The 382,585-nt window shown below is 62.0% G+C and carries 318 protein-coding genes, 1 tRNA gene, 13 pseudogenes and 2 riboswitches; of the genes and pseudogenes, 158 read left to right on the plus strand and 174 right to left on the minus strand.

Features of this window, described 5'->3' with window-relative positions; all coding sequences use genetic code 11:
* Window positions 1–66 precede the first annotated feature (66 nt).
* The gene (locus BT179_RS00005) at window positions 67–264 is read right to left on the minus strand and encodes a YbdD/YjiX family protein (protein WP_072390895.1); all 198 of its coding nucleotides are present in this window, start codon (window positions 262–264) and stop codon (window positions 67–69) included.
* Between the two features lie 16 nt (window positions 265–280).
* Entirely contained in the window at window positions 281–2,341 is a 2,061-nt protein-coding gene (locus BT179_RS00010; protein WP_072430556.1) for a carbon starvation CstA family protein, read from the minus strand.
* A 239-nt stretch (window positions 2,342–2,580) separates the two neighbouring features.
* On the opposite strand from BT179_RS00010, the gene BT179_RS00015 reads away from it, so the two are divergent.
* Window positions 2,581–3,942, plus strand: a complete 1,362-nt coding sequence (locus BT179_RS00015) for a cache domain-containing protein (RefSeq protein WP_072398947.1) — start codon at window positions 2,581–2,583, stop codon at window positions 3,940–3,942.
* A 31-nt stretch (window positions 3,943–3,973) separates the two neighbouring features.
* Complete coding sequence (locus BT179_RS00020; protein WP_072398946.1) at window positions 3,974–4,606, plus strand: response regulator; 633 nt, start codon at window positions 3,974–3,976, stop codon at window positions 4,604–4,606.
* 85 nt (window positions 4,607–4,691) lie between these two features.
* Here BT179_RS00020 and BT179_RS00025 read toward each other — a convergent pair whose 3' ends face one another.
* A complete protein-coding gene (locus BT179_RS00025) occupies window positions 4,692–5,117 on the minus strand; it encodes a VOC family protein (protein ID WP_072430555.1) in 426 nt (141 codons plus the stop codon).
* A gap of 100 nt (window positions 5,118–5,217) precedes the next feature.
* Between BT179_RS00025 and BT179_RS00030 the strand changes: the two genes are divergently transcribed.
* On the plus strand, window positions 5,218–6,096 hold the full coding sequence (locus BT179_RS00030) for a LysR family transcriptional regulator (RefSeq protein ID WP_072398944.1): 879 nt from the start codon (window positions 5,218–5,220) through the stop codon (window positions 6,094–6,096).
* Window positions 6,097–6,218: 122 nt separating this feature from the next.
* Window positions 6,219–7,010: a transporter substrate-binding domain-containing protein gene (locus BT179_RS00035; protein WP_072430554.1), complete on the plus strand. Its 792-nt coding sequence runs from the start codon at window positions 6,219–6,221 to the stop codon at window positions 7,008–7,010.
* A 137-nt stretch (window positions 7,011–7,147) separates the two neighbouring features.
* Here BT179_RS00035 and BT179_RS00040 read toward each other — a convergent pair whose 3' ends face one another.
* From BT179_RS00040 to BT179_RS00050, 3 genes are read right to left on the minus strand one after another with little or no spacing between them, the layout of a single operon-like run.
* A complete protein-coding gene (locus tag BT179_RS00040) occupies window positions 7,148–8,167 on the minus strand; it encodes a TRAP transporter substrate-binding protein (RefSeq protein WP_072430553.1) in 1,020 nt (339 codons plus the stop codon).
* 56 nt (window positions 8,168–8,223) lie between these two features.
* Window positions 8,224–9,504, minus strand: coding sequence for a TRAP transporter large permease subunit (locus BT179_RS00045; protein ID WP_072430552.1), 1,281 nt, complete (start codon window positions 9,502–9,504; stop codon window positions 8,224–8,226).
* The gene (locus tag BT179_RS00050; protein WP_072430551.1) at window positions 9,501–10,049 is read right to left on the minus strand and encodes a TRAP transporter small permease; all 549 of its coding nucleotides are present in this window, start codon (window positions 10,047–10,049) and stop codon (window positions 9,501–9,503) included. Before BT179_RS00050 ends, BT179_RS00045 begins: the two co-directional genes overlap by 4 nt.
* 499 nt (window positions 10,050–10,548) lie before the next feature.
* Here BT179_RS00050 and BT179_RS00055 point away from each other — a divergent pair, with 499 nt between their 5' ends.
* On the plus strand, window positions 10,549–11,004 hold the full coding sequence (locus BT179_RS00055) for a phage infection protein (protein ID WP_072449216.1): 456 nt from the start codon (window positions 10,549–10,551) through the stop codon (window positions 11,002–11,004).
* Between the two features lie 91 nt (window positions 11,005–11,095).
* Here BT179_RS00055 and BT179_RS00060 read toward each other — a convergent pair whose 3' ends face one another.
* From BT179_RS00060 to BT179_RS00070, 3 genes are all read right to left on the minus strand, one after another.
* Window positions 11,096–12,037 carry a FecR family protein gene (locus tag BT179_RS00060; protein WP_072398949.1) on the minus strand — a complete coding sequence of 314 codons (942 nt, stop codon included), beginning with the start codon at window positions 12,035–12,037 and terminating at the stop codon, window positions 11,096–11,098.
* A 181-nt stretch (window positions 12,038–12,218) separates the two neighbouring features.
* Entirely contained in the window at window positions 12,219–12,764 is a 546-nt protein-coding gene (locus tag BT179_RS00065) for a sigma-70 family RNA polymerase sigma factor (RefSeq protein ID WP_072430549.1), read from the minus strand.
* Complete coding sequence (locus BT179_RS00070) at window positions 12,761–13,393, minus strand: secretin and TonB N-terminal domain-containing protein (protein ID WP_072430548.1); 633 nt, start codon at window positions 13,391–13,393, stop codon at window positions 12,761–12,763. Before BT179_RS00070 ends, BT179_RS00065 begins: the two co-directional genes overlap by 4 nt.
* 205 nt (window positions 13,394–13,598) lie before the next feature.
* Here BT179_RS00070 and BT179_RS00075 point away from each other — a divergent pair, with 205 nt between their 5' ends.
* Window positions 13,599–13,919 (plus strand): hypothetical protein, encoded by a 321-nt coding sequence (locus BT179_RS00075; RefSeq protein ID WP_072430547.1) that lies wholly within the window; start codon window positions 13,599–13,601, stop codon window positions 13,917–13,919.
* 39 nt (window positions 13,920–13,958) lie between these two features.
* Here the strand turns inward: BT179_RS00075 and BT179_RS00080 are convergent, their stop codons facing one another.
* Window positions 13,959–14,399: a carboxymuconolactone decarboxylase family protein gene (locus tag BT179_RS00080; protein WP_072398935.1), complete on the minus strand. Its 441-nt coding sequence runs from the start codon at window positions 14,397–14,399 to the stop codon at window positions 13,959–13,961.
* A 203-nt stretch (window positions 14,400–14,602) separates the two neighbouring features.
* On the opposite strand from BT179_RS00080, the gene BT179_RS00085 reads away from it, so the two are divergent.
* From BT179_RS00085 to BT179_RS00095, 3 genes are all read left to right on the plus strand, one after another.
* On the plus strand, window positions 14,603–16,036 hold the full coding sequence (locus BT179_RS00085) for a MocR-like pyridoxine biosynthesis transcription factor PdxR (RefSeq protein WP_072430546.1): 1,434 nt from the start codon (window positions 14,603–14,605) through the stop codon (window positions 16,034–16,036).
* Between the two features lie 123 nt (window positions 16,037–16,159).
* Window positions 16,160–16,453, plus strand: a complete 294-nt coding sequence (locus tag BT179_RS00090; RefSeq protein WP_072398933.1) for an antibiotic biosynthesis monooxygenase family protein — start codon at window positions 16,160–16,162, stop codon at window positions 16,451–16,453.
* Between the two features lie 231 nt (window positions 16,454–16,684).
* Window positions 16,685–17,089 carry a cupin domain-containing protein gene (locus BT179_RS00095; RefSeq protein ID WP_072398932.1) on the plus strand — a complete coding sequence of 135 codons (405 nt, stop codon included), beginning with the start codon at window positions 16,685–16,687 and terminating at the stop codon, window positions 17,087–17,089.
* Between the two features lie 100 nt (window positions 17,090–17,189).
* On the opposite strand, the gene BT179_RS00100 is transcribed toward BT179_RS00095, so the two are convergent.
* On the minus strand, window positions 17,190–22,058 hold the full coding sequence (locus tag BT179_RS00100; protein WP_072430545.1) for an NAD-glutamate dehydrogenase: 4,869 nt from the start codon (window positions 22,056–22,058) through the stop codon (window positions 17,190–17,192).
* A gap of 430 nt (window positions 22,059–22,488) precedes the next feature.
* Between BT179_RS00100 and BT179_RS00105 the strand changes: the two genes are divergently transcribed.
* The 15 genes from BT179_RS00105 to BT179_RS00175 all read left to right on the plus strand — a co-directional run bounded on the left by BT179_RS00105 (window position 22,489) and on the right by BT179_RS00175 (window position 41,227).
* Window positions 22,489–22,842: a hypothetical protein gene (locus BT179_RS00105; RefSeq protein WP_072398930.1), complete on the plus strand. Its 354-nt coding sequence runs from the start codon at window positions 22,489–22,491 to the stop codon at window positions 22,840–22,842.
* A 276-nt stretch (window positions 22,843–23,118) separates the two neighbouring features.
* Entirely contained in the window at window positions 23,119–24,144 is a 1,026-nt protein-coding gene (locus tag BT179_RS00110) for a LacI family DNA-binding transcriptional regulator (RefSeq protein WP_072430544.1), read from the plus strand.
* A gap of 152 nt (window positions 24,145–24,296) precedes the next feature.
* The gene (locus BT179_RS00115; protein ID WP_072430543.1) at window positions 24,297–25,079 is read left to right on the plus strand and encodes a sugar phosphate isomerase/epimerase family protein; all 783 of its coding nucleotides are present in this window, start codon (window positions 24,297–24,299) and stop codon (window positions 25,077–25,079) included.
* Window positions 25,072–26,052 carry a sugar kinase gene (locus tag BT179_RS00120; RefSeq protein ID WP_072398927.1) on the plus strand — a complete coding sequence of 327 codons (981 nt, stop codon included), beginning with the start codon at window positions 25,072–25,074 and terminating at the stop codon, window positions 26,050–26,052. The genes BT179_RS00115 and BT179_RS00120 overlap by 8 nt, the downstream gene beginning before the upstream one ends.
* A gap of 88 nt (window positions 26,053–26,140) precedes the next feature.
* A complete protein-coding gene (locus BT179_RS00125) occupies window positions 26,141–27,439 on the plus strand; it encodes an MFS transporter (protein WP_072398926.1) in 1,299 nt (432 codons plus the stop codon).
* 16 nt (window positions 27,440–27,455) lie between these two features.
* Entirely contained in the window at window positions 27,456–28,433 is a 978-nt protein-coding gene (locus BT179_RS00130; RefSeq protein ID WP_072430542.1) for an NAD(P)-dependent oxidoreductase, read from the plus strand.
* Between the two features lie 274 nt (window positions 28,434–28,707).
* Window positions 28,708–29,667 (plus strand): AAA family ATPase, encoded by a 960-nt coding sequence (locus BT179_RS00135; protein WP_072398924.1) that lies wholly within the window; start codon window positions 28,708–28,710, stop codon window positions 29,665–29,667.
* A 9-nt stretch (window positions 29,668–29,676) separates the two neighbouring features.
* Window positions 29,677–30,621 carry a DUF58 domain-containing protein gene (locus tag BT179_RS00140; RefSeq protein WP_072398923.1) on the plus strand — a complete coding sequence of 315 codons (945 nt, stop codon included), beginning with the start codon at window positions 29,677–29,679 and terminating at the stop codon, window positions 30,619–30,621.
* Window positions 30,618–31,112 carry a DUF4381 domain-containing protein gene (locus BT179_RS00145; protein ID WP_072398922.1) on the plus strand — a complete coding sequence of 165 codons (495 nt, stop codon included), beginning with the start codon at window positions 30,618–30,620 and terminating at the stop codon, window positions 31,110–31,112. The genes BT179_RS00140 and BT179_RS00145 overlap by 4 nt, the downstream gene beginning before the upstream one ends.
* Window positions 31,105–32,184 carry a vWA domain-containing protein gene (locus tag BT179_RS00150; RefSeq protein WP_072430541.1) on the plus strand — a complete coding sequence of 360 codons (1,080 nt, stop codon included), beginning with the start codon at window positions 31,105–31,107 and terminating at the stop codon, window positions 32,182–32,184. The genes BT179_RS00145 and BT179_RS00150 overlap by 8 nt, the downstream gene beginning before the upstream one ends.
* Window positions 32,181–33,911 carry a tetratricopeptide repeat protein gene (locus tag BT179_RS00155; protein WP_072430540.1) on the plus strand — a complete coding sequence of 577 codons (1,731 nt, stop codon included), beginning with the start codon at window positions 32,181–32,183 and terminating at the stop codon, window positions 33,909–33,911. The genes BT179_RS00150 and BT179_RS00155 overlap by 4 nt, the downstream gene beginning before the upstream one ends.
* The gene (locus tag BT179_RS00160) at window positions 33,908–35,545 is read left to right on the plus strand and encodes a BatD family protein (RefSeq protein WP_072398919.1); all 1,638 of its coding nucleotides are present in this window, start codon (window positions 33,908–33,910) and stop codon (window positions 35,543–35,545) included. Before BT179_RS00155 ends, BT179_RS00160 begins: the two co-directional genes overlap by 4 nt.
* Before the next feature lie 203 nt (window positions 35,546–35,748).
* A complete protein-coding gene (locus tag BT179_RS00165) occupies window positions 35,749–36,990 on the plus strand; it encodes an exonuclease SbcCD subunit D C-terminal domain-containing protein (protein ID WP_072430539.1) in 1,242 nt (413 codons plus the stop codon).
* Window positions 36,987–40,628: an AAA family ATPase gene (locus BT179_RS00170; protein ID WP_072430538.1), complete on the plus strand. Its 3,642-nt coding sequence runs from the start codon at window positions 36,987–36,989 to the stop codon at window positions 40,626–40,628. The genes BT179_RS00165 and BT179_RS00170 overlap by 4 nt, the downstream gene beginning before the upstream one ends.
* Window positions 40,625–41,227, plus strand: a complete 603-nt coding sequence (locus tag BT179_RS00175) for a glutathione S-transferase (protein ID WP_072430537.1) — start codon at window positions 40,625–40,627, stop codon at window positions 41,225–41,227. The genes BT179_RS00170 and BT179_RS00175 overlap by 4 nt, the downstream gene beginning before the upstream one ends.
* A gap of 12 nt (window positions 41,228–41,239) precedes the next feature.
* Here the strand turns inward: BT179_RS00175 and BT179_RS26890 are convergent, their stop codons facing one another.
* The 7 genes from BT179_RS26890 to BT179_RS00200 all read right to left on the minus strand — a co-directional run bounded on the left by BT179_RS26890 (window position 41,240) and on the right by BT179_RS00200 (window position 47,554).
* The gene (locus tag BT179_RS26890; RefSeq protein WP_256327602.1) at window positions 41,240–41,365 is read right to left on the minus strand and encodes a hypothetical protein; all 126 of its coding nucleotides are present in this window, start codon (window positions 41,363–41,365) and stop codon (window positions 41,240–41,242) included.
* 142 nt (window positions 41,366–41,507) lie between these two features.
* Complete coding sequence (locus tag BT179_RS26670) at window positions 41,508–41,705, minus strand: hypothetical protein (protein ID WP_177305074.1); 198 nt, start codon at window positions 41,703–41,705, stop codon at window positions 41,508–41,510.
* Window positions 41,706–41,860: 155 nt separating this feature from the next.
* Window positions 41,861–43,036 (minus strand): lactonase family protein, encoded by a 1,176-nt coding sequence (locus BT179_RS00180; protein ID WP_072430536.1) that lies wholly within the window; start codon window positions 43,034–43,036, stop codon window positions 41,861–41,863.
* On the minus strand, window positions 43,023–43,319 hold the full coding sequence (locus tag BT179_RS00185) for a DUF5629 family protein (protein ID WP_072398948.1): 297 nt from the start codon (window positions 43,317–43,319) through the stop codon (window positions 43,023–43,025). Before BT179_RS00185 ends, BT179_RS00180 begins: the two co-directional genes overlap by 14 nt.
* Window positions 43,320–43,556: 237 nt before the next feature.
* Window positions 43,557–45,137 (minus strand): aldehyde dehydrogenase (NADP(+)), encoded by a 1,581-nt coding sequence (locus BT179_RS00190; protein WP_072398913.1) that lies wholly within the window; start codon window positions 45,135–45,137, stop codon window positions 43,557–43,559.
* A 13-nt stretch (window positions 45,138–45,150) separates the two neighbouring features.
* Window positions 45,151–46,143 carry an AraD1 family protein gene (araD1, locus tag BT179_RS00195; protein ID WP_072398912.1) on the minus strand — a complete coding sequence of 331 codons (993 nt, stop codon included), beginning with the start codon at window positions 46,141–46,143 and terminating at the stop codon, window positions 45,151–45,153.
* An 88-nt stretch (window positions 46,144–46,231) separates the two neighbouring features.
* A complete protein-coding gene (locus BT179_RS00200) occupies window positions 46,232–47,554 on the minus strand; it encodes an MFS transporter (RefSeq protein WP_072430535.1) in 1,323 nt (440 codons plus the stop codon).
* Window positions 47,555–47,746: 192 nt separating this feature from the next.
* Here BT179_RS00200 and BT179_RS00205 point away from each other — a divergent pair, with 192 nt between their 5' ends.
* The 3 genes from BT179_RS00205 (at window position 47,747) to BT179_RS00215 (ending at window position 55,190) form a co-directional block, all read left to right on the plus strand.
* Window positions 47,747–49,483, plus strand: coding sequence for an IlvD/Edd family dehydratase (locus BT179_RS00205; protein ID WP_072398910.1), 1,737 nt, complete (start codon window positions 47,747–47,749; stop codon window positions 49,481–49,483).
* 139 nt (window positions 49,484–49,622) lie between these two features.
* Entirely contained in the window at window positions 49,623–50,342 is a 720-nt protein-coding gene (locus tag BT179_RS00210; protein WP_072398909.1) for a FadR/GntR family transcriptional regulator, read from the plus strand.
* A gap of 135 nt (window positions 50,343–50,477) precedes the next feature.
* The gene (locus BT179_RS00215) at window positions 50,478–55,190 is read left to right on the plus strand and encodes a dermonecrotic toxin domain-containing protein (RefSeq protein ID WP_072430534.1); all 4,713 of its coding nucleotides are present in this window, start codon (window positions 50,478–50,480) and stop codon (window positions 55,188–55,190) included.
* A gap of 109 nt (window positions 55,191–55,299) precedes the next feature.
* On the opposite strand, the gene BT179_RS00220 is transcribed toward BT179_RS00215, so the two are convergent.
* From BT179_RS00220 to BT179_RS00255, 8 genes are all read right to left on the minus strand, one after another.
* Window positions 55,300–57,675, minus strand: coding sequence for an efflux RND transporter permease subunit (locus BT179_RS00220; RefSeq protein ID WP_072398907.1), 2,376 nt, complete (start codon window positions 57,673–57,675; stop codon window positions 55,300–55,302).
* Between the two features lie 43 nt (window positions 57,676–57,718).
* Window positions 57,719–58,771, minus strand: a complete 1,053-nt coding sequence (locus BT179_RS00225; RefSeq protein ID WP_072398906.1) for a WD40/YVTN/BNR-like repeat-containing protein — start codon at window positions 58,769–58,771, stop codon at window positions 57,719–57,721.
* Window positions 58,772–59,170: 399 nt separating this feature from the next.
* Window positions 59,171–61,828: an aminopeptidase N gene (gene pepN, locus BT179_RS00230; RefSeq protein WP_072430533.1), complete on the minus strand. Its 2,658-nt coding sequence runs from the start codon at window positions 61,826–61,828 to the stop codon at window positions 59,171–59,173.
* Between the two features lie 13 nt (window positions 61,829–61,841).
* Window positions 61,842–62,672, minus strand: a complete 831-nt coding sequence (locus BT179_RS00235; RefSeq protein WP_072430532.1) for a DUF2797 domain-containing protein — start codon at window positions 62,670–62,672, stop codon at window positions 61,842–61,844.
* Window positions 62,669–62,929, minus strand: a complete 261-nt coding sequence (locus BT179_RS00240; RefSeq protein WP_053153794.1) for a YeaC family protein — start codon at window positions 62,927–62,929, stop codon at window positions 62,669–62,671. Before BT179_RS00240 ends, BT179_RS00235 begins: the two co-directional genes overlap by 4 nt.
* 45 nt (window positions 62,930–62,974) lie before the next feature.
* Window positions 62,975–63,847, minus strand: coding sequence for a rhomboid family intramembrane serine protease (locus tag BT179_RS00245; RefSeq protein ID WP_072430531.1), 873 nt, complete (start codon window positions 63,845–63,847; stop codon window positions 62,975–62,977).
* The gene (locus BT179_RS00250; RefSeq protein ID WP_176776491.1) at window positions 63,844–64,818 is read right to left on the minus strand and encodes a metallophosphoesterase; all 975 of its coding nucleotides are present in this window, start codon (window positions 64,816–64,818) and stop codon (window positions 63,844–63,846) included. Before BT179_RS00250 ends, BT179_RS00245 begins: the two co-directional genes overlap by 4 nt.
* Window positions 64,815–65,705: an NAD(+) kinase gene (locus tag BT179_RS00255; protein ID WP_024776985.1), complete on the minus strand. Its 891-nt coding sequence runs from the start codon at window positions 65,703–65,705 to the stop codon at window positions 64,815–64,817. Before BT179_RS00255 ends, BT179_RS00250 begins: the two co-directional genes overlap by 4 nt.
* A gap of 182 nt (window positions 65,706–65,887) precedes the next feature.
* On the opposite strand from BT179_RS00255, the gene BT179_RS00260 reads away from it, so the two are divergent.
* The gene (locus BT179_RS00260; protein ID WP_072398901.1) at window positions 65,888–66,853 is read left to right on the plus strand and encodes a DUF1853 family protein; all 966 of its coding nucleotides are present in this window, start codon (window positions 65,888–65,890) and stop codon (window positions 66,851–66,853) included.
* Window positions 66,854–66,983: 130 nt separating this feature from the next.
* Here the strand turns inward: BT179_RS00260 and BT179_RS00265 are convergent, their stop codons facing one another.
* The 7 genes and pseudogenes from BT179_RS00265 to BT179_RS00295 form a co-directional block, all read right to left on the minus strand.
* Window positions 66,984–68,267, minus strand: a complete 1,284-nt coding sequence (locus BT179_RS00265; protein WP_072430530.1) for an arsenic transporter — start codon at window positions 68,265–68,267, stop codon at window positions 66,984–66,986.
* A gap of 34 nt (window positions 68,268–68,301) precedes the next feature.
* Window positions 68,302–68,649: a metalloregulator ArsR/SmtB family transcription factor gene (locus tag BT179_RS00270; RefSeq protein ID WP_072430529.1), complete on the minus strand. Its 348-nt coding sequence runs from the start codon at window positions 68,647–68,649 to the stop codon at window positions 68,302–68,304.
* Between the two features lie 209 nt (window positions 68,650–68,858).
* Entirely contained in the window at window positions 68,859–69,188 is a 330-nt protein-coding gene (locus tag BT179_RS00275; RefSeq protein ID WP_072430528.1) for a DUF6124 family protein, read from the minus strand.
* Window positions 69,189–69,702: 514 nt separating this feature from the next.
* Window positions 69,703–72,825, minus strand: coding sequence for an Ig-like domain-containing protein (locus BT179_RS00280; protein ID WP_072430527.1), 3,123 nt, complete (start codon window positions 72,823–72,825; stop codon window positions 69,703–69,705).
* 170 nt (window positions 72,826–72,995) lie between these two features.
* A pseudogene (locus tag BT179_RS00285) lies at window positions 72,996–73,211 on the minus strand (DUF6124 family protein); the annotation flags it as partial.
* 720 nt (window positions 73,212–73,931) lie between these two features.
* The gene (locus tag BT179_RS00290; RefSeq protein ID WP_072449218.1) at window positions 73,932–77,441 is read right to left on the minus strand and encodes a YncE family protein; all 3,510 of its coding nucleotides are present in this window, start codon (window positions 77,439–77,441) and stop codon (window positions 73,932–73,934) included.
* Between the two features lie 177 nt (window positions 77,442–77,618).
* Complete coding sequence (locus tag BT179_RS00295; protein ID WP_072394790.1) at window positions 77,619–78,176, minus strand: NADPH-dependent FMN reductase; 558 nt, start codon at window positions 78,174–78,176, stop codon at window positions 77,619–77,621.
* A 185-nt stretch (window positions 78,177–78,361) separates the two neighbouring features.
* On the opposite strand from BT179_RS00295, the gene BT179_RS00300 reads away from it, so the two are divergent.
* Together BT179_RS00300 and BT179_RS00305 are read left to right on the plus strand one after the other, a co-directional pair.
* Window positions 78,362–78,595: a hypothetical protein gene (locus tag BT179_RS00300; RefSeq protein ID WP_072394788.1), complete on the plus strand. Its 234-nt coding sequence runs from the start codon at window positions 78,362–78,364 to the stop codon at window positions 78,593–78,595.
* A gap of 78 nt (window positions 78,596–78,673) precedes the next feature.
* On the plus strand, window positions 78,674–79,567 hold the full coding sequence (locus BT179_RS00305; protein WP_072394786.1) for a LysR family transcriptional regulator: 894 nt from the start codon (window positions 78,674–78,676) through the stop codon (window positions 79,565–79,567).
* Here the strand turns inward: BT179_RS00305 and BT179_RS00310 are convergent.
* The 4 genes from BT179_RS00310 to BT179_RS00325 all read right to left on the minus strand — a co-directional run bounded on the left by BT179_RS00310 (window position 79,533) and on the right by BT179_RS00325 (window position 82,562).
* Window positions 79,533–80,147: a GNAT family N-acetyltransferase gene (locus BT179_RS00310; RefSeq protein ID WP_072394784.1), complete on the minus strand. Its 615-nt coding sequence runs from the start codon at window positions 80,145–80,147 to the stop codon at window positions 79,533–79,535. The genes BT179_RS00305 and BT179_RS00310 overlap by 35 nt on opposite strands.
* 257 nt (window positions 80,148–80,404) lie before the next feature.
* Window positions 80,405–81,166: a DNA polymerase III subunit epsilon gene (gene dnaQ / locus BT179_RS00315; protein WP_072430525.1), complete on the minus strand. Its 762-nt coding sequence runs from the start codon at window positions 81,164–81,166 to the stop codon at window positions 80,405–80,407.
* A gap of 95 nt (window positions 81,167–81,261) precedes the next feature.
* The gene (gene rnhA / locus BT179_RS00320) at window positions 81,262–81,714 is read right to left on the minus strand and encodes a ribonuclease HI (protein WP_047700958.1); all 453 of its coding nucleotides are present in this window, start codon (window positions 81,712–81,714) and stop codon (window positions 81,262–81,264) included.
* An 89-nt stretch (window positions 81,715–81,803) separates the two neighbouring features.
* Window positions 81,804–82,562: a class I SAM-dependent methyltransferase gene (locus BT179_RS00325; protein WP_072394780.1), complete on the minus strand. Its 759-nt coding sequence runs from the start codon at window positions 82,560–82,562 to the stop codon at window positions 81,804–81,806.
* 66 nt (window positions 82,563–82,628) lie between these two features.
* Here BT179_RS00325 and gloB point away from each other — a divergent pair, with 66 nt between their 5' ends.
* The 20 genes from gloB to BT179_RS00425 all read left to right on the plus strand — a co-directional run bounded on the left by gloB (window position 82,629) and on the right by BT179_RS00425 (window position 109,565).
* Window positions 82,629–83,396, plus strand: a complete 768-nt coding sequence (gene gloB, locus BT179_RS00330; RefSeq protein WP_072430579.1) for a hydroxyacylglutathione hydrolase — start codon at window positions 82,629–82,631, stop codon at window positions 83,394–83,396.
* A 99-nt stretch (window positions 83,397–83,495) separates the two neighbouring features.
* Window positions 83,496–84,959: a transglycosylase SLT domain-containing protein gene (locus BT179_RS00335; RefSeq protein ID WP_072394777.1), complete on the plus strand. Its 1,464-nt coding sequence runs from the start codon at window positions 83,496–83,498 to the stop codon at window positions 84,957–84,959.
* A 255-nt stretch (window positions 84,960–85,214) separates the two neighbouring features.
* Window positions 85,215–87,047 carry an extracellular solute-binding protein gene (locus BT179_RS00340; protein WP_072430524.1) on the plus strand — a complete coding sequence of 611 codons (1,833 nt, stop codon included), beginning with the start codon at window positions 85,215–85,217 and terminating at the stop codon, window positions 87,045–87,047.
* Complete coding sequence (locus tag BT179_RS00345) at window positions 87,044–88,897, plus strand: extracellular solute-binding protein (RefSeq protein WP_072394773.1); 1,854 nt, start codon at window positions 87,044–87,046, stop codon at window positions 88,895–88,897. The genes BT179_RS00340 and BT179_RS00345 overlap by 4 nt, the downstream gene beginning before the upstream one ends.
* Window positions 88,898–88,901: 4 nt before the next feature.
* Window positions 88,902–89,975: a microcin C ABC transporter permease YejB gene (locus BT179_RS00350; protein ID WP_072394771.1), complete on the plus strand. Its 1,074-nt coding sequence runs from the start codon at window positions 88,902–88,904 to the stop codon at window positions 89,973–89,975.
* A 1-nt stretch (window position 89,976) separates the two neighbouring features.
* Complete coding sequence (locus tag BT179_RS00355; RefSeq protein ID WP_072394769.1) at window positions 89,977–90,996, plus strand: ABC transporter permease; 1,020 nt, start codon at window positions 89,977–89,979, stop codon at window positions 90,994–90,996.
* 1 nt (window position 90,997) lies between these two features.
* On the plus strand, window positions 90,998–92,608 hold the full coding sequence (locus tag BT179_RS00360; protein ID WP_072394767.1) for an ABC transporter ATP-binding protein: 1,611 nt from the start codon (window positions 90,998–91,000) through the stop codon (window positions 92,606–92,608).
* A gap of 19 nt (window positions 92,609–92,627) precedes the next feature.
* Window positions 92,628–93,422: an enoyl-ACP reductase FabI gene (gene fabI, locus BT179_RS00365; RefSeq protein WP_053153864.1), complete on the plus strand. Its 795-nt coding sequence runs from the start codon at window positions 92,628–92,630 to the stop codon at window positions 93,420–93,422.
* Between the two features lie 312 nt (window positions 93,423–93,734).
* Window positions 93,735–95,609, plus strand: coding sequence for a 3-dehydroquinate synthase (locus BT179_RS00370; RefSeq protein ID WP_072430523.1), 1,875 nt, complete (start codon window positions 93,735–93,737; stop codon window positions 95,607–95,609).
* A complete protein-coding gene (locus tag BT179_RS00375; RefSeq protein ID WP_072394763.1) occupies window positions 95,606–96,496 on the plus strand; it encodes a UbiA family prenyltransferase in 891 nt (296 codons plus the stop codon). Before BT179_RS00370 ends, BT179_RS00375 begins: the two co-directional genes overlap by 4 nt.
* Window positions 96,493–97,257 carry an EboA domain-containing protein gene (locus BT179_RS00380; RefSeq protein ID WP_072394759.1) on the plus strand — a complete coding sequence of 255 codons (765 nt, stop codon included), beginning with the start codon at window positions 96,493–96,495 and terminating at the stop codon, window positions 97,255–97,257. The genes BT179_RS00375 and BT179_RS00380 overlap by 4 nt, the downstream gene beginning before the upstream one ends.
* A 46-nt stretch (window positions 97,258–97,303) precedes the next feature.
* Window positions 97,304–98,188, plus strand: a complete 885-nt coding sequence (locus tag BT179_RS00385) for a TatD family hydrolase (protein WP_072394757.1) — start codon at window positions 97,304–97,306, stop codon at window positions 98,186–98,188.
* The gene (gene eboE / locus BT179_RS00390; RefSeq protein ID WP_072430522.1) at window positions 98,185–99,417 is read left to right on the plus strand and encodes a metabolite traffic protein EboE; all 1,233 of its coding nucleotides are present in this window, start codon (window positions 98,185–98,187) and stop codon (window positions 99,415–99,417) included. The genes BT179_RS00385 and eboE overlap by 4 nt, the downstream gene beginning before the upstream one ends.
* The gene (locus tag BT179_RS00395) at window positions 99,407–100,852 is read left to right on the plus strand and encodes an alkaline phosphatase family protein (RefSeq protein WP_072430521.1); all 1,446 of its coding nucleotides are present in this window, start codon (window positions 99,407–99,409) and stop codon (window positions 100,850–100,852) included. The genes eboE and BT179_RS00395 overlap by 11 nt, the downstream gene beginning before the upstream one ends.
* Entirely contained in the window at window positions 100,831–101,970 is a 1,140-nt protein-coding gene (locus BT179_RS00400; protein WP_072430520.1) for a hypothetical protein, read from the plus strand. Before BT179_RS00395 ends, BT179_RS00400 begins: the two co-directional genes overlap by 22 nt.
* Before the next feature lie 12 nt (window positions 101,971–101,982).
* A complete protein-coding gene (locus BT179_RS00405; protein WP_072394749.1) occupies window positions 101,983–104,364 on the plus strand; it encodes a hypothetical protein in 2,382 nt (793 codons plus the stop codon).
* 62 nt (window positions 104,365–104,426) lie between these two features.
* Window positions 104,427–105,350: a hypothetical protein gene (locus BT179_RS00410; RefSeq protein WP_072430519.1), complete on the plus strand. Its 924-nt coding sequence runs from the start codon at window positions 104,427–104,429 to the stop codon at window positions 105,348–105,350.
* Between the two features lie 19 nt (window positions 105,351–105,369).
* Window positions 105,370–106,668, plus strand: a complete 1,299-nt coding sequence (locus BT179_RS00415; RefSeq protein ID WP_072394745.1) for a hypothetical protein — start codon at window positions 105,370–105,372, stop codon at window positions 106,666–106,668.
* Between the two features lie 3 nt (window positions 106,669–106,671).
* Window positions 106,672–108,483 carry a hypothetical protein gene (locus BT179_RS00420; RefSeq protein WP_072394743.1) on the plus strand — a complete coding sequence of 604 codons (1,812 nt, stop codon included), beginning with the start codon at window positions 106,672–106,674 and terminating at the stop codon, window positions 108,481–108,483.
* A 32-nt stretch (window positions 108,484–108,515) separates the two neighbouring features.
* The gene (locus BT179_RS00425) at window positions 108,516–109,565 is read left to right on the plus strand and encodes a hypothetical protein (protein ID WP_072430518.1); all 1,050 of its coding nucleotides are present in this window, start codon (window positions 108,516–108,518) and stop codon (window positions 109,563–109,565) included.
* Window positions 109,566–109,713: 148 nt separating this feature from the next.
* On the opposite strand, the gene BT179_RS00430 is transcribed toward BT179_RS00425, so the two are convergent.
* The 3 genes from BT179_RS00430 to BT179_RS00440 form a co-directional block, all read right to left on the minus strand.
* Window positions 109,714–110,211 (minus strand): cytochrome P460 family protein, encoded by a 498-nt coding sequence (locus BT179_RS00430; protein WP_072394740.1) that lies wholly within the window; start codon window positions 110,209–110,211, stop codon window positions 109,714–109,716.
* A gap of 22 nt (window positions 110,212–110,233) precedes the next feature.
* Entirely contained in the window at window positions 110,234–111,307 is a 1,074-nt protein-coding gene (locus BT179_RS00435; RefSeq protein WP_072430517.1) for an alpha/beta fold hydrolase, read from the minus strand.
* A gap of 259 nt (window positions 111,308–111,566) precedes the next feature.
* A complete protein-coding gene (locus BT179_RS00440; protein WP_072430516.1) occupies window positions 111,567–114,620 on the minus strand; it encodes a D-2-hydroxyglutarate dehydrogenase YdiJ in 3,054 nt (1,017 codons plus the stop codon).
* Window positions 114,621–114,777: 157 nt separating this feature from the next.
* Here BT179_RS00440 and BT179_RS00445 point away from each other — a divergent pair, with 157 nt between their 5' ends.
* Window positions 114,778–115,680, plus strand: coding sequence for a LysR substrate-binding domain-containing protein (locus BT179_RS00445; RefSeq protein WP_072394734.1), 903 nt, complete (start codon window positions 114,778–114,780; stop codon window positions 115,678–115,680).
* 106 nt (window positions 115,681–115,786) lie between these two features.
* On the opposite strand, the gene BT179_RS00450 is transcribed toward BT179_RS00445, so the two are convergent.
* From BT179_RS00450 to BT179_RS00505, 12 genes are all read right to left on the minus strand, one after another.
* Complete coding sequence (locus BT179_RS00450) at window positions 115,787–117,022, minus strand: saccharopine dehydrogenase family protein (RefSeq protein ID WP_072394732.1); 1,236 nt, start codon at window positions 117,020–117,022, stop codon at window positions 115,787–115,789.
* A 25-nt stretch (window positions 117,023–117,047) separates the two neighbouring features.
* Complete coding sequence (locus BT179_RS00455; RefSeq protein WP_072430578.1) at window positions 117,048–118,145, minus strand: carboxynorspermidine decarboxylase; 1,098 nt, start codon at window positions 118,143–118,145, stop codon at window positions 117,048–117,050.
* 241 nt (window positions 118,146–118,386) lie between these two features.
* Window positions 118,387–119,718, minus strand: coding sequence for an NTP/NDP exchange transporter (locus tag BT179_RS00460; RefSeq protein ID WP_072430515.1), 1,332 nt, complete (start codon window positions 119,716–119,718; stop codon window positions 118,387–118,389).
* 66 nt (window positions 119,719–119,784) lie between these two features.
* Window positions 119,785–120,828: an SDR family oxidoreductase gene (locus tag BT179_RS00465; RefSeq protein ID WP_072430514.1), complete on the minus strand. Its 1,044-nt coding sequence runs from the start codon at window positions 120,826–120,828 to the stop codon at window positions 119,785–119,787.
* 44 nt (window positions 120,829–120,872) lie between these two features.
* Window positions 120,873–121,133, minus strand: coding sequence for a DUF2790 domain-containing protein (locus BT179_RS00470; protein WP_072394724.1), 261 nt, complete (start codon window positions 121,131–121,133; stop codon window positions 120,873–120,875).
* Window positions 121,134–121,385: 252 nt separating this feature from the next.
* A complete protein-coding gene (locus tag BT179_RS00475) occupies window positions 121,386–122,771 on the minus strand; it encodes a heavy metal sensor histidine kinase (protein WP_072394721.1) in 1,386 nt (461 codons plus the stop codon).
* Complete coding sequence (locus tag BT179_RS00480) at window positions 122,771–123,475, minus strand: heavy metal response regulator transcription factor (RefSeq protein ID WP_072430513.1); 705 nt, start codon at window positions 123,473–123,475, stop codon at window positions 122,771–122,773. Before BT179_RS00480 ends, BT179_RS00475 begins: the two co-directional genes overlap by 1 nt.
* 148 nt (window positions 123,476–123,623) lie before the next feature.
* Complete coding sequence (locus tag BT179_RS00485; RefSeq protein WP_083568874.1) at window positions 123,624–124,895, minus strand: alpha/beta fold hydrolase; 1,272 nt, start codon at window positions 124,893–124,895, stop codon at window positions 123,624–123,626.
* An 18-nt stretch (window positions 124,896–124,913) separates the two neighbouring features.
* The gene (locus tag BT179_RS00490; RefSeq protein WP_072430512.1) at window positions 124,914–125,882 is read right to left on the minus strand and encodes an alpha/beta hydrolase fold domain-containing protein; all 969 of its coding nucleotides are present in this window, start codon (window positions 125,880–125,882) and stop codon (window positions 124,914–124,916) included.
* Entirely contained in the window at window positions 125,879–126,904 is a 1,026-nt protein-coding gene (locus tag BT179_RS00495; RefSeq protein ID WP_072430511.1) for a phosphoglycerate dehydrogenase, read from the minus strand. Before BT179_RS00495 ends, BT179_RS00490 begins: the two co-directional genes overlap by 4 nt.
* 29 nt (window positions 126,905–126,933) lie before the next feature.
* Window positions 126,934–128,343, minus strand: coding sequence for an OprD family outer membrane porin (locus BT179_RS00500; protein ID WP_371264367.1), 1,410 nt, complete (start codon window positions 128,341–128,343; stop codon window positions 126,934–126,936).
* Window positions 128,344–128,425: 82 nt separating this feature from the next.
* Window positions 128,426–129,721 (minus strand): CitMHS family transporter, encoded by a 1,296-nt coding sequence (locus tag BT179_RS00505; protein WP_072394711.1) that lies wholly within the window; start codon window positions 129,719–129,721, stop codon window positions 128,426–128,428.
* 338 nt (window positions 129,722–130,059) lie between these two features.
* Between BT179_RS00505 and BT179_RS00510 the strand changes: the two genes are divergently transcribed.
* Window positions 130,060–131,265, plus strand: coding sequence for a citrate synthase (locus BT179_RS00510; RefSeq protein WP_072394709.1), 1,206 nt, complete (start codon window positions 130,060–130,062; stop codon window positions 131,263–131,265).
* A 72-nt stretch (window positions 131,266–131,337) separates the two neighbouring features.
* Here the strand turns inward: BT179_RS00510 and BT179_RS00515 are convergent, their stop codons facing one another.
* The 3 genes from BT179_RS00515 to BT179_RS00525 all read right to left on the minus strand — a co-directional run bounded on the left by BT179_RS00515 (window position 131,338) and on the right by BT179_RS00525 (window position 134,607).
* Window positions 131,338–132,708 (minus strand): MmgE/PrpD family protein, encoded by a 1,371-nt coding sequence (locus tag BT179_RS00515; protein ID WP_072430509.1) that lies wholly within the window; start codon window positions 132,706–132,708, stop codon window positions 131,338–131,340.
* A 101-nt stretch (window positions 132,709–132,809) separates the two neighbouring features.
* Entirely contained in the window at window positions 132,810–133,118 is a 309-nt protein-coding gene (locus tag BT179_RS00520) for a DUF4387 domain-containing protein (protein WP_072394703.1), read from the minus strand.
* Complete coding sequence (locus BT179_RS00525) at window positions 133,111–134,607, minus strand: acyclic terpene utilization AtuA family protein (protein ID WP_231991083.1); 1,497 nt, start codon at window positions 134,605–134,607, stop codon at window positions 133,111–133,113. Before BT179_RS00525 ends, BT179_RS00520 begins: the two co-directional genes overlap by 8 nt.
* A gap of 68 nt (window positions 134,608–134,675) precedes the next feature.
* On the opposite strand from BT179_RS00525, the gene BT179_RS00530 reads away from it, so the two are divergent.
* Window positions 134,676–135,593 (plus strand): LysR substrate-binding domain-containing protein, encoded by a 918-nt coding sequence (locus BT179_RS00530; RefSeq protein WP_072430507.1) that lies wholly within the window; start codon window positions 134,676–134,678, stop codon window positions 135,591–135,593.
* Between the two features lie 37 nt (window positions 135,594–135,630).
* Here the strand turns inward: BT179_RS00530 and leuD are convergent, their stop codons facing one another.
* The 5 genes from leuD to BT179_RS00555 form a co-directional block, all read right to left on the minus strand.
* The gene (gene leuD, locus BT179_RS00535) at window positions 135,631–136,239 is read right to left on the minus strand and encodes a 3-isopropylmalate dehydratase small subunit (RefSeq protein ID WP_072430506.1); all 609 of its coding nucleotides are present in this window, start codon (window positions 136,237–136,239) and stop codon (window positions 135,631–135,633) included.
* A gap of 3 nt (window positions 136,240–136,242) precedes the next feature.
* Entirely contained in the window at window positions 136,243–137,664 is a 1,422-nt protein-coding gene (gene leuC / locus BT179_RS00540; protein ID WP_072430505.1) for a 3-isopropylmalate dehydratase large subunit, read from the minus strand.
* 345 nt (window positions 137,665–138,009) lie between these two features.
* Window positions 138,010–138,849 carry an oxidoreductase gene (locus tag BT179_RS00545; RefSeq protein WP_072430504.1) on the minus strand — a complete coding sequence of 280 codons (840 nt, stop codon included), beginning with the start codon at window positions 138,847–138,849 and terminating at the stop codon, window positions 138,010–138,012.
* Window positions 138,850–138,878: 29 nt separating this feature from the next.
* Window positions 138,879–139,187: a putative quinol monooxygenase gene (locus BT179_RS00550; RefSeq protein ID WP_053153991.1), complete on the minus strand. Its 309-nt coding sequence runs from the start codon at window positions 139,185–139,187 to the stop codon at window positions 138,879–138,881.
* Between the two features lie 28 nt (window positions 139,188–139,215).
* Window positions 139,216–139,980, minus strand: a complete 765-nt coding sequence (locus BT179_RS00555) for an SDR family NAD(P)-dependent oxidoreductase (protein ID WP_072394685.1) — start codon at window positions 139,978–139,980, stop codon at window positions 139,216–139,218.
* A gap of 234 nt (window positions 139,981–140,214) precedes the next feature.
* Between BT179_RS00555 and BT179_RS00560 the strand changes: the two genes are divergently transcribed.
* From BT179_RS00560 to BT179_RS00570, 3 genes are all read left to right on the plus strand, one after another.
* The gene (locus tag BT179_RS00560) at window positions 140,215–141,120 is read left to right on the plus strand and encodes a LysR family transcriptional regulator (RefSeq protein WP_053153997.1); all 906 of its coding nucleotides are present in this window, start codon (window positions 140,215–140,217) and stop codon (window positions 141,118–141,120) included.
* 120 nt (window positions 141,121–141,240) lie between these two features.
* Complete coding sequence (locus BT179_RS00565; protein WP_231991084.1) at window positions 141,241–141,666, plus strand: nuclear transport factor 2 family protein; 426 nt, start codon at window positions 141,241–141,243, stop codon at window positions 141,664–141,666.
* Between the two features lie 152 nt (window positions 141,667–141,818).
* The gene (locus BT179_RS00570; protein ID WP_053155345.1) at window positions 141,819–142,688 is read left to right on the plus strand and encodes a helix-turn-helix domain-containing protein; all 870 of its coding nucleotides are present in this window, start codon (window positions 141,819–141,821) and stop codon (window positions 142,686–142,688) included.
* Window positions 142,689–142,694: 6 nt separating this feature from the next.
* On the opposite strand, the gene BT179_RS00575 is transcribed toward BT179_RS00570, so the two are convergent.
* From BT179_RS00575 to BT179_RS00585, 3 genes are all read right to left on the minus strand, one after another.
* Complete coding sequence (locus tag BT179_RS00575) at window positions 142,695–143,252, minus strand: flavin reductase family protein (RefSeq protein WP_053154000.1); 558 nt, start codon at window positions 143,250–143,252, stop codon at window positions 142,695–142,697.
* Between the two features lie 141 nt (window positions 143,253–143,393).
* Window positions 143,394–144,317, minus strand: coding sequence for an NADP-dependent oxidoreductase (locus BT179_RS00580; RefSeq protein WP_072430503.1), 924 nt, complete (start codon window positions 144,315–144,317; stop codon window positions 143,394–143,396).
* A 52-nt stretch (window positions 144,318–144,369) separates the two neighbouring features.
* Window positions 144,370–144,813 (minus strand): DoxX family protein, encoded by a 444-nt coding sequence (locus BT179_RS00585; RefSeq protein WP_082339813.1) that lies wholly within the window; start codon window positions 144,811–144,813, stop codon window positions 144,370–144,372.
* 348 nt (window positions 144,814–145,161) lie between these two features.
* Between BT179_RS00585 and BT179_RS00590 the strand changes: the two genes are divergently transcribed.
* On the plus strand, window positions 145,162–145,638 hold the full coding sequence (locus BT179_RS00590) for a DoxX family protein (protein WP_072430502.1): 477 nt from the start codon (window positions 145,162–145,164) through the stop codon (window positions 145,636–145,638).
* A gap of 56 nt (window positions 145,639–145,694) precedes the next feature.
* Here BT179_RS00590 and BT179_RS00595 read toward each other — a convergent pair whose 3' ends face one another.
* Window positions 145,695–146,600, minus strand: coding sequence for a cation diffusion facilitator family transporter (locus BT179_RS00595; RefSeq protein ID WP_053155351.1), 906 nt, complete (start codon window positions 146,598–146,600; stop codon window positions 145,695–145,697).
* 275 nt (window positions 146,601–146,875) lie between these two features.
* Here BT179_RS00595 and BT179_RS00600 point away from each other — a divergent pair, with 275 nt between their 5' ends.
* The 7 genes from BT179_RS00600 to BT179_RS00630 all read left to right on the plus strand — a co-directional run bounded on the left by BT179_RS00600 (window position 146,876) and on the right by BT179_RS00630 (window position 159,129).
* Window positions 146,876–149,689: an ATP-binding protein gene (locus tag BT179_RS00600; RefSeq protein WP_072430501.1), complete on the plus strand. Its 2,814-nt coding sequence runs from the start codon at window positions 146,876–146,878 to the stop codon at window positions 149,687–149,689.
* Window positions 149,686–150,873: a response regulator cyclic di-GMP phosphodiesterase PvrR gene (locus tag BT179_RS00605; protein WP_053154008.1), complete on the plus strand. Its 1,188-nt coding sequence runs from the start codon at window positions 149,686–149,688 to the stop codon at window positions 150,871–150,873. Before BT179_RS00600 ends, BT179_RS00605 begins: the two co-directional genes overlap by 4 nt.
* A gap of 78 nt (window positions 150,874–150,951) precedes the next feature.
* The gene (locus tag BT179_RS00610) at window positions 150,952–154,167 is read left to right on the plus strand and encodes a hybrid sensor histidine kinase/response regulator (RefSeq protein WP_072430500.1); all 3,216 of its coding nucleotides are present in this window, start codon (window positions 150,952–150,954) and stop codon (window positions 154,165–154,167) included.
* 35 nt (window positions 154,168–154,202) lie between these two features.
* Window positions 154,203–154,850, plus strand: coding sequence for a response regulator (locus BT179_RS00615; protein ID WP_053154013.1), 648 nt, complete (start codon window positions 154,203–154,205; stop codon window positions 154,848–154,850).
* 239 nt (window positions 154,851–155,089) lie between these two features.
* The gene (locus BT179_RS00620) at window positions 155,090–155,680 is read left to right on the plus strand and encodes a fimbrial protein (RefSeq protein ID WP_053154017.1); all 591 of its coding nucleotides are present in this window, start codon (window positions 155,090–155,092) and stop codon (window positions 155,678–155,680) included.
* A 69-nt stretch (window positions 155,681–155,749) separates the two neighbouring features.
* On the plus strand, window positions 155,750–156,487 hold the full coding sequence (locus tag BT179_RS00625; protein WP_053154020.1) for a fimbrial biogenesis chaperone: 738 nt from the start codon (window positions 155,750–155,752) through the stop codon (window positions 156,485–156,487).
* A gap of 176 nt (window positions 156,488–156,663) precedes the next feature.
* A complete protein-coding gene (locus BT179_RS00630; RefSeq protein WP_082339815.1) occupies window positions 156,664–159,129 on the plus strand; it encodes a fimbria/pilus outer membrane usher protein in 2,466 nt (821 codons plus the stop codon).
* Window positions 159,130–159,138: 9 nt separating this feature from the next.
* On the opposite strand, the gene BT179_RS00635 is transcribed toward BT179_RS00630, so the two are convergent.
* Entirely contained in the window at window positions 159,139–159,507 is a 369-nt protein-coding gene (locus BT179_RS00635) for a hypothetical protein (RefSeq protein ID WP_053154022.1), read from the minus strand.
* Between the two features lie 290 nt (window positions 159,508–159,797).
* Here BT179_RS00635 and BT179_RS00640 point away from each other — a divergent pair, with 290 nt between their 5' ends.
* The 7 genes from BT179_RS00640 (at window position 159,798) to BT179_RS00670 (ending at window position 168,544) form a co-directional block, all read left to right on the plus strand.
* A complete protein-coding gene (locus tag BT179_RS00640; RefSeq protein ID WP_082339816.1) occupies window positions 159,798–160,784 on the plus strand; it encodes a fimbrial protein in 987 nt (328 codons plus the stop codon).
* 146 nt (window positions 160,785–160,930) lie between these two features.
* A complete protein-coding gene (locus tag BT179_RS00645; protein WP_053154026.1) occupies window positions 160,931–162,496 on the plus strand; it encodes a M10 family metallopeptidase C-terminal domain-containing protein in 1,566 nt (521 codons plus the stop codon).
* Window positions 162,497–162,732: 236 nt separating this feature from the next.
* Window positions 162,733–164,586, plus strand: a complete 1,854-nt coding sequence (locus tag BT179_RS00650; RefSeq protein ID WP_072430498.1) for an ABC transporter ATP-binding protein — start codon at window positions 162,733–162,735, stop codon at window positions 164,584–164,586.
* A gap of 229 nt (window positions 164,587–164,815) precedes the next feature.
* Entirely contained in the window at window positions 164,816–165,607 is a 792-nt protein-coding gene (locus BT179_RS00655) for an AraC family transcriptional regulator (protein WP_072394665.1), read from the plus strand.
* 57 nt (window positions 165,608–165,664) lie between these two features.
* On the plus strand, window positions 165,665–167,089 hold the full coding sequence (locus BT179_RS00660) for an NAD(P)/FAD-dependent oxidoreductase (protein ID WP_072394662.1): 1,425 nt from the start codon (window positions 165,665–165,667) through the stop codon (window positions 167,087–167,089).
* On the plus strand, window positions 167,086–167,427 hold the full coding sequence (locus BT179_RS00665) for a cupin domain-containing protein (RefSeq protein ID WP_072394659.1): 342 nt from the start codon (window positions 167,086–167,088) through the stop codon (window positions 167,425–167,427). The genes BT179_RS00660 and BT179_RS00665 overlap by 4 nt, the downstream gene beginning before the upstream one ends.
* A 43-nt stretch (window positions 167,428–167,470) precedes the next feature.
* Complete coding sequence (locus BT179_RS00670) at window positions 167,471–168,544, plus strand: polyamine ABC transporter substrate-binding protein (RefSeq protein ID WP_072430497.1); 1,074 nt, start codon at window positions 167,471–167,473, stop codon at window positions 168,542–168,544.
* A gap of 81 nt (window positions 168,545–168,625) precedes the next feature.
* On the opposite strand, the gene BT179_RS27110 is transcribed toward BT179_RS00670, so the two are convergent.
* The 5 genes and pseudogenes from BT179_RS27110 to BT179_RS00685 all read right to left on the minus strand — a co-directional run bounded on the left by BT179_RS27110 (window position 168,626) and on the right by BT179_RS00685 (window position 173,729).
* Window positions 168,626–169,480 carry a sensor histidine kinase gene (locus BT179_RS27110; RefSeq protein ID WP_371264371.1) on the minus strand — a complete coding sequence of 285 codons (855 nt, stop codon included), beginning with the start codon at window positions 169,478–169,480 and terminating at the stop codon, window positions 168,626–168,628.
* Window positions 169,480–169,978: pseudogene (locus tag BT179_RS27115) on the minus strand (response regulator transcription factor); the annotation flags it as partial. The gene BT179_RS27110 and the pseudogene BT179_RS27115, both read right to left, overlap by 1 nt.
* 57 nt (window positions 169,979–170,035) lie before the next feature.
* Window positions 170,036–172,342, minus strand: a pseudogene (locus BT179_RS27120) (ATP-binding protein); the annotation flags it as partial.
* Window positions 172,343–172,366: 24 nt separating this feature from the next.
* Window positions 172,367–173,467, minus strand: a complete 1,101-nt coding sequence (locus BT179_RS00680) for an ABC transporter substrate-binding protein (RefSeq protein ID WP_072430495.1) — start codon at window positions 173,465–173,467, stop codon at window positions 172,367–172,369.
* Window positions 173,457–173,729, minus strand: coding sequence for a hypothetical protein (locus BT179_RS00685; protein ID WP_143148671.1), 273 nt, complete (start codon window positions 173,727–173,729; stop codon window positions 173,457–173,459). The genes BT179_RS00680 and BT179_RS00685 overlap by 11 nt, the downstream gene beginning before the upstream one ends.
* Window positions 173,730–173,975: 246 nt before the next feature.
* Here BT179_RS00685 and gcvA point away from each other — a divergent pair, with 246 nt between their 5' ends.
* The 5 genes and pseudogenes from gcvA to BT179_RS00710 all read left to right on the plus strand — a co-directional run bounded on the left by gcvA (window position 173,976) and on the right by BT179_RS00710 (window position 178,557).
* On the plus strand, window positions 173,976–174,881 hold the full coding sequence (gene gcvA / locus BT179_RS00690; protein ID WP_072430575.1) for a transcriptional regulator GcvA: 906 nt from the start codon (window positions 173,976–173,978) through the stop codon (window positions 174,879–174,881).
* 75 nt (window positions 174,882–174,956) lie between these two features.
* On the plus strand, window positions 174,957–175,784 hold the full coding sequence (locus tag BT179_RS00695) for a DMT family transporter (protein ID WP_072430494.1): 828 nt from the start codon (window positions 174,957–174,959) through the stop codon (window positions 175,782–175,784).
* 38 nt (window positions 175,785–175,822) lie between these two features.
* A pseudogene (locus BT179_RS00700) lies at window positions 175,823–176,585 on the plus strand (SDR family oxidoreductase).
* A gap of 230 nt (window positions 176,586–176,815) precedes the next feature.
* Window positions 176,816–178,066, plus strand: coding sequence for an MFS transporter (locus BT179_RS00705; RefSeq protein ID WP_072430493.1), 1,251 nt, complete (start codon window positions 176,816–176,818; stop codon window positions 178,064–178,066).
* 98 nt (window positions 178,067–178,164) lie between these two features.
* Window positions 178,165–178,557: an ester cyclase gene (locus BT179_RS00710; RefSeq protein ID WP_072430492.1), complete on the plus strand. Its 393-nt coding sequence runs from the start codon at window positions 178,165–178,167 to the stop codon at window positions 178,555–178,557.
* Between the two features lie 64 nt (window positions 178,558–178,621).
* Here BT179_RS00710 and treS (BT179_RS00715) read toward each other — a convergent pair whose 3' ends face one another.
* From treS (BT179_RS00715) to BT179_RS00745, 7 genes are all read right to left on the minus strand, one after another.
* On the minus strand, window positions 178,622–180,688 hold the full coding sequence (gene treS / locus BT179_RS00715) for a maltose alpha-D-glucosyltransferase (protein WP_072430574.1): 2,067 nt from the start codon (window positions 180,686–180,688) through the stop codon (window positions 178,622–178,624).
* Between the two features lie 281 nt (window positions 180,689–180,969).
* Complete coding sequence (locus BT179_RS00720) at window positions 180,970–181,332, minus strand: response regulator (RefSeq protein ID WP_072394619.1); 363 nt, start codon at window positions 181,330–181,332, stop codon at window positions 180,970–180,972.
* Window positions 181,333–181,355: 23 nt separating this feature from the next.
* Window positions 181,356–182,795: an ATPase domain-containing protein gene (locus tag BT179_RS00725; protein WP_072430491.1), complete on the minus strand. Its 1,440-nt coding sequence runs from the start codon at window positions 182,793–182,795 to the stop codon at window positions 181,356–181,358.
* A 179-nt stretch (window positions 182,796–182,974) separates the two neighbouring features.
* Complete coding sequence (locus BT179_RS00730; protein WP_072430490.1) at window positions 182,975–184,264, minus strand: NAD(P)/FAD-dependent oxidoreductase; 1,290 nt, start codon at window positions 184,262–184,264, stop codon at window positions 182,975–182,977.
* Window positions 184,261–185,007, minus strand: a complete 747-nt coding sequence (locus BT179_RS00735) for an amino acid ABC transporter ATP-binding protein (protein WP_072430489.1) — start codon at window positions 185,005–185,007, stop codon at window positions 184,261–184,263. The genes BT179_RS00730 and BT179_RS00735 overlap by 4 nt, the downstream gene beginning before the upstream one ends.
* The gene (locus tag BT179_RS00740) at window positions 185,004–185,660 is read right to left on the minus strand and encodes an amino acid ABC transporter permease (RefSeq protein ID WP_072430488.1); all 657 of its coding nucleotides are present in this window, start codon (window positions 185,658–185,660) and stop codon (window positions 185,004–185,006) included. Before BT179_RS00740 ends, BT179_RS00735 begins: the two co-directional genes overlap by 4 nt.
* A gap of 60 nt (window positions 185,661–185,720) precedes the next feature.
* Window positions 185,721–186,479 carry an ABC transporter substrate-binding protein gene (locus BT179_RS00745; protein WP_072430487.1) on the minus strand — a complete coding sequence of 253 codons (759 nt, stop codon included), beginning with the start codon at window positions 186,477–186,479 and terminating at the stop codon, window positions 185,721–185,723.
* A 163-nt stretch (window positions 186,480–186,642) separates the two neighbouring features.
* Between BT179_RS00745 and BT179_RS00750 the strand changes: the two genes are divergently transcribed.
* The gene (locus tag BT179_RS00750; protein ID WP_072430486.1) at window positions 186,643–187,419 is read left to right on the plus strand and encodes an IclR family transcriptional regulator; all 777 of its coding nucleotides are present in this window, start codon (window positions 186,643–186,645) and stop codon (window positions 187,417–187,419) included.
* 251 nt (window positions 187,420–187,670) lie between these two features.
* On the opposite strand, the gene BT179_RS00755 is transcribed toward BT179_RS00750, so the two are convergent.
* Window positions 187,671–188,636, minus strand: a complete 966-nt coding sequence (locus BT179_RS00755; RefSeq protein ID WP_072430485.1) for a LysR family transcriptional regulator — start codon at window positions 188,634–188,636, stop codon at window positions 187,671–187,673.
* A gap of 295 nt (window positions 188,637–188,931) precedes the next feature.
* Between BT179_RS00755 and argH the strand changes: the two genes are divergently transcribed.
* From argH to BT179_RS00840, 18 genes and pseudogenes are all read left to right on the plus strand, one after another.
* Window positions 188,932–190,359, plus strand: a complete 1,428-nt coding sequence (argH, locus tag BT179_RS00760) for an argininosuccinate lyase (protein ID WP_072430484.1) — start codon at window positions 188,932–188,934, stop codon at window positions 190,357–190,359.
* 73 nt (window positions 190,360–190,432) lie between these two features.
* Complete coding sequence (locus tag BT179_RS00765) at window positions 190,433–191,311, plus strand: amino acid ABC transporter permease (protein WP_060742901.1); 879 nt, start codon at window positions 190,433–190,435, stop codon at window positions 191,309–191,311.
* Window positions 191,312–191,321: 10 nt separating this feature from the next.
* On the plus strand, window positions 191,322–192,086 hold the full coding sequence (locus BT179_RS00770; RefSeq protein ID WP_072394591.1) for an amino acid ABC transporter ATP-binding protein: 765 nt from the start codon (window positions 191,322–191,324) through the stop codon (window positions 192,084–192,086).
* A gap of 39 nt (window positions 192,087–192,125) precedes the next feature.
* Window positions 192,126–192,950, plus strand: a complete 825-nt coding sequence (locus BT179_RS00775) for an ABC transporter substrate-binding protein (protein WP_072430483.1) — start codon at window positions 192,126–192,128, stop codon at window positions 192,948–192,950.
* 141 nt (window positions 192,951–193,091) lie between these two features.
* Window positions 193,092–193,934, plus strand: coding sequence for a polysaccharide deacetylase family protein (locus BT179_RS00780; RefSeq protein ID WP_072394582.1), 843 nt, complete (start codon window positions 193,092–193,094; stop codon window positions 193,932–193,934).
* Window positions 193,927–194,811: a polysaccharide deacetylase family protein gene (locus tag BT179_RS00785; RefSeq protein ID WP_072430482.1), complete on the plus strand. Its 885-nt coding sequence runs from the start codon at window positions 193,927–193,929 to the stop codon at window positions 194,809–194,811. Before BT179_RS00780 ends, BT179_RS00785 begins: the two co-directional genes overlap by 8 nt.
* Window positions 194,808–196,157, plus strand: coding sequence for an MmgE/PrpD family protein (locus BT179_RS00790; protein ID WP_072430481.1), 1,350 nt, complete (start codon window positions 194,808–194,810; stop codon window positions 196,155–196,157). The genes BT179_RS00785 and BT179_RS00790 overlap by 4 nt, the downstream gene beginning before the upstream one ends.
* 69 nt (window positions 196,158–196,226) lie before the next feature.
* Window positions 196,227–197,405: an MFS transporter gene (locus tag BT179_RS00795; RefSeq protein ID WP_072394573.1), complete on the plus strand. Its 1,179-nt coding sequence runs from the start codon at window positions 196,227–196,229 to the stop codon at window positions 197,403–197,405.
* A 315-nt stretch (window positions 197,406–197,720) separates the two neighbouring features.
* Window positions 197,721–198,572: a sugar phosphate isomerase/epimerase family protein gene (locus BT179_RS00800; protein ID WP_072394570.1), complete on the plus strand. Its 852-nt coding sequence runs from the start codon at window positions 197,721–197,723 to the stop codon at window positions 198,570–198,572.
* A gap of 13 nt (window positions 198,573–198,585) precedes the next feature.
* The gene (locus BT179_RS00805; protein ID WP_072430480.1) at window positions 198,586–199,638 is read left to right on the plus strand and encodes an isopenicillin N synthase family dioxygenase; all 1,053 of its coding nucleotides are present in this window, start codon (window positions 198,586–198,588) and stop codon (window positions 199,636–199,638) included.
* A 74-nt stretch (window positions 199,639–199,712) separates the two neighbouring features.
* Window positions 199,713–200,516, plus strand: a complete 804-nt coding sequence (locus BT179_RS00810; protein ID WP_072430573.1) for an ABC transporter substrate-binding protein — start codon at window positions 199,713–199,715, stop codon at window positions 200,514–200,516.
* A gap of 106 nt (window positions 200,517–200,622) precedes the next feature.
* Window positions 200,623–202,131 (plus strand): amino acid ABC transporter permease/ATP-binding protein, encoded by a 1,509-nt coding sequence (locus BT179_RS27085; protein ID WP_072394565.1) that lies wholly within the window; start codon window positions 200,623–200,625, stop codon window positions 202,129–202,131.
* 346 nt (window positions 202,132–202,477) lie between these two features.
* A pseudogene (locus BT179_RS00820) lies at window positions 202,478–202,987 on the plus strand (aldo/keto reductase); the annotation flags it as partial.
* Between the two features lie 282 nt (window positions 202,988–203,269).
* Complete coding sequence (locus tag BT179_RS00825; protein WP_072430479.1) at window positions 203,270–204,025, plus strand: aldehyde dehydrogenase; 756 nt, start codon at window positions 203,270–203,272, stop codon at window positions 204,023–204,025.
* A 141-nt stretch (window positions 204,026–204,166) separates the two neighbouring features.
* Window positions 204,167–205,858, plus strand: coding sequence for a thiamine pyrophosphate-binding protein (locus tag BT179_RS00830; protein WP_072430478.1), 1,692 nt, complete (start codon window positions 204,167–204,169; stop codon window positions 205,856–205,858).
* Between the two features lie 392 nt (window positions 205,859–206,250).
* Complete coding sequence (locus BT179_RS00835) at window positions 206,251–206,814, plus strand: NADAR family protein (protein WP_072430572.1); 564 nt, start codon at window positions 206,251–206,253, stop codon at window positions 206,812–206,814.
* A 457-nt stretch (window positions 206,815–207,271) separates the two neighbouring features.
* Window positions 207,272–207,781: a hypothetical protein gene (locus BT179_RS26350; RefSeq protein ID WP_143148672.1), complete on the plus strand. Its 510-nt coding sequence runs from the start codon at window positions 207,272–207,274 to the stop codon at window positions 207,779–207,781.
* Entirely contained in the window at window positions 207,778–209,943 is a 2,166-nt protein-coding gene (locus BT179_RS00840; RefSeq protein ID WP_083568871.1) for an NACHT domain-containing protein, read from the plus strand. The genes BT179_RS26350 and BT179_RS00840 overlap by 4 nt, the downstream gene beginning before the upstream one ends.
* A 218-nt stretch (window positions 209,944–210,161) precedes the next feature.
* On the opposite strand, the pseudogene BT179_RS00845 reads toward BT179_RS00840, so the two are convergent.
* Window positions 210,162–210,302 (minus strand): annotated as a pseudogene (locus tag BT179_RS00845) (DUF4113 domain-containing protein); the annotation flags it as partial.
* 333 nt (window positions 210,303–210,635) lie between these two features.
* On the opposite strand from BT179_RS00845, the gene BT179_RS00850 reads away from it, so the two are divergent.
* Window positions 210,636–210,935, plus strand: a complete 300-nt coding sequence (locus BT179_RS00850; protein WP_072394550.1) for a hypothetical protein — start codon at window positions 210,636–210,638, stop codon at window positions 210,933–210,935.
* 99 nt (window positions 210,936–211,034) lie between these two features.
* On the opposite strand, the gene BT179_RS00855 is transcribed toward BT179_RS00850, so the two are convergent.
* The gene (locus tag BT179_RS00855) at window positions 211,035–211,949 is read right to left on the minus strand and encodes a LysR family transcriptional regulator (RefSeq protein WP_072430475.1); all 915 of its coding nucleotides are present in this window, start codon (window positions 211,947–211,949) and stop codon (window positions 211,035–211,037) included.
* A gap of 100 nt (window positions 211,950–212,049) precedes the next feature.
* Window positions 212,050–213,249, minus strand: a complete 1,200-nt coding sequence (locus BT179_RS00860; RefSeq protein WP_072430474.1) for an MFS transporter — start codon at window positions 213,247–213,249, stop codon at window positions 212,050–212,052.
* Between the two features lie 296 nt (window positions 213,250–213,545).
* Between BT179_RS00860 and BT179_RS00865 the strand changes: the two genes are divergently transcribed.
* From BT179_RS00865 to BT179_RS00880, 4 genes are all read left to right on the plus strand, one after another.
* Window positions 213,546–214,826 (plus strand): c-type cytochrome, encoded by a 1,281-nt coding sequence (locus BT179_RS00865; RefSeq protein ID WP_371264368.1) that lies wholly within the window; start codon window positions 213,546–213,548, stop codon window positions 214,824–214,826.
* The gene (locus BT179_RS00870) at window positions 214,823–215,296 is read left to right on the plus strand and encodes a (2Fe-2S)-binding protein (protein ID WP_072394541.1); all 474 of its coding nucleotides are present in this window, start codon (window positions 214,823–214,825) and stop codon (window positions 215,294–215,296) included. Before BT179_RS00865 ends, BT179_RS00870 begins: the two co-directional genes overlap by 4 nt.
* Window positions 215,293–217,530 carry a xanthine dehydrogenase family protein molybdopterin-binding subunit gene (locus tag BT179_RS00875; protein ID WP_072430473.1) on the plus strand — a complete coding sequence of 746 codons (2,238 nt, stop codon included), beginning with the start codon at window positions 215,293–215,295 and terminating at the stop codon, window positions 217,528–217,530. The genes BT179_RS00870 and BT179_RS00875 overlap by 4 nt, the downstream gene beginning before the upstream one ends.
* A 148-nt stretch (window positions 217,531–217,678) precedes the next feature.
* A complete protein-coding gene (locus BT179_RS00880; RefSeq protein WP_072430472.1) occupies window positions 217,679–218,791 on the plus strand; it encodes an alkene reductase in 1,113 nt (370 codons plus the stop codon).
* 59 nt (window positions 218,792–218,850) lie between these two features.
* On the opposite strand, the gene BT179_RS26905 is transcribed toward BT179_RS00880, so the two are convergent.
* The 4 genes from BT179_RS26905 to BT179_RS00895 form a co-directional block, all read right to left on the minus strand.
* On the minus strand, window positions 218,851–219,225 hold the full coding sequence (locus tag BT179_RS26905; protein ID WP_231991086.1) for a DUF4253 domain-containing protein: 375 nt from the start codon (window positions 219,223–219,225) through the stop codon (window positions 218,851–218,853).
* Window positions 219,226–219,452: 227 nt separating this feature from the next.
* Entirely contained in the window at window positions 219,453–219,632 is a 180-nt protein-coding gene (locus BT179_RS26910) for a hypothetical protein (protein WP_231991087.1), read from the minus strand.
* A 206-nt stretch (window positions 219,633–219,838) separates the two neighbouring features.
* Complete coding sequence (locus tag BT179_RS00890) at window positions 219,839–220,891, minus strand: HD domain-containing phosphohydrolase (RefSeq protein ID WP_072394533.1); 1,053 nt, start codon at window positions 220,889–220,891, stop codon at window positions 219,839–219,841.
* A complete protein-coding gene (locus BT179_RS00895; protein WP_072430471.1) occupies window positions 220,876–223,773 on the minus strand; it encodes a sensor histidine kinase in 2,898 nt (965 codons plus the stop codon). The genes BT179_RS00890 and BT179_RS00895 overlap by 16 nt, the downstream gene beginning before the upstream one ends.
* A gap of 248 nt (window positions 223,774–224,021) precedes the next feature.
* Here BT179_RS00895 and BT179_RS00900 point away from each other — a divergent pair, with 248 nt between their 5' ends.
* Both BT179_RS00900 and BT179_RS00905 read left to right on the plus strand, forming a co-directional pair.
* The gene (locus tag BT179_RS00900) at window positions 224,022–227,006 is read left to right on the plus strand and encodes a sensor histidine kinase (RefSeq protein ID WP_256343824.1); all 2,985 of its coding nucleotides are present in this window, start codon (window positions 224,022–224,024) and stop codon (window positions 227,004–227,006) included.
* Window positions 227,003–227,632, plus strand: a complete 630-nt coding sequence (locus tag BT179_RS00905) for a response regulator (protein ID WP_072394525.1) — start codon at window positions 227,003–227,005, stop codon at window positions 227,630–227,632. Before BT179_RS00900 ends, BT179_RS00905 begins: the two co-directional genes overlap by 4 nt.
* A gap of 9 nt (window positions 227,633–227,641) precedes the next feature.
* Here BT179_RS00905 and BT179_RS00910 read toward each other — a convergent pair whose 3' ends face one another.
* The 28 genes and pseudogenes from BT179_RS00910 to BT179_RS01035 all read right to left on the minus strand — a co-directional run bounded on the left by BT179_RS00910 (window position 227,642) and on the right by BT179_RS01035 (window position 251,693).
* Window positions 227,642–228,718, minus strand: a complete 1,077-nt coding sequence (locus BT179_RS00910; protein WP_072394524.1) for a protein-glutamate methylesterase/protein-glutamine glutaminase — start codon at window positions 228,716–228,718, stop codon at window positions 227,642–227,644.
* Entirely contained in the window at window positions 228,715–229,227 is a 513-nt protein-coding gene (locus tag BT179_RS00915) for a chemotaxis protein CheD (RefSeq protein ID WP_072430469.1), read from the minus strand. The genes BT179_RS00910 and BT179_RS00915 overlap by 4 nt, the downstream gene beginning before the upstream one ends.
* 1 nt (window position 229,228) lies before the next feature.
* Window positions 229,229–230,032, minus strand: coding sequence for a CheR family methyltransferase (locus BT179_RS00920; protein ID WP_072430468.1), 804 nt, complete (start codon window positions 230,030–230,032; stop codon window positions 229,229–229,231).
* Window positions 230,029–230,553: a chemotaxis protein CheW gene (locus BT179_RS00925; protein ID WP_072394517.1), complete on the minus strand. Its 525-nt coding sequence runs from the start codon at window positions 230,551–230,553 to the stop codon at window positions 230,029–230,031. Before BT179_RS00925 ends, BT179_RS00920 begins: the two co-directional genes overlap by 4 nt.
* 74 nt (window positions 230,554–230,627) lie before the next feature.
* Entirely contained in the window at window positions 230,628–231,140 is a 513-nt protein-coding gene (locus tag BT179_RS00930; RefSeq protein ID WP_072394515.1) for a chemotaxis protein CheW, read from the minus strand.
* Between the two features lie 3 nt (window positions 231,141–231,143).
* Window positions 231,144–232,223 (minus strand): methyl-accepting chemotaxis protein, encoded by a 1,080-nt coding sequence (locus BT179_RS27125; RefSeq protein WP_371128579.1) that lies wholly within the window; start codon window positions 232,221–232,223, stop codon window positions 231,144–231,146.
* A 33-nt stretch (window positions 232,224–232,256) separates the two neighbouring features.
* A pseudogene (locus BT179_RS27130) lies at window positions 232,257–233,534 on the minus strand (methyl-accepting chemotaxis protein); the annotation flags it as partial.
* A gap of 20 nt (window positions 233,535–233,554) precedes the next feature.
* Entirely contained in the window at window positions 233,555–235,684 is a 2,130-nt protein-coding gene (locus BT179_RS00940) for a chemotaxis protein CheA (RefSeq protein ID WP_072394511.1), read from the minus strand.
* Window positions 235,685–235,700: 16 nt separating this feature from the next.
* On the minus strand, window positions 235,701–236,018 hold the full coding sequence (locus BT179_RS00945) for an STAS domain-containing protein (protein WP_072430467.1): 318 nt from the start codon (window positions 236,016–236,018) through the stop codon (window positions 235,701–235,703).
* 31 nt (window positions 236,019–236,049) lie between these two features.
* Window positions 236,050–236,418 (minus strand): response regulator, encoded by a 369-nt coding sequence (locus BT179_RS00950; protein ID WP_072394506.1) that lies wholly within the window; start codon window positions 236,416–236,418, stop codon window positions 236,050–236,052.
* 10 nt (window positions 236,419–236,428) lie between these two features.
* Window positions 236,429–237,031: pseudogene (locus tag BT179_RS26915) on the minus strand (methyl-accepting chemotaxis protein); the annotation flags it as partial.
* 817 nt (window positions 237,032–237,848) lie between these two features.
* Window positions 237,849–239,102, minus strand: a complete 1,254-nt coding sequence (locus tag BT179_RS00960) for a cyclic di-GMP phosphodiesterase (protein ID WP_072430466.1) — start codon at window positions 239,100–239,102, stop codon at window positions 237,849–237,851.
* Window positions 239,103–239,533: 431 nt separating this feature from the next.
* Entirely contained in the window at window positions 239,534–240,136 is a 603-nt protein-coding gene (locus tag BT179_RS00965) for an anthranilate synthase component II (protein WP_072430569.1), read from the minus strand.
* Window positions 240,117–241,565: an anthranilate synthase component I family protein gene (locus tag BT179_RS00970; RefSeq protein ID WP_256343825.1), complete on the minus strand. Its 1,449-nt coding sequence runs from the start codon at window positions 241,563–241,565 to the stop codon at window positions 240,117–240,119. Before BT179_RS00970 ends, BT179_RS00965 begins: the two co-directional genes overlap by 20 nt.
* A gap of 104 nt (window positions 241,566–241,669) precedes the next feature.
* The gene (locus BT179_RS00975) at window positions 241,670–242,287 is read right to left on the minus strand and encodes a glutathione S-transferase family protein (RefSeq protein ID WP_053144506.1); all 618 of its coding nucleotides are present in this window, start codon (window positions 242,285–242,287) and stop codon (window positions 241,670–241,672) included.
* A 31-nt stretch (window positions 242,288–242,318) separates the two neighbouring features.
* Complete coding sequence (locus BT179_RS00980; RefSeq protein WP_072430465.1) at window positions 242,319–243,113, minus strand: glutamate racemase; 795 nt, start codon at window positions 243,111–243,113, stop codon at window positions 242,319–242,321.
* 47 nt (window positions 243,114–243,160) lie between these two features.
* Complete coding sequence (locus BT179_RS00985) at window positions 243,161–243,763, minus strand: LysE family translocator (protein WP_072394494.1); 603 nt, start codon at window positions 243,761–243,763, stop codon at window positions 243,161–243,163.
* 72 nt (window positions 243,764–243,835) lie between these two features.
* On the minus strand, window positions 243,836–244,549 hold the full coding sequence (locus BT179_RS00990; RefSeq protein WP_072430464.1) for a glutamine amidotransferase: 714 nt from the start codon (window positions 244,547–244,549) through the stop codon (window positions 243,836–243,838).
* 56 nt (window positions 244,550–244,605) lie between these two features.
* Window positions 244,606–245,784 (minus strand): 4-hydroxybenzoate 3-monooxygenase, encoded by a 1,179-nt coding sequence (locus BT179_RS00995; RefSeq protein WP_072430463.1) that lies wholly within the window; start codon window positions 245,782–245,784, stop codon window positions 244,606–244,608.
* 96 nt (window positions 245,785–245,880) lie between these two features.
* Window positions 245,881–246,258 (minus strand): c-type cytochrome, encoded by a 378-nt coding sequence (locus BT179_RS01000; protein WP_072394801.1) that lies wholly within the window; start codon window positions 246,256–246,258, stop codon window positions 245,881–245,883.
* Window positions 246,259–246,761: 503 nt separating this feature from the next.
* A pseudogene (locus BT179_RS01005) lies at window positions 246,762–247,315 on the minus strand (substrate binding domain-containing protein); the annotation flags it as partial.
* Window positions 247,307–247,531, minus strand: a pseudogene (locus BT179_RS27135) (integrase); the annotation flags it as partial. The pseudogenes BT179_RS01005 and BT179_RS27135, both read right to left, overlap by 9 nt.
* Entirely contained in the window at window positions 247,504–247,695 is a 192-nt protein-coding gene (locus BT179_RS27140) for an Arm DNA-binding domain-containing protein (RefSeq protein WP_143148673.1), read from the minus strand. The gene BT179_RS27140 and the pseudogene BT179_RS27135, both read right to left, overlap by 28 nt.
* Window positions 247,696–247,931: 236 nt before the next feature.
* Window positions 247,932–248,007 (minus strand) — tRNA-Gly (locus BT179_RS01015).
* A 63-nt stretch (window positions 248,008–248,070) separates the two neighbouring features.
* A complete protein-coding gene (gene pgsA / locus BT179_RS01020; RefSeq protein WP_072394481.1) occupies window positions 248,071–248,631 on the minus strand; it encodes a CDP-diacylglycerol--glycerol-3-phosphate 3-phosphatidyltransferase in 561 nt (186 codons plus the stop codon).
* 32 nt (window positions 248,632–248,663) lie between these two features.
* The gene (gene uvrC, locus BT179_RS01025; protein ID WP_072394477.1) at window positions 248,664–250,487 is read right to left on the minus strand and encodes an excinuclease ABC subunit UvrC; all 1,824 of its coding nucleotides are present in this window, start codon (window positions 250,485–250,487) and stop codon (window positions 248,664–248,666) included.
* Between the two features lie 2 nt (window positions 250,488–250,489).
* A complete protein-coding gene (uvrY, locus tag BT179_RS01030; RefSeq protein ID WP_024781217.1) occupies window positions 250,490–251,131 on the minus strand; it encodes a response regulator transcription factor GacA in 642 nt (213 codons plus the stop codon).
* A gap of 127 nt (window positions 251,132–251,258) precedes the next feature.
* Complete coding sequence (locus BT179_RS01035; protein ID WP_072394474.1) at window positions 251,259–251,693, minus strand: GNAT family N-acetyltransferase; 435 nt, start codon at window positions 251,691–251,693, stop codon at window positions 251,259–251,261.
* Window positions 251,694–252,325: 632 nt separating this feature from the next.
* On the opposite strand from BT179_RS01035, the gene BT179_RS01040 reads away from it, so the two are divergent.
* Entirely contained in the window at window positions 252,326–253,396 is a 1,071-nt protein-coding gene (locus tag BT179_RS01040) for a 3-deoxy-7-phosphoheptulonate synthase (RefSeq protein ID WP_072430462.1), read from the plus strand.
* Here BT179_RS01040 and BT179_RS01045 read toward each other — a convergent pair.
* Window positions 253,385–254,479 (minus strand): hypothetical protein, encoded by a 1,095-nt coding sequence (locus BT179_RS01045; protein ID WP_256343712.1) that lies wholly within the window; start codon window positions 254,477–254,479, stop codon window positions 253,385–253,387. The genes BT179_RS01040 and BT179_RS01045 overlap by 12 nt on opposite strands.
* A gap of 324 nt (window positions 254,480–254,803) precedes the next feature.
* Here BT179_RS01045 and BT179_RS01050 point away from each other — a divergent pair, with 324 nt between their 5' ends.
* From BT179_RS01050 to BT179_RS01075, 6 genes are all read left to right on the plus strand, one after another.
* Window positions 254,804–255,682 carry an esterase/lipase family protein gene (locus BT179_RS01050; protein ID WP_072394799.1) on the plus strand — a complete coding sequence of 293 codons (879 nt, stop codon included), beginning with the start codon at window positions 254,804–254,806 and terminating at the stop codon, window positions 255,680–255,682.
* Window positions 255,683–255,777: 95 nt separating this feature from the next.
* The gene (locus tag BT179_RS01055) at window positions 255,778–256,059 is read left to right on the plus strand and encodes a peptidylprolyl isomerase (protein ID WP_003200262.1); all 282 of its coding nucleotides are present in this window, start codon (window positions 255,778–255,780) and stop codon (window positions 256,057–256,059) included.
* Between the two features lie 168 nt (window positions 256,060–256,227).
* Window positions 256,228–258,096 carry an extracellular solute-binding protein gene (locus BT179_RS01060; RefSeq protein ID WP_072430461.1) on the plus strand — a complete coding sequence of 623 codons (1,869 nt, stop codon included), beginning with the start codon at window positions 256,228–256,230 and terminating at the stop codon, window positions 258,094–258,096.
* On the plus strand, window positions 258,096–259,154 hold the full coding sequence (locus tag BT179_RS01065; protein WP_072430460.1) for a microcin C ABC transporter permease YejB: 1,059 nt from the start codon (window positions 258,096–258,098) through the stop codon (window positions 259,152–259,154). The genes BT179_RS01060 and BT179_RS01065 overlap by 1 nt, the downstream gene beginning before the upstream one ends.
* Window positions 259,154–260,176 carry an ABC transporter permease gene (locus tag BT179_RS01070; RefSeq protein WP_072394457.1) on the plus strand — a complete coding sequence of 341 codons (1,023 nt, stop codon included), beginning with the start codon at window positions 259,154–259,156 and terminating at the stop codon, window positions 260,174–260,176. Before BT179_RS01065 ends, BT179_RS01070 begins: the two co-directional genes overlap by 1 nt.
* A 33-nt stretch (window positions 260,177–260,209) precedes the next feature.
* Entirely contained in the window at window positions 260,210–261,784 is a 1,575-nt protein-coding gene (locus BT179_RS01075; RefSeq protein WP_072430459.1) for an ABC transporter ATP-binding protein, read from the plus strand.
* Window positions 261,785–261,804: 20 nt separating this feature from the next.
* On the opposite strand, the gene BT179_RS26920 is transcribed toward BT179_RS01075, so the two are convergent.
* The 3 genes and pseudogenes from BT179_RS26920 to BT179_RS01085 form a co-directional block, all read right to left on the minus strand.
* On the minus strand, window positions 261,805–262,362 hold the full coding sequence (locus BT179_RS26920; RefSeq protein ID WP_231991146.1) for a methyl-accepting chemotaxis protein: 558 nt from the start codon (window positions 262,360–262,362) through the stop codon (window positions 261,805–261,807).
* Window positions 262,360–263,139, minus strand: a pseudogene (locus BT179_RS26925) (PAS domain-containing protein); the annotation flags it as partial. The pseudogene BT179_RS26925 and the gene BT179_RS26920, both read right to left, overlap by 3 nt.
* Before the next feature lie 158 nt (window positions 263,140–263,297).
* Window positions 263,298–263,513, minus strand: a complete 216-nt coding sequence (locus tag BT179_RS01085; RefSeq protein WP_072394449.1) for a TIGR02450 family Trp-rich protein — start codon at window positions 263,511–263,513, stop codon at window positions 263,298–263,300.
* A gap of 176 nt (window positions 263,514–263,689) precedes the next feature.
* Between BT179_RS01085 and BT179_RS01090 the strand changes: the two genes are divergently transcribed.
* The 4 genes from BT179_RS01090 (at window position 263,690) to BT179_RS01105 (ending at window position 269,654) form a co-directional block, all read left to right on the plus strand.
* Complete coding sequence (locus BT179_RS01090) at window positions 263,690–265,105, plus strand: sigma-54 interaction domain-containing protein (protein WP_072394446.1); 1,416 nt, start codon at window positions 263,690–263,692, stop codon at window positions 265,103–265,105.
* A gap of 301 nt (window positions 265,106–265,406) precedes the next feature.
* Window positions 265,407–266,798, plus strand: a complete 1,392-nt coding sequence (locus BT179_RS01095; RefSeq protein WP_072394443.1) for a GntP family permease — start codon at window positions 265,407–265,409, stop codon at window positions 266,796–266,798.
* Between the two features lie 8 nt (window positions 266,799–266,806).
* Window positions 266,807–267,583, plus strand: a complete 777-nt coding sequence (hbdH, locus tag BT179_RS01100) for a 3-hydroxybutyrate dehydrogenase (RefSeq protein WP_072394440.1) — start codon at window positions 266,807–266,809, stop codon at window positions 267,581–267,583.
* Window positions 267,584–267,698: 115 nt separating this feature from the next.
* Window positions 267,699–269,654, plus strand: coding sequence for an acetoacetate--CoA ligase (locus BT179_RS01105; RefSeq protein ID WP_072430457.1), 1,956 nt, complete (start codon window positions 267,699–267,701; stop codon window positions 269,652–269,654).
* 103 nt (window positions 269,655–269,757) lie between these two features.
* Here BT179_RS01105 and BT179_RS01110 read toward each other — a convergent pair whose 3' ends face one another.
* Entirely contained in the window at window positions 269,758–270,873 is a 1,116-nt protein-coding gene (locus BT179_RS01110) for a PilT/PilU family type 4a pilus ATPase (RefSeq protein ID WP_072394434.1), read from the minus strand.
* A gap of 123 nt (window positions 270,874–270,996) precedes the next feature.
* On the opposite strand from BT179_RS01110, the gene BT179_RS01115 reads away from it, so the two are divergent.
* A complete protein-coding gene (locus tag BT179_RS01115; protein WP_072430456.1) occupies window positions 270,997–273,534 on the plus strand; it encodes a hybrid sensor histidine kinase/response regulator in 2,538 nt (845 codons plus the stop codon).
* 46 nt (window positions 273,535–273,580) lie between these two features.
* Window positions 273,581–273,856 carry a peptidylprolyl isomerase gene (locus BT179_RS01120; protein WP_003182808.1) on the plus strand — a complete coding sequence of 92 codons (276 nt, stop codon included), beginning with the start codon at window positions 273,581–273,583 and terminating at the stop codon, window positions 273,854–273,856.
* A 58-nt stretch (window positions 273,857–273,914) separates the two neighbouring features.
* Here the strand turns inward: BT179_RS01120 and BT179_RS01125 are convergent, their stop codons facing one another.
* The 8 genes from BT179_RS01125 to BT179_RS01160 form a co-directional block, all read right to left on the minus strand.
* On the minus strand, window positions 273,915–274,829 hold the full coding sequence (locus BT179_RS01125) for a sugar kinase (RefSeq protein WP_072430455.1): 915 nt from the start codon (window positions 274,827–274,829) through the stop codon (window positions 273,915–273,917).
* Window positions 274,830–274,983: 154 nt separating this feature from the next.
* The gene (locus BT179_RS01130) at window positions 274,984–276,201 is read right to left on the minus strand and encodes an amino acid deaminase (RefSeq protein ID WP_072430454.1); all 1,218 of its coding nucleotides are present in this window, start codon (window positions 276,199–276,201) and stop codon (window positions 274,984–274,986) included.
* Window positions 276,202–276,240: 39 nt separating this feature from the next.
* Window positions 276,241–277,005 carry an IclR family transcriptional regulator gene (locus tag BT179_RS01135; RefSeq protein WP_072394421.1) on the minus strand — a complete coding sequence of 255 codons (765 nt, stop codon included), beginning with the start codon at window positions 277,003–277,005 and terminating at the stop codon, window positions 276,241–276,243.
* Between the two features lie 97 nt (window positions 277,006–277,102).
* A complete protein-coding gene (locus BT179_RS01140; RefSeq protein WP_072394418.1) occupies window positions 277,103–277,489 on the minus strand; it encodes a RidA family protein in 387 nt (128 codons plus the stop codon).
* A gap of 41 nt (window positions 277,490–277,530) precedes the next feature.
* On the minus strand, window positions 277,531–278,322 hold the full coding sequence (locus BT179_RS01145) for an amino acid ABC transporter ATP-binding protein (protein WP_072430453.1): 792 nt from the start codon (window positions 278,320–278,322) through the stop codon (window positions 277,531–277,533).
* A complete protein-coding gene (locus BT179_RS01150) occupies window positions 278,319–278,981 on the minus strand; it encodes an amino acid ABC transporter permease (protein WP_072394412.1) in 663 nt (220 codons plus the stop codon). The genes BT179_RS01145 and BT179_RS01150 overlap by 4 nt, the downstream gene beginning before the upstream one ends.
* A gap of 9 nt (window positions 278,982–278,990) precedes the next feature.
* The gene (locus tag BT179_RS01155; protein WP_072394409.1) at window positions 278,991–279,653 is read right to left on the minus strand and encodes an amino acid ABC transporter permease; all 663 of its coding nucleotides are present in this window, start codon (window positions 279,651–279,653) and stop codon (window positions 278,991–278,993) included.
* A gap of 54 nt (window positions 279,654–279,707) precedes the next feature.
* Window positions 279,708–280,556: a transporter substrate-binding domain-containing protein gene (locus BT179_RS01160; protein ID WP_072394406.1), complete on the minus strand. Its 849-nt coding sequence runs from the start codon at window positions 280,554–280,556 to the stop codon at window positions 279,708–279,710.
* 341 nt (window positions 280,557–280,897) lie between these two features.
* Here BT179_RS01160 and BT179_RS01165 point away from each other — a divergent pair, with 341 nt between their 5' ends.
* Window positions 280,898–281,344, plus strand: coding sequence for a thioredoxin family protein (locus tag BT179_RS01165; protein WP_072430452.1), 447 nt, complete (start codon window positions 280,898–280,900; stop codon window positions 281,342–281,344).
* A gap of 109 nt (window positions 281,345–281,453) precedes the next feature.
* On the opposite strand, the gene BT179_RS01170 is transcribed toward BT179_RS01165, so the two are convergent.
* From BT179_RS01170 to cobW, 6 genes are all read right to left on the minus strand, one after another.
* Complete coding sequence (locus BT179_RS01170) at window positions 281,454–281,795, minus strand: YdcA family protein (RefSeq protein WP_072430451.1); 342 nt, start codon at window positions 281,793–281,795, stop codon at window positions 281,454–281,456.
* Window positions 281,796–281,849: 54 nt separating this feature from the next.
* Window positions 281,850–283,496 (minus strand): phospholipase D-like domain-containing protein, encoded by a 1,647-nt coding sequence (locus BT179_RS01175; protein WP_072430450.1) that lies wholly within the window; start codon window positions 283,494–283,496, stop codon window positions 281,850–281,852.
* 199 nt (window positions 283,497–283,695) lie between these two features.
* Window positions 283,696–284,253, minus strand: coding sequence for a vWA domain-containing protein (locus BT179_RS01180; RefSeq protein ID WP_072430449.1), 558 nt, complete (start codon window positions 284,251–284,253; stop codon window positions 283,696–283,698).
* Between the two features lie 101 nt (window positions 284,254–284,354).
* Window positions 284,355–285,356 carry a magnesium chelatase ATPase subunit I gene (locus BT179_RS01185; protein WP_072430448.1) on the minus strand — a complete coding sequence of 334 codons (1,002 nt, stop codon included), beginning with the start codon at window positions 285,354–285,356 and terminating at the stop codon, window positions 284,355–284,357.
* 66 nt (window positions 285,357–285,422) lie between these two features.
* Window positions 285,423–289,196: a cobaltochelatase subunit CobN gene (gene cobN, locus BT179_RS01190; RefSeq protein WP_072430447.1), complete on the minus strand. Its 3,774-nt coding sequence runs from the start codon at window positions 289,194–289,196 to the stop codon at window positions 285,423–285,425.
* A gap of 3 nt (window positions 289,197–289,199) precedes the next feature.
* Window positions 289,200–290,264, minus strand: a complete 1,065-nt coding sequence (gene cobW / locus BT179_RS01195; RefSeq protein WP_072430446.1) for a cobalamin biosynthesis protein CobW — start codon at window positions 290,262–290,264, stop codon at window positions 289,200–289,202.
* A 97-nt stretch (window positions 290,265–290,361) separates the two neighbouring features.
* A riboswitch (cobalamin riboswitch) is annotated at window positions 290,362–290,576 on the minus strand.
* Window positions 290,577–290,755: 179 nt separating this feature from the next.
* Window positions 290,756–290,979: riboswitch (cobalamin riboswitch) on the plus strand.
* A 100-nt stretch (window positions 290,980–291,079) separates the two neighbouring features.
* Here cobW and BT179_RS01200 point away from each other — a divergent pair.
* The 4 genes from BT179_RS01200 to cobM all read left to right on the plus strand — a co-directional run bounded on the left by BT179_RS01200 (window position 291,080) and on the right by cobM (window position 293,200).
* Window positions 291,080–291,268: a CbtB domain-containing protein gene (locus tag BT179_RS01200; RefSeq protein WP_014338677.1), complete on the plus strand. Its 189-nt coding sequence runs from the start codon at window positions 291,080–291,082 to the stop codon at window positions 291,266–291,268.
* A gap of 11 nt (window positions 291,269–291,279) precedes the next feature.
* Window positions 291,280–291,975 carry a CbtA family protein gene (locus BT179_RS01205; protein WP_072430445.1) on the plus strand — a complete coding sequence of 232 codons (696 nt, stop codon included), beginning with the start codon at window positions 291,280–291,282 and terminating at the stop codon, window positions 291,973–291,975.
* Complete coding sequence (locus tag BT179_RS01210) at window positions 291,972–292,376, plus strand: cobalamin biosynthesis protein (protein WP_072394379.1); 405 nt, start codon at window positions 291,972–291,974, stop codon at window positions 292,374–292,376. Before BT179_RS01205 ends, BT179_RS01210 begins: the two co-directional genes overlap by 4 nt.
* Before the next feature lie 77 nt (window positions 292,377–292,453).
* Window positions 292,454–293,200: a precorrin-4 C(11)-methyltransferase gene (gene cobM, locus BT179_RS01215; RefSeq protein ID WP_072394375.1), complete on the plus strand. Its 747-nt coding sequence runs from the start codon at window positions 292,454–292,456 to the stop codon at window positions 293,198–293,200.
* A 108-nt stretch (window positions 293,201–293,308) separates the two neighbouring features.
* Here cobM and nfuA read toward each other — a convergent pair whose 3' ends face one another.
* Entirely contained in the window at window positions 293,309–293,893 is a 585-nt protein-coding gene (gene nfuA / locus BT179_RS01220; protein ID WP_024781251.1) for a Fe-S biogenesis protein NfuA, read from the minus strand.
* Window positions 293,894–294,008: 115 nt separating this feature from the next.
* Window positions 294,009–296,300 (minus strand): fatty acid cis/trans isomerase, encoded by a 2,292-nt coding sequence (locus BT179_RS01225; protein WP_072430444.1) that lies wholly within the window; start codon window positions 296,298–296,300, stop codon window positions 294,009–294,011.
* Window positions 296,301–296,454: 154 nt separating this feature from the next.
* Here BT179_RS01225 and metH point away from each other — a divergent pair, with 154 nt between their 5' ends.
* The 4 genes from metH to BT179_RS01245 all read left to right on the plus strand — a co-directional run bounded on the left by metH (window position 296,455) and on the right by BT179_RS01245 (window position 303,159).
* A complete protein-coding gene (gene metH / locus BT179_RS01230; protein WP_072430443.1) occupies window positions 296,455–300,165 on the plus strand; it encodes a methionine synthase in 3,711 nt (1,236 codons plus the stop codon).
* 92 nt (window positions 300,166–300,257) lie between these two features.
* Window positions 300,258–300,476, plus strand: a complete 219-nt coding sequence (locus BT179_RS01235) for a DUF2970 domain-containing protein (protein ID WP_072394366.1) — start codon at window positions 300,258–300,260, stop codon at window positions 300,474–300,476.
* Window positions 300,477–301,022: 546 nt separating this feature from the next.
* On the plus strand, window positions 301,023–302,681 hold the full coding sequence (locus BT179_RS01240) for a nitrite/sulfite reductase (protein ID WP_072394363.1): 1,659 nt from the start codon (window positions 301,023–301,025) through the stop codon (window positions 302,679–302,681).
* Window positions 302,665–303,159, plus strand: coding sequence for a DUF934 domain-containing protein (locus tag BT179_RS01245; RefSeq protein ID WP_053154313.1), 495 nt, complete (start codon window positions 302,665–302,667; stop codon window positions 303,157–303,159). The genes BT179_RS01240 and BT179_RS01245 overlap by 17 nt, the downstream gene beginning before the upstream one ends.
* A gap of 124 nt (window positions 303,160–303,283) precedes the next feature.
* Here the strand turns inward: BT179_RS01245 and sohB are convergent, their stop codons facing one another.
* A complete protein-coding gene (gene sohB / locus BT179_RS01250) occupies window positions 303,284–304,315 on the minus strand; it encodes a protease SohB (protein ID WP_072394361.1) in 1,032 nt (343 codons plus the stop codon).
* Between the two features lie 229 nt (window positions 304,316–304,544).
* Here sohB and BT179_RS01255 point away from each other — a divergent pair, with 229 nt between their 5' ends.
* From BT179_RS01255 to BT179_RS01270, 4 genes are all read left to right on the plus strand, one after another.
* Window positions 304,545–305,255 (plus strand): histidine phosphatase family protein, encoded by a 711-nt coding sequence (locus BT179_RS01255; protein WP_072394357.1) that lies wholly within the window; start codon window positions 304,545–304,547, stop codon window positions 305,253–305,255.
* A 52-nt stretch (window positions 305,256–305,307) separates the two neighbouring features.
* Complete coding sequence (locus BT179_RS01260; protein ID WP_072394353.1) at window positions 305,308–305,625, plus strand: SCP2 sterol-binding domain-containing protein; 318 nt, start codon at window positions 305,308–305,310, stop codon at window positions 305,623–305,625.
* Window positions 305,626–305,835: 210 nt separating this feature from the next.
* A complete protein-coding gene (locus BT179_RS01265) occupies window positions 305,836–307,554 on the plus strand; it encodes a hydrogenase maturation protein (RefSeq protein ID WP_072430442.1) in 1,719 nt (572 codons plus the stop codon).
* Window positions 307,555–307,617: 63 nt separating this feature from the next.
* A complete protein-coding gene (locus BT179_RS01270) occupies window positions 307,618–308,481 on the plus strand; it encodes a LysR family transcriptional regulator (protein ID WP_072430441.1) in 864 nt (287 codons plus the stop codon).
* Between the two features lie 67 nt (window positions 308,482–308,548).
* On the opposite strand, the gene BT179_RS01275 is transcribed toward BT179_RS01270, so the two are convergent.
* A complete protein-coding gene (locus BT179_RS01275) occupies window positions 308,549–308,785 on the minus strand; it encodes an HP1242/YdcH family protein (RefSeq protein WP_072394344.1) in 237 nt (78 codons plus the stop codon).
* Between the two features lie 216 nt (window positions 308,786–309,001).
* On the opposite strand from BT179_RS01275, the gene BT179_RS01280 reads away from it, so the two are divergent.
* Window positions 309,002–309,523 (plus strand): DUF4142 domain-containing protein, encoded by a 522-nt coding sequence (locus tag BT179_RS01280; protein WP_072394341.1) that lies wholly within the window; start codon window positions 309,002–309,004, stop codon window positions 309,521–309,523.
* Window positions 309,524–309,591: 68 nt separating this feature from the next.
* On the opposite strand, the gene BT179_RS01285 is transcribed toward BT179_RS01280, so the two are convergent.
* The 7 genes from BT179_RS01285 to BT179_RS01315 all read right to left on the minus strand — a co-directional run bounded on the left by BT179_RS01285 (window position 309,592) and on the right by BT179_RS01315 (window position 319,098).
* Window positions 309,592–309,861, minus strand: coding sequence for a hypothetical protein (locus tag BT179_RS01285; RefSeq protein ID WP_072394797.1), 270 nt, complete (start codon window positions 309,859–309,861; stop codon window positions 309,592–309,594).
* A gap of 96 nt (window positions 309,862–309,957) precedes the next feature.
* Window positions 309,958–312,069, minus strand: a complete 2,112-nt coding sequence (locus BT179_RS01290; protein ID WP_072394337.1) for an ATP-binding protein — start codon at window positions 312,067–312,069, stop codon at window positions 309,958–309,960.
* Window positions 312,070–312,202: 133 nt separating this feature from the next.
* Window positions 312,203–315,301 carry an error-prone DNA polymerase gene (locus tag BT179_RS01295; RefSeq protein WP_165887607.1) on the minus strand — a complete coding sequence of 1,033 codons (3,099 nt, stop codon included), beginning with the start codon at window positions 315,299–315,301 and terminating at the stop codon, window positions 312,203–312,205.
* Entirely contained in the window at window positions 315,277–316,692 is a 1,416-nt protein-coding gene (locus BT179_RS01300) for a Y-family DNA polymerase (protein WP_072394331.1), read from the minus strand. The genes BT179_RS01295 and BT179_RS01300 overlap by 25 nt, the downstream gene beginning before the upstream one ends.
* Window positions 316,693–316,699: 7 nt before the next feature.
* Window positions 316,700–317,329, minus strand: coding sequence for a translesion DNA synthesis-associated protein ImuA (imuA, locus tag BT179_RS01305; protein WP_072394329.1), 630 nt, complete (start codon window positions 317,327–317,329; stop codon window positions 316,700–316,702).
* Window positions 317,329–317,946 (minus strand): transcriptional repressor LexA, encoded by a 618-nt coding sequence (gene lexA, locus BT179_RS01310; protein ID WP_072394326.1) that lies wholly within the window; start codon window positions 317,944–317,946, stop codon window positions 317,329–317,331. Before lexA ends, imuA begins: the two co-directional genes overlap by 1 nt.
* 111 nt (window positions 317,947–318,057) lie before the next feature.
* A complete protein-coding gene (locus tag BT179_RS01315) occupies window positions 318,058–319,098 on the minus strand; it encodes an AraC family transcriptional regulator (protein ID WP_072394323.1) in 1,041 nt (346 codons plus the stop codon).
* A 204-nt stretch (window positions 319,099–319,302) separates the two neighbouring features.
* Here BT179_RS01315 and BT179_RS01320 point away from each other — a divergent pair, with 204 nt between their 5' ends.
* On the plus strand, window positions 319,303–320,247 hold the full coding sequence (locus BT179_RS01320; protein WP_072394320.1) for a SphA family protein: 945 nt from the start codon (window positions 319,303–319,305) through the stop codon (window positions 320,245–320,247).
* 119 nt (window positions 320,248–320,366) lie between these two features.
* Here BT179_RS01320 and BT179_RS01325 read toward each other — a convergent pair whose 3' ends face one another.
* From BT179_RS01325 to BT179_RS01340, 5 genes and pseudogenes are all read right to left on the minus strand, one after another.
* Window positions 320,367–321,623, minus strand: a complete 1,257-nt coding sequence (locus BT179_RS01325; protein ID WP_256343829.1) for a DSD1 family PLP-dependent enzyme — start codon at window positions 321,621–321,623, stop codon at window positions 320,367–320,369.
* 26 nt (window positions 321,624–321,649) lie between these two features.
* Complete coding sequence (locus BT179_RS01330) at window positions 321,650–323,044, minus strand: D-arabinono-1,4-lactone oxidase (protein ID WP_072430439.1); 1,395 nt, start codon at window positions 323,042–323,044, stop codon at window positions 321,650–321,652.
* Window positions 323,045–323,063: 19 nt separating this feature from the next.
* Window positions 323,064–323,435, minus strand: coding sequence for a c-type cytochrome (locus tag BT179_RS01335; protein ID WP_072430438.1), 372 nt, complete (start codon window positions 323,433–323,435; stop codon window positions 323,064–323,066).
* Between the two features lie 156 nt (window positions 323,436–323,591).
* A pseudogene (locus BT179_RS27145) lies at window positions 323,592–323,669 on the minus strand (PsiF family protein); the annotation flags it as partial.
* A gap of 38 nt (window positions 323,670–323,707) precedes the next feature.
* On the minus strand, window positions 323,708–324,592 hold the full coding sequence (locus tag BT179_RS01340; RefSeq protein ID WP_072430437.1) for a LysR family transcriptional regulator: 885 nt from the start codon (window positions 324,590–324,592) through the stop codon (window positions 323,708–323,710).
* Window positions 324,593–324,722: 130 nt separating this feature from the next.
* Here BT179_RS01340 and BT179_RS01345 point away from each other — a divergent pair, with 130 nt between their 5' ends.
* The gene (locus tag BT179_RS01345) at window positions 324,723–326,366 is read left to right on the plus strand and encodes a GMC family oxidoreductase (RefSeq protein WP_072394306.1); all 1,644 of its coding nucleotides are present in this window, start codon (window positions 324,723–324,725) and stop codon (window positions 326,364–326,366) included.
* A gap of 120 nt (window positions 326,367–326,486) precedes the next feature.
* Window positions 326,487–328,109 (plus strand): MFS transporter, encoded by a 1,623-nt coding sequence (locus BT179_RS01350; protein WP_072394304.1) that lies wholly within the window; start codon window positions 326,487–326,489, stop codon window positions 328,107–328,109.
* Between the two features lie 42 nt (window positions 328,110–328,151).
* Here the strand turns inward: BT179_RS01350 and BT179_RS01355 are convergent, their stop codons facing one another.
* A complete protein-coding gene (locus BT179_RS01355) occupies window positions 328,152–328,559 on the minus strand; it encodes a response regulator (protein WP_072430436.1) in 408 nt (135 codons plus the stop codon).
* 237 nt (window positions 328,560–328,796) lie between these two features.
* On the opposite strand from BT179_RS01355, the gene BT179_RS01360 reads away from it, so the two are divergent.
* The gene (locus tag BT179_RS01360) at window positions 328,797–330,743 is read left to right on the plus strand and encodes a DNA topoisomerase III (protein ID WP_072430435.1); all 1,947 of its coding nucleotides are present in this window, start codon (window positions 328,797–328,799) and stop codon (window positions 330,741–330,743) included.
* Window positions 330,744–331,427: 684 nt separating this feature from the next.
* On the plus strand, window positions 331,428–331,757 hold the full coding sequence (locus BT179_RS01365; protein ID WP_072394295.1) for a hypothetical protein: 330 nt from the start codon (window positions 331,428–331,430) through the stop codon (window positions 331,755–331,757).
* A 60-nt stretch (window positions 331,758–331,817) separates the two neighbouring features.
* Here the strand turns inward: BT179_RS01365 and glsB are convergent, their stop codons facing one another.
* Window positions 331,818–332,726: a glutaminase B gene (glsB, locus tag BT179_RS01370; RefSeq protein ID WP_072394292.1), complete on the minus strand. Its 909-nt coding sequence runs from the start codon at window positions 332,724–332,726 to the stop codon at window positions 331,818–331,820.
* Window positions 332,727–332,869: 143 nt separating this feature from the next.
* On the opposite strand from glsB, the gene BT179_RS01375 reads away from it, so the two are divergent.
* On the plus strand, window positions 332,870–333,064 hold the full coding sequence (locus tag BT179_RS01375; protein ID WP_072430434.1) for a hypothetical protein: 195 nt from the start codon (window positions 332,870–332,872) through the stop codon (window positions 333,062–333,064).
* Window positions 333,065–333,073: 9 nt separating this feature from the next.
* Here BT179_RS01375 and BT179_RS01380 read toward each other — a convergent pair whose 3' ends face one another.
* Entirely contained in the window at window positions 333,074–334,093 is a 1,020-nt protein-coding gene (locus BT179_RS01380) for a hypothetical protein (RefSeq protein WP_072394795.1), read from the minus strand.
* A 167-nt stretch (window positions 334,094–334,260) separates the two neighbouring features.
* Between BT179_RS01380 and BT179_RS01385 the strand changes: the two genes are divergently transcribed.
* Window positions 334,261–334,665 carry a YkvA family protein gene (locus tag BT179_RS01385; RefSeq protein WP_072430433.1) on the plus strand — a complete coding sequence of 135 codons (405 nt, stop codon included), beginning with the start codon at window positions 334,261–334,263 and terminating at the stop codon, window positions 334,663–334,665.
* Here BT179_RS01385 and BT179_RS01390 read toward each other — a convergent pair.
* From BT179_RS01390 to BT179_RS01440, 11 genes are all read right to left on the minus strand, one after another.
* Window positions 334,652–336,058: a saccharopine dehydrogenase C-terminal domain-containing protein gene (locus BT179_RS01390; RefSeq protein ID WP_072430432.1), complete on the minus strand. Its 1,407-nt coding sequence runs from the start codon at window positions 336,056–336,058 to the stop codon at window positions 334,652–334,654. The genes BT179_RS01385 and BT179_RS01390 overlap by 14 nt on opposite strands.
* A gap of 125 nt (window positions 336,059–336,183) precedes the next feature.
* Window positions 336,184–336,972 (minus strand): DUF3618 domain-containing protein, encoded by a 789-nt coding sequence (locus tag BT179_RS01395; RefSeq protein WP_072430431.1) that lies wholly within the window; start codon window positions 336,970–336,972, stop codon window positions 336,184–336,186.
* Window positions 336,969–337,400, minus strand: coding sequence for a phage holin family protein (locus tag BT179_RS01400; protein ID WP_072394275.1), 432 nt, complete (start codon window positions 337,398–337,400; stop codon window positions 336,969–336,971). Before BT179_RS01400 ends, BT179_RS01395 begins: the two co-directional genes overlap by 4 nt.
* On the minus strand, window positions 337,397–337,969 hold the full coding sequence (locus BT179_RS01405; RefSeq protein ID WP_072430430.1) for a hypothetical protein: 573 nt from the start codon (window positions 337,967–337,969) through the stop codon (window positions 337,397–337,399). The genes BT179_RS01400 and BT179_RS01405 overlap by 4 nt, the downstream gene beginning before the upstream one ends.
* A gap of 249 nt (window positions 337,970–338,218) precedes the next feature.
* Window positions 338,219–339,148, minus strand: a complete 930-nt coding sequence (locus BT179_RS01410) for a ZIP family metal transporter (protein ID WP_072394272.1) — start codon at window positions 339,146–339,148, stop codon at window positions 338,219–338,221.
* A 110-nt stretch (window positions 339,149–339,258) separates the two neighbouring features.
* Window positions 339,259–340,140, minus strand: coding sequence for a manganese catalase family protein (locus BT179_RS01415; protein WP_072430429.1), 882 nt, complete (start codon window positions 340,138–340,140; stop codon window positions 339,259–339,261).
* Between the two features lie 254 nt (window positions 340,141–340,394).
* Window positions 340,395–340,772, minus strand: coding sequence for a con-10 family general stress protein (locus BT179_RS01420; protein WP_072394265.1), 378 nt, complete (start codon window positions 340,770–340,772; stop codon window positions 340,395–340,397).
* 609 nt (window positions 340,773–341,381) lie between these two features.
* A complete protein-coding gene (locus tag BT179_RS01425; protein WP_371128574.1) occupies window positions 341,382–341,642 on the minus strand; it encodes a metallothionein in 261 nt (86 codons plus the stop codon).
* 38 nt (window positions 341,643–341,680) lie between these two features.
* A complete protein-coding gene (locus tag BT179_RS01430) occupies window positions 341,681–341,950 on the minus strand; it encodes a hypothetical protein (protein ID WP_072394262.1) in 270 nt (89 codons plus the stop codon).
* Between the two features lie 59 nt (window positions 341,951–342,009).
* The gene (locus tag BT179_RS01435; protein WP_072394257.1) at window positions 342,010–342,519 is read right to left on the minus strand and encodes a ferritin-like domain-containing protein; all 510 of its coding nucleotides are present in this window, start codon (window positions 342,517–342,519) and stop codon (window positions 342,010–342,012) included.
* Between the two features lie 150 nt (window positions 342,520–342,669).
* Window positions 342,670–343,575: a LysR family transcriptional regulator gene (locus BT179_RS01440; RefSeq protein WP_072394254.1), complete on the minus strand. Its 906-nt coding sequence runs from the start codon at window positions 343,573–343,575 to the stop codon at window positions 342,670–342,672.
* Between the two features lie 157 nt (window positions 343,576–343,732).
* Here BT179_RS01440 and BT179_RS01445 point away from each other — a divergent pair, with 157 nt between their 5' ends.
* The 3 genes from BT179_RS01445 to BT179_RS01455 are packed head-to-tail and all read left to right on the plus strand — an operon-like array spanning window position 343,733 to window position 346,325.
* A complete protein-coding gene (locus BT179_RS01445; protein WP_072394251.1) occupies window positions 343,733–344,431 on the plus strand; it encodes a CoA transferase subunit A in 699 nt (232 codons plus the stop codon).
* 35 nt (window positions 344,432–344,466) lie between these two features.
* The gene (locus BT179_RS01450; protein ID WP_072394248.1) at window positions 344,467–345,132 is read left to right on the plus strand and encodes a CoA transferase subunit B; all 666 of its coding nucleotides are present in this window, start codon (window positions 344,467–344,469) and stop codon (window positions 345,130–345,132) included.
* Window positions 345,133–345,143: 11 nt separating this feature from the next.
* The gene (locus BT179_RS01455; protein ID WP_072430428.1) at window positions 345,144–346,325 is read left to right on the plus strand and encodes an acetyl-CoA C-acetyltransferase; all 1,182 of its coding nucleotides are present in this window, start codon (window positions 345,144–345,146) and stop codon (window positions 346,323–346,325) included.
* A 245-nt stretch (window positions 346,326–346,570) separates the two neighbouring features.
* Here the strand turns inward: BT179_RS01455 and BT179_RS01460 are convergent, their stop codons facing one another.
* Window positions 346,571–347,281 carry a FadR/GntR family transcriptional regulator gene (locus BT179_RS01460; protein ID WP_072394242.1) on the minus strand — a complete coding sequence of 237 codons (711 nt, stop codon included), beginning with the start codon at window positions 347,279–347,281 and terminating at the stop codon, window positions 346,571–346,573.
* Window positions 347,282–347,607: 326 nt separating this feature from the next.
* On the opposite strand from BT179_RS01460, the gene BT179_RS01465 reads away from it, so the two are divergent.
* Together BT179_RS01465 and gudD are read left to right on the plus strand one after the other, a co-directional pair.
* Window positions 347,608–348,954, plus strand: coding sequence for an MFS transporter (locus tag BT179_RS01465; RefSeq protein ID WP_072394239.1), 1,347 nt, complete (start codon window positions 347,608–347,610; stop codon window positions 348,952–348,954).
* Between the two features lie 28 nt (window positions 348,955–348,982).
* Complete coding sequence (gudD, locus tag BT179_RS01470; protein ID WP_072394236.1) at window positions 348,983–350,326, plus strand: glucarate dehydratase; 1,344 nt, start codon at window positions 348,983–348,985, stop codon at window positions 350,324–350,326.
* A gap of 135 nt (window positions 350,327–350,461) precedes the next feature.
* On the opposite strand, the gene glgB is transcribed toward gudD, so the two are convergent.
* The 3 genes from glgB to BT179_RS01485 all read right to left on the minus strand — a co-directional run bounded on the left by glgB (window position 350,462) and on the right by BT179_RS01485 (window position 358,169).
* Window positions 350,462–352,702, minus strand: coding sequence for a 1,4-alpha-glucan branching protein GlgB (gene glgB, locus BT179_RS01475; RefSeq protein ID WP_072430427.1), 2,241 nt, complete (start codon window positions 352,700–352,702; stop codon window positions 350,462–350,464).
* Window positions 352,703–352,713: 11 nt separating this feature from the next.
* Window positions 352,714–356,058: a maltose alpha-D-glucosyltransferase gene (treS, locus tag BT179_RS01480; RefSeq protein WP_072430426.1), complete on the minus strand. Its 3,345-nt coding sequence runs from the start codon at window positions 356,056–356,058 to the stop codon at window positions 352,714–352,716.
* Between the two features lie 113 nt (window positions 356,059–356,171).
* Window positions 356,172–358,169 carry an alpha-1,4-glucan--maltose-1-phosphate maltosyltransferase gene (locus tag BT179_RS01485; RefSeq protein ID WP_072430425.1) on the minus strand — a complete coding sequence of 666 codons (1,998 nt, stop codon included), beginning with the start codon at window positions 358,167–358,169 and terminating at the stop codon, window positions 356,172–356,174.
* 190 nt (window positions 358,170–358,359) lie between these two features.
* On the opposite strand from BT179_RS01485, the gene BT179_RS26680 reads away from it, so the two are divergent.
* Window positions 358,360–358,524: a hypothetical protein gene (locus tag BT179_RS26680; RefSeq protein WP_165887612.1), complete on the plus strand. Its 165-nt coding sequence runs from the start codon at window positions 358,360–358,362 to the stop codon at window positions 358,522–358,524.
* A 110-nt stretch (window positions 358,525–358,634) separates the two neighbouring features.
* Here BT179_RS26680 and BT179_RS01490 read toward each other — a convergent pair whose 3' ends face one another.
* On the minus strand, window positions 358,635–359,141 hold the full coding sequence (locus BT179_RS01490) for an MgtC/SapB family protein (RefSeq protein ID WP_072430424.1): 507 nt from the start codon (window positions 359,139–359,141) through the stop codon (window positions 358,635–358,637).
* A gap of 133 nt (window positions 359,142–359,274) precedes the next feature.
* Between BT179_RS01490 and BT179_RS01495 the strand changes: the two genes are divergently transcribed.
* The 3 genes from BT179_RS01495 to mapR all read left to right on the plus strand — a co-directional run bounded on the left by BT179_RS01495 (window position 359,275) and on the right by mapR (window position 362,632).
* Window positions 359,275–359,508 carry a DUF3203 family protein gene (locus tag BT179_RS01495; protein ID WP_053154459.1) on the plus strand — a complete coding sequence of 78 codons (234 nt, stop codon included), beginning with the start codon at window positions 359,275–359,277 and terminating at the stop codon, window positions 359,506–359,508.
* Window positions 359,509–359,725: 217 nt separating this feature from the next.
* Window positions 359,726–361,138: a cytochrome c oxidase accessory protein CcoG gene (gene ccoG, locus BT179_RS01500; protein WP_072394225.1), complete on the plus strand. Its 1,413-nt coding sequence runs from the start codon at window positions 359,726–359,728 to the stop codon at window positions 361,136–361,138.
* Between the two features lie 84 nt (window positions 361,139–361,222).
* Window positions 361,223–362,632: a GntR family transcriptional regulator MpaR gene (gene mapR / locus BT179_RS01505; protein WP_072430423.1), complete on the plus strand. Its 1,410-nt coding sequence runs from the start codon at window positions 361,223–361,225 to the stop codon at window positions 362,630–362,632.
* Window positions 362,633–362,695: 63 nt separating this feature from the next.
* On the opposite strand, the gene BT179_RS01510 is transcribed toward mapR, so the two are convergent.
* Both BT179_RS01510 and BT179_RS01515 read right to left on the minus strand, forming a co-directional pair.
* Entirely contained in the window at window positions 362,696–363,442 is a 747-nt protein-coding gene (locus BT179_RS01510; RefSeq protein WP_072394219.1) for an SDR family oxidoreductase, read from the minus strand.
* A 76-nt stretch (window positions 363,443–363,518) separates the two neighbouring features.
* Window positions 363,519–364,397, minus strand: coding sequence for a Dyp-type peroxidase (locus BT179_RS01515; RefSeq protein ID WP_072394216.1), 879 nt, complete (start codon window positions 364,395–364,397; stop codon window positions 363,519–363,521).
* Window positions 364,398–364,668: 271 nt separating this feature from the next.
* Here BT179_RS01515 and ampC point away from each other — a divergent pair, with 271 nt between their 5' ends.
* A complete protein-coding gene (ampC, locus tag BT179_RS01520; protein WP_083568869.1) occupies window positions 364,669–365,817 on the plus strand; it encodes a class C beta-lactamase in 1,149 nt (382 codons plus the stop codon).
* 175 nt (window positions 365,818–365,992) lie between these two features.
* Here ampC and BT179_RS01525 read toward each other — a convergent pair whose 3' ends face one another.
* The 3 genes from BT179_RS01525 to BT179_RS01535 all read right to left on the minus strand — a co-directional run bounded on the left by BT179_RS01525 (window position 365,993) and on the right by BT179_RS01535 (window position 368,400).
* Window positions 365,993–366,532, minus strand: coding sequence for a DUF4174 domain-containing protein (locus tag BT179_RS01525; RefSeq protein ID WP_072430422.1), 540 nt, complete (start codon window positions 366,530–366,532; stop codon window positions 365,993–365,995).
* 254 nt (window positions 366,533–366,786) lie between these two features.
* The gene (locus tag BT179_RS01530) at window positions 366,787–367,572 is read right to left on the minus strand and encodes a sulfite exporter TauE/SafE family protein (RefSeq protein WP_072430421.1); all 786 of its coding nucleotides are present in this window, start codon (window positions 367,570–367,572) and stop codon (window positions 366,787–366,789) included.
* Between the two features lie 102 nt (window positions 367,573–367,674).
* A complete protein-coding gene (locus BT179_RS01535; RefSeq protein ID WP_256343830.1) occupies window positions 367,675–368,400 on the minus strand; it encodes a hypothetical protein in 726 nt (241 codons plus the stop codon).
* Window positions 368,401–368,715: 315 nt separating this feature from the next.
* Between BT179_RS01535 and BT179_RS01540 the strand changes: the two genes are divergently transcribed.
* The 6 genes from BT179_RS01540 to BT179_RS01565 all read left to right on the plus strand — a co-directional run bounded on the left by BT179_RS01540 (window position 368,716) and on the right by BT179_RS01565 (window position 374,964).
* Complete coding sequence (locus BT179_RS01540; protein WP_072430419.1) at window positions 368,716–369,867, plus strand: aldose epimerase family protein; 1,152 nt, start codon at window positions 368,716–368,718, stop codon at window positions 369,865–369,867.
* A gap of 152 nt (window positions 369,868–370,019) precedes the next feature.
* A complete protein-coding gene (locus tag BT179_RS01545; protein WP_072430418.1) occupies window positions 370,020–370,841 on the plus strand; it encodes an aldo/keto reductase in 822 nt (273 codons plus the stop codon).
* Between the two features lie 90 nt (window positions 370,842–370,931).
* Window positions 370,932–371,870, plus strand: a complete 939-nt coding sequence (locus tag BT179_RS01550) for an AEC family transporter (protein ID WP_072394197.1) — start codon at window positions 370,932–370,934, stop codon at window positions 371,868–371,870.
* 97 nt (window positions 371,871–371,967) lie between these two features.
* On the plus strand, window positions 371,968–372,939 hold the full coding sequence (locus BT179_RS01555) for a Bug family tripartite tricarboxylate transporter substrate binding protein (RefSeq protein WP_072394194.1): 972 nt from the start codon (window positions 371,968–371,970) through the stop codon (window positions 372,937–372,939).
* Between the two features lies 1 nt (window position 372,940).
* On the plus strand, window positions 372,941–373,432 hold the full coding sequence (locus BT179_RS01560) for a tripartite tricarboxylate transporter TctB family protein (protein ID WP_072394190.1): 492 nt from the start codon (window positions 372,941–372,943) through the stop codon (window positions 373,430–373,432).
* A 23-nt stretch (window positions 373,433–373,455) separates the two neighbouring features.
* A complete protein-coding gene (locus BT179_RS01565) occupies window positions 373,456–374,964 on the plus strand; it encodes a tripartite tricarboxylate transporter permease (RefSeq protein ID WP_072394187.1) in 1,509 nt (502 codons plus the stop codon).
* Window positions 374,965–375,008: 44 nt separating this feature from the next.
* Here the strand turns inward: BT179_RS01565 and BT179_RS01570 are convergent, their stop codons facing one another.
* The gene (locus tag BT179_RS01570) at window positions 375,009–377,372 is read right to left on the minus strand and encodes a DNA polymerase II (protein WP_072430417.1); all 2,364 of its coding nucleotides are present in this window, start codon (window positions 377,370–377,372) and stop codon (window positions 375,009–375,011) included.
* 242 nt (window positions 377,373–377,614) lie between these two features.
* Between BT179_RS01570 and BT179_RS01575 the strand changes: the two genes are divergently transcribed.
* The 5 genes from BT179_RS01575 (at window position 377,615) to BT179_RS01595 (ending at window position 381,570) form a co-directional block, all read left to right on the plus strand.
* Entirely contained in the window at window positions 377,615–378,055 is a 441-nt protein-coding gene (locus BT179_RS01575) for a CBS domain-containing protein (protein ID WP_053154498.1), read from the plus strand.
* 69 nt (window positions 378,056–378,124) lie between these two features.
* Window positions 378,125–378,721: a paraquat-inducible protein A gene (locus tag BT179_RS01580; protein ID WP_072394182.1), complete on the plus strand. Its 597-nt coding sequence runs from the start codon at window positions 378,125–378,127 to the stop codon at window positions 378,719–378,721.
* A gap of 26 nt (window positions 378,722–378,747) precedes the next feature.
* On the plus strand, window positions 378,748–379,377 hold the full coding sequence (locus tag BT179_RS01585; protein WP_072394169.1) for a paraquat-inducible protein A: 630 nt from the start codon (window positions 378,748–378,750) through the stop codon (window positions 379,375–379,377).
* Window positions 379,358–381,016: a PqiB family protein gene (locus tag BT179_RS01590; protein ID WP_072394166.1), complete on the plus strand. Its 1,659-nt coding sequence runs from the start codon at window positions 379,358–379,360 to the stop codon at window positions 381,014–381,016. Before BT179_RS01585 ends, BT179_RS01590 begins: the two co-directional genes overlap by 20 nt.
* Window positions 381,017–381,033: 17 nt before the next feature.
* Complete coding sequence (locus BT179_RS01595; RefSeq protein WP_072430416.1) at window positions 381,034–381,570, plus strand: PqiC family protein; 537 nt, start codon at window positions 381,034–381,036, stop codon at window positions 381,568–381,570.
* A 41-nt stretch (window positions 381,571–381,611) separates the two neighbouring features.
* Here the strand turns inward: BT179_RS01595 and BT179_RS01600 are convergent, their stop codons facing one another.
* Window positions 381,612–382,238 carry a glutathione S-transferase family protein gene (locus tag BT179_RS01600; protein ID WP_072394160.1) on the minus strand — a complete coding sequence of 209 codons (627 nt, stop codon included), beginning with the start codon at window positions 382,236–382,238 and terminating at the stop codon, window positions 381,612–381,614.
* 198 nt (window positions 382,239–382,436) lie between these two features.
* Between BT179_RS01600 and BT179_RS27090 the strand changes: the two are divergent.
* Window positions 382,437–382,585, plus strand: a pseudogene (locus BT179_RS27090) (phage infection protein); the annotation flags it as partial.

The raw sequence follows: 382,585 nt of genomic DNA on the forward strand, positions 1-382,585 counted from the left end.
GACCCACTGCCATCGCGAGCAGGCTCGCTCCCACAAGGGTTGCATCATCCGCCGGCAATCAGCGGTTCAACAGCACTTGGGCCCGGCCTTGCCGCCGTAGCGGGCTTCCTGGCGTTCGCGGAAGAACGCCTCGTAGTCCATCAGCGGCTTGTCCGGGTGCTTGGTTTGCATGTGCTCGACGTAGTTGTCGTAGTCGGGCATGCCGACCATCAGGCGGGCGGCCTGACCGAGGTATTTACCGAGGCGACTCAAGTCATTGAACATCGTTGCAATCCTCTGGTTACGCGTCCGGCAGGGCCTGGAATGGCGCTTCTTTGTCCGTGCGCTCTTTCGTGCCCCAGGCGGCGATGCCGACCTTGAGCGCGTAGAACAGGATGCTGAAGACCACGAACAGGAACAGCACCGTCAGCGTGGCGTTGGTGTAGGCGTTGAACACCACGTGCTGCATCTGCTCCACGCTCTTGGCCGGGGCCAGGACCTGGCCGGCGGCCAGGGCATCGTTGTACTTGCGCGCCAGGGCCAGGAAGCCGATCGCCGGGTTGGCGTCGAACAGCTTGATCAGGCCCGCGGTGGTGGTGCAGATCAGCAGCCACGTCGCCGGCAGCAGCGTGACCCAGACGTAGCGCTGGCGCTTCATCTTGATCAGCACCACGGTACCGAGCATCAGGGCGATCCCCGCCAGCATCTGGTTGGAGATGCCGAACAGCGGCCACAGGGTGTTGATGCCACCCAGCGGGTCGATCACGCCCTGGTACAGCAGGTAGCCCCACAGTGCCACGCAACCGGCGGTGGCGATCAGGTTGGCGGGCCAGGATTCGGTGCGCTTGAGGGCCGGCACGAACGAGCCCAGCAGGTCCTGCAGCATGAACCGCCCGGCACGGGTGCCGGCGTCCACCGCGGTGAGGATGAACAGCGCTTCGAACAGGATCGCGAAGTGGTACCAGAACGCCATGGTGTTCTCACCCGGCAGCACCGAGTGCAGGATCTGCGCGATACCCACCGCCAGGGTCGGCGCACCGCCGGCGCGGGCCAGGATGGTGGTTTCGCCGATGTCCTTGGCCACCGCCTGCAACGCGTCCGGCGTGATGGCAAAGCCCCAGTTGCTGACGGTCTGCGCCACGGCCACCACGTCGGTCCCGACGATGGCCGCCGGGCTGTTCATGGCAAAGTACACGCCCGGCTCGATCACCGAAGCGGCGACCATGGCCATGATCGCCACGAAGGACTCCATGAGCATGCCGCCGTAGCCGATGTAACGGGCATTGACTTCGTTATCCAGCAGCTTGGGCGTGGTGCCCGATGAAATCAGCGCATGGAAGCCCGACACCGCGCCACAGGCGATGGTGATGAACAGGAACGGGAACAGCCCTCCCTTCCACACCGGGCCGGTGCCGTCGGTGAACTGGGTCAGCGCCGGCATCTTCAGCTCGGGCATGGTGATCAGGATGCCGATCGCCAGGGCGACGATGGTACCGATCTTGAGGAACGTGGACAGGTAGTCCCGCGGCGCCAGGATCAGCCACACCGGCAGCACCGCCGCGACAAAGCCGTAGCCGATCAGCATCCAGGTGATCTGCACGCCGGTAAAGGTGAAGGCCTTGGCCCAGACCGGATCGGCGGCCACCTGCCCGCCCAGCCAGATCGAACCCAGCAGCAACAGCACGCCGATGAGGGAAATCTCACCGATGCGGCCCGGACGGATGTAGCGCATGTAGATGCCCATGAACATCGCGATCGGGATGGTCGCCATCACCGTGAAGATCCCCCACGGGCTCTCGGCCAGGGCCTTGACGACGATCAGCGCCAGCACCGCGAGGATGATGATCATGATCAAAAAGCAGCCGAACAGCGCGATGGTGCCGGGGATACGGCCCATTTCCTCGCGCACCATGTCGCCCAGGGAGCGACCGTTGCGGCGGGTGGACAGGAACAGGACCATGAAATCCTGCACCGCACCGGCCAGCACCACGCCGGCGATCAGCCAGAGCGTGCCGGGCAGGTAGCCCATCTGCGCCGCCAGCACCGGCCCGACCAGCGGCCCCGCGCCGGCAATCGCCGCGAAGTGGTGGCCGAAGAGGATGTGCTTGTTGGTCGGGACATAGTCCAGGCCATCGTTATTGAGCACGGCGGGAGTGGCCCGGCGCGCGTCGAGTTGCATCACGTTGTTGGCGATGAAAAGGCTGTAGTAGCGGTAGGCGACCAGGTAGATGGCCACGGCTGCGACGACGATCCAGAGGGCGTTGATGGGTTCGCCGCGGCGCAAGGCCACGACACTCAACGCACAGGCTCCCAGAACAGCCACGGCAAACCAGGCGAGGTGTTTAACCAGACGGGTTGTCATTGCGTGTCTCCTGCCGATGTCCAAGAGGACTGCGGCGATTGTTTTTATAATGTGCCCCGGCTATTCGGAGCCGGCCCAATATCGGTGCAAGCCGTCAATAAATAAATCCGTAGTACTACGTAGACGCCGTCGGTCTTGCAGGGCCGGGCTTGCTTGCACAGGTCTGCTATCGGGTAGGATGTTTGGCATATGATGCCAGTCATCACGCCTCCCCTCGCCAGGCCCGGACAGGAGTACAGATGCTGCTCAAACACAAAATCGTCGCCCTCGGGATCCTGCCCCTGGTCCTGGCGATCGCTGTCATCTGCGTGCTGGTGATTTCCCTCAACCGCCAGTTGGGTGATCAGCAGGCGCAACTGATCGAAGACAGCATCCTGGCCAGCAAGCGCGCCGAGTTGAAGAACTATGTCGAGATGGCGCAGAGCCTGATCGCCCCGCTGTACAACGATGGACAGGGGGACGAAAAGGCCCAGCAGCAAGTGCTGGAGGAGTTGCGCAAGCTCAGCTTCGGCATCAACGGTTATTTCTTCGTCTACGATCGCCAGGGCCGCAGCCTGATGCATGCACGCCAGTCGGAACTGGTGGGCCAGTACCTCTGGGACATGAAGGATCCCCACGGCCTGCCCGTCATCCAGGCGCTGATCAAAAGCGCCGAGTCAGGCGAAGGCTTCCAGCGCTATGCCTGGAACAAGCCCTCCTCCGGCCAGGTGACCGACAAACTGGCCTATGTGGTCATGCTCGATCGCTGGGGCTGGATGCTCGGCACCGGGATCTACCTGGAGGATGTCGAACTCGCCACCCAGAAGGCCCGCGATGAAGTGGCCCAGGGCATCCACACCACCATGCAGGCCATCGCCGCGGTGGCATTGGTGGCGGTGCTGCTGGTATTCGCCGGCGGCATGACCCTGAACGTCAGTGAGCACCGCCTGGCCGACAAGAAACTGCAACGGCTGAACCAGCGCATCGTCAGCTTGCAGGAGGAAGAGCGCTCACGGGTGTCTCGCGAGCTTCACGACGGCATCAGCCAGGTGCTGGTGTCGATAAAGTTCCAGTTCGAACTCGCCAGCCATGTCCTGGAGAATGGCCAGGAAAATGGCCTGGGTATCCTGAAGAACGCCACCGACCGGCTGGGCCAGGCCATCGGCGAAATCCGCAGCATTTCCCATGACCTGCGCTCTTCCCTGCTCGATACCCTGGGCCTGCCGGCCGCCATCGGCCAGCTCGCCGCCGAGTTCGAACAGCGCAGCGGGCTCGAAGTGTCCTATCGAAGCAACGAATTCGACTGCCGGCTGGAAAATGGCGCCCCCGTCTCGCTGTTCCGCATCGCCCAGGAGGCCTTGACCAATATCGAACGCCACGCCGGAGCCAAGCGGGTCGCCATCACCCTGTTCGGTTCGGGCCAGTCCTTGCGCCTGACGGTGGTGGATGACGGCATGGGCTTCAACGTGCCCCAGGTCGAACGTGGCCATGCTGGCATCGGCCTGCGTAATATCCGCGAACGGGTCGAGCATTTCGGCGGCCGCCTGGAACTGACCTCGACACCCGGACGAAGCGAACTGGACGTCCTGCTCCCCATGAACATGTCGGTCACGCAAAGCTGATGAGCCCCCATTACAACAAGAGCGCCTGCCCATGAGCCTGCCCCCTGTAATCCGTGTCGCGCTGGTGGACGATCATTCCCTGGTCCGCGACGGCATCAGGGCCTTGCTGTCCGTCATGCCGCAACTGGAGGTGGTCGGTGAAGCGGAGAACGGCGAGCAAGCGCTGGAAATGATCGGTCGTTGCCAGCCGGACCTGCTGCTGATGGACATCGGCCTCAAGGACATGAACGGACTGGAACTGACCCGGCTGCTGGGCAAGCAGTACCCCAGCCTCAAGATCCTCATGCTCAGCATGTACGACAATCATGAATACGTGAGCGAGTCCGTGCGCTCCGGCGCCAGTGGCTACGTGCTCAAGAACGCCCCATCGCGGGAAATCATCGCCGCCATCGAAGCCATCATCAGCGGCGGCACCTTCTACAGCGCCGAGATCGCCCAGCGGCTCGCCGCCGATCCGAACACCGACAACGAACTGACCCCTCGCGAGAGCCAGGTGCTGCGCAAGATGGTCCAGGGCCTGAACAACAAGGAAATGGCCCGGGAACTGGACATCAGCGTGCGCACCGTCGAGACCCACCGCCTGAGCATCCGCCGCAAGCTCAACATCGACAAACCCGCGGCACTGGCGAAGTACGCCATCGATCACGGGATCATATCCAGCTGAACAGTGGACGGCTGACGCGGATGCAGCGGGCGGAACCGTCCACGCAAGGTTGCAACGGCGCCATGGCTCCGGCAGGTGCCTCGCTTCACTTCGCGAACAGCTGGCCCATGTCCTTGAAGGCCTTGAATTCCAGCGCGTTACCACACGGATCGAATAAAAACATGGTCGCCTGTTCGCCAACCTGGCCCTGGAAGCGAATATAGGGCTCGATCACGAATTCGGTGCCGAAGGACTTCAAGCGTTCGGCCAACGCTTCCCATTCCTGCCAGCCCAGCACCACGCCAAAATGCGGGACAGGAACGTCATGACCGTCCACCGGGTTGCTATGGACGCTTTCCTGGGACGGCGTCTTCGGATGTTCATGGATCACCAGCTGATGTCCGAAAAAATTGAAATCGACCCATTGGGCGCTGGACCGCCCTTCTTCCAGGCCAAACACTTGGCCGTAGAAAGCGCGGGCGGCCGCGAGGTCATATACAGGGATAGCCAGGTGAAAAGGCGCGATACTCATCGGGACTCCAGGGGTTTGAGGTCAGGGAAACCAGCCTAGCGCCGCGCAGAAGATAAAAAAATCAATATAAATCGCTCAGGAACACAACTATTCTTTGTGAATGATCAAAGAACTCAAAACACTGGTCGCCGTCTGCCGCGAGGGCACGTTCGCCGCCGCCGGCCACCGAATCGGCCTGACCCAGGCCGCCGTCAGCGCCCAGATGCAGCGTCTGGAAGCCGAGCTGGGCTTCCCGATCTTCGATCGCAAGGGTCGTAGCGCCCAGCTCAATCGGATGGGTCATCAAATCCTGCTCCAGGCCCAGGACCTGCTGCGCCTGTACGACAACCTGGGCTCCGCCAGCATCGGTGCGCCCGCCAGTGTCTTGATCAACATCGGCGCCATCGCCTCGGTACAGCGCTCGTTCCTGCCGGACGCGCTGGCGAAGTTCCACCGACAGTATCCGCAATGCCGAACCCGCGTGATACCCGGCCTGTCGATCGAGTTGATCAACCTTGTGGACGCCGGTGAGATCGACATGGCCCTCATCATTCGCCCGCCTTTCTCACTGCAGAGCGACCTGCGCTGGGCCACTCTGGTCCGTGAGCCCTACCGATTGATCGTACCCGCCGATGTGCCCGGGGATGACTGGACCGAACTGCTCGCCAGCCAGCCCTTCATCCGTTATGACCGCTCTTCTTTCGGCGGCAGGCAGGTGGACCGATTCCTCAGCCGGATGCCTGTCAACCTGCGAGAAATATGCGAGCTGGATGAACTGGATGCGATCATCAAACTGGTGGGAAAAGGCGTGGGGGTCGCGCTGATTCCCCAGACCGCCGCCCATCAGGACTGGCCCGGCGACGTCCGGGTGGTGGAGCTGGGGGAGCACACTTTTCACCGTGATATCGGCCTCGTGCATCGTCGCCCCCAAAGCCTGAGCGAGCCTGTGGGATCGCTCGTGCAATTGATGAGCGAACATATCCGACCGGACGGCCCTTGAACACGAGCCCTGCCGCCACCGCGGGCGCAAGCATGCCCAGCCCACGCCTTCGGTGACAGCCTGCAAGCACTTTCACTACACTGGCCCGTCTTGTCCCCTTCCCTTGCGAGACGTGCGTCCCTATGAAAAACACAATAAGCACAATGACGTTCTGCGGCCTGATGGCGCTGTGCGGCAGCGTCATGGCCGAGCCGGCCCCTTCCCATCTGGATCAGGTCCTGCAACGCGGCGAGCTCAAGGTCTGCACCACCGGTGACTACAAGCCCTACACCTACAAGGCTGAAAGCGGTGAATACGAAGGCATCGACATCGACATGGCACGCTCCCTGGCCACGAGCCTGGGGGTGAAGTTGCAGTGGGTGCAGACTACCTGGAAGACCCTGATGCCGGACATGCTGGCAGGCAAGTGCGACATCGGCATGGGCGGGATTTCCGTGACCCTGGAACGCCAGAAGAAAGCGTTTTTCAGTGACACCCTGGACGTGGACGGAAAAATCCCGCTGGTGCGCTGCGAAGACCAGTCGCGCTACCAGACCATCGAGCAGCTCAACCAGCCCTCGGTGCGCCTGGTGGAGCCCGCCGGCGGCACCAACGAAGCCTTCGTACGGGCCTTCCTGCCCAAGGGCCAGCTCAGTTTCCATGACAACGTGACCATCTTCCAGGAGCTGCTGGACAAGCGGGCCGACGTGATGATCACCGATGCGTCGGAAGCCCTCTACCAACAGAAACTCAAGCCTGGCCTTTGCGCCGTCAACCCGACCCGCTACCTGCAATATGGCGAGAAGGCCTATCTGCTGCCTCGGGACGACACCACCTGGAAAATGTATGTGGACCAGTGGCTGCACCTGAGCAAGGCCAATGGCAGCTACCAGAAAGTCATCGGGCAGTGGCTGGCGGTGCCAGGGGCTCGATAACGCTCTGATAACGATGCGTCAGGCTGTGGGAACGAGCCTGCCCGCGATGGCGCCAGGTCAGCCACACTGCAAGTCGCTGACACACCGCCATCGCGAGCAGGCGCGCTCCCACAGACTTGAACGGGACCCGATTCAGCTCACTGTCCTGCCCGCACCTTGGCGATTTCGTCGTACATCATCTTCACCAGGTTGGCGTCCAGGGACTGGGCGAACTTGTCGATCACCGGCCGCACCCGCTCGCGGAAGCGATCTTTCTCGGCCGGGGTGAGTTCGTTGACGGTCATCGCGCCAGCCAGCGTCGCCTTGGCCTTGTCCATGCTCGCCGCGGTGACTTCCCGCTGGAAGTGCTGCGCTTGGGCGGCGGCCTCGCGAATCATGGTTTTTTCAGCATCGTTGAGGCGATTCCAGGTCTTCTGGCTGATAATCAACGATTGCGGGTTGAAGATATGGCCCGTGACGGACAGGTATTTCTGCACCTCGTAGAACTTGTTGCCCTCGATCACCGTGAACGGGTTCTCCTGGCCGTCGATGGTGTGTTGTTCAAGACCGGTGTAGACCTCGGGGAACGCCATCGGCACGGGGTTGGCCCCCAGCGCGGAGAAGGTTTCCAGGTAGATGGGCGACTGAATGACCCGAATCTTCAGGCCCTGCATGTCTTCGAGCCGGTTCACCGGATGCTTGCTGTTGGTCAGGTGGCGAAACCCCAGGTCCCAGTAGCCCAGGCCGACCAACCCTTTGCTGTCCAGTTGCGCTGCGAGCTTCTGGCCGACCGCTCCGTCGATCACCGCATGGGCCTCGGCGGCGTCGTTGAACAGAAACGGAAAGTCGAGCATGGCGAAGTCCGGTGCCTGGGCCGCCAGGATGCCCGAGTTGAGCACGGTGATATCCAGCGTACCGCCCTGCAGGGCAGACACCGTCTGCACGTCACCGCCCAGCGTGCCGCCGGGGAACAGGCGGACCTTGATCTTGCCGCCGCTCTTTTCGCTGAGCAGGTCGGCGAACTTCTGCGCCCCCTGGCCCTGTGGATGTTCCTTGACGTTCTGGAACGCGAATCGCAGGGTGCGCTCGCGTATCTCGTCCGCATGGCCGGCCACGCTGCCCAGCAGCAACCCCGTCGCACATGCCCCGGCCAACAGGGTCTTCATCAGTTTTCGCATGTCACTCTCCATTCATTATTGTTGTTGAGGTCGAGCTGACCAGGCTTGCACCGGGCTCATCCGGTGAAGAACTTCAACGGCCCGAGGACCAGTTGCGGGAACAGCACCAGCAGGAACAGCACCACGAATTGCGCGAGCATGAACGGCCAGACCCCGCGGACGATCTCCTCGAAATCCAGCTTCGCCACGCCGCACACCACATTCAGTACCGTGCCCACGGGCGGGGTGATCAGGCCGATGGCCGTATTGATCAGAAACAGCACGCCGAAATACACCGGATCGATCCCCGCCTGGATGACCGCGGGCATCAGCACCGGCGTGAGGATGAGGATGGTCGGCGTCATGTCCATGACCGTTCCCACCAGGATGATCAACGCCATCATCACCAGCAGCAGGAGGGTCTGGTTGTCCATGAAGGGTGCCAGCAGCTCCGCCAACTGACCCGGCAGGTCGGCAATGGTCACCAGCCAGGATGAAACCATGGCCGCCGCCACCAGCAGCATCACCACCGAAGTGGTCCTGGCCGAGGACAGGATCACTTCGTACAGTTGGCTGACTTTCATTTCCCGATAGATCACCAGGGACACGAACAGCGAGTAGACCGCCGCCACCACTGCGGCTTCGGTGGGGGTGAAGATGCCGAACTTCAGGCCCAAGATGATGATCAGGGGCAGGCCCAGCGCCCAACTGCCGTCGAGCAGGGTGCGCAGTACTTCGGCGCGGGAGCGCTTGGGGGGCGTTTCCACATGCTCGTTGCGCGAGATGTACCACCAGGCCACGGCCAGCGAAGCGCCCAGCAACAGCCCTGGCACGATGCCGGCCAGAAACAGCTTGGAAATCGACACACCGGACGCCACGCCAAACACAATGAAACCGATGCTGGGGGGAATGACCGGCGCAATGATGCTGCCGGCCGCGATCAGGCCGGCCGACCGACCCCGGGAGTGCCCGGCCAGCACCATCATCGGCACCAGCAACGCCGCCAGTGCGGCCGCGTCGGCAACGGCGGAGCCGGAGAGCGATGCCAGCAGGCAGGACGCGATGATCGCCACGTAACCGAGGCCACCGCGCTTATGCCCTACCAGGGCCATGGCAATGTTGACGATGCGCTTGGACAAGCCGCCGACATTCATGATTTCGCCGGCCAGCATGAAGAACGGCACCGCCATCAGCGGAAAGCTGTCGGCGCCATTGAGCAAGTTCTGGGCAATGATCTGCGCGTCGAACAGGTCCAGGTAGACCATCAACGCCACACTGACCACCAGCAAGGCAAACGCGATGGGTATGCCCAGCGCCATGCTGCCCATCAGGGACCCGAGGAAAATGGCCAGTGTCATGGGCGGTCACTCTTGATGGGGTTATGCGCCAGCGCTTGCGTAGCGTCGTTGTCCTTGATCATCACCAGCTCGTCGTCGCCGAGCTTGCCGAACAGGGCCAGGTAGAGTTCATGGAGCAGGATCGGCGCGGCACTGGCACCGAATACCAGGCCGGCGGCATAGAACAGCGCCATGGACAGACCGGATGCCGGTGCGACCACCTGCAGGTTGATCACCGCCTGCTGCCAGCTGCCCAGCAAGATCAACCAGCAGATGTACAGCATCAGCAGATGCCCGATGACCAGGCAGGCGCGCTTGCCGGCCGCTGGCAGACGCTTGACCAGGCTGTCCATGCCCAGGTGCGCGCGGTCCTTGAGCGCCACCAGGGCGCCGAGAAAAATCATCCAGACGAAGAACCAGCGCGACAGCTCCTCGGACACGCTGATGCCGGAGTTGAAGGCGTAACGCAGCACGACGTTACCGAATACCAGCACGATCATCGCGACCATGCACAGGACAATCAGCAACTTGAGCAACTTGAAATACAGATCGACGACTTTGGTCATCTTGAAGACCTCTCGGGTTTGTCGAGCGCCGGCCTCGGCGGCGCGATAGGACCGCAGCGGCGTGGGCCGCTACCGGGTCGAACCGGAGACGCAAATGGCTTCAGGAATGAAACGACAGAGCGAAGAGAGAGCGTGGGGTGCCCGCGGACGGCTGCGCATAGGGTGTTCCTCTATTTTTATTATGAGCCCCGCCGTATCGGACAAGACTGTTGCGCCTAAAATGTACCAACCGGTTAGTTCGGTCAATAACCCAGGCCTGCCCACCGTACAAAGCGTGCGATTATCGGCTAGGGAAAGTCCTCGGAATTGAGCACTGGCAGGCAGGTCTACAACGGATTTGTATCGGTCTGTATATGAACCCGCGACAGATACGAAACCGTCGATTTCGCCCTCTCCCGCCACACAGCGTCGATACATCCAGGCGTTTAACTGTGATCACCGGACAGCAACACCCTTCGCTGCCACGGACCCAATCCACTTGAACGCAAGGAGAACCACCATGCTCAGTTTCTCGAAGATATCCTCCCTGGCACTGGCCCTGACCCTGGTTGGCGGGGTCGGCGTGGCGAATGTCGCCTCGGCGAGCGCAACGCCCCACAGCCAGGCTGCGCAACACCTGGCTGAAGGCGGCTCCGACCGCTTGCTGGAACGTCGTGTCGCCGAGGGCGGCTCCGACCGCTTGCTGGAACGTCGTGTCGCCGAGGGCGGGTCCGACCGCTTGCTGGAACGACGTGTCGCCGAAGGCGGGTCCGACCGCTTGCTGGAACGTCGTGTCGCCGAGGGCGCGTCCGACCGCTTGCTGGAACGTCGTGTCGCCGAAGGCGGGTCCGATCGCTTGCTGGAACGTCGTGTCGCCGAGGGCGGGTCCGACCGCTTGCTGGAGAATCGTGTCGCCGAAGGCGGCGCCGATCGCTTGCAGGAGCTGCGCGAACGCAGCGCCGCGACCGTCGCCTGAAGGTCCCGTCAATGCCCTTCGAGAAGCTGCGTGGCGTGACAGAGAGTGCCGCCACGCCAGCTTCGAGACGGCTCGCAAAGCACCAGTGGCTTCAACTGAGTACCACTACCCCACCCGGTAATTCGATGCATCGGGCCCCGTAGGCGTCGCGGATCAGCAGCGCCACGCCAGCCAGTTGATCGAGACGGAAACGCGCCTGGACCTTGCGCTGGCCCAACTCACGATTGAGCAGCAACAACATGCCCGGACGGTAGCGGTTGATTTCATCGATGACGCTGGCCAACGTGGCGTCGTTGAAGACCAGCACTTGCTCGCGCCAGGCAACGGCAGCCGATACATCGGCGTTCTGTGGCTGGCCGGTACGGCCATTGCCGTAGGTCAATTGCATGCCCGGCTCCAGACGCAAGCTCTGCCCCTGTACCTGCACCTGCACGACGCCTTCCAGGCAGGTAGTGCAGACGCTCTGGTCCACGTAGCGGATGTTGAACCGTGCCCGTGCAGCGCTGATCCAGCCGGTGCCGGCCTGGACGCTGACCGTCGAGACACTGCGCCCCTGCACTTCGATCTCTCCAGCCAGCAACTCCAGTGCCTGCCCTCCCTCTGCCAGCGCACGGCGACTCAGGCGGGTCTGGGTATTGAGCTCCAGGCTGATTCCATCGCCCAGTTCCACCCGCCGCTGCTCGCCAACCTCGGTGACGTAGTCGGCTCCCAGCCCGGAAATTCCGCCGGGCACCATCGTCCTGATCAACAGGAAACCCGCCGATGCCGCGATGGCCCCGCCCAGGAATGCCCGACGGCCGAAATGCCGCGGTGCCTGCATGGCCTCGGCGGCCGGCAGCAGCCCCTGCCAAAGCGCCTTGGCCTGCTCGAATGCCTGGGCGTGCGCGGGGCTTTGCCCACACCATTGGCGCAAGGCCCGGGCATCGGCCACGGTGGCCCGTCCCGAGGTCAGCAGGATCAGCCAGTCTCGGGCTTCGTCGGCCAGTCGAGCCTCTGGCGTGGCATCAGGGGAAGCGATGCTGAAGATGTTCAAGCGCACACGTACTCACGAATTGATCCGATCCAAGGGTTGTACGTAAAGTCGCCACGCGGCGAGCAGGCCAGGCGAAAACAGGCGAGCAAGCGCAGTTGACGGGTTGCCAATGAGCTTTGCGAGCCTGTTCTCAACGGCAGCAGGGTCGTCGCGCAGGCACTTTTCGTACACAGCCTAACCTTCAAGACTGTTTTCCCGCCCCGGGACCGAACCGTTGGATGACTTTTCTTTCCAGGCGTTGGGCGCAATGCCCCAGCGCGGCCTTGATTTCCTTCTCCACCATCCGGGTGGAAATACCGAATCGCTGGGAAATTTCCAGGTGCGGTGCTTCTTCCAGGCGCGCCGCGATGAAAATCCTGCGCCGGCGCGCCGGCAATTCATACAGTGCCTTGAGCAAGGTCTGCAGTTCCTTCTGCCCGCCCACGACCCGGGCCGGGTCCAGCGCCTCATCCGAAACCTGCAGCAGTTCGTCGATCTCGCCGCCGGTCAGCAGGCGAGCATCGGCTTGCCGTCGGTCGGCGGCGATGTTCAGGGCCATGCGATACAGATAGGCGTTGGGCTGGGCGATGTCCGGTGTGTCGTCCATGCGATCGACTCGCAGGTAGGTCTCGTGCAACACATCGTTGGCCAGTTCCTCGGAACCCAGGCGTCGGCGCAGGCGAACCTTGAAATCCTCGTAGGAGGTGAGGAAAAGCCTGACCATCGGGTTGCGACCAGTGTCTTTCATTGCCCGAACACCCCTTCCCCTGCTGTGCATTCCATGCGTTTTCCTGATGAGTCGGGTAACAAGAGCAGGGTCACCGGCTGGCGCAACGACGTGGGCGCCGGGCGGTCGATCCTGAGGTTCTGCATACTGTTGACCAGGGCCTTGTCACGCATCAGATTCCCGGTGGAAGCGACCAGGCGAGTGTGCTGGACCACCCCGTCGCGGCCGATCCACACCTGCAGCAACGCGCGAAAGCTGCCCGGATGGGTCAGTGGCGACGCACACAAATTGCGTTGGATGACCGCCTGGATGGCCGCCGCATAATTGCCTTCACTCAACCCCGGCGCAGCGCCGGGAGGCAGCGCGACTTCACGGACACGCACCGGCTGCAACGTGAAGGCGTCCGCCCGGGCGTAATGCGCCGCAAGCCCTGTACCGCGCAGCAATACGTTCAAGGCTTCGGAAGGCGTGAATCGCCCCTGGACACCCAGGGTCTGGCGTCGGCTCGACAACCCGTGGTCCACCAGCACCGCCATGCCGGTCGCCCGGCTGAACTGCTCCAGCGCAGTGGTCAATGCCTGGGGCGCGATGTCCAGCTCCACCAGGCCAACAGCCCGCACCGGAGCGGCCAGCAGACACAACCACACCATCAGCCAACCCAAGGGGGGCCTGGTCAATCCACGCCTGCATCCACCCCTGGCGCTGCCTTGCTGCACGACTGACGTATCCGTTGAAAAACGTCATCCTGAGGGCTGTTTATGAATGTCGTATGACACCTGATACAAATCCCTCGGACCGCACTAGACTGATGCCCTGACAACGCACCGTCCGCGGTGACGGGCCAGGAGGTCAGCGATGAAACAGTGGATGGGCATGACGGCGGGAGTGGGATTGTTCACGGTGCTTTGCAGCGCCTGGGGCGACGAGGCGCCGGCCTGTATCGAGGTGACGGTGGGTGGCTACAAGACCCCCGACTACAACTGCCTGAGCCGTCAGATGGGCAACGATCCACAGGCCGCGGCCGCCGCTCGACAGGCCCGGGAAGCCCTGGACGTGCCCGTCGAGCGGCGGCCGCCCAACAGCGTCGGCCTGGCAACGCCGGCGGCTACCGGGGTGCGCATGGGCAATACGTTCGGCACGTCGGTCAAGCCCCAGAGGCCAGCCAGCGGCCAATGACTTCGCTGCGCCTCAACAGCCGTCCGGGTGCCGTGTCGATCAAGCGCTGGGACTCTGGCGGAAACTCACCGCCAGACGGTTCCAGGCGTTGATGGTGCTGATCGCCAGGGTCAGGTCCACCAGCTCTTCTTCGGCGAACTGACTACGGGCCAGGGCATAGACGTCATCCGGCACCTGGCTTTCGGCCAATAGCGTGACCGCTTCGGTCCAGGCCAGGGCGGCACGTTCGCGCAGGTTGAAAAAGCCGCTGTCGCGCCAGACCGCCACGGCGTAGAGGCGTCGTTCGGTCTCACCCTGGCGTCGCGCGTCCACCGAGTGCATGTCCGTGCAAAAGGCGCAGCCGTTGAGCTGCGAGGCACGAATCTTGATCAGGTGCAGCAGCGCCGGCTCGATGCTCAGGCGACTGGCCAGCGCTTCCAGGCCGATCATCGCTTTCATCGCCCCGGGGGAGGCGCTGTAGTAATCCAGACGCTGGCTCATGGCGGGCTCCGTGGCGTTCGATAGCGTCACGGTAGGGCCTGCGGGCCGCCAGGGACAGGTCCAATTCAACGAAAAAACCGGGACCACCGTCCAGAAGCCAATAGGCGGGATTTTCACCACGCAACTTCTACGCGCTTATCCAATACGGGTAATCTTGCCCCTTTGATGCTCGCCGCAACCAATTGCCCCAGGAGCCAGCGGGTATGGAACTTCATGTCGTCATCAACGGCCGCAAGGACCTGACGAGCCAGTTGTATCAACAATTACGCAGCGCCATCGAAAGCGGCCGCCTGGCCGCCGGTACCCAACTGCCCCCCAGTCGGTTGCTGGCCGAACAGCTGGGGGTGTCTCGCAAGACGGTTTCCGATACTTATGCGCAGCTCACCTATGAGAACTTCCTGACCGGCATCATAGGCAAGGGCACCTACGTCAACGCCCGTCCGGCCAGGATCGTGCACAAGCAGAGCCACCGCGAGCTGGCCGGCGCCGAGGTGGTGCAAGCCTGGCGCAACATGCCGGACCTGATGCGCCACCCCAGCGTCGAGAGTGCCCTGCGCTACGACTTCATCGGTGGCGCCACCGGCAAGGGCCAGTTTCCCCTGGACGACTGGCGCCGCTGCACCGCCCATGCCCTGCGCCAGATCGCCAGCCACAAGGGTTTCTATAGCCAGCCCGAAGGCCTGCCGGCGCTGCGCAATGCCATTGCCCGGCACGTCGCGTTTTCCCGCGGGGTCAATTGCCAGGATGACGACGTGGTGGTGTGCAACGGCGCACAACAGGCCCTGGACCTGATCTCGCGAGTACTGACCTGTCCCGGTAGCCTGGTGTCCATGGAAGACCCGGGCTACCCACCGGCGCGCCTGCTGTTCGGTTCCCATGGGGCGACGGTGGCCGGCGTGCCGGTGGACGACCAAGGCATGCGCGTGGACCTGATTCCCGACGGTACGCGGCTGATCTACGTGACCCCTTCCCACCAGTTCCCGTTGGGCATGCCCATGAGCCAGGCGCGGCGCCAGGCCTTGCTGGCAAGGGCCTACGAGCTGGGGGCGATCATCATCGAGGACGACTACGACAGCGAGTTCCGCTACGAAGGTCGCCCTGCCGACTCCCTGCAGAGCATGGACGAACGCGGCATCGTGGCGTACGTCGGGACCTTCTCCAAGACGCTGCTGCCGGAACTGCGGCTCGGTTACGCCATCCTGCCACCGGCCATTCTCGAAGCGGTGATCCTGGCCAAGCGCCTCACCGACCAGCACACCTCCACCCTGCCCCAATGGGCCTTGGCCAAGTTCATCGCCGAGGGCTGCCTGCTCAAGCACATCCGTCGATGCCACACCCTCTACGCCGGTCGGCGCGAACGCATCCTGGCCCGCATGGCCGGGGACCTGTCTCCCTGGTTCGAAGCCGTGCCCACCACCGCGGGCTTTCACCTGGCGGTACTGTGCAAGGTGCCGATCGACCTGGCGCTGGTGATCGAGCTGGCGAAGAAAGCCGAAATCGGCCTGTACAGCCTCGACGGCTTCTTCAACGAAGCGCCGGTCCGCCCGGGCCTGTTCCTGGGTTTTGGCGCGATCGAAACCCTGGACATCGACACCGCCCTGGACCGCTTGCGGGACATCCTGCAACAGCTCGCCTGAGGCGATTGGACTGGTCATTTATCCGCCCATTGGCTGTTTTAGCCTTGGCCTGGGGGGCCTATCCTGCACAGGTGCCGTTGAGTGCCGAACAACCCCGTCCGACTTGATTCAGGAGCCAGCGCAATGACTCGCCAAGTGATCAATACCGTACAGGTGCAGGCTGCCGCCGGCCGCTCGGAAGAGCTGGGCCGGCAATTGCAGCAGATCGTCGAAACCCTGCGTGCCCAGCCGGGCTGCGACGCCTATATGGTCGACCGGTGCCCGGAGGACGGCGATCGCTGGACCGTCAGCGCCCGCTGGCAATCGGAAGCGGCCATGCAGGCCCACTTCAATTGCCCCGAAGTGCAAGGCTTCATCGGCCTGATCGACAATCGCCTGGCCCGCAGCGTGGACTTCAACAGCTTCCCGATTGTCTGAAGGTCGCCGCTTTATTGCTGCCCGGCCAGATTGTGGTGAGGGGATTGATCCGCTCACCACAAAGGGGCAAGCCAGCTCATCGCACTGGCCAGCCTGCCGTGGATTCGCCCCCATCATTGGTCTACCCACCTTCCGCAAGATTGGACGTTTGCTTGCCTCACCCTGGGGCTTAGGGTGGATTCATCGCCGCAACAGCGCGAATCCACTCACAACCACACAGGTCATGTCCCCATGAAAACACTCTGCCTGATCGCCGCCCTCGGCCTGCTGCCCCTCGCCCAGGCCTACGCCCATGAAACCGCGCCTTCGGAAAAGGTCACGGTGCTGCAGGAAAAGGCGTTGAAGAACCTGCCCGGTAAAAAAACCATGATGCTCACGGTCGACTACGCGCCGGGCCAATCCTCCATTGCCCACAAACATGAAGGCACGGCCATGGCCTATGTGCTCGAAGGCGCCATCACCTCACAGGTCAAGGGCGAGCCGGCGACCACCTACAAGGCCGGGGAGTTCTGGTATGAAGCGGCGGGTTCCGAGCACCTGGTCTCGAAAAACGCCAGCGCGACCGAGCCGGCGAAACTGCTGGTGTTCATGGTGATGGGAAAGGATGAAGCGGTATTGATACCGCTGAAAAACTGACGATCACACTACAAGCTCGCTTCCACAGGGGCCACAGTCAATCCTGAAAGGCAAAAAAGCCCCGCATCTCGCGATGCGGGGCTTTTCATTCAACGCCGGATCAGTTGGCCGTCACGACCGCCTGACCGCTCAACGCCAGGTCCAGCAGTTCGCGGTTGGCCACCGCGTACATGGCGTAGTCGGTACCGTTGGCGGCACGGATGTCCACCAGCATCGCACGCCAGCGCTCGACCATGCTGTGATGCTGCTCCAGCCACAGCGCCAGGCGGGTTTCCACGTCCTGGGTGCCATCGCCCTGTTGCAGGACCGAGATGGTGATCGCCCGCTGCTGCCAGTCGACATCATCGCGGAACGCTTCGCGGGCCAGGGCCTGCCAGTTGTTTTCCACTGGCAAGGCGCTGATCTGCTGCAGGTACCAGGTGACGTCCAGGGCGCTGCCCACGGCGAAGTAGGCCTTGGCCACATCGGCGGCGTTCTGGCCCGTCACGTCGGATGCCTCGATGATCGGCAGCAAGGTGTACAGGTGCGTGGTGCCTGCCACCATGCGCGCCAGCAACTCCGGCACGCCGGCCGCCACATAGGCCTGGTAGCGGGTCTGCCAGCCTTCGCGGGTCGGACCTTCCAGCAGTTCGTCGAGCTTGAGGCCCAACGCCGCCAGGTGCGGACCGAAGTGCGCGACGTCGCGGGCGGCGTTCTGCTCGTTGCGGCGGCTGCGCAGGAACCAGCGCGTCGCGCGGCGTCCCAGGCGCATCAGCTCGTCCATCAGTTCCAGCTGGACGTCCGCCGAGACCTGGTGGTCCAGGGCTTCGATCTGGCGGAACCAGTGTGGAAGGTGAAAGATATCCCGAACGATGACATACGCACCCGCCACGTTCGCCGGGCTCATGCCAGTGGACTCTTTCAGCCGCTGGACGAAAGTGATGCCCATGTGGTTGACCAGGTCGTTGGCGATCTGGGTGCTGACGATCTCTCGCTTGAGACGATGGCGACGCATGGCTTCGGAGAACTTGCTCACCAGGGTCGGCGGGAACGCGGTTTCCATGTCCCGGGTCAGGTAGTCGTCGTCCGGCACCAGGGAGTTGAGCAGCGCCTCCTTGAGGTCGATCTTGCTGTAGGAGATCAGCACCGACAGCTCGGCACGGGTCAGGCCATGGCCCGCCGCGACGCGTTCGGCCAGTTGCTCCTCGGTCGGCAGGAACTCGATGGCGCGGTCCAGCTTGCCCCGGGCTTCCAGGTCGTTCATCAGGCGCTTGTATTCGGCGATCCGCACGAAGGCACGGCGGGCCGCCAGGGACAGGGCCTGGGTCTGCTTGTAGTTGTTGCCCAACACCAGGCCACCGACTTCGTCGGTCATGCTCGCCAGCAACTGGTTGCGTTGCTTGTCGGTCATGTCGCCGGCCTGCACCACTTCGTTGAGCAGGATCTTGATGTTCACTTCGTGGTCGGAGCAGTCCACGCCACCGGCGTTGTCGATGAAGTCGGTGTTGGTGGCGCCGCCATGCAGGCCGAACTCGACGCGACCCAGCTGGGTCATGCCTAGGTTGCCGCCCTCGCCCACCACCTTGCAGCGCAGCTCGTTGCCGTTCACCCGCAGTGCATCGTTGGCCTTGTCGCCGACGTCGGCGTGGCTCTCGCTGCTGGCCTTGACGTAGGTGCCGATACCGCCGTTCCACAACAGGTCCACCGGTGCCTTGAGCAAGGCATTGAGCAGTTCGGTCGGGGTCAGCTTGTCAGCCTTGATGTCGAATCGTTCCTGCATCTGTGGCGTGATGGCGATGCTTTTCGCGCTGCGCGAGAAGATACCGCCGCCTTCGGACATGATGCTGGTGTCGTAGTCGGTCCAGGCCGAACGCGGCAGGTCGAACAGGCGCTTGCGCTCGGCGAAGCTGCTGGCCGGATCCGGATTCGGGTCGACGAAGATGTGCAGGTGGTTGAACGCCGCCACCAGCTGCAGCTTGTCGGACATCAGCAGGCCGTTGCCGAACACGTCGCCGGCCATGTCGCCGATGCCCACCACGGTGATGCTGTCTTCCTGGACATTGATGCCACGCTCGCGGAAGTGGCGCTGCACGCCCACCCACGCGCCCTTGGCGGTGATGCCCATCTTCTTGTGGTCGTAACCGGCCGAGCCGCCCGAGGCGAACGCGTCGCCGAGCCAGAAACCGTAGTCGATGGCGATGCCGTTGGCGATGTCGGAGAAGGTCGCGGTGCCCTTGTCCGCCGCCACCACCAGGTACGGGTCGTCATGGTCATGCCGCACCACGTTGGCCGGCGGCACCAGGGCGCCGTCCTTCAGGTTGTCGGTGATGTCCAGCAGGCCCGAGATGAAGATGCGGTAGCAGGCAACGCCCTCGGCCGCGATCTCGTCCCGGCTGCCGCCCAGTGGCAGGCGACGTGGCAGGAATCCGCCCTTGGCCCCCACCGGCACGATCACCGAGTTCTTCACCTGCTGGGCTTTTACCAGGCCCAGCACTTCGGTGCGGTAATCCTCTTCACGGTCGGACCAGCGCAGGCCGCCGCGAGCCACATTGCCGAAGCGCAGGTGCACGCCCTCGACCCGTGGCGAGTACACGAAGATCTCGAACTTGGGCACCGGCTTGGGCAGTTCCGGGATCAGGTGCGGGTTGAACTTGAAGCTGAAGTACGACTTGTTCTGGCCGTGGGCGTCGGTCTGGTAGAAGTTGGTCCGCAGGGTGGCCTTGATCAGGTCCAGGTAGCGACGCAGGATGCGGTCTTCGTTGAGCACCTGGACATCGTCCAGGGCCGTGAGGATCGCCTGTTCCAGGCGCAGTTGCTTGTCTTCCAGGTCGTCGCCGCTGAGTTTGCGTGCCAGGTAGAAGCGGGTCTTGAACAACCGGGTCAGTTCGCGAGCGATATCGGTGTGGTTGTTCAGGGTGCTGGCGATGTAACCCAGGTCGAAGCCCAGGCGGATCTGCTTCAGGTAACGGGCATAGGCTCGCAGCAGCGCCACATCGCGCCATGGCAGGCCGGCGGTCAGCACCAGACGGTTGAACGCATCGTTCTCGGCATCGCCGCGCACGATGTGCACGAAAGCGTCCTGCAGGGTGTCGTTGAGCTGCTGGATGTCCAGGTCCAGGCCTTCGGCGGCGGTGAAGGCGAAATCGTGGATCCAGAACTCGCGGCCGTTGTTGTGGCGCAGGCGGTACGGGAACTCACCCAGCACGCGCAGGCCGAGGTTTTCCAGGATCGGCAACACGTCGGACAGGGCCAGCGGCGCGTCGGCGTGGTACAGCTTGCAATGCAGCTCGCGCTGGCCGGATACCTGGCCCAATGGCTGGTAGAAGCTCATCACCAGCGGATTGGTTTCGTTCAGGCTCAGCAGGTGCTGCATGTCCACCACCGCCGAATGGGCGGCAAAGCGCTCGCGGTAGCCGGCCGGGAAGCCTTTGGGGAAGTCCGCCAGCACGTTGGTGCCCTGGGCTTCGCCGAAGCTCTCGATGACCAGGCTGGCGTAGTCGTCCTTCCAGCTGCGGCAGGCCTGTACCACTTCCTTTTCCAGCAGCAGCGGGTCGATGTCGATACGGTTCTTCGGGTCCACCCGCAGGATCAACTGCACACGAGCCAGCACGGACTCGGAGAAGAAGGTCCAGAATTCGCAGTCCGTGGCCTTGAGGCGATCCATCAGCACTTGCTGGATCTTCTGGCGCACTTCGGTGGAATAGATGTCGCGCGGCACGTAGGCCAGGCAGTAGCAGAAACGGCCATACGGGTCTTTGCGCAGGAACACGCGGATCTTGTTGCGCTCCTGGATCTGCACGATGGACATCACGGTGCTGAACAGCTCGTCCACCGGCGTCTGAAACAGGTCGTCACGGGGCAGGACTTCCAGTACCTGGGCCAGTTCCTTGCCCAGGTGCGCCTTGGCCTGGAAGCCCGAGCGCCGCTCGATTTCCTCGACCTTGCGGCGGATGTACGGGATGACCCGCACGCTTTCGCCGTACACCGAGGAGGTGTACAGGCCCATGAAACGACATTCCTTGATGACCTTGCCGTCGGCGTCGATTTCACGGATCGACACATAGTCCGGGTAGGCCGGACGATGGACGCGGCTCGGGTGCGCAGCCTTGGCGAACGACAGCGGAGTCGGTTCACGCAGGTAGTTGACGGCGTAGTCCTCGATGCGCAGGTCATCGGCGGTCAGGCCGGCGCGCAGCAGCCTGGTCAGGCCGAGGAACGAATCGGGGTTGTACTCGATGTGCCCACCCTCGGCATCTTCACGGACCACGAACTCTTCATAGCCCAGGAAGGTGAAGTGGTTGCCCACCAGCCACTCCAGGAAGGTCTTGATTTCGCTCTTTTCATCGGCGTCGATGGCGTAGGCGCTGTTGTCCAGGCCCACCAGGATGTCCTGGACCTTGGCTTTCATCGGTTCGAAGTCGGCCACGGCCACGCGCACTTCACCCAGCACCTGCTCGAGTTCCTTGCTCAGGACGTTGAGTTCGGCGGCGTTGGCGCAGCGGTCGATTTCCAGGTACATCAACGACTCTTGCAGGATCCCCTCGCCCTGGGTGCCCTTGGGCAGGATTTCCAGCAACTCGCCCTTGGCGCCACGGCGCACGCTCAGCACAGTGGTTTGCAGGGTATGGATGCTGTAGCCGCGACGGTTCAGCTCGGTACGCACCGAGTCCACCAGGAACGGCAGGTCGTGGTGCAGCACTTCCACGGCGGTGTGGGTCGATTGCCAGCCGTGACGTTCGTAATCGGGGTTGTACACACGCACCTGCGGTTGCGCGTGATCGAAGCGCTCAAGCAGGCGCCAGGCAGACAGGGTGCAACCGGCGAGGTCGGACAACCGGCGCTGGGTGAGTTCATCGAGGGAAATGATGCCGAAGAATTGTTCAGCGAACAGCGCCACTTGTGGCAGTGCCTGTTCACTGATGTGCTGCGCCAGTACCGCTTGCAGTTGATGCTGGAAGTCGGCTTTGCTGGCTGCGGTGAAGAACGCCATCTGTGGTACTCCGCTTGGGCTTGTTATTGATGAAAGCGTCGTGCAACCCCTCTCGGGCTGCCGGCCATCCTGTTCCTGGTTCTCGGGCAGAGGAAACAGGACGACAGGTGGGTGAAGCTGGACAAGACCCGCAGGTCACATTCCTTTTCCATGTAACCTTCCATGTGATGAACACCTGCCAAAAACACCCCACGGTGCTCTTGGCAGGTGCGCATCCGTTGCGCAGCTTAACGAGTGCGACAACGAGCATGCTTGCAGCGCTGCGACATATTCGGTCAACGGCTAGCTAAACAGCCGGTACGCACCGGACAACCCTAGCAGGCTGGGGACCAAACGGCACCCCGAGGCGGTAAACCAGCAGAAAATCCTTCGCGCTGGCAGAATCCACTTTTTGCACCCCGCACGTGCACTCGATCCTGGAGCCATCACCTTGAAAATGACCACCGCCCTTCTGATCGCCAACCCGTGTGATGAAGAAGAAGACAACATGGCCATGCTCTGCTGCCACAGCGCCCAGGGCGAAATGTTCCTCATGAGCCGTTATCCCGACGAGGACGAGCTGGAGATCGCGCTCGATGGCGAGCCTTCGACACTGGATGGTGTAAAGGTGACCCTCAGCCCGACCCTGCTGAAGATCGAGATCGCCGCGGCGCACGTCGATGCTCTCAATGGCGACGACGTGCTGGAAATCAGCCACTGCACCGATGCGGCGGATCTGGTGGAAGTGGAGTTGACCCTGCAGAACATTCTCCGGGGTACCGGGACCTACGTAAGACAGGACTGATTCCAGCGTTTCAATGGACGCTATCGCGAGCAAGCTCGCTCCCACAGGACTGGCGTCGTTCACCAACCTGTGCAAGTCACCATCGTGCAAGCGAGCTTGTTCGCGATAGCGGCGGCTCAGCTTGCAAGAGAGTGACCGTCACCTCAAAACCGCTCGCGACGTGGCAACCGTCGGTCGCTCTCGCATCGAGACGCCCTTGACGGGCGACTGTGTTCTGAGGTTTCCTGAAACCGGTTTCAGAACCGTTGAATAATTCCAATAAGCAGGTTTCCATCCGTGAATTCTTTCTCCGCCGCCCAGCGCAGCCGCGTCACCATGCTTGATGTGGCCGAACGCGCCGGGGTTTCCAAGGCCAGCGTCTCGCGGTTCATCGGCGAGGACCGCGCCCTGCTCTCCGAAGCCATCGCCCGGCGCATCGAGCAAGCGATCAGTGAACTGGGCTATCGCCCCAACCAGATGGCCCGCGGCCTCAAGCGCGGCCGTACTCGCCTGATCGGCATGCTGGTGGCCGATATCCGCAACCCTTATTCGATTGCCGTGATGCATGGTGTGGAAACCGCCTGCCGTCGCCATGGCTACAGCCTGGTGGTATGCAACACCGACCGGGACGACGAGCAGGAACGCCAGCACCTGGCGCTGTTGCGCGCCTACAACATCGAAGGCTTGATCGTAAACACCCTCGGCCATCACCGGGACGAACTGCTCGAACTGCGCAACGAGATGCCCCTGGTACTGGTGGACCGCAAGGTCGACAGGCTCGACAGCGACCTGGTGGGATTGGACAACCCCGCCGCCGTGACGATGGCCCTCGATCACCTTGAACAGCGAGGCTACCGTGACCTGCTGCTGGTAACCGAGCCGTTCGACGGGACCAGCTCGCGAATCGAGCGGGTCGAGAGCTTCAAGGCTGGCATCGAGCAGCGCCCCGCCCTCTGCGGCACCGTGGTGGAAATCTGCGATCAGTTGACCACGCGCATCGAGACCTTCCTGGCCCAGCCGGACCGGGGCCCCAAGGCGCTGTTCTGCGCCAATGGCATTGCAGCCTTGTCCGCCACCCGGGTGTTGCGTGAACTGGGCTGCGACCTGTTCGACGACGTGGGCCTGATCGCCCTCGACGACCTGGACTGGTATCCGTTGGTGGGCAGCGGCATCACGGCCCTCGCCCAACCCACTGCCGAGATCGGCGCCAGTGCATTCGAATGCCTGCTCAAGCGCTTGCGCGGCGACAGCGGGCCGGTGCGGACCCTGGATTTTGCGGCGCGGTTGATCGAGCGTGGGTCGACGCTTGGCAATGGTCGGTGATGGTGAGGGCGCTATCGCGAGCAAGCTCGCTCCCACACTGGATCTGTAGCGCATTGAAGCCCCCTGTGGGAGCCAGCTTGCTCGCGATGAGGCCCTGAAGCTCCCCCTTTTTTTTGACCAGAACTGAAACCGGTTTCAGAGGTGTGACAACAATGAACAAGCCACCCGTTTCCATCAGCCTTTCCAGCTACGGCGCCGACCTGGTGCGGCAACATGGCCAAGGCAGTTTCATCGATCTGCTGACCGCCGCCGGCGCCTCGCGGGTCGAATGGCGCGAGGAACTGCTCACCACCGAACAGCCCGCCGAGCTGGCCACGAGCGCCCAGGCCAAAGGTTTGCAGAGCATTTTTTCGTCCCCCCTCGAGCTGTGGCTCGCGGGCCGGTCCAAACCCAATCCCGCCCTGGCGCCTACCTTGCAACGTGCCGAGGCGTTCGGCTCCACATGGCTGAAAGTCTCCCTCGGTCACTTCACCGATTCCCATGACCTGTCAGCCTTGGCGGATGTGCTCGCCGCAAGCCCGGTGCAATTGCTGGTGGAAAACGACCAGACCTTGCAGGGCGGGCGAATCGAACCGTTGCAACGGTTCTTCGCCGCAGCCGAGCAGCAAGCGTTGCCCATCGGCATGACCTTCGATATTGGCAACTGGCAATGGCAGGACCAATCGGCGGCCATGGCGGCCCGGCAGCTCGGCCACTATGTGGCGTATGTGCACTGCAAGGCGGTGGCCCGACGCGCCGACGGCAAGCTGGTGGCCGTGCCGCCGGCAGTGACGGACCTGCATGTGTGGGGACAACTGTTCAAACAGATGCCGGCCGGCGTGATGCGGGCCGCCGAATATCCACTACAAGGCGAAGACCTGTTGCAGTTGACCAGGGAGCATGTGGCCGCCCTCGCCCAACTTGGGCAATCGAGCCGGGAGCCCGCCCATGTCTGAGCTCGATGTATTGTCGTTCGGCGAAACCATGGCGATGCTGGTGGCCGACCAGAACGGTGACCTGGCCTGCGTCAACCAGTTTCATAAACGCATTGCCGGGGCCGACAGCAACGTCGCCATCGGCTTGTCCCGGCTGGGCTTGCAGGTGGCATGGCTGAGCCGGGTCGGCGCCGACTCCCTGGGCCGTTTCGTGGTGCGGACGCTGGAGAACGAAGGCCTGGACTGCAGTCACGTGGCGGTGGATCCAGCGCACCCCACCGGATTCCAGTTCAAGTCCCGTACCGATGATGGCAGCGACCCGCAAGTCGAATACTTCCGACGCGGCTCAGCGGCCAGCCATCTGTCGGTGGCGTCCATCGTGCCGGCGCTGCTGCAAGCCCGTCACCTGCACGCCACCGGTATCGTGCCGGCGCTGTCGGCCACGGCTCGGCAGATGGCCTTCGAGTTGATGACCCGCATGCGCGAAGCCGGCCGTAGCCTGTCGTTCGATCCCAATCTGCGACCAGGCCTGTGGGCCAGCGAGTCGACGATGATCGGCGAAGTCAATCGCCTCGCCGCCCTCGCCCACTGGGTCTTGCCGGGACTCGGCGAAGGGCGGCTGCTGACCGGGTACGACGAGCCCGCCGACATCGCCGCGTTCTACCTGGACCAGGGCGCCGACGCCGTGGTGATCAAGCTCGGCGCGCAGGGTGCCTATTACCGCACGCCGCTTGAACAAGGCGTTGTGCCTGGCGTGCCGGTGGCGCGCGTGGTGGACACCGTGGGCGCCGGCGATGGATTTGCCGTTGGCCTGGTCAGTGCATTGCTCGAAGGACGCGCCATCACCGAGGCCGTGCAGCGCGCCAACTGGATTGGCAGCCGCGCGGTACAGAGCCGTGGAGACATGGAGGGATTGCCGACTCGCATTGAGTTACTGGCTGAATTTGAAACCGCCTATCGCGAGCAAGCTCGCTCCCACATGGGATCGAGTTAACCCCTGTGGGAGCGAGCTTGCTCGCGATAGAGGCCACCGCAAAACACACCTGCTGCAAACAAAAACAACAAGCTCAGGAGTCAACGACATGCAAACGCTCAACCTCGCCACCCGCCGCTGGTGGTACATCATGCCCATTGTGTTCATCACCTACAGCCTGGCCTATCTGGATCGGGCCAACTACGGGTTCGCCGCCGCCTCGGGCATGGCCGAGGACCTGATGATCACACCGGGGTTGTCGTCCCTGCTGGGGGCCCTGTTTTTTCTCGGCTACTTTTTCTTCCAGGTACCGGGGGCGATCTACGCCCAGAAGCACAGCGTCAAGAAGCTGATCTTCGTCAGCCTGATACTCTGGGGCTCGCTGGCGACGCTGACCGGCGTCGTCTCCAATGCCTATTGGCTGATCGTGATCCGCTTCATGCTCGGCGTGGTCGAGGCCGCCGTGATGCCGGCCATGCTGGTTTACCTGTGCCATTGGTTCACCCGGGCCGAACGCTCGCGCGCCAACACCTTCCTGATCCTCGGCAACCCAGTGACGATGCTGTGGATGTCGGTGGTGTCCGGTTATCTGGTGCAGCAGTTCGACTGGCGCTGGATGTTCATCATCGAGGGCCTGCCGGCGGTGTTCTGGGCCTTTATCTGGTGGCGCCTGGCGGATGATCGTCCGTCCCAGGCCAAATGGCTCAACGCCCAGGAAAAACACGACCTGGAGAGCGCATTGGCAGCGGAACAGGTCGGCATCAAGGCGGTGAAGAACTACGCCGAGGCCTTCCGCTCGCCCAAGGTCATCATCCTGGCGCTGCAGTTCTTCTGCTGGAGCATCGGGGTCTATGGGTTCGTGCTGTGGCTGCCGTCGATCCTCAAGGCAGGCCAGCAAATGAGCATGGTGGAGGCCGGCTGGCTGTCGTCCTTGCCGTACCTGGCGGCGGTGGCCGGCATGCTCGTGGTGTCCTGGGCGTCGGACAAGGCCCAGAAACGCAAGCGTTTCGTCTGGCCGCCACTGCTGGTCGCCTCCATCGCGTTCTATGCCTCGTACCTGCTGGGGCCCGAGCATTTCTGGTGGTCCTATAGCCTGCTGGTGGTCGCCGGGGCCTGCATGTATGCGCCGTACGGGCCGTTTTTCGCCATCGTCCCGGAGATCCTTCCGGCCAATGTCGCAGGTGGCGCCATGGCGTTGATCAACAGCATGGGCGCCCTGGGCTCCTTCGGCGGCTCCTACCTGGTGGGTTACCTCAACGGTTCCACCGGTTCTCCAGGCATGTCGTTCCTGCTGATGAGCGGCGCACTGCTTCTGTCGGTGGTGCTGACCCTCGCCCTCAAGCCTGGCGCCAGCGACCGGGTCGAATCCAAGGCCGCCAAGCCACACCCGGCGACCGCCCACTCCTGAATCGAGACCGATCCCCATGAAAAAACACGTGGTGTTATACAAGGCCCTTTCCGAACAACTGATGGCCCGCCTGCAAGCCCAGGCCCAGGTAACCCTGGTCGAACGTCTCGATGCCCAGGGCCTGGCGCAACTGCGCGACGCCTTGCCTGGCGCCCATGGCCTGCTGGGGGCCAGCCTCCGGCTGGACGCCTTGCTGCTGGACCTGGCGCCAGACCTGCAAGCCATCGCCAGCGTCTCGGTGGGGGTCGACAACTACGACATCGACTACCTGACCGAACGCCGGATCCTGCTCACCAACACGCCCGACGTGCTGACCGAAACCACCGCAGACACGGGTTTCGCGCTGATCCTGGCCACCGCTCGCCGCGTGGTGGAGCTGGCCAACCTGGTCCGTGCCGGCGGCTGGCAACAGAGCATCGGCTCCAAGCATTTCGGCAGCGACGTCCATGGCAAGACCCTGGGTATCATCGGCATGGGTCGCATCGGTGAAGCCCTGGCCCAGCGCGGGCACTTCGGCTTCGGCATGCCGGTGATCTACCACAGCCACTCACCCAAGCCTGCGGTCGAGCAGCGTTTCAACGCGCGTTATTGCAGTCTCGACAGCCTGTTGCAGCAGGCGGACTTCATTTGCCTGACCTTGCCCTTGACCGCCGAGACCCACGGTTTGATCGACGCCCAGGCGTTTGCCCGGATGCGCCCCGAGAGTATTTTCATCAATATTTCCCGAGGCAAGGTGGTGGACGAAGCGGCGCTGATTGAAGCCCTGCGCAACAAACAGATCCGTGGCGCGGGGCTGGATGTCTTCGAGCGCGAGCCCTTGAATGCGGATTCGCCGCTGCTGCAGATGGACAACGTGGTGGCGACGCCACACATGGGCTCGGCCACCCACGAAACCCGGGAGGCGATGGCCCGCTGCGCGGTGGACAACCTGCTGGCGGCCCTGGCCGGTGAGCGGCCGGCCAACCTGGTCAACCCCGACGCCTGGAAAGGCTGAGTCGTCCTTCTTTTGTGGCGAGGGGATGGCGCTCCGCCAATCTTCCGTGAAAGCCAGCCTGATCGTGAGGGTGCGGCTCAGCTTGCTTCCATGCTGACGCTATGACCGTCATTGCGACCTGGTCCGACCTCACCTCTTGAATCCAAACCGATCACAAATCCGCACACCGGACAAAATCCCGTTAGTCGCCACCCCCCGCCATGCTTTAAAGTAACGCCCCCAGCCCCGACGTTATCCGAACGCCAGGGGCTTCCCTTTCCAGGAACAGTCATCGATGGAACATCGTGAAGCGCTGCTGGCGCTGCGAACCTTTCTTTCAACGCAGATTCTCGGCCAGGAAAAACTCATCGAGCGCCTGCTCATCGCCCTGCTCGCCGACGGCCACATGCTGGTGGAAGGCGCGCCGGGGTTGGCCAAGACCAAGGCCATCAAGGAGTTGGCCGAAGGTATCGAAGCGCAGTTCCATCGCATCCAGTTCACCCCCGACCTGCTGCCGGCCGACATCACCGGCACGGAAATCTACCGTCCGGAAACCGGCAGTTTCGTGTTCCAGCAGGGGCCGATCTTCCATAACCTGGTGCTGGCGGACGAAATCAACCGGGCCCCGGCCAAGGTCCAGTCGGCCCTGCTCGAAGCCATGGCCGAGCGGCAGGTCAGCGTCGGGCGCAGCACCTATGAGCTGTCGCCGCTGTTCCTGGTCATGGCCACGCAGAACCCGATCGAGCAGGAAGGCACCTACCCGCTGCCGGAGGCGCAGCTCGACCGGTTCCTGATGCACGTCAAGATCGGTTTCCCCGATGCCGCGGTAGAACGGCGCATTCTCCAGCAGGCCCGGGGCGAAGCCCTGCACGGCGAAACCACGCCCGAGCGCCGCGTGAGCCAGCAGGCGATTTTCTCCGCCCGCAAGGAAATCCTCGGGCTGTACATGGCCGATGCCGTGGAGGAATACCTGGTGCAACTGGTCATGGCCACCCGCAACCCGGCCAAGTTCGACCCGGAAATGGCCGAGTGGATCGCCTACGGCGCCAGCCCGCGGGGCTCCATCGCCCTGGACCGCTGCGCCCGAGCCCACGCCTGGCTGGCCGGACGCGATTTCGTCAGCCCCGAGGACATCCAGGCCGTGTTGTTCGACGTGCTGCGCCATCGCATCATTCTCTCGTTCGAAGCCGAAGCCGCGGGCATCGACCAGGACCGGGTCGTGCAGCGGATTCTCGACGTCGTCGCCGTCGCTTGAGCATGAGTCATGAATAGCCCACTGGCGCCCGCACCGGGCATCCGCGTCAGCCTGTCGGAGCTGATCGAGATGCGCCATCGCGTGCGCGAAGTGCAGTTGTTTTCCACGCCTGGCCAACGCAGCCCGCTGATCGGCCTGCACCACTCCAAGCTGCGTGGGCGCGGGGTGGATTTCGACCAGGTGCGGGTCTATCAGGCCGGCGACGACGTGCGCACCATCGACTGGCGCGTGACCGCTCGCACCCAGGAACCCCACACCAAGCTGTTCCACGAAGAGCGGGAGCGGCCGATCTTCATCATGATCGAGCAAAGCCATCGACTGTTCTTCGGCTCGGGGCTGACCTTCAAGTCGGTGCTCGCCGCCCAGGCCGCCAGCCTGTTCGGCTGGGCCGCGCTGGGGCACAACGACCGGGTCGGCGGCCTGGTGTTCGGCAACAATACCCATTACGAGGTCAAGCCCCGGCGCAGCAAACAGAGCCTGCTGCAACTGCTCAACCGCCTGGTGCGGGTCAACCAGTCGCTGCACACCGAGGGCGAGCCGGATCGCGACTCGTTCGGCATCGCCTTGCGTCGGGCCCGGGAAGTGCTGCGCCCCGGCAGCCTGGCGATCGTGATCTGCGACGAACGTGCGCTGTCCGACAGCGCCGAACAGCAACTGAGCCTGCTGTCGCGCCATTGCGATCTGCTGCTGCTGCCGCTGTCCGACCCATTGGATCATGCCCTGCCCGCGGCCGGTCTGTTGCGCTTTGCCCAGCGCGGCGCGCAGCTGGAGCTCGATACGCTCAACGTGGAGCTGCGCCAGGCCTATCGTGCCCAGGCCGAGGCACGCCTGGGGCGCTGGGAAATGCTGGCGCAGAAGCTGCGCATCCTGATGATGCCCCTCAGCACCCAGGGCGACATGGTCGAACAGTTGCGCGAATACCTGAATCCCGGACGACCGGGGAAAAAACGATGAGTAGCCTCGATCAATTGCAGCCACTGATAGCGCCACCGCCTATCGGTTTCTGGCCCCCCGCGCCAGGCTGGTGGCTGCTGCTGGTACTGTTGCCCCTGCTGGGCCTGGGCCTGTGGCAGTTGCGCCGCTTCATCCCGGCCAAGCGCAACACCGACCGCGCCGAGCAGCCCCTGGACCCGGTGCGCCTGGCCGCCCTGGCCGAACTCGCGCAACTGCCCAAGCCCTATGACGGCGCGCCGGCCGGTGCCTGGCTGCAACAGCTCAACGGGCTGCTCAAGCGCCTGTGCCGCAACCACTATCCCTACAGCCAGAGCCATACCCTCAACGGGCGCAAATGGCTGGCCTTCCTGGATAACCGCTGTCCGGCCGCCGGCCTGACCCGCTGGATGGTGCTGGTGGAAGGCGCCTACAAACCCGAATGCAAGCTGGACGACAAAGCCATCGCCGGCCTGACCCAGGCCGTCGAAATCTGGATTCGCAAGCATGTTTGAGTTCGCCTGGCCGTGGATCTTCGCCCTGTTGCCGCTGCCCTGGCTGATGCGCCTGGTGCTGCCGCCGGCCGACAGCGGCGAATCGGTGCTCAAGGTCAGCTTCCTGGAAGACCTCGAAGGCCTTGTCGGTCGTCGCGCCCGGGCCAGCCTGCCGAGCTGGCGCCAGCAGGCGCCCTTCATCCTGCTCTGGCTGCTCCTGCTGATCGCCGCCGCCCGCCCGCAGTGGCTGGGCGAGCCATTGCCGATTGCCGCCAGCGGTCGCGACCTGCTGGTGGCGGTGGATGTCTCCGGGTCCATGGATTTCCCCGACATGCGCTGGCAGGACGAGGAAGTCAGTCGCCTGGCACTGGTCCAGCACATGCTGGGGGACTTTCTCGAAAAACGCGAAGGCGACCGGGTCGGCCTGATCCTGTTCGCAAGCCAGGCCTATCTGCAGGCACCCTTGACCTTTGACCGCCACACCGTCCGGCGCTGGCTCGATGAGGCGCGCATCGGCATCGCCGGCAAGAACACCGCCATCGGCGACGCCATCGGCCTGGCCCTCAAGCGCCTGCGCCAGCGCCCGGCCCACAGCCGCGTGCTGATCCTGGTCACCGACGGTGCCAACAACGGTGGCGAAATCGACCCGTTGACCGCCGCCCGGCTGGCCGCCGACGAGGGCGTGAAAATCTACCCCATCGGCATCGGCGCCGACCCGGAGCAGAGCGGCACGGCGGGCTTTCTCGGCGTCAACCCGAGCCTGGACCTGGACGAACCGGCGCTCAAGGAGATCGCCCAGGCCACGGGTGGTCGATATTTCCGGGCCCAGGACGGTGGGCAACTGCTCGAGATCAAGACCACCCTCGACCAACTCGAACCGGTGATTCAGCAGCCGACCCAGGCCCGCCCCGCCCAGGCGTTGTACCAGTGGCCCCTGGGCATAGCCTTGCTGCTGAGCATGCTGCTGGTGGTCCGTGAGCGCTGGCCGGACAACCCCTTGCAGCGTCTGTTCACCCAGCCGCTGTTCCAGCCGGCCCAACATGCCGAATGGCGTCAACGGCTCAAGCGCCTGCGCTTGCGGAGGCGCCGATGATCAGCCTGTGGCCGCACTGGTTGCGCCCCGCTTTCGTATTGGTGCTGCCCCTGCTGGGGTGGTTGCTCTGGCAGCTGTGGCATCGGCAGAAACGGGTGGGCCGCTGGCAGATGATCCTGCCGCCGGCCTTCCACGCGGTGTTGCTCAGCGGCGGCAGCGGTCGGGAAAGCCGCTTGCCCTGGATCGCCCTGGGCCTGGGCTGGCTGCTGATGGTCCTGGCGTTGCTCGGCCCCAGCTGGGCACGGGTCGAACAGACCAGCCAGAAGCCCGCCGACCCGCTGGTGGTCGTGCTGGAGCTGACCCCGGAAATGCTCGCCACCGACGTGCCGCCCACTCGCCTGGAGCAGGCCCGGCGCAAGCTGCTGGACCTGCTGCATAACCGCAGCGACGCCCAGACCGCGATCGTCGTCTACGCCGGCAGCGCCCACACCCTGGTGCCGCTGTCGGACGATCTGGCCACCAGCGCCAACCTGCTCGAAGCCCTGGCCCCTTCGATCATGCCGCAAGGGGGGCATCGAGCCGATCTGGCCATCAACAAGGCCATGGCCCTGCTGGACCAGGGCGGGCTCGGCCATGGGCGGATCCTGCTGATCGGTTCGTCCCTGAACGAGCAGGAACGCCAGGGTATCCGCCAGGTCCTGGACGGCTCCGCCACCCGCTTGCTGATGCTGGGCATCGGGACACGCGAAGGCGCGCCGGTGGCCCAGGGCGATGGCAGCTACCTCAAGGATGCACAAGGCGCGATCCTGGTGCCGCGCCTGGACAGCCCCAGCCTCAAGGCCTTCATCAACGAGCTGGACGGCCGTTACCGTCCCGCGCGCCTGGACGACAGCGACCTGCGAGGCCTTGGTTTGCTGGAAGGTCCACGGCATCTGCGCCAGGACGGCCAGACCCTGCGCCTGGACACCTGGGCCGACCAGGGTTACTGGCTGCTCCTGCCGCTGTTGCTGCTGGCCGCCTGTGCCGGACGCCGGGGCTGGCTGTTCTGCCTGCCGCTGCTGTTCGTGCTGCCGCAGACCGGGCATGCCTTCGAATTCGAGGACCTGTGGCTGCGTCCCGACCAGCAGGGCCAGCATCTGCTCAAGCAAAAGCGTCCGGCAGAGGCCGCCGCTCATTTCGAAGACAGCCAGTGGCAAGGCGTCGCCCTCTACGAGGCCGGGCAATACAGCGAAGCCGCCCGGCGCTTTGCCGAGGGCTCCGACGCCCGCGCCCATTACAATCGCGGCAATGCGCTGGCCAGGAGCGGCGAACTGGAAGCCGCGCTGGATGCTTATGAACAAGCCCTGGAACTGCAACCGGACCTGCGCCCCGCCCAGACCAACAAGGCTCTGGTGCAGAGCCTGTTGAAAGAACAGACAGTGCCCCCGGACGAACCCGAGCCTGCCGAGAGCGAGGCATCGAACCCCGCCGAACAATCGCCCGGCGCCGATACGCCGCCCCAGTCTTCACAGGCCCAATCGTCCTCCGCCGAGGCAACGACACCGCCGGAAGAAGCCCAGCCATCGCCGACGGCACCGGACGGCGCCCAGGACGTACCGGGAAGCGAGCTGCCCGACGAACAGACCACCACTCCGCCACTGCGCCCCGCCGCCGGACGCAACGAAGAAGAACAGCGCCAGGCACTGGAGCAATGGCTGCGCCAGATTCCGGACAATCCGGGCGAACTGCTGCGACGCAAATTCTGGTATGAACAACAAAGCCACCAGGCCCAGGGAAAAACCCCATGATCCGCTTCACCGCCCAGTTCCTTGTCTTGCTGCTCTGGATCGGCGCGGCCCAGGCCGCGCAGTTGACCGCCAGCGTCGACCGCAGCCGCCTGAACTCCGGGGAAACGGTGGAGCTGACCCTGGAGTCCAACGACGCCACGCTGTTCGGCAAGCCTGACCTGGGGCCGCTCCAGGCGCTGTTCGACGTGCGCGGCACCCGCCAGGTCAACCAACTGACGACCTTGGACGGCGAAAACCGCGCGACCACCCGCTGGATCGTGACGCTACTGCCGCGCCAGAGTGGCACGGTGGTCATTCCTTCCCTGCAACTGGGGGAAGTGAGCAGCCAGCCGATCACCCTGCAAGTGATCGAAAGCGAAACCCGCAACGCCTCCGGCACCCTGGCACCGGTGTTCATCGAAGCCAGCCTCGACCAGAACCGCGTGTACGTGCAGGCCCAGGCGATCCTGACCTTGCGTATCTACCATTCGGTGTCGCTGTACGACGACAGCAGCCTGACGCCCCTGCACATCCCCGATGCCCGCACCGAGCAACTGGGCGAATCGCGCACCTATGAGAAAGTCATCAACGACGTGCGCCATGGCGTGATCGAGCTGCGTTACGGCATCTACCCCCAGCGCAGCGGCGAGCTGACGATACCGGCCCAGACATTCAGCGCGACCCTGGTCGAACCGGTGGCCCAGGGGGCCGCGCCATCGGGCCCCAAGCCCGGCCAGTTGATGCGGGTCAGCTCGACCCAACTGTCGTTGACCGTCGACCCCAAGCCCGCCAGCTACCCCCCCGACGTACCGTGGCTACCGGCCCGCAGCCTTTCCCTGAGCGAGAGCTGGAGTCCGGAACCGACCCACAGCCAGGTAGGCGATTCCCTGACCCGCAGCCTGACCCTCGAAGCCGAGGGCCTGGCCAGTTCCCAGTTGCCACCGCTGCCCGCCACGGAAATCAATGGCCTGCGCCGCTATCCCGACCAGCCGGTGCTCAGCAGCCGCAGCAGCGAACGGGGGCTGGTGGGCAGCCGCGAAGACCGCGAGGCGCTGGTGCCCAACCGCAGCGGCACCATCGAACTGCCGCCGGTGGAAGTGGTCTGGTGGAACACCCTGGAAAACCACCTGGATCGCACCAGCCTTCCGGCGCGGACCCTGCAGGTGGCGAACAACCCCAGCCTGATGGTGGATACGCCGGCGGGCACGCCACAGGTGGTGACCACCGTCGACAGCGAAACCCTGTGGTACTGGCAGTTGAGCACTTTGCTCCTGGCCTGCACCACCCTGCTCGGCTTCGGCCTGTGGTGGCGGGCCCGTTCGCAGCCGGCGGTGCTTCGCGCCACCCAGGCCGGGCCGAGCCCTCGCACCCTGCTGGACGACCTCAAGCGCACCTGCCTGGCCAACGACCCCCACGCCACCCGCCAGGCCCTGGACGCCTGGGCCCGGCAGCAGCCGGAAACCCTGGCCGACATGGCGGCGCGCTTCGTGCCGCTGTCCGATGCCCTCGACGGCCTCAATGGTGCGCTCTACAGCGAAACCGGCCAGCACTGGCAAGGCGAAGACCTGTGGCGCGCCATCCGCGCCATCCCGCCCACCGAAAACGCGCAAGATTCGGCTGGCGATACAGGGTTGCCGCCGTTGTACCCTAAATAGCTCACGCATCCATACAGAGCAATCAAGCCAGGCACAGCACCTGTGGCGAGGGGATAAATCCCCTCGCCACGCAATTGGCTCCCGATTCGATCGGTACATCCAACGAAGTTGAGCAGGTCCTGCTTCCCATTTCCCAGTAAACTCTGCTTCTTTTAGCCGCCCTTCTCTTCACCGCGGCCATCACCTGTTTTCTGGAGTTTGCCTTGCGTCTGTTCCACACCTCCGATTGGCACCTGGGGCAAAACCTGCACGGCCAGGAACGCGATTTCGAACACGCGTGTTTCCTTGAATGGCTGCTGCGCCAGCTGGCCTGCGACAAACCCGACGTGCTGCTGATCGCCGGCGACATCTTCGACACCGTGAATCCGCCGGTCAAAGCCCAGGAACGGCTGTACGACTTCATCGTCAGTGCCCATGAGCAAAATGCCAACCTGACCATCGTGATGATCGCCGGCAACCATGATTCCGGCTCGCGGATCGAGTTGCCCGCGCCCTTGATGCGGCGGCTGCGTACCCATGCCCTGGGCCGGGTGCTGTGGCTGGACGATGGACAGCTGGACGTCGAGCGCCTGCTGCTGCCCCTGCCCGACGCCAAGGGCAAGATCAAGGCGTGGTGCCTGGCCCTGCCCTTCCTGCGGCCTGCGGAAGTGACCGGCGCGCAGCTGGGGGACGACTACCTGCGGGGCATTGGCCAGGTCCATGAATGGCTGATCGCGGCCGCCAACGCCAAGCGCAAGAAAGGCCAGGCGCTGATTGCCGTCAGCCATGCGCACATGGCCGGCGGTTCGGTGTCCGAAGACTCGGAACGCAGCCTGATCATCGGCAACGCTGAAGCCCTGCCCGCCAGCCTGTTCGGTCCCAGCATCAGCTACGTCGCCCTCGGCCATCTGCACAAGCCCCAGAAGGTCAATGGCGAAGAGCGCATCCGCTACAGCGGCTCGCCGATCCCGCTGTCGTTTTCCGAGATCGGCTACTCGCATCAGATCCTCGACATCACCCTGGATGGCGAAACCCTGGTCAAGGTCGAGCCGAGGCTGATCCCCCGCGCCGTCAGCCTGCAACGCCTGGGCCCGGCTCCCCTGGCCGAGATCCTGGTACAGCTCAAGGACCTGCCTGACATCGACCTGTTGGCCGACATCCAGCGCCAGCCCTGGCTGGAGGTGCGGGTACGTCTCGACGAACCGCAGCCGGACCTGCGCCAGCAGGTGGAAACCGCGCTGCAAGGCAAGGCCGTGCGACTGGTGCGGATCGCCGCCGAGTACGCCGGCAGCGCAGGAGCCGGGCGTATCGACGACACGGCGCTGATCGAGCTGGATCAACTCAGCCCCCAGGAACTGTTCAGCCGCGCCTGGCAGGACACCTACGGCAACGAAGTGGATGAACAGACCCTCGAGGATTTTGCCCTGCTGTTGCAAGACGTGCAGACGCAGGAGGAGCAAGCATGAAGATCCTCGCGATCCGCCTGAAGAACCTCGCCTCCCTGGCCGGGCCCTTCGACATCGACTTCACCGCCGAACCCCTGGCCAGCGCCGGCCTGTTCGCCATCACCGGTCCCACGGGCGCCGGCAAGAGTACCCTGCTCGACGCCCTGTGCCTGGCGCTGTTCGGTACCGTGCCGCGCCTCAGCCACACCGGCCGCGATGCCAAGGTGCCGGACGCCGACGGTGAAGTCGCCACCGGCGATCCGCGCACGCTGTTGCGTCGCGGCACCGGCGACGGCTATGCCGAAGTGGATTTTCGCGGCATCGACGGGCGTCGCTACCGCGCCCGCTGGGAAGCCAACCGCGCCCGGGAAAAAGCCGGCGGCAAACTGCAAGCCAGTCGCCAGAGCCTGCGGGACCTGGACAACGATCAACTGCTGGCGAGCCAGAAAGGCGAATACAAGACCCAGCTCGAAGCGGCCCTGGGCCTGAACTTCGAACAGTTTACCCGCGCCGTGTTGCTGGCCCAGAGCGAGTTCAGCGCATTCCTCAAAGCCGATGACAACGAACGCAGCGAGCTGCTGGAAAAGCTCACCGACACCGCGCTCTATACCCGCCTCGGCCGTCGTGCCTTCGACAAGGCCAAGCAGGCCAAGGAATCCCACAGGCAGCTGCAGGACCAGGCCAGCGGCGTCACCCCCCTGGCGCCGCAGGCCCGGGCCGAGCTGGATGAGCGTTTCAACCTGGCCCAGCAGAAGCTCAGGCTCCAGCAGGCGCAACTCAAGCAACTGGAGCAGCAGCACACCTGGCTCAAGGACCTGCACCAGTTGCAGGACGAACACGCCAGCGCCGCCGAACAGCTGCAACAGGCCCAGGCCGAATGGACCGCCCTGGCCGACGAACGCCTGAGGCTGACCCGCCTGGAACACCTGGCGCCCCAGCGGCATCAGTTTGTCCGTCAGGCCGAACTGACTCGACAACTGGCGCCCCTGGCGACACAGATCCAGCGACTCAGCGAGCGACAGATCGAGCTGAACGAACAACGGGCGGAACTGGAAAAAGGCCTGGAGGCGGCGCAACTGGCGCTGGTCGCGGCTCGACAGCAGAGCACCGACAACACACTGTCGTTGCGCCAGGCGTTCGATGAACAGAGCACCCTTGCCCGTCTCGCCACCGAGGTCAATCAGGCTGCCGAACGCCAGCAACACGCCCAGCAGGCCTGCATCGAAGGCCAGCGCACCATCGAGACCCTGCAACAACAGCAACGGCAGGTAGCCGAACGCCTGCAGCGCATCGCCATCGAGCTGGAGCAGAGCGGCCACCTTGCGCCTCTCAGCGACGCCTGGAATGCCTATCGCGATCGCCTTCAGCAACTGATGCTGATCGGCAATCGCCTGAACCAGGGCCAGGCCGAACTCGCCACCCTGGAACACAGCGCCGCCCGTGCCGCCGAGGACCTGGCGGCACGTCGGCAGGATCTGGAAGTGCTCTACAAGGAAGCCGGCGCCGAGCCCGAAGCGGTGGCCGAACAGATCCAGTTGCTCGGCACCCTGCTGCAGGACAATCGCAAGCAACAGCGTGCCTTCGAGGAGCTGACGCGCCTGTGGGCGCTCCAGCAAGACCTGGACAAACGCGCAGCCGAACTGGAACAACGCCAGCAGCAGGCGTTGCAGGAGCGTGACCGGTTGGTGCGCGAAGGCAGCGAAGCCAAGGCCGAGCTGGGGGTGGCCGAGCAGACCCTGACTGTCACCCGCCAACTGCTGGAGCGCCAGCGCCTGGCCCGAAGCGAGAGCGTCGAGCAATTGCGCGCGCAACTCCAGGACGACCAGCCCTGCCCGGTATGTGGCAGCGTCGAGCATCCTTATCATCAGCCCGAAGCCCTGCTGCAAAGCCTCGGGCGCCACGACGAAAGCGAAGAAGCCAACGCCCGCCAGGCCGTCGAGCGACTCAATGAGAAAGTCATCGACCTGCGGGCCCGCTACAGCGGCGTCATCGCCCAGCTCAAGGAACTCAGGCAGCAGCAGGAACAGCTGGCCGACCAGCAACAGGCGCTGAACCCCACCCTGCAAGCCCATCCACTGGCCACGCAACTGTCGGCCCAGGACGCCCCCCGGCGCGACGCCTGGCTCGCCCAGCAGAACAGCCAGCTGAACCTGCGCATCACCCAGGACGAAGAACGCCAGGCCGCCCTGCTGACCCTGCAACAGGACGCCGCGCGCCTGGCTCAACACCTGCGAGCCGCCGAAACCGCCAGCCAGCAGGCCACGCAGCACCTGGAGCACCAGCGACAGGAGCTGACCCGTGATCGCCAGCGCCTGGATGAGGAACTGAGCCACTTCAGCGCGTTGTTGCCCGCCGACACCCTGCAAGCCCTGCGCACCGAGCCCGCCGCGACGTTCATGCAGCTCGACCAGCAGATCGCCCGGCGCCTGGAGCAGTTGGAACAGCAGCGCGACGAACTGGGCGAACAGCTCCAGCGCCAGCAGGCCCTGGAGAAGGAACAGGACCGTCAGCAGACCCGGGCCCAGCAGCTGGAAGCGGCACAGCAACAACTCCAGGCCCTGACCGAACAGCAGCAGGCCTGCCAGCAGGCACTCAAGCAATTGCTGGGGGAACACGCCAGCGCCGAGCAGTGGCAACAAAGGCTCGAGCAGGCCCTGGAGCAGGCTCGTAGCGCCGAGGCGGCGGCCAGTCAGCAGCTGCATGAACGGCGCAACGAACTGGTGCAACTGGCCGCCGAGCTCAAGGCCCGGCAGGAACAGACCCAGGCCCTGGACGCAGAACTTCAGTCGCTGGCCGCTGGCATCGGCCAATGGCGCGCCTCCCATCCGGAACTGGACGACGCAGCCCTGCAGGCCCTGCTCGAACTGGACGAACAACATGTCGGCCCGTTACGCCAGCGATTGCTCCATGGCGAGAAGGCCGTCGAACAGGCCCGGGTACGGCTGGCCGAACGCGAGCAGCGCCTGCACAACCATCAGGCCCAGCACAACGGCAATCCATCGCCCGAGGCCCTGAGCGACGCCCTCGCCGAGCTGCAGACGCAGTTGGCCGCCAGCGAGCAGCAATGCGCCGAGCTACGCGCCGAACAGGCGCAGGACCAGCGCCGGCAGGACGCCAACCAGGCCCTCGCCCTGCAGATCGACCAGGCCTATGCCGAATATCAGCGCTGGGCACGCCTGGATGCCCTGATCGGCTCGGCCACCGGCGACCGCTTCCGCAAACTGGCCCAGGCCTACAACCTGGACCTGCTGGTGCACCACGCCAATGTCCAACTGCGGCAACTGGCACGCCGCTACCGGCTCAAACGCGGCGGCAGCATGCTCGGGCTGCTGGTGCTGGATACGGAAATGGGCGATGAACTGCGCTCGGTGCATTCCTTGTCCGGTGGTGAAACTTTCCTGGTCTCACTGGCGTTGGCACTGGGGCTGGCCTCCATGGCCTCCAGCACGCTGAGAATCGAGTCACTGTTCATCGATGAAGGGTTTGGCAGCCTCGATCCTGAATCCCTGCAGTTGGCGATGGATGCGCTGGACGGCCTGCAAGCCCAGGGCCGCAAGGTCGCGGTGATCTCCCATGTGCAGGAAATGCATGAGCGGATCCCGGTGCAGATCCAGGTTCGCCGCCAGGGCAACGGCTTAAGCACCGTGGAGGTAAAATGAGCCGCCCCACGCTCTATTCGTTTCGACGCTGCCCTTATGCGATGCGAGCGCGCATGGCCTTGCGCTACAGCGCTGTCGAACTGGACATCGTCGAGGTCAGCCTGAAGGCCAAGCCCGCCGAGATGCTCGCCCTTTCCAGCAAAGGCACGGTGCCGGTGCTGCAGGTCGATGGCCGGGTGATCGATGAAAGCCTTGAGATCGTGAACTGGGCCCTGGCCCGGCACGACCCGCAAGATTGGAGGCTACGGGACGATGCCGACGGCCAGGGGTTGACCGCGGCGTTGATCGAGGAAAACGACCAGGTGTTCAAGCTGCACTTGAATCGCTACAAATACCCCGAACGCTACCCCGAATACCCGAAGGAGTATTACCGCAGCGAAGGTGAAGACTTTCTGCGCCGCCTGGAGGCACTGCTTGCAACCCGGCCATTCCTGGCGGCGCAGCACCAGAGCCTGGCGGACGTGGCAGTGTTGCCCTTCGTGCGCCAGTTCGCCCATGTGGATCGCCAATGGTTCGCCCAGGCGCCCTACCCGAACCTGCAGCGCTGGTTGCAGCGGCTGCTCGATTCCGAGCTGTTCGTGGCCATCATGGCCAAATAGCCAACTGCCCTGTCAGTCGTGCAGGAAACTCAGTAGTCGCTCCCGAGCGGCTTCCAGCTCGCCGGGGACCGGTTGGGCCGCGGAAACAATCGGGGTGGAATAGAGGAAAAGCAGCATTACTGCCAGACGCATTGCCATGGTGTCGATCCTTGTCCGCTAAGGAGTCAATTTGTCAGCGTCAAATTTAAACACATGGCCATATGATATTACAGCGGGAATTTCGCAAACGAATGAAGCCTGCGATCTTTTCTCTTCCTCAAAGATGAAAAGATCGCAGGCGTCAGGGGTGATGCGGTATTTCAGTGTTGGCTCTTGTGGTCCAGTGCGGCGTAGAAATTGGCGCTCTGTTGCAGGTATTCTCGGTGTAGGTCTGGGTGCGATTCGTCTTGTTGCTGATCTCGACGCTGGCGCTGGCAGGCAGTGCCACGGTGGCAGAGATGGCGGAAGCGGCGATCACGGAGAAAAGATTCAGGTTCATGGCGGTATCCTCGGATTCAGTTGGCTGACTTGCCCGGTTGGGCCGTGAAGCAAACTTACGCGCCGAGGCGTCTGGTCTTGAAATGCTTTGCAACACTAACCGATATCAATCGTCTTGATACAACGGCGCAGCCCCCGGAACACGGGGGCTTCGGTCTATTGACGCAGCATGAATTTCAAATCGCTCGGTGCATCCATCGCCACCTTCTGCACGGTTTTACCCAGCAGGCCGGTCTTTGGATCACGCTCCAGCACCACGATCTGGTTGCTCTTCTGATTGGCGACCAGCAGGAATCTACCGCTCGGGTCGAGGCTGAACTCCCGTGGATGGTCGCCTTCCACGGAGCGCCGCTGCAGCTCCTTGAGCGTGCCGGCCGCCGGGTCGATGGCGAACACCAGCAACTCGTTGGTGGTGCCGCGATTGCTGACGTACAGGAACTTGCCGTCCCTGGATGCATGCAGCGCCGCGGCGGCCTTCGCTGGCTGAGGCTTGCCGGCGGCCAGGTCCACCAGTTGACGCTGGGTCAGGCGCCCGTCCTGGTAGTCGAACACGGCCACTTGCGCGGACATTTCCATCGTCAGCCAGGCGTGCTTGCCATCACCGCTGAACAGCAGATGACGCGGCCCGCTGCCGGGCGGCAGCTGCACGAACGCCGGGTCGGCGGCAGTCAGGGGCAACTTGGGGTTGGCCTTGGGGTCGTAGCGGTAGACGAACACCTTGTCCGCCCCCAAGTCATTGGCGAACACATACTTGCCGTCAGGCGAAGACACCGCCGCGTGCACATGGGCCGACATCTGCCGCTCGGGGTTGACCCGGCTCGGCTGATGGCTGCTCAACTGCACGACGGGCGACAGCTTGCCGTCCGCCCCCACCGGCAATACCGCCAGGCTGCCGCCCGGATCTTCCACCACCGAATAATTGCTGACCAGCAGGTGCCGGCCATCGCCGCTGAGGCTGGAATGGGTCGGCTCGTTGCCCAGGGACTGCACCTGGTTGATCAGGCTCAGCGCATGGCTGTCCGGGTCGATGGCGTAGCTGCTGACCTTGCCCACCGGATCCTTCTGGCCCGGCCCGTTTTCGTTGACCACGAACAGGCGGGTCATGTCGGCCGAAAGGGTCAGCCAGGAAGGGTTGTCTGTCTTGACCACCTGCAGGGGCTTGGCATCGAGCTGGCCGGTGCGGCTGTCGAACTGCAACCGATAGATGCCCTGGCTCTGGCCCGCGGTGTAGGAACCCACCAGCAACGAGTGGCGCTCATCGGTACTCGCCTGGACGCCCATGGCGCCAACACTGCTAGCCATCAGCAATGGCCAGAGACTACGCATCTTCATATTCGTCATCCTCGTCGTCGTGGCCGCTGGTGGCTTGCACGCACTCCAGATGGTGATCGCCCGAGTCGCTGCTGATGATCCAGTGCTTCGAGGCGTGATCGAAGGTCGCGGCCCGCATTTGCGTCGCGGTGAAACGCCAATGCTCGAGCGTGCGACCGTTCATGCACTCGACGTGCAGCTGGTCCTGCTCATCGAGGAAAAAATCGAACGCGTGCAGCCCATCGATGATCAGCATGTCGCATTTATCGAGGGCTTGCAGCAGGGGGGCGGTTACGGCAGTCATGGTGATCAGTCGGTCGTTGGGAAAGCAGCCATGATAACCCAATGTGTCAGTGGACCTTGGGCCATCACTTCAAAAGCAATGTCGACCGGACAATGGCCCGCGCGAGCAAGCTCGCTCCCACACCGGATCTTTTGTGAACACAGGATGTGTATTCACTGGAATCCTGATGGTGGGAGCGAGCTAGCTCGCGATGGCAGCAGTCCATCAAACCTCAATGCAACTGCTCCACCACATTCCTCAGAGCGCCTCGCGCCCCGGCACGCCATCCACCAGCCGCAGGATCCCCAGCGGGTTGGCATTCTTCAGCGGCTCCGGCAACAGGCTGTCAGGGTAGTTCTGGAAGCACACCGGGCGCAGGAAACGATCGATCGCCAAGGTGCCCACCGAGGTACCCCGGGCATCGGACGTCGCCGGGTAAGGCCCGCCGTGGACCATCGAATCACACACCTCGACACCGGTCGGATAACCATTGAGCAAGATGCGACCGACCTTCTGTTCCAGCAACGGCGTCAATTCGCTGAACCGTTCGAAATCCGCCGGCTCGCCGATCATCGTGGCGGTCAGTTGACCGTGCAGGCCGTTCAGCGCAGCGCTGAGCTGCCCCTGGTCGGCCACTTCGACGAACACGGTGGTGGGCCCGAACACTTCTTCCTGCAACGCCTCGTCACCGTCGATCAACAGGCGGGCATCCGCCTTGAACAACTGCGGCTGGGCCTGGTTGCCCTGCTGTTCGCGTCCGGCCAGGTGTTCGATGCCCGGATGAGCCAGCAACTTCTGCAAGCCCTTGCCATAGCTCTGCAAGGTGCCGGCATTGAGCATGGTTTGCGGCGCCTGGTCGCCGATCAAGGCGGCCACCTGCTGGGTGAACGCCGTGAATTGCGGCGAGCGGATACCGATCACCAGGCCGGGATTGGTGCAGAACTGACCGCAGCCCATCACCACCGAGGCGGTCAGGTCGCGGGCGATGCTCTCGGCGCGGCTTTCCAGGGCCTGTGGCAGGACGATCACCGGGTTGATGCTCGACATCTCGGCGAACACCGGTATCGGCTGGGGCCGCGCGGCCGCCATGTCGCACAGGGCACGCCCGCCCCTGAGGGAACCGGTGAAGCCCACGGCCTGGATCGCCGGGTGCTTGACCAACCACTCACCGACACCACCACCGTAGATCATGTTGAACACACCGGCCGGCATCGCGGTTTTTTCCGCCGCGCGGATGATTGCATCGGCCACGTGCTCAGCCGTCGCCATGTGACCACTGTGGGCCTTGAACACCACCGGGCAACCCGCGGCCAGGGCCGACGCGGTATCACCACCGGCCGTGGAAAATGCCAGGGGAAAGTTGCTGGCGCCGAACACCGCCACCGGCCCCAGGCCGATGCGGTACTGACGCAGGTCCGGACGTGGCAACGGCGTGCGTTCAGGCAAGGCGCGGTCGATACGCGCACCGTAGAAATCGCCGCGGCGCAGGACCTTGGCGAACAGGCGCATCTGGCCGCTGGTGCGACCGCGCTCGCCCTGGATCCGCGCCGCCGGCAACGCGGTTTCACGGCAGACCACGGCCACGAACTCATCGCCCAGGGCATCCAGTTCATCGGCGATGGCTTCCAGGAACTCGGCCCGGCGCACCGCGCTCAGGCTGCGATAGGCCGGATAAGCCGCAGCCGCGGCCTTGGCGGCGGCGTCGACTTCTTCTGCCGTGGCCTGGATGAAGTCATGGGGCAACGCCTCGCCGGTGCTGGCGTCGACGCTTTGCAGGCGAGTCTGGCCGGCCGCGCTACGCGCACCGCCGATGTAGTTGTGGCCAAGGATCTGGTTCATCGCAAGTCTCCTTTCAAAGTGTGCCGATAGTACCCGGGTTGAACACCGCGTCCACCGGGGCGATCCCGTTGACCAGCGGCGCGCCGAACTCAGCCTGGCTGATTTCGAACACATCCCCCGGCTGGGTGCGGATACCGTCGGCGAACGACAGGGTCGCGGTGCCGAAGAAATGTACGTGCACGTCCCCCGGGCGAAGGAACTGACTGTACTTGAAGTGATGGAACTCCAGGTTTTCGAGGCTGTGGCACATGTTGGCCTCGCCGCTGAGGAATTCGTTCTGCCACAGCACTTCGCCGTTGCGCAGGATACGACTGGTCCCGGACAGATGTTGAGGCAGTTCTCCCAGACGAAGTTCCGGGCCAAAACTGCAACTGCGCAATTTCGAGTGGGCCAGGTACAGGTAATTCTTGCGCTCCATGACGTGGTCGGAGAACTCGTTGCCCACGGCGAAGCCCAGGCGATAAGGCTTGCCGTCGTGGCCGATGACATACAGCCCGCTGATTTCCGGCTCTTCGCCGGCGTCTTCAGCGAACGGTGGCAGCGGGAACGGGTGGCCCGGACGGACCACGATGCTGCCGTCGCCCTTGTAGAACCATTCCGGTTGCACGCCGGCCTGGCCCGCGGCGGGCTTGCCCCCCTCCACGCCCCACTTGAAGATGCGCATGGTGTCGGTCATGGCTGATTCGTCGCCGGCCTGCTGATGCATCTTGTCCCGCGCCGAGGCGCTGCCCAGGTGGGTCAGGCCGGTCCCGCTGACCAGCAGGTGCGCCGGATCCGGATGATCCAGCGGCGGCAGGATGCGCAGCTCAGCGAGCAATTGCGCGTAGTCATGGCTGGCGCCCAGGCCCAGGCTGTCCACCTGCCGCTCGAGCTTCACACCCGCCTCGATGGCCGCCAAGGCCAGGTCGCGCACCGTGCTGGCGCCCTGCACTTCCCGCACCCGGTCGCCCTCGACCACACCGACACGGCGTTCGCCATTACTCAATTCGAACTGAACTAAACGCATATCTTTTCTCCTTGTAAGCAAAACTTGAATTCGGTGCAGTCCCCCTGTGGGAGCGAGCGGGCTCGCTCCCACAGTCAAGTGCAGTGGTCTAGGTACGCGTCGCCCCCCGGGCGCTGGCCGCGAACTGATCGGCCGGCAGTACATGCTTGCGCTCCAGCAACCGATACACCACGCCGGTCAACACCAGGCCGAACACCATCCCGCAGGACAGGAAGTACAGCCCCGATGCCAGGTTGCCGGTGTATTGCTTCAGCGCGCCGATCACGAACGGCCCGATATAGCCTCCCAGGTTGCCCACCGAGTTGATCAGCGCGATGCCCGCTGCCGCACTGGCGCCGGCAAAGAAACGCCCCGGCAGGGTCCAGAACACCGCCGTGCAGGAGAACAGCGCGAACGCCACCAGGCACAGCGCCGCCAGTTGCAGCACCGGCACCGACAGCCAGGCACTGAGGAACAGGCCGAGGGCCCCCAGCACATAAAGCACGGCCAGATGACCGTAACGATCGTTCAGGCGATCAGAACTGCGGGGGATGATCAGCAAGCCGACGATGCCGAAGATGTATGGCACCGATGACACGAAACCGGTCACCAGGTCGCTGCCGCCAAACTGCTTGATCAGGGTCGGCAGCCACAGGCCCAGGCCGTAGATGCTCAGGGTCACCGGCAGGTAGAACAATGCCAGCAGCAGGACACGCTTATCCTTCAAGGCGTGCAGCGGGTTGCCGTGACGGGTCTGGCCATACTCCTGCAAGTCCTTCTTCAGCTCGCCGGTCAGCCAGTCCTTTTCGGCCTGGTCCATCCATTTCACTTGTTGCGGGCCATCAGGCAGGTAGCGCAGCACCGGCCAGGTCAGCAGCACCGCCGGCAGGCCGATGACGATGAACAACCACTGCCAGCCGTGCAGGCCGAGGATGCCATCCATGCCCAGCAAACCACCGGATACAGGACCGGTGATCATCATCGCGATGGGCTGGGAAAGAATGAACAGGCCCAGGATCTTGCCGCGATGGCGCACCGGGAACCACTGGGTGATGTAGTACAGCACGCCGGGGAAGAAACCGGCTTCGGCCGCTCCCAGCAGGAAGCGCATCACATAGAAGCTGTAGGGGCCCTGCACGAAGGCCATGCCGATGGTGATGGCGCCCCAGGTGATCATGATCCGGGCGAACCAGCGCCGGGCACCGAAGCGTTCCAGCATCAGGTTGCTGGGGATTTCCAGCAGGAAATAGCCGATGAAGAACAACCCCGCCCCCAGACCATAGGCCGCGTCGCCGATGCCGATGTCGGCGCCCATGTGCAGCTTGGCGAAGCCCACCGCAGAGCGGTCCACGTAGGCGATCAGGTACAGCAGGATCAGGAAGGGAATCAGTTTCAGCGTGATGCGGCGGATAAGCCGCAGTTCCTGGCTCATGGGTCCGGTCTCCGATTGTTGTTGTTATGGAACCTCGGGGGATTTCTCTGGCGCATGGCGCCAGGACGATCCCTCCGTTGAATTGGACTATATAGTAATACTATTTACCCAACAACACTTCCAAACCTGGCAAATTGAGCCTATGTTACGCTCAAGCTGGAACAATATAGTCATACAATAAGAGAATCGATCATGTCTGATAAGAAACCCTCCCTGCGCTCGGCCCAATGGTTTGGCACCGCCGACAAGAACGGCTTCATGTACCGCAGCTGGATGAAAAATCAGGGCATCGCCGACCATCAGTTCCACGGCAAGCCGATCATCGGCATCTGCAATACCTGGTCGGAGCTGACGCCGTGCAACGCGCACTTCCGGCAGATCGCCGACCACGTCAAGCGCGGCGTGATCGAGGCCGGGGGCTTCCCGGTGGAATTCCCGGTGTTCTCCAACGGTGAATCGAACCTGCGCCCCACCGCCATGCTGACCCGCAACCTGGCGAGCATGGACGTGGAAGAGGCGATTCGCGGCAACCCGATCGACGGCGTGGTGCTGCTCACCGGTTGCGACAAGACCACCCCGGCCTTGCTGATGGGGGCCGCCAGCTGTGACGTACCGGCCATCGTCGTCACCGGCGGGCCGATGCTCAATGGCAAGCACAAGGGCCAGGACATCGGTTCGGGCACCGTGGTCTGGCAATTGAGCGAGCAGGTCAAGGCCGGCACCATCACCCTCGACGACTTCCTTGCGGCCGAGGGCGGCATGTCCCGCTCGGCCGGCACCTGCAACACCATGGGCACCGCCTCGACCATGGCCTGCATGGCCGAGGCCCTCGGCACCTCCCTGCCCCACAACGCCGCGATTCCGGCCGTAGATGCACGGCGCTATGTGCTGGCCCATATGTCCGGCATGCGTGCCGTGGAAATGGTCCGCGAAGACCTCAGGCTCTCGAAGATCCTGACCAAGGAAGCGTTCGAGAACGCCATCCGGGTCAACGCCGCCATTGGCGGTTCCACCAACGCGGTGATCCACCTCAAGGCCATCGCCGGGCGCATCGGCGTGCAACTGGACCTGGACGACTGGACTCGCATCGGTCGCGGCATGCCCACCATCGTCGACCTGCAACCCTCCGGACGCTTCCTGATGGAAGAGTTCTACTACGCCGGCGGCCTGCCGGCGGTGCTGCGCCGTCTCGGCGAGGCCAACCTGATTCCCAACCCGGACGCCCTGACAGTCAATGGCAAGAGCATCGGCGAGAACACCAAGGACGCGCCGATCTACGGCCAGGATGAAGTCATCCGCACCCTGGACAACCCGATCCGCGCCGACGGCGGCATCTGCGTGCTGCGCGGCAACCTGGCGCCACTGGGCGCGGTGCTCAAGCCTTCCGCGGCGACCCCCGAACTGATGCAGCATCGCGGCCGCGCGGTGGTGTTCGAGAACTTCGATGAATACAAGGCCCGGATCAATGACCCGGAACTGGACGTGGATGCCGATTCGATCCTGGTGATGAAGAACTGCGGGCCCAAGGGTTATCCGGGCATGGCCGAAGTGGGCAACATGGGCTTGCCGGCCAAACTGCTGGCCCAGGGCGTGACCGACATGGTGCGCATTTCCGACGCGCGCATGAGCGGCACCGCCTACGGCACCGTGGTGCTGCACGTGGCACCGGAAGCCGCGGCCGGCGGGCCATTGGCGGCGGTGAAGGAAGGTGACTGGATCGAACTCGATTGCGCCAGCGGCCGTCTGCACCTGGACATCCCGGACGCCGAACTCGCCGCCCGCCTGGCCGACATCGCCCCACCGCAGCAATTGCTGGTAGGCGGCTACCGCCAGCTGTACATCGACCACGTGTTGCAGGCCGACCAGGGTTGTGACTTCGACTTCCTGGTGGGTTGCCGCGGCGCCGAAGTACCACGCCACTCCCACTGACCCCTGCCATACCCCTGTGGGAGCGAGCAAGCTCGCTCCCACAGTAGGCCGGCGTCAGCATTGAAGGCACTAGCGACCCGCCATCGCCGCGCCTGCTATCATGCGCAGCATCTCTTCGTACAGGAACGCATCGCGTCCCATGGATTACCGTAAACCCTCCGACCGCAAAAGCATGCACGCCCGCATCGTCCAGGAACTGGGGATGCAGATCGTCTCCGGGCGCTTCAAGCCCGACGACAAATTGCCCGCCGAAGCGCTGCTCTGCGAAGAATATGCCGTCAGCCGTCCGGTCCTGCGCGAAGCCACTCGTGTGCTGGTCGCCAAGGGCCTGGTGTATTCGCGTCCCCGTGTCGGCACGGTGGTCAAGCCGCGCCGGGAATGGCACATGCTTGACCCCGATGTGCTGCATTGGCTGATGAAGAGCAGTCCGCAGAATGAATTCTTCAACGTGCTGACCAGCGTGCGCAGCATCATCGAACCGGCCGCTGCGGCCCTGGCCGCGCAGTTCGCCACGCAGGCCGATATTGCCGCGATCCGCGAGGCCTACCAGCGCATGGAAGCGGCGCCGACGCCCGAAGCCATGCTGCAACCGGACCTGGACTTTCACAGCCTGATCGCCGACGCCACCCACAACGACCTGCTGGCCAACCTGTGCAACATGTTGTCGGTGGCCATCGCCGAAGCGCTCAAGCACTCCAATCAACGGCCCAACCTGCATGAACTGGCGATGCCACGGCACAAGGCGATCCTCACCGCCATCGAGAACCGCGACGCCCTCGGCGCACGCCATGCCACCCTGGTGCAGCTTGACGATGCCCGCAGCGCACTGAATGTGGTGCTGGGCACCGATCCGGCCTGATATCTCCCGTCAGGCCCATCGGGGCCTGACATAAACGTCATCCTTCCCGGTGGTATCTATATACCGCCCGCACGGGCACCAGAGGTCGATACTTTTCCAGGCGTCATTCCAACGACCCCATGAAAAGGACTTCCCATGACCCTGCCCTCACCGGCCACCACCCCTTCTGCGCTTGCGCAAAGCGTCAGCCTGCAATTTGCCAGTCGCCCCACCTTCGAGCAGTTCGCACAACGCATGCTCAAGCAAGCCATCCAGGAAAAATACCCCACGCTGGCCTTCGATCTTTCCAAGACCCGGTTGGCAACACCCGATACGGCCTCCCGCGGCTACCTGCTTGAACCCTTCATGCCCCGCGTCCTCGATTACCTGGCGCTTGGCACCCCCATTGAGTTCAAGGATCTCAAGGGGCGTCGCAGTTTCCTGTCCGACGCACCACCGCGGCTCCTTGCGCCAGACGATGGCAAGCTGGACATGAAGGTCATCGAAAAGCTGCTGCTCGAACTGCCCTGGCGTGTGCCGATCGGGCTGCAGGATGCGTTGACGCGTTACTGGAACGCCAACATCGACAGCAGCCCGCAGGTTGACAGGCAGGACGGCACCAGCCGCTGGCAGTGGCTCAGTGATGTGCTCAGGAACCTGCTGCACATCCGCAGCCTGCAGCAGCAAGACCTTGGCGGGCAAGCTCGGCAAGCCCTCGACCAGGTTGTCCGATGGCCGGACCGTGAACAACGCCTGCGGCACCATGCAAAGGCTGCCGTCCATGCCTACAGCCTGGAGACCCGGCTCACTCGGGACGGCTCCCACAGCGTATTGACCGGCAGCGAGGTCCTGCTGATCCACTGCGTGAAGAACGCGACGGTCTTGCTGCTTTGCAGTGCTGGAGGCGCTGTCCAGGCCTTCGACTCCCTGGAGGCTTTTACGCGTCATTGGGGCACCGTGATTGCCAGCCGCTACGTCGTGGACACCGTGACCTGCCAGCGCAACGAGATCGGTGGCAATGTTTTCGAAACCCAGTCGGCCATGATCCTGGAACAACAGCTGGCCGACCTGGACGCCGTGCAACTGCCCTCGCGCATTGGCCTGCCCGACCTCAAGACGCTCTATAACGAGCTGAGCGACCCCGCCCGCTACCTGCTCGACGCCCCGCGCCCGATGCCCGAAACGTCGGCATGGATCGCCCCCCTGATTCCGGATTGGCTGAAACAGGCGTCGGTCCTCGACAGGACGAAAATCCAGCAATACAGCCTGGCATTGGCCAGTGCCAAGAAACGCAACCAGGGGCGCACCTTTCTCAGCGACATCCAGGACATCAAGGCCTTCGCCGCCGATGCCCTGCTCGGCGCCTTGCAAAAGGCCAACGACCGCAGCCCGGCCAAGGCCCAGGCCAGCCAATACCAGCCCGACGATGTGCGACTGACTTTCAGCGCAGCGGCGGGTTACCCGGGAACCATCGGCATCGTCGAAAAACGAACCATCAGCCTGACCGAACTGGCGATCGCCAATCTCGTCGCCCGGCCCGGCGTGGACCCGGTCCTCAGCCATCGTAAGGGCCTGGCATTGCCGGTATGGCTGACAGCCGATTTCATCACCCGCAAGGGCGGGCTGATCGAACAGGTGGACATCGGCACGACCTACCCGCGCTACCTGCAGCAAAAGCTGCTGGACGATGTGTCACAAGCCCACGAGCGTCAGCGGATATTCGCCGAACAGATCCCCGCCCAACTGCCCCTGGATGCCCTCAAGCAGATCCTCAACCACGAAAACGGCATGACCCGCCAAGGCCTGGCCCTGCTCGAAGCCCTGCTCAACCCCGAGGCCGATGAGCAACGAGTCAGCGGCGCTCCCGTGGTCATCCGCCACCTGGCCTTCCTGCGCAAGCCTGAAGCCCATCCCGATACCGTAGCGAACATGTTCATCATCGAGCCGGAGGACATCGCCACTGGCCCGCATGTGCTGTATCGCCCGCTCTATACGCCGGCGCTGCAGCAATACCCGACGCGCCAGGCATTGCTGCAGGCCATCGTCGAGCCCGGTGACCTGCAACAGAGCGTACTGACCTGGATGTCCGACGCCGCTCGCGTGATCTATGCCAACGGCGGTTTCCAGGAACCCCATATCGTGCGTTTCTACCAGGGCGATGAGTTCAGCCTTCCCCAGAAGCCGGCGCCGGCGACCCTGGCGGTCGACAGCGTCAACGACGAGCTGCGGCAGTTCCTGCGCAACGGCGAACTGATGCAGTATCTCTACGGCAGCAATGCGCGGGCCCTGGTCACCCAGGCGGACCGGGACTCGGTTTCCAACAGCGAAAGCCGCTGGGCCGTTCTGCTGCACGGTGGCAGCCTGCTGTTCAACACCCTGCTGTTGCCCCTGTTGCGCGGCCCGGCCATGGCCACCGCCTGGCTATGGAACCTGATGGCCAGCGCCAACCAGGACATCCCGGCCCTGGCCAGCGAAGACGCGGTGACGCGGGAGCTCGCCGCCGTCGACCTGCTGCTCAACCTCGGCATGTTGCTCGTCCAGTTCCCCTCCATCAGTGCGTCCCCTCGCCCCCCCTTGCCCGAGGCGCTCAAGGAACAGGCGATGCGTCCTCCGGCGCCGCGCATCGTCCCGGAGCAATGGCCCGCCCCCGCGCCGCCGAGCATCCATGAGGGCCCCGTGGCCTTGCCAGGGGAACGCTTGGGAGACAGCGGCGCGAACCTTGACCTGAGTTTTGCCAGCGCAAGCCGTCGCCTGACGACCGGGCAGCTCGCCCGCCTGCAACGTTTCCAGGTAAGCCAACCGGCGTCCATGCCAGAGCCGACAAAATATGGCCCCTACACGGGCCTGTACGTCATCCGCAACACCTGGCACGCCCTGGTGGATGGAAAAATGTATCAGGTGACCCCTGAATCGGACGGCAGCGCGATCATCGTCAACCCCCTGGCCCCACGGGATCCGGCCCAGAATGGCCCAGTGTTGCAATCCGATACCCGCGGCAACTGGTCCATCGACCTGCGCCTGCGCCTGCGTGGGGGCATGCCGCCCAAGCGCCTGGCCAAACTGCGGGACATCAAGGCCCAACGCGCGGCCGAGCTGAGTGAGCTGCTGAAGAGTTATTACAAGGACGAGGCCGATCGGCAACGCGCCCTGGACACCGCCCAGGAAGTCATGACGAGGGCCCAGGAAGGCAACTTTACCGAGGCGCAACGCGCGGACAAGCGGGCGCGGTTCTACAAGCTCCTTGAGGAGCAGACTGACACCTATCTGAAGCTGCTGGACAACGTCACCGAATATGCCAGCCACGATATGCAATTGCCCTCCGGCATCATTCGGGCGTTGATGGAGAACGTGGTCAACAACGCCCGCAAGGGCTTCCTGATCAACGAGTTCGAGCTGACGGCGCTGGATGCCGCCTATGGCCAATTCACGCACGATTATTCGACCCTGCAAGCGAATGTCGCTGGCAACCTTCTCGACTATTTCAACTACCTTGACGCCTTGAGTGACATTAATGATCGCTCGATCTATTGGCTGGAACTCAGGGATCGCTATCTGGAAGCGCTGTTGAACCAGGGTGCCGCCGGCGCGCAAGTGTTCGAACGCTTGACCCGGGACCGTCCATTGGGTGAACGAACGGCATTGGCCACCAAGGCCCTGCAACTGCCTACGCTGGCGGCACTGATATTCAAGGATCCCGACTCCAATCTTCCCGAGAACCTGCACAGCGTCACCCAGCTGTTGATGGAACAGGCGCGCTCCCAGTCCGACCTGAGCACCTACGAGCTGACCCCATCGGAACAGATCGAGGTCCTGGAAAGCCTGGTCGAACACTATGGCGCGGCACTCGATGCCATGCAGGGTATGAAAGCCCTCAATGTCGCTGACATGGACACGTCCTATTTCGGCAGGCTGTTCAGGCTGGTCGAGGGCCTTTATGAAGAGGCGTCCACGAAGCTGGCCGCCGAAATCAAGCCCGAGCCGCAGCCCCGCAGGCGCCCGCCGAAACGCAGCAGGACAGCTGCCGGACGTCCGCAGAAAAAGGTGATCAAGACGCGCAAGAGCGGCGTGTTGATCGGTGACTTGAAGCCGGCCGGCACATCACTGCCGATCGAGGTCGTCGAGCTGCGCTCTGAAGTCGACAACAGGTTGCTCGCCACCTACTCGCGACACGACGACATCTGGGACATCGTCGAAGTCCAACGACCGACCCCGGCACCCCGCACACGCTCGGTCAAAGCGATCAAGGCCGATGCACGAAAACTGCTCGGGCAACTGGACAACAGTCTGGCGAACGCCGAGCGCTATAAAACCCAGTGCCGCTTCCCTCAGGAAATCGAAGAAATCCTGAGCAATGAGGCAAGTCGCTACCGCAAGCTGGCCGAAGAACTCGAACGAGCCTTCACCGCCTCGAAAACCCCGCGCACCGCAGCCGATCAGACACTGACCGGGCAACTGTCAGACGCCGTTTCGCGCCTGACCACCCGGGGCAGCGATCTGCGCACCGAATTGAGCCTGAAACTGCCGCCCACCGACAGCAACCTTCGCTACCTGTTCGAGAAAGACCTGGTGCAAGTCGCAAGGCTCGGCGAACGCAAAGCCTTGAAAGGCGAGCGCAAGGATTTTCTCCAGGAATACGCCATCAATGACCGGGACGGCTGGCCCCTCTGGTATGCGCACTTTCATTACGAAACGGCGGAAACGCCAAAAGCTGACTTCAGCGTGGCGCATCTGAAAACCAAGGAGCAGCGCAAGGAGCATTACCATTCAATGCTGGCCAAGGCGAAAAGCCCTTACGCGGTGGTGAATGTGCATCGAGGACAGATCGGCAGGCCGCTGGCGCAGAGCAGGTTCTTGCCGTTGGCGCCTTGATTACCTGAGACGGCGGTGACCGCGGCGAGGGGATTTATCCCCTCGCCACGGATTCACTCCAGGGCCTTTGAGTGGATCAAGGTTGCACCTTTGCCGTTTCAACTTTCGGTCAGTGGGCAAACAGCGAGTTGCCCTTCTGCCCCGCCAGCTTCTCCGGCTTGATCAGGAAACGCGCCAGCGCCGGCAGCAGCCACAGCGCACCGAACATGTTCCACAGCAGCATGAACGTCAGCATCAACCCCATGTCGGCCTGGAACTTGATGGCCGAGAAGATCCAGGTGCAGACACCGATGGCCAGGCACAGGCCGGTGAACAGCACCGCCTTGCCTGTGGATTTCAGCGTCTGGTAGTAGGCCTCCTGCAGCGGCAGACCGGCCCGCAAGAAACTCTCCAGGCGGCTGTAGATGTAGATGCCGTAGTCGACGCCGATCCCCACGCCCAACGCCACCACCGGCAGGGTCGCGACTTTCACGCCGATGCCCATGAACGCCATCAGGGCGTTGCCCAGCACCGACGTCAGCACCAGCGGCAGCACGATGCACAGCGTCGCCGCCCAGGAGCGGAAGGTGATCATGCACATGGTCGCCACGCAGATGTACACCAGGATCAGGATGGTCAGTTCCGATTCCTTGATCACTTCGTTGGTGGCCGCCTCGATGCCGGCGTTACCGGCGGCCAGGATGAATTCCAGGCCCTCGCGGTTGTTTTCCTTGGCAAAGTCCTGCACCGCCTTCACCGCACGGTCCAGGGTCTCGGCCTTGTGGTCATTGAGGAATACCAGCACCGGCGCCAGGGAACAGCTGTTGTTGTACAAGCCATCGGCCCGGGCGATGGAGTTGTTCAGCACGTCAGGGTTGCGCGACAGGGTTTCCCATTTCAGGTTGCCCTCGTTCATGCCCTTGATCATCTGCTTGGACACGGTCACCAAAGAAATGGCCGACTGCACGCCCTCGGTGTTCTGCATCTTCCACATCAGTTCATCGATGGGGGCCATGGCCTCGTAGCGCGAGCAGCCTTCGGTCTTGGTCTTGACCATCACCACCAGCACATCGGAGCTGGTGGAATAGTTGCTGATGATGAAGTTGTTGTCCTGGTTGTAACGCGAGTCCGGGCGCAATTCCGGCGCCCCCTGGTCCAGGTCGCCGATCTTCAGGTTCTGGCTGTACCAGAGGCCACCGCCGAAGGCGAGCACGGCCAGGGCAATGGACACCGGCGCGACCTTGGCGCTGGCGAAGCTCGACAGCAACCGCCAGAACGGATGTTCGCGAGTCGCATCTTTCTTGCTGCGCTCGATGGCACGCTTGCTGATTCCCACGTAGGAAATCGCCACCGGCAACAGGATCAGGTTGGTGAACACGATCACCGCCACACCGATGGACGCACCGATGGCCAGTTCGCGGATCACACCGATGTCGATGATCAACAGGGTGATGAAGCCCACGGCGTCCGCCAGGATCGCGATCATTCCCGGCAGGAACAATTGCCGGAAGGTCCGCCGCGCCGCGGTCAGGGCGTTGTCCGCCTCACTGGACTGCAAGGCGATGCCGTTGATTTTCTGCACGCCATGGGAAATACCGATGGCGAAGATCAGGAACGGCACCAGCATCGAGTAGGGGTCCAGACCGAAACCGGCCGCATGCATCAGGCCCAGCTGCCAGACCACCGCCACCAGGGTCGTGCTCAGTACAGCGATGGTGCTGCGCATGCAATGGGTGAACCAGTACAGCAGGACCAGCGTGATGACGAACGCCACGCCGAAGAACATCACCACCATGATCAGGCCATCGATCAGGTCGCCGACTTTCTTGGCGAAGCCCACGATATGGATCTGTACGTTGGGATTCTGGGCTTCGAACTTGTTGCGGATCTTGTCTTCAAGCTCGTGGGAAAACTTCTGGTAGTCCAGGGACAGCAGCTTGCCCTGGTCCTGAGGGTCCGGGTAGGACTCCAGCAGCGGGATATCGATGATGCTCGACTTGAAGTCGTTGGCCACCAGGCGCCCTACCTGGCCGGACTTGAGCACGTTGTTGCGCAGCAGCTCCAGGCTGTCGGCCGAGCCGTCGTAGCTCTGGGGAATCACCTCGCCACCAGCAAAGCCCTCCTCCGTCACTTCGGTCCAGCGCACGCTCGGGCTCCACAACGACTTGAGCCCGGAACGGTCGACGCCGGAAATGTAGAAGACTTCGTCGTGGATCTGGCGCAGGGTCTCCATGTATTCCTTGGAGAAGATGTCGCCATTGGTGGCTTCCACGGAAATCCGTACCGTGTTGCCCAGGTTCGCCAGGTCGTTGCGATGTTCGAGCATCTTCTCGATGAAGGGATGCTCCAGGGGAATCATCTTCTCGAAGCTGGTGGACGGCCGGATCAGCGTGGCCTGCCAGAACAGGAAGAGGCTGACCAGCAGGCAAATGACGATCACTGCCGGGCGGTTGTTGAAAATCAGGCGCTCGAGGAAGGTCGCCTTGTCTTGGTGATGACTGCTCATGGGGTCCGCCTTGTTGTTATTGTGCCCGACTCATGCCCGCGGTTCATTTGCCCGGTTCGGCGCCGGTGGGGGTGGTGGCGCGTACGCCCCCTTGCCCTGCCAGGATCAGGTTGCCATTGCCCGCCGCCGCGACGGCCGCCACGGAAATCCGATCGGGCCGATTGAAGACGCTGAAGGTCACGCCGTCATCGGTGCTGCGTATCACGCTGCCGCCGTTGCCGACGATCACGATGGAGCCGTCCGGCAGCAAGGTCGCCCCAGACAGGCCGAACTCCAGCTCGCCGCGAGCGGCCTTGAGCTCCACCTGCTCCCAGCTGCCGCCGAAATCGGTGGAACGATAGAGGTTGCCGCGCAGGCCATAGGCCAGCAATGTCGAAGGCTGGGCAGTGCCGATGACACCGAACAACGAACCTTCGTACGGGCCTTCGAGCTTCTCCCAGGTCTGGCCCCAGTCGGCGGAGCGGAACATGGCGCCGGCCTCGCCGACGATGAACAGGCCGGCGTCTTTCACGGCGGCGATGGCATTGAGGTGAAACTGGTCTTCGTTGTCGAGGCGGTCGCTGGCATCTTCCCAGTGCTTGCCGCCGTCGGTGGTCTCCAACAGCGCGCCGTAAGCCCCCACGGCAAAGCCGTTGGTGGCGTCCTTGAACCAGACATCCAGCAGTGGCGCCTCGCGGTTGAGGTCCTCGAATTGCTTGGTCCAGGTGGTGCCGCCGTCTTCGCTGGCAAGGATCTGCGCGTCGTGCCCCACGGCCCAGCCGCGCTTGTCGTCGACGAAAAACACGGCAGTGAGCAATTGGCGGGTCGGAACCTTGGCCTGGGTCCAGGATTTGCCCTGGTCGTCGGAGTAGACGATGTGCCCACGGTCACCGACCGCCACCAGGCGCTGGCCGGCGTGGACCACATCGAGCATCAGGGTTTTGCTGGCCTTGGCCGATTCGACGGAATAGATGACATCGGTTGTCGAGGCCGCAACGGCCAACGCCGGTGCCGACAACACCGCAGAGCCCAGCAGCGAGAGCGCCGAGGCCAGCAACGCAACACTGCGCAGCACCGTCGGACGTGCACGGCTCACTGCCATGACAGGCTCACTCATAGACCTTTCCCCCATTATTATTGTTAGGTCATTCAACCTTTCAGGGCGCCGTAAGCGGGCTCTGTGCTGTTGCAGTCCTGGAGCATAGTCCTGAAACCTGCAATCTAGAGCCACTTCGGAAGCTGACCTATCCTATCGGGCTTTCGAAAGGTCTGACAATCGACGCCGCGTTATCTTTTGTTAACCAGAAGGCTGGGCGTGGGGACTGAATGGTGGGGTATTCGGTGGGGTGATAGCGAGGGGGCCAGGTGGTGACGGCTGACGTTATCGCGAGCAAGCTCGCTCCCACAGAGGGTCCATACTGACCACGGAATAAGTGTCCGCTGGAGCGCTACTGTGGGAGCGGGCCTGCTCGCGATGGGAGCACCGCGGTCCGCCAGGCAGACCGCGGCATCAACGTCACGCCAGGCTCTTGCTCACCACTTCGAAGACATCGGCCGACAGCCCGCCGGACGCCAGAATGCGCTCAAGTTCGCCCTTCATCAGTGCCTGGCGGGCACTGTCGTATTTGCGCCAGCGGGTCAACGGCGCCAGTTGCCGCGAGGCGATCTGCGGGTTGAAGCCGTTGAGCTGGATCACCAGGTCCGCCAGGAAGCGGTAGCCCGAGCCATCGGCGGCGTGGAAGTTGATCAGGTTCTGCCCGGCGAACGCACCGACCAGGGCCCGCACCTTGTTCGGGTTCTTGATGTTGAACGCCGGATGCGCCATCAACGCCTTGACCCGCGCCAGGCCGCCCGGCAAGGGGCTGCCGGCCTGGACGCTGAACCACTGGTCCATCACCAGCGGGTTGCCCTTGAAGTTTTCCGCGAACACTTCAAGGGCCTTGGCCTTCTCGGTCTCGTACGGCGAGTTGACCAGCACCGCCAGCGCCGTGAGGCGTTCGGTCATGTTGTCCGCTGTGTCGAACTGGTCCAGGGTGGCGCTGAGCACTTCGGGCTTGTCGGTGAGCATCAGGTACGACAGCGCGATGTTCTGCAACGCGCGGCGGGCGAAATGCTCGGCCTCGGCCACGTATGGCGTGCGCTTCGACAGGTCGCGGTTGGCCTCATAGCGCAGCCACAGGGCTTCGAACAGGTTCTCGGCCAGTTGCTGGCGGGCGAATTCGCGCGCGGCATGGATGGCTTCCACGTCGGCCACTTCGCTGATTTCCGTCAGATAGGCCTCGCTTGGCAGCGAGAGCATTTCCGCGACCATGGCCTGATCCAGGGATTCGTCCGACAGCACCGTGCGCAGGGCACTGACCAGACGTGGGTCCAGCGCCAGGCGCTCGCCCTTCTGGTGTTGGGCGATCAGCTCCTGCAATACCTGCACCGACAGTTGCTGGCCGGCATCCCAGCGATTGAAGCCGTCGCTGTCGTGCTGCATCAGGAACATCAACTGGTCGCGATCGTAGGGGAAGCTCAGCTTCACCGGCGCCGAGAAGCCCCGCAGCAGCGATGGCAGGGGTTTTTCCGCGATGTCGACGAAGGTGAAGGTCTGTTCGGCCTCGGTCACCGAGATCACCCGGGACGTACCGCTCGCGGCGGCTTCCCCGGCCAGGCGCAGAGGCATCTCGGCGCCCTTGCTGTCCAGCAGGCCGAGCTCTACGGGAATCACGAATGGCCGTTTTTCCTGCTTGTCCGGGGTGGGTGGGCAGCTCTGGCTGAAGGTCAGGCTGTAGGTCCTGGCCGTGGCGTCGTAGGACTCACTCACCGCCAGGCGTGGGGTACCGGCCTGGCTGTACCAGCGCTTGAACTGGGTCAGGTCGACGCCGTTGGCATCTTCCATGGCCTTGATGAAGTCATCGCAGGTCACGGCCTGGCCGTCGTGGCGTTCGAAGTACAGGTCGCTGCCCTTGCGAAAGCCCTCCGGCCCCAGCAGGGTGTGGATCATGCCGACCACTTCCGAGCCCTTTTCATACACGGTCAGGGTGTAGAAGTTGGAAATCTCGATGAAGCTGTCCGGGCGCACCGGGTGGGCCATGGGGCCGGCGTCTTCGGCGAACTGGTGGGTACGCAGGTAAGCCACGTCCTGGATACGCTTGACGGTGGCCGAGTTCATGTCGGCGGAGAACCCGGCATCGCGGAACACCGTGAAACCTTCCTTGAGCGACAGCTGGAACCAGTCGCGGCAGGTCACGCGGTTGCCCGACCAGTTGTGGAAGTATTCGTGGGCCACGATGGCTTCCACCCGCTGGTGCGCAGCGTCGGTGGCGGTTTCGGCGCGGGCCAGCACGGCGCTGGAGTTGAAGATGTTGAGGCCCTTGTTCTCCATGGCGCCCATGTTGAAGTCGTTGACCGCGACAATCATGAAGATGTCCAGGTCGTATTCACGCCCGTACACCTCTTCGTCCCAGCGCATGGATTTCTTCAGACTGGTCATGGCGTGCTGGCATTTGTCGATGTTTTCCGGCTCGACATAGATGCGCAAGGCCACCGTGCGCTCGGTCATGGTGGTGAAGGTGTCTTCAACGCACCACAGGTCCCCGGCCACCAGGGCGAACAGGTAGGCGGGTTTCTTGAACGGATCTTCCCAGGTCGCCCAGTGCCGGCCGTCCTCCCCCGGACCGCTGGCAATCGGGTTGCCGTTGGACAACAGCACCGGATAGCTGTGCTGCTCGGCCACTACGGTGGTGGTGAACTTGCTCATCACGTCGGGGCGGTCGAGGTAATAGGTGATCTTGCGGAAACCCTCGGCCTCGCACTGGGTGCAGAACATGCTGCCGGACTTGTACAGGCCTTCCAGGGCGGTGTTGGTTTCCGGATGGATGCGCACGCTGGTGTCCACCGTGAACGCCTGGGCCTTGGGCTGCAGGGTCAGGTGGCTGTCGTCCAGGTGATAGTCGCCCGGGCCCAGGTCGCTGTCGTCGAGCTTGACCGACAGCAGTTCGAGCTGTTGGCCGTCCAGCACCAGCGGCGGCAAGCCGGCGCCCCGCTCGGGGTTGCGGCGCATGACCAGTTGCGCATGGACCAGGCTGTGGTCCTCGAACAACTCGAAGGTCAGGTGTGTCTCGTCGATCAGGTACTCGGGCGCCTGATAGTCCTTGAGGTAGATCATCTTCGGTTGTTCGGTGCGCATGGGTCGAATCCTTCTACTGATGCACGGCGAGCTGATAGGCCGTGTATTTACGAATATTGATCACGCCGGTATCGAAAATCAGATACTGGCCCTTGATTCCCAGCAACGTGCCTTCGGCAATCGGGTCCTTGTCCAGGTTGAAACTGACGATCTTGGCCGGGTATCGCTCCACCGGATAGCGAATCTCCACAGGTTCGACGTCCGCTATGGTCTGGATCGCTTGCAGGCCGAAACGTTCCTGCAGCCCCTGAAGCCCCTGGCCGCAGCTTTCGAACAGCGAATCGCGGATCCGGGGCAGGTCCACCGCCACCGCGTCGCCCTTGAGCAAGGCGCGCCAGTTGGTCTTGTCCGCCACCTGGCTGCGGAACAGGTCTTCGACGAACCCCGACTGCTGGCGGGTGGCGACCCGCAGGATCGGCAGCGCCTGGCTGGCGCCCTGGTCGAGCCAGCGGGTCGGCAGTTGCGTGGCCCGGGTGATCCCGACCTTCACGCCCGAGGAGTTCGCCAGGTACACCACATGATCGGTCATGCAGAACTGTTCGCCCCATGCCGGCTCGCGGCACGTCCCTGCCTCGAAATGGCAGCGCTCGGGGCTCATGATGCAGATATCGCATTGCGCCAGCCTGGTCATGCAGGGGTAGCAGTAGCCCTGGCTGAAGCTGGTCTTGGTCCTGCGCCCGCAGTGGGTGCAATGGATCGCACCGAGAAACTCCAGGCGCACCGTGCTGCCGATCAGCGGGTTGACCGGCACCTCGACATCGCCCAGGCGAAAGGCATATTGAACGGTCGGCCCGTCCAGGCGCGCCGACATCTTGCTGATTGCACCGCGGCCAATCTCGATCAATGGATGGCATCCGACTTGAACAGGATGTTCGGCACTTCGTGCGCCTTCGACTGGCACTCCTGCGGGCCCATGTAGCCGGTGCGCTCTTCCTCGGGCAGGTTCTGGATTTCCCAGGCGATCATGGCCTGCAACGACAGCTCGCGCTGTTCGGCGGTGAGCTTGTTGCCGTCGGCCCATTTACCGATCTCCACCGCCAGTTTCAGGCTGCGATAGATGTCGGGGGTGATGTTTTTGATCATTTCGTTGAACGAAGACATAGGTTCTCCGCGCTATCGCGCATATTCAAGAGGCACAGGCGCCGGTCAGGGGGCCATTTTACGGCGAGCGAACAGCCCACCCAACAGCCCTGTGAAGCAACCGACGAGCAGCCCGCCGACGTGGGCCGCGTTGGCGATGTCGCCGAAGCCGATCAGCGAAACCAGCCCGGACAGGCACAGCAGCAGCCACACCAGCATCATCACCAGCACCCCACGGGGCAAGTGATAGGTGGGGTTTGGCGCCAGCAGTTGATAGATCCAGCAATGCCCCAGCAAGCCGTACAGCACCCCGGACAACCCACCGAACAGGGTCGGCCCGCTGAACAAATACTGGGCGAAATTGGATACGAGGCTGAACAGCAGCGTCAGCCCCAGCAGGTTGATGCCGCCCTGGCGCGCTTCGATCCGGCGGCCCAGTTCCCAGTACCACATGCCATTCATGGCAATGTGCAGGAAACCGAAGTGGATCAGCATCGGCGTCACCAGGCGCCACCACTGCCCCGCCGCCAGGCTGTCGGCCAGGGGGGTGAAATGGATGTAGTCGCCGACGACGCGAAACTCCAGGAAGGTCAGCCAGCGCAGCGTCTCGAGATTTTCCCCCAGCAGGGTCACCGCCGCGACGATCAGGCTCAGCAGCAACACCAGGGCCGTGATCGGACTGCGGGTCAATTGCTCGACGAAACCCGTCCGCCGTGGGGTGGTGCCGCTGGCAGGCAGCGCCAGCTGGTGCTCGGGGTCGCCCGCCGGAAAGCGTTCGTACAGGGAGCGCACGTCTTCGCTGATTTCGTCCGGCACCCAGAGCACCTGCTCGCCCGCCTCTTCGCTGACGCGGTGAGGCACCTGCATGCGTTGCAGCAACTTGACGAAACCGCTCAGGTCCTGGGCCAGGGGTAAACGCAACACAGCGACAGCGGTCACTTCACCACCTCCGGTCGTTCCACATCGACCCAGACGAATTTGTGCGGGTCCAGTCGGGTTTCCTGGTCCAGGCGATAGGCGGCCAGCTTGCCGTAGAGCACGGCGCTGTAGTCCAGGCACGCCAGGTTCGGGCGGATCGGCGCGGGTTTGCCGCTGCGCCAGTAATGGCCGACGAACAGCAGCGGTTGATCGATGCCGTAACGCAGCAGGTTGTTCTTTTCATCGGGAGACAGGGGCCTGCGCGCCACCGGTTCGGGCAAGGCGTCGGGCTGGAAGACGATATCGCCGTAGGTCTGCGGGTCGTCCTCCCAGAACTTGGTACGAAAGAACGAACGGGTCAGGCCATCGCCACCGGTCAGGGTCATGCCATGGGGCAGGCGCATGTCGGTGCCCCGCAACAGGCGGTCGAACACCGTGCAGGCGAAACTGCCGGACTGCGCCGAGGCCTGGAGGAAATGCTCGTCGATGCAACCGTCCGGGAACAGGCCCCGCAGCGGCTCGATCAGGCTGGCGTCCCAACAGGCATGCACCACCCGGAAACGACCGGCATCGACAAACAACGGCAGCTCATAGAACCAGGCCAGGAAATCGTGCCAGTCGCCGGGGTGATGTTCGAACTGGGTCAGGGTCTCGTTGAGCAGCCGGGCATGGCGCGGCGTGTGTTCGCGAACATAGCGCTGGCCACTGCCGGGCAATGCCGGAGTGCTCCAGCCCAGGGCATTGAACTCGTGGTTGCCCATGATGCACAGCGCCTGGCCGGCCTCCACCATGTCGTGGACGATGTGCAGCGCCTCGCGGATCCGCGGGCCACGGTCGATGATGTCGCCCAGGAACACGGCCATGCGCGACGGATGCCGCCAGACCCCGCCCTGCTTGTGGTAACCGAGCCGGTCAAGCAGGTGTTCCAGGGTCAGGGCGCATCCGTGCACGTCACCGATCAGGTCGTAACTTCGCGCAGGATCGAGCATCAGTCGCCCCTTCCTCCCAGCCGGCTGCCCCAGCCGAGCTTGGTCCGGCAGACTTCGTAGTAATTGTGATCCAGCGGATGGATCAGGCGCAGCTTCTGCGCTTTCTTGCTGACGGTGATGGTGTCACCCGGCGCGCAGGTGAAGTGGTTCTGACCGTCACAGGACACTTGTGGGTAGATCTGCATATCCTTGGACACGACGATTTTCAGTTCACTGTTGCCATCGACCACGATGGGTCGCCCAGACAAGGTATGGGGGTACATGGGCACAATCACAATAGCGTCGAGCTTGGGATGCATGATCGGGCCACCGGCGGACAGCGCGTAGGCCGTGGAGCCCGTGGGCGTGGCGACGATCAGGCCGTCGGCCTTCTGGCTGCAGACGAACTGGCCGTCGATGTACAGTTCGAACTCGATCATGCGCGTGGATTTGCCCGGGTGCAGCACCACGTCGTTGAGGGCGTCGCCCTGGCCGATGGCCTCGGCGTGACGGCGCACCTCGGCCTGCAGCAGGAAGCGGTTTTCCACCAGGTAGTGGCCGTCCAGTACTTCGGCGACCTTGGTTTCCAGCTCGTCCGGGCGGATGTCGGTGAGAAACCCCAGGCTGCCCCGGTTGATCCCCAGCACCGGGATATTGTGCCGCGCCAGGGCCCGCGCGGCCCCCAGCAGGCTGCCGTCGCCGCCCACCACGATCACCATGTCGCAGACTTCGCCCAGCATCTTGCGCGACGACGTCTGCAGGCCATGGCCCGGCAGGACTTCGGCGATGGTATCTTCGAGAATCACATGCAGGTGCCGCTCCAGGAGGAAACGCTTGAGGCGGCGGACGGTGTCCAGCACCTGCGAACTGCCCAGGCGACCGATGATGCCGATATTGCGAAATTGCTCCATGGGGCTCCTGCGAGGGTCTGCGACGGGCGAAAAACCCGATTATGGGCGAAAGCGGCCCATAGACAAAATTCTTTAAGCCTTCACCATCGCGCAAGGCCGTTCATTCGAGGCTTGCCCTCGCCATGGGCCCTGGGTTTTCCCGAAACGAACAGTCTTGGCCATATAGCGGCTATGCTCGCAAAATGATCCTGTTTCCCGAACTGCTGGACCTGCCCCGCCGCTTGCGCCATCCCGAAGTGCGGGACCTGGCGTGGGCGATACTCGCCCCGCCGATGCTCATCGACACCCCCTGGCCCCAGCGCCATCCCCTGTCGGGCAGCGACTGGGTGCAGCAGCCCCACCGGCTGGAACACTGGTTGCAGCAACTGGACCGCGACAGCTATCCCCTGCTGCATTGCCTGTCCCAGGGCCGGACCCGGCGCCTGGGCCTGTACTACGAAAGGCTGTGGCAGTTTGCCGTGCAACACGCGCCGGGCATCGAGCTGGTCGCCGCGAACCTGCCGATCCGCCACCAGGGCCATACCCTGGGCGAGCTGGACCTGCTGCTGCGCGACGGCGAAGGCATCCATCACCTGGAACTGGCGATCAAGCTCTACCTCGGCCCCCAGGACGGCAACGGGCAAGACACCGCTCGGTGGCTGGGCCCGGGCAGCCATGACCGGCTCGACCGCAAACTGGCCCACCTGCGCGAACACCAGTTACCCATCTCGGCGCGCCCGGAAAGCCGCGAAGCCCTGGCGACACTGGGCATCGACGCCGCGGGCATCGAGTCGTTCCGCTCCGAACTCTGGCTGGGGGGCTACCTGCTTTATCCCTGGCCCGGCCACGCCGAACCGCCCGCCGGAGCGCACCCCAGGCATTTGCGCGGCAGTTGGTTGCATCAGCGCGACTGGCCGGCGTTCGTCGCCCAGCGCCCACCGGGCCGCTGGCAACCCCTGCCCCGGGCCGCCTGGCTGGCCCCGGCCCATTACCCGGCGGACCAGACCTGGACCACCGGGCAGCTTGAAGCTTGGCGACTGGCCCTGGACCCCATGGCGCCGGCGCAACTGATGGTGCGCCTGACGGAAAATGCCAAGGGTGAGTGGGAAGAAGCCGAACGGCTGTTCCTGGTGGCGGATCGCTGGCCGGATGTGCCGGGCAATGGCTGAGCCTTGTGCTGCCTGTCAGGACCTCATCGCGAGCAAGCTCGCTCCCACATGGTGTCTCTGTTCTCCCTTGAAATGGCAGGCGCGGCGGTCAGTGTGGGAGCGAGCTTGCTCGCGATAAAGCCAGCTCGGTCTAAATGGACAACCGCACCGCCAGCGCCGCCAACGTCACCAGCAACACCGGCACGGTCAGCACGATCCCGACCTTGAAGTAATAGCCCCAGCCGATGCGGATGTCCTTGCGCGCCAGCACATGCAACCAGAGCAAAGTGGCCAGGCTGCCGATCGGCGTGATTTTCGGCCCCAGGTCGCTGCCGATGACGTTGGCATAGACCATCGCCTCCTTCACCACCCCGCTGGCCTGGCTGGCGTCGATGGACAAGGCGCCGACCAGTACCGTCGGCAGGTTGTTCATCACCGACGAGAGCAAGGCCGTCAGCAACCCGGTGCCCATGGCCGCACCCCACACCCCATAGCCGGCGAAAACGTCGAGCCAGCGAGCCAGGTAATCGGTCAGGCCGGCATTGCGCAGCCCATAGACCACCAGGTACATGCCCAGGGAAAAGATCACGATCTGCCAGGGCGCTTCTTTCATGGCCTTGCGGGTGGAAATCTTGTGACCCCGGGCCGCCACGGCCAGCAGCAACGCGGCGCAGACGGCCGAGATCGCGCTGATGGGAATGCCCAGCGGCTCCAGGGCGAAGCAGCCCAGCAACAGGATCGCCAGCACCACCCAGCCGGCGTAGAAGGTGGCCGTGTCGTGGATGGCGCTGGCCGGATCCGCCAGTTGCTGCGGATCGTAGTCGCGAGGAATATCGCGACGGAAGAACCACAGCAGGATCGCCAGACTGGCCGCCACGGCCACCAGGTTCACCGGCACCATCACCGACGCGTAGCGATTGAAGCCAATGCCGAAGAAGTCCGCCGACACGATGTTCACCAGGTTCGACACCACCAGCGGCAGGCTCGCCGTGTCGGCAATGAAACCCGCGCCCATCACGAAGGCCAGGGTCGCCGCCGGGGAAAAGCGCAAGGCCAGCAGCATGGAAATCACGATCGGCGTGAGGATCAGCGCCGCGCCGTCATTGGCGAACAACGCCGACACCAGTGCCCCCAGCAGCACCATGAAGGCAAACAGCTTGCGCCCACTGCCCCGCCCCCACCGGGCCACGTGCAGCGCCGCCCAAGCGAAGAAACCCGCTTCGTCCAGCAACAGACTGATGATGATCAGCGCGACGAATGTGCCGGTGGCATTCCAGATGATCTGCCACACCAGGGCAATGTCACCGACCTGCACCACCCCGCTCAACAGGGCCAGAACGGCACCGAGGGTGGCACTCCAACCGACGCCCAGGCCCTTGGGTTGCCAGATCACCAGCGTAATGGTCAGCAGGAAAATCAACGACGCAACGAGCATGCACAATCGCCTTGAGAAAAAAATGGAGGAATGATCAGCAGCAGCGCACGGGACGGTCGACCATCGCGGTCAAGCGTTGCACATCCGCCGCCAGCCACTGGGCGTTGGCCGCCAATGCCTGTTCCAGCAGCGTACCCACCCAGGATGGCAATTGCGGGTGCAGCCGGTAATAGACCCACTGCCCTTGCCGCCGGTCGCTGAGCAGGCCGGCGTGACGCAACTGCGCCAGGTGTCGAGAGATCTTCGGCTGGCTCTGGTCCAGGGCGGCGGTGAGTTCACAGACACACAACTCGCCTTCACGGGCCACCAACAGCGCGATGCGAGTGCGGGTGTCGTCGGCCAATGCCTTGAAGACATCGACGGGATTATGGGAATCGGGCATGGCAAGAAGAAATCTGGATGAGCGAAGGGGGAATATATGGAAAGACGAATATCTGGTAAAGCCCGGCACCACGATGCAGACACCGTGGTGCCGGGTTCGGGGCTGCTTCACAGCCCAGCGGGGATGAATCCCCTCGCCACAGAAACACAACTCACCCCAGCAAGGGAATGCACACTAAAGGATCGAACCGCACTTGTGGCGAAGGCCGGTCAGCGCGGATCGCCGTTGTCCAGGGCCCGATTCGCCAGCAACCCACCCAGCTCGATCAACTGCTGGATGCCCAACGCCACATGCCGGCGCGAACCTTCCAGTTCGAAGGCCAGGTCGCTGATCATGGCATCGGCCGAGGCCAGGGTTTCGCTGAGGTTGGCGAGCAGGCATTCGGTGTCGATGCCGTTCACCACGGTGAAGAGTTGGCCTGGGGGTGGGTCGGTTTCAGGGTCGGGCTTGAGGTAGAAATCGAGGGCGCGTTTGGCGGCTTTGTCGAAGGCGGTTGGGTCGGGATCGGTGTCTGGCGGATTGGGGGTTGGTTTGAACATGGTGAAGCTCCAAATCGAAATATTGAAGCCATCACTCTCGCTACCAAACGAGGGTGGCGGCCATACGCGGGTTGGTAGACCGGTGACTTGGAGAACCGGCGCGCCCGAAGGCGCCCTGCGCATGACCGCCATAACAATACAGGCGGAAAAAGCCTATATCAGAGGGGGCTATGCGCCAAAGTCTAACCGGGCTACCAAACCCGATCGCTGAGTCTCAGCGACCTGGAAACGATAAAGCCCGGCCCACAGGCGCACAAGCCGGCGAATTCTGGCGCAGTTGTAGGCAATGGCGCAAGGCGGTGGAGTCGAAGGCTGAAGGATGGCGTGGGGCGCAGGTTCGGTAAGCTCGGGCCTGTACAGGAAGATAGATCACCGCACTCGTGACGAAGGGGGCGCAGGCCGCTGTTATACAGGGTCCGGGTAATCAACAATGTCTTGCTGATAAATATTTGCGCCCCTTTTACATCGTCCTCTTTACCTCAATGACTTTTTGGGAACCTGAGCAGCATTACGTCTATACACTTAAAGGGCGCACACACCAAGCCGCCCGCCAAAGAGTAGGCACGGAATCTGTTCTGCTCTTTATTTGTATCGGGGTACCTAGATCGACGAGGAAACTTGCCCAGGCTACGGGTGGTAAGGGTCTGGGAGTACACGTCCACCGGGTTCTGCTCAAGATACTGTCCTCTACAAAGGGAAGCCATGTGTCCTCATCGGTATATCGCCTTCTCAGGTCGGTGAGATGAGCTGAGGTAAATTCGATGCCTCTTTGTGATTCGCGCCACACATCGGCGCTAATGGCTGACATGAGCGAATCATTCAGCAGTAACTCCACCACATTTGAAACGCGCACGCTGAACCGTACCGTCGCCCCGTCCTGATCGGTGACCTCAATCACAGTTTCTCCATTCCCCTCGCCCGTCACAATGCCTTGTTGGGTGACCGATGCAACTCTCGTATTCATTGACCGGTAGAGATAAGGGGGAACGCCGTTGGAGGCCGTTCGTTGTTGAGTATTTCCTGGCGAGTCGGATGGATTCGGCTTTCGGGTCCAGTTGACGTTGGCTCGCACTGATAAACCATCCAATATCATCAGTGAGGGATCCACAGTAAGAGGAGGGCTGATAAGCAGGCGGTAGGTTCGCAGCGGAAAACTAACCGCATTAGCTTGGTTCGAAGTGCGATCGAAAGTGACCTCAAGCACTACCTTGAGCTCAGAACCATCGCGCAGCTTCTCCAACTCACTCCGTGATAGCGATGTGGAAAGCCCAGCAGTCACTTGGCCCGAGCTGACCTCTGAGTCGGTATACAACGCAATCGTGTAATGCGAACCATCCTTGGCAATCCCCTCGCAACTCATCCAGACCCGCTGACCTGCCGCAATCAACGGCCATGGCGCGACAGTGACGCGTGCATTCCCGGTAAACTTACTCAAATCCAATTCAGTCCCCAGCCCTCCCTGCGCCGCCTCCGGAATCAACGGTATCGTCAGGCTCGCCACAGGCATCGCCTGCACATTCAGCACAAACGCATCCGACGGCGGCGACTCCACGCCGTTCTGGATCACCGTGTAGGTCACCGTCACCGACTTGCCCAGGTTGAACGCCACCACGCTGTTGGTCATCGGAACGTCCCAGCCATCCCTGACCGGCCATTCCTCCGAGGTGTACGACCCCCCGGCCGGCGTGCCCGGTGCGCCGGTCCAGGTGACTTTCAGTTTGTCCTCGGGCAGCAGCGCGGCATTGGCTGGCACCACGACGGTCAGCTTGTCCTTGGCATTGACCGGGTTCAGGATGGCGCCGTTGGCTTCTTCCACCGAAGGTGCCTTCAGGTCCAGGACCGAACCCACCGTCAGGTGCCTGACAATGGAATTGCCCAGCAAGCTCGTGCCACGGGTGATGGAGTAGCTCACGTCTACCGTGCCATTGAGGTTTTCGGTCACGTACCGGAACGGCACGGTAAACGGCACCAGCTTGCCCGCTGTGTTGCCAGTCAAGGTTCTGGACTGGTCCGGGGCATTGCTCGACGAACCGCGCCAGCGCAGCACGACGACATCTTCGGGAATCGTCGCGGTATGGGTCGCGTGAACGTTCACGCCAATCAGCGGATTGACGTCGTCCGGGTTCAACACGTCGTTGGGCGCTTCCACCACCGTCGGGATAGGCAGCGACGGCGCGGCGACCCCTACGCTCAACACCAGATGCTCCGATTCGGGTTGGCCGTTCACGCTGTAGTACACGGTGAGCGAGCCGCCATCGAGCCGCTTGACCTGCTCTTTGGCGAGGTTCGCCAGCACCGGCGCACCGACCGGCTCTCCACCGACGATGGCGGTCACTTCATGGTAGGTCGGCAGCGTGGTGGAGGTGCGACCGTCACAGATGATAATGATCTCGTCGCCGGCGGTTCGGCCTGGGTAGTAAGGAACGGACAGGGTGTAGAAGCTGAGGTCCGGATCCAGCGTTCCGCCCACCGCTTCCACGATCTCCGGGGCCAGGTATTGACGGGCATCGCCGATCACGGTCACGGAGGTGCTTTTCGATGGGAGATCCTTCTCGCCACTGCGGATCCTTACGTAACTTACCGAGGCCCGCCCCCTGGCGATCGCCGCGACATCATCATGGGGGATGGTGAAGTCGTAGTAGTAGGGAATGGTTTGAACCGTGTGCTCCAGCGGGCCGACGATCACCGGGGAGCTATCAGCAGCCGTGCCACGCCAGGTCAGGCGCAAAAGATCACCCACGGCGTGTTCGTAGCGGTTGGCGGTGACACGCACGGTGACCGGATTGCCGGCCAGTTCGGCGAGGTCGATCTCCTCCACCGGAAAGCCATCGACCAGCACCAGCGGCGGATCGAGGCGGTTGTTGTTCACATCAACCAGCACATGGGTCACCGCGGACCAGCGCCAATACCCCCCCGGGTAATTGCCGCACTCATCCACCACCTGATAGGCCACGGCCAGGGCATCGCTGTCCTCGGCTCGCTCGATGACCTCCAGGGGGATGGTGATAGTGATCTCTTGGTTTTCCTCATCCTCGGCCACCGTGTGATAGACATTCTCGGTGCCCCAGGCCACGTTGATCTCGTCTCTGCGACGCATGTTCTTGTAAGGCTTGATGGTGATCGGCACACCGACTGCGGCCTCGTCGGGGCCAACCCCGTTGTCGAGAATGTCCTGGGGAATCGAATACTTCAGGCCCGAATGGCCTGGGGTGCCTTGGTCCGGATCGAAGCCACCGGGTGGGTCGAGCTTGACCAGCAACTTCCACTGCGGCTGCGACACGACCGGTTGCGTCGAGCTTGACCGCAGCACACTGTAGAACACCGGAAAAGCGTCGCCCTCGACGATATGCCCTTCATCGATCCGGAAAGCCAGTCGTTGGTTTTTCTGGTTCTGGTCGACGACGGTGCTCCAGACAGGGGCGGAGCCATCGCTCCAGTAGAGTTTGAAGTCGTCACCGACCTCCATGTTGGTCCAGGGTTCGACGATACAGAGCAGCCCCCCTTCCACCAGCCTGGCCGGAATACCGGCATCGTAGTCCTGCACCAAAAGCGTCCAGCCTGGAAACCAGGGCGGGTCGAGTGTGTCGGCCGAAGGCGTGCTGCTGGGCGAATAACGCCGGGGGAATCGCTTTTCCATGGGAAACACCTCGATCTTTGAGGGGCTGCCAATAAAACAGTAGAGGCGAAGGGAAGGAGCGATCATTAAGACGCGCCGGGGTGGGAGCGTCTACTGTCAGGATTGACAGGTGGAGGGATGACCTTCGTGGCGAGGGGGCGGGTTTCCTCGCCACGGATAAGATGGACCGATTAACGCAGGTCGCCGTTATCCAACGCCCGGTTCGCCAGCAACCCACCCAGCTCGATCAACTGCTGGATGCCCAACGCCACATGCCGACGCGAACCTTCCAGTTCGAAGGCCAGGTCGCTGATCATGGCATCGGCCGAAGCCAGGGTTTCGCTGAGGTTGGCGAGCAGGCATTCGGTGTCGATGCCGTTTACCACGGTGAAGAGTTGGCCTGGGGGTGGGTCGGTTTCATTAGACCACTACAGGCGCGCCCGAAGACGCCCTGCGCATGGCCACCATCAGAGAAGCCAAAAGGCATGCACGAGGTAATGCTATACGCCATGTGGAAGACGGGCTACCAAACCCGGTCGCTGATTCGTCAGCAACCCGCAAACGATAGAACCCGCCCCTCAGGCGCACAAGCCGGCAGATTCTGGCGCAGTTGTAGGCAATGGCGCAAGGCGGCGTAGCCGGAGGATGAAGGATGACGTGGGGCACAATTTCGGTAAGCTCGGGCCTGTGAAAGCGAGTTTCCTAGCTTTCAGAGGGTGTATTTTTGCCCTAAATAAATGTGTCCCCTTTTTCCGATGGGGAAAAGACGAGCTTGGCGGCGGCAATGTTGATGCAGACGCTGCCCACCGGAGCCGGCAGATGCGCCGGGCCGCCATCGGGAATGACCAGCGCCTCGTAATCCAGGGGGGTTGTCGGCAGTGTCCATGGCGGGTCCCAGTCGGATGAGGTCTGGGTTTATTCAATGCCTGAACGGGGGATGTGCCCACTGTCAGAGTTTACAGTAGGCACATCCTCGGGATTCCTTCCAACTGGCAATTCTCAGACTTCTATCAGGGGCTCGCCGCTATCCACTTCGATACCGCTCGCCAAATGGATAATAAATGCGTCCCCTTTTCTCGCCAATATTATAGGCGACAGGAATCCAGAGCGAACGACTCAAACGCAAGCTAAGAGTTTATTGGGACGATGTACACCTGATCTCCAGCTGCCATGGACGCATAGAGATAAGGGCCTGTTGAGCTATGGGTGATGTGATACACCCCCTTTCCTGTGAGGTCGTCAGGTATTGGGATGCTCGGCATTGGCGTTAACGTGGCTGTGCTGATGACTCCTATTTGGCGATATTTGTCCCCATACAAATAGACACGCGTGCCATCCACACTGGCTACAATCTTGAGCGTAGTGTCCGGAACTGCGGTCAAAGGCATACTTATTGTGGTAATAATGCGTTCTGTCGCCATGTCCAGAACAGATACAGACCAACCCTCGCTACCACCCGTGCGGGGTTGATGTCCTATATATGCCCGGCTACCGTCAGGGCTAATAGTGAGGGAAGTGGCATATTCATTTGGAATATTAATGCTGCCTGATTTGGAGTGGGTCGCTGTATCGATAACTTCGACCGTACTTGGCCCGTGACCCAGGGCAACGATAGAGTAGCCGCGAGCGCCACTTGGACTAAATGTTATAAAATTATCGTCGGGCCGACCGTTAAGAAGAATTTCTCCAATTATTGAAAAATCCATCAGATTATATACAGATATGAAGCCGTAGCTCATGGCATAAAGTTGCGCGCCATTTTTTGTCAGCGCTATAGCGTTGGTCGTGTTGTATGGGATAGTCCCTGCGCCAGTGAATGAATGGGTCGTCAGGTCAAGGACGCGAATGGAGTGCGGCCCCCCTATAAGGTATGTGGATAGAAGGACGTAGGCACATCTACCGTCCGGGGAAATGCTGATATCGGCCGGACCACGCGTTGGTTCTGGGGAGTCGACTGTTCTTATTACTGCATGCGTCACGGTGTTCACCACAACGATTTTTCTTGCGTCAAAAACACATACATAGAGATAGGCGCCATCAGGACTTAGCGCGTGCCGGGTTGGGCTGATCCCGACGTCAATGCTGACCGGCGCTCTGACTATTACGTTATAGATACGTACAGGAAAAACAGTCGCGCCCTCCTCCACGCTGGAGCCATTGAATGTCACCTTGAGCTCCACGGTTAACTCGGTATTGTTCCCCAATAATTCCAGCTGAGCGCGCGCGAGGCTTTTCGAGAGTCCGTCCCTTACTTCTAAAGTGGTAACTGCCGATGCCGCATACAGAGGGATGTGGTGATCCTCGCCATTGGCTTTTTTGCCCAGACAGCGCAGCCAGACTTTCTGCCCGACCGCGATACCCGGCCATGGATTTGCCTTGACGGTGGCATCGCCGCCGAATGCCGCAAGGTCGAGGGTTGCACCAGTTCCATTGTTCTCGGCTTGTTGGATGTAAGGCTTATGCGCCTCGCTCAGGGTAATGACGGTAAAGGTCGACGCAGCTGACTCAGGTTCGCTGCCATATAAGCCTCTGGCCTTCAGACTGTAAGCCTTGACGGTCAGGCCCGTGAGTGGGGTACTCCACGTTGTCCCACCAGCAGAAATGGGAACGGGATTGCCGATATTTACCGTACCGTCCATCAACTGGATCCGTTCACCACTGTGTCCGGTACCCGTGACGGTGACGCTGGTCTCCACGGTACTACCGCCGACGACAGAACCTTTAGAGTCACGGATATCGGTGAGGGTCGGTGTAAGCCATTCCATGGCCTTGACGGTATAAGTACGCAACGGAAAAGTATCGGCTTGGCTTTCCTCAATGCTCTGATTCAAAGTGACCTTGAACTCCACCGTGAGCGCACTGCCGTTACGCAGCCCTCGCAGTTCAGTGAGTGGCACGGTGTTGGTCGCGAAGCCACTTGAGACCCAGCTTGCCGAAACTCGGCTGCCCAGGGCGCTGCTCCAAAGCACGCGCTCATAATCCGTGCCATCGTTGTTTTTGCCCTTCAGGCGTAACCACACGTACTGCCCTTGGGCAATAAGGGGCCAGGCGTCGATACGCACGGTGGCGTTGCCTGTCAAGGTTGCTACATCCAGTTCCGCCCCTTCGCCATTGTTGGCGGCTTGCAGGATCCTTGGTCTGGCGACCAGCAGATCGTCTTGGCTGAGCGCCTGCACATTCAGCACAAACGGATCCGACGGAGGCGACTCCACGCCGTTCTGGATCACCGTGTAAGTCACCGTCACCGACTTGCCCAGGTTGAACGCCACCACGCTGTTGGGAATCGGTACTTCCCAACCATCCCTGATCGGCCATTCCCCCGAGGTGTGTGAACCACCTGCCGGCGTGCCCGCTGCGCCGGTCCAAGTGACTTTCAGTTTGTCGTCGGGCAGCAGCGCGGCGTTGGCCGGCACAACGATGTGGAGCGCGTCCTTGGCCTGGACCGGGTTCAGGATGGGGCCATTGGCCTCTTTCACCGAAGGAGGCAACAGGTTCTGCGCCGCTCCGATCACGGTCGCATGGGCCGTTTTTGAGGTACCGACCAGCGTCGTGCCCCTGAACAGTTTGTAAGACGCCTGCACCGTGCTGCCCGAAATAACCTTGTCGTTGGGAATCTCCAGCACACAGGCCTGTTTCTGCCCAAAACCATCGGTCTCGACCGTTCCCGTCTCGCTGTGGGTGACCTCCGGCTGGCCCACCACTTTCGCAACGTAGGTCGCCTCGATCGTATCTCCCGGCAGAAAACGAGGGTCGCTGGTCAAAACGATCAACAGCAGCGGGTTCGTACCCAGTTTTTCGAGATCGATGATCCCGGGGTCGTCAGCCGTGTCGCTGGCGATTTCCCGCGGGATCGGTACCGGCAGTCGAAGACCGGCCTGGTCTACGTCAACCGTCTGCACAGCGGACCAGGGCGAGTTGAGATCCGGCGAATTGCCCAACTGGTCGGTGACCGTGAAGGAGAACATGAACTGGGCATGGTCATCGCCCAGGTCGGCGCTGGTGACATCGAAGCAGATCGTGGTGGGTGTCGGCGAGCCGGGGTCCGGCGGCGATGGGGCCTCGGTATCAGGCACCGTATGGTATTTGGGCTTGCCGTTGCAGTTGAGCCAGATACGGTCATGTGCCCGGCAATAGGGATAACTCACGCACACCGTCGCCCGGGTGAACCCCGGCCCTACCCCGTTCTTGATTTCATCCGGCAGGATCAACTCCAGCTCGGAATGCGCGCCATCGCCAGGCGTGCGATCGAAAAGGCCTGGCCGGAACTCGTTGTAGAGGATCTCTGCAGGAGGATCGGAGGTTTCAACGACACCGCTGAGACGCCTTATGGTGTAGGTCAGTCGATTGACTGCGTTGGCCAATAGTTTTCCATGGCGAATGTACAACTCCACCGTGTCGTCGGTGCCCAGCGTGTCCCGGTTGTCGATGTTCGTCTCGCCATTGAGGTTGATCGAGACGTTCTCCCCGCCTGTCTGATTTGTATAAGGCAACACCACAACCTTGCAGCCCGCGGGCTCCTGGTCATAGATATGCTTGGGCACCCCGAAATCGCCCCCCACCACAGGGCGAGTGGCGCGCGGCAGGTCGGGTTTCTCCAGAAGGACGGTCTGGTCGGCGGGTGTCGATGAAGGGGGCATGATCGGGGTCCTCATAAGTGACGCGTCAGGGCGTGTAGATATGAGAGCGCCGATGCATGAGGGCTGGCTACTGTCAAAGTTGACAGTTCGGGAAGCGATCAGGGGTGTCGAGCGGGGTAGCTCACTGAACAGGGAGTGCTACCCCGCTCCCAGAGCAAAGGGATGCGTAGGGCGGGATCAGCGCTTTTTATGCTGCTCCACCCACTTGCCATAGGCATCGATGAACTTCTGCAGGAACGGCCTTACAGACTCCGACAGGTTGCCCGCCTCGTCGAACGCCGTGCCGGCGCCGCTCAGGTAGGCTTCCGGCTGCTGCATGCACGGCACGTCGAGGAACACCAGTGACTGGCGCAGGTGGTGGTTGGCGCCAAAGCCTCCGATGGCCCCCGGCGATGCGCTGATGACCGCACCCGGCTTGCCGCTCAGGCAGCTCTGGCCGTAGGGGCGGGAGCCGACGTCGATGGCGTTCTTCAGCGGTGCCGGCACCGAGCGGTTGTATTCCGGGGTGACGAACAGCAAGGCGTCGGCCGCGCCCACCTGCTGGCGGAAAGTGCGGTAAGCCTCGGGCGGCGTTACGTCCAGGTCTTCGTTATAGAGCGCCAGCTCGCCGATCTCGACGATCTGCAATTTCAGGTTGGCCGGCGCCAGATCCGCCAGGGCCAACGCCACTTTGCGGTTGATCGACGCCTTGCGCAGGCTTCCTACCAGAACGGCCACGCTATACACATTACTCATAAGGGAGCTTCTCGATTTCGGATCAAGGGAGCCTGTAGTTATAGATGATCGGGCTGACAATTGGACCAGTGGAGCGACGAAAACCGGCGGCCTGGACTATTTTTTCCTTGTAGGAAAACTTACCGCGCGTGGGCAAGGTCTACAGAACCGCAAATCGAGTCATCTATTTCCAGAGGTTCTAAGCAATGGCAGCAGTACAAGTCGGACATTTTCATGCGCGGGACGCCGAAGGTCGCGTCTATTCGGTGTATGAATTCCAGGAGTCGACCCCGTCGCCGGAAGGTAATGGCAAGGAGCCTGTCACTACTTACAAGTTGGCCATCGGGGACCGGGTCAACAAAGTGGACAATGACCGGTTTGTACTGGTGCAGTCAGGGATCGAACTGACACGCGAACCCGAAACCTCCATCGCCTCGTAAGTTGAGCAGAAGTCGTACCTGGACTTGGGTTAGGATTCAGCCACTCAATGGCTTTCCCGCCCAACATGGACTTGCTGCATGCGTTTACGCCACATCGAAGTGATCCAGGCGCTGTTGCAGACCGGCCACCTCGGCACGGCGGCCGAATGGCTGCAGCTGCCGGCGGCTGACGTCGAAGCGATCCTGCGCGACGCCGAGGCCCAGTTGGGTTTCATGCTGTTCGCCAGCGTGCGCGGTCGCCTGCAAGCCACCCGGGAAGCATTGGCGCTGCGCGAAGGCATCACGGGCGTGTATGACGCTCTCGACCCGGTGCAGCGCCTGGCCAGTAGCCTCAAGCATCACCAGGCCCCCGCGCTGCGGATCATCTGCACGCCGCCACTGGCCCAACAGCTATTGCCCCGAAGCCTGGCAGCCCTGCGTCGCCGTTACCCGGACGCCCCCTGCACCCTGCTCAGCCAGCCCACCCGCGAGATCGTCCGTAGCCTGCTGCTGCGCGACAGCGATCTGGGCCTGAGCCTGCACGATCCCGAGCACCCCGATATCCATTGCCAGATGATCGCCCAGGGCAAACTGCAATTACTGGCCCCCCACGGCTGGCTGCAACCCCGGCAAAAGTACGTTTCGCTCCAGGATCTGGCGGGCCAGCCGCTGGTGGGACTGGATGGGCACGACCCGCTGAGCCCGGCATTCGAGAATAAACTGGGAGGGCTGCGTCCGGCGCCGCTGGTCCAGATCCGCGTGCAGACCCACCAGATGATGCGCGCCATGGTCGAGGCCGGCGAAGGCCTTGCCATCGTCGACCCGTTTACGGCCTCAGGTGCCAAGGGCAGCGGGCTGGATGTGTGCCCTGTGTCGCCGGCGGTGCCCATCTGCCTCTACGCGCTGCACCTGAACGGCACGGCCCCCTCGCCCACCCTCCTGTCACTGCTGGAGCTGGTCAGGGAACAAGCCGAGGCGTTGCTGAGCCATTGACCGACATGCCCACCGGATCATCGAACAACCGGTACCAGAACAACGCCACTTCGGCGGTATGCCGGTCGATGCCGCGATAACGCAGTTGGTCGATGCCGCCCAGCACATAGCCGCAACGCTCATAGAGCCGGCAGGCGCCGAGGTTGTTGTTCTGGGTTTCCAGCATGATGCCTGGCAGTTTTTTCTTGCGGCTCCAGAACTGGGCGACATCGAGCAAGGCCTTGGCCACGCCATGGCGACGGGCCGGGGCATGCACCGCCAGTTCGTCGATATGGGCAAAGCCGTTCCAGTTGGTGCTGATCACCAGGTGCCCCACCGGCTGGTCGTCCAGGTACGCCATGAAGATTTCGCTGTCTGGGGCATCGTGGAAGCCGCTGAACTCTTCGGGGTCGATGCCATAGCACTTGCGGTAGGGAACGATGGGGGTCACAGGCCACTGGCTCACGGGACAGCCGATCTGCGCCGCCCCGTAGGCACTGACTTCGAAGCTGAAATCGCTGCCCCAGATATAGGTCGCGAAGCCGTCATCGACGACCCGCACTGACAAGCCGGGGTGTTTCGGATTCATCACCGGTTGCATACTGGGGAAGCCCTCATTCCTTGAGACAATCAACGGCCCATTGCCATCCATTGCCCTTGCCTTTGGAATCTTCATACATCAAGCGGGTATCCATGGCCTGCTCGTCACCTCAGGTTAGAAGGTCGTTGCGATTGTGGCGAATGAATGATGCCCGATCCTGTGGCAGCGAACCGGCTCGCCGAGGGTGACACCCCGGGCACCGGTGCGATGCCCGGGCACTGCTGTCGCGAACGAGCTCGCGCCCATGGGTCGAACGATCAGTTTGCCGAGGCTTGTGATTCCACCAGTTGCGTCCACAGTGCCGGAGCGCCAGCGGATTTGGCGATGGCTTCCAGACGCGCGGCATGTTCGGCCAGGTCGCTTTCGCTGGCGCGGATGATCCGGCTTGGCGTGCGATCGGCGGGCAAGCGGCGGATTTCCGAAGCCTTGTTGCCCGAGCCTTCGCCGGTACCGTTGCCGTCCGAGGCGTTGCCGGCCAGGGACAGGCTGGTCTGGCCGCCGGTCATGGTCAGGTAGACGTCGGCCAGGATCTCGGAGTCGAGCAATGCGCCGTGCAGTTCACGCCCGGAGTTGTCGACGCCATAGCGCTTGCACAAGGCATCGAGGCTGTTGCGCTGCCCCGGGTGCCGTTCTCGGGCCATGACCAGGGTGTCGAGGATGGTGCAGTGCTGGCTGATGTCGGCCCGGTCGTGCTGGCCCATCAAGGCGAATTCGTTGTTGATGAAGCCAACGTCGAACGCTGCGTTGTGGATGATCAGCTGTGCGCCCTGGATGAACTCGAAGAACTCGTCGGCCACTTCGGCGAAACGCGGCTTGCCCACCAGGAATTCGTTGGTGATGCCGTGGACGCCGATGGCCCCCTCGTCACTTTCCCGGTCCGGTTGCAGATAGACGTGAAAATGACGACCGGTCAGGCGCCGGCCGATCAACTCGACACAACCGATTTCGATAATCCGGTGACCATCGGTCACCGGCATGCCGGTGGTTTCGGTATCCAGTACAACAGATCTGTTGGCCATCAGTGTTCAGCTCTCAACGGGCAGTCTTGCAAAAGCGCGGATGTTAACACGCTCCGAGGGAGTTGCTGGCCGCAGCTTTTGTGGGCAGGGTTGCATCAGGCCTGCTTGTAGCCACGCACCTCGTCCACCCCGCGATTGGCCAACTGGTCGGCCCGTTCGTTACCGTGGTGGCCGATGTGGCCGCGCACCCACTTCCAGGTGACGTTGTGGCGGTTGACCTGTTCGTCCAGCAGTTTCCACAGGTCGGCGTTCTTGACCGGCTCCTTCGCAGCGGTCTTCCAGCCGCGCTTCTTCCAGTTCGCCATCCACTCGTTGATGCCTTTCATCACGTATTGCGAGTCGGTCACCAACAATACGTCGCAGGGCCGCTTGAGTTCCTCCAGGCCACGAATGGCGCCCATCAGCTCCATGCGATTGTTGGTGGTGTTGGCTTCGCCGCCCCAGAGCTCTTTTTCCACGCCCTTGAACACCAGCAACGCGCCCCAGCCGCCCGGGCCGGGATTGCCCTTGCAGGCGCCGTCAGTGAAGAGTTCTACGCTATCGCTCATGCCAATCTATCCAGAAAAATGCAAAGGCCTGCCGGCCGGGACCGGCAGCGCCCCAGGCCGGAAGCCGGCCCGACGGTATCAGAAAAGGGTCAGGGCTCGATGTGGCGGCGATTGACCTTGGCCATCGGCAAGGGAATCAGCTTGCCCATCGGCTCGCGACGCACCTGGCGCACCGGGCGCAGCCCGACCGCGATCTTGCGCGCCACCAGTAGATAGAAGCCGCCACCGGACAGTTGCCAGTCACCGGCCCTGCGCTCCCAGCCAGCCAGGCGAGCCTGCCACTTGGGTGACGCAAGCGGCGGACGATAGCACCCGAAGCGGCGTTTCTCCAGCGCGAAACCCAGCAGGTTGAGCCAGTCGCCCACCCTCGACGCCGAGATGCAACGGGCCTGGCGCAAGGCGTCGTGGGCGAACACATGCCGCAAGCCCCAAGTGCTCCAGGGGTTGATGCCGATGATCACCAGGTGCCCGCCGGGCCGCACGCTGCTGGCGGCTTCACGCAGCAGGCCGTGGGGCGACAGGCAGAAATCCAGGCCGTGCTGCATCACCACCACGTCGGCGGCGTGCTCGCTCAACGGCCACGCCTGTTCCTCGCAGACGATCTCGACCCCCGGCAAGGGCGCTCCCAGGCGCACGTTGCGCTGGACCTGCGGCGCCGACGGCGGCGTCTGCGCCGACGGACCGTAATGCACCAGGTAGCCGCCGAAGAAACGCCCTAGCTCGTCTTCGAGCATGCGCCGTTCTTCTTCCAACAGGAATTGCCCGACAGGGCCGGACAGCCATTCACGGGCCGCGCTGATCAGCGCCAGCCATTCAGGATCAGCCTGAGCGAACGCTTCATCGGTCATTTGCATTCTCCAACGCGCCAGGAAGTTCTAAGATGCGCCTTTGTTTTCCGCTTGGCGAATTCCGCGATGATACAGATCAGTGCCCTGCCCGCGTTCACCGATAACTACATCTGGTTGTTACAGGATCACGCCAGCCGCCGCTGCGCGGTGGTAGACCCGGGTGACGCCACGCCGGTGCAGGCCTGGCTCGAAGCACATCCGGGCTGGGTCCTGAGCGAGATCATGGTCACCCACCATCACCATGACCATGTCGGCGGCGTCCAGGCGCTGAAAAGCGCCACCGGCGCCAGGGTCTATGGCCCGGCCAGCGAAAACATCCCGGCGCGGGACGTGCCCCTCGAAGACAACGACCGCATCAGCGTGCTCGACCTGGACTTCGATGTCTACGCCGTGCCTGGCCATACCCTGGGCCATATCGCCTACTACCACCGTGGCCTGCTGTTCTGTGGCGACACCTTGTTCGCCGCCGGTTGCGGGCGCCTGTTCGAGGGCACGCCGCAGCAGATGCATCGCTCCCTCGGCCGGCTCGCCGCCTTGCCTGAGGATACGCTGGTCTATTGCACCCATGAATACACCTTGAGCAACCTGAAGTTCGCCGCCGCGGTGGAGCCCGACAACCCGGACATTGCCGCCCGTCTGGAAAAAGTCACCCGCCAGCGCCACGATGGCGTGATCACCCTGCCCTCGACCCTGGCCCTGGAAAAACTCACCAATCCATTCCTTCGCACGACTGAAACATCCGTTAAACAAAAAGCAGACGAACGGAACGGCCAGCGAAACGGGACGCCGAGCGAGGTTTTTGCGGCCTTGAGGGCCTGGAAAGATAAGTTCTAAGCCCCCCGTATGTTGATACAAAAATTCTGAACGGTTGACCTGTTGGGGTGCGCTTCCTAGAATCGGCCGACATTTTTGCCCGGAACTTACTTCCAGCCAATGTCGTCATCCATACGTAAGTCCGTTCAGTCCGACACATTGACCCGCTTGGCTCAAGCCATCGCGGTGGCCGTGTCCGCCACCCTGGCGGGCTGCCAGAGTTCGGGCCAGCTACCCCAGGCCGATACGGCCCAGGCGCCGAAGAACATGGCCGCCCGGGCCAAGCAGAAACCCGTCTGGCTCAGCGAGAAGCCCAGCCCCCAGGTTCCCCAGGATATCTGGGAGCGCATGCGCCAGGGCTTCCAGCTGCAGGAAACCGCCGGCGTGAACCCGCGCATCGAGCAACAGCGCCTGTGGTTCGCCAGCAACCCGTCCTTCCTCGAAGGCGCCGGCGAACGCGGCAGCCTGTACATGCACTACATCGTCGAACGTCTCGAAGAGCGCAACATGCCGCTGGAGCTGGCCCTGCTGCCGGTGATCGAAAGCGCCTACAACCCCATGGCCTATTCCCGGGCCAACGCCGTAGGGCTGTGGCAGTTCATCCCGTCCACCGGGCGCTACTTCAACCTGCGCCAGACCCGCTTCTATGATGGGCGTCGCGACATCACCGCCTCGACCACGGCCGCCATGGACTACCTGACGCGCCTGCACGACATGTTCAACGGCGACTGGCTGCTGGCCCTCGCCGCCTACAACGCCGGCGAAGGTACCGTCAGCCGCGCCATCGAACGCAACGAAAAACTCGGCCTGCCCACCGACTACTGGAACCTGCCGCTGCCGGCGGAAACCCAGGCCTACGTGCCCAAGCTGCTGGCACTGTCGCAGGTGGTGCTGTCTCCCGATGCCTACGGCGTGAACCTCAACCCGATCGCCAACGAACCTTATTTCCAGGTCGTCGAGATCAACCAGCGCATGGACCTGTCCAAGGTCGCGGCGGTGGCGAACATCGACGAAGACGAGCTGTTCCAGCTCAACCCGGCCTTCAAGCAGCGCACCACCATCGACGGTCCGCAGCACCTGCTGGTTCCTACCTCCAAGGCACAACTGCTGACCGCCAGCCTGTCGACCATGCGTCCGGAAGAACTGATCAGCCAGCGCTCGCTCAAGCCGGTCTTCGAAAACGTCGACGACAGCGAATTGGAAGGTGCCAGGCGCACCTACCGCGTCAAGCGCGGCGACAACCTGGCCCAGATCGCCAAGGCCAACAATGTCCAGACCAAGGACCTGCAACGCTGGAACAAGCTCAGCGGCAACAAGCTCAAGGTCGGCCAGACCCTGGTGATGCAAGACACCAGGGCCACGAAGGGCACCGGCAAGCGCATCAACACCGTGGTGGCCGCCAACAGTGGCAAGAACAGCAAGGAAAAGACCAAGCAGACCCAGTACAAGGTCAAGCAGGGTGATTCGCTGTATGTGGTTGCCAAACGGTTCAACGTCGAAATGCAGCACCTCAAGCGCTGGAATCCGCGAATGGGCAAGGCCCTCAAGCCTGGGCAGATGCTGACGGTCTACTCCCCTCACTGACCGAGGGACTCCCTGTGGCGAGGGGATTTATCCCCGCTGGGCTGCGCAGCAGCCCCAATGGACGGCGTCTCAGACAAGACGCGGGGGGCGGCTCGCGCCCCAGCGGGGATAAATCCCCCTCGCCACAGGTTCGGCGTTCGCCGGCCAATGGCGTAGCAGACTGGGCCCACCCGCTGCCCCCGCCTTTTTCCTGCCGATACAAGCTGTTACTGTACAGGCCATAAAAGCCCAAGCCGCCTGGATCGGATCTCAGACTTGATACGTCCCCTCCTCCTGTTCCTGATCAGCCTGGCCTTGAGCTCCCCTGCCGGTGCGGCCATCAGCGAAAGCCATGGCTATGCGCAATTCGGCACGCTCAAGTACCCGGCCAGATTCACCCACTTCGACTGGGTCAATCCGCAAGCCCCCAAGGGCGGCACCTTGCGGGTCATGGCGTTTGGCACCTTCGATACGCTCAATCCCTACACCTTCAAGGGCAGCAGCCCGGTGTCCACGCCGAATTTCCTGCAATACGGCATCAACGAGCTGAACGAGCCCCTGATGGTCGGCACCGGCCAGTACGCGCCTTCCGGCGATGAGCCGACCTCCAGCTACGGCCTGATCGCTCAATCGGTGGAGTACAGCGATGACCGAAGCTGGGTGGTCTTCAACCTGCGACCCGAAGCACGTTTCCACGACGGGGTGCCCATCACCGCCTACGACGTAGCGTTTTCCTACCGAACGCTGCTCAAGGAAGGCCATCCGCTGTACCGCACCAATCTGCAGGAAGTGCTGCGGGTGGATATTCTCAACCCGTTGAAAATCCGCTTTGTCTTCAAGCGCGCGGGCAACCCGCTGTTGATCCTGCGCCTGGGAGAACTGCCGGTACTGCCCCAGCATTACTGGAAGGACCGCGACTTCAAGGCCACCACTTTCGAACCACCCCTGGGCAGTGGGCCTTATCGCATCACCCAGGTGCAGCCGGGCCGCCAACTGGTGTTCGAACGGGTGAAGGACTATTGGGGCAAGGACCTGCCGGTCAATCGCGGCAAGTACAACTACGACCGGATGGAAGTGGAGTTCTATCGTGACAGCGACGTGGCCTTCGAAGCCTTCAAGGCTGGCGAGTTCGATATCTACATCGAGCACCAGGCCAAGAACTGGGCCAACGGCTATGACTTCCCGGCGGTCAAGCGTGGCGACGTGATCAAGGCGCAGATTCCCCACCGGATCCCGACCCAGACCCAGGGCCTGTTCATGAATACCCGACGGGGCACCTTTGCCGACGCCAGGGTGCGTGAAGCACTGGGGTTGATGTTCGATTTCGAGTGGACCAACCGCACGCTGTTCAGCGGCGCCTACAAGCGCACCCTCAGTTACTACCCCAACAGCGAGTTCTCCGCCAGCGGCCTTCCGGTGGGGCACGAATGGCTGTTGCTCAAGCCCTACCGCGAACAACTGCCCCCCCGGCTGTTCACCGAACCGTTCAGCCTGCCTCAGACCGACGGTCGCGGCATCCCCCGGGACACCCTGCGCAGGGCCCTGGCGCTGCTCAAGGAAGCCGGCTGGACACTCAACGGCCAACGCCTGCTCAATGCCGACAGCCAGCCCCTGCGCTTTGAAATCCTGTTGGTCAATCCGAACCTGGAGCGCATCCTGCAGCCTTACGTGGGGAACCTTGCCAGCATCGGCATCCAGGCTCGCCTGCGCACAGTGGACCGTGCCCAGTACAAGCAGCGCCTGGACCAGTTCGACTTCGACATGATCCTCCTGACCCTGGGCCAGACCCTCAGCCCCGGCCTGGAGCAATGGCAGTATTTCCATTCCAGCCAGGCTTCGGTCAAAGGCAGTAAGAACTATGCCGGGATCGCCAACCCGGTGGTGGACCATCTGCTGGAAAAACTGCTGGCGGCCCGGACCCGGGACGAGCAGGTCGCCGCCGGCAAGGCCCTCGACCGGGTGCTGCTGTGGCAGCACTATTGCATTCCCAACTGGTATCTCAACTACCATCGCCTGGCCTACCATGACCGGTTCGCCTTCGTCACCACGCCGCCCTACACCCTGGGCCTGAGCGCGTGGTGGCTGAAATCTTCGGAGAAAGATCAATGAAGCCTTTGCGCGCCCTGCTCCTGCAGGCCGGTGGCCTGATGTTCGCCGGGCTGGCCTGCGCCGCCCCGCAGCACGCCTTGACCCTGTACAACGAACCGCCGAAATACCCGGCCGATTTCAAGCATTTCGACTACGTCAACCCCGACGCCCCCAAGGGCGGGATCTTCCGCCAGGGCGGATTTGGCGGCTTCGACAGCCTCAACCCGTTCATCAGCAAAGGCGTGCCGGCCGATGACATCGGCCTGATCTACGACACCCTGGCCAAGCAAGGCCTGGACGAACCCTTCACTGAGTACGGCCTGATCGCCGGGAAGATCGAGAAAGCCCCGGACAACGCCTGGGTACGCTTCTACCTGCGCCCCGAGGCCCGCTTCAATGACGGCCACCCGGTGCGTGCCGAAGACGTGGTCTTCAGCTTCCAGACCCTGACCAAAGACGGCGCGCCGATGTTCCGGGGCTACTACAACGACGTGGCCGAAGTGATCGCCGAAGACCCGCTCAAGGTGCTGTTCAAGTTCAAGCACACCAATAATCGCGAACTGCCGCTGATCCTCGGGCAATTGCCGGTATTGCCCAAGCATTGGTGGGCCGAACGCGACTTCAACAAGGGCAACCTGGAAATTCCCCTGGGCAGTGGCCCTTATCGGGTCGCCGAAGTGAAGGCCGGCCGTTCGATCCGCTATGAGCGGGTGAAGGACTACTGGGGCAAGGACCTGCCGGTCAACCGGGGCTTCTACAATTTCGATGTGCTGAGCACCGACTACTACCGCGACAACACCGTCGCGGTGGAGGCCCTGAAAGCCGGGCAGTTCGACTTCTGGCTGGAAATGACCGCCAAGAACTGGGCCAATGCCTACAACATCCCGGCCGTGACCGAAGGCCGGCTGATCAAGGAACAGATCCCCAACGGCAATCCCACCGGTATGCAAGGCTTTGTCTACAACCTGCGCCGCCCAGTGTTCCAGGATGTGCGAGTGCGCAAGGCCCTGAGCCTGCTGCTGGACTTCGAGTGGACCAACAAGCAGCTGTTCAACGGTGCCTATGCCCGCACCCGCAGTTATTTCGAGAACTCGGAAATGGCCGCCACCGGCCTGCCCGGCGAAGACGAACTGAAGATCCTCGAACCTCTGCGCGGCAAGATCCCCGAGCAGGTCTTCACCGAGGCGTTCCAGCCTTCGATGTGCGACGGCAGCGGCATGATCCGCGACCAGCAGCGCAAGGCCTACCAACTGCTGCAGGAAGCTGGCTGGCGCATCGTCGACGACAGGATGGTCGACGCCCAGGGCAAGCCGGTGGTGCTGGAATTCCTGCTGGCCCAGACCGAGTTCGAGCGGGTGCTGCTGCCGTTCAAGCGCAACCTGAGCGACCTGGGCATCGAACTGGTGATTCGCCGGGTGGATGTGTCCCAGTACATCAACCGCGTCCGCTCCCGGGATTTCGACCTGGTGGTGGGCAGCTTCCCCCAGTCCAGCTCGCCGGGCAACGAGCAGCGCGAGTTCTGGATGTCGGCCGCCGCCGACAAGCCCGGCAGCCGCAACACCATGGGCCTGAAGGACCCGGCGGTGGACCAGTTGGTGGAACAGTTGATCAACGCCGATTCACGCAAGAGCCTGGTGGCCCATGCCAGGGCGCTGGACCGGGTGCTGCAATGGGGCTACTACGTGATTCCCAACTGGCACATCAAGACCTGGCGCGTGGCCTACTGGAATCACATCGGCCATCCGAAGGTCACGCCGACCTATGACATCGGCACCACCACCTGGTGGGTCAAGCCGGACACCAAGCCTGCCGAAGAAGTGGAACACGTGATAGAAAAACAGAACAACGCTGCCTCGGCGAGCGTGGAGTAACCCGATGCTGGCTTATATCTTGCGGCGGCTGCTGCTGATCATTCCGACCCTGTTCGGCATCCTGCTCATCAACTTCGTCATCATCCAGGCCGCGCCCGGGGGGCCGGTGGAGCAGATGATCGCCAAGCTCGAAGGTTTCGAGGGCGCCACCAGCCGCATCGCCGGCGGCGGTGCCGAAGTGTCGGTGGCCGGCTCCAGCTACCGTGGCGCCCAGGGGCTGGACCCGGCGCTGATCAAGGAAATCGAGCGCATGTACGGCTTCGACAAGTCGGCCCCCGAACGCCTGTGGATCATGATCAAGAACTACGCGCGCCTGGACTTCGGCGACAGCTTCTTTCGCGACGCCAAGGTCATCGACCTGATCAAGGAGAAACTGCCGGTCTCCATCTCCCTCGGGCTATGGAGCACGCTGATCATGTACCTGGTCTCGATCCCCCTGGGGATCGCCAAGGCCACGCGACACGGCAGCCACTTCGATGTATGGACCAGTTCGGCGATCATCATCGGCTATGCGATCCCCTCGTTCCTGTTCGCCATCCTGCTGATCGTGGTGTTCGCCGGCGGCAGTTACTTCGACTGGTTCCCGCTGCGGGGGCTGACATCCAACAACTTCGACCAGTTGAGCATGGGTGGCAAGATCCTCGACTACTTCTGGCACCTGGCCTTGCCGGTGACCGCCCTGGTGATCGGCAACTTCGCCACCATGACCCTGCTGACCAAGAACAGTTTCCTGGACGAAATCAACAAGCAGTACGTGGTCACTGCCAAGGCCAAGGGCCTGACGCGCAATCGCGTGCTCTACGGTCATGTGTTCCGCAATGCCATGCTGCTGGTGATCGCCGGCTTCCCGTCGGCGTTCATCGGGATCTTCTTCACCGGATCCTTGCTGGTGGAAGTGATCTTTTCCCTCGACGGCCTCGGCTTGATGAGCTTCGAGGCCGCGATCAACCGCGACTATCCGGTGGTCTTTGGCACGTTGTTCATCTTCACCCTGCTGGGGCTGGTGGTGAAGTTGATCGGCGACCTGACCTACACCTTTGTCGATCCGCGCATCGACTTCGAAAGCCGGGAGCATTGAGATGAACCTGTCCCCTCTCAATCGCCGTCGCTTCGAACTGTTCAAGGCCAACAAGCGTGGCTGGTGGTCGCTCTGGCTGTTCATGGCCCTGTTCGTCCTGAGCCTGGGCGCCGAGCTGATCGCCAACGACAAGCCGCTGGTGGTGCATTACGACGGTGGCTGGTACTTCCCGGCCCTCAAGCGCTACCCGGAAACCACCTTCGGCGGCGAGTTCCCGCTGGAGGCCAACTACAAGAGTCCCTACATCCGCGAGCTGCTGGCGGCCAAGGACGCCTGGGTGCTGTGGGCACCGATTCCGTTCAGCTACCAGAGCATCAACTACGACCTGAAGGTCCCGGCTCCTGCCCCCCCTTCGTCGGTCAACTGGCTGGGCACCGACGACCAGGGCCGCGACGTGCTGGCCCGAGTGATCTACGGTTTCCGGATCTCGGTGCTGTTCGCCCTGACCCTGACCCTGCTCAGTTCGATCATCGGCGTGATCGCCGGCGCCCTGCAGGGGTTCTACGGCGGCTGGGTCGACCTGGCCGGCCAGCGCTTCCTGGAAATCTGGTCCGGCCTGCCGGTGCTTTACCTGCTGATCATCCTGGCCAGCTTCGTCCAGCCCAATTTCTGGTGGTTGCTGGGGATCATGCTGCTGTTTTCCTGGATGAGCCTGGTGGATGTCGTGCGCGCCGAGTTCCTCCGTGGCCGCAACCTGGAATACGTGCGTGCCGCCCGGGCCCTGGGCATGCAGAACGGTGCGATCATGTTCCGCCATATCCTGCCCAATGCCATGGTCTCGACCATGACGTTCATGCCGTTCATCCTCACCGGCGCCATCGGCACCCTCACTGCCCTGGACTTCCTCGGTTTCGGCCTGCCGGCGGGCGCACCCTCCCTGGGCGAACTGGTGGCCCAGGGCAAATCCAACCTCCAGGCCCCCTGGCTGGGCATCAGTGCGTTCGCCGTGCTGGCGATCATGCTGAGCCTGCTGGTGTTCATCGGCGAGTCCGCTCGCGATGCCTTCGATCCGAGGAAGTGATATGAACCAGGACAACCTGATCGAAGTGCGCGACCTGGCGGTGGAATTCATCGCCGGCCACCACCATCAACGGGTGGTCGAAGGCGTCAGCTTCGACATCAAGCGCGGTGAAACCCTGGCCCTGGTAGGTGAAAGCGGCTCGGGCAAGTCGGTCACCGCCCATTCGATCCTGCGGTTGCTGCCCTACCCGCTGGCCCATCACCCCACCGGGACCATCCAGTACGCCGGGCAGGATCTGTTGAGCCTGAAAGAGAAGACCATCCGTCATATCCGTGGCAACCGGATCGCGATGATCTTCCAGGAACCGATGACGTCCCTCAACCCGTTGCACTCCATCGGCAAGCAGATCAACGAAGTGCTCGGCATCCACAAGGGCCTGACCGGCAAGGTGGCGACCCGCCGGACCCTCGAGTTGCTGGAGCTGGTGGGGATTCCCGAACCCCACAAGCGCCTCAAGGCCCTGCCTCACGAGCTGTCCGGCGGCCAGCGCCAGCGGGTGATGATCGCCATGGCCCTGGCCAACGAGCCGGAACTGCTGATCGCCGACGAACCGACTACCGCCCTGGACGTCACTGTCCAGCTCAAGATCCTCGATCTGCTCAAGCAATTGCAGGCACGATTGGGCATGTCGCTGCTGCTGATCAGCCACGATTTGAACCTGGTGCGAAGAATTGCGCATCGCGTATGTGTCATGCAGCGCGGTTGCATCGTCGAACAGGCATCGTGCGAAGAATTGTTCCGCGCACCGCAGCATCCGTACACTCGGGAACTGCTGGCCGCAGAGCCCAGCGGCAACCCGGCGGCCAACGTCGCCGGTCCGCCGTTGCTGCAGGTCGAGGACCTCAAGGTCTGGTTCCCGGTCAAGAAAGGCTTGTTCAAGCGGACCGTGGACTACATCAAGGCCGTGGACGGGATCCGCTTCAGCCTGCCCCAGGGCCAGACCCTGGGCATCGTGGGCGAAAGCGGTTCGGGCAAATCCACCCTGGGGCTGGCGATCCTGCGGTTGATCGCCAGCCAGGGCGGGATCCGGTTCGAGGGCAAGCAGCTCGACAGCCTGTCCCAACAACAGGTCCGGCCGCTGCGACGGGAGATGCAAGTGGTCTTCCAGGACCCGTTCGGCAGCCTGAGCCCGCGCATGTGTGTGGGCCAGATCGTCGGCGAAGGCCTGCGGATCCACAAGATCGGTACCGAAGCCGAGCAGGAACAGGCGATAATCGCCGCACTGGAGGAGGTAGGCCTGGACCCGGAAACCCGGAACCGCTACCCCCATGAATTTTCCGGAGGGCAGCGGCAGCGTATCGCCATTGCCCGGGCCCTGGTGCTCAAGCCGGCGTTGATTCTGCTGGACGAGCCGACGTCGGCCCTGGACCGCACCGTGCAACGCCAGGTGGTGGAGCTGTTGCGGTCGCTGCAAAGCAAGTACAACCTGACGTATCTGTTTATCAGCCATGATCTGGCTGTCGTCAAAGCGCTGAGCCACCAACTGATGGTGGTCAAGCATGGCCAAGTGGTCGAACAAGGTGATGCCCGCAGCCTATTCGCTGCGCCGCAACACCCCTATACACAGCAGTTGATGGAGGCCGCCTTCCTGGCCCCGACAACTGCCGAATAACCTGAAAGAGGAGCAACACATGGGTTTTCTCGCCGGTAAGCGCGTACTGATCGTCGGTGTCGCCAGCAAGCTGTCCATCGCATCCGGCATCGCCGCCGCCATGCATCGCGAGGGCGCTGAGCTTGCCTTCACTTATCAGAACGACAAACTCAAGGGTCGTGTCGAAGAGTTCGCGCAAGGCTGGGGTTCGAGCCCTGAGCTGTGCTTCCCATGCGACGTGGCCAGCGATGAAGAAATCGCCAAGGTCTTCGAGGAGCTGAGCAAGAAGTGGGACGGCCTGGACTGCATCGTGCACTCCGTGGGCTTCGCCCCAGGCGACCAGCTGGACGGCGACTTCACCGAAGCCACCACCCGCGAAGGTTTCCGCATTGCCCACGACATCAGTGCCTACAGCTTCGTCGCCCTGGCCAAGGCCGGCCGCGAAATGATGAAAGGCCGCAACGGCAGCCTGCTGACCCTGTCCTACCTGGGCGCCGAGCGCACCATGCCGAACTACAACGTCATGGGCATGGCCAAGGCTTCCCTGGAAGCCGGCGTGCGTTACCTGGCCGGTTCCCTGGGCCCGGAAGGCACCCGCGTCAACGCCGTTTCGGCCGGCCCGATCCGCACCCTCGCCGCTTCCGGCATCAAGAACTTCCGCAAGATGCTGGCCGCCAACGAAGCGCAGACCCCGCTGCGTCGCAACGTCACCATCGAAGAAGTCGGCAACGCCGGCGCCTTCCTGTGCTCGGACCTGGCGTCGGGCATCAGCGGTGAAATCATGTACGTGGACGGCGGCTTCAACACCACCGCCATGGGCAACATCGAAGAGTAATCTTCAGCGCGCATGAAAAACGCCGCTCGTCCTGCAAAGGGCAAGCGGCGTTTTTCGTTCTGGCGACCCGCTGCGCCATCGCGTGCGGCGTGCGGCGTGCGATGGCCATCATCGCGTCAATCAAAGATCACATTGCCATCAAATGGCCTTGCAAAACGACAATGGCCGACTAGATTCAGAATTGTCTTCCCAAGCGCAACCCGCCGCAGCGGGTCCCACCGAAAACGAGACTGCCTATCGACCCGAGAACCAGCCGACGACGCTTTTAAACATTGACACGGAATGAGTCAAAACACACAAGAGGGATGCTTGATGAAGCACAGCCGGTGGTATCGTGCGCTCTCGAAAAAAGGACCCGCCAAGCCGTTCTGGCTATCCTTGTTCTGCTTCTGTGGCCTGGTGATTGCCAGCTTCCTGTTGTTCGAGCAACAGATCCAGGCATTCCTGACCCACCTGCAGTTGTACCTGCCCTCGACCTCCTCGCAAAAGCTCAACCTGGCCCTGTTGCTGATCGCCCTGCTGGCCCTGGACGTGGTGCTGCCGGTGCCTTCGAGCCTGGTGGCGCTGCTGGCCGTGGCAAGCCTGGGCAGCCTTGGCGGCTACCTGGTGATTTTCGTCGGCCTGTGCCTGGGGGCCGGCTTGGGGTATGCCTTGGGAGCCGGCTATTTCCGGCTGTTGTCCGGGCGACTGGGCCTGCACCAGCGCCAGCCGGGACAACTGGGGTACCGGTTGGGCACGCTGTCGCTGGTCTGCCTGCGGGGTGTGCCGGTGCTGGCGGAAACCTCGGTGGTGGCAGCGGGCATGCAGCGCTACCCGCTGCGTGCCTTCGTACCGGTGGTCGTGCTGGCCAATGCCGGCCTGGCCCTGGCCTACGCCGCCATCGGTAGGTTCCTTGTCGAACAGAACGCCCTCCTGGTGACAATCCTGGCCAGCATGGTCCTGCCCGGCTTGTTCATCGCCGGCTACAGCCTGCTCAAGACCTTTCGCAAGCGCGACGCGCAGCAGCCCCTGCACGGGCGCTTCGAGGTCAGCTACGACTATCCGGTGGTGTTCACCGATCACCTGTTCGATCCGTCCAATCCCTGTTTGCATCAGCAGCTCAGCGCCCGTCAAGACAAGCCGGTGAAGGTGCTGGTGTTCGCCGATGAACAGTTGCTGCGCAGCAATCCGGCACTGCAGGAACAGATCGATGCCTATTTTGTCCGCCATCCCGCGGACCTGCGCCTGCTGGCAGCGCCCATTGCGGTTCCGGCCGGTGAGTCGAGCAAGGATGCACAGGTGTTGCAGCAGCTCTACACCAACATGCTGCACCACGGGCTGGATCGGCATTGCCATGTGCTGGCACTGGGAGGCGGGGCAGTACTGGATGCGGTTGGGTATGCCTGCGCCACCTTCCACCGCGGCATTCGCCTGGTCCGCGTCCCCAGCACCGTCCTCGCCCAGAACGACGCCGGGATCGGCGTGAAGAACGGCATCAATGCCTTCGGCCAGAAAAACCTGCTGGGGGCGTTCTACCCCGCCACCGCCGTGATCAACGATTTCCAGTTGCTGGGCAGCCTGGGCCGGCGCGACCAGATCGCCGGGTTGGCCGAGGCGGTCAAGGTGGCGCTGATCAAGGACGCGGCGTTTTTCCAATGGATGGAGCAACAGGCCGACGCCCTCGCCCACTTCGATCACGAGGCCAGCCGGCACGCCATCCGCCGCTGTGCCGAGTTGCACCTGGCCCACATCACCAGCGCCGCCGATCCCTTCGAACGCGGTAACGGTCGCCCCTTGGACTATGGCCACTGGGCCGCCCACAAGCTGGAAAATCTCAGCCAGCATCGGTTGCGCCATGGCGAAGCGGTGGCGGTGGGCATCGCCCTGGATGGCCTCTACGCCAACTTGCTGGGCCTGCTGAGCGATGCCGACGCCGAACGTATCGTGGGCCTGCTGCTCAGGCTCGGCTTCAGCCTGAACCCACCGGAACTGAGCCTGAAGGATCCCCAAGGCCGCCCGCTGCTGTTGCTGGGCCTGGAAGAGTTCCGTCAGCACCTGGGCGGCGAGCTGTCCATTCCCATGCTCTGCCGCATCGGCGAATCGCTGGATGTGCATGAGATCGACGCCACGCGGATGGAGCAGGCGCTACGGCGGCTGTCCGGTCTCGCCGATCCGGTCCCGGCATTGAGCGAGGGTTGGGTACGATGAGCCAGGCATCGCCGGACCTGAAAACCTGGATGACCCTGGGCCGGGTTTCCAACCTGCCCACGGTGTGGACCAATACCCTGGCCGCCGCCCTGCTGGCCAGCAGCGCCGGGGCCCTGGCGCCACCGTCTGGGGCGGTGTGGGTCTTGCTGCTGGCGGCCTTGTCGATGCTGTACCTGGCCGGCATGTTGTTGAATGACTTGCTGGACGCCGACTGGGACCTGCGACACCACAACCCGCGCCCCATCACCCTCGGGCTGGTCAGCCGCCAGCAGGTCGGGCTCGCCTGCGCCCTGTTGCTGGGGCTGGCCGCCGTTGCCGTGCTGGGCCTGAGCCGGCTGATCGACCAGCCATACTGGTTGCTGGGCGGCGCCCTCCTGCTGCTGGCCTGTATCCTGGGCTACAACCTGCTGCACAAGAAATACGCCCACAGTGTCTGGCTGATGGGGGCCTGTCGCTCGGCACTCTACCTCACGGCGGCCGCCAGCCTGGCGGTGCCGCCGGAGCCCATCTGGCTCTGCGCCGTGTTGCTGGGGGTGTATATCAGCGGCCTGACTTACCTGGCCCGCCAGGAACACCGCAACCAGTTGCTCAGCCGCCTGCCGCTGATCCTGATGCTGAGCCCGCTGACCCTGGCGATCCACAACGATAATCCCTGGTTCTGGCCCGTGCTGCTGCTCTGGCTTGGCTGGCTGGGCTGGCATTACCGACGTCATCTGGCCGACCCTCGGCAACGGCGGGTCCGCACGTTCATCGGCGCCGGGCTGGCGGCCTTGCCACTGTTCGATGCCCTGGTACTGGCGGTGGCCGACCAGCCACTGGGCAGCCTGTCATGTGTCCTGGTGTTTTTGCTGCTTCCCCACTTCCAGCGCTGGATCAAACCGACATGAACAAGGACATTGCCGGGCCTTCATCGACGGCTCTTGAAATGCGCCGGGACAGTCTGGAGCAACAGCGCCAGACCTTGCTCCAGCACCTCGACGAGGCCGGCCTGCAGTGGTGGCACCAGGCACTGGAACAGCTTGCGCAACGCCCGGATGCCACGAGCGCGGCTCTGTTGAGCAGCCAGTGCAAGCGAGGCCTCAAGGAAGACATATGGACCCACGGTACCGGCTGGAGCCATGTGCAACTGGCGCGGGCGCTGTTGCTGGCCGAGGTCCTGGAGCGGCAACCCGCCACCGGCCAGTTGCCCTTGCTGCGCCAGTTGTTCCTGTGGGGCGACGATCAGGAAAAGATCGCCCTGCTCAAGGCCCTCGACTGGCTCGACAGCCAGGGGGTGTGCGTAGAGCTTGCGCTGCAAGCCGGGCGTACCAGCAACAGCCAGGTGTTCGCCGCCCTTGCCCTGGACACCCTCTATCCTTCGCGCCACTACGACGACCGGGCCTTCCATCAACTGGTACTCAAGGCACTGGGCATGGGGCTCGATGTACGTCGCCTGCTTGGCCTGAAGCAACGCCAGAGTGTCGCCCTCAATCAACTGGCCCTCGATTTGCTGGCCGAACAGCTCGCGGCCGGGCGTACGGTATCGGCCGGCCTGCCCCTGGCGATTGCCTTCGACTTGCTCAGCCCGGCGCAGCGCCAGCGCCTGGAAGGCCTGGCCCGACAGCAACGCTTGCCGCCGCAATGGCGTGAACACCTGACCGGCCCCTAGCGAACCTCCGTTCAACGATCCCCTGCTCTATTGATGAGGATGCATCATGCCTAAATATTTCGACCCGCATATCCATATGGTCAGCCGCACCACGGACGACTATCAGAACATGGCGGCTGCCGGCATAACCGGCGTCATCGAGCCCGCGTTCTGGCAAGGCCAGGCCAGGACCAGCGTCGGCAGCTTCATCGACTATTTCGACACGCTGTTGGGGTGGGAACGCTTTCGCGCCAGCATGTTCGGCATCCACCACTTCTGCACCATCGGCCTGAACCCCAAGGAGGCCAACGACCTCTCGGTGGCCAATGAGGTGCTGGAGATCCTGCCACGCTACCTGGTAAAGGACGGCGTGGTGGCGGTGGGCGAGATCGGCTATGACGACATTACCCCCGAAGAAGACCGTTTCCTGGCCGCCCAGTTGGAACTGGCCAAGCAGTTCAACCTGCCGGTGCTGGTCCATACCCCCCACCGGGACAAGATCGGCGGCACCAAGCGCACCCTGGCGGTGATTCGCGAGATCGGCATCGCCGAACACCTGGTGATCATCGACCACCTCAACGAGCTGACCTTGCCCCTGGTGCTGGACACGGACTGCTGGCGCGGCCATTCCATCTACCCCAACACCAAGATGTCGGAGCAGCGCATGGTCGCGTTGCTCCAGCAGTACGGCACGGAAAAGATGGTGGTCAACAGCGCCGCCGACTGGGGCATCAGCGACCCGCTCAAGGTGCCCAAGACCGGCGAGGCGATGCTCGCGGCCGGCTTCAGCGAGGCCCAGGTGGAACAGGTGCTGTTCCATAACCCGGTGGATTTCTTTGCCCAGAGCGGGCAACTGGACAAGACCCTGGTCGGTACCCCGCTGCCCATCGACCAGCGCAAGCAATGGCAGGACAACTCGACCCTGCGGGGCCAGGAACCGGTGGTCAAATGAAGATCGAGACCGGTTGGCATGCCGCGCAGATCGGTTATTGCAGCAACGTGCACCCCACACCGGACCTGGCCAGCCTGCGTGCGTCCATCGCGGAGCATTTCCAGGGCGTTCGCAGGCTGCGCGGGCTCGACGAACAGGACAGCGGCCTGTGGATCAGCGCCCTCGCCGCGCGAGAACTGCAGCAGGCGTCGGCGCGCCGGGACTTCCTCCACCTGCTGCGACACAACGGGTTGCGCCTGACCTCCCTCAACGGCTTTCCCTACGGCCAGTTTCATCAGGGCGCAGTGAAAGCCGAGGTCTACCAGCCCCACTGGGCCGATCCGCGGCGACTGGAATACAGCGTGAATCTGGCACGGATCCTCGCCCAGGCGCTGCCACCTGACTGTTCCCAAGGTGTCATCTCCACCGTGCCCCTGGGCTACGCCGCCCACTGGAACGGGAATTTGCAGCAGCGTGCCGAGCATCAGCTGCGCCAGCTCACGGCTTCCCTCGCCAGGCTCCACCTGGAGACAGGCAAGAAGATCGTGTTCTGCCTGGAGATGGAGCCGGACTGTGTGCTGGAAAACACCGGGCAGGCCATCGCCTTCTTCCATCGGCTGCAGGCCAGGGACCCCCACCACGACCATCTGGCACTGTGTTTCGACGTGTGCCACCAGGCCGTGGTCTTCGAAGACTGCTACCAGTCTCTGGACCGGTTGCGTCAGGCCCGGGTGCCCGTCGGCAAGATCCAGCTGTCCAATGCCTTGATCTGTCGCCTGCCCCAGGCCCTCGATCGGCGCAAACAGGTGCTCGACGCCTTGGGGGGCTTCGCCGAAACCACCTATCTGCACCAAGTGAAGGCTCAGGATGAGCAAGCGCGTCTAAGGGCCTGGGCCGACCTGCCCATTGCCCTCAGCGATTGCGCAGACCCTCGGCAGCAGCAACATGCCGAACTGAGGATCCATTTCCACATCCCGCTGTTCAGCGAACACTTGCTGTTGCCGGAGCTCAGCGGCAGCCAGAACGCCCTGTCGCGAACCTTCGACTACCTTGCCGACCATGGGGATTTTCGTCCGGTCCTCGAGGTGGAGACCTACAGTTGGGGCGTGCTGCCTGCCCAACTGCGACCCACCACCGCCCAGGCCCAGCTCCAGGGCATCGCCAGGGAACTGCATTGGGTCGAAGAGCAATTGCGCCACCGGCAGTTGCTGCATTCCCAGGCCCGGGAGGTGTACGCCAATGCACGCTGAGCGCCCTCGTCAACCGCTGCTGCTGATCAATGTGGTAGGGCTGACGCCGGCGCTGCTCGGCGCGGCGACGCCGCACATCAATGCCCTGTTGCAGAAGGCCAGGATGGCCTACCTGCAACCGGTCTTCCCGGCCGTCACCTCTACGGTGCAGGCCTCGATCCTGACCGGGCAGGCACCGTCGGAGCACGGCATCGTCGGTAACGGCTGGTATTTTCGCGACCAGGCCGAAGTGCGGTTCTGGCTGCAACCCAACACCCTGGTCCAGGGCGAGAAAATCTGGCAGACGCTGCAGCGCCAGTTGCCCGGGTTTCGCTGCAGCCAGTTGTTCTGGTGGTACAACATGTACGCGCAGGTGGACGCCGCCATCACCCCCCGTCCGCACTACCCCGCCGACGGCCGCAAACTGTTCGGCCTGTACTCCTCGCCGGCGAGCCTGCATGAGCGGATCGAACAGCAGATCGGCCAGTTTCCGTTCCAAAGTTTCTGGGGGCCGGCGGCCGGCATCGCCTCGAGCCGCTGGATCGTCGATTGCGCCATCGCCGAATTCGGGATCAACCGGCCCGACCTGCAATTGATCTACCTGCCGCACCTGGACTACAGCCTGCAACGCCTCGGCCCCGACGATCCGTCCATCGTCGATGAAGTCCGCGCCATCGACCACGAAGTGGGTCGCCTGCTGGCGTTTGCCCAGGCACAAGGCGCGGCGGTGATGCTGCTCTCCGAATACGGGATCGAAGCCGTCCACCAGTCGGTGTCCATCAACCGCCTGTTGCGCTCGCAGGGCCTGTTGCAGGTGCGCCAGTCCCTGAGCTGGGAACTGCTCGACCCGGGCGCCAGCGCGGCCTTTGCCGTGGCCGATCACCAGGTCGCACACATCTACGTCAAGCAGCCTCGGGACATACCACGGGTCAAGGCATTGCTGCAGCGGCAAGCGGGCATCGAGCAGGTGCTCGATAAGGACGAGCAACGGACCTGGCATCTGCATCACCCGCGCAGCGGCGAGCTGGTCGCTGTCGCCTCGGCGGACTACTGGTTCGATTACTACTACTGGCTCGACGACCGCAAGGCACCGGATTTCGCCCGCACCGTGGACATCCATCGCAAGCCCGGCTACGACCCGCTGGAGCTGTTCATCGACCCCACCATTCGTTTTCCCAGGCTGAAGGTGGCGCGCCGCCTGTTGCAGAAAAAACTCGGATTTCGCTACTACATGGACCTGATTCCGCTGGACACCGGGCTGATTCGCGGCAGCCATGGCCGGCTGCCCACCAGCGAGGAAACCGGCCCGCTGCTCATCACCAATTGTGATCTGCCGTTACCCCAGCACCTTGCGGCCACGGCGGTGAAGCAACTGCTCCTGGAACACTTCCTGGGGCGCTCTCCTACCGACACGGCCAATGCCAAGGAGCTTCCATGCGGCGAGCCATTTCCATAACCGTTCTCAGTGCCCTGGCCGGTTTGGCCCAGGCACAGGACAACGACAGCTTTAATTGCAGCGACTTCCTCACCTACGGGACAGATGTTGACGCGACGCGTAAAGCGTTCAAACAAAGCCCCGAGGCCATGGCCTGGAACTGGTTCGTCTGCCTGAACCAATCCGACGCCCGGGGTTACAACCGTCAATGGGAGTCGTTCAAGCCCTCCGACCAGGTCTATCTGGCCAACGGCGCCAACCCCGGTTCGTACGACAGTCGCATGCGGCTGCCGGACGAGGTGATCAGGCAAGCCAACGCCCTGGGTCTGAACTCGAACCGAGTGCTGCACAACCTCAATGCCACCCAGCAGGTCGACGGCCTGAGTCTGGAAATGGGTGGTGCCGCCGTGCCTGACACACAAGAAGGTCACGTCGTGCGTTTTCAACTGCTGATGGGCCAGGACACCTACAACTACATCGTCAAGAACAATGTCTACAACATGAACGGTCAGGATGCCCTGTCGAGCAGCCTGAACTTTCCGGCTACAGCCTGGGAGTTGAAAGCCGCCTGGCTGTGGATCGGTGCGGACATGGCCTACAAGAAGAGGCTGGAAAGCGACGGCTACTATGTCGCCCAGGCCTATTACCCGGTGGGCACCGGCTACAGGGTCGGCTATGCGGCGTTGAGCGGCTTGCACGTGGTCAACAAGCTGACCTCCAGCTGGGTCTGGACCACCTTCGAAAACGTCAACAACTCCAAGTACACCGTGACCAAGGGCCAGCCATCGGCGCCGATGAAAAACCAAACCGGGCCGACATCGGCTGCGATACCGGTCAATACACAATTCCAGGCCAGTCAACCAGGACTCTCGAAGTACGAGCTGATCGGGGTGGAATACCAACGCATTACCCAGGTCCTGGCGAACTCGCAATTGGAATCGGCGTTCCAGGACACATCGTCCTGCCTGGCCTGCCACGACACCGCCGCCTACTCGAAGAACAGCGGTTATTTCAATTTCGCCATCCCGACCCAGGGCGGGCTCACCTACCCCACCACGCCGCTGTCGGAGAAGGACTTCACCGGCTACAACAAACTGGATTTTGTCTGGTCGCTCAAACGCGCCCAGTGGCAACGCTAAGGAGAGCACGACATGAGCGTACTGAATTTCCCCCGCATCTACCTCAACGGCGAGATGTTCTGGAACCCGCCAACGGCCAATAACAACGACAAGTTCCCGCTGTATGACGCGGTGAAGATGGACATCAATTGGCCGTTCGTGAAGCACTTCGGCATTGACCAGCACAACGCCCCCGACAGACTGATGCCATGGACCGTCTCCACGCAGTACATGGCTCACATGCCGACCTATGTGCAGCAGGTACCAGGCAATGTCGATCTGAACCATGACCCGTACATGCCGGCCGAATGGGATCTGTTCGGCGATAACGGTTGCGGCCTGGTGAACTACGGGAAAACAACGTCGACCGTCATCGGCGGCGAACTGCAGCCCAATACTTACATCGACCATGATCCGCTGGTGGGCGCGCCCTACCAGTTGCTCGGCAGCCCCCTGGGCAGCTCCACCCCCACTGCGGCGCGCTTCGTGGATATCAGTCCATGGCAGAACACGTTCACCGCATTGTATTTCGACAAACTGGTGCTGGGGGGTACGTCCTGCGGCCTGACCCTCAACCGCAAGTACCGGATGATGGACCGTTTCCTGAACTTCGGTTGGGGAGCCCTGGGTGGCCTGGTGAACGTCAGCACCACCTGGCAGACCTGCTTCCCCAAGGAGAACCTGGAATGGGTAATCGGCAAATCGTCCCTGCTGGCCAACCTCCAGCAGCAGATGGAGCAGCAAGGGGCACAGGGCCTGATGTTCCGCTTTTGCGTCTACCTGACCTGCTACGACAGGAACGGCATATTCAATGATTACCCGCAGAGCGTGAACACCCGCTCCAACGACCCGAACGTCATGGCGAAAGTGCGTGACCTGTACAACAAAGGCTTGAAAAACGTCAACGAGATTTTCTTCAACCCCGCCTACAGCCGCACCTCGGCAGTCCTGGGGCTGTGGTTCGCCAACGAATACCCCACCGCCCCTGCCGGGCTGCGCCTGGTGCCCGATCAGGAGGTGTCGATGAGCAAAGCACATTCCCAGGAGACCAAAAAAGTCAAGTTGGGGGTGATTTCGGCACAGATTAACGACTACACCCTGTCACTTGACCTGGGCAATACCTTTCCGAGCTATCCCGTGGATGACACGGCTGATATCCCCGTCCCGGAAAAATTCAATGCCGGTACCTACCACCTGGGCGCCGAAAAGGATGGAAAATTCAAGCCGGCGGTCATCTTGAGCTTCGCGCAATACCAGCAGGCTGCCTTCAACCAGCGCTCGGGTATCCTCGATATTCCCCTCGATGACTATACCAAGGGCATATTGGAATCCGGTCCGCTGATTCTGCGTCAGTTGGGCCTGTACAGCGCTCCCCAGACCGTCGCCGCCACCCAGCAGACATGGACCGCCGAAGTGATCGAGAGCGGCGGCTTCATCGACGTCGGTGACCGCAAGACGCTGAGCATCATGGTGCAGAAAAACGGCCAGCCGGCTGCCAACACCACGTTGTATGTGGCGGAGTACGGCAATCCCTACATGGTGACCACCAGCAACTATTACCTGGCGTTCAGTAACGCGGTCGACTTCACGCTGTTCTACGACAACCCGCCGGACCGCACCCAGAACACCGCCTGTCTGCCGCAGTTCACCGACGTGCCCCCGGTCGCACTCTATCGCAGCACCGGTAGCGGTCGCGGGCTGACCGACCTGCAGGACGTGTCTCAACCCGTAGGCAATCCGGTTGCTTATCAGAACTTTCTCAAAGTTTCCGGTACACCGATAGCCGTCGACCTGCGCCCCTGCCTGGTCTTTGAAAACCCCCAAACTGGCACCGGTACACTGCAGGACAATAAGGCCAGCGTCAGTTATTCCTACGCCATTATCACCACCAACGCCCAAGGCATCGCCCAGGTAGGCTGCCGGGCTGTGGCGCCGGGTTTCCCTACCTTGCGCTTCTTCGTGCAGGAGAATGGCAAAAAACCGGTCATTCCCTTCAGCTTTCCACTCACCCAGGCCTTCGTCGATTTCCTCGCGCCAATACGGGTGCTGCCCGTGGACATGCCGTTGCAACAGGAATTCGTCGACACCTGGAACGCCATCTACGAGGACACGGATGCCCCGGAACAACTGTGGAACACGTTCATCTATCCCAAGATCCTGCAAACCTTCTATTACCTGTACCCCATCATGAACAAGTTCATGCCGCTCAATTCCCGGACGCGCGTGGAGGGCGCCGTTGACCAACTGATCCTGCTGATCAGCAAGGATTACCAGGACCACAGCACCCTTGCGATGCCCATCACCCGGGACATGTCCCAGAGCCGTCGCGCCATATTGGAGCTGTGGGCCAAGCGTCTGGTGAAACTCAATTACCCCCCCAGGAAACTCAGCATGAGTGACTACAACGGCCTCTGACGAGTTCACCGAGGATCACCGGGTGGCGAACCCGCCACCCGGCACTTCACAGGAGTGTCGATATGAAAGCCAGCCTCTTGAGCCGACTGTTGTTACTGATCCTGTTGTTCAGTCCGGGGCTTTTTGCCCAACAGGACAGCAGCGCCGTGTACTTCACCATGGGGGTCCACAACAACGAGGGCTGCAACGAACAGAACGGCAACTGCATCGCCAGGCGCGCGCCGGGCGATCCTTCCGATCCATTCTTCCCCGCGTTCTGGATCAGCGACTGGACCATGTACCGGGTGATGCACAACTACGAGAAGAACCCGCCGCCCTATAGCGATCCGCCCAGCACCCTTGCCCCGGCGGACTACACCGTATCGCGAGGCACCAGCTATTACGACACGACGTACATTCCGGCCGATGGCGACGGCTTCGGTGCGATGATGGAGCACTACGAGAAATACTGCCTGCCGATCTTCCCGATCAAGAACAACAACTACACCTGCTCGTTCGTGTCCCTGGGCAACAAGGCGTACTTCCTGACCTACCCGCAGGACCGCCCCAGCGACATGCCGGCCTGCTGCATGTTTTCACCGATGAACCATCCGCCCCGGCAAGACTTCATCAAGCACTTGCCCTACAGCGCCGAGCGCAGCAAGCACCTCGATGGCAGCGTCCAGGCCTACGCCGTGGACGTTGACTCTCCCCAGGGCCCCATCCTTTTCGGTTACGCCTTCTACAGGAAAATGACCGGGCAGCCGCCCTATCGGCATCCGCAGTCATTCTATTTCTCCGGTGACGCCAAGGTCGCCGATGCGCCCATCGTCAGCCAGAACTACACCAACTTCCGCATCGCCAGGCCAGACCCGGCCCAGACCTGGGCCCAGGTGGCAGCGATGTGCCCGTCAAACCCGCCGCCCTGCCAGTTATTCGAGCCGCCAGCGTCCCGGAGCAACGGCCAGAAAGCCCAATGGAACAAGCTCATGCAGCGCAAACCCTGATCAAGGACGAAGCATTATCATGAACACTTCTCTTGGTTTTACCGCGATGCTACTGAGTGTCGTCAGCCTGCCTGCGCTCGCCCTGGCACCGTCCCAGCAGGACACGCCGAAGCCGACCACGACCCTCAATTGCCAGCCCCCCAACACCGCGCCTGCCGCCAATGCCAGCCAGGATCTGTTCGATCAATACAGCTGGCAGATGTTCATCGCCTTGAACTGGCCGGCACAGGACGGCCAGCGTGGCGACCCCAATTGCAACAAGCAACCCGGGGACCCCGGCTACACAGTCTGGCAGACCTACAAGAGCGTGGAAGAAATCTTCCTGCCCCAGGGTACCGACCCCGGCCCGTGGAACAGCCCGCAGCGGGCAAAGAGCCTGGCCATCATCAACATTGCCGCGCTGAAGAACAGCTCGCTGGTGAACGCCGTGGACCAGGCCGTCGGTGGCTGGCTGATCGACCAGGCAGGCAACCCCACCTACTACGATATCTCGGCCAACGAAACGTCCTATGACTACATCGTCGACAACCAGTACTACAACGCCGATGTGGTCTCCAAGGCCAGCAACATCGCCTTTCCCAACGGGGTCATCGAGGTCAAGTCGAGCTGGCGCATCCTCACGTCCAGCGACAACGCCAGCCGCTACCTGACCCAGTTTGCCCGCGTCGCGACGTTCGACGACCAGGGCCGCCGCACCGGTGTCACCGAGGCGTACCTGGGCCTGGTGGGGCTGCACATCATTACCAAGGCCAACGGGTACCCGCAGTGGATCTGGTCGACCTTCGAGCAGGTCGACAACGTACCGCCCAAGGCACTGGTGAACGGCAAGTGGATCGATCAACCGGCCGCAGGCACGGCCTATTCCTACTTCAACGCCGCGGCGCCCGTTACCAGCCTCAACCAGTCGCCCTGCGACTGGCAGACCCAGGGTACGCACCTGGTCTGCGTGCCCAAGGCCGGCACGACGTTCCAGACCCCGAACCCATTGAACCGGGTCACCCCGATTGCCGACGTGACCAACGGCGTCAACGCCAATTACCAGTCCGATCCTGGCCTGCAAAAAAGCGTGCTCAAGTACTACCAGCTCATCACTACCCAGCGCCCGCTGATGCCCGACAACCCCAGCAATCCCCTGGGCCAGCCGACACCGTCGCTTTCGGCCAACGTGACCATGGAAAGCTATATCCAGCCCAACAGCAGCTGCATGAATTGCCACTCCATGGCGACACCGGTCAGGAGCCCCTACAAATCCGATTTTTCCTATCTGTTCAAATTCGCCAGTTCGCCTGTCATCAAATCCATCAAGGACGAGAAATAGATCATGAGCATCCTGAACGGACCCCGACTGAATTTCTGGGGCGGCATCCGCACCGATGTCAGCCTGCCGAACAACTCTCCCACCATTCCCTACAACGGCAACGAGGAGTGGCCGCTGTTCGACCTGACCACTTCGACCCTGGCGCCAGGGGCCCAGTCCTATACCGACGAGCAGTTGAACGACATGATCAACGCCCCCAACGGCACCTACTACACCGCCGGCGGCTGGAATCACTACGGGCAGCACGTCGTCGACATGCAGAACGCCCTGATCAGTTCCCAAGGCGCGCCAGGCGGCATCAGCACCACCGGCGATCTGGTGGGCCAGCCGGTCTACCTGCTCGGTTCGGTGGACCCGGTGACCGGCCAAGGGCCGGTGTCTGGCCCGATGATGGTGGACCTGGATCCCTCCGGAACGACGACCACGCAGATCTTCGTTGGTGGCCTGCAGATCGGCGGCAACAGTGACATCCAACTGCTGATCCACAGCAATACCGTGTGCAGCAGTCTCGACGTGGCGGTTCGTGTACTGCTCCCCAAATCAATGGACGCACCGGGCTCCTTCCACGCCAGCGGCACCTTCCAGCTGACCTTTCCCTTGAGCAGCATCGTCAGTTGGAACCAGAACAGCGCCGGGTTGCGCTCGATCATCCAGGCGCCGGGGGCGACGGGCATCGTCCTGCGTTTCGTCATGTTCGAGATGTGCCCGACGATGACCACCGAACAACTGGACGCCGATTATGCCGCCGGCAAATACACACCCAACCCGAGCATCGGCCGGGTCATCGGCACATTGGCCCCGGCCTTCGCCGATGAGCCGCTGAACTGTCAGCCGGGCCGGCAACTGGTCAACCAGGCGACCGGGGGCACCGGCTACGCCGAACTGGGGGAGAAAAACGGTTACCTGAGCATCGACATGGTGAACGTCATCCCCAAGGAAACCTTCCGGGCTGTCCGGGACGACATCACCAGCCCCATAGGGCCCAACGCCGACTACGGCCCCGTCACCTTCACCGCCGGCACCACCACCCTGGCGACCCTTGAACCGACCAGCCGCTTCCTGTCCGACTACTACGTCTATGGCGGTATCGTCGACCTGCCCATGACCTTCGATCAGCAGCAGGCCGTGCAAACCAGCGCCCTGGCGATCAATGCGCCCGGCAAGGTCGCCACCACAACGCTGCAAGCCACCGAATCGACCTATCGGGTCTACGCCGACCAGCGCAACGTCTATCTGGATGACTACCCCAACGGACTGTCGATCACCCTGCAAGTCCGCTACCTGGGCGGCCCGGTGACCAGCACCACCGAAATCGGCCTGCAAGCGGGACCTTCTGCGGTGTATACCGATCCGCAATATTGGGACTTCCTCGACTTCCCCGCCTCGCTCACCTTGGACAGCGGCCAGTTGTCGGTCAGTTTTCCCGTCACCCTCAAACCGGACAGCGCCGCCCAGGCGGGCTTCGTCGCACTGACCTACACGGCCAACGGCAGTGCGGCCAGTGCCTACTTCACCAACATGCGCAAATACGCCCAGACCGATTTCGGCATCCCCACGGGCACCACCATCACCTGGCCGCTGATGTATCCCAACGTCCTGCGTTTCCATTACCTGGCCTTCCCCGCGATGTCGCGCTACGTCCCGTTGAACCAGCCCGACGCAATCATGGGCGCGAAGAATGCCATTCTCGCCCGGACCTCGGACGCCTACAAAGGCACCACATTGTTCATGCCCGTGGTGCGTTCCATGTCGCCCTGCCAGCGGGCGCTGCTGCGGGCCTACCTCACCGGGGAACCGTGGCAAGCGCCGCAGTGATCACGCCCCCTTGCCCCATGGAGAGAGCCCCCATGCCCATCCAGATCCCGGCGCAGCCCAACGAAACCCTGCGCCCCAGCACCCTCATCGCCGAGGGCCTGCTGAACCCTCGCGGCGTCTGCGTGCAGGTCGATGGCAGCCTGCTGCTGGCCGAGGCCGGTTCCGGCCTGCCGCAGCAGACCTTCAGCGGTCGCATCACGCGCTGGCGTCCCGATCCCCATGTACCCGGTGCCTATCTGCCGCCGGAGGTCGTGGCAGACGGCTTGCGCGCCATGAACATGCAGGCGCGCATGTTGCGCGATGAAATCATGGGCCTGTCGGATATCGCCTGCGGCGAGGGACGCTGCCTGGCCAGCCAGACCGACTACGTCGACGGATCAAGGCTGCTGGACCTGCAATACACGCCGCCCGAACCGGTGTTTCACAGCCGCGGCAATCTGAACGCGCTGTGTTACCACCCCTCTCGCCACAGTTGGCTGGCCGTCAAACCCGATACCAACCAGTTGGTGGAGTTCGTCATCGGACAGGACGAACGCGTGTTGGTCCAGTTGCCCGAACTGGCGCAAGGCCAGGAAGCCGTACCGGTGACCCTGGTGTACGAACCGGCGACGGAGGCCGTGCTGATCAGCCTGTTTTCCGGCGAACTGCGAGGCGACCCAAGCCGCAGAGGCATCGACTTCGCCGACAAGGCCGGCCAGGTCATTCGGGTCCACCCCGACAGCGGGCAGATCGAACGGCTGATCAGCGGCTTGCAACTGCCCACGGGCGTGGCGCTCTGCCCGAGAGGGAACGTGTTGGTGCTGGAGCTCTGCGACAGCCTGCAGCAACCCCTGCTGCCCGACTGGAACGGCGAGGTCCGGCATGGTGGCTTCACCCGGTTCTCGGGCCGGCTGTTGAGCTGCAATCTGCAGACAGCCCAGGTCGATGTGCTGGCCCGGAATCTCGATACCCCGTCCAACCTGTGTGTGGTGCAGCACGCCGTGCTGGTAAGCGAAGGCATGGGCCTGATCGGAAGACCGTTGCCCACGCCAGACCATCAGATCGTCCCACTCAGTGGCAGGCTTCGCCGGGTATCGCTCTGATCGACCGCGCGGCGGGGCATTCCTGTCCCCGCCGCCGTCGATGCCCTGGAATGGAAAACGCTTCCAAGGCAGGCTCGTCTACCATCCCCGGCCGCTACCGTGAACAGGCAGCCAGGCTGCGGTCAGCCGGAACAGGATACGAATCGAGTCATGGCGCCCATCGCGTGAAGACGAAGTCATGGTTCTGCACGCGCGCCTGGTGACAGGCGAAGCAGGTCTGGTGCTGTGCTTCATCGGCGGGCTTGCCGTTGATGAAGCGACCGAACCCCCAGCCACCGGTCGATGCGTACTTGCTGGAGTCCTTGACCATGACCTGGACGGTGGTGGCCGCGCCGGGAATGGACGCCGGTTCGAACTCCGGCGACTGGACGTGTTTCCAGGCCAGCTTGACCAGCACCGTGCCGTCGGGGAATGGCAGCGTAGACGCCTGGTAGGCCTTGATCGCCAGGTCATTGCCCAATACGGCCCGGAGCTCGTCCAAGGGCGCGGCCTCCTGTGCCGGCGCCACGAGCGCCCATTGGCGGTAGCCGTCGGGCAGCTTGACGCCGTAGATGGGTGAGACATCGCCGCCGCCCGTGTCGCCCAAGGCGACGCCGGCGAAGGTGGCCATGGCGGCAGTCAGCAAGGTCAGGTATCGGATTTTCATCATCGATCTCCTTGTACCCCACTCACAGATGATCGGCATCGATCACCGCCTGGGCGAAAGCCTGCGGGGCCTCCTGCGGCAGGTTGTGGCCGATGCCACCGCTGATCAGGCGATACTCGTACTTGCCGGTGAAGCGCTTGGCATAGGCCTCGGCAGGCGGATGCGGTGCCCCGTTGGCATCGCCTTCGAGGGTGATGGTCGGCACGCCGATGGACGGGAACGTCGCCAGTTTCTTCTCCAGCGCATCGTAGCGGGCTTCGCCCTTGACCAGGCCCAGGCGCCAGCGATAGTTGAAAATGGTGATGGCGGCATGGTCGGGGTTCTGCAAAGCGGCGGCGCTTCGGTCGTAGGTGGCGTCATCGAAGTTCCACTTGGGCGAGGCCAGTTTCCAGATCAGCTTGGCGAAGTCATGGGTATTCTTCTCATAGCCCAGACGACCACGCTCCGTCGCGAAGTAGAACTGATACCACCACTGCAACTCGGCGGCCGGCGGCAGCGGCGCCTTGCCCGCCGCCTGGCTGCCGATCAGGTAACCACTGACGGCGACCAGCGCCTTCACCCGCTCCGGCCATAGCGCCGCGACGATGTCGGCCGTGCGTGCGCCCCAGTCATAGCCGCCGAGCACCGCCTGCTTGATGTTCAGCGCGTCCATGAAGTCGATCAGATCCTTGGCGAGGGCAGCGGGTTGACCGTTACGCACGGTCCTGGCCGAAAGAAAACGCGTATCGCCATAACCCCGGGCATACGGAATCAGCACCCGATAGCCCTTCTCCGCCAGCGCCGGCGCCACGTCGGCGTAACTGTGGATGTCGTAGGGCCAGCCGTGCAGCAGGATCACCACCGGCCCGTCGACGGGACCGACCTCGGCATAGGAAACCTCCAGCAGCCCCGCCTTTACATGCTTCAGCGATCCGAACGAAGTGTGACTGCCCGGCGTAATGGCGCCGACGGTGCTTGCCGGCACTTCAGCGGCGTTCGCTTGCGACGAGGCAGCCCCCAGAGCGCCCAGTTGCAACAAGGCAATCGCCAGGACAGAAGGCGCGAGCAGCCGCCGAAGGCGCGGTGAAAAGGTCGGGTTCGACAGAGTCGTGGCCATGGTGAATCTCCCTTGGGGACGGCAGGCAGCGGTTCGAAATGTGAGATCGGTTGGAAGCGGTTTGCCAACGGATTTGCCCGAGGCAGACGGCCCTGCGCTGTCTCGATGGGGTCATTTAATGCTGGGGAGGTATCGCGGATGTGTCACGGCGGCCTGTTTTGGAAACAGTCCGTATCGACGTGGGGTTCTGATACACAGAGATACAAAGCGATCGAGGGGTTTCCCGGGGCCATTGCAGCCCCGGGGGATCGGATGCCTGTCAGGTGAGGTCCGACAGCGCCTTCACACGTGCCAACACGACCTGCAGGGGGTGCAGCACCGTTGTGCCCTCCTGGCGCTTGATCTGGCTACGGCAGGAATACCCATCGGCAACGACTCGCCCCGTGCGGTTGAGCCGCTTGATGAGCGGTTTCCAGGACTGTCCGTAGATCGTGTCCGATGTCGTGGCATTGCGTGCTTCGTGACCGTAGGTCCCCGACATGCCGCAGCAGCCACTGGCCGGGACCTGAAGGGTCAGCCCCATGCGTTCGAATATCTTCTGCCACAACGCGACACTGCCCGGCTCGTTGGTCTTTTCCGTGCAATGGGGAAGGAACTGGTAAGGCTCATCCGTCTGCGCGACCTGCGTGTGCGGCATTACACTGGCCAGCCACTCTTGCGCGAGCAGCACCCGAGGCGCCACGTCGCCCGCGGCCTTGGTGTATTCCTGTCGATAGACCAGGGTCATCGCCGGATCGAGTCCCACCAATGGAATCCGGTAGTGCTGCAGGCTCGACAGCGTCTGCCCGTTGAAGTTGGCGGCCTTTTCGAACGCCTTGAGGAAACCCTGGACCTGGAGCGGCTTGCCATTGGGCGCGTACGGGGCCAGGTAGACCTTGTAGCCAAGCCGAGCAATCAATTCCAGCCAGTCAACCAGCAACGGGGTTTCAAAGAAACGCGTGAAGGCATCCTGGACGAGGATGACGCTTTTCTCTCGCTGCTCGTCTGACAGCGCGGCTAGACGTTCAGGCGTCGCGGCCTCCACGCCCCATGTCCGACAAGCGGCCGTGAAGTCCACCAGGCTGAGCAGCGGACTGTCCACCATCCCGGCGGCCCGTTCGAGTACCCAGCGAACCGGCCGTGCGCCCATGACGAAATTGTAGAGGCGCGGCATCCTGGCGATATGGGGCACCGTATATTCCAGGGACCCGATCAGGTAGTCCTTGAGGGGGCGCAGATAGCGGCTGTGGTAGAGCTCGAGGAAACGCGAACGAAACTCCGGCACGTTCACCTTGACCGGGCATTGGCCCGCGCATGACTTGCAGGCCAGGCACCCGGCCATTGCCTCATAGACTTCGTGGGAAAAATCCCGCTGCCCCATTTTCTGCGCCAGGCTGTTGATAGCGCGACGGGCCATGCTCCAGGGGGCGGCGGCCCGCAGCCGGTCGCTCGCCGCCAGGACATCGACACCCTCCAGCCCCTGCCGCCTCAGCCATTCGCGTATCAACGATGCCCGGCCTTTCGGAGAATGGACTCGATTGCGCGTGGCTTTCCACGACGGGCACATGGCGTCATCGGGGTCGAAGTTGTAGCAGGCGCCGTTGCCGTTGCAATGCACCGCCGCGTCATAGCTTTTCCAGACGCGCTCATCGATGGTCCGATCCAGCTCGCCGCGCAACATCACTTCGTCAACCCGAGTCAGGCGTGCGCCGGGAACCGTCGCCGGCGTGGCGATCTTGCCTGGGTTGAGTTGGTTGTTGGGGTCGAAAGCCGCCTTGAGCGCCTGCAAGGCCGGGTACAGGTCACCGAAATAGTCCGGCACATACTGCGACCTCAAGCCCTTGCCATGTTCGCCCCACAGCAACCCGCCATATTTCTGGGTCAGGGCCGCGACGGCATCGGAGACAGGCCGGACCAGGGCCGCCTGGGCAGGGTCCTTCATGTCCAGGATCGGGCGCACATGCAGCACGCCGGCATCGACGTGTCCGAACATTCCGTACTGCAAGCCATGGCTGTCCAGCAGGGCCCGAAACTCGAGGATGAAATCCGCGAGATTTTCGGGAGGCACAGCGGTGTCTTCGACAAACGGCTGCGGCCTGGCCTCGCCCTTGACGTTGCCCAACAGGCCCACCGCGCGCTTGCGCATCGCATAGACCCGCTTGAGCGCATCGGCACCGATGGCCAGCGTATGGCCCAGGCGCACCACCGAGGTATCGCGCTGCAAATGCTGCACGAATTCGTGGACCCGCTGCTGGAGCGCCTCTTCGTCGTCTGCGCTGAATTCAATGAGGTTGATCCCCAGCGTCGGCCTGGCGGGGTCTTCAGGGAAATACTCGGCGACGCCGTGCCAGACGATATCGTTCATCGCCAGCATCAGCACCTTGGAATCCACGGTCTCGATGGACAGCGGCTTCATCGCCATCAGTGCCTTGGCGTCTCGCAAGGCGTCCATGAATCCGGCATAGCGCACGTTCACCAGGATGGAATGCCTGGGGATGGGCAGGACGTTGAGTTTTGCCTCGACGATAAAGCCCAGGGAGCCTTCGGAACCGCAAAGCACGCTGTTGAGATTGAAGCGCCCGTCGGCTTCACGCAGGTGAGCCAGGTCATAGCCCGTCAGGCAGCGATTGAGTTTCGGAAAGGTGGTCTCGATCAGTTCGGCCTGGGTAGCGACGATGTCCAGGGCGCATTGGTAGACCTGCGCGACCCGATCGCCGCGACCGGCCAGCGCAGACAGTTGCGCCCCATCCATGGGCGAACTGGTGAAGCAGGCGCCCCCCAGCAACACCGTCGACAATTCAAGGACATGATCGCGGGTCTTGCCGTAGGTGCAACTGCCCTGGCCGCTGGCATCGGTATTGATCATGCCTCCGACGGTGGCGCGATTCGATGTCGAGAGCTCCGGCGCGAAGAACAACCCATGGGGCTTGAGCGCCGCATTCAACTGATCCTTGACCACGCCACTCTGCACCCTGACCCAACGCTCCTCGACGTTGATCTCCAGGATGCCGTTCAGATGACGGGACAGGTCCACCACCACCCCATCGGTCAGCGACTGGCCGTTGGTGCCCGTCCCGCCCCCGCGAGGCGTGAGCACCACCTGGCTGTGCTCGGCCTGGCCGGCCAACCGCGACAATAGCTGCACATCCTGCACGTCGAGGGGAAACACTGCCGCCTGGGGCAGGCGCTGGTAGATGGAATTGTCGGTGGCCAGGACCGTCCGGTCGCCAAGGTCGCGGGCGATCTCGCCGCGAAACCCCGCAGCCTGGAGCGCGTTCAAAAAAGCGTCATAAGTCGCTTCCTGGGCAGAGGAAGGCGCTAACCGGGCAATCATGATGGGATTCCTGCAGGCTAAAAGCTAATCTATGCATTCTTATTACGCATGCTCAGGACAAGCCAAGCTGAACAGGCGCATGTGATTTCGCTGATTCTTGCGGCTATTGGTCCTTGAGACAAACGTAATTCCTGCTGGTTTTGCATGAGCGTTATGAATGAACCCGAGAAGATTGACGCCTTCGATGTCGCTGTTGATCGCCTTCGAAGCAGCCGCCCGTCATGGCAGCTTCACCAAGGCCGCCGACGAGCTGGCATTGACCCAGAGCGCTGTCAGTCGCCAGGTGCAGACCCTGGAGGCGCAACTTGAAATCGAATTGTTCAGGCGCGAGGGTCGGAAGATCGAATTGACGGCGGCCGGGGCCCTGTACCAGCACGAACTGACGGCGGCACTGGGTCGCATTCGAAGCGCTACATTGCAGGCCATTTCGTACAGCAGCAACGACGGCCCCCTGAACCTGGCGGTGCTGCCGACCCTGGGTTCGAAATGGCTGCTGCCACGCATGCATGAGTTCTATGCCCGGCATCCCGGGATACTGGTCCACATCCACTCCCGGATCATCCGCGAGGATGTCCAGGCATCCACCCAGGACATGAACGCGATCATCTGCGCCGGTCACGGCGAGTGGCCCGGCTACATCGCCCATGAACTGTTCCCGGAAAGACTGGTGGTGGTCGCCAGCCCCACGGCACTGCCCGAATATCGCACCCTGTCCCCCAAGGACATCACCGGACAGGTACTGTTGAACGTCGTATCGAGGCCCAGCGTCTGGCCGGACTGGTTCGACGCCCATGGCCTGGACCACCGGCACATGAGGTCCGGCCCCGGCTTCGAGCTCACGGCGCACCTGATCCAGGCGGTGTCCGCAGGCATCGGCATCGGCTTGATCCCCCACATCCTGGTGCAGGACGAATTGAAGCGCGGCGAACTGGTCGCCCTGTCCGAACCGATGGAAAGCGGGCGCAGCTACTTCCTCGCCTACCCGTCCCGCTACCAGCACCTGCCCTCGCTGAAGGCCTTCAGCCAGTGGCTGTTGTCACTACCGCTCCCCGATCAATGAGCCCTGGCGGTCGTGCAAAAAAAAATGGACCTCTTTTCAGAGGTCCATTTTTTTCACGGCCAGGTACGAGAAACGAGATTCACCTGGTCAGGGAATCTCAAGCGTCTCAGTTCCAGGGACGGTCTCCATGTTCGTCCTTGATGCGGGTCGGCAGGCCCATCACGTCCAGCGCCTTGAGGAAAGCCTCGGCGGGCAACTCCTCGACGTTGACCATGCGCTGCACGTCCCATTCGCCACGGGCAACCAGCAAGGCGGCAGCCACTGGCGGTACGCCGGCGGTATAGGAAATGCCCTGGCTATCGGTTTCCGCATAGGCTTCTTCGTGATCGGCCACGTTGTAGATGAACACTTCGCGCGGCTTGCCATCCTTGGTGCCCTTGACCAGGTCGCCGATGCAGGTCTTGCCGGTGTAGCCGGGCGCGAGGGAGCTCGGATCAGGCAGCACGGCCTTGACTACCTTGAGCGGCACGACCTCCAGCCCTTCGGCGGTCTTGACCGGTTGCTCCGAGAGCAGGCCGAGGTTCCTGAGCACGGTGAACACGTTGATGTAGTGCTCGCCGAAGCTCATCCAGAACCGCACGTTGGGCACGCCGAGGTTCTTGGACAGGGAATGCACTTCATCGTGACCGGTCAGGTAGAGATTCTGCGACCCCACGACCGGCAGGTCGTCGGTACGCTTGACCTCGAACATGGTGTTGCTGGTCCACTCACTGTTCTGCCAGCTCCACACTTGTCCGGTGAATTCGCGGAAATTGATTTCCGGATCGAAATTGGTGGCGAAATACTTGCCATGGGAACCGGCATTGACGTCGAGAATATCGATCGAGTCGATCCGGTCGAAATACTGTTGTTGCGCCAGTGCCGCGTAGGCGTTGACCACACCCGGGTCGAAACCCACGCCGAGAATGGCCGTGATGTTCTTCTGCTGGCATTCTTCGAGGTGCTTCCACTCGTAGTTGCCGTACCAGGGCGGCGTCTCGCAGATCTTGCCCGGTTCTTCGTGAATGGCGGTGTCCAGGTAGGCCACGCCGGTATCGATGCAGGCGCGCAGCACCGACATGTTGAGAAAAGCGGAGCCGACGTTGATGACGATCTGCGATTCGGTCTCGCGGATCAGCGCCTTGGTCGCCTCGATGTCCAGGGCGTCCAGGGCGAAAGCCTTGATTTCAGCGGGTTGTTTGAGGCTACCCTTGGCCTTGACGCTGTCGATGATGGCCTGGCATTTGGAGATGTTGCGCGACGCGATAGCAATACGACCGAGTTCATCGTTGTGCTGCGCGCACTTGTGGGCCACCACCTTGGCGACACCTCCTGCACCAATGATAAGAACGTTCTTCTTCAATTTTCTCAATTCTCCTTTGCGCCAGTTACGAGAGGCTGGACAGATAGTCTTCGAACCCAAATTCACGAACCACCTCGACACTACCGTCGAGTTGTTTCACTACGATGGATGGCATTTTCAAACCGTTGAACCAGTTTTTCTTGACCATGGTGTAACCCGCCGCGTCGATGAACGACAGTCGATCGCCGATGGCCAGCGGACGATCGAATTGGTATTCGCCGAAGATGTCTCCGGCCAGGCACGACTTGCCGCATACCATGTAGGTGTGCTCGCCCTCGCTGGGCGCCAGCTTGGCGTTCAGGCGATAGATCAGCAGATCGAGCATGTGGGCTTCGATGGAGCTGTCCACCACGGCCAGGTGCTTGCCGTTGTAGAGGGTGTCGAGCACGGTGACTTCCAGCGAAGCGCTCTGGGTGATCGCCGCCTCGCCCGGTTCCAGGTAGACCTGCACGCCATACTTCTCGGAGAACGCCTTGAGGCGTGCGCAGAATGCGTCCAGGGCATAACCCTCGCCGGTGAAATGGATACCGCCGCCCAGGCTGACCCACTCGACCTTATGCAACAGATGACCGAAGCGTTCCTCGATAGTGCCCAGCATCTGGTCGAACAGGCCGAAATCGCCGTTCTCGCAGTTGTTGTGGAACATGAAGCCGCTGATCTGCTCGATCACCGCCTCGACCTTGACCGGGTCCCACTCGCCCAGGCGACTGAACGGACGGGCCGGGTCGGCCAGCAGGTAGTCGGAGCTGCTCACTTGCGGGTTGACCCGCAGGCCGCGCACCTTGCCTGCGCAAGCCTGGGCGTGACGCTGCAGCTGGCTGATGGAGTTGAAGATGATCTTGTCGCAATTCTCGATCATCTCCTCGATCTCATCGTCGGCCCAGGCCACGCTGTAGGCATGGGTCTCGCCAGCGAATTTCTGGCGACCGAGCTTGAGCTCGTACAGCGACGAGGAGGTGGTGCCGTCCATGTACTGCTGCATCAGGTCGAACACCGACCAGGTGGCGAAGCACTTGAGCGCCAGCAGGGCCTTGGCCCCGGACTGCTCGCGCACGTAGGCGATCTTCTGCATGTTCGCCAGCAGTTTTTGCTTGTCGATGAGGTAGTACGGTGTCTTGATCATTTCGAGGCCCCCGGCAAGGCCAGCCAAAAAAGGATGCGCATTGTGCCTTCACTGGCCACAGATCGAAAGTGCAGCTTGCCGGATCGATTCGAAACACCCGCCAGGCGCCTGTCGCGCAAGCCCTCGCCAGAGCGCTCCCAGGCCCTGCGGGCGGTTTTTGGCAAAAAAATGCCACTCATCGAGTGGCCTTTACCGTGACACAAGCCAGAACGGTGATTCGTCACTGGGTATTCACGCCGCCCTAGGTCTCGACGGCACTCATCCCCACGGGCGCCGTTTCCTGCCAGTCATCGGCCTGGCGCCCCAACTGCCAGCCCAGGTAGCCCCATAGCAGCGCGCACGCGGCGCCAATCACCGCCACCAGTGCGGCGCCCTGCCCCAGCATGTCCAGAAGGCTCTTGGCCCAGCCGCTCACGGCGTCGCCGCCACGATAGACCACGGTGTCGATGAAGTTCTTGGCCTTGTACTTGCTCTCGGCATCCAGGGGCGCGAAGAGCATTTCCCTCCCCGGCCGGACGAATGCGTACTCGCCGATCCGTCGCACGATCATCAACGTCGCCAGCAGCGCGAACCCGGGCGCCAGCGCCAGCCCCAGGAAGCCGACGCACATGATCAACGGCACGACCGCCAGCAACGTACGCACCCCCAGCCTGGGCGCGATACGCCCGCTGATGAACAACTGGGACACAAGCGCACCGGCCTGCACAATGATGTCGATGGTGCCGAAGACACGAACCTGCGCCTCACGATCCGGAAAATGCTCGTTCACCAGGCGCGCCTGTTCGAAATAGAGAAAGGTGCTGACCGTCGCCAGCAGCACCACGAACCCGGCGATCCCCAGCAGGTAAGGCGAGCGGAGCACGGCGCTCAGGCCGCTGAACGGATTGCCCCCCAAGGGCTGCCGGGGGCTCTGGGTCGGCGCGGCGCCTGGTCGCCCGGCCCCACCGGTCTCACGCCATCTCATCAGCGTCCGCTTCAGCACCAGCGTGGCGCCGAGCAACAGGGCCGCGATCAGCATCAACCCCGAAGCGCCCACCAGGCCGATGAGCGCCGCGCTCAGTGCCGGCCCCAGCAGGCCGCCGATGCTGGCCCCCGCCGCGATGAAAGCGAACAGGCGCTTGGCCTGGCCGCTGTCGAACACATCGGCCATCAGGCTCCAGGCCACGGACACGACGAACAGGTTGTAGACCGATATCCAGACGTAAAAGACCCGGGCCAGCCAGACACTGTCCGGGGCGAACTGGAAGAACTCGACGAACAGCAAAAGGTTGATACCGAAGAAGCCATACACCCAGTCGATCAGGCGCAAGCGCGCAACCCGCGCGCTCAACCAGGCGAACAACGGAACGGCCGCCAGCATCACCAGGAAGGTCGCGGTGAACAGCCATTGCAGATTCTCCACACCGGCGGTGATCCCCATCGACTCACGGATCGGCCGCAGCATGAAATAACCGGCGAACAGGCAAAGGAACAGCAGGAAACCGCACAGCGCCGGACGCAGCTCATCGTCGCGGGCATTGATGGCGAGGCTCAGCCGGTGCAGATGTCGGTGCAGATAGTTTGGCGCACTCATGAAAGCTCCAAAGGTAACAGGCCAGAGAAACAGGCACGGGGCGTACTCCCCGTGCCCGGGGTCGCTTCACGGATAGCTGACCCCCGTGAGCCGCTCGGACAGGGTCCAGAGCCGGGCGGCGTCCGCCGTCCGCGTAGCCGCTGCCGGCACCTTGGCGAACCCCAGCGGACCGCGTTTTTCTTCATCGCCCACCGGACCGTAGTAGGCCCCGCCGACAGCCTCGCGGGCCGTGGCCGCATACAGCGTGGGCAAGGCTCCCTGCGCAGCGGAGTGGTATTTGTCCCGGTCCTCGGCCCAGCGCTGGCCGAACTCGCTGTTCAAGCCAGGGCCGCGCGCGATCAGTTCGGTGACCGCCACGCCGGGATGCGCCGCGATGCTGCGAATGCCCCAACCCTCGGCCTCGCTGCGCCGCTGCAAGGCAAAGGCCCAATGCAGGATGGCGAGTTTGGATTGCGCATAGGCCGCATAGGGCTGGTACGCCTGCTCGGACTGCAGGTCGTCGAAGTTCATCGCCCCGCGACCGGCGGCAATACTTGAAAGGCTCACCACCCGGGCGTCCTGGCTTTGCCGCAACAAGGGCACCAGCAGGCCGGTCAGGGCGAAGTGTCCCAGGTAGTTGGTTGCCAGCTGCATTTCAAAACCGTCGGCCGACGTACCTCGCTCGGGAGGCGCCATGATGGCGGCGTTATTGATCAACACATCGAGGCGCGGCAAGCGCTGATTGAGCTTTTGCGCCAGCTCGCGCACCGAGGACAGATTGGCCAGGTCCACGGACTCGAACTGCACCCTGGCGTCGGGCACCGCTTGCCGGATCCGCGCGATGGCCTCCGCGCCCCGCTCCGGGTTGCGCGCGGCGATGATGACTTCGGCACCGGCACGCGCGAGCGCCAGCGCATCCTCGTAGCCCATGCCGCTGGTGCCGCCGGTGACCAGGATGATCCGACCATCCTGGGAGGGCATGTCCTGCGTCGACCATTGCGGTTTCGGCGCGGCAGTATCAGCCGCTTCGATGCTCACCGCACCGAGCAACGTGACGCCGACGGTAAGCCCTCGGGCCAGTTTCACGAGTCGGCCCACAGGGCCCGTTGCAGATGTTGTCGTATTCCACATGATTGGAGATCTCTGTTCGAAGGATGAACTGCACCCGCACACGCTCACTGAAGCGTGCAGGCCTCGGTCAGTTGCAGGAAGCTGACCTGCTCTGTGCTGCCCTGGGTGTTCACGTAGGTCATATGGGCGCGCACGACCTCGCACGTTCGCGAGGGGGGTACCTCGATGCGAACGACCTTGGCGATATCCAGGGGCATGCCGTATTCATAGGCCGGGGCCCGCGTCTGTTCCTTGGCGAACAGTGACGGGCTGCCCAGGGGGACGACGGCCAGCAGACCGATGATGGAAACGGTTCGAATGTTCATGGTGCTCTCCACGACTGTCCTTTACCGGGATGGTGGTAGCACTCTAGGGAGTAGAGACTGACGTCAGGGTGACTGCTGACTGACAGGAAGATGTCAAACGCCGGGGTTCGCCGCAGCAGGCTCTTTACGAAGAGCCTCGAGCCTAAGGTCAGGCAAGGGGATAACGGCCGAGCAAGCGCAGTGGGCTGGCGTGCATGAGCATTACAGCGCGGTTTTCAACGCGGCATCAACGGGTATCAAGGCTTACAGCGCCTAGACCGAATCGTGGGGCAAGGCCTGGCTCATCAGGGAAAACCCGAAGGTATTGAAGCCGTCCTTGCTATGGGCGAACACGCGTCCACCGTGCATGGACGCCACCGCCCGCACGATGGAGAGGCCCAGGCCATGATGCGCATCGCTTCGCGCCCTGGCGGCGTCGGCGCGATAGAAACGCTCGAACAGATGTTCCAGGTGCACGGTGTCGATGGGATCGCCCGCGTTGGAAACGCTCACCTCTACCTGTATCCCCTGGCTCACCAGGTTCACCGTGATAGTGCTGGCCGGCACTGCGTAGCGCGCGGCGTTCTGCAACAGGTTGGCCAGGGAGCGGTGGAACAGCCGTCGGTCGATGCGCGCACGCATATCGCCCGTGACCACCACGTTCAACTGCCGGTCGAGCAGGACCGGCTCCAGGTACTCAACGGTCTTGCTCGCCTCCTCGTACAACGAGACATCGCTGAGCTCGGTCGCCCGCTGCCCGCTTTCGGCGCCGGCCAGGAACAACATGTCGTTGACCAGGGTGGCCATGCGCTCCAGCTCTTCGAGGTTGGACTGCAACAGATCCTGGAGCTCACCGACGTCACGCCCGTGGGCCAGGGCGACCTGGGTCTGCCCGATCAGGTTGGTCAAAGGCGTGCGCAGTTCGTGGGCCACATTGGCGTTGAACCCTTCGAGCTGGCACCAGGCGGCTTCCTGGCGAGCCAGGGCGCCGTTGAACGACACCGCCAGCTCCTGCAATTCGCCCGGCAATGCCTCGGTGTCCAGCCGCTGCTTCGAATCCCCCGGCGGCAGGCTGTTGGCCTGCCTGCTCAGGCGCCTCACCGGCCCCAGGCCGAAACGGGCAATCCAGTAGCCAAGCAGCGCCACCAGCACAACGCCCACGGCTGAAATCAGGATCAGGATCTTGGTGAAGTGTCCCAGGGTCTTCATGAACGGCGTCGAATCCAGCCCCACGATAAAGCGCAGTTCCGGACGGCTGCCCAGGGCGGGAATGGTCTTGACCAGCAACATCATCGGGCGAGCCCGATCCGGTATTTCCAGGGTGGAGAAGCCTTCCGGACGCTTCGACCAGTCCTGGCCATCCGGCATCTGCCCGCCGTAGCTGTAGGCCGGGTTGTCCACCACCACCCAGTAGCGCACCCGTTCATCGGCAGGCGTCAGGCCATCCAGCTTTTGTCGCAGGCCGACCCAGAACGCCGGCGAGTCGTATTTGGCGAGCACCGGATCGAGCACGGAATGGCGCAGGATCAGCTCGTTCTGCATCTGCTCGTTGAGCGACTGCTTCAACGAACAACGCAGCAGCGTCGCGCTGACCGAGGTAATCAGCATGGCGGCCAGGGCAAACATCAGGGCCAGCCGCCGGGCAATCGATCGCTTCATCATCGCTGTCCGACCTGCCGGCCATCGCTGTCGCGACTCTCCAGCACGTAGCCCATGCCACGGACAGTGTGCAGCAGCTTGCGCGGATACGGCGCGTCGACCTTGGCCCGGACGCGCTTGATCGCGACCTCGACCACATTGGCGTCACTGTCGAAGTTCATGTCCCAGACCTGCTCGGCAATCATCAGCTTCGACAGGATCTCGCCCTGATGCCGCGCCAACAGGCTCAGCAGGCAGAACTCCTTGGCCGTCAGGTCCAGGCGCAGCCCGCCCCTGGTCACCTTGCGCGCCTGCAGGTCGACCTCCAGGTCATCGATGCGCAGATGCGTCAGGTCGGCGGTGTCGCCGGCGCGACGCCGTATCAGGGCCTGGACCCGTGCCACCAGCTCGGCGAACGAAAAGGGTTTGCCCAGGTAATCGTCCGCCCCCTCTCGCAGGCCGCGCACCCGGTCATCCACCGTGCCCCGGGCCGACAGCATGATGACCGGGGTGTTCTTGTGCAGGCGCAAGCCTTGCAGCACGTCGTAGCCGTCCTTGCCGGGCAGCATCACATCGAGGATCACCACGTCGTAATCCAGCTCCAGCGCATAGTGCAGGCCATCGATGCCGTTGTTCGCCACATCGACGATATAGCCCAGTTCGCTCAAGCCACGATGCACATAGGAAGAAGTCTTTTCTTCGTCCTCGACGATGAGCAGGCGCATCAGGTACTCCTCTGGAAGCGGGACAGGCAGGCGACCACAGCCTGCATCAAGCCATTCCCCAGTCTAGATAACGAAAGTGTCCGGAGGCTGACCGCTTCCTGACATTCCTGTCAGAAAGGCTCGATGGCCGTATGGCTTGTCCCCCGCCTCAATCGTCGTTGAAAGGCGCATGCGGGTTTCGCTCTCCGGGCGGACCGGGCCGCTCAAGGGCGCGACAGGTCGAGGCGAAACCTTGCCCAGCCAGTTGCCCCTGCACGAAGGCAAAAGCCTCCTTCAGCGAGCCATGCAGCACCCCATCGTGCCCCAACCCGTCATAGAGCCGCCAGGAAACCTGGTTGCCGGCGGCACATAACGCCGCCGCGACCGCGTACTGGCGCAGCGGCGCAATCGTCCGGTCAGCCTGGCCGGTGGCGATCAGCACGGGGAATGGAATCGCTGCCTGTGGCATATCCGTCGTTGGCATGCGCAGCGCATCCAAGGCTTCGGGGGTGACGGTCAGAAGCTGTGACACGGAGTCGACCCGCAGTTCGCGTGATTTGAGGGCGATTTCACGGGTGCAGCCCCGCCGGGCAACCTCGAGCAGTTCAAGGCCTTTGGGCGTCAGCAGGTCTTCGATCCGCGGTGCGTTTTCCCGCAGGCCACCGGAGGCCAGCGACAAAAAGATCGTGTTGGATTGGCGCGCCGGCAACGCCACGGGACCGTCGGGAAAGGTGCTGTTCGGGGCCGTGAGCACCGCGCCGAGGATATTGAGCTGCGGCGCGTAGGTCTCGGCGAGTATCGCCGCGCCCAGCGCCGCGCCGCCGCCCTGGGACTGCCCGGCCAGGAACACGCGATCGGAAATCACCTGGGGGCCGATTGCCCGCGCCGCCCGGATGGCATCCAGGATCGAACGGCCTTCCGCCTGCCAGAACGTATAGGGATGGGGCCCCGGTCCGCCCAAGCCCTGATAGTCCGTCGCGACAACCGCGAAGCCACGCTCCAGCCAGCGATTGACATAGGCTGCGTCGCGCTCGCGCAATCCGGTCCAGGAAGGGGCGCAGCGGTCGGCGATTCCCAGCGTGCCGTGTGCCCAAGCCACCAGCGGCCAACCTTCGGACGGCGGTGCAACGTCCGGGAGGAACAGCACCCCGCTCACGGGGACCTGCCCCGAGTGCCAGCGTTGGTCGGTGGAGGTGTAGAGGATGCGCATCGCTTGCGAGGCGGCCGGCATCGTTTCCTGCAATGCCAGCGGCTCTTTTTTCAGAACGACACCGGGCAGCGCGGGCATTGCATCGGACCACCGATAGAACGGGGAAAGCGTCATGTCGCCTGCCGAAGGACCGGTCACAAGCCTGCCGTCGGTGGCGGCCGTCACCGCCAGGCTGGCCAGAAACACCGGCGCAAGCCTCGCGGCCATGGCGAAGGTTCGAAAAACCAGCATTGGACATTCACCTGACAATCAAGGAAAAGCCAGCGCCTCGCGCAACGCGGCGCCCTGGGTACGGATCACCTGTCGCACCACCGGTGCCACTTCATTGAAACGGATGAACCCGTGGGGCATGTTCGCAAGCACATCCAAGTGTGTCGCCACACCGCAGCGCCGCAGCTTGTCCGCGAGTTCCTGGTTCTCGTCGAGTAACGGGTCCAGCGCTCCGACCACCAGGCGCACGGGTGCAAGGCCCGCCAGGTCAGCCAGGATCGGCTGCACTCGCCAGTCGCGTTCGTCATGGGCCAGGTAGCTCGCCCAATAGGCACTCATGGTTTCGGCCGAGAGGTTCTGCCCGCCGTATCCGCCGAATCGTCGCCACGAATCGGAGGTGACGTTCCTGGAGTAGCTGCCGTAGAACAGGACCAGCTGTCGCAACGCGTCCACTCCCGCGTCGCGCAGGGCAATGGCGGCGCCCAGGGCCAGGTTGGCGCCGGCGGAATCCCCCGCCAGTACATACCCGCGTACCGGACAATCGGTGACAGCGTTCAGGCGGATGACCCGGCTCACGATGGAGACCACCTCGTTGAACGCCACAGGAAACCGGTATTCCGGCGACAGCGCATAATCGATGGACAGCACCGCCAGGCCGCTGTCGCGCACGAACTGGCGTAAAGGTGCGTCCCAGCCGTTGAGCGATCCATGCCGAAACCCTCCGCCGTGACAGTAGAACATCAGCGTCGGCGTCTCTTCGGCCTGCGGCCAATACAGCTTGCACGCCACCCGGCGACGGTTGACGCAGAACCCCAGCGTGCGCTCATAGGACAGCGGCACGCTGCCCTGGGTCGCCCAGGCGTTGATCCGCTCCAGTTGGGCCCGGACGCTTTGCACATCCCCGTGAACGACAGGAAGCAGGTCCAGTTCATGCAGGGTCGTCGCGACGGCAGCCAGATCGGGATGTACCTGGGGGTCAGCGGCCGCCGACGGGCTTGCACGGCTCATGGCGTGCCCCTTGGCACGGTGGCCTGCCGACCATCCGCGATGACGCAATGCCCGGGAGGATTGCCCCCCTGCAAGACCGCCATCGCGCACCGGGCAGCGATCAGATTGGTGCGATTGAGCCCTTCCACCGTGGAGGCCGCTACGTGCGGCGTCGCCACTACGTTGGCAAGCTGGATCAATTGTTCGCTGACGGCGGCAAGCGCCGGGTCCGACTCGCTTTCAAAAACATCGAGCCCCGCCCCCGCTATCAGGTCCTGTTGCAAGGCCAGCAACAAGTCCGCATCCCGCACCAACCCACCGCGTGCGGCATTGATCAGCACCGCGGAACGTTTCATCGACGCCAACGCCTGGCTGTCGATCATGCCCTGGGTCTGTGGGGTGAGCGGGGCGTGGAGCGTAATGAAATCGCTTTGCTTGAACAGGGTCTGCAGATCGACGAAACGACAACCCTGGCCGCTGCTTTCCAGTGCCTCATCCGGGTGAGGGGTATGGATCAGGGTCGTGACGTCGAACCCGGACAGGCGCTGCACCACCGCCCTGCCGATCCGCCCCAGTCCCACCACTCCGACGGTCTTGCCGTACAGATCGCTTCCCAGGGGAATCGTCCAGTCGCCGCCGGCCAGGCCCGCCTGGCATTGCTTGAGCCTGCGACAGACGGCAAGCATCAGCCCCACGGTATGATCGGCGACACTGGCGTCGTTTCCGCCAGGTGCGATGGTCGCCACCTTTCCCGTGGCGACCACCGCCGCCGTATCGACACGCTCATACCCCACGCCTCGGCGAGCGATGACTTTCAGGCGCGGGAGTGAAGCCAACAGGTCGGCCGTCACGTTCGCATGCCCGACAATCCAGCCATCCGCTTCATTGAGCAGCTCGATCAATTGGCGTTCGCTCCAATGCCCCTCTGTTTGCCCGTGGGCAGGCTCGGCGATGACGACCTCGCAGTCGTTCGCCTGCAGGAAGGCGATGGCTGCGGGATCAAAAAAGCGTTGGGTGATCACTACTCTATGGCGAGGTTTCATCAGGGATTTCTCGATCGCTCAGTCGATGGTCAAAATGCGTAGTCCAGATACACGCGCGCTTCCGATCCGCTGACCACGTTATCCGGCTGGGCGGATACGAGGGCGACAAAATCCTCGTTGATCCGATAGTCGATATAGATCACGCCCACTGAAAGTCCGGAGTATTCCTTTTCATCGAATCGGTAATAGACGCGATACTCCTTTTGCCGCTCGCGCACATCGGTGCGTTGGCCGCTGAGGGGATTGCCGGCGTCGAACTCGCCTTGCTTGTAGATGGCCATGGCCTTGAAGCCGTCCAGCGAAGCGCCGAACAACGAAAGGCCGGAGAGGTCGTATTCGGCACCGACCTGCCAGGTCCTTTCACCATCGTTATTGAAGTCATTGCCGGAGCGCGTCCAGGCATCCATCCTGCCGTCGACGTTGTCCGCATGATCGAAGTAGGCATAGCCCAATTGCCCGTTGCTCAACCGGGCTTTGGTTTCAGAAAAGGACACTCCCAGGCGTACCTTATCGAGCAGCAGCCCCAGGTTGATGTTCAGCCAACTGGCCTTGTCATCGTAGGCCGCCTGGCCTGCCGACCAGTCTCGCTCCCATATTGGCCCGGCCTTTTCGAATCGATAGTACTGGGTGTCCAGCACGACCCCGGCGCGCTTGCCAAGCGGTGCCTGCAAGGTCAGGCCATAACGGGTATTTTCATTGAAGTCCCGTGACACACCGTGATCGTAGCTCAGCTCGATGGCCTTCAAATCGTATTTGACGCCGTAGGTGTACAGGTCCTTTATTTCCTCCCCCGTCTGGCTCAGCAAGTGCTCGAATTCTTCCCGGTCCCGGGGCGAGCTCCTGTTGATGTACGCAGCTTCGAACCCCAGCGTTCCCGGCAGTGGGCCAATCCCCATGTTGGTGAAATTCAGATGGGTACGGGCGCCCTGGTAGGAGCCTGGAACGATCCGCGTATCGAGGCTCACCAGGGTGCCGGCATCGAAGCGGCCTCGCCCGATCTGGGCGTCGGCATTCCATCCGTCCCCCACATGGCGCGCCTTCAGATAACCTTGCCCGAGCTTCGCGAAGCCGCCATTGGTTCCATCGGTGTCGTCGAACAGATCCCGGCCGTTGTCTTTCGAGTCGAGCATCGCGACAGCGTAGAGAGAGGCATCGAAGCCCACGATTCCGGCCCAATAGTTGGAGTTGTAATCAACGATCGCCCCGACTCCGGTCCCGCCCAGTTCATTGCCATCCGGAAATCCACCGAAACGGTCTTCGATCAAGTCGTTGGATATGCGCGTATTGATATAGACAGAACGAAGATATGCATTCAACTTGCCTTCATGCTGAAACCGGTCCGGATAACTGATGGCGGCTGCCAGGCAACTATCCGATATAACAACCATTGAAAAAAAAGCCACAGCGACGGCGTTAATCGAGTTCATCGACCACCTCATCTATTATTTTTATTGTTGACGTGCGGGCGCGAGCAGCGCCCTTTTAACTTCGGTGCAGCGAACTGTGCAAACTGAAAGTTACTTAGATGATCGCCCGTGTAATGATGGCCGTTACTATCAATACAAGACTGCTGCCGATTGCCCAGAGCAAGCAATATCGTTGCATATCGCCCATATCACGCTTGATGATCCCGCTGATGAGATAAACCGCCGCGACCAGGGGGCTCAGTGCATGAACCGGTTGCCCCAGGACAGAGGCGCGGGCAATGTGCATCGGGGCGATCCCGTATTCGGCGCCGGCCGCCCCCAGTACCGGCAGGATGCCGAAGAAGAACGCGTCATTGGACAGCAGGAAGTTAAGCGGCAAGGCCAATAGCGCAGTCAGGATGCTGAAGTACTGGCCGCCCCCCTCGGGAATCATTTGCACGATTTTCTCGGACATCCCGTCGACCATTCCCGTGCCGGACAAGATGCCGGTAAAGACCCCGGAAGCGAATATCAACGCAATGACCGTCAGCACGCTTTCGGCGTGAGCTGCGATCCGGGCCTTCTGTTCGGCCAGTCGCGGGTAATTGATCAGCAATGCCAGGCAGAAGCCCACCATCATTACCAGCGGCAAGGGGGCCAACCCGGTACCCATGGCGTACATGAGCCCGGCGGTCAATGCCAGATTGATCCAGAACAGCCTGGGCCTTTGTGTCTCGGCCCGGACTTCAGGCAACGGCACCTGATCCAGCGCCGGCCCGGCCTCCTTCTGCGCGGGTGTCCAGCCCAGGCGACGCCGCTCCCTATGGCCGATCCAGAACGCGACCAGGAAGGCATAGGCAAGCCCCACCAGCATGGCGGGCACCAGCCCGAGGAACATTTCCCCTACGTCGACGTGAAGCGCACTGGCGGCACGGGCGACCGGCCCACCCCAGGGAATCAGGTTCACCACGGTATTGGTCAACAGAAGCATCAACGCCAGGATGAGCGGATTCATCCCCAGGCGCAGATACAGAGGCAGGAACGCTGTCGTGACAATCAGAACAGTCGTCGCGCCATCGCCGTCGAACGAAATGACGGCGGCCAGCAAGGCCGTACCCAACACCACTCGAAGCGGATCGTTTCCGACATGACGCAGGATGCGTCGTACAGCGGGCTCGAAGAGCCCGGCGTCGAACATGATCGCGAAATACAGGATGGCGAACATCAACATCAGTGCGGTGGGCGCGACCTGTTTCACCCCATCCATCACCATTGCACCCAGCTGCGGCCCTGCCCCACTCGCCAATCCGAAAGCCACCGGAATCAGTACCAGCGCCGTAACCGCGGAGAGCCGCTTGCTTATGATCAACGCCATAAACGTAACGACCATTGCGAAACCTAGCCAAGCCATGCGTGCACCTTCTTATTTTTATAATGGAGTAGAAATCAATGTGAACAAGCAACTTCTTAACAAAATCTACATAGGCGGGAATAAGCTGTAAATCTTGATTTTTTTTGTCAATGTCTGTCGTTTCCGAACTCATCCAAAAGTGCTGGAGGCCTTTTCTGATCAGGGATTGGACGATCGTCGATCGAATCATAGGACTGTTCATCCGCGACTGCGAATGACCTCGTGAAATGAAAAAACGGATACGGGCACAGGAAAAATGCCGCCGGGATGAACATTGACGAAATCGTCAAATAAACAGTAAATATGAACGCATATTTATCAACCTGAACGAATCCGTCATGCCAGACCAAGAAGACCTATACCTATCGGCGCAAGAGTCGGCAGCCATGCTCAGGGTCAGCCTCCCTACGCTGTACGCCTATGTCAGCCGCAAGAACATCCGCTCCATCAAGATCCCGGGTTCCCCGAAGCGTCGCTATTGGGCCGAAGACATCCAGCGCCTGGTCAAGCACCCGACGGGGGCGAAGCCTTCGGTGAAACGTTCGCCGCCTGCGGACAGCGCCATCACCCTCATCACCGATGATGGGCTTTTCTATCGAGGGCACGACGTCACCGAGCTGGCCGACCACGCAACGGTCGAAGAGGTTGCCGGCCTGATGTGGCAGGTGCCTTCGGCCTTCGGTGCTTCGCTGCCGCGTGTTCCGAAAGACAGCGGCAAGTTGCTGAAAATCTACGAACACCTGTCCGCGCCGGAAAAGGCCATCGCACTGTTTCCGCTGGTACAGCGAGAGAACCCCAAGGCCTTCGATCTTTCCACCGAAAGCTATGCCCGCACCGGCGCGGATGTGGTGAGGTGGTTCGCCGCCCTGGTGGTGGGCGCGACCGAGCCGAGCACGCAGCCGCTGCATGAATTCATCACCCAGGCTTGCGGTGTCCGGCCGGCACTCGCCGACCTGATTCGGCGTCTGCTGATTCTCAGCATCGATCACGAGCTGGACCACACCACCCATAGCGTTCGCGTCGCCGCCACGACAGGCGCCACGCCCTACTACGCCGTGATCGCGGGACTCGCGGCAGCCAGGGGCCACAAGATCGCGTATGGCAGGAATGAAGCGGCCAGCAGGATGATCGAGGAGATCTGCACGGCGACGGATCCCACCCAGCCCATTTTGCAACGCTACAGCCAGGACGGACGTATTCCGGGGTTCGGTCCGAATGTGCATTCCATCAACGATCCGCGGGCCAGCAACCTGATGCAGGCGTTGACCGAGGCATTCGCTGGCGACGGCGAGTTCGCCAAATTGCAGAAGGCTTTTTCGGTGGCTGCCGAGCTGGTGGCGTACCCACCGGAGTTCATTCTCCTGGTGAGCTTCATCGGCAGGAAGTTTGGGTTGCATGGGCAGGAAATCGCACTGGCAGGGGTCGGTCGGTTGATTGGCTGGATTGCCCACGCCAGCGAGCAATACAACCAACACCTCGATGCCCGCCCCCGCGCGCGGTACACCGGGACCCTGCCAGGAACCTCCCGACAGGGCCACGCCTGATCCCTGCATCCCGGCGAGGGCTCCCTGCCTGCCGGGCCTGTAGTTGCGTAAGGTTTGACGTACCGCCCGGAACTATCGGGCCATCGCCGCAAACAGGTCCTCGAACCGCGCCTGATGCTCAAGCCCGGCCACGAAATCCAATACCGTCGCCTGTGCCGATGCCTCGATATGGGGGGCTGCCATGCGCCTGAATTTGCGTTCGAAGTCGTGATCGGTCATGGGCGTCTCCACGGAGCCGGGCCCGGTGATCATCTCGCTGACGACGGTCTCGCCCGACCTCAGCGTGACGACGAGACGGTTAGCCAGATGCCGGGGAAACAGCGCCGTAAGCCCGGGATCTTCCACCACGATGATCTTGTCCATCAGGCCGATCACCGCTGGGTCATGGATCTTCTGCTCGGCATAGGAGCCGATGGTGATGTCGCCATCCATCAATGCCCGGGCGACGTTGTAGGGCAAGCTATGGTCGGCGGTCTCCCGGGTCCTGGGCAGCCACTTTTCCGGGGTATCGGCCAGCACCCGGCGGTTGAATTCCGAGGTTTCGATGGTGATGGCGGCGATCTCTTCAAGACCGGCGATACGCTTGCGTATATCGAGCGCCGCCCAGACGGCGGTATGCAGTTCACCGTTGGTTGGAAATGTCTTGGTCAGCGAGCGCCGTATGGCGTAGTCGCCGTTTTCAGGCGAACCGAAACGATCCATGTCCAGCTCGAACGGCCCGCAAACCAGCTTGAAAAAGCCCATGTCGCCTTCAAAGACCGGCGACGGCCCGGTCATGCCATGGCGCGCCAGTTGAGCGGCAAAAATGGCGTTGCGTGACGCGTTGGCCGCCGAGCAGCCTTTCCAGTCCGATAATGTGCCGCTGCGGACCTGGCGCATAGCCAAATGGCCGCTCAGCGCGATATTGATCGCCTGTTCAGTCTGGTCCACGTCCAGCCTCATCAGGCTGGAGGCCGCAGCGGCCATGGCGACGTTGATGTAATTGACGTGGTCCCAGCCACGCTTGTTCAGGCTGGCCGCATCCTGCAGCCGCATCTGGATTTCATACGCCAGCACGATGGCCGATATCAACCGGGCCCCACCCGCCCCCTCGGCTTGCGCCACGGCCAGGCAGGCCGGGATGTTGTCGCTGGGATGCCCGGGCTCCAGCCCCATGTATCCGTCGTTGTAATCCAGAAAGCGCACCATGGCGCCGTTCACGAACCCGGCGATTTCGGCCGTTGTCCGCAGGCTTGTGCCAAACACGCTGGAGGTCCCGCCTTGATGACACTCGGCATAACGGATGGCGGCATTGATGGGCGGCGCTCCATAGGCGCCCAGTACGCATGCCAGGCTGTCGATGAAACGCTGGCGCACGATCGCGACGATGGTGTCGGGCAGACGCTGTTGCGCCAACCCGTGGGCGTAGCGCGCCAGTCGCCGGGCAATGGTCGACTCTTGCATATTCACCTCTTGTTCCAGTTCGAGCGCTCGGTTTCCAGGCTCTGTACGAGACGTCGCGCCGACTTTTCTCGTACAAGCCTGGCGATCGATGACGGACGATTTCAGTCCATCACGACGTCGAGCAACCGCACGTACTGCTGACCCGCATGCATGTCACGCTCGACCATTCCGCCTTGCGGCGTAGCGCGGGGGAAGGAGATCTTGACCATTTCCAGATTGGGCACCGGAATGTATTTCACCCGTTCGGGATCGGTGCCATATAGCCGGGCAAACTGCTCCGGCGAGAGCGCGTCGCTACGGGAATAACGTTCAAAGTTCTCCCGGCCATTGAAGAAGATATCGAAGGTAATCCAGAACGGTCCGGCTTGTTTCGATCGAACATGACGGCAGACATCGCGCAACTTAACCACGATTCAACTCCTTCGCAGCTGGCGCCGCCTCGGAAAGGTCAATCCACTTGATACGTACCAGCTCCATTGGGTCCTCAAGCTGCACGACGTGATTGAGCTTGAATTCAAAAATCCGGCCGCGAGGGATATCCGCGGGCGTGAACGCGAATCCATAGGAAGGCAGTTCCTTGCCCATGACACTTGGATAATGAAAAAAGTACGGATTGCAGGCCTGCGCGATGGTATCTGCAAGTTGCTGGGTTGCAGCCGTGGCCACGAATAACATGCCGATCTCGGGAGGTGGCAAGGTTCCCGCGGGCGGCTTCATCCCGGTGACCGCATTCCAACCGTACATGCGCAGGGATATATGAAACTCACCCAACTCGTCGGCGGGAATGGACTGGCGGGTACGGGCATAGAGCGCTTCGAGCAGGCGATCGTGGAAACCATCGATGTCCTTGAGTACGTCCGGGTCCTGGATACCCACCAGCATGATGGTCTGATAGGCACCCGCGGCGGCGCCTTCCAGCTTCATGGTGTAGGGCATCGGCTCCCAGCGCGATCCTTCGACCCTGACGGCGCGTCCGTTCAGATCGGCATAACGTGCGTCTGCGACATTCAGGATGCCCCCCGGCTCCAGCAAGCGAAACGGATCGCTGTTTTCGTAGAGCATATGCGCGGAGACACTGTGGGGTGTGCACAGATTGTCCTGGCTGAGAGGTTCCACATTGAACCCGTCGGCATCCACGCTCAGCAGTATCCCGGAGCCCAGCGTCGGATTGACGGCGCACTGCACGCCACATTCGCCTGTCTTGCCGGCATGCCAGGACGGCCCCCAGGGCGCACCCTTCCAGATCGGATAGCAGGCAATGACGGCGGTGTCGGTGGATCGGCCGGCCAGTATGATGTCCGCGCCGCCATCAAGCGCCGCGAGGAACGGCTCGACCCCCAACGCGGCGACAATGTGCTCGCAGGCATCGACCGTTGCATCCTCCAGTTCACCGTGTGGCGCAAGAGGCTTGATCCGCCCTTGGGCATTCAGTCGCTTGATGGTGTCTTTCTCTTGCTCACAATAGATAAGAGCAACTTTCGGTGTCACCCCGAGTTCACCGGCAACTTCAATGACGATATCCCGCGTCCAGTTCAGATTGAGATCGCCACCGGCTTGCCCGGAAGTACCGATAATAATCGGCACGCCAGAGGATGCCTGGGCTTTCATCAATATACTCAGGTCGCGTTTTACCGAACCGCGATTATTCTTTGATTTGCCAAGTGCAAGATAAGCTGCGCCGCTGTCGGTCGACCCCGCATCCGAAGCAATGACTTGCGCACCGGCCGCCAGCCCATAGGCAATTTCTTCTTCGCGCACACCTGCCCCCAAAGAACCACAGGGAACAATGACTTTTACGCAACCTTCGAATAGCCGCCCCATAGAAGCCTCTTTTGTATTTATTTGTGGGCCGATCATAAAGCCTGGAATCAGGCTGACAAGTGGACAGTTTTTATCCATATATCTTTACTGGTAAGTTGGGCATTCTTATTGTTCACAGCAAAGATCAATGACCGGTCATGAGGCATATGAGCATCAATCGCGAGCGTTCCTTACTGCCCGAAGACCTGCGTGTCTTCCTCACCGTTATCCGCAAGAACGGCTTCGGCCACGCGGCGCAGGAACTGGGTTATTCGCCTGCGTATGTGAGCAAGCGGATGGCGGTCCTGGAGACGACACTGGGGACCAGGCTGTTGCATCGCACGACCCGCCGGGTCGCGTTGACCGACGAAGGCGAACGTGTCCGCATCTGGGCCACGCGGTTTCTGGGGGACATGGAGGATTTCATCAGCGAGCTGACCGACGCCCGGCAGCAATTGCAGGGAAGCTTGCACATCTGCAGCTCCTTCGGCTTTGGCCGCAACCATGTCGCCCCTGCGATCCCCGCCCTTTCGCGAATGTACCCGCGCATGGAGATCCGCCTCGACGTGTTCGATCGCCTGGTGGACATCGTCAATGAAGGCTTCGACATGGAAATCAGCGTAGGCGACAACCTGCCCGACCAGCTCCTGCATAAAAAACTGGCCAGTCATCGCAGGGTGCTCTGTGCCGCCCCCGACTACCTCCAGCGCCGCGGTGTCCCGACGTCTCTGGATGACCTGGCCGGGCACGACTGCCTGGTGCTCAAGGAACGTAACAACCCCTTCGGCATCTGGAACCTGACGAAGGATGGCGTCGAAACATCGATCCGGGTCAGCGGGCCACTTTCATCGAACAATGGCGAGATCGTGTCGCGCTGGGCCTTGAGTGGCGCAGGCATCATCCTGCGGTCGCTGTGGGACGTGAAACCCATGCTGGAGAGCGGGCAACTGGTGCAGGTGCTGCCCGACCATTTCCAGAGCGCCAATGTCTGGGCCACCTACCCGACACGGCTAAGCCAGTCGGCGAAGCTGAGGGTCTGCATCGAGTTCTTCGAGGCGCATTTCGACGATCTATCCCTGGTTTGAGCATCCGGCAGTCGCCGCCCGATGCCCGTGAAAAGACTCAGCCCAGCCAGGGATGGGCGGCGTGATACCGCGCTTCGAAATCCCGGATCTGCACCGCTCGCCGCAAGGTACTGCCGATGGCATCCAGGCCCAGCAGCAAGGCCTGTTTGCGCAGTTCGTCGATGGCGAAGCCGATACTCGACCCGTCGCTCAATCGAATCTGCTGGTTGGGCAAGTCGACGGTAAGCGTGGCGCTCGCCCCGTCGCTCACGACCCGCCCCAGCGCCTGCAACTGCGTTTGGCAGAGCTGTATCACGAGCACGCCATTGCGCAGGCAGTTGTCGTGGAAGATACGCGCGAAGCTCGTACCGATCAGGGCACGGATCCCCAGTTGCCTGAGCCCCCATACCGCATGCTCACGACTTGAACCACACCCGAAGTTGGGCCCGGTCACCAGGAAACGGGCACCGCTCCAGGCAGGCTGGTTGAGGACGAAGTCTGGATTGGGCTCGCCGGATTCCAGGAAACGCAGGTCGAAGAACACGCCTTTATCCAGTCCATTGCGGTCGATGCCCTTGAGGAACTGCTTGGGCATGATCACGTCGGTATCGACGTTAGAGGCAAGGATGGGGGCGGCCTTTCCGGTCACGCTGTCAAAGGGTTGCATGGTTCAGGCCTCCTCGGTCAACAGGCGTACGTCCGTCAGGCGGCCCCGGATAGCCGCGGCGGCGACCATCGCAGGACTCATGAGGTGAGTGCGAGCACCCGCTCCCTGGCGCCCCTCGAAATTGCGATTGGTACTGGATGCGCAGCGATCCCCCGGAGCGAGGACGTCATCGTTCATCGCAAGGCACATGGAGCACCCGGACTGACGCCACTCGAAACCGGCATCGAGGAAGACCCTGGCCAACCCTTCCCGCTCCGCCTGGGCACGCACCTGCGTCGAGCCGGGAACGATCATCGCTCGTACCGTCGCAGCAACTTTCCGGCCTTTCACCACGCGAGCGACGTCGCGCAAGTCTTCAATGCGCGCATTGGTGCACGAGCCGATGAACGCATGGCTGATCGTCACGTCACTCAACGCCATGCCCGGCTCCAGGCCCATGTAGGCCAGGGCGCGCTGCATGCCCTGGCGCAGGATCGGATCGGCGACGGCCTTGGGGTCTGGCACGGTCCCACCCACGGGCAACGCCTGGTCCGGACTGGTTCCCCAGGTCACCATCGGCTCCAGGGCGCTGACGTCCAACCGGACTTCACTGTCGAACACCGCGCCTTCATCGGTGAACAGTTCGCGCCACTTCTCTAGAGCGGCATCCCACAGCTCGCCCTGAGGGACACGTGGCCTGCCCTTGAGATAGGCATGGACCTTCTCGTCGGGCGCCATGAATGCGCCCCTTGCCCCGGCCTCTACGGCCATGTTGCAGATGGTCATCCGCGCTTCCACGCTCAAGGCATCGATGACAGGGCCGGCGAACTCGATGGCGTAACCGGTGGCTCCCGCCGCACCGACTTTCTCGATCAGGGCCATGATGACGTCCTTCGCGGTAACGCCCGCCCCCAACCGCCCGGTGACCGTGACACGCAGGGTCTTGAGCCGCTTGTAGACCAGCGTCTGCGTCGCCAGAAGGTGTTCGATCTCGGAAGTGCCGATACCGAAGCCGAAGGCCCCCAGGGCCCCGTAGGTGGTGGTATGGCTGTCGCCAGCGGCCACCACCATCCCCGGCAGGATGAAGCCCTGTTCCGGCGCCACCACATGCTCGATGCCCTGGCGTTTATCCAGCACGTCGAACAGCTCGATGCCGAAGTCGCGGCAGTTCTTTTCGAAATAGGAGACCTGCAAGGCACCGCCCGAATCGGGCATGGTGGCGATACGATCGGGGGCGGTCGGGTTGACATGGTCGACCACCGCCAGCGTCGCACCCGGACGCCACACACTGCGCCCGGCGTCACGAAGCCCGCTGAAGGCTTGCGGGCTTGTGTATTCGTTGGCCACCTGCCGGTCGACGTAGAGCAAGACATGCCCCTCATCGTCCAGGGTACAGACGGTATGGCTGTCGATATGTTTCTGATAAAGCGTGCGAGGGCCGGTCATGGTGGTGGGCTCTTTTGTCATGCGGGTTCGGAGTTGATCCCCAGCATAGGCCCAATGAAATCCCCATCAATGGCCTCGCAGTAATGGTGCGGAACACGATTCGTGAATAATGGGCCGCGTCGATCTCGGAGCCGGCATGCCCACTCAGCCTGTTCTACTGGAGCGGTAACGGATTGGCCCATCGATGACAGCCCCCAGGAGCAAGGGTCCTTGGAGCGGCCACTGTCGTGGCCTGAGGCTTTTCTGTTGAATAGCCCCATGCTTAGCCCCGTCCATCCCTGGCGGGGCTTGAGCAACACATACTCGCTTTGGGTAGATTGCACCCGTGCACATTGCGGGCCGTATTCAAGCTTCAGGCAAAGGAAAGTCAGCCCCACGGGAAACGCGTTCCCAAGTGCGAAGCTCGGTCTGCATGGCCGAGAGTTTACCCATTGCGACATCAACGGCCCGGTTCCCCAGCAACAGACGCTGGGGGGGCTGCGCCGCGGTGACCGCCGAGTAGATCGCCGCAGCCGCGCGGGCCGGGTCGCCTTCCTGCCGGCCTATGGAAGCGTCATAGGCGCGACGCGCCTGCCCGGCGGTGGCATCGTAATCGGCGATGGACTCGCTGACCTGGGTGGCCGAACCGGCCCATTCGGTGCGAAACGCACTGGGCTCGACCGTCATGACACCGATACCCAACGGCTCGACCTCGGCACGCAAGGTTTCCGACAACCCCTCCAGTGCGAACTTGCTCGCGCAGTAATAACCCACTGCTGGAAAGCCGGCCAGGCCCCCGATGGAGGTCAGGTTTACAATCATGCCTCGGCCTCGCTGGCGCATGCCGGGAAGTACGGCGTGGATCATGTTGGCGGAGCCAAAGAAATTGACCTCGAACAGCCGCCGCGCCGACTGCGGGTCAGTCTCCTCGACGGCGGCGAAATAGCCGATGCCGGCGTTGTTGACCAGCACATCCACCGATCCGAACAGGCGCTCGGCTTGCGCCACGACGGCCTTGGCCTGCTCGGCATCGGTGACATCCAGCGGCAGTATCAGGGCCTCGCCAAGGTCGGCAAGATCCCGTACCTGCTCGGCGTTGCGAGCGGTGACGATCACACGCTCGCCGCGTTCCAGCAGATGAGTTGCGATGAATCGGCCGAAACCGGTGGAACAACCGGTCACCAGCCACGAGTGCTGCTTGCTCATGGTCCGTATCTCCTGTGAATGGTCGGGTTTCAGGATCCAGCCGGATCGGGCTGCTGCCCGAAGGCGCGGATCTCGGGGGCCTCGCTGCAGAGCGAGTCGAGCTCTTTCATGAAGGCCTTCACATAGGGCGTCTGCATATGGCCGTCGAAGTCGGCGGGCGAGCGCCAGTCTTCGTAGACGAACCAGCGCTCGGCGGAATCGGCGGCCCGGTAAATCTCGTAACGAACGCAGCCAGGTTCCTGCCGGGTGGGGCCGACCAACGCCAGGAGGCGTTGGCCCAGCACCTCGCCCTGCCCAGGCCGAGCGTTGAAGAAAGCCACATTGGTCAACATGCTCATGATGTTCTCCTGTATGACAGTGGATCGATCAACCCGCGGTGACGGTCATGCCGCCGTCGGCCATGACCACCGAACCGACGATGAAACTTGCGCGGTCCGAGGCGAGAAAAGCGACGACTTCAGCGATTTCCTCTGGCTGCGCGGCACGACCGATGGGCGCGGCCTCGCCATGCTGGGCCAGGAAACCCGGGCCGTCTTCGACCACGTCGTTGAGGATGTTGGTCACCACGTCGCCGACGCCCACCGCGTTGACACGAATGCCATGCTCGATCGCTTCCAGGGCCAGGGTGCGGGTCAGCTGGGCCAAGGCACCTTTCGAGGCGGTATAGGCGGCAATGGTCGGGAAGGCGAAATAGGAGGCATAGGACGCGATGTTGACGATGGCGCCGGCCTTGTTGGGCATCATTGCCTTGACCGCTTCGCGGCAATGCAGGAAGGCCGCAGTGGCGTTGACCGCCTGGATGCGCTCCCAGTCTTCACGGGTCATGTCGATGACCAGTTTGTTGATGATGATCCCGGCGTTATTGACCAGGATGTCCAGCCGGCCGAACTGCTCGACGGCCAGCCCGACCGCGCGCTCGGCCGCGCCATCTTCGGTGATGTCGGCCACCAGCGGCACCAGTCCGGGACGGGCCAGCGCCTCGACGGCGGGGTTTCGGTCCTCGGCGACGACCTTGGCGCCACGGGCATGCAGCAGTAACGCGATAGCCTTGCCGATGCCGCTGGCGGCACCGGTGACCAGCGCGACCTTGCCTTCGACTTCGTTGGGAAAATGCTGCTTGATATCGCTCATGATTGCTCTCCCGCGTTGCGAGCCGAGGAGACATTCATCGGCTCGGCGCCTGTGAGGCGCTGTCGTTATCGACGGCTTCACTGTCTCGCAACGGGCCGATCCAGGCTTTTGCAGGCTTGCCGAGGCTGTCGGGATCTTGCGCCGAGGTGAACGACGCAGCCTCGCGGCCATCGATCGCAGTGGCTTGTCGGAAAAATCCGGATAACATTCAAGAAAACGTTCGAGCGATTAGAAATGATTTCAGACCCAGGCACGCCAACCCTCGACCAGCTTCGGGTATTCCTGACCGTGGTGGACGTCGGCAGCTTCGCCGGTGCCGCCCGCAAGCTGCATCGGGCCACGTCGGTGGTGAGCTACTCCATCGCCAACCTGGAAATGCAGCTCGGCGTAAGCCTGTTCGACCGCAAGACCACCCGCAAACCCCAGTTGACCGATGCCGGGCGCACGGTACTGGCCGAGGCGCGCACCATCTACAACGGTATCGACGGCCTGCGGGCCAAGGTGCGTGGATTGCTCCATGGGCTGGAAGCCGAGGTGCATCTGGTCCTTGATGTGATGCTGCCCAGCGAGCGCGTGGTGGACGCGCTCAAGGCGTTTCGCGAGCGCTTCCCGACCGTGTCGCTGCACTTGCACGTCGAGGCCTTGGGCGCGGTGACGCAACGGGTGCTGGACCGCACGGCCACGTTGGGCGTGAGCGGCCCCTTGACCCATAACCTCGACGGCATCGAACGCATCGGCGTGGGCAAGGTGGCTTTGATTCCGGTCGCCGCTCCCGACCATCCCTTGGCCCAATCGGCCCCCCATGCGCCGGGTGCCGGGCGCGCCCATGTGCAATTGGTCCTCACCGACCGCTCCAGCCTGACCAAGGACCAGGAGTTCGCGGTCATTGGCACCCGCACCTGGCGACTGGCCGACCTGGGGGCCAAGCACACGCTGCTGCGCGAAGGCATCGGCTGGGGCAACATGCCCATCGACAGGGTGAGCGACGACCTGGCCAGCGGCCGGCTGGTGCACCTCGACCTGCCCGACTGCCAAGGCGGCGATTATGGCTTTGACGTCGTCTACCGCACCGACATGCCCCCGGGCCCCGCGGCCAGCTGGCTGATCGAGCGCTTCAAGGCACAGGCGACCGATCTCTGATCGTTCGAGAAAATCGAACCTGAACGTCGAAAGCAACTGGCTTTTCATGACGGTGGTGCCGTGAGACAAATGCTCCAGGCCTGCCGTCCGGCACGCCCCGCCTTCGCCTTGAGACGAGTGATGACCATGATGACTGCCGAGCGGCTGCTGCACCTGCATTTCGAGTTGTTTGTGGATGACCATGAGCGCTGGAAGAACCTGATCGCCGATGACCTGGTATGGGAGCTGCCGTTTGCCCCTGCCCTCGGCCATCCGGCGCGGCTCGAGGGGCGCGATCAGGTATTGGGCCATGTCGGCTGGTTCGTCGGCGCGGTGCAGGACTTTCTCTTTTACGACCTTCGTATCCAACCGAGTACGAACCCTCTGGAGGCCGTCGCGCAAGTCAAGGCCAAGGGAACGATCAAGCCCACCGGACGCCTTTATGAACAGGATTACGTGCTGTTCGTACGGGTGGAAAACGGCAAGCTGGCGTTCATCCGCGAATACTTCGACCCTGTACGGGCCGCCCTCGCCCTCGACGCCCCCATACCGGCCCTGGCGAACTGAGTCGACGGACACTCTTGCTCCGGCAGGCCATTGCTGCGTTACCCTATCGGTGCCGCCCTTGTCCGAGAGTGTCGCCCATGGAGCCTTTTGTGCACCCGCCTGAAGATACCGACCTGGCCGCCAGCGATGCCCAGCGCATCATGGCCGAGTCCATGCCGCAACATTTGCCGGGAACGGCGCAGGCACTGCCATCGCACCCGGCCATGCAGGATGTGGTGGTGCAGCTGTTCAGCCATCACAGCATCGTCGAGCCGATACTGGTGCCCGCCGTTGTGGAGCCGCTGCTGGTGTGGGTACTGGCGGGGCGGGCCAGGGTCGAGGAGCGCGCGCTCGGCGGCGCGTGGGAAGCCGCCCTCGTGGAGGCCGGCGACTTCTTCCTCACCAATACCCGCGATCCCTACGAAATGCGCTGGCAGACAGTGGAATGCGACACCTTCGAAGTGATGCACCTGTACCTGGGCCTGTCGCTGATCGATCAGGCTGCCCGCGATGTCCTGGGGGACCATCCCGATCCGGTGAGTTTCCTGGACATCTCCGGGGCCCGGGATGAGCGGGTGGACTTCATCCTCGATCAGTTGCGCATCGAACTCACCGAGCAACGCCAGCCCAGCCCGTTGTTCGTCCACAGTCTGGCCCAGGCCCTGGCCGTGCACCTGATCCGTCGATACCGCGATCCGCACGGCGACAACCGACGCAGCGGCGCCTTGCAAGCTTACAAGTTGCGTCGCGTCCTGGCGGTCATGAACGAGGGCCTGGCCGAAGACTTCAACCTCGCGCAACTGGCCCGGATCGCCGAATTGAGCGAGTACCACTTCAGCCGGGTCTTCAAGCGCGCGACGGGACTGTCGCCCTCGCAGTACTTCATCCGCCTGCGGATGAGTCGGGCCCGGCAACTGCTGCTCGAAACCGATCGCAGCATCATCGATATCGGGCTGGAGGTGGGCTATTGCAGCCCGAGCCATTTCTCCCAGGTCTTCCGGCGCGAGGTGGGGGTCACGCCCAGCACTTACCGCCAGGCATGAGCGGCCCTACAGGTTCTGCGGCTTGAAGCGCTCGCTCAGGTCGAGCATCGGGCCCGCTACGCGAAAACGACCCTGCCCATAGTAATGCAAGGTGGCCGGCTCGCTCACCGTGGCAGCGACGTGCCCCTTCACCACTTCCCAGATGAACAGACCGTACTCGTCGATCTGGCGATCATCGGCCAGGCGACATTCGAAACTGGCATAACATTCCTGGATCAACGGCGCCTGTACATGGTGGGCCGGCGCCGCGGTCAGCCCGTACGCCTCGAACTTGTCCAGCGAATGCCCCGAGCTGTTGCCCACCGCGACGACCGCATCGACCATGTCCGCGGTGGGCACGTTGATCACGCATTCGCGGCTGCGGCGGATCAGTTCGTAACTGTGGTTGCCGGCCCAGATGTAACAGCCGAAAAGCGCGGGACTGAATTGCATCATCATGTGCCAACCCATGGTCATGATGTTGGTTTCGCCCCGCCAGCCGGATGTGACCAGCACGATGGGGCCGGTCTCGAGATGACGACGGGTCTCGACCACGGGAAAGTCGGTCTTTTCATAACGCTGCATGGCAATGTCCTCCGATGGAAACCGGAGGCCAGCTTCTCGCACTTGCGAGCGGCGGTCTGTCGGAAGACTGTCGAGGGTGTCGGGAAATTGCGCATGAAAAAACCGGGCGTCTGCCCGGTTCGATTCATTGCCGCCACGGACCTATCGACTGGCGTCGAGTACCAGCTTGCCACGTATGTGCCGCTCCTTGCTCTGGCGCAGCGCGTCCTCGGCCTGGGACAAGGGCAGCACCTGGACCTCGATCACCAGCTCACCGGATTCGAACAACGAGGCAATGTGCTGGAGCTGCGCACCGTCGGAGCGTGTGGCGAAATGCTTGCCGCAGGCCCCGGCGGCTTCGGCCAGGCTGGCGTCGGGCGGGCTCACCGGGGAGACCAATACACCGCCGGGCTTGAGCACCGACCAGGAACGCACCTGGGTATCGCCACCGACCAGATCCAGCACCACATCGACCCGGTCGACGACAGACTCGAACGGAGCCTGGTTGTAATCGATCACCTGCGCGGCACCCAGTGCTTGCAAGTAGTCATGGTTGTACGCCGAGGCGGTGGCGATAACGGTGGCGCCGGCCATACGCGCCATCTGCACCGCCATGCTGCCGACACCGCCCGCCGCGCCGTGGATCAGCACGCGCTGGCCGGCCTTGATCCGTGCATGCTCATGGAGGGCCTGCCAGGCAGTCAACGCGACCGCCGGAACACCACTGGCTTGCAACGCCGTCAGGCGATTGGGCCGATGCGCAAGACGCTCCGCGCTGGCGACCACCTCGGTGGCATACCCGCCAACGATATTGATGAAACCGAACACCTCGTCGCCGACAGCCAGGCCACTGACGTTTTCCCCTACCGCCACGACGCGACCGGCCACCTCGACGCCTGGCGTATAGGGCAACTGCAGTGGAATGAACGCCTTCATGGCACCGGAAAGGACCTTCCAATCGACCGGGTTCACGCCGCTGCCGGCCACTTCGATCAACACCTCACCCTGGCCTGGAACCGGCGAGGCCAACTCCTCGAACGACAAACCTTCAACCGGGCCGTACTGTGCTACGCGAATCGCTTTCATCTCTCACCTCGTAAAAAAGGAAATGGCGAGCCGGCGGCAGGCCGGCCCAGGGTCAGGCGCGGCGCGCATCCAGGCTGAAGCGGCCGGCGCCAAAGGCAACTACCTGCAACAGGCCACCGGCCATGGCGATGTTCTTGAAGAAGTGGATGAACTGATTCTGGTCGCCAAGCTGGTTATGGAACGCCAGCGCGGTGGCGACGCTGAACAGGGCCAGGCCGGCCGCGACCAGGCGTGTGCGGTAGCCCAGGATCAGGGCAACACCGCCGACCACTTCCACCAGGATGGCGATTGCCAGGGCCAGGCTCGGGAACGGTAGGCCGACCGATTCGATATAAGCGACCATGCCCGCCGATGCGCCGATCTTGGAGACGCCGGAGAGCAGGAAGATGGCGCTCAGCAAGATGCGCCCGGCGAATGCAGCGGATGAAGACAACGAGGCGGCAGGGCCGAAAGCGGTGTTGGTGACGGTGCTGGACGATACGTTGGGGTGAGTCATGGTGGTTTCCTCTTGAAGGGCTCACCACCTTGGTGAGCCGCAATGAGGTGAATTCTGCGCGCAACTCACTTACCTAAAAAGCCAGCTAATTTCGATCAAATCGTTCTATTAAATAGAAAAGCCGAGCGTCGGTTGAAGTATTGGAAAATACCCATGAACCGGTTGCCCTTGCGGTTCGTTTCCAGTCGGAGCCGATTGTTCGTCGCCATTGAATTCACCTGGCAACTTCACACGGTTTATCTCCTGCTCCCAAACCAGAACAATGCCCTCCATCCCCACCAGGCACGCCGCCCCGTCCAGAGCGGAGCCTGTGACTCATCAGCCCCGCAACTGCGCAAGGGACTCCCCATGACCATAGAGAATTCGTCGACGTTGCGCTCCGCCCTGGCCGCCGTGAACCTGCGGGCCGACCGCTTCGAACCTTATCTGTACGCCCTGCTGCGCACGGTATTCGCCATCGTCCTGTTCACCCACGGAGTGCCGAAGGCGCTGCGCACGTCCCACGGGTCGATGGCCGATCCCATGGCCGGGTCGATCAACCTCATCCAGAACGTCATGGGCCTGCCCTTCGCTGCGCAGCTCGCGTTTCTGGTCATGCTGTTGGAAACCGTTGGCGCCCTGATGCTGGCGGTGGGGCTCGCCACGAGGCTGGTGGCCCTGCTGATCGCAATCCAGATGCTTGCCATCAGCTATGCGCTCGGACCGACCTGGCCCTGGATAGACCGGGGCATCGAGTTTCCGGTATTGATGGGTTTCCTGGCGCTCTACATCGTTGCGCGTGGTGGCGGCGCGCACTCGGTGGACGCACGCCTGGGGGCCGGCTGAGGTGGCGCGAGCGGGCGTCGCGCTCCCCAGTCAGGCATTTCAAGGGCGGTGTGCAATCATGCGATCCACTTGCGATCACCGGTAAAGCAAATGGTCAGCCACCGCGTCGCGTCGGCCTGACCCAACCTGGCAGAGATCTGCTCACGGATCGCGTCCAGTTGCCCTACGGTTTGCAACCGGTAATCCGCCGGGAGCACGATGTGGATCTCGATAAAGCGCGCCCGCCCGTGCTTCTGGACATAGGACACATAGTCCTCGAAGCCGTGTTCCACCGTGGCCGCGTCCATCACCTGGCGCACCGTATCGTCAAGGTGATCCGGTGCGATACCCAATACATCGCGCAAAGCCGGGCGCAGGATCTTGAAGGCCGGTGCCAGCATGCTCAGCGCCAGCAGGATCAGGATCAACGGGTCGACATACATCGCCCACTGCCCGTAACCCTGGGACTTGAGCAACAGAGCGACCAGGAAACTGACCAGCAGGCCCACCGAAAGCATCGCGTCGACCAGCCAACTGATGTTGTCGAACTGGATGAGCGATGACTTGAGCGTTCGATTGCGGTAGCGAACGTAGAAGAAATAGCCGAACTCGACGACGGTGAACACCGCGGCATAGATGATCACCATGCCCAGCTCGATTTCACGGCCACCGTTGATGATGCCGGACACGCCATTGAGGAAGGCATAGATGGCGATCAGCAGCAGGAAACTGCCTTCGATCAGCAGGACCATGGGCTCCAGATGCCAGAATCCGAACTGGAAGCGGTGGTTGCTTTCCTTGGCGATCAACCTGGCCGTGATCAGCATCAGTACCTTGATGAAGGTAGCGACCAACGAGAAAAAACCATCGAACAGGATGGATTGGGCACCCGTTATGAAACCGGTGCAGATCCCGGCAATCGCCACGGCGAACATCAGGAAAGTGGATTGTTTGAGCAGCGACTGCTCACCTCGGTTACTCACGTAGCTTACCTCTGACAACATTCGAATCGATGCACAGCACGATCGATTTCCGGGCGACAGTCTACTTCATCGCCCTGGCAAGGAGCCTTTGAAGACGCCCACCTTCGGCATTTTAAGAATCGTCCTATGCCGGGCCGACACTCGAATCGAGGGCCGGAGGGCATGGCCGTCGCACGTGTCAGGCCCGCCAGCGCGTGCCCCATGCCAGGCTCCCGAGGCCACGCTTTCGGAATCGTCTGATACCCGTGCGGCTCGCGCCTCGCTAGGTTGGCTGGATGAAATTGAAGAACTACCTTCACCAGATCAACCCCCTCCTCTCCACTCCCAATGCCGCCCGACGCCTGCTGCGCATCTTTGGCGTGGTGCTGCTCGTGGGCATACTCAGTGGTGTCTACAGTTTTCTGCTGCTGACGTTCAATGCCGAGGTATCGCGCAGGCGCAGCCACATGAGCAGCGCCATCGCCGAGGCCCATACGTTCTTCACGACCCGTGGGGCATTGCTGGAGAGCCTGAGCCTGTCGGCCATCCGCAAGCCCGAGGGGGTGAAGCCACAGGTGTCGCCCGAGGAGATCCACCTGCTGCTGGGCAACGCACAAGGCAAGCAATGGAGCATCTGGTTGACCGAGCGGGTCAGGGACTACCTGACCAGCAGACAAGTGAACCTGCTCTATGTCAGCAGCGGCAACGATGTGCGAGTGAAGCGGCTTTACACGGCGACCCCTGCCGTGGGCGATTTTCCCTCGGCGATGCTGGACCGCTTGCAAGCGTTGAAAGGTGACAACAGGGCCTCGGTCAATGAGCTCTGGCTGACCAATCAGTCGAGCAGTCATTCGCAGCTGTACATGTTCATTCGTCTCGATCGGCGCGACCTCGACTCCGGCTGGCTGGGGCTGGAAATGGACGGTCGCGAGGTGTCCCACGCCCTGGACGACAGGAGCGCCGGGCAATTCATGATGTTCAATCCCGACGGCATGCTGGTATTCAGCAACAGCCAGCCGGCGCAACTCAGCCAGAACCTGTTGCAGGTGCAACGGCAGAATTTCTTCGGCTTCGTCGGCGATGCCTGGCTACCCGACCACCTGGTCATGCGCAAGCAGCTCAAGTCCTCCGACTGGCAGCTGGTGTACTCCATCGACTTGCGAGACGTCCTCCTGGCGCTATGGCCCCGCCTCGTGGGTGCCCTGCTGTTCTGCCTGTTCAGCATCAGCCTGGTGTGGATACTGATTCGCCGCCTCGAACATCGCTTCATCGCGCCGACCATCAGCCGCATCCAGGCCCTGGTGGAAAGCGAGCTGTTCAGCAGCGATGTGATCCAGACGGCCCCTGTGGCCCTGTGCGTGCTGCGCCGCGCCAATGGCCAGGTGGTCCTGGAGAACACCCTGTCGCAGCAGTGGCTGGGGCAAAGCGGCGAACGCGAGCGCCTGAGCCCTCGATGGATCTACCGGGCCTTCGACGCCATGGACCCGCAGGTCACCGACTACTTCGAGGCGGCCGACGGACGCCACCTGTACCTGAGTTGCGCCCCCACCCGCTACAAGGGCGAAGACGTGCTGCTTTGCGCGTTCAGCGATATCAGCACCCGCACGCAGATCGAAGAAGCCCTGGAGCAGGCACGACAGCTGGCCGACGCCGCCAATGAAGCCAAGACCCTGTTCCTGGCGACGATGAGCCATGAGATCCGCACCCCGTTGTACGGCGTGCTCGGGACACTGGAATTGCTGGCGCGAACCGAACTGGATGCCCAGCAGACCGACTACCTTCGCACCATCGAGAGCTCTTCGGCGACATTGCTGCAATTGATCTGCGATGTCCTGGACGTCTCCAAGATCGAGGCAGGGCAACTGGCCCTGGAGCTCACCGAGTTCAGCGTGCTGGACCTGATTCACGAGGCGACCCAGGGCTATGCGGCCGCAGCCCATGGCAAAGGGCTGGACTTGTATGCCGTCATCGATCCGAAGGTACCTGAGCGGGTCATCGGCGACGTCTCCAGAATCCGTCAGATCCTCTACAACCTGTTGAACAATGCAGTCAAATTCACCGATGCAGGCCGAATCGTACTGCGAGTCAAGCTGGCTGGGCGGGACGGTGAGCGGGTCAGCCTGTTCTGGCAGGTTTCCGACACGGGCAAGGGAATAACCCAGGAAGACCAGTCGCGCATTTTCGAACCCTTCTACCAGACCCGCGGCCACACCAACGTGATCGCCGGTACCGGGTTGGGCCTGCCCATCTGCCAGCGTCTCACGCATCTGATGAATGGCAGTATCCGCCTGGTCAGCGAGCCCGGGCTGGGCAGCAGTTTTTCCCTGACCCTCTCGCTCGAACAGCCCATGGCGCCCGCGCCGGCGAGCAGCGTCCCGCCTCTGCTGCCGAAAGTGGTCTTCGTGGTTTCCCCCATCCGTGAACTGGCCGAGACCATGAGTGGCTGGTTGCGTCGCTGGGGCGCACGTGCGCAACTCGATCGCCCTGCCCCGGGCGCTCCGACCCAGGGAGCCGTGCTGCTCGAGCTGCACCCGGGTTCCTTCGAACAACGCCTGGCCCCGCAATGGACCGGGTCGCTGGTGATGGCGACCGGCGACGGCTATAACGACCCCCAGCAGGCTGCCGACGGCTGGGTGGTGAACATCAATCACCTGAACGCGATCCACCAGGCCGTCAGCCGCGCCCAGGGCCTGTGCGCCATCGAACCGGCGCATGACATCTGGCCGCGGCACCTGAAAAAACTGCATCTGCATATCCTGGTGGTGGAAGACAACGTCATCAACCAGTTGATCCTGCATGACCAATTGCAGGAACTGGGTTGCACGGCGGAACTGGCCGGAAACGGTGAAGAAGCGTTGGCGATGTGGCGCCGGGGTCGGTTCGATGTCGTGCTGAGCGACGTCAACATGCCCCGCATAAACGGCTATGAACTGGCTCGCGAGCTACGCCGCCTTGGCTGCGAAGTACCGATCATCGGCGCTACCGCCAATGCCATGCGCGGCGAAGAAGCACTTTGCCTGGCCGCAGGCATGAACCACTGCCTGGTCAAGCCTTTCACCCTGCAGGCCCTGCATAACCAACTGGCGCCCTACGAAAGAACCCCCTCATGAAACCCATCAGCGTACTGGTCGTCGAAGACCACCCATTCCAGCAGGTGTATCTGCAGAACCTCTTCAGCGAGCTGGGGGATTTCGACCTGCAATTCGCCCAGGAAGGCAGCGCGGCGCTGGATTGCCTGAAAAAGCGTGATTTCGATCTGGTCCTGACCGATCTGTTGATGCCCGGCATGGACGGCATCCAGTTCATCCAGGGACTGGCCGCCTCCGGCGCCCGGCCCGCGCTGGCGATCATGAGTGTGGCGTCCAGACGAATGCTCACGAGCGCAAGCCTGGCCGCCCGTAACCTGGGCGTCAAAGTCATAGGGCTGATATCCAAGCCGGTCAAGCTCGCCGCATTGCGCAATCTCACCGATCAACTGGGCGGCCTGCGCCAGGCTGACCTGCCCCTTCCCGGCCCGCAGATCGACCACCTGGCCATCAGCAATGCACTGGAGAGCGGCGAGTTGCGCGCCTGGTTCCAACCCAAGAAGTCCCTGGCCAACGGGCGGATCGTGGCCGCCGAAGCGTTGGTGCGCTGGGTTCATCCCGAGCATGGGCTTCTGCTGCCCGGGGTTTTCCTGCCGGCACTCAAGGCGTTCGACCTGGAAGAATGCCTGCTCTGGCACATCCTGGAGCAAGCGATCGTCGCTCAGAACCAATGGTGCAGCCAGGGCTATGCCATCCCGGTGTCGATCAACCTGCCCACGCATCTGCTCAACAGCCCGGACCTGGCGGACCGGATCCTCGCGTTCGTCCTCGAGCACCAGGGTGTTCCGGCGATGATCTGCTTCGAGTTGATGGAGTGCTCCATGCCCGAAGACATCAGCAACTTCTACGCCGGTGCATGCCGGTTGCGCATGAAGGGGTTTGGCCTTTCCCAGGACGACTTCGGCCAGGGCTACAGCTCGTATATGAACCTGGTCTCGACACCGTTCACCGAGTTGAAGATCGATCGGGCGCTGGTGCATGGCTGTACCACCAATGAAGAACTGACCCAGGCCCTGACCAGCATCGTCGCGCTCGGCCGCCAGCTGGGCCTGACGGTCGTGGCCGAAGGGGTTGAAACGGCGCAGGAGCTGGCGCTATTGCGTAGAATCAACTGCACCCAGGTGCAGGGTTTCCTGATCTCCCATGCCGTGTCGTCCAGCGAGTTCCAGCAATTGCTGACTCAGGATGGGCCGGCCTTGGTCGACTGACGACTGGAAATCCATTTTCATTTTGTCCAAGGTCGCGCGGTGCGCAACGTTTCCGAGCGTCCTTCAAAGGTTGGCCCAATGACCCATTCCGATGATCTTCTACAGAAACTGACCAGCAGCTCCTTGAAGATGAACAAAGGGCTGATCGTGCTGGGCGGTCTGGCGTCGCTATTGATCGGTCTCAGTGCCTGGGGCTTGAACCGAATGATCGAGGAGCAGCGCGACACCGTTCGGTTTCACTTCGCCAGGCTGATGGAAAACATCGGCGAACAGGACGCCTTCCTCGATGCGATTGCCCGGCAAAGCGCCAAAGGCCTGCCGCTGGATACCGGGCAGTTCCGGATGTTTGTCGAAGAGCCGTTGCCGGATGAAGGCGATGGCATCTACAAAGGCCAGGAACTGTCTTTCTCCCTGCCCTTCAGCGTGAAGATCAACCCGGCCACCATCGAGCCGGGGGAACGCCACCGGGTCTTCGGCCTGGGTGCCCATTTGGCCAGCTACTACAGCGCCTTCTGGTCGGCGTCGTATTACCAGTCGCCGCAGGTGTTCCTGTTCAACATGCCGGACAACTTCGATATCGCCGTGCCCACTGCCGGCCGCCTGCGCGGCGTCGGCCAGATCCAGGGCGGCACCTACCAGCAGGTCATGAACCAGATATTGCAACGGCTGCATGAGGACAACCCTCGGCCTGCGGACAGTCGCGTGCACTGGGTGCGCTACAGCGCCGAAACGGACAACAGCGCCCCGCCGACCGTTCTGGCCTACATCAACATCGACATGCCGGCCACCCAGCTGGGTATCCGGGGTGCCAGCCCCTGGGTGGTGGTGGCTTCGCTGCTGAACCTGAAGCAGCTCAACGAGATCGAGCGCATCATGGAGTGGTCGATCTACGATCGCTTCAGCCTGGTAGCCCCCAACGGTGCCCTGCTGGTAGGCGCCGAAAAGCCTGGGCAAGACCTCAAGGACGGGCTCAACTTTCGTCTCGATGGCCTGGTGTTCAAGATTTCCAGCGACGGGCAACAGCCCTGGACAGCCGTCTATGTGGTCGGCTTCAAGAGCTTCATCGACTATGCCTGGTGGCCCTTGCTGGGCATGTTGACGCTGATGCTCGCGAGCATCGGCGGTGGCTGGGCTTTCAACCGGTGGTACAAGACTCGCGTGGTCTTGCCCGCCCATGAGGCCCACCAGAGCATCGCCGAAAGCGAGGCCTTCAGTCGCGCGATCATCGACAGCGCTCCCACCGGCCTGTGCGTGATACGTCGCAGCGATCACAAGATCCTCCTGCAGAACCAGCGTCTTCAACAGTGGCAGCCAAGTGACAAACTGATCGCCGCACTCGAGCAGAGGCAACTGCTCACCCGTGCAGGCCAGACGGAGCTGCAGATCGACGGTCGCCATCTGCAGGTGGGTTTCGTCGGGGCTCGCTATCACGGGCAGGAGGTCTGGATCTGCGCATTCAACGACGTGACCCGCCACATCGAGGATGCCGCGGCGCTGGAACAGGCACTGCACGCCGCCGATTCCGCCAATGCGGCAAAAACCCGTTTCCTGGCGACCATGAGCCATGAGATTCGCACGCCTTTATACGGCGTACTGGGCACGCTGGAACTCCTGGGCCTGACTGACCTGGGCCCCCGCCAGCAGGAATACCTGCGCACGATCCAGCGCTCGTCGGCCACCTTGTTCCAACTGATCAGCGACGTACTGGATGTATCGAAGATCGAAGCCGGGCAGATGACCATCGAGGCCCAGGACTTCTGCCCGCTGGAACTGACCGAAGAGACCCTGCGGGCCTACAGCGCTTTCGCCCAGGCCAAGGGCTTGCAGCTTTACGCCTGTATCGACCCCGCCGTTCCCGACCAGGTGCGGGGCGATCCGCTGCGGATCCGCCAGATCCTCAACAACCTGGTGAGCAACGCGATCAAGTTCACCGACAACGGACGCGTCGTACTGAGGTTGCGAGTCCTGGACAAGAATGCCGACGTCGCCAGCCTGCTGTGGCAGGTCAGCGACTCCGGCATCGGCATCTCCCAAGCGCAACAGGCCCAGCTGTTCGACCCTTTCTACCAGGTTCGCGATGCGTCCAGCGAAGCGGGCGCCGGCCTGGGCCTGGCGATCTGCCGGTGGTTATGCGAACTGATGGCCGGCGAGCTGAAAGTGGTGAGCGAACCCGGGCTCGGCAGCAGTTTTTCATTGCAACTCAAGCTTGCCTGCGGCCAAGGCCATCTGGGCGACTGCCCGCAATTCGATCCGCACACCCCGCCCGTCTATGTACAGGCACCCACGCCTGAACTGGCGCAGCATGTCTGCAACTGGCTCGAACGACTAGGCCAGGAAACCCGTATCGTCAACCCGGAACAGCCGCCGTGCGCATCATCGCTGTTGCTCGATGTACTGCCCTCGTCCCAGGAGTCCTCCTGGACTGGCCCGCGGATAATCGCCAGGGCCGCCGGTCCTAACCCGCCGGAGTACACCCGCGCCGGTTGGACCGTGGATGCGTACGACATCCGGGCGATGGCATGGGCAATACGTTTCGCCCAGCAGGGCACCGACTCACGGACATTCCCATCGACCATGGAGCCGCCACGACACCTGGACCTGAACATCCTGGTGGCCGAGGACAACCCGATCAACCGGGCGATCATCAAGGAGCAACTGCAGGCGCTGGGCTGCTCGGTAGTCGCCACGGCGAATGGCGAGCAGGCCCTGCATCAATGGTTGCCCGGCTCATTCGACCTGGTGCTGACCGATGTGAACATGCCGGTAATGAACGGCTATGAACTGGCCAAGGCACTGCGCAGGAGCGAGCCGGACCTGCCGATCATCGGCGTGACCGCCAATGCCCTGCGCGACGAGGGAGAGCGCTGCGCTGCGGTCGGCATGAATGCCTGGCTGGTAAAGCCGCTCAACCTGCACATGCTGCGAACACAGCTGTTGAAACACTGCAAGCTCGCCGAGCCGCTCCCCTTCAGCCCGGCACCGCCTGCGGACGACACGGTGCACAATGCCGACCGGCCACAGCTGTCGCCGAAAATGCGGGACCTGTTCCTCAGCACGATGCAGCAGGATATCGACACGCTCAATGCCACGCTCCAAGGCAACGACACCGCCGCGGTAGCCCGGCAACTGCACAGCATGGCCGGGGCATTGGGCGCCGTGCAGGCGGCCGACCTGGCGCAAACCTGCATCGACCTGGAGAACCGGTTGGAGGGCCGGCACATGACACCTGACCTGGCCGGCGACATCGAGGCTATGCTTGGGCGATTGAGAGCGATGCTCGACGCACTGGCATGACGGTATGACTCAATAACGTATTAGGGATAGCCAACATGGCCACACTCAACGTCGTGATCGCGGATGATCACCCCATCGTATTGCTGGGCGTGCGTGAGCTGATAGAACGCGACGACCGCTTCCGGATCGTCGGTGAGGCGGTCTGTTCGAATGGACTGATAGAGCTTCTCAAACACCAGCCGGTCGACCTGGTGATCACGGACTTCAACATGCCGGCCGACTCACCCTACGGTGACGGACTCAAACTGGTGGAGTACCTGCGACGGCACTTCCCGGAGGTGAAAATCCTCCTGCTGACGATGATCTCCAACCCGCTGATCCTGACACGGCTCCATGAACTGGGCGTGGTCGGTGTCATCCAGAAGAACCAGTTACAGGACGACATCCAGCTTGCGCTCACGGCCATCGCCCAGGGACGCCCTTTCAAGAGTGCAAGGCCCCTGGCCCATAGCGTGAGGGAGCAGAACGTCGCGCTGGATGAACGGCTGTCGAGGCTATCGCCCAAGGAGTTCGAGATTCTGCGCCTGTTCGTCTCGGGGCTGAGCGTCACTGCCATCGCAAAAAGCCAGTCCAGGAGCGCGAAGACCGTCAGCACCCAGAAAATCGCCGCCATGCGTAAACTTGAAGTTTCCAGCGACCAGGATCTGCTGACGTATTGCCTGGAGAACAATATCTTCAGTTGAACAACTCTCTTCGCGCCTACTTGTCATTTCTATAACTTTCAACTTTCGCGCGCCCTCCTCCAACATTCATACATTGACGGTCTGTGCATGAGGCGCAGGCCCGTTCATCGCTCTAAACGCTCCGCCCACAACTAGCCCATTGACATCAATCAGAATTGTCTGATGGCCCGTGCCCCGGCAAAAAACTAAATTGGCCCGGCGTTTAGAACGCAACTTATCTCCGACATATGGATATTTAAATGAAGAACATATCGCTGACACTGCTGACACTTTCAATGCTCGCCGCCGCGGGTCAATCGTTTGCAGCTGATCCGGTAACGCCCACCCTGGCCGGCAGTGGCACTATCAATTTCAGCGGCATCATCAACAACGACGCCTGCTCCATCGAAAGTGCCGGCCTGAATAAAACCATCTCGGTGCCCATGGGTGAAGTGTCCATCAAGGACATGGGCACAGCAGCAGCACCCATCGGCAGCGGCAAGCTGAGCGCGGAAAACTTCGACATGAAGATCAACTGCAACGCCGGCACCAAGGTTGCGATGATTTTCGAACCGACCAAAGGCGCGGGCTCGGGCATCGTGACCGGCACCAAGGTCCTCAAGCTGACTGACGGTGTAGGCGCAGCCAAGAACATCGGTATCGCCCTGCTGAACGCCAATGGCGACCAGATCGACCTGAGCTCCCCAACTGCCGCCAGAATCGAAAACACCCTGCAGGACGGCAGCGCGACCCTGAAGTTCTCCGCTGCCTACGTCACCACTGCCGATCCGAAGACCGCCGTGGCCGGTCGCGGCGACGCCACCCTGCCGTTCACCCTGCAATACGAGTAAGGGCCGGACGGGGCTGATACTGCGCGGGACTTCAGGGTCCCGCCTTTTCTCAATTTCAGGCATCCAGTCATGTTCAACCGACACTTCCTATCGTTGTGCGTGGGTTTGCACTGCGCACTGCTCGCAGCACAGGCAAGCGCCGGCATCTCGCTGAGCGCGACCCGCCTGGTGTTCGACGCCGAGCACAAAGAGGTCAGCATCAAGGTACGTAACAATGGTGACGACCTGCTGATTCAATCCTGGATCGACGGCGAGACCGAGAAAGCGCCAGTCCCTTTTGCCGTGACACCGCCGCTGGCAAGGATCATGGCCAAGGAACAGCAACTGCTGCGGATTATCTATGAGGGCACCGGCATGCCAACCGACAAGGAATCGGTGGTATGGCTCAATGTCCAGGAAATCCCCCAGGCCGCCAAGACGCCGAACACGTTGCAACTGGCGGTACGCCAGCGCATCAAGGTGTTCTTCCGCCCTGTCGGCCTTGCGTCAGAAGCGTATCTGGCGCCTGAACAACTGTCGTGGCGACTGGGCGAGCAGCAAGGTCATGCGACATTGACGATAAGCAACCCGAGTCTCTATCACGTTTCATTGTCGGAAGTGGCCGTTCGTTCAGGCTCCAGCACTGAACACCCGGTGGACTCCATGATGATTGCGCCCGGCGAGACCAAAACGCTCCCTCTTAAACAGGCCACACATTCGAACTATTCGAGCGTCAACTTTTCAAGCATCAACGATTACGGTGCGCAAGTTCGCTATGCAGCGACTTTCACCGGTGCATCGGCCGTCAATGGAAAAGCAGTGCAATAACGATCGCCGTACTCACAGCAGTTCCCGACGCTCTCCGATTTCAATAACGAACCTTAACTTCTGTCGTCCGTAGCGATATAGGGCTGGGCATGTCTTTATTCCCACGCAGCAACTCCAACTCCCCGACAAAAACGACGTCGTCCATTAACTTTGGTCTTAACGCGTTATACCTGGCGATGTTGGCAGGCCTGACCCAGCTCGCAGAAGCTGGCGACCCGGCAGTTCAAGAACCCCTTCAAGTCAGCCAGTTCAATACCTCATTCCTGCAAGGCGCAGCGTCCTCCGTGGACCTCGATCTGCTGCTCTCGGCCAACAGCGTTTTGCCAGGAAATTATCGGGTGGACGTCTACAGCAACGACGTGCTGGTCGGCCGTCGCGATATCGATTTTCGGCGCGTTGAGAAAAGCGCAAAAGTGGAAGCCTGCCTGACCCTGGAAACCTTGCAGCAACTGGGGATCAACCTGAGCCGGCCCGAAGTGGCGGACCGCCTCAAAAACGCTGCGCCGGACGCCTGCCATGACCTGCCGGCCTTGATCGACCAGGCGACCGTCAACTACGACCCCAGTCGCCTGCGACTGTCGATCAGCATTCCGCAGATCGCCATGCAACGAGGCATGCGTGGTTATGTCGACCCCGCGCTGTGGGACGCGGGAGTGCCCGTTGGGTTCATCAACTATCAGTTGAGCAGCAATCGCAACAGCACCGACAGCGCCACGACGATTTCCAACAACCTGGGTCTGCGCAACGGCATCAACCTCGGCGGCTGGAGGCTGCGCAACGAATCCAACTTCAACAGCCAGACCGGCCGGCCGAATACGTTCACCAGCAACCGTAGCTATGTGCAACATGACGTCACGGCCCTGAAGGGACAGTTCAGCGCGGGGGACATTTTTTCCGACTCGCAGTTGTTCGACAGCGTCCGCTACCGCGGGCTGATGCTGAGCTCCGACGAGGGCATGCGCGCCGACAGCGAACGTGGCTACGCACCGGTCATCAGAGGCGTTGCGCAAAGCAACGCCACCGTGGAGATTCGCCAGAACGATTACATCCTGTACAGCACCAACGTGCCGCCTGGTCCTTTCGAGATCAGCGATATCTACCCCAGCGGCTCCAACGGTGATCTCCAGGTGACGATCATCGAAGCGGACGGCCGCCGACGTGAAACCATCCAGGCCTTCTCCAGCCTGCCGATCATGGTGCGCCAGGGGCAGGTCAACTACAGCGTCTCGGCGGGCCAGTACAAGAGCAACACCGAAGGCCTGGCATCGCCGCAGATGCTCAGCAGTACCTTGGCCTACGGCCTGAGCAGCAACACGACCGGCATCGTCGGCGTACAGGCAACCGATAATTTCAGGGCCTTGTCCATGGGCCTGGGTCGCAATACGCCCTGGGGGGCCGTGTCGTTCGACCTGACCCATTCGTCCAGCCAGTCCCACGGCCAGACCACACAAGGCAACAGCCTGCGGATGCTGTACGCCAAGACTTTCAGTGGCACCAACACCAACTTCACCCTCGCTGCCTACCGTTACTCGACCGAGGGTTACCGCACGCTGACCGAACATATCGAGGATCAGAGCTACGCCGAACAGCGTCGCGGCAACTCCAAGACCCGCACGGACCTGACCGTGAGCCAGAGCCTGGGCCGCAACCAGCAGTTCGGAAGCCTTTACCTGAACGCTACCGACCAGCGTTACTGGGGACGAGGCGGATCCCAGAGTGTGTCCGCCGGCTACAGCAACAACTGGGGTGACCTGACCTACAACCTCGGCGTGATCCACACCCAGGACGTGGGAAGTTTCGGCCCCTCGAACAACGACACACAGATGAACCTGTCGCTGTCGTTTCCCCTCGGTTCCAAACCACGGGCACCCCGGGCGTATTTCTCGACCACCAGCCAGAAATCCGGCGACAGCACTCAACTGGGGGTGAACGGCTACCTATCGGAAAACAGCGACACCTATTATTCCGTACAGGCAGGCAACAGCAGCACCAGCGGCAATTCGGGATCGGCGAGCATCAGTACCCGACAGCCCTTCGTGGACATCAATGCGGGCTACAGCCAGGGGCGCGGCTACACCTCGCAGAACCTGAACCTCGCCGGTTCGGTGGTAGCCCACGCGGGAGGGATCAACCTCGGGCAGACCCTGGGTGAAACCTTTGCACTGGCCGAGGTGCCAGACGTACCCGGCGGCGTCAAGATCAGCAGTTTCAGCGGAACCAAAACCGGCCGCAACGGCTTTGCGGTCATCCCCAACACCCAACCCTACCGGGTGAACTGGATCAGCCTCGACACTCGTGATCTGGGCGCCGATGTCGAGATCGAGAATGCCACCCAACAAGTCGTGCCTCGACGCGGCGCCGCCGTACTGGTGCGCTACGCCTCGCAAACCGGTCGGCGGGTCCAGTTCGAACTGTTCGATGCCATGCACAAGCATCTGCCGTTCGGCACGGTGCTGGAAGACTCAAGCGGCAAGCAGATCGCGATGGCCGATCCTTCCGGCAAGGCCCTGGCCCTGGTGCAGGACCCGAGCGCCACGCTCACCATCAAATGGGCGGACAAGCAATGCCAGGCGAGTTACTCCCTGCCCGAGCGCGACAAGGCTCTGAACTACGAGCGGGTCAGGCTCGAATGCAGGCCCTGACGGTGCGCCTCATGGCGCCGTCAGCGTCACCAGCCAGGTGCCATCGAGCACGGGCTTTCCGGCCGCGTCCACCAGGGCGTAGCGCTGATTGTAATAAGGCTCGTCCGTGCCGCTGTCCGCGATCAGGCGTGCCGAGACGCCGGGTGTCTGGTTGCCCTGGCCGCCCATGTGTGTGACATCGAGAGTAGCGCCGCGGGCCGCACGCGGGCATTCGACGAGTTCGATCGCGACGCCGGGGTTCATGTCCGTTCGGCACCCTGGCTCGACGATGCTTCCGGTAAAACGGATAACGCCTTCGGTCAACGCCGGTTCGGCCTGGCACGCCCCGTTCAGGGCCACCCACAGCGACACGCCCATCACTACCTCTTTAACGCCCATAGCGACTGCTCCTTGGCTTGAGTTATCAAGATCTATGTCGTCAGCGGCAGAGGGATCTTGAGTGTTGTGAAAGAGCTCGGGACCACCGTCCAAGCGATTCCGGCCCCAGCGCAGGCGTGTCCACCCGATCGGTTCGGTGCTGCGGACTTGGCGTATAGGAATCTTCCGATTCCAAAAGCCGACCACAGATCTTATCGTCGAATTCCAATATCCCTGTCCCAGCCTCCGTCAACCTTCCGACTTCAAATCGATCCCCGCGCAGCGTCGCACCCACCCAGAGCAGGTCTTGAATGACACCAGGAAAAACCATAGTACCCATCGTTTTCCTCGCCTTGACGGGCCAGGGAGCAGAGGCAGCCTGTTCCTTTGTGAAAGGACACGGCCTGACCACCATGCAATTCGATTTTCCGCCGACGATATCGGTGCCCCGGGATGCCCCAAATGGAACGGTCCTTTATGAAACGCCGACAAAAACCTTGCAAGGCGTAAACAGTTCCTACACGTGCCCCTCGGGGTATACCTATGGCATAAAAAACAGCCTTGGGACAACGACACCCGGCAACAACATATTCCCGATAGGCAATACAGGCATCGCCTGGCAGTGGATACGCGTCGAAATCAACAACACCCCGGCACGCGGCTACCCCAACATTGATAACGGCCCCTCCGGCACCTGGGGGTGGAATGGCTCCCAGCACGCGCTACGCCTGATAAAGATCGCCGACACCCAGGGCGAGCTGCTGAAGCTGCCTTCGGGAATATATGGCTATTACTACTTCGACAGCATCACGCCCCTGGCGATGAGCGTGACCAGCAGCACCTCCATCGTTGCCCAATCCTGCGACACGCCAGACGTGACCGTGGACATGGGCAAACACAAGCTCAGTTCATTTGCGGAATATGGTTCGCAATCCGCCCCGGTCAGTTTCAATATAAGGGTCAACAACTGCCCCAAGGGCATCAACAAGATTACCTACACACTCGCCCCGACCCCGAACAGTCCCGCATGGAATGCCAGCCTGGGTATCGTCAACCTCAACAATACGTCCACCGCCAAGGGCCTGGGACTGCAACTGCTTGGCAACGACCAGCAACCATTGGAACTCAACAAAAGCTATGTCCTTGGCGAGTCCCCCGCCGCGGGCGGAACCTTCAGCATCCCCCTGACAGCGCGGTATTTGCGCGTCCTGCCCTCGGGAAGCAGCGGGATACTCGATCCTGGCCTGAGCGCAGGAACCGCGAATGCAGACGTCTGGTTCATCATGAATTACCTGTGACGGACGCCCGCTTTCGATGAGATGCCTGAGCCCCGCTCATCCGTGGCCAGCTGGATTGCCTGCCATGCCAGTTGTCCAAAAACCCTGGCGCATCAATGGTACTGGGCTAGAGTCAACGCTTTGCGATGCTCTAAAGGACTGGAAACATGGCCACCACCTACAGCGCCCCTGGGACGATGATCGTCGATATCGCGGGACATGCGGATAATGCCCAGGACGTGGTGATACAGCCCGATGGCTCGATTCTGATCGCCGGCTTCAGCCAGTACAGCGACGACCTGGACGAGGGCATGGACTTTTCGCTCACCCGCCTTCTTGCCGACGGCAGTCTGGACAAGGACTACGGCAACGCCGGCCGACAGGTGATCCACAAGCAGATCCCTCTCGAAAAGACATACACGCTTCAGGTCCAGGCCGACGGTGCGGTGGTGACTGCCCACGAAGGGCATGACGATACCGCCATCGTCCAGCGCTGGGGGCCGGACGGCAAAGCCGACCTCACCTTCAACAGCAATGCCGCGGCCAGCCTGCCCAGCGGGTTTGGTTCAGCCCCCCTGGTACAGGCCAAGGCCGACGGGGGCGTGCTGGTCAGTGCGCTGGAAGGTCACACCCTGAAAGTGGCCCAGCTGAATGCCGACGGCACCCGGGACATGGCGTTTGGCACGCAAGGCACCTTGACGCTGCAAGCCGACGGCACGTTCGAGTTCATGCAAGGCCTGACCCCGATGGCAGATGGAGGCCTGCTGGTCCAGGGCGCGCCCGGCTTCCAGAACAGCTTGCTCAAGTACACGGCCGATGGGGAATTGGATACCGACTTTGGCGAGGGCGGCATCGCGTCGCTGTCCTTTCTCGGCAGCTACCGTGGCGACGTGGCCATACAGGACGACGGCAAGATCCTGGTGGCCAGCACCAGCACCTTCAAGGATTTTGCCGTGACCCGGCTCAACGCCGATGGCAGCCTGGACCTCAGTTTCGGCAACCAGGGGACGGTCAGCGTCGACCTGCCCGGCGACTCGGCCCTGGCCAGCGAAATCACTTTGCTGGACGATGGCAGGATCCTGCTGGCCGGACACGCCTACGCCAACCATGGCAGTGACTTTGCTGCGGTTCGCCTGAATGCCGATGGCAGCCTTGACACGACGTTCGGCAGCACGGATGGCACCGCCAGACTGGTGGGCTCCTCTGGCGAGGATAAGCTGCAAGGCCTGGAAACCGATGAGATCCTGCGTGGCCTGGCGGGAGACGATCTGCTGCAGGGCAATCTCGGCCGTGACCTGCTTTCCGGTGGCGCGGGAAGCGACGTATTGCGCTATGCCAGCGTGGCCGACAGCTTCCGCTGCGCCGACAGTAGCGGCAGCGATCGCCTGCTCGACTTCAATCCCGACGAAGACCGTATCGATCTCAGTGCCCTGGGCTTCACCGGCATCGGCAATGGATACGACGGGACGCTGGCGATCCGAAACAATGCCGACGACACACGCACTTACCTGAAGAGCTTCGAGGCCAATGGCGACGGACAACGTTTCGAACTGGTGATCGACGGCAACGTTTCCTCCCGGCTCAACGAGAGCAACCTGCTGTTCAGTGCGGCGGACAACAGCGCGCCGGCCAGCGCCGATACTGGCGCGAAGTCCGCTGAGGTGCCCCCGCCGGGGCATGTGGAACTGACGTTGATAGGCACAGGTCCGAACCTGCATACGGACGTGGTCTGATCGGGTCACGGGCCAACCTTAGCTGGCGCCACTGCTCGCCGGGCAAGGCGTGACACGGTTCGCCCTTCAGCCCCCACTCGCCCCTCTCGTGAGGCTTTGCGGTGCAATGGGTCGGCCAATCATGGCTCATGTCCGGTTTCGTCCAGGTACGCCTTGGCGCGCCGCCCCTGTCTCGCGGCCCCTCAGGCAGCCGTTAAGTGGCAAAATCCCCTATCAAGAACTTTCCGGAGACCCCAATGCTTCGTGTGTTTGAACGAAGACTCGACCCCTTCCCACCCGATGAAGCCCCACCGCCCCCGGTCGGTCTGGTCCGTTTCCTGTGGGCCTGCACCCGAGGCGCTCGCGGCTATATCCTCGCTTTTGCACTGCTCAGCGCCGGCGTATCGATTTATGAAGCCTGGCTGTTTTCCTTCCTGGGCCAGGTCGTGGACCTGCTCTCGACCTGGCAGGCTGGCGGCGAGGCGCAAGCACAGGAAAGCCGGGTGCTGTGGGGTATCGGCATGGTCTTGCTCGCCAGCATCGCACTGGTGGCGCTGCGCACGATGGTGCAGCACCAGGTATTGGCGATCAATCTGCCGTTGCGGCTGCGCTGGGACTTCCATCGCCTCATGCTGCGCCAGAGCCTTTCGTTCTTTTCCGATGAATTCTCCGGCCGGGTGACCACCAAGGTGATGCAGACGGCACTCGCCGTGCGCGAGGTCCTGTTCACCGTCATTGAAATCGCCCCCGGGATCGGCGTGTATTTCATCGCGATCATCGCACTGGCGGGCGGCTTCGCCCTGAAACTGATATTGCCGTTCATTGCCTGGATCGTATTGTTCGGCCTGGCCATGCTGTACTTCGTGCCGCGCCTGGGGCAAGTCGGCCAGGAACAGGCCCATGCGCGCTCGTCGATGACCGGGCGCATCTCGGACGCCTACACCAACATCACCACGGTGAAGCTGTTCTCTCACTCCAAGCGTGAGGCGCATTTCGCCCGCGCCGCCATGGAAGATTTCAAGCTCACCGGCTTTCGCCAGATGCGCCTGGTCAGCCAGTTCGAGATCGTCAACCAGGCCCTGGTGGTCGCGTTGATCCTTGGCGCCGGCGGCTATGCCTTGTGGTTGTGGCACCAGGGCGAAGTCGGCACCGGGGCCGTGGCGGCGATCACCGCCATGGCGCTGCGCATCAACGGTATGTCGCACTGGATCATGTGGCAGATGACCTCGCTGTTCGAGAGCATCGGCACCGTGCAGGATGGCATGGAGACACTGACCCGCGGCCCCAAGGTGGTGGATGCGCCCGATGCCGGCGTGCTGGTCCCCAAGGGCGGCGCGGTGACGTTCGATAATGTCAGCTTCAACTACAACGGTGAGCGCCAGGTGCTCGATGGTCTGAGCCTGCATATCCGCCCGGGCGAAAAGATCGGCCTGGTGGGCCGTTCCGGTGCCGGCAAGTCGACGCTGATCAATCTGCTGCTGCGGTTCTACGACGTCGACAGCGGAGAGATCCGCATCGATGGCCAGAACATCGCCAGGGTGACGCAAGACAGCCTGCGCAGCGCCATCGGCATGGTCACCCAGGATACCTCCCTGCTGCACCGCTCCATCCGCGACAACATCGCCTACGGTCGCCCGGAGGCCACCGATGAACAGATCCGTGCGGCGGCAGCCAACGCCCAGGCCGATGGGTTCATCCGTCAACTGAGCGACCGGCAAGGCCATAGCGGCTATGACACCCTGGTGGGTGAACGCGGCATCAAGCTGTCGGGGGGCCAGCGCCAACGTATCGCGATCGCCCGGGTGATGCTCAAGAACGCACCGATCCTGTTGCTTGACGAGGCCACCAGTGCCCTGGATTCGGAAGTCGAAGTCGCCATCCAGGAGAGCCTCGATGAAATGATGGAGGGCAAGACCGTCATCGCCATCGCCCATCGACTCTCGACGATCGCGGCCATGGACCGGCTGATCGTCATGGATGAGGGGCGCATCATCGAACAAGGCACCCATGCCGAACTGCTGGCGAAAAACGGCACTTACGCACGGCTGTGGCACCACCAGAGCGGTGGATTCCTGGGTGAGGACCAGGGCGTGGCCGAGGCGGTGGAGTAACCGCGCCCTGTCGCGGGCCGATTGCAGCGACAAGCCAGGCCCGTAAAGCGATGAACCGCAACTTTGCGGCGCAGGCAGCAAGAAACGGACAGGCCGGCTCGGCGGGTCCGCATGAACGACAACGAATGCGTCCAGGCAGGCACCCGCTCCTGTCACCGCAGCCGTGCCTTCCAAACCGGAGGCCTGCCAAGTAATCTGAAGTTCTCCGATCGAAGACGTTGGCCCGTTCATGGCTTGCCCGCCCGATGACACCACCCGCCGCACTCGCGATACCGTCCTGCGCTATCACCTGGCCTGGAAACATCGGGACCTGGAGGCGATCATGGCGCTGTACCATCCCGATGTGCAGTACAACGACTTCTTCCAGAACCGCACCATGGGCCTGGCGCAATTGCGCGTGTATGTGACAGGCACCCTGCCCCGGCAGCCGGATGAATACCTGGAGCACACCGATCGCATCCGGGCCGACGGCAGCACAGCCTTCATCCAGTACCAGACCGCACTGCAGGGCAGCGGCCAGCGGGTGGTTTTCCGCTCCAGCGAAGCCATCACCGTGCGGGACGGGCTGATCTGGCGGGTCAATGAATACGCCTCGCTGGTGCATGAACACCCGCAAGCCAATGCCAACCGGGCGCCGGCCATCAGCAAGCTGGGGTTGTCGGCCCGGCAGTTGACCTACATGGCCCGGGACCTGGACGAGTACTTCCAGCGCCAGCAACCCTTCCTCGATCCGGAGCTGGACCTGCAGACGGTGGCGGCAGCGACGGGTTACAGCCGCAACCAGATGTCATACCTGCTCAACCAGGTGCTGGGCCAGAGTTTCTACCGCTACGTGAACCAGGCCCGGGTGCAGTATCTGCTGCGCCGCCTGGCCGAAGAAGGTGAAGCGATGCCCATGGATGACCTCGCTGCCGATGCCGGCTTCAACTCCACCTCATCCTTCTACAAGACCTTCCGCGCCCATACCGGCTGTACTCCCAAAGCCTGGCTGAAGCTGCATTGCACGCGTACCCGCAGATAAGACAGCCGAAGAAGCCGTTGCCTAAACTCGTGCCTGAATCGGTAAGCGGGGTATGGCATGGGCGACTGGCGCGGTGTGAGTTTGTGGATGGAGCAACTCGAGGAGCCACTGGAGCCGAGGCCGGCATTGGCCGAAGATCTCCAGGCAGACGTGGCTATCATCGGCGCGGGCTACACCGGACTCTGGACCGCCTACTACCTCAAGCGCCAGGCTCCCCACCTGAATATCGTGATCGTCGAAGCCCAGATCGCGGGCTTCGGTGCCTCCGGCCGCAACGGAGGCTGGTTGATGGGGAACCTGCAGGGTGAGGACCGCCTGCTGGGCGCACTCTCGCCGACGGCCCGGGCAGAAGGTTTCGAGCTGCTGCACGGCATACCGGATGAAGTGGCGCAGGTCTGCCAACGGGAAGCGATCGACTGTGACCTGCGCAAGGGCGGCGTACTGTATTGCGCGGCCCGCTACCCCGAACAAGAACGCCGCCTGCGCGAACAACTGGATGGCTATCGGGCCCTGGGCCTGGATGACGCGGACTATCGCTGGCTGGACCGCGAGGAGCTGGATGCCCAACTGAAAGTGGCCTCTGCCTACGGCGGCCTGTATTCGCCCCACTGCGCCACCGTCCAGCCAGCCAAGCTGGTTCGTGGATTGGCGCGAGCCGTGGAAAAGCTCGGGGTGCGGCTTTTCGAACAAAGCCCGGTATCGAGCTGGAAGCCCGGAGAACTGTCGACCGCCCAGGGGAAGGTCCGCGCCGACTGGATAGTGCCGGCACTGGAAGGTTACTCCAGTGAACTTGCGCCCTTGGGCAAGCACCTTGTCGCTGCGCAAAGCCTGATCGTCGCCACCGAGCCGCTGTCGCCAGACCTTTGGGCGCGAATTGGCCTCAGCCATGGGCAGGCTTTCAGCGAGAACAGCCGCCAAGTGACCTATGGCCAGCGTACCCGGGACAACCGCCTGGTATTCGGTGCCCGCGGCGGCTACCGCTTCGGCGGCAGACTGCGTCAGGACTTCAACCTCAGCGGTGCCGAACGCGACCTGCGCCGGCAACTGTTCGGTGACCTGTTCCCGGAACTGCGCCAGGTACGACTGACCCATGCCTGGGGAGGCAACCTGGGAATCGCCCGGCGTTTTCAGCCCCACATGCTGGTGGACCGCCGCCAGCAAGTGGCGCTCTCGGGCGGCTATGGCGGCGAAGGGGTCGGCGCCAGCAATCTGGGCGGACGCACCCTGGCCGAGCTGATCCTCGGTCGTGAAAGTGTGCTCACCCGCCAGCCATGGGTCCTGGCCGAGCGCTCCATTGCCTCGCTGCCGCGATGGGAGCCCGAGCCTCTGCGCTGGCTTGGCTACAACGCGATCATTCGCAGTTTTGTGCTGGAAGACCGGCTACTGGCCAACCTTGAAACCCCACGGTGGCGGCGAAAAATGGCTGAAGGCCTGGCGTCCACCATGGAAAGCCTGATGCACAGTAAGGAGCCCTTCGCATGACCATCGAACACTTCCCAGACACCGCAGCACTGCCCTTGGGCCAGGCCCATCCGGTCGCAGTGCCGTTGGGTGAACCGGTGGCCCACGTATCCAGCAACGCAGTGGAACGCACCGACGGCGTCGAGGCCGGGGTGTGGGAATGCACACCCGGCCGTTGGCGCCGGCAAATCGTGCAACAGGAGTTCTGCCACTTTATCCAGGGACGTTGCACCTTCACGCCGGATGAAGGCACGCCCATCGATATCCAGGCCGGCGACGCGTTGATGTTCCCCGCGAACACAACGGGCATCTGGGACGTACAAGAGACCGTTCGCAAAAGCTACGTACTGATTTTCTGACTGCCCCTTCCATAACGCTTAGAACAAAGGTTGAGGTATCTGTATGTTGAAAATGATCGCTCCATTGCTACTGGTCAGCGCCGCCGCACAAGCGGCGGATACCGTAAGGATCTACAACTGGAGCAGCTACATCGCCCCGGATACCTTGCAAGCGTTCACGGCCAGCACCGGACATCCCACTCAGTATGACCTGTACGACAGCAACGAAATGCTCGATGCCAAGTTGATGGCGGGGCACTCGGGCTACGACGTGGTGTTTCCGTCCAACCACTTCATGGCACACCAGATTACCGCGGGTGCGCTGAAGGTCCTGGATCGCAGCCGCTTACCCAACTGGAACAATCTCAACCCGACACTGATGAAGGCCCTGGAAGCCAACGACCCCGGCAACCGCCACGGTTTTCCCTACCTATGGGGCAGTACCGGCATCGGTTATAACGTCGACAAAGTCAAAGCCGTACTTGGCGACACGCCCGTGGATTCCTGGGACCTGGTGTTCAAGCCGCAAAACATGAAAAAGCTGGCGCAGTGCGGGGTGGCGTTCCTGGATAACGGGCCGGAAATCCTGCCGATCGCCTTGAATTACCTCGGCCTGCCGCACCACAGCCAGCAGAAGGCCGACTACGCCAAGGCCCAGGCCTTGCTGATGAACGTGCGGCCTTACATCAGCTACTTCCACAGTTCCAAGTACACCGGCGACCTGGCCAATGGCGATGTCTGCGTGGTGGTGGGCTTTTCCGGTGACGTGATGCAGGCCGCCTCGCGCGCAGAGGAAGCTGGAAACGGCCAGAAGATTGCCTACGTGATTCCCAAGGAAGGCTCGCCCATGTGGTTCGACATGGTCGCCATGCCCGCCGATGCGCCGAACGAAGCAGCCGGATACGCTTTCATGAATTACCTGCTGGACCCAAAAGTGATGGCCAACATCAGCAACCACGTGCACTACGCTAACGGTAACGCCGCAGCCGAGTCCCTGGTAACCCCGGCCATCAGGGAAAACCCGATGGTCTACCCGCCGCAAAGCGTGATGCAGAAACTCTTTGTACTCCAATCCGTACCGCTGCAGGTCGACCGCATGCGCACCCGCATCTGGAGCACGGTTAAAAACGGCGGTTAGTTCCGGGTCGGCAACCCAGGGACAACACTGCGACAGCGACAGGTCGGATGTTTCGGTCCGGCCTCCATTCGCGTACAGAGCCTAGTCCTGCGGAACATCGAGGGGGATATCGAGGGTGAACGTTGCGCCGTGTCCGGCCCCCTCGCTGTGCACGGTCAAGCGGCCGCCCATTTCCTGCGCGGCGAGGGCGCAGCTATGCAGGCCGAAACCATGGCCGTCCGGGCGCGTCGTGAAGCCATGGGAGAAGATCCGCGGCAGGTGCTCCGGCGCAATCCCATTGCCGTTGTCGGATACCGTGATACGCAAGGTCGGTCCCTCGGTGAGGCAGGCACTGAAGGTGATGCACGGCTTGCGATCGAGCACGCCGCCCAACGCCTGCCTGGCATTGCTGATCAGGTTCACCAGGATCAGCAATACCCGGTGTCGGTCCAGGGACAGCAGGGGCAGGTCGGCAATCTCCTTGACCACCGCCACCTCCTGGCGCGACCGTGACCCGGCACTCATGCGCAAGGCGTCGTCGATCAGCTGCGAGACAGGCACTGTCTCGACGATACTGACGGCAACGGCATAGGACTGCTGGGCAGCGACAATGGTTTTGATATGGTCGATGCCCTTGGTGAGCTGCCCCAGCTCCTCGATGATGCCCTGCTGCTCCACTGTCACCACGTCCGCCAACCTGATCAGGTACTCGGGCAGCAACTTTCCCTTTTGGTCCCGGGTGAGGAAATCGCCCAGGTCATCGATGTGTTCGTTCATCATCTGGGCCACCCTGGCCAATCCCTGGGCCTTGGAGGCGCGCATCTGGCTGCTGACCAGTTCCGCCGAAACGTTCACGCTGTTGAGGACATTGCCGACGTTGTGCAGCACCGTCGTGGCGATCTCGGCCATGCCTGCCTGGCGAGACTTCGCATTCAGTTCGGTCTGCACCTGGCTCATGCGCAGCGCCGCACGGACGCGGGCCTTGAGCTCCAGGGGCGAGAAAGGCTTGGCGATATAGTCGTCGGCACCACTCTCCAGGCCGGAGACGCAGGCCTCGGCGCCGCCGCGGGCAGTCAGCAGGATCACGGGGATATGGGCGAACCCGGCGCTGGCCTTGATCCTGGCCGTCAGGCCAAAGCCGTCGAGCTCCGGCATCATCACGTCCGAGAGCACCACATCGATCGGTCGGCGCTGCAGTATCGCCCAGGCCTGTTCGCCATTGGCCGCAGTGACGATGAGGTAGTCATCGCGCAACAGTTCATGGAGGTAGCCAAGCATTTCCGGGCTGTCATCCACCACCAGTACCCTGGACTGCAAGGCGCCCTCCGGGCGTTGCTCATCATCTGCGCCTTGCGCTGAAGCCCGGGCGTCGCCACTGCCATGGCGACCGTCGTCGAAAAGCAGGTGGCGCTGCTCGGACGTGACCGGGGTGGTGGGCGACGGCAGCTCCTGCATAGCGCTGGCTTCGCTCGACACGCTGTCAGGCTCGGCCCCCCGCGCAAATCGGACAAAGAAGCAAGAACCCCGTCCTGGCTCACTGTCGACGCCCACCTCGCCTCCCATCAGCTCGGCGAGATCCTTGACCAGGGCGAGACCGATGCCTGTGCCGCTGTAATGCCGTGTGGCGGAATTATCGATCTGGGAAAAACGCTGGAACAGCAGTGGCAGCTTGTCCGGCGCAATGCCGATGCCCGAGTCATGCACCGCGAATTCGAATCGGTCATCATCGAGAGCGCTTACCGCCAGATGCACGGTGCCGCCGGCGGGCGTGAACTTGATGGCATTGCTCACCAGATTGAGCAGGATTTTCTCCAGGTGTCGGGGGTCCAGGAACACCGTGCCGAGGGCAGGATCGATGTGACAGGTCAAGGTGCAGCCCTTGCCCTTGGCCACCATGGCGGCATCCTCGGCCAGCACCCCTACCATCCTGTTCAGGTCGATGGGCTCCGGACAACATTCGAACTTGCCCGCTTCGGCCTTGGAGAAATCGAGGATATCGTTCACTCGATTCATCAGGCGCAGCGCGTTGCGTTGGGCGCGCTCGATCTGCACACGCCAGTCCGCCGGCGGGCTGCTCGCCGCCGAGAGCTCTTCCAAGGGAGCGAGAATCAGGGTCAGGGGGGTGCGCAGTTCGTGGCTGACCGTGGCCACGAAATCGCTCTTCGCCTGGTTGGCCGTCTCGGCCTGGTTGCGCGCCTGAATCAGCTCGACGGCCTGGGCCTCCAGCAACTCGGTCTGCCGATGCAGGGTGTCGGTCCGCTCGGCGACCATTCTCTCCAGCGAGGCCTGGACCTGCTGTCGCTCGGCTTCGGCCTCGGCTTCCAGTACCCGAATGCGCAAGGCGTTCTCCTGGAATACCCGGACGGCGCGGGTCATGATCCCGATTTCATCGCCGCGTTCGGCGCTGGCGATCTCGGCATTCAGGTCACCGGCGGCCAGCCGGCGCATCACCGAGGCCAGGGCCACGATGGGCTGCGCGACGAACCGTGAGGTGCTCCAGGCGATGGCGCCGGCCAGCAGGATGGCGACGGTACCGGCGATGATCGTCGCAAGCATGCCGCGATCCTTGTGGACCTGGGCGTCCGACCGCGCCTGCCCGGCGAAGCGCGCAACCAGCAGGCCGGCGCTCCGTGCCTCGTTGCGAACCTGGTCGCGCGCATCGCTCAAGGCATTGCTCGCCTGGTGGAACCTGGCGAATGCCGCCCGGTAGCCGGCAATCTGGTCGCTGACCGTCAGCGGCGTCGCGTTGCCTTGCAGCCCCACGGAAGACGGGAGCACCCGCGAAAAACGGGAAAGTTCGTCCAGGATGAGGCCGACGGAACTGGCGACCTCGGCCGATGGCGACAGGCGAAACGACAAGGTCTGTGCCTCCAGGGTGGCAACACGCTCGGCGAAACGCTTGGACAACGCGGCTGAATTTTGCAGCAAGCCGGTGGCGGCCTGGATATCGCTGGCGTCGTGGGCAACCTGCTGGTCCGTTTCGCCCAGCATGGCTTCGAGGCGCCCGGTCGCCTCCCCGACGGCAGCGAGATGCCCCAAGGCCTCGCCTCCCCGGAGCCTGGGCGCATCGCCAAGCCGCTCGAGCGCCAGGCCGGCCGCGGCGACCGCCGTCGCCAGTTGCTCCAGTGCCTGTGTCTGCTGCGGCGTTCCCATCAGCTCACGCAATTGCTCGACCACCGGCGGGAGTGCGGCGCAGGCATTGCGCGCCGCCGTGGCGGCCGCCCCATCACCGGTCGCCAGCAGCCTGGCCACATTGGCGGTGATGATCCGTTCGCCGTTGCGCAGGATATCCAGGATGCGGTGCGAGTCTTCGATGTCGCTCACCCGTGCTGCGTGATCGGCGGCACGGGCCCCAAGGGTCTTCAGCCCGTCGGCGATACCCCGCTCGACGAGGATCGTCACCTCTCGCATCCGGCCGTAGTGGGCCGTCATGTTCTCCGTCTCGCCATCCATGGTCAGGGTGGCCGCCCGCAACGCCGCGATCGCTGTGGCGAGCCGCTCCAGACTGCCCTTGAGCGATTGCGCCTCAGCCACCGGAATGGCGCCGAGGGCGGCGATAGCCTTTGCCACCATGCCTTCGGCCTGGGACAGGCTTTCCTGGTCGCGAGTGGCGATGAAGTTTTCCACCCGCCCGGCGGCTCCGTTGACCGACGCCAGAATTTGCGCCGAATGGCTGGTCGAATCCACCGCCCGCACCATGCCTCGAAGGCCGTAGAGGTTCACCAGCGACACCGTCAGCATCAGGAACACCAGTGCGGCGACCGCCAGGCCAATCCTGACGGCGATGGGCCTGTCCGTGGCTGATTTGAATGTGAACATGGCGCCTCGCCTCCTCGCCCGCCCCTACTGCTTCGCGGCCTCCGGCAAAGGCGCTGGCGGCGCCGTCCTGTCAAGGGCCGCGTCGATCATCGCCGCAACGGAGGCCTGGCTATAGGAAGGGTTGGCGGCGCCGCCCACCGGCATGGTGGCGAGCCAGGTGTCCAGGTCCTTCGCATCGATACGGACCAGCGGCACCTCGACGAACTTCGGCACCTGCTTGCCCGCCAGGATCTGCTGGGCCACCCAGAAACCCACCTGGGAAACGCTCGGGGAAGCGGAGACCGAGACCGTCTCGTAGCCATTGGCATCGCGCTCCTGTTTCCACAGGGCGAGTTCGTCCTGGCGGTTGCCCATCACGATGATCGGCAAGGGCCGTCCCGCCGCCTTGAACGCCATGGCCGCTCCATAGCCGTCGCCCCCCTGGGTCGCGACGGCATCGATGTCGGGCAGCGACGGCAGCGCCAGCGCCACCTCCTTGCGTGCGACGGAAGCCGTCCAGTTGCCGTACACGGTCTTGGCGAATGTCAGGCCCGGATAGTCGCTGGCAGCCTTGTGAATGCCGTCGCTGATGTTCTTGTCGGTGGCATCACCGGCAATGCCGCGGATCTCCAGCAGCGTTCCGTTGCCCTTGAGACGCTGGGCGATGTAATCGATTTCCACGCGGCCCATGGCGGACCAGTCGTAGTCCACGGTATAGACGCAGCGTTCGGTGACCAGACTGGCCATGACCACCACCACGATGCCGGCGTTGCAGGCATCGCGGATCACCCCGTTGAGTGCCGTGTCGGACGCGGCCAGGATGACGATGGCGTTGACTCCCTGGACGATCATGTCCTGGATATGGGCCGCCTGCTCCGACGCCGAGTTGTTGGCGCTGACCACTGGCGCTTCCCGGATCAAGCCCTCCTTTTGCGCCTGGACCGCAACTTCCCGCCAGTTGCGCACCATCACCTTGCGGAAATCACTGCCCGCGTAGGAGTTGCTGAAGGCAATGCTGTAGCTGGCGGTAGGGCCGCCGGCGATGCCAGCTTCGCCTGCCTGGGCTGGATGGGCGGCAAGCATCGCCAGCCCGGCCAGGCAACCGGCGAAGCGCCCCATGATCTCCTGGAACGGCTTAGTGTTCATGCGGTTCTCCATTACGCTTGGGATTCGTGCCCGAATCATCGAGGTGTTCGCTGATCGGGTCGCCGAGGGCAGTGTTGATACGGATGAAACGATCGAGTCCAGGCAATACCACCAACCGTTCGCTGGGGCGCCTGGAAAGGAAAATCGACGGGGTCAAACGGTCGCCCGATAAGGCGTCATGGGAAGAACCGAACACATACAGACTCCTTTCCCTGGTGGCTGATACCTGAAACCGATGGATTGCTGCAATGGCGATGAGCATAGCCCCAACACGCCCGCTTCGCCCGCAGCCGGGGAGGACTTCAGCCAACGGAGCGATACGCTCGTGACACCTGGGCGACTGAGGGGGCCTACCCTTCGGGCGGTCTGGGGAAAGCATCCGGCGGCCCGGTTGCCAATGGCTATCCAGGCGTTGTCGGCACCGGCATCCCCTCCATCCAGGAGATGCTCTATCATGAGCGAACGTTCATGTCATGCCTATCTGCCGACTAGCCGGGACACTGTATTCATGAGAGACCTGCCGCCGACCGCGACACTGCGCGCCTTTGAAGTCGCCACCCGACACACGACCTTTACCTCTGCCGCCAATGAGCTGCACGTCACGCAAAGCGCGGTCAGTCACCAGCTCAAGCATCTCGAAGCGCTATGGGGGTTGCCGTTGTTCGAGCGCGGCAAGTCATTGAGCCTCACCGCAGCGGGTGCCACGCTGGCGCCCATCGTGCGGGAGTTCTTCATGAGCCTCGAAGCAACCCTGGCCGATCTGCGGGAGCAAAAAGGCAGGGTCCGGCTCGAAGTCAGCACCACGTACTCCTTCGCCCTGAAATGGCTACTGCCCCGCTTGCCGGGACTTTCTCGCCAGCATCCCGAATTGCTGGTGTCCCTGGACACCACGGACAAGATCATCCATTTCTCCAGTGCCCAGGCGGATGTCGCGATCCGGCTCGGCAAAGGCACTTACCCGGGCCTGTATTCGGAATTCCTGTTCGGCGAGCAGGTGTTTCCGGTGGCGAGCCCCGATCTGCTGCAGCGCTTCGGGACACCGCGCAGCCCTGCCGAGCTGTTGCACTACCCGCTGCTGACCCGTGATGGCGCCGAGCTGGTACCGAAATGGGAAGCCTGGTTCGAAAAGGTCGGGCTGGAATTCCTGCCGCTCAAGGAAAGCGTCCGGTTCGGGGACACCAACATGACGGTCGAGGCCGCTTTGCTCGGCCAGGGCGTCGCCCTGGTGCGCAGCGGACATGTTGAAAACGAAATGAGCGATGGCCGCCTGGTGCGGCTGTTCGATGTGCCGTTCCCCTCGCCACTGGCCTACTACTTCGTTTGCCCGAAAGGCACCGAATCGCAACCCCACATCGTCAGCTTTCGCCAATGGCTGCTCGGTGAGGCGCTGAAATTCCAACGGGCCCATGGATGATGCATGAGCATTCATTCATGAAACGATGAGGAGACTTCGCTGTAGTTCCCGCAGACGGGCTGCCTAGAATGGTGCATGCCTATCCATATCACCTTGCTGGTTCTCTTCGCCGCGCTCCTGCATGCCAGCTGGAACGCGCTGCTGCGTGGCGGTGCCGACCGACTGTGGTCGATGACGATCATGTGCGTCGCCATCGCTTCGGTCAGCCTGGTCTGCGCAGCGTGCATGGCGCCACCGGCGGCGGCCAGTTGGGGCTATGGGGGGCTGTCGGCACTGCTGCATATCGGCTACAACCTGTTTCTGGTGCGCAGCTATCGGGTCGGTGACCTGGGGCAGGTCTATCCGATTTCGCGAGGATCGTCCCCGGCGTTGATCACCCTGGGCGCCGCTGCCTTTGCCGGCGAAAGCATTGCCCCCGAGGCATTACTGGGTATCGCCCTGGTATCGGGCGCAATCATTTCCCTGGCCTTGCGGGGGCGCAGCCTGTCGGTGCCCAGCCTTCCCTATGCGCTGGGAACGGGCTGTTTCATCGCGGCCTACAGCGTCACCGACGGCATCGGCACCCGTCTTTCCGGCGCGCCGCTCGCCTACACCGTGTGGATGTGTGCCCTGTGGGGCTTGCTGATGCCTGCGGTGTACATCGGCTTGCGTGGTGCCCGCAGTCTGTTCTCCATCAGGCCCGGCATGGGCGCCGCCCTGGTGGGCGGAGTGGTCTCCTTGCTGGCCTATGCAATAGTCATCCACGCCATGAACGAAGCCCCCATGGGCGCGGTATCGGCATTGCGCGAAACCAGCGTGCTGTTCGCCGCGTTGATCGGCTACGTGTTCCTTGGCGAGACGCTGACTGCCCGGCGGATGCTGGCGTGCGCAGTGATCGTCAGCGGCATCCTCTTGATCGGCTGACATAACCGGTTTTCCTGACGCTATAGGAGGTACTCACGATGAACAACGTCTCCCAGGCACCGTTGATACTGATAACCGGCGGCGGTCGTGGAGTGGGCGCCGCCACCGCGCGGCTGGCCGCCGCGCGAGGTTATGACGTCGCGATCAGCTATGTTGCCAACCAGGCCTCGGCACTGGCGGTGGTGGCGGATGTGCAGGCATTGGGGCGCCGGGCGCTGGCCGTGAGGGCCGACAGCGCGGACCCCGGCCAGGTGGCCGACTTGTTCACGGCCATCGACCGCTCGTTCGGCCGCCTCGATGTGCTGGTCAATAACGCCGGGGTCCTGTCCGTTCAGTCGCGCCTGGAGGATCTGGGCTTCGAGCGCATGCAGCGCATCTTCGCGGTCAACTCCATCGGTCCGATGCTCTGCGCCCAGCAGGCAGTGAAGCGCATGGCCTACCGGCACAATGGTGCGGGCGGCGTGATGATCAATGTCTCCTCGGCATCGGCGCGCCTCGGCAGCCCCCAACGAATATGTCGACTACGCGGCATCCAAGGGAGCCCTGGAAACCTTCACCATCGGGTTGGCCAAGGAGGTCGCCCGGGAAGGCATACGCGTCAACGGCATCCGCCCCGGGCACATCTACACCGAAATGCACGCCAGCGGCGGCGAGCCGGGACGTGTCGATCGCGTCAAGGACACGATTCCCATGGGCCGCGGTGGCCAGCCGGAGGAAGTGGCGCGGGCCATCCTGTGGTTGGCCAGCGCGGAGGCATCGTTCGTTACCGGTACGTTCCTGGATGTGACCGGGGGGAAATGAGCGGGTAGGCCGGATCCGTCCGTCCCGCCAGGGCACTACCCACCCCGGAATTCTCCGGCCGATTGACTGAGCGGCGCTGTCGGACGGGTCAGGTGGATTTGAACGGATCAGGCCCCTGGCGGTGGCAGATTAAAAGCTGCCCACTCCCCGGAACATCCATTGTTCGACGCGCCTCGAAGTGATGCCGTCCCTGAACCCATAACCTGATAGCCACCCTGGAGGAGATGGCTATGACGCACCCCCGTTTTTTTGGACAGACCGTACTGACCTGCACGTTCATCCTGGCAATGATTGGTTGGGGAATCGGTTTCTATGGGCCGCCGATCTACATGCAAGCGGTCATGGATCGCACGGGTTGGCCAATCGCCCAGGTCTCGACTGCCGTCACCCTGCACTTGCTCAGCGGTACGATTGTCATCGCCAACCTGCCGAAGCTTTACGCACGATTCACAATCCCCGGCATCACCCTGCTGGGCAGCATTGTCCTGGGCATCGGCGTGAATATCTGGGCTCATGCCAACCAGCCCTGGGTGCTGTATGCCGGTGCCGTCTGCTCGGGTATCGGCTGGGTCACGTTGGGTGCCGTTGCCGTCAATACCCTGATCGCTCCCTGGTACGTCAAGGAAAGACCCAGGGCGTTGGGCAAGGCTTACAACGGCGCCAGCATGGGTGGCGTGATCTTTTCGCCGTTGTGGGTGCTGCTGATCGAACGTTTCGGCTTTGCCACGGCAGCGTGGATGATCAGCACCATCGCCGTACTGCTCGTCGGTGTCTTCGCCTTCCTGGTGTTCAACAAGAGCCCACAAAGCCTGGGGCAACATCCCGATAACGCAGACCGGCCGGAACCTGTATCGATCGATGCCAGTGCAACCCCTTGGACCCTCCTGCAGACGTTCAGGTCGGCCAGTTTCCGCAGTCTGGCAGTCGGCATGTCCCTGGGGCTTTTCGCCCAGATCGGCCTGATCGCGCACTTGTATTCGATCCTGGCGGGACGCATGGGAGCCCATGACGCCTCCTTCGCCATGGGCCTGGCCACCGCCAGTGCGATGGGCGGGCGATACGTCGCCGCACGCCTCATGAGCCGAGGCATGAACCGCCGCCAGTTGGCCTGCCTCGGCTATGCCATCCAGATGCTGGGCACGCTGCTGCTTGCAGTCCTGGACCTTCATCCCATGGTGGTCTGGATAGCCGTGGTACTCATCGGCTCGGGCATTGGCAATGCCACCTCCCTGCCCCCCTTGATCGCACAAACCGAATTCAGCCGCGAACAAATAGCCAGGGTGATCGCCCTGATGGTCGCGATCAGCCAGGCCACCTACGCCTTCGCCCCGGCATTTTTCGGCGTGCTGCGCTGCGCCTTCACCGATCCCGGTCACGCGATCCGAGCCGTGGTAACAGCCGCGGTCGTGGTGCAGGTGCTGGCCATTTTTTCGTTCTATCGGGGAGTATCCATTCGCCCTTTCAAGAAAGTCGTTTCCTGATCTGTCGCATTCGAAGATTCAAGTACGACAGGCTCTGGATCGCATTGACTGCTGCAAGGTCATACGGTCATGGCTAACAGAACGGAGTAATCGCCCTTATGACTTCGAACCTTGCAGCGCTTTATAACGCCTACATCGCCTGCCTGAATGCACAGGACTGGGAAAACCTGGGCCACTTCGTGCACCCGGATGTGGTTCACAACGCAAAGCCACTAGGCTTGCACGGCTATCGCAGCATGCTGGAAGCCGACTATCGGAACATTCCCGACTTGCGCTTTGAAATCCAACTGCTGGTGGTCGACCCACCCCGGCTGGCAGCTCGCCTGGCATTCAATTGCACGCCGACCGGAGAGTTCCTGGGCCTTGCGGTCAACGGGACACGGATCTGCTTCGCGGAAAACGTTTTCTACACGTTCGAGGACGGCAGGATCCGTGAGGTCTGGTCGGTCATCGACAAGGTCGCGATCGAAGCCCAGCTTCCATCGGCGTAGCGGATACTCAAGGCCGCAGGTCGGTTGAGCATCGACCTGAGCAACCACCTCGATTTCCCGAGCCCTAGATCATCGGTGAGCTGCTCACCACCCGCAGCGCCAGCCCCTCGAACGCATCCAGCGTGATGGTGAATTCGCCTTCGGGCGTCAGGTCGCCTTCGACCCGTTCATTGATGATGTCGACCACCGGCCCGGGTGCGATATTGGGCAGGTGCAGGGTCTCAGTGATCGGGGTCGAACCGAAGTTCAGCGCGGTGATCTGCGTCCCTTTGCCAGCCGGCAGTTCGTGAACCATGATCAGCAGTCCTGGGTGCTCGACGTCCGGAATCAGTATCTGGCGACTGGCGGCGATGTCATAGGCACGGCGCGCAGCGAGGATCCTGCGCAGCTGCGAGACGAACGAATCCGGATCTTTCAACTGACCTGGCAAGCTGCCGTACAGGGTCTTCGGACGTGGCATCTGACCGGCCGACAGTGTCGCATCAGGGTTGAGGTCCACCAGGTCGTAGGCACCGCGGTGAATCCAACGCGTGTCGCCGTCGCCCATCAGATGCTCGACCTGTTCGGCGGGCAACGGCAACGCGCCCACCAGGTCCCAGCCAGACAATGCGAATACGCCGGGCTGCATCGCGTTATACATCACCAGCAGCAGGTGAACCTGGCGAATCTGCTGGATATCTGCCGTCGTAATGGTGTCGAGATCGCGAATTCCCAGCGCCGCCGTGATGATGCTCGCCGTGGTGCAGGACACACCGTTGGTGACGAACTTCAGATTGTAAGGCGCATGCTCTCCAGCGAGGCGTTCGTACATCTGCTCGCGGATGTGCTCACGCAGGATGTTGCCGGGGAAGGTCTGCCCCTGATAGAGGTAAGTATCGTGCGCGTGCAGGGTCCAGAAATGCACCAGTTCCAGGGTCAACTCATCATGATTCTGCAGCGCATGAATCAGCGAGCCCGGATCGATGCCTAAGGTGTGCATCTGGCGCAGCATCAATCGCAGGAACTCCGTGTCGCCCGTCAGCAAGGCATGCTGGTAGGCGGGTCGGGTGATGAAATCGTAGGACAGATCCGCCCCTCCGTGGGACATGGCGGCGATGTCGTCTACGGTCAGGTTCAGTTCCTGGAAACTGAATCCGCCGGCCTTGCGAATCGCTCCAGCGAGCAACTGGTTTGCGGTGATCGATAGCGGATGGCTTTCGGACCAGGCGGACCCCTCGAGCTTGCGCTCCACGCCGAGAAATCCGTTGGCGTCCAGACGCAGGATTTTCGCCCCCGAGACATCGATGGCATGCAGCGCGTCGCCGATGATCATCTGTTGAGCGGCAAAGGTCGGATCCAGCCAGTTCAGTGAAGGTTGCCCTTCCTTGAAGTAATGCAGATAGACCCAACGCCGGGGCTTGCCGTCGACCCCCATCACCACCGGGGTCGCACTCCAATCGGTTTCCTTGACGCCCGGTTCGAAGAAGATCACCCGTTGCAACTGTCCGACGATGTAATGCTTGTCTCGCAGAACGTCCACCTGCTGCGGGGTGAGGTTCTGCGCATCGCGTCCCTCGGCAATGTCGGGCAGCAGCGGCCAGTCCTCCTCACGGATTTCCACCATGTGGTAGAGCCCCGGGTAATCCTCATACGCCATCTCGGCCAGACGAAAATCCGCACCCTTACCGGTATGAGACGGGATGACATCCTCGATGACGACCGCATTGTGCGCGGCGGCCATCCGGGTCAATGCTTGCAACTGCGCCTCGGTGCCCAATTGCGGGTCGATGTCGAAACTGATGCGGTCAAAATTGCCGTCGATCGTAGGTGTGTAGTCAGTGCCCGAAAGGCCACCGGACCTTTTCAAAGGGCCATTGTGAATGCCCTGGATACCGATTTTCGACAGCGCATGCCATAAGGTCTCATCCCCCAGCGCTTCAAGCACAGTGCCATTTTCGCGGGTAACGATGGAAGCCGGATACGCGGTGAACCACACCGAAGCCAATGCCGAGGCGTCGCGAGGCCGGGTATGCGCATAAGGCTGCTGCCACAATCGACCCTGACCCGAGTAGAGCCTGGCGCGCTTCCTCGCTGCATTGAGCATCGATTGCTCGATCAGCCAGTCGACATGGTTTTTCTCAGCTGCCGTCATGGACACCATCACCTCCGTCAAGAAAACCGCAGGCGCCAGCTCTTCAACCGAGGCGCCGCTCGTTTCCATATGAGGCCGCTACGGGACATTCGTTGCATCGAATCAGGAGAAAGCCTGCCAGACGCAATCGGCCAGGTCGGAGCGAAGCTCGATCGGCTTGAAAGTGCGGGCTTCGGACAAAACACCAGGACGATGCCTTGCTGGGGGTGATTGCACTGCAACCTCCCATATCCCTTCGCAGCGGACGCGCAGCGTTCAGCTCGGCAGCTCTCGACGCTGCATCACTCTGCAACCAGCAGCCTCTTCACCTCGGCGACAATCGAGTCTATGTCGAATGGCTTGGGCAGCACCGCATCGAACAGGTCCGATCGCGTCATGCCCAGGTGCGCCTGGGCACCGCTCATCAAGATGATGGGCAGCCCATTGACGGACGGCAAGGCTCGCACGGCCGTGGCGAACTCAAGACCATCCATGACCGGCATCATGAAGTCAGTAATGATCAGGGCTGGACGTTCTCTTTCCAGCACTTCGAGTCCTTTTTGACCATTGCTGGCCGTTACCACCATGAAGCCCTCGTCCTCTAGCGCAAAACTGAGGATGTCAGCGATCAGATACTCGTCGTCGACGACCAGGATGGTGGTCATGTCAATTCAACCCGCTCAAAGACTTATGATATTGAACCAGGCAATGACTCAGCTGAGACTGAAGGTTCATTTCTCAAAGCCTTTTCAAGGAAAACATCTTGATCCCGGATGACCACCTCGAATCGCGACGGGTCATAAGAGCTGTCTCGTACCTTAAGAATGGAGAGCGTCCTTCTTAGTTCAGAGCGATCCTCGAGGAAGCGCATGAGCATCAGGTTGTCGACGATGCTGGACAGGTCCGAGTTCGGTGAGCTGACCTCGGAGCCGAATAGGTCACGCATCTCCCAGGAGGCGAACACCGTAACGCCCCTGGCCCTGAGCTCGTTCATGAGCGCGCTGTAGAAATCCGTAATCCGCGCGGGGTTGGTCGAAGTCCGTGTCATGCCGCTCAGGCTATCGATGAACAGGCGCTTGATACCCTTTTCCTTAACGATGTCCAGCAGTCGTGCGCCGAGTCCGTCCAGCAGGCCTTCGGTGGTGGGCTGCCAGGCAATGCTCAATGCTCCGCTTTTTTCCATGCCTTCGATATCGATACCCAGGGAGAGGCCTTTGAGGCGCAGTCGCTGCGGGCTTTCATAGAATCCAAAATGCAAGCCAGGGGCGTCTGCCGTCGACTGGGCGAGGAATTTGAGACCCAGCGTCGTCTTCCCGATCCCGGAAGGACCAATGACCAGGGACACACTGGAGCTGTACAAGCCTCCGCCCAATATGTCATCCAGAGAGTCGATCCCGCTGGCGATACGCGTCATGTTGGCACTGTCCGGGGCGGAAGGACGACTGTACAGGCTTTCCAGGCGCGGATAGACAACCAGGCCGTCATCGTTGATTTCACATTCGTGAAGACCGGTCAGCGCGCTGCTGCCGCGGGTCTTGCGCAGCTGGATACGCCGTACCGAGCGCGTCCCGAACAGCTCCTCTCCCATTTCGATGACACCATCGACCATCGTGTGCTCGGGGCTGCCGTCGTCAAGCCGTGAACTGGTAAGGAACAATACGGTGCAACCGGCGAAAGCGGCATGTCCCTGCAGCTCCGAGATGAATTTCTTGGTATCGATAGGCGAATCGGCCTTGGAACGCGCATTGAGCAGACCATCGACCACCATCACGGTCGCCTTTTGTCGGCTGATCTCGCGTCTGAGCAACTTCACGACTTCATCCAGGCCTTCGTTTTCCAACGTATCGAATGCGCTGACAAACTGGATTTCGGCGCCGATCTTGGATGCGTCGAAAAAACTCAGCGTAGAAAGAAACTGGAAAAGTCGATCATGTGATTCGGCCAACAGCGTGGCGACTAAAACCCGGCCGCCACTGCGGGCGTGATGGAATCCAAGCTGGTTCGCCAGGATCGTCTTGCCTGACCCTGGGCGTCCCTGGATTATGTATGAAGCACCCGCGACCAACCCTCCCTGGAGCAGCGCGTCGAGTCCTTCGATTCCGCTTTCAAGGCGTTTTAGCTTTTCCACAATGCGACCCTGATCTGAAAAAACAGGCTGTTCAAGCCCAATGAAGGGGATGCTAACGCCATTTCCGCTTCGGAGCCATTCAGGTCGAGCGTAAAGTTGGATTGGGGATCGCTTGCCTTGGGCCGATACGCCTTGACGGACACCGCCTGGCCGACGCCCGCCGTTTCTTCAATCAGTGCTCAGAACAAGGCATCCAATAACCGGTAATAGCCGATCCCGGCCGCCAGATACAACCGCTGCAACCCGTGAAATGGAATTCGACGCAGCGGCATGACCGGGAACGGGAACGCCTGGGTCGCCCCCGACAGCTTCGCGGCCAGGTGCTTGCCTAACGCCGTGGACAGGGCGATGCCGCGACCGTTGTAACCAAGCAGGACGGACAGCCCCGGCGCAGGCTCATGGACATGCGGAAGAAAACTCTGGGTCAGCGCCACCCGACCACTCCACCGATACTCGACGGGCACCTGCGCCGCTTGCGGAAACAGCGCCGCCAGGGAACGCTCAAGGTGCGCCCAGTCGCGGGGCTGGGAAGGCTCCGAAAACGGCCCACGTCCCCCCAGGAGCAAACGCCCCTGGGCATCCAGCTTGAAGTACAGCAGCAAGCGTCGAGAGTCCGAACAGACCTCGCCACCGGGCAGGATGCTCTTGCGGATCGCCGATGGCAGCGGACGGGTCGCAATGATGAAGCTGTTGGCTGCAACGACAGTCTCGCGCAAGCCGGGCCACAGGTCGTCGGTATAGCCATCCGTGGCCAATAGCACCCGTTGCGCACTGACCCTGGCCCCTTGCACGGTGGACAACGTCCAGCCCGACGGCTGTCGCTGCAACCGCGTGACGCGGCTGTGGCCGTGGATCATCGCGCCCTGCCCCAATGCGGCCTTTGCCAGGCCACGGGCGTAACTCAGCGGATGCAAGCTGCCGGCCCGCGGATCAACCCAGCCACCCAGATAGTTGTCGGTACCGATGCGTTGGCTGACGGCAGTCCGGTCCAGCAGCTCCACCTGGACTCCACGGCGTTGCCACTGCCCGGCGCGCTGCTCGATGACTTTCATCGCGGCGGACGAACAAGCGGGTTGAATCCAGCCTTTCTGGGTCGCATCACAGTCGATTGCATACCGGCGGACCAACGAAAACACTTCGTCGGCGGCGCAACCGGCTACATCGAGCATCGCTTCGGCACGGGCCGCACCGAATTTGGCGTGCAATTGATCGGGATCGAACTTCAGCCCGGGAATCACCTGGCCGCCGTTGCGTCCCGAAGCCCCCCAGCCGGGCTCCCCGGCATCCAGCACACAGACATCGACCCCCGCCTCGGCCAATCGCAAGGCCGTGACCAAACCGGTGTAGCCGGCCCCCACGATGGCGATATCCACCTGTTTGTCTTCAGCCAGCGCCGGCGTTTGCACCGCCGGCGCAGCAGTCGCGGCCCAGAGCGAGGCCGGCAGTTGCGGTGCGAAAGGGGCATTCATGCCTGCACCTGCGCGTTGTGGTCGAGCAACCGGCGAAGAAAATCCTGGGTGCGTGGGTGGGTCGGGGTGCTCAATACTTCTCGGGCCGGCCCTGACTCGACGATCTTGCCGCCGTGAAGGAAGCAGACCTTGTCGGCCACGTCCCGAGCGAACGCCATTTCGTGTGTCACCACGATCATGGTCATGCCCTCGTTGGCCAGGTTACGCATCACCGTCAACACCTCGCCCACCAGCTCTGGATCCAGGGCCGAGGTCGGTTCGTCGAAGAGAATCGCCTGGGGGTTCATCGCCAGTGCCCGGGCAATGGCGACACGTTGCTGCTGCCCACCGGACAGTTCGTCCGGGTAGGCATTCATCCGATGGGACAAGCCGACCTTATCCATCAGCGCCTCGGCATTTCTGCGGGCGACCTGAGGTTTTTCCTTCTTCACGTAGATGGGCCCCTCCATGACATTTTCCAGGGCCGTACGGTGCGGGAACAGGTTGAAACGCTGGAAAACCATCGCCACCCGGGTGCGAATGTCGTGGATGCTCCTGGCGTTGCGATCAACCCGTTCTCGGCTGACCAGAACGTCGCCCTGGTCATAACTCTCCAGGCCGTTGATACAACGCAGCAACGTAGACTTTCCCGACCCCGATGGGCCGATCAGGCACACCACTTCACCGCTCTTGACCTGCAAGTCGATGCCTTCGAGGACCGGCACGCTGCCGTAACGCTTGTGAATGCCCTTGATCTCGATCATGACGTTCTCCGGGTGCTGAAGCGTGCTTCCAGACGACGCAGCGCAAAGGACAGCGGCAGGCTCATCGCCAGGTAGAGCAATGCCACCAGGGTGTAGACCGTCATGTTCTCGAAGGTAGAAGAGGCGATCAGTTGCCCCGCACGCGTCATCTCGGCCACGGTGATAGTGGAGACCAGCGACGAGTCCTTGAGCATCATGACCAGGGTGTTGCCGTAGGGCGGCAAGGCAATGCGCAATGCCTGGGGCAGCACCACTCGCCGCATCACCATCGCACCGCGCATGCCCAGGGATTCGGCCGCCTCGATCTGCCCTTGCTGGATCGCCTGGATACCGGCCCGGAAGTTCTCGGCCTGATACGCCGAATAAGCGATCCCCAGGCCAATGATGCCGGCCTGCATTGCAGTCAGCTGGATGCCGAATTCCGGCAGGACGAAATAGATATAGAACAGCTGCACAATGATCGGCAGCCCGCGGATGACGTTCACCACGCTGATGGCGAACAAGGCGATCGCCCTTATCCTGGAAACCATCATCAGGGCCAGGACCAACCCGATCAACGAGCTGAGGACAAACGACCCGGCCGTCACCTCAAGAGTGACCACCGCCCCTTTGAGCAGGATTGGAAGGAAGTCCAAGGCATTCTGGAGAAACATAAGGCTACCCACGAAACAATGAGTGGACCCGCCCGCCGTTGCGGGCGGTCGACAAAACCGTCAGTTGAGCTTCCACTTCCTGATGATCTGGTCGAGGGAACCATCGGCCTTGATAGCGGCGATGCCTTTGTTGACCTGCGCAAGCTTCTCACTGTCTCCCTTGCGCATGATCAGGCAGACATCCCCCATCACCACGGGCTGGTAGCTCTGGACCAGATGCACCTTGTTCTGCGTGCCTTGAGCCAACTGGTAGGCGACCACCGGACGATCGGCAAAGCCTGCCTTGATCCGACCAAGCGCCAGGTCGCGCATCAGGTCGGGAATCGAGTCGTAGCCACGCACTTCCTTGAAGACACCGCGCTTGTTCAGCTCATCGATGAACACCGTGCCGACCTGAGCGCCGACCACCTCACCGGCAAAATCCTCCATGCGGGTGTACGGGGTCTGGTCGTCGGCCTTGACGATCAGACCCTCGCCATAGCTGAAGACCGGGTCGGAATACTGCACCACCTTTTCCCGCGCCGGCGTGCGAAGAATGGCGGCGGAAATCAGGTCGATCTTGTTTGAAGTCAGGGAGGGAATCAGCGAAGCGAAGGTGGTCTGCTGGATCTCCACCTCGAAGCCGCCAGCCTTGGCCACTGCCTGCGCGGCGTCGACCATCATGCCCTGGATACTCTGGCTCTTGACGTCGAGGAAGGTGAAGGGAATACCCGTCGCGGTTGCGCCAACCTTGTAGACGGGTTCGGCGGCGACGCTGGCCGAAGCGATGCCGCAGGCCAGAGCGACAACGAGCGTGAGTGCACGAAAGCGAGTAAGCATGGCGTATCTCCCAATGGACGCTTTTATTTGTCTTAAGTCCGGTAAGGGTGCCCCAGGTGTATGGCAGGAGGCTCAAAATGAATATAAACGATTTACTTGAATCGTAAAGAGATTTATAAGTATCGAATATCGATATACATGAAGCAAAAACAAGGAATTCCACATGAGCGAAACCCCTCACCCTCTGTTCAATCAGTCGCTGGAGAAAGGCCTGGCGGTGCTGCGAGCCTTCAACGCATCCCGGCGCACGATGAATCTGGCGGATATCGCGCAAGCGGCGGATATCAATAAAAGCTCCGCGCAACGCATGATCCACACCCTCGAAGAGCTTGGTTACGTGCGCAAGCATCCGCAGACCAAACGCTTCCAGCTGACCCCGAAGGTCATGGAGATCGGCTACAACTACCTGGCCGCCGATACGCTGGTCGACGTGGCCAACCCGTTCCTTGCCGAGCTGGCCCAGGCTACCGGGGAGACGACCAACCTGACCGAGCCCGACGGACTGGACATGGTGTACGTGGCACGCTTCGTGGCACCGAAATTCATCCCGATCCACATGCCCATCGGCAGCCGGATACCAATGTACTGCACCGGTTCCGGACGGGCCTTCCTGAGCGCCCTGCCCGACGACGAACTCACTGCCGTACTGCACGCCAGCGAGCGCAAACGCCATACCCAGTACACCCTGACCGCGGTCGACGACATCATCGAGCAGATCGAGACCACGCGGCGCAGAGGCTACGCCACGAACAAGGAAGAGTTGTTCCTGGGCGACATGTCCATTGCTGCGCCAATCATCGGCAGCCAGGGCCTGCCGGTAGCGGCCGTGCATGTGGTGGTGCCCAGCAGCCGCTGGACCATGGAGGAAGCCGAGCGCAAGCTGGCGCCCGCGGTCATCGAATGTGCACGGGCGATTCGTTCGTCGATACGGACCCTTTAGCAGATTGCTCCAGTGGACAGACACCCTGTCCCTTGCACAAATCCAATTATTACCACCGTCGCTTAGAGGGTGGACTGCGCATACAGGATAGGGTGATTGAGCCCTGGGCTAGTTCAACTGGGAGCCCTTCCAACGAAACACGCCGGGGCAGGTAGCAGTATTTGAACTAGAACAGCACCAACGGTTTGATGGTGCAACTTACCTATCACTCCGGTTGCCGCCAAGGCTCGTGAGTGACTCACACAGAAACATCAAACCGAAGCCTTCAGATCCACCCCCAGCGCCCGGGCAAAGGCCTTGACCAAGGGGCTGCGTACAGTGTTGTGACGCAGTATCAGACTGAACGGCGTGACGATGTTGAACAGGTCTGGACATACTGCGCGAAACTCTCCCCGCGCCACCATCGATGCGGCGTAATGCTGGGGCAGGAACCCGAGGAAACGCCCCGTCTTGATCAGCAGCGCCACGGCTTCCACTTGGGTGGCTGAGGCGGAGAAGCTGTCGTAGTGCGCAAACTTCAGTTTGTCGCGATGAATCGCGTAGCGATGGTTGACGCATTCGTACTCCTTGAGCACATGTGCGCCAATGTCCTCGTCCGCCATGGAGAACAGCGGGTGGCCAAGTGCGCAATAGACCTGCGAACGTTCTTCATAGAGTTCGTAGTAATCGAACTCTTCGCGTTTTTGATAAATCGGTACGATTCCCGCTACCAACCGCCCTTCGACGACACCTCTTTCGACTTCATCGAGTTGTGAAGCCTGAAGTTGAAACCGGACTTTGGGCGACTGTTCATTCATTTGCCTGAGCGCAGCAACTAACGGGGAGTTATCATCCGAGATAGTATTATCAATAACCCCCACACCAAGATCACCAACAAGTTCGTTCTGCGCTGAACTAAGTCGGTCACGGAAGTTGTCGACCGAGGCAAATAAGTCTATCGATGCCTGATACACCAGACGCCCTTCTTCCGTCAGGTGAAAGCCCTCGCGCCCACGCGTACAAAGGCGCATCCCGATACGGATTTCCAAGTCGGAAATCTGTTTGCTGATGGCTGCCAGCCCCACGTTCAGCTCATTTTGTGCGGCACTAAAGCCTCCCGCCTCGACCACCGCCTTGAACACTTTGAGCAATTTGAAGTCCAGCCCGCTGAGGGCCAACGGTGCCCTTTGCGGGGTTCTTGGCGGCGGGTTTCCGGAATTGGAAAGTGGGGTTTCCATAATGCTTATTTACCTCTGGCGCTCTATTCAACAACCTGTGCCCAACAACAAGAACAAGCTGGCCCAATAATAATGAACACAGAAAACCAAGCTTGGCAACCGCCAATAAATTCCGAACATCAGCGCCAAAACGCTGGTCGCGAAACATCAAAAGCTGACAGTTCGATCAGCGCTCGCACCGATGCAACTGCCCTCTTGAAAACTGCTCTGGCCTGACTTCGCTCGCTGATTTTCGTAGCGACGTCGTGGCCTGGAGTACCCGTTTCAGTTCGCGAAACCGACGAGGAAAACAACAATGTCTCAAACCACCGACCGACTCTGGGGAGCTCGCTTCAAATGCGGCCCTTCCGAAGCCTTGGCGGCCCTGTCCCGTTGCCCTGAGCGCTACTTCCGGCTCACCCCGTACGACCTCGCCGGCTCCAAGGCCCATGCCCGGGAATTGCAGCGCGCCGGACTGCTGAACGAGCAAGAAACCCTGACCATGCTCGACGCCCTGGAACGCATCGGCGCGGACTATCGCGCCGGCAGCATCGCCCCGACCCTGGATGATGAAGACGTCCACACCTTCATCGAGCGCCTGCTGACCGAACGGCTTGGCGCCTTGGGTGGCAAGCTGCGGGCCGGTCGTTCGCGCAACGACCAGACCGCCAACGATCTGCGGCTGTTCCTGCGTGACCACGTACGCACCGTGGCCGTTGAAGTGCTGGCCCTGCAGCAGGCGTTGGTGGAACAGGCCGAGCAACACATCGAAAGCATCTGCCCCGGCTTCACCCATCTGCAGCAGGCGCAACCGATCGTGTTTGCTCACCACCTGCTGGCCCACGCCCAGTCGATGCTGCGCGACGTACAACGGTTGGTGGACTGGGACGCACGGACGTCGCTGTCGCCACTCGGTGCGGCGGCCATGGCGGGCTCGGCGATCGCTCGCCTACCTCAACAATCGGCAAAGGAAATGGGCTACAGCGGCGTTTGCGAAAACTCCATCGACGCCGTGGCCAGCCGCGATCACGTCGCCGAGTTCCTGTTCATCGCCAGCATGCTCGGCATCAATATCTCGCGCCTTGCCGAAGAGTTCTGCCTGTGGTCATCGCGGCAATTTCGCTGGGTCGCACTGGACGATGCCTACGCCACCGGCAGCTCGATCATGCCCCAGAAGAAGAATCCGGACATCGCCGAACTGGCGCGAGGCAAGGCCGGTCGCCTGATCGGCAACCTGACCGGCCTGCTCTCCACGCTCAAATCCCTGCCCCTGTCCTACAACCGCGACCTGAGCGAAGACAAGAACGGTGTGCTCGACAGCGTCGACACGCTGCTACTGGTATTGCCCGCCATGGCGGGAATGGTGGCGACCATGAAAGTCAATGTCGAGGAGTTGCGCCGCCAGGCACCGCTGGGCTTCACCCTCGCCACCGAAGTTGCCGATTGGCTGGCGGTGCGCGGCGTACCGTTCAAGGAAGCTCACGAAATCACCGGTGCTTTGGTCCAGGCGTGCGAGAAACACGACATCGAACTGTGGGAGGCCTCCCCCGCTCTGCTGGCGGAAGTCGATCCTCGCCTCACCCCGGAGGTACGCGAAAGCCTGACCCTCGAAGCCGCCATCGCTGCCCGCAATGGCTGGGGTGGGACCGCGCCACAACAGGTACGCGAACAGATCGGACGCTTGAAAGCCGCCCTCGCCACCCAGCAGCAATGGACCGAGGACTATCAGGGCTTGCGCCTCTGAGCAACACACCGGACCTGTGGGAGCGAGCTTGCTCCCACAGCGATAGCGCTGCAACCGAGTACGGAGAAACAACATGAGCCAGACACAGGCAGAACGACTCCAGGCGGAGCGCAAGCTGGCGGAAAACCAGTTCGACATCACCCAGTACGATCATGTGCCCCGGCGCTACTACGGGCGTATCTTCTTCGCCACGCTGATCGTCATCGCCCTTGTTGGCCTGGTGCGTGCCTTCGCCGAAGGCAAGATCGAATGGTCGTACATCGGCCAGTTCCTGACCTCCGAGGCGATCATGTGGGGCTTGCTCAACACCATCGTCATGGCGGTATTGGCCATGGCGCTGGGCATCGTGTTCGGCGTGATCACCGCGATCATGCGCATGTCGGCCAACCCGATCCTGCGCTATGTGGCCGTGACCTACACCTGGCTGTTTCGCGGCACGCCGTTGATCCTGCAACTGCTCCTGTGGTTCAACCTGGCGCTGATCTTCCCCACCATCGGCATTCCCGGCCTGTTCGAAATGGACACCGTGAGCCTGATGACTCCGTTCGCGGCGGCCTTGCTGGGCTTGAGCATCAACCAGGGTGCCTACACCGCCGAAGTGGTGCGCGCCGGCCTGCTGTCGGTGGACACCGGGCAATATGAGGCTGCCAAATCGATCGGCATGCCACGCCTGCAAGCGCTGCGCCGGATCATCCTGCCCCAGGCCATGCGGATCATTATTCCGCCGGTAGGCAACGAGTTCATCGGCATGGTGAAGATGACCTCGCTGGCGAGCGTGATCCAATACTCGGAATTGCTCTACAACGCCCAGAACATCTACTACGCCAACGCCCGCGTGATGGAGCTGCTGATCGTTGCCGGCATCTGGTACCTGGCCACCGTCACCGTCCTGTCCTTTGGTCAGAGTCGCCTGGAGCGTCGTTTCGCCCGCGGCGCCGGCAAGCGTTCCTGAGGAGTTCCACATGAGAAGCATCGTCAAGGCCGTGAGCCTGAATAAATATTACGACCAGTTCCACGCGCTCAAGGACATCAACATCGAAGTCGAGCAAGGCGAAGTGCTGTGCATCATCGGCCCGTCCGGCTCGGGAAAAAGCACCTTGCTGCGCTGCGTCAACCAGTTGGAAAAAATCGACAAGGGCGGCCTGTGGGTCGACGGCGAACTGGTGGGCTACCGGATCGTCGGCAACAAGTTGCACGAACTCAACGAAACCCAGATCGCCCGCCAGCGGCTGTCCACCGGCATGGTGTTTCAACGGTTCAACCTGTTTCCTCACATGACCGTGTTGCAGAACATCATCGAAGGACCGTGCCAGGTACTCAAGCGCTCCCCCAAAGAAGCGAATGAGGAGGCCCTGGAATTGCTCGCCCGTGTCGGCCTGGCGGACAAGTGCAACAGCTACCCGATCGAGCTTTCGGGCGGCCAGCAGCAACGTGTGGCCATCGCTCGTGCATTGGCCATGCGTCCCAAGCTGATGCTGTTCGATGAACCCACTTCGGCACTCGACCCGGAACTGGTCGGTGAGGTGCTGTCGGTGATGCGCGATCTTGCGCAGACCGGCATGACCATGATCGTCGTCACCCATGAACTGGGCTTCGCTCGCGAAGTTTCCAATCGCATGGTGTTCATGGACGGCGGGCAGATCGTGGAGGCTGGAAGCCCCGAAGAAATACTAATAAGTCCACAGAACCCTCGCACCCAAAGCTTCATTTCTGCCGTTCGAACCTAAGCGTCCGTTGACGCTCACAACACTCATAAGAGAACGACCATGAAGAACTTCTTTATCCCCGCAGTACTCGCTGGCGTCATGGCTTGCGGCTTCACCTTCGCGGCCGAATTGCCGGCAAGCATCAAGGCCAAGGGCGAAATCGTCGTGGCGATCATGCCGAACTACCCGCCGATGGACTTCAAGGACCCGGCCACCAACACCCTCACCGGCTTTGACTATGACCTGGGCAACGCCCTGGCCGAGCGCCTGGGTGTGAAGATCAAGTGGCAGGAAACAGGCTTTGAACAAATGATCAACGCCCTGACCACCGACCGCGTGGACATGGTGCTGTCGGGCATGACCGACACCGCCGAACGCCAGGCCAGCGTGACCTTCATCGACTACTTCACCAGTGGTCCGCAGTTCTACACCTTGCAGAAAAACAAGGACACCAACGAGATCCTCGACCTGTGCGGCAAGAAAGTCGGCACCAGCCGCCGCACCACCTTTCCAGCGGAAATCGCCGAGTGGAGCAAGGCCAACTGTGAGGCCGCCGGCAAGCCGGGGATCAACGTGGTCGGCACCGAAGGCTCGGCCGATGCCCGGGCGCAACTGCGCCAGAGCCGCATCGATGCAGCCATGCAGGGCAGCGAAACCCTGCCTTACCTCAAGACCCAGGAAAAGGACATGTACAAGACCGTGGGCCTGCCGATCTCCGAGCAGTACACCGGCATGGGCGTGAGCAAGAAGAAACCTGAGCTCAGCGAAGCGGTGAAGGTCGCGCTGCAAAGCATGATCGATGACGGCAGCTACCAGGCGATCCTGAAGAAGTGGGATCTGGAACTGGGAGCGATCAAGACCGCGACCATCAACGCCGGGAAGTGATCGCACAGGCCATTTGATTCCGATGTGGCTGCGGGCTTGCTTGTGAGTGTTCCAACGTCAATGTTGCTTCACTCGACGCCATCGCGAGCAAGCCCCGCCACAAAGGGTCTGGTGTCTACGAATAAAGATGGAGCACTACCGATGCCCTCCTCACCCACCTGGCCCGCGCCGCACAAGGCTTGCCTGGCCCTGGCCTTCGACCTCGATGGCCCGACCGGTGATGCCATGCTCAACGGCTCGATCTGGCGTAAGCCCGAGTACTTCGGGTTCGGCGGCTATGGCCCTTACCGTGCACTGCCGCGCCTGCTCGATGTGCTCGACGAATTCCGGATCCCGACGACATTCTTCGTCCCCGCCTGGGTCGTGGAGAACTGGCCGAGACAATGCCAGGCGATTGTCGAGCGTGGGCATGAGGTGGCTTATCACGGCTACAAACACGAATCCTTTTATGCCCTGACACTGGATCGGCAAAAGGAAGTCATGCAGATCTCCCGCGAGGTGTTCTGGAAACACCTGCACATCCGCGCAGAAGGCTTCCGCACGCCGTCCGGCGACTGGCGCGCCGAGACCCCGGCCATGCTGGTGGAAGCCGGGGTGATCTATTCCAGCAGCATGCGCGGCGACGACCGACCGTACCTGATGGAGGTAGCGGGTTTCGATACGCCGCTGGTGGAAATTCCAGGCCGATGGGAAATGGACGATTACGCGTCCCTCGCCTACACCCGCGCGCCGAACTTTCCTTCCGGGTTGGACCGTACGGCCAGTTACGCGCTGACCCTGGACAACTGGTGCCGCGAATATGACGGCGCGATGGACGAAGGGTTGTGCCTGACCACCCTCTTGCACCCGAAAATCATCGGTAAGCCGGGACGCCTCCTGCTGCTGGAAAAGCTTTTCGAACACATGCGTCGGCGCGATGACGTGTGGTTCGCCACCTGCCGCGACGTCGCCCACTTCTGGTTGAAGGAGCACCGCCATGGCTGATTCCATCTGGCCGGAAGGCTATCGCTGCGCTGTGGTACTGACCGTCGATTACAACGACATCCATGGCATCCTCACACAAGCCCCGGAAGTGGCCGGGCGTGACAAGACCTTATCGGTATGGCGCTACGGTACCCAACGCGGCGTGGCGCGCTTGCTCGGCCTGTTCAAGGAACTCGGGGTCTGCAGCAGTTGGTTCGTCCCCGGCATCGTGGCCGAGGAAAACCCAGCGCTCATCCAGACGATCCAGGACGACGGTCATGAGATCGCCTGCGCCGGCTACCGTCATCAGGATTACGATGCGCTAGACCTGGACGCCCAGGGCGCCGATGTCGCCAAAGGCTGCGAGACCCTGGGCAGGCTGACCGGCAAGCGCCCGGTCGGCTTTCGAATCCCGGCGGGCAATGGCGCGCCGGGATTCATCGGCGCATTGAAGGACCAAGGCATCCGCTGGTCCTCGTCATGGCGTGGCGATGACTTGCCATTCGCTCACCCGACGGCGCCCGCTGTCATTGAAGTGCCGCTGCATTATGAGCTGGAAGACGAGCCTTACTTCGCCTTCAACTTGAGCCCGGCGGTGCCACCGGCACAATCACGGATCGCCTCCTACAGCCACACCCTGGGCAACCTGCAAATGGATTTCGCCGGGTTTCACCGATTCGGCCTGTGCTACGTGCTTCGCCTGCACCCGGAAATCATCGCCACGCCGGGACGGATAGGCGTGTTGCGCGAGCTGATCGAGGGCATTCAACAGCACGATGACGTGTGGATCGCCACCGGCGCCGAGGTCGCGCAATGGTGGGCAAACAGCGCGGCGCCGGCAGCTGAGGATCATCCCGCATCGGTGTACGAGCGCCATTACCGGGATTACGTCTCATGAGCGAACGTTTGCAACGGTTGGCGCAATTCTGTGTCGATCTGCGGTTTGAAGATCTATCGCCTGCGTTGGTAACGCAAGCCAAGCGGCACATTCTCGATACGTTCGGCGCAACGTTGGCTGGCGCCGAGAGCGATATCGCCAAGCAGGCACACAAGGTGTTCGCTGGTGAAGCGGGCGAGGTACCGGTTTGGGGAACCGATCTGCAGGTCTGCGCGGGCCCGGCAGCGATGCTGAACGGCATCGCCGCCCATGCGCTGGAACTGGACGACACCGGCGGTTGCGATCACTCCGGGGCCGTCGTGCTGCCAGCGGCGATGGCGGCGGTTTCGCTGCGCGCACGGCCCGTGAGTGGTCGTGAATTCATCAGCGCCATCGTGATCGGCTATGAGGTTGGTCGCCGAGTGCTCGAAGCCTGCGGCGGCTATAGCGCCCACAATGGCGCCGGCTGGCACTCCACCGCGACCTGTGGGGTGTTCGGCGCAGCCGCCGCCAGTGCGCGCATCCTGGGTCTGGATACGCGGCAAACCCTGACGGCACTGGGCATTGCCGGCAGCTTCAGCGGTGGCCTGTGGGCCTTCATTCACGACGGCTCGCACAGCAAGAAGCTGCACAGCGGGCGCGCCGCAGAAGGTGGCCTGTTGGCTGCGCGGTTCATCCAACAAGGCATCAGCGGCCCGACGCAGTTATTCGATGACGTCTGGGGCGGTTTTCTGAACACCCTCGCCCCAGCGACTTCAAGGCCCGAAGCGCTGGATGCAGAGCTCGGCGTGAACTGGAAGCTCGCCCGCTGCTCGATCAAACCCTATGCCTCCTGTCGCGGCACCCATTCGGCCATCGACGCCCTCGGCCAGCTGTTGGAGCAGTTGAAGGTATCCGTTGACCAGGTCGAAAACCTGCACGTCGGGTTGAGCGGTTTTCTTCACGGCATGTGTGGCGGCCAGGATGTCACCCGTCTCGCAGCCGCGCAAATGAGCCTGCCGTATGCCCTCGCCGCGCGGTTGGTGCATGGGCATTGCCAACTGCACGCTTATGACGATCGGCAACGCAACGATCCTCTGGTGACTCAGTGCATGTCGCGCATCCAGCTTGAAGTGGACCCGCGACTGGATGAGGATGGCGAGCCTGTGGTGACCCTGCGGACCGTGGACGGTCGGCAGGCAAGCCTGTGTGTGGAAGTGCCCTTGGGAGCGCCGGGCAATCCACTTGCCGATGAGGCCCTGGATGAGAAGTTCTTCAGTTTGACGACGCGGGTAATGCCCCAGGAACGGGCTGCGGAACTACTGAAGCAACTGCGACGCATGGAAGACCTGGAATCGATACGTACGCTGGAACGGTGGCTGGGGTGATCAGGGTATCGACGGCTCGGGCGTCATCGCGGTGCACGCCAACAATCTGAATAAGGACATTTGCACCTCGTGGCCACTTACTCCCTCGTCATTCGACGCTTGATGATCGTTTCGCTGACCATTGTGGTGAGCCGCGCCATCACCAGCCCGTTGCTTACGCTGTTTCTGAGCAACAAGCTGGGCCTCAATCAACAAGATGTCGGCTTGCTGCTGGGCATCGCGGTGTTCATCGCCACCCTGCTGGCCTTGTACGGTGGCTACATCATCGACCGCCTGGAGAAGCGCCGGCTGCTGATCCTGGCGATGCTCTCCAGCGCCGTGGGTTTCGTCCTGCTGACCTTTGCCGAAAACCTTTACCTGACTACCTTGACCGTGGTGATCACCGAGACCGCGTCAGCCCTGTTTCTGATCGGCTCCAAAGCGATCCTCAGCGAAAACCTGCCCATCGGCCAGCGCGCCAAAGCGTTTTCCCTGCGCTACACCCTGACCAACATCGGCTACGCCACCGGTCCCATGCTCGGCGTGGTGATTGCGGGGGTCTACCCGATTGCGCCATTCCTGATCGCCGCAGGCATCGCGTTCTTCAGCGTCTTTCTGATGATGGGAATCCCCAGCGATGGAACGCCGACAGCGGCCCTTGGCCCACCGCCCAGCTTTCTCAAGACGTTGAAGACCCTGAAGAACGACCGCACGCTGATCATGTTCACCTGCGGCTGCCTGCTCAGCACCGTGGTGCACGGGCGCTTCACGCTCTATCTGTCGCAATACCTGCTGGTCACTCACGACGCCAAGCGTGCACTGGAGATCATGGCCGCCCTGCTCGCCTGCAACGCAATCACGGTGATTGTGCTGCAATACCAGATCGGCCGGTTCCTCGACCGCGAGAAGCTGCGCTACTGGATCGCTGCGGGCACCAGCCTGTTCATGCTTGGCCTGATCGGATTCAGCCTGGCGGACGACATGCTGAGTTGGTGCGTGGCGATGTTCATTTTCACGCTCGGTGAAATGATCATCTACCCGGCCGAATTTCTCTTCGTCGATACCCTGGCCCCGGAAGAACTGCGCGGCAGCTACTACGGCGCCCAGAACCTGGCCGCCCTGGGCGGCGCCCTGAGCCCGGTGATCTGCGGGTACCTGCTGATACAAACCCCGGCACCGACGATGTTCTATGCCTTGAGCGCCTTGACTGCGATGGGCGGGCTGCTGTGTTTCATGAGCGGGCGTCGGGTGGCGGCCGTGCAGAAGTGATTCATGGAACGGCATTCTTGCTGTAAGACGGCTCGGCGGCGTGAGCAACGCCAGGTTCCGGAACATCGGATCCATGACTGACGATCAGGGCAGCGACCAGTGATCAATAGTTTAGAAATCTCTGAACTATCTTTTTGCGCTTCCCTATTTTTTCCGTCAACCGCCCCTCCCTACTATTGACCGCAACAAAGGAGCCTTCCATAGAGATCCGGCCCGAAGATTGCCTTTCCTGATTGTCACTGCCGTTCGTTGTGCGTTTCGGTTAGCCGCAACGTCGCCGTGTCAATCATGCGAAGGAACCTTTGGAGCAGATCGATGAAGTTGGAAATATTCCGAACGTTGTGGGGCTACACAGCGAGCAAGGCACAAGCGCTCGACGAGTTGCTTGAAGCAGGGTTCGATGGCATGGAAGCCCGCCTGCCCATGACCGCCAGCGAACGTGCCGAGTTCGCAGCCTTTCTACGCATCAACAAAGTCAGTTATATCAGCACCGTCTTCAGCGCCTACGACGTTCTGCCGGAGCAGTCGGCAACTCCCGACGAACACCTTCTGGACCTCGACAAGAAACTCGGTTGGGCGGCTGAGTTGGCACCGCGCTTCATCAATCTGCTGGCTGGCAACGATCGCTGGCCCCTGGCACAGCAAGTCGACTTCTTTGGCCGCGCGATGGACCTCGCGCGCAAGCATGGCCAGGTGTGCGCCTTCGAAACCCATCGCGCTCGCTCGTTATTCAACCCCTGGGTCACCCTCGAGTTGATTCGTCAACTGCCGGACCTGCGCTTCACCAGCGACATCAGTCATTGGGTCGTCACCTGCGAGCGCCTGCTCAACGATCCGGAAGACGATCTCAGCACCTTCGTCGAACGCGTTCACCATATTCAAGCCCGAGTCGGATACGACCAGGGACCGCAAGTGCCCCACCCCGCCGCCCCCGAGTACAGCCAAGCGCTTGCCTTCCATCAACAACATTGGGAGGCCATCTGGCGATCCCAGGAAAAACGCGGGTATCAGGTCAGCACGCTGACACCGGAGTTCGGCGCCGACGGCTACCTGCATCACCTGCCCTTCACCAACGTGCCGGTGGCTGATCTGTGGTCGCTGAACGTGTGGATGGCAACCACCGAGCGCGAGCATTTTCGGCGTTTCGCCTGCACCTCAACCCGATAAGGAGCGCCCACTCATGCCTGACAAAACGCCCACGACCGCCAACTTCAATCGCATTCCGGTGGTGGATATCGCCGGGCTGTACAGCGACGACCTCACCCAGCGACAGGCGGTGGCCGAAGAACTGGGTAACGCCGCCCGCGCAGTCGGTTTCCTGTACATCAAGAACCACGGCATCGAGTCGTCACTGATCGACGGCTTGCGTCAAGCGGCGAAGAACCTGTTTGCCCAATCGCTTGAATACAAAATGCAGCATTACATCGGCACTTCACGCAGCCACAAGGGTTTTGTGCCTGAAGGTGAAGAGGTCTATGCCAAAGGCAAACCCGATCACAAGGAAGCTTTCGATATCGGTTTCGAAGTGAGCGAAGACGATCCGCTGGTGATTGCCGGCACGCCACTGATCGGGGCCAACGAATGGCCGGACCTGCCGGGTTTCCGCCCCGCCGTCGAAGCCTACTACGCCGCGGTGTTTGCATTAGGTCGGCGCTTGTTCAAGGGGTTCGCGCTCGCTTTGGGCCTGGAGGAGGACTATTTCGAGGCAATGGTGACTCGCCCACCGTCGAAACTGCGCCTGATCCACTACCCATTTGACCTGGCGGCTCAAGACGCGCCCGGCATTGGTGCCCATACCGACTACGAATGCTTCACCATTTTGCTTGCCGACAAGCCAGGCCTCGAGGTGATGAACGATCAGGGGCAATGGATTGATGCGCCGCCCATGGACGGTACGTTTGTGGTCAACATCGGCGACATGCTGGAGGTCATGACCGCGGGCACATTCGTTGCTACGGCTCACCGAGTGCGAACCGTCAGCGAAGAGCGCTACTCGTTCCCACTCTTCTATGCCTGCGACTTCCATACGCAAATCAAGCCACTGCCGCAGTTTCTTGAAGGCGGTAAGGATTACGAGGAAATCACCATCGGTGAGCACATGTTTGGCCAAGCGTTGCAAACCTATCAATACCTGCGCCGCAAAGTCGAACGCGGCGAACTCAAACTGTATGAGCGCGCACGCAAGCCTTCGAGCTTCGGTCACTTGAAGAACCAGACGCAGGAAGCGTCCTGATGCCCCCGACCGTTCCAAGACAACCCTGTTTCAAACCAGTCCAATCCTACTTTTTCGACGTGGAGTCACCGATGATGCGCAATCCAATGAATATTGCTGTCCGCTTGTCCCTGCTGGCCTTCGCGATCCTCGGTGCGGCAGGAGCCCACGCAGCCACGACGGTGACACCCGGCGTCCTCAAGGTCGGCATGGAAATCACCTATCCGCCCTTCGAATCTTACGACGAACAAAAGAATGTCGTCGGCTCCGACCCCGAACTGGCGCGATTACTCGCCAAACATCTGGACCTCAAGGCCGACTTCGTTGACACCAAATTTCCCAACCTGCTTCTGAGCCTGAACGCCGGTCACTATGACGCGATCATCTCGGGCATGTACATCACCCCCCAACGGCAGACTCAGGCGCAAACCATCCCATACGCCAAGACCGGCGCAGCGATCATGGTGCTCAAGGACAGCCCGCTGAAACCGAAAGTACCGCAAGACCTCTGCGGCCTGAAAGTCGGCCTGGAAAAAGGCACCACTTGGGTCACGCAATTCAACAAACTCTCGACCGATTACTGCGTCCCGAATAACAAGGGCGCGGTCATGGTCAGCGAATTCCCGTCCGCCCCTGAAGTGACCCAGGCGCTGCTCTCCGGCAACGTGCAGGCTCAGGTGGAGATCGACGGCGCCGCCGGCATGATCGCAGAACGCACCAAAGGCCGGGTTGTGATCAGCACCGATCACTCGATCTATCAACAGACGCTGGGGATCTACGTCAAAAAGGACAACGACGCGCTCTATCAGGCGCTGCTCAAGGCTTTTGACGCGACGAAAGCGTCGGGTGAATACGCCGCCCTGTTGAAGAAATACAACCTGGAAGAACCGACTAACTGACTCAATGCAGCCCTGTGGGAGCGAGGCCGCTCCCACAGTCGGCGGCGTTCGCTTGACTGCCCGGCATAGGTGAAGCCTCCGTCGACGCCAGCAGTTGGAGGTACACATGCAATTTGAATGGCCCTACTTCTTTTCTCTGTTTTCGGTCTCGGACTTCTGGAAAGCCTGCATTACGGTGGTGGAACTCAGCACGCTGGCCTGGTTCATCGGCATGCTGCTGGGCTTCCTGCTGGCGTCGGCCAAGCTTTCGGCCACGCGTTGGATCAGCGTGCCGGCGTCGGTTTATATCTGGTTCTTTCGCAGCGTGCCGCTGCTCGTACTGGTGGTGTTCGTCTATAACCTGCCGCAGATGTTCCCGGTCACCCGTGGCGTACTGTCCAACCCGTTCTATTCCGGCCTGTTCGCACTGGTGGTGACCGAGGCGGCGTACATGGCGGAAATTCATCGGGGCGGCTTGATATCCGTTGCCAAAGGCCAGAAAGAAGCCGGCCGTGCACTGGGCATCGGCCTGATCGGTCTGCAGCGCCTGATCGTGATCCCGCAGGCGTTCCGCATTTCCCTGCCGACCCTGATCAATGAATACATCACAGTGGTGAAGCTGACCTCGCTGGTCTCGGTGATTTCCTTGACCGAACTGTTGACCGTGGGCCAGCGCCTTTACGCGCAAAACTTCCTGGTCATGGAAACCCTGTCGGCTGTGGCGGTGTATTATGTGCTGATCGTGACCGTGCTCGGCTGGCTGTTTCATTGGCTGGAGCAACACCTGGAGCTCAACAACCGCAAACCACAGACGCTGGATGACATCAGCCTGCGGCGTCTTCGCGCGGTACGGGCGGTGACCTCTCCGGCAGACGCTCGTACAGCGCCAGGGCCTGGTTCGGCACCCGCCCTGCAGCTGGTTGACATTCACAAGCGCTACGGCCAGCACGTCGTGCTCAAGGGCATCAACCTTGATGTCAACGTGGGCCAGGTGATCTCCATTATCGGTCCGTCGGGATCGGGGAAAACCTCACTGATTCGGACCATCAACGCCTTGGAAAACATCGACCAGGGCGAGATCATTCTATTCGGCGAAAGCTATATCAACGCCGGTGACAACACCAACACGCACCCAGTACGCCGTGGGATACAGCGCATCGGCATGGTGTTCCAGAGCTTCAACCTGTTTCCCCATCGCACCATTCTCGACAATGTCACCCTCGCCCCGCGTTATCACGGCCGCGACAAGTCCATCAGCGAGCAGCGCGCCTACGCTCTGCTGGACAAAGTAGGGTTGCTGGCTCACGCGCAAAAGTATCCGCATCAGTTGTCAGGCGGTCAGCAACAACGGGTGGCAATCGCCCGCGCATTGGCGATGGATCCCCACATCATGCTGTTCGATGAACCTACTTCAGCCCTTGACCCGGAACTGGTCGGCGATGTGCTCAAGGTGATCAGCGACCTGGCAAAAGAAGGCATGACCATGTTGATCGTGACCCATGAAATGGACTTCGCCATGTCAATTTCCGACAGGGTGGTTTTCATGGAGGACGGCCTGGTCAAACTGGATGCGGAGCCTGGGATGATCCGAGCTGACCAGTGCGGCGAGAGAATCAGGAAATTCATGAGGGTTTGAACTCGGTGTGATTGGCTCCTGGCACTCGAGATGGAAAATTCGTCAAGCACGCCGATTCCCACCCACGTTATGCGTTGCGAAGCTGCTGGCGAGTCATTCTGATGAGGACTCATCCGGATCTCGGATCATTGGCCCCGATGGCAAACCGTATGCGCACGCGACAACCACCTGCCTGATCTTCGATCATCCCGCAATCACACAGGGGACCTCTCATGGCCAAGACCGAGACCGATCCTGGCCCACCCGTTATCCGCGTACAACTGCGACGCCAAGGCCTTTGCGCCGACACTGTCTGACAATATCGCTGCGACTTGATCAATGGTGAACCATGAAATATGCATCCTCCAGAACCGATCGCATCGATCTCTATTGGTCACATTGGCCGGATAATGTCACGCCTGGCGAGGAAATTGTCCGTGGGTTCGAGGCTGATCTGTTCCCGGCTTCGCATGCGTTGGGATTGGGTATCGTCACTTGGTCGCCACTCGGCGCAGGCATGCTGACCGGTAAGTACCGCAAGGGCGAGAAAGGACGCGCCGAGGGCCTCGGTGGCAAGGTGTTCCAGGCAGAGAATAGCGAGCAGCGCACACAGGTCCTCGACACGGTGATCGCCATCGCCAACGAACTGGGCGTCAGCCCCGGTCAGATCGCCATCGCCTGGTCCGGCACGCACGGGTCGTTGCCCATCATCGGCCCGCGCTCGGTTGAGCAGTTGGCCGACAACCTCGCAGCCCTGTCGGTTGAACTGTCAGCCGAGCAGATTCATCGGCTCGACACCGTTAGCAGTTTGTCTGCTTCGATGCCAGCAAGGACAGCGGCCCCTTGGGCTCGCGCAGCAGCGCAGATCGTGGCTTGAACGTGGGTGGGTGATGCAAGCCGACGACAAGAAAGCCAGACTCAACTGTATGCATCACCTGCCCTGCCCCCCTTATCGCCTGACATGTTCCTGTCAGCCTCCCGTCACCCTGACGTCAGATCGTTGCGCCTAAAGTAATGCCAGGATTGCTCCTGCGGCGCCATCGTGAACCTGCGGGAGCGAGCCTGCCCGCTCCCGCAGGAACCTGGCTTAACCAGAGATTCCGCCCCCTTGGTTGCTTTTTGCCGGAGCTCTTGTCATCAGCCGGAAGGAGAAACGCAAATGAACCACCCTGACGGGCACGACAGCGCACTTGATCAATTCATCTGGCCATCGCCAGACGGTATCCTGGACCGGAAGGACCTGTTGCTTCGCCTGCGCGCCGAACAGCGGTTCATGGCCGCACAGGACCCTGCATGCAGGCTCGATCAACAAGACTACCTGCTTTCCCTGATCGATTCGGTATCAGCACGGGCCGACGGTGCCGCGCAACGCTCAGGTTTCGATGCCAGGCGAATGCGTAGCGTCATCACCGAAGCGGCCATGAGAAGCCATTGGGGCAAGCCCTCAGGCGGTCGCCGAACCCAGGGCATCGCCGCACATTACGATGCGCAGACTTGCATGGCCGCGGTACTCGATGTCGAGCTGAGCGACGAGGGGCGCTTGATTGTGCATGACACGGTGTTTGTCGCTGACCTGGGCACTGTAGAAAAACCCGGTCGCCTACGCGCCCAGCTGGAAGGCGCATGCATGATGGGGGTCGCACTCGTGGCATCTTCTGAATTTGGTGTGACGGCGGCGGATCTGTGCCCGACGATCGCCCAACGCTCCCGCTGGCCACTCGTCTCATGGCTGCCAGGGCACATCGCGGTACATTTGATCAACCCAACGGGTGCGCTCCAGGCCTGCCAGCCCAGCCAGCTGAGCTATGTCCCCATCGTCCGGGCCTTGTGCGATGCGATTCGCAAAGCCTCGGACAAGCGTACCAGCGATTTGCCGCTCAAAAGCCAGTCGCTCGAAAGAGTGGGCGGACGTTAAATCCACTGACGGGCTTCAAATCAAACCCGGCGCCAGGGCTTTCAGCGTCGCCGCCACACCAGTGGTGCACTGCCATTTGGCAATCCGATAGCCACGAAAGCAGGGTAGATTATCTCTTCCAGACAAGTGAGGTTTCGCGCCATGCCTTCAACTCCCTGTGTCCCGTCCAGCCTCCGTGGGCAACGCGGCGCGAACCTGTTCGTGGAAGTACTGCGCAGGGAAGGCGTCCGCCATGTCTTCGGCAATCCGGGAACAACGGAGCTGCCTTTGCTCGATGCGCTCTCGGGCGTCTCCGATATTCACTACGTGCTCGGCCTCCAGGAGGCCTCGGTCGTGGCGATGGCCGACGGTTATGCCCAGGCATCCGGCCGCCCCGGTTTCGTCAACCTCCATACAGCAGGAGGCCTTGGCAATGCGATGGGCGCCATCCTGAACGCGAAGATGGCGAACACGCCGCTGGTGATCACCGCGGGCCAACAGGATACCCGCCATGGCGTGACCGACCCGCTGCTTCATGGTGATCTGGTCAGCCTGGCCCGACCGAGCGTCAAATGGGCGGAGGAAATCCAGCACCCCGAGCATATCCCGATGCTGCTGCGTCGCGCTCTTCAGGACTGCCGCACGGGGCCGACCGGCCCGGTTTTCCTTTCGCTGCCGATCAACGTGATGGAGCAGCACACCGATGCCGATGCTGGCCAGCCGTCGCGAATCGAACGAGGAGCGGTGACCGCGGCGATTGACCCGTTGGCTGAGGCCTTAGCGACGGTTGCTCCGGGCCGTCTGGCGATTATCGTCGGGGAGGAGGTCTCCCAGTCGAATGCGCAAGTGGAAGTGGTGAGACTCGCCGAAGCACTCGGCGCGCCAGTCTTCGGGCCATCCTGGCCCGGGCATATCCCCTTCCCCACCGCTCATCCTCAATGGCGCGGAGCCTTGTCGCCCAAAGCTGCCGATATCCGCGAAACGTTCGCTGACTTCGATGCGGTCTTGCTTCTCGGCGGTCATTCGCTGATCAGTTACCAATACTCGCAAGGCCCGGCGATTCCCCCTCATTGCCGTCTCATTCAATTGACCGGCGATGGCCACCAACTGGGCAGAGTGCATGGAACGGCGCTGGGATTGATAGGCGACATCAAGCTGTCCTTGCAGTTGTTGCTGCCGTTACTGGATCAGATGCTGGCCCCACACAGCCAGGCCATCGCGACGCTGCGAAATGTCGCTGCGCACGAGCGCAGTACTCGCCGAATCGCAGTGGCCGAGCGCGCGAAGCGCGAATTCAATGCGCCCGTGACCACGCCTTTCGTTGCGGCCCATGAAGCTGTCCGGGCAATCGGCCCTGATGTGTGGATCGTCGACGAAGCGCCGGTCACCATCGCTCATGTGCGTGCTTGCCTGGATTCGCATTCGGCCCGCCAGTACCTGTTTACACGCAGCGCCATCCTTGGATGGGGCATGCCGGCGGCTGTCGGTACATCCCTTGGCCTGGACCGCACCCCGGTGGTCTGCCTGGTCGGCGATGGCTCGGCGATGTACTCCCCCCAAGCGCTTTGGACAGCGGCACACGAGCGTTTGCCCGTCACCTTTGTGGTCATGAACAATGGCGAATACAACATCCTGAAAAACTACGCGCGTAGCCAGGCGCACTACCGAAGTGCCGGTACGAACCAGTTCATCGGCATGGACATCCGGGACCCGGCCATCGACTTCCAGGCCCTCGCCTCCTCCCTGGGGGTCGCTTCGCGCAGGGTCGAGCGCGCCGGCGATATCGCTGAAGCGGTCGAGGATGGCATTCGCTCAGGCCGTCCCAACCTCATCGAATTACCGATCATGGCTTGAAGCTAACGGCCGTTCACCTTTGGCGCGGCCCCATGAAAACTGCAGCCCTCATCAGCGACCGCGATCGACATCATGGATGATGAGCTTGCACCGGGCCTTCGCAGCTATCACCTTATCTATTGACGCCAGCCTTCCTCATGGGACGATCAAAAGCCCACGCCCTATCGTGTTCGGATAACCGTCAGCGTGTCCGTATGAATCGGGCCTTGTACTCCTTCGAAAACTGCTCACAAGCCTTGCCAAGCTCATCTGAGCTTTCATCGGTTGATCTTGATCAGGTTGAAGAGGTGCAATTATTCCCAATCTGTAGACGTTCGATCCACCAAGCTTCGTGGTTGCCTTGGTCAGCACAATAGCTGTAGCTTTGATCTTCAATAAGCGAGGATATGTCATTGGACGACTCTGAACACCTGAAAAAACTGTGCGCTCGTTTCAACTCTGGAGAATGTCTGAGCTTTACGTTTTTCTGGGGGCACCAGCGTAGTAAAACTGGCGTCACGGCTTCGTGCTTCAGCCAATGGTTCGAGGCCGGGTTCATTGTCGACGGGCAACATTACCCGACAGCCGAACACTACATGATGGCCGAGAAAGCGGCCTTGTTCGACGATCAGGATATTCGTGCGCAGGTGCTCCACACGCCTACTCCAAATGCCGCCAAAGCGCTTGGCCGCAACGTGCGCGGATTCAATGATAAGGTTTGGCTGCAACACCGATACGACATCGTCGTTCGAGCGAACCAGGCCAAGTTCTCCCAGAATCCGCAGTTGAACGATTTTCTTCTACAAACCGGTTCGCGGGTTATTGTCGAAGCCAGCCCGGTTGATAACATCTGGGGTATAGGGCTCGCACAGGACAGCGCGGATGCGAACAATCCGAATCTGTGGAAAGGCTTGAATCTGCTGGGATTTGCGCTGATGCAGGTGCGGGACGGGACTGATATGCCTGCTCCAAGGTAGTGTCCTGACCTTGCTCACGAAAAGCGCAAAAGCCTTGGCGAACGACAGGGCTTATTGCATGCGACCTTATCAAGAAAGCGCGTCAACCAACAGAAGCTGAGTCGCCCGAATTTTTGTCGACACCTTCAGGCGGCTGCTTCTGGCCGTTTTCTGCCTGTCGCCACCGGCAGAAATCGGCCAGAAGCGGACAGTTTCATAGGCTTAGCAGCGCATGCTTGAAGGCGTCTACAGAAGCAGGGGCGATTCACCTGCTCCAGGCCGTATCGAATCCGAGTAGACAGATTGCCATCATCCGCGTAATTTTTACGCCTCCTACAGCCAATCAGCGATTGATAGCAGGACGCTTATGAGAACTCGTGGCATGACGCAAGTTAGGACATTTATAGACTGGGATACAGCGAGACGAATAGTCAAACCATCTATAAGAAGGTCAGGGCAAACTCAAAACCTGACATCAATGCTCGAACTACAAGAATTCATTTCAGAATTACTTCATGAAGCGGATAAAACTGCCAATTACCGTATAACATATCGAATATACCACGGATGGCACCGTGGCAAAACCAAGACTTCAGATCTTATTGCATTTGAAAAACTATCGGCTGCAAGCTCGTTGAGCCGAAGGATCGGGGCCTGCTCTTTTGCCCCAGAAATTGTATTCGGCAACAACCTACTGTGCGGCGGCAAAAGAGGCATTCTCTTTGACACTCTTAGAAGAAGAGAGGAAAGCGACAAAGACGAGCAGAAAATGGTCGACACTGCACTCGTAAGTGACCTATTGACTTCGGTACGCCAAGAGAGGGACGCAATTTACCTTGTAATTGGCGACGACGACGATCTATTACCCGGTGTTATTACAGCAGAGCGCTGGGGGGCCAATATAATGCTGGCACGTATCATACGTCCTTCTGATAACTCCCATCTACAAACGGCCGACCTAATTCGCAGAAGGAAGACACTCCAGTGATTAACGTACTCACGGACATCTTCGGACCGTTCTCAGACCCAGCAACTGAACTATCAATTCAAGAAAGCAATGATTGCTATCTTATAGAAATGTTCAAAGACGGATCTCAGAAACAGTATTCTTTAAATAGAAAAACAGAATCCATAAAATCACTATCAACAAAGCTAAACTACCCAAATATAAATTCACTATTAGCCTCTAGCGAATTTGCAGATTTGAAGGGCATGGCCGCCACCCAAAGCCGTATGCTCGCAGAGATAGGGAGTGCGCCGTTCCTCACCCCTAATTTCTCCTCACCAGAAACGGAGGGAATTTTCCATGACAACGGAGATTTGAGAAAACTTCTCAAAGCTAGATCATCAACCAAAACCTCCATTGTGTTACTTGATGGTCCGGCAGGTATCGGTAAGACAAGATTTTTACAGCGCTTAACGGTTGATCGAGCACAGTCGTATTTAAACTCCTGCGATTTCCCCCCTATCCTTTACATCGGAAGCCGCGGCGCCAAACTATCAAACCTAAGAGCAGAACTAGCTTCTGCCACCCAACAACTCAGAGCCAGCTTCACATTTGATCAAGTGCCAATTTTGGTAAGTCGCGGATTATTAGACATAGCAATCGACGGCTTCGATGAGTTGGTTGATGCTGATGGATACCATGATGCTTGGCACGCATTACAAAGTTTCCTATCGGAAATTGCCGGCCTCGGTGTTTGTATCCTCGCAGGTCGGGATACATTCTTTGATCAACAAGGATTTTCCGAAAGACTCGAGGCAAGCAAGGGAACTATTGATCTCACCCAGCTCCACCTTTTACTTGCAGAGCCACGCCAGGCCCTGCTGTGGCTCAAAGAACATGGATGGACTGAAGATAGTCTTGAGGAAATCGAGAGTATCCTCCAACACAACTCTTATGCTTTGCGCCCGTACTTTCTTAGTGTCCTTGCTGAAACCCCCAACTGGAAGGAGCAAGGTCAATCGAAAACGGTCCGAAACTTTCTAGTGGACAGATTTCTCGACCGTGAAACAAACCTCATTCAAAAAATGTTGGGCGGAGAATCTGACCGAATTCGTGACGCGCTCTCTCGAATGTTTGAAGATGCGGCAGTCGACATGGCAGAGCGCGAGCAAGGCGAAGTCGACATCGAATATCTGAGTCTGCTGTGCGAACTTTGCTTTGATGGTATCTTCAGCAGCGACGAGGTAAGAAAACTAACTCATAAGGCTGGTAGCTTTGGCCTCATGGAACCTGGTGCATCCAGCAGGATGCGTAAGTTTCCTCACTCCGAAATACTCAACCACTTTCTAGCGAAATCGATATTAAAAGACCTTTTCGAGAGAAAGATTGGCTTAGCTCTTCGCAGAGGCGTGTTTGGGGTGGATTTTGTCGAAGTATTTCAGGACGTGTTAGCTTCCGACAGAGAAAAAGACTTAGCGCCAGCCTTAAATGCTTTCGAAATTAAATTTAGCGAAGATTTTGCAAGCGACAGACTTCACGTAAATGGTTCCGCCATCCTACTCGCTTCTCTTGTAAAAGGTCTTGAAATCGAGGATCGCAAACTTAATAACCTACACATTAACGAGTGCTCGCTAACAGGCATTTTAGACAAATGCACTATAAGTAACACAGAAATTTATCGTCTAGATGCGCGCGGAGCAGACTTTTCCGAGCTTAAATTTGAAAGCACAAGCATCACAATGCTTATTGCTGACGAGCTAACTCGGTTCGGCAAAAGCATACCAGCCATTTCTACTATTCATCTTACAGACGGCCATCAGATCACGACCCTACACAACCCAGCCGAGGTAGACAACTGGATAAAACAACATCGCGATACTGAAGAAGAACCTTATCAGGACCTTGTATTCTTCAAGTTCTTCGAAAAAATATGTCGCCGTGCAATTCGACAATTTTATTTCCGTTACGAGGAGCAAGACCCAGACCCTGTTAGCGAGTTTTTGATCGATGAGAAATGGCCAATATTATCTGAAATTTTACGCCAACATGGCAGACTCGACGAAGTACATAAACAGGTAAGCGGCCCTACTAGCTTGCTCTATCATGTTCGAGATCCACAATCATTGTTATCAGCATCCGAGCCATCAGCGCTAGCTGTACGAAATGATGTAATAGCAGCAGCGAGAGATTGGGAGCAACAATGAACCTATGGCAATGAAAGTGAGATAGTGAAACAGTTAGCGAGAAGTACATTGGGCTGCTGCATATCTCGATTGTGCTCGGGTATTAACGCAAAAAAGCCCTACAGCCCCCAGTAACAAGGGCTGTAGGGGCTTTTTAGTTGCAGCTGTCAATTAAGCCGCTTGGCATTAAATGGCATTGATTGGCGTCCGCATTGCCCCATTTTTGCCCCACGGTTTCCTCAGTTGCAGGACACCTTCCAAAGCTGATCAAGCTTCGTCGTGTAACTCTGGCTCATCATCTCCCGCCGCATACCCCAATCGGGATTGGTAGGGACGCTGGCAGCACGGAGTGTGCCCCTCCCCCAGCGACTGCTGATCTGAATCGCACCGTTTTTTATAGACACGCTCGAATGGGGGCTATTGGCCGGAACCAGTCGTTCCTGAACGACTGCTTTTGGCCGTTAGCTGCCTTTCGAGAAAGGCAGCTCTGGGTCGTTAGCTGCCGTTCGCCACTGACCGCCTTCGACCATAGCGGTCTGTTGGCAATGAAAGGGACCGGCAATGAAGGAGCCAGATTTATTTACTGGAAATACTGTCCACTTTTTTATGAGGTTCGCCACTCCTTGGCTTGGCGCGGTTGAACCGCCGACGTTGGGAACACCCGCTGTGCCTGTAAGTCTACCTGTAACCAATCATTGGTAAGGTACAGCGCAATGGATAAGACAATTACCGTGGATCAACTGGCGACCACTGACCTCAGATCAATCAACGAGATATGGCTCGGCGGGACTCATACCCAGCTATGCCTCTGGCGTGGCGCACAAGTCTTCACCCACGAAATGCTCAGCGAAGGCACCCACGATCAGAATGTCCAACGCCTGTGCCTGCAGTTGGTCAACCCTGACGATCAGGCCGCAGTGGCCCATGTTGAGCGGATCGCGCGCGAACGACTGACAAAGATGGGCAAGGAAGGCGAGTTTTATCCGGCTGAGGAAGCGGACACCCATCAATAGTCGCTCTGCAGCGGTGATAAAAAGAGGAATATCGGCCAGTCATTAAGGTCCTCAGTACGTCACTTGAGGATCTGGCGCTACACATCTCGGCGATATCCCTTATTGGGCCATTCGATCAGAGGCGAGAATCTCCGCAAGAAAATCGATGAACACATTGATGCGGCTGGAGCCGCGGTGATTGGGCAAATACAGCGCATTGATGCAGCTGCTCGCACTGCCCGGATTGACTTCGTAATGCTCCAGCAACCGTGTCAGTCGACCTGCGGCGACGTCATCGCGCACCAGCCAGTCGGCCAGCAGAGCCACCCCGCCGCCCGCGATTGCGGCCTCGCGCAAGATGTCGGCGTTGTTGCTTTGCAACCGGCCATGCACGTTGAGCTGAAGGGGTTGCTCGTCGCCCTGAAACGTCCAGTGATGATGCGATCCACCGTAATCGAAGCGCAGGCACTGGTGCCCCAGCAAGTCATTAGGATGACTCAGCGCCGCGTGACGGCCCAGGTAATCCGGGCTGGCGACGACCCAGCGCTGGAAGCCCCCTACCCGTTTGCTGACGATGTCCTCGCTGACCACCGACGAGCCGAGGCGCACGGACACATCGATCTGCTCGCTCAACAGGTCACCGACCTGATCGCTCAATGACACGCTGATTTCCAGTCCCGGATGACGGTCGAGCAGTCGGCCCAGATGTGGCGCGATGATTCGCCGGCCAAACTCGACGGGGACACTGATCCGCAGGCGCCCTTGCGCCTCGCTGCCGCGGTCGGCGACCACGGCATCGGCTTCATCGATGGCCTCCAGAATAGCCACGGCTTTTTCAAAATAGGCTTGCCCGGCGACGGTCACGCTGGTGTTGCGGGTCGTGCGGTTAAGCAGGCTGGCGCCCAGCTCGCTTTCCAGGCCCGCCACCTGGCGTGTCACCGAAGAGGTGGAGATTCCAAGTTTGCGCGCCGCAGAGGAATAACCGCCGCAACGCACGGTTTCAACAAACATCTTCAACGCCAGCAATTTGTCCATCAGCGGAGTCCGGTCGAAAGGGAACGGAGCTGATTGTGCATGACCGTTCGCCCGCCGTCTTGCAGGACTGTGCTTCGCCGCGCTCCTCGATGCCTGTTGGTCAGACATCTGCCTTGCGACTCATGAATATCACCAGGGCCAAGGCAGGCAGCAACGCGATCGCCACCGCAGAGAGGCTCCAGCCGAAATGCTCATAGAGCGGGCTGGCCACCAGCGATCCCAAGGCGCCGCCGACGAAGATGCTGGTCATGTACACGGCATTCAATCGAGCCCGGCTGTGCGGGTCGATGGAATACACCTCGCGTTGGCCCAGCACCATGTTCAGTTGCACGGCAAAATCCAGCAGCACCGCGCACACGACAAGCCAGATGTAACCACTGCCGGGCAGCGCTGCAATCAACAAGGAGGCCGGAGCCAACAGCAGCGCAACGAGTGTCCCGCGACGGCCATGACCTGCATCGGCCAAGCGTCCGGCAATGGGCGCGGCCACGGCACCGACGGCGCCTACCAGCGCAAAGATCGCGATCTGCACCTGGCTGAAACCGTGGTGGCGCATCAGCTCGATGGGCGCCAGGGTCCAGAACAGGCTGAAGCTGGCGAACAACAATCCCTGATACAACGAACGTTGGCGCAGGACCGAATGGCGCCGGGCCAGCGCAAACACCGAGCCGATCAATGCGGCATAAGTCGCCCGATGCGTCGGTACGCGACGCGGCAGCGCAATGGCGGTGATCAGGGCGATAACAGCCATCAGCGCCGCCGCACTGAAGAAGACACCGCGCCAGCCGAACACGTCCACCAACAGGCTCGACAGCGGACGCGACAGCAGGATGCCCAGCAACAGGCCGCTCATGATGTTGCCCACCACCCGGCCTCGTGTTGCTTCCGGAGCCAGGTGTGCCGCCAGGGGCACCAGGATCTGCACCGCTACCGATGTGAGGCCGATCAGCAGCGACAAGACGAGGAATATCGACGGCGAGTGCGTCAGCCCGGCACACAACAGGGTAACGCCCGACGCGAGGGTGAGGCCCACCACCAGGCGCCGGTTCTCCGCAAGGTCAGCCAATGGCACCAGCAGCAATAAACCCAGGGCGTAGCCCAATTGCGTCAGCGACACGATCAGGCTCGCATTGATGCTGGACAGGCCAATTTGCGGCGCGATCAATTCGACAATCGGCTGAGCGTAATAAAGATTGGCCACGACCGCGCCGCAGCAGAACGCCAGGAACGCGACCATCAGGCCGGAAAGTGAAGCGGGTTGTTCGGCCTTGGCCGTCGCGGCGGGATTGCCCATGAACATGATGACACCTCGGTAGGTTTGGGGAAGTAATCGTCAGGCTAAGGGCAGCGGTCTGCCCGGAGAACCCATTGATCGGGCAATGAAGTGATGCGCGACACGCAACGCCAGCGGTGTTGCGGTTGGCGCAACAGGCTTTTGCGTGATCCGCTGATACTCCGGCGCATGGGCCTTCTCTACCCTTGGGCACTCGGCGCAGGACTCTCCATCGGCGCCCTTTTCCGGTTGATCAAGGAGACGTCAATGACCTCGAATCCATCCTCAATGTCCAGCGCGCGTGCCTCAGGCTTGGGATGCCCATGATCGGCATTTCCATGAGGTCCAGACCGTTTTGGATCGGCGCCGCGGTCCTGGCTTCGATAGGTGCGATCGCGGCTACCCTGCTGATGTGGCGTCCGGCGATTGCACCTATCGAGCGGCCGCGAACCTTCGATTCGGCGCAGTTGCAACGCGGCGCGCGCGTCGTCGAAGCAGGCGACTGCGCGGTATGCCACACGAGACCCGGCGGCCCTTACCTGGCAGGGGGACTGCCGCTGGTGACGCCGTTTGGCACGCTCTACAGCACGAACATCACACCCGATCCGCAGACTGGCATTGGTCAGTGGTCGCTGCCGGCGTTCGAGCGGGCGATGCGTGAAGGGATCGCCCGCGATGGGCACTTCCTGTATCCGGCCTTCCCGTACGTGCATTACCGACGCATGACGGCAGGCGATATAGAAGACGCCTATGCGTACTTGATGAGTGGCCCTGCCGTGCACGCTCCAGCCCGGCAAAACCGCATGAGCTTCCCGATGAACCTCCGGCCGCTAGTGGCGTTCTGGAATTTACTGTTCCTGCAGGGCGAGCCACTGACTCCCGTGGCGCAGCAATCCGATGCATGGAATCGCGGGCGCTACCTGGTCGAAGGCCCCGGCCACTGCGCAGGCTGTCATTCTCCGCTGAACCTGATCGGCGCCGAGACGTCCGGCGCAAGCCTGGCCGGCGGTACCGTGGATGGTTGGGAAGCGCCTTCGCTGCTGGGCATGGGCCGTCGTGCAAATGCCTGGCGCTACGATCAGTTGGTGAGCTACCTGCGAGGAGAAGTGGTGCACGGCCATGGAACTGCCGCCGGCCCGATGCGCCCGGTCAGTCTCGGCCTGGCGCGCTTGCCAGTCGGCGACGCACAGGCGATCGCCGAGTACCTGCTGAGCTTGCCCGCCAGAACGGTCACCACCGAGGTCCCAGCCGCAGATGCTAATGCCGGGGCCTCCGATCAGACCATTGGCGCCCTGCTGTTCGCCAGCGCCTGTGCCGGCTGCCATGGGCCAGCTGCACCGATGCGTGAAATCGACGAGCGTCCTTCGCTGGACCGTACGTCATCGTTGCAAGCCCCGAACCCGCGCAATTTCCTGAAAACCGTGTTCGAAGGCGTCCCGGCAACGCCGGGCATGCCGGGACCGATGATGCCGCCGTTTGCCGCCAGCCTCGACAACGATCAACTCATCGCACTCGCTTCGTACCTGCGCCGACAAGCCAGACCCGACCAACCCTGGACAGACCTTTCTTCAACCCTTGAAGCGATACGTCAGGAGACGAAATGACTCAAGTCACGCTTAACGTCAACGGCTCGGCCCGGACATTGGACCTCGAACCTGACATGCCGCTGCTCTACGCGCTGCGTAATCATCTGGGGCTCAACGGCGCCAAGTACGGGTGTGGCTTGGGGCAGTGTGGCGCCTGCACGGTCATCGTCGATGACAAGCCTGTATTTTCCTGCGTGACACCCTGCGCCGGACTTGAAGGCAAGCGGGTTCGAACGGTGGAAAGTCTTGGTACCGCCGAACAACCCGGTCCTTTGCAAAAGGCATTTATCGACAAACAGGCGGCCCAATGCGGCTATTGCATCGCCGGTATGTTGATGCGCGCGCAGTCACTGCTGGAGAGCAACCCGCAGCCGGATGAACAGACCATTCGTGAGTACATGGCCGGCAACCTGTGTCGATGCGGCACCCACTTGCGAATCATCGACGCGATCAGCCTTGCCGCCAGGCAAAACGGGAGCGCGCCATGACAGTGGTCAACGAGGTCAATCACAGCCGTCGCGCATTCTTGCGTGGGGGCGCCTTGCTGATGGCGTTTACCCTGGTACCGGTGCCGCGACGTGCGTGGGCGGACACCGAAGTCGACACGCTGGGCACGGTGGTATTGGCACCGGATCTGCCCGGCAGCCTGCGCACCAATCCCTATCTTGATGCCTGGATCCGCGTCGGTCATGAAGGCATCACCGTCTATACCGGCAAGGTTGAATTGGGCACTGGGGTCAAGACTGCCTTGCTGCAAATTGCCGCTGAACGCCTGGAGGTTTCTCCATCAGCGATCAACCTGCTCACCGCCGACACGGCGCTGACGCCCAACGAAGGTTACACCGCTGGCAGCCACAGTATTTTCGACAGCGGGACCGCGCTGTTCAACGCAGCGGCGCAGGTACGTGGGCTGCTGCTGGAGTCGGCTGGACGTAGCTGGGCGGTTGCGCCAGCACTGTTGACGACCCGGGAGGGCATCATTCACGGTCCCAACGGACAACGAATGGCCTACGCCGACGCTGTCAAAAACGTCGATCTGCACCGGTATGCACAGTCCGATTCGCCAGCACTGCCTGCGGCGCCATTCAAGTTGATCGGCCATTCGCTGCAACGGCTGGATATTCCGGCAAAAGTCAGTGGTGGCGCCGCGTTTGTCCAGGACATCCGCCTGCCGGGCATGCTGCACGCTCGGGTGATTCGCCCACCCCGCCCTGGCTGCACACTACAGGCCCTTGATGCAGCATCGATAGAGGCGCTGTCCGGGGTTGTGCAGGTGATTCGCGACGGCAATTATCTTGCGGTGGTCGCGCGGGATGAATGGCAAGCGATCAAAGCGATGCGCAGCGGATACGAAACGGCGCGCTGGAGCGGTGGCCAGGCAATCCCCGAATCCGCGGACATTCATGCATTACTCAAACGCCTTCCTTCACGCCCCTACCCGATCAGCCATGAAGGCACTGCCCAGGGTGCGACCGACAACAGCTATCAGGCCCGCGTGACCAAGCAATACCTGATGCATGGCTCCATTGGCCCGTCCTGCGCCGTGGCCTGGTTCAAGGACGGCACCCTCACCGTCTGGACCCACACCCAGGGCGTGTATCCCCTGCGGGCCGGGATCGCCGAAATGGTGCAGCTACCCCCCGAACGCGTTCGCTGTATCCACACCGAAGGGTCCGGTTGTTATGGCCATAACGGCGCGGACGATGCGGCAGCCGACGCGGCGTTGATTGCCATGCGCATACCCGGCACACCGGTCCGGGTCCAATGGATGCGCGAGCAGGAAAATCTCTGGGAGCCCTACAGCTCGGCGATGGTAACCGAAGTCAAAGCCAACCTGAACGCCCAAGGTCGGTTGCAGGACTGGAACTATGAACTGTGGACGACGCCGCACAACGAACGCATCGTCAACGCCGGCCGGCTGCTGCCGGCGCGATTGCTGGCTCGACCGTTCGCCTCCGCACCTTCGGTGCCCATCGCTCAACCTGAAGGCGATGGCGATCGCAACGCCGTGCCGCTGTACACGCTGGCCTCTACACGCATCAACATGAACTTTGTCACGCAGATGCCCTTTCGCACTTCGGCCATGCGTTCACTGGGTGCGCACATCAACATTTTTGCGATCGAAGCGTGCATGGATGAGCTTGCGTCCAGGGCCAGGGTCGATCCGATAGCCTTGCGCCTGGCTCATCTGGAAGATCCCCGGGCGCGGGCCGTGGTGGAGCGGGTTCGCGACGGCATTGGCTGGCAGCAAAAAAGCAATGAGCCTGGCGCAGGCATCGGCTTTGCCTTTGCCCGGTACAAAAACATCATGGGTTACTGCGCAATCGCGGTAAGACTGCAGGTACATCCGCTGACCGGTGAAATACAGATCGAGCATGTGGTCACGGCGGTGGACGTCGGACAGATCGTCAATCCCGATGGCCTGCGCAATCAGGTGGAGGGCGGGATCGTCCAGTCCACCAGTTGGACGCTGTATGAACAGGTCGCCTATGACGCCGGGGGTATACGCAGCTACGACTGGAGTGGTTACCCGATCCTGCGCTTTTCGCAGGTGCCCAGGAAGGTCGATGTTTATCTACTCGACCAACCGGGACAACCGTTTCTCGGCGCCGCCGAAATCGTCCAGGGTCCCATGGCCGCCGCCATCGGCAACGCCGTGGCGAACGCCACCGGCCGACGCTGGTTGAACCTGCCCCTGACCCGCTCGGAGCAGCCGTCCTGACCCGCATTGCGTTGCGTTTCACGCAATGCAGTGTTGGGCGTTCCTCGGATTATCAAGCGCCCGCCCGCCGATTAACTTAAAGCCATCCGGTGCCTGACCCAACGTCCGCCGCAACCCTGCTTTCTGTACCGCTATTGGAGAACACCCCATGACGCAGCACCTGTTCCAACCCATCGCATTGGGCCCCTACACACTCCCTCACCGCGTGGCGATGGCGCCTTTGACACGCTCTCGCGCCGGGCAACCGGGCGACGTGCCAACGGCCATGAACGCCGAGTATTACCGCCAGCGTGCGAGCGCCGCGTTGATCATTACCGAAGCAACGCAAATTTCCCGGCAAGGCCAAGGCTATGCCTGGACACCGGGCATCTACAACGCTGAACAGGTGCAAGCCTGGCGTGCAGTCAGCACCCAGGTGCATGAGAGCGGCGGCCTGATCTTCATGCAGCTCTGGCATGTGGGCCGCGTGTCCCACTCGAGCTTTCAGCCTGACAACGCGCGCCCGGTTGCCCCGAGCGCGTTACCCGTGCCGGGCAAGACGTTCATCGTCGACGCGGATGGCAACGGTGTCTGGAGCGATGTACCGGTGCCGCGTGCACTGCAGGCTCCAGAGATCACCGACATCATCGACGACTACCGCCGGGCCGCGCGCAATGCACTGGACTCTGGAATGGACGGCGTGGAAATTCATGCGGGCAATGGTTATCTGCTGGACCAGTTCATCAACAGTAACAGTAACCAGCGCGAGGATGCTTACGGTGGAAGCCTGGAAAACCGTGCACGGCTGTTATTGGAAGTGGTCGCCGCCGTAGTCGACGAAGTGGGCGCAGAGCGCGTAGGCGTACGCTTGACGCCGATGGGACGGTTCATGGGCATGGGCGATGAGACACCGCAGGCGACATTCGGCTACATCGTGCGCTCGTTGAACCAATGGACGCTGGCCTATCTGCACCTCGTCGAGCCCGCCGTGGTTGGCACCGTCAAGGACGAGCACTTCGATCCGCGATGGGATGAAATCATCGGTCAATTACGTGCGGCATGGGACGGCGTGTTGATGATCGCCGGTGGCTACGATCCCAAGACGGCGGAACAGGCCTTGATCGACGGCCGCGCGGACATCATTGCGTTCGGCAGAGCCTTCCTGGCAAACCCGGATCTGCCCCGGCGAATTCGTGAAGGGTTACCGCTCAATGCACCAGACCCGAGCACCTTCTTCGGTGGCGATCAGCGTGGCTACGTGGATTATCCGACTCATTCCTGAGCTGGGCTTAACGCAGTTGACCGGTCCGAAAGGCGGCCGGCGCGGATTGTTTGGGATTATCACTCCACATAACGCAGCCAAAGATGAATCCGACCCGAGACCGCCTGAGCGACTGCAAAAATGCGTGCTTGTAGTTTTTCAACGCTCGTGTTGTAGAGCGCGCAAAAGTCTTTCGCAACGAGATTGGCCAGAGATAGATCAGGCGGCTCAGCACGAATGAAGCCGATGTAAGAGGCACCTACGCCCATTAGCTCATAGCCATGCGCTTCTGAAAAATGACGCGCAACCGCAAAATTTTTCGCAGGGTCTAAATCGGAAGTGAAATAGCCGTTGGGAAAAGCAGCGAGTGCCTGGTAAGACTCCTGAACGGGTACCAAAGCGCTGACATTGGCTGGTCGATTATCGATACAGGTTTTTCCTGATAACCAATCCACTCCTGCAGGGCCTGCTCATCAAGCGTCAAACCATGAGCACAAGCATCTTCGAAAGACCTAGCTGCTACCAGGTTCGTGAAATTGCGAAAGCAAATTGCGAACTCCGCTTTCGTGATCGGATAACCTACATATTCATCGTTCTCAAAACATTCTTGAGGCAGCCCCGCGATGTCCTCCTCGGTGGCGTCATCCATTCCTGAATTACTGCGAGCATGGCCCGACGTGTATCAAGCCTGGTGCAGATCATCGAGCGAGAACAGAGGTTTAAAGCCTGGGTGCGACTCAGCAATCTTACGACGAGCCTCGGTCAGATCGTCAAAGCTGGTAATCCCGCTCACACCGTACTCATCGCAGGTCCCTACAGACGGGTTCTCACGCATGCCATTACCGCGAAATTCGATATCCATAAAGCGTGGCTTGCTCCATGTTGTTACTGAACTGAGGGAGTAATCCTAAGCGCTCCAAGATCATCATAGAAACAAGCTACAACAGGACCCGTAGCATGGAACACACACTGCATGTGGCCGCTGCCAATTCCTGCCGCAAGTTCAATCAAAGCGCCACTGGCGTAGAGATACCAAAGCTGAACACTCATAGGACAACATCAGCCCTCTCATACATCGGGCAACCGCAAGCGATCTACTTCGTCAAAGAGATTACAAAAGACGTCCACCAGGGAAGGGTCGAACTGGGTACCGGCCTGATCGGTGATGAAACGCCTCGAGCGCTCGACATCCCAGGCCTGCTTGTAGGCTCGAGGCATTCTTATGGCGTCATACACATCGCATATCGACACAATCCTTGCCGATAACGGAATTTCCTTGCCCCGCAACCCCTTGGGATAGCCGGTACCGTCCCAACGTTCGTGATGCGCCAGGGCAATTTCCGCTGCGAGATCCGTCAAGGGAGAACCGTCCGGGTCATGCAGGATTTCATAACCGATGCGGGCATGTTCCTGCATGACTTCCCTTTCCTGCGGCGTCAACGCTCCCGGTTTCTGCAGAATCGCATCGGCAATGCCGATTTTCCCGATATCGTGCATCGGAGCCGCCATTTTCAGGAGTTCGCACCATTGAGAAGGCATGCCGATTGCCTTGGCCAACAAAGCGGAGGACTCGCCGATACGAACGATGTGTTGCCCCGTGTCATCATCGCGATAGCTGGCTGCTCGACTCAAGCTGCTGCTGATCGCCTTGTAGCTGGAGGCCAGTTGGACCGTGCGCAACTCGACTTTGCGCTCAAGCTCGGCATTGACATCGCGTAGCAGCTTCGCCGCCTGCGCCAGCTCCAGGCAATTGCGTACCCGCAGTAGCACCTCAGGCAGGTCAATGGGCTTGGAGATGAAGTCGTTGGCGCCTTTTTCCAGGCCTTTTCGTCTGTTCTGCTGGTCATTCAAGGCCGTTACGATGATGACCGGTGACTCGGTGCGGTCCCGCTTATTGAGACGATCGAGGATCTCAAAGCCGTCAGGCGCGGGCATATCCAGGTCCAGCAACACCAGGTCCCAGGCGTTCGAAAGCAGCCAATCCAGTCCTTGGGCCGAGTCGTTGAAGGTGGTGATGTTGCGCAGGCCCACGGCTCGCAGGCATGAATCCAGAAGCCGGAGGTTGGTGGGCACATCGTCGATAATGACGATCCTGCTTTCAGCATTTACTTTGGTGAACATGCATCTGCCCTCTTCGCAGCGAGCGTCAATACGAGGTGACGGATACTCTGGCTATCCAACGGAGAGGGCACGATGGCCTGGCACGCCAATCGGTCGACCGAAGCGTGATCATCGGCCGCACGAACCACGATGATCGACATCTGCGCCTCGTCGATCCTCGTGCGTAAACCGCGAAAAAAAGTATCCAGCACAGGCACACGGTCCGCGGTGGCGACGATCAATACGCTGACTGTCGTGGTTTCGAGCACGAGGCTGGCATCAGGCAACGTATCGACGCGTTGCAACTCGAAATCACCGGCCAACGCCTCCCGAACCACCTGGGCATCCCGGGGGTTGTCGCTCACCAACAGCACGCGTGGCAAGCCAATCGCTGACGCTGTGCAATCGCTGGCCGGCGCTGGAAAATCCGAAGAGCACATGTCGATCCAGAAGGTGGTTCCCACGCCGACCTGGCTTTCAAAGCCCATGGTGCCGTGCATCAGGACCGCCAGGTCCCGGCACAACGCCAAGCCAATGCCGGTGCCCTGGATGGAAGAGTTCTCCTTACCCAAGCGCTGGAAGGGCCGGAAAAGCTCTTGCTGCACATCCGGGGAAATGCCCATCCCGGTATCCGTCACGTAAAGACGCAACCGGGCTCCCGTCTCGACAACCATGGCCCCCAGCGTGATATTGCCACCGGGTCGGTTGTACTTGATTGCGTTGGACAACAGATTGATCAGGACCTGCTTGAGGCGACGCTTGTCCGCCCAGACATGCCATGTATCCGGAGGAGCCTTGATGTGCAAGGTCTGGCCGTGCGCAGAGACCTGCTGCAAAACCATGTCAGCGCAGTTGGATAGCAGGCTTGCCACAGGCACCGGCTTGAGATCCAGCAGTGGCTTCTCAGCCTGCAGGCTGGAGAGATCAAGCAGATCGTCCACCAATTGCATGAGGTGTTCACTGGCCTTGATGATTTCCTGCAGGTTGGCTGTCTGTTGCGACGCGTCGTCAGGCGGTTGCATGAGCCCCAATTGGGCAAACCCGTAGATGGCATTCAATGGGGTTCGCAACTCATGGCTCATGCTGGAGATGAACTTGGATTTGGCCGTACTGGCCGCCTCTGCCTCCAGGGTTTTCTCCCGCAGATCCAACTGAGTCTGCTTGAGCGTCGTGATGTCGACACACGCCACGACCACGACACTGGACTCATCGAGCCGCGAGGGCTCCAGAGTGCGGCCTCGGCAAAGGATCCAGATCAACTTGCCATGCACGTCCCTGATGCGGAATTCCGCTTCCGGCGCCACGCTGGCACTGCCCCTGGCCTCTTCCAGGAACTGCGTGAAGGTCTGCCGATCTTCAACGGGAATGTTCTGCAGCAGGGTCTCCATCGGCACTTCATTGGCGGCAAAACCGAAACGCTGGCACAAGGCACCCTTGAGGATGAAACGGTGCCGCTGGGGGTAATACTCCCACAGCCCTTCGGCGAAGCTCTCCATGACCAACTCAAGACGCTGCTGCGTGGCGTTGCGAACGGACTCTGCCTGGGCCAACTGCCTGCCCATTCCCAGTGCCTGGTTGGACATTGACCACAGTTCGGTGATATCGGAAGGGCTTGCCGCCGGTTGCCAGTGGCCCCGACCGATCTCCCGCATCATTTGGGAGACCCCTTGGACCGGTGTGCTCAATTGGCGGCTGAGATCACGCGTGCGCCACCACATGAAGGCAAAGAACAAGGTGTAGAACAGCACCAGCCCCGCGACCAACAGATAACCCACTTCGCGGTAATGACTGGCGAGCAGATTGGTTTCGTGCATGACTGCCGCTTCGTCCACCACCGCCAGCAGGAACCAGCCGGTGGAGGGAATCTCGTCCCAGGCGACCAGGTGAGGCCGTCCATTCAACGTCAGCGCAACGATACCTTGTGAATGGTCGGGCAAGTTCTTGTTGAGGCTGGCAAGGTCCGGATGACGAGCGAGGTTCAAATCCGGCGATTGCAAGCGCTCGCGATCGACAGGTTCTCCAGCGGGCTGGTTCTCGACGTGCAGGGAAAAATCACGTTGGCCTGCCTTGGGGACGGCCATGACATCGAGCTTGTCGTTGACCAGCATCAGGTAGCCATCCCACGGCATCTGCAACTGCTCGATTCGCTTCAAGATGCCGTCGACCGTGACATCGACGCCGGCTACGCCCTCAAGAAAGTCGCCTCTGTAGACCGGCGCGATGGCAGACATCATCCATCCCTGGCCGGCAGGGTCCAGGTAGACATCCGTCCAGACGACTTTTCTCTCCGGGTTGTGCTGGGCATCGGCCAGGTAATAAAAGTTGTACTGGGGGATGTCCATATCATGGGGATACTGTTCGAGCGTATTGAACCAGGGATAAATCCGGTTATAGCTGTCCCAACTATTGAAATAGATGCTGGCAATCAACGGATCCCCATCCTTCAACTGCTTCATCATGAAATCCTGGTTTGCCAGGAGAGAAACCTTGTAGAGATCCTGTTTTTGCGGCGCAGTGACATTCGAATAGAACGAGGCGGACGCTCCGTCGTTTACCGCGCTGTAACGGACACCGTCGGCACTCAATGAAAGCGATGCCGCCGTGAGATTCTGGTTTTCGGTGAGTTCATGCTCGGTGGACTTGGCATAAAGGCCGATCGCCTTGTGGATCTGCTCCAACTGTCCCTGCACCAACAATGCATTCTGCTGAACCGATACCTGGATGTCTCGTGTCGCACTCTGATGCAGATATTCGATCTGGGAATTGCGTATGGACTGGTTCGTGATGAAATAAGTCGTGATCAGCACGCCTTCCACCAGGACAAGTGGCAACAGGCTGGTACTGGCAAACGCCCGCCAGATCCATCTGCGAAGGCTGACCCTCTCTGTTGAAGCTGCTTGCATAGGCACGCTCGTTGCGTCGGCGGCACACACTGATATCACAATGACACCATTGTGGTCGCATCCCTGGTTTCTGTCCAACAGGACTCTCGTCCTTTCGTCTGCCTGCCACCCCATCCGGCAAGTACACCAGCATCGATCAAAAGCCCGTGTGCAACCTTATGACCATAGTCGAACACCCGATTTTGGTCGCAAGACTTAAGCTATGCTCAAGATCGGATCACTAGAGGACGGGGCGAATGGACTCAGCCATGGCGATTGCAACACCGTCCACGCAGGATGCCGAGGATGTGGGGGTCCTGTTGCTGGATGCCCAGGGGGCGCTGCTGATCATGGATGACAGCGCCAGCCGGCTGCTGGGCCTAAGCGAGAGCGTCGCCGCCCTGATGCCCTCGCCCGGGCTTTTTTCCCTCAGACCGCTGACATTTGACCAGCACCTGACCCATGCGCGACTCAAGGGGAACTGGTATTTCCAGAGTACGTCGGCCAACGGCGACACGCTGAGCGTGACCCTCGACTACAAGGCCCGACAATCCACCTATCTGGTGAAAGTCCGCCGCGCCGAACCCGTTCACGTTGCCGAACAGGATTACCGCCTGGCGTTCCATTCTGCCGGCACCGGCCTGGCGTTGTTGCGAATGAGCGGTGAGTGGATCGCCGCCAACCGAAGGCTATGCCAGATGCTTGGCTACACCGAAGAAGAACTTCGTGCCACCTCCTTCCAGCGTCTGACGCACCCGGACGACGCCGATATCAGCAAGGATGAATTGCAAAGGCTCATCCAGGGGCACCGCACCAGCCTGACCCTGGAAAAACGCTACATCCGTAAAGATGGCAGCACGCTGTGGGCACGCCTGACCCTGGGCATCGCCCGTAACGCTGATGCCCAAGCGCTTTACTTCGTATCGCAGCTGGAAGACATCAGTGAGCACCTCGCCTTGCGCCAGGCATTGTTCAATAACGAACAGAAGTACCTCTCGCTGGCCCAAAGCTCACAAAACATCATCCTTCGCTACAATCGGCTGGGACAGCAGATCTATGCCAATCCCGAGCTTGAACGCGCCCGAGGTTTTCCCAACACTCACATCACCGAACGCGTCTCGACGCCCAATCAGCTCGATGAGTACTTTCGCACGCAGGTAGAGCTCACGTTATCGACCGGCGTAGCGAACACGTTCCTGCTGGAAAACAAGGACACGCATTCCCGTCGATCCATGGATTTCCTGTGCAACCTGACCCCGGAGCATGACGAAACAGGGGAGCTGTGTGGGGTGCTGGTCACCGCCCAGGACATCAGCGCATTACGCCGGCAGGAACGCGCCGAGAATGCGCGCTCCGCCATTTTCCAGAAGATGGTCACCCACGACACGCTCCTTGAGGTGCTGCCCCTGCTCGGCGCCTACCTGGATATTCTGACCCCCGAGTTGCACAACGCCATGGCGTTCAAGGCTGTACCTGGCGACGACTCCGCTGGCGCGCCTCCTACGGATACGTCCTCGATCGCAAGCTGCCTGGCCGACGATCTTGATCGACGTCCCGAGCTGTTCGGGCACCACCACTTCATCGCTGACTTGAAAAGCGATGCCCTGGGCGTCGCGTTCAGCCGGCCCGCCTTGAAGGCAGGCTATCGAGGTTGCTGGGTTGAGCCGGTGATCAACAAGACCGGCGGCACCATGGGCGTCATCCTGTTGTTCGTCGTTGGCGACACCCAACTGAGCGAGCAGGACCGCAAACATGCACGAATGGCCAGTCATATCGCTGCCATCGCCTGGGAGCGCTGCTCGGCCCACAGCCACCTGGCGCAGAGCGAACGCCGTTACCGCGAAGTCTTCGACCATTCGCAAGACATGCTTTGCCTGCTCGCCGTGGATGCCGAGCAGCAACTCAGTTGCCTGGAGGCCAATCCAAAGCTGTGCGAAATGCTCGGCAAAAATCATTCGGACATGATCGGCCAGTCGTTGGGCCAGTGCCTGGAAAAAGAAGCCGCAAGCATTGTCGAGGCGATCTGCCTGCACTGCATCGCCGTGGGAGCCCCCATCGAGCTGGATGCCCACCTGCCCTGCGGCCAGCGCTCACTCGTCGTCCATTTCAACCTGGTCCCCGTAGCCGATTCAAATGGGCGCTTGCATCGCCTGGTGTGCATCGCTCGCAACATTACCGACATCCTGGAGGCCCAGCGCAACGAACTGGCCCGGCAGCAGGAGATCGGCACGCTGGTCGAGAACTCTCCGGATGGTATTGCACGACTGAGTCGAACCGGAGAATTGCTGTTCGTCAATCCCGCCCTGGAAGCCTGGCTGGATCGCCCGCAAATCGACTTGCTGCGCAAGGGTCTGCTCGAGATCCTTCCGAAGAACCTGCAAAGCCAGTTATTCCATGCAGCCGTGATCGAAGCCGTGGAAAAGGGCCAGCCCCTGGAGCATGAATTTGTGCTCACCGAGCAGCATCGACTGCAGCGCGTCTATCACATCAGTCTCGTACCCGAGCAGGACATCCAGGGAAAGATCGCCACCGTGCTGGCAGTCGTTCGCGACATATCGCAGTTGCGCCTGGCTGAAATGCGCCTGGCATCGCTCAACAAGCAACTGCGCCAGTTGATGTCCAGTCGGGAAAGTGCGCGGGAAGAGGAGCGCAAGCTCATTGCGCAGGAAATCCACGATGAGCTCGGACAACATCTGACGGCAATACGCATGGGCACTTCGCTGCTGCGCTTCCAGTACGGCGAGCAATTGCCCCAGCTCAGCGAACAAGTGGCACGCCTGCTGCAACTGATCGACCAAACGGTGCAGGTGGTCAGGAACATTTCCACCAGCCTGCGCCCCTCCATCCTCAACATGGGCATCGTCGCGTCATTGGAATGGCTGACCGACACGTTCAAGCAGCAATGGGGCATCGACTGCAACCTGCAGGTTCCTGCGCAAAAAATCCATCTGGACGATGCCAGCGCAACCGCTGCATTTCGGATCGCCCAGGAGTCGCTGACCAATATCGCCCGACACGCCGAAGCCACTCGGGTCGATATCACGTTCGAGCAAGGCGAGAACGGCTGGTCACTGGAGATCACCGACAACGGCAAAGGCTTCGAGCAACGCGAACAATCAACCCGGACCCTCGGCTTGCTGGGAATGCGCGAACGCGGCCTGACCCTGGGAGGCACTACCACCATATCCAGCAGCCCGGGCAGCGGTACCACTGTCCAACTGCGCGTACCTGATTCAAGGAGTCACGACTCATGATCCGTTTAATGGTGGCCGACGATCACACGATCATGCGCGAAGGCCTCAAGCAATTGTTCGCGCTGGTAAAGGACATCTGCGTGGTGGCGGAAGCGGAGAACGGAGCCCAGGTCCTGGAGCTGTTGCGCCATACCGAGATCGATGTGCTCCTGCTCGACATGACCATGCCCGGTTCGAGTGGCGAGGATCTGATCAGCCGTATCCATGCCCATTACCCCAAACTGCCGATGCTCATCCTGAGCATGCACAATGAAGCCCACATCGCCCAGCGTGCCCTGCGTGCCGGCGCCTCGGGCTACATGACCAAGGACCGCGACCCGGAAGCGCTGTTGGCCGCGATCCGCAAGGTGAGCACCGGCGCACGTTACCTCGACCCACAACTGGCCGAGCAGATCGCACTGCAAAGCAGTGGCGTGACACCCGAGAACGCCTCGCAGAGCCTGACCTCGCGTGAGTTCCAGATCCTGCGCATGCTGGCCCAAGGACTGAGCGTCAACCAGATCGCCGAACAGCTGGTGATCAGCAACAAGACCGTCAGCACCCACAAGACTCGGCTGATGGAAAAGATGTGCTTTGCCACCAGCACCGACCTGGTGCGCTACGCCTTGAATGAAGGGCTGGTCTGAACACCTTGATCAGGGCTGATGGCCGCGGACGCCAAGGATGGCCGAAGCGATCTGTTCCAGGGGCAGCTCGCGCTCGACCGCGCCCAGCTTGAACGCCTCGCGCGGCATTCCATACACCACACAAGACTCTTCGTCCTGGCCCAGGGTCCTGGCGCCGGCATCGCGCATTTCCTTGAGGCCACGAGCGCCATCGTCCCCCATGCCTGTCATGATGATGCCCAGGGCGTTGCTACCTGCGCTGCGTGCGACCGAACGGAAGAGTACATCCACCGAAGGTCGATGCCGGCTGACGGGAGGCCCCTGGACAATATCCACCTGGTACTGGGCACCGCTGCGCTTGACCAGCATGTGAGTGCCTCCCGGCGCAATCAGCGCACGCCCGGGGATGATGCGGTCGCCCTGTACCGCCTCGCGGACCTCGATCTCGCAAACATGATCGAGGCGTTCGGCGAAGGCGGCGGTAAACTTCTCCGGCATGTGCTGCACCACGACAATGCCTGGACAGACCCGCGACAGCCCCTGGAGAACCTGTTCCAGGGCCTGGGTGCCGCCGGTGGAAGTACCGATGGCCACGATGCTTTCAGTCGTGCGCGCCATGGCCACGGCCCCAGGGGACAGGATCGCGTCAGCACTGAGCCGAGGCGGTACGTCGGCAGGCGTCCGTGCACCCACCCTGCGCCGCAGGTTGGCCTTCGCTGCGCCCCTGACGGCCTGGACCAGTTCATCCGCACTCTCAGTCAGGAACTGTCGCAGGTTGGACTGTGGCTTGGTGACGATACTGACTGCACCGGCCGCCAATGCCTGCAAGGTGGTCTTGGCGCCCTTCTCTGTGAGCGTCGAACAGATCACCACCGGCGTAGGCTTCTGCGCCATCAGCTTTTTCAGGAAGGTAATACCGTCCATTCGTGGCATCTCGACGTCCAATACGATGACATCAGGCCATTGCCTGTTCATCTTCTCCATGGCGTACACCGGATCGACGGCAACGTCGATAACCTGTATCCCGCTGGCCTGGTTCAAGGTCGCACTCAACACCTGGCGCACCACTGCGGAATCATCAATGATCAAGACCTTGATAGCCGTCATCTGAGATTACTCTTGGGCGATTCGAATACCTTGCGTACCGAGTCGGCATGATGGAGTTGGAGGCGTCCGCTGCCCACATCGAACACCAGGTGGCGATACCCTCGGCCACCTACGTGATAGGCCCGGCACTGCAATCCATGGTCCTGGATCAAGCGCCTGGCGGCATTGACGTTCTGCTGGCCGATCCCGGTAGCGTCACCGCGCTCTACTCCGGGAAACATGTCGGCCCCGCCGAAAAGACTCACTTCGAACTGCTCGGGCCGGGCCCCCGCCCGATGGATGCATTCGAGCAACAGCACCAAGGCATCCGTAGCGTAACGGCCGTTCAGGTGTCCGGCGCCGCGGCCGCCCCGCCGAGGCAACATGAAATGACACATGCCGCCCAACAAGCGTTGCGGGTGCCAGAACACCAGGGCCACACAGGACCCCAGCACCGTACACAAGCGCATCTGGCGTCCTCCGAACGCCACGTCGCCGGGCTGCAGGAAATACTCGATCACCTGAACCATCTCAAGCGTCCGGCTTACGGTAGATCGAGGGTTTGACCAGGTGCAATTCGTCGCTGATGCCATTCAGGCTTTCCGAGTGACTCACGATGAAATAACCCCCTGGCCGCAGATGCTTGCTCAAGCGCTTGACCACCTCGGACTTGGTCTGGTTATCGAAATAGATCATCACATTGCGCAGGAAGATCACGTCGAACTGCCCCACCGAAGGCAGTGGGTTGTTCAAGTTGATCGACGTGAAGGTAATCCGTGACGCCAACGCGCGGTCGACCATGAAGATGCCATTGTTGCTGCCCACGCCCTTCAGGCAGTACTTGTTCAGCAGCGGCTCGGGAATACCGCGGATACCATCCAGTGGGTAGCGTCCGCTCCGGGCTTTTTCCAGTACCCGGCTGCTGATATCGGAAGCGAGGATCTCCCATGGCCGGGTGCCCAGACTGTCAGCCAGCACCATGGCCAGGGTGTAGGGTTCTTCCCCCGTGGAGCAGGCACCACTCCAGATGCGCACCGGGCCATTGCCACGCAGCTCGGCGAGCACCACGTTGCGCAGAAAATCGAAATGCTTGGGTTCTCGAAAAAAATAGGTCTCGTTGGTGGTCAGCAGGTCCACCGCCATTTGCAACTCGGCCTGGTCCTTCATCAGCAAACGGTAATAGCTGCCGTAGGTGGTCAAGTTGAAAAACTGCAGGCGCTTGGCCAAACGGCCGCTGACCAGCTGCTTCTTGGCAACGGACAGGCTGATTCCGGCAATCTCGTGAATCATCGCCCGAAACTGCTGGAACTCGTTGTCTGATAGGACGGCATTCATGCTTTCGACCCGCCTTCATCGATGCTCGAAGCAAGGAGTGCCGACCAGTCATTGCGACTGAGCAGATGCTCGATGTCCAGCAACAGCACAAAACGATCACTGAGCTTGCCGACCCCCACTACGAATTCAGGACTAAGGCGTCCCTGGAGCGCCGGCGCCGGCTCGATCTGTTCGGCCGGGATCTCCAGCACTTCGCTGACGGCGTCCACGATGATGCCCACCAGGCCGGCGCCACTGCTGCCGTGGATCTCCAGCATGACGATGCAGGTGCGCGGATTTTCCAAGGTCTGGGCCCCGCCGAAACACAGGCCGAGATCCAGCACCGCAATGGCCGCCCCGCGCAGATTGATGATGCCGCGAACCTTCTGCGGCGCCATCGGCAACGGGGTGATCGGACCGTATTCGACAATCTCCCGGACGCATGGGGTACCGACCGCAAACATCTCCTGGCCGACGCTGAAGGTCAGGTACTGCTGGGCTGCCGTCCCTTGGGCCGATGGGCGCGACGCAGATATGGACATGGTTCACTCCTCGGGGCCCACCGCAGGCGGCAGCCCCCTCTCAAGACAACGTAGGCACGCCTGAGCACGACGGCTCAATGCAATTGGCTGGCGATCTCACGGACACACAGCACCTGGTCGATCTGAAGCACAGTCAGGAACGCCCCTCGTACCTTGACCATCCCTCGAATGAAGTCTTCACGGATCCGGTTTCCGATCGCCGGCGCGGCCTTGACGTCCGCCAGTTCGATTTCGATCACCTCGCTCACCGAGTCGACGACAATGCCCAGTACGTGGGGTTCGCCTTCCTGGGTCAGTTCCAGGATAACGATGCAGGTCCTGCTGCCTCGCTGCGTGGCGCCCTTGCTGAAGCGCGCCTGCAGATCGATCACCGGGACCACCGAACCGCGGAGATTGATCACCCCGCGGATGAAATCGGGCATCATCGGTACGCTCGTCACCTGGCCGTATTCGATGATCTCGCGCACGCACAAGGTATCGATTGCATAGACCTCCCTGGCGGACACGAACGTCAGCAATTGCAGGAGTTCGCTGTCGCACGGACTCTGCGGCACGTACTCGAAATGGCTCAAGGCTGCAGCGTCCATGTCTCAACTCCCGAAGCGAATGAAACCGCCTTCCTGGGCATGCTCGCTGCTTTGCAGGCCGCCCAGACCGGTAGCAGAGGCCCGTGGTACGGCAGACACCGCCACCCGCCCCTGCAAGGTGAAAAAGCCCATCAACTCCTGTAGCTGTTCGGCCTGGCTGCTCATTTCCTCGGCGGTGGCGGCCAGCTCTTCGGAGGCCGAGGCGTTTTGCTGAGTGATCTGGCTCATCTGCGACATGGCGGTATTGATCTGCTCGGAGCCGATGGATTGCTCTTCGGATGCCGCCGCGATCTCCTGGACCAGATCGGAGGTCTTGGTGATCGAGGGCACGATCTCATCCAGCAGGTTGCCGGCCCGTTCAGCCAGGGCAACACTGCTTTTGGCCACCTGGCCGATTTCCTGCGCCGCGACCTGGCTGCGTTCGGCGAGCTTGCGCACCTCAGCGGCGACAACCGCGAAGCCCTTGCCATGCTCGCCGGCACGGGCCGCTTCGATGGCCGCGTTGAGCGCCAGCAGATTGGTCTGATAGGCAATCGAATCGACGATCCCGATCTTCTCCGCGATGGTTTTCATGGCCGAGACGGTGTCCTTGACGGCCTGCCCACCCTCGCTCGCTTCCTTGCTCGCCTTGCCGGCCATGCCATCGGTCACTTTGGCGTTCTCGGTGTTCTGCGAGATCGACGCCGACATCTGTTCCATCGACGCTGACGTTTCTTCGACCGACGCCGCCTGCACCGAAGCCGATTGGCTGATGCTCTGGGCCGTGGCGGAGATCTCTTCCGAAGCGCTGGACAGCGAATCGGCGGAACTGCGAACCTCGCCAATGATCTGCGAGAGTTTGCTCACCGTTTCGTTGACCGCATTCTTCAGGTCTTGCAGGCTGCCCTGGTAATCACCCTTGACGCTGCGGGTCAGGTCACCACCGGACAGGGCCATCATGACCTCCATCGCCTCGCTGAGGGGCGCGACGATCGAGTCCAGCGTGCTGTTGATCCCCGCCACGATGCGGCGGAAATCCCCTTGGTGGCGAGTACTGTCCGCACGGGTATCGAGCCGACCGACTACCGCATTCTCGCTGAGCATCTGGGTGTCTTCTATCAGCGCCTGGATGTTGCTGCGCAGTTGCTCGATATTGTCGTTGATAAAGGCTTTTTTGCCGGGGAACTGGGCCAGGGGCGCCGACAGGTCGCCTTCGCCGAAAGAGCGTATGCAAGCCATGGCCTGTTTTTTCACGCTGATATGGCCATCGACCATGTCGTTGATGCCTTGGGCGATCTGACGGTAGGAGCCTTGGAATCGCTGTACGTCGATGTGCACATCGATGTCGCCTTTCTCATGCTCGTCCGACATGTGACGCATCTCTTCGATCAACGCCATGATGGTGCTGCGCAGATGTTCGACGGTGACGTTAATGAACGCCTTCTTGCCGGGGAAGGCTTGCAGGGGCGCCTGCAGATCGCCCTCGCTGATCGATTTGATGCAGGCCATGGCTTGCTTCTTGACGTTGATATGCCCGGCGACCATATCGTTGATGCCTTGGGCCATCAGCCCATAGCTGCCAGCGAAGCGTGCCGCATCGATCTGCACGTCGATGTCGCCTTTGTCGTGCTCCGCGGACATGCTGTTCATATCGCTGATCAACTGGTTCAAGGTCCCGCTCAGGCGGTCCATGGACCCCATCAGTCCGGTACGCTCAAGGCCGTTGCCACTGCCTTGCACATCCAGCTGCCCGGCCACGAACCGCTCCGCCAGCCGGCGTACATCGTCGGGCTCGCCACCCAATGTGTGAAGCAGCCGGCGCACCAGGAAGAAGCCGATCAAGCCGATGGCCAGCAAGGTAGCACCACCGACCAAGGCAATGCTGTAGATCGCCGTCTGTTCGGTCGATGCCGCAATCGCTGCATTTTTTTCCCCCAGGTCCAGGTTGTGCTGGCGGATATCGCCCAGGGCCGAAGTCACCTTTTCACGTGTCACGTCCAGGTCGAGCAGCAGACTACGGGCTTCAGGGGCCGCGCTCCTGAGGGCATTGTCGAAACGTTCCGCCCCCCGGTTGTATTCGTTGACTGTGCTGCGCAAGGCGCTGAGCAGCGTGGCGTCACGATCGTCGGAGACGAACTCTTTCTGGTACCGATCGAGTGCCTGGAGTACCGACTCCCTGTCACTTTGCTGGGAACCGCCGACAGGTCCGGACAGGCTCTGCCATTGGCGACTGTGGCTCTGCGCCAGGGCCAGGGCCACATGATCCAGCAACTGCAGGCTGGGCACAGTGTTGACTTGTGCATAGCTGGCGGTGCTCCTGACCCCACCCATCAGATAGAGACTGAGACTGACGAGGATCAGGATGCCCAACAGAGCTGAGGCGACCAGCAGCGAGATATTCTTTTTAACGGTCATGAGCTGTACTCCAGGGAACACTATTGAGTCAATTCAGGGCTGAGGGTCGTACCGTGCTTCTGCTGGCTGGCGACTTGCCCGAGTAGTTTGGGAATATCCAGGATCAACGCTACCGCTCCGTTCCCCAGGATGGTGAAGCCGCCCAGTCCGTGAGCTGTACCGAAAATCTTGCCCAGCGGCTTGATCACCGTCTGGAACTCCCCCAGCAATTGATCGACGACCAGGCCTACCCGCATCCCCGCGTAATGCACCACCACGATGTTTTCACGGCCATGGTTGGGCTCATCGATGGCGAACATCTCGCGCAGACGCAGCACCGGAAGCACCGCACCTCGCAGGTCGAGGAATTCCTGGTTGTCGCCGTCATCGGTCGACAGCTCGATGCACTCCTCGACCAGGTCCAGGGGCACGACGTAAGAAGCGTTGCCGACTCCGATCAGAAAACCATCGATGATGGCCAGGGTCAGCGGCAGGCGGATACGCACCGTGGTGCCCACGCCCTCTTCGCTTTCCAGATTGACCGAGCCGCGCAGCGCGACGATGTTCCGTTTGACGACATCCATCCCCACGCCGCGCCCGGACAGGTTGCTGACCTGATCGGCGGTGGAAAAGCCTGGCTCGAAAATCAGATTGAGAATGTCGCCGTCGGCCAGCTGTTGCCCTTCGGCAACCAGGCCGCGCTCCATCGCCTTGGCCAGGATGCGTTGCTTGTTCAGGCCGCCACCGTCGTCACTGACTTCAATGACGATGCTGTTGGCCTCGTGATAGGCGTTGAGGCGAACCGTACCCTGCTCTGGCTTGCCACGTTCACGACGCACATGGGAGGCTTCGATTCCATGGTCCATGGCGTTGCGCACCAGATGGGTCAGGGGATCGCCGATGCGCTCGACCACCGTCTTGTCCAGCTCGGTCTCGGCGCCAAAGACGTGCAAGGCGATGTCCTTGCCCAGCTCCTTGGAGACATCGCGCACCACCCGCTGGAAGCGGTTGAACGTGGCACCAATCTGCACCATTCGCAGGGTCAGGGCACAGTCGCGCACCTCCTCGACAAGGCGCGAGAGCGAGCTGGTCGCTTCAATCAACTCGCCGATGCCGCTCTGGATGGCCCCCAGGTTGGCGCCAGCGCCGGCGATGATCAGCTCGCCCACCAGGTTGATCAATTGATCCAGTTTGCCGGCGTCGACCCGAATCAGATTACCTTCGGCCGGACGGGCCTCTTTTGCCCCCCGGCTCTTGGTCGCGTCATCGCGCGCCATCTGGTCTGGCACCTCGGGGGCCACCGCAACGACCGTCGACTCGCCAGAAGACGAACTGGCCAGCCAGGCTTCACGGGTGACGGAACCGCAGGCGACGAAGGCCTCGACCATGGCATCGGGCTCAGCATCGAGACGGCCGATCAAGGCCCGGAAACCGGCCAGGTCGCCGTTGCATGGCAACACGCAGATCCGGCTGCCCTCGCGAACGAAGTCGAAGGCCCCTTCGATGGTGGCCTGGTCGGCATCACTGACGAACCCCAGCTCAAACCCCAGGTAACAGGTTTCCGGATCCATTGCCGCGATATCCGGCATGCCCTCGGTGATGCACACGACAGCGCTGATTTGCCCGAAGCTGTTGAGGTAGCGCAGCAATGACAGCGGATCCATGCCGTTGCGCAAAACGTCGGGACACAGGCGAAGGGACACATGCCAACGCGCGACGCAAGCCGATTGCGGCGGTTCGACCGTTGCCAGGCACTGCACCGGTTCCGGACAGTGCTCCAGGTAGCGGTCGAGACGCTCGACCAATGCCGCTCCCTGCCGCTCGTGCTCTGCTGTCATGCCTTGCAGGTCGCCGTGGCTGGCAAGCAATTCAATGAGCGTGCACAAGTGGTCCCGCACTTCGAGGAACAACGCGCTGAGCGACTCGTCCACCCGCAGCTCATGTCCGCGGACCCGATCCAGTACGCTTTCCGCGACATGGGTAAAGGCCACGATCGGCGTGAAGCCAAACAGGCCGGCAGACCCTTTGATGGTGTGTGCGACGCGAAACAACGCGTTGATGGTGTCGGCATCATCCGGGGCCTGTTCGATCTGCAGCAGCGCGTCTTCCATCAGGAGCAGAAGCTCCTGGCTTTCGGCGATGAAGGTCTGTAGCACATCGTCCAGATTCATGGGCGAACTCATGGTTTCAACCTCTCTGCTGACGAGGCGTGGCCGACTCGTCGAAAAAGCTGTGCAACCCGCTCATATCCAGTGCATCAAGCACCGCTGTGCTGGGATTGCTCAGCAGCAGGCTGGAGCCGTGGCTCAGTGACGACTGCTTGATCAGCACCAATAGCTGGAGTCCGGCGGTATCGATTTCGTCCACACCCCCAAGATCCATTTCGACTTCATGGGCCAAGGGAAACAGTTCCAGCAACAGGTCCTTGCGTTCAGCGGCGGTGTAGATGGTCAGGGGACCCTCGAGCACCAGGATCCGACGCAGACAAGCCGTGGTGTTTGTCATGACAACCTCCTTTCCAGGGACTCTGGCGGCGCTAAGGCATGATCAGTTTGGAGACGGCACCCAGCATCTGGGCCGGCTGGAAGGGCTTGACCATCCAAGCCTTGGCACCGACGGCCTGGCCCTGCTGTTTCATGGCCTCTGCGGTTTCGGTGGTCAGCATGATCACTGGCGTGAACTTGTAGGCCGGCAGCAGTTTGGCGGCCTTGATGAAACTCAGGCCGTCCATGTTCGGCATGTTCACGTCACTGACGATCAGGTGGATCTTGCGGCCGTCGAGCTTGGTCAGGGCGTCGCGACCGTCGACACCTTCGATGACCTCGTAACCGGCGCCCTTCAACGTGATGCTCACCACTTGGCGAATGGAAGCAGAGTCATCGACAATCAGGATGGTTTTGCTCATGGGAAACTCCCTAGAAAAAAGTGATCTCGGATGAAGGGCTGCTCACCACAGGCTTTCCGTGATGGATCGCGTGTTGTTCAGGCATCGTGTAGGTGCTTGCCAATTGCTCGAGCCAGCTCTCGGCGATGATCGGGGCAGGTGTTCCGCCGGCAAGGGCCAGTTGCTGGCGTTCGGCGATATGCGCATGCAGTTTGCAAAGATCGTTGTTGACCAAAGAAAGCATCTGGCCGACCCGGTCCTGGAACTGCAGGGCGACCAGTACCCCCGATATCTCGGTCGCAACGTTTTCGCTTTGCTGCTGAAGACTGCTGCTGGTATCGACAATGGCCTGGGCGTTATGCCGAAAGTGCTCGATCACCTGGGACACCAGTTGCTCGGAGTGAGCCAGGGTGTGTGAATCCTGCTGCGCCTGATGCCGGGAAAGCTCGACGGTGCGAGAGATCGCAGCGTTGACGGTGTTCACCGTTTCACTGATTTTCTGCCCCGTCTCGCCGGATAGACTCGACAGTTTGCGCACTTCATCGGCCACCACCGCGAAGCCACGTCCGGCATCCCCCGCCCGCGCCGCTTCAATGGCGGCGTTGAGCGCCAGCAGATTGGTCTGCTGGGCAATATCCCCGACGAACTTGGCCATTTCCTGCAACTGCGAGGTGAAGTCAGAAAGGAGCAAGACCTCCTTGAGTTCCGACTCCTTGCGCAAAAGCGCGTCACGCAGGGCAACCATGATCGAATCCAGGTCCCGCTGACCGACCTCAAGGATATCCAGCAGACGTGCGCCCGAATTCTGGCCTGCGCCCTGGGACGCGGAAGCACTGATCTCCCCCGACAGCGTCGCGAAGCGGTGACTGAGCTTGAGGATCGACTCCTCGCTGAGGATGCGCGCCGCATCGATCTGGTGGCTCCAGATCGGCAGCACCTGCGCACAGACCTCACCCAATCCTTCATCGGGTGAAACGGCCAGCGGAAGGTGACCTGGCAGATCGCCTTGCTGGGCGTGCAAACGGGTACTCACTAAGCGCTTGTTCCACATGCCCATGAACAGCGAGCCCAGCAGGACAAAAGCGCAACTGACTGCGCTTGCAGGGGTGAGGTCCGCGCTGATCAGTATCGCGGCGCAACCGAGCGCTGCCGTCAAACCCGCAGGCAGCATCAAGATCAGGGGGGAAGAATCTACCTGTCCTTTCACCTTCATCTCTCCAGTTCAGTGCGGATCCGGCGGGATCCGGCGCAAGAACATCCAGCCTTGGGATGCCCGGTTCTGTTGGCCTGAGGAGATGATGGCCAAGTAATAGCAATGAAACTATCGGAGCATCCTGATTTACCACTAAGGATTGCGGTTGCGCCGTAGGAGAATTCCTACGCGCCCCGGACACTCCGGAAGAAAAAAACCAGCGACAAGCGCTGGCAAGGAAACCCAGGTTCGTACCGCGTTAGCCAAAGCGCGTCTCGCGGCCTTGCACCTTGGCGCCCCAGAGCGCTTCGAGGTTCTTGAAACCCCAGGTTTTCTCCGACTCGAAGCTGACTATCCTGTCCTGCCCACAGGCCAGATCAATGCATTCGGGCGGCAGCGGTGTGCGACTCGACGCCGAGAAGAAAACCTTCACCATGGGCGTGAGCAAACATTCGTGATGCTGTTCCATGACCACCGCCAACCTGTCGCTTTGGAGTCGTACCAACGCGCCCACCGGATAGATACCAATGCATTTGACGAAGGCGTGAAACACTTTCTGATCGAAGTGCCCTGTCCATCCGGCCATTTTCCGAATCGATTCAGCGGGGCACCAGCGATCTCGATAAGGTCGGTCAGACGTCACGGCGTCATACACATCACAGACGGCTGCCATGCGCGCGAACAGGCTGATCTGGGTTCCGCATAATTTATGGGGGTAGCCGCTGCCGTCCACTTTCTCATGGTGATGCAGACAAACGTCCAGCACCCGGTCAGTGAAGTACCTGCTTTGCCCCAGCATCCTGGCTCCAGCCTCAGGGTGGGTGCGCATCGTCGTGTGTTCGTTGTCATTCAAAGGAAGTGGCTTGGCCAGGATGGCCGCAGGTATCGCCATTTTGCCCACGTCATGCAGCAAGCCAGCCAGACCGGCCTCTTCTACCAGGAGCGACGGTAGATCCAACTGGCGTGCCAGACCAATCATCAACCCGCAGACGGCTACGGAATGCATGTAGGTATATTCGTCGGCAGTTTTGAGGCGCACCAGACTGAGCAGTGCGTCAGGATGGCGTAACAGGGACTCGGATATCTCACCCACCATGTCCGTGACACGATCCAACTGAACGATCCGCCCCATCCGTAGCTCGCCGAACATCTCCATGACCGCGGCCTTGGAGCTGGAACAAAGTTCGGCCGCCCTTGACAACTCTTCGCTCATTGCCGCCCTCGGACGTGGGCAGACGGCTTGTGCGCAAGATCGGTCCGACGCACATGAGGGCTGCTGTCCGCCTTGCCCCGCTTGCGCATTGGTTTCAGCGCACGCAGAAACCTGTACGTCCACCCCCTTGGACAGGTCGATCCATGCCCCAACGATGCCCGGAACAAGGATCTTTTCCAGTACCTCTTCATTCTGGATGAGAAAGCTATTGTTCCAGAACGGACGCTCCATACAGGAACCGGTTAGCTCCTGGACAAACATTCCTACGCAAAGATCGGCCACACCGATATGTTTCAGCACGATCCAGATCCCCTCTCTGTCCGCAACCGCCCTCCCTGAATTGTCCGAATGCGATGACCAAGCGTGATATGGCTTGGATAGGCATCAAGATGCCGCCCTGGCCCTTGAATGATAGCTATGAGCCACCAACCAAATAATCGGAGCAATCTTATTTAGGGCTAGGAATCACGGATGCGCCTGTAGGGATTTTCCTACGACAGTTTCGAAGTACTGCTGGGGAGGGCCCCTTTCAAATTGCGCGCTGAAAAGAGACCGGAGTCAGGTTTCATTAGACCACTACACTTGTCACCTGCCCGCGTTACGCGGACAGATGCACTAATCGCGTTTTGAGTCGGCTTTGACGCCAGCGCCCTCCCACATGAGTTACTTGAACAGAATCTGCAACGCTGGGAAAACGAAAACGAGCCAAAGTCCCGTCCATGGCAACCGGCTTAGATCGCCAGCCCGGCGATGCGACCCTCGACCAGTTGCAGATAATTGCCCAACATATCCAGCCCTTGCTGCGTCATCACTGACTCGGGGTGAAACTGCAGACCATAGATCGGCAGCTCACGATGTCGCAGCGCCATGATTTCGCCAGGCTGGCCGTTTTCATCCAGCGCATGGGCCGTAGCCACCAGTTCGCCGGGCAAAGCGCCGGCCACGAGCGAGTGATACCGCGCCACTTCCAGACAGTCAGGCAAACCGTCGAACAAGTCACGGCTGTCGTGACGGATGCGCGACACCTTGCCGTGCAGCACCTCTCGCGCCCTGCGCACCTCTCCGCCAAACGCAACAGTGATGCATTGATGGCCCAGGCAGATACCCAGTATCGGCAAGCGGCCCGCAAAGTGTTTGATGGCGGCCAGCGAAATACCCGCCTCGGCAGGCGAACACGGCCCCGGCGAGACAATCAGCGACTGCGGTTGCAGTGCTTCCATTTCTGCCAGGGTGATCTGATCGTTGCGCCGCACCTCGACATCGGCACCGAGCATGCCCAGGTACTGCACGATGTTGTAGGTGAACGAATCGTAGTTATCGATCATTAAGTGCATAGGCCACCTCCTGACGTTGGGCCAGTGTTTGGCAGCGGCCCGCCGCAACCCGCATCAACTGGCTTTTCTCGATGGTTTCCTGCCACTCGCGTTCGGCGACTGAATCCTGCACAACGCCGGCGCCGGCTTGCACATAAAGTCGCGCATCCTTGAGCAGCCCGGTGCGAATGGTGATCGCCAGATCGGCGCGACCGTTCCAGTCCAGATAACCGATGGCACCGCCGTATACCCCGCGTGCATGCGGCTCAAGTTCGGCGATGATCTCAAGCGCACGCACCTTCGATGCGCCGCTGAGCGTGCCGGCCGGGAAAATGCTTTTGAACAGTTCCAGACCACTGACGTCGTCGGCTATCTGGCCGGTGACCGTCGAGACGATGTGCATGACGTGGGAGAAGTATTCCACTTTGAGCAACTGGCTTACCTGCACACTGCCTGTATTGGCCAACCGCCCGAGGTCGTTTCGCGACAGATCGACCAGCATCATGTGTTCGGCGATCTCCTTGGGATCGGCAAGCAGCTCTTCTCTGAGACGGTTGTCCTCGGCCACCACGCTGCCTCGCCGCCGAGTGCCGGCCATGGGCCGCGTCGTCACCGTTTGCTCCTGCTGGCGGAACAGCATTTCCGGAGAAGCGCCAACCACCTGGCAATCCCCCAGATTCAACAAGTACCGGTACGGTGTTTGCCCCAGATCCGACAGGGAGCGATACAGCGCCACGGCATCCTCCTCGAAAGGCAGGCTCATGCGCTGGGACAATACCACCTGCATTACATCGCCTGCGGCAATGTAGTCCTTGATCCGCGCCACCGCTTCGATGAACGCAGGTTGCGGGAAGGCAGATTCGGCGGCGGGAACAGTCACCTCGGCCACATGCGCGCAAGGTGCCGGTGCTACCAACAGGGGCCGCACATTGGCAACCAGACGATTGAGCCGATCCATGCCACTCTGATAGTCGCCCAACGTTTTCGAGCTTTCATGCACGATGCACCAGGCCAGCCGTTCGCGGTGGTCGAACACCACTACATCGGTGCTGATCAGTTGCAAGACGTCAGGGAGATGAAAACCGGAAGGCTTGCGGGGTACACGGCGCAGGCGTGGCTCAATCAGCCGGGTCGTTTCGAACCCGAAGTAGCCGAACAGCCCACCGCTGAACGGTGGCAGGCCGGGACAATCCGGTACGCGAAAGTGCTTTTGCAGCCGGGCCAGTTCCGCCAGTGGATCTTCGCAGTCAATCCGCGTCGACAATTGGTCGTTGCAGTAACGGCGCACGACACCTTCATCCAGTTCAATACGCTCATTGCACGGCAAGCCGATCACTGAATACGCCTGCTCGAACACACCGTCGTGCCAGTGCCCGGTTTCGAACAGATAATCCTGCCCGCAATTGGCTAGCGCCTGGTACAGCGAAAGCGCTTCGACGCCGACCGGCAACGGCAGGCTTTGCCACAGCGGTATATAGGTGTACCCGGCTTCACCGAACGCAAAAAAATCTTCCAGACTCAACATCCCTGTGTCTCCTGAGCATCACCCGGCGCTTATTTGAGCGGGGTAGCAGCAAACGCCGGAAGTTTCTCGATCTGTTCGGAATACGCAGCGAGCGCGGCATATTTTTCGACATCGACCAGATGCGGCACACGAAACTGCGTGAAACGCCAGGCGGCGGCTACCGTCACGTCAGCTTGGGATATCTGTTCCGTTGCCAGCCAGAGAGCATCGCGTTTGTTCGCTGCTGCTTGGTCCAGAAGTTCCAGCGCGGCACTCAGTTGTTCGGTAATACGGGTTTGCCAGGGTTCATAGTGAAACGCCTTCGGCTTGTTGTATTCATATTCGAGCGTCACCGCTTTCTCACACACGGCCAGGCCTAGTCCGATGAGCGACAGCACCTTGCGATACTGTTTCGGGTCTTTTGGCAGCAAACTGAGTTCCGGGCCGACCAGCGACTCCAGATAATCAATCACCATCGAAGAGTCCGTGATCATTTCACCGTCATCGAGAATCAACGTCGGTGCCTTGATGACGGGATTGATGGCGCGAAACTCTTCAGTGTCGCGAAATACCGAGATCTGCTTGTGTTCATGGCTCAAGTCCATCAGGCGCATCGAAATGGCCACGCGCCGAACATAAGGGGATCCCATCATGCCAACCAGTTTCATATCTTTCTCCTGAGTTGTTAGAACTTACCTGTCAGATTTTCGAGAACTCGACCCTTGCTCCGTAGAACAAAGAGGCGCGCTCTGAAACTGTTTCAACATCGCCTGTAGTAAGGAACGAGTTGCTACCGGGTTTAGCGCTGGAAAAACGCGGATTGCTTTGCAGATACTCCGTCAGATTTTCAGCGCACGCACGGGACTGGGACAGAATCCGCACCGAGCCCGGCAACTCTGCCCGCCACAGTGGCTCAACGAGGGCGTAATGGGTGCAGCCCAATATGCAAATCTGTGGAACTTGCGGGGTACTCACCAAGAGCGCATCGACGTGTTTACGTATTTCGACCCGCAACCGCTCTGTCGGCGCGTCTTGCTCAATCAGCAAGGCGAGACCGTTACAGACTTGTTGATACACCGCTGTAGCTGGATTCCGTTTGTTAATTTCCGTGGCAAAAATATTGGAGTCCACCGTATGCTGAGTGGCAAAAACCGCCACACTCTCGACAGCGGCATCTGCCGCCTCTTCGGCTACCGGTGTGACGACTCCAATCACCTCTCGATCCGGATAAAACGCTGGCAGCCATGACTGCTTCAAATTGCGCAGACTGGTGGCCACGGCGGTATTACAGGCGATCACGACCAATGAACAACCGTATTCGAAAAGCCGGGCAACAGCGGCCAGGGTGAGATCGTAAATATCACCCGATGCGTTGTTGCCATAAGGCGGGTTGCCATGATCTCCCAGATAGACAAAGTGTTCGTGTGGCAATGCAAACTCAAGAGTACGCATCACCGTCAATCCACCACTGCCGAAATCAAATACGCCAATCACATCGAACCTCGCTTGAATGCTGGGTAATGCCGGGTACTCACATTTATTTAAATAGTCGTGGCAATTGCAGTGGCGACGCCGATGTACAAAACGCCCGTCACCACACTCATCTGGCGCTTTGTCTTGAATATCTTCGCTGCGTGCCGGGCCAGGAGCATGTACATGGCGTACACCGATGTGGAAATGACAATGGCGGTCGCAATCAAGGCGATGCACTGCGGGACATAAGGCAAGTCTTTATTGACGAAGGTCGGGAACAAGATGATGTTCGTCAGAATGCCCTTGGGATTGGTAAATGAAACGATCACAGCTCCGGTGAACATTTGTAGCGGCGTGCGCTTGCTGGAAGTGGCCACGGCAACTTGTGTATGCGAGCGCAACGACTTCAGCGCCAGATAGAGTAAATAGACCACACCGATCCATTTGAGCCAGAACAGGATTCCGGGGTTTTTGCTGACCAGCAAACCCAGCCCCGACAGCACGATAAGGGCATGTCCCCCGCTCGCCAGGCCGAAACCGATGGCCCCAGGAAATGACTCCTTGAAACCGTGATCCAACGCCTGCGCCATGGAGAACGCGACATTCGGCCCCGGGAGGATTGCCGCTGAAAGAAAGACCACGCAAAACAAAATCCAAAGCTGAAAATCCATGTTGCACTCTCTCCGTGAGATCACCCTGACTGAAGGCGTTCGTCGGGGTCTTGATGCCCGTTTATCGGTGGATCAGACGGGGATCCCTATCCACTTCGGCAGAAACGCCTTGATCCACGCTTCAACCGCTGAGTCATGCCGATGCCAGCCCGCGGTATGTTCGTGGGCTGGCTTGGAACCCGGGGCCTTGAGCCGTTCGGTGCCAAGGGACGACCAGCGATCGATCGTTTCGTAAGTGACTTCCGGGTGAAATTGCAGCGCGTAGGCGTTGTCGGCATAGCGGTAGGCCTGAACCGGAAAAGTCGTCCCCGCCGCCAGTTGCACGGCGCCCGTCGGCAAGTCGAAGCCTTCGCTATGCCACTGATAGACATGATCCGGAAAAGGAGCGCTGGCATCGGCGGTGATTTCGTGCGCCGCGGCGAGCGGAGTGATCGGGTAATAACCGGCTTCGATGCCGCCGTTGTCCAGGCCGTAGACCCGCGACCCCAAGTGGCGGGTCAGCATCTGCGCCCCCAGACAAAGCCCAAGAAACGGTTTGTCTTCTTTCAGGGGATGGGCCAGCCAGTCGATCTCTTCGCGGATGTAGGCATCGCTGTCATTGGCACTCATGGGACCGCCGAAAACCACCGCCCCGGCGTGTTCGCGCATGTCCTGCGGAAGCGGCTCGCCGAATCGCGGCTTGCGGATGTCAAGCTCGAATCCCAGTTGCTCCAACAGCTGGCCGACGCGGCCCGCCGTAGAATGTTCCTGATGCAAGATGATCAGGATCTTCCTTGATTGATCCATTGCACAATTCCATGTTGCGAAGGGTAGCCTGGTGGCTGTCCGGTTCAGATCCCAATTCAGATCGACGCTTCGAAAGGAGGACTGCCGACCCACAGTTCTGCGAAATTCTGCGCCGCCGGACCAGGTCCGAGAATGCGATCGAGTTCGGCCGTCTGAAGTCGCCGATGAAAATCGGCGTTGTGGTCGAAACGATGAAACAACATGACCATCGCGTGGGAAAACTGCACATCCTTCCACACCTGCTTCAGGGCAATGTCGGAATAGGACAGCAGCAGGTCATCCTTGTCGTGTGCATAAAACCGCTCGAAAGCGCGAGCAAGAATGTTGGCATCGGACACCGCGAGATTAAGCCCCTTGGCGGCAGACGGCGGCACGATATGTGCGGCATCTCCGGCCAGAAACAGTCTGCCTTTCTGCATCTTTTCGGCAACGAAACTCCTCAGGTGGACAATGCTCTTCTCGATAACGGCGCCGCCGTTGACTTTCTCGGGTCGGCCTTCGATACGAGCTTGCAAGAGATCCCACATTTGCGCGCCAGACCAATTGTCGGCCTGTGCGTCAGGCGAACATTGCAGGTAGATTCTTGAAACGCTGGGCGAGCGCATGGTGAACAACGCGAGCCCGGACTCGTGGCTGGCGAAGATGACGTCCCTGGAAATGGGCGACATTTCAGCCAGCACCGCCAGCCAGGCGAACGGATAAGCGTGCGAGAAAAACTTGAGGGAATCAGCGATATATGGGCGACAAATACCGTGGAAACCGTCACAACCGACGATGAAGTCGCAATCGAGCACCTGTTGTACGCCGTTGAGTTTGAACGTCACTGAAGGTGTATTGGCGTCGGCATCATGAATCTGCACATCGGCAGCGTCGAATAATAGTGGATAGTCTGTTTTCAACCGCGCAGCAATCAGATCCTTGATGATTTCCTGTTGGCCGTAGATGGTGACGGTACGACCGGTGAGTGCTTCAAAATTCAGTTCGCGTGTCGCGCCCTCATAATGAAACTGCAACGTAGAATGCACCATGCCTTCAGACGCAATTCTCGAACCGACACCACTCTCAGTCAGAATCTTCACCGTTGCTGGCGTGATCTGACCTGCGCGACTACGGCCTTCTACATACTCTTTGGGACGACTCTCGACGATGACATTGTCGATACTCATAAGAGAAAGAAGTTGCCCCAACATCAATCCGGCCGGGCCTGCTCCTACGATTGCAACCTTTGTCCGCATGGGTTTGTCCCTCTGTGTAATAAGGTTTAAGACGACTCAGTGACAGTTGTTAGTTTTTTTGATGACTGCCAGTTTGCGCGCAGGCTTTCTTTCTGCTCATCTTTTCCGGGTAATGAGTTCACTCATGTACTGATTCAAGTCACGCAGATCGTTGATGCTCCAGGCGTGCGGAGCAATTTTCACGTTGTTTTCTCGCAAGGTTTTTGGAATCAGGCTTCCACTCGGGCGAAGAATGACCGATGAAACAATCACACCGGGATAATCATTGAGCCGCTTCTTGAAGGCGGACGTGGTCAGGTCAGGCGTCGGCGGATTGCTTTTTTTCGCCAACGGCCCTGTTCCTTTGATATCGGCGCCATGGCACACGGCGCATCGCTGTGTATAAAGATTCTTTCCATTGGCATTATCCGCATAGGATAACGACGACTGAAAAACAGATAAAAAACCAAGCAGAACAACAGGTAATATCTTCATTTGCATTTATTTTATTCAGACGAACAAACCTATCCGCTCTTTTCGAAAGTCATGAGCGGCGCACAGTTGCTCACGACAAATACATGCCGTGGACAATTAATCAGTTCAGTTTGTTATCAGTTGGAAACGCGCAGGTCCACACTCGGAATGTGATTGCACCCGGACAGAGCAGAAATTGAAAGTGCGCGAGATTGCCCTGTAAAAAAGGCGCACGCAGGAGAGGATGAATGAAAGGCCGTGATATGAAACATGTCATTCCCTTGAATTGGTTTACTTATTCCAATGAGTACTATCCTTAGTCACGGATGCTAATTTCCCATTTGTTACAAGACATGTCAAGATTCAAAAACCACAATTTCATGTTGGTACGCCCTTTTTCTCGCAACCTTATGCAACGACAAGGTTAGTCATTGAACCAGGCGAAAGCCTGGACGATACGTCGAAGTACAGCGGTTGGAAAGCTCGCCGCTAGTGAATGTACCTCTCCAGACCAACCCACTGTCTCATAACCCCCATCGCCACACAGGCTCGCTTAAATGCTCGGCAAAAAAGTCCGACAGCGCCTTGATTTTTACCGGCCGGGTGCGGGCCGAGGGGGTGACGAAATACAGGCCGCCACGCGCCATGCTCCATTCCGGCAGCACCACGACCAAGCGTCCATCGGCCAGGTATTCGCTGGCTATGAATTCCGGCAGTTCGGCAATGGCCAATCCTTCAAGCAACACTGGCAATAACGCATCGGAGTTGGTCACTCTTAACGGGCCGCTGGGCACCACTCTTCTTCGGTGCCGTCTTTATGGGTGAACCGCCACACTTGGCTGCGGGCTCGATAGGCATAACTCAGGCATGTACGGGTCGCCAGTTCACGGGGGTGGCTGGGGTGGCCGTGGGCAGCTAGATACGCCGGTGAGGCAACCAGGTATTGGGTGACCGCGCACAGATGCCGCGCAACCAGGGACGAGTCCGGCATTACGGCAATCCGTAGTGCCGCATCGAAGCCCTCGGCGATCAGGTCTACCGAAGCGTCTGAAAGGTGTAGGTCAATCGACAGCTCGGGATTCAGAGTGTTCTCACTGATGCGCTTGCTCATGTCGCTTCGATGCGCAAATAAGTAGCGTTGCGCTGGGACAACCTGGTCGAGTAAGTGACGCACTATTTCCAGGGCCTGAACCGACAGCGGGACAATGTAAGGCGGTACATTTTGGTTCTGCTTACCTGGCTTTCGCATCGCTAACTGAAGTTGCTTTACGACCTCCGCTGGTATGACCCATAGCTACCTAGAGACATGCGCTTCTGCACGCCCACCCAGTAGTATCTGAAACGCCAGATTTTCCCGCCGCGGGCGGTCACGTTGAGCGCAAGCCCATCCGTGTCGCCTATTGTGTAGTCATTGCCAGTGATTCGGGTTTGCCAAACGGTCGTATCCGAGAGGGCCATAGCGAGCTCCTGAACAGAGTCAGGACCGGATGCTCGTCTCGCTATCCAAAGCTGCTCCAGCAAAAAACCGATTCAGTGCCCATCCAAATCCAAGATCCTCATTCGGGACTTAAATCGGGACTTAAAAGCACTGGATGGAGCTGGATTTCAGTGGTTTCCGCCAGAACGAAAAAAGGGCCTTTCGGCCCTTATTTCAATCACTTACAGAATTCAATGGAACTCTGTAGCGCTATATCTGGAGCGGGAAACGAGACTCGAACTCGCGACCCCGACCTTGGCAAGGTCGTGCTCTACCAACTGAGCTATTCCCGCGTCTTGGTGTGGCGCATTCTATAGATTCAGATTACGCCGTCAACCCTTTGATTCAAAAAAGTTTTATTTCGAGTCCACGTCGGTCCGCAGATGCGGCCAGGCGGCGCGCAGGTACTGGACCATCGACCACAGGGTCAAGCCCGCGGAAATCAGCAGCAGTGCATAGCCCAGCAACACCCAGAAACTGAAATCGGACGGGTTCGCCAGCAGGATCACCAGGGCCAGCATCTGGGCGGCGGTTTTCCATTTTCCGAGGTTCGATACCGCCACCTGGGCGCGGGCGCCCAGTTCGGCCATCCACTCCCGAAGTGCCGAAACGACGATCTCACGACCGATGATCACCGCCGCCGGCAAGGTCAGCCAGAGGTTGCCGTGTTCCTGCACCAGCAGCACCAGGGCCACCGCCACCATCAGCTTGTCGGCCACCGGGTCGAGGAAAGCACCGAACGGCGTGCTCTGCTGAAGCCGGCGTGCCAGGTAGCCATCCAGCCAGTCGGTGGCGGCGGCGATGGCGAATACCGAGGCGGACGCCACATAACTCCAGTGGTACGGCAAGTAGAACAGCAATATGAAGATCGGAATGAGCAGGACGCGTAGAACGGTAAGCAGGTTTGGGATATTCATCGGCACAACTGGCTGCGAGGTTGACGGGCATTCTACTCGCTATGCAGGTTTGCATAAATCGACTCAGCGAGCTTTTTACTGATACCGGGTGCTTTGGCTATCTCTTCGATGCTGGCACGAGACAGCTCCTGCAATCCACCGAAATGTTTCAACAGGTCGCGCCGCCGTGTCGGACCCACCCCTGCCACCCCCTCCAGGGTCGAGGTACGACGGGTCTTGCCACGCCGGGCACGATGACCGGTGATGGCGAAACGGTGGGCCTCGTCGCGAATCTGCTGGATCAGGTGCAGCGCCGGGGAATCCCCTTTCAGGGTGAACTCGTGGGCCGCATCGTTCAGGTACAGGGTCTCGAAACCGGCCTTGCGCGTAGCGCCCTTGGCCACGCCCAGCAGGATCAGGTCGGGCACCATGAGTTCATTGAGCACATCGCGGGCCATGGACAGCTGGCCCTTGCCACCATCCACCAGCAGGATGTCCGGAAGCTTGCCCTCCCCGTCCTTGAGCTTGCCGAAGCGGCGCATCAGCGCCTGGTGCATTGCCGCGTAGTCGTCGCCCGGTGTGACGCCCTCGATGTTGTAGCGCCGGTAATCGGACTTGATCGGGCCTTCCGGACCGAACACCACGCAAGACGCCACGGTGGCCTCGCCACTGGAATGGCTGATGTCATAGCACTCCAGCCGTTGCGGCGGCTCGTCCAGGTTGAGCACCTCGGCCAGGGCATCGAACCGCGCCGCAACGTGCTGGCGGTTGGCCAGGCGCGCCCCCAGGGCCTGCTCGGCGTTGGTCACGGCCAGTTGCTGCCAGCGCGCGCGAGTACCGCGCACGCGATGACTGATGGTCAGTTCGCGACCGCGCAGCGTATGGATGGCCTCGACCAGGGCCGGGAAATCCTCATGGACCACGTTGACGATCAATTCGCTGGGCAGGTCGCGTTCCGGACTGCTGACGTAATACTGACCAAGAAAGGCCGACATGACCTCGGCCACGTCTTCCTCGATACCTACCTGGGGGAAGAAGTTCTTGCTGCCCAGTACCCGGCCGCCCCGCACGCTGATCAGATGGACGCACGCGCCGCCCGGGTTGATGAACGCAGCGATCACATCGACGTCGCCGCTGCCGCCCTCCATGCTCTGCTGGTCCTGTACACGGCGCAGCAGGCCGATCTGGTCCCGCAGTTCGGCGGCCTTTTCGAATTCCAGGTTGATCGCCGCCTCTTCCATCGCCGCCGACAACTCATCGGTCAGCGCATTGCTGCGCCCCTCCAGGAACATCACCGAGTGGCGCACGTCCTCGGCATAGACCTGGGGCTCCACGAGCCCGACACACGGTGCCTTGCAGCGCTTGATCTGGTATTGCAGGCAAGGCCGGGTACGGTTCTTGTAATAGCTGTCTTCACACTGGCGGACGAAAAACGTCTTCTGCAACAGGCTCAGGCTTTCACGGATCGCCCCGGCGCTGGGGTAAGGACCGAAATACCGGCCTTTGGCTTTCTTTGCGCCACGGTGAATGCTCAGCCGCGGAAACGCCCCATCGGACAGAAACACGTAGGGATAGGATTTATCGTCCCGCAGCAGAATATTGTAGGGCGGCCGCCATTCCTTGATCAGCGTCTGCTCGAGCAGCAACGCTTCGGTTTCGTTGGCAGTGATGGTGGTTTCGATTTGCGCGATGCGCCCCACCAGCGCGGAGGTCTTGGGGGCCAGGCCGGTCTTGCGGAAATAGCTGGCCAGGCGCTTCTTGAGATTCTTGGCCTTGCCGACATAAAGCAGGCGCGCATCGCTGTCGAACATGCGGTACACGCCTGGGCGGCCACTGCAGGTAGACAGGAAAGCGCTTGGATCAAACAGGTCGGTCATTATCAGGCGCTGGCATCGACCATGCCGTGGCGCACCGCCAGCAGCGTCAGCTCGACGTCGCTGCTGATCGAAAGCTTCTCGAAGATGCGGTAACGGTAAGTGTTGACGGTTTTAGGCGACAGACACAGTTTATCGGAGATGATCTGCACTTTCTGGCAGCCGACAATCATCAGGGCGATCTGGATCTCCCGCTCCGACAGTGCATCGAAGGGCGACTCATTCGTCGGTTGGAAAGACTTGATGGCCAATTGCTGAGCAATCTGCGGGCTGATGTAACGCTGACCGGCGAAGACCAGGCGGATGGCCTGGACCATCTCGTTCAGGCCGGCGCCCTTGGTGAGATAACCGGCCGCCCCTGCCTGCAGCAGGCGGGTCGGAAACGGATCCTCCTCGCACACGGTCACCGCGACGACCTTGATGTCCGGGTGGCTGCGCAGCAGTTTACGCGTGGCTTCGAGACCGCCGATGCCTGGCATCTTCACGTCCATCAGTACCACATCGGGCTTCAATTCACGTGCCTTGATCAGGGACTCTTCCCCGGATTCGGCCTGGCCGACCACCTGCAGACCGTCGATGTCAGCCAGCATTCGTGTAATGCCCGTACGAACGAGATCATGGTCATCGACCACTAACACCCTAATCAAGCAGACACCTCACGATTTGGTCTTATATGGGTTGCTTCACACCTTAGCAAAAAGCTTTCGGCAGACCTAGCGCAAATGGGGCATTTAAAAGTTACAACAGATCTTCAGGGACCCGGCGGCCGAAGCGTCAAGCATCGGCGTCTCGCTGCATCCTCAGGAAACATTCGTCTTCGCCCACGACGCTCAGACCCAGGCGCTCATAAAGCCGGCGGGCTGGATTGTCCTTGAAAACCGTCAGGCGCAACGCCGGCCGACGCTCCACCCCCACCATGTCCCAAACCTGTCCGATTGCCCAGGTACCGGCGCCCTGTCCCCGAAATGCCTTGTCTATCTGCAACTCCCGGATATACAGCGCCCGGGCGTCGCGGCTCAGGCTGACAAAACCCAGCGCCTGCTCATCGCGACAGATGATCCAGTTCTGACGAATGATCCAGGCCAGGTCGAACGCCTCATCCTGCCAAAGGAGGTCATGGCGCAGATAGTAAGGCAGCATGTTCACGCAGGTCAGCTGCCGGGCGAAGCCGATATCCCCGGCGCTAGCCGCACGCCACTGGAAACTCATGGGCACCTCATTCACAAAACCCTATTCAAGCACATCGACAGTAACGTGGAGCGGGTTAAAAAAGCTGTCTGACTCTACCCAACCCGAGCGATTCCATGCACCCGATAGAATTATCTTATTGAACGTGCGCACTACCCTCTAGTAAGCTCGGGACCATTCATCGGAGACAGACCATGCGCAACGCCCTCGTACCGCTTCAAACCGCCAGCGCCCCGCGCTCGGTTGCGGCTGCCCGGGTAGATGGCAGCCCTGCTCCGGTCAACTTCTATTTTGGGTATTGGTTTAGCCACTGGCGCGCCTGATACCCCTCCGGCGCCCACTTCAAACGGGTCGCCTTCCAGAGTTCATGAACCCCCGGTCGGCCTCCCGACCGGGGGTTTTGTTTTTCTGGGCCGAACATTTTTGCAACACCGACAACTTGAGGATTCAGCCATGAACTACGCCACTTATTACCGTTACGACACGTTTGCCGCCTGGCGATTTACCAGCCACCGCTCGGGACAGCCTGCCGCCTCCGATCGGTCACCTATCGGTGGCATGCCTGCATTGCCGGCCAATACGGCCAATTGTCGAACACCTCAATAGGACCGACGCGCGGGAACACGCCCGCTGCTGGTCCAGGAAGCCTTATCATGAATTCGTCCGTCTCCGCTCTGCCGCTGTCCACGCTCACCCCCGCCAACGAAGCCCTGACCCTGCGGTTGCCAAGCTCGTTGCAGCTCAAGCACCAACTGCCCCTCAGCCACGCGTTGAGCCAACAGGTCAACGACCACCGCCAGGCCATCCGCGCGATCCTGAACGGTGAGGATGCCCGGCTGCTGGTCATTGTCGGCCCATGCTCCATCCACGATCCGAAATCCGCCCTCGAATACGCCGCGAACCTGGCCCACCTCGCCCAGGAGGTACGCGACAGCATGCTGCTGGTGATGCGCGCCTACGTGGAAAAGCCCCGCACGACGGTGGGATGGAAAGGCCTGGCGTACGACCCTCATCTGGACGGCAGCGATGACATGGCGGCGGGCCTGACCCTGTCCCGCCAATTGATGCGCGAAGTGCTGCGACTCGGCCTGCCCGTCGCCACGGAACTGTTGCAACCCATGGCCGCCAGCTACTTCGACGACTTGCTCAGCTGGGTCGCCATCGGCGCTCGCACCACCGAATCCCAGATCCATCGGGAAATGGCCAGCGGCCTCGGCATGCCAGTAGGCTTCAAGAACGGTACGGACGGCGGGGTTGGCATCGCCTGCGACGCCATGCGCTCCGCCGCCCATCCTCATCGGCACTTCGGCGTCGACAGCCAGGGGCACCCGGCGATCATCCAGACCCAGGGCAACCCCGACACCCACCTGGTGCTGCGCGGCGGCCACCGTGGCCCCAACTTCGATCGCCAGAGCGTCGCGCAGATCCACAATGACCTGGACCGCCTCCGGATACCGGCCCGGATCATGGTGGACTGCAGCCATGCCAACAGCGGCAAGGATCCGTTGCGCCAGCCACAGGTGTTCAACGATGTGCTGGAGCAGAGGCTGCAAGGCAACCGTGCCCTGATGGGCATGATGCTGGAGAGCCATCTGTTCGAAGGCTGCCAACCCATCGGCCCGTCGATGCGCTACGGCGTATCGGTGACCGACGGCTGCCTGGGCTGGGACGCTACCGAGCGACTGCTGCGCGAAACCCATCGCCAGTTGATTTCAGCCCGCTGAATGCTCGAGGGCGCCCTCCTCCTGGAGGGCGCCGCTGGAACGGACATCCACCAGTACCCCGGGAAAATGTTGGCTCACGTCATCCAGCCGCTCGACCTGATAACGAATGCGCACGGACCGGCCGAGCTGGCCCTGCCAATAGGCGGCGGGTACGTGGAAGGCAACCGGTTGACCAACCATGGCCGCGACCACTTCGCGCTCCTCCACATGGCTGTAGTTCCCATCGCATTGCAGCCAGATCCATTCGCCAACCTCGAAGTCGACCGCCTCGATGACTACGGTGACCCCATCGTCCAATGTATCGACGTCCACATCACCCTCCTTCAAGCCCAGGATCCGCGGCGCCCTCAACGGTTGGCGAACCAGGGCGCCGATATGCAATGACAGGACCTCGGCGCGGCGCACCGAATGCCCACGCCTGACGACATAGGCCAGGTCCAGGTGATGCCCAGCATGGGGCGCGAACTGCGAGGCATCCAGCCAGAACGACACCTCTCGACCAACGGCATGGGCCTCGATATCCAGCACATCGCGCCAGAGTGCCGTGCCTCCCCGACGGCCCATCAGGATCAACCGGTCCCCGACCGCCATTCGCGGATAAGGCCGGATGACCACGCACGTACCCTCGGGCACACGGCCGGGGTCGAGACTGCCGCCCACCGCATCCACGGCGATGGGCGGCAAAAGCTGCAGGGGAGCGTCCCCGATCATCAGCTGCAAGGGTTCGGAATCCATGGGCGCGGGCAATCTCCTGCCGATGACCCGATAGGAAATCTCCAGGGAGCCGCTGTCCAGTTCAGCGATATGAGGGGCACGCACGACAAACGTGATGTCCCGATCGACCTGTCGCTCGGTGACGCAGCGGCGGACTTCGTGGCGATACGGCTCGCCATCGCAATCGAGACCGTGCCAGAGCAGCAGCACCTCGTCGCCGCACGTCATCATCGGATAGGGCTTGATGGTCACGACGGCCCTGCGCCAGGCAGGGTCGATCACTCCCGCCCTTGCAGACGCCAGAATGGGGGCCCGCAATGTCCTGCGGGCACTGGGCCGGATTCGCCGGCCAGATAGATCAGTGGTCATGTGCAACTTCCAGTCCGTGGATAAAGGCGCTGCTCCTGCAAAGCGCCCGATGGGACCATTAAAGCGCGACCGCCCACGACGCACAGTCAGACGAGACGACAGGGAAAGTGGTCCCTTTGCACCCAAGACTGTAGCTGCTCGCGACCGAGCCTATCGGACGCATCCCGATACCAAACAGCCCGCTCAACACGCTTCTGATCTTTCCCGCTTTATCTATTCCGTTTTCGACGGGCGATAACGGTTTCTTCCTACACCTCAGCACAAGGGGCTGCATTAGAGTGGCGTCGTCAATTCAACATGAACCTCTTCGAAAAAGGTACGAACATGCAACGGAATGCAACCACACAATTTCCCATCCTGTTGGTCCATGGTTTGTTCGGGTTTGACAGGGTCGCAGGTGTTGAACTTTTCCATGGAGTCAAACAGACACTGCGCGCCGCCGGCGCACGGGTGTTCATTCCCTATCTATCGGCCACCCACGCCAACGAGGCACGCGGAGAAGAGCTGCTGGTCCAGATCGACCGCGTCCTGGCTGGCACCGGTGCCGCCAGAGTCAACCTGATCGGCCACGGCCAGGGTGCGCTGGCGGCCCGTTACGCCGCGGCTGTGGCCCCTGACAGGGTCGCTTCGGTGACATCGGTCAGTGGCCCCAATCATGGCTCCGAACTGGCCGATTTCCTGCGCAAGGCACTCACCCCTGGACGCTTGCCGGAACATGTGGCGAGCCGGGTCGCGACCCTGTTCGCCGATTTCATTTCGTTGCTCAGCGGCCAGGCGCAGCTTCCCCACGCCGCCATCGCGGCACTGGCGGCGCTCACCACCGAAGGCGTGGGCGCTTTCAACGACAAGTATCCCCAAGGTTTGCCAAAGAACTGGGGCAGCAAGGGACCGGACCTGGTCAATGGCGTGCGTTACTACTCCTGGAGCGGTACGTTGCAGGAGATTCCCAGCGACGGACACGACGCGACGGCCCCGCTCCAGGCGTTCTGCCGGGCCTTCTCCGAATACTTCATCACCGAAGCCGGGCAGAACGACGGCCTGGTCGGGCGTTTCAGCTCGCACCTGGGCAAGGTCATTCGCTCCGACTACCCCATGGACCATATGGAAGCCGTCCACCCCGGATCCGGGCGCGCGCGCAAGGGCGCGGACCCGACAGCTCTGTATGTGCAACATGCCGAACGCCTGCGCAAAGCCGGCCTTTGATCGTCAGGCCCAAGGTTTTGACGCAATTTTGACAACAACCCGCGAGTGAATCCGGTAGGCTCAACACCTTTGAAGACACCTGAAGGAATTTTCCAATGGCCAAAGCCACTGCCCGCCACATCCTGGTTTCCACCGAAGACAAGTGCAACGAACTGAAGGCCCAGATCGAAGCCGGCGCCGATTTCGCCGAAGTCGCCAAGGCCAACTCCTCCTGCCCTTCCAGCCGCCAGGGCGGCGACCTGGGTTCGTTCGGCCCGGGCCAGATGGTCAAGGAATTCGACACCGTGGTATTCAGTGCGCCGATCAACGTGGTGCAGGGTCCGGTCAAGACCCAGTTCGGCTACCACCTGCTGGAAGTCACCAGCCGCCAGGACTGATCCCGGTCCTTCGACGCAACGGCCCGCCCTACGTGGCAACGCCGCTCACTTGAAGAAGTGAGGTGAGCCCTGTGGCGAGGGAGCATGCTCCCGCGCCACAGGACTGGCGATCAGTGCGCCGCTCGCGTACAAATCGTGCTCATCGATCACCCGGCTTTAAGGCTGACAATGCGACTGGCGTTCCCCTCACTGCTGTTGACTGCCGTATTCCTGCTCACAGGCGCCACCGGCGTGGATGCCGCACCGCAACATGCCCTGACCGTCTATGGCGAGCCAGCCAGGTACCCCGAAGGCTTCAGTCACTTCGCCTACGTCAATCCCCAGGCTCCCAAGGGCGGTACCCTGCGCCGCTCGGCCATCGAGATCGGTCATTTCGATCACGTACTGCCGTATATCGACAAAGGCATCGGCGTCAGCCAGATTGACGGGATGCTGTATTCGCCGCTGGCCCAACGTTCGCTGGACGAGCCTTACACCGTCTATGGCCTGGTGGCGGAAAAAATGGAGCGCTCCGACGATGGGCTGTCACTGCGTTTCTATCTGAACCCCAAGGCCCGCTTCGCCGACGGCAAGCCCATCACCGCCCAGGACGTACGCTACAGCTTCGAACTGCTGACGACCCAGGGCAGCCTGCGCTACCGCACCCAGTTCGCGGCGGTCAAAGGCGTTGAGGTGGAAGCCGAACGTACCATTCGCTTCGACTTCAAGAACAACGAAAGCCGTACCCTGCCCCTGGACATCGCGACTCTGCCAGTCTTCCCGGAACATTGGTGGAAAACCCGCGATTTCGCGGGCGGTGGCGGCTACGAGGCACCACTGGGCAGCGGCCCGTACCGGGTCGACAAGATCGACTCGGGACGCAGCATCACCTTCGAGCGCAACGCCGACTGGTGGGGCAAGGACCTCCCGGTCAGCCGAGGCCTCTACAACTTCGATCATTTCAGCATCGAATATTTCGGCGACACCGATGTGGCCCGCCAGGTACTGCGCGGCGGCGCCTACGATTACAACCGGGAATTCTCCGCCACCGGTTTTTCCATCGGCTACGACAGCCCGGCGCTGCACGACGGACGCCTGCAGAAAGCCCATCTGGCCACCGAGGCTCCGCAGACGGCCCAGGGATTCGTGTTCAACCTGCAAAAGCCGCAGTTCCAGGATCGCCGCGTGCGCCAGGCGCTGGCCATGCTCTGGGATTTCGAATGGAGCAACCGGCAGATGATGCGCAACCTGTACGTGCGCCAGCAGAGCTTCTTTTCCAATACCGATCTGGCCGCCCGGGAACTGCCCGACGCCGGCGAACGGGCGATCCTCGAGCCGTTGCGCGACAAAGTCCCCGACGAAGTCTTCACCCAGGTATTCCAGGCTCCCAGGACCGATGGCAGCGGCATCATCCGGGACAAGCAATTGCAAGCCCTGGCACTCCTGGAACAGGCCGGCTGGAAACCCGACGGCGACCGCCTGGTGAACGCCGAGGGCGAACCGCTGAGCTTCACCTTCCTGATCAGCCAGAACGGTATCGACCGCCTCCTGCTGCCCTATAAAAGAACCCTGGCGCAGATCGGCATCGACATGAACATCCGGCGCATCGACCCTTCCCAATACATCAATCGCCTGATGAGCCGCGACTACGACATGATCGTCACCGGCTATCCCGTCAGTGCCTCACCAGGCATGGAGCTCTACAACTATTTCGGCTCGGCGTCGGCCAACGACCCGGGCGCCAACAATTACATGGCCCTGCAGAATCCCGCTGTCGACAGGCTGATCGACGGCCTGGTCAAGGCCACCACCAAGGATGACATGCTCCGTCATGCCCACGCCCTGGACCGTGTGCTGCAATGGAATTACTACTGGATCCCCAACTACTACCCGCCGGGCAGTTCCACCGTGTGGTGGAATCGCTTCGGCATTCCGAAAGTCCAGGCCAGCAACGATGAAGCCATCGAAAGCTGGTGGGAAATCAGTACCACGCCGCTGACCAACGAACAGATGACCGCCGAACGCATCAAGCGCGGCTCCCCCGGAGGACGGCACTGATGTGGGCCTATGTCGCGCGGCGCCTGCTGCTGATCATTCCAACCCTGGTGATCATCCTGCTGGTGAATTTCGTCATCGTGCAGGCCGCACCGGGCGGGCCGGTGGAACAGGCCATCGCCCAGCTGCAAGGCATTGGCGGCAGCGGTGTCGGCAGCTCGGGCAATGCCATGACCGGCAGCTCCCGGGCCAGTCGCGGGCTCGATCCGCAATTGATCAAGGACATCGAGAAACAGTACGGTTTCGACAAACCGGCCCACGAGCGCCTGTGGCTGATGCTCGGCAGCTATGCCCGGCTGGACTTCGGCAACAGTTTTTTCCGCGGTGCCACGGTCACCGACCTGATCCTGGAAAAGATGCCGGTGACCATTTCTCTCGGGCTCTGGGCCACGCTGATCACTTACCTGGTGTCGATTCCCCTGGGGATCCGCAAAGCCGTTCACCACGGGTCCGCGTTCGATGTGTGGAGCAGCACGGCGATCATCATCGGCTACGCCATGCCGGCCTTCCTGTTCGCCATGTTCCTGATCGTGGTGTTCGCCGGCGGCACGTCGCTGAACTGGTTTCCGGTGCGCGGACTGGTGTCGGACAACTTCGATTCGTTGTCGACCCTGGGCAAGATCGCCGATTACTTCTGGCACCTGGTGCTGCCGGTCACGTCCCTGGTGATCGGCGGCTTCGCCACCCTGACGATCCTGACCAAGAATTCGTTCCTCAATGAAATCACCCGTCAATACGTGGTCACTGCAAGGGCCAAGGGCATGAGCGAGCGCCGGGTGTTGTATGGCCATGTCTTTCGCAATGCGATGCTGCTGGTGGTGTCGGGGATCCCCCAGGCATTCATCAGCGTGTTCTTTGCCGGCTCGCTGTTGATCGAGGTGATCTTTTCCCTCGATGGCCTGGGACGCATGAGTTATGAGGCCGCCGTGTCCCGGGATTACCCGGTGGTGTTCGGCTCGCTGTTCATCTTCACGCTGTTCGGCCTGCTCATCAAACTCATCGGCGACCTGTGCTACACCCTGGTGGACCCCCGTATCGATTTCGCCGCGAGGAACGCCTGATGTTCAAGCTTTCCCCGTTGGGTCGTCGACGTTTCGAGCGCTTCAAGAAAAACCGACGCGGCTGGTGGTCGCTGTGGCTGTTCATCGGTCTGTTCATCCTGACCCTGGGCGGCGAACTCATCGCCAATGACAAGCCCCTGGTGGTGAGCTACCAGAACTCCCTGTATTTCCCGGTATTCAAGCGCTACACCGAGCGGGAATTCGGCGGGCAGCTGCCGTTCCAGGCCGATTATCGCAGCGGCTACGTGCAGGACCTGATCCGCAAGGACGGCGGCTGGCTGCTGTTCCCACCGATTCCGTTCAGCGACGACACGCCCAACTACGAACTCAACCAACCGTCTCCGAGCCCACCCTCCTTCGTCAACTGGCTGGGTACCGACGACCAGGCCCGGGACGTACTGGCCCGGGTAATCTTCGGCGCGCGGGTGTCGATCCTCTTCGCCCTGGCCCTGACGGCCATCAGCGCGCTGATCGGCATCACCGCCGGTGCGCTGCAGGGTTACTACGGCGGCTGGGTGGACCTGCTGGGCCAACGCCTGCTGGAAGTCTGGTCCGGGCTGCCGGTGCTCTACCTGCTGATCATCCTGTCCGGCTTCGTGGAACCCAATTTCTGGTGGCTGCTGGGGATCATGGCGCTGTTTTCCTGGCTGGCCCTGGTGGACGTGGTCCGCGCCGAATTCCTGCGCGGGCGCAACCTCGAATACGTGAAAGCCGCCAGGGCCCTGGGCCTGACCGACCGCAAGGTGATCGTGCGGCACATCCTGCCCAACGCGATGAACGCCACCCTGAGCTACCTGCCCTTTATCCTGACCGGGGCGATTTCCACCCTCACGGCCCTGGACTTCCTCGGTTTCGGCATGCCGGCCGGCAGTGCGTCCCTGGGGGAACTGATTGCCCAGGGCAAGCAGAACCTGCAGGCACCGTGGCTGGGGCTGACGGCCTTCTTCACCCTGGCGCTGATTCTTTCCCTGTTGGTATTCATCGGCGAGGCGTTGCGCGATGCATTCGATCCTCGATCCTGATCCTGATCCGCGGTCATGAAGCGAAATTCCGAAATGAGCGACAACCTGATCGAAATCCGCGACCTGAGCGTGGCCTTCAATGACAACACCGTGGTGCGCAACCTGTGCCTGGATATCCGCCCGGGCGAGTGCCTGGCCCTGGTGGGCGAGTCAGGCTCCGGCAAATCGGTGACCGCTCATTCGATCCTGCAATTGCTGCCCCAGACCGGCACCCGCACCACCGGCAGCATCCGCTATCGCGGCCAGGAACTGGTGGGCGCCGAGGCCAGCACCCTGCGTGAGCTGCGCGGCAATCGGATCGCAATGATCTTCCAGGAACCGATGACCTCGTTGAACCCGTTGCACAGTGTCGAAAAGCAGATTGGCGAAACCCTGATGCTGCACAAGGGCCTGGGCGGCAAGGCGGCGCGACAGCGCATCCTTGAACTGCTGGCACTGGTGGGTATCCAGAACCCGCTCGAACGGCTCAAGGCCTACCCCCATCAACTGTCCGGCGGCCAGCGACAGCGGGTAATGATCGCCATGGCCCTGGCCTGCGAACCGGAGCTGTTGATCGCCGACGAACCGACCACCGCCCTGGACGTGACCGTACAGCGCAAGATCCTGCTGCTGCTCAAGTCCTTGCAGCAAAGGCTCGGCATGTCACTGCTGCTGATCAGCCACGACCTGAACCTGGTACGCAGCATTGCGCAACGTGTGTGTGTGATGAAGGCCGGGGAAATCGTCGAGCAGGCGCCCTGCGAAATCCTCTTTGACGCCCCGAAACATCCCTACAGTTGCGAGCTATTGCACGCCGAACCCGAAGGCGAGGCCCTGCCCCGGGACGAACGGGAAGATGTCTTGCAGGTCCGGGACCTGCGGGTGAGTTTCGCCCTGGGCGGTGGATTGTTCCGCCGCAGGGAATACTTGCGGGCCGTCGACGGCATCAGCCTGAATATCCAGCGGGGCAAGACCCTGGGCATCGTCGGGGAGTCCGGTTCCGGCAAGTCGACCCTCGGCCAGGCGATCCTGCGGCTGATCGAATCCAACGGCAGCATCCGCTTCCAGGGCCAAGCCCTCGACCAGCTGTCGCAGAAGGACCTGCGGCCATGGCGCAAACAGATGCAGGTGGTGTTCCAGGATCCGTTCGGTAGCCTCAGTCCGAGGATGTCGGTGCAACAGATCATCAGCGAAGGCCTGGAGGTCCACTGCCCCTCCAGTGCCCAGGAATGCGAAGCCCGGGTGATCCAGGCCCTTCAGGAAGTCGGCCTCGATCCCCAGAGCCGTCATCGTTACCCTCACGAGTTCTCCGGCGGCCAGCGCCAGCGTATCGCTATTGCCCGTGCATTGGTGCTCAAGCCCGCCTTGATCCTGCTGGACGAGCCCACCTCGGCCCTGGACCGCACGGTGCAGAAGCAGGTGGTCGCCCTGCTCCGTCAGCTCCAGGAACGGCACGGCCTGACCTACCTGTTCATCAGCCATGACCTGGCGGTGGTGCGGGCCCTGGCCCACAACATGATCGTGATCAAGGACGGAAAAGTGGTCGAGTGCGGCGCCAGCCATGAAGTGTTCGAGTCACCGCGCCACCCCTACACCCAGGAACTGCTGGCGGCCGCTCTTCCCAGGTAAGGGCGATGCGGCCGTAACACTCAGCTATCGCGGCGCTGATCCAGTGCCTGGGCAAATTCGCCAATCGCCTCCACCACCTGCTGCGCCCCTTGGTGGATGTCGAGAATGACGGTGCCTGCCTGGTTCGCCAGCTTCACGCCCTGCTCGGCCTTGAGGGTGCTGGACTGCATGCTGGTCACCGCTTGCCTGGCCAGATCGCGGTTCTTGCCGACGACCTCGGTGATGGCGACGGTGGCCTGGCTCGTGCGCCGTGCAAGGTTGCGCACCTCATCGGCAACCACCGCGAAGCCACGTCCCTGCTCCCCGGCGCGCGCGGCTTCGATGGCCGCGTTGAGCGCCAGCAGGTTGGTCTGCTCGGCAATGCCCCGGATGGCATCGACGATGTTGCCGATCTCCTCGGACTGAGCGCTCAATGCGCTGATGCCCGTGGCCACCCGCTGGAGTTCATCGGCGATGCTTTGCACCACGGTCACCGTCTCTTGTACGACCGCCGTGCCACGCTGGGTGTGCTCATCGGTCTGCCGGGACGTCTCGAAGGCCAGTCGCGCCGCGTTCGATTCGGTCTGGCGCTGCTCCACTTCACGGGTGTGATCGGTGGCGAACTTGACTACCCCATACAATCTTCCCTGGGCATCGTAGAGTGGGTTGTAAGTCGCCTGCAGCCAGACCGTGGCGCCTCGCTTGTCGATGCGCTGGAACAGGCCTGTCACGTATTCGCCGCGATTCAAACCCGCCCAGAACCCACGATACGCGTCACTCTGGACTTCCCCGGGCTGGCAGAACAGACGATGGTGCTGGCCGAGGACCTCTTCTAGTCGATAGCCCATCACCTTCAGGAAATTCCCATTGGCATTCACCACGTGGCCACCGAGGTCGAATTCGATAACCGCCATGGAACGGTCCATCGCCTGCCTGAAGCTGGACTCAGTCTGGCTTCGAAGGACACGCTCGTTGACGTCGCGCGTCACGCCAATGATGCGCTCCAGCGCGCCTTGCTGATCCAGCACCGGAATATAAGTGCCTTCCACCCACAGCCAATGCCCATCTCGGGCCAGATGCAAGGTTTGCACATCGACACGCTGGCCCTGCCCCAGTTGCCGCCACACGGCCGCGTATTCCTGGCTGCGCGCATAAGCGGGCTCGCAGAACATCCGGTGATGGCGGCCCTGGATATCCTCCAGGGCATAGCCCAGCATGCTCAGGAACAACGGGTTGGCGCCGAGCACCTGTCCCGCCGGGTCGAGCTCGATGATCGCCATGGCCTGGTGGAAAGCGGCCCGTTCGGCCTCGAGAGTGGCCTGCCTGGCCTGGATCGGACGCAAGGTTTCCTGATGCTTGCGAGTGCGAATGAACATGGCGGTACCACTCCGGAAACGTAAGTGCCTGGCCGTAGCCAATTGAGGCGCGATGCCTTCTTGCTGGGAGGCACTATTAAGCCACTATTTTCCGAAAACTTGTACAAGTTTATTTTCATGTACAAGATTTTATGAAACAGGAAAGCTTACTCCCGATTTCAATGCCAGCCGATCCGCCAGCGTTGCTCGTCGCGCAGTTCTATCCAGTCAAATACCTCGACGCGCCCACTGTGAACCGCCTGGATCTCGACCTGGAGGGGTACCCCCGCTTCATCGACGATCAGTTGGGTCACCAGAAAATGCTTCTCTCGATTGACGGGCTTGCAGGCCGTCCATTTGGAAAGCTTCAGCTTACGGGGATTGAATGTGTTCACGGACGCTCCAGAAAAATCAGGAAACCAGCACAAAAGCATGTACACAAATTTATATATGTACAAGTTATCCAAGAAAACACCGACGCAGCTTCGATCCTGGAATTTCCCCCGGCATAATGCGGCTCATGACGCCACCTCCGTGGACGCCGCCCATGCCTTCCCTCTGGAAATGCCCGATGAACCCCACCGAAAGCCTCAAGGATTACAAGCGCGTACGCACGCTGGCGATTCGTTCGCTATTCGAGATCATCGAGCAATCCAGCGAAGGCACGGTCATCGTCGACCGCGATGCGAACATCGTCTGGATGAACGAACGCTATGCCCGGCGCTTCGGCCTGAACTCGGCGCAGGAGGCCATCGGTCGGGCATGCGAGAGCGTGATCCCCGGCAGTCTGTTGCGGGAGGTGGTGCGTACCGGGCGGCCGATCCTGCTGGACATGCAAGACACCCCCAAGGAACCCCTGGTGGTGATGCGCCTGCCAATCCACGACAGCGCGGGCGCGGTGATCGGGGCCATCGGCTTTGCCTTGTTCGACGAGCTGCGCAGCCTGTCGCCCATGCTCAAGCGCTACCTGAGCATGCAGCAAGAGCTGGCGTCCACCCGCTCACTCTTGCGGGCACGGCAGACCAAATACAACTTCGCCCATTTCATCGGCACCAGCAGCGCTGGCCTGGAGGTCAAGCGCCGCGCCCGACGCAGCGCCAGCACCGAATCGCCAGTGCTGTTGCTGGGTGAAACCGGCACCGGCAAGGAATTGTTGGCCCAGGCCATCCACAGCGCCTCGCCGCGGGCGCACAAGGCCTTCGTCAGCATCAACAGTGCAGCGATTCCCGAAGCGCTGCTGGAGGCGGAGTTCTTCGGCACCGCTCCTGGCGCCTTCACTGGCGCCGACCGCAAGGGTCGGGCCGGTAAACTGCAGATCGCCCAGGGCGGTACGTTGTTTCTGGATGAAATCGGCGACATGCCGTTGCCGCTGCAAAGCAAACTGCTGCGAGTGCTCCAGGAAAAGGAGTACGAGCCGGTAGGTTCCAACGAAGTACTGCAAAGCGATGTGCGGGTGATCGCCGCCACGTCCATGGACCTGGAAGCCGCCATCAAGCGCGGCGAATTCCGCGCCGACCTGTATTACCGTCTCAACGTGCTGCCGATCCAGGTCCCGCCACTGCGTGAACGCCTGGACGACCTGCCGGCCCTGAGCGAAGCGATCCTCGAAGAACTGCGCAGCCAGCACGAACTGGCCCCCGCCGCACTCGACCTGCTGGGGCAGCACGCCTGGCCGGGCAACATCCGGGAACTGCGTAACGTGCTGGAGCGGGCGGCGCTGCTCAGCGACAACCTGCTGCTCAGTGCCAGCGACATCCGCGCAGCCATCGGGACCTTCATCCCGGTAACGCGCCCAGCGGATATGGGCTTCGAACCCCAGCCCCAGGAAACCTTCAGCCAGGCCCGGGCACGCTTCGACCGGCATTTGATCGAAACCACCCTGGCGCAGTGCGGCGGCAAGGTGGTGGAAGCGGCCGAGCGGTTGGGCCTGGGGAGGTCGACGCTGTACAAGAAGATGGTGGCGTTGGGAATTGCAGAGTCTCAATAAAGAGACTCATATCTCTATAAATAGACAGCTCCTTGAGAAGCGCTTCGCGCGCATCGCGGGCAGGCTCGCCCCCACAGTGGACCGCACTTTTTCGACGAACACGGTCAACCTGTGGGAGCGAGCCTGCTCGCGATGAGGCCAACCCGGTTCACAAAAATCTCAAAATAGAGACAGAATTTGAAATCCGCTCAGCGCAATCTCATAATTTCCTTATATTTCAGTCAGTTACGCACCTGGCACAAAACTCGCTAAAGCCTCTCCCACAGTTTCATCACAACAATAACAATCCAGGAGACACACCATGAGTGTGATCATTGCCTTGGCAGCCCTCGCGCTGCTGATGGTTGCCGCCTACCGTGGCTACAGCGTTATCCTCTTTGCTCCCATCGCCGCCCTCGGTGCCGTCCTGCTCACCGATCCATCCGCCGTCGCCCCTGCGTTCACCGGGGTGTTCATGGAGAAAATGGTCGGCTTCATCAAACTGTATTTCCCCGTGTTCCTGCTCGGCGCCGTTTTCGGCAAGCTCATCGAGCTGTCGGGTTTCTCCCGTTCCATCGTGGCGGCGGCGATTCGATTGCTGGGCACGCGACAGGCAATGCTGGTGATCGTGCTGGTCTGCGCGCTGCTGACCTACGGTGGCGTGTCGCTGTTCGTGGTGGTTTTCGCGGTGTACCCGTTCGCCGCCGAGATGTTCCGCCAGAGCAATATTCCCAAGCGGCTGATCCCGGCAACCATCGCCTTGGGCGCGTTCTCCTTCACCATGGACGCACTGCCCGGCACGCCGCAGATCCAGAACATCATCCCCAGCACCTTCTTCAACACCACCGCCTGGGCCGCGCCATGGCTGGGGGTGATCGGTACGATCTTCGTGTTCAGCCTCGGCATGCTGTTCCTGCAGCGCCAGCGCAACAAGGCCCAGCGTGTGGGCGAAGGCTACGGGACCGAGCTGCGCAACGAGCCGGAAACCGCCGAGGACATCAAGCTGCCCAACCCGTGGATCGCCGTCTCGCCATTGCTGATGGTGGGCATCATGAACCTGCTGTTCACCCAGTGGATTCCCCAGTGGTACGGCAAGACCCACAGCCTGGCGCTGCCGGGCATGGCGGCACCGGTGACCAGCGACATCGCCAAGGTCACCGCGATCTGGGCGGTGCAGGCCGCGTTGCTGGTGGGCATCATCATGGTCTTGCTGTTCGGCTTCCACGCCATTCGCAGCAAGCTGGCCGAAGGCAGCAAGAGTGCCGTTGGCGGCGCATTGCTCGCGGCCATGAACACCGCCTCGGAATACGGTTTCGGCGCCGTCATCGCCTCGCTGCCCGGCTTCCTGGTGCTGGCCGACTGGCTCAAGAACATCCCCAACCCGCTGGTCAACGAAGCCGTGACCGTGACGCTGCTGGCGGGTATCACCGGTTCCGCGTCGGGTGGCATGAGCATCGCCCTGGCGGCCATGTCCGAGACCTTCATCAGCGCCGCCAATGCCGCCAACATTCCCCTGGAAGTGCTGCACCGGGTGGCATCCATGGCCAGCGGCGGCATGGACACCCTGCCCCACAATGGCGCGGTGATCACCCTGCTGGCGGTGACCGGCCTGACGCACCGTGAGGCCTACAAGGATATTTTCTGCATTACGCTGATCAAGACCCTCGCGGTGTTCTTCGTGATCGGCGTGTTCTACGCCACTGGTATTGTGTGAGGTCAACCATGACAACCCCTCTTTCGGGCAAGACCGCCCTGGTCACCGGCTCCACCAGCGGCATCGGCCTGGGCATTGCCTTGAGCCTGGCCAAGGCCGGCGCCAACCTCATCCTCAACGGTTTCGGCGATGCCTCGGCGGTGGTCGCTGAAGTCCGCAAGGCCGGCGTCAAGGTCGGCCATCATCCGGCGGATGTCAGCGACCCGGCCCAGATCGCCGACATGCTCGCCTACGCCGAGCGCGAGTTTGGCGGCGTGGACATCCTGGTGAACAACGCCGGTATCCAGCACGTGGCCGCCGTCGAAGATTTTCCCGTGGAACGCTGGGACTCGATCATCGCCATCAACCTCTCGTCGGTGTTCCATGCCACTCGCCTGAGCCTGCCCGGCATGCGCGCCAAGGGCTGGGGGCGGATCGTCAACATCGCCTCGGTCCATGGCCAGGTCGGCTCGGTGGGCAAGGCGGCGTATGTCGCGGCCAAGCATGGAGTGATCGGCCTGACCAAGGTGGTCGGCCTGGAAACCGCCACCAGCAACGTGACCTGCAACGCCATCTGCCCAGGCTGGGTGCTGACGCCCCTGGTGCAGAAGCAGATCGACGATCGCATTGCCTCGGGTATCGACCCGCAACAGGCCCAGCATGACTTGCTGGCCGAAAAGCAGCCGTCCCTGGAGTTCGTCACGCCGCCGCAACTGGGAGAACTGGTGCTGTTCCTCTGCAGCGAGGCCGGTAGCCAGGTGCGGGGGGCGGCGTGGAATATCGACGGTGGATGGTTGGCTCAGTAAGGTTATTTGCCCTTGTGTGGCGAGGCGATTATCCCCTCGCCGCAGAGCTGCCCTCTCACCACAGGATCGGTCGCTCTATAGTTTGTGTATGCATAAGAAAACAAGAGGCTCTCCCATGTCCGACATCCTCTGGCAACCCAGCCCCGAACGCATCGCCCAGTCGCGCATGAACGCCTTTCGTCTGTTCGTCAACGGACGGCACCACCTGCAACTCGACGATTATCCAGCCCTGCACGCCTGGAGCATCGATCAGCGCGAGGCCTTCTGGCAGGCCATCGTCGATTTCTTCGAGATCCACTTTCACCACCCGCCCACCGCCGTGCTGGTGGAAGGCCCGAAAATGCCCAGCGCCCGGTGGTTCCCTGGCGCGACGCTGAACTTCGCCGAACACCTGCTGCGCCGTCGGGACCGGAGCGTGGCCGTGGTGGCCATCGATGAGCGCGGCGACCAGGAGCGACTGACCTGGGCCGAACTCGCCGCTCACGTCGCCGGCCTGCAAAGAAGCCTGCAGGCTGCCGGTGTCTGCCAGGGAGACCGGGTCGCCGCCTGCATGCCCAACACCTGGCAGACCCTGGTGGGCATGCTCGCCACCACCAGCCTGGGGGCGATCTGGTCCTGCTCGTCACCGGACTTCGGTACCCAGGGCGTCATCGACCGCTTCGGCCAGATCGAGCCCAAGGTGCTCATCACCTGCGCCGGTTATCGCTACGCCGCAAAGACCATCGACCAGCGGCCCAAGGTCAACGAAATCCTCGAACGGCTGCCCTCGTTGCGGCAATTGATCGTGCTGCCCTATGCCACGCCGGACACCTGCGTCGCCGACTTCAGGACCCAGGCCAGCGTCGCGCTGTGGGACGATTTCTACCGGCCCGGCGGCGACCCGGTGTTCGTCAGCGTGCCGTTCGACCATCCGCTGTACATCCTCTACTCCAGCGGCACCACCGGCGTCCCCAAGTGCATCGTCCACGGCACCGGCGGCGTACTGTTGCAACACATGAAGGAGCATGGCCTGCATGTCGACCTCGGTCCCGAGGATCGCCTGTTCTACTACACCACCTGCGGCTGGATGATGTGGAACTGGCTGGTGTCCGCCCTCGCCGTCGGCAGCACGGTGGTGCTCTACGACGGCTCGCCGTTTCACCCCGGCCCCGAACGATTACTGGACCTCATCGACCAGCAACGCATCAGCGTGTTCGGCACCAGCCCCAAGTTCCTGGCCGCGCTGGAGAACCAGGGCCTGGCCCCCCGGCGCAGCCACGACCTGCGCAGCCTGAAAACCATTCTCTCCACGGGCTCGGCACTGGCGCCTCACAGCTACGACTATGTGTACCGCGACTTCAAGACCGATGTCTGCCTGGCCTCGATGTCCGGCGGCACCGACATCGTGTCGTGCTTCGTCAATGGCAACCCGCTGGCACCGGTGCGCCGGGGCGAGATGCAGGGCAAGAGCCTGGGCATGGCGGTGCAGGTCTGGAACGAGACGGCAAGCCCCGTGATCGGAGAAAAAGGCGAGCTGGTGTGCACCCGGCATTTCCCGGCGATGCCCATCGGTCTGTGGAACGATCCCCGACAGGAAAAACTGCGGGCGTCCTACTTCGCCCAGTTTCCCGGCGTGTGGTCCCAGGGGGATTACGCCGAAGAACTGCCCCACGGTGGCTGGCTGATCCACGGGCGCTCGGACGCGGTGCTCAACCCTGGCGGCGTGCGCATCGGCACTGCGGAGATCTATCGGCAGGTGGAAAAAGTCGAGCAGGTACTGGACAGCGTTGCCATCGGCCAGCAATGGCAAGGCGACGTGCGGGTGGTGCTGTTCGTGCGCTTGCGCGACGGTGTCCAGCTCGATGAACCTCTGGAACAACGGATCCGCCAGGTCATCCGCGCCAACACCACGCCACGCCATGTCCCGGCGAAGATCCTGGCGGTCAGCGACATTCCCCGGACCATCAGCGGCAAGGTGGTCGAGCTGGCAGTGCGCAATGTGGTGCATGGCGAGGCGGTGAAGAACACCGATGCACTGGCCAATCCCGAGGCCCTTGAGCAGTTTCGTGACCGACCGGAGCTTGCGAGCTGATCGTCAGGGTCTCATCGCGAGCAAGCTCGCTTCCACAGGGGGGCTGCCAGTCACTGGAGATCCACTGTGGGAGCGAGCTTGCTCGCGACGAACGATAACCCGATCAATCCATAAGCCCCCATTCACCCGCCGCCGGATCGGCCGGTGGCGTGGAGCCCGACTCGGCATGCAATTTCAGACGCAACCGCAGATTGTTCGCCGAGTCGGCATTCTTCAAGGCTTCTTCCTCATCGATGGCCCCTTCGACCACCAGGTTGAACAGCGCCTGGTCGAACGTCTGCATCCCCAGTTCTTCCGACTTTTCCATGATGCCCTTGAGCTCCCCCAGTTCGTTGCGCCGGATCAGGTCGGCCACCGTGGGCGAACCCAGCATGACCTCCACCGCTGCCCGCCGTTGCCCGGCGCGGGTACGCACCAGGCGCTGGGAAACGAACGCCTGGAGGTTGTTGCCCAAGTCGTTCAATAACTGCGGCCGGCGCTCTTCCGGAAAGAAATTGATCACCCGGTCCAGGGCCTGATTGGCGTTGTGGGCATGCAGCGTGGATATCACCAGGTGCCCGGTATCGGCGAAGGCCAGGGCATGTTCCATGGTTTCCCGGTCACGGATCTCGCCGATCAGCACCACGTCCGGTGCCTGGCGCAAGGTGTTCTTGAGGGCTGCGTGAAAGCTGCGGGTGTCGACACCGACTTCACGTTGATTGATGATCGACTTCTTGTGGCGATGGATATACTCCACCGGATCCTCGATCGTGATGATATGGCCGCTGCTGTTGCGATTGCGGTAATCGATCAAGGCCGCCAGGGACGTGGACTTGCCTGACCCCGTCGCACCGACGAACAGCATCAGGCCCTGCTTCTGCATGATGGTGTCCAGCAGCACACGGGGCAACTTCAGGTCTTCGAAGCGCGGGATATCCAGCTTGACGTTGCGTATCACCATCGACACGTCATTGCGCTGCTTGAAGATATTGACCCGGAACCGCCCGACACCGGCCAGGGAAATCGCCAGGTTCATTTCCAGTTCCCGATCGAACTCAAGGCGCTGTTCGGCGTCCATCAAAGACTCGGCGAGGCTGGCGATGTCGCCGACCTTGAATGGCTGGTTGCCCAATGGCTTGAGCACGCCCTCGAATTTGGCGCAAGGCGGCGCGCCGGTGGACAAGTAGAGATCGGAGCCATCCTGGCTCGCCAGGATTCGCAACAAGGGATCGATTTCCATGGACTGAAACTTCCGCGAGACATCAATGAGACAAGTTGACCCGAACCTGCAATCTTTCAGACCAACCCGCGCTTTCCTTTTTCAGAGAATAGTCGACGCGGCACCACACCCAGGGATTGCATGATGAACGCAACACCCGTCGGCAGCGGTACGCAGCATCTGCTCGCCCGGATGGACTGGGCCTCGACCCCGCTGGGCAGTACCCAGACCTGGCCCTGGAGCCTGTGCACCGCCGTGGACATCGTGCTCCACTCCCCCATGCCGATGAGCCTGTTGTGGGGGCCGCAACGGGTGCAGATCTACAACGATGCATTTTCCCGGCTGGCCGGTGACAAGCATCCCCAGGCCTTCGGCCAGCCGACCCATGCGGCATGGCCTGAACTGCGAAGCGTGACCGAACCGATTTACCACGGCGTGTCGCAAGGCCGCACGCATACCTGCCGCGACCAGCATTGGCGCCTGCCCTTCGCCGGCCGCCTGTGCGACCTGTGGCTGGACATGACCTACAGCCCCGTACACGACGAAAGCGGCGCCGTGGCGGGAATCCTGGTGACTGCCATCGAGACCAGTGAGCGACGCCGCCTGGCCCTGGAATTCGAGCGGCGTTCGCAGGCCAGCCTCAAGGCCCAGCAGGAAAGCGAAGAGCGCCTGCAACTGGCGTTGGCCGCAGCCGACGCGCTGGGGACCTGGGACTGGGACATCAGCGAAGACCGCTTCATCGCCGACGCCCATTTTGCCCTGCTCCATGGTGTCGATCCGAACCTGGCGCGCCATCTGCCCATCAGCGCCTACCTCGAAGGCGTGCATCCCGAAGACCGGGCCATGGTGGCCCGCAGTATCAAGCACTGCATCACCCACGGCAGCGAATACGCCGAGGAGTACCGCCTGCTGCAGCCTGACGGCCAATTACGCTGGGTATTCGTGCGCGGCCGTTGCTACAAGGACCGTCACGGCCGACCCAAGCGCTTCCTCGGCGCGGCCCTGGACCTGACCGAACGCAAGCGCACCGAACAGGCCCTGCGCCAGAGCCAGACCGAGTTGCAGCTGATCATCAATGCCATGCCGGTGCTCATCAGCTATGTGGACCACGAAGAGCGTTTCCGCCTGAACAACAGCGCCTATCTGGATTGGTACGGCCTCACGCCCCAGGAGCTGTATGGCAAGACCATTCGCGAAGTACTCGGTGACGAGGCCTACGCCGCGCGTGCCGAACAGATTGCCGGCGCCCTGGCGGGCAAACCCTGCAGTTTCGCCGTGCAGACCTCCCACCGCGACGGCCGGCCGCGTCACGCGTTGATCAACTACCTGCCCCGTCATGGCGCGGACGGTGCGGTGAACGGGTTCTACATCTTTGTGATCGACGAGACCGAACGCAAGAAAACCGAGGAAGCCCTGCGGCACCTCAACGAAACGCTGGAAGAGCGGGTCATCGCCCGCACCCAGCAGCTGGCCGAAGCCAATCATCGCCTGCAAAACGAGATGTTCGAACGCGAACGTGCCGAAGAAGCCCTGCGCCACGCCCAGAAGATGGAAGCCGTGGGCCAGCTCACCGGCGGCATCGCCCATGATTTCAACAATATGCTGACCGGCATCCTGGGCAGCCTCGACCTGATGCAGCGCTACATCGCCAATGGTCGCGCCGCCGAGATCGGGCGCTTTACCGAAGCGGCCATGTCCTCGGCCAACCGCGCGGCCGCCCTGACCCATCGACTGCTGGCCTTTTCCCGGCGCCAGTCCCTGGACCGAAAGCCGCTGAACCCCAACGACCTGGTGCGCTCGCTCGAAGACCTGCTCAGCCGTACCACCGGCGACCACATCGTGCTGAAACTGCAACTGGCCGCCGAGCTGTGGCCGATCAGCACCGATGCCAGCCAACTGGAAAACGCCCTGCTCAACCTGGTGATCAACGCCCGTGACGCCATGCCCGATGGCGGCGAACTGACCATCGAAACCGCCAACATCTACCTCGACGGCAGCGATATCAGCACCCTGGAACCGGTCAAGGCCGGGGACTATGTGATGATCGCCGTCAGCGACAACGGCAGCGGCATGACCCCTTCCGTCATGGCCAAGGCCTTCGACCCGTTCTTCACCACCAAACCCATCGGCCAGGGCACCGGCCTGGGATTGTCGATGATCTACGGCTTTGCCCAACAGTCGGGCGGGCACCTGAGCCTGGACAGTGTGCCAGGGCAAGGCACGCGGGTGCAGTTGTACCTGCCGCGACTGCACATCGCTCACACCGAGCAACCCGCCCAGGCCGTGACCATCGACGCGCCGGCGGCGATGGCCGGGGAAACCGTGTTGCTGGTGGAAGACGAACCGGCGGTGAGAATGCTGGTGCTCGATCTGTTGAAAACCCTGGGTTACGCCGCGCTGGAAGCCGAGGATGCCAAGGTGGCCCTGCCACTGCTGGAATCGAACCAACGCATCGATCTGCTGGTCACCGACGTCGGCCTGCCTGGCATGAATGGTCGTCAGCTGGCGGAAATCGCCCGTCAGCACCGACCCGGGCTGAAGGTGCTGTTCATGACCGGTTATGCGCAGAAAGCCGCTGAACGCCAGGGGTTCCTGGATCAAGGCATGGACATGGTGGCCAAGCCCTTCACCCTTGACCTGCTGGCCAACAAGATTCGGACGATGATCAGCCGCAGCGGCTGACTTGAGGCATAATCGCCGCCCCACCAACCCTCAGGTCGCCGCTGCAATGAAAGCCCAAGCCCGCCATATCCTGGTGAAAACCGCCGAAGAGGCCGAACAGCTCAAGCAACGCATCGCCAAGGGCGAAGCCTTCGATGTGCTGGCCAAGAAGTATTCCACCTGCCCTTCGGGCAAACGCGGCGGCGACCTGGGTGAAGTGCGACCGGGACAGATGGTCGGGGTGATCGATGCGGTGATTTTCAAGAAGCCGCTGCGAGTGGTGCATGGGCCGATCAAGAGCAAGTTCGGCTATCACCTGGTGCAGGTTTTCTACCGGGATTGAAACTCGAACCTGCTCTTGTGGGAGCGAGCTTGCTCCCACAGGTACAGTGCGCCACTGGTTATTCTGGCATCAACGCCCCGGGCACCTGGATCACTCGGCTCGCCAACAGATGCCCCGCCTCCGCCGCCTCCGCCGCAGTCCCCCCCAGCAAACGGCTCGCCAGGTAGGCGGCACTGAATGAGTCTCCCGCCGCCGTGGTGTCCACCACACGCTCGACCCGTTGAGCGGGAATCTCATAAGACTTGCCATCGCAACGAATCAGACACGCCTCGGCACCGCGCTTGAGCACCACTTCCGGCGTACCGAACTGCCCATAGGCGGCGAATACCGCGTCAGTGTCCGCATACCCGAACAGTGCCTGCTCGTCTTCCACCGTCAGCAGGGCCAGTTCCACATAGGGCAGGACGCTGCGATACGCCGCCCGCGCCGCCTCGATCGAAGCCCAGAGTCTTGGCCGGTAATTATTGTCGAACACCACCTGGGCCCCGCGTCGACGAGCTTCGACCAGGGTTTCGACGAGTTTGCCTCGCCCCTGCTCCCCGAGCACCGCCAGGGTGACGCCGCTGAAATACAGCACATCGTAATCCGGCAATGCCGCCAGGATCGGTGCGGCGGCCGGCGTGGTGAAGCAATCGCGCACCGCCGCTTCGTTGCGCCAGTAGAGGAATCGCCGCTCCCCCGCTGCATCGGTCTGGATGCAATACAGACCCGGCAGGCGTCCAGGCAAGCGCTGGACCCGTTGCAGGCCGATGTTTTCTTCGGCCCAGCGCTCACACATGGCATCGCTGAAACTGTCGTCGCCCAAGGCGGTGACGTAATCCACCGCGCCCCTGTCACCCATGGCGCGGGACAGGTACACCGCGGTGTTCAGAGTATCGCCGCCGAAGCTTTGCAGCAGGCTGCCATCGGCGCGCTGTTGCAGTTCGATCATGCATTCGCCGATCAGGGCGATGCGGGGTCTGGGGTGGTTCATGGGTAATCCTGATGGTTCGGTGGTGTCTGCCAGGCCGCTATCGCGAGCAAGCTCGCTCCCACAATGGCTTGTTGTGAATACAAGCGCTGTGATCGCCTCGATCCCCTTGTTGGGAGCGAGCTTGCTCGCGACAGCCGCGACTCGATCTCAAGCCTTAGAAGCAAGTCTCCATGCTCTCGATCACCCGCAACTGGTCATCCACCAGGCACCCTACCCGCCATTTGTCGAACGTCAGGCACGGATGTGAAGTACCAAACGAAATGATGTCGCCCACACGCAGCTCAACCCCCGCCGCCACACTCATGAACGCATGTTGGTCCATCACCGCCGTCACCTTGCAACCGCTGACGTCGTCACCCGCCACCGCGTCCGACCCGGGCTTGTAGCGCTTGAGCGGCACCGGCAGCCCGGCATCGTAGGCCACGTCGCGCTTGCCCAGGGCAATCACCGCGAAACCCGGCTCCGGCAGCGATTGCACGTGGGCCCAGACCTCCAGGGCCGGACGCAGGCCTTCGTGCAGGTCGCTGCGCCGTTCCAGCACGCAACACTGCGCTTGCTTGTAGATGCCGTGGTCATGGGCCACATAGCTGCCGGGACGCAGCACACTGAGGAAACGGCCATGGGCATTGCGGGCTTCGAAGGATTCGGCGATCAGGTCGTACCAGGCCGACCCCGAAGCCGTGATGATGGGTTTGTCGATGGCGAACGCGCCGCTGTCCTGCAACTGCATCGCCAGGCCCACCAGGGACTCGGCGAATCCGCGGATGCCGCTGACGGCATGGTCGCCGTGAATCACGCCTTCGTAACCCTCGATACCGGTCAGCGCCAGCGCCGGTTGCGCCTGGATCGCCTCGGCCAGGGCCAGCACCTCGGCCTCGCTCCGGCAGCCGCAACGACCGCCCACGACGCCGTATTCGATCATCACGTTCAGCCGCGCCCCGCGGGAAGCGAAGTACGCGCCCAGGTCCGCGACATTGTCGGGATGGTCCACCATGCAGTGGAATTCGAACGCCGGATCGGCCAGCAGGTCGGCAATCAGCGCCATGTTCGGCGTGCCCACCAACTGGTTCGCCATCAGCACCCGACGCACGCCATGGGCGTAGGCGGCACGGGTCTGTACGGCGGTGGCAAGCGTCATGCCCCAGGCACCGGCCTCGAGCTGGCGGCGAAACAGCCCGGGGGTCATGCTGGTCTTGCCGTGGGGCGCCAGTTCGGCACCGCTGCCGCTGACAAATGCCTGCATCCAGCGAATGTTGTGCTCCATCGCCTCCCAATGCAGCACCAGTGCCGGCAGGCTGACATCACGCAGCAAGTGCTGGCCGACAGTGGCGGCACCTTTTTCGACGACAGCGTCATGGATGGCAGAAGACATGTTCGAACTCCTCACGCGGCCGCGATCAGCCGCGACGATCTATTCATTGATACGACGGGCCAGGTTGTTGGCGCTTTCGATCAGCACCCGGCGGTAGTCGGCGTAGTTGTTCCGGGCATCGGCCCGAGGGGCGACGATGCACAGGGTCGCGATGGCCACGCCGTCCGGGTCTTTGACCGGTGCGGCGAAGCAGTGGGTAAACGTGTCGGCGACACTGTCGAAGGAGAAGAAGCCATCGAGGCCGGCCTGGCGGATTTCCTTGAGGAACTGCTCCAGGGGCAGGCGCTCGCCATCCGGCAGGATGAAGTCGTCGGGATCGATCAGGTCGACGATCTGCTGGTCGCTCAGGTGCGCCAGCAGCAGACGGCCCGAGGCCGTCCAGGGAATGGGCGCGTTTTCGCCGATGTCCGATGAAATACGGAAATGCCGCTCGCCTTCCTTCATCAGCGCCACGGTGTATTTGCGCCCGTTGAGCAGGCACATCTGTGCGGTTTCCCGGGTCTGGCGGACGATCTCCTGCAAGGCGTGATCGGCCTCGCGGCTGAGATCGAAGTGCCGCAGATGCGCCTGTCCGAGAAAATACAACTGGCGGCCCAGGTAAACGTGGCCTTCCTTGCCCACCGGTTCGAGGATGCGCCGCTCCAGCAGCGACGCCACCAGTTCGTAGACCGTGGACTTGGGGCTGCCGATGCCACTGGCAATGTCGTTGGGACGCAGCGGCTGGCCGATTTCCTTGAGGAAATCGAGTATATCGAACGCCCGATCCAGTCCTCGGGCCCGGCGCTTGATGGTGTCTTCGGTCATGTCTTCGGTTCCCAATCAGTTCGCCGCGAGTGTAACCAGACCACGGCCTGTCCACAGCTCTTGTAGCGAGGGGATTTATCCCCTCGCCACAAGGACCTCATTTTTTCCTGTAGGCGATGCAATCGATCTCGACCTTGCAGTCGACCATCATGCTCGCCTGCACACAGGCCCGGGCCGGGGCGTGCTCGGGGCTGAAGTATTCGCCGAACACCTTGTTGAAACTCCAGAAGTCACGCGGGTCATCCAACCACACACCGCAGCGCACCACATCCTTGAGCTCGTAACCGGCCTCTTCGAGGATGGCGATCAGGTTCTTCATGGTCTGGTGCGTCTGCTCGACGATCCCGCCGGCGACGATCTCGCCGTTCACCGCTGGCACCTGTCCGGACACATGCAGCCAGCCGTCGGCCTCGACGGCGCGGGCGAATGGCCGTGGCTGCCCGCCACCCGCGGTGCTGCCGGTCCCGTAGCGCTTGATGCTCATCAGTGGTTCTCCTTGCTTGTCTGAATCAAAAGATCAATGGATTAAAAACGGGTGTTCTTCAGAAATTCCGCCAGGCGCGGTGATTGCGGGCGCTCGAACAGCTCTTTCGGTGGGCCCTGTTCTTCGATGCGCCCCTGGTTCATGAATACGATCTTGTCGGAAACCTCGAAGGCGAAACGCATTTCGTGGGTCACCAGCAGCATGGTCATGCCGTCCTCGGCCAGGCCCTTGATCACGGTCAGCACTTCGCCCACCAGCTCCGGATCCAGTGCCGAGGTGACTTCGTCGAACAACATCAGGCTGGGGTTCATGGCGATCGCCCGAGCAATCGCCACACGCTGCTGCTGACCGCCGGACAACTGACCGGGAAAATGATTGCGCCGTTCCAGCAGGCCCACTCGGTCCAGCCACTTTTCGGCCAGGGCGACGGCTTCGTCCCTGGGCAGTTTTTTCACCTTGAGCAGACCCAGGGTGACGTTCTGCAATGCGCTCAGGTGAGGGAACAGATTGAACTGCTGGAACGCCATGCCGGTCATCGCGCGATGCCGGGCAATGACTTTCTCGGGGTGGCGCACCCGCTTGCCGTCGACTTCGTCATAGCCGATGGATTCGCCGTCGAGCACAATCTGCCCGCCCTGGAATTCTTCCAGCATGTTCACGCAGCGCAGCAGCGTGGTCTTGCCCGAACCGCTGGAGCCGATCAGCGTGACCACGTTGCCGCGCTGCATACTCAGGTCCACGCCCTTGAGCACTTCCAGCGGGCCGTATTGCTTGCGCAGGCCGCGAATATCCAGCAATGGCTGGGAATGGGATGAGGTCGAAACGTCAGTCATGGCAAGGCCACCCGCTTTTCAATATGCCGACCGAGCAGCTCGATGGCGTAATTGATGATGAAAAAGAGAAAACCGGCGAACAGGTAAAACTCCAGGGTCATGAAAGTCCGAGCGATGATCTGCTGGGTGCTGAGCAGCAGCTCGGCCACACCGATCACCGACAACAGGGTCGAAGCCTTGACGATCTCGGTGGAAGAATTGACCCAGGTCGGCAATATCTGCCGCAGCGCCTGGGGCAACAGCACATAAGCCAGGGCCTGGTAGAACGTCAGGCCAACGGCCTGGCTCGCCTCCATCTGCCCACGGGGCAAGGCCTGCAAGGCACCGCGCACGATCTCGGCCACGTGGGAGCCGCAAAACAGCGTCAGGCCCAGGACTCCCGCCTGGAACGCACCGATCTGCCAGCCCAGGGCCGGGGCCATGTAGAAGCAGGCCAGCACCAGCACGAATACCGGCGTGCCACGGATCAGGTCGACGTAGAAACGAAACGGCGCGCGCATCCAGGCCCGGCCATAGGTCAGCACCAGGCCGGCAACCAGGCCGATCAAGGTGCCCAGCAAAATCGCCAGCACCGAACACTGTACGCTGGTCAGGAAACCGCTCCACAGGGTGTCCCGGGCGACCCACAACTCATGCAACCAACTGGGGGATTCGTACATGGAACACTCCTAACGGCGGATCGCCAGGCGCTGCTCGAAATAGCGCAGCACCATGGCAATGAGGTAACAGGCCGCGACATACAGGGCCGTGGTCACCAGCCAGGTTTCGATCACCCGGTAGCTCTCCACGTTGATCTTGCGCGCGTAATAGGTCAGCTCCGGCACGGCGATCGCCGCCGCCAGGGAGGTGTCCTTGAACAGCGAGATGAAGTTGTTCGACAAGGCCGGCAACACGTTGCGCAGCATCACCGGCACCGTGACATAGGCCTTCACCTGCCATTCGCCCAGGCCGATGGCCAGTCCCGCTTCGCGCTGGCCCTTGTGAATGCTCAGCAGCCCGCCGCGAAACACCTCCGTCAGGTAGGCCCCGGCATACAGCGACAGGGTGATGACGAACGACGGCAGCTTGTCCAGGCGCACCCCCAGGCTCGGCAAGGCGAAGTAGATCAACAGGATCAGCACCAGGATGGGCGTGTTGCGGATCACCGTGACATACACCGATGCCAGCACCCGCAGGACACGATGTTTGCTCAGCAGCGCGAACGCCATGGCCAGGCCGATCACGCAACCGATGGCGATCGACACCAGCGCCAGGGAAAGCCCCAGCCCGAGCCCCGCCAGCAAGGTGTCGAAATCGCGCCAGACGGCGGCAAAGTTCAACTGATAATTCATGGTCGGCAGTACCTTCGACGGGGCGCCTGGAAGTGGCGCCCCGGGCTCACAGGGTCATTTGTATTCAACAGGGAAGCCGATGGCCGGCGACGGCAGTTCCACGCCGAACCACTGCTTGAACGACGCGGCATAGGTGGGGAACTCCACACCGGTCATGGCTTCATGCAAGGTGGTGTTGACGAAGTTCAGCCAGTCCTGGTCGCCACGCTTGACCGCGCAGGCATAGGTCTGCGGGCTCCAGGCGTAGGCCGGGCTGCGATAACGGCCGGGGTTCTGCACCATCAGGTACTTGACCGAAGACTGGTCGGTGGCGGCGGCATCGGCGCGGCCGGAGTTCACCGCCTGGTACATCAGGTCGACACTGTCGTACTGATCGACCCTGGCCTTGGGCAGCGCCTGGTGCACCAGTTCCTCGGCATACACGTTCTGCAGCACGGCCACGGTGACGTCGTCGCCGGCCGCCTTCAGGTCCTCGATTTCCTTGTACTTGCTGTTGGCCGGCAGCAGCAGGCCGACGCCTTCGCGATAGTACGGCAAGGTGAAGGCCACCTGCTGGGCGCGGCTGGCGGTGACGGTGATGAACTGGCAGCTCATGTCGACCTTGTCGGTCAGCAGGTTGGGAATCCGCGCATCGGACGACTGCACCACGAACTCGACTTTCTCCGGGTCATTGAACAGGCCCTTGGCGACCATTCGTGCGATATCGATATCGAAACCCTGCAACTTGCCATCCGCTCCCTGGAAGTGCCACGGCGCATTGGTACTGCCCGTGCCTACGATCAATTTCCCGCGTTGCAGCACGCTGTCCAGCTTGCTGTCAGCCGCCTGGGCGACACCCATGGCGGCCGTCGTGGCCGCGAAGAGAAAAACACACGCTTTGAACAAGGAAGGTCGGCATTGCATGGCAAGCACTCCAGGTGAGTTTATTCCGTTATAGCGGAACCAGGTATGTAACAACGGAATAGACAGCAGAAAGTGTGCCACAGGCTTGCAGCCACGCTTGATAAAAAATGGAAAGCGATTGAAATCAGGAGGTTGGAAGAACCGAGTGCCCGGGAACGCTCGCGGACCGCTGACACGCTTGCTACCGTTGGCTACGGCGTCCGGGTACCAAGGCCCCAAACAGAGTATTTGCGATCCGTTTCGCACTGAAACAGAGCAGGCCACCTGTCGACTCTGACAGTAGCGATACCCCGCCGGGTTCCTTATCGTTCCTGTCACCTCGGAGTAGAAAGGAGGCGGCCATGAGTTCGCTCATTACTCACGTAGCGTCACAACAGGACTACCGCAAGGCCCTCAGGACCTGGCGCCCGGTGATCTTCTATTTTGGCCATCCACACTGCTACGCCTGCGGCTGGGCCGAACCGGTGTTCTGCAAGGTGGCCGAGGCGTTCCAGGATCGAGCCATCATCTACAAATTGAGCACCCACGAGTCGCCCCGGCATCCGGAAGTCAGCGGAACACCGACCGTGCTTTTCTATAAGGATGGGAAGTTGTGCCTCAAACTCAAGGGCATCGGTGACCAGCCTTCGCTGACGCGCCACTTTGCCGAACACGTCGGCCGGACAAAACCGCGGCGCTCGTTTCCCCCGACGCGCCATGACGTGAATTGGCTGCGGCAGCGGTTTCAGAATTTGTGCACTGCAGGTCGAGGGCGAGCGCTGATGAAGATGCGGGTGACGTTCCGATAACAATAGGAGCGAGCCCGCGACGGCGGCGGGTCAGCCAATGGTGATGCCCACCGGCCTGACGCTATCGCGAGCAAGCTCGCTCACACAATGGTTCGGCGGTGCGCCTGGTCTATTTGCGCTTGTAGCTCTTGCTGCCGCCCGGCGTGAGGCAATAAACCCCACCCCGAGGCCCGACGCAGTAGTGACCACTGCCGCACGGGCACCCGTCGGAGGACTTGAGCAGCGATTGCGGGCGAGCTTCGTTACGGATTCCCAACATGGCAGAGCAAGATTTTTTCGAGGCGCTGATGGAGCCGTCGTTGCACAGGAAGGTATCGCCATCACACCCGGCGATACCACCCTTGCGTCCGGAACACGGCGTATTGGCGGCGAAGGCTGATGCAGACAGGGACACCAGGAGAATCGCGATAGCGATGCGAAGCGGGCCGGACGTTCCGTGATAAAGGCTCATGACAGCATTCCTGGCTGATCGATGGCCCGATGATATCACGCCATCAATACTGCGCTACCGCCCGCCGAATCTCACCCTGGACAACATCCGCAGGTCACCCTCGCGGTAATAGTCATCACTCCAACTGTCATCCACCGCCAACGGCTTGACCTGCTTGAGCGCAAGTTTCTTGGCGAAATAACGGAAGCGGTAATGCTCGTAGAAACGCAGCAGCTCCAGTCCGTAGCGGTCGGCCAGGTCGGTATCGCCCTGGATGATGAGGTAGTTCTCATCGTTGCCACTGCTGGCCGCGGCGCTCAGGTTGTGACTGCCGCTGATGATGGTGGGCGTGTCGCTGGTGAAGTCGGTGACGACGGCCTTGGTGTGCACCAGCAGGTTGCCTTTCTGACCTTTCTTGTTTTCCTTGAGCCAGCCCTCCAGGCCGGTATTGAGCAGTGCCGTGGCAGCGAACTCAGCGGTGCGGTCGGCATGGAAACCGGTGATACGGCTGGTGGTGTTCTGCAGGCCATAACGCAAGATGTCGTCGTTGGGCTGGCCGAGCAAGGCATCGAGGATCCGATCGGGCAGGACAAAGGCGGTGACGAACAGCAGGTCCTTGCGCGCCGCCTCGATGATGTCGACGAAACGATCAAGGTCGCCCTCTCCCGTCCGTGGAGAGAAGCCGACGAACAGCGGCTCCCCGGGCTTCATGGGGTTGTTGCGGTTCAGCCACTCACGCGTGGCATCGACGTCATCGGGGGCCTCCCAGATCTGTTCGAACACCTGGCGGTAGCTGTCGCTGACCCGTGGGTCGTCCAGCACATGCACGACATTCGCCTGGCGATAAACGCCGTTGGCGGTGAAGTTGGTGCTGCCGCACAACACGGCCTCCGGCTGCAACGCCCCGCGGTCACCGATCTTGCTCAGCACGATGAACTTGTCATGGAAGATGTTGTGGGTGACTCGCCCGCGCTTGTTGGCCGGCGGCAATCGTTCCAGGTTGGCTTCGTTACGCAGTGTGGTGTCGTCGCCCGGTTCGGCGTGGTACAGCACCCGCACCCGCGCGCCACGGGCAAACGCGGCATTGACCGCATCGACGATCACGGGCAACTCGTATTCGTAGATGGCCACATCCAGCGCCCACGTGGCGTCCAGCGCCCGGTCGATGAAGCCGGTCAAGCGTCCCAGCAGGCCGTTCTCCAGCCAGCGACGCGGCGCGTCGGGCCAATCGTCGATGGACAGGTGCTTGTTGGCATCGATCAAGGCGTCCAGCTCGGGGAACTTGCGCTGGAAAGCCTGGCTGGCGGCCACCGCACGATTGAAGATGACCCGCTGGTTGGCGGGCATTGCGTCGTCGCTGGTGATGGTGACTTCCAGCGACTCCCCCAGTTGCGGTGCCTTGTAACTGCCATAGGCCAGGTGCACCCGATAATGAAGCGTCACCCCAGGGTTGACGGCGTAGTCGGCCCAGCGAAATTTCTGCAACGGGGCCTTGTCGCTGGGCGTGGCGTGGAACTGGGGAAAGGTATGGGCCGTGTCGGGAAAGGTCAGGCTGTTGAACAGGAACAGCCAGGGTTTGTCACCCTGCTGCTTCTCGATGGCGAAACCCAGCAAACCCTTGCGCCGTGATTCGGCCAGGTCCATGGCCAGTAGCACACCGTTGGTGCCGGCATAGGCCTTGACCCGGAAATCGTCCTGGGCATTGGTGACGAGTACGCGCATGGTTCACTCCTGTGGGGGGCCGCTTGAGCATAGTGCAGTGAAACGGGTCAGGTGGGCAGGTCATGGGAACCGAGGGGATGCCATCGCGAGCAAGCTCGCTCCCACAAGGGCCCGGGGTGTTCATCATTCATGTGTTCACAACAAAACCCGTGTAGGAGCGAGCTTGCTCGCGATGGGGCCCTGACAGTCACAGAACCTTTCAATCAGCCTCATCGATATGCCGATACTCAGCCTGCAACTGCCCCGCCAACTGCCGGGCCCGGCCCAGGCGGATCGGGCCGCGCTCGATGTCGATCAACAGGCACGGACAATCCAGGGGCGACAGCGACAGCCCCTCCTTCACGCGCCCATCGGTCATCACCAGCACCCGCTGTCGCTCCGCAGGGAAGCGCTTGCGCCGGGCCGTCAACCAGCGTACGGCCTCGCTCAACGCAGCCAGCAACGGCGTACCGCCACCGGCGCCCAGGCCATCGAGCCAGTGGCGCAGACCCGCCGAGGCCTTGAGCCCTTGCACCTGCCAGTTCGGCTGCATGCCACTGGCCGTCAACAGCGCCAGGCGGGCCCGCTGCCGGTAGGCGTCGTCGAACAATTGCGCCAACAAGCCTTTGCCGTCGCTCAAGGCCCGATGACGACGGGTCGAGGCCGAGGCATCCACGATCACCAGCCAGAGTTCGTGAGGCGCACGGTGACGCTCGTGCCAACGCAGGTCCTGGCGCAAGCGTGGACGCCCCTGGAGCAGGGTCCTTGGCCAATTCACCGCGCCGCCAGACGCCGTTTTGCTGCGGCCCTGGCGCCCCTGCTCCAGGTGCCCTGCCCGGGGTCCGGCATCCGCCCCCGCGCTGGCACGAGGGCGGATGCCTAGGGCTTTTTTGGCCACCCCGGCACGTCGCGTCGGGTACCGGTCGGCAGTGCCCGGGGCGGCAGATCCCCCCACTGGCCTTGGCCTCCCCGGGGTTCGGTTGCGCGCTCGCCAGGCGCAGGCGGCGGGGAAGGCGCAGCGGCCGGATCCGTCCGTTCGCGCCGACGATGACGCAAGGCAAATTCAGCGACCGCGTCGATGTCGTCGACGGCGATGGCCTGCGCGCCGCGCCAAGCGGCATGGGCACGGGCGGCACGCAGCCAGACCAGGTCGGCGCGCAGGCCATCGACCCCAGCGGCAAAACAGCGCTCGGTAATCAGCGCCAGGGACGCATCGTCCAGGGCAATGGCCGGCAACAGGTCGCGGGCCTGCTGGCAACGATCACGCAGGTGCTGCTGGGCCTGCGACCACTCGGCGCAGAACGCCACCGGATCGCTGTCGAAATCCAGCCGCCGTCGAATGATCTGCCCACGCTCCGCCGGTGCGGTATGCCCGTGGAGCGCCACGTTCAGGCCGAAGCGATCGAGCAGTTGCGGGCGCAGTTCGCCCTCTTCCGGGTTCATGGTGCCGATCAGCACGAAACGCGCCGGATGCCGATGGGAAATGCCGTCGCGCTCGATCACGTTGGTACCGCTGGCGGCCACATCCAGCAGCAGGTCCACCAGATGGTCGGGCAGCAGGTTCACCTCATCGACGTACAACACACCACCGTCGGCCTTGGCCAGCACGCCGGGGGAAAACTGCGCCCGACCCTCGCCCAGGGCCGCGTCCAGATCGAGGGTGCCCACCAGTCGCTCTTCCGTGGCGCCCAGGGGCAAGGTGACGAACTGACCGCTGGCCAACAGGTCCGCCAGGCCCCGGGCCAGGGTGGACTTGGCCATGCCCCGCGGCCCTTCGATCAGCACGCCGCCAATCCTGGGATCGATGGCGGCCAGGCACAGCGCCAGCTTCAGGTCATCGGCGCCGACCACGGCGCAGAGGGGGAAATGGGGTTGGGTCATATCTGATTCTCAAGGGTGGTCGATCACGTCAATACGAACAGAGTACCTGGCCGGCTGGCTGGACAATCAGCCATCCTCCTCGATGTCCAACAGCAAATTCTCCAACGCTTCGCGATACTCCCCCGGTTCCTGCCACATCCCTCGCTGCTGGGCTTCGAGCATGCGCTCGGTCATGTCCCGCAGGGCGTCGGGGTTGTGCTGGCGAATGAATGCCTGGGTGTGCGGATCGAGCAGGTAAGCATCGGCCAGCAATGCGTACTGGTGATCATCGATCAACTGCGTAGTGGCGTCGAAGGCGAACAGGTTGTCCACCGTCGCCGCCAGTTCGAACGCACCTTTGTAGCCGTGGCGCTTGACTCCGTCGATCCACTTCGGGTTGACGGCCCGGGAACGGATGACGCGGTTGAGCTCTTCTTTCAGGGTGCGGATCCTTGGCAGGTCCGGCTGGCTGTGATCGCCATGATAGCTGGCGGCGGTTTCGCCGCTGAGGGTCTCCACCGCCGCCAACATGCCGCCCTGGAACTGGTAGTAATCGTTGGAATCGAGCAGGTCGTGCTCGCGGTTGTCCTGGTTCTGCAGCACCGCTTGCACCTGGCTCAGGCGTCGGGAGAACTGCTCCCGGGCGGCGGTGCCTTCATCGCTGCCGCCATAAGCGTAGCCGCCCCAGTTCAGGTAAACCTCGGCCAGGTCTTCGCGACTCTGCCACAGGCGACCGTCCACGGCGCCCTGCACGCCGGCGCCATAGGCCCCGGGCTTGGCCCCGAAGATCCGCCAGCCGGCCTGGCGCGCTGCCACTTCCGGATCCAGGCCCGACGCTGACAGGGCTTCGCGTTCGCCACGGACCTTGGCCGCCAGGGGGTTCATGTCATCCGGCTCGTCGAGGGCGGCGACAGCCTGGACCGCGGCATCGAACAGGCGGATCAGGTTGGCGAACGCGTCGCGGAAGAAGCCAGACACCCGCAACGTCACATCGACACGCGGCCGGTCCAGCAGGCTCAACGGCAGGATCTCGAAATCGTCGACCCGCTGGCTGCCTGTGGCCCACACCGGCCGCACGCCCATCAGGGCCATGGCCTGGGCAATGTCGTCGCCGCCGGTGCGCATGGTGGCGGTGCCCCACACCGACAGGCCAAGCTGGCGCAGGTGATCACCGTGATCCTGCAGGTGCCGCTCGAGAATCAGGTTGGCCGATTGGAAGCCGATCCGCCACGCCGTGGTGGTGGGCAGGTTACGCACGTCCACCGAGAAGAAATTGCGCCCGGTGGGCAGCACATCCAGGCGCCCGCGACTCGGCGCACCGCTTGGCCCGGCCGGCACGAAGCGCCCGCCGAGGGCATCGAGCAGACCGCGCATTTCCGCCGGACCGCAGGCATCCAGGCGCGGCGCCACGACCTCGCGCAGGTGCTCGACAATGCTGCTCACCGTCTCCCAGCCTGGCGCGTCCAACCCCTCGACCGCGCCGTCCAGGGCCCGTTCGATCAACTGCGCTGCGAACAGCTCCAGGCGTTCGCGGGTATCGCCGACGGTACGCCAGGCCTGGTCGCTGATCTGACACAATGCCTGCGGACGACCGCCGCCCCAAGGCTCGGCCAAGGCGCAATCCAGGGGGTCGAAGCCCAGCTCGAACGCCCTGGCCAGGGCCCGCAGCAGACTGGACTGCGCACCTTTGCCGTCGCCACGGGGAATGCGCAACAACGCCAGCAACGTGTCGATGCGCAGCCGCCCGGCAGGGGATTGACCGAAGACATGCAGCCCGTCGCGGATCTGCGATTCCTTCAAGTCGCACAGGTAGGTGTCCAGGCGCGGCAGCCAGATCGCGGCGTCGGCGTCGCTGTCCAGGGCCGCGTCAAGTTGCAGCTCGCGATCGATGTGGGTCTCGCGCACCAGGCCGAGAATGTCCCGCTGCAGCTCCCGGGCCCGACGCGGATCCAGCAGTTGCGCCTCGTAGTACTCGTCGGCCAGCAACTCCAGGTTACGCAACGGCCCGTAGGTTTCGGCCCGGGTCAGGGGCGGCATCAAATGATCGATGATCACCGCCTGGGTACGGCGCTTGGCCTGGGCGCCCTCGCCCGGATCATTGACGATGAACGGATAGATGTTCGGCAACGGTCCCAGCAGCGCGTCCGGCCAGCAATTCTCCGACAGCCCGACGCCCTTGCCGGGCAGCCACTCGAGGTTGCCGTGCTTGCCGACATGAATGACCGCATGGGCGCCATAGGCGTGGCGCAGCCAGAAATAGAACGCCAGGTAACCATGGGGCGGCACCAGGTCCGGGTCGTGGTACACCGCGCTCGGATCGACCTGATACCCCCGGGCCGGCTGGATGCCGACGAACGTCAGGCCCAGGCGCAGGCCGGCGATCATCAGTCGCCCCTGGCGAAACATCGGATCCTTGTCGGGGGTGCCCCAGCGCTCCAGCACGGCCTGGCGGTTGGACTCGGGCAACGCATCGAACATCGCCCGATAGGCATCGAGGGACAGGCTCTGGTGACACGGGCGCAGATCGAGGCTGTCCAGGTCGTTGCTGACCCCGCCGAGCAATTGCTGGATCAGCGCCGTGCCGCTGGCGGGCAATTGCGCTGGCAGCGGATAACCCTCGGCATGCAAGGCGCGCAGGATGTTCAGCGCCGCCGCCGGCGTGTCCAGGCCGACGCCGTTGCCGATGCGTCCATCCCGGGTCGGATAGTTGGCGAGAATCAGGGCTACACGTTTTTCCGCGTTGGGCAGACGCGCCAGGTCGGTCCAGCGCCGCGCCAGCTCGGCAACGAAATCCATGCGCTCGGGCACCGCCCGGTAGCAGACCACGTCGCTCTGGCTGAGCTCACTGCGCCAGGCCAGGTCCTTGAAACTGATGGGGCGACTGATGATCCGCCCGTCCAGCTCCGGCAAGGCAATGTGCATCGCCAGGTCCCGCGGGCCCAGGCCCTGCTCGCTGGCACGCCAGCCGGGCTCGTTGTCCTGGGCGCAGATCGCCTGGATCACCGGGACGTTGCGACGAAACGGGCGCAGGTGCGGTGCTTCGGGACTGGATTGGGCAAATCCCGTGGTGTTGAGGATCACCCCGGCCTCTGCCTCGTCGAGCCAGTCCTGCACCATGGCCAGGCAACCGGGCTCCTTGAGGCTCGCCACGGCCATCGGTAGCGGGTTGAGCCCCGCCGCTTGCAAACGCTGGCAGAACCCATCGATGAACGCGGTATTCGCCGCTTGCAGGTGGGAGCGATAGAACAGCACCGCCGCCACCGGTTGTCCGGCCTGCCAGTCGGCTCGCCAGTCAGCGAGGCTGGCCTGGTTGTGCGTGGGGTGATAGATCGCCGTGCGTGGCAGGGCCTGCGGTTCGCCCCATGGATAATCGCGACCGAACCATTGGCTGGCGAGGTTATGGAAAAGGTCCAGGGCATTGCCCAGTCCGCCCTGGCGCAAGAACTGCCAGAGACGGTCGCGGTCCTCGACGGGGACGTTGCTCAGGTCGCTGAGTTCCGGATCAGGACGATCGTCCCCCGGCACCAGGATCAGCTTCACCCCGCGTCCGGCCAATGCCATCAGCCGTTCGATGCCGTAGCGCCAATAGCCGATACCGCCGTGCAGCGACAGCAGGATGACCTTGGCGTGGCGTAGCACGTCTTCGAAGTACAGGTCCACCGAGGCGTGGTTCTGCACCTGCATCGGGTTGGCGAGGCGAAACTCGGGATAATCGCCTGGCAACTGCTTCGCCGCTTCGGCCAGCAGCGCCAGGCTGGAGTCGCCACTGCACAGGATCACCAGCTCGGCGGGGGTCTGCCCCAGGTCGGCAATGTTGTCATCGGACACAAAACCGCCGGGCTGGGTCCTGAGCAGGTGCATGGGTCAGGCGCCGAGGGCGGCGCGCAACTGCGCTTCGAGCAGCCCGGCATCCAGGGCCTGGCCAATCAGGACCAGGCGAGTGACCCGCGCTTCATCCGCGCCCCACTGGCGATCGAAATGCTTGTCGAAGCGCGTACCGACGCCCTGGACCAACAGCCGCATCGGCTTGTTCGGAATCGCCGCGAAGCCTTTGACCCGCAGCACGCCGTGCTGGACCACCAGTTGGGTCAGGGCATCGAGCAACAGACTTTCGTCGGCCTGGGGCAGCTCGATGGAGATGGAGTCGAAGGCGTCATGATCGTGGTCGTCATCGTCGCCGTCGTGGTGATGGTCGTGATGGCTATGGCGGCCGTCGATGTGCTCTTCGGAACCTGCGCCGAGGCCGATCAGCACATCCAGGGGCAGGCGTCCGCTGCTGGCTTCGATGATCTTGACTGCCGGCGGCAGCTCTTCGGCCACCTCCAGGCGGACCTTCGCCAGGTCGTCGGGGCTGATCAGGTCGGCCTTGTTGAGAATCACCAGGTCGGCGCTGGCCAGTTGATCGGCGAACAGCTCATGCAGCGGTGACTCGTGGTCCAGGTTCGGATCGAGTTTGCGCTGGGCGTCCACCTGGTCGGGGAAGGCGGCGAAGGTACCGGCGGCCACGGCCGGGCTGTCGACCACGGTGATCACCGCATCGACAGTGCAGGCACTGCGGATTTCCGGCCATTGGAAGGCCTGGACCAACGGCTTGGGCAGGGCCAGGCCGGAGGTCTCGATCAGGATGTGATCGAGATCGCCACGCCGGGCCACCAGTTCGCGCATGACCGGGAAGAACTCTTCCTGGACCGTGCAGCACAGGCAACCGTTGGCCAGTTCGTAGACGCGGCCGTTGGCCTCTTCCTCGGTGCAACCGATGGAGCACTGCTTGAGGATCTCGCCGTCGATGCCCAGTTCGCCGAACTCGTTGACGATCACGGCGATACGACGCCCCTGGGCGTTGTCGAGCATGTGCCGCAGCAGGGTGGTCTTCCCCGAGCCGAGGAAACCGGTGACGATGGTGACGGGAAGCTTGGCCAGTGTTTTCATCGGATGCCCTTTGGCAAGGTGGCGGGCAAACGGGACGACAACCGCTGGCACAGGCGTGCGCGGAAGATTTCGCCACCGGATCACCCCGCCCGGTTGTAGTGAGAATCTGTGTCGAGGCAGGTCTCCTGGCTGACGGTGGGCCAGTCATCCGACTGGCAATTGCTGCGCCTTCCCGCGCACCCCGGATAAAGGGCATGCACAGTGGCCTTGCAGAAACATCACCGTTCACAGTTGCGGGGGCAGCCGCGGCTTGGACCGCGTTCCCTTCTTAGCTTCGGCGCAGGCCGAAGAACCTCGAAGGCGCAAGGCTACGCAGGGTGTGGGGACGGGTCAATCTCCGCAAGTAAGTTATGCGGTGTCCTTACCGCCGCCATCGCGAGCAGGCTCGCTCCCACATCGGATCCCGCAGCCCCCCTGTGGGGGCGAGCTTGTTCGCGACGGGCTGCGCAGCGGCCCCCTGTGCATTGACGGCCCCACCCCACCCATGCTCTCCTGTGCGCCTAGTTACGGGTGCCCTTCACAGGGTGAAACGGGAAACCGGTGAATCGTGTGCTTTACTCCAAAGCCACGTCAGTCCGGTGCTGCCCCCGCAACGGTAAGCGAGCGAAGCGTCTGAACCACTGTGTCCCCGGACATGGGAAGGTGACGCTTGCAGGCCAGGCACGAGCCCGGCACCTCGCGAGCCCGGAGACCGGCCCATGACTCAAGCATCAACAAACCCGCGGTGGGCGGGCGCTGTTCGAACCTCGGCGGTCTTTCGCCCGGGGTCTCATTGCGCTCGCATCCCCCACGGAACAAAAACAGAGGGAAGCGCCATGTCGACCATCAGCAGCACCGCCCGCACCGCCAGCAGCACCACCACCCTGAGCCAACGCCTGAGCGCCGCGATCCTGGCTTCGATCCTGGGTGCGGGGCTGGTCTATTTCGCCGGCTTCTCTCACATCGAAGCGGTGCACAACGCCGCCCACGATACCCGCCACAGCGCTGCCTTCCCCTGCCACTGAGAACTGACGACATGATCAAGCGTATCGCGCAGACCGCCGGTTTCAGCGGCTTGCTGGCCGCCCTGCTGCTGACCCTGTTGCAGAGCTTGTGGGTATCGCCACTGATTCTCCAGGCGGAAACCTTCGAGAAGGCCCCGGCGTCCGAGGTTCATGAGCACACCGACGGCGTTGCCCACACTCACGATGCCGAGGCGTGGGAGCCGGAAGACGGCTGGCAGCGCGTGCTGTCCACCACTGGCGGTAACCTGGTGGTCGCCGTGGGTTTTGCCCTGATGCTCGCGGGCCTGTACACCTTGCGCGCACCGACTCGCACCTCCCAGGGCCTGCTCTGGGGCCTGGCCGGTTACGCCACTTTCGTCCTGGCACCGACCCTCGGCCTGCCCCCGGAGTTGCCCGGCACCGCGGCGGCCGACCTGACCCAGCGGCAGATGTGGTGGATCGGCACCGCGGCGTCCACGGCGGTGGGCATCGCCCTGATCGCCTTCGGCAGGCATTGGCTGCTCAAGCTGTTGGGGGGCGCGACCTTGCTGGTGCCTCACCTCATCGGCGCGCCACAACCTGAAGTCCACTCGATGCTGGCGCCCGAAGCCCTGGAAAGCCAGTTCAAGATCGCCTCCCAGGTCACCAACATCGCCTTCTGGCTGGCCCTGGGCCTGATCAGCGCCTGGCTGTTTCGCCGTGACGGTCAAGCCCACCACGACGCATGAGCACCGGGTCGATACTGGTGATCGGCCTGGGCTGTCAGCGCGGTTGCCCGGCCAGCACGCTGCGGGCCTTGCTCGAAGAGACGTTGTTGGCCCACGGCATCGAACTTCACCAAGTGCGGGCCCTGGCCAGCATCGACCTCAAGCGTGACGAGCCCGGGCTGCTGGAACTGGCCGGGCAACTGGCACTGCCGCTGACGTGCTTGAGTGCCGAACAGTTGGCCGGTTACGAGCAGCGGCTCAGTCATCGCTCCGAGATCGCCTTCGAGCGAACCGGTTGCTACGGCATCGCCGAAAGCGCCGCCCTGGCCTTGGCCGACCAATTGGGCACGAAACCCGCAACCCTGCTGATCCCTCGTCAAACAGGCCCCATGAGCACGTTGGCATTGGCGGTCGTGGCGTAAATCCCGATAATCGCCGTCCAGGATCATGAGCGATCTTCATATGGGCGACGCTCACCCACCTTCCACAGGAGCCGGTCATGACCGTGTACTTCATCGGCGCCGGCCCCGGCGATCCGGAACTCATCACCGTCAAGGGCCAGCGCTTGATCCGCAGTTGCCCGGTGATCATCTACGCCGGCTCCCTGGTGCCAAGCGCCGTGCTCGATGGCCATTGCGCCGAACAAGTGGTCAACAGTGCCGAACTGCACCTGGAACAGATCGTCGGGCTGATGGAAACCGCCCACCGCAAAGGTCAGGACGTGGCCCGGGTGCACTCCGGCGACCCGAGCCTGTACGGCGCCATCGGTGAGCAAATTCGCTGCCTGCGGGCACTTGGCATTCCATTCGAGATCATCCCGGGCGTGACCGCGACCTCAGCCTGCGCAGCCCTGCTGGGCAGCGAACTGACCTTGCCGGATATCTCCCAGAGCGTGATCCTCACCCGTTACGCCGATAAATCCCCGATGCCTGCTGGGGAAGAACTGGGCAATCTGGCACAGCACCGGGCGACCATGGCGATTCACCTGGGGGTCAATCACCTGGAAAAGATCGTCGACGAACTGCTGCCCCACTACGGCGGCGACTGCCCGATCGCGGTGATCCACCGGGCGACGTGGCCGGATCAGGATTGGGTGGTAGGGACGTTGGCGGATATCGCCGGGAAGGTCCAGGCCAAGGGTTTGCGCCGAACGGCGTTGATCCTGGTGGGACGGGTGCTGGGCAATGATGTGTTCAGCGAATCGTCGCTGTACCGCGCCGGGCATGCGCATCTCTACAGGCCTTGACGTAGCCAACCCAGATCCCACAGGGACGGGGGTACAGGCTGACGGCAGAAACTATTGTGGCGAGGGAGCTTGCTCCCCCGCCACACACAATCCGCAGCGAACACGTATTCAGTAGTAGGCGTTTTCTTTCTGCGTATGGTCGGTCACGTCGCGCACGCCCTTGAGCTCCGGGATGCGCTCGAGCAAGGTGCGCTCGATGCCTTCCTTGAGGGTCACGTCGGCCTGGCCGCAGCCCTGGCAGCCGCCACCGAACTGGAGCACGGCGATGCCGTCTTCCACCACGTCGATCAGCGAGACCTGGCCGCCGTGGCTGGCCAGCCCTGGGTTGATCTCGGTTTGCAGGTAGTAGTTGATGCGCTCATTGATGGGACTGTCGGCGTTGACCATCGGAACCTTGGCGTTCGGCGCCTTGATGGTCAGCTGGCCACCCATGCGGTCGGTGGCATAGTCCACCACCGCGTCGTCCAGGAACGCTTCGCTGAAGGAATCGATGTAGGCGGTGAAGCTCTTGAGCCCCAGCGCGGTGTCTTCGGGCTTTTCTTCACCTGGCTTGCAATAGGCAATACACGTCTCTGCGTACTGGGTGCCAGGCTGGGTGATGAAGATGCGGATCCCGATTCCCGGGGTGTTCTGCTTGGACAGCAGGTCGGCCAGGTAATCGTGGGCGGCATCGGTAATGGTTATGGCGGTCATGGGAACTCCTCGCAGGCTTGCCGGCAGTTTACGCCAATCAGGGCGCCGGACAAAGTCCCAGTATTTTTGTCGGGAAAGCACCCGGCGCCGCAAGGTCTGCCGCCGGGCGCGCCCATCAGAGGTTCTGGTAGCGATTCATATCCAGCACCCCCTCCTCCAGGGGCTCCGTTTCCTGGATATAACGACTCAGATCGTGGAAGTAGTACCAGAATTGCGGGTGACTGCGACGAATGCCCCAGCGCTCGACAATCCGCTCGAAAGCCTGGGGATCGTCGGCGTGCTCCATGGCCTCGACGAACGCCGGCACTTGCCCGGCCGGGATGTTGAACATGAAGTTGGGGTAGCTGCTGAGCACGCCGGGGTACACCGTCAGGGTGTCCAGCCCAGGCTGGTAACGCATCGCTTCACCCAGCAGGAACGCCACATTGCTGTGGGCGCGGTTGCGCAGCAGGCTGTAGACCTCCCGCCGGCCACTGGCGGTCTCGATGCGCAGCATGGTCGCCTCGGGCAAGTGGTGGATCACGCCAAGCCCCGCTGCCGGCCTTGAAACCAGGCGACTGAGGGCCTGTTCGGCACTCTGCAGGTCCGGGTCGATGTTCGGACGCGAGCAATAGGCGCCGTCGCAACGATTGATCGGGTCGGGCCGCGCGTTCAGCTCTCCGTAACGGAGCAGCAATTGCCGGGCGAAATCCCGCTTGGGGTCACGCTCGTCAAGCTTGAGCGCGGTCGGCTTGTCGTTGTCGATGGCCTCGTAATCCAGCCACATCTTGAATTTGCCGCCGGACTGGTACCAGTCATCCAGGTAGCCTTCCCGCGAATCGGCAGGCATCAGGCGCAGGAAGTTCTGTTCCGCGCCGTTGCGGATCAGGTCGAAGTAGAGCCGGGTCTGGGCCTGGTGGGAAACATTGCCGAACACATCGAAATTGACCGCCAACTGATAATAGGTGCGCTCCAGCAACGGGAAATCGAACAGCCACAAGGTTTGCGGCACGTCGCCAATCAGGCCCTTGGTGACCGAGGCACTGTCGAAGTGGCGAAAAATGCTCAGCAAGGCGTTGTCATTGCCGGCCCACAGGTTCGACCAGCTCGGGGCCGGCACATCGGCGTAATTGTCCCGCCGCAAAGCTTCGTACTCGTTGCGCTTGTCGCGGTAATCGAGCCACAGGCTGAGGACGCTGCCCACGTCATCGTTCTGCCCTGGCATCGCCAGCAACGGCGTGGCCTGGCCGCGGTAGTTCGGGTCGGTGATGTAAAGGTCATGCTCAGGGGCCTGGAACAGGGCCCAGAAGTTGTCGCGAATCACATCCGTGGCAATCTGGCCCCGGCACACCGGGCCACGAATGAAGGTCCGGACGAAATACTCGGCACTGTCGAGCATGAACTGGTAGCGAGCCTGGGCCGGGATCGCCTCGAAGGTGGAGAACGGATTGGAACGGCGCTCCGGCCCGTAGCCCGGCAATGCCGTGACCTGCCAGTCGCCCTTGTAGAACAGGCTCTTGATCCGCGCCATCCTGGCCGCGCTCAACCCATAGGTGATGTGCGTCTTGTGCACGATCACCCCCTGCACCGGCCAGAGGCGGTAATAGAACCGGGTGCCGGGGTCGTCGTTCGGGCGTCGGGTGTTGATCAGGTCGATCGGCTGGCCGGACGGTGTGCGCGAACGCACCCACTGGAAGAAATGCCCCCGCTCGCCATCCTTGAAGTAGATGTGGGCCAGGAACCAGTGCTCGAACAGCCAGCGGGCAACCAGGCTTTCACGGGCGCCGGGGGCGTTGAGCAGGTTCTCCCATTGCAACACTTGCAGGGCTTCGGCGGCGCTTGGAGCCAGGGCTTGCTGGTCGACAGGCGCGCCGGAGGCCAGCCAACGCTGCAAGGTCTGGTATTGCTGGTCGGTCAGGCCCGTGACGGCCAGGGGCATGCCTTCCCTGGGGTGTGCCGCAGCGTATTGATCGAATTGCCCCGGCATGGGGCAACTGTTGTCCCGGTCGAGCCCCAGCACGATGTCTTGCGGCAGCTTGGCGTTGGGTTGCAACGGCGCGCCGTGCCCCAGCGCCAGCATCCGCGCCATCAATGCCGCCTGGCTGCCCTGGGCATCGAGCACCGAATAGAAGCCCTTGCGCTGCCAGGCGTGCGGACCGGAAGCGTCATAGAACAAGCGAGTGGGTACAGCGGCCTGGCGCCGCTCGCCGTCGTATACCGATAGCTTGCTGGCGCCCCGGGTGGCGCCTTCGGCACTGCCCAGGTTCAGTTGGCAGGCGGAGTCATAGCAGGCGTGGCACGCCACGCATTTCTCGGTAAAGATCGGCTGGATGTCGCGCGTGTAGGAAAGCGCTGAAACGGAATCCTTGGCTACTGCGTGAAATGACAACAGCAGCAACAGACTGCCGAATAAGACGCGGTACGGCATGTCTCGGTCCCTGGGAAATGATCCGGCGATTCTACCGGGCCAGCACTCCGATGCAAACATGAGCGACATTCATGTAAAAGCCAGTCGAGATCAAATCCTGCACAGGTTTGATATCATCCCGGCCTTCGCAATGGCTTTTTTTCCAGGTAGTCCTATGTCCGATCGCAGCGCTCGCCTTTATCTTCTCCAGCAGGCCCTCAAGGAACGTATCCTGATCCTTGACGGTGGCATGGGCACGATGATCCAGAGCTACAAGCTGGAGGAACAGGACTACCGCGGCAAACGCTTCGCCGACTGGCCGAGCGACGTCAAGGGCAACAACGACCTGTTGGTGCTGACCCGCCCCGACGTCATCGGCTCCATCGAAAAAGCCTACCTGGATGCCGGCGCCGACATCCTGGAAACCAACACCTTCAACGCCACCCAGGTCTCCCAGGCCGACTACGGCATGCAGGGCCTGGCCTACGAGCTGAACCTGGAAGGTGCGCGCCTGGCCCGCCAGGTAGCCGATGCCAAGACCCTGGAAACCCCGGACAAGCCGCGCTTCGTTGCCGGCGTGCTGGGCCCCACCAGTCGTACCTGCTCGCTGTCGCCGGACGTGAACAACCCCGGTTACCGCAACGTGACCTTCGACGAACTGGTGGAGAACTACACCGAGGCCACCAAGGGCCTGATCGATGGCGGCGCCGACCTGATCCTGATCGAAACCATCTTCGACACGCTGAACGCCAAGGCTGCGATCTTCGCCGTGCAGGGCGTATTCGAGGAATTGGGCGTCGAACTGCCGATCATGATCTCCGGCACCATCACCGACGCCTCCGGCCGCACCCTCTCCGGCCAGACCACCGAAGCCTTCTGGAACTCTGTGGCCCACGCCAAGCCGATTTCCGTAGGCTTGAACTGTGCCCTGGGCGCCAGTGAACTGCGGCCGTACCTGGAAGAGCTGTCGAACAAGGCCAACACCCACGTCTCGGCTCACCCGAACGCCGGCCTGCCCAACGAGTTCGGCGAGTACGACGAACTGCCGGCCGAGACCGCCAAGGTCATCGAGGAGTTCGCCCAGAGCGGCTTCCTGAACATCGTCGGCGGTTGCTGCGGCACCACGCCGGCGCACATCGAAGCCATCGCCAAGGCCGTGGCCGGCTACGCGCCGCGGCAGATCCCGGAGATCCCCCGAGCGTGCCGCCTGTCGGGCCTGGAACCGTTCACCATCGATCGCAACTCGCTGTTCGTCAACGTCGGCGAGCGGACCAACATCACCGGTTCCGCCAAGTTCGCCCGGCTGATCCGCGAGGACAACTACACCGAAGCCCTGGAAGTGGCGCTGCAGCAGGTCGAGGCCGGCGCCCAGGTGATCGACATCAACATGGACGAGGGCATGCTCGATTCGAAGAAGGCCATGGTGACCTTCCTCAACCTGATCGCCGGTGAACCGGACATCTCCCGCGTGCCGATCATGATCGACTCCTCCAAATGGGAAGTGATCGAAGCCGGTCTCAAGTGCATCCAGGGCAAGGGCATCGTCAACTCCATCAGCATGAAGGAAGGCGTCGAGCAGTTCATTCATCACGCCAAGCTGTGCAAGCGCTACGGCGCCGCCGTGGTGGTGATGGCCTTCGACGAAGCCGGCCAGGCCGACACCGAGGCGCGCAAGAAGGAAATCTGCAAGCGCTCCTACGACATCCTGGTCAACGAAGTCGGCTTCCCGCCGGAAGACATCATCTTCGACCCGAACATCTTCGCCGTCGCCACCGGTATCGAAGAGCACAACAACTACGCCGTGGACTTCATCAATGCCTGCGCCTATGTCCGCGACGAACTGCCGTACGCGCTGACCTCCGGCGGGGTGTCCAACGTGTCGTTCTCGTTCCGGGGCAACAACCCGGTGCGCGAGGCGATCCACTCGGTGTTCCTGCTGTACGCGATCCGCGCGGGCCTGACCATGGGCATCGTCAACGCCGGCCAACTGGAAATCTACGACCAGATCCCGGTGGAACTGCGCGATGCGGTGGAAGACGTGATCCTCAACCGTACCCCGGAAGGCACCGACGCCCTGCTCGCCATCGCCGACAAGTACAAGGGCGACGGCAGCGTCAAGGAAGCGGAAACCGAGGAGTGGCGCAACTGGGACGTCAACAAGCGCCTGGAACACGCGCTGGTCAAGGGCATCACCACCCATATCGTCGAAGACACCGAAGAGTCACGCCTGTCCTTCGCCCGCCCGATCGAAGTGATCGAAGGTCCGTTGATGGCCGGCATGAACATCGTCGGCGACCTGTTCGGCGCCGGCAAGATGTTCCTGCCCCAGGTGGTCAAGTCCGCCCGGGTGATGAAACAGGCGGTGGCCCACCTGATCCCGTTCATCGAGGCGGAAAAAGGCGACAAGCCGGAAGCCAAGGGCAAGATCCTGATGGCGACGGTCAAGGGCGACGTCCATGATATCGGCAAGAACATCGTCGGCGTCGTGCTGGGTTGCAACGGCTATGACATCGTCGACCTGGGTGTGATGGTGCCTGCCGAGAAGATCCTGCAGGTGGCCCGGGACGAGAAATGCGACATCATCGGCCTGTCCGGCCTGATCACCCCTTCTCTGGATGAAATGGTGCATGTGGCGCGCGAGATGCAGCGCCAGGATTTCCACCTGCCGCTGATGATCGGTGGCGCAACGACCTCCAAGGCCCATACGGCCGTGAAGATCGAGCCCAAGTACAGCAACGATGCGGTGATCTACGTGACCGACGCGTCCCGCGCCGTGGGCGTGGCCACGCAGTTGCTGTCCAAGGAGCTCAAGCCCGCCTTCGTCGAGAAGGCCCGGCAGGATTACCAGGAGGTTCGCGAGCGCACCGCCAACCGCAGCGCCCGCACCGAACGCCTGAGCTATTCGGCGGCCGTGGCGAAGAAGCCGCAGTTCGACTGGAGCAGCTACCAGCCGGTCAAGCCGACGTTCACCGGCACCCGGGTACTGGAGGATATCGACCTTGACGTGCTGGCCGAATACATCGACTGGACGCCGTTCTTCATCTCCTGGGACCTGGCTGGCAAGTTCCCGCGCATCCTCACCGACGAAGTGGTCGGTGAAGCCGCCACCGCGCTGTACGCCGACGCCCAGGCGATGCTGCGCAAACTGATCGACGAAAAACTCATCAGCGCCCGCGCCGTGTTCGGCTTCTGGCCAGCCAACCAGGTACATGACGACGACCTGGAGGTCTATGGCCAGGACGGCAAGCCGATGGCCCGCCTGCATCACCTGCGCCAGCAGATCATCAAGACCGACGGCAAGCCGAATTTTTCCCTGGCCGACTTCGTCGCCCCCAAGGACAGCGGCGTGACCGACTATGTCGGGGGCTTCATCACCACCGCCGGCATCGGCGCCGAGGAAGTGGCCAAGGCCTACCAGGATGCTGGCGACGACTACAACTCGATCATGGTCAAGGCCCTGGCCGACCGTCTGGCCGAGGCATGCGCCGAGTGGCTGCACCAACAGGTGCGCAAGGACTATTGGGGGTATGCCAAGGACGAGAACCTGGACAACGAAGCCCTCATCAAGGAGCAGTACACCGGCATCCGCCCTGCCCCTGGCTATCCGGCCTGCCCGGATCACACCGAGAAAGCCACCCTGTTCCGCCTGCTCGATCCCCAGGCCAGCGAAATGAAGGCCGGGCGCAGTGGTGTGTTCCTCACCGAACATTACGCCATGTTCCCGGCGGCCGCGGTCAGCGGTTGGTATTTCGCCCATCCCCAGGCGCAGTATTTTGCCGTGGGCAAGATCGACAAGGACCAGGTCCAGAGCTACACCGCCCGCAAGGGCCAGGAACTGAGCGTGACCGAGCGCTGGCTGGCGCCGAACCTGGGCTACGACAGCTAAGGCGGCGTAACTGACAGGATCGCGGCCTACGGCGCGGCAGGTCGCGATCTTTTGTCTATGCTTGTCCCAGACCCATGGCAGACGAGGGATTTATGGACGATCCAGTCGACAACAAGCCGCCCACCCTGTTGCAGATGGTACACAGCGTACTGGCTGCCGCTTTCGGGGTGCAGAGCGGCAAGAACCGCGCCCGGGATTTCACCCACGGCAAACCGAGCCACTTCGTGATCCTGGGCATCGCGTTCACGGTGGTCTTCGCGCTGACGCTGTTTGGCATCGTCAAGCTGGTGGTGCACCTGGCGGGGCTGTAGCGCTCTCCAACACAACACACGACCTTGTGGGAGCGAGCTTGCTCGCGATAGCGGTGGTTCAGTCGGATTGAGGTCGACTGGTACACCGTTATCGCGAGCAAGCTCGCTCCCACAGGTTTTTCATCGCCAGGGATCAACCGTTCACTGGTGACTGACCCAGAACACAGCGGTGCCCACCACCAGGATAATCAGGAACAGGATGGCCCAGGCATCAACGGTACTGTCGCTTTTCCTTGCTTTGGTCGGATTGCTCATTGCATCGCCTCTTGTCGGTTTTTTAGGTGATTGCATGGGGACTCGACCACAGTTAAGACGATGATTGCCCGCACGACAAATGTGGGTTAGCCAATAATCAATCTCATTAGTCGATTTGGTTCTTTACATATACTCAAACATCACTTTTGCGCATAACCCAAAACAGGTATCTTGCACCGGCTCCCCTAGGAGTGCGCGGCCGTGCGCGCAGAATTGCCGAGGCAGAACCCGATTCCAGCGAGCCAACACGCAGCTGTTTCTGATCGGCCCAAGCCTGAGACCGAGACTTATATGTACGTATATGACGAGTACGATCAGCGGATCATCGAGGACCGCGTCAAGCAGTTCCGTGATCAGACCCGACGCTATCTGGCAGGCGAGCTGAGCGAAGAAGAATTCCGCCCTCTGCGCTTGCAGAATGGCCTGTATATCCAGCGTTTCGCCCCCATGCTGCGCGTGGCGGTGCCTTATGGCCAACTGGCCTCGCGCCAGGTACGCAAACTGGCCCAGATCGCCCGTGACTACGACAAGGGCTACGCCCACATCAGCACCCGGCAGAACGTCCAATACAACTGGCCGGCCCTGGAAGACGTACCGGACATCCTGGCCGAGCTGGCGACCGTGCAGATGCATGCCATCCAGACCAGCGGCAACTGCCTGCGCAACGTCACCACCGACCAGTTCGCCGGCGTCGCGGCCGATGAGTTGATCGACCCGCGTCCGTGGTGCGAGATCGTGCGCCAGTGGACCACCTTCCATCCGGAATTCGCCTACCTGCCGCGCAAGTTCAAGATCGCCATCAACGGCTCGACCTCGGATCGCGCGGCCATCGAAGTCCACGACATCGGCCTGGAGGCGGTCTACAACGCCGAGGGCGAGCTGGGCTTCCGGGTACTGGTGGGCGGCGGGCTCGGCCGTACCCCGGTGGTGGGCTCGTTCATCAACGAGTTCCTTCCCTGGCAGGACCTGCTGAGCTATCTCGACGCCATCCTGCGGGTTTACAACCGCTACGGCCGTCGCGACAACAAATACAAGGCGCGGATCAAGATCCTGGTCAAGGCCCTTACCCCTGAAGTGTTCGCCGAGAAGGTCGAGGCCGAGATGGTCCACCTGCGCGGTGGCCAGACCACGCTGACCGAAGCCGAAGTGCATCGGGTCGCCCGGCATTTCGTCGACCCGCAGTACAAGACCCTGGCCAATCAGGACGCCGAACTGGCTGCGCTGGACAAGGAACACCCAGGCTTCGCCCGCTGGCGTACCCGCAACACCCTGGCCCACAAGAAGCCGGGTTACGTCGCGGTGACCTTGTCCCTGAAGCCGACCGGCGTCGCCCCCGGCGACATCACCGACAAGCAGCTCGATGCCGTGGCCGACCTGGCCGACCGCTACAGCTTCGGCCTGCTGCGCACCTCCCACGAGCAGAACATCATCCTGGCGGATGTCGAGCAAAGCCAGCTGTTCACCCTGTGGGGCGAATTGCGCGAGCAAGGTTTCGCCACGCCGAACATCGGCCTGCTGACCGACATGATCTGCTGCCCGGGGGGAGACTTCTGCTCCCTGGCCAACGCCAAGTCGATCCCTATCGCCGAATCGATCCAGCGTCGCTTCGACGACCTGGACTACTTGTTCGACATCGGCGAACTGGACCTGAACATTTCCGGCTGCATGAACGCCTGCGGTCACCACCACGTGGGCCATATCGGCATCCTGGGTGTGGACAAGAAAGGCGAGGAGTTCTATCAGGTCTCCCTGGGCGGCAGCGGTACCCGCGGGGCCAGCCTGGGCAAGATCCTCGGCCCGTCGTTTGCGCAGGATGACATGCCCGACGTGATCGAGAAGCTGATCGACGTGTACATCGAACAACGTACCGAAGACGAGCGGTTCATCGACACCTATCAACGTATCGGCATCGACCTCTTCAAGGAACGCGTCTATGCAGCGAATCATTAAGAACAACGAGGTCATCGACGAAACCTGGCACCTGTTGCCCAAGGACGCGACCCTCGATGGCATCTCCAACTGCGACGACCTGATCGTGCCCCTGGCCTTGTGGCGTGATCACGCTCGCGCCCTGCAGGCCCGTGACGGCGGCCTGGGTGTATGGCTGGACGCCGACGAGGAAGCGGAAGAAATCGGCGACGACGCCAATCAGTTCCAGGTCATCGCGCTGAATTTCCCTGCGTTCACCGATGGGCGCAGCTATTCCAACGCACGCCTGCTGCGCGACCGCTACGGCTTCAAGGGCGAGCTGCGAGCCATTGGCGACGTCCTGCGCGACCAGTTGTTCTACATGCGCCGCTGCGGTTTCGATGCCTTTGCCCTGCGGGCCGACAAAGACCCCTACGAAGCCCTCGAAAGCCTCAAGGACTTTTCGGTGACCTACCAGGCAGCGACTGACGAACCGTTGCCGCTGTTTCGTCGGCGCTGATAGCGCTCGATAAAAAAAGCCCTGACCCGGTACACCGGGTCAGGGCTTTTTCATTGTGGTCGCGATGAGCAGCAGCCCCGCGCAGGAGCGAGCCTGCCCCCACGACGATCGGCGGTAAGGGGAGTTACCAGAAACGCTGCTGGGTAAGACGGCTCCACCAGTTCAGCAGTACCCGGTCCACCGAACCGCTGGCGGCCATGCCGATACGCTCCTGCAGGCTTTTGCGTTCGGCGTAGTGCAGATGATACAGCTCGGCGCTCTTGGCCCGTTCGGCCAGGTATTCGTCACTGGTCTTCAGTTCGTCCACCAGTTGCTTGTCCAACGCCGCGACACCCAGCCAGACCTCACCGGTAGCGACTTCATCGATGGCCAGTTGCGGGCGGTAGCTGGACACGAAGCGCTTGAACAGCTGGTGGGTGATGTCCAGGTCCTGCTGGAATTTTTCCCGGCCTTTCTCGGTGTTTTCGCCAAAGACCGTCAACGTGCGCTTGTATTCACCGGCGGTGAGGACCTCGAAGTCGATGTCATGTTTCTTCAGCAGGCGATTGACGTTCGGCAACTGGGCCACGACGCCAATGGAGCCAAGAATGGCGAAAGGCGCGCTGATGATCTTCTCGCCAATACAGGCCATCATGTAGCCGCCGCTGGCCGCGACCTTGTCGATGCACACCGTCAGCGGTATGCCGGCCTGGCGGATCCGGGCCAGTTGCGAAGAGGCCAGGCCGTAGCTGTGGACCATGCCGCCACCGCTCTCCAGGCGCAACACCACTTCGTCCTTGGGCGTCGCCAGGGTCAACAGCGCGGTGATCTCATGCCGCAGGCTCTCGGTGGCCGATGCCTTGATATCACCGTCGAAGTCCAGCACGAAGACCCGGGCCTTGGTGGCGGGCTTGTCCTTCTGTTTCTTCTTCGCCTTGTCAGCCTTGCCTTCGCTCTTGCGCAGGGCCTTGAGCTGATCCTTGTCCAGCAGCGTCTGCTCCAGGCGCTCACGCAACCCTTTGTAGAAATCGTTGAGTTTGCTCACCTGCAACTGACCGGCCGTCTTGCGCCGACCCTTGCTGCGCAGGGCTGCAAAACTGGCCAATACCACCAGTATGGCGATCACCAGCGTCACGGTCTTGGCCAGGAAACCGGCGTATTCGATAAAAAACTCCACGATGACTCCTAATAGATTCAACCCACCGCTCGCAGGCGGATACCAGACGCTCCCAGCATACCCATGCACCCGCGTCGCTGCCAGCCGGGAAACCTATGGTTACCTTACGCAAGACGAGGCTGGACAAGGCTGTAACGGGCATTTCAAACAAGCGTATGTTTTTTCATTGACAGCTCACCGCCATCCTCATAACCTCGCCAGACCTTCAACGTACCGGGATGACGCGGACGTGGGCAGCATCTACCTGATTCGACATGGCCAGGCCTCCTTTGGTGCGGACGACTACGACGTCCTCTCGCCCAATGGCGTACGCCAGGCCCAAGTGCTCGGCAGTCACCTGGCGGAACTCGGTGTCGTATTCGACCGTTGCCTCTCGGGCGACCTGCGTCGTCAGCAGGACACCGCCACGGGCGCGCTGGGCCGGATGTCCGCCGCGGGCTTGCCGGTTCCCGAGCTGGAAATCGACGCTGCGTTCAACGAGTTCGACGCCGACGCGGTGATTCGCGCCCTGCTGCCGGACATGCTCCCCCAGGAACCCGAAGCGCTCCACATCCTGCGCAACGCCCCACAGAACCGCGCCGAGTTCCAGCGCATCTTCGCCTTGATCGTCGAGCGCTGGCTCAGCGGCCGATACGACCCACCCGGGCTGGAAAGCTGGCTGGGGTTCGTGGAACGGGTCCAGGCCGGCCTGCACCGCCTCCTGGACCAGGCCGACAGCAGCCACAAGATCGCCGTGTTCACCTCCGGCGGCACCATCACCGCCCTGCTTCACCTGATCACCCGGATCCCTGCCCCGCAGGCCTTCGAATTGAATTGGCAAATCGTCAACACCTCGCTCAACCACCTGAAATTCAGGGGGCGCGAGGTCGCCCTGGCTTCCTTCAACAGTCATGCCCACCTGCAACTGTTGAGGACCCCGGACCTCATCACCTTTCGTTGAGGTCGAGTTACCGCAGACCCTTGCTGTATCCACCCGAATAAGGATCGAAACCATGACCTCCGTAGTCGACGCCGTACAAAAGATGAAAGCCAAGTTCAACGCCGAAGCCGCCAAAGGCCTGGACCTGGTGTTCGGTTTCAACATCACCGATGAAAACAAGCAGTACGCCCTCATCGTCAAGAACCAGACCTGTGAATTGCAGGAAGGTGAAAACGCCGATGCCAACTGCACACTGGTCATGGACAGCGAAACCCTCAAGGGCATCGTCAGCGGCGAAACCGACGGCATGCAGGCCTTCATGGGTGGCAAGCTGCGCGTCGAAGGCGACATGATGCTGTCGATGAAGCTGTCCGAACTGTTCCCGGCCTGAGACCAGGCGCCCTCGCGGGCGCTGCCCGGCTGCCAACGAATCCCGCCCCCAGGCGGGATTCGTGTTTCTGCCTTCCCGAGTCTCCCAAGGCACACAACCTTGATCCTCGTCAGTTCACCCTCGCCCCTCAGCCGCTAACTTGACGCCTCCATCAAGGCCAGGGACGGCTCATCGGGAGCCTGTGCCCGTTCATCTCAAGGAAAGAGACCCATGCCCGCACTGAAGATCATTGTGCTGTCGACCGCGTTCAACGGCCTGACCCAACGCGCCTGGCTGGACCTGCGCGAGGCCGGTCATCGCCCCAGCGTGGTGCTGTTCAGCGATGACGCCACGGTATGCCGGCTAATCGAAGAGAGCCGCGCCGACCTGGTGATCTGCCCGTTTCTCAAGGACCGGGTGCCGGAACGGCTGTGGCGCAACGCCCGCCGTCCGGTGGTGATCATCCACCCTGGCATTGTCGGCGATCGCGGTGCCAGCGCCCTGGACTGGGCCATCATGCGGCAAGCCGAACGCTGGGGCGTGACGGCATTGCAGGCCGTGGAGGAAATGGACGCCGGACCGATCTGGGCCACCAGCGAGTTCAAGTTGCCCGAAGGCCTGCGCAAGTCCGAACTGTACAACGGCCTGGTGAGCGATGCGGCCATCCGTTGTATCCGAGAGGTCGTGGAAAAGTTCGGCAATGGTTTCGTCCCGGTGCCCCTGGACTACAACCGCCGTGACGTGGTCGGCCGCCTGCAACCGAACATGACCCAGGACGACCGGACCTTCAGCTGGCATGACAGCACCGCATTCATCAAACGCTGCATCGATGCCGCCGACGGTCAGCCAGGCGTGCTGGCAAGCCTGGCCGGTGGCCAGTTCTATCTCTACGACGCCCATCCGGATGTCCGCCGAGGCCTGCCTGGCGCGCTGCTGGCCGTGCGTGACGATGCGGTGCTGGTAGCCACCGGTGATGCGAGCCTGTGGATCGGCTCCCTGCGCCGCAAACCGCAGCCCGGCGAACAGAATTTCAAGCGACCGGCGCGCCATGTGCTGGCCGGGCAGCTGGACGACGTCCCGGTGCTGGACGGCTCGCTGGCCCGGCGACCCTTCAGCGACGAGGCCTACCAACCCATCCGTTATCGCGAATGCGGCCACGTAGGCGAGCTGACGTTCGAGTTCTACAACGGCGCGATGAGCACCGAACAATGCCGGCGGCTGATAGACGCTCTGCGCTGGGCCAAGTCCCGGGATACCCGGGTGCTGTTGATCCGGGGCGGACGCGGCAGCTTTTCCAACGGTGTGCACCTGAACGTGATCCAGGCCGCCGCCGACCCCGGCCTGGAGGCCTGGTCCAACATCCAGGCCATCGATGATGTCTGCCTGGAGTTGCTGAGCGCCCGGCAACTGGTGGTCAGCGGCCTGACGGGCAATGCCGGGGCTGGCGGCGTGATGCTGGCCCTGGCGGCCGATATCGTGTTGGCGCGCAGCGACATCGTGCTCAATCCCCACTACGCGACCATGGGCCTCTACGGCTCCGAATACTGGACCTACAGCCTGCCCCGGGCGGTCGGCCCGGACATGGCCTGGAAGCTGACCCAGGAGTGCCTGCCCATCAGCGCCCGGCAGGCGTTGCGTTATGGCATGGTCCAGGAAATCGGTCCGCGCTGCCCCGACGAGTTCGGCCTGTGGCTGTTGCAACGGGCCAACGGCGCCTGGCTCGATCCGGCGTATGAGGCCATCCGGGTCCGCAAGGCCGAACGGAGCTTGCCGGCGATCCAGGCGTGTCGTGACGGCGAGTTGAAGGAAATGCACCGCGACATGGTGGGCAATCGCCGCGGCTTCGCCGAGAAATGCCGGCATTTCGTGTTCAAGCGCAAGGCCTGCGGTACGCCTGAGCGCCTGGTCGCGCCATGGGCCCGGGCGACAGAGGCCGAAGCCGCCCGGTGACTGCCGGTATCGGGGAAGCGGGCCAGCTCTTACAATGCCCGCTTCCCCTGCATCGGCTTGAACATGGACATCGACCTCGCCCGTACCTTCCTGGAAATCGTCCGTCACGGCAGCCTCGCCGCCGCGGCGGACAAGTTGCATGTCACCCAGACGGCGATCACCGCCCGGGTCCAGAAGCTGGAAAGCCAGTTCGGCTGCGCGCTGTTCGTGCGCAATCGCGCCGGCGCACGCCTGACCCCCGACGGCGAGGCATTCGTCGTCTACGCCAATCAACTGGTGCAGACCTGGGAGGCGGCTCGCCGGGACCTGCCGTTGCCCGAGGGCTATCGCAATGTGCTGCACCTTGGCGGCGAGGTCAGCCTGTGCAATCCGTTGATGCTCGGTTGGGCCCGGGAACTGCGCCAGAGGATCCCCGGACATGCCTTGCGCATGGACATCCGCGACGGTGAAAAACTGTTGCAGCAACTGGAACTGGGCCTGCTGGACGCGGCAGTGGTGTATCAGCCCGAGTACTGGCCACGGCTGCAGGTGGAACAGCTGCTGGAGGAAAAACTGATCCTGGTGCAATTGGCCAGTTGCCCCGAGCCCTACGTGTACATCGACTGGAGCAGCGACTTCCGACGCCAGCACGACACGGCCCTGCCGGACAAGGCCAAGGCCGCCGTCACCTTCAACCTCGGCCCCCTGGCCCTGCAATACATCCTGGAGAACGGCGGCAGCGGCTACTTCCGCACACGCGTGGTCCAGAGCTACCTGGACAGCGGCATCCTTGAGCGGGTCCCCAAGGCGCCGGAATTCAACTACCCCACCTACCTGATCTATTCCCGGGATCGGGATTCGGCGGCGCTACAACAAGCGTTCGAAGTGCTGCGGGGCATCGTCAGGGCCGGCAGCGACTGGTCCCAGCGCTGGGATCCGCTGACCTGAAGCATTGCGGTGCAGACGTGGAAAGGGCCGCTACGCGGCCCTATGGAGTACAACCCTCGCCACCAGATTATGTCTTCAAGTGCCGCACGATTTCGTCCTTGATCATCAGTCGCTCCTTCTTGAGGATTTCCAGGTCTGTGTCAGGCATTCCCGCAGATGTCGGCTTCTCGGCCTCGACAACTTCGGCGTCGAGTCGGGAGTACTTTTCAATCAACGAATTCAACCTTGGATTCTCGCTGCGCTTCTGCTGGATCTCGTCTTTTGTGCAAGCAAGATCCTGGCACAAATCATGGGGCACCGGCATGGAACACCTCCTTTGGTGGTTCGGTGGCAAACGCCTTTGCGGCGCTCGTCGATTATCAGGATGGCCTCCACAAGCGGGTTCTGTCGACCGCCAATCCGACCGACGGTGACCGTTCGTCGTACCGTAGCGCTTTGCAATCAAACCTTTGGCCTCGTGTCGCTCTCCATTGAACAGTGACATCAAGATCACTTGTACAACCTGTTCGGAGACATACCTATGGACGGATTTACCCTGCGTCAACTCGGCCTGGCAGTTGCCCTGAGTACCAGCATGGGCATGGCATGGGCCGCGAGTTCCAATGACTTTGTCGACAACGCGGCGGCCGGTGGCATTGCGGAAATCGAGACCAGCAAGCTGGCACTGCAAAAAAGTGCCTCGGCGGACATCAAGGAGTTCGCCAACAAGATGATCGCCGACCACACCAAGGCCAACCAGGAGCTGATGTCGCTGGCCAAGAAACACGACATCGAGGTGCCGGACGAAACCACCCTCATGAAGAAGGCCAAGGCCAAGATCCTTGAAGTGCGCGATGAGTCCTTCGACGCCGCCTATGCCAACAACCAGGTCATGGCCCACGAAGAAACCATCGCCCTGTTCAAGAAAGAAGCCGAGACCGTGACCGACGACAAGAAAGCCGGTAATACCGAACTCAAGGCGTTCGCCCAGAAGATGCTGCCGGACCTGCAGCACCACCTGGAAATGGCCAAGAAACTCCAGGCCGCACACCCCAGCAAGTAGGCTTCCTAGCCGTGAATAAAGAAGGGTCGTCCTCGCATTGAGGGCGACCCTTTTTTTGCGCGGCTCGATCAGCCGCCGTCGGTGTCGATATCGGCGTCGGTGCTGTCGCCGGGTTTCGGCCGGTCAGGATCGGGCTTGAAACCCGGGCTGAAGGTGTTGTCGTTATCCTGGTGGCGTTTTTTCTGATCGACCTCCTCCGCGGCGCTCTGGGCCTGGTCCGCTCCAGCCGGGCTGACCGGGCTGGCGCCGGGCACCTGGGGATCGATGGCCGGATCATTGCGCGGCGACGGAGTCTGCGTCTGACCTTGTTGCTGAGAGTTTGCGCGATCGTCGTTCATGGACACCTCTTCATGGCAGAGGCCGGGTCGATGACCGGCCTTGTTCATTCGAAGGGAACGCAACGGCTTCGGTTCCATTTGTTTGTGCGGGCAGCATCAGCCGCCTAGCAGCGACCGGACCATCCGGGTCAACGCATCCGGCCCGTAGGGTTTGCTCAGCAGATGGGTATCGGGGCTCAGTTGATGGTTGCGCGAGATGATGTCCCGCGTGTGGCCTGACGTGAACAGCACGGGCACCGGCGGGGTCTGCACCTTGGCCCAGGCCGCGAGGTCGGAACTCTTGATCAGGCCTGGCATGACCACGTCGGTGAAGATCAGGTCCACCTTGACCCCCTCGAGCAGCAACTTCATGGCGGCATCGGCATTGGCGGCCGTGAGGGTTCGATAGCCGGACTGTTCCAGCAACTCCACCGATGCACTGCGCACCGCGTCATTGTCTTCCACCACCAGGATCGTCTCCTGCCTGCCGGGCTGCAGCGAGTAGTGGTGCGTCTGCTCGCCGGCTTCAGGCTGGTAGCTGCGAGGGAAATACATCTGCGCCCGCGTGCCCTTGCCCGGGTCGCTGGCGATCTCGATATGGCCACCGCTTTGCTTGACGAAGCCGAACACCATGCTCAGCCCCAACCCGGTGCCCTGACCATCGGTCTTGGTGGTAAAGAACGGCTCGAATACCTGGCTGAGGATCTCCGGTGGCATGCCGATGCCACTGTCGATCACCGACAATCGCACATAGTCCCCCGCGCCGATGCCTTTGCCGGCACAGGACGATTCGTCGAGCACGATGTTCTCGCCCAGTATCCGGATGGTGCCCTCGCCGTCCATGGCATCGCGGGCGTTGATCGCCAGGTTCAGCAAGGCGTTTTCCAGCTGGTTGCGGTCCACGTGAATGCACCAGGGTTCGTCGGGCAGTGTCACTTCGATCCGGATGGTCTCGCCCAGGGCCCGTTGCAGCAATTCACCCAGGTCGTCGTAGATGCGCCGGGGGTTGTAGACCGCCGGTGACAAGGGCTGGCGACGGGCGAAGGCCAGCAGTTGCGCAGACAGCTTGGCGCCCCGCTCCACCGCCTCGATGGAGGCGCTGATCCTGCGCTGCACATTGTGATTGTCCGGCTCGTGGCGAGCCAGCAGGTGCAGGTTGCCGGCGATCACTTGCAGCAGGTTGTTGAAGTCATGGGCCACACCGCCGGTGAGTCCGCCAATGGCCTCCAGCTTCTGGGACTGGCGCAACTGCTCTTCAGCCGCCAGTCGCGCCTGGACCTCGTCGGCCACCCGCTGCTCCAGGTCACGCGTGAACCTGAGCAGGGACGCTTCGGCGGTCTTGCGTTCGTTGATGTCGATCAGCACGCCGGGAAAACGCAGGGGGGCGCCCGAGGCATCGAACTCGCATCGACCGCTGGCCTGCACCCACAGGTCGTCGCCTCCAGGGCCTCGTACCCGGTATTCGGCATTGAAAGGCGCTCCGGTGCGCAACGTCAGTTCGACCCGCTGGTTGAGCTCATCGAGGTCATCCGGGTGGATACGCTGCCGGGCAATATCGATGGGCAATGCTTCCAACGGCGTGTCTGGCGGATAGTTGAACGTACGGGCAAAACGCTCGTCGCCGGACAGGGTGTCGGCCTGGACGTCCCAGACAAACGAGCCCAGCAGCGGCCCGGCCGATAGGGCCAGCTGGATGCGTTCGTTGACCGCGCGGTAGCTGCGTTCCGCCTCCTGGCGGGCCCGCTCCGACAGGACCAGCTCGGTGGTTTCCACGACAATCGCCAGCACGCCGGCCGGGGCCTGGTCATCGTCCGGAACGGGGCTGTAGAACAGGTCCATCCACACGTCTTCGGGCTTGCCGTCACGCAGCAGGACCAGTTCCTTGCTGCGGTAGGACAGCGTGCCGCCGGCCAGGCAGACATCCAGTACGTGGCGATTGAACTCGGCCACTTCCGGCCAGCCCAGTTCCACCGCGCAGCCCAACAGGTAGGGATGACGCCCACCGGCGAATTCGGCGTAGGCATCGTTGTAGATCATGAAGCCCTGGCGTCCCCATAGCATGACCATCGGCAAGGGCGACGCCAGCAATATCTGCACAGCGCTGCGCAGGCTGGCGGACCACTGTTCGATAGGGCCCAGCTCGGTCCGGCTCCAATCGAACGCCCGGATACGCCGGGCCATTTCACCGTCCCACCCGGGACATCCATGAGGCTGGGATAAGAACTGCATGGGTCGACTCTGAACCTCGAATAGCTGCTGGGAATCGGCGTATCGCGAGCCCCTTGTGCTCAGAGCTTCGAGCACGAGGATGGCGTTTGGTTTCATGCCGGGGTGCCATCGCCGATTGGGGTAGCGAGGGAACTCAGCGAAAATCGCGGCTACGCACGTTGATGCCTGCCAGCAGCCCGGTCAAGTCGCTCAGGCGCCCGGCGATGAGGTGGCGGACCTCGCCGACACTTTCCCAGCGCCCATCGACCTTGAGCAACTGCGACCCCACCAGCACTTTGCGCTGGCGCTCCGCCAGGTCGCGCCAGACCACCACGTTGAGATTGCCGAATTCATCTTCCAGGGTGACGAAGGTCACGCCACTGGCCGTGCCGGGACGCTGGCGGCCGGTCACCAGGCCGGCGACGCTGACGTTGCGCCCATGCTCCACCTCCTGCAACTCCCGGGAGCTGCGACAGCGGCGGGCACGCAGTTCGGGGCGCAATAAAGCCAACGGATGAGGCCCCAGCGTGGTGCCGAGGGTCGCGTAGTCGGCGAACAGATTTTCCCCCACCGATGGCTTGGGCAGACTCACCGGCGGCTCTTCCTGGTTGGGCAAACCGGCAAACAGACCCAGTTGTTTCTGCACTCCGGCCACTTCCCAGCGAGCGCGATGACGATCACCGGCCAGGCCGCGCAAGGCTCCGGCGTCGGCCAGTTGTTCGAGGGCCCGGGTATCGAGTTGCGCGCGCTCGCCCAGATCGGCCACGTCACCGAAAGCCCGCTGTCGGCGAGCCGCTTCGATACGCCGGGCGTCCTCCTCACGAAAGCCCTTGATCTGGCGCAAGCCCATGCGGATCGCCGGTTGCCGACCTTCCAGAGGTTCCAGGCTGCAATCCCAATCACTGGCTCGCACGTCCACCGGACGGATCTGCAATTGATGGCGGCGGGCATCCTGCAGGATCTGGTCCGGACTGTAGAAACCCATGGGCCAGCTGTTGATCAGGGCGCAAGCGAATGCCGCCGGTTCGTGGCATTTGAGCCAACTGCTGGCGTAAGTCAGCAACGCGAAACTGGCGGCATGGGATTCGGGAAAGCCGTAATTGCCGAAGCCTTTGATCTGCTCGAAAATCTGCGCAGCGAATTCAGCGGTGTAACCGTTTTTCTTCATCCCGGCAGCCAGGCGTTCCCGGTGGGGCTCCAGGCCGCCGTGACGTTTCCAGGCGGCCATGGAGCGGCGCAACTGGTCCGCTTCGCCGGGGGTGTAGTCGGCCGCGACGATGGCGATCTGCATGACCTGTTCCTGGAACAACGGAATGCCCAGGGTGCGCCCAAGGACCGTCTTCAGTTCCGGTGAAGGGTAAGTAACGGGCTCTTCATCATTGCGGCGTTTGAGGTACGGATGAACCATCCCGCCCTGGATCGGACCGGGGCGCACGATCGCCACTTCGATCACCAGGTCGTAGAAATCCTTGGGCTTGAGCCGAGGCAACATGGCCATCTGCGCCCGTGACTCGATCTGGAACACGCCGATGGTGTCGGCGCGGCTGATCATGTCGAATGTAGCCTTATCGTCATGAGGCAGGCTGGCCAGGGTGTAGCGTTGCCCCCGATACCCCTCGATCAAGTCGAAACACCGCCGGATCGCACTGAGCATGCCCAGGGCCAGGATATCCACCTTGAGCAGCCCGACCGCGTCCAGGTCATCCTTGTCCCACTGGATGATGGTGCGCTCGGCCATGGCGGCGTTTTCCACCGGTACAAGGGTATCCAGGGGCTGTTCGGAAATCACGAAGCCGCCGGGGTGCTGGGACAGATGCCGGGGAAATCCGATCAGTTGCCGGGTCAGCCCCAATACCCGCTGCAGCACCGGACTGTCCGGGTCGAAACCGCCCTCGCGCAAGCGCTCCAGCGGCGGCGCTTCGTCGCTCCAGCGCCCGCAACAGTCGGCCAGGGCGTTGATCTGGTCCGGCGGCAGGCCCAGGGCCTTGGCGACGTCCCGTACCGCCCCGGCACCGTGGTAGCTGCTGACCACTGCCGTCAACGCCGCACGATGGCGACCGTAACGGCGAAACACGTATTGCAGCACTTCTTCACGACGCTCGTGCTCGAAATCGACATCGATGTCCGGCGGCTCATTGCGCTCCCGGGACAGGAATCGCTCGAACAGCAGGTTGGTCCGGCCGGGGTCGATTTCGGTGATGCCCAAGGCATAGCACACCGCCGAGTTGGCCGCCGAACCGCGCCCCTGACAGAGAATGTGCCGCTCCCGAGCGAAGCTGACGATGTCCTGCACGGTGAGGAAGTAGCTGTCGTAGCCCAGCTCGGCGATCAGCTCCAGCTCCGTCTCGATCTGCCGCCGGACCTTGTCATTCACGCCGCCCCCCCAGCGCTTGCGCATGCCCCGCTCGGTCAGCTCGCGCAACCAGGATGTCGGGTCATGGCCCTCGGGAACCAGTTCATGCGGGTATTGATAACGCAGTTGACCGAGGTCGAACGTGCAACGCCGGGCGATGTGGAGGGTTTCATCGAGCAAGGCGCGGGGATAGAGCCCGGCCAGATCCTTGCGGCTGCGCAAGTGGCGCTCACCGTTAGGGTGCAGGCGCTGCCCGGCCTCGGCCACCGTGACGTGGTAACGAATGGCGGTCATGGTGTCCTGCAAGGCCCGACGGCCACGCACGTGCATGTGCACGTCGCCCGTGGCGACAGCGGCGAGCCCGAGGCGCCCGGCCAGGGCCAGCAAGTCCGCCAGGCGCTGGCGGTCGTCCTGCCCGCAGTGCAACTGCACCGATAGCCACAAGCGACCGGCAAAGATCGACTGGAGCCAGCGGCCCTGGGCTTCGGCATCGTTGCCATCGGGGACCCACAAGGCCAGCAGCCCGGGCAAGGGTTCGTCGAAATCCTCGCGCACGATGCGATAGCGCCCCTTCTCGCTGCGGCGCCGGGCGCGGGTGATCAACCGGCACAAGGCCTGGTAGCCCTCCAGGTTCTCCACCAGCAACACCAGTTTCGGACCATGCTCCACCTGGATTTCGCTGCCGACGATCAGGTGCAGGTCCAGTTCCCTGGCCGCCTGCCAGGCACGGACGATGCCGGCCAGTGTGCATTCGTCGGTGATCGCCAGGGCCCGATAGCCCTGCTCCTTGGCGCGCCGACACAGCTCCAGGGCGCTGGAGGCGCCGCGCTGGAAACTGAAGTTGGACAGGCAATGCAGCTCGGCGTATTCGACAGTCATGCGAACCAGCCCTGCAGCCACAGCGGCCCGCCCTCGCCCACTGGTCGATAGGCCCAGCCTCGTTGCCCAGCACGGGTTTCGACGAGGTAGTAGTCGCGACGCACATCGGCACCGTCCCACCAACCGGACTCGATGCGTTCCGGCCCCATGAGGATGCGGGCCTGGCTCTCCGACAGCATCTGGCATTCGTCCAGCAACCAGCCGGGACGCTGCGCGCCCACGGGGCAGGCCTCGACGCGGGGCTGAGGACTCATCTGCCAGGCGCACTCGGGTCGATGATCGTCACGAAACCCCAGGCCCAGCACCGCCTCATCGCCCAGCCGCGCCCGCAGCCGCTCACGCAGCTGTTCCCAGGGCAGTGACTGCTGCGGTCGCTCGTCGAACAGTTCCAGGCGCTGGGGGACGAATGACGGCAGATCTTCGGCGCACAAGCGAAAGCCGCGCACCGGGGCCTGGACCTGCACCTGTTCCAATCGGCCACGGGCCAGCTCGAAAAGCATCGAAGGGTCCCGCTCGGCGCTGAGCAGGCCGACCTTGATCACCGTGTCCGCCAGCCCGGCGTGCTCCAGATGCAGGTCGAACCGCTGCACGCCGCTGTCGCGGCCACAGAGGAAAGCCGACAGGTCACCGGTCAATCGACGCAAGGGGAACAGCAACGCCTGATGGGACTGGACGTCATAGTTGAGCTCGATGCGCACGTCGAAGCGGTCCGGCGGCAAGTAGAACGACAGCGCCAGGGTACGACTGCCCACCAGGGCGTCGAGGTGCTTGAGCACCTGGGCGTCAAAGCGACGCGCCAGGGTGTGCCGGGGCAAGGCCTGGACTTGGCTCAGGCGACGCAGGCCCATACGCGACAAGGCCGTGGCGACATCGGGCGCCAGGCTGATGCGGTCCACCGGCATCTGCCCCAGGTATGCCTGCAAGGTCTCGCCATCGGGTACCACCAGGGCGTCATAGGCATTGGCCAGAACCCGAGCCGCCACCGGGTTCGGAGCCGCGACGATGCGATGCCGAAAGCCCAGTTCGGTCAGCTCGGCCCGCAACCGGGCCTCGAATACCGGCCAGGTCCCGAACAGGCCCAGGCTCGACTCGATCTCGAACAGCACCGTGCGCGGATAGTGCACGCTGACCTGGGAACTGAAACGGTAGGCCCAGGCTGCCAGGAACTGTTGCCAGTGTTCGATCTGTGCCGCGTCGTATTCGGCGGTGGCAAAGCCTTTGCTCAGGGCCTGGGCGGCGGTCATGCTCTGGCCGGGACGCAGGCCCAGGGCCCGGGCGGGCTCGTTGACCGCGCGCAGCACACGTCGCTGGGCGGGACCGCTCAGCAGGGCCAGGGGCTCCTCGGGATCGGGGCGCTGACGCAGCGCGGCGTCCAGCGCCAATTGTGGAAACAGGATACAGACCCAGCGCATCGCAACCTCAATGCTCTGTTGGTGAGTACGGGGTAAAGGCTATCGGCGCCGGACGGGCCAGCCCGCCGCGACACTTGAGCACGCGCAATTGCCCGGGCCGGGCATCGATGGCAATGCGCAGGGCCGCCGGGGACGGATTGACGGCTTCCTGGATCGAGCGCCAGGCGAACGCCAGGGTCTGGCCGGTTTCCGCCGCCACCTGCAAACGGCGCAGGGCCCGGTCATCGGCCTGGCGGGGCCAGCACAGGACCGCGCCACAACAGCCTGAGCGCAGGCACTGTTCGGTGGCCCACAGGGCATCGCGCTCATCGGCCCGGATCACCGATAACTGGCGCAGGTCGACTCCGGCGTTCTGCCAGGCCTGGGGGTAAGGCACGAACGGCGGCGCCACCAGCACGATCCGCTCCCCTGCCGCCGACAGTCGGGCCAGGGTCGGCCATACCAGCTGCATCTCACCGACCCCCGGCGCGGCCAGGAGGATCTCCGTCAGCGCTGACTCCGGCCAGCCGCCACTGGGCAATGCCGCGTCCAGTTCGGCATGGCCGGTGGGCTGTGGACTGGCGGCCGGCGGCGCAGGCCGGCCCTTCCAGACCTGGCCGCCATTGAACAGCGTATCCAGCGCAACGACCGCGCCCATCAGCCTTGCCTCAAGAGGCCACAGAACACCCCTTCGATGGCCAGGTCCCGGTCGGCTTCGACAATGATCGGCTGATAGGCCGGGTTGCGTGGCAACAGACGCACCTGTTCGCCGACTCGCTCGAAGCGCTTGATGGTGACTTCACCGTCGAGCCGGGCTACCACGATTTGCCCGTTGGAGGCCTGGGGCGTGCGTTGTACCCCCACCAGGTCGCCGTCGAGAATGCCGTCCCCGATCATCGAGTCACCCTGGACCCGCAGCAGGTAATCGGGGGCCTTGGAAAATATCGCCGGGTCGAGCATCAGACGGTCATGGACTTCGGCATCGGCGCCGATGGGCAGGCCGGCAGCCACTCGTCCCAGCACCGGCACGTCCAGCAGTTCGGGACGCGGCGACTGGTTGAGCAACCGGATGCCCCGGGCCTGGTGTGGGTTGACTTCGATGAAACCGGCTTCGGTCAACGCCAGCACATGCTTGCGCGCCACGCTCCGGGAGGCGAAGCCGAAGGCCTCGCTGATTTCAGCGAGGCTGGGAGGCTGGCCCTGATCGGCGATACGGTCGCGGATGAACGTCAGGATGGCGGCGCGGCGAGGAGTGAGAGTCGTCATGGAGTACATTTGTACTCCTGCGGGATTTTCCTGACAAGCGCCGCCAGTCAGTTCACACCATCGACACCCGTGCCAACCTTCTGCGGGCCCCCTGCGAAAGCAGTGCCCCAGCGGCAGGACTCAAAGCCGAGCCTCGGCACCTTCGCTGCGAAACGCGCTGGGGCTCATGCCGGTCCAGCGCCGGAAGGCGCGGCGGAAGCTGCGCACATCGCTGTAACCGACTTCCTCGGTGATCCGCTCGATGGACAGTTCGGGATTGGCCAGCAGGTTCAGGGTCCGGCCGCGACGCACCTGTTCGAGCAAGGCCTCGAAGGTCAGGCTGTGTTCGGTCAGGCGCCGACGCAGGGTACGACTGCTCATGTTCAGGTCCCCAGCGATTTTCTCGATGTGACTGCCCCGGGTCAGGTCCCGGGCGATGGCCCGTTCCACGGCCTGGATCAGGTCGATCTTGCGGTGGACCTCGGTGGCCTCCTGCTCCAGCAAAGCCAGGGCCTGGCGCAAGGCCAACGGATGATGGTTGGGCAGGCGCACGTCCAGCCAGCGGACATCGATGAGCATGCGATTGTAGCGGCAACCGAAACGCACCTCCGGTCCCAGGATCCGCTGGTACTGCGTGGCATAGGACGGTGCGGCATGCATGAACTCCACGGCCTCGGGCTTGAAATCCGCTCCCGCCAGTGCCCGGCCATAGACCATCAGGCTGGCGAAGAACTCCTCGACCGCGAACACCTGGACCTCGGCGAAAGGCAACCGGCAGCTCGCCTCGACCATGATCCGGCCCGGGGCCTCTTCGACACTGGTCACCGCGATACCGCCGGTGGTGTGCTGGTAGCGCACCCCCAGGGCGAAGGCATCGCGCAGGGTTTCGCACAGCGACAGGACATGCCCCAGCAGGCCCAGGGTGCCCAACACATTGCGATCGCCGACCCAGAGGCCCAGCCCCTGGTCCGGCAATAGCTTGAGTGCCCGCTGGATCATGAGGGCGGCCTGGCGATAGGAAATACGCTGGGCAGGGTCCTGCAGATCGTCAAGGCCGAACCCCAGCCCGCGACACAGGCCGGCCGCATCGAAGCCTTTGTCCGTCACGACTTCGGCCAGGGTCTGCAACAGGAATGGCGATACCAGTGCCAATTCGTAGGTAGGGTCGATGACTTTCTGCATGGGCGGGGTCCGGAGCACGTTAGGAGGCGTTTTTGTAACCGGTTGTTTCATGAACGTTAGCATGAGCTGATGCAATGGGGGATACGAAATGTGGCCGCCCAAGTCCCCTGTGTGGCCGCCAATACCCTGCCCTCTCGATGACGAACGGCTTATTTCTATGGCTCGGACTTTCGGTGCACCCCAACAATAATAACGAGCTCGCCCATGAACCCGATCCGCACGCGATTCGCCTTGCAAATGACCCTGGGCCTGGCCTGCGCCAGCGCCCTCCCGGCCCAGGCCACTGAGACCGGCGTCGATAACATCGGCACCGGCACCGATGGTTTTTTCGTGTTGCCGCTGGACGTCGACAACCTTCCCGACCACATGTTCGCGTTCAACCTGTACTACAACCACTACAAGGCCCGGAAATTCAACATCAGCTCATTGGGCGGCGAAGTCCCCGATGTGGAGATCGAATCCACGGCGGTGGTGCCGCGTATCGACTACCTGAGCCCGCTACGGGTGGCAGGCGGACGGTTCGGGATCTATGTCGCCCAGCCCTGGCTCAAGCAGGAAGTCTCGGTGTTCGGCCTGCAGGACACCCGGGAAAGCATGGGCGATACCACCATTTCCCCCATCGTGCTGTGGGACATGGGCAAGAACCTGACCTTGGCCGCCGCGGTGGAAATCACTGTGCCGACCGGCGAATACAGCCCGGATCGCCTGGCCAACACCAGCACCAACTTCTACACCTACAAGCCGCTGTTCTCCTTCACCTGGCTGCCCACGGAGAGAACCGAGGTGTCGATGAAGACCACCTACAGCTTCAACCGTGAGAACAAGGACACCGACTACCGCTCGGGGCAGATCTTCCACTTCGATTATTCCGTCAGTTACCTTTTGACCGATAACCTGCGGTTAGGGCTCAACGGCTATTACCTCAAGCAGACCACCGACGACAAACAGTACGGGCGCACCGTGCAGTTCGCCGGACAGGACGTGGACGATGGGGTGCGCGGCCAGGTATTCGCCATCGGCCCGGCGCTGCACCTGACCTTTCTCAAGTACGCCAGCGCCGAGATCCGCTGGGCCAAGGAGTTCGACGTGCAAAACCGACCCGAAGGCGAGATGCTCTGGGCCAAGATCAGCATTCCGTTCGAGCTTTGATTGTCGTCGGTCACCGCCGCTGGGATTTGCCCGCTCGCCACAGCGAGTCGACCAGTGCGTGAACACAAGAATGTTCCGGGCTGGTCGCCAGCCGGCTCGCTTCACAACAAGCTGCGCTGTCAGGCATAGACCGGCCAGCTTTCGACGATCCGTCCCCCGCGCACCGCCAGCAGGTCGCCGAATTGCAGCAGCACCGACTCGGTCTGGGTCGGCCTGAGGAACACCTGGTCTTCCAGCCCCAACCCAACCGTTTCGGAACCGTTGACCATTTCCTGGTTCGAGCTGCGGCCATAGAGGCTGTTGCTCTTCAAGCCAGGTGGCGATTCGAGGTCGGCCATCCAGTTACCGCCGTAGATGAAAAACGTGGCGCGCTGGTTCACGTCCCACCAGGCAAGAATCCGCGACTTGTCATCCAGCGCCGGGATGTTCACCGCACCGGTGCGCTTGAGTACCGGCGTGGCGATATAGGCTGCCGGCACGTGATCGGTCAGTGACGGCAAATCGTAATGACTGGGCTTGAGCATGGCCGTGCCCACCGACACTTCGGTGCTCAGGTTCTCCCGTTCATGCAAGCGGTAGCTGGGGCTGCCGGCGGTGTTGAGTGTCAGGCGTGGATGCCAGAGGTCGGGATAGCGCAAACGAACGAAATCCACCCGTGCCTGGTAGATCGCCATGACCCGGGCCAACAGCGTCTGCGGGCTGGCCACCCACTCGGGCACGCCCATGCCCACGAACGGGTCGTAGCCCATGAACCCGGCGAACTCCAGCTGTTGCGGGTGGGCACGGATCAGCTTGAGCATCGCGTCCAGGGAGGCTTCATCCCTCACCCCGCCCCGATGCAGGCCCACGTCCAATTCAATATTGATGCGCATGCGCGTACCAAGCCCCTGGGCCAGGCCCCGGTATTGCTCGAGACGTTCGGGAGTGTCCAGCAACCATTGCAACTGGCGCGAAGGATCGAACGCGCCCTTGTGAAGCTGGTAGAACAACTCGACGGAACGCACCGGCAGGGGTTTGCCCAGAAGAATATCGGCCTCGGGGAACTGCTGCGCGTCGTGGTTGAGAAACGGCTGATGGAACGACATCAATCGTCGGGTTTCGGCGCGCCGACCGATGTATTCCAGCAACCCGGGGGCCGGCAGGGATTTCTCCACCAGTCGCAACTGCTTGCCGGCACGCCGGACCGACGCCTTGACCACATCGATGTTGTGATCGAGTCGATCCAGGTCGATCAGCATGACCGGCCGCATCGGGCCGCGGTTCTTGAGCTCGCGGTTCAACTGGCGGAAATAATCGCTGTAGGCGCCGCCCCGATCCGTCGGCCGTAGCCAGGCCCCGACACCGGCCAGCAACACCCCGGTGCCCAGCGTACCCATGAGGAAACCACGGCGATTGAAGCTCATCAGCTCACCCCCAGAATCGATGAAAGATGCCCGTTGAGAAACTTCCCATCGGGGTCCAGGGCCTGGCGCACCTGAGCGAATTCATTCCAGCGCGGGTATAGCGCCTGGAGCGTCCTGGCGTTGAGAGAATGCAATTTTCCCCAGTGCGGACGCCCCTGGTATTTCCAGAAGATCGGCTCGATGGCGGCGAAGAAATTGTGGTGATCCATCTGGTAATGCTGATGCACCGAGATCGAACAACTGTCGCGGCCTTCGAACATGCTCAAGGCAATGTCGTCGGCCTTCACGTAACGGTATTCGATGGGAAACCAGGTGCGCAGGTCCTTGTCGCGAATCAGCGCGAGGATCTCCCGCAGACACGCCGGGCCGTGTTCGGCCGGCACCGAATATTCCATTTCGTTGAAGCGCACGGTACGGGCATTGGCATAGATGTCATAGGAGTCGCCCACCCGGTCGTCGAAGTCGGCCACCAGCCGCAGGCTGTTGAGCAGGGTCCGGCGGGTGGCCGGAAAGTCGCTGCCATACTTGTCGAGCTTCTCGATCAGGGTAACGAACTCATTGCCGCCCTCCTCTTCGGGGCTGACGGGCGGCGTGGCCGGGTCGGTGGTTTCGTTCAGGGCAATCGACAGCGCATAGTCGGAATGAGTCACCACCTGCATTTCCCAGTGCTGGTTGTCGCGGGTATTGGTAGGCACGTCTTCCAGCAACTCTTCGGTCCTGGCCACCCATTGGCGCTCGCGCAGCCGATACGCGGCACGATTCTGCAGGCGCACCCGGGTGACCAGCCCCAGTGCGCCAAGGGATACCCGGGCCGCCTGGAACACGTCGGGATGGCGCCTGGCATCGCAATCGAGCACCTCGCCACGGGCCGTCACCAGTTGCAGGCCCACCACCTGGGACGCATACGAGCCAAAGGCCTTGCCGGTGCCGTGGGTCGAGGTGGCAATCGCCCCTGCCAGGGTCTGGTAGTCCACGTCCGCCATGTTCAACAGCGCCTGGCCAACGGCCTTGAGTGCCGGCCCCATGCGGGACATGGGCGTGCCGCCGCCGAACTCGGCCTGCAGGCTGGCGGCGTCATGATCCAGCAGGCCGCTGAAATGGCTCAGCGACAGCAGGGTCCCATCGGTGGGCACCAGCGCGCTGAAGGAGTGGCCGGAGCCCACCGGACGAATCCGCCCCTCGGCCCGTTTCACCAGCTGCACCAGCTCATCGAGGTCCTTGGGCGCCAGGCGCGCCGCCGGCAGGCAGCTCTGTGCCCCGGACCAGTTGCGCCAGGGGATCAGGCGCGGGGCCCGTATCAGGTCCGCCAGTGCGCCCTGGCTGCCCAGGGCCGTGAAGGCTGCGACGACGCCGGCCTGCTGCAGCAAGCGACGCCGTGAAAAATCCATCGTCATGCCGTGGCACCCGTTCTGGTCATTGGAATTGTTGGCCGGACATGAAGGCGATCAGGGCCAGGAACTGCTCTTCGGAACAGTGCATGCACAGCCCCATCGGCGGCATGCCGTTGTAGCCGTTGATCGCGTGATCCAGCAGGGTATCGGCGCCCTGGGCCACACGAGGGGCCCAGGCCTGGGTGTCACCGGTCAGGGGAGCTCCGGCGCCGGGATTGGCATGGCAGACCTTACAACTGCTGTCGTAGATCTGCGCCAGCGTCGCGTCGGCGGGCATGGCCGAGAAGGTCGTGGGCGCGGGTGGCCGGGCTTCTTCGCCGCACCCGGCGAGCAGAGCGCCGAACAGCGCGATGGAGGCGACGTTGAGCAGCGATAAAGATGTTCTTGCCGACATAAGGCCCTCTTGCGGCGCAAGGATCGCGCCTTTCTTGTTGTGGGTCTGGCGGCTCCCACACTAAGGCAGGTCGGCGTGTCGGCTTGAGGTCATTGGGGGCCACAAAAGGGACTTGGGCGGCCAGCGCTGGAGACTCGATTACTGTGGCAAGGGGATTCATCTTCGTTGGGGCGCGTAGCGTCCCCGATGTGTCGCCTTGGCGTTGCAGGTAGACATTTTGAACTGCTGCGCAGCCCAGCGGGATCAATCCACTCGCCACAGGTACTGCCTGGTCAGGGCAGCAGCAGCCCTTGCTCGCGCTCGCACAGCTGCACCACGTAATCCCACAGCACCCGCAGGCGCACGGACTTGTGCAGTTCGCGACGGGTGCTGATCCAGTAGCTGCGGCGGATGGTTTCGTCGGGCAGCAAGGGCACCAGCATCGGATCGTCGCTGGCCATGTAGCACGGCAGCACAGCGATACCGAGCCCCGAACGCGCGGCCTGTTGCTGGGCGATGACGCTGGTGCTGTGGAACACCACCCGAGGGTTGCGGCAGAAGCTGTTGAGGAACATCAGCTCCTGGCTGAACAGCAGGTCGTCGACATAACCGATCCAGGCATGACGCCCCAGGTCTTCGCGACTGCGCAGCGGCGGCGAGCGATCCAGGTAGGCCTGGCTGGCGTACAGCGCCAGGCTGTAGTCGGTGAGCTTGCGGGTCACCAGCAGATCGGCCGCCGGCCGTTCGAGGTGGATGCTGATTTCCGCTTCGCGGTTGAGAATGCTGACGAACCGCGGCACCGCCACCAGCTCCACCTCCAGCCCCGGGTACCGCTGGAACAGGCTGTCCATGCGACTGGCCAGGAACATGATGCCCAGCCCTTCGGTCACCCCCAGGCGGATCTTGCCCAGGGGCGCGCTGGACTGGGTGATGTCCTCCTGGGCCAGTAATGCCACGTTCTCCATGGCCTCGGCGTGCTTGAGCAACGTCTCGCCGGCCGGGGTCAGTTCATACCCCTGGGCGTGCTGGACGAACAGCGCGGTGCCCAGGCTCTTCTCGATGGCCTCGATATGCCGGGCCACCGTCGCGTGGGTGGTATTCAGGCGTCGCGCCGCCGTCAGCAGGCGGCCGCTGCGTTGCAGCTCCAGGAAGTAGCGCAGGTCATTCCAGTCGAACATGAACGCTCCAGGTCTCGATTGTGCGCAGCTGCTGTCTATAAACGCACAGCCACTGCTTAAAAACTAACATTCTTTTAACGAAAACTAACAACTAGGATGGGACCTACAAGAACAAAAAATGAGGTCGCGGATGCAACCTGTCGTCGATGAATACGATTACGTGATCGTGGGCGCCGGCCCCGCCGGATGCCTGCTGGCCAACCGACTCTCGGCCAACCCGCAACACCGTGTGCTGCTGCTCGAAGCCGGCGCGCGCGACAACTACCCCTGGATCCACATCCCCGTGGGTTATCTGTTCTGCATTGGCAACCCGCGCACCGACTGGTGCTTCAAGACCGAAGCCCAACCCGGCCTGCAAGGACGCGCCCTGAGCTATCCAAGAGGCAAGGTGCTGGGGGGCTGCTCCTCCATCAACGGCATGATCTACATGCGTGGCCAGGCGGCGGACTACGATGGCTGGGCCGCCGAAGGCAATAGCGGCTGGGCCTGGAAAGATGTGCTGCCGCTGTTTCGGCAGAGCGAAAACCACTTCGCCGGCGACTCCGAACTGCACGGCGCCGCCGGTGAGTGGCGGGTCGAACGCCAGCGCCTGTCCTGGCCGATCCTCGACGCCTTCCGCACCGCCGCCGAACAGAGCGGCATCCCCAACCTCGACGACTTCAATGGCGGCGACAATGAGGGCTGCGGTTATTTCCAGGTCAACCAGAAGGCCGGGGTCCGCTGGAACGCCGCCAAGGCCTTTCTCAAGCCAGTGCGTCAGCGCTCCAACCTCACGGTACTGACCGAAGTGGAAGTCGACCGCGTACTGCTTCGCGACGGGCGGGCCCATGCCGTCAGCGCCCGCTGGCAGGGCAAGGGCATGAATTACAAGGCGCGCCGGGAAATCGTGCTGTGCGCTGGCGCCGTGGGCTCTCCGGCGATTCTGCAACGCTCGGGGATCGGCCCGCGCAACCTGTTGCAGCGGCTGGGCATCGGCGTGGTCCATGAACTGCCCGGCGTGGGTGGCAACCTGCAGGATCACCTGCAACTGCGGTTGATCTATCAGCTGGAAAACGCCCGCACCCTGAACCAGATCGCCGGCACGTTGTGGGGCAAGATGGGCATGGGCCTGCGCTATCTCTATGACCGCAGCGGCCCCTTGTCCATGGCTCCCAGCCAATTGGGCGCGTTTGCCCGTTCAGGGCCGGAACAGACCTCGGCCAACCTTGAATATCACGTTCAACCGTTGTCCCTGGAGCGTTTCGGGGAGCCGCTGCACACGTTCCCGGCCTTCACCGCTTCGGTCTGCGACCTGCGCCCGCAAAGCCGTGGTCGGGTGGATATCCGTTCGGCCGACCCGCGCGAAGCCCCGGTGATCCAACCCAACTACCTGAGCCACCCGCAAGACCTGCGGGTCGCCGCCGACGCCATTCGCCTGACCCGCCGTATCGTCGCCGCCCCTGCCCTGCAAGGTTTCAAACCCAAGGAATATCTGCCGGGGCCCAACCTGCAGACGGAAGAAGAACTGCACCAGGCCGCCGCCCGTATCGGCACGACGATCTTCCATCCGGTGGGTACCTGCCGCATGGGCCATGACCAGGACGCGGTGGTGGATGCACAGTTGCAGGTTCATGGCATCGCCGGACTGCGCGTCGCCGACGCCTCGATCATGCCGCGCATCACCTCGGGCAATACCTGCTCGCCGACCCTGATGATCGCCGAGAAGGCGGCGCAGATGATGCTCAACCCGGCCACGAGGAACATCAGCACCCAAGAAGAACCTGTCACGGCCTGAAGAACAGGTCACTCTCCAACCAGCGGGGTGAGTCGATCCAAGAAGGTGTGTCAAACCAGGAGACGCCAACCCGGCGTCGACAGTGGAACAACAAAAACAATCACTGTGAGGGATACCGATATGTCTGAGCATGTTCAGCCCCTGGAAGCCACGCGCAGCGTCGGCACCAGCCAGGAAACCCAGAAGGTCATCTTCGCCTCGTCCCTGGGGACGGTGTTCGAGTGGTACGACTTTTTCCTCTACGGCGCCCTCGCGGCGGTGATCAGCAAGCAGTTCTTCGCCGGCGTCAACGACACCACGGCATTCATCTTCGCCCTGATGGCATTCGCCGCCGGTTTCATCGTGCGGCCGTTCGGTGCCTTGGTGTTCGGGCGGCTGGGGGACATGATCGGACGCAAGTACACCTTCCTGGCCACCATCGTCCTCATGGGCGTGGCGACCTTCTGTGTCGGCCTGTTGCCCAACTACGCCAGCATCGGCATCGCCGCGCCGATCATCCTGGTGGTGTTGCGCATGCTGCAGGGCCTGGCCCTGGGCGGTGAATATGGCGGAGCGGCCACGTATGTCGCCGAGCACGCCCCCATAGGCAAGCGCGGCTTCCACACCAGCTGGATCCAGTCCACGGCCACCCTCGGTCTGTTGCTTTCCTTGCTGGTGGTGCTGGGCTGCCGTTATTTCACTGGCGACCAGTTCGAGGTCTGGGGCTGGCGCATTCCGTTCCTGCTGTCGATCGTGCTGCTGGGCATTTCCACCTGGATCCGCCTGAGCCTGCATGAGTCGCCGGCATTCCTGAAAATGAAAGAGGAAGGCAAGTGCTGCAAGGCCCCCATCCGTGAGTCCTTCGGCAAATGGGAAAACCTCAAGGTGGTGCTGATCGCCCTGTTCAGCATCAACGCCGGGCAAGCGGTCACCTTCTACGCGGCGCAGTTCTACGTGCTGTTCTTCCTGACCCAGTTTCTGAAGATGGACCCGGCCCTGGCCAACAGCCTGCTGATCGTCAGCGTGGTGATCGGCGCGCCGTTCTTCATCTTCTTCGGCTGGCTGTCGGACAAGGTCGGGCGCAAGCCCGTGCTGATGGTCGGCCTGCTCCTGGCCACGGCACTGTATTTCCCGATTTTCAAGACCCTGGCCCACTACGCCAACCCGGCCATCGACCTGGCGAGCCGCCAGGCGCCGATCACGGTGGTGGCCGACCCGGCGACCTGTACCTTTCAATTCGACCCGGTGGGCAAGGCGCGCTTCGACAGCCCCTGCGACAAGGTCAAGACGTTCCTGGTCAAGCAGGGGCTGCCCTACAGCAGCGTGTCGGCGCCGGCCGGCAGCAACGTGCAGGTCAGCGTCGGCGACGTGAAACTCGAAGGCTTCGACGAGTCCGCGCTGCGGGCAGCGGTGACCCTGGCAGGCTACCCACAACAAGCCGATGCCCAGCAGATCAACCGGACCATGATCGTGGTGCTGATCGTGGCGCTGATCATCATTTCAGCGATGTGCTACGGCCCGTTGGCGGCGCTGATGGTCGAACTGTTTCCCACCCGTATCCGCTACACCTCCATGTCGCTGCCCTACCACATCGGCAACGGCTGGTTCGGCGGCTTCCTGCCCACCGTGTCGTTCGCCCTGGTGGTCTATACCGGCGATATCTTCTATGGGCTGTGGTACCCGGTGGTGATCACCGGGGTCAGCCTGGTGGTGGGCATGCTCTGCCTGCGGGAAACCAGAAACGTGGACCTGGATAAAAACTGAAGACAGCGTCCCGTGGCGGGGGGCCAGGCCCCTCGCCGTCCATCAGTGGACCTGGCGATTCTTCACCGTGCTTTCCACCAGGTCCAGCATCTGCCCCAGGGCCCAGGGCTTGGCGATGAAGGAGGCGTGGTGCTTGATCCCGGCACTTTCCGGCGTTTCGTAGCCCGACATGATCAGCAGCGGAATCTGCGGCCAGCGGTCCCCGGTCATGTTGGCCAGGTCCGCGCCGTCGATCGTGCCGGGCATGGTGATATCGGTGAGCAGCAGGTCCACGTAGTCGGCACTCTGCTCAAGAAACGTCAACGCCGAATCGGCGCTTTCCCGAGGCTCCACCACAAACCCTTCGTCCTCCAGTATTTCGCACAGGAACTCCAGGATCGTCGGATCATCTTCAACAACAAGAATCAAACGTGTGGTCGCCTGTCCGTTGCCGTTTGGCATCGAATTCATGTGATTGACTCTCCCTGCCGTCGGTTTTTTTGCGGTTTTAACCGCTCTGCAAGTTATGAACTGCACCTTTCACATAAATTCATTCTGCTTGCGAATGGGCCGCTGAGCGTCGTGCCAGACGTTCTTTTGCAACGCAGCGCAACGTTTTATCTGTATATGCATACAGATAAAACTTGCCCCCGGAGCAATCCCTGACCATGCTACAGCTCCCAGCAGAACTGTTCGGAAAAGGGCGCCATGCAGCTGTACCTCTGTGAGAAACCATCCCAGGCCAAGGACATCGCCGCCGTGCTCGGCGCCAGGCGACGCGGCGATGGCTGCTGGCTGGGCACGGGCATCACCGTGACCTGGTGCATCGGCCACTTGCTGGAGACCGCCCCGCCCGATGCCTACGATGCCCGCTACAAGCGCTGGGTGCTGGCCGACCTGCCCATCGTGCCGGGGCAATGGAAAATGACCGTCAAGCCGAAGACCGCGAGCCAGTTCAAGGCGGTCAAGCGCTTGCTGGGTGAAGCCAGTGAACTGGTGATCGCCACCGACGCCGACCGGGAAGGCGAGATGATCGCCCGGGAACTGGTGGAGCATTGCCGCTATCGCGGGCCGATCAAGCGCTTGTGGCTATCGGCCCTGGACGAAGCCTCGATCCGCAAGGCCCTGGCTGCACTCAAGCCGGGGGCCGAAACCTTCAACCTGTATCATTCGGCGCTGGGCCGCTCCCGGGCCGACTGGCTGATCGGCATGAACATGAGTCGCCTGTTCACCTTGCTGGGACGCCAGTCCGGCTATCAGGGCGTGTTGCCGGTGGGGCGCGTGCAGACGCCCACCCTGCGACTGGTGGTGGATCGCGACCGCAGCATCGCCGATTTCGTACCGGTGGCCTATTGGGCCATCGACGTTCAACTGCGTCATGCCGGCACCGTGTTCACCGCTCAGTGGCGCGCCGATGCGGCTGCCTGCGACGACCAGGAGCGATGCCTGAACCAGGCCATCGCCCGTGATGCCGCCCAGGCCATGGACAATGCCGACACCGCCCTGGTGACCCAGGTGCGCACCGAACGCCTGCGCGAAGCGGCACCGCTGCCATTCGACCTGGGCACCCTCCAGGAAGTCTGTTCGAAGAAGCTCGGCCTCGGCGCCCAGGAAACCCTGGACATCGCCCAGGCCCTCTACGAAACCTACAAGCTCATCACCTATCCTCGCAGCGATTGCGGCTACCTGCCCTTGAGCCAGCACAGCGAAGCACCGGCCATCCTGGCCGCCCTCGCCCAGGCCGACCCGGGTCTCGCGCCACTGCGCGAGCACCTGCAACCGCAACGCAGGTCCCGGGCCTGGAACGATGCCAAGGTCAGCGCCCACCACGGCATCATTCCCACCGCTGCCGCGAAGAACCTCGACAAGCTCGCTGGCAAGCAGCGCGCCGTCTATACGCTGGTTCGCGCGCGCTACCTGGCGCAGTTCCTGCCCAACCATGAATACGACCGCACCCAGGCCGATTTCGATTGCGCCGGCCAGGCATTGCGCGCCGTGGGCAAGCAGATCGTCGAGCCCGGCTGGAAACGTGCCCTGCCCGAGGCCCTGGCTCCTGCACGAGGCCGGGAAGCCCCGGCACCGCAAACCCTGCCGGCCTTGATCGAAGGCCATGATTGCGCCGTGGAGCAAGTGACGCTCAAGGACCTGTGGACCCAGCCGCCCAAGCCGTTCACCGAGGGCGACCTGATCAAGGCCATGAAAAACGTCGCCAGGCTGGTGGACGATCCGCTGCTCAAGCAGAAACTCAAGGACACCACCGGCATCGGTACCGAAGCGACCCGGGCCTCGATCATCCAGGGCCTGCTCGACCGTGGCTACCTGGTCAAGAACGGCAAGGCATTGTCCGCCACCCCGGCGGCCTTCAGCCTGATCGACGCCGTGCCCCGCGCCATTGCCGACCCAGGCACCACCGCCATCTGGGAACAGGCACTGGACATGGTGCAGAGCGGGGAAATGAGCCTGGAAGAATTCGTCACCCGCCAGGCCGCCTGGATGAGCAAGCACATCGCTCGCTGCCAGGGCATGAGCCTGGCCATCAGCGGTCCGGCCAGCCCCGCCGGTCGTGGCGCAGCGCCATGGAAAAACAAACGCAAGACGGCCAAGCGCAAGGCCGCCGGCGCGCCGCGCAAAGCGACAAAAGCCAAGGCGACCTGAGCCTGTCGGAGTCAATCGGGTGCCCTGCCAGACACCGAACCTGCCACGAGGGGATCTATTCCCCGCCGGGTTGCAAAGCAACCCCAATCCAGCTGCCTGCGTGTATCAGATAACCTCACCCACCATTCGGGCCGCTTCGCGCCCCAGCGGGATGAATGCCCGCGCCACAGAAAACACAGCCGTGCTGCCAGTCATTTTTCATAGCCAAACCGTTTTGTCCGACAATATGTAGTGACCAAAAATAATCACTACAAAACCGTTGACGACGTCGATTTGCCCTTGCATGATGCAGACGTCTCCCCGATCGGGAGTACAGGTAACCGTTTGAGCAAGCTCGTCTGACCGCCGAGCTGTTTTTTGGATAAGGGACTGCCCACAAGGCAGATTGAAGGTGCTGACCTGGCATGACCGTCCGGAAACAAGGACGAGAAACGCTGGCGAAGATCCTCATGACGCGCGGGTCGACCCTCGAAAGTTGACGATGCCTGACAGGTTCTTCGCTGTTTCTCTTCGTTGTAGCGCATTTGCGTAGCAGCCCTTCGATAGCACTACACAGCCGTTCCGCGCCGCCGCCGAAGTTCGACGCAAGGACGCTGACGGCCTGGTTTCGGTACCTGAGTTACCGAATAGCGAAGTTTTTGCGAACCACCAGACAGATCAACCAAATGGTCAAGGGGCTTACACATGAATCTGAACAATCAACCATCTATTGATGAACTGGCTCGCATGTTCGCTGCACACAAGGACACCCTCGACAGCCATATCCTGTGGATCAGCAAGACTGGCCAGGTGCATATGGATTGCCTGTCGCCGTACACCCAGGAAGACGAGTTCGAAAAGAACACGCAAGACCTGTGTGCCCGGTTGAAGATGTACCGCCGCGGACAAGGCTACGTCGGCAAGAAGGCCGCAGCCGACAAAGACTACATCGGTCGCGTGCTGCAAACGCTGACCCAAGCCTGGCAGGCGGTGCAGAATACTTCGCAGGTCCAGGTCATCGACCGCCTCTACTGATCGCAGCTGAATAAAAAAGGGCCCGTTTCTATCCGAAACGGGCCCTTTTTCGTACAAACCCTAGAACACCGACCAGCCGATCCGCTGGCTGAGCAGCTCCAGCGCCGCCATGCCGGCCAGGGAGTTGCCGGCGACATTGAGTTCGGGGGACCAGACGCACACGGTGAAACGCCCTGGCACCACCGCCACGATCCCACCGCCCACCCCGCTCTTGCCCGGCAGACCGACGCGGTAGGCAAAATTCCCGGCTTCGTCGTACAGCCCGCTGGTGGCCATGATGGAGTTGACCTGCTGGGTCTGGCGGGCGCTGAGGATCTGCTCGCCGCTGTGCTTGCAGAAGCCGTCATTGGCCAGGAAACAGAACGCCCGGGCCAGGTCGATGCAGTTCATCCGCAACGCACAATGACTGAAATAGCTGCGCAGCACTGCCTCCACGTCGTTATGGAAATTGCCGAACGATTGCATCAGGTAGGCCATCGCCGCGTTGCGGGCGCGATGCTGGTATTCCGATTCGGCGACCTTGCCATCCACCATCACATTGGGATTGCCCGACAGGCGCCGTACGAAGTCGCGCATCGACAAGGCCGGGGCGGCAAACCGCGACTGGTTGATGTCGCAGATCACCAGGGCACCGGCGTTGATGAACGGGTTGCGTGGGCGGCCCCGTTCGAACTCCAGCTGCACCAGGGAATTGAACGGCTGGCCGGACGGCTCATGACCCAGGCGTTCCCAGATCGCTTCACCGGAGTGCTGGATGGCCTGCACCAGGCTGAAAACCTTGGAAATACTCTGCACCGAAAACGGCGTTTCGGCGTCGCCTGCGCAATACATCTCGCCATCGTTGCCATACACGGCAATGCCCAATTGATTGGCAGGCACAGTGCCCAGGGCCGGAATGTAGTCGGCCACCTTGCCCTGACCGATCAGGGGGCGAACCGCATCGAGGATCTCGTTCAACAATGCTTGCATGGGTGCGGGGGTCCAGTCATTCCCCGTTCGAGTGCGGGGATACAGACCCTAGACGTCGACAAGCGGGATCAGAGCACACCGGCCTTGAATCGGCCGCTCGATCGGGCGGTCTATAGTGAAGGATCAACCTGCAGGAGTACACGATGCGTCAGATCATGCAGAAAGAACCCTGGTGGGCGTCGCCACCCAAGCCCGGCCAGGACGAAAGCGAGCTGGAATGGGGCTGGCTGGTGATCTACAGCGAAGGCGAACCGCGCTTCGAATTCATCAAGGAGCGGCCCACGGACGAACAGATACGCCACCGCAAGGGTTGCCGCGTCACCCTCGGGACGGACTGACCCCGCCGGTCATGGCTCGAGTTGCGGCAGCACCACCGGCCGGTTCGCCAGCTCCGCCTCCATCAGGCTGCCCCTGATTTCCTCATCCAGGTAATACACCGGCGCCAGCACCCCGCTGAGGGGATGCTTGAGTGATTTGAACCAGGCTTCGTCGAACGCGGCGCTCAGGCTCTTGCGGATATGCGCTTGCATTTCCGGCCGCTCGCCTTCGTGGATGATCGCGCGAATGCCGGCCACCCCTACGGAAATCAATGCCCCCGCCGCCTTTCCGGCCACGGCCGCGGCCGCACCGGTCGCCCCTCGAGTGGCGAACTGCGCTTCGATCTTTTCACTGGTGCGTTGTGCCACCGTAGCGATCACCGCGTCCGAGGGACCGTTTCCCGTGGCGGCGGCCTTATTGACGTGATCGATCAGGGCCGCGTAGGCCGGCAGGGTATTGAGCGGGTTGGTATGGACCATCTGGTACAGCGAAGCATTGCGCGCCGCCGGGGGGCCCAGGTTGACCGCGGGAATACCGTGCAGGCGCCGGTTCATCAGTTCCAGCGGGATCCGATGGCTCTGAGCGATCACCTGGACCTGCTGGTTGAGCAGGCTCACGTAATAACTCGTCGCGTTGGCCCGGATCGCTTCGGGATCGATCTCCACAGCGACGGGTTCCAGCACCCGTTCGCGATACTGCGTCTGCAGATAGACCGCCAGGCGCCTGGACGCGGAATCCTCCTCGTCTTGGGCGCTGGCGGCATACCAGCTGACCTTCACCGCCAACCATTCCTGGGTCCAGTAGCTGCTGAACCAGGGGATGAACTCGGCCTCGGTCCGCTCGTAGACCAGCATCCGCCAATGTTCCATCGATCCACGGGCATAGCGTTCGGCCTGTTCGATCGCGGTCCCGGAGGCGGCGACGATCTGTCGGTCCACCTGGCGCCAGGTGTCCTGGGCCACCGCCACCGAGTCCACCTGTTGACCGCGCTGCGGCGTGGCGCACCCCGCCAGAATGATCAACACGGCCAGCATCAGCGAATGCAGCACGATCGGCACCCCGGATTCAGGTCACCCTGGCATTGAGTATAGGAAAGCCCTGGATGCCTGGGGCAACGCGTCATCAGGGCCAGCTCCCCGATCCCGTCGCGGCTACAGGCACCCTGCCCGGTTTGCGATTACCCTTGTCGGATCGACTCGCACCACGACCGGCCGCCATGACATCGCCTTCAGCACGACTTCGCCAATGGGCCAGGGCCCTGAAGCGCCAGACCCTGACACTGTGGTTCTGCTATCGCCATGGACAGACGCCGTGGCTCCCCAGGACCATCGCAGTCATCGTGGTGGCCTACGCCCTGAGCCCCATCGACCTGATTCCGGACTTCATTCCTATCCTGGGTTATCTGGACGACTTGATCCTGCTGCCGCTGGGTATCTGGCTGGTCCTTCGCCTGATGCCGCCGGCTGTGCTGGCCGAATGTGCAGCCAGGGCCCGCCAATGGGAGAAAAACCAGGGCCAGCGCCCGCTGAACCGGATCGCCGCCGTGGTGATCGTGCTGTGCTGGATCGCCGCACTGGCAGGCGGCTGGTGGCTGGTGCGCGGTTCCCTCACAGGCGAGTGAAATGCTCGAACTGCCAAGCCTCCGCCGCCCCTTCTCCTGAAGCCTGGCAGGGAGTGCCGCTGGGCGTCCAGTCGGTGCGCTTGCCGACCAGGGTGCCCAGGTAGGGCCTGGCCACTTCCAGCACCCGTTCGTAATCCATCTGTTCCGGCTCGACGATGCCCCGCGCCGGATGCTCCACCGCCCAGACGACGCCCGCCAGGACCCCGGCGGCCACCTGCAGGGTGGTGGCGTTGTTGAAGGGCACCAGCGCCCTGGCTTCGTCGACGCTCAGCATCGAGCCGAACCAGTAGGCATTCAGCTCATGCCCCATGAGCAGCACGCCCAACGCATCGACGCCACCGCTCTCGATTTCACCGTTGAGAATGCGCTCCGAACCCTGGGTCTGCCACCCCCGCCCAATGAGCTCATGAATAGACAACAACGCATCGTTGCAGGGGTGGTAGGCGTAATGCAGGGTGGGCCGATAGACGAGGGTCTGGCGCTCTTTCACCGTCAGCAGGTCGGCGGTGGACGCGGTTTCGTGATGGGTGATCATCAGTCCCAGGCACGCTCCGCCCAAGGGGGTCCAGGTCTTGACCGGCACGCTGGCGCTGGGACGTTCAAGGTAAATGGCATTGCGCGCGCCGAAGCGATGACGCCTGGCGGACGCCGGCCAGGTTCGCTCGTGGGTGCCCCACCCCAGCTCCGCCGGTTGGCTGCCCTCACTGATGAACCCTTCCACCGACCAGGTGTTGACGAACTCATCGTCCTGCTTGATCCGGTGCGAACACTGGGTGTCGCGCTCGGCGAAATGGATGACCTTGATGCCCGTTTCCATGCACAACCGTGCCCAATCCACGCCGGCGCGGTTCTGCGACAGCGGGTGGTTCAATTGCAGCGCCAGTTCCACCAGCCCGGCCTTGAGCAGGTGCGTGATCAAGCCAGGATTGGCCCCATGGGCCACCACCGCCGTCGGACCCCGGCCCAGCTTCTTGCGCAACGTCAGCACCTCGTGCCGCAACGCGTAGTTGGTACGACGCGAAAGATCCAGGCGTGGATCGTTATAGCCGCCTGCCCAAGGTTCGACACAGGTATCGAGGTACATCGCACGCTTGTCGAAGGCATACGCGATCAGCGCCAGGGAGCTGACTTCCACGGACAGGTTGACGATGAAATCGCCGGGCCTGACGACACGGTCAAGGACCTGGGCAAAAGTGTGCTCGGTCAGTGCCTTGCGGACAAAGCGAATCCCCCGCTCCTTGAACCAGATGTTGTGGTCGATCACTGGCGCGACCACGGTGAAGCGCTTGATCGCAATGAGCTCCTGCCCCAACAACAATGGCAGGGTGGCCCGGGCGATCGTGCCGAAGCCGATGACAATCAGATGTCCGCTGAACGGGACCTGATGTTCCATGCGCTGCCCCCCGAAGATACGGATACAGAGGCCATGAAATACCGGTCATGGCGTCCTGGCTACTGTCAGTCTCGACAGTGGCCGGCGCAGGCACCGCAGAACCTGCGCCGTCCCGGCGTGCTGGGCTATGAAGTGCCCAACCCGCCGGACAAGTCCGTCGCGGAAGGTGCCTGAGTCCTGGGAGGTGTTTCCTGGTGATGCTCGGTGGTCTTGCTCACCGTATCGCGCACCGTCTCATAGCCCTGCCGCGCGGTCTGCCTGGCCTTGTCGGCGAGGTTGGCGCTGGTCTTGCCCATCACTCGCTGCTCCGTGGAGGTGGCGGGCAACGCGGCACCGAGCATGGCACCCAGGGCGACTCCCGCCGCAGCCATCATCAGGGGCTGTTCCTTGAGCAGCCGGTTGAACTGTTCCCCCAGGTCCTGCGTGCCATGGGCCAGGCGTTCTCCGGTCGCATGGACGCTGCGTCGCGCCTGGCGGGCATTGGTCCCGAGATCGTCGGCCAGGTGCGAGGCCTTGTCCTTGAGATGATGGAATCCCTCGCGCAGGGAATCGGTGGTGTCGTGCAGATGCTCCCGCGCACCGACGAGCCCTTCACTCCAGCCCGCGCAGTCCTGGTCCGGCCCGACCCGGTAACCCACCCGAGGCGGATGGTTCTGGCCAAGCATCAGCCAGCACAATCCGAGCGTGGTCAGTACGGTGGGCACCGGATTGTTACGTACCGTGGTGCCGAGGTTGCCGAAGAACTCCGAGCCATTGCCCTTCACCAGGGTCAAGGCCTGGTCGAGCATTTGCCCCGGAGTGAACTTGCTGCCCAGCGCGTCGACGATCTGGCTGATATGGGCCCGTTGCTCGTCGATCTCGCGCTCGAGGGCTTGCGGACTCTTCTCGGATTCGGTTTTGAATTCATCCTTCATGAGACTTTCCTCCGCAGGGCGTCCTGGTCTTTATTCAATGCCTCGAGGGTACGGTCCGGCTTGAAGTGGGACGGTTCGAATTGCTTCTTGCCCGATTGCACCATCACGAAACCGACGACCATGACCACGACGCCCACGATCAGTGCCGCCAGCCACGGCGCCATGACCGTGCTCAGGCCATAAACCACCGCCATCAGCAGGACGATGAAACCGGCCAGCAGCACAATAGCCCCGCCGGCCACAGCGGCAATGCCGGCCTTGAGGGTATTGAGGCTGGCCTGGAACTCAGCCTTGGCCAAGGCCAGCTCCTTGGTGAACAGCGACGGGACCTCGTGGGTCAGTTGCTTGAGCAACCCCATGACCGACGCATCGGTATCGGTGGCAGGGGCGCCTGCGGAACGTTGAAAATCCGGGTCAGGTCGATTCATTGCAGTTCTCCTCGGGTGCTGGCCGAATCCGAAAGCGAGCCGGTGCCGGCGCCTGGGCCGATGGGATCGACGCCAGGCTCGAAGGGCTCGTGTGCGGTGAAGCCGCCGGATGGTAGGGTGGAATGGCCGGCGGCCGGGTCGTCGATGTCCGCGGCGACCGGTGAGCTGCCAGCCTTGAGGAACCGCGACAGCCCGAAGCCCACCGCCACGCTGCCGGCCAGGAACAGGCCCGGGTTGTCCCGCGCCAGACGGGATCCTTCGTGCAGCAATTGTTCGGCGCTCATGTGGCGCAGTTTGCCGGCCAGGCCGGTCATCGAATCCGCCATGTCCGCCAGGTAGTGAGACAGGCCTAAGGTGTCGTTGGCTTCCAGCTCGGACATCGCCGACTTGGCGCCCCGCGCCAATGCATCGATCTGGTCCGCCGCCGTATCGCGGTAATGGCCGAAATGCGCATCGGCCTGTTCACGGGCGCTGCCAATGGTTTCGTTCAACTCATCCTTGATGGGGTTGGGTCGTGCCTGGCCCGAAGGGCCCTGTTGTCGCTCGGAGTGGTTGTCCGCATTAGTCATGTCTGTCCATCGCCTCCGTGATGAAAACAATTACGGGCAGCCACCGCGGTGATCGCCCGGCCATGGGTCTCTCAGAACAGATGACGAAGTGTCGCGGGGGGTAGTTCCAACGAGTTTCGATGTCGCGCGCCATGCGGTATCCCCCGTGGATCCAGGCAGAGCGCAGGCAAAAAAAAACGGGCGCTGGCGCATCCGCCAGGCCCGATTCGTTCCCGTCATTTTCCAGCGATCAGGTGTTTTCCGAGCCGTTCAACCCAACGCCGTATCGAGGAACATCATCACCGCGAACCCCATCATCAAGCCCAGGGTCGCCGGGGTTTCATGGCCGTTGCGGTGGGTTTCGGGAATCACTTCGTGGGACACCACGAAAATCATCGCCCCGGCCGCCAGGCCCAGGCTGATGGGATAGGCCACGGCCACGCCCGAGGACATGCCCAGGCCGATCACCGCACCCAATGGCTCCATCAACCCCGAGCCCACCGCGATCAACGCCGCTCGCAGGGTGCTGATGCCGGTGACCCGCAGGGCCATGGCAATGGCAAGTCCCTCGGGGATGTCCTGGATGGCAATGGCAGTGGTGAGCGGCAGGCCTACCTTGAAATCCCCATCGGCAAAGCTGACGCCGATGGCCATGCCCTCCGGCAAGTTGTGCAAGGTAATCGCAAGCACGAACAACCAGACGCGATTGATGCGTTCGGCTTGCGGTCCGCGCCGACCGCTCAATTCATGCTCATGGGGCACGAAACGGTCGAGCCCGATCATCAGGGCAACGCCCAGGCCCAGGCCGAGCACGACGACAAACGCAGCGAGCAGTTGATTACCGCAAATGACCTCTGCGGCCTCGATGCCGGGCAAAATCAGCGAGAACGAACTGGCGGCCAGCATCATGCCTGCCGCGAACCCCAGCATGATGTCCTGGGTGCGCGAGGAGATATCGCGCAGCACCACCGCCATCATCGCACCCAGTGCCGTGGCGACGAATCCGGAGGTCCCCCCCAGCACCGCGTAGCCCAGGTGATGACGGTCGGCCCCCACCAGCGCGTTATAGCCGCTGTACAGCAACAACGCGGCGACCACGATCAAACCGAGCCAGAAGCTCGCGCCCAGCAGCGGGTTGTTTTGCAGCGGGTCCAGCCAGGTGCGCCAGGGCGATCGGATCCGGGAGGTGGACTGGTCCATCGAAAGTATCCTTACAGGCTTAGCCAGCCCGATCGTTCGTGCCATAGGCGGCAGGAACGTTGCAATGGAAGGTTCGGGCGGGCAAGCCAGGCTTCCCCGCCCCGTCAGGCCTACAGTTTGTCACCTTGCATCCCTGAACCCAAGTCCGCGCCTGTGGTGGGGTCGCTTTCAGGGTTGGACATCGTCCGTGCCTTCATGTCCATCAACCGCGCCTCGTCTTCTTCGCTCAACTGGACACTGGCCATGCCATCGCCGCCATCCACCGCTGGCGTCGGGCTTTCGACGAACTCCCAGTCATCGCCCTGGTTCCATGGGCCACGTACGGTCGGCTCGCCCTGGGACATATTGAAGTAGACGTTGGCGAACTCCGGCATGCCCGGCAACTTGCCTTGCGGGAAGTTGGGCTGGATGGCGTGCAGTGCCTTCTCGAACGACAACTGATGGGCGATTTCCCGTGTCATCAGGAACCCCAGGGCTTCTTTAACCCCCGGATCGTCAGTGATGTTCATCAGCCGTTCATAGACGATTTTCGCCCGGGCCTCGGCGGCGATATTGGAGCGCATGTCCGCGGTGGGCTCGCCGATGGTGTCGACGTAGGCAGCAGTCCAGGGCACGCCGGCGGAGTTGATCAACGGCGCACCGGCACCGTAGAGCAGGCTGGTGACATGGGAATCGTTGCCAGCGCCGTTGATGTCGCGATAGAGCTGGCCCGCCTCGTCCACGCCTTCGGCCACCTTGCCTTTGGCGCCCTTGTTCAGCATCACGATGATCGAACCGATCACCTCCAGGTGGCTGAGCTCTTCAGTGGCGATATCCATCAGCAGGTCCTTGCGCCCCGGGTCATCCTCGGCCAAGGCCTGAGTGAAGTAACGCGACGCTGCCGCCAGTTCACCCTGGGGTCCCCCAAACTGTTCGAGCAGCAGATTGGCGAGACCTGGATTAGGCTCGGCGACACGCACGGTGTACTGCAGTCGTTTGTTATGCATAAACATGATTGAACTCCTCGATCAGAACACAGGGCCGTGAGCACACCGCAATCGCCGGCGCGCCAATGCCAAAAGTAATTAAGAACTGGTGCTGTGCTTTTTATTCAACAAACAAAATGAACGGCAACTTATGGAGAACTGCACAAGTCGCCGCCCCTCAGAACCGATGAAACATTACCCAACCGGTACTATATGGATGTTCTTATATCGAAACCGGCACGGACCCCAACCAGGCGGCTGGGGCCTGAAGTCTGGCGATCTCAGGAATCACGACCGCCGCCATGGCTGTTTTCGCCACCTTTCCTGCCGGCCTCGGAGGCTTTCTCCCGGTCATTGGCAAAGTTGCCACCCGAAGCCTGGCCACCTTTGCGGCCGGCTTGCGAAGCGCGCTCGGGATCGTTGGCAAAATTGCCACCCGATGCCTGGCCGCCTTTACGGCCGGCCTCTGCGGCGCGCTCGGGGTCATTGGCGAAATTGCCGCCCGATGCCTGGCCACCTTTGCGTCCGGCCTCGGCTGCACGTTCCGGATCGTTGGCGAAGTTGCCACCCGACGCCTGTCCGCCTTTTTTCCCGGCTTGCGATGCCTTCTCACGATCGTTAGCGAAATTGCCAGGGTTGTTATTACCTGTATTAGCCATTTCATTCACCTCGTTAGTTGCTGTTAGCGAACCAGTTGGCTCGTCCTATTCGGAAAATCTGCCGGCGCCAAGGTTTAAATGAAGTTCATCAGACGACGACGAACGGTAAATAGTCATGAGTTCATTTAATTTGGCTCCGCAGCACTTGAAAAAACGCTATCGAACCCTCCTCTAACGATTAATCAAATTAAAACAAGCGTCATACCATTCACGAAGAAGCGCACCCATGCGAAACGTTAGTCACATGTACATATGCAACAGAACAAGTTCGGTACGAGTTCGCCTTGTCTTCGCAGCTAAAAAACAGTGCGTGTCTTTCCACGCTGTCTGCCAAAGGTCGGGCGACGCCGGCACCCTACTGCACCGGTCTCGTCGTCCCGGCCACGCGCCGTTCCAGGAAGCCAAAACTCGCGGGCTGCCGGTGTTATTCTGCACCACCGCACTGACCGGCTTGCGGTGTCCGGGCACCCTGTCGCCGGTGCCCGGATTAGGCTCTTTACCAAAAGCCTTGATACTGATGAGGTACTCCAGTAACTGCACTTGCTCGGCTGTTTCGCCTTGCCTGGGGTCAGCTCAAGACTTTTCGTACAGAGCCTGAAAACTCGGTGCTCAGGGAGAAATCGGGTCGCTGGCCGGAAAGGTTTCCTCCAGGGCGTCGTCCAATTGTCGGTTGGTGATGTCCCGCTCCTCCACCTTGCCGCTACGCTCGCAGTGACAATCGGGGGCCGGACACGGCTCGCCGTTGGGGTGCTGCTCTGCGCAAGCCTGGCTGCAATAGGCCTCGCCGTCGTGGTTGAACATCCGTTGCGGATCCACCTCGCACTGGCAATCAGGACAGCCGCATTTCATCTTCGATTCGCTCATGCTCATTCTCCTGGCTACGTTGCGGGTCGTTGTTCGACGACGTTTCAGGATCCCACCAGCAACTGAACCTCAAGGTTGGCGGCCGCGACACCGTGCTTGACCACGTACACCTCGGCGCTCCAGCCCTTGGTGCGATTGCGGTAGGACTGAGTGCCCAGGGCCTCGCCGCTGTCCCACTCGATAACGTCGCCGATGTCGATGTCATTGGCCGAACGCAGTTCCAGCACGGTGTGACCGTCCTCCTGTGGCACGTAGACACCGGCCATTGCGCTCTGGCGATTGATGGCTCGAACTTCACCCGTGGTCTGCTTCATACGCCTCCTCTTGCCGGCATCCGGAAGCGGCCGGACAGGCCGGCCGCTTTCCTTGACGCTCAGCGCTTGGCTTCGGTATTGGGGTTCGCCGAACGTTCGAGGAACGCCTGGGTGATCTCCGGCAGGTGATCGCGCAGCCAATCGGCCATGGCAATTTCCTGGGGCAGGATCTGTTCGCAGGCGCGCTGGGTTTCGACATCGCCGGCCGCTTTCGCCGCCTCGATCAGCACGGTGTAGGAGGCGATCTCCAGGTTTTCGAAGACATAGCCGCTCATGGCGCCCTTGACCACCTCATCGCTCATCGTCATGCCGCCCACCGCCTGGCCGAAAGCCATGAGCTTGCCGGCCATGTCCTTGAGCATCGACGTGCTGCCGCCCAGGCGCTGGATGCACTGTTCGACCAGTTTCTGCTGGCCGAGGGTTTCCTGCAGGTGTTCTTCGATCCGGGCCTTGAGGACGGGGTAATGCTCCAGGCGCTCGGCCTGGGCCTTGAGCATTTTTTCCGCTTGCTGCTCCATGGCATGAGCGTCGTTGAGCCAATCCAGCAGGTTGTCTTTGGGCGTTGCCATTTTTTTCTCCTTACCCGTGGTCGCTGCTGCATGGCAGCGCGACAGTTCTGAAATACCCTTCATGAAAATGGAGGTTCCAGACACGTCGAAAGTTTGAAGAAACCAGGATCCGGGGCGACGAAAGGCAATGGCAGCGGCAAAGGCCCGCGTTCAGTCTGGGCGCAGGCCTCGTTCCCAGAGGTGCTGATCCTTGAGGGTGTCGAACAGCGCCTGAGCCGCAGCCGACAATTCATGCCCCGGCTTGGTCAACACACCGATGGCCCGCTCCACCACGGGATCGCGAAGCGTGATGCACCGAGCCCCCAGCTCATGCATCTGCCTGACGCACAGCGCCGGCACCGCGCTGACCCCCAGGCCGCTGGCGACCATTCGACCCACCGTCGCCAACTGATGACTTTCGAATTCCACCGGCAACTTCATGCCCCGGGCCTGCAGGTGCTCCTCCAGCATCACCCGCACGGTGGAGGGCCGCTGCAAGGTGATGAACGGTTGCTCCAGCAAGGTTCGCCACTGGATTTCCCGGCAATCGGCCAGGGGCGAATCCAGCGGCACCACCGCGACGAACCGGTCCAGGTACAGCGGCGTGAACGCCAGGGAGGAACCCTGCGCCGGCTCGAAGGCGACGCCCAGCTCCACATGGCGATCACGCACCATTTCCAGCACTTGTTCGTTGATCACATCGTTGACCGTAACGTTGACATTCGGATAGCGGACGCGGAAGGTCTTGAGGATCGGTGGCAACAGGTTCCCGGCGAACGAGGGCATCGCAGCCAACGTCACGCGCCCCCGCTGCAAGGTGAAGCGCTGGCGCATTTCATCCTCGGCGTTATCCCAGTCGGCAACCAGCCTGCGGGCCAGCGGCAAGAGGGATTCGCCCTCGGGGGTCAGCGCCACATTACGGGTGTTGCGGCTGAACAGGCGTCCACCCAGGCCGTCCTCCAGTGCCTTGATGGTTAGGCTCAGGGCCGACTGGGACAGGTGCAGCCGTTCGCAGGCCACGGCAAAGCTCAGGCTCTGGGCGACGGCGAGGAAGGCACGGATCTGCTTGAGGGTCATGGTCGTGATGCTCCCAGCGGCAAGCGACTGGTTTCAAGCCGCAAGACAATTATTGAGTTTTACCAATCAATCTAACTCAAAAATCAACTTAACAAATATATGACTTGGCGCAACACTGCATTCCATTGCGACCCCATCAAGAATAAAAGAGGTGTCTATGGCTGGTTTCGACAAACGCGTGAGCTCCTATGAGGAAGCGCTGGAAGGCTTGAAGGACGGCATGACCGTGATCGCCGGCGGCTTCGGTTTGTGCGGCATTCCGGAAAACCTGATCGCCGAGATCAAGCGCAAGGGCATTCGCGATCTCACCGTGGTGTCCAACAACTGCGGCGTCGACGGTTTCGGCCTCGGCGTGCTGCTGGAAGACCGGCAGATTCGCAAGGTGATCGCGTCCTACGTGGGTGAAAACGCCCTCTTCGAACAGCAGTTGCTCAGTGGTGAAATCGAAGTCCAGCTCACTCCCCAAGGCACCCTCGCCGAAAAGATGCGCGCCGGTGGCGCGGGCATCCCGGCGTTCTTCACCGCCACCGGTGTCGGCACTCCGGTGGCCGAAGGCAAGGAAACCCGTGAATTCCACGGCCGGCAATACTTGATGGAAGAATCCATCACGGGGGACTTCGCCATCGTCAAAGGCTGGAAAGCCGACCATTTCGGCAACGTGGTCTACCGTCACACCGCCCAGAACTTCAATCCGCTGGCCGCCACGGCGGGCAGAATCACCGTGGTGGAAGTCGAGGAAATCGTCGAACCCGGCGAGCTGGACCCGACGCAGATCCATACCCCTGGCATCTACGTCGACCGGCTCATTTGCGGCACGTTCGAAAAGCGCATCGAACAGCGCACCGTACGCAAGTGATCCCCTGCCCCCGGCCCGAATGAAGGAATAACACCATGGCACTTTCCCGCGAACAAATGGCTCAACGCGTCGCCCGCGAAATGCAGGACGGCTACTACGTGAACCTGGGTATCGGCATTCCCACCCTGGTCGCCAACTACATTCCCGAAGGCATGGAAGTCATGCTGCAGTCCGAGAACGGCTTGCTCGGCATGGGGGCCTTCCCCACCGAAGACGAAGTCGATGCCGACATGATCAACGCCGGCAAGCAGACCGTCACCGCGCGCATCGGTGCGTCGATCTTTTCTTCGGCCGAATCGTTCGCCATGATCCGCGGCGGACACATCGACCTGACCGTGCTCGGCGCATTCGAAGTAGACGTCGAGGGCAATATCGCGTCCTGGATGATTCCCGGCAAGCTGGTCAAGGGCATGGGCGGTGCGATGGACCTGGTAGCCGGCGCCGAGAACATCATCGTGACCATGACCCATGCGTCCAAGGACGGCGAATCGAAACTGCTGCCCCGTTGCAGCCTGCCGCTCACCGGTGCCGGTTGCATCAAGCGAGTGCTGACGGACCTGGCCTACCTGGAAATCCAGGACGGTGCCTTCATCCTGAAAGAACGTGCCCCGGGCGTCAGCGTCGAGGAAATCGTCGCCAAGACTGCCGGCAAGCTGATCGTGCCGGACCACGTCCCTGAAATGCAGTTCGCTGCACCGTGAGGAGAGATTTTATGCAAGAAGTCGTGATTGTCGCCGCCACCCGTACCGCCATCGGCAGTTTCCAGGGTTCGCTGGCCTCCATTCCCGCGCCGGAGCTCGGTGCAGCGGTGATTCGTCGCCTGCTGGAACAGACCGGCTTGTCCGGCGAACAGGTCGATGAAGTGATTCTCGGCCAGGTACTGACTGCAGGCTCCGGGCAGAACCCGGCCCGCCAGGCGTCGATCCTCGCCGGCTTGCCCCATGCGGTGCCGGCGCTGACCCTGAACAAGGTCTGCGGCTCGGGCCTCAAGGCGTTGCACCTGGGCGCCCAGGCGATCCGCTGCGGCGACGCCGAGGTCATCATCGCCGGCGGCATGGAGAACATGAGCCTGGCCCCCTACGTCCTGCCGGCCGCCCGCACCGGCCTGCGCATGGGCCACGCGCAGATGATCGACAGCATGATCACCGATGGCCTGTGGGATGCGTTCAATGACTACCACATGGGCATCACCGCCGAGAACCTGGTGGACAAGTACGGCATCAGCCGCGAGGAACAGGATGCCTTTGCCGCCTCGTCCCAGCAGAAGGCCGTTGCCGCCATCGAAGGCGGTCGCTTCGCCGATGAGATCACGCCAATCCTGATTCCCCAGCGCAAGGGCGATCCCGTGGCATTCGCCACGGATGAACAACCGCGCGCCGGTACCACCGCCGAGTCCCTGGCCAAGCTCAAGCCGGCCTTCAAGAAGGACGGCAGCGTAACCGCCGGCAATGCGTCGTCCCTCAATGACGGCGCGGCGGCCGTCGTGCTGATGAGCGCGCAAAAGGCCAAGGCGCTGGGCTTGCCAGTGCTGGCGAAAATCAGCGCCTACGCCAACGCCGGCGTCGACCCGGCCATCATGGGCATCGGTCCGGTGTCGGCAACCCGTCGCTGCCTGGAGAAGGCCGGTTGGTCGCTGGACCAACTGGACCTGATCGAAGCCAACGAAGCCTTCGCTGCCCAATCGCTGGCCGTGGCCAGGGAGCTGAGGTGGGATATGGACAAGGTCAACGTCAACGGCGGCGCCATTGCCCTGGGTCACCCCATCGGCGCTTCGGGCTGCCGGGTGCTGGTGTCGCTGCTGCACGAGATGATCAAGCGCGATGCCAGCAAAGGCCTTGCAACCCTGTGCATCGGCGGCGGCCAGGGCGTGGCCCTGGCGCTGGAACGAGGCTGACCGACGACGCGTTCAACAGTGGCTGCGCGGACCCACGAACATCCGCCTGGTCACTGGCTCCACCACCGGCGCGACCTCGGTTGCGCCGTTTTTTTTACCTGGCGCTTTTGCCACGACCGCCTGGATCAGACTCTGCTGGCCCTTCATGTCGTAAATTTCGGTGTACCTGACAGACCGGTCTATTGTGGCGAGATGCTCGCCTGACCGGGGGAGATTGCCGAACTGCTTTTGCAGAAAACCCTTTGTCAGGAGCCCGCGCCAAAGCGATCGCGGCTGTTGGTCAGGTGCAGCCACATGGCGGCGCGGGCGGCATCGGGGTCCTGGCGCTTGATGGCGTTGAAGATCGCTTCATGCTCCAGATTGGCCACTTGCGCCAGTTTTCCCAGGTCGGCCTGGCCCCGTTCGGCCACATTCACCCGGGTCCTGGGGATCATCGCGCTGCCCAGGTGCTGCATGACTTCGACGAAACAGGTGTTTTGCGTGGCTTCGGCAATGAGCAGATGAAAACGCCGGTCGGCTTCCACGCAACTGTCGTTGTTGCTCAGCAGCCGCTGGTAGTCATCCAGGGCCTGGCGCATCTGCTGCAACTGCCGCTCATCGCGACGCTGGGCAGCCAGTGCCGCCGCCTGGGTCTCCAGGCCCAGGCGCAGTTCGAGGATTCCCCTCACGCCCGCCGCGGTATCGACATTGAGCCGCAAGCCCGGTTCTGCGGTCTGCTCCAGCACGAAGGTACCGATGCCATGACGGGTCTCCACCAGTCCCGAGGCCTGCAGCTTGGAAATCGCTTCGCGCACCACCGTACGACTGACGCCATGCTCCTGCACGATGGCGCCTTCCGATGGCAGCTTCTGGCCCGGTTTTAACTGGCCCAGCAGGATGCTCTGGCTGAGTTTCGCCACCAGGTCATGGGCCAGGTTGTGGGTGCGCTTGCGCAGCGGGACTTCGGTGTCTTGCATCGCCAGGGATCCTCGAAAACAGGCTAGGCGATCCTATCATCAGCGGGCCAGAGCGTGAGCACTTTGATTGCTCAACTTGTATGACAACATTCAATTCTTACCTTAAAACCCTGAGAACCTTTAAACGATATTCCGCTGCTCATCCGCCGACAAAAACCGAAACAGCCTCCTATCAACCAATAAATACGGCATAAGGCAGCCATGCAACCCGCGCATTCGTGATTAAAAAGCGCTTGTCACTCAAAAAAATCAAGTTGTATGATGTCTATCAACATCGACACCTGCTCGATGCCCCGCATAAAAATAATCAGTGGGAGAAAAAACCAGTGAACACCTCCAGCCCCAAGGCGAATGCCGGCGCGGACCCTGTGCTGCTCTCGGCCATATCCAAGGTCAAGCGTCACATCCTGCCGCTGTTCGTCCTCATGTTTATCGTCAACTACATCGACCGCGTGAACATCGGCTTCGTGCGTGCCCACATGGAACACGACCTGGGCATCGGCGCGGCCGCCTACGGCTTCGGTGCCGGTCTGTTCTTCATCGGCTATGCGCTGTTCGAAGTCCCCTCCAACATCCTGCTGCAACGAATCGGCGCCCGGATCTGGCTGACTCGCATCATGCTCACCTGGGGCCTGGTGGCATCGGCCATGGCGTTCATCCAGAACGAAACCCACTTCTACATCCTGCGCTTTCTGCTGGGCGTGGCCGAAGCCGGCTTCTTTCCCGGGGTGATCTATTACTTCACTCGCTGGTTGCCAGGTGTCGAACGCGGCAAGGCCATCGCCATTTTCCTCAGCGGCTCGGCCATTGCCTCGCTGATCTCCGGCCCGCTGTCGGGGCTGTTGCTGCAGATCAACGGCCTGGGCATGCACGGCTGGCAGTGGATGTACTTCATCGAAGGGATGTTCTCCGTCTGCCTGTGCGTCTTCGTCTGGTTCTGGCTGGACTCCAAGCCCCACGATGCCAAGTGGCTGCAACGCGATGAACAGGACGCGCTGGTAAAAGTCATTGATGACGAACAACGGGCCCGTGAAGCCGCTACGCCGGTCAAGCTGTCCATCGGCCAGTTGCTCAAGGATCGCCAGATCATCCTGTTCTGCCTGATCTATTTCTTCATCCAGTTGACGATCTATGCCGCGACGTTCTGGTTGCCGAGCATCATCAAGAAGATGGGTGAGCTCAGCGACCTGCAGGTCGGCATGTTCAACTCGATCCCATGGCTGCTGTCGATCGTCGGCATGTACGCCTTCGCCTCGCTGTCGGCCAAGTGGAAATTCCAGCAGGCCTGGGTCGCGGCGGCCCTGTTGATCGCGGCGGCCGGGATGTTCATGTCCACCACGGGCGGACCGATCTTCGCCTTCGTCGCCATCTGCTTCGCGGCCCTGGGCTTCAAATCCGCGTCCTCGCTGTTCTGGCCGATTCCCCAGGCCTACCTGGACGCCCGGATCGCCGCCGGGGTCATCGCCCTGATCAACTCGGTGGGCAACCTTGGCGGGTTCGTCGCACCGACCACCTTCGGCCTGCTGGAGCAGCACACCGGCTCCATCCAGGGTGGCCTCTATGGCCTGGCGGCCACATCCATCATCGCCGCGATCATCGTGTTCGCCGCGCGCAACACGCCCAAGCCGAAATCCGCCACGACGCCGGCCAATCCCGCCGCCAGCCACGTTTGATATCCGATTCGTTCAAGGACAAATGCACATGACTCCACAAGAAGCCAACAAAGCGCCGATCATCACCAGCATGCAGGTCGTGCCCGTCGCCGGCCATGACGGCATGCTGCTGAACCTCAGCGGCGCCCACGGGCCGTTCTTCACGCGCAACATCGTCATCCTCAAGGACAACGCCGGCCACACCGGCGTAGGCGAAGTACCTGGCGGCGAGCGCATCCGTCAGACGCTGGAAGACGCCCGGGCCCTGGTGGTGGGCAATCCCATCGGGACCTACCAGAAGATTCTGAACAATGTCCGCCAGGCATTCGCCGACCGCGATGCCGCAGGCCGGGGCCTGCAGACGTTCGACCTGCGCATCACCATCCATGCGGTCACCGGCCTGGAAGCGGCATTGCTGGACCTGCTGGGCCAGCACCTGGACGTGCCGGTGGCGGCCTTGCTGGGCCAGGGCCAGCAACGCGATGAAGTGAAGATGCTCGGTTATCTGTTCTATGTTGGTGATCGCCAGCAGACCGACCTGCCCTACCGCAGCGAACCGGACGCCGACAACGACTGGTTCCGGGTACGCCATGAAAAAGCCCTGGATGCCGCCGCCGTGGTGCGCCTGGCCGAAGCAGCCCATGCGCGCTACGGCTTCCAGGACTTCAAGCTCAAGGGCGGCGTGCTCCGGGGCGACGAGGAAATCGAAGCAGTGACGGCCTTGGCCGAGCGTTTCCCCCAGGCCCGCATCACCCTGGACCCGAACGGCGCCTGGTCACTCAAGGAAGCCATCCGCCTGTGCCGTGACCAGCATCGGGTGCTGGCCTACGCGGAGGACCCTTGCGGGGCCGAGAATGGCTATTCGGGCCGCGAGGTCATGGCTGAGTTCCGCCGCGCCACGGGCCTGAAAACCGCCACCAACATGATCGCCACCGACTGGCGGGAAATGGGCCACGCCATCAGCCTGCAATCGGTGGACATTCCATTGGCCGACCCGCACTTCTGGACCATGCAGGGCTCCGTGCGAGTGGCACAGATGTGCAATGAGTGGGGGCTGACCTGGGGTTCCCATTCCAACAACCACTTCGACATCTCTCTGGCGATGTTCACCCACGTGGCCGCCGCCGCACCGGGGGACATCACCGCCATCGACACGCACTGGATCTGGCAGGACGGCCAGCGGCTGACCAAGGCGCCGCTGCAGATCAAGGGGGGCTGCGTGCAGGTTCCACAAAAACCGGGGTTGGGGATCGAGCTGGACACCGACCAACTGGCCAAGGCCCATGAGCTGTACAAAGGCATGGGCCTGGGCGCACGTGACGACTCGGTGGCGATGCAGTTCCTGATTCCGGGCTGGTCGTTCAACAACAAGCAGCCGTGCCTGGTGCGCTGAAAAGGCCCCGTCACCACTGCATCTGTGGGAGCGAGCCTGCTCGCGATGAGGCCAAATCAGCCAGCATGAGTATTGACTGAACTACCGCATCGCGAGCAGGCTCGCTCCCCCATTGAATTGACAGTGGCCGTAGGATTACGCCAAACCTTCCGGCCGCAGGATCAACACCGCCAGCGGCGGCAGGTTGAGTTCCAGCGACAAGGCCTGGCCGTGGCTGGGTACTTCCTCGGCGCAGGCTCCGCCGCCGTTGCCATAGTTGGAGCCGGCATAGGTGTCGGCGTCGCTGTTGAGCAGTTCCACCCAGCGCCCTCCGAACGGTACACCGACCCGATAGCTCGCACGCGGCACCGGCGTGAAGTTGGCGACCACCAGCACCGGCCTCCCCTCCTTGCTCCAGCGCAGCCACGCATAGACGCTGTTCAGCGCATCGTCGCCGATCAACCACTGGAACCCTTGGGGCGCGTCATCCTGGTCATGCAGCGCAGGTTCTTCGCGGTAAAGGCGGTTCAGGTCGCTCACCAGCTTCTGCACCCCACGGTGCTCGGCGTATTGCGTCAGGTACCAGTCCAGTTGCTGGTCGTGGTTCCACTCGCGCCACTGGCCGAATTCGCAACCCATGAACAGCAGCTTCTTGCCCGGATGGCCCCACATGAAGCTGAGGTAGGCCCGCAGGTTGGCGAATTTCTGCCAGCGGTCGCCGGGCATCTTGTCGATCAGCGACCGTTTGCCGTGGACCACTTCGTCATGAGAGATCGGCAGCACGAAGCGTTCGGACCAGGCGTACACCAGGCCGAAGCTCAGTTCGTTGTGGTGATGGGCGCGGTACACCGGATCCTGCTGGATGTAGTGCAGCGAATCGTGCATCCAGCCCATGTTCCACTTGTAGGCGAAGCCCAGGCCACCCTGTTGCGTGCTCTGGCTGACACCGGGCCACGCGGTGGATTCTTCGGCGATGACCAAGGCGCCGGGCGTTTCCAGGGCCACTACATCGTTGAGATGCCGCAGGAAATCGATGGCTTCGAGGTTTTCCCGGCCGCCGTGACGGTTGGGCACCCATTCGCCGGCCTTGCGCGAGTAGTCGCGATATAGCATCGAGGCCACCGCATCCACCCGCAGGCCATCAATATGGAAATGCTTGAGCCAGTGCAGGGCCGAGGCCAGCATGAACCCGTGCACCTCGGTACGCCCCAGGTTGTAGATCAGGGTGTCCCAGTCCTGGTGGAAGCCCTCCAGGGGGTTGCCGTATTCGTACAGCGCAGTGCCATCGAACTGGGCCAGCCCATGGGTATCGGTGGGGAAATGCGCCGGTACCCAGTCGAGGATCACCCCGATGCCGGCCTGGTGACAGGCGTTGACGAACGCGGCGAAATCGTCCGGCGACCCATAGCGCGCCGTCGGGGCGAACTGCGACAAGGGTTGATAACCCCAGGAGCCACCGAACGGGTGCTCCATGATCGGCATCAACTCGATGTGGGTGAAGCCCATCTCCTTGACGTAGGGGATCAGCCGCTCGGCCAGTTCATGCCAGTTGTACTGGCGAGACACCTCCCCTGCCTCGTCGATCTCGCATTGCCAGGAGCCGGCGTGCAACTCGTAGATCGACAATGGTGCGGCTGGTAGCTGCCGCTCGCGACGCTGCTGCATCCATTCGTCGTCCTGCCATTGGATCTTCAACGGCGCGGCGACCTTCGAGGCAGTGTCGGGCGGCATCTGGCTGGCCAGGGCCACCGGATCGGCCTTGAGGGGCAGGATGCCGTGGGCGCCGAGAATTTCGTATTTGTAGGCTTCACCGGCCCCCAAGCGGGGTATGAAAAGCTCCCATACGCCCGACGGGTAGCGGATGCGCATCGGATGGCGGCGACCGTCCCAGACGTTGAAATCTCCCACTACCGACACCCGGCGGGCATTGGGCGCCCACACGGCGAAGCGCACGCCATCGATGCCATCGACGGTGGTCAATTGCGCACCGAGGCAGGAACTGAGGTCGCGATGATTGCCTTCGGCGAACAGGTAGAGGTCCATCTCCCCCAGTAGTGGCCCGAAACTGTAGGGGTCTTCGGCCAGCTGTTCGCCCCCGGCCCAGCGGGTACGCAGCAGGTACGCCTGGGCGCGGTCGAAATGGCCGACGAACAGCCCCGGCGTTTCGGTCTGTTGCAACTCACCCAGTTCTTCGCCGCCATCGCGGGCGACCACCTGGACGCTCAGCGCACCAGGCAGGTAGGCCCGGATGAACTGTCCGCCCGCGCCGTCGCCGTGGGGGCCGAGGATGGAAAACGGGTCGTGGTGTTCGGCGCGCACCAGCGCGTCGATGTCACGGAGGGGCGGCAGCAGCGACTCTTTCGCCTGCCCCTGTGGATCCTTGTTCGAGACACTCATGATTCTCTCCACTAAATCGGTCCGGCTAAGTCGGAAAAGGGTTCCAGCCCCCTCAAGAGCCCGTACAGACCGTGCAACGGCACGGGCAGCCAGGCGGGGCGATTCTCGGCTTCATAGGCCACTTCATAGGCCGCCTTCTCCAGGCCAAACAACGCCAGCGCAGCGTCTTCGCCTTCAGCATCCTTCCACTCATGGGCAAGACTAGCTGCCGCCAGTCGATATGCCTGGACAAATGCCTGGCGGGCCTCACGCAGATAACGATCGGCGACCCGTTGCCGTGCGGCGTCGGCATCGGCCGTGCTGTCGACAGTGTTCAAATGAATCGCCATGGCCGCCGCATAATCGAAGGAACGCAATACACCGCTGACATCCTTGTACGGGCTGTGCTTGCCGCGGCGCTCAGGCAGCGGACGGGCAGGCTCGCCTTCGAAGTCGATCAGGTAGGCATCGCCCTTGATCACCAGCACCTGCCCCAGGTGCAAGTCGCCGTGTACACGGATACGCAGGCCACCGGCAGCCTTGCCGGCCAGGTCCTGCACATGGGCCAGCACGGTTTTGCGGTGTTCCAGCAAACGTGCGACCATGGCCTGGTCCGCCGGGTTCAATTGGTCCTGGTTCTGCTTGAGCAGGCGCAGGGCGTTTTCCACCTGGGCGGCCACGTCCTTGCCGATGGCCTGGGCGTCCTTGGCGCTGGTTTTCACCGCAGCGAAATCGGGGTTGTCGGTGGCCTGGGCGAGCACCTTGTGCATTTCCCCCAGGCGCTGGCCGAGCATGCCGGCGAAATCCTTCAGCTCACCCAGGGCGTTGTAATGCTGCTCCTGCTCGGAAACCGCATCGGCCAACTCGTCGCGCAGGGCACGTTCGAGGTTGTTCTGGGTCCACTCCCAGGCGTCGCCCTGATTGCTCAGGTAACCCTGGGCAATCATCAGCAGCGCATCCTCGCCCTGGGCATCACGACGAATCACCGAACCCAGCAACGGAGAAATGTTGCTGAATCCGGCGGCGGTCAGGTAGGCGCTCATCTCCAGTTCCGGATGGATACCCGAAGCGACCTTGCGGATCAGCTTGAGCACCAGGCTGCCGCCCACCACCACTGAACTGTTGGATTGCTCGGCGGACAGATACCGCACTTGCGGTTCGCTCCCCAGATTCAATGCCGCCAGGCCCTCGGTGGGCTCGAAGCGCAACTCGCCCTCGCCGCACGGCAGCACCGTGCCGACCTGCATGCCGTGCAGCACGGCGCGCACGAAGCTTTCCAGGGTAAACGCATCGGTGATCAACCCCACCTGACGGCCTCGACGAACCCGGGACAGCGCCAGTTGCTGCGGCAAGGCCGCGCCGACCTGATCCTCGGCCAGCAGGCCGAACGGCAGTTGATAGCGCAGGGTCTGCCCGGCGCTGGTGACATCGATTTCACTGAGCAGCACCGGATGCTGGGGATCGCCGAAGCGCACCCCGTAGACGAGGTCGACCTTCTCGATGGCGCTGTCCTTGCCCGCGAACCAGCGGCGGTTCTGCAGCCAGCTTGGCAGGATGGTTTGCTCCAGCGTGGTGCGCGAGGGGGCTTCGAGCAACTCTTCCAGGCGTTTTTTCAGCACCAGGGTGGTGAAATCCGGCAGGCTCTGGGCCGGTTCGACATGCCAGCTCGGCATCTGGTTTTCCGCCGCCAGGGCAAACCAGTAGAAGCCGTACGGCGCCAGGGTCAGCAGGAAATTCAACTGGCCGATGGGCGGGAAGGCGTTGCCCCCCAGCATCTCCACCGGAACCATGCCGGCATAGGCCGAAAGATCCAGCTCGGCGGCCTGGGCGCTGCGGGACACGTTGGCCACGCACAGGATGATTTCATGCTTGCCGTCCGGGCCAGTGTATTCGCGGGTATAGGCCAGGATCCGGCGATTGCTCGGCGACAGCATCTTCAAGGTGCCACGGCCAAACGCCTTGGACTGCTTGCGCACCGCCAGCATCCGCCGGGTCCAGTTGAGCAGCGAGTGCGGGTCGCCGGCCTGAGTCTCGACGTTGACCGACTGATAGCCGTACAGCGGATCCATGATGGGCGGCAGTACCAGGCTGGCGGGGTCGGCCCGGGAGAAACCGCCATTGCGGTCGATGGACCACTGCATCGGCGTGCGCACGCCATCGCGGTCCCCCAGATAGATGTTATCGCCCATGCCGATCTCGTCGCCGTAGTACAGGGTCGGCGTGCCCGGCATGGACAGCAACAGGCTGTTGAGCAGCTCCACGCGGCGGCGATCGCGCTCCATCAACGGCGCCAGGCGTCGGCGGATCCCCAGGTTGATACGCGCCCGACGGTCGGCCGCGTAGTAATTCCACAGGTAGTCGCGTTCCTTGTCGGTGACCATCTCCAGGGTCAGCTCATCGTGGTTGCGCAGGAAGATCGCCCATTGGCAATTGGTGGGGATCTCCGGGGTCTGGCGCAGGATGTCGGTGATGGGGAAACGGTCTTCCTGGGCCAGCGCCATGTACATGCGCGGCATCAGCGGGAAGTGGAATGCCATGTGGCATTCGTCGCCGTTGAGGCCTTGGGCGTCGACATCGCCGAAATACAGCTGGGTGTCTTCCGGCCACTGGTTGGCTTCGGCAAGCAACATGCGGTCCGGATAGTTGGCGTCGATTTCGGCGCGGATCAACTTGAGGACGTCATGGGTCTCGGGCAGGTTCTCGTTATTGGTGCCGTCGCGCTCGATCAGATAGGGAATCGCGTCCAGGCGCAGGCCGTCGATGCCCATGTCCAGCCAGTAGCGCATCACCGACAGCACGGCCTTGATGACCTGCGGGTTGTCGAAATTGAGGTCCGGCTGGTGGGAATAGAAGCGGTGCCAGAAGTATTGGCCCGCCACCGGATCCCAGGTCCAGTTGGATTTTTCGGTATCGAGGAAAATGATCCGCGTGCCGTCATACTTGTGGTCGTCATCGGACCAGACGTAGAAGTCCCGTGCCTTCGAACCTTTCTTGGCCTTGCGGGCGCGCTGGAACCAGGGATGCTGGTCCGAGGTGTGGTTGATGACCAGCTCGGTGATGACCCTCAGGTTGCGCTTGTGGGCTTCGGCAATGAAGCGCCGCGCGTCGCCCATGGTGCCGTAGTCAGGGCTGACGCCCCGGTACTCGGCGATGTCATAGCCGTCGTCGCGCCGGGGCGAGGGATAGAATGGCAGCAACCAGATGGTATTGACGCCCAGGTCGGCAATGTAGTCGAGCTTCTCGATCAACCCGGGGAAGTCGCCGATGCCGTCGTTGTTGGAATCGAAATACGATTTGACGTGGACCTGGTAGATCACCGCATCCTTGTACCAGAGCGGATCCTTGATGAACGTGGCGGACCGCGGTTTTTTCGCCATTTGCAACTCCTGATGAATTCAATAAGGCCGTTGGGGCACAAGGGCTCGTGTGTGGCGAGGGGATAAATCCCCTCCCCACAAAGGCCCCCGCTGGCATCTCTCGTTGCACAGCCTTACGCCGCGCTGATCCGCCAGATCCCGAACGGCTGGTAGGCCGGGTCGATGCGCATGAACTGGTATTTGCCGTACCAGGTCCAGCGGTGTCCATTCATCAAATCCTCGCCCTGGGTCTGGGCGTCGTCCGGCAACCCCATCTCCCAGAGCGGCAGTTCGAAGCTGGCTTCCTGGGGGTTATGGGGATCCAGGCTCACCGCCACCAGGATGAAATTGCTGCCATCGGGTGTGCGCTTGCCGAAATACAGGATGTTGTCGTTCCAGGCGTTGTAGATCGTCAGGCCCAGGTGCGTATGCAGCGCCGGGTTCTGGCGACGGATACGGTTGAGCTGGGCGATCTCGGCGATGATGTTGCCGGGGGCGGTGAAATCCCGAGGGCGGATTTCGTACTTCTCCGAATCGAGGTATTCCTCCTTGCCCGGTACCGGCGCCGACTCGCACAGCTCAAAGCCGGAGTACATGCCCCACAGGCCCGATCCCATGGTGGCCAGGGCTGCGCGGATCAGGAACCCCGCACGGCCCGACTCATGGAGAAACGCCGGATTGATGTCCGGGGTGTTGACGAAGAAGTTCGGTCGGTAGCACTCGCGCCACGGCGACTGATTGAGCTCCGTGAAATAGGTCGCCAGCTCGGCCTTGGTATTGCGCCAGGTGAAGTACGTATAGCTCTGGGAATAACCGACCTTGCCCAGCCGCGCCATCATCGCCGGCGTAGTGAAGGCTTCGGCGAGGAAAATCACTTCAGGGTACTGCGCCCGCACATCGGCGATCAGCCACTGCCAGAACGGCAACGGCTTGGTGTGGGGGTTGTCGACACGGAACATCTTCACGCCTTCCTTGACCCAGCCCACCACGATGTCCCGCAGCTCCAGCCACAGGCTGGGAATGGCGTCCGCCGCGTAGAAGTCGACGTTGACAATGTCCTGGTATTTTTTCGGCGGGTTTTCCGCGTATTTGATCGTGCCGTCCGGCCGCCAGCTGAACCAGCCCGGATGCTGCTTGAGCCAGGGATGGTCCTGGGAGCACTGGATGGCGAAATCCAGGGCGATTTCCAGGCCATGGTCGGCGGCGGCTTCCACCAGGCGGCGGAAGTCTTCCCGGGTACCCAGTTGTGGATGGATCGCCTCGTGCCCGCCGTCCTCGCTGCCGATGGCATACGGGCTGCCCGGGTCATCGGGGCCGGCAGTCAGGGAGTTGTTGGGGCCTTTGCGGAAACTGCGGCCAATGGGATGGATCGGCGGGAAATACAGCACATCGAAGCCCATGTCCCGGATCATCGGCAGGCGTGAATGCACGTCATTGAAGGTGCCGTGGCGGCTGGGATCGTCTGTTATCGAGCGGGGAAACAGCTCATACCAGCTGGCGAACTCGGCTTCTTTGCGTTCTACGTCCAGCGGGTACTCGGGACTGATGCTCAGGTAGGGTCGATGATCGGCCAAGGACATGAGATCGGCACTGCGTGGTGCGAGAAACAGCGCCACCTGCTCCTCGGGCAACAGGCCCGAAAGCTCATGGTGCAACGCTGCCAACTCCTCGCTCAATTCGCCGTCGCTACGCTCGGCGGCCAGTTGCACCTGGTTGCGCCCTTCCTGCAATTCGAGGCTGATGGGTACCCCAGCGCCGTACTTCTTCTCCAGTTCATAACGGAAGCTGGCGAACTGATCGAACCAGGCCTCGATACAGAACACGTAACGGCCCTGTTCGGGTACGTTGAACTGGCCTCGCCAGCTGTTGTTGCCAAGGTCGGTCATGACCTCGCTGTTCCAGACCTCATCCTCCAGCGCCCGCCAGCGGATCCGCACGGCCAGCTTGTCATGACCGTCGGCGAAGACCTTGCTGGTCACGGTCACATCCCGCCCGGCGACGACCTTGGCGGCGAATTGCCCACCGTCGATCACCGGCATGGTGTTCTCAATGGCGATACGTGGCAGCAACAAGGCGTGGGATAGTGGCAAGTGCGGGTTGTACGCCAAGTCAGTCGAGTGTTCAGCAGTCATCGAGCATCGCTCCTTTTACGCCCCATGGACGTGCTTGTGACGATAAAAAACTCACTTAACCTCCGAACCGGGCCGGCGACCAAAAGTTCAGCGAGATTTACCCGGGACACTGGGGGGATCGAACCTGGTCCCGGATGGTCAACAAGGATAAGCACGACTCAAGCCATGTGCCTCACGGAGACCCGTCCCGATGAATATTCCCATCCCGGCCGAAACACCTGATCCGAACATCGACGACCCCACTTTGCCACCGCCTGGCCCCGACCCGGAGCCCATACCGGAAAAGGACCCGCCCCTCGACCCGCAGCCGCCCGTGGGCGACCCGCCGAACGAGAATTCGCCGGAGCGGGTTTGAGGCGTCATTTATAAGCATCATGGGGCGTTAGCGGCAACGGACTGTCAGCCACCGTCAAGGTCGGCTGGCAGGCCACGTCGCCAGCAGTTGTGTGCAAGATGGCGATGAAATCAGGGTTTGTCGTCCCGCTCCTTTTCCAGGGCCCGGACAATCACCGGCATCACGCTGAAGATCGCCAGTGCCAGCACCGTGCTCAATACCGCCGTTCCTTCCTTGCCCAGGCCCGCCGCCACGCCGATGGCCGCAGTCATCCACAAGCCGGCGGCCGTGGTCAGGCCCTTTACCTGGCCTTCGTCGCCTTCATTGTTTTTCAGGATAGTGCCGGCGCCGAGAAAACCGATGCCCGCCACCACGCCCTGTATCACCCGGCTCATCGCATCGGCCTGGGAACCGGACATCTGCGGTACCAGTACGAACAGCGCAGCCCCCAGGGCAACGAGCATATGGGTGCGCACGCCTGCGGCCTTGCCCTTGTGTTCTCGCTCGAACCCCAGGATGCCGCCCAGCAGCGCGGCCATCACCAGGCGCACGGTGACCCGGGTCATCTGTTGTGTGTCGCCGAAATCGGCGAATTCCGACTGCATAGTGATCCAGACCTGATGCCACCAGGTTTCCATAGGTGCCTCCTCTTTCAGTCCATGAACGATGGACCGCAAACGACGCCAGAGGTGCGCCCGACCGCTGATCCGACGCAACGAACCCTGCCTTGCCGGCGACGCCTAACGCTTATCAACGTGAAGGAGTGACACCATGACTATGAACATCACTGACGGCATCTGCGAATTCCAGACAGCCGACGGCACGCTGGAGTGTTCCGCCAGCGAGCTGACGATCATTACCGACGCCGATAAAGCCATGTCCGCCGTGGACCTCAACGGCAAACGGATCTACCTCACCGAGGCCGAAGTCGACGCATTGACGGTAGCCGGAGCGAACGATGGGCGCCGCAATCTCAAGGCCACCGACAGCGGTTCGGCCATTTGAGCCCCCCCTGCGGGGCTGCCCTTCTTCCCTGGCACCCGGGTGGCAGGCGCAAACAGGATGGCAGCCTCGAGCAGATCAACCAGGGTGCATCAAAGTGTCGCAGGGCCTGGGCTACAGGCCATCTGATCCGGTTTTAATCGAAATACCTGAGCCTGTTATGCAAACAGTTTCGTGGTCATAGTGCCCCGGCCAGATAACGGCTGATGAGCGACCGACCATGAGCGACCGAATCCCCGTCCAGTTGATACAGACCTTCGACCCCACTCCAGGCAAGATAAAGGCCCGGAGCACCGATAACCTGATCCACACCCGCAGCTTCACCGGTTTGTTCCGCACCTTGCGCATGAGCGGCGCCGGGTTTCTGTTCCTGCTGTTCTTCGGCACCGTATGGTTGAACTGGGGCGGCCGCCAGGCGGTGCTCTGGGACCTGTCGGAAAGCAAATTCCACATATTCGGCGCGACGTTCTGGCCGCAGGATTTCATCCTGCTGTCGGCGCTGTTGATCATCGCCGCCTTCGGCCTGTTCGCGATCACCGTGTTCGCCGGGCGGGTGTGGTGCGGCTACACCTGTCCGCAAAGCTCCTGGACCTGGATCTTCATGTGGTGCGAGAAGATCACCGAAGGTGATCGCAACCAGCGCATCAAACTGCAGGCGGCGCCCTGGAGCCTGAACAAACTGCTGCGTCGCTCGGCCAAGCACACACTGTGGCTGGGCATCAGCCTGCTCACCGGCCTGACCTTCGTCGGCTACTTCACACCGATCCGGCCGCTGGCCGAAGAGTTGCTCACCCTGCAGATAGCCGGCGTCAGCCTGTTCTGGGTGCTCTTCTTCACCGGGGCCACCTACCTCAACGCGGGCTGGTTGCGCGAAGCCGTGTGCATGCACATGTGCCCTTATGCACGGTTCCAGAGCGTGATGTTCGACAAGGACACGCTGACCATTTCCTACGACTCGGCCCGTGGCGAGATCCGCGGCCCGCGCAAGCGCGACGTGAAGCCGGCCAATATCGGCCTGGGGGATTGCATCGATTGCCAGATGTGCGTGCAGGTCTGCCCCACCGGCATCGACATCCGCGACGGCCTGCAAATGGAATGCATCGGTTGCGCGGCGTGCATTGACGCCTGCGACTCGATCATGGACAGGATGGGATACGCCCGCGGCCTGATCAAATACACCTCCGAGCATCAGTTGCAAGGGGGCAAGACGCATCTGCTGCGGCCTCGGCTGGTCGGCTATACCGCCGTGCTGCTGGTGATGATCGCGGCGCTGACGATCGCGCTGGTGCAGCGGCCCATGGTCTCCCTGGATGTGAGCAAGGACCGTGGCCTGTTCCGGGAAAACAGCCAGGGCCTGATCGAAAACATCTATAGCCTGAAGATCATCAACAAGACCCAGCAGCGCCAGGATTACCACCTGTCCCTGGTGGACGGCGACGGCTTCGTCCTGCAGGGCAAGACGCAACTGAGCCTGGCGCCGGGGGAGATCGTCGACGTACCGGTGTCGGTGGCGATGCTCAGCGAAAGGCCCCGCAGCGGCTCCCAGGACATGACCTTCAAGGTGACCGATAGCGACGACCCCGGCATCCACAGTGTGGCCAAGAGCCGTTTTGTCGCGCCGATGAACCGCTGAAGCATTAAGATGCCGCACGCGTGTGGACACGAGACTGAAACGCCGATCATCCATGGCCCCGAATCGTTCATGACTGGACCGAAAATGAAACGCTACGAGAAATTCGCCGACGACATCGCCGAACTGATCCGCTCCGGCATGCTCGGGCCAGGGCAGCGCGTGCCGTCGGTACGGTATGCCAGCCAGACCTATGGGGTCAGTCCGTCCACGGTGTTCCAGGCCTATTACCTGCTGGAGCGACGCGGTATGATCCGGGCCCGGCCGCGCTCCGGCTACTTCGTCAACAACCTTGCGCCGAGCCCGTTTTCAGAGCCCGTGATCAGCAGCCAGGTCCATGAGTCGACCGAAGTCGACGTCAGCGAGCTGGTATTCTCGGTCCTGGATTCGATCAAGGACCCGGCCACCATCGCCTTCGGCTCGGCGTTTCCCAGCCCGACACTATTCCCGCTGCAACGCCTGTCCCGCTCGCTGTCCAGCGCCACGCGGGACATGGACCCGCGGGTGGTGGTCACGGACATGTCGCCTGGCAATCCGCAACTGCGCCGGCAGATCGCCCTGCGCTACATGGTCGGCGGGCTGATGCTGCCCATGGAGGAATTGCTGGTCACCAACGGCGCCCTGGAAGCCTTGAACCTGTGCCTGCAAGCCGTGACCGAACCCGGCGACCTGGTGGCCATCGAGGCGCCGGCGTTCTACGCCAGCCTGCAGGTGCTGGAGCGACTCAAGCTCAAGGCCGTGGAAATCCCGGTACACCCACGCGACGGTATCGATCTGGAAGTCCTTGAACAGACTCTGGAGCGTCATCCGGTCAAGGCCTGCTGGTGCATGACCAGTTTCCAGAACCCCATGGGCGCGACGATGCCCGAGGAGCGGAAAAAGGCGCTGGTAGCGTTGCTCAGTCGCCATCAGGTGCCCTTGATCGAGGACGACGTCTACGCCGAACTCTATTACGGCCAGCAGGCTCCAAAACCGGCCAAGGCCTTCGACACCGAAGGGTTGGTGATGCATTGCGGTTCGTTTGCCAAGAGCCTGGCGCCAGGCTATCGCATCGGCTGGGTCGCCGCCGGACGCTACGCGCAGAAAATCGAGCGGTTGAAACTCATGACGTCACTGTGCGCCTCGATGCCGGCCCAGGCCGCTATCGCCGACTACCTGCAACACGGCGGCTACGACCGGCACCTGCGCAAACTGCGCTACGCCCTGGAAGAACAGCAACGCGCGATGCTCGCCGCCATCGCCCGCTACTTCCCCCCACAGACCCGCGTCAGCCAGCCAACGGGAGGCTACTTCCTCTGGCTTGAACTGCCGGAGCTGACAGACTCGCTGAAACTGTTCCAGATGGCCCTGGCCCAGGGCATCAGCGTCGCACCGGGCCCGATCTTTTCACCGACCCAGCGGTTCAGGAACTGCATCCGGTTGAACTATGGCAGCCCCTGGAACGAGGCGTCGGAGAAGGCCATGGAGACGCTGGGGCGGATCATCCGTTCGTTCTGAGACGGATGGTCCGTACCAGCCTCACCGCGAGCGTGATTGCGATGGAGTCGGTACTGACGACACTCAGCGCCCGCCTCCCAGCTCCACGAACGTCCCGGTCGCATACGAAGCCTTGTCCGACAGCAACCAGATGATCGCTTCCGCCACTTCGTCCGGACGACCGCCCCGGGCCATGGGAATGGCCGATTCCAGCTTGCTGACCCGGTCCGGGTCGCCGCTCAGGGCGTGGAAATCGGTATAGATATAACCGGGGCGAACCGCATTGACGCGGATCCCCTCGCCGGCCACTTCCTTGGACAGACCGATGGTGAACGTGTCCAGGGCGCCCTTGGAGGCGGCGTAGTCGACATATTCGTTGGGCGAACCCAGGCGGGCCGCCACCGAGGAGACATTCACGATACTCCCGCCCTGCCCGCCGTGCCGGGGCGACATGCGCAGCACCGCGTGCTTGGCGCAGAGAATCGGCCCCAGCACATTGGTCTTCATGATCTTGAGAAGGCGGAACTCGGACATTTCATCGAGCCGGGACTTGTGGGCCACCGTGCCGGCATTGTTCACCAGGGCCGTCACCCGCCCCAGTTCGGCGTCGACCCGGTTGAACAGGCCGACCACCTCGTCCTCGATACTGACATCGGCCCGCACGGCGATCGCCTGGGCGCCCTTGGCGCGGACCTGTTCGAGCACGTCCTGTGCGGCGTTCTCATCGGCCTGGTAGTTGATGCAGATCCGATACCCCTGCTCGGCAGCCAGCAGCGCCGTGGCCGCGCCGATACCGCGGCCACCACCGGTGATGACGATGACTTTATCCACTTTGCTCTCCCGTTCCCCGGATAGACGTCCGGCCCAAGAATAACGTTCAGGCACGCTTTTGCACAAAGCGCTCCGCTTAGCGGGCCAGCGCCCGCAGATCCAGGTGTCCGTCCAGCAGCGGCGGGCACCAGTAGTAGCCGCCGGTGATCGGCCGGCTCATGCGATACAGCCCATCGGTGATGCCGTCTTCCAGGCCGCTCATGCGGCGCAATTGCGCCTCGAAAGCGTCGAGGGAAAAGCCGAAGGCCAGGAACATCAGGCCGGCACGATCGCCTTCGATCCACGGCATGGAGCGACGCACGACGAACGCCTGCGGGGTGAAGCTTTCCTGGGCGGTGCGTTTGACGTGGGCCGACTCCGGCGCGTCATCGAGTTCCTCGTTGTCGCTCAGGCGGCGTCCCATGATGTTGTCACGCTCATGGGGCTGCATCGCGGCAAAACCGTCCAGATCATGCTGCCATTGCTGGATCGCGGCGAAACTGCCGCCGCGCACGCCATCGACGCCCTGGACCAGGGCCGCGGCGACGGCGGCTTCGTCATGGGGGTTCTCGGTGCCGTCTTCGTAGCCGGTCAGGTCATGGCCGCTCATGTGGCGGAAGGTTTCGTTCATCTGCACAAGGCGCAACGCCGGGGCCAGCGCCGCTTCGATGGCGCGACTGCGATGCAGCAATTCGCCGCGGTCTTCGCCGTGCAGCCAGCACCACAGGGCATGCTGGGTCGATGGGTTGTCCACGCCCACGCCGGCCAGGGCAGGAAACGCCCGCAAGCCTTCGACCTGCGCACCCAGCGCCTGGACCAGCGACTCGCCGAAGCCGATGACCGCGCGGCCATCCAGTTGCAGCGACAACCGATCGATCGCAGCCGGCAGCGCCTCGACCGATTCCAGGGCGAAGAACAAATGACGGGCCTGAGGCGGGACAGGGGTGGCGAGAATGCCGGGCTGGTAGTAGCTCATGTGGACTCCTTTAGAAAGACTGCGAGTTTACCCGGCGGCCGTGGGTTTGTGGTGGTTGCGTGGGCTCGCGGACGCGCCCTGGCGACACAGGTTTGCTGTAGGACCACTCTTGCAACTTCGTCGGATGGCTCGGATCTTCGCCTGGCAAGCAAGTCTCCGGTTGCCCGGCAGCCAAAAACTTCCTAGATTGACCGCCCCCCAAGTGCGTCACGCACCGGGCTGCCGTACGCAGAGCGGCTGAACCCTCGCCCCCATGGAGAAACGGTCGAACATGCAAATGGCCAAATCGATACTCGCCGGCACTTTCCTGCTGCTCGGCGCAGTCCCCCAGGGCTTTGCCCAGGAACGCCTCGAAGACACGGTCAATGCGGTTATCCAGCCCTTGATGAAACAGCAGGACATCGCCGGCATGGCGGTGGCGATCACCCAGGATGGCAAACGTCATTTCTTCAATTACGGGGTCGCCTCGAAGGACACGAAAGCGACGGTCACCGACCAGACCCTCTTCGAAATCGGCTCGGTCAGCAAGACCTTCACCGCGACCCTTGGCGCCTATGCCCAGGCCCGGGGCAAGCTGTCCCTGGCGGACCCGGCCGGGCGCCATGCCCCGGAGCTGCAAGGCAGCGCCCTGGAACATGCCAGCCTGCTCAACCTCGCGACCTACACACCCGGTGGGTTGCCATTGCAGTTTCCCGACGATGCAGACCGCCCGGACCGGATGTTCGGGTATTTCAAGACCTGGAAACAACTCTACCCGGCCGGTACCCAGCGGCTCTATTCGAACCCGAGCATCGGCCTGTTCGGCTATCTGGCGGCCCGCAGCCTGGGTCAGCCGTTCGATGAGGCGATGGAGAAGGTGCTGATGCCGGCGCTGGGCCTCAAGCATGGTTATCTGCATGTACCCGCGCAACAGTCGGGCCGATACGCCCAGGGATATTCGAAGGATGGCAAGCCTGTCCGGGTCGGGCCCGGCGCGCTGGATTCCGAAGCGTATGGCGTGAAGATCAGTTCGTCGGACCTGATTCGTTTCGTCGAGGCCAACCTGCACCCGGAAAAACTCGGCGCCGATCTGCAGCAGGCCATCGGCACCACCCATACTGGTTTCTACCAGGTTGGTGGAATGACCCAGGGCCTGGGCTGGGAGTTCTACCCTTACCCGGTCAGCCTGGAGCAACTGCTGGCCGGCAATTCTCCCCAGATGGCCCTCACCCCGCAGAAGGCGACGTTGCTCCAACCGCCTCGCCCCGCACCGGACAATGCCTGGATCAACAAGACCGGTTCCACGGGAGGCTTTGGCGCCTACGTGGCGTTCGTACCGGGCAGGGACATGGGCATCGTGCTGCTGGCGAACAAGAATTATCCCATCGAGGAACGGGTGAAAGTCGCCCATAGGATCCTGACGGCACTGGACAGCCAATAACGAGGGCCACGAGTTACCTGTGTCGAGGGGATTTACCCCGCTGGGGCGCGCAGCGGCCCTGGAATTCTGGCAACCTGGTGTATCAAGCAGATCGGGGTGGCCGCTCGGCAGGGCTGCTGTGCAGCCCAGCGGGGATAAATCCCTTCGCCACAAGGGCGGTCGGCCTAGCGGAAAATCAGTCCTCCAGCGGCTTCGGCGCCTTCGTTGCCTTGGCCGGCTTGGTGGCTTTGGCATCCTTGGCCGGGGCGGCTTCGGTGACGGGAGGTGGAGCGGGAGGCGTGGCTTGCTTTTCGGTCGCGGGCAGCTTGTCGACGGTGTCGAAGATGTCTTTCAGCTCGATCGCCCCGGAATGTTCAAGCTTCTTTTCCCCATCCTTGCCCACCAGGATGACCTTGGTCTGGGCGCCGGCCCCCAACTTCAGAGAACGGATCAAGGCCATGGTGTTCTGCGGGTCCAGGTCCTTGCCGTCCCGCTGCCCTATTGTGTTGAGTACGGTGTAAAGCACCATGTTGCGCTCGGAAAAGCCTTGCTTGCCTGCCGGTTCCTCCAGGGCCTTTTTCAGGCTGACCCAGGTCGGGTCGACGGTGCTGGGAGCGATGACGATCAGCGGGCGGGTTTTGCCTGTCTCCGCCACCAGGGGCGAGTCGCCATCGGCGGCGAACAAGGGGCCGGCGAAGGCCAGCAAGGTAGCGAAGGTCAACGACCGAATGAGCATGCGCCTCTCCTTTTGATATTCACGCTGTACTGATTGCACAGGGCGGCGAATGTTCCGCGAGAGAGTCCCCCGATACTGCGCCTGTCTGACTTGAAGCTTAGGCCAGCGGGTCCATTGCGCAACCGGGATACCAGAGCGAGCTTGCCCACTGAAGTCGTGGGCCAGTCGGCGAAGATGCTGGATGTGCAGCAGCTTTCACGGTCGAGGCGCACCCACCGAAAAGGGTCGAGGGTGCGCCTGGGTCAGGTGGCGGATCAGAACGCCAGTTTGAACCCGATCATTGCCAGCATCACCGCCAGGCACGGGCGCAGCAGCTCGTCGGAAATGCGTCCCGACAGATGACTGCCAAGGTAGATGCCGGGCAACGAGCCAACCAGCAGGAAGCCCAGGATGTGCCAGTCCATGTTGCCCATGCTCGCATGGCCGAGGCCGGCGACGAGGGTCAGTGGCACGGCGTGGGCGATTTCGGTGCCCACCAGGCGCCTGGTCACCAGGAACGGGTAAAGCACGAACAAGGCAACGGTACCCAGGGCGCCGGCACCGATGGAGGTCAACGCGACCATCGTGCCCAGCACCACGCCGGTGACGACTGTCAGCAGGTTGAGTCGCGAGCCGGTGGGATTGTAATGGCCGCCCGCGCGGTCATGGGCGAATTGCAGCAGGCGCTTCTTGAACAGAATCGCCAGGGCCGTGGCGAACAGTACGAACCCAAGGGCCTGCTTGATGATCGCATTCATCGCATCGGGAGAACTGTGCAGGGTGCTGAGAAACCACAGGGTCAGGCCCACCGCTGGCACGCTGCCCAACGTCAGCCAGCCCGTGATGGCCCAATCGATGTTGCGGTTCCTGGCGTGAACCAGGACGCCGCCAGACTTGGTGATGGCCGCATAAAGCAGATCCGTCCCCACCGCAGTCGCAGGGTTGATACCAAACCACAGCAGGATGGGGGTCATCAGCGAACCGCCACCCACGCCGGTCATTCCGACGATGAAGCCGACCACCAGGCCCGCTACGACTAAACCGACATTACCGAAATCCATCAACCCGTCTCAGCGCAACCGCGTGAAAAATCTGGCCGCGAGCATAGCGATTTTTCTTATAACCCCCTATATCGATGTGATCTATCTTTATGCCTTTTCTACCTATTGAACCGGTAGGAAATTGAGGAACAGCAGGCTCTGGGCATAGTTGAGGCCGATACGCCGGTACCGCTCGTCCAGCATTTGGGTCAGCAAATCCAGGCGCGCGACGATTTTCCCGAACTCCACAGCGAAACTCAGGTTGCTGCCCTCCTCCGAGATCTCGTTGGAAAACAGCAACAATTTGCCATCTTTATCCTGCCGCTGGCTCAACAGCCAGGTGGCTTTTTCGATGTTGCGCGCCGCGTTGCTGACAAAGCGCGGGTCAATGGTGTCGGTCATGTAGAACTCGAGCCGATTGCCATGGGCCGTCACCAGCATGCTGCCGATGGCGTAGATGAAGGCGCCGACCCGGTCGCCGAGAAACTCGGGGCTCATGGCATATCTCAAGGCCGCCAGGTCCTTCTTTCCACCCAGGGTCGGTAATGGCTGCTGTTGCTCGATGGCCATGCGCACCTGCTTTTCCGCGCTGCGTGCGTCAAGGAAGCCGGACTTGCGCAATTCTTCAGGGTTGCGCAGGTACAGCTTGTTCATCAGCAGATAAAGACTTTGCAGGTTGTCATGCATCGCCAGCGTCGCCATGCGGTCGACGCTGGTCTGCAGAAACTCCTGGGGCTTGGTGTTGCTGAACTGCGTGACCATGTCCTGCCCCTGCTGATGACTGCAACCGACATTGGACAACGCCAGCGCACCGACCAGAAGCGCCGGGCAGCAACGTCGCAAGACCATCAGTGGGCAAAAAACACCGGCCATCGAATCTCGATCTGGGCATGGGGAGGCGGTGGGGCTCGCCGCTTCCTGGCCATGGATAGAGCGGCAAAAATCATAAAAGTGCGGTGCCCGGCGAAATGAGCTCAGTACGAGGAAAGCTGCGCGCACCTAATTAGTCTTACTTTTTAATTGAAAAATCCTGGTTAATGGCTATAAATCCTCTCGCAACACGCAAATAGAAAGACTACTGAACAGAAAAACCTTCAGCGCTGTCCGACCAGTAACGGACTCGACGCGTTCAAAACAACAACAAAACCACAGGAAGGTCTCACCATGCTTGAATCCAGACATTTGCTCACGGCCCTCGGAGTCGCTCTGATGATCGCCACCCCTGCTTCCCAGGCCGCAGGCCTGACCAATGAACACGGCCCGTTCGGCAAGACCGATGATGGCTCTCCGGTCGAGAAGTATGTGCTGCGCAACAGCCATGGCATGCAAGCCACCGTGATCACCTACGGCGCAATACTCCAGTCGCTGGTCGTGCCGGACAAAAACGGCAAGGCCGCCGACGTAGTACTCGGTTTCGACGACGTCCAGGGTTATCAGAAAAACGGCAGCGTGTATTTCGGCGCCACCATCGGCCGCTTCGGCAACCGCCTGGCCGATGGCGCCTTCGAGCTGGACGGCAAGCGTTATCAGGTACCGCAGAACGACCATGGCAATTCCCTGCACGGCGGGCCGCAAGGCTTCGACAAACGAGTGTGGAAGGCCGTGCCCCATGACGGCAAGGATTCGGTGGGGGTGACCCTCACGTACCTGTCGGCCGATGGCGAGATGGGCTTCCCCGGCGCGCTGAAGACCGACGTCACCTACAGCCTCAACGAACAGAACGAACTGCGTATCGACTACCAGGCCACCACCGACAAGCCCACGGTGCTGAACCTGACCAACCACAGCTACTTCAACCTCGCCGGGGCCGGAAACGGCGACATCCTCAAACAGGTGGCGACACTCCACGCCAGCCATTACACGCCCGTGACCGGCAAGCTCATCCCTACCGGTGAAATGGCCCCCGTGGCAGGCACCCCGATGGACTTCACCAAGCCCATCGCCATCGGCACCCATATCAAGGCTGACCATCCACAGCTCAAGTTCGCCGAACCGAAACAGGGTGGCTTCGACTTCAACTGGGTCCTGGACGCCAAGGGTGATGTGAGCAAACCGGCCGCCGATGTCTACGACCCGCAATCGGGACGGCGCCTGCAGCTCTATACCACCGAGCCTGGCGTACAGTTCTACACCAGCAACTTCCTCGACGGCACGGTCAAGGGCAAGCAAGGCAAGACCTACCCGCATTGGGGCGCGTTTACCCTGGAAACCCAGCACTTCCCCGACTCGCCCAACCAGCCGAATTTCCCTTCGACACGGCTCGATCCGGGCCAGACCTACACCCAGACCATGGTGCTGAAGTTCTCCGCCAAGTAAGCCGCCCCCCGATCGCTCCCACATCCGCCGCCTGGCGTGTGGGGGCGAGTCTCGCTGCGAAAGGGAATGGCGCAGGCCTCCCGTCGATCCACCAGAACACTTGGTCTATCCTGCTGCCACACGTCTGATGTTCAAGCACATAGGAGACAGGCATGAAGACTCTGGAGTTGGCTGGCGTGTCGGTACCCGTCATCGGCCAAGGCACCTGGCGCATGGGAGAGGAGCCGTCCCAGCACAAGAAGGAGGTCGCGGCCCTGCGCCTGGGCATCGAGCTGGGCATGACCCTGATCGACACGGCGGAAATGTATGCCGAGGGTGGCGCCGAGACGGTGGTGGGCGAAGCGATCATCGGCCTGCGGGACCAAGTGTTCCTGGTGAGCAAGGTCTACCCACACAACGCCAGCCGCAAGGGGATCCCCCTCGCCTGCGAACGCAGCCTGCGGCGGCTCGACACCGACTACATCGACCTCTACCTGCTGCACTGGCGCGGCCAGTATCCACTGGAAGAGACCGTCGAGGCCTTCGAACGCCTGCGCGAGGAAGGCAAGATCGGCCGCTGGGGCGTATCGAACTTCGACGTCGCGGACTTTGAGGAACTGGCCTCCCCTGCCTGCGCCACCAATCAAGTGCTGTACAACCTGCAAGAACGCGGCATCGAATACGACCTGCTGCCCTGGTGCCAGCGATCATCCATGCCGATCATGGCGTACTGCCCGGTCGGCCAGGGCGGACGTCTGCTCAAGGACCACACCCTGGCGCAGATCGCCGAGCGTCATGGGGCAACCCCGGCCCAGGTTGCCCTGGCCTGGTTACTGCGCCAGGACAACGTCATCGCCATCCCCAAGGCCGTGCAATCGGAACACGTGCGCCTGAACGCCGAAGCGGCGAACCTGAGGCTCGAACCCCAGGACTTCACCGCCCTCGACCTGATCTTTGCGCAACCCCGAGGCAAGCAACGGCTGGCGATGGTTTGAAGCCAGGCTCTGGACGCAATTTTCATTGATCCTCTTTCGAAGGAACATTACCGCACCTGTTCCTTTTCCTGACTGACCGGTGGATGCAAGATGACGTTAGCGTTGCTGCTCGCCCTGTTTCCCATCGCACTGTTGATCGCCCTGGGGGCCTGGCTCAGGCAATCGGGCTTCCTGGCCGACAGTTTCTGGCCGCAGGCCGAACGCCTGGGTTACTACGTCTTGTTGCCATCGCTGTTCGTCCATGGCCTCGCCACCGCTCAACTGAGCGAGGTGCCGGTACGCGAGATGTTCGTGGCGCTGGTGATGTCGACTGTCACGGTAGCGATGCTGCTGGCGGGTTCGCGGCGCCTGTTCCAAGGCACTGATGCGGCCTTTACCTCGGTGTTCCAGGGTGGCGTGCGCTTCAACAACTATGTCGGCGTCTCTGCGGCGGCAGGTTTGTTCGGCACCTCGGGCATTGCCTTGGCGGCGGTGGCGAATGCGGCGATCGTACCGACGGTGAATATCCTCTGCGTACTGATCTTCGCCCGTTTTGGCCCAGGCGGACGGCTACCGCTGAAGCGGGTGGCCAGGCAGTTGGCGACGAACCCGCTGATACTGGCGTGCGCGGCGGGCATCCTTCTGCAAGGCACCGGTACGGGGCTCCCGCCGGGAGCGGACGCCGTGCTCAAGGCGCTCGGCCAGGCCTCGCTGCCGCTGGGCCTGCTGTGTGTCGGGGCCGCCCTGGAACTGAAAACGGCCCGGGCCTGGCTCAAGCCCATCGGCATGTCCTCGTTCACCAAATTCATCATCATGCCGGCCGTGACCCTGATCGCCTGCCGCCTGGTTGGCCTGCAGGGCGACGCAGCGATTGCCGTGTTGCTGTTCCAGTCGCTGCCGACCGCCTCCTCGTCCTACATCATGGCCCGGCAAATGGGCGGTGATGCCCCATTGATGGCCGGCATCATCGCCGGCCAGACACTGATCGCCGCCCTTGCCCTGCCGGTCGCGGTGCTCACCCTTTCGCCCTGGGTGACAGGCAACGGCTGACTTCGCAACAGGTTTCATGACTCCCCTCCGAAATCCGGCGGCGCTGCTAGGCTGGACTTACCGGTACTCACAAAAACAATAGTCTGGGGAGAAATTCATGTTCACGACAGTCCGTCGATTCAGCCGTTGCATCTGCATTGCCGCAGCCCTTGGCGTCACCACGCTCGCCACACCGGCCCTTGCGCTGGACACCGTCAAGTTCATGGCCCCTGGCTCCGTGGGCGGGGGCTACGACCAGACCGCACGGATTCTCGGCAAGGCCCTGGTCGAGGCCAAAAGCGCCAAATCCGTCACCTTCGAAAACAAGGGGGGCGCCGGTGGCACCCTGGGCCTGGCGCAGTTCGCCAACGGCAGCAAGGGTGACCCCAACGCCCTGCTGGTGGTGGGCGCGATCATGGTCACGGCCGTGGAGCAGAACAAGCCCCAGATCACCCTCAAGGATGTGACCCCCATCGCCCGGCTGTTCACGGAGTACAACGTGCTTGCCGTCCGCCAGGACTCGCCCTACAAAAACCTCGCAGACCTGCTCAAGGACTTCAAGGCCAACCCTTCCAGCATCAAGTGGGGCGGCGGCTCCAAGGGCTCCATCGACCACATCGGCATCGCGGAACTGGCCGGCAAGATGGACGTCCCGGTCAACCAGGTGAACTACGTCGCCTACGCCGGTGGCGGCGAAGTGGTTGCCGCCACCTTGGGCGGACATATCACGGTGATCACCGGCGGGTACGCCGAGCTGGCCAAGTACGTGCAGTCCAAGCAGTTCCGCTTGCTGGCCATTGGCGCCCCCAACCGCGTAGAAGGCATCGATGCCCCCACCCTCAAGGAGAACGGCTATGACGTGGTCATCGGTAACTGGCGCGGTGTCTACGGCGCGGCAAACCTGACGCCGGCACAGCGCCAGGAAGTGACCGACGCGGTCATGGCCGCCACCCACAGCAATATCTGGCAGGAGAACATCAAGGCCAACGCCTGGACCCAGAGCATTCTGACCGGCGACGAATTCGGCAAATTCGTCGATGAGGAGCATGCCCGCCTGCGCGCCATGCTGGTCAAGGTCGGGCTGCTCTGACATGGCTCGTCCGAACGGGATTGTGCCGGCTCAACTGGCAATCGGCCTCGGCGTGATTGCCATTGGCTCGGTCCTGGCCATCGGCGCCTTGCGATTTCCCCCCGAAATGGGCTTCGTCATCCTCGGGGCCCACGTCTATCCCTGCGCCGTCGCCGCCTTCCTGGGCGGCGTGGGGGTGCTGCTGAGCTACCAGGCGATCACCGGGGGCTTTCGTGACCTGTCGACAGACAGCAAGGCCAGCGGTGCGCGGGTCGGCGCAAAGCCGGGAGCGGCCTGGGTGACCGCCGGCATCCTGGCCATCGCGCTGCTCATCGATGTCATCGGCTTCGTACTGGCCGCCGCCCTGCTGTTCGCCTGCGCCGCCCGTGGGTTCGGCAGCCGGCATCCCTTGCGCGACCTGGCCATCGGCATCGCCCTGACCTTGCCGATCTACTGGCTGTTCAACACCGGGCTGGGGGTCGCGCTGCCTCCCCTCGTCAACGCCTGGATCTGACCTGAGTCGAAGGAGATAACGCCGTGGATATTCTCTTGAGCCTGGCCTCGGGTTTCGCTTCGGCGCTGGACCCGGTCAACTTGGCATGGGGTTTCATCGGCTGCCTGCTGGGCACGGCCATCGGCGTGCTGCCAGGTATCGGACCGGCGCTGACGGTGGCCCTGCTGTTGCCGATTACCGCCAAGGTCGACCCTACCGGGGCCTTGATCATGTTCGCCGGGATCTACTACGGCGCCCAGTTCGGCGGCTCGACCACCTCCATCCTGCTCAATACCCCGGGGGAGTCGTCCTCCATGATCACCGCCCTGGAGGGCAACCTCATGGCCCGCAACGGGCGCGCGGGGCCCGCCCTGGCCACGGCCGCCATCGGCTCGTTCTTCGCCGGGACCGTCGCCACCGTGTTGCTGACCCTGTTCGCCCCCGTCGTGGCAACCCTGGCGCTGAGATTCGGGCCGGCGGAGTATTTCGCCATCCTGGTGCTGTCGTTCACCACGGTATCGGCGGTCCTGGGTGCGTCGATGCTGCGAGGTTTCGCGTCGCTGGGCATCGGCCTGACCATCGGCCTGATCGGCCTGGACTCGACCTCGGGCATCGCCCGCTACACCCTGGGTGTGCCCGAACTGGTCGATGGCATCGAAGTGGTCCTGGTGGCGGTTGGCCTGTTCGCCGTGGCCGAAGCCTTGTACAGCCTGCTCTATCAACAGGAAGAGTCCGCAGGGCGGCACCGCATGACATCGTTGTGGATGACCCGGGCCGACTGGAAACGCTCCGTCCCCGCCTGGATCAGGGGAACCCTGATCGGCTTTCCCTTTGGTTCCATCCCGGCCGGGGGCGCGGAAATCCCTACCTTCCTGTCCTATTCGGCGGAACGCAAGTTGAGCAAGCATCCGCAGGATTTCGCCGCCAGCAAGGGCCAGGGCGCCATCGAGGGCGTGGCCGGCCCCGAAGCGGCCAACAACGCCAGCGCCACGGGTTCGCTGGTTCCCCTGCTGACGCTGGGCATCCCCACCTCGGCCACCGCGGCGATATTGCTGGCAGCGTTCCAGAACTACAACCTGCAGCCGGGCCCGATGCTGTTCCAGACGTCCGGTGAGCTGGTCTGGACGCTGGTGGCGTCGCTGTACATCGGCAACCTGATCCTGCTGGTGCTCAACCTTCCCCTGGTGGGGCTGTGGGTCAAGCTGTTGCAGATTCCCCGGCCTTATCTCAACGCGGGCATCCTGGTATTCGCCTCCATCGGCGTGTACGGCATGCGTCATTCCTCGTTCGACCTGCTGCTGATGCTGGCGATCGGTTGGGGCGGGGTGCTGATGCGGCGTTTCGATTTTCCCGTGGCGCCGGTCATCGTCGGCATGCTGCTGGGGCCGATGGCCGAGAAACAACTGCGCAACGCGCTGTCCATCAGCCAGGGCGACTGGACGGTGTTCCTGACTCAACCCATTTCGGCCACCTTCCTTGCCCTGACCCTGTTGGTACTGGCGGTACCTCACCTGCTGCACATGCGCGGCATCCGCTTGCATGAGGACGACTGAGATGTCGTGTCGATTCGCGAATCCGCATCGTCCGGGCAGTCTGCTCAGAACAGCCCCATCTGCCCGCCCACCAGGGTCATGAAGTCATCCCCCACGAACGGCAGGATCGCATCCGCCACCGGTTGCAGTTGCTTGGTCACGTAGTGGTCGTAATCGATGGGCGCGCTACGGGTCTCCAGGGGCTCGGGACCGGCAACGGTGATGACATAGCTGATCCAGCCGCCACTCTGGTATTGCCGCGGACGGCCCTGGCGCTCGTTGTGCTCGTCGGCGATGCGGGCGGCCCGAACGTGGGGCGGGACATTGCGCTCGTAGTCGTCCAGGGGGCGGCGCAGGCGCTTGCGGTAGACCAGCCGGTCATCGAACGCCCCGGCCAGCGTGCGCTGGACATAATCGCGCACGTAGTCCTGATACGGCTTGCGGTGGAAAATCCGCTCGTACAACTCTTGCTGGAATTGCCGGGCCAGGGGCGACCAGTCGGTGCGCACGGCCTCCAATCCCTTGTAGACGATCTCGTCGCTGCCGTCGGCGCGGGTCACCAGACCGGCGTAGCGTTTCTTGCTGCCCTCCTCGGCCCCGCGGATCGTGGGCATGAGGAAACGCTTGAAATGGGTTTCGAACTGCAGCTCCAGCGCACTCTCCAGGCCGAACGTATCACGCACATGCGCTTGCCACCACTGGTTGACGTAGGCCACCAGTTCCCGGCCGATGCTGGTCGCCTCCTCCTGATCGTGGGCACGGCGCAGCCAGACGAAGGTGGAATCGGTATCACCGTAGATCACCACATGCCCTCGGGCTTCGATCAACTGCCGGGTCTGCTGCATGATCTGGTGGCCGCGCAAGGTAATGGACGAGGCCAGCCGCGGATCGAAGAAGCGACAGCCACTGGAACCGAGCACCCCGTAGAAAGCGTTCATGATGATCTTCAAGGCCTGGGACAACGGCGCGTTGTGTTCGCGCTTGGCGGTTTCCCGGCCTTCGGCGACCCGCGCCACGATGGACGGCAGGCAATGGCGGGTGCGCGAGAACCGGGCGCCGCGAAAGCCCGGGACCGACTCGCTATCGTCGGGGTGGCGCAGGCCTTCGATCAAGCCCACCGGGTCGATGAGGAAGGTGCGGATGATCGACGGATACAGGCTCTTGTAGTCCAGCACCAGGACCGATTCATAGAGTCCCGGCTGGGAATCCATCACGAAGCCGCCCGGACTGGCCTCGGGCGGACGCTGGCCAAGATTCGGCGCAACGAACCCCTGGCGGTGCATCAGCGGCATGTACAAGTGCGTGAAGGCCGCCACCGAACCGCCGCTGCGATCCGCCGGCAGGCCGGTGACGCTGGCGCGCTCCAGCAGGAACTTGAGCAGTTCGGTCCTGGCAAAAATCCGCGTCACCAGCTCGCAGTCCTTGAGGTTGTAGCGGGCCAGGGCCGGTTTGTCCTCGGCGAACATGCGATTGATCTCGTCCATGCGCTGATAGGGGTTATCGATGGACTTGCCCTCCCCCAACAGCGTCTGGGCGACATTTTCCAGGCTGAACGAGGGGAAACTCCAGGTCGCCGAACGCAGGGACTCGATGCCGTCGATGATCAGTCGTCCGGCCGCCGAGGCAAAGAAGTGATTGTTGCGCGCACCGTGTTCGCGCCATTGCATCTCTTCCCCGCCTCGCCCCAGGCGCAACGGCACGGCCAGCCGCCGGGCATGCTCATGCAACACACGAAGATCGAACTGCACCAGGTTCCAGCCGATGATCGCGTCGGGGTCGAAGCGAGCGAACCAGTCATTGAGCCTCTTGAGCAGCAGCGTGCGGGACTCGCAGTATTCAAGCTGGAAGTCCACGCCACTGTCATCGCCATTGGGCGGGCCGAGCATGTACACCTGTCGTTCGCCGCAGCCTTGCAGCGCGATGGAATAGAGCTCGCCCTGGGCGGTGGTTTCGATGTCCAGGGACACCAGGCGCAAGGTGGGACGGTATTGCGCGGCCGGCTTCATCTGCGCATCGAGCAGCAGGCCGTCGGCACTCGGCGTGCCGCCGAACCAGACCGGCGCGGTGATGAAGCGCTCCATCAGGTAGCGCTCCGGCGGCCGGATGTCGGCCTCGAACACCTCCACGCCGGCACGACGCAGGGTGGTATCGAGCCGCATCAACTGGGCGTGTTGCCGGCAATACAGGCCCAGCACCGGGCGATGCTCGAAATCCAGCAGATCGAGGGGGCGCAATTCGACGTCCTTCTCTCCCTGCAGCAGCGCTTGCGCCTGCCCCCCCTGGACCTGCGGCACGAACGCCACCGACGGCTGCATCGCCAGGCGCACGCGCCGGGGGCCGGCGTCGGTCGCCAGCCAGAACTCGACTTCGGTGCCGGCCGGGGTATCGCGCCAATGCCGGGTCAGGACGAAGCCCTGCTGTAAATCCACCGCTGCAACCTCGAATCATGCGTGTAGCCGGATTCTACCTGTGGCGAGGGGATTTATCCCCTCGCCACAATGGCGCAAGGACAGGCGAATTCACCGGCCATGACGCTTTTGGACGATTGGCCGCCGCTTTATCGCTTGCTCTGCGTCGTTGGGTCTACGATTCTTTAAGCACTGAACGAAAAGTGCCCGCGCAACTTTTCCGACCCCCACTACCCGCACAAGAACAACACCCGAGGCCCGCCATGAAAACCGTCGCACAGTTGCTCCGGATGAAAGACGAGAAGAACCAGCAAGTACACACCGTCTCCCCGGACGACATGGTGTTGCAGGCCCTGATGCGCATGGCCGAAAAGAATGTCGGCGCCTTGCTGGTGGTGAAGAACGACGAAGTGCTGGGCATCATCAGCGAGCGCGACTATGCGCGCAAAATGGTCCTGCATGGCCGCTCATCGGTGGGCACCCGGGTGAGCGAGATCATGGTGTCGCCCGTGATCACCATCGACCCGCACCAGAACGTCGAGACCTGCCTGAGCATCATGACCGAGAAGCACCTGCGGCACTTGCCGGTGGTGGAGGATGGCAAGCTCGTCGGCCTGCTCTCCATCGGCGACCTGGTCAAGGAAGCCATTGCCGAACAGGCCGATCTGATTCGCCAGCTGGAACAGTACATTCGCGGCGAATGACTTCGGCCTTGCGGGTTGCTCGTGCTCGATGACCATCTATAGTCTAGAGAATTTCTGCCGAGCATCCCGATGGCCGATACCCAGCGATTGATCATCTGCGAACATTGCGATGCGGTATACGAGCCGGTGGTGCTCGTCGCGCACCAGAAAGCCTCGTGCGTGCGATGTGGCGCGGTGATCCAGCGCTACAACAGCCTGACCGTCGAAAAACGCCTGGCCTTGAGCATCACGGCGGCGGTGCTGTGGGCGTTCGCCAACATCTATCCGGTGATGAGCATTCGTCTCCAGGGCCTGAGCAACAGCGCTACCCTGTGGGACTCCATCGTAGCCCTGAGCCAGGGACCGATTGCCTTCATCGCCCTGGTGACGGCGGTGGCGATCATCGTCGCCCCGGCCTTCCAGTTGGCGCTTTTGCTCTGGGTACTGGGCTACGCCCATGCCAATCGACGGGCGCCCGGTTTCAACCTGTGCATGCGCGGCCTGGAAACCTTGCGGCCATGGAGCATGCTCGAGGTCTGCCTGCTGGGTGCGCTGGTGGCGGTGATCAAGCTCGCCGGGATACTGGATGTGTTACCCGGCATCGGCCTGTTCGCCCTGGCGGCCCTGAGCCTGTTGATCATCCGGATCGCCGGTCGCGATGTCCGCGACCTGTGGGACAGCCTGTGAACGGCGCACCACGTCAGACACCGCCCATGGCGGCCGACCTGAACCTGTGCCTGTGCCACGGCTGCGGCCTGGCCTGCGACATGAGCGACGAGCCCGAGCGCTGCCCGCGTTGCGATGCCGTCCTGCATCGACGCAAACCCGACGCCCTCACCCGCACCTGGGCCTATATGCTGGCAGCGATGGTGTTCTATATTCCGGCCAACATGCTGCCGGTGATGAATACCCGGATGCTCGGGGACGGTGCCGACAGCACGATCATCAGCGGTGTCATCGAGTTCTGGCACAGCGGTGCCTGGGACATTGCCCTGATCATCTTCATTGCCAGCATCGCCGTGCCGGGTATCAAGTTCGTGGTGCTCACGCTGCTGCTGGTCACCGTGCAACGACGCAGCGACTGGGCCCAGGTGCAGCGGGCCAAGCTGTACCGCCTGGTGGAAGTCATCGGCTACTGGTCCATGCTCGATGTGCTGGTGGTGGCGTTGGTGGCCGCGCTGGTGAAGTTCCAGGCCTTGAGCGATATCGAACCGCGACCGGGGATCCTGTTCTTCGGCCTCGTGGTGCTGTTTACCATGCTGTCGGCCATGAGTTTCGACCCGCGGCTGATCTGGGATACCCCATCGAACGAGGAGGCCATGGATGAAGTCGCAAGTCACTGACGGACAGACGCCGGCACCGGGCCGCGGCCATGTCACCACCCGACGCTGGTCGGTGTCGCTGGTCTGGATCGTGCCGATCATCGCAGTGCTGGTAGGGGTATCGCTGGTGGTCCATAACTGGCTGCAGGAAGGCCCGACCATCACCATCACCTTCAAGACCGGCGAAGGCCTGACCGCCAACAAGACCCCGGTGAAATACCGCAACGTGGTCATCGGCCAGGTCACCGATGTGCAACTGAGCGAAGACCAGAAAAATGTCACCGCCACGGTCAAGCTCAACAAGACAGCCGAGACCTTCACCCACGAAGACTCGGTGTTCTGGGTCGTACGGCCGCGGATCGGTGCGGGCGGCATTTCCGGGATAGACACCTTGCTGTCCGGGGATTTCATCGGGGCCGACGCGGGTCATTCGAAAGTGCGCGCCAAGTCGTTCATCGGTCTGGAGGCACCGCCACCGATCACCTACGGCGAACCGGGCAAGCGTTTCACCCTGCACTCCCAGGACCTCGGTTCCCTGGACATCGGCTCGCCGGTGTACCTGCGCAAGATCCCGGTGGGCCAGGTGGTGTCCTACGCCCTGGACGCCGAAGGCAAGGGCGTCGACATCGAGGTGTTCATCAATGCGCCGAACGACGCCTACGTCACCGAAAACACCCGGTTCTGGAATGTCAGCGGCGTTGACCTGAACGTGGGCGCCAACGGCTTCGCCGTCAGGACCGAGTCGCTCTCGGCATTGCTGGTAGGAGGCATCGCCTTCAGGGCTCCCGAATACAGCCCCAACGATACGCCGGCCGCCGAAAACAAGAACTTCGAGCTGTTCGCCGACCAGCAAAGCGCCCTGGCGCCGCCCAGTGGCAAGCCACAATACCTGGCCCTGCGCTTCGACCAGGCGCTGCGCGGCCTGCGGGTCAACGCGCCGGTCGAATTCCTTGGCGTGGAGGTTGGCCGGGTGGTCGCCATCAACCTGGATTTTGACGAGAAGCAGCGCAGCTTTCCCATCAACGTCGGCGTGGTGATCTATCCCCAGCGCCTGGGCAAAGCCCACGAGAAGCTGCTCAAGGCACTCAATCACAACCCCGAGGACGAAGCCGCATCAGCCCGCCTGATGGGCAGCTTCGTCGAACGAGGGCTGCGCGCCCAGGCCCGCAGCGGCAATTTGCTGACCGGGCAGTTGTACATCTCGCTGGATTTCTACCCCAAGGCCGAAAAAGTCGCGTTCGACCCTTCCGCCCGTCCGATCCGCATCCCCACCATCCCCGGCAGCCTGCAGCAATTGCAGGAACAACTGCAGTCGGTGGTCGAACGGATCGACAAGTTGCCGCTGGAAAGCATCGCCAGCAACCTGGATGGCAACCTGGTGGAACTGCGCAAAGGCCTGGCCCAGTTCAACAGCAAGACCTTGCCAAGCGTGCAGAACACCTTGCAGGACGTGAGCAAGACCCTGCAATCGGCCAACTCCACCCTGGCCGAGGATTCGCCGCAACGCGAGCAACTGACCCAGACCCTGGACGACCTGGGGCGCATGTCACGCTCGCTGCGTGAACTGTCCGACTACCTGAGCCGCCACCCCGAATCGCTGCTGCGCGGCCGTCCCAAGGATGCCCCGGCGCAGAACCTCAGGTTGCCGGTGAACGAATGACTACAGGAGCCCGCCCCATGCCGTCGATGCTGAAACTCACCGTGGTTGCCGTGGCGCTGCTGCTCGGTGCCTGTCGCAGCGACCCGGTTCATTACCACACGCTGAGCCCGGCCCAGCCGATGAGCCAACGGCACGCCCAGGTGGATATCCGCCTCGAACAGGTCAGCGTTCCGCCCCAGGTGGATCGCACCCAGATGGTCATTCGCCAGGGCAACAGCGGGCTGGCGATCCTGGAAACCGAATGGTGGGGGGCCAGCCTGGCGGACGAGTTGCGCAGCAGCCTGGAGGAACAGTTGAGCAACCCTGGCGCGCCCAAGGGACTGCTGCGGGTGGACGTGCAACGCTTCGATTCGATTCCTGGCCAATACGCCCGAATGGATGTGCAATGGCGCTTGCGCAGCCCAGGCAACGAGAACCCTGCGCTCATCTGCCGCAGCTCCCTGCAGACCCCTGCGGGAAACACCATCGACGATCTGGTGATTGCCCACCAGAACAACATCCGCCAATTCGTCGACCTGGTCGTGCGGGCGGTGAACCTCCAAGCCTGCCCATGAGCGGATGAAGCGCCTGGTTCCCGGGCCGCAAGCCTGCTTTCTTACGGCCAGTGCAACGACAGTACCGGCGCAATGCGCGGATGCTGGTCGATGCGCTCAAGTACCCCATGGAACTCAGGTCGCATGTCGCGCATGGCCTCCCGCGTTCCGACCCACTTGGTGATGACTGCGGCAAGAATGTCCAGTGCCCCCGGCTCGGCACCGCTGAAGTACGGCTGCGCCGCAAACTGGTCGGCAAACAGCGCCCAGTTGCGATACAGGCGTTGGCGGGTGCCCGTCACCAATTGCTGCCGGGTCGCCTCGTCCGCTTCGGTGAGCCAACGCTGCGGGAAATCGATGATGCCAATGGGCGTGTAGCAATTGGCGGCGATATAGACCAGGCCCCGTATGGCTTGAGCACGCGCCATCGGCTCCTGGGGCAGCAGCTTCGAGTCCGCAAAGGTCAGCCCCAGGTGAATCAGAATCGCCGCAGCCTCGGTCAGCACCGAGCCATCCGGCAATTGCAGGGTGGGCACCTGTTTCTGTGGGTTCAACGCCTCGAGTCGCTTTGTCGCCTCGTTGTCTTCGGTCGAATAGGCATCGATCCGCCGATAAGGCACGCCACACAGGTTCAACGCGACTTCCACGGCCGAGGAACCGGATTGTCTGTGGCCGAATAACTGATACATGAGCCTGCCTCCTGGAAGGGTTCAGTCGATAGAGCATTCCGGGTCATGGGATGTTCCACCTCGCGGACGACCTGCCTATCCACCCGCCAGGTATCACCGCCATCGATGTTCACCATCATGTCAATGAAGTTCTCTTGATGATTGCCCGGCGCAACAATGGCCCCACACCAACCCACTGCACCCCCGGAGCACACCATCATGAAACGCCAAGTCATCCTCAGCCTCGCTTTTTCGGTCCTGGCAGCCAACGCATTCGCCGCCTCTTCCCACCCGGTCGTTGCCGAAGGCGGCTCTGATCGACTGATTGAAAACCGCGTCGCCGAAGGTGGCTCCGACCGCCTGATCGA

The sequence above is a fragment of the Pseudomonas sp. NFACC43 genome (assembly GCF_900119645.1).
Classification (GTDB): Bacteria; Pseudomonadota; Gammaproteobacteria; order Pseudomonadales; family Pseudomonadaceae; genus Aquipseudomonas.

Coding starts and splice junctions, on each gene's coding strand:
- BT179_RS00005 (WP_072390895.1), bottom strand. CDS start 264: ATGTTCAATGACTTGAGTCGCCTCGGTAAATACCTCGGTCAGGCCGCC.
- BT179_RS00010 (WP_072430556.1), bottom strand. CDS start 2,341: ATGACAACCCGTCTGGTTAAACACCTCGCCTGGTTTGCCGTGGCTGTT.
- BT179_RS00015 (WP_072398947.1), top strand. CDS start 2,581: ATGCTGCTCAAACACAAAATCGTCGCCCTCGGGATCCTGCCCCTGGTC.
- BT179_RS00020 (WP_072398946.1), top strand. CDS start 3,974: ATGAGCCTGCCCCCTGTAATCCGTGTCGCGCTGGTGGACGATCATTCC.
- BT179_RS00025 (WP_072430555.1), bottom strand. CDS start 5,117: ATGAGTATCGCGCCTTTTCACCTGGCTATCCCTGTATATGACCTCGCG.
- BT179_RS00030 (WP_072398944.1), top strand. CDS start 5,218: ATGATCAAAGAACTCAAAACACTGGTCGCCGTCTGCCGCGAGGGCACG.
- BT179_RS00035 (WP_072430554.1), top strand. CDS start 6,219: ATGAAAAACACAATAAGCACAATGACGTTCTGCGGCCTGATGGCGCTG.
- BT179_RS00040 (WP_072430553.1), bottom strand. CDS start 8,167: ATGCGAAAACTGATGAAGACCCTGTTGGCCGGGGCATGTGCGACGGGG.
- BT179_RS00045 (WP_072430552.1), bottom strand. CDS start 9,504: ATGACACTGGCCATTTTCCTCGGGTCCCTGATGGGCAGCATGGCGCTG.
- BT179_RS00050 (WP_072430551.1), bottom strand. CDS start 10,049: ATGACCAAAGTCGTCGATCTGTATTTCAAGTTGCTCAAGTTGCTGATT.
- BT179_RS00055 (WP_072449216.1), top strand. CDS start 10,549: ATGCTCAGTTTCTCGAAGATATCCTCCCTGGCACTGGCCCTGACCCTG.
- BT179_RS00065 (WP_072430549.1), bottom strand. CDS start 12,764: ATGAAAGACACTGGTCGCAACCCGATGGTCAGGCTTTTCCTCACCTCC.
- BT179_RS00070 (WP_072430548.1), bottom strand. CDS start 13,393: ATGGTGTGGTTGTGTCTGCTGGCCGCTCCGGTGCGGGCTGTTGGCCTG.
- BT179_RS00075 (WP_072430547.1), top strand. CDS start 13,599: ATGAAACAGTGGATGGGCATGACGGCGGGAGTGGGATTGTTCACGGTG.
- BT179_RS00080 (WP_072398935.1), bottom strand. CDS start 14,399: ATGAGCCAGCGTCTGGATTACTACAGCGCCTCCCCCGGGGCGATGAAA.
- BT179_RS00085 (WP_072430546.1), top strand. CDS start 14,603: ATGGAACTTCATGTCGTCATCAACGGCCGCAAGGACCTGACGAGCCAG.
- BT179_RS00090 (WP_072398933.1), top strand. CDS start 16,160: ATGACTCGCCAAGTGATCAATACCGTACAGGTGCAGGCTGCCGCCGGC.
- BT179_RS00095 (WP_072398932.1), top strand. CDS start 16,685: ATGAAAACACTCTGCCTGATCGCCGCCCTCGGCCTGCTGCCCCTCGCC.
- BT179_RS00100 (WP_072430545.1), bottom strand. CDS start 22,058: ATGGCGTTCTTCACCGCAGCCAGCAAAGCCGACTTCCAGCATCAACTG.
- BT179_RS00115 (WP_072430543.1), top strand. CDS start 24,297: ATGAACAAGCCACCCGTTTCCATCAGCCTTTCCAGCTACGGCGCCGAC.
- BT179_RS00120 (WP_072398927.1), top strand. CDS start 25,072: ATGTCTGAGCTCGATGTATTGTCGTTCGGCGAAACCATGGCGATGCTG.
- BT179_RS00125 (WP_072398926.1), top strand. CDS start 26,141: ATGCAAACGCTCAACCTCGCCACCCGCCGCTGGTGGTACATCATGCCC.
- BT179_RS00130 (WP_072430542.1), top strand. CDS start 27,456: ATGAAAAAACACGTGGTGTTATACAAGGCCCTTTCCGAACAACTGATG.
- BT179_RS00135 (WP_072398924.1), top strand. CDS start 28,708: ATGGAACATCGTGAAGCGCTGCTGGCGCTGCGAACCTTTCTTTCAACG.
- BT179_RS00140 (WP_072398923.1), top strand. CDS start 29,677: ATGAATAGCCCACTGGCGCCCGCACCGGGCATCCGCGTCAGCCTGTCG.
- BT179_RS00145 (WP_072398922.1), top strand. CDS start 30,618: ATGAGTAGCCTCGATCAATTGCAGCCACTGATAGCGCCACCGCCTATC.
- BT179_RS00150 (WP_072430541.1), top strand. CDS start 31,105: ATGTTTGAGTTCGCCTGGCCGTGGATCTTCGCCCTGTTGCCGCTGCCC.
- BT179_RS00155 (WP_072430540.1), top strand. CDS start 32,181: ATGATCAGCCTGTGGCCGCACTGGTTGCGCCCCGCTTTCGTATTGGTG.
- BT179_RS00160 (WP_072398919.1), top strand. CDS start 33,908: ATGATCCGCTTCACCGCCCAGTTCCTTGTCTTGCTGCTCTGGATCGGC.
- BT179_RS00170 (WP_072430538.1), top strand. CDS start 36,987: ATGAAGATCCTCGCGATCCGCCTGAAGAACCTCGCCTCCCTGGCCGGG.
- BT179_RS00175 (WP_072430537.1), top strand. CDS start 40,625: ATGAGCCGCCCCACGCTCTATTCGTTTCGACGCTGCCCTTATGCGATG.
- BT179_RS26890 (WP_256327602.1), bottom strand. CDS start 41,365: ATGGCAATGCGTCTGGCAGTAATGCTGCTTTTCCTCTATTCCACCCCG.
- BT179_RS26670 (WP_177305074.1), bottom strand. CDS start 41,705: ATGAACCTGAATCTTTTCTCCGTGATCGCCGCTTCCGCCATCTCTGCC.
- BT179_RS00180 (WP_072430536.1), bottom strand. CDS start 43,036: ATGAAGATGCGTAGTCTCTGGCCATTGCTGATGGCTAGCAGTGTTGGC.
- BT179_RS00185 (WP_072398948.1), bottom strand. CDS start 43,319: ATGACTGCCGTAACCGCCCCCCTGCTGCAAGCCCTCGATAAATGCGAC.
- BT179_RS00190 (WP_072398913.1), bottom strand. CDS start 45,137: ATGAACCAGATCCTTGGCCACAACTACATCGGCGGTGCGCGTAGCGCG.
- araD1 (WP_072398912.1), bottom strand. CDS start 46,143: ATGCGTTTAGTTCAGTTCGAATTGAGTAATGGCGAACGCCGTGTCGGT.
- BT179_RS00200 (WP_072430535.1), bottom strand. CDS start 47,554: ATGAGCCAGGAACTGCGGCTTATCCGCCGCATCACGCTGAAACTGATT.
- BT179_RS00205 (WP_072398910.1), top strand. CDS start 47,747: ATGTCTGATAAGAAACCCTCCCTGCGCTCGGCCCAATGGTTTGGCACC.
- BT179_RS00210 (WP_072398909.1), top strand. CDS start 49,623: ATGGATTACCGTAAACCCTCCGACCGCAAAAGCATGCACGCCCGCATC.
- BT179_RS00215 (WP_072430534.1), top strand. CDS start 50,478: ATGACCCTGCCCTCACCGGCCACCACCCCTTCTGCGCTTGCGCAAAGC.
- BT179_RS00220 (WP_072398907.1), bottom strand. CDS start 57,675: ATGAGCAGTCATCACCAAGACAAGGCGACCTTCCTCGAGCGCCTGATT.
- BT179_RS00225 (WP_072398906.1), bottom strand. CDS start 58,771: ATGAGTGAGCCTGTCATGGCAGTGAGCCGTGCACGTCCGACGGTGCTG.
- pepN (WP_072430533.1), bottom strand. CDS start 61,828: ATGCGCACCGAACAACCGAAGATGATCTACCTCAAGGACTATCAGGCG.
- BT179_RS00240 (WP_053153794.1), bottom strand. CDS start 62,929: ATGTCTTCGTTCAACGAAATGATCAAAAACATCACCCCCGACATCTAT.
- BT179_RS00255 (WP_024776985.1), bottom strand. CDS start 65,705: ATGGAGCAATTTCGCAATATCGGCATCATCGGTCGCCTGGGCAGTTCG.
- BT179_RS00260 (WP_072398901.1), top strand. CDS start 65,888: ATGATCCTGTTTCCCGAACTGCTGGACCTGCCCCGCCGCTTGCGCCAT.
- BT179_RS00265 (WP_072430530.1), bottom strand. CDS start 68,267: ATGCTCGTTGCGTCGTTGATTTTCCTGCTGACCATTACGCTGGTGATC.
- BT179_RS00270 (WP_072430529.1), bottom strand. CDS start 68,649: ATGCCCGATTCCCATAATCCCGTCGATGTCTTCAAGGCATTGGCCGAC.
- BT179_RS00275 (WP_072430528.1), bottom strand. CDS start 69,188: ATGTTCAAACCAACCCCCAATCCGCCAGACACCGATCCCGACCCAACC.
- BT179_RS00280 (WP_072430527.1), bottom strand. CDS start 72,825: ATGGAAAAGCGATTCCCCCGGCGTTATTCGCCCAGCAGCACGCCTTCG.
- BT179_RS00290 (WP_072449218.1), bottom strand. CDS start 77,441: ATGCCCCCTTCATCGACACCCGCCGACCAGACCGTCCTTCTGGAGAAA.
- BT179_RS00295 (WP_072394790.1), bottom strand. CDS start 78,176: ATGAGTAATGTGTATAGCGTGGCCGTTCTGGTAGGAAGCCTGCGCAAG.
- BT179_RS00300 (WP_072394788.1), top strand. CDS start 78,362: ATGGCAGCAGTACAAGTCGGACATTTTCATGCGCGGGACGCCGAAGGT.
- BT179_RS00305 (WP_072394786.1), top strand. CDS start 78,674: ATGCGTTTACGCCACATCGAAGTGATCCAGGCGCTGTTGCAGACCGGC.
- BT179_RS00310 (WP_072394784.1), bottom strand. CDS start 80,147: ATGCAACCGGTGATGAATCCGAAACACCCCGGCTTGTCAGTGCGGGTC.
- dnaQ (WP_072430525.1), bottom strand. CDS start 81,166: ATGGCCAACAGATCTGTTGTACTGGATACCGAAACCACCGGCATGCCG.
- rnhA (WP_047700958.1), bottom strand. CDS start 81,714: ATGAGCGATAGCGTAGAACTCTTCACTGACGGCGCCTGCAAGGGCAAT.
- BT179_RS00325 (WP_072394780.1), bottom strand. CDS start 82,562: ATGACCGATGAAGCGTTCGCTCAGGCTGATCCTGAATGGCTGGCGCTG.
- gloB (WP_072430579.1), top strand. CDS start 82,629: ATGATACAGATCAGTGCCCTGCCCGCGTTCACCGATAACTACATCTGG.
- BT179_RS00335 (WP_072394777.1), top strand. CDS start 83,496: ATGTCGTCATCCATACGTAAGTCCGTTCAGTCCGACACATTGACCCGC.
- BT179_RS00345 (WP_072394773.1), top strand. CDS start 87,044: ATGAAGCCTTTGCGCGCCCTGCTCCTGCAGGCCGGTGGCCTGATGTTC.
- BT179_RS00350 (WP_072394771.1), top strand. CDS start 88,902: ATGCTGGCTTATATCTTGCGGCGGCTGCTGCTGATCATTCCGACCCTG.
- BT179_RS00355 (WP_072394769.1), top strand. CDS start 89,977: ATGAACCTGTCCCCTCTCAATCGCCGTCGCTTCGAACTGTTCAAGGCC.
- BT179_RS00360 (WP_072394767.1), top strand. CDS start 90,998: ATGAACCAGGACAACCTGATCGAAGTGCGCGACCTGGCGGTGGAATTC.
- fabI (WP_053153864.1), top strand. CDS start 92,628: ATGGGTTTTCTCGCCGGTAAGCGCGTACTGATCGTCGGTGTCGCCAGC.
- BT179_RS00370 (WP_072430523.1), top strand. CDS start 93,735: ATGAAGCACAGCCGGTGGTATCGTGCGCTCTCGAAAAAAGGACCCGCC.
- BT179_RS00375 (WP_072394763.1), top strand. CDS start 95,606: ATGAGCCAGGCATCGCCGGACCTGAAAACCTGGATGACCCTGGGCCGG.
- BT179_RS00380 (WP_072394759.1), top strand. CDS start 96,493: ATGAACAAGGACATTGCCGGGCCTTCATCGACGGCTCTTGAAATGCGC.
- BT179_RS00385 (WP_072394757.1), top strand. CDS start 97,304: ATGCCTAAATATTTCGACCCGCATATCCATATGGTCAGCCGCACCACG.
- eboE (WP_072430522.1), top strand. CDS start 98,185: ATGAAGATCGAGACCGGTTGGCATGCCGCGCAGATCGGTTATTGCAGC.
- BT179_RS00395 (WP_072430521.1), top strand. CDS start 99,407: ATGCACGCTGAGCGCCCTCGTCAACCGCTGCTGCTGATCAATGTGGTA.
- BT179_RS00400 (WP_072430520.1), top strand. CDS start 100,831: ATGCGGCGAGCCATTTCCATAACCGTTCTCAGTGCCCTGGCCGGTTTG.
- BT179_RS00405 (WP_072394749.1), top strand. CDS start 101,983: ATGAGCGTACTGAATTTCCCCCGCATCTACCTCAACGGCGAGATGTTC.
- BT179_RS00410 (WP_072430519.1), top strand. CDS start 104,427: ATGAAAGCCAGCCTCTTGAGCCGACTGTTGTTACTGATCCTGTTGTTC.
- BT179_RS00415 (WP_072394745.1), top strand. CDS start 105,370: ATGAACACTTCTCTTGGTTTTACCGCGATGCTACTGAGTGTCGTCAGC.
- BT179_RS00420 (WP_072394743.1), top strand. CDS start 106,672: ATGAGCATCCTGAACGGACCCCGACTGAATTTCTGGGGCGGCATCCGC.
- BT179_RS00425 (WP_072430518.1), top strand. CDS start 108,516: ATGCCCATCCAGATCCCGGCGCAGCCCAACGAAACCCTGCGCCCCAGC.
- BT179_RS00430 (WP_072394740.1), bottom strand. CDS start 110,211: ATGAAAATCCGATACCTGACCTTGCTGACTGCCGCCATGGCCACCTTC.
- BT179_RS00435 (WP_072430517.1), bottom strand. CDS start 111,307: ATGGCCACGACTCTGTCGAACCCGACCTTTTCACCGCGCCTTCGGCGG.
- BT179_RS00440 (WP_072430516.1), bottom strand. CDS start 114,620: ATGATTGCCCGGTTAGCGCCTTCCTCTGCCCAGGAAGCGACTTATGAC.
- BT179_RS00445 (WP_072394734.1), top strand. CDS start 114,778: ATGAACCCGAGAAGATTGACGCCTTCGATGTCGCTGTTGATCGCCTTC.
- BT179_RS00455 (WP_072430578.1), bottom strand. CDS start 118,145: ATGATCAAGACACCGTACTACCTCATCGACAAGCAAAAACTGCTGGCG.
- BT179_RS00460 (WP_072430515.1), bottom strand. CDS start 119,718: ATGAGTGCGCCAAACTATCTGCACCGACATCTGCACCGGCTGAGCCTC.
- BT179_RS00465 (WP_072430514.1), bottom strand. CDS start 120,828: ATGTGGAATACGACAACATCTGCAACGGGCCCTGTGGGCCGACTCGTG.
- BT179_RS00470 (WP_072394724.1), bottom strand. CDS start 121,133: ATGAACATTCGAACCGTTTCCATCATCGGTCTGCTGGCCGTCGTCCCC.
- BT179_RS00475 (WP_072394721.1), bottom strand. CDS start 122,771: ATGAAGCGATCGATTGCCCGGCGGCTGGCCCTGATGTTTGCCCTGGCC.
- BT179_RS00480 (WP_072430513.1), bottom strand. CDS start 123,475: ATGCGCCTGCTCATCGTCGAGGACGAAGAAAAGACTTCTTCCTATGTG.
- BT179_RS00485 (WP_083568874.1), bottom strand. CDS start 124,895: ATGCTGGTTTTTCGAACCTTCGCCATGGCCGCGAGGCTTGCGCCGGTG.
- BT179_RS00490 (WP_072430512.1), bottom strand. CDS start 125,882: ATGAGCCGTGCAAGCCCGTCGGCGGCCGCTGACCCCCAGGTACATCCC.
- BT179_RS00495 (WP_072430511.1), bottom strand. CDS start 126,904: ATGAAACCTCGCCATAGAGTAGTGATCACCCAACGCTTTTTTGATCCC.
- BT179_RS00500 (WP_371264367.1), bottom strand. CDS start 128,343: ATGAGGTGGTCGATGAACTCGATTAACGCCGTCGCTGTGGCTTTTTTT.
- BT179_RS00505 (WP_072394711.1), bottom strand. CDS start 129,721: ATGGCTTGGCTAGGTTTCGCAATGGTCGTTACGTTTATGGCGTTGATC.
- BT179_RS00510 (WP_072394709.1), top strand. CDS start 130,060: ATGCCAGACCAAGAAGACCTATACCTATCGGCGCAAGAGTCGGCAGCC.
- BT179_RS00515 (WP_072430509.1), bottom strand. CDS start 132,708: ATGCAAGAGTCGACCATTGCCCGGCGACTGGCGCGCTACGCCCACGGG.
- BT179_RS00525 (WP_231991083.1), bottom strand. CDS start 134,607: ATGGATAAAAACTGTCCACTTGTCAGCCTGATTCCAGGCTTTATGATC.
- BT179_RS00530 (WP_072430507.1), top strand. CDS start 134,676: ATGAGCATCAATCGCGAGCGTTCCTTACTGCCCGAAGACCTGCGTGTC.
- leuD (WP_072430506.1), bottom strand. CDS start 136,239: ATGCAACCCTTTGACAGCGTGACCGGAAAGGCCGCCCCCATCCTTGCC.
- leuC (WP_072430505.1), bottom strand. CDS start 137,664: ATGACCGGCCCTCGCACGCTTTATCAGAAACATATCGACAGCCATACC.
- BT179_RS00545 (WP_072430504.1), bottom strand. CDS start 138,849: ATGAGCAAGCAGCACTCGTGGCTGGTGACCGGTTGTTCCACCGGTTTC.
- BT179_RS00550 (WP_053153991.1), bottom strand. CDS start 139,187: ATGAGCATGTTGACCAATGTGGCTTTCTTCAACGCTCGGCCTGGGCAG.
- BT179_RS00555 (WP_072394685.1), bottom strand. CDS start 139,980: ATGAGCGATATCAAGCAGCATTTTCCCAACGAAGTCGAAGGCAAGGTC.
- BT179_RS00560 (WP_053153997.1), top strand. CDS start 140,215: ATGATTTCAGACCCAGGCACGCCAACCCTCGACCAGCTTCGGGTATTC.
- BT179_RS00565 (WP_231991084.1), top strand. CDS start 141,241: ATGACCATGATGACTGCCGAGCGGCTGCTGCACCTGCATTTCGAGTTG.
- BT179_RS00570 (WP_053155345.1), top strand. CDS start 141,819: ATGCCGCAACATTTGCCGGGAACGGCGCAGGCACTGCCATCGCACCCG.
- BT179_RS00575 (WP_053154000.1), bottom strand. CDS start 143,252: ATGCAGCGTTATGAAAAGACCGACTTTCCCGTGGTCGAGACCCGTCGT.
- BT179_RS00580 (WP_072430503.1), bottom strand. CDS start 144,317: ATGAAAGCGATTCGCGTAGCACAGTACGGCCCGGTTGAAGGTTTGTCG.
- BT179_RS00585 (WP_082339813.1), bottom strand. CDS start 144,813: ATGACTCACCCCAACGTATCGTCCAGCACCGTCACCAACACCGCTTTC.
- BT179_RS00590 (WP_072430502.1), top strand. CDS start 145,162: ATGACCATAGAGAATTCGTCGACGTTGCGCTCCGCCCTGGCCGCCGTG.
- BT179_RS00600 (WP_072430501.1), top strand. CDS start 146,876: ATGAAATTGAAGAACTACCTTCACCAGATCAACCCCCTCCTCTCCACT.
- BT179_RS00605 (WP_053154008.1), top strand. CDS start 149,686: ATGAAACCCATCAGCGTACTGGTCGTCGAAGACCACCCATTCCAGCAG.
- BT179_RS00610 (WP_072430500.1), top strand. CDS start 150,952: ATGACCCATTCCGATGATCTTCTACAGAAACTGACCAGCAGCTCCTTG.
- BT179_RS00615 (WP_053154013.1), top strand. CDS start 154,203: ATGGCCACACTCAACGTCGTGATCGCGGATGATCACCCCATCGTATTG.
- BT179_RS00620 (WP_053154017.1), top strand. CDS start 155,090: ATGAAGAACATATCGCTGACACTGCTGACACTTTCAATGCTCGCCGCC.
- BT179_RS00625 (WP_053154020.1), top strand. CDS start 155,750: ATGTTCAACCGACACTTCCTATCGTTGTGCGTGGGTTTGCACTGCGCA.
- BT179_RS00630 (WP_082339815.1), top strand. CDS start 156,664: ATGTTGGCAGGCCTGACCCAGCTCGCAGAAGCTGGCGACCCGGCAGTT.
- BT179_RS00635 (WP_053154022.1), bottom strand. CDS start 159,507: ATGGGCGTTAAAGAGGTAGTGATGGGCGTGTCGCTGTGGGTGGCCCTG.
- BT179_RS00640 (WP_082339816.1), top strand. CDS start 159,798: ATGACACCAGGAAAAACCATAGTACCCATCGTTTTCCTCGCCTTGACG.
- BT179_RS00645 (WP_053154026.1), top strand. CDS start 160,931: ATGGCCACCACCTACAGCGCCCCTGGGACGATGATCGTCGATATCGCG.
- BT179_RS00650 (WP_072430498.1), top strand. CDS start 162,733: ATGCTTCGTGTGTTTGAACGAAGACTCGACCCCTTCCCACCCGATGAA.
- BT179_RS00655 (WP_072394665.1), top strand. CDS start 164,816: ATGGCTTGCCCGCCCGATGACACCACCCGCCGCACTCGCGATACCGTC.
- BT179_RS00660 (WP_072394662.1), top strand. CDS start 165,665: ATGGGCGACTGGCGCGGTGTGAGTTTGTGGATGGAGCAACTCGAGGAG.
- BT179_RS00665 (WP_072394659.1), top strand. CDS start 167,086: ATGACCATCGAACACTTCCCAGACACCGCAGCACTGCCCTTGGGCCAG.
- BT179_RS00670 (WP_072430497.1), top strand. CDS start 167,471: ATGTTGAAAATGATCGCTCCATTGCTACTGGTCAGCGCCGCCGCACAA.
- BT179_RS27110 (WP_371264371.1), bottom strand. CDS start 169,480: ATGAGCCAGGTGCAGACCGAACTGAATGCGAAGTCTCGCCAGGCAGGC.
- BT179_RS00680 (WP_072430495.1), bottom strand. CDS start 173,467: ATGAACACTAAGCCGTTCCAGGAGATCATGGGGCGCTTCGCCGGTTGC.
- BT179_RS00685 (WP_143148671.1), bottom strand. CDS start 173,729: ATGCTCATCGCCATTGCAGCAATCCATCGGTTTCAGGTATCAGCCACC.
- gcvA (WP_072430575.1), top strand. CDS start 173,976: ATGAGAGACCTGCCGCCGACCGCGACACTGCGCGCCTTTGAAGTCGCC.
- BT179_RS00695 (WP_072430494.1), top strand. CDS start 174,957: ATGCCTATCCATATCACCTTGCTGGTTCTCTTCGCCGCGCTCCTGCAT.
- BT179_RS00705 (WP_072430493.1), top strand. CDS start 176,816: ATGACGCACCCCCGTTTTTTTGGACAGACCGTACTGACCTGCACGTTC.
- BT179_RS00710 (WP_072430492.1), top strand. CDS start 178,165: ATGACTTCGAACCTTGCAGCGCTTTATAACGCCTACATCGCCTGCCTG.
- treS (WP_072430574.1), bottom strand. CDS start 180,688: ATGACGGCAGCTGAGAAAAACCATGTCGACTGGCTGATCGAGCAATCG.
- BT179_RS00720 (WP_072394619.1), bottom strand. CDS start 181,332: ATGACCACCATCCTGGTCGTCGACGACGAGTATCTGATCGCTGACATC.
- BT179_RS00730 (WP_072430490.1), bottom strand. CDS start 184,264: ATGAATGCCCCTTTCGCACCGCAACTGCCGGCCTCGCTCTGGGCCGCG.
- BT179_RS00735 (WP_072430489.1), bottom strand. CDS start 185,007: ATGATCGAGATCAAGGGCATTCACAAGCGTTACGGCAGCGTGCCGGTC.
- BT179_RS00740 (WP_072430488.1), bottom strand. CDS start 185,660: ATGTTTCTCCAGAATGCCTTGGACTTCCTTCCAATCCTGCTCAAAGGG.
- BT179_RS00745 (WP_072430487.1), bottom strand. CDS start 186,479: ATGCTTACTCGCTTTCGTGCACTCACGCTCGTTGTCGCTCTGGCCTGC.
- BT179_RS00750 (WP_072430486.1), top strand. CDS start 186,643: ATGAGCGAAACCCCTCACCCTCTGTTCAATCAGTCGCTGGAGAAAGGC.
- BT179_RS00755 (WP_072430485.1), bottom strand. CDS start 188,636: ATGGAAACCCCACTTTCCAATTCCGGAAACCCGCCGCCAAGAACCCCG.
- argH (WP_072430484.1), top strand. CDS start 188,932: ATGTCTCAAACCACCGACCGACTCTGGGGAGCTCGCTTCAAATGCGGC.
- BT179_RS00765 (WP_060742901.1), top strand. CDS start 190,433: ATGAGCCAGACACAGGCAGAACGACTCCAGGCGGAGCGCAAGCTGGCG.
- BT179_RS00770 (WP_072394591.1), top strand. CDS start 191,322: ATGAGAAGCATCGTCAAGGCCGTGAGCCTGAATAAATATTACGACCAG.
- BT179_RS00775 (WP_072430483.1), top strand. CDS start 192,126: ATGAAGAACTTCTTTATCCCCGCAGTACTCGCTGGCGTCATGGCTTGC.
- BT179_RS00780 (WP_072394582.1), top strand. CDS start 193,092: ATGCCCTCCTCACCCACCTGGCCCGCGCCGCACAAGGCTTGCCTGGCC.
- BT179_RS00785 (WP_072430482.1), top strand. CDS start 193,927: ATGGCTGATTCCATCTGGCCGGAAGGCTATCGCTGCGCTGTGGTACTG.
- BT179_RS00790 (WP_072430481.1), top strand. CDS start 194,808: ATGAGCGAACGTTTGCAACGGTTGGCGCAATTCTGTGTCGATCTGCGG.
- BT179_RS00800 (WP_072394570.1), top strand. CDS start 197,721: ATGAAGTTGGAAATATTCCGAACGTTGTGGGGCTACACAGCGAGCAAG.
- BT179_RS00805 (WP_072430480.1), top strand. CDS start 198,586: ATGCCTGACAAAACGCCCACGACCGCCAACTTCAATCGCATTCCGGTG.
- BT179_RS00810 (WP_072430573.1), top strand. CDS start 199,713: ATGCGCAATCCAATGAATATTGCTGTCCGCTTGTCCCTGCTGGCCTTC.
- BT179_RS27085 (WP_072394565.1), top strand. CDS start 200,623: ATGCAATTTGAATGGCCCTACTTCTTTTCTCTGTTTTCGGTCTCGGAC.
- BT179_RS00825 (WP_072430479.1), top strand. CDS start 203,270: ATGAACCACCCTGACGGGCACGACAGCGCACTTGATCAATTCATCTGG.
- BT179_RS00830 (WP_072430478.1), top strand. CDS start 204,167: ATGCCTTCAACTCCCTGTGTCCCGTCCAGCCTCCGTGGGCAACGCGGC.
- BT179_RS26350 (WP_143148672.1), top strand. CDS start 207,272: ATGCTCGAACTACAAGAATTCATTTCAGAATTACTTCATGAAGCGGAT.
- BT179_RS00850 (WP_072394550.1), top strand. CDS start 210,636: ATGGATAAGACAATTACCGTGGATCAACTGGCGACCACTGACCTCAGA.
- BT179_RS00855 (WP_072430475.1), bottom strand. CDS start 211,949: ATGGACAAATTGCTGGCGTTGAAGATGTTTGTTGAAACCGTGCGTTGC.
- BT179_RS00860 (WP_072430474.1), bottom strand. CDS start 213,249: ATGTTCATGGGCAATCCCGCCGCGACGGCCAAGGCCGAACAACCCGCT.
- BT179_RS00865 (WP_371264368.1), top strand. CDS start 213,546: ATGATCGGCATTTCCATGAGGTCCAGACCGTTTTGGATCGGCGCCGCG.
- BT179_RS00870 (WP_072394541.1), top strand. CDS start 214,823: ATGACTCAAGTCACGCTTAACGTCAACGGCTCGGCCCGGACATTGGAC.
- BT179_RS00875 (WP_072430473.1), top strand. CDS start 215,293: ATGACAGTGGTCAACGAGGTCAATCACAGCCGTCGCGCATTCTTGCGT.
- BT179_RS00880 (WP_072430472.1), top strand. CDS start 217,679: ATGACGCAGCACCTGTTCCAACCCATCGCATTGGGCCCCTACACACTC.
- BT179_RS26910 (WP_231991087.1), bottom strand. CDS start 219,632: ATGGATATCGAATTTCGCGGTAATGGCATGCGTGAGAACCCGTCTGTA.
- BT179_RS00890 (WP_072394533.1), bottom strand. CDS start 220,891: ATGTTCACCAAAGTAAATGCTGAAAGCAGGATCGTCATTATCGACGAT.
- BT179_RS00895 (WP_072430471.1), bottom strand. CDS start 223,773: ATGCAAGCAGCTTCAACAGAGAGGGTCAGCCTTCGCAGATGGATCTGG.
- BT179_RS00900 (WP_256343824.1), top strand. CDS start 224,022: ATGGCGATTGCAACACCGTCCACGCAGGATGCCGAGGATGTGGGGGTC.
- BT179_RS00905 (WP_072394525.1), top strand. CDS start 227,003: ATGATCCGTTTAATGGTGGCCGACGATCACACGATCATGCGCGAAGGC.
- BT179_RS00910 (WP_072394524.1), bottom strand. CDS start 228,718: ATGACGGCTATCAAGGTCTTGATCATTGATGATTCCGCAGTGGTGCGC.
- BT179_RS00915 (WP_072430469.1), bottom strand. CDS start 229,227: ATGGTTCAGGTGATCGAGTATTTCCTGCAGCCCGGCGACGTGGCGTTC.
- BT179_RS00920 (WP_072430468.1), bottom strand. CDS start 230,032: ATGAATGCCGTCCTATCAGACAACGAGTTCCAGCAGTTTCGGGCGATG.
- BT179_RS00925 (WP_072394517.1), bottom strand. CDS start 230,553: ATGTCCATATCTGCGTCGCGCCCATCGGCCCAAGGGACGGCAGCCCAG.
- BT179_RS00930 (WP_072394515.1), bottom strand. CDS start 231,140: ATGGACGCTGCAGCCTTGAGCCATTTCGAGTACGTGCCGCAGAGTCCG.
- BT179_RS27125 (WP_371128579.1), bottom strand. CDS start 232,223: ATGCTCAGCGAGAATGCGGTAGTCGGTCGGCTCGATACCCGTGCGGAC.
- BT179_RS00940 (WP_072394511.1), bottom strand. CDS start 235,684: ATGAATCTGGACGATGTGCTACAGACCTTCATCGCCGAAAGCCAGGAG.
- BT179_RS00945 (WP_072430467.1), bottom strand. CDS start 236,018: ATGACAAACACCACGGCTTGTCTGCGTCGGATCCTGGTGCTCGAGGGT.
- BT179_RS00950 (WP_072394506.1), bottom strand. CDS start 236,418: ATGAGCAAAACCATCCTGATTGTCGATGACTCTGCTTCCATTCGCCAA.
- BT179_RS00965 (WP_072430569.1), bottom strand. CDS start 240,136: ATGCACTTAATGATCGATAACTACGATTCGTTCACCTACAACATCGTG.
- BT179_RS00975 (WP_053144506.1), bottom strand. CDS start 242,287: ATGAAACTGGTTGGCATGATGGGATCCCCTTATGTTCGGCGCGTGGCC.
- BT179_RS00985 (WP_072394494.1), bottom strand. CDS start 243,763: ATGGATTTTCAGCTTTGGATTTTGTTTTGCGTGGTCTTTCTTTCAGCG.
- BT179_RS00990 (WP_072430464.1), bottom strand. CDS start 244,549: ATGGATCAATCAAGGAAGATCCTGATCATCTTGCATCAGGAACATTCT.
- BT179_RS00995 (WP_072430463.1), bottom strand. CDS start 245,784: ATGCGGACAAAGGTTGCAATCGTAGGAGCAGGCCCGGCCGGATTGATG.
- BT179_RS01000 (WP_072394801.1), bottom strand. CDS start 246,258: ATGAAGATATTACCTGTTGTTCTGCTTGGTTTTTTATCTGTTTTTCAG.
- BT179_RS27140 (WP_143148673.1), bottom strand. CDS start 247,695: ATGGCCCTCTCGGATACGACCGTTTGGCAAACCCGAATCACTGGCAAT.
- pgsA (WP_072394481.1), bottom strand. CDS start 248,631: ATGAATATCCCAAACCTGCTTACCGTTCTACGCGTCCTGCTCATTCCG.
- uvrC (WP_072394477.1), bottom strand. CDS start 250,487: ATGACCGACCTGTTTGATCCAAGCGCTTTCCTGTCTACCTGCAGTGGC.
- BT179_RS01035 (WP_072394474.1), bottom strand. CDS start 251,693: ATGAGTTTCCAGTGGCGTGCGGCTAGCGCCGGGGATATCGGCTTCGCC.
- BT179_RS01040 (WP_072430462.1), top strand. CDS start 252,326: ATGAATTCGTCCGTCTCCGCTCTGCCGCTGTCCACGCTCACCCCCGCC.
- BT179_RS01045 (WP_256343712.1), bottom strand. CDS start 254,479: ATGACCACTGATCTATCTGGCCGGCGAATCCGGCCCAGTGCCCGCAGG.
- BT179_RS01050 (WP_072394799.1), top strand. CDS start 254,804: ATGCAACGGAATGCAACCACACAATTTCCCATCCTGTTGGTCCATGGT.
- BT179_RS01055 (WP_003200262.1), top strand. CDS start 255,778: ATGGCCAAAGCCACTGCCCGCCACATCCTGGTTTCCACCGAAGACAAG.
- BT179_RS01060 (WP_072430461.1), top strand. CDS start 256,228: ATGCGACTGGCGTTCCCCTCACTGCTGTTGACTGCCGTATTCCTGCTC.
- BT179_RS01065 (WP_072430460.1), top strand. CDS start 258,096: ATGTGGGCCTATGTCGCGCGGCGCCTGCTGCTGATCATTCCAACCCTG.
- BT179_RS01070 (WP_072394457.1), top strand. CDS start 259,154: ATGTTCAAGCTTTCCCCGTTGGGTCGTCGACGTTTCGAGCGCTTCAAG.
- BT179_RS01075 (WP_072430459.1), top strand. CDS start 260,210: ATGAGCGACAACCTGATCGAAATCCGCGACCTGAGCGTGGCCTTCAAT.
- BT179_RS01090 (WP_072394446.1), top strand. CDS start 263,690: ATGAACCCCACCGAAAGCCTCAAGGATTACAAGCGCGTACGCACGCTG.
- BT179_RS01095 (WP_072394443.1), top strand. CDS start 265,407: ATGAGTGTGATCATTGCCTTGGCAGCCCTCGCGCTGCTGATGGTTGCC.
- hbdH (WP_072394440.1), top strand. CDS start 266,807: ATGACAACCCCTCTTTCGGGCAAGACCGCCCTGGTCACCGGCTCCACC.
- BT179_RS01105 (WP_072430457.1), top strand. CDS start 267,699: ATGTCCGACATCCTCTGGCAACCCAGCCCCGAACGCATCGCCCAGTCG.
- BT179_RS01110 (WP_072394434.1), bottom strand. CDS start 270,873: ATGGAAATCGATCCCTTGTTGCGAATCCTGGCGAGCCAGGATGGCTCC.
- BT179_RS01115 (WP_072430456.1), top strand. CDS start 270,997: ATGAACGCAACACCCGTCGGCAGCGGTACGCAGCATCTGCTCGCCCGG.
- BT179_RS01120 (WP_003182808.1), top strand. CDS start 273,581: ATGAAAGCCCAAGCCCGCCATATCCTGGTGAAAACCGCCGAAGAGGCC.
- BT179_RS01125 (WP_072430455.1), bottom strand. CDS start 274,829: ATGAACCACCCCAGACCCCGCATCGCCCTGATCGGCGAATGCATGATC.
- BT179_RS01130 (WP_072430454.1), bottom strand. CDS start 276,201: ATGTCTTCTGCCATCCATGACGCTGTCGTCGAAAAAGGTGCCGCCACT.
- BT179_RS01135 (WP_072394421.1), bottom strand. CDS start 277,005: ATGACCGAAGACACCATCAAGCGCCGGGCCCGAGGACTGGATCGGGCG.
- BT179_RS01140 (WP_072394418.1), bottom strand. CDS start 277,489: ATGAGCATCAAGCGCTACGGGACCGGCAGCACCGCGGGTGGCGGGCAG.
- BT179_RS01145 (WP_072430453.1), bottom strand. CDS start 278,322: ATGACTGACGTTTCGACCTCATCCCATTCCCAGCCATTGCTGGATATT.
- BT179_RS01150 (WP_072394412.1), bottom strand. CDS start 278,981: ATGTACGAATCCCCCAGTTGGTTGCATGAGTTGTGGGTCGCCCGGGAC.
- BT179_RS01155 (WP_072394409.1), bottom strand. CDS start 279,653: ATGAATTATCAGTTGAACTTTGCCGCCGTCTGGCGCGATTTCGACACC.
- BT179_RS01160 (WP_072394406.1), bottom strand. CDS start 280,556: ATGCAATGCCGACCTTCCTTGTTCAAAGCGTGTGTTTTTCTCTTCGCG.
- BT179_RS01165 (WP_072430452.1), top strand. CDS start 280,898: ATGAGTTCGCTCATTACTCACGTAGCGTCACAACAGGACTACCGCAAG.
- BT179_RS01170 (WP_072430451.1), bottom strand. CDS start 281,795: ATGAGCCTTTATCACGGAACGTCCGGCCCGCTTCGCATCGCTATCGCG.
- BT179_RS01175 (WP_072430450.1), bottom strand. CDS start 283,496: ATGCGCGTACTCGTCACCAATGCCCAGGACGATTTCCGGGTCAAGGCC.
- BT179_RS01185 (WP_072430448.1), bottom strand. CDS start 285,356: ATGACCCAACCCCATTTCCCCCTCTGCGCCGTGGTCGGCGCCGATGAC.
- cobN (WP_072430447.1), bottom strand. CDS start 289,196: ATGCACCTGCTCAGGACCCAGCCCGGCGGTTTTGTGTCCGATGACAAC.
- cobW (WP_072430446.1), bottom strand. CDS start 290,264: ATGAAAACACTGGCCAAGCTTCCCGTCACCATCGTCACCGGTTTCCTC.
- BT179_RS01200 (WP_014338677.1), top strand. CDS start 291,080: ATGTCGACCATCAGCAGCACCGCCCGCACCGCCAGCAGCACCACCACC.
- BT179_RS01205 (WP_072430445.1), top strand. CDS start 291,280: ATGATCAAGCGTATCGCGCAGACCGCCGGTTTCAGCGGCTTGCTGGCC.
- BT179_RS01210 (WP_072394379.1), top strand. CDS start 291,972: ATGAGCACCGGGTCGATACTGGTGATCGGCCTGGGCTGTCAGCGCGGT.
- cobM (WP_072394375.1), top strand. CDS start 292,454: ATGACCGTGTACTTCATCGGCGCCGGCCCCGGCGATCCGGAACTCATC.
- nfuA (WP_024781251.1), bottom strand. CDS start 293,893: ATGACCGCCATAACCATTACCGATGCCGCCCACGATTACCTGGCCGAC.
- BT179_RS01225 (WP_072430444.1), bottom strand. CDS start 296,300: ATGCCGTACCGCGTCTTATTCGGCAGTCTGTTGCTGCTGTTGTCATTT.
- metH (WP_072430443.1), top strand. CDS start 296,455: ATGTCCGATCGCAGCGCTCGCCTTTATCTTCTCCAGCAGGCCCTCAAG.
- BT179_RS01235 (WP_072394366.1), top strand. CDS start 300,258: ATGGACGATCCAGTCGACAACAAGCCGCCCACCCTGTTGCAGATGGTA.
- BT179_RS01240 (WP_072394363.1), top strand. CDS start 301,023: ATGTACGTATATGACGAGTACGATCAGCGGATCATCGAGGACCGCGTC.
- BT179_RS01245 (WP_053154313.1), top strand. CDS start 302,665: ATGCAGCGAATCATTAAGAACAACGAGGTCATCGACGAAACCTGGCAC.
- BT179_RS01260 (WP_072394353.1), top strand. CDS start 305,308: ATGACCTCCGTAGTCGACGCCGTACAAAAGATGAAAGCCAAGTTCAAC.
- BT179_RS01265 (WP_072430442.1), top strand. CDS start 305,836: ATGCCCGCACTGAAGATCATTGTGCTGTCGACCGCGTTCAACGGCCTG.
- BT179_RS01270 (WP_072430441.1), top strand. CDS start 307,618: ATGGACATCGACCTCGCCCGTACCTTCCTGGAAATCGTCCGTCACGGC.
- BT179_RS01275 (WP_072394344.1), bottom strand. CDS start 308,785: ATGCCGGTGCCCCATGATTTGTGCCAGGATCTTGCTTGCACAAAAGAC.
- BT179_RS01280 (WP_072394341.1), top strand. CDS start 309,002: ATGGACGGATTTACCCTGCGTCAACTCGGCCTGGCAGTTGCCCTGAGT.
- BT179_RS01285 (WP_072394797.1), bottom strand. CDS start 309,861: ATGAACGACGATCGCGCAAACTCTCAGCAACAAGGTCAGACGCAGACT.
- BT179_RS01290 (WP_072394337.1), bottom strand. CDS start 312,069: ATGCAGTTCTTATCCCAGCCTCATGGATGTCCCGGGTGGGACGGTGAA.
- BT179_RS01300 (WP_072394331.1), bottom strand. CDS start 316,692: ATGCGCTGGGTCTGTATCCTGTTTCCACAATTGGCGCTGGACGCCGCG.
- imuA (WP_072394329.1), bottom strand. CDS start 317,329: ATGGGCGCGGTCGTTGCGCTGGATACGCTGTTCAATGGCGGCCAGGTC.
- lexA (WP_072394326.1), bottom strand. CDS start 317,946: ATGTACTCCATGACGACTCTCACTCCTCGCCGCGCCGCCATCCTGACG.
- BT179_RS01315 (WP_072394323.1), bottom strand. CDS start 319,098: ATGCAGAAAGTCATCGACCCTACCTACGAATTGGCACTGGTATCGCCA.
- BT179_RS01320 (WP_072394320.1), top strand. CDS start 319,303: ATGAACCCGATCCGCACGCGATTCGCCTTGCAAATGACCCTGGGCCTG.
- BT179_RS01325 (WP_256343829.1), bottom strand. CDS start 321,623: ATGGGTACGCTGGGCACCGGGGTGTTGCTGGCCGGTGTCGGGGCCTGG.
- BT179_RS01330 (WP_072430439.1), bottom strand. CDS start 323,044: ATGACGATGGATTTTTCACGGCGTCGCTTGCTGCAGCAGGCCGGCGTC.
- BT179_RS01335 (WP_072430438.1), bottom strand. CDS start 323,435: ATGTCGGCAAGAACATCTTTATCGCTGCTCAACGTCGCCTCCATCGCG.
- BT179_RS01340 (WP_072430437.1), bottom strand. CDS start 324,592: ATGTTCGACTGGAATGACCTGCGCTACTTCCTGGAGCTGCAACGCAGC.
- BT179_RS01345 (WP_072394306.1), top strand. CDS start 324,723: ATGCAACCTGTCGTCGATGAATACGATTACGTGATCGTGGGCGCCGGC.
- BT179_RS01350 (WP_072394304.1), top strand. CDS start 326,487: ATGTCTGAGCATGTTCAGCCCCTGGAAGCCACGCGCAGCGTCGGCACC.
- BT179_RS01355 (WP_072430436.1), bottom strand. CDS start 328,559: ATGAATTCGATGCCAAACGGCAACGGACAGGCGACCACACGTTTGATT.
- BT179_RS01360 (WP_072430435.1), top strand. CDS start 328,797: ATGCAGCTGTACCTCTGTGAGAAACCATCCCAGGCCAAGGACATCGCC.
- BT179_RS01365 (WP_072394295.1), top strand. CDS start 331,428: ATGAATCTGAACAATCAACCATCTATTGATGAACTGGCTCGCATGTTC.
- glsB (WP_072394292.1), bottom strand. CDS start 332,726: ATGCAAGCATTGTTGAACGAGATCCTCGATGCGGTTCGCCCCCTGATC.
- BT179_RS01375 (WP_072430434.1), top strand. CDS start 332,870: ATGCGTCAGATCATGCAGAAAGAACCCTGGTGGGCGTCGCCACCCAAG.
- BT179_RS01385 (WP_072430433.1), top strand. CDS start 334,261: ATGACATCGCCTTCAGCACGACTTCGCCAATGGGCCAGGGCCCTGAAG.
- BT179_RS01390 (WP_072430432.1), bottom strand. CDS start 336,058: ATGGAACATCAGGTCCCGTTCAGCGGACATCTGATTGTCATCGGCTTC.
- BT179_RS01395 (WP_072430431.1), bottom strand. CDS start 336,972: ATGAAGGATGAATTCAAAACCGAATCCGAGAAGAGTCCGCAAGCCCTC.
- BT179_RS01400 (WP_072394275.1), bottom strand. CDS start 337,400: ATGAATCGACCTGACCCGGATTTTCAACGTTCCGCAGGCGCCCCTGCC.
- BT179_RS01405 (WP_072430430.1), bottom strand. CDS start 337,969: ATGACTAATGCGGACAACCACTCCGAGCGACAACAGGGCCCTTCGGGC.
- BT179_RS01410 (WP_072394272.1), bottom strand. CDS start 339,148: ATGGACCAGTCCACCTCCCGGATCCGATCGCCCTGGCGCACCTGGCTG.
- BT179_RS01415 (WP_072430429.1), bottom strand. CDS start 340,140: ATGTTTATGCATAACAAACGACTGCAGTACACCGTGCGTGTCGCCGAG.
- BT179_RS01420 (WP_072394265.1), bottom strand. CDS start 340,772: ATGGCTAATACAGGTAATAACAACCCTGGCAATTTCGCTAACGATCGT.
- BT179_RS01425 (WP_371128574.1), bottom strand. CDS start 341,642: ATGAGCATGAGCGAATCGAAGATGAAATGCGGCTGTCCTGATTGCCAG.
- BT179_RS01430 (WP_072394262.1), bottom strand. CDS start 341,950: ATGAAGCAGACCACGGGTGAAGTTCGAGCCATCAATCGCCAGAGCGCA.
- BT179_RS01435 (WP_072394257.1), bottom strand. CDS start 342,519: ATGGCAACGCCCAAAGACAACCTGCTGGATTGGCTCAACGACGCTCAT.
- BT179_RS01440 (WP_072394254.1), bottom strand. CDS start 343,575: ATGACCCTCAAGCAGATCCGTGCCTTCCTCGCCGTCGCCCAGAGCCTG.
- BT179_RS01445 (WP_072394251.1), top strand. CDS start 343,733: ATGGCTGGTTTCGACAAACGCGTGAGCTCCTATGAGGAAGCGCTGGAA.
- BT179_RS01450 (WP_072394248.1), top strand. CDS start 344,467: ATGGCACTTTCCCGCGAACAAATGGCTCAACGCGTCGCCCGCGAAATG.
- BT179_RS01455 (WP_072430428.1), top strand. CDS start 345,144: ATGCAAGAAGTCGTGATTGTCGCCGCCACCCGTACCGCCATCGGCAGT.
- BT179_RS01460 (WP_072394242.1), bottom strand. CDS start 347,281: ATGCAAGACACCGAAGTCCCGCTGCGCAAGCGCACCCACAACCTGGCC.
- gudD (WP_072394236.1), top strand. CDS start 348,983: ATGACTCCACAAGAAGCCAACAAAGCGCCGATCATCACCAGCATGCAG.
- glgB (WP_072430427.1), bottom strand. CDS start 352,702: ATGAGTGTCTCGAACAAGGATCCACAGGGGCAGGCGAAAGAGTCGCTG.
- treS (WP_072430426.1), bottom strand. CDS start 356,058: ATGGCGAAAAAACCGCGGTCCGCCACGTTCATCAAGGATCCGCTCTGG.
- BT179_RS01485 (WP_072430425.1), bottom strand. CDS start 358,169: ATGACTGCTGAACACTCGACTGACTTGGCGTACAACCCGCACTTGCCA.
- BT179_RS26680 (WP_165887612.1), top strand. CDS start 358,360: ATGAATATTCCCATCCCGGCCGAAACACCTGATCCGAACATCGACGAC.
- BT179_RS01490 (WP_072430424.1), bottom strand. CDS start 359,141: ATGGAAACCTGGTGGCATCAGGTCTGGATCACTATGCAGTCGGAATTC.
- BT179_RS01495 (WP_053154459.1), top strand. CDS start 359,275: ATGACTATGAACATCACTGACGGCATCTGCGAATTCCAGACAGCCGAC.
- ccoG (WP_072394225.1), top strand. CDS start 359,726: ATGAGCGACCGAATCCCCGTCCAGTTGATACAGACCTTCGACCCCACT.
- mapR (WP_072430423.1), top strand. CDS start 361,223: ATGAAACGCTACGAGAAATTCGCCGACGACATCGCCGAACTGATCCGC.
- BT179_RS01515 (WP_072394216.1), bottom strand. CDS start 364,397: ATGAGCTACTACCAGCCCGGCATTCTCGCCACCCCTGTCCCGCCTCAG.
- ampC (WP_083568869.1), top strand. CDS start 364,669: ATGCAAATGGCCAAATCGATACTCGCCGGCACTTTCCTGCTGCTCGGC.
- BT179_RS01525 (WP_072430422.1), bottom strand. CDS start 366,532: ATGCTCATTCGGTCGTTGACCTTCGCTACCTTGCTGGCCTTCGCCGGC.
- BT179_RS01530 (WP_072430421.1), bottom strand. CDS start 367,572: ATGGATTTCGGTAATGTCGGTTTAGTCGTAGCGGGCCTGGTGGTCGGC.
- BT179_RS01535 (WP_256343830.1), bottom strand. CDS start 368,400: ATGGTCTTGCGACGTTGCTGCCCGGCGCTTCTGGTCGGTGCGCTGGCG.
- BT179_RS01540 (WP_072430419.1), top strand. CDS start 368,716: ATGCTTGAATCCAGACATTTGCTCACGGCCCTCGGAGTCGCTCTGATG.
- BT179_RS01545 (WP_072430418.1), top strand. CDS start 370,020: ATGAAGACTCTGGAGTTGGCTGGCGTGTCGGTACCCGTCATCGGCCAA.
- BT179_RS01550 (WP_072394197.1), top strand. CDS start 370,932: ATGACGTTAGCGTTGCTGCTCGCCCTGTTTCCCATCGCACTGTTGATC.
- BT179_RS01555 (WP_072394194.1), top strand. CDS start 371,968: ATGTTCACGACAGTCCGTCGATTCAGCCGTTGCATCTGCATTGCCGCA.
- BT179_RS01560 (WP_072394190.1), top strand. CDS start 372,941: ATGGCTCGTCCGAACGGGATTGTGCCGGCTCAACTGGCAATCGGCCTC.
- BT179_RS01575 (WP_053154498.1), top strand. CDS start 377,615: ATGAAAACCGTCGCACAGTTGCTCCGGATGAAAGACGAGAAGAACCAG.
- BT179_RS01580 (WP_072394182.1), top strand. CDS start 378,125: ATGGCCGATACCCAGCGATTGATCATCTGCGAACATTGCGATGCGGTA.
- BT179_RS01585 (WP_072394169.1), top strand. CDS start 378,748: ATGGCGGCCGACCTGAACCTGTGCCTGTGCCACGGCTGCGGCCTGGCC.
- BT179_RS01590 (WP_072394166.1), top strand. CDS start 379,358: ATGAAGTCGCAAGTCACTGACGGACAGACGCCGGCACCGGGCCGCGGC.
- BT179_RS01595 (WP_072430416.1), top strand. CDS start 381,034: ATGCCGTCGATGCTGAAACTCACCGTGGTTGCCGTGGCGCTGCTGCTC.
- BT179_RS01600 (WP_072394160.1), bottom strand. CDS start 382,238: ATGTATCAGTTATTCGGCCACAGACAATCCGGTTCCTCGGCCGTGGAA.